We start from the raw sequence: 461373 nt of genomic DNA, 5'->3' as shown, positions 1-461373 counted from the left end.
CGGCACCGCCATCACCCTGGCCGCCGCCGGCGCCTCCAAGCTGTGGCTGGTCGCCCTGCTGCCGGCGGCGATCGGCTGCTCGTTCGCCGCCGAGCGCGCCCTGCCGTACGAGGCGCGATGGAACAACTCGCAGGGCGACGGCGGGCGCGACGTCGCCCACGCCGGCGTCAACGAGCTGCTGCTCCTGGTCAGCGTGGCCGCCATTCCGCTGCTGGCCGCCACCGTCACCGTCGCCGACCTGTGGCCGCGCTCCTGGCCCTTCCTCCCGCAGGTCCTGGCCGCGATCCTGGTCGCCGACCTCGGCATCACCCTCACCCACTACGCCAGCCACAGGATCGGCGTGCTGTGGCGCCTCCACGCCGTCCACCACTCCGTCAGGCGCTTCTACGGCTTCAACGGCCTGATGAAGCACCCCCTGCACCAGGCCGTCGAGATGAGCGCCGGCGTTGCCCCGCTCATCATCGTCGGCCTGCCCCTCGACGTCGCCTCCGCGCTGGCCGTCACCGTCGCCGTCCAGCTGCTGCTGCAGCACTCCAACGCCGACTACCGCGTCGGAGCGCTCAAGTACGTGCTCGCGCTCAACGAGGGACACCGCTTCCACCACCTGAAGTGGGCCGGCGTCGGCGACGTCAACTTCGGGCTGTTCACCCTGATCTGGGACCACCTGCTCGGCACCTTCTCCTACGACCCCACCCGCCGCTTCACCTCCGACCAGCTCGGCATGGCAGCCAAGCCGGACTACCCCACCGGCTACCTGGCCCAGCTCGCTGAACCCTTCCGCGCCTCCGGCTCCTGCCACATCACCGACACCCCATCGACGGCAACTTACAGTAAGTGAATTATTCCGGTTGTCGGGAAAATTCGATTAGACGTATATTTGGGGCATGCAGGAGTCTCGGCGCGAACGGAAGAAGCGGCTGACCCGACAGCGGATCGTCATGGCGGCTGTCCGGCTGTTCGAGGAGCAGGGGTACGAGCAGACCACGGTGGCGCAGATCGCCGCGGCGGCGGATGTCGATCCCAAGACGTTCTCCAACTACTTCCGCGGCAAGGACGAGGTGCTCTGGGTCGACCTGGACCGGGACTTCGACGTGCTGTTCCGGGCGATCGCGGAACGCCGGCCGCACGAGAGCCCGGGCGAGGTGCTGGGGAGGATGGTCCAGGAGTACGCCGCCCACCGCCGGCCCAAGGTTCCCCGCAGGGAGCCCGAGGAGCTGTCGGCGACGGCCCGGATGATGCTGACCACGCCGGCGCTTCAGGCGAAGGGGCTGTACCTGCTGCTGGACCTGCAGCAGCGGATCGCCGGCGAGCTGCTGAAGGCCTTCCCCGGCCGGCTGGACCCGATCACCGCGGCGGCGATGACCGGATCCCTGTTGGGCGCCATCCAGCAGGCGAGCCTGACGAGCGTCCGGCTCGGCCGGTCGCAGGATGAGCTGTGGGAGGCCAGCCGGCGCGGCCTCGAGATCGCCCTGCACGGCCTGCTCTCGGTGCGGCCGCCCACCGAGAGCCCATGACGAGGGCGCGCCCCGGCTCCGGCACCGCCAACGCCTGTGCTCCCGGGCCGGGGAGGCACCTGTCCCCCGATGCCCCTGATGTCCCCGGGCCCGACGGTCCACCCACCGCCCGAGGAAGACGACGTCCCAATCCCACTCGCCAGGACGAGAGGACCGACCCACCGTGGAAGAGGAAGCAAGGCAAGAGGAAGCAAGCGTCCGGCGGCTCGCCCGCGACGCGCGGCGCGCCCTGCGGGAGGGGCCCGCGGCGATCGCGCGGCGGCAGCGCGCCCGCCTGGCCGAGATGGTGGCCCACGCTCGCGCCCACTCGCCCTACTACCGCGAGCTGTACCGGGACCTGCCGGAGCAGGTCGACGACCCGGCGCTGCTCCCGGTCACCGACAAGAAGACGCTGATGGCCCGCTTCGACGACTGGGTCACCGATCGGCGGGTGACGCTCGGGCGGGTCGAGGCGTTCGTGGCCGACCCGGGCCTCGTGGGGCACCGGTTCTGTGACCGATACCTGGTGGTCACCACCACCGGCACCAGCGGCCTGCGCGGCCTCTTCGTGCTGGACGAGCGGAATCTGGCCGTACACACCGCCGTCGGGTTGCGCACCGGCGGTGGGCTGGCGGCCCGTGATGTCGTCCGGACCCTCGCCCGCGCCGGCCGTACCGCCATAGTCACCGCGCCCGGCGGCCATTTCGCCACCGTCGCGGCGCCGGCCCGGCTGGCCCTGGACAGACCGTGGCTCGGCCGGATGATGCGGGTCTTCCCGATCAACCAGCCGGTGGCGGAGCTGGTCGACGAGCTCAACCGGTTCGATCCGGCCAGTCTCGCCGGCTTCGCGGGCATGCTCACGCTACTGGCCGGCGAGCAGGAGGCGGGCCGTCTGCGCATCCACCCGGCGGTCGTCATCCCCGGAGGTGAGACGCTGACCCCGGATGCCCGGGAGCGGATCGCCACCGCCTTCCAGGCCAAGGTCCGCGCCGCCTACGCCTCCACCGAGTGCGGCTTCCTCAGCGCCGGCTGCGCGCACGGCTGGTATCACGTCAACAGCGACTGGGCCGTCCTGGAGCCGGTCGACGCCGACCATCGGCCTGTCCCGCCGGGTCAGCTCTCGCACACCGTCCTGATCAGCAATCTCGCCAACCGGGTCCAGCCGATCCTGCGCTACGACCTCGGCGACAGCGTCCTGGTCCGCCCCGACCCCTGCCCGTGCGGCAGCCCGCTGCCCGCCGTCCAGGTGCAGGGCCGCATCGCCGACCTGCTCACCTTCCCCACCGATCGCGGCGGGCAGGTCGGCGTCTCGCCCATGGCCTTCGGTGCCGCGCTGGACGTCCCCGGCGTGGAGCAGTTCCAGCTCGTCCAGACCGCGCCCACCGTCCTGCGCGTACGCCTACGGCCCGCGGCCGGCGCCGACGCCGACCGCCTCTGGCAGGCCATGCGCGACAAGGTCACCCATCTGCTCGCTGAGCACAAGGTCGGTGAGGTCACGCTGGAACGCGCGGAGGAGCCACCGCAGCAGTCGCCCGGCGGCAAATACCGCAGGATCATCCCACTGGCCACGCCCTGACGACGTCGAGGATCCGGCTCATGCCGCACAAGTGCCCGCCGGATCTGTTCTGCGGATCCCCGCCGGCCATGGCGGCAGGCCGGCGACGGTCACGGCTGAGTGGTCCCGCCGCCTGGGGACTCAGCGAAGAGCGGAGACCTGCTCGGCGGGCACCCGGCGGAGGAGTCCTTGGGCGGGCAGAATGACGGCCCTGGTCAGCCGGAGGTTCGACAGGCGCGCCAGTACGGCGGCGGCGGTCAATGTTGCGGCGACAGTGACCGCTCCGGCCAGTTCGAGGGTCAGGCGGGGACCGAAGCCGTCGCAGAGCCAGCCGAGCAAGGGGCCGCCGATGGCGCCGGCGGCGGCGCTCACCACCCCTTGGACGGCGATGACGCGCCCACGCATGTGTCCGGGGCTGCCCAGCTGGACCCGCGCGCCGAGCGTGGTGTCGATGATCACGGCCCCGGCGGCGATCGGCAGGATGAGCGCGGCGAAGGTCATCACGCCCGGCATGAAGCCGCTCACGCTCTGAGCCACGCTCGTCAGCAGCGCGGTGCCGAGCAGCAGCCCGATCGTCAGGCGGGGGCGTCCGGCGGCGATCACGCCTCCGACCACGGCGCCGACCGCGAAGACGGTCGACAGCAGGCCGTATCCACCCGCTCCGGCGTCCAGCGGGCCGGCGCTCATGGCCGCCATGGTGACCTGGTAGTTACGTCCCAGACCGCCCAGGACCAGCGCGAGCGCCAGCAGCACCAGCAGCCGTGGCGTACGTAGCACGTAGGCGAGGCCGGTGCGCACGCCGCCCGTGTCCGCCTGGGCACACACGGACCGGTGCATCTCGGAGGCGCGCATCGCGAGAACCGAAGCGATCACGGCGGAGAAACTCACCGCGTTGAGGAGGAACAGGGCTCCGGTACCGGTGAGGGGCAGGAGCATGCCGGCCAGGCTCATGCCGAGGATGCGGCCCGCCGAGTTGACGACGGAGCCGAGCGCGAGGGCGTTGGGCAGATCCTCCGGGGGGACGACCTCGGCACCGAACTTGCCGAGCGCGGGGCCGCCGATCGCGCTGACCACACCGCCGGCGAGCACCAGGCCGTAAACGGGTGTCATCGACGTCGGGCCGCTGATCGCGACCAGCGCGAGGGCCACGGCGAGGAACGCGTGGGCGACCTGCGTGGCGAGCACTACCCGGCGGGTGGGGAACCGGTCGGCCAGAGCGCCGCCCCACAGCCCGAGCAGGAGCGTGGGGAGTGCCTGGAGGACGAGGCTCAGGCCAACACTGGTCGCCGACCCGGTCGCGGAGAGGATCAACCAGTTGACCCCCAGCACCTGCATCCAGGTGCCGCTGACCGAGACCAGGTCGGCCCCTGCCCAGAGCCGGTAGTTGTGGTGCTGGAGGGAGCGCAGCGTCGTCGCTGACAAAGACACGACTTTGTCCTTCTTTGGGGGTTTCTCGGAGTACCGAACACCCTCCAAAGAGAGGAAGATTCCTAAATGACCGAATTGTGAGTCTAATCACGCATCCATGGTGTTTAGGATGCTTGCTCATTGGAAATCCGATAGATCGCCTTTGCGGCTGGAAGTCCTCCCTGGACCGACCCGGCCACTAACGCCGAGGATGGCGGATCCGCGTCGGGCACGGATGAGACCCTTGACCCGCCGGCTACCGGCCCGGCGCCCGGTCCGCCCCTCCGCCGCGGCGCGCGGACAGGGGGGCGGACGGACAGGCGAACGGACGAACAGGCGGGCAGGCGGGCAGGCGGGCAGGCGGGCAGGCGGGCAGGCGGGCAGGCGGCGGCTACAGTGCTCGCGGCTGCCGGTCCTCAAGGTGGGTGGCGGTCCGCCGGCCCCCGTCCGACGCCGTGTCGATCACCTCGTCCAGGACCTCGCGGGAGCGGATCAGATCGGTGATCATCCGGTCGATGCGGTCCCGTTCCGTGGTGAGCTCGGTGACCAGCCGCGGGGTGGCGATCTCGGACGGGCCCCCGTCCGCGTCCCGCATGCAGGGGAGCAGCTGCGCGATCTTGGCGCTGTGCAGTCCCGCGGCGAAGAGCTCCTGGATGCGGATGACCCGGTCGACCGCGCCGGCGGGGAAGTCGCGGTGGCCGCCGAGAGTGCGCTCGGCCGTCAGCAGCCCCTGCTTCTCGTAGTAGCGCAGCGAACGCTCGCTCACCCCGGTGCGCCGGGCCAGTTCGCCGATCCGCATTTCCCACCTCACATGCCGACCCAGGACTTGAACTTGACACTGATGGCAACTTCTACCGTATCGGCATGACGGAGCGCCACCGCTGTCACCGCATCCGCCCGGCTCCCCCCGCCTGGCCGAGCCCGTCATCGACGATCACCGATCTGCTTGAGGAACCCATGTCTGTCTCCCCGCCGTCCCCGGACGCGCCTCATCGGCCCCGCCGCTTGGGGTGGACCCTGGCCCTGCTGGCATTCGCCCAGTTCATCATCGCCATCGACTACAACATCGTCTACGTCGCGCTGCCCGAGATCGGGCGGGAGCTCAACTTCTCGGGCCAGAGCCTGCAGTGGGTGGTCAGCGCGTACGCGGTCACGCTCGGCGGCTTCATGCTGCTGGGCGGGCGCGCCGCCGACCTGCTGGGTCGGCGCCGGGTGTTCGTCCTCGCCCTCGTCCTGTACGCCGTCTCGTCACTGGTCGGCGGGCTCGCCGAGAGCCCGGGACCGCTGATCGCGGTGCGCGCCGTACAGGGGCTGGGCGCGGCGCTGCTGTTCCCCGCCACCCTCTCCCTGGTCAACACCACCTTCGCCGAGGGCCCCGAGCGCAACCGCGCCCTCGCCGTGTGGGCCGCCATGGGGGGCAGCGGCCTGGCTGCGGGCGCGCTGCTCGGCGGCGTGCTCACCGACGTCTTCGGCTGGGAATCGACCTTCTACATCTTCGTGCTGCTGGCCTGCGCGGCCCTGCTGGCGGCGTTTCCGCTCCTGCCCTCCGACCCGGCCCGGGACGGCGCCGCGCGGGAACGCCGCTTCGACCTGCCCGGTGCGCTGACCGCGACCGCCGGAATCACGCTGCTGGTCTCCGTCCTGGCGCAGGGCCCCGAGTGGGGCTGGACCTCCTCGCCCACCCTCACCGCCTTCGGCCTCGGCGTCGCGCTGCTCGTGGTGTTCGCGGTGATCGAGTCCCGTAGCCGTGACCCGCTCATGCCCCTGCGCATGTTCACCAATCCCAGCCTGGTCGCGGCCATGGCGATCACCGCGGTGTTCGGAGCGGGCCTCGGCGCCCATTACTACCTGCTCACCGTCTATCTCCAGGACATCCTCCACTACGATCCCCTGGACGCGGGGCTGGCGTACCTGCCGCTGACGCTGCTCAACATCGTCGGCACCAAGGTCGCCGAGCGCCTGGTCACCCGGGTGGGCATGCGCGCCGCCCTGTCCACCGGCCTGCTGATCGGTACGGCCGGCATGGTCCTGCTGGCCCTCGCCGTCTCCCCCCACTCCCCGTTCGTCGCCGTGCTGCCCGGCATCATGGTGGCCGGGCTGGGGATGGGCATCGTCTGGACCTCGATGTGGATCGCCGCCGGCAACGGCGTCGCGGCGAGCGAGCAGGGCGTCGCCTCCGGGATGGCGTCGGTGACCCACCAGACCGGTCTGGCCGTCGGCACCGCCCTCATGGTGGCCATCGCCAACGCCGGGACCGGCGGTCTGCACGGCGACGCGCTGCGACGGGAGCTCACCCAGGGCCTGACCACGGCGTACTACCTGGCCGCCGGCGTGACCTTCCTCGGCGTCCTGGTCGCCGGCGTCGCCCTCGCCCGCCGGCCGGACCGGGCCCCCGGCCGGCCCCTCCACGGAAGCGAGGTCGCCCCGCCCGACGCCTCCCGCCCCGAACGGCGGTGAGGAGAGGGTGGGGCGAGCAGGTGCGCGCGGCGGTCAGAGGGTGCGGCGCAGGGGCGGGCGCCGGGCCCAGGTGGCCCAGCGCCAGAGCCACTCGAGGGGGCCCTGACGGTATCGGCGCAGCCAGAGGGTCGACCACAGCCACTGGACGGCGAGGATGGCGGCGGCGATCAGCACCACCGTCGTCAGGGACCAGCTCTGCGGCGGACCGCTCAGGATGTGGTTGACCGCCAGCACGAGGACCGTGGCGGTCAGGTAGTTGGTCAGCGCCATCCGGCCCAGCGGCGCGAAGACGGCCTGCAGCACCGGCCGGAGCGGCGTCCTGAGCAGGACCAGCAGGGCGCAGATGTACACCCCCGCGAGCAGCAACCCGGCCAGGGCGAATGCGCGCGCGGAGCCGGGGTCGCCCGGGTCGCCGCTCTGCCACCACAGGGCAGGCACCGCCCCCGCCGCCAAGGCCAGGCCCAGCACGGCCGGCACCCAGGTGGAGCGCTCGATCCGGTCGATCACCCCGTACCGGGTCAGCGCCGAGCCCAGCAGGAACAGCCCGGGCACCAGCGCGAAGGAGCCGCCCCCGACGATCAGCGGGACCGCGAGGAGCACGGGGGCGAGGCCGGCCACGGCCCACCGCGGCAGCCAGGTCGAGGGCAGCAGCACCAGCAGGCCGACGACGGCGTAGACGGCCAGGATGTCGCCCTCCCACAGCAGCACGTGGTGCACCAGGCCGGCCCCGAGCAGCACCGCAAGCCGGCGCAGCAGGAGCAGCCGCGGGCGGGCGGCGCGGTCGGTGACGGAGCTCAGCAGCAGCGAGAACCCGATGCCGAACAGCAGGGAGAAGATCGGGAAGAAGCGCTGCTCGACGAACAGCCCCATCCACGCCCCCTCCGCCCCCTCCGCCGCCGCCGGATGCCGCACGACGACCCTGCCGAGGTTGGCTATCGGCTGGATGTTGACCAGCAGGATCCCGCACAGCGCGAACCCGCGCACCACGTCGAGCGCGGCGATGCGCGGCCGGCCGGGGGAGGTCGTCGCGGGACCTGCCGGGCCGTCGTCCCGGCGCGGGCGACGGGGACGACGGTCCTCCTGGGGCCGGTCCTCCTGGGACGGGCCAGGAGGCGGGCCAGGCCGATGAGCCGGTCCCGCGGGATACGTCTCTGGCAGTCGGTCAGAGCCGGGCGGTCGCCGGACCGCCTGCTCGGGTCCCCGGGTGTCGGCACCGGAGGGAAGGTTTTCCTGTGGCATGGGCTCATCCTGCGGATCCGGCCCGGTGCCGGTATCGGTCGAAAGCCGGGTTGCACCGTGCACGACCGTACTTTCGGCCGGTTCAGCACCGAGCGGAGATCTCCTAGCCTGAGCGGCGTGAACATTCGGGGATGGCCGGCCCGGCCGGCCGGGTCGGCCCGGATCGCGGCCGACATCGGGCTCGGCGCCGTGTTCGCCGCGGCGCTCGCCTTCCAGGCGTCCCGGATCGCCGGCAGCTGGGGCGGTGACCACTGGCGGTTCGGCTGCGCCGCCGGGGCGGTGGTGTGCGTGATCGCTCTGATCCGCCGGCGCGGCCGGGCGTGGGCGGCGTTCGCGGGCCTGTCCGTCGCGGCGGTCGCCGTCCTGGCCGCCCGGCTCGCCCAACTGCCCGGCGAGCCCAGCCCCGCCATGGCCCTGGGCCTGTCCGTGCTCACCGGCTCCGCGATCAGAGCGCTCCCGGTCCTACCGGCCTGCGCCGTCGCGGCCGGAGGGGCCGCGGTGGCCGCCGGCGGCCTGCTCGCCGCCCACGTGTCCTCCTCCAACCCGGCCGTGGCGGTGCTGAACGGCGCGGGATGGCTCGTCTCCCTCGCGGTCGGGCTGTGGCCGCGGCTGCTCGACGCCCGCCGCCGAGCCGTCGCCGAGCGGGTGCGCCGCACCGAGCGCCTGGTCCTGGCCAGGGAACTGCACGACGTCGTCGCCCACCACATCACCTGCATCGTGCTCCAGGCCCAGACCGCCCAGCTCGTGGCCCGCAAGCACCCGGAGAAGGTGGAAGGCTCCCTGGCGGACATCGAGGCCGCCGGCTCCGACGCGCTGGCCGCGACGCGACGCGTCGTCGGCCTGCTGCGCGAGGCCGGCGACGCGGTCCCCGTCATGCCCGGACAGCTCAGCGACCTGGTCGAACGCTTCGACGGCCACGGCCACGGCCCCGCGGTGCGCCTGCGGCTGCCCGCCGACCAGCCGGTGTGGCCGCCCGAAGTGAGCAGCACCGTCTACCGGGTCGTCCAGGAGTCGCTGACCAACGTCTCCCGCCACGCCCCGCACGCCCGCTCGGTCACCGTCAGCGTCGACCAGGATCGGGACACCGTCACCGTCGAGGTCGTCGACGACGCCCCGCCGACCCTGGCCCGGCACCACCACCGCGGCGGGTACGGCCTGGCCGGGATGCGCGAACGCCTTGAGGCTCTCGGCGGCACGCTGCGCGCCGGCCCGCGCCCCGGGGCCGGCTGGTCCGTGCTCGCCACCCTGCCCGTCCCCGCGCGCGGACGCCGATGACCATCAGGGTCCTGCTGGCCGACGACCAGGCGATGATCCGCGGCTGCCTGCGGCTCATCCTCGAAGACCAGCCCGACATCAGCGTGGTCGCCGAGGCCGCGGACGGCGCCGAGGCGGTCGACCTGGCCCGGAGACTGCGCCCGGAGGTGTGCCTGGTGGACATCCAGATGCCCCGCCTCGACGGCATCGCGGTCACCCGCGCCCTGGCCGGCCCCGGCGTCCCCGACCCGCTCAGGGTGATCGTGGTCACCACCTTCGACCTCGACGAGTATCTCTACGGCGCGCTACGCGGCGGGGCGGTCGGCTTCGTCCTGAAAGACGCCGGCCCCAGGCTGCTCGTCGAGGCCGTCCGGGCCGCCCATGCCGGCGACGCCCTGATCTCGCCGTCGGTCACCCTGAGACTGCTGCGCCGCCTCGCGTCCGCCGGGGCGCCGGCCGGCCGTGGGCCCGCGCATCCGCTGTCCGAGCGGGAGACCGAGGTCGTCCGGGCCATCGCCAGAGGCCGGACCAACCAGGAGATCGCCGCCGAGCTGTTCATCTCGCTGAGCACCGTCAAGAGCCACACAACCGGCATCCAGGCCAAGCTCGGGGTGCGCAACCGGGTCGAGATCGCCGCCTGGGCCTGGAAGAACCGCTTGATCGGCACCACATAGCACCGGTGAGGACACCGCCCGGGTCCACCGCGTGCGCGAGCGCCGCGCTCCCCCGGACGGTCCGGACATCCGCGCGGGCCCGATCACGCTCCCCCGGACGGTCCGGACATCCGCGCGGGCCCGATCACGCTCCCCCGGACGGTCCGGACATCCGCGCGGGCCCGATCACGCTCCCCCGGACGGTCCGGGCCAGCCGGATTCGAGGAGGTCGAAGACGGCGTTCATCGCGGCCCGGGGGTCGGGTTCCATGCCCGCGAGGTCGGGGATCTCCAGGACGTAGCGGGCCAGGGCGCGGACGGTCATGTCGGAGGGGTCGCGGCCGCTCTCGGCGGCGATCACTCCGGCCAGGGCGCCCTCGCCGGCCGTCCAGAGCTTGCGCGAGTAGTCCCGCAGGGCGGGCGTGCTCATGATCAGGTCATGTTTGCGCTGGAGCTCGGGCGCCAGTCGGGTGGTGAACGGTCCCCGGCCGGACATGAACCGGCGCAGGGCCGCCAGCACCGGCTGGCCGGGGGGCCGGTCCCGGACCGCGGCGACCAGGCCGTCGCGCCGTTCGGTGCCGTCGTCGAAGATCAACGCTTCCTTGCCGTCCGGCACGTGCGCGAACAGGGTGGCGATGGAGACGTCCGCCTCGTCGGCGATCTGGGCCACCGTGACCCCGTCGTATCCGTGCGCGGAGAACAGCCGCAGTGCCGCGTCCGCCAGGGCCTGACGGGTCTGTGCTTTCTTGCGCTCGCGGCGCCCCATCGTCGTCGCCATGCCCCCATCCTACCCGGAACCCGTAACGCGTCTTAATCTATAGTGGTTATAGTTTCGTAGTCAGTTCAGATTTGCTCCGCCCCGCCTGGATCCGTCCTGCCTGGAGGGGTGAGTCAGCCACAGACCGTGTTTCTTCAGTCAGGAGGTGCCGCCATGGCAACCACGGCAACGGCCCGTCCGACGGGCGCCCCCTCCACCCGGCGCATGTGGGCGATCCTGGGGCTGGTGCTGCTCGCCGACGCCCTCGACATGATCGACTCCACGGTCACCAACGTCGCCGCGCCCACCATCACCGCCGAGCTGCACGGCGGCGAGGGCTTGATCAAATGGCTGGGGTCGGCCTACATGCTCGCGATGGGCGTCCTGCTCGTGGTCGGCGGCCGGCTTGGGGACAAGTACGGCCAGCGCACGATGTTCCTCACCGGCATGGCCGGTTTCACGATCGCCTCGGCGGTGGCGGGGCTCTCGCCCGACCCCGCGCTTCTGGTGGTCGCCCGCGGCGCGCAGGGCGCGTTCGGCGCGCTGATGATCCCGCAGGGGATGGCGATCATGACCAAGACGTTCTCGCGTGACATGCTCACCAAGGCGTTCGGGCTGTTCGGCCCCCTGCTCGGCGTCGCCTCGGTCGGCGGCCCGATCCTGGCCGGGTTCATCATCGACGCCGACCTGTTCGGCCTGTCCTGGCGGCCGATCTTCCTGATCAACCTCGTGCTCGGCGCGCTCGGTCTCATCATGGCCGTCAAGCTGCTCCCCCACGACGGCGGCGACCCGTCCACCGTCGTGGACGGGCTGGGCTCCGGGCTGCTCGCCGCCACCATGTTCGGTCTGCTGTTCGGGCTGGTCGAAGGCTCGACCAGCGGCTGGACCGCCGTCCCCGTCCTCTCGATCCTCCTCGGCCTGGTGTTCCTCGCCGCCTTCGCCCACCGCCAGAGCACCGCCGCCGACCCGCTGCTCAAGCCGTCCCTGCTGCGCAACCGCGGCTTCAGCTCCGGCCTGCTGGTCGGCCTGATCGTCTTCGCCGCCACCACCGGGCTGGTCTACGTGCTCTCCCTGTTCATGCAGGAAGGGCTGCGCGCCTCGGCGCGGGAGGCGTCCCTGGGCCTGCTGCCGCTGACCCTGGGCATCATCATCGCCGCGGGAGCGTGCATGGCGCTGATCAAGAAGATGGGCCGCAACCTCGTCTTCGTCGGCCTGTCCGTCATCCTGGCCGGCTGCGGCTGGGCGCTCGTCCTGGTCGTCGGCTCCGGCACCGACCTCAGCCTGGCGGCCCTCGCCCCCGCCGTCTTCCTCACCGGCCTGGGGATGGGCGCCTGCTACGGCACGGTCTTCGATGTCGCCCTGGGCGACATCGACCCCGGCGAGGCCGGAAGCGCCAGCGGCTCACTGTCGGCGGTCCAGCAGCTCGCGGCCGGAATCGGATCGGCGGCCGTCACCTCGGTCTTCTTCCAGTCCGCCGCCTCCGGCCTCGGCCACGCCATGAAGATCAGCCTCATCGTCGTCCTGGCCGGCACCGCCGTCACCGTCCCCGCCGTGATCCTGATGCCCAGGCGAGCGCCGGAAGAATCTCAGCACTGACGCCCCGGGCCGCGCCGGAAGCCGGCGTGGCCCCTCCCCGACCACTCCCCCGACGCAAAAGAGCCCGCCATGTCCTCCCTCCGTGCCCCCGCCCCCGCCGAGGTCCAGTCATGACGTGGGACGTCCACCGGCCGCCACCTGCCGAGGGCAAGAACTACCTGGTCACCGGCGGCAACGCGGGTATCGGGTATTTCGTCGCCGAGCAGCTCGCCCGCACCGGAGCCACCGTCGTTCTCGGCAGCCGGGACACGGCGAGGGCCGGAGCCGCGATGGCCTCGATCCGTTCGCGCGTCCCCGGCGCGCACGTGCGCCATCTCCGGCTGGACCTCGCCGACCTCTCTTCGCTCAGAGCCTCCGTGGACGCGCTGGAGCTGGACGGTCTCGACGCGGTGGTCCACAACGCCGGCGTGATGCTCGACCGGCCGCCGCGCCGCGAGACCAAGGAGGGCAACGAGCTGATGTTCGGGACCAACCACCTCGGGCATTTCGCGCTGACCTGGTGGCTGGCACCCCTGCTCTCGGCCGTGCGCGGGAGCCGTGTCGTCACCACCGGCAGCTTCGTGGGCAAGTCCGTGGACCTGGACCTCGACGACCTCCAGAGCACACACGACTACCGGCCGAAGCGTGCCTACGCCCGGTCGAAACTGGCGCAGATGCTCTTCGGCCTCGAACTCGACCGCCGCCTGCGCGCCGCCGGCGGCGCCACGCTGAGCGTGGTGACCCATCCCGGCGGCGCGATCGACTCCCTCACCCCCTCGCGTCCGCCGGTGCGTGTCCGGACCGTCGGCGAACGGCTGCGCGGCCTGCCTGCCGGCGTTCTCCTCCAGGGCAAGGAGGCCGCCGCGTGGCCTGCCGTCCGGGCGGTCCTCGACCCGTCCGTCCGCGGCGGCGGGCTCTGGGGACCCCGGGTGTTCGGGATCCGCGGCGCGCCCAGGCTCGAACCCGTCCGAGGCCACCTGGCCGACACCGAGCTCGCGGCGCGGCTGTGGGCCGCCAGCTGTGACCTGACCGGTGTGGATCCCGGCTCCGCCCCCTGGTAAGGGGCGCAAGGGTGACCGCGGGCCGGCGTGCGCCGATCAACGCCGCCGGCGGCGAACAGGGGCCCGTGGAGCCGGGGCCCGCGGGCACCGACCGGGCTCAGGACGTACTGGTCGAGAACTCGAACCGCGGCGAGGACCGGCTCAGCACCGCGCTCTCCGGTACGGCCCGCCAGATGCCGTTCAGCTCGTCCGCGAGCACGGACGTGAGTTCCCGGACGTCCGCGGCCGCCGAACCGTGCATCGCCTCCGCGATGATCAAGACCGTGGTCGTCGTGTCCCGGACGGCCGAGTAGCCGCTCTGCCGGTTCGTCCACCGCCGGGCGTGGGCCCGCCCGGCGGCGTCGGCGAAGATCACTTCGCGCGCTTCGGGGTTCTCCGTCTCACCCGAGAAGGTCAGGTAGCTCTCCTCCCCGCTCGCGTGCCGGACTTCGAGGCTCCCGGCGATCCTGGTGGCGTCGAAGACGCCCACCGGGATCGCGAACGCGAGCGAGACCGCGTTGCACAGGTCTATCAGGGGGTGGATCCGCGGGAGGACCCGCTCCTTCTTGAAGCGCCGCAGCAGCGACTCCGCGGCGCATCGATACTGGGTGGGCTTGAGGCCCATCCTGGAGAAGGCCCTCCGCCACGCCTGGATCTCGGGGAACTCGCTCTCCGGGCCCGCGGCGAGCCGCGCTCCGGCGACGGCGCCGAACTCGGCGATCCGAGGGCCGGCGGAAGCCTCCCCGGTGATGCCCGTGGCAAAGACGGCACCGGCGACGAGCTCCGGATACTCCGCCCAGATCTCACCCGAATGCTGGAAGTACATGTGGTTGAGCCCCTTGTCACGGACTGGATCTACTGATCGGCGAAAGCGAGTCTGGCGCCGAGCGCGACGAAGGAGCCGGCGAAGACCCGGCCCATCCAGATCATCACCCGGGGCCGTGCGGTCACGTGGTCCCGCACCGAGGCGGCGAAGATGCCGTAAGCGGCGAAGACGACGAACGTGATCAGCATGAAGACGGCGCTCAGCTCCACCATCCGCAGCGGGGAGCCCGGCTCGCCGGCGCTCACGAACTGCGGCAGGAACGCGAGGAAGAAGACGGTCAGCTTCGGGTTGAGGACGTTGATCAGGACGCCGGAGAGGATCACCCTCCCCGCCGGGCGGGGAACGGCCTCCTGGTTCTTCACGACGGCTGCGCCCTTGTCCTTGAGCGTGGCCCACGCCATGTAGAGGAGATAGGCCACGCCTAGATATTTCAGGACCTGGAACGCCGGCGCGCTCGTCCGCAGCAGGGCCGCGAGACCGGTGACCGTCGCCACCGCGTGCGGAACGATGCCGAGGGTGCATCCGAGCGCGGCGACCACGCTTGCGCGGTGGCCTCGGGAGAGGCCGGCCGACAGCGTGTAGACGACGCCGGTGCCAGGCGTGGCGACCACGACGAGCGTGGTCACCAGGAACGCGATGCTCACGGTGGGTCTCCTAACCGCGCGGGCCGGACACGCCGGCGCGGTGGGGCAGGCCGGCGGGGGGCCGTTGCGCCGCCGCCCCCGCGGCCTGGGCCCGGGTCAGGAGGTCCGCGCAGAGGCCGGCCGCGAGCGGCCGCGTGCCCGCGCCGCGGAGCGGGCCGCGGGCGGGGAAGGTTTCGAATCTGTCCACGCCCTCATCCTGCTGCCACAATGGCCTTATGAGTAGGGCCAAAACAAGCCCAGATGACCGGTCCATAACCTCCGGGTCCGACTTCCTGCAGCTGAACATCGGCGACGCGCCGGCCGGCGGCCGCTCCGACTGGCTGGCCGCGCAGCTACGGCTCGCGATATCGGACGGCCGCCTGCCGGTGGGCAGCAGGTTGCCGGCCACCCGGGTGCTGGCCGGAGAGCTACGGGTGTCCCGTGGCGTCGTCACCGAGGCGTACCAGCGCCTGAACGAGGACGGGCACGTCGCCGGGCGCAGGCGGGGCGGGACGATCGTCGTCGCCGCTCCGGCGGCGGCGCCGGGGGCCGTGCCGCCGCCCGCACCCGCCGGTCCGCCGCCGACGGGGGCGGTCTTCATCACCGCGCCCGGCCCGGACGTCTTCGACTCGTTGCGGTCGGCTCCGGCCCGGATCGACCTGTCGCCGGGGGTGCCCGACCTGGCCGCGTTCCCGCGGGCGGCGTGGCTGCGCGCCGAACGCTCGGTGCTCGGCGGCCTCTCGCCCTCCGACCTCGGATACGGAGATCCCCGGGGGACGGCCGCGCTGCGCCTGGCCGTCGCGAACTGGCTGGCCCGTAACCGCGGGATCAGGGTGGATCCGGGCGAGGTGCTCGTCGTCGCCGGCGTCGCCCAGGCGCTCGGACTGCTCGCGCAGGTGCTCCGCCATGACGGGATCTCCCAGGTGGCGGTGGAGGATCCCGGCTCGCTCGGAGCCCGCCAGCATCTGCGCAACTGGCAGCTGGACACCCCGCCGATCCCGGTCGACTCCGAAGGGGTCCGTGTCGACGAGCTGCGCGCCCAGGGTGCCCCGGCCGTCCTGCTGACACCGGCGCACCAGTTCCCGACCGGGGTGGTACTCGGCGGCGAGAGGCGTCGCGAGCTGATGCGCTGGGCCGACGACGGCGGTCTGATCGTCGAGGACGACTACGACGCCGAGCACCGCTACGACCGGCCCGCCGTCCCCGCCCTGCGGTCGATGCTCGCCGACCGCGTCTGCTACGCCGGGAGCGTCTCCAAGCTCCTCGCCCCCGCGCTGAGAGTGGGGTGGATGCTCGCGCCGGCGAAATACCACGACGCCCTGGTGGCCGCCAAGCGCTACGCCGATCTCGGCAACGCCGTACTGCCGCAGCTGGTCCTGGCGGAGCTGATGGGATCGGGCGAGATGGAGCGCCAGCTACGTTTCCTCCGCAGGCGTCACCGCCGCCGCCGGGACGCGATGATCGATGCGATCAGGACCCACCTCCCGGGCGCCGTCGTGCACGGCGCCGCGGCGGGCCTGCACCTGATGATCACCTTTGCGGCCGGGTTCGCCGATGTCGACCTCGCCGCCGCGTCGCTCGCGCGGGGGGTGAAGACGCAGCCGCTGTCGTGGCATCGCCAGCGGCCCGATCAGCCGGGGCTCGTCCTGGGCTACGCCGCGAGCGCGCCGGCCGACATCGCCGAAGGCGTGGCGACCATCGGCGACGTCCTGCGGGGACTGTCGTGACCGCGGGGCGCCGTCCTGCAGGGGCTGTCGTGACCGCGGAGGCGCCGTCCGGTCCGGGCCCCGCGCCCCGGCCGCCGTACAGGTGTCGGCCCCCGCCACCAGAGGCCGGGAACCGGGTGGAACGGCTCCGGCCCACCATGCGGTACATTGAAATGACCGAATGGTGTATTAGACTGACCGATGGGAGGTGGCACGGTGACCATGGCGGATGCGGCACTGCAGGCGGTGGCGCGCAACGTGCGGGAGGCACGGACGCGGGCGGGGCTGTCCCTGGAGCAGCTGAGCGCGCGCGCCCAGGTGAGCAAGGGCGCGCTGGTGGCCCTGGAGAAGGCCCAGGGCAATCCCAACCTGGCCACGCTGGTGCGGCTGGCCGACGCGCTCGGCCTGCCGATGTCGGCGCTGGTGCAGGGATCCTCCGCCGGCAGCGTGCAGATCGTCGAGGCCGCACAGGTGACCCCGCTGTGGACCGGTGAGCACGGCGGGCAGGCGCGGCTGATGCTGACCGTGCCGGGCCCGGCGCCCATGGAGGTGTGGCGGTGGCGCCTGCACCCGGGCGAGACCTATCCCAGCCACCCGCACCCGGCCGGGGTCCTGGAGACCGTCAGCGCCGTCGACGGGGAGATGGTCCTGATGGTCGACGGCACCGAGCACACCCTGGCGGCCGGGGCGACCGCCGCGTTCGCCGCCGATGTCCCACACGCCTACCGGGGGGCCGGCACCGGGCCGTGCGAACTGGTCATGACGGTCACCCTGCCCGCCATCACCCGCGCGTCCTGACGACGCAGGGCCCGGCCGGGCCCTGCGGTCGAGCCGCCCCCGGGGCCGGCGCCCGGCCGGGGCGCCCACCTTCCGACCCGCCCACACTCCCCCACCTTCCGACCCGCTCGCACTCCCCGACCTTCCGACCCGCTCGCACTCCCCGACCTTTCGACCCGCCCGTACTCCCCGACCGCCCGCCCTCCGTGTACGGCGGTCGCTCCACCAAACCCACTGCGGTCATTCCAATGGACCGCTTGGTCGCTTCACTGATATCGGAGGTATGCCGTGCTCGCGCTGGTCCTGGCCCTGGGCAGTTCCCTGGCCTACGGCTGCGCGGACTTCCTGGGGGGCCTGGGGGCCCGCCGGGCCCACGTCCTGCGCACCGTGATGATCGCGGCCCCCGCCAGCCTTGTCGTCGAGCTGGCGCTGTGGCCCTTCCTCGGCGCCTCCTGGTCGGCGCAGGCCGTCGGATGGGGCGCACTGTCGGGTGTGGCCTCGGCAGCGGCCTTCGCCCTGCTCTACCGCACCCTGGCCGTCGGCCCCATGAACATCCTGTCACCGATGACCGCGCTGGTCTCCGCGCTGCTACCGGTCGCCATCGGCCTGGCCCAGGGTGAGCACCTGAGCGGACCGGCCATCGCCGGCATCCCGCTGGCCCTGGCCGCGGTCGTCCTGGTCAGCGCCGGTCCCGGCACGCGCGCCGCCCGTCCCTCCAGGTCCGCGCTGCTCCTGGCCGTCGGCGCGGGCACCGCTATCGCCGTCCAGCTCATCTGCCTGGACCAGGCCCCCGCCGACAGCGGGCTGGCCCCGCTCATCACCGGCCGCGCGGTCTCCTCCGCCGTGACGATCGGCGCGGCCCTCGCCCTGCGCGGACGCCTGGGCCCCGAACGGCCCTCCCTGCCGCTGTCGGCCGGCGCCGGGGTGCTCGACTCCCTGGCCAACCTCGCCTTCCTGCTGGCCGCGCGTAACGGCGACCTGGCCGTCGTCGCCGTCATCACCGCACTGTACCCCGCGGGCACCATCCTGCTGGCCCGCGCCGTACTGTCCGAACGTGTCCACCGCGGCCAGCTCGCCGGGCTGGGCACCGCGGCCCTCGCCGTCGGCCTGCTGGCCCTGAGCTGACCCCATCCCACGGGCCGGGCACGAGCGCCCTGCCCCGGCCTCCGACCGATGACCTGCCACCGAGACCGGAAGATAGGGTTTTCGCATGTACGTCCCGCATTTCAACGCCATGGACGACCTCGACGAGGTCCGCGCGCTGGTCACCTCGGTCGGATCGGCCGAGCTCATCACCGTGGGGGACGACGGATACCCGCTGGCCACCCTGCTGCCGGTGATCTGGGACGAGGACCGGCTCGTCTTCCACATGGCCCGCGCCAATCCGCAGTGGAGGTCCATCCAGGCGCACGCTCCCGCGCTCGCCGTGGTCACCGGCCCCCAGGCCTACATCTCCGCCGCCTGGTACGCCTCCAAGGCCGAGCACGGCCGGACCGTGCCGACCTGGAACTACTCCGCGGTGCACTTCACCGGCCGCCTGCGGGTCCACCAGGACGCCGACTGGCTCCTGGAGGCCGTCACACGGCTCACCGACCGGCACGAACAGCGCCGCGACCGGCCGTGGGCGGTCGGCGACGCCCCCGAGCAGTACATCGACAGGCAGCTGCGGGCCATCGTCGGCATCGAGTTCGCCATCGAGAGGATCGAGGGCAAGGCCAAGCTCAGCCAGAACAGATCCGACGCCGACTACGCCGGGGTCATCGAAGGACTGCGTCGCGAGGGCGGCGGCCGCGAGCACCAGGTCGCCGACTCCATGGCCGAGCTGCGGTGATCTCCAGGCCCCACGGGCCACGCCCGCACCCCGGCCCGGCCCGGCCCGGCGGGCAGGCCGCCCCGGCCGGGTCTCCCCGGACCCCGGCCCGCCCAGGGCGGCTCCCCGCCGCCTGAGCCGCTCCGCGCGCACGGCGCAGCCGGCGAACGGCGACAGCATCTCGTCGGCGGTCAGTTCCAAAGGGTAGGGAGAGAACCAGACCTCGAGGCCGAGGTCGGCGGCGTGCGCCGCCGCGAGCTCCATCCGTTCCGGATCGCCGCCCATGACACGGACCGCGGTGCAGTGCAGGTCGTCACGGGTGACGCGCAGCTCGCGCCTGACCGTCTCCGGGTCAAAAGCTCGTGGCCGATCGCTCCGTTGTACGAAGCCGGTGTCGTAGCTGATGCCTCTGGCTCGCGTGTCGCGCCTTCTTCCAACGGTGACGACCAAGGTACTGGCCGGACCGCCTCGCGCTCGGCGTCGCCGCCTATCGGCGGCCGGCCACCGCGGTCCGGCCCCCGACACCGGCGATCCGCGGGGCTTGGCCGAGCCCACGAACCAGCGTGCCGCTCGCAGTGGAAACGAACAAACAGCACGATTCCCACCGACTCTATGCTCCTTCGGAGTCGAGCCAGGAGGGATGTCAGTGTCGAAGCTGGATGAGGTCGGTACGTGGTTGCAACACCGGTTGCCTGACCTGCTCACCGAGAACCAGGTGCCCGGAGCGGCCGTAGCGGTCTGCGCCGGTGATGAGACGGTCGAGGCCGCGGCGGGGATGCTGAGCACGGTTACCGGCGTCGAGGCCACGGTCGACGCCCTCTTCCAGATCGGCTCGATCACCAAGGTGTTGACCACGACGCTGGCCATGCAGCTGGTCGACGAGGGGAAGCTGGACCTCGACGCTCCGGTGCGGGCCTATCTCCCCGAGTTCCGGATCGCCGACGAGCGGGCAGCGGAGCGGATCACCGTACGGCAGCTGATGTGTCATGTCGCGGGTTTCGAGGGCGACATCTTCACCGACACCGGTAAGGGCGACGACTGCCTCGAGAAGTATCTGGGCACTCTGCACCAGGTGCCGCAGCTGTTCGAGCCCGGCGAGATGTTCTCGTACAACAACGCCGGCTACTGCGTGCTGGGCCGGATCGTCGAGGTCGTCCGGGGACAGCCGTTCGACATCTGCCTGAGGACGCACCTGTTCTCGCCCCTGGGCCTGACCCATGCCGCGAACGATCCGTACGAGGCGATCGTCCACCGCACGGCGGTGGGACACATCGAGCGGACGCCGGGTGGCCCGCTTGAGCCGACCCCGGTCTGGGCGTTGGCGCGCTCGAACGCGCCGGCCGGGTCGATGCTGGCGATGCGCCCTCGCGACCTGCTGGCCTTCACCCGCATGCACCTCGCCGGCGGCCTGGGGCCGGACGGCACCCCCGTCCTGAGCCGGGCGGGCGTCAGGGCCATGCAGCAGCCACAGGTCACGCTGCCCGACATCAACCAGGGCACCGCCTGGGGCTTGGGGTGGGAGCTCTTCGACCTTCCGGGCGGCCCGGTCTTCGGCCACGACGGTAACACCATCGGCCAGTCGGCGTTCCTGCGCGCGGTGCCGGGGCACGACGTGGCGGTGGCGATCCTCACCAACGGCGGCCTGCCGCGGCGGGTGCACGCCGAGATCGCGGGCCGCGTGCTCCACGAGCTCGCCGGTGTCGAACTGCCCGGGGAGCCGATGCCCGATCCGGCCGCGCCTCCGGTGGACGCGTTCCGGTATGCCGGCACGTACATGTCGAGCACGTGTGAGACCGCGGTGAGCCAGGACGAGCAGGGACGGCTGTGGTTGGAGCGCATTCCCATCGGAATCACCGCCGAGCTGGACGAATTGCCGTATCGGACGGAGTTGGTCGCCTGGCGCGGCGATACGTTCCTGCCGGTCGAACCCGAACGTGGCGCTCGCGCGCCGCTCGCGTTTCTGGGTGACGACGGAGCGGGACGCGCGGTGTATCTGCACACCGGGCGGGCCGACCGGCGGGTGAACCTGTGAACGACCCGGCGCCATCGCCCGTGGCGATCAGTTCGTCCGGCCGGACGAACGCCGGCGTGAAGGTTCGATGAACGCAACGAACACCACCGGGGGCCCGCGTCCCACTATCGTCGGGTGGATTTGGAGAGTACCGCCGTGAGCACGGCCGATGGTTCCGAGAACGCGCGCGGGCCCGCGGATGCCGATCGTGTGCTGAGCATCCGCGACCTGTCGGTCGAGATCCGGCGCGGCGAAAGGGGCGTCCGCCCCGTCTCGGACGTCAGCCTCGTGCTGAACCGCGGCGAGACCCTGGGCATCGTCGGTGAGACCGGATCCGGCAAGTCCATGACCGGTCTCGCGATCATGGGCATGCTGCCGGCCGGCGGCCGGGTGACCGGCGGATCGATCGTCCTGGGCGGCAAGGAACTCGTCGGGCTTCCCGCGGCGCAGTACCGGGCCGTCCGCGGCAACGACGTCGCGATGGTGTTCCAGGACTCGATGACGGCGTTGAACCCGACCCGGCGGATCGGTGATCAGGTCGCCGAGCCGGTGCGGCTGCACCATGGCGCGTCGAAGCGGGCCGCGCGTCGAAGCGCCGAGGAGATGCTCGCCCTGGTCGGGCTGCCGCGGCCGGCCGAGCGGCTGGACGACTATCCGCACCAGCTCTCGGGCGGCATGCGGCAACGCGTGATGATCGCGATGGCGCTGGTGTGCGAGCCGCGGGTCGTCATCGCCGACGAGCCGACCACGGCGCTCGATGTCACGATCCAGGCGGAGATCCTCGAGCTTCTCGATGACCTCAGGTCCCGGCTGGGCATGTCGATGATCCTCATCACGCACGACATGGGGGTGATCGCCCGGCATGCCGACCGCGTCGGGGTGATGTACGGCGGACGCGTGGCCGAGACCGCCCCGACGCCTGTGCTCTTCAGCCGGACGCGGCACCGCTACACGCACGCGCTGCTGTCCTCGATCCCTTCGCTCACCCACGACAGGCGTGAGGAGCTCTTCAGCATCTCGGGCGCGCCGCCGGACCTGACCGTGGCTCAGGTGGGCTGCCCTTTCGCGCCGCGCTGTGACGCCGCGACGGATCGCTGCCGCGAGGAGCGGCCGGCACCGTCGGTGGCGGAGGACGGCCATGCCTACGCGTGCCGGCATCCGGTCTCCGGTCCGACGGCCAGGGTCCGCTCACGGTTCGCCACCCCGCCGGCGGTCCTCCCCGAGCAGGGAGCGGTGCCGCGGTTACGCGTCGTCGACCTCAGACGCGAGTACCCGGCGGGCGGCGCGGGGTTCCTCGGCGGGCGCCGAACCGTGAAGGCGGTGTCCGGCGTGAGCTTCGAGGTGGCGGCCGGTGAGACGTTCGGGCTCGTCGGAGAGTCGGGCTGCGGCAAGTCCTCCCTGGGCAGGATGCTCGTGGCCCTGGACCGGCCCACCTCCGGTGAGGTGATCTTCGACGGCGAGTCGGTCACCCGGATGAGCGCACGCGCGTTCGGGCCGCGCCGTACCCAGCTGCAGATGATGTTCCAGGACTCGAACGCCTCCCTCGACCCCCGGATGCGCATCGGCACGATCCTGCGTGAGCCCCTGGCGATCCAGGGCGTCGGAAGCCGCGCCCAGCGGACCGTCCGTGCCCGCGAGTTGCTGCACGACGTGGGTCTGCCCGCGAGCGTCATGGAGCGCTACCCCTACGAGCTCTCGGGGGGACAGCGCCAGCGGGTGGGCCTGGCCCGCGCGCTCGCCCTGGACCCGAAGGTGCTGGTCGCCGACGAGCCGGTCAGCGCGCTGGACGTCTCCATCCGCTCCCAGGTGCTCAACCTGATGCGCCGCCTCCAGCTTGAGCGCGGGCTCAGCAGTGTGGTGATCTCACACGACCTCGCGGTCGTGCGGTACCTGGCCGACCGGGTCGGCGTCATGTACCTGGGCAAGCTTGTCGAGGTCGGCACGGCCGAGGAGGTGTACGGCGCCGCCGCCCACCCCTACACCGCGGGGCTGCTCGCCGCGGTCCCGGACGCGGACCCGGAGGCGCGACGGCCGGAGGGGACCGCGAGGGTGCGCGGCGAGCTGCCGAGCCCCATCGATCCGCCCAGCGGCTGCCGGTTCCGCACCCGGTGCGCGCTGGCAACCGACCGGTGCGCCGGGACGGAGCCTCCCTTGCAGGCGGTCACCGGCACCCACCAGGTCGCCTGCCACCACCCGTTGCGGAGAGGGGATTCGCACTCATGACTTGGTACGTGGTCCGACGCCTGGCGATCTCCTTCCTCGTCCTGCTCGGGATCTCCGCGGTGGTCTTCTTCCTCCTGCACCTGGTTTCGGACAGTCCGGGGCGCGTCGTCCTGGGCCAGCGCGCCTCGCCCGAGGCGGTGGCGGACTTCAACCGCCAGCACGGCTTCGACCGTCCGGTCGTCGTGCAGTACGTCAGCTACCTCGGCCGGCTCGCGCAAGGCGACCTGGGCAGGTCGTACAAGCTGAACGAGGACGTGGGGACCCTGCTGCGGCAGAACGCCGGCCGCAGCGCGATGCTCTCGCTGGCCGGACTGGTCCTGGCGCTGGTGATCGCCGTCCCGCTCGGCATCCTGCAGGCGGTCAAACGCAACCGCGTCGTCGACCGGGTCGCCACGGCGGCGTCCTACGTCCTCTACGCGACGCCGTCGTTCCTGCTCGGTCTGATACTGATCGCCGTCTTGAGCCAGAGCCTGCCCGTCTTCCCGGCCGAGGCCTCCCAGTCGCACTCCCCCTGGGTGGTCCTCACCGATCCGCGGGCGATGGCGCTCCCCGTCATCACGCTGGCGGTCACCAGCGTCGCGATCTTCGCCCAGTACCAGCGCTCCTCCGCCCTGGACCAGCTCGGTCAGGACTACATCAGGGTCGCGCGGGCCAAGGGGCTCCCGGAGCGACTGATCTTGACGCGCCACCTGCTGCGCAACGCCTGTCTGCCGCTGATCACGCTGGTCGGCACGCTCGTCCCCACGCTCCTGGCGGGCAACCTGATCGTCGAGTCGCTCTTCAACTACCCCGGGCTGGGCCTGCTGTTCCTCAACAGCCTGCATCGCGAGGACTACCCGGTGCTCCTCGCCTACACCCTCATGGGCGGCATCCTGACCGTGGCCGGCAACTTCGTCGCCGACCTCGCGGTCGCCGCCGCCGACCGCCGAATCGAGCTGAGAAAATGACCTCACACGCCGCGGACGCCGAGATCACGCCGGCGAGGAACCCGGTCTCGGCGCTGCGCCGACTGCGACGGCATCCGCTCGGTCTCGCCGGCGGGCTGCTCCTGGTGCTCATCGCCGGGTTCTGCTTCCTCGGCCCGCTGTTCCACCCCACCAACCAGACCGACGTGGACCTGGTCAACGCGGCCCTGCCCCCTGGCCCCGGCCACCCGCTCGGGACGGACCCGAACGGGTTCGACGTGCTCGGGCGGCTGATGGCAGGCGGTCAGGTGTCCTTGCAGATCGGGCTCCTCGCCGCGCTCTTCGCGACCACGATCGGCACCGTCTACGGCGCCGTCGCCGGACTGGCCGGGGGCGTGGTCGACGGGTTCCTGATGCGGCTGGTCGACGTCATGCTGTCGATCCCCTTCCTGTTCTTCGTCCTGATCCTGTCGGCTCGCTTCCACGCGAACACGCTGTCGCTGAGCCTGGTCATCGGCGGGTTCTCCTGGCTCCTGTCGGCCCGGCTGGTCCGCGGCGAGGTCCTGACGCTGCGGGTACGGGAGTTCGTGCTGGCCGCACGGGTGATGGGCGCGTCCCGCCGGCGGATCATCCTCACCCACCTGATCCCGAACGCGCTCGGTGTGATCATCGTCAACATCACCTTCCAGGTCGCCGACGCGATCCTCGTCGTCGCCGCCCTGGGATTTCTGGGCTTCGGCATGACGTACCCCACCGCGGACTGGGGCAGTCAGCTCGCCGGCGGCGTCACCTACATCTCCGCCGACTATTGGTGGCTGATCTATCCCGTCGGCGGCTGCATCATCCTCACTGTGCTGGCGCTCAACCTGCTCGCGGACGCGCTCCGCGACGCGGTCGGGCGACGGGCGGACTGAGCACCGTCTGCGCACCGTCTGCGCACCTTCGATTCACTTCACATGCAGGGAGCCATCAATGACGCACGTGTCCGGTAAGCAGCTCGCCGCGGCGCTCGCCGTGATCGCCGTGCTCGCCACGGCGTGCACCGGCGGCGGGAGCTCGACCAAGGACGTCGCCGGCAGCTACGCCACCCCGCCGGAGCAGACGGGCACTCCCAAGGACGGCGGGACCGCCACGGTCGCGTTGACCCCGGGACTCAGCCCCAACTACATCTACCCCTACCCGCCGGCGTCCGCCAACGGGACCGTCATCGCCCGCGGGCTGATGTGGCGCTCCCTCTACCGGCCCAGCGGAGAGGGCGACCAGATCACGGACGCCGGGCTGAGCCTGGCCGAGCAGCCCGCCTACAGCCCCGACCGCAAGACCGCGACCATCAAGATGAGGGACTACAAGTGGTCCAACGGCACCCCGGTCACGGCCGATGACGTCGTCTTCTCCCTCGCGCTGCTCAAGGCCGCGCTCGCGGAGAGCCCGGCCAACTGGAGCTTCTACACCCCGGGCCAGTTCCCCGACGGAGTCACCGCGGAAGCCACCGCGCCGGACACGCTCACCCTCAAACTGGAGACCGCGTACAACCCGTCGTACCTCCTGTCCATGCTGACGCTGCTGTACGTGATGCCCTCCAAGGAGTGGAACATCGCTCGCTCCGGAGGGCCGCACCTGGACTACACGCAGCCGAAGCACGCGAAGGCGATCTACAAGTACCTCACGAAGGAGTCCGAGTCCCAGTCCACGTTCGCGAGCAACCCGCTCTGGCAGGTGGTCAACGGCCCGTACCGGCTCAAGAGCTTCGACTCGACGACCGGCTCGTTCTCCCTGGCCCCCAACGAGTCCTACAGCGGTCCGGGCGAGTCACGGCTCGACCAGATCGATTTCAAGGCCTTCACCTCCGCCGCCGCGGTGCTCAACCAGTTCAAGGCCGGCAACCTGACCGTCGGCACGCTGGACTCCAGCTTCATCACCCAGATCGACGCGCTGAAGGCGAAGGGGTACAACGTCTACGGCGCGCCCGCGCCCGCCCGCTTCGACTCGCTGACCGTCAACTTCAAGAACACCGTCAACAACTTCGACAAGGTCATCGCGCAGGCGTACGTCCGGCAGGCCCTGCAGCGCCTGATCGACCAGCAGGGGTACATCGCCAGCAGGGGCATCTACAACGGCGCCGGCTCCCCGAACTACAGCACCGCGGGCAACGGCTCTCCCTATCCCCCCGAGTTCGGCGACAAGGCGCCCTATCCGTACGATCCCGCCGCCGCCGGGAAGCTGCTCACGGACAACGGCTGGAAGCTGGTGCCGGACGGCTCCACCACCTGTGAGCGCCCCGGCACCGGGCCGGGCGAGTGCGGCGCCGGCATCCCGCGGGGGCAGACGATCAGCTTCACCCTGGCCTCCGCCAACACCCCTGCCTACGTCGGCGCCCGCGACATCGCGTTCGCGTCGGCGGCCAAGAAGCTCGGCGTCGAAGTCAAGATCGTGACCAAGTCGCTCAACTACATGTACGCCAACTACGGCAACACCTTCGCCCCCGCCACCAAGAACGAGTGGGCGATGCAGGACTTCGGGCCGCTGTATCTCGCGGCCGGGTACCCGAGCAGCAACACGGTGTTCAACACGGGGGGCAGCTTCAACCTGGGCAGCTACCGGAACGCCGAGGTGGACAAGTCGATCAACGCCTCGACGTTCGGAGCGGACGCGAAGGCCCTCTCGACCGAGGTGACCCGCCTCGCCGAGGACCTGCCCGTGCTCTTCCTCCCGACCCCTCACACCCTGGTGGTGTGGAAGGACACCCTGTCCGGTCCGCAGTCGTCGTTCAACGCCCTGATCAGCTTCCTGTACACCCCGGAACTATGGTATTTCCACAACTAGTGCGCGAGCTGGTCGGCGATGCGCGAGTGGTGGCCATCGGCGAGGGCGCGCACAACATCACCGAGTTCTACGAGCTCAGGGACCAGCTGTTCCGCATCCTCGTCCAGGAGCTCGGCTTCTCGGCCTTCGTGATGGAGTCCGGTTTCGCCGAGGGGCTGGCCGTCAACGCGTGGATCCATGGCGGGCCGGGGCAGGTCGGGAAGGTCGCCCGCGACGGCATCACCTACCGGTTCGGCGAGTGCGAGCCGATGCGGCGGCAGCTGCGCTGGATGCGCCGCCAGAAGGTCGGCTTCTACGGGATGGACCTTCCCGGCTCCTCCACGTCACCCGGGCCCGCCGTACGGGCCATTCTCGACCGGATCCCGGGCGACGAGGAGCTCCTGCGCCTGAGCGACCTGGGGGGCCGGACGGAGGCGGCAGTCCGCTACGCGGCCATGCCCGTCGCCGAACGCACCCGGCTGCTCGACGGTCTCCGCGCGCTGGTCGAGCGCGCCTCCCTGGTCGACGACGAGATCGTACGGCGGTGCGCGGCCTCGCTCCAGGCCTTCGTCGAGGAACTGGATCCGCCTTCCGCCGGGCCGTACCCGAGAGAGGTGTTCATGGCGGACACCGTGAAGTGGGTCCTGGAGCGAGAAGAGCGCATCGTCGTGAGCGCCCACAACGCGCACGTCCGGCGCACGCCGTTCCTGGACCGGCCGATGATGGGCGGCCTGCTCGCCTCCTCGCTGGGAGCCGACCTCGTCGTCATCGGGATGACGTACGGCTCCGGTCCGGAGGTCCGGTTCACGCAGCGCTCCCCGCGCCCGTTCGACTGCGACGTCTCCCTGGAGGAGCGGAGCCTGCCGCCGAACTGCGTCGAGTCGCGGCTGGACCGCATCGGTCGGCCCGTGGCCGTCGTGGACCTCCGCCGTGTGCCGGGCGACTTCTTCGACGGCATCGACGGCACGCTGGCCGGCGGCGGGATCGACCCCGTCGACGACTTCCCGGCGGCCTACGACGCGCTCATCCATGTCCGCCACGCCACCCGCATCCCCGGCGCGTTCGAGCGCCTCCGCGCGGAGTTCGAGGAGTCACCATGACCTACCCGCCCACCCGCACCGTCGAGGTCTTCGAGGACGTCGCGGGCGTCCGCGTGCCGGATCCGTACCGGTGGCTGGAGGAGGAGACCCCCGAGGTACGGCGATGGCAGCGGCGGCAGGCCGATCTCGCCACCTCCGTCGTCCACGACGGGCAGGACCCGGAAGCCGTCCGGGACCTGATCCAGGCGTATGACAGCGGGTCCCGCCCGGCCCTGCCGAAATACGCGGCCGGCCGCTGGTTCCGCGCTGCCGGGTCCCTGATCGTCGTCGCCGACCGGCCGTACGGCCCCGGACGGCCGGTGATCGACCTGGCCGGGTTCGGCAGCGAGCGGAACCCGGCGTTCCTGTCCTGGCTGGCGCCCGCGCCGGACGGCCGCGTCCTGGCCCTGGGCATCTGCACCGACGGCAGCGAGCACAACACCATCCGGCTCATCGAGGTGGCCTCGGGGCGGGTGCTCGACGGCGCGCCCGAGCAGGTCCTGCACAGCGCGTGGGCCGGCGGTGTCTCGTGGCTGCCCGACAGCAGCGGCTTCTACTTCTTCGCCCTCACCGGCACACCGCAGGAGTTCCGGCAAGGGGTGTTCCTCCACCGGCACGGCGGCACCACCGTGGAACCCATCCCGGTCGGCGAGGGTTCCCGGGAGTACACGCTCGTGCAGATGTCGCCGGGCAGCCGATGGGCCGTCGCCAGCCATCGGGTGGGCAGTCCGATCCCGGTCGCGGTCCGCGACCTGTCCGAGTCCGGTACGGCGTGGCGGCCTTTCGTCACCGCGTGCCCCGGAACGATCGCGGGCCACGTCGTCGGCGACCACTACATCGCCGTGACCGACGTCGGGGCTCCTCGCGGGCGAGTGGTCGCCATCCCGCTCGACGCGGCCGATCCCAACGACCCGGCGGGGTGGACCGAGCTCGTCCCCGAAGGCGACACGGTGCTGCGGTCCCTCACCCCGGTCGGTGAGCACCTGTACCTCAGCGAGTTCGACCAGACGTTCGCCAGGGTCCGGATCATCGATCGCTCGGGCGCCACCACCGGCGAGGTCCCCCTCCCCGGCCGCGGCGCGCTCGCCGCTCCCTTCTTCGCGCTGACCGCCCTGGCCGTCGGGACTCCCGCGGACGACTTCGTCTTCGCCTTCTCCACACTGACCAGCTCCTGGGGCGTCTACCGGCACCGCCCCGGCGACACGGGGATCGAGACGCTGTCGGCCCCGACGGTCATGCTCGACGCCGAGCTGGAAGCGGGGTGGGCCATCGCGTCTGACGGCGTCGCGGTGCCGTACCACGTGGTGCGCCCGTCCGGGAGCGACCCGACGCGGCCGGCGCCGACACTGATCTCCGCGTACGGCGCGGCGAACGTGCCCCTCCTGCCCCAGTACCAGCCCGACCTGGCCGCCTTCGTCGCCGCCGGCGGCGTCCTCGTCCAGGCCTACCTGCGCGGGGGCGGTGAGTTCGGCCGGGACTGGTACCTGGCCGCGCACCGGGACAAGCGCCACGTTCGCGACGCCGACCTCGTCGCGGTCGCCGAGCACCTCATCGCCAAGGGCCTCACGACCGCCGACCGGCTCGCGTTGACCGGCGGGTCCGACGGTGGCCTCATGTGCGGAGTCGCCGTCACCACACGGCCCGACCTGTGGCGTGCCGTACTCCCGCGAGAGCCCCTGCTGGATCTCATCGGCGGCACCCGCGACCCCTACCTCGACTTCGTCATCCGCAAGGCCTGGGCGGACCCGGACGATCCGGCGGAGGTCCGCCGGCTCCTCCGGCTGTCGCCGTATCAGCTGGTCAGCCCCGGCGTCTTCCCGGCGGTCTACATCCAGGCCGGGGCCGCCGACCCCCGGTGCCGTCCCTGGCACGCACGCAAGTTCGCCGCACGGATGCAGGCCGCCCAGAAGGGAGAGGCGCCGATCCTGCTGCACGTCTTCGACAACGCCGGCCATGGCGCGGCGACCGCCCATGACATCGCGATCACGCAGGACACCGAATGGTTGGCGTTCCTGGTCAAGACCCTCGGCCTGCGGGGCCGTCTCAACCGTCCGAGGCCGACCTGATCGACATCAGGCGCAGCTGCAGCATGGCCGACAGGCGCGCGTCCGGGTCCTTGAGGTCGATGCGGCCGACCTCGGCCGCGCGGCGCAGCCGGTAGCGGAACGTGTTGGGGTGCACGTACATCGCGGCGGAAGCCACCACTACGTCGCCGAAAGCGTCGAGCCAGGCGCGCAGCGTCTCGACCAGGCTGCTCTGCTGCTCCTTGTCATAGGCGGCGATGCGCGCGACGGAGCCGCTGGGGATGTCTCCGCGCGGAACGAGATCGGCGAGTTCGAGCAACAGCGCCTCGATGTGGACGTCGTCCAGGAGGGCCACCTGCTGCCCGCCGGCTCCGGAGCGCAGGACGCGCAATGCCCGTTCGGCCCCCGAGCGCGATCGGGCGAGCGCCGAACTGTCCGTGGCGAGCTGCCCCACCCCGACCAGCGGGCGCAGCCGGGAACCGACCCGGGTCAGGAACTCGGTGGCGATCCAGGCCGCGCGTTCCTCGCCGTCCTGCCGGTTCTGCGGAAGCGGGAGGATGCCGTAGGCGACATCGCCGATCAGCGCCGCGGCGGCGCGCGGGTGCACGGCCGACAGGTGCATGGCGAACGCGTCGGCGAGCCGCTTGCGTTCGGTGGCGAGCTGCGCGGGCAGGGGATGCTCGGTCGGCGAGCCGACGACGGTGAGCGCGAGGACGACCGCGGGCTCGTCCTTCAGGCCGAGGCGGCGGACCGCCTCAAGCGACCCCGGTCCGCTCTCCAGGGCGGTGCTCAGCAGCTCCGCGCGCAGCCGTCGCTCCCTGTCCGAATCGGCACGCTGCCACACCATGTGCATCGCGACGAGCTTGGACGCCTCGTAGAGCGCTTCGCCGCGTTCCTCGCTCAGGGGCTCGGGAACGACCACCCAGATCGTGCCGAGGATCTCGTCCCCGGCGCGCACCGCGATCGCCGCGCGGGGCAGCTCACCCGTCTCGGGCAGAGGCGCCACGAAAACGGGCCTGTCGCTGCGGTAGATCGCCTGGAACACCCCACGCTCCTCCAGGATGCGGGTGTAGTGCTCCGGAACCTGCCGGCCCAGGATCGTCTGGACCCGCGACGGGTCCGCCTCCTCCTGCCGGCTGGAGAAGGCCAGCAGGCGCGAGTTGCGGTCCTCGATGGTGACCGGGGCGTCGAGCAGCGCGGCGATGGCGTTGGCGACCGCGAAGAGATCACCGGACCGGATCCGGCCGAGCGTGTGGGCATCGGCCTCGTCCAGGCCGCTCTCGGCCGTCAACGCCCGGAGCATCCCCGCCAGGTGCGTCCACGACGCACCGCGGGCGAACGCGAGGACCGCCACCCCCGATTCGCGTGCCGCCGTGACGAGCCGCTCATCGGGGACGACAGGCGCGCGGACCACCAGCCCGGCGGCATCGCGCCGCCCGAGCCGCTGCACGACCCGCGCGATGTCGGCGGGGTCGTGCAGGCCGACGCCCATCACCAGCGCGTTGCTCGGCAGCTCCGGCTCGTCGAGCGGGTCGTAGATGACGACGCCGCCGATGTCGCCGGCCAGCTCGATGTCGCCGCAGACCACGTCGAGCAGCGTGGCGCCGAGTTCCTCCAGGACGCGTGCGAGGCTGGCTCGCGGGAGGCTGCTCACGGGGACGAACACGCGCCCGAAACTAGCGCAGCGCGGGTGGGTCGTCGTTCGTTCCGCATGACGAAATGATGCCACTCCCGTACGTCGAACGGGACAACCCTATTAGGGGTTAATGGGCAACCATTTCTTCATGACCGTGACGGCGTCCAGGACCTCCGGGATCGGGGCGACGCCGAGCCCCGGCCCGGTCGGCACGGCAAGGTGCCCGTCCTCCAGGCGGAACGGCGGCGTGATGTCGGTTCGGTAGTAGCGGTCGGACGCCGACGTGTCGCCGGGCAAGGTGAACCCGGGCAGCGCGGCGAGCGCGACGTTGGCGGCACGCCCCAATCCCGTCTCGAGCATGCCACCGCACCAGACCGGGACATCGTGTGCCACGCAGACGTCGTGGATCCGCCTGGCTTCGAGGTAGCCGCCCACGCGCCCCGGCTTGATGTTGACGACCCGGCAGGCTCCGAGCGCGATCGCGTCGGCCGCGGCGCGAGCGGAGACGATCGATTCGTCGAGACAGATCGGTGTGGCGATCTGCGCGGCGAGCTCCGCGTGCCCGATGAGGTCATCCTCCGCCAGCGGCTGCTCCATCAGGAGGAGGTCGAACGGGTCGAGCCGGGCCAGGTGCCGGGCGTCGCCGCGCCGGTAGGCGGTGTTGGCGTCGACCTGCAGCAGGATGTCGCCGAACCGTTCACGCACGGCGCGGACCGGCTCGACGTCCCAGCCAGGCTCGATCTTCAGCTTGATCCGCCGGTAGCCCGCGTCCAGGTACCCGGCAACCGTGTCGAGCAGCGCGGGGATCGACTCCGCGATCCCCACGGACACCCCGCACGGCACCGTGTCGCGGACAGCGCCGAGGGCATAGCCGAGAGAGACGCCGCGCGCGCGGAGATCAGCGTCCAGAACCGCCATCTCCAGCGCGGCTCTGGCCGTACGGTGGCCCTTGAACCGGGCCAGCGCGGGGGCGACCTTGTGCGCGTCCAGATCCTGGACATCGGCCAACGCCGGGACCAGGAAACGGCTCAGCACGTCGGCGGCGGCGTGCGTGTACTCCGAGGAATACAGCGGCGCTGTCCCCGCTCCGCATTCGCCCCACCCCTCGGCCCCGTCGGTGACGACGCGCAGCACCAGTGCCTCTCGCACGGTCTCCGTGCCGAACGACGTCCGGAAGGGCGCCACGAGCGGCACCCGGACGGTGCGGATCTCGACCCCGGTGAGCTTCACTCTGCCTCCTGCCTGTCCACGATGTACCAGCCTGTACGGTCGAAGCCGCGCACCCGCGCGCCCTCCACGAGCAGCTCGCCGAGAACGTCCCGTACCGCCTTCCGCCACTCCGCGGCACAGGCCGGGTCGCTCTCCCGCAGGGCCTCGATGTCGTCGGGGACGCCGATGAGCACGGTGCGCGCGTCGGCACGACCGGCGACCGGCCCTCCCCCGGCGGAGACGCTCAACGCCACGGCCGCACCCGCTCCCGCTTCTGTCACCCTGGGCCGGCCTGCGCAGGCCGCCTCGGCATCGGGCGATTCCAGCCGCCACCGGACCAGGACCCGGTCGGTGTCGTCGCTGCGGTTGATGTCGTCGTCTATCGGACCGTAGAAGTTCGGCAGGTACTCGGCCGGATCGGCGGCCAGCTTGGCGATGTTGAAGTACGCGTTGCGCCGTATCAAAGGGTCGTACGTCCAGCAGATCTCGCTGACGCCGCGCAGCATCGCCCAGGCACGTTGGTGCAGCTTCAGCGCGAAACCGACATTGCGTCCCTGCATGCGCGCCAGCACCCCGGCGATGTGACTGTGCAGGGCCCCGCGCGCCGGCGGGGAGAAGAAGCCGAAGCAGGCGCCCACCAGTTCGCCCTCGTCGAAGGCGCCGCTCACGTAGCTGCCCGCCTTCGTCATCGCGCGCAGCAGGTCGGCGGTCACCGGAGGGCTGCTCTCGCCCGTGCGCCAGATGCGCTCGTACAGGCGACGGACGGCCTCGAGCTCGCTGACGCTGTCCAGGAGGCGGATGTCGACGCCCGCGGTGCGCGCGACCGCCTCGGCGGCGGCGCACGCCGCGTCGACGGACCGGGACTCGCGACGGTCGCGGATGAGATCAGTCACGCCGGTCATGGTTCCAGCCGGATCGGCCCCGCAGCTGGTCCGACAGCACGGGACGACGGGGCCCGGTTCGTTCGGATGGACAACCCACCTCCGCCAGCAGCTCGGCGACCAGCGCGGTGAGCAGCCGCGTCCGCCCCGTCAGCTCCGCCACGAGCACGTGCTCGTCATCGGCGTGCGCGCCACCGCCCACCGCCCCCAGCCCGTCGAGGGTGGGCGTGCCGACGCCCGCGGTGAAGTTCCCGTCGGAGGCGCCGCCGACGGCGACCGAGGTGAGCGGGCCGACCCCGAGATCGTCTGCCAGCCGGCGTGCCCGCTCGAACAGGTCCTTCGACGACGTGGCCGGGAGCGGCGGCCGATTCGGGCCGCCCCTGACCTCCACACCGGCGCCTGGCAGCTCCGGCCGCAGGCTCCGCATCGCCGTATGGACGCGGTGCTGTTCGGCGGCTGCCCATACCCGGACGTCGACGTCGAAGCGCGCCGACCCGGGAACGGTGTTCACCGTGGTGCCCGCCTCCAGCCGGGTCGGCGTGACAGTCGTGCCCAGCGCGGGATCGCCCAGCCCCGCCACGGCCATGACCTGGCGGGCCAGCTCGACCGACGCGTTCACGCCGCGCTCCGGCTCCAGGCCGGCGTGCGCGGCCCGTCCCCGCACCAGCACCTCGTAGCGCGACACGCCCTTGCGTTCGGTCTTCAGGGCCCCGCCGGGCCCGGCGGCCTCCAGCACCAGCGCGGCCGCACACCGGCGGGCCTCGTTCTCGATGAGCTCCCGCGACGAGGGCGAGCCCGGCTCCTCGTCACCGGTGACCAGCAGGGTCACGCCGTCCAGGTCGTCCAGTGCGGCCAATGCGTGGAACGCCATCACCAGGCCCGCCTTCATGTCGAAGCACCCCGGTCCGCGCAGCACTCCGTCGCGGACCTCGAACGGGTGCCGCTCCAGCGAGCCGATCGGCCAGACCGTGTCGTGGTGACCGATCAGCAGCACTCGCGGGTCGCGGCCGAAACGCCAACGGACATGGGTGCGGCCGTCGATGACGATGCGTTCCGCCTCGGCTCCCAGGCGCTCCGCGCCGGTCTCGGCGACCGTCTCGGCGCTACGGGCGACCGCGGCCAGGTCGTCGGAGGGGGACTCGCAGGACACGAGGCGTTCTATATCGGCGATCATCGCGGCTTCGGCGCGGGGTTCTGTCACGGTGGATACCTCCCGATGCATCGCTCAAGCATCGTGGGTCGCACCGCGAGCGGACCTGTCCTGTCCGACAACATTGACGCGTGAAGTTGGGTTGCGGCGATGAGGTCGAGCCTCGGTGCGACCGCTCCGTTCAGCGGACGGTGCGGTCAGCGCCGGGCGGGGCGGTTCACGACGTGGCGCCGTCGTGGGCGACGGTGACGGCGATCTTGCCGACCTGGCCGTTGGCCTCCATGTAGCGGTGGGCCTCGGCGATGTCCGCGGCCTCGTAGCCCAGCGTGGAGGGGAAGACCGGCTGGTAGAAGTAGGCGCCTTCGCGGTACATGATCTCGGCCCGGTTCAGGCCGCACCCGCCTCCGCGACGGAGGCGGCCATCACGGCCGGCAGCAGGCCGGGAAACCGCCCCTCCATCTCGTCCGTGCGCAGCGTGTTCATCTTCGTTGTCCCTACGTAATACTGGCGGATCACGCCCGCCTCGCGCAGCACGTTGAAGTGATGTGTCAGCGTCGACAGCTGTTCCGAGCCGACGTCGCGCTCCCGCTGCACCGACTCACCGGCCGCCGGGACGCCGGCGTCGCCCCGCGCCGGGTGACGCCGGCGCGGGTCCCGGCCGTGATCTCAGCTCGCCACCAGGGCGCCGGGGACGGCCCGCACGCCGGTCACCACGCCGGCCCGCAGCCCCAGCCGGGTGCCGGTGAACGTGGCCCGCATGCGCCGGTCGTGCGTGACGACGACCAGCGCGCCCTCGTAGTGGGCCAGGGCCTGCTCCAGGTCCTCCACCAGCGCCGGGGACAGATGGTTGGTCGGTTCGTCCAGCAGCAGCAGGTCGGTCCGGCCGCACACCAGCCGGGCCAGCTCGATCCTGCGCCGCTGGCCGACGGAGAGCGTCGCGACCGGCCTACCGAGGTCGGCCGCACCGAAGAGCCCCAGCTCCAGCAGCTCCTCGGCGTGCTCCTGCGGGCTCCCCGGGCGCCCGGCCGCGAAGGCCGCCAGCACCGTGCGCCCGCCGTACCCCGCGCTGTCCTCCTGGCGCAGGTGACCGACGCGGGCCGGCAGGCGGACCGAGCCGGCGCTCGGGGTGATCTCCCCGGCCAGGACCCGCATGAGCGTGCTCTTACCCGCCCCGTTGGGCCCGGTGACGAGCAGCCGCTCGCCCGGCTGGACGCGCAGCGACTCCACGTGCAGGCGGCCGTCCACGCGTACGCCGGACAGCTCCGCGAGCGGCCCGCCGGGGGCGGCCTCCCCCGTGGCGATGCGCGCGGTGAAGCGCAACGGGACCGGCGGCGGCGGGACCGGGTCGCCGGTGAGCTTCTGCAGCCGCTCTCGGGCGTTGCGGATCCTGCTCATCGCCCCGTGCGCCCGCGATCTCGCACGGAAGGCGCCGGCGCCGCTGAAGGCCGAGGGGGCCTTCCGCGGGATGGCGGCCAGCCGCCTGGTGTTGGAGGCGGCCAGCGCCGCGTGCCGGTCCACATCGGCGCGCCAGGCCTCGTGCTCGCGCGCCCAGCGTGCCCTGGCGGCCGCCTTGGCCGCCAGGAATCCGGCGTAGCCGTTCCCGTAGCGGTGGACGGCGCGCCGATCGTGATCGACCTCCAGGATGGCCGAGGTGACCCGGTCGAGGAAGACGCGGTCGTGGGTGATGGCGACCACGGTGCCCCGGTAGCCGCGCAGGTGCTCCTCCAGCCAGGCCACGGCCTCGTCGTCGAGGTCGTTGGTGGGTTCGTCCAGCAGCAGCAGCTCGGGCGCCCCGGCCAGGGTCGCGGCGAGCGCGAGCCGTGACCGCTGGCCGCCCGACAGCGTGCCGAGCGGGCGGTCCCGGTCCAGGCCGGGCTGGCCGAGCCCGTGCAGCGCGATCTCGACCCGCGTGTCGGCCTGGTAGCCGCCCCGCGCCTCGAAGCGCGCCACCAGCTCGGCGTAGGCGTCCAGTTCGGCCGGCGCGGCTCCGCCCAGCCCGCTCTCGGCCCGGTGGATCCGGGCCTCCAGGTCGCGCAGGTCGGCCAGCGCCAGATCGACGGCGTCGCCCACGGTGGCGTCCCCGGGCAGGCCGAGGGTCTGGGCGAGGTAGCCGATACCGCCGGGCGCGGTGACGGTGACGGCTCCGTTGTCGGGGCGCTCGCGTCCGGCGATGAGCCGGAGCAGCGTGGACTTGCCGGAACCGTTGTCGCCGATCACGCCGACCCGCTCACCGGGCTTGACGGTGAAGGAGACCCGGTCCAGGACGACGTGGTCGTCGTACCGTTTGGTCACCTCGGACAGGACGAGCTGGGTGTCGGGTGATGGATGGGCGGTGTGCATGGGCGTCCTCCTGACTGCCGGCATGGCCGTTCGACGTGGGCGGGCTGGGACGAGGGGTCCGGGACGGGCGGGACCGGCCTCGTGCGGCTGGGCAGTCGGTGTCAGGGCGACCTCTTCTCTCCAGGCTCCGGCGAGACGATCCGTCTCGCTCTGAATGGCAACTATGCACCGTCGCCGTCGACCTGTCAAGACGGATCGTCTCGTCTCGATGAAGTATGGCTTCCCCTTCGCAGGGACGCGGGGGCGCGGGGTGAACCCGCTGGCCTCCACCTCCACGAGGCGTGAAGTAAACCCGCTGGTCTCCACCTCCACGAGACGGGGGGTAAACCGCTGGCCCCGGCCTCCGCAATTGGGCGATCATGGGCGCATGTCGCCCAGCGCCCTGGACCGTGCGTGTGAGATGTGGGCGGGCCTGGCCCGCGTGCCCGTCACCTTTCCCCCGCGAGGGGGCGTGAGCGTGGTCGCCTCCGCGGAATCATGGCTGTGCCCGCCGCAGTGGGCGGGCATCGTCGTGCTGCGGGGTGCCGCGATCGCCACGGTGCCCGACGCCCGGCTGGCCGCCCCCCTGCGGGCCGCACTGCTCGATCAGGCGGGAGAGGTGAGGGTCGACCTCGACCGGCTCCGGGCGGGGCTGGCCGTCGCCGATGTCCTGGGCCCGGCGACGCTGGCCTATCTCGACGCCGGGGACTTCACGCCGGCGCACGAGGGCGCCCCCGTCGAGAGGCTGCCGGCGGGGCATCCCGGCGTCCGCGCCCTGCTGGCCGGGGTGGACGGCGCGGACGCCGACGAGAGCGGGATGGAGGAGATCTCCTCGGCGGCCTTCGTCGTCCGCGACGGCCAGGACGTGGTCGCCGCCGCCGGGTACCGGTCCTGGCCGGGCGCGGTGGCGCATCTGTCCGTCCTGACCGCCCGCCACCACCGGAGCCGTGGCCTCGCCCGGGCCGTCGCCTCGGCGGCGGTCGCGGACGCGCTGGACAACGGGATGGTGCCGCAGTGGAGAGCGCGTCCCGAACCGTCCCGGCGCGTCGCCCGGGCACTCGGCTTCCGGGAGCTGGGGTCGCAGGTCAGCGTCCGGATCGACCTCTGAAGCCCGGCACGTACGACAGCGCACGCCGGCCACGGGCGGCGGGGCCGGGGCCGGCGGGCACGGTCAGGTCCCCCAGGCCGCCGGCCTTGGCCGGGTTGTCGGCGGGGACGGCGATCTGGAGCCTGTCGCGCACGGGTGGCCGGGGCTCAGCAGTCGCAGCTGCACTCGCAGCAGTCACAACAGCCTGAACAGCCCTCGCAGCACGAGCCGCAGGCGTCGCAGCCGCCGCCGTCGCACCGCTCGCCACAGGACTTGTAACGGTCCTCGTCCCAGGGAGGCCGGTACAGGCCGCAGGTGCAGCAGGCCGCCGTGAAGCACATCAGCGACAGCAGGCCGCCCGGATCCGGCTTGAGCCGGGGGTCGCGCGGCGGCGCCTCCGGGGTCTCCTTCTCGGCCTCGGCGAAGACGCGGGTGACCGAGCGCCCGACCTCCTTGACCAGCAACGTCTTGACCAGCCTCCGCCGTTCCAGGTCGAGCTCGGCCACCGCCAGCTCCAGGCCGAGCAGCGCGTCCTCGCAGTGCCGCCGGGCGGTCTCCAGGTCGGCGCCGGAGGCGATCAGCGGGTTGTAGGCGCCGCCGGCGCGATCCCGCGCCAGGTCCTCCACCGCGTCGAGCAGGTGGGCCAGGCGGCCGAAGTAACGTCCCGCCTCCTCCAGCGACTCGCGGTTGTGCGGCTTGCCGGTGAGCAGGGCCGTGTGGCCGAAGGCGGCGGCGACCGCGGCCTCGGTGGGGCCGGTGAGCTCCAGCAGGCCCAGGCCCGGAGTGCTCTCCAGCCGGGACTGTTCCTCCACCGCCCGGGTCAGGGGCTCCGGAGCGAACCCGAGGGTCGCGGCCGTGCGCAGTCCCGCGGCCGACCAGCGGGTGGCGACCCGCTCGGCGGCGGAGGCCACCAGCTTGCGCGCGTAGACGCCGTCCCCGTCCGCGACGTGGTCCCTGACCTTGCCCGCGGCCAGGATCAGCGAGACCGACGCCGCCAGCCGCACTCCCTCGGCCTCCACGACGTCGGCGCCCTTGAACCCGCGCAGCGCGCAGGCCGCGGCCCGGCGCCGCGGCGAGGAGGCGACCGTCTGCGCCTCGGTGAGCACCGAGACGAGCAGGCCGTCATAGTTGGTCACCAGCCGGGAGCTGTGACCGTGTTCGTCGCGGAGCGCCAGGCAGAGCCCGCACAGGTGCGCCATCCACTCCTTGAAAAGCCCGCTGCACATCCCATGGCGACACGGACGGACAATCCCAAACATATAACCCCTCTGTTACGGATGGGGTATAGCGTGCCAGGCGCCGCTTGCGCTCCGCTTGTAAGCGGGCTAACCGTACGGAAACCGGCATGGTGGGGTCCGCCCCGGGGCTCGGCGGGCATCAGGCGCCGGCCGGCCCGCGCCGGGGTCTCAGACGCGGGTGAGGATCACCACGGGGATGTCCCGGCTGGTCTTTCGCTGGTAATCGGCGTATTCGCCGTGGATCCCGACCATCTGCTCCCACAGCGCGGGCTTCTCCTCGGCGGTCGCGGTCCGCGCGACCGCCGTGAACGTCTCGGCGCCGACCTGCACTCCCACCTGCGGCTCCGCCTCCAGATTGGCGTACCACAGCGGGTGGTCGGCGGCTCCGCCGTTGGAGGCGACGACCACGTAGGCATCGCCGTCCCGGCCGTAGATGAGCGGGGTGCGTCGCCGCAGCCCGGACTTGCGGCCCACGGTGGTCAGCAGCAGCGCCGGCCTGCCGTAGTAGAAGTGCCCCTTCGCGCCGTCCGACTCGACGTACTGCCGGATGTGCTTGGCGACCCAACCGGTCGGGGAATCGTGAACCTTGTCGTCCATGTCCCGCACGCTATCGGCCGTCCGCGACATCCCGCCACGTCCTCGGCGGGCGGGAAAACCATTTCCGCCGCTCCTCGTCGTACGGATAGTTTCGGCTGTCTCCTCCCCGGTGATCACTGGAGCTCCCATGATCGTTATCTCCGCCGCCTCCGGAATGCTCGGCCGCCTGGTCATCGACCGGCTGCTCACCCAGGTCCCCGCCGGTGAGGTCGTGGCCGTGGTGCGGACCCCCGCAGCCGCCGCCGACCTCGCGGCCCGCGGGATCCAGGTGCGGCACGGCGACTACGACGACCCGGCGGGCCTGCGCGAGGCGTTCGGCGGAGCCAGGCGGCTGCTGCTGATCTCCTCCCCCGAACTGGACCCCGCCCGCCGCCTCGCCCAGCACCTGGCCGCGGTCGACGCGGCCCGGGCCGCCGGCGTCGGCGCCCTGGCCTACACCAGTTTCCTGGGCGCCGGCACCGACGGTACGGGGGTCACCGAGGCCCACCACGCCACCGAGCGGGCCATCCTCGGCAGCGGCCTGCCGTACACGATGCTGCGCCACCCCTACTACAGCGAGGCGTTCCTCAACTCCGGCCTGCGGGCCGCCGTCGCCTCCGGCGAGCTGACCGACAGCACCGGCGGGCGCGCTCTCAACACCGCGTCACGGGCCGACCTCGCCGAGGCCGCCGCCAACGTGCTGACCGGCGAGGGGCATCTGGGCCGCGGCTACGACTTCACCGGCCCGCTGTGGACCTACCCACAGCTCGCCCAGGTCCTCGGCCAGGTTTCGGGCGTCCCGGTCGCCTACCGCGAGGTCCCCGACGGCGCGAGCGGCGCGCTGCGCTGGCTGAACGGTCAGGTGCGCGCCGGTGCGCTGGAGACCCAGACCGAAGATCTCCAGCGGGTTCTCGGCCACCCCGCCACGTCCCTGCGCCAGGCGGTCACCGCGGTGCTCGCCCCGTCCCGCTCCGGCACGGCCCCGGCCACTCCCGCGGGCTGACATCACGGCGCTCGTCTGCCGGTACGGCCGCGGCCGCCGGCGATTCTCCCGGCCGAAGAAATCGCCGGGCGCCGCGCAGGACGGTTCGGAGCCGTCGCCGGGTGGCCGCGCCGTCCAGGCGTACGTCCAGCGGGCCGGGGATGCCGGTGTCGGCCCGCCGGCCGCGGGGCAGCGCGGAGGGGTCGAGCCCGTCGCGTTCCGCGATGAGCAGGCCGAGGTCGTAGCGGCTGACGGCGTCGGCACCGGCCACGTGGTGCACCCCGGCGTGGCCGGAGCCGGCGAGCTCCAGCAGCGCCGCGGCGAGGTCGGCGACGTGCACGGGGCAGCGTATGTCGTCGGTGAACAGCACCCCTTGGCGGCGTCCGGTGACCAGCGCGTGCACCAGGCCCTCGTGGGACGAGCCGCCGTCGCCGACGATGAGCGAGGTCCGGGCGATCGCCGCGGCCGGGCAGATCGCCTTGATCGCCGTCTCCGCGGCGGCTTTCGCCGCGCCGTAGGGGCTGATCGGGTCGGGGGCGCAGGTCTCGTCGTAACGGATCCGGGCGCCGGAGAAGACCGCGTCGCTGGAGACGTGGACCAGGTGAGCGCCGGCGGCCGCGACGGCGAGGGCCACGTGCGCGGCGCCGTCGGCCGTGACCGTCCAGTCCGCCTGGCGGAACGCGGCGTTGATGACCGCCTCCGGCCGGCGGGCGCCGATCAGGGCGGCGACGTCCTGGCGGCGGCGGAGGTCGAGGGGCCGCCAGTCGGCGTCGGCGATCTCCCCCGGCCGGGTCAGATAGGTCGCGACGACCTCATGACCCGCCGCCAGGGCCTGGCGCACGAGCTCGCCGCCGAGGAACCCGCTGCCGCCGGTGATGAGAACCCTCATGGCCGACCACGGTAGTTCATCCGACCAGCGTCGGCGTGGAGCGCCCGAGCGGGGGCGGCGGCGTCCTCGGCCCGGCCCGTCACCGTCCTCAGGCCACCGAGTGGTTGATCGTTCCGGTGTAGGTGCCCGCCACCGCCTGGGCGGGGATGTTGATCACGATGGTCGGGTTCCAGGTGGCGGAGTTGTTACCGGACCCGGTCGTCTTGCTGAAGGCGGTGCGCGAGACGTCCAGCGACTGGGCGGCCGCCGCGTTCGCCTGCCCGGGGACGAAGGTCCCGGTGCCGGTCGTCGCGGTGGCCGGGCCGGACCAGTACAGCACCGCGGTGTTCGGGACGGTCTCGGCGGCCGTGCCGCCGCCGGTGGTGAAGCCGCCCGGGGCCGCGATCACCGACGCCGTCCACGTCGCGGTGAGCGCGGCGCGCTGGTCGGAGACCGTGACCGAGCCGAGCTGCCCGCTGATCTGGCCGCCCGGGTTGCCGCTGCCGAGGTTGACCGGGCCGTCGGGCACGCTGATGGTCAGCCCGTCCGGGGCGGTCACCGTGAACGTCACCGTGGTGGGACAGGCGGTGGAGGCGGCACACGTGCCGGCCCGAGCGGGCGGCGCCACCACCGCCATCATCGCGACCAAGCTGACGGCGCCCGCCAATGAGCTGCCGAGACGGCTTTTCGACACTGCCGGCTTCCCTTCGTCACACCCCGCCCGCTCCGGGCCGTCCTGGGTGATCGACATCCTGCTCCGTCACCGGCCGGCGGGAGCCATCCGCGTGCTCGTCTGTCAACTTTTGGTGATCTTGAGAGGCTTCCGATGATCAAGCAGGAGAAAGCGGCTCCTCGCGGGTGCCGGATCCGCTTCCGGGAGCGCGACCGTGATCGATCCATCGCCGCGCGTACGGCCCCGCCCTCGGCGCGGACTAGGCACCGGGGCGGGGAGCGGGGCCTGGCCGGCCTCGGAGCGGAGATCCCCGGTCGGTCCCCGAGGCCGGCCGCGGGGTCAGGGGTTGTGGAAGGCGACCTCGGGGTCGGCCGGTGACGGACCGTTGAGCAGCGGCTGCTCCCTGCCCTTCAGGTGCAGGTCGAAGAAGGCGGCGACATAGGTGCGGGTGATCTCCAGCGAGCGCTGTGGCGACAGATCGTCCGGGCCCGACCTGCCGACCGCTTTCTGCAGGATGGTCAGGTCGGTGAAGCTGATGTGGTCGGTCCGGGTCACGGTGAGCCATCGCTTCCAGCCACGCATCTTCGCCCAGCCCTCGTCCCAGGTGTGGTCCTTGCCGGGGACGTGGTCGGCCTGGCTGCCCAGCAGCAGGAAGGGGCGGTGGAGTGCGGGGGCGGGATGGAAGGTCCCGTCCAGGTTCACCCCGGCCCGCACGCGCCTGTCGGCCGCCATGGTGGCGGCAGCGGCGTCACCGCCGAGAGAGTGACCTGCCATGCCGATCCGCTTGGAAGCGATCATGCGGGCCTTCCGCCAGGCGGGGTGCCGGCCGGTCAGCTCGTCGATGACGAAGCTGATGTCCTTGCTCCGGTTCTTGGTGATGGTCGCCTGCCCGCCTTCGGGAGGCTTGGGCCGGTCGCACAGCGGAGCGCAGGTGATGGTCCGGCCGTCGGGGAAGGTCGTGCCGGAGGATTCGTAGGCATGGTCGACCAGCGCGACGACGTAGCCGCGGCTGGCCAGGTCCTCGGCCAGGAAGGTGAGGCTGGCGCGCGGGAGGCCGAGGCCGGGAGAGAGCACCGCCAGCGGATAGCGGCCGGGCTTGGCGGAGGCACCGGTGTGGGCGTGGGTGCGGGTGGCGCTGACGGTCTCGGCGGGGAGCCGGATGCCCGGGGCCTTGCGTCGCAGCAGCGAGGCGGCCTCCGCGGTGGTCGTGTAGGGGGCTGGGCCGCCGCCGGCCGAGCGGGCGGGGTAGTACATCGAGACCATGAGCCGGCGGGGGCCCGATTCCGGTACCCACGGGTCCCTGCGGCTGTCGTCGACCAGGTGGAGGATGTCGCGGCCGACCGGATCCGGTCCGGTCGGGCGGGGGAGCTCCAGCCGGACGGCGGCGGCCGTGGCGGTGGGAGCGGGGGTGGGAGCGGGGGTGGGCTGTCCGGACGCCGAGGCGCCCGTCGTGGCGCAGGCCACGACGGGCAGGGTGAGGCAGGCCGCCAGGGCGGCAGCCAGCAGGCGGGCCCGAGTGGTCTGTGTCGTCATGGGATTTCTCCTCGTCGGGGTGGTCATCGGGGCGGTCATACGTCGCGGCGACGTATGACGATCAGGGTCAAGAGAGCGGCGGCCAGTGGCCAGAGCGTGAAGGTGGCCCACGAGCCGGCCACCGTGGGCAGGGCCGGGTCGTCCCGGACCTGGGGCAGGCCCAGGCAGGTGCGCCAGACGTATAAGGGGACCAGGGCGTACAGGTCGTTGGCCCATTGGTGGACGGTGGGCCGCAGGAAGGTCGGCACGATGACCAGCACGGCGCAGACCGTGACGACGGCGGCGGCGGTGTGCCGTACCAGCGCGCCGATCCCCATGCCGACCAGCGCGGACACCGGTGCGAGCAGCGCGTTGGCGGCCAGGACGCGCAGCACGCCGGGGTCGCCGAGCGAGACGGCGACCCCGCGGCCGGACAGGATGGCCTGGCTGACACCGAACGTGCCCGCCGAGATGAGCGCGCCGGTCACGAGCGTGACGGCGGCCACGACGGAAAGCTTGGCGGCCACGACGCGGTGGCGGGCCGGGACGGCGGTGAGGGTGGTGCGGATCAGACCGGTGGCGTACTCGCCGACGATCGTCAGGGCGCCCAGGCTGCCGGCGCCGATCACGAGCAGGGAAGCGGAGAGGCCGCTGAACGTCTCGTCGAGGGGGTTGAACCGGGCCCTCTCCATCGCCGTGAAGTCCGGCCAGCCGCGGTAGGTATCGAGGCTGCTCTGGGCGGCGAACCCGACGATGGCCAGCGTGCCCAGGCCGATCAGCCAGAAGGTCGAGCGCAGGGAGAAGAGTTTGATCCACTCGGCGGCCAGCAGGTCGCGGAAGCGGGGGGCGGTCATCGCCGGTCACCGGCCCGGGAGTCGGCCCGGTAGTCCGCGCGGGAATCGGCCCAGGAGTCCGCGCGGGAGTCGGCCCGGTAGTCCGCGCGGTCGGCGGTCAGCTCCATGAACGCCTGCTCCAGCGAGGCGGTGCGCGGGGCGAGCTCGTACAGCATGATCCGGTGCTGATGGGCCAGCTCGCCGATGCGGGCGGCGCTCAGCCCGGTCACGGTCAGGGCCCGGCCGTCCGCCGGCCGCACGGCCGCGCCCTCCGGGGTGAGGACGGCGGTCAGCCCGTCGGGGTCGGGCGTGCGTACGGTGACGGAGGCGCCGGCGCCGCGGGCGGCGAACGCGGCCAGGGCCTGCGCGGCGATCAGCTCGCCGCGGCCGATGACGACGAGGTGGTCGGCGGTGTTCTCCATCTCGCTCATCAGGTGGCTGGAGACCAGCACGGTGCGGCCCTCGGCGGCCAGACGGCGGAACAGGCCGCGTACCCAGCGCACGCCTTCGGGGTCCAGGCCGTTGACCGGCTCGTCGAACAGCAGCACGGGCGGGTCACCCAGCAGGGCGGCGGCGATGCCGAGCCGCTGGCGCATGCCGAGGGAGAACCCGGCGATCCGGCGGCGCGCCACCCCGGCCAGCCCCACCTCCTCCAGCACTTCGGCCACTCTGCGGCGGGGCAGGCCGTTGCCGCGGGCCAGCGCGTGAAGGTGGGCGGCGGCGGTGCGGCCGCCGTGGACATCGCCGGCGTCCAGCAGCGCGCCGGCGTGACGCAGTCCGGCCTTGTGGCGGTCGAACGGGTGGCCGTCAATGGTGGCGCTTCCGCTGGTGGGCCGGTTCAGGCCGAGGATCATGCGCATGGTGGTGCTCTTACCGGCGCCGTTGGGGCCGAGGAACCCGGTGACGCGCCCCGGCCGTACGGTGAACGTCAGGCCGTTCACCGCCGTCACCGCGCCGTAGCGCTTGGTCAGTTCGTTGACTTCGATCACGATCGCCAACGCTGTCGCAGATCACCGGCGCGCCGGATCCGGCCGCGGGCCGGTTTCCGCGGCGCGGGGGTGGCCCGCGGGCATACGCCCGCCGGCCGATGCCCGGCCGGAGGCGGATGACTACGATCAACCGAGTGCGCGACAAAACGCCCAGACCGCCCCTTTGGTCACGGTTGCCCCATGGCATGCGGACCCTGCTCACCTGGTGCGGCCTGGCGGCCCTGGTGCCGCTGCTGTACGCCATGACGCTGATCGACGGCGAGAGCCTGCTCCCCGTGGGGACCGTCCACGCCGCTTGCGCCGTCGCCATGGCCGTCCCCCTGGCCTGGGCGCGGCGATGGCCCGGCGTGGTACTCGCGGTGTCGCTGACGGAAATCGTCGTGGCGGCGGCGCTGGGGCAGCCGGCGCAGCGGATCTGGCCGCTCTTCCTGGCGGCCGACGTCCTGGTCGGTCTGCTCACCGCGCTCCGGCCGCGCCGCGCGGGCCTGGCCGCGGCCGCCGTCACGCTGGTCGTCCAGGAGACGATCTGGCAGGTGGACCTGCTACGCCACGGCCTGCGCGGCTGGGCGTCCGGCTTCCTGGCGCTGTCGGTCCTGCTCGGGCTGGGTGTCCTGGTCGCCTGCATGGCCGGGCTGGTCGTCCGGCAGCGGCGCGCGTACGACCGGGCGCTGCGCGCGCACGCCGAGGCCCGGGTGATCACGGACGAGCGGCTGCGCATCGCCCGCGAGCTGCACGACACGGTCGCGCACAGCATCGGCATCATCGCCATCCAGGCCGGCGCGGGCGCCCGCGTGATCGACCACCGGCCGGAGCAGGCGCGCCAGGCGCTGGACGCGATCGAGGCCACCAGCAGGCAGACGCTGAGGGGACTGCGGCACATGCTCGGCGTGCTCCGCGAGACCGGAGACGAGCGGCTTGGAGCGCCACCCGAGCCGGCCCCCGCCGCGGGGCTGGCCGACGTCGACCGGCTGGCCGAGACGACCACGGCCGCCGGCGTCCGCGTGGACGTGCGCAGGCACGGGCGGCCACGCCCGCTGCCCGCCGCCGTCGACCGCTCCGCCTTCCGCATCGTCCAGGAGTCGGTGACCAACGTGCTGCGCCATGCGGGAACAGGCCGCTGCCAGGTCGTGATCGGCTACGGGGACGAGGACCTGCGCATCGAGGTCGTCGACGACGGACGCGGCGCCGTCACTCCCGCCTCCGCGCTTGAGGGGAGCGGGCACGGCATCGCCGGCATGCGAGAGCGGGTAGCCCTGCTGGGCGGCGACTTCGGCGCGGGCCCCCGGCCCGAGGGCGGCTTCCGCGTCACCGCTCGCCTGCCGCTGGCGACCTCGACCGGACATGCGACCGCCCGGGTACGGGCGGAGGCGGACCGGGTGAGGACCCGGTGACGATCCGCGTCGTACTCGCCGACGACCAGCCGCTGATCCGCGCCGGCCTGCGCATGGTCATCGACACCGCCCCCGATGTCGAAGTCGTCGCGGAGGCCGGGACTGGAGCCCAGGCCGTCCAGCTCACCAGGCGGCTCTGCCCCGACGTGGTGGTGATGGACATCCGCATGCCCGGCATGGACGGCATCGAGGCCACCCAGACCATCATCGCCGAGTCCCCCGCCACCCGCGTGATCATGCTGACCACGTTCGACGACGACGACAACGTCCACGCCTCGCTGCGTGCCGGGGCGAGCGGGTTCCTCGTCAAGGACATGGCGCTGGAGGACATCCTGTCCGCCGTCCACGTCGTCGCCGCCGGCGACGCCCTGATCGCGCCCGGCGTCACCCGCCGCCTCATCGAGGACTTCGCCCGCCGCCCCGCCCCCGCCCCTCGGCCGCGCGAGCTCGCGAGCGTCACCAGGCGGGAGCGTGAGGTGCTGACCCTGGTCGGGCGCGGCCTGTCCAACGCCGAGATCGCGGCCCGACTGCACATCAGCCCGGGCACCGCCAAGGCGCACGTGGCCAGCCTGCTCACAAAGCTCGATGCCCGCGACCGGATCCAGCTGGTCATCATGGCCTACGACGCGGGCCTGGTGTCCCCGTCCCGCTGACGGGGATCCGGAGCGGAGATCGAACACGCGCGGCCGCGCTCGGCTCAGGGGCGGGGAAGCGGCCGTGCCGTGTCAGCCAGAGGACCGTAAGGCGCTGTGTTCAGCGGATCCCGGTGAGTTTGTCGGGATTTGTGACCGAGTAGATGCCGGCGATCCGGTCGCCGTCGGGCGTGAGATCCACGACGACCACGGCGAGCGGGCTGTCGCCGGAGAAGACGAGCGCGCACGGGTCGCCGGCCATCCGCCGGTAGCGGATGTCCAGCCCGTCCGCGGGCAGCGCCGTGGCGACCGACACGAACAGCGCGGCCACCTGGTCACGGCCGTGCACGGGCCGCAGGCTGGTGGCGGGTCCCTTGCCGCCGCCGTCGGTCCACAGTGTCACCTCCGGTGCCAGCACCTCCAGCAGTGCCTTCAGGTCACCGCCGAGGGCGGCCGCGGCGAACCGCTCGGTGACCTGGGCGTGGATGTCCGGCTCGGTCCGGTGACGGGGGCGGCGCGCGTGGACGTGGCGGCGCGCGCGGGCCGCGAGCTGGCGGACCGCCGCCGGCGTACGGCCGAGGATGCCCGCGATCTCCGGATGGCCGAAACCGAACACCTCGTGCAGCACGAACACCGCCCGCTCCAGCGGTGACAGGGTTTCCAGCACCACCAGCACCGCCATCGACAACGATTCGGCGCGCTCGACGGTGCCGGCGACGTCGTCCTCGGCGGTGACCAGCGGCTCCGGCAGCCAGGGTCCGACGTAGGTCTCCTGCCTGCGGCTCATGTCCGCGCGGCGGGCGAGCGCCTGGTTCACCGCGATCCGCACCAGATAGGCCCGGGCGTTCTCGATCGGTCCGGCGTCCGGCCTGCGGTGCCGGGTGGACCAGGCCAACCACACCTCCTGCAGCGCGTCCTCGGTGTCGGCGACGCTGCCGAGCATGTTGTAGACCACCGAGAACAGCAGCTCGCGATAGCCGAGGAACTGCTCGGTGACGGCCCGCTCGATGGCGGCGTCGGTCGCGTGCGGTGGGATCGATGTCACGGCGTACCTCCTCATCTGTCGCGGCCGAAGAGACCCGTCACGTCGGGAGTGTGACACGAACGGCTGAGATGTGATCCATGCCACGACCTTCAGGGCGATGTCACAGCCGGCCGCCGGCGTCCCTCTGTGGTGGCGTCCGAGAATTCACGACCCATAAAGGAGATCTTCGATGCGCACACTGATCCGCGACGTCAGAGTGTTCGACGGCGAGCGGACCATCGCGACGGCCGACGTGGTGATCGAGGACGGTCTGATCGCCGTGGTCGGCACCGGTGCGGGCCGGCCGGCCGACGTCGAGGTCGAGGTCGACGGGACGGGCAGGACGCTCCTGCCCGGGCTGATCGACGCGCACACGCACGTGTTCGACGGCAGCCTGGCCCAGGCACTGCGGTACGGGGTCACCACCGAACTCGACATGTTCTGCCTCCCGCAGATCCTCACGGAGCAGCGGCGGCTGGCCGCCGAGAACGACGACGTGGCCGATCTCCGCAGCGCGGGCACCCTGGCCACCGCACCCGGCGGACACCCGACCCAACTGCTGGCGGCCCTGGCGGGCACCCTCCTCGACGGCCTCGACGCGGCGACGATCGACTCCGTCTCCGGCCCCGCGCAGGCTCCGGCCTTCGTCCAGGCCCGGTTGGCCGAGGGAGCCGACTATCTCAAGATCGTCATTGACGACGGCGCGGTGCACGGCGCCGACCTTCCGGTCATGACGCCGGAGACCGCCGCCGCCCTCGCCGCGGCGGCACACGACGCCGGGCTGAGGGTCATCGCCCATGCGATCACCGCGTCCGAGGTGGAGATCGCGCTCGACGCTGGCGTCGACGGCCTGGCCCACGTGTGGACCGACCTCGCGCCGGACGACCCGGCCTCGCAGCGGCTGGCCGAGCGGGTCCGCGCCCAGGGCGTCTCCGTCGTGACCACGCTCGCCTACTTCGAGGCGATCACCGCTCAACACCTGGAGACCGCCGACTGCGCCCGCCCCGGCAGCTCCGTCAACGCCGCCGGCGCGCTGCGGGCCCTGCGCCGAGCCGGCGTGCCCCTGCTCGCCGGGACCGACGCCACCCCGTTCGTGCCCGCCCACGGCACCGGCATGCACCGCGAGCTGCAACTGCTCACCGAGGCCGGGCTCAGCGCCGAAGAGGCGCTCGCCGCCGCGACCAGCGTCCCGGCACACCACTTCGGCCTGACCGACCGCGGCCGGATCGCCCCCGGTCTCCGCGCGGACCTGGTGCTGGTCGAAGGCGACCCCACCCGGGACATCACCGCCACCGGCTCCATCACCGACGTCTGGCGCCGTGGAGTGCGCCAGGCCCGCTAGTCCCTTCCGACTCCTCTGGCGGCGGGTCAGCCGTCCCGGCCGGGGTCGGCGGGTAGTGCCTGCCGGAGTCTTCCCGCCTGTTCCTGCCGGAGTCTTTCCGCCTGTTGCTGCAGGTGAGAGAGCATGGCTCGGCCCGCGGGCGGGAGCGCGCGGGCCTCGGGCAGCGTCACGCCGACCGAGCGCCGCACGGACGCGAGCGGCACCGGCAGCTCCACCAGCCGGCTGTCGGTGCTGACGAACAGCGCCGGAAGTGCGGCGATCATGTCGGTTTCGAGGAGCAGAGAGCGGATCGTCAGGATGGATGTGCATTCGACCCGGTTGCCGGGCAGTGCCAGCCCCTGGCGGTGGAACACCTGCTCCAGCTCCTGCCTCAGCGAGGTCTGCTCAAGCGGGAGGATCCACGGGTAGCCGAGCAGCTCCGGCAGCGTACGGGCCTGCTCGGCGGGGTGGCCGGCGCGGGCCACCAGCAGGACGGGCTCGTTGTAGAGGGGGATCTGGCGCAGGCCCGGCCGGTCCTCGATCGGGTTGAGCCGGCCCAGGATCAGGTCGGTCTCCCCGTCGACCAGGCGGGGGACGAGCGAGTCGAAGGTGCCCTCTCGGACGATCACGGTGACGCCCGGGCGTTCGGCCTTCAGTGAGGCGATGGAGCGGGGCAGCAGCACGTTGGTGGCGGTCAGCAGGGTGCCGACGGTGACGGTGCCGGCCTCGCCGTCGGCGAGGCCGGCGATCCGGTCGCCGGCCCTGCGCAGCTCCGCCTGCACGGCTCGCGCGTGGTCGATGAAGGCCTCGCCGAAGACGGTGGGGGTGACGCCGCGGGGCCCGCGCGAGAACAGCTCCACCCCGAGGATCCGCTCCACCTCCCGCAGCCCCCGCGTCACGGCCGGCTGCGCCAGGTGGAGACGCTCGGCGGCGCGCAGGATGCTGCCCTGCTCGGCGATGGCCGTCACGAGCACCAGGTGCTTGAGCTTGAGCCGGCCGCTCAGCAGGTCCAGGGGGCGAGATATCACTGAAGCAGTATATGAACGGAGGTTTCCTGCTTATTTCGTTATATCGGCCGGCACCGCGGGAAGGTCGCCCAGGCGCTCGGCGTCGTTGCGCGGGATCACCAGGGCCGCGACCAGGCTGATGACGGCTACGGCGGCCAGGTATCCGGTGATGGACAGCGAGCTCCCGGTCGCGGCGTAAAGTGACGCCGCGACCAGCGGCGTGATGCCGCCACCCAGCATCGCGGCCAGCTGGTAGGCGGCGGAGGTGCCGGAGTACCGGATGGCCACCGGGAAGAAGCTCGCCGTGAGTGTGCCCTGAGGGGCGTGGGTCATCGACAGCACGGCGCCCATCGCCACCATGAATACGGCGACGAGGACCGGGTTCCCCGTGTCGATGGCCGGGAAGATCGCCATGGCTCCCACCAGCAGGATCACCGAACCCCACACGAAGACCGCCCGCAGGCCCAGCCGGTCGCCGAGGTGCCCCCACAGCGGCGCGGTGGCCAGCCACGTGGCGGCGCCGCCGATCACGCAGGTCAGCAGGAAGGTGCGCGACAGGCCCGCCGCCGCCACGCCGTAGCTGAGGACGTAGACCATGAAGATGTAGGCGAGCGCGCTGTTGGCGATGATCACCGCGATCGTGTGCAGGACCTGGCGCCAGTGGTCGCGCAGCACCACCGCGATCGGCAGCTTCACCGGCCGGCGGCGCTCGACGAGGTTCTCGTAGTCGGGGCTCTCCTCGATGCGCAGCCGCAGGTACAGCCCGACCACCACCAGCACGACGCTGAGCAGGAACGGCACCCGCCAGCCCCAGGACATGAAGCTCTCCTCGCTGAGCAGCGAGGAGGTGCCGAGGAAGACGAGGTTGGCGCAGAGCATGCCCGCCGGCGTGCCCATCATGGGGAAGGCACCGAAGAGGGCGCGGCGGCCCTTCGGCGCGTGCTCCATGGTCAGCACCACGGCCCCGCCCAACTCGCCGCCGAGGCCGATGCCCTGGGCGATGCGCATCACGATGAGCAGGACGGCGGCCCACACGCCGATGCTCGAATAGCTGGGGAGCAGGCCGATCAGCGTGGTCCCGATCCCCATGATCAGCAGAGAGACCACGAGGGTGTTCCGGCGCCCGATCCGGTCACCGAAATGGCCGAAGACGATGCCGCCGAGCGGGCGGGCGAGGAAGCCCACGGCCATGGTGCCGAACGCCGCGATGGAGCCCGCCACCGGATCCATCGCCGGGAAGAACTGCTTGTTGAACACGAGCGCGGCGGCCGTGCCGTACAGGAAGAAGTCGTACCACTCAATGGTCGTGCCGATGAAGGCCGCCCATGAGACGCGGCGCGCGGCCCGGCTGTTGTCTGTGCCCATCATCCGTACCTTCCGATCGGGGGGTACGGACGAGGATGCACGCTGGCGGTATGCCAAGACGAATACCGATCTGCGCATGAGGTATGCCGAAAACAACATATGACAGAAATTGCATACTGAAGCCGCAAGACAGTATTGGACTGTTATCCCGGCGCCTCCGCACAATTGCGGCCATGAAGCCCGCGCACTATGCCAACGGCGCCTTGCCGGCGGCGGGGGACGTCCCCGCCGTGATCACCCGGCCACGGGGGCCGGGCCTCGGACCGGCCGTCGAGGACCTGCCTCCCGTCTTCCAGGCGTTCCACGACGGCGACCGCACCCGCCCGCGCCACGGGGCGACGTACCCCGGCAAGGAACGGCCGGCACACCTGCGACCGGTGATCGAGTAATGGTGATCGACGTTCACGCCCACGTCTTCCCGCGCATCTCCCGGCAGGAGAGCCGGATCCTCGCCGGCGCGGGCGAGCCCTGGCTGCGCGACGGCATGATGATGAGCGGCGAGGACGACTACCGTCCGGTCACCCCCGAGCTGTGGGACGCGCAGGCGCGCCTTTCGGCGATGGACCGCGCCGGGGTGGACGTGCAGGCGGTCTCCTCGACACCGCTGCTGTTCGGCTACGCGGCGGACGCGGACCGCGCGGCCGACTGGTGCGAGCTGGTCAACGAGCGCGTCCTCGCCCACTGCGCCCAGGACCCCGCCCGCCTGCTGCCCCTGTGCCAGGTCCCGCTGCAGGACCTCGACCTGGCCGTCGCGGCGGTCACCAGGGCCAAGGCCGCAGGCCACCGCGGGGTGCACATCGGCAACCACGTCGGCCCGCGCAACCTCGACGACCCGCAGATCATCGAATTCCTGGCCCACTGCGCCCGCGAGGACATGCCGGTGCTCGTGCACCCGTGGGACATGCTCGGCGCCGACCGCATGGCCGGGTACATGCTGCCGTGGCTGGTCGGCATGGCCGCGGAGACCCAGCTCGGCATCCTGTCGCTGATGCTCTCCGGCGCGTTCGAGAAGCTGCCCGCGTCCCTGCGCCTGTGCTTCTGCCACGGAGGGGGCAGCTTCGCCTTCCTCCTCGGCCGTGCGGACAACGCCTGGCACAACCGCGACATCGTCAGGAAGGACTCGCCCAGGCCCCCCTCGGCGTACACCGACCGCTTCTACGTCGACTCGGCGGTGTTCGACCCGCGGGCGCTGCGCCTGCTCGTCGAGGTGATGGGCGTCGAGCGGGTCATGCTCGGCACCGACTTCCCCTTCCCGCTGGGCGAGCAGGAGCCGGGCGCGACCGTCCGCGACTGCCCGGACCTCGGGGAGGCCGGCCGGGCCGCCGTCCTCGGCGGCAACGCCGCACGTTTCCTGGGACTGGGCGCGTGACCCTCGCGCACACGGCCCTGGGGACGCTGCGCGGCGTCCGCTCCGCCGGGGTCCGCGCGTTCAAGGGGGTGCGCTACGCCGCCCCCGCCCGCCGGTTCACCGCCCCCTCCCCCGCCCTCCCCTGGCAGGGGGTCGAGGACGCCGTCGCGCCGGGCGCGCCGGCCCCGCAACGGCCAGGGCGGATGGGGTGGGTGCCCGGCCTCGAGATCGACCCCGCGGCGGGCCGCGAGGACTGCCTGTTCCTCAACATCTGGACGCCCTCGTGCGAGGGACGGCGCCCGGTGCTCGTGTTCCTGCACGGCGGCGCGTTCGTGTTCGGCTCCGGTACGCAGCGGATGTACGACGGAGCCGCGCTCGCCCGCGACCACGGGCTCGTCGTCGTGACCGTGAACTACCGCCTCGGCCTGTCCGGGTTCTGGTACGGCGACGCCGTACCGGCCAATCTCGCCCTGCGCGATCAGATCGCCGCGCTGGAGTGGGTGCGCGACCACATCGCGGCGTTCGGCGGGGACCCCGCCGAAGTGACTCTCGGCGGCCATTCGGCCGGCGGCACCAGCGTCCTGGCCCTGCTGGCCAGCGCGCCCGGCCTGTTCGCCCGGGCCGTGGCGATGAGCCCGGTGCCCTACGGCTTCGCCACCCGCGACGAGGCGGGCGCCTGGACCGCGGCGGCCCGGCGCGCGCTCGGCGCCGAGCCGTCCGAGGTTCCGCTCGCGGACCTGCTGGCCGCCGAGGAAACGGCCGTCCGGTCCGCACCGCCCGTGGGCGGGCTGCTGCCGGTCGCCCCCGTGGTCGACGGCGATCTGCTGGCCGCCCATCCCCTGGACGCGATCCGCTCGGGTGCCGCCGCGCCGGTGCCGCTCCTGGTGACGACGGTGACCGAGGAGGCGCGGCTGTTCGCCGCGATCGGCTCGGGAGACCTCGACACGCGGGAGATCTTCCACCGTCCGGCGGAGGAGGTCGTCCGGGCCCACCGCGGTCGCGCACGGCACCTGGTCTGCGACCATCGCTCGCCCATGAGCCGGGGCGGGATCGAGCTCGGCGCGTGCCACCTCGTGGACGTGCCCCTCTACTTCGGCAACCACGGGAGCCCGCTGACCGGTTCGGGACCCGGGGTGGCGGCTCGGGCAGGCGCGATGACCAAGGCGTTCGCCCGGTTCTGCCGCGGCGAGGAGACCTCGGACCGATCGGGGCCGTGATCGCGGCCGCCGGTCCGGGGGAGATCGGCACCGGCCTGACGCTCACGGCGATCAGGCCGTCGCCGGCGCCGCAGGTCGCGGCGGCGCCGTCGCCGTCCCGGCTCCCGGGCGATCCGCCAGGTCCGTTCGGGCACAATGGGGGCATGTCCCGTCGTGTCCCCGCCGCCGGCTGCCACTGCGGCCTGCCGGCCTCCTACCAGGACTGCTGCGCCCGCTTCCACCGGGGCGAAAGCTCGGCCGCCACCGCCGAACTGCTCATGCGGTCCCGTTTCAGCGCCTTCGCCGTCGGCGACGAGGCATACCTGCTGCGCACCTGGCACCCCGCCGGCCGCCCGCCCCGCGTCGACCTCGACAAGAAGCTGCGCTGGGTCCGCCTGGAGGTCCTGGAGACCGCCGACGGCAACGTCTTCCACACCGAGGGGACGGTCCGGTTCCGCGCCCACTACCTCGATCGCGGGCGTCCCGGGCAGCTTGACGAGCACAGCCGTTTCGTCCGCCTCGACGGCCGCTGGGTCTACGCGGGCGCCGTGTAGCACGTGTGCCGGACGTAGGCGTCGTGGCCGGGGCGGACGCACAGGCCGTCCCCGTGCTGACCGGCCACGGCGGGCCGCCGTGACCGGCTCAGAACCGTCCGGCGCGTCTCCCGAGGCGGTGTCCGGTCACGACTGGTCATCCGAGAGCCAGCGCTCCGGACGCATCCGGATACTGATCATCCGCGCGGTAGCGCCGGCGCTCGAACCGACATAGCGATCGCCCTCCTCGTCGCCGAGATACCGCCGGGCGAGGGCCCTGCGCTCGTCGGCGGTCACCGACTCGGCGATCGCGGTGACCGGACCCTCCACCGACACATACCGATAGGGCGGCTCCGCCGCCTGCACGCACAGGCTGTAGCGCCCGGCCAGGCGGATCAGCCGGGCCTTGCGGCTGTCGCGCGGCGTGATCAGCATCACCTCACCACCGGGCGCGTAGCCGTACCACATCGGCACCGCCAGCGGCCCATGGCCGTCGTCGGTGACGACGCTCACCACCCCGACCCTCACCTCGGCCAGGAACGCCTCCCGCTCCGGCCTGGTCATCGCCCGTCCCATCGCCTGCTCCCTCCGCCGTGGAATCCTCAGCCGGACACGCGGACCGGTCAGTGCAAAGTAGGCCGGGGGCGAGTCGATCACAACCCCTGTCCTGCCCGGCGCGCCGGGCGGAGGGATACGGGCACCGCGCCGCGGGTCAGTCCGGCGCCCAGTACTTGTCCAGGAGCTTCTCCAGATGCCGCACCACCGGGCTCCAACTGCCGGGCAGCGTGTAGCGGCTGACCCGGTGCCCCCGGTAGGCGATCGTGTATTTGAGGAAGTCGGCCCCCTGCGGCCGCGCCTCGGAGCGCCCCAGGCGCAGGCGCTTCAGATAGCCGCGCAGCGTGCCCATCTCTCCCCTGGTCAGGCACTTGTCCACGGCCGGGCCCGTCCGCCGGCTCAGCCGGGCGCACCCGTCGGTGTATACGATCACCCGATCGTCGAACCCCGCGAAACCGCCCTGCCGGCGGAGCTCCACCAGCACCTTCCTCTGTACGGCCGGCTGCTGCGCGGCCACCGCCCGCGCCGGCTCCGTCGCGGTCACGCCCGGGAGCGACAGCAGCGCCGACACCAGGAGGATCCGCCAGATCTTTGTCATGCCCTCTTGAACGTAACGGAGCGGCGGTCGGCTCACCTTCCCGCCGGATCCGGGGGTGAGAATCCGGATATCCGTCCGGGCACCCCACGGGCGGGGTGCGCGCCCGTTCAAGGTTTGCAGGACACGGAGAGCGGCACCGACGGCCCTTTCCGGCTCCGTCCTGGCCGCACCCCTACAGTCGAAGGTAGCGGAACTCACATCCGCCCACGTCCGAAGCGTCGGCTGCCTCGCATGTCACCGGCCGCAGGTCAGCTCCACCGGCCCACGGCCCGACGGAAAGGACCCGCCCATCATGAACCACGGACCGGCTACATCCAGCGGCCTCCCCGGAGACGACAGCGGCGCGCGGCACGCGTCCATGTCCCCGTTCCTCAGGGACCGGCTCGACGCCGCCACCGCCGCGGCCCGCGCCGAGCTGATCAGCGCCAGCGAGAAGAGGGCCGGCCTTCTCCTGTCGTGGGCGGGCGTCGCCTACGGCGTGATGGTCACCCTCATCCTCACCGGTCCGGCCCGCTTCCCGGGAATCGGGCGCTTCGGCGTCATCCTGGCGCTGATCCTGCTGTCGGCGGCGGTCCTGCTGATCCTGATCACCATCCGCCCGCCGTCCCCCGGCCAGGGCGGACAGCGGATCCTCGCCTACGCCGAGGAGCCCACGCCCCAGGCCCTGATCGAACGGATGAACGCCGAGACAGCGGACTACGAGCTGTTCCTGGCCACCGACGCCCTGCGGATCGCCCGGATCGCGCGCACCAAGCACCGCAATCTACGCTGGTCCGTCAACCTGATCGTCACCGGCATCACCGTCATGACGGTCACGGTCTTCCTGGAGCGCCTGATCTGACGCCGTCCGGACCCACCGCGGGCCCCTCCTCCCTCGGACCGCTCGTCTCACGCTCAGGCGGCCGGCACCTCGGCGGCACCGCGCGTCTCAGGCGGTGCCGCCGTCCCGATCGCGGCCGAGCACCGCGGCGATCGGCAGGGCCACCACCAGACCGCTGATCAGCACCGCGGCGAGCGCCCCCAGCACGGCCTGCTCATTGCCGAAGGCGATCCCGACGGCGGCCAGCGGAGGTCCCACGTTGCGCACCGCCGTGATGCCTCCCATGGTGGTACGGCGCGCCGGCGCGCCGGTGGCCAGCAGCGTGCCGACGCCGAACGCGACGACGGACAGGACGGCCCCGGTGAGCAGGGTGCGTGAGCCGAGCAGCGCGACGACGTCGTGCCAGCTGCCCAGGAGCATGCCCGCCAGCACCATAATGAACGTCACGTTCGACACCATGGCGGTGGCCGGGTGCCACGAAAGGGCCGCGGACCGCGCGTAGCGGCGCACTATCAGCCCGACGGCGAACGGCACGAGCTGCAGGATGGCCACGGTCCGCACCAGCGCCGCGACGTCGAGGGAGACTCCCCCGCCGACCTCGGCCAGGGCGAGGATGCCGCTGCTCATCGGGCCGAAGGAGAGGCTGCCCACGGCGGCCAGCAGCACCTGCATCGCCGTGCCCGCGACCACGTCCCCCTTCTGCACCATGCTCAGCTTCGCCCCGAACGGCCCACCCGGCGACGAGGCGACCAGGACCACGGCGACGAAACCCGCGGCGGGCAGGCCGAACAGCGCGGCGATGCCCCAGCCGAGCAGCGGGACGGCCACCAGATTGGCCAGCAGCGCCAGCAGGAGCAGCGGGAGGTCGGTGAGGACGGCGCGCAGCGCCGACAGCGTGGTCGCGAGACCGGCGGCGAACATGGTGGCCACGATGAAGATCACGGTGACCGCGTTGAACAGCGGCTGCAACGCGGTCATGAAGCCTCCAGCCCGGCGACGGCCGCGTCCGGGCGGCGCCTGGCGCCGCGCGTCATTCTCTGAGGTCGCCGAGCCAGCGCAGGGCGCTCAGCGAGGGCATGAAGCAGTATTCTCCACCGCGCGTGACCACGAACCGCGGCAGCGCCCGCAGGCACCGCCGCAGTGGCCTGCGGGGAATCGTGAAGTCACCGGGACCGTCGCCGGATCCGACGACGGGATCCCTGGCGTCGCCCGCGCCGAAGAAGACGCCGTCGTTCATCCATTCGGACTGGACGAACTCGAACTGCCGCCCCAGGTGCGCCCCGATGAAGGCGAACATCAGCCCGCGGTCGGCTCCGTCGTCCTCCAGGACGCCGTCGGGCAGCGGCGGGCCGTAGACGGTGCCGCGTCTGATCATCCGGTGCAGCCGCGGCACGCCCGCCACCGCCGCGTCGCGGGGGTTGCCCCGGCGGATGTGGCAGCCGCCGGGGGTGATGAACCCCGCCGGGTCGTCCTGCCGGTAGAGGAAGCTGTTGCGGTACGGGTCGGCGTCGAGGGTGGGATCGTCGTGCTCCGGGCTGAGTGCCAGAGGCGCTCCGCTGCGCCAGCGGCCCATGATCTTCGCCGCCAGCAGTTCCTCGTCGGCCGGATCGGTGGCGTTGTCCCGCAGATAGCGGCGGAAGGCGCCGACGCGCTGGTGGAGTTTGCGGAAGGCCGCGTAGCTGCCGTTCCGTCCCAGTACCTCGGGCTGGAGGCTCTGGACGCCGCCGAGCTCATCAGGGTAGCCGAGCACGAACTCCCCGGCCCTGAGCGGCTCCTCCAGCTTGTTGGATCCGGAGATGCCGCTGCCTTCGACGGCCGGATGGCTGATGCCGTCGCGGTAGCCGAAGGGCTCGGTCTCGGTGGGCAGCGCGTGGCAGTCCTGCCGCCAGATCGCCGTCACGCCGGACAGGGCGTGACAGGCCGGGCGGACACGGTCGATGGCCGCCTCCAGGCGCGCGCTGTCGGGCGCGAGGGCCACCAGCACCACGTGGACGTCGGACGTGCCCAGTGGCGCCTCCCAGTTCGCGGGGGCGCTCTCGCCGACGTCGCCCAATGCCGTGGCGCGCGCGGCCATCCCCTGCCGGAACTCCCAGGCGAACGTCTCCAGCGACTCCTGCGGCACCCCCAGTGCCCTGAGGCCGTGACAGGTGAGCGCGACGCTGACCCAGGTCTCGCCCAGGGGGCTCACCGTGTCGGCTGCCGAGGTCACCACCGCGGCGACGCGCCGCATCAGCTCCCGCCCGTGCGCGCGGTCGTCGATGCGGAACAGGATGTAGGTCGCCGCGTACGGGCTCGGCCGGGGGCTGAGCACCCCGCGCTGGATGTCGTCGAGTTCGAGTACGGCTTGCGTCTGTCCGGTCATGAGCACTCACCTCCGCCTGAAGCGTCACTTGGACGAGACGATGTTCTTCCAGAAGGCGCGCAGGCTCTCATCGCCGCCGAACAGCGAGCTGAAGATCGTTGAGTCGGCCAGGAGCACGTCGCCGGCCCGCTCCCCACCCGGAGGCATCCACAGGAACATGTTGAACTCGGTGTTGCCGGCCTCGGTGAAGGGGTGCGGCGGCCGCGACAGGTCGATCGGCTGCCTGCCCAGCACGTGAACGGCGTCCGGGTCGTCGGTGGTCACGGCGTAGTGCGGCAGGTGCATGTGGAAGTTGAAGCTGCTGACCCCCTCCAGCCATCCCTTGGCGTCCAGATCCCTGGCGACGGACAGCGGAGCGATCTCTCTGGGCGCCCGCACCGCGGGACGCAGCCCGTAGCGATTCTCGACCGGCACGCCGAGCTCCCGCATCACGGACCGGAGGTATCGGGCGAAGCGTTGCTGCCGGGGGACCAGGGCGTCGCCGTGGTGGTGGTGTTCCATATCGCGCACGGCCAGGTCGTCCGAGGCCCCGACGTCGTGGTGCGGTCCCAGGACCAGGCAGGTCCCCTCCCGGGTGAGGAACTGCCGCAGCGCCTCGATCTCCCCGGGCTCGGGCTCCTGGCCGGTGATCATGTGATCCAGCCCGAACACAAGCAGGGTGTCGGTGTCGGCCAGCACCCGCTCGTCCAGCGGAGTGTAGAACCCGGCCTGGTCGATGCGCTGGTAGACGGGCACGGGGTACCCGGTGATCTCCTGGGTGAACCGCTGGAACGGCAGCCAGCCCCAGAAGAACAGCTCCAGTGATCCCGCGATGCCCTGCTGGAACCGGAGCGGGTCGGACCACTTGGGGTCCTCGTAGGCGGGCCAGGTCGTCCGCCGCACCTCGGTCATCGTGGAGAAGCGGTTGTCGAGCTCGGCCGGGTCCCGGCCGGCCTCGGCCGGATAGCTCCACGAGACGTAGATGCTCACCCGCCGCCGGCCGGGGGTGTATTCGCGCGGCACATGGTCCTGGTTGTAGGTGCGTGCGGTCCTCAACTCGTTCATCTCGTCTCCCGGTCGACAGCGGAGCACGCGGGCCGCGGCCCGATCTCACTGCAGTTGGTCGAGCATCTCCGACAGGGCGCTCTTGATCCGCAGCGCCTTCTTGATCTCGTCGGCGGCGACGTACGGATACTCGCCGTACTCGATGAAGCTCGGGCACTGGTGCTCGCGCACGTACCTGACGAACGCCTCAGGGTTGGTCTTCCAGTCCTCGGGGAAGCCCACGAGGTTCTCGAAGACCGTGTTCACCCCTGTCTGGCTGAACAGCGCGACGGCGTCCTCGGTGTATTTGTCGAAGTCGGTGTCGAAGATCCCCTGATACATGAAACGCGTGTCGCCGTCGAAGAGCACCCAGCGCAGGTAGTGCAGCTTGAGCGGCGCCAGGAGGTGTGGGTCGGCCTCCAGCGCCTTGACCAGCGTGTGGCCGTGGTTGCGGATCGCCTCGGCCCGCCCCGGCTTGACCTCCGCGATGATGGTGAACCCGTAGCACGCCGGAGTCCTGGGGAAGATGGGGCCGTATTTGCCCTGTTCGAGATGGTCGGTCTCCTTGGGAATGACGACCGCCTGGGGCGTTATGTCCATGCTTGCTCCCCTTTCACTCTTAACCCGGCAGAGTCAGAGGGGGAACAGGCCGGAGCCGCCTGACCACAGAATTATCCCATGCCCCGATTGCGATCCGGCGCGCCCCGCCGTACGGCCCGCGCCCACCGCTCACGGCGCGGACCGGACGTCGGCAGGGCGCGGACCGGACGTCGGCAGGGCGCGGACCGGACGTCGGCAGGGCCCGGCCGACCTGTCAGCTCCTGACGGCCCGCAGGATGACGAACTTCGGGTTGCTCGCGACGACCTCGCAGTTGCCGAAGAGCCGCCGGAGCTTCACGTGGTATCCGAGGTGCCGGTTGCCGATCACCCACAGCTCGCCGCCACGGCGCAGCGCGGTGCGCGACCCGGTGAACATGCGCCAGGCCGTCGCGTCGGTCGTCGCCTGATGGGCGTGGAAGGGCGGATTGTTCAGCACCAGGTCCACCGACCCCGCCGGCACCCCCGACAGGCCGTCCCCCACCACGAACCACGCCGTGACGTCCGCGGCGACGTTCGCCCGGAACGTGGCCTCCGCCGAGGCCACCGCCTGGTAGGACTCATCGATGAACATCACCTCGGCTCCGGGATCGGCCAGCGCCGCGGCCGTCCCGACCACCCCGTTGCCGCAGCCCAGGTCCACCACACGGGCACGGCCACGGCGCCGGGGCAGGTTCTGCAGGAAGAACCTGGTGCCGATGTCGAGGCGGTCGGCGCAGAAGACACCCGCGTGGTTGGTGACGGTCAGGCCCGAGACCACTCCCACGTCGTCGGGCAGCGCGTAGTCTCGCGGCCACGGGCTGGCGGACCGGGCGAGCCCGGGATCCGGCGAGCAGAAGATCAGCCGCGCCTTCCTGGCCGCCAGCGACGTCCGGGTCGGCCCGAGGATCTGCTCGAACAGCTTCAGCGTCGAGGTGTGGATCTCGGTGACCATCCCGGCGCCGACGACGACGGTGCCCTCGTGCACACCGGGCGCGAGGCGGTGCAGCTGATCCTCCAGGAGCGCGAGGCTCTTGGGCACCCGGATCAGCAGCACGTCGATCCGCTCCGGCGGCGTGTCCCTGGTCGACAGCAGCCGCACCATCCCCGCCTCGACCCCGTTACGCCCCAGATTGGCCCGGGTCGCCTCCTGGGTGAGGAAGGAATCGGTGATCTGCACGGGGCGGTGATCGGCCAGGGCGGTGACCAGGGCGCCCCACCGGTCGCCCACCACGACCACGGTGCCCGACAGGTCCGTCGGCCCGCCGTCGATCCCGGCCAGATGCCGTAGCAGGTATTCGTCGGCGGCGTCCCAGGCGCGGAGCGCGTCACGCGGGCCGTCGGGGAAGCGGGCGAGGTCGAACTCACCTCTTGACGTCGTGAAACGGTTCATCGTTCCCACAGGCTAACGGAGTCCCCCGGCGCACCGGCCAATCCGAGGGACGGCGCCCGGCCCGGCGACCGCCCCGGGCCGCCCGCCGGGAGAAGCCCGCCGCGGCGAAAACCGGTGGCACGGCGGCCGGAGACGATGACAATCTCCGGGGATGACCGCAACCCGCGTCGATCTTCTGATCCGGCAACTCGACATCGCCTGGTCCCTGTTCGAGTATCACCTGAAGGACCTCGACGATCCGCGCTGCCTCTGGGAACCGGCACCAGGCTGCTGGACCGTCCGGCCGGACGGCCAGGACCGCTGGGTGGCCGACTGGGAGACGTCCGAACCGGATCCCGCGCCGGCCGTCTCGATCGGCTGGCTGACCTGGCACATCGGCTTCTGGTGGACGACCACCCTGGGCCACTGCTTCGGCTCCAAAGCGCCCGCGCGCGAGGAGATCACCTGGCCGGGCACCGCCGCGGCCACCGCCGACTGGCTGCGCGGGCTGAAGGACGGCTGGCGGGCGAGCCTGCTGCGGCTCACCGACGCCGACCTCGACTCCACCGACAGGACCGCCGGACTGCCCTGGGGACAGCACGAAACGCTGGTGAACATCGCGGGCTGGGTCAACGTCGAGCTGACCAAGAACGTCGCCGAGATCGGCCTGCTGTGCAACCTTCACGGAGCGCGGAGGCATGGCTCCGGCGACGCTTCTGTGTGAGCGCCCGAGGCGGCCGGGGCCGCCGTCCCCGACGGCCCCTCCGAGATCTGACCTGTGGTGATTGTGTTCTGCGTCAGGGTCTCGGTGAGGACCTTCGAGCACGGCTTGGAAGGGGTTCGCTGACCTGCCTTGACCTTGTTTCCCGCGCCGTCGCCACCGGGATCCCGTGTTCACCGTCGCCGAGATTGAGCGGCCGGAGGAGAGCTGCTCCCGGAGCGGGAAGGTCTTCCCCGCAGGTCAGGAGAGGTCGGGCGGCTCATGCCGGGGCCGGGCCGTCACGGCTTCAGTTTGTCGGCCTCCCGGACGTCGTGGAGGTGGATGAGGACGTCGAAGGAGCGGGCGGCCGCGAGGTCGACGGGCGGGTAGGGGTACTGCGTGCCGATGTTGCGCGTGGGGCGGGCGACGTCCAGCCAGGCGCGCGCCGCGGCCGGGGCGTTGCGGATGTCCAGGTAGTAGTCCTGGTGACGGACCTTGTCGAGGGTGTACTCGTTCATGCCGGGCTTGGCCGCGCCCACGGTGAACTTCTTCCAGTCGCCGCCGAGAGCGGTGTCCTTCGACAGGAAGGAGCCCTGGTTGAAGGTGAAGCCGATGGGGAGGTACTTCTTGCCCAGTGTGTCGCGCAGGAACGATCCCTGGGTCTTGGGATACATCTTGGACGCGCCGGCCACGTATCCGACGTGGTCGTTCTGCGCTGACAGAAGGATCTTGTCGCCGGTGCGCCGCTGCCACCAGGTGATGTTCTGGGCCATCACCTTGTCACGGAAGCGTTGGAAGGTGGGCATCGAGTCCGGGTCTTTGACGTCTATGGTGAGGAACTTGGCGGTCTGGGCGATGGATCGGGCGTTCTGCTCGGCCCATTCGAAGTCGTCTCCGCCGGAGCCCTTCTGGCTGCTGATCAGTTCCAGGGCCTGCTGCGCCTTGGCGGCGAGCTGCTGTCGTTCCGCGAGGGGCTTGCCCAGGTAGGCGAAGACGTCGTCGATCGGGCGCAGGCCGGTGTAGAGCTCGTTGAGCCGCGGCAGCGACTCCGGGTGATGCTTTTGCACGTAGCCGGTCACCCGGCCGAAGAACTCGTCGCTCAGTGTGGGGGCGCCGAGGTCGTCGCCCATGAAGTGGACGGTGCGGCCGGGGTGGCGGCGGTTGTAGTCCCGCATCCACTCGATGAGGCTTACGAACTCCTCGCGGTCCCACGGCGAGTTGGCCAGTGCCTCCTTCGCGATCTTGCGTGCGTCCCCCTTGCCGGTCTGAAGGTAGTCGTCGATCTGGAGTCCCGCGGACCAGCTCAGCTCCAGGGCAAAGGTGGTGAAGCCCTTCTCCTCGACGAGGTAGCGGAAGACCCGCTCCTTCATGGTGAAAAACTCGTGCGAGCCGTGGGTGGCCTCACCCAGGCCGACCACCTTGGCGTCGCCGATCATCGAGCCCAGGGCTCGCAGGTCGGCCGTGTTCCTCCCGGGCTCGGTCGAGCGCAGCGGGTGCGCCGCCTGCTCCAGTGCGTGGACCGGGTTCTGCTTCCCGCCGGCCGTGTCGGCCAGGGCCGCCTGGGCCGTCACGGGGACGAGGACCGCTCCCATCGCGATCACCGCCGTTGCCGACAGCCGCCGTCGGCTTACGCGCTTCCGGTCCCTAGCCATGCTGTTTACCCCTTTAACTTGCGTATTGCCACGTGAGAAGGATCAGACCTCGCGGTGAGATCCATACGTCGACGAGATTATGGCTACGCGAGCGCGCCCCCCATGACGCTGACCAGCGTCTTTCGGATGAGGCGGGCTGGTGTGCCCGGGGTAGGGCGGGCCCTACCCCGGGCCGCTACGAGCCGGCGCGCCGCTTCAGGTCGGCGGCGAACTCCTCGGCCCGGCTCAGCCGGCCGCGCAGTGCTTCGCAACGTTCTTGGGCGGCCTGTTCGAACCGGCCGAGCCGTGCCGGCAGTTGCCCACGCTCGGCCGCGTTCAAGGCCGCCGTGCCGGTGGCCGATTCTCGTCTTCATGGCGCAGGTGCCCGAGCTCGTCGACGTCCTGTGGATCGTCTATCCGCTGGTCGGCGGCGCGTTCGCGCTGATGGTGTTCCTGCCCCGCCTGACCACGACGGTCCCGGCCCCGCTGATCTCCATCGCGGCGCTCACCGCGCTCACCGTCGGCGCCCACCTGGCCGTGCCCACGGTCGGCGACCGCGGTGCCCTGCCGTCCTCGCCGCCGGTGCCGGTCTTGCGCGGCCGTCGGGTGCCGGTCATGGCTGCGGTCATCCCCACCGGCCTAGGCGCGCTCGCATTGCCGATCTTTCCGTACGCGATGACCATGATCAGCCTCGGACTGAAGATCAACGGCGATCCCGTCGAGCGGATCCACATGATGGCTCCGCGGAGATGAAGGCCGGCGAGGTAGCTGTCGGGAATCTTGTCGAAGCGGAAGGCCGGGCCACGCCATTCCTTGATCCGATCAATGCGGCGTTCGGCTGTGTTGCGCTCCTTGTAGATGTCTTGATCGTTACTGACCGGGCGGCCACCGCGCGAGCCGCGGTTCTGAGCAGAGCCGGACTCGCGCGACCGAGAGCTGTCGCGATACGCGGTCTAGCTGGAGCTGATGGTGAGCTCGTGGGCCCACCCCAGCACCTGTGCTGCCAGCCCGGCATGATCTGCGCCGACGGCGTGGAACACGGGCATGATCAGCTCCCGGCCCTGCGCCGCGTCCGCCAGAGCGTCGTCGATCCACTCCCGCGGCGCGCCGCGCTCCCGCAGCCGGCGTTCCCGCTCGGCGTTCGGACAGTCCAGTAGGGCCCAGTGGACCGGCCCGTCCCATCGACCGAACGCCGACATCTCGTCGGCGTCGGGGATCGGACACATCAGCAGCACGGGATGACCGGCCCGGCGCACCATGGTCACGATACGTCGCCACATCCGGTCGTAGGCAGGCCAGATCGGCGCCGCCTCCGGCTCCGCGATCGGCACGCCGATCAGCTTGCCGTCCTCGAGCAACTCGTCCATGTCCATCACGACCAGCCCGTCCGCCGCGCGGAGGAGGTGCGGCAGCAGCGTTGTTTTGCCCGCGCCGGGCGCGCCTGCGAGCAGGCACAGGGGCGCGTCAACGCCCTTGAAACGATCTCCCATCCAGCCGATGCTAGCCAGTCGGATGCTGGCTGCCACCTGGTTAAAAGGGCGACGGAGTTCCTATACGCGAGTGGGGTGACCCACACGGCCAGAAGACGATGCTTCCAGACTCATGCGCATGACTGATAGCCGGGTCGTTCCCCCACCGACAACGTATGACGCGTAACACCAGGCGAGACTCACCCTGGGTAACTGATCATCGAGAGTGAGCCAGAGCCTGATGCCGGGGTTCAGCGCGGGAACGCATCGCCCGCCATCGTGGCGTCGGCCGGCGCCTGCTGGACGGGGTGCCTGACGTAGTGGACCGCCTCGACCTGCTCGAGGGTCACCAGGCCCTCGGACATGAGCTCGTCCAGCTGTGGCAGGAAGGCGCGGATCCGGTCTTCGGAGTCGATGATGGTGATCGCGACCGGTAGTTCGTCCGACAGAGACAGGATGCGGGCCGTGTGGATGCGGGAGGATGCGCCGTAGCCCTCGATTCCGCGGATCACGCTGGCGCCGGCGAGCCCGCTGCGGTGCGCGCGGTGCACGATCTCGAAGTAGAGGGGCTTGTGATGCCAGAGGTCGTTCTCGCACACCAAGATCGTCAATCGCATGGCGGGGCCGTGGAGTTTCATGGCCGCCTCCTACCAGTACCTAGGCGGAACACCACTGGTAGGGACCGTTGACGAAGACGCACTCCGTGGTTGTCCCCGCGCGTGGGCGGAGGCGGCGGGCCCCACCGCCGCAGCCCCGGAAAACCGGGTTTCACCTGGCATTATATCGCTGGAGAGACCGAGCCCGTCGACCCCGATGTCGATCTCGCCGAGGCGCGCCGGCGTCGCGGGTTGCGCCGGGCCCGCTACGACGTGGTGGCGATGGTCGCCGCAGGCGGCGCGATCGGAGCAGGCGCCCGCTACGGCGCGGCCCTGCTGTGGCCGACCGCGGCCGGTGGCGCGCTCCGCCGGCCCGTACGGCGAGCGGCCCGGCCTTCCTCGGCGCCGGGGCCGGTCCGAACCAGTGCCCGGCCGCAGGCCGCCGGATCTTCCTCAAGTCGGTCCGCGTCGATCCCGGCAGGCGGGTGGTCGCGGCCGGGCTGCCGGACGCCGCGGCGGTCCGCGTCTCCGCCATGGCGCCGGGCGACAGGCCGCCGCCGGAGTGGGCGTCGAGATCGCGGACCGCGGCCCGGTGACGTCGGGGATCATCGCCGACCGGGCCGCCGGGAGGTCCGGCCGCGCCCCGTGAACCCGTCGGCTCCGGGCGGGCGCGCCGCCCGGAGCCGACGGCCCTTCCGGTGTGGAGCCACCCGGACCCGGCGGACCTCCCGGTATAGACCAGCACCCCTATCTGTCGCCGGGTCGTTGCGAATCCGATATCTGCTGGTATAGACCGACCATTTGCTGTCCACTTACGCTGGCGGAGCCGTACGCCGGGGGCTCCCTTCCCGCCCCTCCCCAACCGGTACGGACCAGCACTCCCCCAGTTCAAGGTGGTAATCCCGTGATGAACAAGAAGATCGCCGGCGCGACCACCCTCGGCGTGGCCGCCTTGCTGGCCCTGTCCGCCTGTGGCTCAGGCGGTGACGCCGGCGGCGGTGGCGGCGAGAAGGCGGCCGACGGCTCGGTGACGTTGAAGCTGGTCGCGGCGGACTACGGCGCCGGCCCCACCGCGCCCGACAGCGGCGAGAAGTTCTGGAAGGGCGTCACCGACGAGTTCACCGCCGCCAACCCGAAGATCAAGGTCGAGGTCCAGGTCATCAACTGGAACGACATCGACAAGCAGGTCGCCACCATGGTGCAGAACGGGCAGATGCCCGACATCCTGCAGACCGGCGACTACTCGGGCTTCGTCAAGGACGGCCTGCTCTACAAGACCGACGAGGTGCTCTCCTCCGGCACCCAGTCGGACCTGCTGGCGAAGTTCGCGGAGTTCGGCAAGGTGGACGGCGCGGCGTACGGCATCCCGTTCGTCTCCTCGGCCCGGGCGCTGTTCTACAACAAGGACCTGTTCGGCAAGGCCGGGATCACCGAGGCGCCCAAGACCTGGGACGAGGTCAAGGCCGCGGCGGAGAAGCTGAAGAAGGCCGGGGTCTCCCAGCCCTTCGGCCTGCCGCTCGGCCAGGAGGAGGCGCAGGCCGAGTCGTTCCTGTGGTTCCTGGGCAACGGCGGCGGCTACAAGGACGCCGCGGGCAAGTGGACGGTCGACTCGCCGCAGAACGTCGAGGCGTTCACCTTCCTCAAGGGCATGGTCGACGCCGGCCTGACCACCCCGAACCCGGGCACCAAGGACCGCAAGAAGGTCTGGGAGGACTTCGCGGCGGGCAAGGTCGGCATGGTCAACGGCGGCCCCATGTCCATCCCGATCTTCGAGAAGGGCGGCCTGACCAACTTCGGCGTCGCCCCGATCGCCGGCAAGACCGGTCCGCTCGACACCACCCTCGGTGTCATGGACTGGATCATGGCCTTCAACAAGAACGGCCACAAGGAGGAGATCAAGAAGTTCTTCGACTTCTTCTACTCCTCCTCCGCCGTGCAGAAGATCAGCGACACCTACAAGCTGCTGCCGGTGACCACCTCGGGCATCGAGAAGCTCTCCTCCGACGAGAAGCTCAAGCCGTTCCTGGACGCGCTGCCCAACGCCACCTTCTACCCGTTCACCGACCCCAAGTGGTCCGAGGTGAACACCCAGATCAAGCAGACCGTCGGCAACGCCGTCACCTCCGACCCCGCGGCGGTGCTCGGTTCGATCCAGAAGGTCGCCGAGGCCGGCTGATCCAGCGGTACGGCCTGCGCCCACATCCCGCGGCGCAGGCCGTACCTCCTTGTAGGAAGCAGGAGTTATGCAGCAGATCTCCACCCTGAAGAGGGTGGCCCGAGCGCTGGGACCTCTCGCCTGGATCGGCCCGGCGGTGGCGCTCATCGGCGTGGTGGTCGTGTGGCCGGTCGTCACGATGATCCAGTCGTCGTTCCTGAAGATCAGCCGGTTCGGTGTGGTCCAGGGGACGAACGGGCTGGACAACTACGGCAAGCTGTTCGACGAGCCCGACTTCGGCGGAGTGATGTTCCGCAGCCTGATCTGGGTGGTGGCCGTGGTCGCCCTCACGGTCCTGCTCTCGCTCGGCCTGGCCCAGCTGTTCAACCAGAAGTTCCCCGGCCGCCGGGTCGCGCGCTGGGCGATGATCGCGCCGTGGGCGGCCTCGGTGCTGATGACCGCGATCATCTTCAAATGGATGCTCGACCCCGAGGTCGGCCTGATCAACATGATCCTGCGCGACCTGGGGCTGCTCGACGCCCTGGGCGGCGCGGACGCCGATCCGCTCGGCGACGCCTCGACCGCGATGCCGTGGCTGATCGCCGTGGCGGTGTTCGTCTCGCTGCCGTTCACCACCTACGCCCTCCTGGCCGGCCTGGCGACGATCCCGGCGGACGTCTACGAGGCGGCCAGGATGGACGGCGCGGGCAGGCTGCGGATCTACTGGTCGATCACGCTGCCGCTGCTCCGTCCGGCGCTGACCGTGGCGACGCTGATCAACGTGATGAACGTCTTCAACAGCTTCCCCATCATCTGGGCGATGACGCACGGCCAGCCGGGCTACTCCACGGCCACCTCCACGATCTTCATGTACATCCTCAAGGGCTCCGACATCGGGGAGTCGGCCGCCATGTCCGTCGTGAACTTCGGCATGGTGATCGTCCTGGTGGCGATCTTCCTGAAGGTCAGCAACTGGAAGACCGAGGTGTCCTGATGACCGTCACCCAGACCGCGCCCGTGAGCCGGGCCACCGGCCGCACCGCGTCTCCGGCGCCGGTGCGGAGGCTGCCGTCGATCAAGACGGTGATCGTCGCGGCGAGCGCCTACCTGATCGCGTTCGTCTTCCTCTTCCCGTACCTGGTGATGGTCCTCACCGCGCTGCGCCCGCAGGAGGACCTGCGCACGGCGACCTACCTGCCGGACTCCTTCGCCTGGGAGAACTTCACCGGCTTCTGGTCCGGGGGGCTGGCCGACAACCTGCTGGTCACCCTGGAGGTGGCCGCCGGGTCGACGGTCCTGGTCCTGCTGGTGGCGCTGCCGGCGGCCTACTACACCGCCCGGCACGAGTTCCGGGGCCGCACGGCCTTCCTGGTGCTGGTGCTGATCACCCAGATGTTCCAGCCGACCGCGATGCTGGTCGGCATCTACCGCGAGTTCTTCCAGTTCGGCATGGTCGACTCGATCTGGTCGCTGATCCTGGTCAACGGAGGCTTCAACCTGGCCTTCGCGGTCTGGATCCTCAACGCCTACTTCTCCTCCATCCCCCGCGAACTGGAGGAGGCGGCGTTCATCGACGGCAACGGCCGTTTCGGCGCGCTGTTCCGGATCACGCTGCCGCTGGCGGCGCCCGGCGTGGTCACCGCGCTGATCTTCACGTTCATCGCCGCCTGGAACGAGTTCGTCGTCGCCCTGACGCTGATCACCTCGCCGGCCAAGCAGCCGCTGCCCGTGGCGCTCAACTCCTTCATCGGCCAGTACGAGGTCGACTGGCAGAACCTGTTCGCCGGCTCGGTGATCGCCACGGTCCCGGTCATCATCCTGTTCGCCTTGATCGAGAGGAAGGTCGTGGGCGGCCTGACCGCCGGGTCCATCAAGTGAGGCCCGTGCGGCTCACCCCTCGGAGGGCGTGGGCCGCACGGCACCCGGGCCGGAGAGGGAGAAGCGGCGCACCCAGGCCACGGCCCCGGGAATCACCTCTTCCAGGGGCGCGACGTGCGGATACCACGTCCGTTCCCACTCCAGCGACACCCAGCCGTCGTATCCCCGCCCGCGCAGCAGCGCCCCCGCCTCTTCCAGCGGGACCACGCCCTGTCCCATCGGGACCGGGGTCAGGTCGGGTCCGGCGTCCTTTACCTGGACGTAGGCGAGGTGGCCGCCGAGGGCCGCGAGCGTGTCCGCCGGGCTCTCACCGTGCCGCCAGGGGTGGAGCAGGTCCCAGATCGCCCCGGTGACCTCCGGCTCGCCCGCCCCGTCGAGCAGCCGCGCCACGGCCGCGCCGGTGGGCATCGCGTCGTGGGTCTCCACCAGCATCCGCACCCCCAGCCGCCTGGCCTCCGGCGCGACCGCCCGCAGCCGCCGCGCCCCGACCGCCGGGTCCTCCCCCCTGGGGAACACCCGCACCCCGGGCGCCCCGAGGTCGGCGGCGAGGACCAGCTCGGCGGTCAGCGCCTCGATCACCGGCCCGTCGTCCCCCGGCTCGCAGATCCCGGTGTATCCGGCCAGGGCCGAGATCTCCAGCCCGGCGGCGGCCACCGCCGCCCGGACCCGGGACCGGTCGCCGGGCGGCTCCGCCCGGCCCTGGTCTCCGGAGCCGCCGGAGTCCCGCGGTGCGGTACGGCCGCCGCCCGCCGCCGGCAGGCCGACGTGGACACCGGTGTCGGGGTGGAGGCGCAGCTCCAGCCCGTCGCACCCGTGCGCCGTCGCGATCTCGATCGCCTCGGGCAGCCCCTCGCCGGGCAGGCCCAGCGTGCTGAAGGACAGTTTCAATCCGGCTCCATCTGCTCTCGGGCGGGCATCGTATCGGGTCGGCGGATCATCCGTACCGGGGGACCGTCGGGAACGGCGCCGCCTCGAAGGCCCCGAGCCCGGAGCCCGGCCGTAGCGGCGCGCTCTGGCCGGACCCGCTGACGGGCAGTCCTCTGCCGTCGGCCACCGGGTCGGCGTACCGGGCGAACCAGGCGTCCAGTTCCGCGGCCAGGCCGGCGCGGACGGACGCCGTCCTGGGGGCGCCGGCCAGGTTCCGCCGCTCGCCCGGGTCGGCCACCAGGTCGTAGAGCTCGTGCGGGCCGTGGGGGTGCCGGTGCACGTATTTCCACTCCCCGGTCCGGATCATCCGCACCGGACCGTACTCGTCGAAGACCACCACCCGCTGCCGGTCCTCCTCCGGCGAGCCGGCGAGGAGGCCGGCGAACGACCGTCCGGGCCGGGATCCGGCGGGGAGGGGCAGTCCGAGATGCTCCAGCAGCGTGGGCCGCAGGTCGTAGGCCGACAGCAGCGCCTCGCAGACCCGGCCCCCGGGGACGCGCCCCGGCTGGCTCACGATCGCCGGGACCATGACCGAGCTGTCGTAGACGTTCTGCGGAAAGGTGCCGTTGCCCTTGCCCCAGATCCCGTGGTGGCCGCAGTTGAAGCCGTTGTCGCTGGTGAAGACCACCAGCGTCGACTCCGTGAGCCCCAGCTCCGCCAGCCGGGACAGCACCCGGCCGATCCCGGCGTCCATCGCCGACACCGCGGCGAAGTAGCCGGTCAGCGCGGCGCGCACGTCGGGCTCGCCGCCGACCGGGGCCCCGTCCGGGCCCACCGGCTGCCAGGGGTGCGGCGGCTCCTGCGGGCAGGAGTCGAACGCGCAGCCGTCGTAGAGCGCCTCGAACGCCCGTGGGTGCTGCCCCTTCCACGGCGTGTGCGGCGCGGTGTAGTGCAGTGACAGGTAGAACGGCTCCGCGCGCCCGGCCTCTCCCGACAGGAACGCGCACGCCTCGTCGGTCAGCACGTCGGTGAGGTATCCGGTGGCCGTGACCCGCTCGCCCTCGTCGTAGAGGACCGCGTCCCGGTACGGACCACCGCCGCTCTCGTGCGCCAGCCAGCGCACGAATCCCGGCCGGGGCCGGTCGTTGGCGCCCAGGTGCCACTTGCCGACGAGGCCGAGCCGGTACCCCGCGTCGTGCAGGTCGTCGGTGAGGAGCCTGCGCCCGGCCAGGAAGTCCGTCCCGTCCTGGCCCACATGCCCCCGGCTGATCCAGTCGTGCACGCCGTGCTGGGAGGGGATCTCCCCGGTGAACAGCGAGGCGCGGGCCGGCGAGCACACCGGGGAGGCGCAGAAGAACCGGGACAGCCGCACCCCCGAAGCCGCCAGGGCGTCGAGCGCGGGGGTGTGGATGTCGTCGTTGCCCGCGCAGCCCAGCGCCCACGGGCCCTGGTCGTCGCTCAGGATGAGCAGGACGTTGGGGCGTCCGGGGTCACGGCTGGCCAACGGGGCACCCCGTCCGCACCGGGGCCCCGGCGGCCGCCGAGGAGTAGGCGGCCAGCACGACCTCCAGCACGTGCCGGGCGTGCGCGCCGCCCACCGCGGGGTCCCGGCCCTCCCGTACGGCATCGGCGAAGTCGGCGAGCTGGGCGGCGAAGGCCGCGGGGATGTCGTCGGGGTCCGGCCGGTGCAGCCACCTCACCTCGCCGTCCCTGTGCAGCGCCGTGCCGAGGTGGGGGGAGATCGACAGCGTGCCGCTCTCCCCGACGACGGTGATCTCGTCGTGCGGGGCGGGCGGGCCGGTACCGGTCACCGCGATCTGCGCGGTCAGGCCGCCGGACAGGGCCAGCCTGACCAGCGCGTCGGTCTCGATCGGCGAGCCGTTCACCGAGGCCTCCACCTGTTCGACCCGGCGGCCGGACAGCCACAGCAGCCGGTCCACGCAGTGCGCGCCGATGTTGATGAACACACCGCCGCCGGACAGCTCCGGGTCGAGGAACCAGCCGGGCCGCGAGCCCGGCCGGTAGTCGGAGCCGCGCCGGTCCGACATCAGCAGCGGCTCGCCGATCTCCCCGGCCGCCAGCGCGGCCATCGCCGCGACCTTGTCGGGCAGGAAGCGCTGGATGTGCCCGACCGCCAGCCGCACCCCGGCGGCGGCGCAGGCGTCGATCATCAGGTCGCAGTCGGCCAGCGAGGTGGCCATGGGCTTCTCGACCAGGACGTGCAGCCCGGCCGCCGCCGCGTCGCACACGATCGCGGTGTGCAGCGCGTGCGGGGTGTTGACCACCACCGCGTCCACCTCGCCCGAGGCGATCAGGTCGCGGTGGTCGGTGTGGACCGGCGCGCCGTGGGGCGCGGCGACCCGGCGCGCGGCCTCCGGGTTCAGGTCGCAGACCGCGCCCACCCGGAGGCCGGCCACCCGCAGCGACGCCTCGGCGTGCAGCACACCGACGGCGCCCGCGCCGACCAGGCCCAGACGGAGTTCAGTCACTTGTCATCTCTCCCGAGGAGGCGCCGCATGATCGGCGCACGACGATGCGGGGGCGGAGCCGTACCTGGTGCAGGGGCAGGTCCGGCTCGCGCAGGCGGCGGAGCAGGAGCTCGGCCGCGTGGCGGCCGAGATGGCGTTTGGGCGGGGAGACCGCGGTGAGCGGCACCTCCGCCAGGTCGGCGATCTCGTCGTCGTAGGCGACGATCGCCAGATCGCCCGGTACGGACAGGCCGACCCGCCGGGCGGCGGAGACCATCAGGGTGGCCTCGCGGTCGCCGAAGCAGACGACGGCCGTGCAGCCGGCGGCCACGACGCGGCGCACCTGCCCGTCGGCGACCCCGGGGTCCCAGTCGCGCTGCGGCGCGGAGAACGGCTCCGCGGCCCGCAGGCCCAGGTCGGCCACGGCCGCCGCGAAGCCCTGGCCGACCGGCGCGCTGGTGGGGTTGCCCGAGCGGGTGAGCAGGGCCAGCCGGGTGTGGCCGAGCGCGACCAGGTGGCGCACGGCCGCGTAGCCTCCGGCCGCGTGGTCGGTGCGGACGTGCTCGCTGGGGTCGTCGCCGCCGTCCAGGCCGCGCTCGATCAGCACGACGGGCACCGGCAGGCCGGTGAGGCGGCCGACGACGGCCACGGGGTCCGCGTGGCCGATGAGCGTGGGGACGACGAGCAGGCCGTCCACCCCGGAGTCGAGCATGCGCCGCAGCGCGGCCTCCTCCTCCGCCGGCTGGTAGCGGGAGCAGGCCAGCATCAGCCGCGCTCCGGCGGCGGCCAGCGCCTCCTCGATGCCCTCCAGGACCTTCGGGTAGTAGAGCGTGGTGTCCGGCACGACCACGCCGACCAGCGCGGCCTGGCCCCGGACGGCCGGGGCGTGCTCGGCCACGAAGGTGCCCGCCCCCTGCCGCCGGATCACGAGCCCCTCCTCGACGAGCTCGTCCACCGCGCGGCGGACCGTGGTGAGGCTGACCTCGCGGGTGTGGGAGAGCTCCTGCTCGGTGGGGAGCTTCGCGCCGGGCGCCCAGCGGCCCGAGCGGATCTCCGCGCGGAGCCCGGCGGCGAGCCTGCGGAACTTCAGCTCCCGCGAATCCGACATGACGTCCGCCCTCATTTCACTGAACCGAGGGTCATGCCCTCGATGATCCGTCGGCCGAGCCAGATATAGCAGGCGAGGACGGGCAGCACGACCGTGCAGACCCCGGCGAACAGGCCGCCCCAGTCGGCGCCGTTGTACTGCATCCGCTGCAGGAAGCCCAGCAGGGCCAGGGAGAGCGTGGCCTTCTCCTCGCTCTGCAGGAAGATCAGGCCGAACAGCGTCTCGCCCCAGTGCTGGATGATGTTGAGGATCATCGCGGTGATGATGCCGCTGCGCGCGAGCGGCAGCATGATCTGCCAGAAGGTCCGGTTGGCGGAGGCCCCGTCGAGTGCCGCGGCCTCCTCCAGCTCCCTGGGCAGCGAGCCGAAGAAGCCGGTCAGGAAGAAGACCGTGAACGGCATCGAGGTCGCGACGTAGAGGATCCACAGACCGGTCAGGCTGTCGACGAGGTAGAGCTCGTTCATCATCACATACAGCGGCAGGATGATGACCTGCGCGGGGATGCCCAGGCCGAGCGCGAAGAACGCGGTGATGCCGCTGTTCCAGCGGGTCAGGATCCGGCTGAGCGCGTAGGCCGCGGGGGCCGACAGCGCGATCGTGGCGACCGCCGTGCCGACCACCAGGACCACCGTGTTGAGGGTGGCCCCGGCGAAGTCGCTGGCGGTCCACGCGCGGGCGTAGTTGTCCCACTGCGGGCTGGTCGGCAGCGACCAGGGCTCGGCGAAGATCGCGCGGGTGGATTTGAGCGAGGTCAGCAGCATCCATCCCGCGACGGCCACGCTGAACAGGGCGAACAGCCACGCCAGCGGCGCGCCGAGCAGCTTGGACGGGCCGGGGAACCTACGGGTCGTGGCCATGGGAGTCCCCTTTCAGAACTGGACCGGGTCACGGCGGAAGAGCCGGCGCAGCAGCACGACCAGCACGCCGACCAGGGCGAGCATGACCATGCCGGTCGCGGCGGCGGAGCCGTACTTGGGCACGCCGCTGGCGAACGCCTCGGCGTAGGCGTACAGGGCGGTGTTCCACACCTTGGTCGGCGGGAGCTGGCCCGCCGCGCCCGCGAAGGCGTAGATGAACTCGAAGATCTTGATCGCGCTGATGCTCCAGAGCACCGCGCAGACCCCGACGACGTCCCACATCAGCGGGAGCGTCACGTTCCGGAACCGCTGCCAGGCGTTGGCGCCCTCCAGGTCGCACACCTCGTAGAGGTCCTTCGGGATGCGGTCCACGGCGGCCATCAGGATCGTGGTGAAGAACCCGGTCTGCACCCAGACCAGGCCGATCATGATGACGGAGAAGAGGTTGTCGGTGCCCAGCCAGTTCGGCGGGCTGTCCACGCCGAAGGCCCGCAGCGCCTGGTTGACGACCCCCTCGGCCTGGAAGAGGAAGCCCCACAGGATCGACAGCACGATGCCGGAGACGATGTTGGGGAAGAAGATGATCGCCCGGACCGCCTTACGCCCCGCCATGTCGCGCAGGATCATCGTCAGCAGGAAGCTGAGCGCGAAGGTCGCGCCGCCGACGACGAAGAGGATCGTCAGCGTGTTGGCGAAGGAGTCCTGGAAGACCGGGTCGAGCAGCAGCCGCCGGTAGTTGTCGAGCCCGGCGAACTCCATCGGCCCGGCCCCGGCCCACTTGTTGAGGCTGATCCAGCCGGTGGCGAGCGCCGGCAGGACGTAGAAGACGACGTAGAGGACGAGCGCGGGGACGACGAACGGCCAGAACAGCCGCCGCCTCCCCCGGGTGAGCGGGCTGCCGCGCTCCGCGGGGGCGGCCGGCTGCCTCCGGGTGGGCTCCGTCGCGCGGACGGCGGTCGCGGCCATCAGCCGTTGAGCTTCCAGAAGTCGACCGAGGTGCTCTTGAGCTTGGCCACGAACTCGGCCGCGGAGACCTTGCCGGTGATCAGCTCGGTGTTGGCCGGCTGGAAGACCTTGGTGTACCAGTCGGTGTGGTCCATCTTCACCCCGTCGAGCGCCGGGTGGGTCCGCGCGGTGTCCAGCGTCTTCTTCACGTCGGCCAGCATGGCGGGCGCCTCGACGTCGGTCCGCGGCGTGATGTTGTCCGCCTCGGTGGCGATCTTCGACAGCCGTTCCCTGTTCATGAAGTAGGCGATGAACTTCTTGGCCGCCTCGGCGTTCCTGGCCCTGGCCGGGATCGCGAACCCGATCAGTGAGATCTCCTGGGTCTGCTCGCCCCTGGCACCGGCGGGGAAGGGGAAGGAACGGTACTGGAAGCCCTCCTTGGCCGACGGCTTGGTCTCGCTCGGCGCGAAGGTGCCCAGCAGCAGGAAGTCGGCGCCGCCGGCGGCCCACTTCTGCTGGACGGCCGGGTATTTGCTGCCGTCGTAGCCCTTGACGAAGTAGCCGTCCTTGACGAGCTTCTCGATCTTCTGGACCGCGGCCACGAACGCCGGGTCGTCGAACTTGGCGCCGGTCGTGTCGGTCGCGGCGGCGCCGAACGCGCCGGGCCCGAGGTCGCGCAGGACCGCGTGGTAGGTCCAGAAGGCCGAGTAGTCGGCGATGTCGGCGTCCAGCGCCAGCGGCCCGTCGCCCCGCGCGGCCTTCCGCGCGGCCAGCAGCGAGACGAAGTCGTCCCAGGTCTTCGGGGGCGCGGCGGCCACGTCCTGGAGCGTGCCGCCGTCGTACCAGATCTGCTCGGCCAGCACCTCGTAGGGCACCAGCCAGGCCCTGCCCTCCGTGGTGGCGTACTCGCGGTATTTGGCAGCGATCACGTCGCCGACCTTCTTGCCGCTCTCGCCCGGGATCTCCAGGTCGTACACCGGGGAGAGGTCCAGTCCCTGCCCGGTGGCGAAGAAGGTCGACTTCACGAAGCGGTCGGCGGAGTCGACCAGGTCGGCGGGGACGTTCCTGGTGTTGAGCGTGGGGGCGAGCTGCTTGGCGACGTCGCGCCCCTTCCACTCGACCTTGACTTTGACGCCGGTCTCCTCGGTGAAGGAGCCGATGGCCGATTCCAGCACCTTGGCCTGGGGCTCACCCGCCTTCCACATCGACCAGTAGACGAGCTCGTCGGAGGCTTCGCCGGTGGAGCCGGCGCCGCAGGCGGCGGCGAGGCCGAGCAGGCCGGCCGCGGTCACGGCGGCCACGGCCCTGAGCACCCGGCGGCGAGGGAGGGATCCGTTCATCGAACACTCCTGGGGAGGGGGTGGATGTCGGAATCCTGGAGGGAGAGTCATCCCTAAGTCAACGCAATGAATTAGGGATGAATCCTGTGGAACAGGCGGTTTTTCCCGGCCGGCCAGGGGAACCGGTCATAAAAAATCTTGAATTACTTCTTTATTCATCACTTTTGCCTCGCATTGGATACGGCTGATCCGATCCGAAGGAGGGGCTGTGCTGGAGATCACGCGTAGGGCCGCGCTCAGGACCGGGGCGGCGGGTGTGGCGGGAGCGGTGTTCCTGCGGCCCGGTACGGCGTCCGCCGCCGTGGCCGGGGACCTGGAACAGCGGGCCCTGGCCATGAGCCCGCCGGTCTTCCTGCTGGAGACCGCCGTCCCCCCGCAGCTGACCGCCGGGCCGGGCTCGACGCTGAGCATCACCGACCGGGCCGCGATCTGCGGGAGCCACTCGCTCCGCTGGGAGCACGGCCGCAGCTCCACGATCACCGTCACCGCCCCCATCGGCTTCGCCCCCGACCCCTACCGGCCGATGGACGACCAGGCCTGGCAGGGGACCGTGGACACCTTCTCGGTCTGGATCTTCAACGAGACCCCGGTGGACGACGTGGTCCGCTTCGAGTTCGGCCGGGGGGAGCGGACCGACGCCTGGTTCGAGTTCCGGCTCGGCTTCACCGGCTGGCGGACGGCCTGGGTCCGCTACGACTACGACATGCACGGCCGGCCGCATCCCGGCATGGACACGCTGCGGATCATCGCGCCCGGCCGCGCCGGGACGCTCCATCTCGACCAGCTCATGCTCAACGTGGCGCTGCGGCCGGACGCCCCCACCCGTGACGCCCAGGTGCCGGACATCGCCAAGGAGGGCGAGTACTACGACAACCAGCACTGGCAGGCGCTGCACCGCTACGACGACCTGCTGACCAGGGTCCGGCCGGACACGGCCGCGCCGTCGGCGGAGGAGACGGCCTCGCTGCGCGCGCTGGTCGCCCGCTACCGGGACGAGTACCTCTTCTCGCCGGTGAAGGTGGACGACGCCTCGGTGGCCGCGCTCACCGGTCAGGTCGCCGCGCTCGGCGTCCCCGAGGCGTCCGCGAGCGGGGTGGGCCGCCCGGTCTTCTCCTACCAGTCGCAGATCTACCCGCCGGAGATCGCCGCCGAGCTCAAGACGTTCGTCAACGCGGTGACGCTGCGCGCCTACACCGACCTGATGAGGACCGTGGCGCTGGCCTTCGCCTCGGCCGGCCCGGCGCACAAGCCGGCGCTCGCCGCCCTCTACACCCGGATGATCGTCCACCTGCGCGACCAGGGCTGGACCCGGGGCAGCTGCCAGGGCACCATCCACCACCTGGGCTACGACGCGCGCGGCTACTACGACTCGGTCTACCTCATGAAGGACGCGCTGCGCGAGGCCGGGCTGTTCGAGCAGGTCCGCGCCGATCTGGCCTGGCTGAGCGGGCTCGGCCGGATCTTCCTGAGCTGGGAGCACCGCAGGGCCTACGGCAGCGTCGCCGACATCCTCAACACCACCTTGCGGGGGATGCTCGCGGCCGTGCTGCTGGGCGACACCGAGGCCGGGCAGATCGCCTACCTGCGGGCGCTGCGCGGCTGGCTGAACCGGGCGCTGCTGCCCAGCGCGGGCATCCAGGACGGGCTCAAGACGGACGGGGCCACCTTCCACCACGTCGGGTTCTTCCCCGACTACGCCCGCGACGGCTTCACCGGGCTGGCCCCGCTGGTCTACGTGCTCAGCGGCGGGGTGTTCCGGCTGGCCCCCGACTCGCACGCCTCGCTCAAGCGGGCGGTGCTCACCATGCGCCTGTACGCCAACAAGAACCACTGGCCCATCTCGATCAGCGGGCGCAACCCCAGCGGGCTGACCGCCCTGTCGCCCGTGCCCTACCAGTGGCTGGCGATCTCCGGCACCCCCGACGGTTCGAGCGAGGTGGACCCCGAGATCGCCGCCGCGTTCCTGCGCCTGCTGCCCGCCGCGCCGAGCGCCCAGCAGAAGCGGGTCGCCGCCCAGCTGGCCGCGCGCGGCATCGTCGCCGAGGCCGACCCCACCGGCAACTGGACAATCAACTACGCCGCCCTGGCCGTGCACCGGCGGGAGAACTGGCAGGTCACGGTACGCGGGCACAACCGCTACCTGTGGAGCACCGAGATCTACCACGGCGCGAACTGGTACGGCCGCTACAACACCTACGGCCAGATCCAGGTGCTGCACCGGGGCGACCCGGTCAACAACGCCGACAGCGGCTATGCCCAGGCGGGCTGGGACTGGAACCGCAGGCCGGGCACGACCGTCGTCCACCGGCCGCTGGAGGAGCTGCGGGGAGACCTGACCGGCGCCATCGAGGAGATGCTGCTCACCGACTCGCGCTTCGGCGGGGCGCACACCATCGACGGCCGCAACGGCATGTTCGCGATGGAACTGCGCGAGCACCCGAAGTACGAGGGCTCGCACCGCGCGCTGAAATCGGTCTTCCTGTTCGACGACCGGATCGTGGCCGTCGGCACCGGGATCGAGAACGGCTCCCGGCGGGAGACCGAGACCACGCTCTTCCAGACCCGCCTGCCCAGCCAGGCGGCCCCCACCTACGTCGACGGGACCGAGCCGATCACGGCCTTCCCGCACGACGCGCCGGATCTCACGCCGCGCTGGCTGCTGGACGACAAGGGCATCGGCTACCACCTGGCGGCCGGGCAGCGGGTCGGCCTGACGCGCTCCACCCAGAGCTCGCGCGACAACGCCACCGAGGCCCCGACCAGCGGCGACTTCGCGACCGCCTGGATCAAGCACGGCGCCGCGCCCCGGGGCGGGAGCTACTGCTACGCCATGGTCGTCAACACCACCCCCGAGCGGATGGCCGCGTTCGCCGAGGCGATGGCCGACCCGGCGCGCGCGCCGTACGCCGTGCTGCGCGCCGACACCTCCGCGCACGTGGTGCGCGACCGGGCGACCGGGATCACCGGTTACGCGGTCTTCGCGCCCGTGGAGCTGGCCGAGGGGCCGGTCCGCAAGGTCGACACGGCGTCCATGGTGCTGACCAGGGACGACGGGGACGACGGCCTGGTGCTGGCGGTGTGCGATCCCGATCTGCGGCTCTACAGCGGGATCGACCACGACCAGTACGAGCGCGGCCGGTACGTCGGCCACTACAGTCCCTGGTCGCGGCCGTGGCTGACCAGCCCGAGCCATCCCCACCGGATGCGGGTGACCCTGGAGGGACGCTGGCGCGCGGACGGCGACCAGCCGTGCGAGGTGCGGGCGCAGGGCGGGCGGACCGTGGTCGAGTTCGAGACCGTGGACGGGCGGCCGGTCCAGGTGCGCCTGCTCCGGGGATGACGCGCGACCTCTCCGGTGCGGCGGAGCCGTCACCCGGGAGGTCCGCGCCCTGCCGGTCCGGCGGCCTGACCGCCGGACCGGCGCGGCCGGTCACGGGCTCGGCGCGTAGGCCTCGATCTCGTAGAGCGAGACGCCCCACCCGGTCGCCCGGGCCGTGGTGTTGACGCGCAGGTAGCGGCCGGTGCCGTTGAGCCCGGTGAGCTCGTCGACCCCGCCGTCGCCGGCGGTGGTGGCGTAGAGGTCACGCCAGCCGGCGCCGTCGTCGGAGACCTGCAGCTGGTACGCCCTGGCGTAGGCGGTCTCCCACCTCAGGACGGCGCGGTCGATCCGCTGGACCGAGCCGAGGTCGATCCGGATCCACTGCGGGTCGCTGTAGGCGGAGGACCACCGGGTGGAGGCGTCGCCGTCGTTGGCGTTGGCTCCGCCGAGCCGGTCGACCTCGGTGCTGGAGACGGTGACCGGCCGGAAGGCGGCGAGGTTGCCCCGGCCCGGCCAGGGGATCTGCTGCGAGGCGTAGTAGTTCACGCCCAGGATGTCCCAGCGCGGCCCCTGGGCGGCGAGCCGGCCGCGGAACCCGGTCCAGTCACGGGCGGCCTGCGGGGACCAGCCGACCTCCGCGACCGCGGCCACACGGGGGAACGCCATGAACTCGATGTCCTTCAGCGTCCTGACCGTCTCGCTCCACAGCGGAGCCTCGACGCCCAGGACCGCCGCCTCCGGGACGCCGGTCACGTATGCGGCGGGGTCCCAGTCATAGGCGGTGCGGACCTCGATGTATCCGGCCCAGGTGAGCCCGATGGGGGTGGAGGCGTTGTACTTCATGTCCATGTAGGTCTTGTTCGCCGGCGACATCACGACCTTGTTCCCCCGCTGGACCGCCTGGGCGAGCGAGGTGTTGGCCGTGCCGGTGCCCCAGTACTGCGGCACCGTGGAGACCGGCGGGCCGACCTTCGTCACCTCGTTCCAGCCGACGGCGCGCTTGCCGTACTTGGCGACGATCGGCAGCACCCGGTTCATGAAGGTGGCGTAGTCGGCGTCGGTGGTGGCGTGCGCCTCGTCGCCGCCGATGTGCAGGTAGGGGCCGGGGGTGAGCTCGGCCAGCTCGCGGACGACGTCCTCGACGAACCGGTAGGTGATCTCCTTCGAGATGCACAGCGAGCTGAATCCGACCCCCGTGCCGGTGTAGAGCGGCGGGGCCGTGCCGTCGCAGTTCAGCTCGGCGTAGGAGGCCAGGGCCGCGTTGGTGTGGCCGGGCAGGTCGATCTCCGGCACGATCGTGATGTGGCGGCTCTGGGCGTGGGCGACGATCTCACGGTACTGGGCCTTGGTGTAGTGGCCGCCGGGGCCGCCGCCCACCTGGGTCGAGCCCCCGTACTCGGCCAGCCGGGGCCAGGAGTCGATCTGGACACGCCAGCCCTGGTCGTCGCTGAGGTGCAGGTGCAGTGTGTTGATCTTGTAGAGGGCGAGCTCGTCGATGTACCGCTTGACGGCGTCGACGCCGAAGAAGTGCCTGGCGACGTCGAGCATCGCGCCGCGATACCGGAAGCGCGGCCGGTCGGTGATGATGCCGCCCGGCACCGTCCACGGTCCGGGCCGGACGGTCGGGTGCTCGATCGCGGCGGGCAGCAGCTGCCGCAGCGTCTGCACTCCGGCGAAGAGGCCGGCGGGCGCGTTCGCCCGCAGCGTCACGCCCGTGCCGGTCACCTCCAGCCGGTAGCCCTGGTCCCCGAGACCGGCGTCGGCGCCGGACAGCAGGAGCGAGACGCCGCCCGAGACGCCGGCCGAGTACGTGGCGAGGGGCAGCGCGTAGCCGGTGGCCGGGCGGAGCAGGCCGCGGAGATACTCACCGATCTTCGTGGCCTCCGGCGAGCCGTCCTGCACGTAGATCCTGGCCTGACCGCCGAGGGTGAAGGTGGCGGTGGAGGATTCGACGTGAGCCGGCGCCGGCACCACGGTGGCGGCCATGCCGGGCGGATCGGCGGCCAGCGCGCCCGCCGGGGTCCAGGCTGTCCCCGACAGGCCGCAGGTGCCGGCGGTCAGGATGAGCGCGAGCCGGCCGGCGAGCCGGCGCCAGGGGCGCGGCCGTGGACGGGGGTTCTGGGTGGTGGTCCGCACAGGTGTCCTCCAGGGGAGTGGGCTGCGACGCGCATGCACAGTGGAGACGGTGCGAATATCGAATAAGACATGCTCTAAGGCGGATTATGGAGATATATGCCGAGAGATGTCTGATATTGAGCAGTGTTGCGCAGGAAACGCGGCTTGTGAAGCCCAACCGACCTCGGCGTCTCCCCCGGACCGGAGGCTGGCGCGGGTCCGGGCCGGACACCGGGTGCCGTCAGAGGCCGAGATCGCTCAGTCCCGGATGGCCGTCCGGGCGGCGCCCCAGGGGCCAATGGTATTTGCGGTCCGAATCCCTGATCAGAAGATCGTTGATGGAGGCGTGTCTCACGCGCATCAGGCCCTGCCCGTCGAACTCCCAGTTCTCGTTGCCGTAGGAGCGGAACCAGTTTCCGGAGTCGTCATGGCATTCGTAGGCGAAGCGCACGGCGATGCGGTTCCCCGCGAAAGCCCACAGCTCTTTGATGAGCCGGTATTCCAGCTCTCTCGACCATTTCCGGCGGAGAAACTCGATGATCTCGTCGCGGCCGTCGACGAACTCGGCGCGGTTGCGCCAACGGGAGTCAGGCGTGTAGCCCTGCGCCACCTTCTCGGGGTCTCGGGTGTTCCACGCGTCTTCCGCCAGCCGGGTTTTCTGGATGGCGGTTTCGAGGGTGAACGGAGGGAGCGGAGGACGTGTCATCTCGTCATCTCCCTGGTCGTGTCGCACGTGGTGAGAGGAGGTCCGCGATGGGAGGAGACCCGCGTTTCCCGTCCGGCGGGACCGTGGCGCACCGGCCGTCACCGGATGCCGGCGCCGCCACGCGTGATCGGCGCACGCCGTCTGTGCCATTTTACGGAACCAGCCGGTCGCGCACATGTCACCGGAGTATGCATTCGATTGATCCTTGGCATCCCGGCGGCCGTCGCGTCGGACGGTGAATGACGGCTCCCGTCCGCCGTACGGCCGGATCCTCACCTGGTCGGCGCCGCCGCCGGGCGGGGTGTGGCGCGCGCCCGGCGGCCGACCGCGGCGGATCCGGCGGCAGCGCTCTGACGCCCTCGTGTCACGCGGACCAGTGGGGGTCGCGGCCGAGGAGCCCGAGGACGCGATGCTGGAGCGGGGCGTCGTCGGGAACCTCGACCTTGGGGCCGAAGACGACGACGCCGGGACGGACGGCCCCGGGGATGCGCAGCTCGTCGGGGATCTGCTGGACGCCGGGCCACATCGCCGCCAGCTCGGCCGGGTCGATCGTGTCGTCCTGCCCGGTGGCACGGGCGAGGTCCCAGCCGTGGAGGACCATGTCGGCGCTGACGACCTGGTCGATGTGCTGCTCGGTGGTGACGTGCCCGGCCGGGCTGTCGACCCCGCTCGCGGCGGCGGCGGGGTCGGCGAGCAGGGCCTCGACGTCGGCGCGCGCCGAGGCGAACGCGGCGAGCGGGTCCTCCTCGACGGTGCGGGCGGGACTGAGCGACCTGCCGAGGGGATAGAGCATCGCGCCGTGCATCTCGACGATGTGGCCGACGACGTCTCTGGCGGTCCACTCGGTGCAGGGGGAGGGGTTGGACCACTGGTCGGGCCTGACGGCGGCCACCTTGGCCGCGAAGATGTCGGCACGGGTCCGGTAGCGGGCGGCGATCTCGCTCATGGGCGCTCCTGTTCTCGTCGGTCTCGCTTGGACGGTACAGCGGATCCATGACAAGATCCGGCCGGTCCGTCAACCCGTGACAGGCGGGTCCGGCGCCGGCGGGGCCTTGAGGGACGGCGATGAACCTCCACCCGCGGCCTCAGTCCTGGCGGCGGGCCTTCATGGTCGCCGACGAAGGCCGGTCATTTGATCGAGGACGTCGAGACATCCGACATCAATCGGCTCTGCTCGGCGAGGTGCAGGGCGGCCAGCCGTACGGCCCGGCAGATGGCCGTCGGAGCGTACAGCTCCTTCGCCTGCCACAGGGGAGGGTGCCTGTCGGGGTCTTCGCCCCGCAGGAAGGCGTGGCCACGGGCGGCGGCCCGCCGCGTCCGCGGGTCGGCCCGCCCGGACCGGGTGCGCAGCAGGATGTGAACGGCGTAGGCGGTCTCTTCGCCGGTGGCTCCCCACCTCCCCCATGAGCCGTCGGCGTTCTGGGTGGCGAGGGTCCACCCGACCGCCCGGCGCACCGCGTCCCCGGCGCCGCCGTCCGTCACCGGGTCCAGGGCGAGCGCGCAGTGGGCGGTCGCGTAGTAGGGAGAGGCGTGCCATTTGTCCGACCAGGAGCCGTCCTGGTGCTGGACACCCACCAGCCATCCGACGATCCTGGCCATCGCGGCGCGGTGGCGTCCGGTGCCGTCGGAGGTCCGCGCGACATGCTCGGCGAACGCCTCCAGGACATGGGCGTTGGCCGTGGGCGACGGCGTGCGCTCCCCCTGCCAGCAGCAGAAATGGTCCTCCAGCTCGAACTCCCACAGGCAGGCCGGGTCCCGCGGACGGCCGAGCCGGGCCAGAGTCGCCAGCCCCGCGCCGGTGGTGTCGGCGTCGGAGGGAAGGCCCGGCGCCCCGCCCATCGCACCCGCCTCCAGGGCGTGCTCCAGGTCCGCGACGAGGGAGGCCGGCACGCTTATGTCGACACCCGCTCCGAGCAGGGCCCCGAGGGTCCAGATCCGCTCGAACCCCTGGAGCGGGAACGTTCCCGGCACCGCTCCGTCATGATCGGCGCCCGCCGATTCCAGGTAGGCGATCGAGGCCGGCTCGTCGGCCGGCGGGTCGCCCAGCCACGCCGCGGTGGCGGCCGGAGAGCAGGAGACCGCGCCGCCGACCGGCCGGACCGACCGCGCGGCGCGGGCCAGGCTGCCCATGATCTCCAGGGAGTGCCACAGCTTCGCGGGTGCGTCCCCGCTCACGCGCAGGTGCTCCCGGGCCTTGGCCAGGGTCTCCGGGGCCGAGCCCGGCGGCGGGGCGAACCGGGCGGCGCGGGTCCAGCCGTCAAGGCCGGTGACCGGGTCGTCGGCGAGTCGGTCGAGGTGGGCGTTCACCTCAGCCGTCAGCGCGGGGGCGATGAGTTCGGCGGCCACCGTGTCCGGCAGCCGCGCGGGATCGCTCCGACGGAGCAGCGTCCGCAGCGCGGACAGGCCGCGGCCGGCGGCCGCGGCGAGCCGCCCGCGCTCGACGGCGGAGGCGTCCCGGCGCCGCAGGACGGTCAGCAGCGCTTCGGTCGCGCTCAGCGTCGGGATCAGGGCGTAATCGTCCGGGCCGCCCCAGGTGCCGTCCGGCTGCTGGCTGGAGAGCAGGAAGCGCACCCTCCCTTCGGCGTTGGGCAGCCAGGGGGCCAGCGTGTTCACGCGCCCGGTGTCGTAGATCGACGGAGAGTTCTCCCCCAGGGGATGGGCTGTCAGTCCGGCCAGCACGGCGTCGGCGGCCGACGGTGCGGGCCGGATCCCGGCAGTCGGGGATGTTCTGTCTGGCATCTGTCCTCCAAGCGTGTTGCGGACAAGCGTGTTGCGGAGGTCGCGGACCGGTGCCCGGTGCTCAGCCGGTGTGACCAGCGTCGAACCGCTGGTACATGCGGACGCTCCAGACCAGGTGGCGCTCCAGGGCCGCGGCGGCGCCCGGGGAGACCTCCGCCAGTGGCCGGAGCCGCCGGCGGCAGCGGTCCACGTGCCGCACCAGCAGCTCGACGAGGTCTTGTGGGGCGCAGCCCAGGGCGAGCGCGTCTAGGGTCCCCTCGGCCTGCTCCCGGTCGTGTCCGCGCAGGTCGTTGGCGAGCCGGACGGCGACCGAGGCGTCGCGCAGCGGACGCCACAGGTCCGGGAGACGGGCGGGCAGGTCCGGCTCCTCCATGGCCGACCACGCCGCCGTGACCGTCATGGCCAGGCCGATGCTGCCGGTGGCGTGGTGCAGGTACTCCGCGAGGAGAGGGGGCCGGCCGCCGCGTGCGACGGCGTCGGCCGCGTGACGTTCGAAACGTGTGCCCACCAGGCATGCGGTGGCGGCCCGGCGCCACCAGCCGTACACCGCCTCGCCCGACGGCCCGCCGCGGACGCCGTCGCGGATCTCGGCCAGCGCGACCGCCAGCGGATCGTCGGCGCCGGGCGCCCTGCCGTCGACGACCGCCAGGCAGCGCGTCACCCCGGCGTCCACGGCCGCGGCGTCACCGCCGGGACCGTCTGACCAGGCGTCGAGGGCGAGCAGCCAGAACGCTGTCCGGGCCGTCGGGGAGCAGGCGGGCGCCGACAGCCACGGAGTGCAGTTGGCCGCGGTCAGCGAGCACAGCGCCGCCGCCCCAGGGTCGAGCGGGAGGCCGATCCGGCCGGCCCACGCCCGCAGGTGGCCGACCAGCTGGACGGCGGTCACCGAGGCGTCCGCCGCGGCCCGCACCTCCATGGAGCCGTGCGCGTCCACCGCTCCGGCGAGCACACCGTCCACGGCGGACCACCGCGGGTCCGGCGGGCCCTCGCCCACGGCGGGCGGGACTGTCTCAGCGGTCACGGCGCACCGCCCAGGACGCGATCATGGCCAGTTCCGCGCGGGCCGCCGGGCCGGGCTCGGCGCGGTCCAGACAGGCCAGCGCGGCGCCGATCTGGGTCTCCGCCTCCGCCTCGGCCTCGATCCGGCCGCCGGCCCGTTCGACCAGATCGGTCATCAGCACGCACTCCTGCGGACTCGGGGGCTGCGGCCGGTGGTACATCTCGGCGAGGGAGCGGCCCGCCTCCCCCGGGTGGGCCAGCGCGGCGAGCACCGGGAAGGTCTTCTTGCGCGCGGCGATGTCGCTGCCCACCGGCTTGCCGGTGCGCTCGGCGCGGCCCCAGATGCCCAGCACGTCGTCGGCGCACTGGAAGGCGATCCCGAGGTGCCGGCCGAACCGCCCGAGTTCCTCCGCGCGGTCCGCCGACGATCCGCCCAGGAGCGCTCCGATGGCGCACGCCCCGCCGAGCAGCGCCCCGGTCTTGCCCTCCGCCATCGACCGGTACTCCTCGACGGTGATGTCGCCGCGGTTGGCGAACGCCACGTCCTGGCTCTGTCCGCGCATCAGGTCGGTCAGCGTCCGGATCAGCACCTCAAGTGCCGCCGCGTCGTGCGTCTGGCTCAGCGTCCGCAGCGCCAGTGCCCACATGGCGTCACCGGCCAGTACGGCCTGGCCCGTTCCGAACCGCACCCACGCCGCGGGGCGGTGCCGCCGCACGCGGTCCTCGTCGATCACGTCGTCGTGCAGCAGGGAGAACTCATGGACCAGCTCCACGGCCACCGCGCCCGGGACCGCGCGCCGTACGTCTCCGCCGACGGCACGGCATCCGGCCAGCACCAGCGCCGAACGCAGCGCCTTGCCCGCGGCGACGGCGGAGCCGCCGGACAGGCCGAGATGGTAGTCCGCGACCTGCCGGACCGGTTCGGGAAGGGTGGCGACGGCCTGGCGGAGAGCCGGGCGCACCAGCTCGTCCACGTCCACGGGGGCGGTGAGGCGGGGATGGGTGTCACACGGCCGTGGGGACGGTATCCGGCCATGGATGTCGGGTGTCGACGTTCTACCGTGCTCAAGAAACATCGGGAGTCTCCTGGGAGCGGCCCACTGGAGGGCGAGAACCGGGCATGACGGGACGGCGTCACGCTGTCTTACGGTTCTTGTGAACCGCTTGGAGTGACCGGGAGCGCTTCCTCGCCCGGCCGCCGAAAGGGGACGGACCGGGCTCACCGGCGGAACCGGTCGGCGGGAGCTTCCGGCGGGCCGGCGCTGCCCGTCGTCGTACCGGCCCGCCGGCGACCTCCTCCCACAGGCCGCCCCAAGTCGTCTTGAGCGGTTCCCAAGCGCACGGGGAGATCGTGTGCCGGTCGTCCGGCCCCGTGAGATCCGCGGAGGTCCCGGCATCTGCAGGCGTTTCCCGACCGCGAAGAGCGAGCCGAAAGGAAAGCGCACGACCGTGTTGGCCGATATACGCGCACCCGGAGATCCGCGAGCCCTCACTCCGGCGCGACCGGCTCGAATCAGCATGGAGATTCGGGAGATCCTGCGCGCGCTCGCCCGCCACGCGCATCCCGACGACGTCCTCATCAGCCTGTGAACCCTTGTGAACCGGTTCTCCCACCTTGTGAACCGGACTTCGAAGCCGTGTGTGAAGGAGGCGGGGACGATGAGTCCCAAGCGCGTGCTACTGGCCAGGCCGCACGGTTACTGCGCCGGTGTGGACCGCGCCGTGCAGGCCGTGGAGAAGGCCCTCGACGTGTACGGGCCACCGGTCTACGTACGTAAGGAGATCGTGCACAACCGGCACGTGGTCGAGACCCTGAAGGCCCGCGGCGCCGTCTTCGTCGAGGACAACCATGAGGTGCCCGAGGGCGCCGTGGTCGTCTTCTCCGCGCACGGCGTGGCACCGGAGGTGCACTCCTCGGCCGCCGCGCGGGCGCTGAGGACCATCGACGCGACCTGTCCGCTGGTGACCAAGGTGCACAACGAGGCGCGCCGGTTCGCCGCCGAGGACTACGACATCCTCCTCATCGGGCATCAGGGGCACGAGGAGGTGGTCGGCACCACCGGTCAGGCGCCGGACCGCATCCACGTGGTCGACGGCCCGCAGGACGTGGCCGGCGTCACGGTCCGCGACCCGGCGAAGGTGGCCTGGCTGTCGCAGACCACGCTCTCGGTGGACGAGACGATGCAGGCGGTGGAGCGGCTCAGGGAACGCTTCCCGCTCCTGCAGTCGCCGCCGAGTGACGACATCTGCTACGCCACCCAGAACCGGCAGCAGGCGGTGAAGCAGATCGCGCCCTCCTGCGACGTGGTCGTCGTCGTGGGCTCGGGCAACTCCTCGAACTCGCTGCGTCTGCGCGAGGTGGCCCTCGGCGCGGGCGCCCGTGCCGCGTACCTGGTCGACTTCGCCCACCAGATCGACGAGACGTGGCTGCTGGAGGCGGACACGGTGGGTGTCACGGCGGGCGCCTCGGTCCCGGCCGGACTGGTCGAGGACGTGCTCGACCGGCTGGCCGGCCACGGGTTCACCGACGTGTCGGAGGTGGCCGCCACGCGGGAGACCACCGTGTTCGCCCTGCCGCAGGAACTCAGAGCCGACATCCGCAGGTCGCGGACCCGAGAAGACTGATCGCACCGGATCGGAAGAGGAAATGGACGTCTACCAGGTCCCGGAAGTGCTGACCAACATCGACGCGCATCCGGCGACGGTGCTCTTGGCCGGGGCGATCGCCAACACCGGCGCCTACCTGCTGTACATCGAGGGCATCCGGCTGGGATTCCGGCACAGGACATTCGCCGTCCCGGTGTTCGCCAACATGTATTTCTTCGCGCACGACGTGCTGTTCGTCGTCCTCTTCGACCACTGGTTCAACGAGGTGGACCACTGGCTGTTCAAGATGTTCTGGGCCGCTCTCCTGGTCTTCAGCGTGCTGGAGTGCGTGGTCCACTACCAGACGCTCAAGTTCGGCCGCCGGGAACTCTTCCCCGGCCTCGACCCGCGTCAGTACGTCGTCGCCTACGCCGCGATGCAGGCGGCGGTCATCGTGCTGCTGTGGTTCGTCTACACCCACCTGGGCGACCCGCTGTTCCTGCTCACCTTCTCCACCACGATCATCGTCGCCATCGTGTGGTACATCCCCCTGCTGCTCAGGCGGCGCAGCCGCGAGGGACAGTCGTTCCTGATCGCGATCGCCCTGGTGCTGTTGAACGCCTACTTCTTCATGTTCCTGCCGCTGATGTCGGACGCCTTCGCCGCCCCGGTCTACCACGCCGCCGGGACGGTCACGACGGCGCTGAGCGTGATCTACCTGTGGCTGCTCACCCGCTATCCGGCCTACGTGGGCCGGGATGCGCCGCAGCCGGTGGGGTGAGGCGACCCATGACTTTCTCGGGCGGAAGCGGACAGGCGGTGACGGCCGGCTCGCGACAGGCGCACCGACCCGCCGCCCGCCCGGCGGCGCTCTCCCGGGTGCTCCACGAGGCCGTTGTGACCTGGCGGTTCGTCTACCGGGATCTCAGCAGCACGGTCATCCCCGTCTGGCTGTTCGGGGGCGCGGCGGCCGTCCACCACGGGCTGCCGCCGGCCTCCGCTCTGGCGGCCGCGGGGAGGAGCACTGTGTGGGCGCTCCTGTACCTCTACACCTTCTGCGTGTCCAACCAGATCTCCGGGGTCGAGGAGGACCGCGTCAACAAGCCGGACCGGCCGCTGGCGAGCGGGGCGGTGACCGTCGCGGGCGCGTGGCTCCGCTGGTGGGCGGCGACGGCCGCGTTCGCTGTCACGGGGCTCCTGCTCGGCGTGCCCGGATGGACGTTCGCGTGGCTGGCGGTGACGGTCCTGCACAACTTCGCCGGCTGGAGCCGCTGGGGGCCCGCCAAGAACCTGTGCATGGTCCTGGGCACGATCGTCCAGCTCGCCGCCGCCTGGACGACGGCCGGTCCGCTGGACGGCACCGCTTGGCGGTGGATCCTCGCCGTATCGGTGATCATCGGGGGCGCCGGGATGCACGTCCAGGACCTGCGGGACATGGCGGGCGACCGGCTGGCGGGCCGCCGGACGCTCCCCCTGCTGTTCGGGGAGGACGCGACCCGGCGTCACCTGGCAGTGGTCATGGCCGCGATGCCGCTCCTGCTCGCGCCCGTCCTCTACGCGCCCGAGGGGGAACCCCTCACGGCCGCCGTGTGCGCGTTCTTCCTCGCCACCGTGTGCTGGAGGATCGCCTGGCGGGTCATCCGGCTGCGCGGGGCCGGAGACGACCACCGCACCTACATGCTCTACACCTACATGTTCTGCTACGTGCTGCTGAGCGGGATGTTCGTGCTGTGAGAAGACCCGGGCGGTGGATGTCTCCCGGGAGGCGACGACGAGGATGCGGAGAGAAGATGTCCGTCCATGACGGTGGTGACACGCTGGTCCGGCGGGCCGCGGCCATCCCTTTCCACCGGGTGCTGCGGAGGCTTGCGAGGGGTCCGTTGAAGGCGCTCGCCGAGATCGGCGGGGAGGCGCGGGGCGAGGTGGTCCGCCTCGGTCTCGGACCGTTCCGGCCTTACCTGGTGACCCACCCCGACCACGTGCAGCAGGTCATGCGCGGCGGCTGGTCCGAATTCGCGCGGGAGGGGATGTTCTGGCGCCCGCTCCGGCGCGTTCTCGGCACCACCGTCATCGGAGAGGGGCCGGCGTGGGAGTCCAGCCGGAAGATCCTTCAGCCCTTGTTCACCGCACGGTATGTGGCGTCGCTGGCGGAGGGCCTGGCGGGTGCCGTCACGGAGTCCGTGGACGAGCTTGACGAGGTGGCCCGGTCCGGGCGCCCGATCGACGCCGCCGAGGAGATGGCCGCCATCGTGAACAGGGCCGTCGTCCGCGCTCTGTTCGGGGACAAGATCTCCCGCGCGGACGGTGAGCTGCTGGCGCCGGCGCTCGACGCGGCCGCCACTTCGATGGGGCTGCGACTGCTCATGCCGTCCATCCCGTATTCGGTGAGGGTGCCGGGAGATCGGGCGGTGACGGCGGCCACCGCGGTGGTGGACGGAGTCGTGTACCCGCTGATCTCCAAGGCGCGGGCCGGGCACGACGAGGGGCCGGACATCGTCTCCGCCCTGTGCCGGGCCCGCGCCGCTGACCAGGACGGGGACCGGCGCATACGGGACGACCTCGTCGGGATCTACGTGGGGGCCACCGAGACCACGGCGACGGCCCTCACCTGGCTCTGGCCGGTGCTGAAGGACCACCCCGAGGTGTACGCCCGGCTCGTCGACGAGATCGACCGCGTCGTCGGCCCCGGCCCGGTCCGCCCGTCACATGTTCCGGAACTCCGCTACACGAAGAGCGTCCTGCAGGAGCTGCTCCGCCTGTATCCGGTGGCCTGGCTCTGGTCGCGGACGGCCGTCGGACCCGCCGAGCTCGGCGGAGTGCGGATCGAAGCCGGCGCGCAACTGCTGATCAGCCCCTACGCCACTCACCGGCTGGACGAGTTCTGGGACCGGCCGGCCGACTTCGACCCGGAACGCTTCGCGCCCGGCGCCGCCACGCGCCGTCACCGCTACGCCTACTTCCCGTTCGGCGGCGGCCCGCACCAGTGTCTCGGCCGGCACCTGTTCTACCTGGAAGCTCCCTTGATCATCGCCGCCGTCCTGCGCCGCTTCCGACCGGTGGTGCGCGGCGCCGGGCCCTTCACCCCTTTTCCCGCCGTGACGTTGCGCCCCAGGCAGAAGGTGGAGCTGGACCTCCTCCCACGCACGCCGCGGGCTCGGGACCCGCTGATCTGATCTCCCGCCGCGGGCTCAGCACTTGCTGAGCTGGTAGGAGGCGCCCGCCGACAGCCGCCGCAGCATCTGCTGCCCGGCCTCGGCGCGGTCGCGCCACCAGGTGAGCCCGTTCCGCTCCGCCAGCCGCATGAGCCCGGCGAGGTGCCGGCCGGTCGCGTCACGGTCGCCCATGGCGACGGCGAGCAGGGTCAGGTACCACTCCACCGGGCCCATGCAGACCACCGCCGACAGCGCCGAGATCCGTCCCCTGTAGGGCAGCAGCCTGGCGTAGGTCTCGCGGCAGGCCGTGAGATCGCCGACCCTCGCCTGCGCCGCCCCTTGCAGGCAGGTCATGGACAGCCATGACCAGTCGAAGGGAGGAGCCGTCCAGCCGCGGGCCGCCAGCGCCTGTGCCTCCGTGAGGTCACCCCGGGCGCACAGGTGCAGGATCCGGGCGTCGTGCTCCATGGTCGGGTGGACGCCGGCGATCGCGTCGACCAGCGGCCCGGCCTCGGCCATGGTGCCCTGCGCGCAGCGCATCGCGATGCGGCCCATGGCCACCGCCTTGCGCGCGTGCCACACGCCGATGCGCTCGGCGTGCCGTCCGGCCTGGTCGTGCAGTGCCCCCGCGTCGTGGAACCGGCCGGCCAGGGCGAGCCGGTTGGCCTGCCACAGGGTGTGCTGGAAACGGGGCCAGGGAAGGGAGAGGCGTTCCAGCAGCGCCTCGCAGCGGGCGGCCGCCCGGTCGGCGCCGGGCAGGTCGGCCAGCTCCAACCTGTTGTGGGTGTACATCATCTGGGCGAGCAGCTCGAACCCCGGCATCCGGCTGCGTACGGCCAGCTCGTGGATCTCATCGGTGATCTTCAGCAGCTCGGGGACGTGCAGGGGCTGGGGCAGCGACAGGTGCCGGGCGTTGAGCATCTGCATGAGCAGCAGGGGGTCGTCCAGGCGGCGGGCCATCGCGACGGCCCGCGCGGACAGGACATGGCCGCGCGGGTCGTCGCTGCCGTCGTAGAACTCCTGGGCCAGGCCGCCCAGCAGGCGGGCCCGTAGCGGGCTGTCCGCTCCGGGGAGCTCGTGCAGCGCGATCTCGAAACGGTGCACCAGCCGCAGTTCGACCGCCTCGTAGGGGTCGCGGAGCGTCCACAGGGCGGGGGCGCCGAGCGCGGTCAGCGCGCGGGCGGTGAGTTCCGGGTCCGTCTCGGCCCGGCCGGCCGCCCGTACGGCCTCCGCCCTGACCCGCCGCGCGCCGATGGCGTCGCCGGCCTCCAGCAGCGCGTGCACCTGCCGCAGCAGCAGCTCCACGTGCTTGTCGGGGTCCCCCGCCGAGGAGTCGTGAGCCTTGATCGCCAGGTTCCACCACGTCGCGGCCTCCTCGTAGGCCAGGCGCAGGCCCGCCTCCTCGGCCGCCGCCGAGGCCCAGCGCACCGCCTCGCCGTACGCCGCCGGCCCGGCCTGCACCGCGTGATGGGCGATGACGGCGACGTCGGTGCCGGGCCGGGCCGACAGGGCGGTCATCACCTCGCGGTGGATCGCGGCTCTGCGCAGCGGGAGGATGTCGCGGACGAGGGCCTCGCGGACCAGGTCGTGGGCGAAGGCCATCCGCGTGGCGCGCGGCACGAGCAGCCCGGCCTGGACCGCCTGGTCCAGGAGGTGGTACGCCTCGGCCTGGGCGACCTCCGCGACGACGGCGGGGTCGAAGTCCCGGCCGATCACCGCGGCGACGCCGAGGACCTCCCCCGCCTGCGGCCCGAGCCCGGCGAGCCGCTGCCGGACCAGCTCGGCGACGGCCATGGGCACCGTGTCGGGGGTGTGCCCCTGGACCATCAGCCGGGCCGTCTCCCGGACGAAGAACGGATTGCCACCGGTCTGGTCGGTCAGGCGGCGGGAGGCCTCCTCGTCCATGTCCGCGCCCATGTCCCGTGCGACGGCCCGCACGGCGTCGGAGCCGAGACCCGTGAGCCGGATCCGCAGCAAGTCGTAGCGGGCGAGCCGGCCCAGCGCGTCATGCGCGGACTCGTTGGGGAAGGCCGTGTCCCGCAGGGCCGTCACCAGCGTGAGAGGGACGGCGTCCGCGCGCCCGCGGAGCAGTGTGATCACGTCTCTGAGCAGTTCGAGCGAGGCCGGATCGGCCCACTGCAGATCGTCCAGGATGATGACGAGGGGCCGGTCGGCCGCGGCCGCGGCCAGCCACTGCGCGATGGCCTGGTTGCGGCGGAGCAGTGCCGCGTCGGTGGACCCGGTGGGCCGCTCGTCGTCGAGCAGACCGGCCATGGCCCGCCGGTCGGGGGCCGGGTGGCACTGGTCGAGCGCTCCGAGCACCTGCGACCACGGCCACAGGGCGGGCGTGCCCTGCGTGTCGTGGCAGCGCCCCCAGAGCACGAGGTGGCCGAGATCTGCGCACCGGTCACCGAACGCCTCCAGCAGGCAGGTCTTGCCGATGCCGGCTTCACCGCTCACCGTGGCCAGCGACAGGCCGCCGTGGACCGGTAGCGCGGCCAGCTTCGCGAACTGCTCCTCCCGGCCGCGCAGTGGGTGAGCCGCAGGGGTGAGGTCGACCTGGGCGACGGTGATCGGGCTGAGCGCCTCGACCTGCCGGAGGATGTCAGCCTCCAGAGCGCGCAGCTCCGGTCCCGGGTTCAGGCCCAGCTGATCGACCAGCACCTTCCCGGCGTGACGCAGTACGGCGAGCGCGTCGGCCTGGCGTCCGGTGCGGTACAGGCCCAGCGCGAGCAGGCACCACAGCCGCTCGCGCAGCGGGTTCGCGGCCGTCTCCACCTCCAGGTCGGGAATCAGCGCCTGCGGACGGCCGAGATCCAGCAGCGTCTGCGCCCGCCGTTCGATCGCCACCAGCCGCAGCTCCCGCAGCCGGTTCACCTCGGTGACCGCCCAGATCTCGTCGGAGAACTCCCCGTACGGCGTGCCTCGGCACAGCCGCAATGCCTCGTCCAGCGAAGCCAGCGCCTCAGCCGTGGAGCGGGACTCGGAGCGGTTCACCAGATCGGTGAAGCGGATCGCGTCGACGTCCGCCGCCGCGAGGAGATACCCGGGCGCCCTCCCGATCAGCAGCCGGGGCTGGGCACGCGGGGGACGGTGCGGCTCGATGACCCGGCGCAGGTTGGACACATACGACTGCAGCGTCTGCAGCGCACTCGGCGGTGGGGCGTCGCCGTACAGGTCGTCGATCAGCGTGCCGCTGGAGACGATCCCGCCACCGGCGGCCAGGAGCCGGGCGAGTACGGCGCGCTGCCGTGGTCCGCCGAGGTCGACCGAGGCCCCGTCGTGGTGAACCTCCAAAGGACCAAGAATCCGGAATTCCACCTTAACCACCTATGGATCGGCACTACGAACGGAGCCACTTCGACGGAACGCCTGCTGCCCGCACCGACGGTGCCGTCCCGCATGAATCTCCTCCGGTGCTGGACTTACCGCTGCTCAGCGGCCCCTACAGCCTGGGGACCGCGATCGGGACCAGCCGCCGCATGATCCGCGTCGTGCGCACGTGATGCTCCGTCGATCTCGAGATCAGCATGCGCAGTGTGGCCGGTGCGTCTTGCAAGACGGTGGGAGATGACTGGGAGCCGGCTTCAAGCGGCGGCTCAGCCGTCACCGTCCCGACGGGCGCCATGTCCCTGGCGCACTTGATGTCACCGTTACCGGGGCCCATGGCGACCGGGGGATCGTAGGCGGACAGGATGGCGCCGCCCGGAATCCCGGAGGCGGTGTCCACCCGAGCTCCTCCACTGCCCTGACCAGGGCTTGGGCACCTGTCATCCGTTCAGTCATCAGCTGTTCCTCGTATGGCTGGGTGTGTTCTGGGCTGTGGAGGCGCATGAAGCGGAGGCACATGAAAACGCCCCGTCCGCGAGGGCGGATCCGGGGCGGCGCGCGGGCGGCGTACTCCGTCAGCCGCCCGCGCGCCCGCGAAGTACGACGAGCATCCCTCTGCGACGCGTGGTGGTGACCATGGCTGCTCCCGACGAAAACGGACCTGCTCATATGAGCACCGGGGCCGCGGCCCTCCGTCTCCGCGTAGGAGGCGGAGGGCCGCGGCCCCCGCTTCTGCTCCGACCGCTGGAAGAACGGCGGGGCCTTGCTCCCTTGCGCGCCGTCCCTCCAGCGGCAGCCATGATGCCGACCGGCACTTGTGGCTGACTTGTAGCCGTTCCCAATGGCCTGCGACCGTCCCCGGCGTACGCCGACGGCCCGGGTCGGAGATCCGCGGGCCCGGCCGAGGACGGTCGCGGGCCCGCGGGACCGCCGGTTCCGCGCCGAGGCGGTCGGTCAAGCCTCGGCGGCCTGCCAGGACGCCTCGACCAGGGCCTGCTCCGCGGCCGCGAGGTGGATCGCGGTCGCCAGCCATGCCCACGCGTACCCGTCGGGGCCGGAGTCCGTCAACCGCCCGAACACGTCGCGGCCTCGGCGGTCGGCCTCGGCGGTGAGCGCGGCGGCCAGCTCGGCGGCGGCGGCGAACCCCGCCCGGCGCAGCGGAACCCCCTGGTCGCGGGAGTCGCCGCGCGCGCTCTCGGCGACCGCCCGCCGGCCCCCGGCGACGGCGAGCTCGACCAGCCGCCGGACCCGCCACAGTGGGGCGTCGGCCACCGGGTCCGCCGCCGCCTCGGAGTCCGCCTGCCACGGCGGGCAGACGTCAGGCGGCGGGAGATGAGCGCCCTGCAGGCGGTCGTACCCGAGGTCAGCGTGGCCCTGCCATTCGGCGGGGAGCCGCAGTGTCGCCTCGGCCCCCGGCACCGGTCCGACCGCGAGCGGGCGCAGGGTGGCCGCCCGGTCGGGGTCCAGCCTGGCGACCACCCGTACGAGCATGCCGGGTCGGGAGGCGAGCTGCCGCAGGTTGGCGACGTGGGCCAGGGACGGATGGGAACCGGCCGCGACGAGCCGGATCAGCGGGCCGTCGGACCGTACGGTCGTCGGCGGCTGCCGCGCCGGACCGTCGGCCTCCGGCTCGGGTCCCTCCGGCGGCACGCCGGCGGGCAGCAGCTCGCGGGCGAGCACGTGATCGCCCGCGGCGCCGACGATCACCAGATCGCACCCGACCGGTTCTCGGACCCTCTCCTCCATCTCCGACTCGCTCCAGGCGCTCGCGGAGAGCCGCGCGCCGACCGCCGCGGCCAGCGGCCGGGCGAACATGGCGGCCAGCGGTCCCGCTGTCCACGACATGCCGGTGATCGGGGTGGCGCGCACGCCGCCACCCGCCCCGAGACGGCCGTCCGCCGAGACCGTCGCCCCGGCGATCAGCAGGCCCGCCCGCGCCAGCTGCGCGTGGTTCAGCGTGGCCGGGCCGATGGCGACGGGCGCGGTGGCGGCGCCACGGGCACGGGCCGGCCCGCCCGGCTTGACGTCGGCCACCGAGAACCAGCGGCCGTCCTCCGTGACGAGGTGGGTGACCACACCGCCGTAGCCGGTTCCGCTGATCACCGGCTCCCGGAAGACGCCGTGGACGCGCAGGCTCCCGCCCGGCTGGTAGCTCCGGCGGACGTCGCCGATCAGCACCGGGTCGGGGTCGGCCGCGGCCAACCGGCCCGCGGTGAGCAGGAGGTCGCGGAGTGCGGACACCAGGTCCGCCAGGCGGTGGCCGTCGTGGCGGCCACGCGCCGCCCGCAGGTCGCGGACGGCGCGCAGGGCGGCGGCCTCGGCCCTGGGCAGCCCGGCCAGGCGCGCGGTATGAGCGGCCCTGAGCAGTTCCGCCTGGGGTACCGCGCCCGCCGCGGGCACCCCGGCCGACAGCACGGCGGCAGCGGCGGCCCACAGACCCGAGGCGGCGGCGACCTGCGCGGCGGTGGGCCCCGCGACCGCGCCGCTCCCGGTCCCGGCGGGTGACGGATCGGCACGCGCGACGGGGTTCCCCGCCCCGGAGCCGCGGTCGCCGAGCGGCCCGGGCACCACGTCCGCGGCTGCGCCGGCGCCGGCGGCTGTGTCTGTGCCGGCGGCTGTGTCCGGGGCCGCGGCCACGCCTGCGTCCGCGTCCGCAGCCGCGTCGGCGTCGGCCACCGGGCAGGCGCTGAGCACGGCCGCGCGGTGCAGGCACCGTGGTGCCAGGAGGCAGCTGCACCGTGCCTGGCCGTCGTCGACGATCGCGCCCGACGCCCCTGGCGAGAGGGTGACCACCGCGTCCTCGCCGCAGCCGATCCGGATGTCCGTGCCGTCGGCGACGGCGGGCGTGGCGGCATACTGCTCGATCGCCGCGTCAAGCTTCTTGCGGAGCCTGGAGGTGAGGCTCTCGACGGCCGCGGCGACCACGTGCGGCGCCGCCGGTGGGAGCTGTCCGGCCGGGGGTGACGGTTGATGTGGGGGAATTCACCGGGGTTCTCCGCGGAGGCGGTCGCCCACCCATCGGGCGAGGGCGAGCGGGCTGAGGGCTGCGACGGGCATGCCGGCCGCGACGAGCTGCCGGGCGACGGGGACCGAGTAGCGGGGGACGCCGCTGTCGTCCAACGCGGCACAGCCCAGCAGATGAACGCCGGAACCGGCCAGGGAGCGGACCTCGCCGAGCAGACCTCCGATCGGGTAGCCCTCCTCGAAGTCGCTGACGACCACGACAAGCGTGCGGCTCGGTACGGTGACCAGCGAGCGGGCGTGGGCGAGCCCCGCGGCGATGTGCGTTCCACCGCCGACCCGTACTTCGAGCAGCAGGGAGAGCGGGTCGGCGACCCGGTCCGTCAGGTCGATCACCTCCGTGGAGAACGACAGGAAATGGGTGGAGAGCGTCGGCACACCCGCCAGGACCGCGGCGGTCAGCGCGGACCAGATCACCGACGCCTCCATCGAGCCGGACACGTCGACCACCAGGATCAGCCGCCAGTCGGCCTCCCGGCGGGCCCGGGTGCTGAACACCGGCCGCTCCGGGACGACCACGAGCCGGCCGTCGTCCATGCGGCGCGTGTACGGCAGGTTGGCCCGCAGCGTGCGCGGCAGGTCGAGCCGGCCGCCTGGACGGCGGGTCGGGCGCGGCGTCGCCAGCCCGCTCAGGGCGGGCCGCAGCCGGGTGGCGAGTTCTCTGGTGAGTTCGGCGACCAGGCGGCGGACCAGCGGCCGGAGCTTGGCGAGCTGCTGCTCGGGCAGGCCTCCCGCCAGCGACAGCACGGAGGTCAGCAGCTCGACCGAGGGCCGTACCGCGGCCGGGTCGAGTTCGGCGAGCACGTCGGTCCGTCCGGCGTCGGCGGCCCGGGCCAGCACCTCCTCGCGCACCTCGGTCCCGAAGAGGGCCTCCAGCTCCCGCGCCCACTCTCGGGCGGTGGGGAAGGATTCTCCCCGGCCGCCGGAGTCGCCCCCTCCCCCGGGGCCGCGCCCGAAGTCGTCCGCGCCCTCGCCCCGGCCCGCTCCGTACAGCTCGTCCAGCGCGCGTGCGTAGGGGCGGGCACCGGCCGGGAGCCGCTCGGACTCCCGGCCGAGCAGCAGCCGCCACCGGTCGGCCGGCGGGAGCCTGCGCGGGGCGGGATCGTCGTCCGTCACCGCGTCGGCCTCCGGCCGCGCCGGCTGCGGGTCCCGCGTCTGCCCGCCGTCCCGTGCGGTCCGGCGGTCCGGCGCAGGTGGTCGCGGCGCAGGTGGTCGCGGCGCGTCGGATGACGTGCCGGCCAGGGCGGGGACGGGGAGCCGGAGCGCCCGCAGTGCGGCCAGCCCGGCGGAGTCGGCGGCGCTCCAGAGCGCGAGCAGCGCGGGCGGAGCGCTCAGCGCCAGGTCGAGCCTGTCCCCGAGCCGCTCGGACACGGCCCCCAGCAGCCGGGTACGGCCGGCGGGGGTGAGGGTGTCGAACCCCCCGCGCAGCGCCGGCAGCCGGTCGAGGAACTCCTTGTCGGTGAGGCCGTCGACACGGTCCATGAGCGGGTCGAGCGCCGCCGGCGCCGACTGGAGCAGCGGTCCGGTGGCCGTGAGCACGCCGGTCAGCAGGCGGCTCAGGCGATGGCGGCCGTCCGGGCCGGTGGCGGCGCCGACCCATCCGGCGGCCCGGGCTCCAAGGGTGTCCGGACCGTCCAGGTCGAGCAGGACCCGGGCGGCCAGGGCCGCACCCTGTATGAGGGGGGAGGCGGTGCGCGCGAGCGCGGCCAGGGCGTCGTCCATCCGCAGCCCGAGGCGCTCCTCGCCGACGCGCGTGGCGAGGGCGACCAGGGCGGCCGCGTCCTGCGGCTGATCGCTGCCGGCCAGGCCCGGAAGCGCGCGGACCGCGGCCTCCAGCAGGGTGCCGGCCAGCTCGGCGGCGCGCTCGCGGCCCTCGGGCGTGGTGCCGGGGAGGTGCCGGCGGCGCAGCGCCTCGAGCAGGTCGAGAGCGTCGAGCAGTTCGGCGAGCGTGGCGGTGGCGGGGAGCGCGACGGCGGCGTCGGCGAGGCGGTCGGCGACCAGGTCGGGCAGGTCGCATCGGGCCGCGGCGCGCAGGCCGCCGAGGATCAGGCCGCAGGTGGGCCCCCCTTCGGCGGACTCGCGGCGGAAGGTCTCGCGCAGCGTGCCGGCGGCGGCCTGGGCGAGGGTGACGCCGCGCACGCCCGCCAGGTCGAGCCGGGCCGGGACCGCGGGGGTCCAGGAGAGCCGCCACCGGGTGGTGAGCGCGGTGGAGTCACCCGTCCCGGTCACCTCGACCGGCTCACCGTAGCCGACGCCGCAGACCAGCAGGCGTTGCAGCACGACCTCCCGGCGCGCGTCCAGATCGGAGCGGAGCGGGTCCAGGCGTACTTCACGTCGCTCGGGGCTGTCCGGGCACGGGAGCCGGAGCGCGGCGAGATCGGCCTCGACGGCGGGTCCGAGCCCCGAACGCGGCGTGCCGGGCGCGATCCGGCCGCGGCCGGTACCGACGAACACCGCGTCGAGGGCCCGGGCCAGGGCCCGCCCCCGGCCCAGAGGCTCGCCCTGGCCGAGCACGGTCGTCACCGCCTCCAGCAGCTCGCCCCGGCCCGGGGCAGGTAGCCCACGTAGCTGCGCCAGGTCGCAGGCGAGCCGCAGCGTCTCGACGGCCTCCCCGGTGCCCGCGGTGTGGCCGGCGGCGCGGAGCTCCCGGCACAGGTCGGTGATCGCACGGGCGGCGCCGTCCCTGACGAGGTCCGGGTCACCGCCCGCCATGAACACCGCCTGCTGCCAACGCGGGTCACGGATACCCGCCGGGTAACCGGACCGCGAGTCGAGCAGGTCGAAGGCGTACGGAACGAGCGAGGTGGCGGACGGCGCGCCGGCCCCCGCAGACGGGGTGGCCGCGAGAGAGGCGAGCCCGTCACCCATGCCCGGCCGTCCGGGAGCCGGGTGATCGCCCGCTGCCGCGGAGAGCCGCCCGGGAGCCGCGTGGCCGCCCGCCGCACCAGGCGGTACGGCGGTGCCGTCCGTGCCGGCCCGGCCTGGCTCCACGGCGTCGGGGACGGGGGCGGCGGTGCCGGAGGTGATCAGCGCGGTGTCGGGGACGGACTCCGCCGCGTCGGGGACGCGCTCCACGGTGCCGGAGGTGATCAGCGCGGGAGCGTGGAAGGCGCCGACCACCGCCGCGACGCGCCGCCCGCCGGTCGCGGCGCCGGCGAGGACGCGGCGCATGTGCGCCTCACGCGCCATGTCCCTGGCCGGCACACCGCCTGCGGTCTCGGCGTCCCTGCGTAGCGCCCAGCCGACGCCGAGGGCGGCGCGGCGCACCGCTTCGGGTCCGCATCCGGGAGCGAGGGCCTCCACGGCCCGGTCCCACATGTCGTCCCCCTCGCGGCCGGTGCCCGAGGCGGCCAGCGCGCCGGCGAAGGACCTCCCCCGCGAGACCACCGCATCCGCCGGGGTCGCCGGGGCCGGGAGCGCGTCCGGGCCGGATCCGTCCGGCACCGGGGCGGGGTCCCGGTCCACCGGTGCCGTCGAAGTCAGAGCCGCGTCGGGACCCGCGTCCACCGGTGCCGTCGAAGTCAGAGCCGCGTCGGGACCCGCGTCCACCGGTGCCGGGACCGGATCCGTGCCGGCCGGCCGCGCCGTACCGGACGCCGGGACGGTGTCGGACGCGTGCCAGCCGGGGTCGGCCAGCGGGAGGTCGCAGCAGAGCACCTCCGCTCCGCGCTTCCAGGCCCAGCGGATCGCCACCAGCTCCGGGGAGAAGTCGGCGAACGGGTAGAAGCCGAGACTCCCTTCCCCCGCGGCCCCGGCGAGGGCGACCGGCGCGAGGGTCCCCGGGTCGGCCAGGTATGGCAACCACGGCTGGAAGTCCACCGGCAGCTCGACACAGACCACTTCGGCGTCGGCGGCCTCCAGCAGCGCGGGAAGGGCCACGGCCAGCGCGGGACTGTGGTGGCGCACCCCCAGCAGGTACGGCCGGGCGGAGGAGGCCAGTGCGTCGACCGCCCGCCGGGGGTCGGCACCCCACGCGTCGTCGACGTCACAGGCTCCGCCGGCATCACGGTCGGAGGGCCGGACGTCGCGGGCATCACCGGCGTCGTGGCCGGAGGGCCGGACGTCACAGGCTCCGCCGGCATCACGGTCGGAGAGCCGGACGTCCCGGGCGTCGCGGGCATCATCGGCGTCGTGGCCGGAGGGCCGGGCGTCCTGGCTGGGCCCGGGTCCGTTGTGGCCGGTCAACGGAGGTTCTCCCGCAGGTCCCAGAGCCTGCGCCACATCGCGGAGCCGTCCTCGGCACGGCGGCGCACCGGGCCGTCCCAGTAGCCGAGCAGCCGCCCGTGGTCGGCGGGGTCGTCCTTGCGGACGACGCCGAGCAGGTGTCCCGGCAGCAGGTCGAGGACATCGCCGCCCGGCAGGTAGGCCGCGGCGACCCCCAGTGAGGCGGCCACCTGCACGGCCTCGGCGGTGGACATCACCGTGCCGGGCCGCTCCACGTCCCAGCCCTCGTCCGAGCGGCCGGAGCGCAGGTCGCGGAAGACCGTGACCAGCGCGTCGAGCACGGCGTCGTCCACGCCGAAGGCGGCACCCGCCCGCTGGACGACCGAGGTGGCCTGGCGGCGCACCAGGGAGGTCTCCGCCTCGGCGTCCGAGATGGGGTCGACGGTCTCGAAGTTGAACCGTCGCTTCAGCGCCGCCGACATCTCCGAGACGCCGCGGTCGCGCAGGTTGGCCGTGGCGATCACGGTGAAGCCGGAGGCGGCCGCCACCTGGGCGTCGGCGGTGCCGGCGAGTTCGGGCACGCTGAGCCGCCGGTCGGACAGGATCGACACCAGGGCGTCCTGCACCTCCGGCAGGCAGCGGGTGATCTCCTCGACCCGGGCGACGCGTCCCGCGCGCATGGCCGTGAGCACCGGGGAGTCGACCAGCGCGTCCCGGCTGGGGCCCTGGGCGAGCAGCAGGGCGTAGTTCCAGCCGTAACGGAAGGCGTCCTCGGTCGTCCCGGCGGTGCCCTGGACGGTGAGCGCGCTGGTCCCGCACACGGCGGCGGCCAGCAGCTCCGACAGCATCGACTTGGCGGTGCCGGGCTCGCCGACCAGCAGCAGGCCACGCTCCCCCGCGAGGGTCACCACGCACCGTTCGACCAGGGCGCGTTCGCCGACGAACTTGGCGGCCACCCGCAACCGGGCCGGAACGCCGTCGTCGACCGTCACGCGCCGGCTCTTCGGCAGCTCCAGCGTCTCGTCGCCGCTGCCGCAGACGAAGGTCACCACCGCGCGTGGCGTCAGCGTCCAGCCCGGCGGGCGGGGCCCGTCGTCGTGGGCGGCGAGGAAGGCGAGTTCGGTGGCGTACCGTTCCTCGGCCGCGAGCACCTGCCGGGCCGGAGGAGCCGTCGTCTGGTCGTCGGTCAGGGTCATGAAGTGAAGTCCTCGTGCTCTGGATGATGGATGTCTGAAACGCCGCCCGGGACGGGCGGCGTGGCCGGCGCCGGGTGTCCCCCGGCGCGGCGGTGGGCGCAGGGCCCGGTCCGATCCGGCGGCGCGGGTGCGGCCGCCGGATCGGACCGGGCCGCACCCGCTCGGCGCTCGGGCTCAGCGGCGCCTTCCGCGCTTTATCTTGAGCTCCTCGAACCGGGGGGCGTCGCCGTCGCGGACCCGCTGCCAGGCCCTGCGGTACAGGTCGGCGGCGGGCTGGACCGGCACGAGCGGGACGCTGGAGCTCCCGTCCAGATCGAACAGGGGGAGCTTCCACTGTTCCAGCGGAAGGCGCGGCGTCCGCAGCTCCGTCCAGCCGCCGGGCAGGAACAGCGCGCGCCCGGCGCGCGCCCGGCTGGCTCCGACGACGAGGTCGGTGGCGGCCAGCTCGGCGCGGGCCTCCTTGAGCCGGGCTGGCTTCCAGCCCGTCCACCGGGCGAGGTTGCGGTCGGTCGGGTCCGGCATGGCCAGCAGCGTCAGATATACGGCTGCGGCGTCCTCGCCGAGGCCGTGCTCCTTCGCCACTTCGACGACCAGGTCGGGCACCGACCGGGTGGGGTCCTGCGGCCACCACGTCCCGGCCGCGTCCCGCTCCCCCTCCACCGGGTCGCCCGGATCGGCCAGGAGTGCCTCGAAGCGCGGGTCGCGGGCGGTGCGCAGCGCGGTCACGGCCGGGAACGGCCCCTCGGAACCGACCAGGGCGCGCAGGTAGGGGTCGTCGCCGGCCGCGTCCAGCAGAGCCGTGCGGACGCCCGGGGCCGGGCGGTGGTCATGGGTGGCCATGATGACGGCGCCGTATCTCTCGTAGCCCTCGCCGATCTCGGTGGGGGCTCCGGCGACCTTCCGGAACTCGGGCAGGTCGACGTAGCGTCCGAGGTCGAGCACCAGCTCCGGGCCGGCCAGCCGGTCGCGGACCGCGGCCAGCGTGCCCGGCAGGGCGGCACGGATCGGGTCCCCGGCGGGGAGCCGGTGGGCGAGCCAGCCCGCCGTGACGACGGCCATGACGAGCGCGCTCGCGGTGAACCCGGCGGACTCACCGTCGACGGGGCGGACCCGGTCGCCGTCGACCCGCCAGACCAGGTCCCGGTTCAGCTCCGGCGTGGCGGCCGGGTCGGCGAGGGCGCGCAGCGCCCGGCCCGCGTCCCATCCCGTCCGCACCGCGCGGGCCGCCTCGCCGAGCAGCCATTCGGGGATCGCCGCCTGCCGCCCCACCGCGCCGTTCCACACCTCCGCCGCGCCGGCCACGTCCGGGCCGTCCGTCCAGAGCCGGGCGGGGTCCTCGGGCAGCAGCGCCGCGACGACCGCACGCCGGGCGGCGACGCTCACCTTGCGCAGCTCGTCCCTGGCGATGACGGCATCGGTGATCTTCACCCCGAGCGTGGCCCGTGCCTCCTTGCTGAGGAAGCTCCGCTCGTAGGTGTCCACGTACGGCAGGCCGGCCACGATCAGCCGGGCGGTCGTCGAGGAGACGCCGGTGAGCCGGGCGAACTCCTCGGCGGCCTCGGGCCGCCAGGGCGCCTGGCCCCGCTCGGCCAGCTCGGTGAGGAACGCCTCCAGCCAGCCCGCCCGCCGGGCGTCGCCGACGGGAGAGGAGGACCGGACGGTGTAGGGGCGGGGGACCTCGAACCGGCCGGCCGGGTCGTGGAACAGCGCCGTCCACACGCAGCCGGAGTCGTCCGGGGACGACCGGCTCACGAAGGCGATGAGCGCGCCGTCGCCCAGCGGCAGCGCCCCGAGCCACGTGCCGTGGCGGAAGTCGCCGTCGACCGTGGGCAGGTGGTGTCCGTCGAGGTGCAGCGTCATCTGGCGCCATCGGGAGGGGTCGGCCGCGGTGGGCAGCCCGAGGTCGCGCAGTTCACACAGGAGCCCGTGCAGTGCGGTGCGGTGTTCCTCCTCGATCGCCACCGCCGCGGCCCGGAACGCCAGGGCGGCGGCGTGGTCGAGCAGGGGGACCCAGCTCAGGGCCGCGGGCTGCCACTCCGGCAGGTCGAGGTGGAGGCGGTCCGGGGCCGCCTCCGGGGGATCGGCCGCCAGCGCCCGGCCGATCGACTGGATCTGCCGGAAGGCGCTGTCCAGGTCCTGGCGGTACCACGAGCGGCCGTCGGAGGCGCCGAGGCCGCTGAGCGCCTGGTCGAGCAGCCGGTCCACGGGACCGGTGGGCGACTCCTCCCGGTGGCCGCCGGCGAGCGCCTCGGAGAGGCGGGCCGCGACGGCGTGGAACTCGGCCTGCCGGGCTGCGGCGAAGCGCACGATCCCGGCGATGCCGGCCACCAGCGCCTCATGGCTCACCTGCGGCAGGATGGCCCGGATCCGCGTCCGCAGCTTCTCCTCCCCGATCTCACCCCTGGTGCCGGCCGCTTCCAGCAGGGCCACCGAGGTGTCCCGGTCCGTGCGGCGCAGCAGCGCGGAGCCCTCGGGGTCCCTCGGCCGGAGGCAGTGCCAGTAGCGCGGCGGCGGCAGGATGAGCGTGCCGGCGGCGAAGGGGCCGGGGGCGTCGTCCGTCTTGGCCACAGCCGTGACGACGCCGTCCGGGTCGACCAGGTCGACCTGGTAGCCGCCGTTCTTCACGACGGCCCGGGGCCGGTCGTCCCCGGGGAACGTCAGCGCGCGCAGCGGGGCTCCGGAACCGTCCGCCACGGTCACGGCGCGTCCGGAGAGGTCCTCACCGCGCATCGATCCGTCGGGCAGCCGCACCACCCGCCAGCCGAACAGGCCGTCCACCGAGGTGCCGACAGGGGTGGGCTCGTCCGAAGGAGCGGGCAGCAGCCAGCCCGACCGGAACGCGCTGCCCGCCGGGGCGGTGCGGAGCGCGTCGGCGAGGAAACCGGGCAGGCCCTTCCTGCCCTGCTCCCCGCTGATCGGGTCGTACTCGTACCATCCGGTGCTCTCGTGATCCGACCTGTCCCAGGTCCACGCCCAGAAGGAGGTGCCGTCGGTGATCACCGACCGCTCGTCGGGCAGGGTGGTGTCTCCTGGGTGCAGCATCCCCAGGCCGGTGGTCCGCCCACCGCCGGGCAGCGGCAGGGTGACCGGATCGTCGCCGTGATACCAGTTCATGCGCGTCCCGCGGGTGCTGCCGCCCCCCTCCAGCGGCTGGATCCGGTCGGCGGAGGTGTGCCAGTAACCGCGCATCCCGTCGAGCTGCCGGGAGTACCAGTAGACGAGCAGCTCGCCGTCCACGTAGTGGTAGCCGTGGTCGCTGCTCCAGGTGTCCCCGCTCGGGACACGCAGGTCGTGGGTGAGCACGGTGCCCTCGGCGCCGAGCACCCGGACCTGCGAGGACCCCGCGACGATCAGATGCGGCCAGGCGTCGGCGACGACGAGGTCGTCGACGTCCTTCCTCGGCACGAGGGTCTCGGCCGCCTCGTCCCAGGCCGGCCAGCCCAGTTCGTCGAACAGCCCGGCCCGGAGCGTCCGGGTGAGCACCAGCGCGACGTCCGTCCCGGCTGCCTGGCGTACCTCCTCCTCGGCCAGGACCAGCGCCTCGCCCGGTAGCCAGGACAGCCGCCGCATGGCGTCGGGCAGCTCCGGCAGTCCGGCGGCCGACGACCGCAGGGCCACCTTCCGCATCCATTCGGCGAGCATCGGCCGCCCTCCGGGGGACCGCGCCAGGAGGCGGACGGCCCGCAGGCCGTCCTCGTCGTGGTCGAACCCGTCGGCCCCGCGCTGGAAGGCGGGCCGGAAGCGGGGGTCGGCGGCCAGGGCGAGCAGATCGCGCTGGCCGGTGCCCTCCGCCCAGTGCTCCAGGTGCAGCCCCCGCTGCTCAACGGGATCGGCCACGGGGACGTCCAGGGCGAGCAGCAGGTCCAGCAGGTCGACGTCGTAGTCGGCCGACAGCGCCGTGCGGCCGGGATCGGCGAGTTCGGCCCGCAGCCGGTCGGCCACCCGCTCCACCAGCGCGTACAGACCGGGCAGGCGCGGCGGAAGCCCCCAGGCGTGGTTACGCGCCTGCAGGAACCTGTCGAGCCAGCCCGCGGTGCCGTCGGCGGGCCGCTCCCGCTCCGGCACCTCGCCGCCGGCCAGGCCGGCGGCGGCGCCGGACTCCTCGATCACCTCCAGCCACACGCTCGCCAGCTCCTTGTCCCTGGCCTGCGGCATGATGTTCAGCAGCGTCCCGCGGACCTCGGGCTCCCGCCGGCCCAGCGACGCGATCGCCGCACTGTGGGCCTTCCACCAGCCCGTCACGGCCCGCTGGGTGGCCGGCAGGCCGAGCAGCTCGGCCAGGTATGCCTGTTCCTCCCGGTCGGCGTCCGCGCCGGCGGCCCTGGCGAGCTTGCGCAGATCGCTCGCCATCTGCGCCGACGGCGGCAGCCCTCCGGCGGTGCGCCGCACGCACAGCCGCGTGAACCGGCGCAGCGCCTCGTCCGCGGGCAGCCGGTCGGCCAGGTCCTTGGCGTATCCGGAGAGCACCTTGACCGACAGCGCCCCCGCGAGCGCGAACTCCAGGAACACCGCGTCGAGCCGGTCGTCGTCCACCGCGAGCCCGTGTTCGGCCTCGGCCTTGCGCGCGTGGGCGAACATCTGCGCGGCGTAGGTGGAGTTCTCCACGGCCAGGAACACCCGGCCGGCCTGCTCGTAGAAGGTGGGCAGGAAGTGCGGGACGGCGGCGGCCAGCTGGCCGGCGAGCTGCTGGTAGGTGTCCAGCGCGGCCTTCGGCTTGGACTTCGCCTGCCGGGCCGTGCGCTCCAGCTCGGGCACGACGGCGAGCGCGTGGTGGCCGTCCTCGGGGTGGTTGACCAGCACCCATTCCGGGAAGCCGAGGGAGCGCCGGGACCCCAGCCCGACGACGGCGGGCTCACCGTCCGGCTCCAGGCCCAGGAATCCCGCCGCCAGGTCCTCGGCCGCGCCGAGCTCCCCGGCGACCAGGCGGACGACCACCCGGCCGTCCAGCCCGGGGTGACGGTAGCGCCGGGCGGTCAGCGGCACCGCCCGCTCGCCGGCCCCCTCGGTGTCCGGCGGCAGCACCGCTCCGGCCTTCAGCAGCTCCTCGGCCCTGGCCTCCGCCGGCAACATGTCCTCGCTCACGCGTCCTTCCCCTCCTCGACCTGGCGCCCGGCGTAGAGCGCCGCGGCCATCCGCATCCCCTCCGACCAGGCCACCGGGCCGACCTCACGCAACCGGAGCGTTCTGCCGTCCTGGTCGTGCCAGGTGAGGCCGCCCGTCGTCACCTCGTCGTCCCAGTACGGCTCGCCGATCCACACGGCCGCCTCCGCGATCCGTCCGGCGTCGCGGACCCGGCACGTGGCGTAGCCTCCCGACACCCGGTAGCCGAGTGAGGTGGCCCGGGCGGCCAGAGCGAACCGGGAGGCGTATCCGCCCCCGGTGAACTCCGTCACGTCGGTCGCCTTCTCCCCGAGGTCGGCGGGCTTGCGCCAGGTGGCGCGGTGGATCTGCTCGACCTTCTGGACCACGCCCAGCTCGGCGGCGAACTCCCGGAGGTCGTCCAGCTCGGGCAGGAGCACGGGGTGTGGCAGGGTCACTGTTCGCGGGGACAGCCGGACGGTCTCGCCGTCCAGGTTCACCACCCGCAGCTGCCCGGAGTCGGTGGCGTCCCGCAGGAAGCCGACCTCGTCGGGGTCGTCACCGACCACGGCCAGGTCGCGCAGGGCCGACTGCCACGCCTCGTCCGGCCACACGCGGGCCAGCAGCCCGGTCGGGACGGGCAGGGACGACACCATCCAGACGTCCACCTGCGCCACGCACGCGGCGGCGTGCCGGTCGAGCCACTCGGCGAAGCGGCGCAGCCGGTCCACCTCGGGGTGCTCCCGCAACGCCTTGGGCAGCGATTTCAGCTGCCGCCCCGCCGCCCTGCCGGAGGTGGCTCTCGCCGCGACCCGACCATCTATGAGGGCGACCTCGTACCCGTCGCCCGCCGTCAGCCAACCCAACGCTCCGCCTTCCGCCGTCCATGACCGGTTGAGTTCGGCGGGGGTTTTCAGCCCCTGCCGCCGTGTTGCGCGGAACGCTAGCGATCACGACCGACAAATGCATCATGTGCCTTCCGCCCCATGGCCGAGGCACCGGCCGCGCGGCCGCGGTCGAGCGTCGGTCGAGCGGCCGCGCGGCCCTCTGGGGAGACTTCCGCGCCTGGTTTTGCGGAGACTTGGCGATGAACTTGCCTGTCACTCAAAGTGGCGCATATCTTCGGCTAATACGCATTACCTGCTGATGGGACACCACGGGACGTGACCGCCTCCAACCGCCGCCTCACCCAGCAGGACATCGCCCGGATGGCCGGAGTGAGCCAGACCACGGTGTCGCTGGTCCTCAACAACCGGGCGGACGCCGACACGCGGATCTCCCCGGAGACGCGCGAGCGCGTGCTGCGGGCGATCAGGCAGACCGGATACGTCGCCGACCCCGCCGCGCGACGGCTCGCCGACCGGCGCAACCGCATCCTGGGCGTGTTCACCTACGAGGCGGTCTTCCCGGCCGAGGACGCCGATTTCTACCACCCGTTCCTGCTCGGCATCGAGGAGCGCGCCGAGGAGGCGGGCTGCGACCTGCTGCTGTTCACCGGCGCCGGGGCGGCGGGCGGGCGGCGGCGGATCTTCAACGGCGACAGCCGGGTACGGCTGGCCGACGGATGCCTGCTCCTGGGCCGCAACGTCGACCGCGACGACCTGGCCCGGCTGCTGTCGGAGGGCGTCCCGTTCGTGTCCGTCGGCCGCCGTGACGACGCGGGCGCGCCGGTGCCGTACGTGGGCGCCGACTACCTCCCGGCGGTGCGGGCGCTCGTCGAGCGCGCCGTGCGGCTCGGACACCGGCGGCTGGCCTACGTCGGCCCCGGGACGGGCGCCGAGTCCTCGGCCGACCGCCTGCGCGGGTTCCGCGGAGCGGTGGCCGCCGCCGGCGTCGACGGGATCCGGGTGCCGACGGCCGGCCGGACTCCCGACGACCTCCTCGACGAGCTGGCCGGGGCTGGAGCGACGGCGGCCTTCGTCGAGGAGTGGGCCGACGGCCTCGCGGTCGCGCGGGCGGCCCGGGAGCGGGGCGTCGCGGTCCCCGGCGAGCTGTCGCTCCTCGCGCTCGGCACCCCCACGCGCCCCGCCCGCCTCGACTTCACCGGATTCCGCATCCCCCGGCGCGAGATGGGCCGCAGGGCCGTCGAGCTGCTGGCCGAGGTGCTGGAGAGCGGCGGGACCCCACAGGAACTGCTCCCCTGCGAGCTGGTCGACGGCGCCACACTGGCCCCGGCCGGAGACTGAACAGAAATGACAGGAGAGACCCTCTCGTGGTCGAGACATCTGCAGACGCGGTGATCGTCGGCGGTGGCCTGGGCGGTGTCGCCGCCGCACTGGCCCTGCTACGGGCCGGCCGTACGGTGATCCTCAGTGAGGAACACGACTGGCTGGGCGGCCAGCTGACCAGCCAGGCCGTGCCGCCGGACGAGCACCCCTGGGTGGAGCGGTTCGGCGTCACCGCGAGCTACCGGGCGCTGCGCGACGGCATCCGGCACTACTACCGGCAGCACTACCCCCTGACCGGGCGGTCCCGCGCCTGGCGGCACCTCAACCCGGGTGCGGGCCACGTGAGCCGGCTCTGCCACGAGCCCCGGGTCGCGGTCGCGGTGATCGAGGCGATGCTGGCGCCCTACCGGGGCTCGGGGCGGCTGCGGGTCCTGCAGCCCTACCGGCCGGTGGACGCCCAGGTCGACGGCGACACGGTGACCGCCGTGGAGCTGGAGCACCGGCACGGAGGCGGCCGGATCACCGTGCGCGCGCCGTACGTCCTGGACGCCACCGAGACCGGCGAGCTGCTGCCGCTGACCGGCACCGAGTACGTCACGGGGTCGGAGTCGCAGGCCGAGACCGGCGAGCCGAGCGCGCCCGCGCAGGCGCGGCCGCTGAACATGCAGGCCGTCTCGGTGTGCTTCGCGATCGACCACGTCGACGGGGACCACACCATCGACAGGCCCGCCTCCTACGACTTCTGGCGCGCCTACCAGCCTCCTTTCTGGGGTGACCGGCTGCTGTCCTGGCGGTGCCCGAAGCCCCAGACGCTGGAGATCATGGAACGTTCCTTCACCCCCAACCCCGGCGACGACCCCCTGCTGATGGACGCCGACCAGCGGCACAGCGAGGGGGACCTCAACCTGTGGACCTTCCGCCGGATCGCCGCCCGCCGCAACTTCGTCGCCGGCGCCTACGCCAGCGACATCACGCTGGTCAACTGGCCGATGATCGATTACATGGAGGGGCCGGTCATCGACGTGCCGGACGCCGACCGGCACCTGGCGGCGGCGCGTGAGCTGTCCCGCTCGGTCCTGTACTGGCTGCAGACCGAGGCACCCCGCTCCGACGGCGGCGCCGGCTTCCCCGGCCTGCGGCTGCGCGGCGACGTGACCGGCTCGGCCGACGGCCTGGCCCAGGCCCCCTACATCCGGGAGTCACGGCGGATCCGCGCCCTGTACACCGTGACCGAGCAGGACCTGTCGCTGGCCGTACGCGGCGACAAGGGCGCCGTCGGCTACGACGACTCGGTCGGCATCGGCATGTACCGCATCGACCTGCACCCCTCCACCGGGGGCGACAACTACATCGACGTGGGCTGCTCGCCGTTCGAGATCCCGCTGGGAGCGCTGATCCCGGAGCGGATGACCAACCTCCTGCCCGCCGCCAAGAACATCGGCACCACCCACATCACCAACGGCGCCTACCGGCTGCACCCGGTGGAGTGGAACGCCGGCGAGGCCGCCGGCGCGCTGGCGGCCTTCTGCCTGGACAACGGGATCGCACCGCACGCCGTACGGGAGAAGGAGGAACTGCTCGCCGACTTCCAGCAGAGGCTCGCCCAGGACGGTGTCGAGCTGCGCTGGCCTCGGGTGGCCGGCTACTAGTGGGCGAGGGGTCGGGACGCGACCGTGCTGGTCACAGCCATCAATGAGTGGCTGCGACCAGCACGGTCGCAACAGACCCTAAGTATTAACGCGTAGACCGGTAGACAGCCTCAAGTTCCGACAGATCTGGACAGTCGGACCTCCGTGCTCTCAGCCGGCGTGAAGGATCCGGAAGCGATCGGGTTCCGCCGGATCTCGATCAACGACCTGGATCGGCGGCCAAGCCCATTGCCAGACGCTGATGCCTGGCGTGCGGGAGAACTGGATCTGCCCGCGGGTGCCTTCGACTGCGACGCTCGGCCAGGACTCGGCCATGCGCGCCCGGTCCGCGCCGTGAGAACGCAGCACGTCGGCGAGGACGGTGACCGCGTCGTAGCCCTCGAACGCGACGAAGGAGGGCGCTCCGCCCAGCCGCTCGCGCAGGGCCGTCTCGACCCGTGCGCCGAGCGGGCTGAGGCGCTCGGGCAGGTAGCGCAGGAACGGGATCGCGGCGCCGTCGCCGCCCAGCAACCTCGCCCATTCGGCGAACTCCGGCTGCCCGGCCGGAGCACCGATCATGATCTCCCCGAGGCGCTGGTCACTGCGGACAGCCTTGACGATCGGCACTGCCGGCTCCGGGTGGCCGACCAGAAGAAGGAGGGCTGTCGCACGATTGTCGACGAGTTCGTCGCACACGGCCGTGGGGGTGAGCGCGTTCATGTCGAGTTCGATGACGGTGCCGCCGCGTGGAGCGAGGTGGTCCCGCAGAATGCGGGCCCCGGATGCCCAGTAGACACTCGGCTGGGCTGCCACGGCGATCCGGCTGTGGCCCGCGCCGAGGAGGAAGTCCGCGTAGATCCGCCAGCCGCGGGACTGCGCCGGGGCGAGGCGCGCGACCCATTCCGTCGGCTGTTCGGTGAGCGCGTCGAGAACCGCTGACGAGCAGAGGAACGGCAGGCCGAGGGCGTCGGCCCGGGCGGCAGCGGCGCGAGCGACGACGCTGTGATACTCCCCCGCCAAGGCGGCCACGCCCAGGCCGGCCAATTCGTCCACGGCCGCCGCGGCCCTCTGTGGATCAGCCGCGGTGTCTCGGACCACCAGTTCGAGTGGTCTTCCGACGATCCCGCCGGCGTCATTGACCTCGCGAACGGCCAGTTCGAGTCCGGCGAGCAAGTGTTGGCCCGCCTCGATCCAGCCAGGCCGGGTCAGCGGAACGAGAGCGCCGATCCGGACGGATGATCCGTCAGTCCGCTCCGCTCCGGATGGCGATGATGGCGTATTCATGCGTTGGCGTCTTCCGTGTGACGATTCGGTGGCGGTTTGCCCGGATCGCAGAGTATTGCCCACCGGCAGCGGCGGCTCCAGTCGCCCCCCTGGCCGCCCGCCGGATCACCACGCCTCCCGGACCATGACCATCTACGATCTTGATCCACTTTCGCGACAGCCCCTGGTCCTGCCGTGAGAGTGAAGCCGGTCACCGTGACCGTTCACCGCCCCGGCGTCCAGGCATTCGGTACCGCCGCCCGACGCCGGGAGCGTCCCGTACGGCGGAGCCGACGCCGACGCCGACGCCGGCGGTGGCGGTGGCGGTGGCGGTGGCGGTGGCGGTGACGGCGAGCGGCCCGGGGACTCGGCCCCCTCAGGACGCGGGCGGCGTCACCGAGGGTTCAGGATCTCGGTGATCCGGAGGAACCCGTCCGTGCCGTGACCCCGTCCGATGGCGCGGCGTGCCAGACCTTCGGCCGCACGCATCACGCCCGCGTCGATGCCATGGGCCTCGGAGGTGTGGACGATGTGGGCCATGGACGACACCGCCGAGGTGATCGGGTTGCCCTCGCCGGAGAATCCGCCGCTGTCCACTTCCTCCGCGGCCTGCTCGAAGATCGGCGGAAGGATCGCGCCGATGCCCTTGGCGAACGGTGCCAGCTCCCGCGCGGTGATGCCTTCCGCCCTCGCCACGGCCAGTGCGTGCGCGTAGCCCGCCATCGCGGTCCAGAAGATGTCGAGCAGCGCGATGTCGTACGCGGCCGCCCGGCCGACCTCCTCACCGAGGTGGGTGTGGGTGCCCCCCAGCGCGTCCAGCACCGGCCGGTGCTCCCGGTAGATCTCCTCGGGGCCGCTGTGCAGGAACACCGCGGCCGGCGTGCCGATGGTCGTGGTCGGTGTCATGATCGCACCGTCCAGATACCCGATGCCGTGCTCGGCCGCCCAGGCCGCGGCGTTCCGGGCCCGGTCGGGGGTGTCGGCGGTCAGGTTCGCGATCGTGCGCCCCTTGAGCGCGTCGGCGACCGCGTCGCGCCGCACGATGGCGTCCACCGCGTCGTAGTTCACCACGCAGATCACGGTCAACGCGCTTGCGGCGACCGCCGCTTCGGGTGACGGGACGCCGACCGCGCCCCGCTCGACCAGCTCCCGGTCCCTGCCCGGCGTCCGGTTCCAGACCGTGGTCCGCAGGCCGGCGTCCAGGAAGGCGCCGGCCAGGGCCCGGCCCATCGGCCCCAGGCCGAGCACGGTGACGGCAGACTGTTCGGTGTGCGAGGGCATGCCTCAACTCCTCGATAAGAATGAACAACCGGTGATGAACGGGATGAAGATGACACGCAGCCGTGCCCAGGACCCGAATGTGTGCGGAGTGACGGCTGCGATCGCCGTGATCGACGGCAAGTGGAAGACGGTCTTGCTCTGGCTGCTGGAATCCGGCCCGCACCGCCCCGGCGAGCTGCGCCGGCGGCTGCCGGGCCTCACCGAGAAGGTGCTGACTCACACGCTCCGGGAGATGGAGGCCGACGGACTGGTCCACCGGGAGGTGCACGACGTGCGGCCGCTGAAGACCGTGTACTCCCTGACCGCGTTCGGCCGCGAGCTCTCCGAGGCGTTGGAGCCTCTTTCCGACTGGGGCCACCGCCGCCTGGAGAAGCTGGCCGAGGCCCGGCCGATCTCCTGATGCACCGCCGGCCTCCCCCTCTCACCCGGATCCGACGGCCCTCCGACCGCCCACGACCAAGCTTCGGGCCGGCCCGGCCCACCGACAAGTACCCACAAAAAAGTGGCTACCGCGGGTGGCGCGGGCACCGGTACGGCCCCGGCCGCCGTCCGGTCGTCCGGCGGCCGCCGCCCGGAGCCGGAAGGACGCCGCTCAGCCGGTGGGAGCCGGGTGGGCGAGGCCGTCCATGATCAGTGCGAACAGGTGGTCGCGGCGGGCGGCGATCGTCGGGGTCTGGTCGGCGATCCACGAGACGGCGCCGACCAGCGCGAACAGATCGAGGCCGTCCACGTCCGGCCGGACGGCGCCCGCGTCCTGGGCACGCCGCAGCAGCCGCGCCCCGGCGGCGCGCATCGCGCCGCAGGAGGCGTGCAGCGGCGAGGACTCGTCGTCGATCGTGGCCATCATCGAGGTGGCGAGGCCCCGGTAGGCGGCGGTCCCGGAGGTGAAGGCACGCAGCCACTCGGCCAGCGCCTCGGCCGGCGGCCGGTCCGCCTCCAGCGCGGCGGCGTGTCCGGCCAGGTGGTCGAAGCGCCGGCGCAGGAGGGCCTCCAGCAACTCCTCGCGGGTCGCGAAGTGCCGGTAGAGGGTGCCCATGCCGACCTCCGCGCGCCGCGCGATGTCGCGGAGCGACGCCTGCGCGCCCTGTTCCTCGACGACGGCCCTGGCCACCTCCAGGATGCGCGCGCGGTTGCGCAGCGCGTCGGCGCGGGGTGCCCGCGGACGGACGGGGTCTGTTCCGGTCATGCACGCATTCTGGCCCATTGACAAGCGGAGCGGTGCTCCGTCTAATATACGGAGCACCGCTCCGGATATTGCCGGGGCTCCGACGAGGGAGCATCCCCATGCCCGAAACGACGATGATGGCCATCCGCGTCCATACGCAGGGCGGACCCGAGGTCCTCACCTACGAAGAGGTGACCCGCCCCGAGCCCGGCCCCGGCGACGTCCTCGTCCGGGTTCACGCCGTCGGCGTGAACCCGCCCGACTGGTACGCGCGCAGCGGCTTCACCTTGATCCCCGAGGAGTTGCGCCCGGAGCTGCGCCTGCCGTGGACGCCCGGCTCCGACGCCTCGGGCGTCGTCGTCGCCGTCGGCGAGGGCGTCACCGAGTTCCGCGAGGGCGACGAGGTCTTCGGCATGATCCGCTTCGGCGACATGAACGACGGCGGCCGGACCTACGCCGAGTACACCACCGCGCCGGTCGCCCACCTGGCGCGCAAGCCGTCCGGCATCGACCACGTGGCGGCCGCCGGGATCCCGATGTCCGGGCTCACCGCCTACCAGAACCTCTTCGGCCACGTCGGCCTCGCGGGCGGGGAACGGGTCCTGGTGAACGGCGCGGCCGGGGGCGTCGGGCACTTCGCGGTCCAGCTCGCCAAGATCCGCGACGCCCATGTCATCGGCGTCGCCTCCACCCGCCACGAGGAGTTCCTGCGCGGGCTCGGCGTGGACGAATACGTCGACCACACCCGCGTCCCGGCCGAGGAGGCCGTGGGCGAGGTGGACCTGCTGATCGACACTGTCGGCGGCCCGGACGGGCACCGTTTCCTGCGGATCCTGAGGCCCGGCGGGACGATCTGCCCGATCTTCTTCGGCGATTACCACCGCGACCGCGCCGCCGAGCTCGGCATCGCCTTCCGGAGCGGCCAGGTCCGCTCGGACGGCGCGGACATGGCCGAGCTGGCCCGCCTCGTCGACGAGGGCCGTCTCCGCGTCGGCGTCGACAGCGTCTTCCCCCTCTCCGAGGCCGCCCAGGCCCACGCCCGTGCCGCCGAGGGACACATCCAAGGCAAGATCGTCCTCCGCGTCGCCGAGTCCTGACCCCGCGGCCCCGGGCCCGGGGCCCCGCCACGCCCGCGCCGCACCCGGCGGGACGCGGGGTGCATGTCCGATCCGTTCAAGACAGGCGTGCGGCCGGGTCCGTACCGTTGCGGACATGGCACCTTCGTTCAATCTGATCGGCCTCGTCGTGGCCGACCTGAGCAAGTCCCTGTCCTTCTACCGCCGCCTCGGACTCGACATCCCCCCGACGGCCGACACCGAGCCCCACGTGGAGGTGACCCTGCCCGGCGGGCTGCGGCTCGCGTGGGATCGCGTCAACACCATCCGCTCCTTCGACCCGGAGTGGACACCGCCCAGCGGGGACGCGCGGATCAGCCTGGCCTTCGCCTGCGACGGCCCCGCCGAGGTGGACCGGGTCTACGCCGATCTCGTCGAGGCGGGCTACGAGGGGCACAAGGAGCCCTGGGACGCGGTCTGGGGACAGCGCTACGCCCTGGTGCGCGATCCGGACGGCAACGGCGTCGACCTGTTCGCGCCGCTGCCGCCGGCCCCGCCCACCCCCTGAGCTCCGTCCCGGTCCGGGGCCGGCCGCGTCCCCGGACCGGGCACCGCGAGGGCCCCGGACGCTCCCGGCCGAAAGGGGGCGCTGCTACGCGCCGCCGGACGGGTGTGGGACGCGGCGGACCGCGACGACGGTGTCGGTGACGGTGGCCGTCTCGCCGTTGGGTCCGACGGCCTCTCGCCGGGGGGTGTCGAGGCGTTCGGGGCGGTAGCGGGCGGGGTCGAGGTGGAGGCCGCCGTAGATGTCCTGGGGGGTGGGGAAGTGCGTGTGGGGGTCGGGATCCCAGGCCCACGGGCGTACGGAGCCGTGGTCGACGATGAGGAGCAGGCCGCCGGGGGCGAGGGCGCGTGCGGCCTGGCGCAGGACGTGCTCGCGGGGGAGGTCGAGAGGGCTGTGCAGGTACTGGGCGCTGATGAGGTCGAAGGCGCCGTGGGGGAAGGTGCGGGCCAGGTCGTGCTGCTGGGTGGTGACGCGGTCGGCGACGCCCGCCGCCCGGGCGTGGGCACGGGCGCGCGCCAGGGCGGTGGCCGAGACGTCGACGGCGGTCACCTGCCAACCCTGGGCGGCCAGATGGACGGCGTCGCCGCCCTCCCCGCTGCCGAGGTCCAGCGCCGTGCCCGCCCGCAGGGTTCGGGCGGTTTCGGCGAGCAGGGGATTGGGGTTGCCGTTCCAGACCCTGTCGCGGCCGGCGTAGTGCTTCTCCCAGAAGCGTTCGGCCTCGCCGGCAGGGTCCATGTCCATCGGGTCGCCCGTCCGGTCGCTCATGTCCATCCGGTCACTCATCCGGTCGTTCATCTCCATCGGGTCACTCATGTCCATCCGGCCGCTCATCCGGTCGTTCGTCTTCATCGGGTCGCACATCGGGTCGCTCATGTCCATCGGGTCGCACATCGGGTCGCTCATGTCCATCGGGTCGCGCATCGCGGGCTCCGTCCGGTGCGGCGGCGCTGTGGCCGGCCGGTCGCGGCGGCCGGCCCCGGGCCCGTGCGGGGAGGGTGCCTGAGGAGAATGAACCCGGGCCCGCTCCGCTTGCAATCCTTCATGCCGTTTCAGCAAGATGGGGATATGGCAGAACGTAAGGATGTGCTGACCGCCGTAGGACCGCGCCTGCGGGAGCTGCGCCGGCGGCGCGGCCTGACCCTGGCCGAAATCGCGGAGCGGACCGAGATCTCCGAAAGCACCCTGTCCCGGCTGGAGAGCGGCGGCCGCAGGCCCACCCTGGAACTGCTGCTGCCGCTGGCCGAGATCTACGCCGTCCCGCTGGACGAACTGGTCGGGGCGCCCCGCACCGGTGACCCCCGTGTGCACCTGCACCCGGTGAGGCACAACGGCATGATCTTCGTGCCGCTCAGCCGCCGGCCGGGCGGCCTGCAGGCCCACAAGCTCATCATCCCCACCAGGCCGGCCGGTCTGGAGCCGGAGCTGAAGACGCACGAGGGTTTCGAGTGGGTCTACGTCCTGGCCGGCCGGCTGCGGCTGCTGCTCGGGGATCAGAGTCTCGTCCTGGCCCCCGGCGAGGTGGCCGAGTTCGACACCCACGTCCCGCACTGGCTTGGCGCCGAGGGCGACCAGCCGGTGGAGCTGCTCGTGCTGTTCGGCCGCCAGGGCGAGCGGGCCCACCTCAGGGCCCGCACCACCTGACGCGGCGCGCGCCCCGCAGCCGGGCACCGCGCGGCTCCTCCGCCCCGGCGACCGGACGCCCCAGGCGGGTGCCGGCACATCCGGACTGGGAGCCGTCACGGTGTGCGGCTCGCGCCGGCGTCGCCCGGACCCGCAGCTCGTGCGCGTTCGCGACGCGCGAGTAGAGGCTCGCGTCCTTCACGCCGAATCCGCGCCCGAGCTCCGAGACGGTCACGTTCTCCCTTGGCCGGCTCCGCCGCCGCCTCAGCCGGCCGTTCGACGGTCACTCCGGCACGCGCTACCCCTATTTACCTAGAAGCTCTAGGGAAATACATAATCGTTTGCTGTCTCAGCATACAGGGGATAGCTTTTCAGCTATGAGATTGGTTTCCGAGCACGAGGTCCGTGCCTCTTTCGTCAACTGCACCAAGGGGGAGGCCAGACGCCTTGCCATACCCAGGGACCTGGACGCCCGGCCATGGGACGACCTGGACTTCCTCGGCTGGCAAGACCTCTCCTCCCTCGGCCGCGCCTACCTGATCGCCGAGCACGGCGACCGGCTGATCGGGGTGGCGCTGCGACGGGCCGCCCCGCACGCCGGACATACACGGCGCAGCATGTGCTCGCTCTGCCTGACCACGCACACCGGCGACGGCGTGTCGCTGATGACCGCCCGCCGTACCGGTGGCAACGGCAACTCCGTGGGCGCCTACATCTGCACCGACCTGGCCTGCTCCCTCTACCTGCGCGGCAAGAAGGACGTCGGGCCCGGCGGGCGGATGCCCGAGTCGCTCACGCTCGAAGAGAAGATCGACAGGACCGCGGCCAACGTGACCGAGTTCCTCCAGAAGGTGATCCAGTGATCGGCGTCCCCATCACCTCCGGCCCCGTGCGCGGCGCGCTGGAGCCGGAGGACGGCTGCCACGCCGCCGGGGCGGGACGAGAGCGTGAGATCAGGGGCCGGTCGCGCCTGTCCTCGCTTCGCGCAGACTCAACACCTCGTACAGGAGGGCGTTGACCGGGGTCGCCGTCCCCGTCCGGGCACCGAGGCGCACCACCGCGCCGGTCCAGGCCTCAAGCTCGGACGGCCTGCCGGACAGGATGTCCCGCTGCAGTGACGAGGTGCCGGCGGCCGGCTGCTGGTCGACGAACGCCATCGTCCTCTCCACGATGTCGTCGGCCAGCTCGACCCCCATGGCCTGCCCCACCCGCCGGATCTCGTTCATGCCCTCCGCGAGCACCCGCCGCGTCCCCGGCCGGGAGCGCAGCACCCCGAACGGCGCGTCCGTCACGGCGCCGAGCCCGCCCAACGGCACGACGAACAGGAACTTGGCCCAGAGCTCGGCCCAGATGTCGTCGGGCACCACGGCCGTCACCGCCGATGCGTCGAGAGCGGCCCGGAGCCGCTCCACGCGCGCCGTCGCCCGGTTGTCCCACTCCGCGAAGGTCAGCGAGCCCAGACCACCGACATGGCGCACGCGTCCGGGCCCGTCCAGATACGCGATGATCTTCGCGATGCCCGGCAGGACCGCGTCCCGGCCAACCGCCTCGGCGACCTGGGCCGGCGCCTCGACACCGTTCTGAAGGGTCACGACCGCCGTGCCGGCGCCCATCAACGGCGCCAGAGCGGCGACCGCGGGCGCCAGCTGCCATGTCTTGACAGCCAGGAGCACGTAGTCGACCTCGCCGATGTCCCGCGGGTCGTCCGTCGCCCGCACCCGCGGGACGGCGAGATCGCCGGCCGGGCTCTCCACGGTGAGCCCCTCGCTCCGGAGGGCTCCGAGGTGCGCGCCTCGTGCCACAAAGCTGACATCATGCCCGGCGGCCGCGAGGCGGCCACCGAAATATCCGCCGATACCGCCGGCACCGATCACCGCTATCTTCACGGCGTCTCCTTGTTCCATCATCTGTCCACGTCAGGGCTTCACATGCGGCGCCACAGCCTCCCCCGCCCCATCACCTGGTCCAGGGGGCGGCCCGGCTCTCCGGCGCGCTCTAGGAGACCTTCAGCAGCAGCTTGCCGGTGGTGGTCCGGGTCTCGACGAGGCGGTGCGCCTCGGCGGCCTCGGCGAGAGGGAATTCGGCGGTCACGGGCAGCTCCAGCTCCCCGGTCGTGACGGGGCGGAAGGCCCGGCCGGCGATGTCGGCCAGCGCCCGCGGATCGGACTTGGCGAGGTTGAGGATGGAGAATCCGCTCACCGAATGCGCTCCGGTGTACAGCTCGGCCTGGCCCACCTGCCAGGCGGGGCCGCCACCGGCGTTGCCGAAGGAGACGAGGCGCCCGAAGAGGGACAGGCAGCCCAGGGTGCGCAGGAGGGTCTCACCTCCGACCGGATCGAGGGCGAGGTCCACGCCGCGGCCGCCGGTCGCCCGGCGCACGTCCTCGGGGAACCCGTCGCCGACGAACACCTCGTCGTAGCCGTACTTCAGCGCCTGCTCCGCCTTCCCGGGGCTGGAGACCACTCCGTACACCGCGCCCGCGCCGCCGAGCCGGGCCAGCTGGCCGGCGGCCGCGCCGACCCCGCCCGCCGCGCCCTGGACGAGGACGCTCTCACCCGCGCGCAGCCGTCCCACCTCGTGGAGGAGGGCGTGCGCGGTCGGCAGGACGGTGGGCAGGGACGCCCCGGTGCGCAGCGAGACCCCGGCCGGCAGCGGGAAGACGGTGGCCGCGGGGACGGCGACGGTCTCGGCGTAACCACCGCCGTCGACGAACGCGACGACCTCCTGGCCGGGCCGCAGCCCGCTCACCCCCTCGCCGACGGCGCGGACGTGGCCGGACACCTCCAGACCGGGGACGAAGGGAAGGGCGGTCACGCGGTAGCCGGCGCCGCGGGCCTTGATGTCGGCGAAGTTGACACCCGCGTAGGCGACGTCGACGGTCACCTCACCCGGCGCGGGCTCCGGCAGCGCGGTCTCCGCGAGACGCAGCACCTCGGGTCCGCCGAGTTCCTTCACAATGATCGCGTGCATGCCGGGTCGCCCCTCGACTAAAGTGTTCAACGAAAATCGAATACTCGGAGTGTACGATCCAGATCGAACACTTGGCAAGGAGAGTGCCTTGAGCCACCGGCCCGCGCCCCAGCACGTCCACCCCGACGACGTGTCCGTCCTGACCGCGCTCACCGCGCTCGCCGACCCGGTCCGCCTCCAGCTCGTCCGCGAGCTGGCCGCCTCCGAGGACTGGTCACGCTCCTGCAGCACCTTCGACGTGCCCGTCGGCAAGCCCGCGCTCAGCCATCACTTCGCGGTGCTGCGCTCGGCCGGGCTCATCGAGCAGCGCGACGCCGGCCCCAGGCGCGTCAACCGGCTGCGCCGGGCGGAGTTCGACCGGCGCTTCCCGGGGCTGCTGGACCTGACGCTGCGCGAGGAGTGACCCAGCGCGGCGGGGGCGCGGCCACCGCCGACCCGGTGGCGGCGGGGGCGGGCCACGAGAGTTTCGAGACAGAGATCGCCGCGTCGGGCACGGCGGCCCCGCCGACTGGTTGTCATGTCCGTTCCGTGACGAGGTCATGGGGCCTCGGTGACACGGTCTCTGGTCCGGAGATCCATGGTTCGGCAGAGTCGACGACACAGGCCGAACGATCACTGAAGAGGACCCCCGATGCGAAACCTTGCGAGACTGTCAGCCGTCGGAGCATCCACCGCCGTCCTCGCCGCAGGGCTCGTGGCCCCCGCGCAGGCGGCGGCCACCTCCTGGGGCGCCTGCCCCACAGGGCCCGGTGTCGACGCGCGGCAGGAATGCGCCACCCTTCAGGTCCCCATGGACTACCGGACGCCCGGCGGACCGACGATCTCGCTGGCGGTGTCGCGGATCAGGACCGCCAAGCCCGCGCTGCGCCGTGGCGTGCTGCTGATCATCCCCGGCGGGCCGGGCAGCCCGGGCCTGAACCGGCCCAGTGTCCAGGTCGAACGGCTGCCGCAGGACGTGCTCGACCGCTACGACATCGTCGGGTTCGACCCGCGCGGTGTGGGCCGGAGCTCGCCCGTTTCGTGCGGGTTGGAGACCCGGGATCTCTCGCTCACCAGGCTCAAGCCGTACCCCGGCGCCGACGGCGGCATCGCCGAGAACGTCGCCTGGTCGCGCAGGATCGCCGAGGCCTGCGCCCGCAACGGCGGGCCGCTCATCCGGCACATCAGCACCCGCAACGAGGCCAGGGACATCGACATGATCCGCCGGGCGCTGGGCGAGCAGAAGATCTCCTACTGGGGCGTCTCCTACGGCACCTACGTGGGCGCCGTCCACGCCACCATGTTCCCCGAGCGCACCGACCGGGCCGTCCTGGACAGCAACGACGACCCCGACCCGCGCCGGGTGGCGCGGCAGTGGCTGGCCAACTACGCCGTCGGCGTGGAAGACCGCTTCCCCGACTTCGCCACCTGGGCGGCGGCCCGTGACGGCGAGTACGGCCTCGGCGCCGACGCGGCGGCGGTCCGCCGCACCTTCCTCGAACTCGCGGCCGGACTGGACCGCGAGCCCCGGCCGTGGCCGGGCGCCGACGGCGAGGAACTGAGCGGCAACCTTCTGCGGGAGACCATGCTCAACGCGCTCTATTCCGACGCGAACTTCCCCATGCTGGCCGGGCTCATGCGGGCCGCCCTGACCTCGGGCGAACTGCCCCCGCCGAACACGCCGCCGGCGGCCGCCCTGCAGAACACCGCCGCCCACGCCGGCGCGACCATGTGCAACGACGTCGAGTGGCCGAGTTCGGTCGAGCGGCACCGGCGGCAGGTGGCGCGCGACCGGGCCGCCCACCCGCTGACCGCGGGTATGCCGGTCAACATGGGGCCGTGCGCCTTCTGGCCCTTCGAGCCCGCCGAGCGACCCGTGCGGGTCAGCTCGCACGGCCCGGCCAACGTGCTGCTCATCCAGAACCTGCGTGACCCGTCGACGCCGTACAGCGGCGCGCTGAAGATGCGCCAGGCGTTCGGGCAGCGGGCCCGTATGGTCAGCGTCGACTCAGGCGGCCACGGCGTCTACCTCGCCAACGGCAACGCCTGCGGCGACCAGGCCGTCACCGACTTCCTGACCACCGGGAACCTGCCGTCCCGCGACAAGGCCTGCTAGGGCCTGTCCCTGGTCGGGATCTAGACCTTCGGAGTCAGCGTGGAGCGTTGCATCAACAAGATCAAGGACTGGCGCGGCCTCGCAACCCGTTACGACAAGTCCTCCGCCGACTACCTCGCCGGGCTCCATCTACGTGGTTCCCTCATCTGGATCCGCAGCCTCCGGCCCACCGGGTGATCTCTAGGGGCTGACTCGAGATCGGGCCCGAATCCGGTCCACCGGCTCCCGGTCGCACCCGCCATGGTGACGTTGCTCGACAAGCGGGGACGGTGTTACGGTCTCACCGAGCCCCGTATGGGCCTACGCATGGAGGTATCGGCTACTCAGCCATTTCAGAGATCGGCACGTTCCGTCTCTCGCAGCTTGTCAATCCCTGTCCTGGGATTGCTGCGCCCATTTTCACTGCGTAGGCATGCGGGGTATTTCTGTGTCGATCTCCGGTGGCGTGGCCCTCCTTCGCGATCAATCGACACGGAAAGGCAGTGCATGAGCAAGGAACAGGCCGAGACCTGGGCGGGCTTCGACGTCAATGAGCTCCAGCGTCAGGTCATCGCCGAGTTTCGGGCGAACAACGGGAAGATGAGCGGCATGTTCGAGGGCTGGACGTTGGCCGTGCTGACGACCGTCGGAGCCAAGAGCGGCCTGCGACGGGAGAGCATCCTGGGATATCTTGAATTCGCCGGAAAAGGGATCATCGTCGCGTCCTCGAATGGCGCCGACAAGCACCCCGCGTGGTATCACAACATCCGCAAGAACCCGATCGTAACGGTCGAGACGGGTAGCGACACCTATCAGGCGATCGCCGCCATCCCGCCGGCCCAGGAGCGTGACAAGCTCTTCGACCGCGTGATCGCCGAGGCGCCGGGGTACGCCGACCACCAGGCCAGGACGGCCCGGGAGATCCCGGTCGTCGTACTGCACCGGATCGGCCCCAAGCCCGGCGAGGAGCGGGTCAAGGGCATGGGCGACTGGATCGTCGAGGTGCACGACTGGCTGCGCAAGGAGCTCGAGACGCTCCGCGCCCAGGCCGACCGGGCGATCGAGGGCGGCATGGACACGATCGAGCGGACGCCGCCGGACCTCGCCCAGCAGATGCGCACCCACTGCCTGAACTTCTGCGGGGCGCTGAAGAAGCATCACAGCGGCGAGGACACGGCCGTGTTCCCGATGCTGGCCAAGCAGTTCCCTGCACTCGCTCCGGCGCTGGCGCAGCTCGGCGAGGAGCACAAGGTGGTAGCGCGGCTGCAGGACGACATCCAGCAGCTCGTCGACAGCTTCGTACCCGGTGAAACCGACTCCGTGCAGCTGCGCGCCGACCTGGAGCGGCTGGCGGACCAGCTGGAGTCCCACTTCAGGTACGAGGAGGAGACGATCGTGACGGCGCTCAACGCCATGGCCCCAGCTCCCGAATTCGGCTGATCATCCACCAGCACCCCGGGCCGGCCCCTTCCTCGGCGCAGGGGTGATCGCTGCGCGCCGGGCCCGGCAGGAGCATGCCGCGGCTCGGAAATCCCGGTCCGGGTCGCCCTCGGGTCCGGGTCGCCCCCGACAGCAGACGTTGGGTTGTCCTCAAGCGGGAGTTGCCCAACCGCGCCTACCTGCGCCGACGCCGCATCGAACTTCCGGGTCCGGCTCGTTCTCCGGGACCGGCCGACCCGGGACGTCGAGCGCTTGACGGCGCGGGCCGCGGCGGCTGTTCGGCCACCTCGCCGACAAGGTCCCCGGGGACGCCGGGGTCCTTGTCGGTGCGTGATCCGCCACGGCCCTCAGGAGATGAGCACCGGCTCCAGGAAGCTCAGCCTGCCCGCCCCGGTGTCGAGCCGGGCCCTGACCCCGATCGGGTAGGTCTGCATCGAGATCCCGTGCCCGATGTCCGCCCCGGCGAGGACCGGCACCCCGAGGTCGCTCAGCCGCTCCACCAGCATCCGCTCCACGTCGCGCGGCTCGCCGCAGTTGGTGAAGGTGCCGAGCAGGATCCCGGCCACGCCGTCGCTGTAGGTGGCCCGGCGGAGCTGGGTGATGTAGCGGTCCATCCGGAACAGCTCCTCGTCCACGTCCTCCAGGAAGAGGATCGCGCCGCGGGCGGGCAGCGAGGTGTCGGTGCCGATCGAGGCGGCCAGCAGCGTGGCCGTGCCGCCCAGCGTGTGACCTTCCGCGATGCCGGGCACGACGGTCCTGGCGTCGGGGAAGACCAGCTCGGTCACCGTCTCCGGGTGGAACAGCAGCTTCATCAGCTCGTCGAAGTCGTACTCGCCCGGCCCTTCGTAGAAGCCGTCGCAGGCGACCATGGGACCGAACAGCGACGCCCAGCCGAGCTTGACCGCGATCGCCTCCAGCAGCGCGGTCACGTCGGAGTAGCCCACCACGACCTTCGGCCTGGCCGCGTCGATCTTCGACCAGTCGACCAGCTCCAGCGTGCGCTGCATGCCGTACCCGCCGCCGGCGCAGAAGACCGCGTCGAAGGCCGGGTCGCCGAGCGCCTTGGTCAGGTCGTCCGCCCGCAGGACGTCGTCGCCGGCCAGGTAGTCGTACTCGGTCCCGCCGACCCGCGAGGAGGCGAACACCTCGGGCTTGAGGCCGACCTGCTCCATCGCCACCAGGCCGCGGTCCAGGTTGGCCTGGTTGGGCGGGCTGCTGGCGGCGATGACGGCGACGCGGGCGCCGGGTCGCAGGGCGGGCGGGCGGAGGAAAGCGGTCATCGAAGAACTCCTTCAGTGGACGAGATGGCAGGCGGCGAGGCTGGAGGACGACGGGTCGCCGGTCAGGACGGGCAGGTCGCGGCTGTCGCACAGCGCGTCCTGCTCGGCCGCCCTGAGCGGGCACCTGGGGTGGAAGCGGCAGCCGTCGGGGACGGAGGTCGGGTCCGGCGGCTCGCCGGTGAGCAGCACGGGCGGCCCGCCCGAGTCGGGCAGCACCGACAGCAGCGCCCTGGTGTAGGGGTGCTTGGGGCGCAGCAGGACCTCCTCGACCGTGCCGGTCTCGACGATCCTGCCGAGGTACATGACCGCGACCCTGTCGGCGATGTTCCAGGCCAGGCCGAGGTCGTGGCTGACGACCAGCGCGGACAGGCCGAGCGAGTCCCGCAGCTCCAGGATCAGCTTGAGGATCTCGCCCCTGACCGAGGCGTCGAGCGAGGCCACCGGCTCGTCGGCGACGATGACCGAGGGTTCGAGCGCGAGCGCCCCCGCGATGACGACGCGCTGCTGCTGGCCGCCGGACATCTCGTGCGGGAAGCGCCCGGCGAACTCCGCGGGCGGCCGCAGTCCGGCCCTGGCCAGCGCGCCGTGCACCCGTTCGCCGAGCCGGTCGGTCAGGCCGTGCAGCCTGGGCCCTTCGGCGACGGCGTCGAAGACGTTCTGCCTGGGGTTGAGGGCGCCGCCCGGGTCCTGCAGGACGAGCTGGGTGCGGCGGCGGTAGGCCTTCAGCGCGGCGGCGGAGTAGCCGAGGGGCTCGCCGTCGCTCAGCACCTGGCCGCCGGTCGGCCTGACCAGCCCGACCAGGGTTCTGGCCAGCGTGGACTTGCCACATCCCGACTCGCCGACGAGCGCGACGATCTCGCCCTGCCGCACCTGGAGGTTCACCCCGTCGACGGCGCGCGCCGGCCGGGCGCCCCTGCGCGCCGGGTAGGTGACCGTCAGGTCGCGGACTTCGAGCACGGGTCTCATGCCCCGCTCCCTTCCAGCACGCGCAGGCACGCGGCCTCGCGCCGCGGGCCGCTCGGCCACAGCTCCACGGTCTCGGTACGGCAGGCCGCCACGGCCTCGGGGCAGCGTGGCTCGAAGGCGCAGCCGCTGCCCTCGTCGAGCCCGGCCAGCTCGGGCGGTGTGGGCGGGTCGCCGGGCAGCCCGGCGGGCGCGAGCCGCGAGGCCGGGTCGCCGATCGTCGGGAAGGCCCGGCCGAGCGCCCGCGTGTAGGGGTGCCGCGGCTCGGCGATGAGCTGCCTGGACGGGCCGATCTCAGCGATCTGTCCCGCGTACATGACGGCCAGCCGCTCGCACATGTGCGACAGCACCGACAGGTCGTGGCTGATCATGATGACGCCGATGCCCGACTCGCGGACCAGCTCGCCGAGCAGCTCCAGCACCTGCGCCTGGACCATGACGTCGAGCGCGGTGGTCGGCTCGTCGGCGATGATCAGGTCGGGGCGGCAGGCCAGCGACATCGCGATCATGATGCGCTGGCGCTGGCCGCCGGAGAACTCGTGCGGGTAGGAGCCGGCCCGCCGCGACGGCACGCCGACGCTGTCGAGCAGCTCGGCCGCCCGCTTGCGTGCCGCCTGCTGCCCGACCTTCTCGTGCAGCAGGATGGGCTCGCAGATCTGCTCGCCGATCGTGCGCACCGGGTTGAGCGCGCTCATCGCGCCCTGGAACACCACGGAGGCCGCCGACCAGCGCACCGCGCGCAGCCGCGCCCACCTGGCGGTCAGCAGGTCCTCCCCCTCGAACAGCACCTCGCCGCTCACCTGGGCGGAGGGGGCCAGCAGCCGCAGCAGGCCGAGCGCCATCGTGGACTTGCCCGAGCCCGACTCCCCCGCGACGCCGAGGGTCTGGCCGCGGTCGAGGGTGAAGCTCACGCCGCGTACGGCGGGCACGGCGCGCTCGCCGTTGCGGTAGGTCACCCGCAGGTCGCGCACGTCGAGCATCGGAGCCCCGCTCCGCCCCTCCGGCGCCCGGGTCTGCTCCCTCGCCGTCATCGGTCCACCATCCTCGGGTTGAGCACGTGCTCGACGGCACGGCCGACGAGCGTGAAGCCGAGCACGACGATGAGGATCGCGATGCCCGGCGGTAGCAGGTACCACCACGCGCCCGCGGTGACCGCGCCGCCCGCGAACGCCGCCTGGAGCATCGAACCCCAGGTCACGCTGGTCGGGTCGCCGAGGCCGAGGAAGGTCAGCGTGGCCTCCGACAGGATCGCCGAGGCGACGGTGAGCGTGCTGGAGACCAGGATCAGCGGCGTGACGTTGGGCAGCACGTGCCTGATCATGATCTGCGTGTTGCCCGCGCCCAGCACCTTGGCCCGCTCGATGAAGGGTCTCGCCTCGACGGCGAGCGTCTGGGCGCGCACGAGGCGGGCGGTCGCGGTCCACGAGGTGACCGCGATGGCGATCGTGATCGACGCCGCGCCCTGGCCGAGCACGGCCGACAGCGAGATGGCCAGCGGCAGGCTGGGCAGCGCGATGAACCAGTCGGTCACGTGCATCAGCGCCTGGCCGACCCGGCCCTGGTAGTGCCCGGCCAGCAGGCCGACCGCGCTGCCCAGGACCACGGTGAGCGCGGTGGCGATGATGCCGATGCTGAGCGACTCGCGTGCGCCCCAGATGACCAGCAGCAGGACCGAGCGGCCCGCCTGGTCGGTACCGAGGGGGTAGCCGGCGACGGGCGGCGACAGCTGCGGGCCGTCCACCTTGATCACGTTGAGCTGGTCGTCACCGATGAACAGCGGCGCGGCCAGGGCCAGCGCGCCGAAGGCGACGAGCAGGCCGAGCCCGGCCAGACCGGCGGGCCGCCTGGCGTAGGCGCGGCAGAAGCGGCCGAACGCGTGGTGGCGTGGGACCTCGACGGTGGCCGGGGCGTGCGTGACGGCGGTCATCGGCCACCGCCCGGGTGAAGGCGCTTCATTGGGCTCGCACTCTCGGGTCGAGGAAGCGGTAGACCACGTCCGCCAGGAGGTTCATGATGATCACACTCGCGCTGAAGACGATGAAGGTGCCCTGGAGCAGGGGCAGGTCGGGGATCTTGAGCGCCTCGTAGGTCAGGTAGCCGAGGCCGGGCCAGGAGTAGACGGCCTCGACCGTGATCGCGCCGCTGACCAGGATGCCGAGATGCATGAAGATCATCGTGACCGAGGGCAGCAGCGCGTTCGGCACCGCGTGGCGCCGCCGTACGGCGTCGTCGGTCAGGCCCTTGGCCCTGGCGGTCAGCAGGTAGGGACTGCCCATCTCGTCGATGATCGAGGTGCGCATCACCGTGACGTACTGGGCGAAGACCACCAGCACCATGGTCAGGCAGGGCAGCACCAGATGCCTGGCTACGTCGGCGACGTGGGTCCAGCCCTCCTGCGGCAGCGAGGGGTCGCTCATCCCTCCCGCGGGCAACAGGCTCGGGATCGGGCCGACACCCACGCTGAAGGTGACCAGCAGGATCATGCCGAGCCAGAACGTCGGCACCGACCACAGCGTGAGCGAGGTGCTGGAGGCGATCCGGTCGAACAGGCTGCCGTGCCGCCAGCCGCTGCGGACGCCCAGCCACAGGCCGAACGCGATCGACAGGACCGCGGCCGTGCCCATGAGGAGCAGGGTCGGCCCGAGCCGGTCGGCCACCAGCGACGAGACCGACTGCTGGAACTGCCAGGAGTAGCCGAGCTCTCCCTTGAGCGTGTTGCCGACGAAGGTGAGGAACCGCTCCCAGACCGGGTCGTCCAGGCCGAGCTGGACACGGATCTGGGCGAGCTGGGCCTCGCTCGTGGGGCGGCCCCTGGTCAGGGTGCGGACCGGGTCGGCCGGCATCAGGCTGAAGATCACGAAGCCGATGACCAGCGTGACGAAGAAGCTCACCAGGGCCGCGACCAGTTTCGAGCCCAGATAGGGCAGGAGATCCGACCGCTTGACCCCCCGCCCCTTGACCTTGGCCGGGCCCGGGGCGGTGAGGCTACTCACGGTCGCCCGCCCCCGAGCGGCGCTTGAGCACGATCCCGCCGCCGACGAGCGCGAGGAGCAGGACACCGCCGGCGATCCACAGCGTGCCGCCGCCGCCCTCCTCGGCCGAGGCGGCGGCCGGCTTCGCGGCGGGCGGCGCGGCCTTGAGGTAGCTCCAGAACGCGGTCTGCGCCGGGTACATGCCCTGCGCGTCCGGCTGCCCGGTGATCAGACCGCTCACGGTGTCGGTGCGGGCGACGTCGAGGGTGTTGGCGTAGAAGTGGATCTGGTCGACGTCGGCCTTGTACAGGATGGCCTGCATCTCGGCGACGATCTTGGCCCGCTCGTTCTGGTCGAACGTGGTGAGCTGCTTGTCGAACAGCTCGTCGTAGGCCTTGTCGCAGAAGAAGGCGTCGGTGTTGCCGCCGGTGCCGTCGTCCTTGGGCAGCGTGGCGCAGGTCTGGATGCCGAGCAGGTAGGTCGGGTCGGGGCCGGTGGTCCAGCCGTCCATCAGCAGGTCCCAGTCGCCCTTGGCCAGGTCGCTGTTGAGCGCGCTCATGCTCAGCGTCTGGATCTTGAGCTTGACGCCGATCGTCTCCAGCCAGCCCTTGAGGTAGGTGGAGATGCCCGCGTCGGCCGTGTCGTCGGAGTGGATGCCGAGGCGCAGCTCCAGCGGCCTGCCGCTCTTGGGGTCGACGCGGACGCCGTCGTCGCCCTTGGTGTAGCCGGCCTCGTCGAGGATCTTGGCGGCCTGGGCGAGGTCGAACGGTGTCTCCTGGCCCGCGTCCGGCTTCCAGCTCCACTGCGGCCAAGCCGGGGGCAGGTAGCCGGAGCCGGCCACACCCATGCCGTCGAGCACCTTGGCGACCAGCGTCTTCCTGTCGGTGGCCAGCGAGATCGCGCGGCGCAGCACCGGGTCGCCGAGCGCGGGATGGCCGGTGCCGATCTTCTTGCCGGTGCGGGTGCGGGCGTTGTGGTTGACCTCGACACCGGTCCAGCCGTTGCCGACCTCCTGGACGGTCAGCAGGCTCTTGTCCGTCTGCAGCGCCTTGAACTGGGTCGGGTTCACACCGTTGATGTAGTCCAGCTGGCCGCTGCGCAGCGCGGCGACGGCGGCGTCGGTCGACTTGAAGCTCTGCTGGATCATGTGGTCGAAGCCGGGCCGGCCCAGGATGAAGTCCTTGTTGGCGTCGAACTTCGCGTACTGCTCGGGCTTGTACTCCGTGAGCGTCCACGGGCCGTAGCCGACGACGGGGAAGGTGTCGTTCTTGACGTCCTTGAGGTTCTTGGCCTGCGGCTCCCAGATGTGCTTCGGCACGATCGGGATGCCGCTGATCGGGATGCTCGCGTAGATGACGTTGGCCTGCGGCGCCTTGGTCTTGATGACCAGCGTCGTGGCGTCGGTCGCGGTGACCGACTCGAAGTTGCTGACCAGCGAGCCGTTGGCGGTGCCCGCGACCGCGTCGGTCATGATCAGGTTGAGGGTCCAGGCGGCGTCCTCGGCCGTGATCGGCTTGCCGTCACTCCACTTCAGGCCGTCCCTGAGCTTGAAGGTCCAGGTGAGCTTGTCCTCTGACGGCGTCCACGACTCCGCCAGGTACGGACCCGGCTTGCCGTTCTCGTCCAGCGAGTTCAGCGTGGGGTAGATCGAGCCGAAGATGTCCAGCGCGCCGTTGAAGAAGGCGAGGAACGGGTTGAGCGTGTCGACGCCCGAGCCCGACATCTTCACCCGCAGCGTGGTCTCCTGCGGCGCGGACACGGCCGACCCGGCCGACGTGACGGATGCGACGGATGCGGCGGAAGCGGTGGATGCGGCGGCGAAGGTGGTGGCGCCGGCCACCAGTGAACCGCTCAGCGCGCAAGCGGCAAGGGCCAGCCTGCGCCGCGAGTTGCCTGTCCCCATTGATGTCTCCTGGTCGTTCAGCATGCGTGTGTGAACGAATGCTGACGACCGGTGGCCACGCCCCCAAGAACCGTGAACGCTTTACGACCTGAGCATCGAAAATCGTGATGCTCTCGCCATGCGCCTCCGCCGACCTCTACCTTGGGCCTGGGACGGATGCCGTTCTCCGATCGGCCGGACCCTTACCTGGCCCTTGCCTGGCCCTGGCCTTGGCCGCGCCGCCGGACGGGCCGGGTCGGGCGGAGGAGTACGATCTGGGACGCGGAGGAGAGGCCGGCTGTCTCCGGCGCCCCAGCGGCGGGCGACGCAACGGCGGACAGCGGGCAGCGCAACGGCGGGCGGTCCAGGCGGCAGGCGGCCGGGGTCAGCCCGCACCCCCGTCGTCGAACGGGAGCGTCATCGCGCCTCCACCGCCAGCCGCAGGCCGAAACCGATCAGCACCACACCGGAGATCACCTCCAGGCGGCGGCGCACGGCGGGGCGGCCGAGGACCAGCTTCGCGCGCGCCACCGCCCAGATGAACAGGCCGTACCAGACGGTGTCCACCAGCACCCAGACCACCGCGAGCAGGGCCAGCGTGAGCGGCACGTCCGCCCCTTCGGGGACGAACTGCGGCAGGAACGACATCGCGAACACCGCCGCCTTCGGATTGGCCATGCAGGTGGTGAGGCCCAGCAGGTAGGAGCGCCGCCAGCCCCGCGCGGGCTCTCCGGGCTCCGGTCCGGGCTCCGGTTGCTCCGGTACGGCTCCGCCCTCCCGCTGCCCCTCCCGCCCCTCTCGCCGGACCCGCCACAGCGACTGGGCGCCCATGGCGACCAGGAACAGCGCGCCGGCGACCCGCATGACGTCGTAGGCCACCTCCGAGGCGAGCACCAGCGCCGACAGGCCGAAGGCGGCGGCCAGCGCCCACAGCAGGATGCCGGTCTCGTTGCCGAGCGTGGCCGCCAGGCCCGGCCCCCGCCCGGCTCTCAGGGTCTGGCGCAGGATCACCGCGGTACTGGCACCGGGGATCATGGCGATCAGGAAGCAGGAGCCGATGAAGGCTATGAGGAACATGCCGTCATCATCGGCGGCATCCCGCGCCGTCGGCAATCGTTTAATCCCGGGGCGCGCCGTACAGCCCGGCGAGCTCGGCGACCGCGGTGGCCATCTGCTCGCGCACCTCGGGGGGGCCGAGGACCTCGATGTCGGCGCCCAGGCGCAGCAGCAGCCAGGAGACGTGCCTGACCGACTCGATCGGCAGGCGCACGACGACCCAGCCGTGCTCGTCGGGCGGGCCCGCCTCGGCCAGCGCGGCGTCGGCGATGTCGGCTCCGACGGTGTAGCGCAGCATGTCCTCGATGCCGGGCGCCACACGCACCAGCGCCTCGGCGGTGTGCATCCGGGCCCGGAACTCGGCCGCGTAGTGCTCCCAGTAGGCGGCCAGGTCGAAGTCGCCGGGCCGTTCGAAGCGGCCGTCGAGGATCTCGGCGGTGACGATCCGCGACACGCGGTAGGTGCGCGGCACTCCCCCGTCGGCGGCGGCCACCATGTACCACGACCCGCCCTTGAGGACCAGGCCGTAGGGGTGGGCCAGGCGCTCGACGTCGCGCGGCCCCCAGCGGCGATAGGTCATGCGCAGCGGCCGCTGGTCCCACACCGCCTCGGAGACATCACTGAGGAAGGGCGCCTCGTCGGAGCCGCGGTACCATCCCGGGACGTCGAGGTGGAAGCGCTCGCGCATCCGGGCGGCGTGGGAACGCGGCTCGGGGGGCAGCGCGGCGAGCAGTTTCAGCTCGGCGTTGGCGGCCACCTCCCCCAGCCCCAGCTCGGCGGCGGGGCCGGGCAGCCCGGCCAGGAACAGTGAGGAGGCCTCCTCGGCGGTCAGACCGTTGAGGCGGGTGCGGTAGCCGTCCAGCAGCCGGTATCCCCCGGCCGGGCCGCGGTCGGCGTAGACCGGGACCCCGGCCGACGACAGGGCCTCCACGTCCCGGTAGACCGTCCGGATGGAGACCTCCAGCTCCTGCGACAGCTCGGTGGCCGTCATGCGCCCCCGGGTCTGCAGGAGCAGCAGGAGCGACAGCAGACGACTCGCACGCATGACGTCATTGTTCCGCACGATTGCCAATGTCACATAAGTCATGTTCAATTGAACACATGGAAAGTGCTGATCGGATTCGAGCGATCATGTCCGCGCTGCGCGTCAGCGACACCGTGTCGGTGACGGAGCTGGCGGCCGAGCACGGGGTGTCGGAGATGACCATCCGCCGCGACCTCGACGAGCTGGCCCAGCAGGGCGTGGTGCGGCGGGTGCGCGGTGGCGCGGTGAGCCTGCTGCTACGCGGGGAGGAGCCCCCCTTCGGGGTGCGCGAGCGCGAGGCGGTGGAGGTCAAGCGGCGCATCGCCGCTGAGGTGGCCGCGCTGCTGGCCGACGGTGAGGCCGTGCTCCTGGACGGCGGCACCACCAATCTGGAGATCGCCCGGGCGCTCCGCGAGCGCCGGCTGACGGTCCTGCCGCTCTCCCTGCAGTCCGCCGGCGAGCTCGCCACGGCCCCGCGGATCCGCCTGGTGCTCCCGGGAGGGGAGGTCCGCCCCGGCGAGCTCAACTTCGTCGGCCCGCTGACCGAGAACGCCATCCGCTCCCTGCGCTTCGACACCGCGGTCATCGGCTGCTGCGGCCTGTCCGCCGCGCACGGCCTGACCGCCCACGACCTGTCCGACGTCGCCGTCAAGCAGGCGGCGATCGCCTCGGCCCGGCGCGTCGTCGTCGCCACCGACTCGGGCAAGTTCACCCGCACCGCCTTCGGCGCCGTCTGCCCCCTGGACCGCCTCGACATGGTGGTCACCGACGCCGCGCTCCCCCCGGCCGAACACGACGCCCTCACCGCCGCGGGCGTCATCGTCCGCACCGTCTGACTGGAGCCTCCCCCGTGCACGTCACCACTCTCGACCGCGGCGCGCTCGTCCGCGGCCGGGTCGCGGTCTGCCTGCTCTTCCTGCTCGCCGGCATGGCCGTCGGCACGTGGACGGCGCGGATCCCCGCCATCAAACAGCAACTGGAGCTGAGCGACGGCCGGCTCAGCCTCGCGCTGCTCGGCATCGCCGCCGGAGCGATAGCGGGCATGCAGGCGGTGGGCCGCCTGGTCGACCGCTACGGCAGCGTCAAGGTGATGCTGCCGATGGCCTTCGCGCAGAGCGTCGTGCTGATCCTGCCGGCCCACATGCCGGACCTCATCACCCTGACGATCTCACTGTTCGCCTTCGGCCTGGTGCACGGCACACTCGACGTGGCGATGAACGCCAACGCCGTCGAGGTCGAGCGCGCCATGGGCCGGCCCCTCATGTCGTCCTTCCACGCGGTGTTCAGCATCGGCGGGTTCGCCGGCGCGGCCGTCGGCGGGCTGCTCGCACACACCGGCCTCACCCCCGCGGCGACCTTCGCCGCCGCGGCCGCCGTCATCGCCGCCCTGGCGCTGTGGGCCTCCCGGTGGGCTCTCACGCCACCCGGGGAGCCCGCCGCGGAGGCCGTCGCCGGCGGCGCGCCGGCCGGCCGGGGCCGCGGCCTGCTGTTCCTGGGCGTGCTCGGGATCTGCTGCATGATCGGAGAGGGGGCGGCGGCGGACTGGAGCTCGGTCTACCTGCGCGACAACCTCGGCAGCTCGGCCGGGTTCGCCGCGGCGGCCTACGCCGCCTTCTCCGTCATGATGACCGCCGGCCGCCTCGCCGGAGACCGGCTGACCATGCTGCTGGGCCCGGTGACACTGGTGCGCGGCTGCGGCCTGCTGGCCGCCTCGGGGTTCGGCGCAGCCCTGTTGATCAACCATCCGGTGGCCGCGGTGATCGGGTTCGGCTGTTTCGGCGCGGGCCTGTCATGCATCGTCCCGCAGGTCTTCTCCGCCGCCGGGCGCCGCGATCCGGCCCGTGCCGGGCAGGCGCTGGCCCGGGTGGCAAGCCTGTCCTACGTGGGCTTCCTCAGCGGCCCGGTGCTGATCGGCGGCCTGGCCGAGCTGGTGGGCCTGCCACGCGCCCTGGCCGTCCCCGTGCTGCTGGCGGCCTTCGTGGCACTGGCGGCGTCCGCGCTCCGGCCCGAGCCCCTTACAAAGTAGATCAACTCAGCGGCGCGGGGTCAGGCGACGAACCGGTCGTAGCCGAGCTTGGCCACCATCGCGATCACCACGCACAGCAGGACGGCGCGCACGAACCCGGCCCCCCGGCGCAGCGCCATCCGGGCACCGACCTGGGCCCCGGCGATGTTGCAGACGGCCATGGCCAGGCCGAGCAGCCACAGCACATGCCCCTGGTAGGCGAAGACCAGCAGGGCGCCCAGGTTCGTGCAGGAATTGATGATCTTGGAATGGGCCGAGGCGCTCACGAAGTCCATGCCGAGGACGGTGGTGAAGGCGACGATCAGGAAGGTGCCGGTGCCCGGGCCCAGGATGCCGTCGTAGAAGGCGATCCCGGCACCGGTGACGGCGATCGCGGCCAGGATCCGCTCGCGGGTGCGCAGATGAGGCTGGGGGTGGGTGCCGAACGCCGGACGGAAGGTGACGAACAGCGCCACGCCCACCAGCGTGACCATGACCAGCGGGATGAGCGCGTCCTTGGAGATCGCCGCCGCCGACGCCGCGCCCAGCCCGGCGGCCACCACCGCACCCAGCCCGGCGGGGACCACCACCCCGGTGTCGAGCTTGGTGGTCCTGGCATAGGTCACCGCCGCCGAGGCCGTGCCGAAGATGGCGGCGAACTTGTTGGTGGCCAGCGCCTGCACCGGCGAGAGCCCGGCCATGAGGAGGACGGGGAGCTGCAGCAGCCCTCCCCCGCCGACCACGGCGTCGATCCATCCCGCTCCGGCCGCCGCCACAAGCAACAGGATGATCTGCACCATATCCATGCCAAGCCCCCGAATTACGTGTCCGCCGGGCAGAGCGTACCGACGCCTCCCCCGCAGCGGGGAGACGGTCCCTCCCCGGCGGGAGGCGAGCACTCTGGCGGGCTGGGAGGATCGGGGCGTGAGACGCATCCTGACCCCGCTGACCAGCCCGTCCACCTACCTGAGGTGGACGTGCCTGATCCTGGGCGGCGCGCTGGCCATGCCGTACGTGATGGTCGGCACGGTGGTCTCGGGGCTGCTGGGCCTGCCGGAGGCGCAGAGCTACACGCTGGTGTCGGCCCAGCCGGTCGTCTTCGCCGGCGTGCTCCCCCTGATCGCGCTGACCGGGCTGTTCCTGCCGGTACGGGCGCTGGAGCTGACCGCGGCGCGGGGCCTGCTGGACGCCCGGATCGACTCCGGCCCGGACCGGCGGGCGCGCACCTGGGCCGAGCGGCGCCGTACCGCGGCCTGGTTCACCCTCCACCTGGGGATCGGCGCGGTGCTGGCGGGGGCGACTCTCGCGCTGGTGCCGTTCGTGGTCTGGCTGTGCCTGCTGCCCCTGCTGGGCGACCGGCTCGGGTTCTTCGGCACCGCGCTGGAGGCCGGGTGGAGCAGCGCGTGGGGACCGGCGGCGGCGGTGGCGACGTCGGTGCTGCTGGTCCACGCGGTGGCGGGCGCGGGGGCGCTGCTGGCGCGGCTCGCCCCGGTGCTGCTCGGCCCCACCCCGGCCGACCGGCTGGCGGCGCTGGAGGAGCGGACCCGGCGGCTGGCCACCCGTAACCGGCTCGCCCGCGAGCTGCACGACTCCGTCGGGCACGCGCTCAGCCTGGTGACCATCCAGGCGGGCGCGGCCGGGCGGGTGCTCGACCGCGACCCGGAGGCGGCGCGCGCCGCGCTGGCGGTGATCGAGGAGTCGGCGCGGTCGGCCTTGGAGGACCTGGACCACGTGCTCGGGGTGCTGCGCGAGGAGGAGAGCGGCGGGCGCGCCCCGGCCAGGACCCTGACCGACCTGCCCGAGCTGGTCCGCTCGACCGGCGCCGTCGCCGAGGTCACCGGCGACCTGTCCGCGCTGCCCGCGCTGGTGTCGCGGGAGGCCTACCGGATCGTCCAGGAGGCGCTGACCAACGCGATCCGGCACGGCTGCGGGACGGCCCGGCTGGCGGCGGCCGTATGTGACGACCATCTGGAGCTGGAGGTGCGCAACCAGATCAGGCAGCGGTCGGGGCGGAGCGGCGGCCGGGGGGTGGCGGGCATGCGGGAGCGGGTGACCCTGCTGGGCGGCCACCTGGACGCCGGGGCGGCGGACGGGGAGTGGCGGGTGGCGGCCCGGCTCCCGCTGCGCGGTGCCCAGGAGCCCGTCCGGCACTCCCTCCGTGGATCGTGACCAGCTTGCCGGAGCGGGTGGGACGGAGCTCCTCCGATCCCCGCTCCCGCGCCGTCCGCCCCGCTCACCTCAGGGCTCTTTCGAGGAAGTCCAGGACGGTCGTGGTGTAGACCCCGGGGTCGGTCTTCAGTCCCGTCAGGTGGTCGGCGTCCGGCAGCACGTGCGTCTCGGCCCGGGGATAACGGCCCGCCAGCGCCTGCACCGACGAGGCGGGCAGGATGCGGTCGCGCCCGCCCGACATGAACAGCAGCGGGACGTGCGCGAGCGGGCCGTCCGCCGGTGGCGGCCAGGAGGCGCCGAGCATCGCGGTGGCCAGGGAGCCCAGGGTGCCGGCCACCGCCGCCCGGGGCCGCGGACCGCGCAGCGGGGACGGCAGTGGCAGCCCGCCCGCCTCCAGGAAGGTGCCGAACAGCTGCGGGAGGTCGGCTCCCGGGCCGCTGTCGCAGACGACGGCGTCCACGCCGAACCCCTCACGGACCAGGGAGTACAGCGACGGGAAGGTGGAGAAGGAGAAGCCGTAGACGGCGAAGCGGGCCGAGCCGTACCCCTCGGCCCGCCTCAGGTGGGTCACCGTCGCGGTGATGTCGTCGGTGAACCGCTCGCCGAGCCTCATCCGGGCGCGGTCGTGCCCGCTGGCCCCGTGGTTGCGATGGTCGAACAGGCAGACCGTGAAGCCGGCGTCGTGCAGGAACTTCGCGTGCGCGAGGCTCGCCGATTTGCTCAGACCGATGCCGTGTCCGAGCACCACCACCCGGTCCGGCGCCCCCGGGCAGAGCCAGGCGTGCAGCCGCCCTCCCCCGCCGAGCGGGATCGCCAGCACCGTGGCGGCCAGCCCGAAGTCCTGCGGCCGCCGGTGGTGCCGCCGCCGCGGCGGGTGGAAGAGGCGGTAGGCCAGCGCGGCCCCGTACAGCGGCGCGACCGGCAACACCGCCGCCGACAGGACCCGGGCGGCGGGCGACGGACGTCCCGCCGCGGCAGGCCGCCCGGAATCCGGCGCCGGCGTCTCCCGGCCGGGCCGCCACGCTCCGGCGCGGCCCATGCCGCGGACCACCATGTAGTGGAAGGGGCGGATGACGGCGAAGTAGAGAGGTCCCGTCCAGTGGAGGTGCTTGACGACGGTGACCATGCGGAACCGCCTGCGGCCGGGCCCGGCCGTCTCGACGAGGATCGCCAGATAGGCCGCCAGGTGCGAGTCGGTCGCCTCCAGCAGGAGATAGCGGTCCTCCACCCCTTCGACGACGGTGAAGAACCCGATCTTGCGTCCCGGCGTGAACGGGATCTCCGCCGGCGCCAGGTTCGAGCCTGGCACGACATCGCGATGGGCCAGACGGAGCAGGCGCGCGAAGACCCTGCGCGCGAGATAGAGGGCCCGCAGCCACCCCGGCTCCCATCCGATGGAGTGCGCGACGAACTCCCGCAGGGTCACCTCTCCCTCGACGCTCTGCACGTCCACGAAGTCCGCGTCGTCGAGCAGGGATCGCAATGCGGGCGGGTCGATGGGCTCAGACATGATCCTCCTTGACCGGCGGGGATGGGCCCCGGCCGCACCGGTGGCCCGGTACGGCACAGCCGAATAATAGAGATCCTAATCTAGAATTAGTCCCCTATTAAAGGAGGGGGCATGCGCCGGGGCCTGAGCAGCAACCGAACGGCCGGTCACGTCAAGGGGCAGACCGACCAGGCCGGAAAGGGGCAACGGCCGGTACGGCGGGGCCCGTTCCGCCGTTCGGAGAAAGCGGGTTTCGGCGCTCCGCTGTCGGACGGGGGTCACCTGAGCGATGGCCGTGAACCCAACGAAGTACCGTCCGACCTGCACTGCTCCGTGCGGGGAGATGGCATGGGCGGTTGATCCCAGGGGGTGGCCCGCGCCGGGCGGCGGGCCACCCCTGACGCTTACGGCCCGGTCCGGGTGACCGGCCCGGCCAAGCCGTACGTGCCGGACGACGCCATCGCGGCGCGGGTGAAGACCGCGTCCTTCCGGACGGCCGCCGACAACGAGCTACTCGCCGCGCGGAGCCGCCGCCGGCTCGCCGGACCCGGCCTGGCGGGCGCGCAGGGCGCGGAGCTTGTGGCGGTTGCCGCAGCGTTCCATCGCGCACCAGCGGCGGGCACCGGGGCGGGAGGTGTCGACGAACACCAGCGGGCAGTTGTCGCCGGCACACTCGCGGATGCGTTCGGCGAGCGGCCCGGACAGCAGTTCGATCATCTCCCGCGCCAGGGTCGACAGCGCCTGCGCGGCCCGCACCGGCGGCGCCCATCCGGCGGTGGCGCCGTCGGCGGCGAGTTCGGGGGTCAGCGGCGCCGCGGTCGCGGCCCGGTTGATGGTCACGACCGCCCTCGCGGGAAGCGGGCGGCCCGCCGCCCGGGCGTGTGCCGCGTCCCAGATCGCCTGGCGCAGGGCCTTGGCCGCAGTCAGCTCGCGGGCGGTCACGGGAGCCGTCATGACTGCCGCCAGTGGCGGCTGGGTCAGCCATTCATCGAGGTCGGCAGGTTCGTGGAGGGTCTCGAATATCGCGTACCGACCCTCGCCGCCCGTGTGGGCGAAGTCCAGGCAGACGGCGCCGGCGTCGAACCGGAACGACCCGCCCTTGGGGTCGCGCAGCACCCGTCCGGTTGCATTCACTCGCATGACACCACTATAACTGGTGTCTCAACGAAACCTCTATAACCGGTTTCAGCATCCAAGGAGGAAGTACATGGGCGTACGGCACATCAACCCCGAGGGGCTCCATCGCAGCCCGGCCTTCAGCCAGGCCGTCGTGGTCGAACAGCCGGCGAAGACGATCTACATCGGAGGGCAGAACGGCGTCGGCGCCGACGGCAAGGTCGTCGGTCCCACAGTCGGGGAGCAGGCCAGGCAGGTATTCCGCAATCTCGTGACCATTTTGGAGAGCGAGGGGGCGAGCCTGGCGAACATCGTGCACTGGCGCATCGCCGTGGTCGACGGTCACACGTTCGACGAGGGTGTGGCCGCCTTCCAGGAGGTGTGGAACCGGGCCGACCCACCGCCGGCCATCACGGTCCACGTCGTGGCCGGCTTGGGTCCCGGGTTCCTCGTCGAGGTCGACGCCGTCGCCGTCGTGTGACGCCCCCTGAGGGCGGGGGCTACTTCCAGGGGCGGGACCATCCACCGATCGTCGGAACGGCGGTCGGGTCACACCAGGCAGATGGTCCCGCTCCCGGCCCCGCGCCCATTTGCCTGGTGTGGCCCAGGGCGGTTGCTCCGGCAAGCTCGTGCGCTGCCCCGCGCCGGGCCGCGGCTCATGGTGTCGGATCGTGAAGCGATCCGACACCGTTGCTGCGTTCGAGACCACTCACGACTGCACATCACGAAGCCATGGTCCGCTGGACCACTGACGAGATCTCGGATCATGACAAACGTAGCCGATGCACCACCGTCCAGGCGGAGCACCACCCAGCCGCCCGCCCCCGTCTGGCCGATCGTCGGCCTTGTCTGCCTGGCGCAGTTCATGATGGTTCTCGACGTGTCGATCGTGAACGTCGCGCTGCCCGCCATGGAATCCGACCTCCGCCTGGGTGCCGAGGGGTTGCAATGGGTGGTCAACGGCTATCTCCTCACCTTCGCCGGATTCCTGCTGCTGGGCGGCCGGGCGGCCGATCTGTTCGGACGCAGGCGCACCTTCGTCGCGGGCCTGGCCGTGTTCGCGGTCGCCGGCCTGGCGGGCGGGCTCGCCACCACGCCGGAGCTGCTGATCGCCGCACGGGCGATCCAGGGCTTCGGCGCGGCCGTGGTCGCCCCGGCCACGCTGACGATCCTCACCACCACGATCCCCGCCGGGCCTGCGCGGGCCAGGGCCATCGCCACCTGGGGCGCGGTCGGGGCGGTCGGCGGGGCGGCGGGATCGCTCGCCGGCGGACTGCTCACGGACTACCTGTCGTGGCGCTGGATCCTGCTGATCAACGCGCCGATCGGGGCGGTCGCGATCATCGCCGCGCTGCGCCTGCTCGCCGAGAGCCGCGATGTCGGTACCCGCGGGCTCGACCTGACCGGGGCGATCACGGTGACGGTGGGACTGTCTGCGCTGGAGTTGGGGATGCTGCAGACCCCCGCGTACGGCTGGGGTTCGGCGCGCGCGCTGATCCCGATGGGCGTGGGCGTGCTGGCGCTTGCCACGTTCGTCCTGGTGCAGGCCAGATTCGCACGGGCACCACTGATGCCGCTGCGGATCTTCCGAGCCCGCTCGGTGTCCGGCGCGCTCCTCGTGCAGTTCCTGCTGGGCGCCGCGGGCTTCGCGGTCTGGTACTTCCTGTCTCTCTACATGCAGCAGGTCCTGCGCTACAGCGCGCTCCAGGCGGGCCTGGCGTTCCTGCCGCACACCCTCGCCATCATCGTCGCCTCCAAGGCCACGCCGTGGCTGGCCGGCCGGATCGGCCTGCGTCCGCTGCTGGCCACAGGCGCGCTGATCTCGGCTGCGGGTTTCGCCTGGCAGGCCACCATCACACCAGAAAGTGGCCTGCTCACCGGCATCGTTCTGCCGGGCGTGCTCATCACCGGCGGAATGGGACTCACCTCCGCCCCGATCGCCATGGCCGCCACGGCCGGCGTCGGCCCCGGCGAGGCGGGGCTGGTCTCCGGCATCCTCAACTCCTCCCGCCAGGTCGGCGGCTCGCTCGGCCTGGCCGCGCTGACCACCCTGGCCGCGGCCCACACCGGCGCGCCGACCTCTGGGTACGCCCTGGCGTTCTGGGTCTGCGCCGGCGTCGTAACCGCCGGGGCGGCGGCCGTGCTCGCTCTGCCCAATACCTCGAAGGAACGTGCCTGATGCGCGCGATCGTCGTCAAGGGAAGTGAGGAGGCGATCGCCACCGCGGTCTCGCTGCTCGCCGGTGCGAGTGGCGCGGTCACCGGCGCCGGCGACGCCGCGCTGCGGGCGCCGGCCAAGCTCGACCGGGTGCTGCCCGCCCGGCTGCCGTGGCGATGGCGCTGAGCATGAGTTGTCCCCCTCGACGGCAGCGCTCCCACTAACGGCGCTAGTTATGGTAGCGACGATATTTCTATCGTAGACATGATGTCTAGCGTTGCTATGATGCCGCCATGTCCGCCATCACCAAACGCCGCGAACGTGAACGCGCCCAACGCCATCAGCTGATCATCACGGCCGCCCGCGAACTGGCCGAGGCCGAAGGGTGGGAGGCGGTGACAACGCGAAGGCTGGCTGAGCGCGTCGAATACAGCCAGCCCGTGCTCTACAGCCACTTCAACGGGAAGGAGGCCATCCTGCGCGCCGTTGCCATCGAAGGCTTCGATGAACTCGCGGCCCGCCTGCGCCGTGCCCGGCTGGCCACCCCCGAGCCGCCTCAGGCACTGCACGCCGTCTGCCGCGCCTACCTGGAGTTCGCGACCGAACAGCCCGCCCTCTACCAGGCCATGTTCGTCCTGCCGACCGATGTGAAGTTCGCGCACGCCGAGACGCCGCCCCCACTGCGCGCCGCCTTCGACGAGTTCGTGAGCTGCTTCCGCCCGGACGACCTGCGACGCGAACTGTTCGCCGAAGTCACCTGGAGCGCGTTGCACGGCATAGCCGCCCTGTCGGAAAGCGGCCGCATCCCCCCGAACGGCCAAACGGAGCGACTCGACTTCCTCGTCACCCAGATCGCCGGCACACCAGGTGGACCGGCCACGCTGTGAGGCCGCCAGTCGGAGTCGTTGTCGCTCGTGGCCTCCAACGGCGGCACCGACGCGTCGGTGCCGGCCGCCTCGGCCGCGACCATCGTCAACGTCACCGCCGAGGGCTACCCGGGGGGCGCTACCGCGCCGGCTGCGAGTACGTCGACCAGGTCGAGGAGCTGGCGATCGAGCGGGCCAAGGAGGCGTTCGGCGCCCGCTACGTCAACGTGCAGCCCCACTGCGCGAGCTTCGCCAACCACAGCGTGATGCAGTCGCTGCTGCGGCCGGGCGCGACCGTTCTCGGGATGGCGCTGGACCAGGGTGGCCATCTGACCCATGGGGCGCCGGTCAACCTGAGCGGCCGGCTGTACACGGTGCACACTACGGGCTCGACGACCGGGGCCTGATCGACCACGGGCAGCTCGCGAAGGCCGCCCACGCCCACCGGCCGCGGCTGATCGTGTGCGGCACCACGTCCTATACCCGGTCGATCGACTTCGGCCGCATCAGGGCCGTCGCCGACGAGGTGGGGGCGTACGTGCTGGCCGACATCACGCACATCGCCGGGCTGGTGGCCGCGGGGTTGCACCCGACCCCGATCGACGCCGCGCACTCCACCACGCCGTGCACGCGCTCCCCGGCGGCGCGGCCGGGGTGCGCGGGCGGGTGGCCGCCTCGGTGCGGGAGTTGTGCCGCGCCTTCCCGCTCCCCTACGGCTCAGCCGGCGCGGCGGTCGAGCAGGTCCCACCACCAGGCGATGGCCGGGATGGGGAGGGGGTTCGCCGCCGCGATCGGTGGTGTGTCGGTCAGGCTTGAGGTGATGTGGATCGCGCCGGGGTGGGCGCCGTCGGGGTTGGTGTAGCGCGCGGTGGTGAGCCCGATGTCGAGGGTGGCGCGGATGCTGGTGCTCAGGGCGTTGAGGTAGTGGTGCAGCGGGGCGCCGGCGGTGGGCAGCGCCTGCTCGCGCAGCCGGATGAACAGGTGCGTGGTGTGGTCGCGCAGCCGGGTGGCTTCTTCCAGGGCCTGGTCGCGGGTGTGGCCGTACAGATCTATGAGGACGTCGACGAGGTTGGTGGCGATGCCCGGCCGGGCATCGGGGGTCTGTTGTCTGTGCCAGAGCTCTTTGCCGTAGGAGGCCAGGTCGTTGTCCCAGCCGGCGGTGAGGCAGGCGGCCTCGGTGAGTGCGCGCACCTTGGGGCTGTTCAGTTCGTTCGCGGGCACTTCGTCCTCTTCGACCATCGCGGCGCAGGGGAGGCCGGCGCAGGTGCCCAGGCGCATGACCGTGTAGTCGTTGAGGCTCAGTGGGGTCCCGGACGACTGGGCGGCGATCTGCCAGGCCACGCCGAGCAGCCATGTGCGGTGCGCCTCTATCCAGCGCCGGACCTGGGCCGGGGTCGCGCAGCGCCGGACGCGCAGGGCGAGATCGCGGATGGGGGCGGTGAAGGGGTTGGCCGGGTCCATGGTCGCGCCGTCGGGGGCTTCGAACAGGTGCATGATGCGGGCGGCGGCCTCGACGAAGGCGTCGGTGTTCGTGCTGCTCTCGCCCGTGTCGCAGAACAGGTCGTCGAAGACGAACATCAGGTAGGTCCAGTCCGTGGCGACCTGCAGGCGCTCAGGACTGGCGTGGGGCATGGCCTGGGCGCACCATTCGGCGGAATCGGTCTGGGCGACCCGGAGCCTGGCCGCGTCGTCGGCGCAGAATCCGTGCTCGCTCATCCAGGCCAGGCCGCGGCGCCTGCACTCTTCGAAGTTGTCATTGATGGCCGGGGGGATCGGGCAATAGGCGGGCGGGAGGTCGATGCGCATGGGGGGCGGTGTGTCCATGGAAGCTCCTTGCGACTTCTGCTGGAGCCAGCGTGCTTGGCGTCCTTGTCGTTCGCTGGTCGCCGGCCGCGGACGGGCTTGTGGGCGCATCCGGCCAGGAAGGGCGCCGCGACGGGGCTGAGCGGCGGAATGTGAGCTTTTGAGCGGCCCACAAGGATGACAAGCCACGTTGGCCGGGCCCAAGTCGCCTGCTTCACATGTCCCGGGCTACTCCCTGAGGAGATCGCCGATGTCGAGCGAGCTGAGTGATGGAGTGTTGTCCCACCGATCGGCCGGACGCGCCGGCGAGCCGCCGCCGCGGGCGTTCGCGGAGGCGGAGGCGCTGGTGCGGCCGGCGCTGCGCCGGGCGGTCGCCGCCCTGCCCGATCCGGAGCGCCGCGTGGCGGAGTACCACTTCGGCTGGGCGGACGGGGCGGCGTACGGGGGGACGGGCAAGGCCCTGCGCCCGGCCCTGGTGCTGGGCGCGGCGCGCGCGGTGGGCAGGGAGGACCGGCGCGCGATCCCCGGGGCGGTGGCGGTGGAGCTGGTGCACAACTTCTCGTTGTTGCACGACGACGTGATGGACGCGGACCGCGTGCGGCGGCATCGGCCCGCGGCGTGGGTGCGCTTCGGCGTCGGGGCGGCCGTGCTCGCCGGGGACGCGTTGCAGATCCTCGCGCTTCAGGTGCTCGCCGGCACGGGGCATCCGGACGTGACCGGCGTCCTGGTCGGCACCATGGCGGATCTCATGCGCGGGCAGAGCGACGACATGGCCTTCGAGTCCCGCGACGACGTCGGCGCGGCGGAGTACCGATCGATGGCCGAGCTCAAGACCGGCGCGTTGCTCGGCGGCGCGTGCACGCTCGGAGCGCTCCTGGGCGGCTCGTCCGGGGAGCGGGCCCGTGAGCTCGGCCGCTTCGGCCGGCATCTCGGGGTGGCCTTCCAGTGCGCCGACGACATCCTGGGCATCTGGGGCCGGCCGGACCGCACGGGCAAGCCGGTCGGCGCAGATCTCGCCGCGCGCAAGAAGACGCTGCCGGTGATCACCGCCTTGGCGGACGCGGGCGAGGCGGGCCGCCGGCTGGCGGCGCTGTACCGCCGGGCGGCGCCGCCCGACGGGCGGGAATGCGCGCTGATGGCTGACCTCATCGAGGCGGCGGGCGGCCGGACGGCGGTGGAGGCGGAGGGCCGCCGCCAGATCGGCCTGGCGCTGGCCTGCCTGGACCGCGCCGAACCGCGCGAGGCGGGGCGCGACGAGCTCGCCGGGATCGCCGGATGGGCGATGCGCCGCGACCACTGAGCCCCGCGCCGGCAAGCGGCCCGCAAGGAATCGCCGGGACACCACAAGCGCCCGACAAGGACGATTGGCCACGGTGACCGGGCTCGTATCCTTCAGCAGCCCGAACTGTCGAGGAACACACATGTCCGTCCCGACCGGCACCACCGCTGAACCGGGCCGACAGGCCGCCGTCATTCCCCTCCGTCGTATGCTGCCGCTGCTCGCGCGCGGCCCGGTGAACGCGTTCGCGGACATCGCCAGGCGATCCCGCGGCGGAATCGTCCGGCTCAACCTCGGGCCGTTGCGCCCCTACCTGGTCACCCATCCCGACCACGTCCGGCACGTCATGCGGGACCATTGGCAGAACTACCTGCGGATGGGCAAGGTCTGGGCCCCCGTGGAACGGTTCCTCGGCACCACCTTCGCCGGTGAGGGCCCGGACTGGGAGGCCAGTAGGAAGGCGTACCAGCCCATGTTCACGGCGCGGCACGTCACGTCGCTCACCTCGACACTGGCGGACGTGATCGCCGAACGCGTCGGCCTGCTGGACGAGCCGGCCCGGGCGGGCCGGCCGATCGAGGCCACCCGGACGATGGCCGACCTCGTGGTCGCCGTGAACACCGTGTTCTTCTTCGGCGAGAAGAGCTCCTTCGCCGAAGGAAGGCGGCTGGCCCGGGAGTTCGGCACGGCCGTCAAGTGGATGAACGTCCGCCAGATCATGCCGTTCGTGCCCGACTCCGTCCCGCTGCCCGGCGACCGCGCCTTCGCCGGCGCGGTCGAGGCCATCGACGCGCTGGTGTACCCGCTGATCCGCAAGGCGCGGCAGGACGACGGCCACGACGTGCTGTCCGCCCTGTGCCGGGCGCGCGGCACCGGCCAGGACGCCGACCGGCTGGTCCGCGACGACCTCGTCGCCGCCCTCGTCGCCGGCACCGACACGACGACCCACGCCCTGGCCTGGGTCTGGCCGCTGCTCCAAGCCCACCCGCGGGTGGCCGCCCGGCTCTACGAGGAGATCGACCACGTCGTCGGCACGGGGCCGGTCCGCCAGGAACACCTCCCTGAGCTGCGCTACACCAAGATGGTCGTCCAGGAGGTCCTGCGCCTGTACCCGTCGGGCTGGATCATGCAACGTTTCCCCGTCGCGCCCGGCGACATCGGCGGTGTGCCCATCGACGCCGGCTCCCCGGTGTTCATCTCCCCTTACGCCACGCACCGGCTGGACGAGTTCTGGGACCGCCCGCTGGAGTTCGACCCGGAACGGTTCTCCCCCGGCCACGAGCACCGCCGCCACCGGTACTCCTACTTCCCCTTCGGCGGCGGCCCCCACCAGTGCATCGGCCGGCACCTGTTCTCCGTCGTCGCGCTGCTCACCCTCGCCACCATCGTGAGCCGCCACCACCCGCAGGTGCGCACCCCGGGCCCGATCAGCCCCCTCCCGGCGGCGTTGCGCCCCAAGCAGCCGATAGAGCTGCACCTCGTGCCCGTGGAGCGCCGCAGAGCGAGGTCCGCCCGTGCGACCGGTTGACAGGCGGACGCCGCCGAAGGTGCCCGGCTACCCGCTGGCCCTCCTGCGAAAGGGGCTCGCCTTCATCCGGGAAACCCGGGCGGCCTACGGCGACATCTTCGATCCGGACCTCGCTTTCACGAAGCTCACCGTGGTGTGCCACCCCCCGGCATGCACAACACCTCCTGGTGGACAACGCGCGCAACTACGTCAAGAGCGGCCCCGTCTGGGACGGCATCCGGACGCTCATGGGCGACGCGCTGCCCTTCGTCGAGGGCGAGGTGTGGAAGCGGCAGCGCCGGCTCATTCAGCCCGCCTTCCACCGGCGGCGGCTGACGGGCCTCGCGGACACCATGGTGGACGTCATCGACGAGGCCTTCCACGACTGGACCGCGCGGACGCGCGCCGGCGAGCCCTTCGACATCGCGGCGGCCTGCGACCGGCTGAGCATGCAGGTGATGGTGCGCGCCCTGTCCGGCACCGAGATGCGGCCGGGCGAGCCGGAGCGGGTCAGCGCCGCGTCCTGACGCCCGTTCCCGGACGCGAGACCCGGGTCCGGGTGGCCAGCCATCTCCGCGTCAAGGACGGCGTGTGGGTGCACGTGCGGCCGCGCCTGCCGTAGCCGGACCGCCCGGGTGAGCCCTGTCCCCCGGGGACTTCCTCTTCCCCCGAAATTGCTTGAAAGGGCCTGTCATGGCGAAAATCCGACCGGCGGGTTTCGAGAACCCGTACCCGGCCTACAGTCTGCGCCTGCCCGAGCAGGCGGCGGGCGTCACGTTGCGGCAGCTGGCCGTGCAGCACCGGGGGTCCGCGGAGGCCCGGCGGGTGCTGGCGCGCATGCTCGACGGCTTCGGCGGCGCGCACGCCCCGGTGACGTACGAGCACGCCACCCACGTCGACCGCCGTGGCTACACCAACGACGTCCTGCTCGCCTACTGGCTGGACGCCGGGGCAGAGAAGGCGTGGTCGGCCGCGCATCCGCTCGGATCGTGGGCCGACCCAGGCCTGACGGCGGCGGGCGGGCCGATCGGCCTGTGGACGGAGGTCCTGTGGGCGCCGCCTGACCACTTCGAGACGTCGTACTCCTACGATTCCCCGTCGTGGGGCCTGGCCTCGCAGTTCCCCGCGGCGCTGAACGTCTGCCATTCCTACCCGGGGTCGATGCGCGACCGGATCGCCGCCGCCGAGGACGGCGGGCTCGCCGGCGAGGTCGCGTCGGTGCAGGCAGGGCCGGTGGACTCGGCCGGTCGTCACCTGGTCGTGGCCACCCCGCGCAACCTCTGTTTCATCCGCAGCCCCCAGGGCTGGAGGCACTGCCCGGACGACGAGCGCGCCTGGTTCGAGGAGCGCGTGCTGCCCGTCTACCGGGAGGGCGTCGGATATCTCACCGAGCATCCCGATGAGACCGGTTGCCTGTCCGCCTGCCTCGCCGAGCTGCCCGTGTCGAACGACGAACGGGTGCAGACCACCACGCTGGCGTGGTTCCTGAGCCTGTCCCATCTCGAACAGTGGGCGCACAGCCACCCCACCCATCTCGCGATCTACAAGAGCGCGGGCGAACTCATCGCCAGGTTCGCCCCCGAAATAAACGTGACGCTCGGCCATGAGGTCTACGTGCCGCCGGAGGGCGGGCTCATGGAGTATCTCAACTGCCACGACCAGACCGGTCTCCTGCCTTACTTCGGCCCTCCGGGGGTATGAGGCGCAGCCTGATCTCCTGCTTGGGGCGCAACGCCACGCCGGGAAAAGGGGTGAACCGCCCCGGGTTGGCCACCTGCGGCCGGTAGCGGCTCACGATGGTGGCGACGGTGAGCAACGCGATGACGAAGAACAGGTGCCGGCCGAGGCACTGGTGGGGGCCGCCGCCGAAGGGGAAGTAGGAGTAGCGGTGCCTGCGCTGGTCGAGGAAACGTTCCGGGTCGAAGGCGAGCGGGCGGTCCCAGAACGCGTCCAGCCGGTGCGTGGCGTACGGGCAGACCAGCACCGTCGAGCCGGCCGCGACGCGGACTCCGCCCACCTCTCCGGGCTCGACGGCGACCCTCGGCAGGATCCAGCCCGACGGGTACAGGCGCAGGACCTCCTGCATGACCATCTTCGTGTACCGCAGCTCCGGCAGGTGTGACGGCTCGACCGGTCCGGCGCCGACGACCCGGTCCACCTCGGCATGGAGCCGGGCGGCCACCCCGGGATGCGCGTGGAGCAGCGGCCACACCCAGGCCAGGGCGTGCGTCGTCGTGTCGTCCGCGGCGACCAGCGCGGCGACGAGGTCGTCGCGGACCAGCCGGTCGGCGTCCTGGCCGGTGCCGCGCGCCCGGCACAGGGCGGACAGCACGTCGTGGCCGTCGCCCGCCCGCGCCTCGCGGATCAGCGGGTACACCAGCGCGTCGACCGTCCTGACGGCGCCGGCCATGGCGCGGTCGCCGGGCAGCGGGACGCCGTCGGGCACGAACGGCAGGATGGTGCGGATGCCGGACAGCTTGATGGCCGTGCCGAACGCCCGGACCATCCGCTCTCCGTCCGCGAAGGTGCTCTTCTTTCCGAAGAACACCCTGATGTTCGCCGCGACCACGAGGCCGGCCATCGTCCGGGTGGCCTCGATCGGCCGGCCCGCCCGGGCCGGCTCGTCCAGCAGGCCGACGCGTTCGGCGATCACCTCCGCCAGCTCCCCGGCGAGCGACGTGACGTTCCGCGCCGTGAACATGGGCTGGTGCGCCGTCCTACCGGCCTCCCAGTCCGGGCCCTCCCCCGCGAGGGTGGTGCCGATGAGCCGCTGCACCGGCTCGTAGACCTGGCCCACCCGCAGGTAGTTCGTCCAGTGGTCCCGCATCACGTGCTGGACGTGGTCGGGATGGGTGATCAGGTAGGGCCGCCACGGCCCCAGGCCGAGCCGTACGACCTCCCCGCGCGAGCGCCTGCCGACGTCCGCGAACGCGTCCACGAACCCCCGCGCGAACATCGGCAGCAAACGATGGAGTGGAACGATGGTGGCCATCCCAGCCGGCTCCTGTCCCGAGCAGCGCGCCGCCGCTCCCTTGACATGGGAATTCTCCTTCCCGGCAAGGTGACCGATCGTCCTTGCAGGAGCCTTGTCGTGCCCGGTGGACCGCTTGCGGCCCAGGACCTGGCCGATGGGAGGGCCGCGGCCGCACGCGAGACGTCACATGCGCGGAACAAGCGGGGCCAGGTGACCTGCAAGCGCGGCTGGCACCATCCGTGACGGACATTCCCCGGCCGTGCCTGGGGAGGGCACGGCTTTTAGCGATGGAGTCACCCCCTTTGCACCGATTATTCAATCGTGCCTCCGCCCGGCGGATCGCGCACCCCCTGATCGCCGTGGTGCTGGGCTCGCTCGCGACGCCCTTACCCGTGCTGGCCGCGTCTCAGGACGCGACCACGGCGAGTACGGCGCGCCCGATCGAGCTCATGCACCTGGCCGACATGAACACTTCCGACGGCAAGCTCGGCAAGATCAACAACAAGGGACAGATCGTCGGGCAGGTCCCGAACCCCGATTCCCCCCTCGGCAGGTACCCCAAAACCGTCCTGTTCTCTCGTGAAGCCGACCCGTTCACGGATCTTCACGCGATCATCGGCGGTGACTACCTCGTAAGCTCCCCCCGCGACATCAACAACGAAGGCGCGGTGATCGTCGGAACCAGCGATACGAGTGCCAGCTTCCTCGTCAAGAACGGCACGGCCACCCGCCTGCCCTGGGATCCTGCGGGGACGGCCATCAACGACCGCGGGCAGATCGCGGGCTCGATGGGAGTGTGGAGCCCCGACGGCTCCATTCTGAAGCTCCAGGCGTTCAAGCACCAGTACATGGAGCCCAGCGCGATGACCAATGGCGGGACGGTCGTCGGTTTCGCCGACATCGACTCCGGCCCCCTCATCGACTGGCGCGCCTTCCGCACCAGGCCGGGCGAACCGCTCAACCTGAGCCGGGACCTGCTGATCTTCGGCAACGCCGAGACCCGGGCCATGGACGTCAACGACCATGACGAGGTCGCCGGCTACGTGGACAGGGCGGGCCCGGACATCGAAGACATCCCCGTCATCTGGGATGAAGAAGGCGAAGCCCAGGAACAGGACGTGCCGCACGGCGGCCGGGTGTACGCGATCAACAACGACGGCGTCGGCGTGGGAGTGATGTTCGACGCCCACGCCGCGCCCCGGGCCGCCATGTACGTGAACGGCGTCGCCACCGACCTGACCAACCTGGTGCGCGCGGCCGGCAAGGACGTCTACCTCAAATACGCCTCAGGCATCAACGACCTCGGCCAGATCGCCGTCGTCGGCCGGTACGGCACCTCGGTCGCCGACCATGTCTTCCTGCTCGACCTGGGCGTCGACGCGCCCCGCCTGGAGTCGTTCACGCTCGAGACGCAGCGGTACCCGTCCACGGACTGGCGCCCGGTACCGGACATCGGGGGCAGCACGGTCGAGGGCAACAAGGTCCGCATATCCATGACGGTGAGGAACCACAGCACCACCCATCCGGTGCGCGGCTACATCCGGCTGGCCGACAACAAGTCCAAGAAGCCCATCGTCACCGGTGAGATCCAGGTGGACCTCGCCCCAGGACAGACCAAGACGATCCGCGAGATCTGGGACACCACCGGCTGGGCCTGGGACAACAAATCGGACCCGCTGTCGGACCGTGGCCCTGGCGCGATCCTCTACGTCGCGGGCAACCCGGTGGACGGCCTCGCGAACCGCATCTCCATCGTGCCCAAGCCCGTGGTGGCGGTGCACGGCTTCCGCAGCGACGCGCAGGACACCTGGGGCGAGTTCGACGAGATCATGAAGGAGCTGGGCCACCCGGACGGCAACGTGTTCGCCGTCGGCGACGGCCAGGCGGAGGGCCGGATGGACACCGGCGAGAAGTGGAACCCGCTCCACGAGAGCTACACCATGGCGCAGAACGTCGACGAACTGGCGACATACATCGAGGACGTGCGCAAGAAGACGGGCGCGTTCCACATCAACCTGGTGGCCCATTCGATGGGCACGCTGATCTCGCGGCAGTACATCCAGGAGCGGATGCCGAGCACGCCGGACAACAAGCCGGCGGTGACCCGTCTGATCGCCATGGGCGCGCCGAACGCGGGCAGCCCGTGCGCGGACATGGTGGTGGAGCGGTCGATCACGGAGGAGCTGTCCCCCTGGTTCCCCGCCGTGATCGAGAACACTACGGAGTGGGTGAACGGCGACGGGGAGCACAAGGGGTTCAACGGCCGGATCACGAACCTGAAGGGCGTGCGGGCCTCCAACCTCGTCGGCGACTCGTGGCTGGTGCCGTGCACCACGGCGAACTACCCGCTGCCGTTCATGGGCGACGGCGTCGTCCCGTGGTGGAGCGCGTTGCACCTGCTTCCCGGGTGGGGCGATCACCCCATCACCTCCACGCTGCACTCGTACATGACGTTCTCCGACGACGACTTCGTGCGTTACGTCAGGCCGCGGCTGGTGTCGCTGGTGGTCGGCGCCCCGCCCGTCACGGGCCTGACGGACAAGCAGGCAGTGCAGGACGAGAAGACGGCGGCCGTCACCGGCGGCTCGTTGTCGATGTTCGGCGCGCCGACGGTGTCCGTGGAGCCGGGGAAGACCGCGAGCGTGCCGTTGCAGGTGCCGCGGGGATCGGCGTTCGGCGTCACCGGAGTGCTCCCCGAGACGGTGGGGTTGTCGCTGCGGGATCCGTCGGGGAAGGTCGCGGCCTCGTACGCGGCGGGCAGTGACGCGGCCAAGCAGCAGTACCAGGGGCTGAGCGTCGCCGATCCGCAGGAGGGCGCGTGGACGCTGGAGGTGACCAGCACGGCCGCGCAGGCGGTGCGGGCCGACCTGACCGCGTGGGTCACCGGCAACCCGGTGCAGGTGGTGGCCAAGGCCGCGGCGGCCGAGGACGGCAGGGTCATGGTGACGGCCAAGGTCACCGACGACGGGCAGCCGGTCACCGGGGCGCCGGTGCGGGCGTGGCTGGCCGGGGTCGAGCACCGTCAGACGCTCCTGGCCGTGACGCTGAAGGACGACGGCGCCAGCGATGACGGCGCCGCCGGCGACGGCGTCTACGGCGCGCGCACCGACGTCCTCGCCGACGACCAGTACTACGTCGTGGCCAAGGCGGAGACCGCCAAGGGCGTGCGCACCGACCGCGACGTCGTGGAGGTGGCCAAGCCGGACCTGCGGGAGTTCGCGCTGACGTTGTCGGCGGGGCCGGGCGGTTCCGTCGCGGCGGCGCCGGCGCGGGAGGCGTACCGGGCGGGGACGACGGTGAAGGTGACCGCCACCCCGGACGCGGGACGCGTACCGATCGGGTGGGTGGTCGACGGTCAGAAGCGGGGCCCCGGCCCGCTGACGGTGACCATGGACGGCCCGCACACGGTGAAGGCGCTGTTCGGTACCTTCAAGGTGACCGAGCTCGGCACGCTGCCGGGCGGCGACGTGTCGAAGACCTACGCGGAGCGGCTGAACGACCGCGGCCAGGTCGCGGCCACGGCCATGGGCAAGGACGGCAAGCGGCACGCGGTGCGCTGGCAGGACGGCGCGCTCACCGAGCTGACCGGCCTGACCTGCGCCGACGGCGCGGTGAAATGCGAGACGGGCGCCTTCGACATCAACCGGGCCGGCGAGGTGTCCGGCTGGTCCGTGGGGTCGGCGAACGGCTCCAACGCCCAGCACGCGGTCGTCTGGCGCGCCGACGGCTCCGTCACCGACTTGCGGCGGGGCGACGGCACGAAGTGGCCCGCCGCCACCGGGCTGAACGACAACGGCCAGGTGGTCGGCGACGCGGGCAGGCTCGAGTACACGATCTGGGATCGGGGCGCCGCCGACGCGTTGCCCGCCGAGTTCGTCCCGGGCGTCAGCTATGACAATGACTGGCACCAGAACCAGCCCCTGCGGATCAACGACAGCGGCGCGATCGCGGGCGGCCACGCGCTCGGTAAGGACGCCAACGGCCTGCCCACGGACACGGGCCCGGCGATCTACGCCAACGGCATGCTCACCAAGCTGCCAGGCGGACCGGTCGCCGGGTGCGCGCAGACGGCCGGCCGGGCCTCCGACGTCAACGCGCACGGCCTCGTGGTCGGCACGCTGCGGTGCGGCCGCTACGAGCAGCAGACGCCGAAACGCGCCTATGCGTGGCAGGGCGGCGAGCCGGCCGATCTGGGCGAGGGCGACGCGACCGCGGTCAACGACGACGGCCTGATCGTCGGTTTCGAGCAGGGGCCGAACCTCAGCCGGCACAAGCGTCCTGTGATGTGGGTGGACGGCACGAAGTACCCGCTGACGGGTGTGTTGTCGCGGCCGTGGTGCCCGGAGGACGCCGCGAAGACGACCCAGCCGTGCGTCGGCGCTTGGAAGGTGCAGGACGTCAACTCCTCGGGCCAGATCCTGGTGTGGGGTTACGTGCGCGACCGCGCGGCCGACGGCGACGGCTTCGTCCAGCGGGACCGCTCGTACCTGCTGACCCCGGCCGAGGCGCTGGCGGATCTGCAGGTCACCGCGGAGGTCTCGGCCGCCGAGCCCGGGCCGGGCTCGAAGGTGACCTGGACGGCCACGGTGACCAACAAGGGCGACGACCCGGCCACCGACGTCCGGCTGGACGTGCTGATCCCCCGGACGGTGACCGGCGCGGCCTGTGACACCTGGCGGGGCGTCTGCGCGCCGATCAAGGATGGGTTCCGCAACACGGTCAAGGTGCTGGAGCCCGGCTGGTCGGCCACGGTCGAGGTGACCGCCGCCGTCCCGGCGGGCACCCCGGACGGGACCGGGCTGAAGGCCGGCGTCCATGGCTACAGCACGGAGGTGGCCGACCCGAAGACCGGCGACAACGCGGCGGAGGTGACCGCGACGGTGCGCCCGCTGCTCGATCGTCCCGCGCTCAACTGGCCGGATCCGGTGAAGGTCGGCGAGGTCAGCCCGCCGTACGCGGTGAAGCTCACCAACCGGCTCAACGAGCCGATCCCGCTGAAGGTGATCGCGGTCACCGGTCCGTTCACCCAGGCCAACGCCTGCCCGGTGGAGCTGGCGGTCGGCGCGGTCTGCACGGTGGAGGTGCGGTTCGCCCCCACGCAGGAGGGCCCGGCGACCGGGGCGCTGACGTTCACCACCGCCGACGGCGGGCAGCCGGCCTACACGGTGCCGCTGACCGGCCAGGGCGCCAAACCCAGCAGCTCCCCGATGGTCCAGGCGCCGGCCGCGCCCGTGCGGGGCGAGGTGGGCAAGCCGTTCACCCTGGAGGTGGCCTTCACCGACGCCGACGCGGCCGACAGCCACACCGCCCGGGTCGCGTGGGGAGACGGACCGCCGGTGGACGCCCAGGTGATCGCGGGGCCGGGTGGCGGCACCGTGAAGGCGACGCGGACGTTCACGGCCCCGCGCACCGGCACCGCCCTGGTGATCGTCACCGACGGCGCGGGCAACACCGGATCGGCCGGGGTGCCGTACGTGATCGGCGAGGCGGCGCAGAACACCGCGCCGGTGCTGGACGCCGGGCACGACGCCCAGGTGCGGGTCGGCCAGAAGCTGCAGCGGCACGTCTTCTTCACCGACCCGGACTCCACCTCATGGACGGCCACCGTCGACTACGGCGACGGGGCGGGGCCGCGGCCGGTGACCCCCGACGCGGACCTGCGGATCTGGCTGGACCAGCCGGGGTGGGCCGCCCCCGGCGCCTACCCCGTCACCGTGAAGGTGACCGACGACGGCGGTCTGGCGGCCACGGCCGCCTTCCAGGTCACCGTGGTGCCCGCGGACCACGCGGCGCCGACGGTGACGCTGCGCTCGCCTGCCAACGTGGTCGAGGCCGGGGCCGAATGGGTCGGGATGGGTTCCTTCAGCGATCCCGGCTCCACCTCCTGGACCTACACGGCCGACTACGGCGACGGGGCGGGGCCGCAGCCGCTGGCCCTGACCGCCGGCCAGTTGAAGCTCCAGCACACGTTCGGCGCGGCGGGCGATCACACGGTCGTGCTCACGGTCACCGACGAGGGCGGGGCGTCGGGCAGCGCCCGCTTCACCGTCCACGTCACCGACGCCGCCCCCCAGGTGACGCTGAAGGCGCCGGCGGTGGCGAAGGTCGTGCGGGTGGGCGAGGCGGTGCCGTTCGGCGCGTCGTTCAGCGGCGCGGGCGACATCCGCACCGCGGTCTGGACGATCGGCGGCCGGCCGGTCGCCGGGGCGGTGTCCGGACATCGGGGCAAGGGCACCGTCACCGGGTCGCACGTGTTCACCAAGGCGGGGCGGTACCCGATCTCGGTGACCGTGACCGGCGACCGCGGCGTCGCGGCCACGGCCTCCACGGTGGCGGGCGAGCAGGCGTACGTGCTGGTCTACGACCCGGACTCGGCGCTGGTCGGCGCCGGTCAGGCCGTCGCCCCCGCCGGGGCGTGCAAGCTGGACGCCGGGTGCGCCGGGCAGAAGGGCGAGGCGACCCTGGACGTGACCGCCCGCTACCGCGGCAAGGCGGCCACGCCCACCGGCGGGCTGCGTTACACCGCCCCCGGGTTCGACCTCCGCGCCGCCTCCGCCGCGGTGCTGGCCGTCAACGGGGACACCGCGATCCTGCGCGGCGCAGGAAAGGTCAACAAGACCGTCGACGTCGTCTTCGAGATCACCACGGTCGACTCGGGCACGCACGACAAGCTGACGGTCAAGGTCTGGAAGAAGAACGGAGAGCTCGTCTACGACACCGGCGTAGAACCGGCGCAGGTGAGCGGCACCATCCGCGTCAGCGGCTGAGACCGGCGTCCGGAGATCCCGCCCGTTCACCGGACGGGCGGGATCTCCCCCTTCGAGAATCAGGAGAATCATGGCCACTGACCCGTTTTCGTTTCCCGTCCCCGGTGAGCCCATCCCCCGGACCCTCGCCCGCCTGCGCGAGCTCGGCCCGGTCGTGCCCATCGAGCTTCCCGGCGGCGTCCGCATCTGGGCGGTGACCAGCCAGGCGGCGATCCTCGAACTCCTCGTCAACGACAACAAGCTGTTCAGCCGCGCCCCCAGGCACTGGGCGGCGCTGCACGACGGGACCATCCCCCCTGGCTGGATGTTGCGCCCGCTGGTCGAAGGAGAGCACCTCCAGGTCCTGGACGGCGCGGACCACCGCCGGCTGCGCGGCCTGATCTCGCGGGCGTTCACCCCCGCACGGGTCGAGGCGCTCGCCCCGCGGATCGAGAAGATCGCGGCCGGGCTGCTCGACGAGGTGGTCGCCGCCGGCGACGGGGTGGACCTGGTGTCCGCCTTCACCGCGCCGCTGCCGATCGCGGTCATCAGCGAGCTGTTCGGCGTTCCCGCGGAACAGCGGCCGCTAATCCGGGAGTGCACCCAGGTGCTGGTCGCCCAGGCCGGAGACGGTGCGCTGACCGCGGCGGCCGACCGTCGGCTGCGTGCGTGCCTGAACGAGCTCGTCGAGCGGAAACGTGCCGACCCGGGTGACGACCTCACCTCCGAGCTGGTGCGCGTCCACGACGGCGGCGACCGGCTGACCGGCTCCGAGCTGCTGGCCATCCTCTGGCTGATGCTCATCGCCGGGCAGGAGTCGACCGTGCACCTGCTCGGGAACGCCGTCATGGCCCTGAGCGCCCACCCCGGCCAGCGCGCGCTCGCGATCGAGAAGGGGCTGTGGCCGCAGGTGGTGGAGGAGACCCTGCGCAGCCGCCCCTCCATCGCCACCTCCCCGTTCCGGTACGCGGTGACGGACGTGACCCTCGCCGGGGTGCCCGTCCGGGCCGGCGACGCGTTCCTGCTGTGTTACGGGGAGGCCGCGACGGACACCGCGGAACACGGTGAAGGGGCAGACCGGTTCGACATCACCCGCGAGCCGGCGCCCCACCTGGCGTTCGGCCACGGCCCGCACTTCTGCGTCGGGGCGCCGCTCGCGCGGCTGGAGGGGGCGATCGCCCTGTCCGCGCTCTACGGGCGGCTGCCCGATCTGCGCCTGGCGGTCGACCCCGAGGACGTGCCCTGCTCGCCGTCCTTCATCACCTACGGCCCGCTGACCCTGCCGGTGAACCTGGGCCTCACCCGGCGGGTTTAGGCCTCACCCGGCGGGTTCAGGACGACGCGACGCCGTGCGGGCCGGGCGGCCGGTCCCGTCCAGCAGGTCGAGGATCGGCCGCTCGTAGAGGGCGGCCGACGACCTGCGGACGAAGGCGAGCGCCGCCCGGAGGTGGGCGCCGGCCGCCGCGTGATCGCCGCGGGCGAGCGCCAGCCGGCCGAGGCACAGGTCGGTCACCGACCAGCCGAGCAACCGGCCCGCATGCGGCAGGAGCCGGTCGTACAACGCCATGGCCTGGGCTGCGACCGGGGCGCCCTCCCCGGACTGCGGCGGCCCTTCCGACCGCCCCGGGCCATCCGAGTGCGCCAGGCTCGCCGGTGTGGCCAGGCGGAGGCACGTCTCGCTCAGCAGGTCCGGGATGAACCGGTACGCCAGGTCGCCCTCGATGCCCGCGAAGCCGTCACGCGCGAGCCCGGCGAAGACGTCCGCGGCCTCGTCGCGTTTGCCCAGGTCGAGCAGGGCGGCGCAGCGCAGCACCAGCCATCCGGCCTGGCCGGGCCGGACCTCCAGGGCCTGCTCGGCGAGGGACAGCGCCTCCGCCGCCTCGCCCCGCAGGCGCGCGGCGAGGCAGTGGAACAGCCGCACCCGCACCGCACCGTCGTCGCGGCCCAGCACCCCCTCGGGGTGGACCCGCGCGGACTCCTCCGCCTCCGCGAGCGCCCGGTCGAGATCGCCGCCCAGGTACGCGCGCGTGGCCGACAACCACGCGGTGATGCTGAGCAGCGCAGGCTGCCTGATCCGTCGGGCCGTCTCCGCCAGCCACGCCAGGAGGGGGTCGGCGAGCGCCGTCTCGCCCTCCTTGACCAGCTCGAAGTACTCGGCCTCCCGCGCCAGCCACTCGGCGACCAGGTCGCCCGTCCTGCGGGCCACCTCGAGCATCTCGTCGATCGCCGCCTGCCGTTCGGCGTGCGTGGCCGCCCCGCGCGAGACCATCTCGTACGCGCTCAGCCCGCGCAGCAGCGACCTGTCGTCCCCGCGCCGACGCGCGTGCCGCACGGCCTCGGCCGCGAGGGCGACGCTCTCCCCGACGGGGCGGGCGAAGAAGCCGTTGACGGCGGAGGCCGCGAGGAGCTGGGAGCGCCACGGCGAGTCCGCGCCCTCGTGCGCGCGCAGGGCCCGTTCGATCCGGCCGGTCAGAGCGCCTCCCCCGGCCCATTCCTCGTACATGCCCCAGGCGAGCGGATCGGAGAAGCCGAGGGCGGCACGGGCGAGGCGCTCGTCGTCGCCGAGATCGTCCGCGATCTCGGCTGCCCGCCGCAGGGACAGGTGGACCTGGGCGCTCAACCCGGCCGCCGACTGCGCCTCCGCCAGCTCCATCAGCAGATCGCAGGTTAGCTCGCGGTCGGCCGACGGGAGTTGTCCGGCCGGCGTCAGGGCCTGCCGCAGGTGCTCGACCGCGTCCTCGTAGGCGAACTGGGCGACGGCGTGCGCGGCCGCCCGCCTGGCGTACTCGATGGCCTTGGCCGTCATGCCGGCGATGACCAGGCCCTCACGGTAGTGATAGGCCAGCTCGGCGACGTGCGTGCCACGGCGTTCGAGCGCGGCTGCGATCCGTGCGTGCAGGCGGCGCCTGCGCAGCGGGGCGAGCCCGTCGCGCAGGACGTCCCTGACGATGTCGTGGGCGAAGCGGTAGACGAGGTCGCGCTCGGTCAACAGGCGCGCCTGCACGGCGGCGTCGAGCACCTCGAGCACCTCGTCGCGCGGCCCGTCCACCACGTCCAGCAGCACGTCGAGCTGCGCGTCGCGGCCCAGCAGCGCCGCGGCCGACAACACGTCGGCGGCTCCCGGCGGCATCGCGGCCAGGCGTCCGCGCAGCACGTCGGCGACGGCGGCCGGGGCCTCGTCCCCCAGGTGGACGACCTCGCCGAGGAAGAAGGGGTTGCCGCCGGTCAGCCTGGCGACCTCCGCCGCCCGGGCGGCGTCCGCGCCCGCCCTGCGCAGGTACTGGGCGATGGGCTCCGTGCCGAGGCCGTCCAGCATGATCCGTTCGACGTGCGGGAGCCGGACGAGCGTGGCGAGGGTGCGGGCGAGCGGGTCGCCGACCTCGGTGTCGCGGTAGGTGGCGATGACGGTGAGCTGGGGGCACGACCGGGTGGTGGCGAGGAGCTCCAGCAGGCGCAGAGAGGACGCGTCGGCCCACTGGAGGTCGTCGAGGATCACCAGGACCGGGCCGCTGTGGGCGACGAGCCGGACGAACGCGTCGTAGAGCGCGAACTCCCCCGTCGCCCCCACCATCTCCGCCAGCTCCCCGTGCCGCCCGCTGAGCTGCCTGACGACCTGGGTCCACGGCCAGAACGGCGGTGCTCCCGTGCCGTACCAGCAGCGGCCGGACACCACGCGGGCGGCGTGCCGCGCCGCGTCCTCGGCGAGGCTCGTCTTGCCGATGCCGGGCTCGCCCGCCACCAGCACCACGCGGTGCCCGTCCGCCACGATGGCCCGCCGGAGCAGCTCGGACTCGGCGCCACGCCCGACGAGCCCCGGCTCCTGCCCCAAGCCCTTTCCGGAACCCTGCCCCGAGCCCCGCTCGGAGTCTCGCCCGAAATCCTGCGCGAAGTCCTGCCCGAAGCCCCGCTCGATGTCCTGCTCCGGGATCCGCGGGCCCAGGTCGAGGGGCGGGTCGCCGGAGGGCCGTTCGCCGGGCGAGGCCGCGTCCCGCAGGGCGGCCAAGGCCCGGTCCCGCCACCACGCGAGCCCGCTCCGCCCCGCCGACCCGGCCAGCGCCTCAAGGTGCCGGACGGCCGCAGGATGGTCGCCCAGGGCGGTGGCGAGCAGCGCGAGGTACCAGTCGACGGGCCCCATGCAGAAGCTCGCCCACACCGCGGCGACCCGCCCGGAGTACGGCAGCAGCGCCGCATAGCTCACCCGGCAGGCCGCCACGTCGCCGACGGCGGCCCACGCCGCGGCCTGGAGGCAGGTCGCGGCCAGCCAGGAGAAGTCCGGCGGCGGCGCCGGCCGGCCGTCTGCGGCCAGCGCGCGGGCCTCCTCCCGCCGGTCCAGTGCGCACAGGTGCAGCACCCTGAGGTCGTGGCCGGCGCTCGGATGCGGGCTGTCCGCCAGGTCGGCCGGGAGCTCCGCCTCCGCCAGGGTGCCCCGGTGGTAGTGCGCCAGCAGGCGACCGAAGGTGACCGCCCGGTCCGCGTGCCACACCCCGATGCGGGCCGCCTGGCGTTCGACGTCGTCGTACAACGCCTCGGCGGCGCCGAACCGGCCGGCCAGGGTGAGCCGGTTGATCCGCCACAGCGTGTGCTGGAAGCGCGGCCAGGGCAGGGACAACCGTTCGAGCATGGCGTCGCACCGGGCGGCGGCCGCGTCCGCGCCGGGCAGGTCGGACAGCTCCAGCCGGTGGTGCGCGGACATCATCTGAGCGAGCAGCTCGAAGCCCGGCGTGCGGGTGCGCAGGGCCAGCTCGTGCATCTCCTCGGCGAGTTCGAGCAGCTCGGGGATGTGCAGCGGTTGCGGCAACGCCAGGTGCCTGGCGTTGAGCACGCGCATCAGCAGGTGCGGGTCGTCCAGCCGGCGCGCCATCGCGACGGCCTCGGCGGACAGGGCGCCGCCGCGCGGGTCGTCAGCGGGCAGCTCGTGCGCCATCGCGCCCAGGAGCAGGGCGCGCTCCGACCGGTCACCTTCGGGCAGCGCCCGCAGCGCTGCCTCGAACCTGTCGACCAGCCGCAGCTCCACCGTGCCGTAGGGGTCGCGTGGCGTCCAGATCGCCGGGGCGTCCAGCGCGGTGAGCGCGTGGGCGGTCAGCTCGGGGCTCGCGCCGGTGCGCTCGGCGGCACGCACCGCCCTGGCGCGGGCCTCGCGCGCGCCGATCGGGTCGCCGGCCTCCAGCAGCGCGGAGACCTGCCGCAGGAGCAGCTCCACGTACTCGGCGGGATCACCCGCGCAGGCGCCGTGCGCGGCCACCGCGCGGCCCCACCAGGCGGCGGCGTCCTCGTAGGCCATGAGCAGGCCCGCCTGCTCGGCGGCGGCGCGCGCCCAGCGCGCGGCCTCGGCGTACGCGGCGGGGCCCGCCTCGACGGCGTGATGCGCGATGACGGAGACGTCCACGCCCGGCCTGCGGGACAGGGAGGTCATCACCGCCTGGTGGATCGTCACCCTGCGCAGCGGCGGGATGCCCTGGACGATGGTCTCCCTGACCAGGTCGTGAGCGAAGGCCATGGTGGCCCCGCCGGAGACGACCAGCCCGGCCTGCGCGGCCCGGTCCAGCGCGTCGTACACCTCGGCCGGGCCCGGCTCGGACGCCTGGCACACCTCGGCGACGACGCCGGGGTCGAAGTGCCTGCCGAGCAGCGCGGCGACGCCCAGGACCTCGCTGACCCGCGCGCCGAGCCTGCCCAGCCACCAGCGGATCAGGACGGTCACCGCCTGTGGAACAGCCTCCATCTCGCGCCCCTGGGCCAGCAGCCGCGCGCTCTCCCGCACGAAGAAGGGGTTGCCGCCGGTCCGCTCACACAGGCGCGCGGCGGCGGGCTCGTCCACCTTGGCGCCCATGGCGGCGGCGATCGCGCGTACGTCGTCCGCCCCCAGGCCGGTCAGCCGGATGCGCAGCACGTCGTGGCGGGCGAGCTGCCCCAGCACGTCGTTCAACGACAGGTGGTGCCCCGCCGCCTCGGGGAACGCCGTCTCCCTGAACGCCATGACGATCGTCAGCGGGACGTTCGCCGTCTCGCCCGCCGCCGGCACGGCGACGTCCCTGAGCAGTTCGAGCGACGCGGGGTCGGCCGCGTGCAGGTCGTCGAGGACGATCGCCAGCGGCTGGGTCCGCGCGGTCGCGGCGAGCCAGCGGGCGATGGCGTGATTGCGGTCGAGCAACGCCGCCGCGGTGACGTCTTCGGGCTTGTCGTCGTCGAGGAGACCGGCCAGCGCCCGGCGGTCCGGCGGCGCGGAGACCTCCTCCAGCGCCCGGAGGATCTGCAACCACGGCATCAGCGCCGGCGCGCCCTCCCCGTGGTGGCAGCTCCCCCACAACACCACGTAGCCGAGGTTGGCGCAGTGGTCACGGAACGCCTCCAGCAGGCAGGTCTTGCCGATGCCCGGCTCGCCGGTCACCGCCGCGAGCGTCACGCCCTCCCGGCCCGCGCGCACGGGGAGCGTCTTCAGCTCCGCGAGCTGCCGCTCCCTGCCGACCAGGAGCCGCCGCGGCGCGGGCGCCCGCGCCGCGGCGGCGGGCGAGGGCGGGACGGTCAGCGACTCCGCGTGCCGGAGGATGTCGTGCTCCAGCGCCCGCAGCTCGGGGCCCGGGTCGAGGCCGAGCTGGTCGGCGAGCAGATCCCTGGCGCGGCGGAGCGCGGCGAGCGCGTCGCCCTGCCGCCCGGTGCGGTACAGGGCCAGGGCCAGCAGGCTCCACAACCGTTCGCGCAGGGGGTTGGCGGCCGACTCGACCTCCAGGTCGAGGATGACCGCCTGCGGGCGGTCGAGATCCAGCAGGGCCTGCGCGCGGCGTTCGATCGCGACCAGGCGTAACTCCCGTAGGCGGTTGGCGTCGGCGACGGCCCACGGCGCGTCGGACGAGGCGCCGTACGGCTCGCCGCGCCAGAGCCGCAGCGCCTCGTTGACGGAGGCGAGCGCCTTGCCCGGCGGGGCGGACTCGGCGCCGGCGATGAGCTCGGTGAACCTGATCGCGTCCACGTTCCTGGTGGCGAGCAGGTAGCCGGGCGGGCGCCCGACGAGCAGCCGGGGAGGGGTGCGGGGGTCGCGGCCCGGCTCGATGACCCGGCGCAGGTTCGACATGTACGACTGCAGGCTGGCCAGGGCGCTGGCCGGGGGCGATCCGGCGTACAGGTCGTCGATCAGCGTGTCGGCGGACACGAGCGCCCCGCCGGCGAGGAGCAGCCTGGCCAGGACGGTGCGGGGGCGGGGGCCGCCGAGGTCGAGCTGGACTCCTTCGTCGTCGTAGGCCTCCAGCGGGCCGAGAATCCGGAATTCCACCCCTACCACCTACGATCCCGACAGCCCGCTCCGAAGATCACCGGCCGTCCGGAATACGGTCAGCCGGACCCCTCCCATCCTCAATGTTCTATTTGTAGCAGTTGACGGCGGCGGCTGTTACTGAGTTCGTGGGCGTGATGTCGTGGAGGGATGACAGGTGGTAGCCGTCGCGGTACGCCTGTCTTATGAGATATCCGCAAGGTGGCGCCTGACCGCTGAACGGCGGGCATTTCGCGAGCGCATCCGACTGGAGGCCGCCACGATGTTCGCCGGTGGGCAGGACGACGGGGTCGTGGCGGAACGGCTACGAGTCGGCGTGCGCTCGGTGCAACGGTGGCGCCGCTCCTGGCAGGACGGCGGCCGACAGGCCCTGGGCTCGAAGGGGCCGGCCTCCAGGCCCAAGCTGAGCCGGCCCCTGTTTGCCGCGCTGGAACAGGAGTTGACTCAAGGGCCGGTCGCGCACGGCCGGCTGGAGCAGACCTGGACCCTGGCGAGGATCAAGTTGCTCATCGGGCACCGCTTCCACAAGACCCTCACGCTGTCGACCATCGCTCAGATGCTGCGACGCAACGGGTGGAGCCATCAGGTCCCGGCCAAACGGGCACTGGAGCGAGACGAGGACGCGGTCACCGGCTGGGTGAAGGAGACCTGGTCGCAGGTGGAAGCGCCGCGGCGACGCTCGGGGCCTGGATCGTCGTCGAAGACGAGGCCGGCTTCTCGATGACGCCGCCCACTTGCCGTACCTGGGCCCGGCGTGGGCACACCCCCGTGATCCGATTCCGAGGACGCTCCCGGCGCCGGTTCTCGATCGCTGCCCTGACCTGCTACAAACAGGGTGAACGCGCACGTCTGACCTTCCGGCCCAGACGGCATGCGGATCACCAGCGCGGTGGCCGGCGCAGCTTCACCTGGACCGACTACCGCGACCTGCTGATCGTTGCCCATCGGCAGCTCAGCGGCCCGATCGTGCTGGTGTGGGACAACGTGAACGTGCACGTGGACGCCCGGCTGCGTGTCTTCATCGATGTTCGCGACTGGATCACCTCCTACCAACTGCCGTACTACGCACCCGACCTCAAAGGCGGTCGAGGGCATCTGGTCACTGGTACGGCGCGCAGGCCAGTGCAATACCGCCTTCACCGACCCCGACCACCTGATACGCGTCTTACGCCGCAGTCTCCGCGAGATCCAGTACCCGCGGCGACGTCATCGATGGATGCCTCACCGCGACCGGACTCGCGCTGACGACATCACGCCCACGAACTCAGTAACTGTTCCGTAAGGGGATCCCCCACCGGAACACCGAGCGATCAGACTGGACGCCCAGGTCAAGGTGTTCCGTATAGCTGTTCCGGTGCTGGGGCTGTACGGAACACTTGAGGGCGTGAGTCGCCGAGTTCGAGTACGGCCTCCAGCGCTGATTCTTTCGGCGACGCACCGGACGACGGTCAGGCGCTCATCCTGCGGGCACGTCCTCGGCACCGGACGCCCGCGCACGGCCGGCGGCGCATACCCGACAGTGCGGCCCTTCGAAGATCACGATACGGTTTGCTGATGAGCGACCCCGCAGAGGCCCTGTCGCTGTGGCAAGTCGGTGACGTCATCGACGGCCGGTACGAAGTGACGCGGGTGCACGAGCACGGCGGGATGGGGCTGGTTTACCGGGTCCGGCACCTGCTGTGGGGCACAGATCTCGCGGTGAAATGCCCCCGCCCGGAGCTGTTCCGCGGCGCGGCCGACCGCGAGCGGTTCATCACCGAGGCCGAGGTGTGGGTGTCACTGGGGCTGCACCCGAACGTGTGCGCCTGCCACTACGTCCGCACGATCGGCGGCATTCCCCGGGTATTCGCCGAGTACGTGCCTGGCGGCAGCCTGCGTGACTGGATCGACGACCGCAGGTTGTACGGAGGCATCGAACGCGAAGCACTCACCCGCATCACGGACCTGGCGATCCAGATCGCGTGGGGCCTCGAGCACGCGCACAGCCGTGGCCTGGTACACCAGGACATGAAGCCCGCCAACATCCTGATCGACGAGGAGGGCACCGCGAAGGTGACCGACTTCGGGCTGGCCAGGGCTCGTGCGGTCGCCATGACGACGCCCGCACACGAGAGCGCGCCCGGCGTCAGCGTGCTGGTCCCCACCGGTGGCCTGACACGTGCGTACGCCTCGCCGGAGCAGAGCTCGGGCGAGGCGCTGGGCCGGCGCACCGACATCTACAGCTTCGCGGTCTCGGTGCTGGAGATGTTCACCGGCGGGATCACCTGGATGGCCGGGCCGGTCGCGGGAGAAGCACTGTCGGCCTACCGCGCCGACGGGCCGGGGGAAGCCGGACTGCCTGCCATGCCCGGCGAACTCGCCGACCTGCTGGAGCGGTGCCTGCGCCTCGATCCGGCCGATCGGCCTCGCTCGATGGCCGAGGTCGCCACCGGCCTGGCCGAGGCCCATCAGCGGGTCTCAGGTAGCCCGTATCCGCGGGCCGTTCCGGTCGCGGCGGACCTGCGTGCCGATGAGCTCAACAACCGAGGCGTGTCGCTGCTCGACCTCGACCGCACGGACGAGGCGCGGCAGGCATTCGCGGCGGCGCTGGCCGTCGACCCGCAGCACCTGGAGGCCACCTACAACACGGGCCTGCATCGGTGGCGCCACGGTGAGATCACCGACGAAGAACTCATCACCGGGCTCGAGGCGGTCCGCACCGACGCAGGAGACTCCTCGCAGGCGCGCCACCTGCTCGCCCAGGCACACCTCGAACGCGGCGACCTCACCTCGGCCGGCGAGCTTCTCGGTGAGTCAGGAGCCGAGGCCACCGGGGAACCCGAAGTCCAGGCGGTCCTGCGGACCATCCGGTCCGGGCGGCTCACCGACGCGCGCTGCGTGGAGGCCAGGGCGATTCCGTGGGCGTTGTATCGGGACGACGAGCTCACTGATCCGGATGGTCCGTACAAGATGGGCCCTTATGTCCTGACCAGCCTCACCCCCGACGGCCGGCTGCTGCTGACCGGGGGCCGCGACGGCATGCTGAAGTTGTGGGACCTGCACGGCGGGGAATGCCTCCGGTCGATCGAGGCGCACGTCGAGAACGGGTACCGCAAGGAGCTGTGCTCGATCGCCCTCACCCCGGACGGGCGCTTCGCCGCCTCTACCGGCAAGGACCACGTCTTACGGCTGTGGGATCTCGGCACCGGCCGCTGCTTGCGCGGGTTCGCCCTCAAGCAGCCGCCCCAGTTCGGCTACGTGACCCATCCGGTCGCGCTGAACGCCGACGCGAGCGTCGTGTACGTTTCGAACGCGGACGGGCCGATCCAGATCTGGGATGTCGACAGCGGGCAGATCACTCGGACCCTCAAGAGGCACACCGGTGGTGTACGTTCGATCGAACTGTCCGCCGACGGCCATTTCCTGCTCTCCACCGGCAAGTCCAACGGGGAGGTCCGGTACTGGGACCTGCGCGCGCGCCGTTACCGGCAGATCCGCGCGGAAGACACCTCGACGGCCACCGCCAACCGCCGCTCCGCAGCCGAGCAAGCCGAGGCGGCACGCCGAGCTCAGCCGCCTCGGCAGCGAGGTCGAGGCTCTGGTCAACGAGGCGGCACAGGAGATCGCCGCCGCCCGCCATCCCCGCGCGCTCGACGTGCTCACCCGGGCACGGGTGATCCCCGGCCACGAGCGTTCGCCTCAGGTGCTGGACGCCTGGCGGGCTCTGAGCCGCCACGCGGTCCGCACCGGCCTGCGGGCGGCCTGGCCCACGACGACCTTCACCGGATACGACGTCGCGCTGTCCGCCGACGGCACGATCGCGGCCGTCAAGGACTACGACGGGAGGATCCAGATCTGGGACGTCGCCGGCGGAACCTGCCGGCGCGTCATGGACGGACCTCCGACCGCGACGAACGACATCGCCCTGAGCGCCGACGCCCGGCGGGTGCTGTCCGCCGGGCACAACGGCAAGCTTCAGCTCTGGGACACCGGCACCGGTGAGTGCCTGCATGTCATGTTCGCGAGCACTCACGGCGCGACCTCCGCGCGCTTCTACGACGGCGGGCGACGCGCGCTGGCCGCGGTCAACGAGAAGCTGCAGTTCTGGGATCTGGCCGACGGCCGCCTCCTGCGAACGATCGAGAAATGCGGCCTGGCGCACTCGATCTGGGTCAGCTCCGACGAACGGGTCGCCGCCACCGTTGGCCGGAGCAACAAGATCATGCTGTGGAATCTCCGCGGGAAGCGACGGCTACGAGTTCTGGAGGGGCCCGACGAGCGGGTGACGTCGGCGTCCATGAGCGCCGATGGGCGATCCGTGGTCGCCTGCGCCCGCGGGAACATCCGATTGTGGGAGATCGCGTCGGGGCAGTGCGTACAGGTCCTCGAGCACCCCGGCCATCCCATGCATGCCAGGCTCAGCCCGGACGGGCGCTCCGTCCTGTCGGCGGACGACGACGCTCGTCTCCGGGTCTGGGATGTCCCCAGCGGGCGGCTGCTGCGTGCCCTGGAGACACATCAGGGACGTCCGGTGGGTCTGGCGTTCGCACCCGATGGCGACTTCGCTCTGTCGGCAGGGAGCGACGGGACCGTCCAGCGCTGGGAATTCGATTGGGAACTGTCGGTCCCGGCCGACAGCGGGAGCGACAGACACCGGGCGCGGCTCGGCACGGTGTTGAGCAGGATGTGGAGACGATGACGCGACCGGCAACCATCACGCTGAAACTCGTCAAGGGCAAGCTCGCCCGCACCGAGTACGTCTTCGACGAGCGAACCACCTGTGTGCTCGGCCGCGCCGACGACTGCGCGCCGCGACTGCCGGACGACGCCGATCACCGTACCGTCTCCCGGCATCACTGCCTGCTCGACATCAACCCCCCGGACGCGCGCATCCGCGACTTCGGCAGCCTCAACGGGACCTATGTCAACGGCGAGAAGATCGGCCAGCGCGCGGCACACCAGACCCCTGAGGAAGCCGCGGCGCTGCCGTTCCCGGAGCACGACCTGTCCGACGGCGACGAGATCCGGATCGGCGAAACAGTTTTCCGAGTCGGTGTCCAGCCCGCCGCGGGTGGCGTGCAGCGCACGCTGGAGCTGCCCCGGTGCAAGGTCTGCGACCGGGAGGTGGGCAGCGAGGTCGGCGCTCGGTCCGGTGAGTACGTCTGCGCCGCCTGCCAGGCCAGACCGGCCGCGGTGGCCGCGATGTTGCTGAAGCTCGCGTACGCCGGTCGCCGCGATCTCTCCTCCATCGCCGGGTACACGATCCTGCGCGAACTCGGCCGCGGCGGGATGGGCGCGGTCTTCCTCGCCCGCCACCAGGGCACCGGCGAAGAAGTGGCGCTGAAGGTGATGCTGCCGAAGGTGGGCGACTTCGGGCTCGCCAAGGCCTTCGACCAGGCCGGTCTCAGCGGCCTGACCCGGACCGGCACTGCCGCGGGCAAGCCTTGGTACATGCCCCGCCAGCAGGTCATCAACTTCCGCAACGCCGCGCCGGCGGTCGACGTCTGGACGCTCGCCGCCTGCCTCTACCACGCGCTGACCGCGCGGTACCCGAGGGATTTCCCGGCCGGCAGGGACCCGTGGCAGGTCGTCCTACAGTCGCCGCCCGTCCCGATCCGCCGCCGCAACCCGGAAGTCCCGGCGGCATTGGCCGCCATCATCGACAAGGCGCTCCAGGAGAAGCCCGCGATCGGCTACCAGAGCGCGGCCGAGCTCCACGACGCGCTCCGCACCATGACTCCGTGACCTCACGCCTCTGACTTCCCCACCTCGTGGGCATCCAGGGCGCCTGCGCCGGTGGGGCGTCGCCTTGCTTGGGGTGCCGTCAAGAAACGTGTCACCAGCGGCACCGTCGGCGCCAAGCGCGTCATCACGCTGCCGGCTCCGGTCGAGGCCCGCAGGTTCCGGGTGTGCGTGCTCCGGTCGCGCGCACCCTCCGCCTGAAGGAGATCCGCCTGTTCGCGTAGTGCGGTCAGCGGCGGTAGGCGACACCGAGGTGGTCCAGGCGGCGGCGGTGGGCGAGCAGGCGTTCGGTGAACCCGGCGTACTCGCCCGCCGTGCCCCAGGCGACCTCGGCCAGGGCGCACAGCCGGGGGAAGGCCATGTACTCCACGTGGGCCGAGGTGGGCAGGTATTCGCTCCAGAGCTGGCCCTGCGTGCCGAGGACGTGCCCGGCCGCCTCGGCCTCCAGCCCGGCGGGGACCGGCCGGTAGGCGTAGACGTGTTCCAGGGTGGTCAGCCCGCCGATGGCCAGCGGTTCCCCGTCCGGTTCCGCCTGGTAGAAGTCGAAGTAGGTGTGCGTGTGCGGGCACATCACCGCGTCGTGCCCCGCCCGGGCGGCGTCGATGCCGCCCTGCTCGCCCTGCCAGGACATCACGGTCGCGCCCGGCGCGAGGCCGCCCTGCAGGATCTCGTCCCAGCCGATCAGCCGCCGCCCGCGCTCGGCCAGGAAGTCGGCCATGCGGCCGATGAACCAGCTCTGCAGCGCGTGGGCGTCCGACAGGCCCAGTTCGCGCAGGCGCGCCTGCGTCCACGCGGACTCCTCCCACTCGCGTTTGGGGCACTCGTCGCCGCCGATGTGGATCCACTCGCTCGGGAAGACCTCCAGCACCTCCTCCAGCACGTGCCGGCAGAACGCGATGGTCTCCTCGGACATCTTCAGCACCTGCTCGTGCACGCCCCAGGCGGTCGCCACCGGCAGCGCGCGTTCCGGGTCGTCGCCCAGTTCGGGGTAGGCGGCGATGGCGGCGCGCATGTGGCCGGGCATGTCGATCTCGGGGACGATCGTGATGCCGCGCGTCCGCGCGTGGGCCACGAGGTCGCGCAGTTCGCTTTTGGTGTAGAAGCCGCCGTGCGGGACGCCGTCGTAGCGGCCCTCGGAGTAGTGGCCGAGCATCGACTCCGCGCGCCAGGCCCCCACCTCGGTCAGGCGCGGGTAGCGGTCGATCTCCATCCGCCAGCCCTGGTCGTCGGTCAGGTGCAGGTGGACGACGTTGAGCTTGTGCAACGCGGCCAGGTCGACCATCCGGTGCAGGAAGGCCACCGGGTACCAGTGGCGGGCCACGTCCAGCATCACACCGCGCCAGCCGAAGCGCGGCGCGTCCTCGATCTCCACGTACGGCACCGTCCACGCCGCTCCCCCGGCCGGGCCGGTGGCGAAGATCTCCGCGGGAAGGAGCTGTCGCAACGTCTGGACGGCGAGCGGCAGGCCGCGCCGGCCACCCGTGATCACCACGCCCTCGGTGGAGACCGACAAGCGGTACTCCTCGTCGGCGAGCGCCGGGTCCACACGCAGCCGGATGGTGTCGGGGCCGGGCTCGGCGGCCGGGGCCAGCTTGCTGCCCGCGGGTCTGCCCACCAGCTCGCGCAGCAGTTCGGCGGCCCCACCGGCGGCGGGGTCGGCGATGAGACCGGTGTTCTCGGTGAGCTGCCAGGTGCCCGGTGTCGTGGTCAGGCGGGCCGGGCGGGGGATGAGGTGCACGGTGACTCCAGGTCAGGCGGATCGACGGGGGTTGGCGCAGCGCACGGCGCCGCCGAGCTGGTCCGGTCCGCCCGTCCAGCCGTGCACGGCGATGGTGTGGCGCTCGCCGGCAGCAAGGTGGTCAGGCCCTGATCGGCGGCGGCCTCCGGGTGCAGCCGGTCGGCGTGCAGATACAGGTCGCGGATCAGAGTGCGCGCGGTGATCATAACCTGGCAGCCGGTGGCGGTGGGGACCACCTCGACGTCCATGCGGGGCGGCGGGCAGGCGAAGTCGCGGTCGGGGCAGGCGGACCGCCACATGCCCGCCGTGACCAGCGTCGGCCCCCAGTCCCAGCCGGACGAGCACGCCATCTTGCGCACGAAGTTGAACGGCTCGGTGCAGGTGGTGGGCCGGTCCCCCACCTGCTTGCGCACCGCCTCGGTCTCGGTGTAGGCCGAGGTGAACCGTACCGGCGCGCGGGTGCGAAAGGTCCGGCTCTACGACGCCCCGGGGAAGGCCACGGCCGACCGCATGGTCATCGCGATCAAGGCCGGGCTCGGTCCGCGTACCCTGGTGGTGATCACCTGGGTGCGCTCCAGCACCGGCACGCGTTCGCCAGGTGGGGCCTGGCGGAGCGGCGGTCGGCGCGGCCCGTTCCGACTTGCGGCCTACTAATGATGGCTGTTTTCATTTGTCTGAGTACGTTGTCATCAAGGGAGCGGCATGCGGGTACGCGGCAGTGACACCTCCAGGCTGAGACGGATCAACATGGTCACTGCCCTGCGCGCGCTGCGCGGGCACGGTGCGATCGGCCTGACCGAGCTGGCCTCGCGGGCCGGGCTGTCCAGGCCCACCGTCGAAGGGCTGGCCGAGGACCTGCTGGCCTCGGGCTGGCTGGCCGAGTCGCCGCCGGAGACCGGCCAGATGGGCAGGCCCAGGAGGCTGTTCCGCTTCCGCGCGGAGGCCGGGCACGTGCTCGGCGTGGACGTCGGCTCCTACTCCGTGCGGGCGCTCGTCTGCGACCTGGAAGGCCAGGTCATGGGCCGGTCCGTCACCCGGCTGACGTCGCAGGCGAGCCGCGCGGACAGGCTGGACGGGGTCAGGAGCGCCGCCCGCGGGGCGTTGAAGGACGCCGGTCTCGAAGCCGGTCGCCTGACGGCCGCCTGCGTCGGCACTACGGGCGTGGTGACGCGGGAGGGGGTGGTCAAGCTCTCCGTGGCGCTGCCCGAGTGGACGGGTGTCGATCTGGTGGCCGAGCTGGGCGACGACATCGGCCCCGTGGTCCTGGTCGAGAACGACTGCAACCTCGCGGCTCTGGCCGAGCGGTGGATGGGCGTCGCGACGGGCGCGCGGGACCTGGTCTTCGTGCTGTCGGGCGTGCGTACCGGCGCCGGCCTGCTGATCCGCGGCGAACTGTACGGCGGCGGGCGCGGCATGGCCGGGGAGATCGGCGCGTTGCCTCTGGTCGGCTGGCATCGCGCCCCCTCGCACCTGGCCGGATTCTCCGGGCTCCCCGCGGGGACGGCCGCCGAGGAGGTGGCCGGGCTGGTCTTCGCGGCCGCCAGGCAGGGGGATCCCGCCGCGCGCTGGGCGGTCGAGCAGTATGCCCATGACCTGGCCGAGGGCATCGCCGCGCTGGTGCTGACGATGGACCCCGACCTGGTCGTGATCGGCGGCGGCGTCTCCCGGTCGGGCGATGTGCTGCTGGAGCCGTTGCGCCGCCATCTCGACCCGCTCTGCCTGGAGCCGCCGGAGCTGGCCGTCTCGACGCTGGGAGACCAGGCGGTCGTGCTCGGCGCGGTACGGCACGCGCTCGACCACGTGGACGCCCGCCTCTACGACGTGGACGCCACGCTGCCCGAAGCCCAGCCCTGCTGAAGGGGGCGCGCGAGGGGGGACGCGTGGCCTCTTGACGGGAAGGCGCTTTCCGCTACATATTTAGCCTCGCTTCATTAGTAAGTCGAGCAGGCGCTCGACGCGCAGGAGAAGAACGCTTCCATGCCTATGAGCCGCCGCTTCCAAGTCACCCGCCACGGCCTTACCCTCGACGGCGAACCGTTCCAGGTGCTGTCGGGCGCCATGCACTACTTCAGGACGCTGCCCCAGCAGTGGCCCGACCGTCTCGCCAAGCTCCGGGCGATGGGGCTGAACACGGTCGAGACGTACGTGCCGTGGAACCTGCACGAGCCCCGTCCGGGCGAGTTCACCTTCACCGGCCTGGCCGACGTGGAAGGCTTCCTCACCGCCGCCGAGAAGGCCGGGCTGTACGCGATCGTCCGCCCCGGCCCCTACATCTGCGCGGAATGGGAGAACGGCGGCATCCCGGCCTGGCTGGAGTTCCGGCAGCGCTGCCACGACCCCCGCTGGCTGGAGCCCGTCGACCGCTGGTTCGACGAGCTGATCCCGCGCATCGCCGCGCGGCAGGTCGGCCGGGGCGGCAACGTCCTGATGGTGCAGGTCGAGAACGAGTACGGATCCTACGGCGACGACCATGTCTACCTGCGTCACCTGGCGAGCGGCCTGACCCGCAGGGGGATCGACGTGCCGCTGTTCACCTCCGACGGGAGCTGGGGCCTCATGGTCACCGGCGGCACCGTGCCGGAGATCTACGCGACCGCCAACTTCGGCAGCGACCCGGCCGGTCACTTCGCCGAATTCGCCAGGAACCGCGACGACCCCGAGTTCTGCATGGAGTTCTGGAACGGCTGGTTCGACCACTGGGGCGAGGAGCACCACGTGCGCGACCCCGAGGAGGTCGCCAAGCTGCTGGACGAGCTGCTCACCCGGGGCGCGTCGGTCAACGTCTACATGGCGCACGGCGGCACCAACTTCGGCTTCATGGCCGGCGCGAACGCGGGGGGCGAGCAGGCCGACGGCCGGTACGAGCCGACGGTCACCTCCTACGACTACGACGCGCCGATCTCCGAGCACGGCGAGCCGACCGCCAAGTTCTGGGCCTACCGCGAGGTCCTCGGCCGCCACACGGCGCTGCCGCCCGAGCCGTCCCGCGAGCCGGTCGCCACGCTGCCCGCGCGGGAGATCGCGTGCGAGGCCCGCCTGAGCCTGCTGGACTGCCTGGACGTGCTGTCCACGGGCACGGTGCGCAGCGCCGTTCCGCGCACGTTCGAGGAGCTCGGCCAGGCATACGGGCTGGCGGTCTACCGGGGCCACGTGCCCGGACCCCGGCCGGAGGCGCTGCCGCTGACGGTCACCGGGCTGCACGACCGGGCGTGCGTACTGATCGACGGCGTCCACCGGGCGACCCTGGAGCGCGACGCCGTCACCTCGCTGCCCCTGGCCACCCCGGAGCGCGGCGTGGACGTGACGCTGATCGTCGAGGCGATGGGCCGCGTCAACTACGGCCCGGTCCAGGGCGAGAGCAAGGGCGTCACCGGCGGCGTGCGGCACGAGCGGCAGTCCGTCTTCGGCTGGGAGATCGACCCCGTCCCGCTCGACTCGGTCGAGGGCCTGCCGTGGGGGCGCGACACGAGCGCCGCGGGGCCGTCGTTCCACCGCGCGACCCTGCACGTCGAGGAGGTCAGGGACGGCTTCATCGCCCTGCCCGGCTGGGGCAAGGGCTACGTCTGGGTCAACGGCTTCAACCTCGGCCGCTACTGGTCGCGCGGCCCGCAGGTCACCCTCTACCTGCCCTGGCCGCTGCTGCGCCGGGGCGCCAACGAACTCGTCGTGCTGGAACTCGACGAGGCGCCCGCGCAGCCGCGGGTCGAGATCCGCGCGGCCCCCGACCTGGGAGAGAGCCGCAGCTGACCGGTCTCAGGCCGCCCGGCCTGAGGCACAGGAGAAGGAGCACCATGGCACGTGGTTCACGCCTGGCGGGGACGGCCCTCGCGGTCGTCCTGGCCGGTGCGGGCTTACCGGCCCTCGCCCCCGCCGCGCACGCGGCGAGCAGCGCCTACTACGTCGATCCGAACGGTGATGACAGCGCCGACGGCCGCAGCCCCGCGACGGCCTGGAAGACCCTCGGCAAGGTCAACGCCCAGACCTTCCAGCCGGGAGACACCGTCGGCTTCAAGGCCGGCGGCCAGTGGAACGGCCAGCTGGCCCCCAAGGGGTCGGGCACGGGCACCGCCCCGATCACGTTCACCTCCTACGGCACCGGCGCAAAACCGCTCATCGCGGGCGGGGGCGCGGTGGACGCCGCCGTCAAACTGCAGAACCAGCACGACGTCGAGGTCAGCGGCCTGGAGGTGACCAACACCGGCTCCGGGACCACGCCGCGCATCGGCATCGGCGTCAGCGCCGCCGACGTGGGGGCCGTGCCGGGCATCACCATCCGCGGCAACTTCGTGCACGCCATCCAGGGCGCCACCTCGGGCAACCAGTCGTCCAACCCGTCGGCGGGCGGGATCATCGTCAGCGCGCGGGGCAAGGACGTCCCCACCTACTACCAGCGCCTGCGCATCGAGGACAACGAGGTCGCCGACTCCCGCTCGTACGGCATCGTCACCTGGTCGCAGTGGATGCAGCGCGAGGGCTGGAACTCCCTGTGGGAGGATCTCATGGGCATCCCCGCGGCCGACTTCCGGCCGTGGACGCCGAGCACCGGCGTCGTCGTCCGCGGCAACAACGTGCACGACATCTCCGCGGGCGGCATCACGGTCATGCAGGCCGCCGGCGCCCTCATCGAGCACAACCGGGTGGACAGGACCGCGCAGAACCACGGCAACGTCGGCATCTGGTGGGCCGGGACCGACGACACGCTGGTGCAGTTCAACGAGGTGTCCGGGACGAAGTACTGGGGCCTGGCCAGCGACGGCAACGCCTTCGACGCCGACGCCTCCGCCCACCGCAGCCTGGTGCAGTACAACTTCAGCCACGACAACGAGGGCGGCTTCTTCATCGCGGTCTCCACCGGCAGCGGTCCCGCCGAGGCGACGATCCGCTACAACGTCAGCCAGGGCGACGCCAACCAGGTGTTCGCGCTGTCGACCAACGCCACCGACATCGACGTCTACAACAACACCATCTGGGTGCCGCTGACGCCCTTCATCCGCGACCACCCGGACCGGGCGTCGTTCAGCCTGGTCAAGGTGTGGAACTCCACCGTCGGCAGCGTCAGGTTCCGCAACAACGTCATCCACAACGGCGCGAACCTGCCCTACAACGACAGCGGCAAGGTCGTCTACGACCGCAACCTGTTCCACGGCGGACCGGTGCCGGCCAAGGACAAGGCCGCGCTGACCGACGATCCGCTGCTGACCTCGCCCGGCTCGGCCACCTCGATCACCGCTCTCGGCGGCTACCTGCCGACCGCCGCCTCGCCGGCGCTCGCCCAGGGTCTGGAGGTCGCCTCCGACGGCGGCAGGGACGCGGTCGGCACCGCGCTCCCCTCCGGCATGCCCGACCTCGGCGGACTGCAGCGCACCGCCGGCCCGGGCGCGAACGAGGCCGCCCCGGCCGCGACCACCACGTTCGGCGCCGGGCAGTCGACCACCCCGGCGGCGCTCGCCGACGGGTCCGACTACGTGACGTGGGCCAGCCCGAGCACCGGCGTCACCCTGCCCGGCAGCATCACGCTGACCTTCCCCAGCGCCCGCCGGATCTCCGAGGTGGTGCTGGCCACCCACTTCGGCCAGGGCCAGGGCATCACCAAGCTGGACGTCCAGACCTGGAACGGCTCGGCCTGGACCACCCAGGCGGCCGACGCGGCGATCACCTGGGCGAGCAACACGGCGACCGTCGAGCGCCGGGCCGTGACCCTGCCCGCGGCCGTCACCACCGCCCAGCTGCGCCTGGTCGTCAAGGCGGCGAACCGCACCTGGGGCAACCTGTCCGTCAACGAGATCACGACCCGCTGACCCCCGCCCGACGACCCCGGCGGGCCCACGCCCGCCGGGGCCCTCGGCGACCCTCGGCACGGCCGCGGACCTCCGCGGATTTCGTCCTTGACAGTCTCCGGCGTGAACTAATAAAACCAAGCACCATTAATAAGTCGGAGAGGACACTCATGGTCACACTCGCCGTCATCGGGGCGGGACTGCGCGGGCTCGGCTACGCCCGCCGCGCCCTGGAGAGCGGCCGGGCCCGCGTCGTCGCGGTGGCCGAACCGGATCCGCACCGACGGCAGAGCCTCGCGGACGAGCACGGCATCCCGGCCGCGAACGTCTTCGCGGACTGGCGCGACCTGCTGGCCGGCGACCGACTGGCCGACGCGATCATCGTGGCCACCCAGGACCGCATGCACGTCGAGCCCGCCGTACGCGCCGCCGAACTCGGCTACCACATCCTGCTGGAGAAGCCGATGGCGCCGACCGAGGCGGACGCCACCGCCATCGCCGAGGCCGCGCAGCGGCACGGCGTGCTGCTGGCCGTCTGCCACGTCATGCGCTACACGCCCTACACCAGGACGCTCAAGGCGCTCATCGACGAGGGCCGCATCGGCCAGGTGATGAACATCCAGCACCTGGAGCAGGTCGGCTGGTGGCACCAGGCGCACTCCTTCGTGCGCGGCAACTGGCGCAACGAGGCCGAGTCCGCCCCGATGCTGCTGGCCAAGGCCTGCCACGACCTGGACTGGATCATCCACGTGAAGGGCGCGCTGCCCGAACGGATCTCCTCCTTCGGCAACCTGGTGCACTTCCGCGCCGAGCAGCGGCCCGCCGGCGCGGCCGACCGCTGCCTCGACTGCCCGGTCGAGTCCACCTGCCCGTACTCGGCCAAGCGCATCTACCTCGACTGCCTGGGCGACCCGTTCAAGGAGTTCTGGCCGCTGTCGGCGGTCACGCACGACCACACCGAGGCCGGGGTGCTGACCGCGCTGCGCGAGGGACCGTACGGCCGCTGCGTCTACGCCAGCGACAACGACGTGGTCGACACGCAGGTCGTGACCATGGAGTTCGCCGACGGCACCTCCGCCACCTGCACGGTCACCGCCTTCGCCGCCCTTGAGCACCGCAAGACACGCGTCTTCGGCACCCACGGCTCGATCGAGGGCGACGGCGTGACCTTGCGCCTGCACGACTTCCTCACCGACAAGGTGTCGGTGATCGACACTCACGCCGGCGCGGACGCCTCGGCCGCCACCGGTCACGGCGGCGGCGACGAGGCGCTGCTCGACGCGTTCGTCGCCGCGGTCGCCCACGGCGACCCCTCGCTGGTGCTGACCAGCGGTAACGAAAGCCTCGCGACGCACCGGGTGGTCTGGGCGGCCGAACGCGCCAGGCACACCGGGGCCGTCGTCCCCCTCACCCCTCCCGTGAAAGGCCCCCATCATGCGTAAGTTGACGGCAGTCCTCACCGTCGGAGCCCTCGCCCTGGGCCTGACCGCGTGCGGCAAGAAGAACAGCGACCCGGGCACCGTCCAGGAGGTGCTGACCTACCGCTCCTCGTGGGGCGCCGACGAGCCGCAGGGAAAGATCATCAAGGCGCTCTTCGACGACTTCGCCAAGCAGTCGGGCACCAAGGTCGACGTGAAGTTCGTCGGCCGCAAGGGCAACGAGAACCTGTCCACCGAGATGGCCTCGGGCCGGGGCCCCGACCTGTTCGACACCTCCACCGACAACCTGGCCACCTACGCCGCGCAGAACCTGGTCGCCCCGCTGGACGACGTGCTGGGCGCCGAGGTGCCGGGCGAGGGCAAGACGGTCAAGGACGTCCTTCCCGAGTCGGTGCGGCAGGCCTCCTCCAACGACAAGGGCCTGGCGTTCGTCCCGCACACGGTGATCTCCACCGCCGTCTGGTTCGACGCCGCCAAGCACCCCGACCTGGCCGGCGCCCCGCCGCAGAGCTGGGAGGACTTCATCGCCTACCTCGACCGGGCGAAGAAGGACGGCCGCGTCCCGATCGGCCAGGACGGCACGATCAACTTCTACAACGTGTACTGGTTCTACAGCGTCCTCGTCCGGGCCGGCGGCGCCGGCAGCCTCAAGGCGCTGGCCACCGACGCCGCCGCCTGGGACAGGCCCGAGGTCCTCGCGGCGGCCCAGAAGGTCGCCCAGCTCGCCGAGGGCGGCTACTTCCAGAAGGACTTCATGGCCACCAAGTTCCCCGCCGCCCAGGACGCCTGGGCGCAGGGCCGCTACGACCTCAACCTCAACGGCACCTGGCTGGCCAGCGAGACCAAGCCCAAGCTGGCCGCGGGCGTCAAGATCGCCTCCTTCCAGCTCCCGGCGGGTGGCAAGAACTCCGTCGAGGTCGGCACGCTCGGCTGGGGCGTCAACGCCAAGGGCGCGAACGTGACGGCCGCCAAGAAGTTCCTGGCCTTCGCGCTGCAGAAGAAGTACGTCGAGCAGATCTCCACCAGCGCGCTGAACATCCCCTCGCGGGCCGACGTGCCCGCGCCCGAGCACCTGGTGGCCGTACAGAAGGCGGTCGCCGAGGCCGCGGCCACGCACCGCACCTACGACGACGCCGCCGCCGACAAGACCTGGTGGAACGACCGGTTCCTGCCGCTGCACGACAAGCTCATCTCCGGCAAGATCGACGCCGCCGCGTTCGTCGCCGAGGGCAAGAAGTCGACCGCCGACTACCTCGCGAACAAGAACTGAGCCGATGGGAGCGGGAACCCTCATCCAGGCGCCCCCCGTGGCGCCGCCGGTCAAGGCCAGGGCTCTGCGTCCGGGGCGCGAACGGGCCTTCTGGCCCTTCCTGCTCCCCGCGCTCGTCGCCTACACCGCGCTGTTCGTCGCGCCCTCGCTGTTCGGGTTCTGGGTCAGCCTCAACGCCTGGGCGGGGCCTGGCTCGGAGATGACCTGGCGCGGCCTGGACAACTACCTGGCGCTGCTGAGCGACGACGCCTTCCGCACGTCGTTCGTCAACACGTTCGTGCTGGCGCTGGCCGGCGGCGGACTGGTCTTCGGCTTCACGTTCCTGTCGATGATGGTGCTGCGGCACATCAAGGGCCGCGCCTTCATCCGGTCCGTGATGTTCCTGCCGATGATCATCTCGATGATCGCGGTGGGCGCCGCCATCGGCTTCCTGCTGAACCCCGAGGGCGTGGTCAACACCGCGCTCGGCTGGCTCGGCCTGGACCCGCAGCCCTGGCTCGGGCCCGACCTGGTCTTCCGCTGCATCGTGGGCGGCCTGGTCTGGTCGAGCACCGGCTTCTACGTGGCGCTGATGATGTCGGCGGTCGACTCCATCCCCGCCCACATCTACGAGGACGCCCAGATCGTCGGGGCCACCAGGTGGGAGCAGTTCCGGCACATCACGCTGCCGCTGACCTGGGACGTCTTCGCGGTGTCGGCCGTGCTGTGGGTGGTCAACAGCCTGAAGATCTTCGAGATCGTGCTCGCGTTCACCACCGGCGGTACGCCGGGGAGCCCGCCGCTGCAGGCCAGGACGGTGGCGGTGCAGCAGTACTCCCTGGTGGCCGGGAACGCCATACCCCAGCTCGGCAACGCCGCCGCGATGGGCGTCGTGGTGCTGCTCGTCACCGCCGTGCTCATCGCCCTGACCCGGCGCATCACCAGGCGCGAACGAGTGGAGCTGTCATGAGGCGCCTGATCGGCGACGTCCTGCTGCCGCGGGCCACCGCGATCGCCCTGTGGGCGTGGGTGGCCTTCAACCTCGCGCTGGTCCTTTGGGTGGGCATGCAGTCGCTCAAGGACTCCGGCGAGGTGTGGCTCAACCCGTTCTCGCTGCCCACCGACCCGCACTGGGACAACTACGCCTCCGCCTGGCGGGCGGCCGAGTTCTCCGCCGCCGCGCTGAACAGCACGGTCCTGACCCTGCTCGGCTCCCTGCTCATCGTGGCGCTGTCGGCACCCGCGGCGTACGTGCTGGCCCGCTCCAACCGGCGGGTGGCCGGCCCGCTGACCGGCTACTTCGCGATGGGCCTGAGCATCCCGCTGCAGACCCTGGTCATCCCCATCGTCGTGATCAAACTGTCGCTCTACACCTTCATGGAGGACTGGGTCACCGGTTGGTGGGACAACCGCATCACGCTGCTGGTCTTCCAGGTGATCCTGTCGCTGCCGTTCGCGGTGTTCGTGCTGACCGGGTACATGCGCTCGCTGCCGCACGAGATCGAGGAGGCCGCCGAGATCGACGGCGCGGGCCCGCTGCGCGCCTTCGTCCGCATCGTGCTGCCGGTCGCCAGGCCCGGCGTGATGACCGTGCTCGTCCTGAACATCATCGGCCTGTGGAACGAGACGCTGCTCGTGCTGCTGATCTCGCCGCTGCCCGAGGAGCGCACGCTGCCCGCGGCGCTGCTCAACCTCTACAGCTCCATGCAGTACAGCTCCGACTGGGGCGGCCTGTTCGCCGGGATCGTGATCCTGATCTACCCCATGATCGTGCTCTACCTGTGGCTGGGGCGCCGCATCGTCGAAGGCATGACCGCCGGAATCGGCAAATGACCCCCCGAAAGGAACAGAATTTGCGTACGCGGTTCGGGTGGGTGGGGCTCGCCCTGCTCGCCATGATGGTGTCGCCGGCCGTACCCGCCCAGGCGCGGGCGGCCGACCCCGGGCAGACCTTCTACGTCGACGCCGCATCGGGTGACGACGCGGCCTCGGGACAGAGCCCGGACACGGCCTGGCGGAGCCTGGACAGAGCCGGTCAGGTGCGGCTGGGCCCGGGCGACCGGCTGCTGTTCCGCGCCGGGCAGCGGTGGGCGGGCCGGCTCACCGTGCAGGGCGCGGGCGCGCCGGGCCGCCCGGCGTTCGTCGGCTCCTACGGCACGGGCCCCAAGCCGGTCATCGACGGGCAGGGCCGGGTGGACGCCGCCGTCCGGATCAGCGACGTGCACGACTTCACCGTCGACGGCCTGGAGGTCACCAACTACAGCGCCGACACCTCCCTCTACCGCAGCGGCGTCAACCTGTTCGCCAAGGACGCGGGCCGGCTGGAGAACGTCACGCTGCGGAACCTGAACATCCATGACGTCAACGGCCAGGGCGGCCACAGCGTCGCGGCGGCCGGGCTGCTCATCTCCATCCGGGGGAACACGACGCCGACGTACTTCCACAACCTGGTCGTGGAGCGGAACGAGATCTCCAAGATCGGCTCCTACGGCCTCATCATGTGGTCCACGTGGTCCCGTCGTAGCGGCATGACCAGCCTGTACCCCGTGGAGACCGGCATCCCCGACAGCGAGGTCGTCACCTGGACGCCCAGCACCGGCGTCCGCATCCGGGACAACCACGTGCACGACGTGACCGGCGGCGGCATCACCCCGATGCACACCGCGGGCGCCGTGATCGAGCGCAACCGGGTGGAGCGCGCCGTACGCGGCAGGACCAAGACCACCGGCGGCAACGTCGGCATCTGGTGGCAGGGCAACGACGACATCGTGGTCCAGCACAACGAGGTCTCCCACACCGGGTTCAACGGCCCGGGCAGCGACGGCCACGGTTTCGACGCCGACGCCGACAACAACCGCAGCCTCGTCCAGTACAACTACAGCCACGACAACGACGGCGGCTTCTTCCTCGCTGTCTCCTTCCCCGCCGCCCCGACCAAGGACACGGTCGTCCGCTACAACGTCAGCAGGAACGACGGCTACGAGGGCCTGGCCGCCTCCACCTCCACCACGGGCACCCACTTCCTCAACAACACCCTCTACATCACCGACCGCGCCGTCGAGGTCAAGCCGCCCTACAGCGGTGCGGGCACGTACCACTTCGAGCGGGCCGTGCGCCTGTACAACAACGCGGCGGACGTGGTCGTGCGCAACAACGTCTTCGTCAACCTCGCCGGGGCCGGCTTCGACAACAAGAACGGCATCATCTACGACCACAACCTCTACTGGGGCACCGCGCAGCCGCCGACCGGCAACGACCACGCGGCCGTCGTCGCCGACCCCAAGCTGTCCGCACCCGGCCAGGAGAACCCGGCGAGCTACCGGCCGCTCGACGGCTCGCCGGCCTTCGACGCGGGCGTGAGCGTGCCGGCCGAACACGACTACGCGGGCACCCCGATCCCCGACGGCGCCCCCGACCTCGGCGCCTTCCAGCGGAAGGTCACCCCCGGTCAGGTCAGCGGCACGCTCGTGCCGAAGGGCCACCTGGAGCGGCTGGCCGACCGCGACCCGGCGACGGCCTGGCGGAGCGTGCCCAAGCCGCGCCTGCCCGGCGTGGTCGAGCTGACCTATCCGGTCGCGCGTGCCTTCCGCACGGTCACGCTGTCGGCCGCGCACGCCGCCTCCCGCGCGATCACCGATGTCGAGGTGCTGACCCACGACGGCGGCCGGTGGGTCAGCAGGGCGAGCGCGGAGCCGGTCTGGAAGACCGACGACGACACCGTCGAGCAGCAGGTGATCACCCTGCCGGAGACCGTCACCGCCACGCGGGTCCGCCTGGTCGTCAAGGCGGCGGGCAGTCCGATCCAGATCAACGAGATCGCCCTCGGCGTGCCCGCGGCGAGCGAGCCGTACCGGCCGGGGCCGACGGCGGTGGCGAGCACCACCTTCCCGACATCGCCGACGAACAGCGTGGACGCGCTCGTCGACGGCGATCCGAGCAGCCCGTGGGCATCGGTGAGCACCGGCGTGACCTTCCCCGGCGAGTTCGTGGTGGACTACGGCAAGGACCGGCAGATCGCCGCCGTCACCCTGCACACCGCCTGGGCCAAGGGGCAGGGCGTCACCGACGTCTCGCTCGACACCTGGGACGGAACCCGATGGGTGACACAGGCGGCCCACCACCTGACGGGCTGGCAGGAACTGAGCGCGAAGGTGGAGACCAGCACCATCACCCTGCCGAGCCCGGTCACCACACGCAAGATCCGGCTGACCGTCCACGACGCGAACCTCCAGTGGGGCAACATCGCCCTCTATGAGATCGTCGCCTCCTGACCCACGTGCGGCCCGCGCCTCGGCGCGGGCCGCACCCCCGACCGGAAGGACGGCAGCCGTTGCCCGCACAGGCGCCTGGTGAGCCTTCAGTCCCGCCGGCGCGTCCGGCCGCGCCCGAACACGACGCCCCGGCCCGCCACCTGCGCGTGGCCACCTTCAACATCCACCACGGACGAGGACCGGACGGCCGCCTCGACCTACGGCGCGTCGCCGACGTGATCCGCAGGGGCCAGGCCGACGTCGCCGGTCTCCAGGAGGTGGACCGGCACTACTCGGAGCGCAGCGGGTCCGTGGACCAGGCGACCTGGCTGGCCGCCGAACTGGGCATGGACGTGGCCTACGGCGCCAACCTGGACCTCGACCCGCCCGCCCCCGGAGACCCGCGCCGCCAGTACGGCACCGCGATCCTGTCCCGCTTCCCCATCCGCGACTCCGGCAACACCTTCCTGCCCGGGTTCCCCGGCAGCGAGCAGCGCGGGCTGCTGCGGGCCACGATCGTCGTCCACGGCGTGCCCGTCCGGATCTGCACCACCCACCTCCAGGACGACGACGCGGCCGAACGGCTGGAACAGGCACGAGCCGTTCAGGCGCTGATCGCCGGACGGCAGGGGCCGGTGATCCTGACCGGGGACTTCAACGCCCTGCCCGGCACGCCTGAGATCCGTGTGCTGGCCTCATCCTTGAGGGACGCCTGGTCCCAGGCCGGCGCGGGAGCGGGCCACACCTATCCCGCCACCGGCTCCCGCATCGACTACGTGTTCGCCTCACCGGAGGTCGAGGTGAGATCGGCGACGGTGGTGGCCGGCGACGCCTCCGATCACCTGCCGATCTTCGTGGACGTGCTGCTGCCGGAGGGATGAGACGGATGCGGGCCTGGAGGCCGGCGCCCGGCCGCAAGGCATGCGGGGTGGACGATGATGCTGGTCTGCCGGTAGCTGCGGGGCAGCCATCAAGCTCGGCGGTGAACCCTCCGACCCGCGTGTGGAATCGAGGAAGGCCACCTCGGATCCGGACGCGGCTTCCGCCGCCTCACCAGCGGCTGCACGCCGGCCGGAGACTGCTTGCCGGCCGCCCCCGCCGCTCGGCACCACGTTGATCAATCCACGTGTGCCACGATCGCGCGGCGGGCCAGGAGGTATGCCTGCGGGAAGCCCCGCTTGGGATCCTCGTCGGGGGAAACGACTAGCCTGGCTACCTCTGTGAGCCCGGCGCTGAGGAGCAGCTCGGCAATGCGGCCAGGCGAATACCTGTAGGCGAGTGACACAACATGGTCGAATGATTCGGCCAGCTTGGTGGCGTCGTCGTAGGCCGGGAAGCCGAGCAGCAGATGGCCCCCGGGCGCGAGCACGCGGTGGAACTCAGCGAACGTTTCGGAGAGCCGTTCGGGTGGGGTGTGGATGATGGAGTAGTTGGCGAGGACACCGGCCAGAGCAGCGTCCTCGACCTTGAGAGCGTCCATCACTCCGACCTCGAAGCGCAGTTCTGGATGCAGGCTCCGAGCAAGCCCGATCATTTCCGGCGACAGGTCCACACCGAAGGCGGTCACTCCGAGGGAATGCAGATGTGCGGTGACGTGGCCGGGGCCGCATCCCACGTCTGCCACCAAGCCGCCGCGGGTTTTGATCAACTCGACGAAAACGGGGATCATTGCGTGGTTGAGTGGGTTGGAATGGTAACGCTCAGGGATGTCCTCGGCATAGCGAGGGGCGACGGCGTCGTAGGCTGCGCGGGTGGCGGTGAGAAGATCCGGCTCTGTCATGGGCAGCCATGCTAGAGCCCGGCCGGCACATTATGATCTTGTTTCCCTGCATCTGACAGCCGCGAGACGCGGTGAGCACGTTGTCGTTGTAGAACGTGTGGTAGAGGTCACCGGACACGGTGAGGCGGACTTCCTCGCGGTCGCCGGGCTGGACGGTCCGCATCTCGCCGGATCGGTGGCTCACGCGACCTCACCCGAGCGGCACTCGTCGGCGGCCCGCGTGACATCCTCGGCGACGATGCGCTCGGCGGCCTCCCGCGCGGCGACCGCGCCGGCGCCGTACACCGCGGCACGGGCGGCCGGCGTGTGGGTCGCGGCGATCTCGCGGAGCGCTCCGGCAAGGGGCTCGTGCCTATCTCCCGGCACGGCCGGTGGAAGGAAGGCCCCCCGTCGTCGCCGGCTACATCCAGGACGCCGAAGGGTGGGCCAAACCCCCGACCGCGGCGCGCATTGGCCCATCCCGTGGATCCAGTACGTCGCCGACGACTGCCGCGATCAAGCAGTCACCTCGCCGGCCGATCTCGACCTCGAGCGCACGAGCCTACGCCGCCGGCAGATCGCCACGGCCATGCTGGAGCATCTGTGACTGGTCTATTTCACCTGGCAAGACACCAAGGACGCCGGATTCATCGAGACCGAACACTACGGCGTCCGCTTCCCCAGCCGCGGCAGTCACATCGACCTGACGCGGATCTCCCAGCGCTGGCTACGCGACCTGCTCTGGGACTGGATGGACACCCGGTCGACCGCCAACCCACCCCGCAGCAGAAACCCGTTCGAGGTGGATCGGCGATGGAGAGCCGTTCCGCGTCACCAGATCAACCCGCACCCTCATCATGATCGTTCTGTGGTGCCGATCGTCGGATCATTCGGCAGGGCAGGTGGTACCCGGCTTGGGCAGCCTCAGGTCGGTCAGGTACGTGGTCGCGTATCGGATCGGGCACTTCTTGCCCGACAGGTACAGGGCGTGGCCGGGCCCGTCGTAGGCGACGGTCACCGATCCCGGGATCATCCCGGTGAAGCTCTCGGTCCACGCGTAGTCGCCCCACGTGCTGCCGGCACCCAGGAACGGCGGCAGGCCGCGAGACTTCAGTGGTCGGGACGGGTTGGCGACCTGCAGCGGCCAACCGGTGCATCCGAGCGCGTCGAATGAGGCTCCCCCGAAGTTCGGCGAGATCTTCTGCGCCTGACGGCGGAACTTCTGCAGCTGCGCGTAGCTGCTGTAGCCACGCTCATCTGCGCACGTCATCGCCAGCGCTCCGGGCGCGGCCCAGATCCGCGCGTTGCCGAGAGCGACATCGGCGAAACCGGTCCCGTCCCCGCCCCGGGCTCTGTCGACCGCCTCGGCGAAGGCCAGCCACCGCGAGTTGTCCGGTCCGGGGTCGCCGATGAAGCCGAAACTCCTCAGATGCCATCCGGTCAGCTTGCCCTTGCCGAACTCGGACGACGTGACCGGGATCGGCTTGCGATCGGCGTCTCGAGTGAGCTTGCGCCAGACCGCCTCGGCGTCCTGTCCGTGCAACGCGCAGGCGGGGGTGGCCGCGCACCAGGTGGTGAACCTGGTGAATACCCGTTCCAGGACGGGCAAGGTCCGCAGCGTCTGGTCGGGCCAGCCGTCGACCTGGTTGATCGTCCCGTCGAGGTACATGGCCCGGATGCGCTGCGGAAACAGCCGCGCATAGGCGGCGGCGGGCACCCCTCCGTAGGAGTTGGCCATGAAGCTCAGCCGTTCCTCGCCCAGAGCCTCGCGGATCGCGTCCATGTCTCTGGCCACCGACAGGGAGTCCATGTGGGCGAACAGGCCGGTCTTGTCCGCGTCCTGGCAGGCTTTGAGGATCTTGGTCATCGCCGCGGCCAATGCCTTGTACTGCTTCTGGCCCTGTGGCTCGAACAGTGACGTCCCGGGCTTCATGCAGGACGGGGGCATCTGATCACGCCACACGGTGGTGCGCGGCTTGTAGGCGACGAGGTCGAACCTGCGGCCTGGTTCGGTGAGGTCGGCCGCGGCGCGCTTCAAGTCGTCAATCCCGTTGGCTCCGGGACCGCCGGGGATACCCAGCACGCTGCCGATCCGGCGCGCAGGCTCGGTGGCGGGCAGCCGGGCCAGATCCAGTTTGATCTTCGGCCCGTCCGGCTCGGCCCAGTCCACGGGCACCTCGATCGCGGCGCACCGCATCCCGGCGGATGTGCCCTGGCCTGCGCAGTCCCGCCAGGTCGGCTGTGCCTCTTGAGCAGCGGATGCTGCCGGGGTCATTCCTGCCAGCGCCGCCACCGCTACACCGATGACCAGCCCTCTGGTCCTGCCGCGCCTGCGCCGCTGCTTGGTTGTCATCATGGTGATCACTCTGGTGACACCGACCGGATGGCCACCACCGGGACGTCCTCCGTGTTGGTTTCGGGATGTCCCCCACGGGCCGGCCGGCTGTTCTCGCGCGTGCGTGTCCGTCAGGCTGGACGGCGTGCGGCGTCTGGCGAGGAGCAGCGTGGACAGGCAAGCAGAGAGGTGGCGTGTGCTGATCACTACTCCGGTGCGGGAGCGGTCGCAGCGTGAGCTCGCTTACGCACTGATGTTGCCGTTCATGGTGGGAGCCGGCCTGGTCCATCTCGTTCTCGTGCTGCTGAGCGTCATCCTGACGGCGAATCTCGTTGGAGTGCCGATGCTGGCCCTGAGCGTGATGGCGGCCAGAGGGCTCGGCACGGCAAATCGACGGCTGGCACGAGCGTGGGCCGGGGTGCGGGTGCCCGATCCCGGCCCGTTCCGTGCCGGGCCGGGCCTGCTGAACCGGCTCGGCTCGACGCTCGGTGACGTGACGGGATGGCGCGCCGTCATCCATAGTCTGCTCCGGCTGCCGGCGGCCGTGGTCGCCTGCGCGGCCGCCGCCGGGTTGTGGGGAGGCGGCCTGCTCCTGCTCGGCTGCCCCCTGTGGGGACAGTCCTCCGCCCTGGCGCACCTGTCTCCCCCCGGCTGGCCGGTTGCGGCGCTGGTGAGCGCCGCCGGACTGGCGCTGCTGCTCCTCGCCCCGTGGGGCGTCCACCTCGCCCTGGCCCCCGAGCGCATGCTCGCCCGTACGCTGCTCGGGCCCGGGCCGGGCGACGCCCGGATCCGCCGGCTGGAGCAGGCACGGGCGCTGGCCGCAGAGGAAGCGGTCGCCAGGCTCCGCCGGATCGAGCGGGACCTGCACGACGGGACGGCGGCACGACTGGTGACGCTGGCCATGAGCCTGGGCATGGCTCAGGACGAGCTCGAGCAGGCCGACCAGCCCGAACGGCTCCAGCGCGCCCGCGTCCTCGTCGACAGCGCCCACCGCAGCGCCAAGGAGACGATGGCCGAGCTGCGTGACCTGATCCGCGGCATCCACCCGCCGGCGCTCGACCAAGGGCTGGAGGTCGCCCTGGCCACGCTCACCGCACGGAGCCCGATCCCCGCCCGGTTCGAAGCCGACCTGCCCGAGCGACCGGCGCCGGCCATCGAGGCCGTCGCCTACTTCTGCACGACGGAACTGCTCGCCAACGTGGTCAAGCACAGCGGCGGCCAGCACGCCGCCATCGAGGTACGGGTGCGTGATGGCCTGCTTACCCTGCGGGTGCGCGACGATGGAACCGGCGGCGCGGCGATCGGCACCGGATCCGGATTACGCGGCCTGGCCGCCCGGGCCCAGGCGTTGGACGGCATGATCGACATTCACAGCCCGGCCGGAGGACCTACGGTGATCACAGTCGAACTCCCCCTGCACATCTGAACGGAGCAGTGCATGCGCATCGTGATCGCCGAGGACGCCGTGATGCTCCGGGAGGGCCTGTGCATGCTGCTCACCTCCCGCGACCACGAGGTGGTGGCCGCCGTGGGAGATGGCGACGCGCTCCTGGCGACCGTGGCGGAACACGGTCCCAACATCGCCGTGGTCGACGTACGCATGCCGCCCTCCCACACCGACGAGGGCCTGCGGGCCGCGATCCAGATCCGCCGTGATCATCCGAGTGTGGGCGTGCTGGTGTTCTCCCAGTACATCGAGACGCGTTACGCGGCCCAGTTGCTCGCCGGCGGCGCCCATGGCGTGGGCTACCTCCTGAAGGAGCGCGTCGCCGACGTCAAGGACTTCCTGGCCGCGCTCGACCGGATCGCGGCCGGGCAGACCGTCCTCGACCCCGAGGTCGTCACCCAGATCATGGGCGCCAGCCACCGCACGGAGACCCTGGGCACGCTCACCCCGAGGGAACGCGAGGTGCTGGCCATGATGGCGGAGGGGCGTTCCAACAACGCCATCGCCGCTGCGCTGTTCCTGTCGTACGGCTCGGTGGAGAAGCACGTGACGCAGATCTTCACCAAGCTCAGCCTGTCTCCGTCGGACAACGACCACCGCCGGGTACTCGCCGTCCTGCGCTACCTGCAGGCCTGACCATCGCCATACACGCTCCCGCAGCCTTGCCCCTCAAGCGCCAAGAGGCATCCTTCGGCCCCGGTCCCGGCAGGCAGAACGATCATCCGCCTACGGGCCGACATGACGCTTAACACGTCACGGACACGCAACCGACGTTCCGTCGCAGGTCAGGAGCGACGCGGACACTTTCAAGATTGCTGAAGTGGAGCGGTTCCTACGCCTGCGTGAGCTCGCCCCCAACCTGCCATGGATGCCCGTCCTACAGGGGTGGCTGCGCGGCGACCACATTCTCCGGACTGGATGCCCGCTCACTGATCGGCTCGAGTGGTCGACGGGATCATTCCGCCGGCTGCCGTCGGTCCCGTCGAGATCGCCCTGTCCTGGTCGCCCCTCAGCGCCGGGTGGAGGTCTGGTCCGCGTCCCGCCGGTAGGCGTAGTGGATGAGCCCCTTGTGGAACTTGCCCACCTTGTCGTACAGCGCGCGAGCCGGAGCGTCTTCCAACGTGTTCCAGTAGAGACCTGGGAAGCCGTGCTCCTTGGCGTCCCGCGCCACCCACTCGATCACTGCCGTCGCGATACCCCGCCGTCGGACCTCCGCGTCCACGAACAAGTCCGCCAGATAGCATTTCCCGGCGTACCAGACACTGGCGTGGAACAGGTAGTGCGCGATGCCGACCATTCTGCCGTCCAGTCGAGCGGCGATCCCGCGTATCTGCTCGTCGTCGAGCAGGCGTCGCCAGGTCCGTTCGTAGTCGTCGTCGCTCCGTTCGACCTTGAAGTACGTGTCTTTGCCACGGGCCAGCAATTCCCAGCAGGCGCGGTCGGATTCAGCGAGGAAGTTGATCTCCATCATGGCGCCCATCCTGCCGTACGGTCAGGTCTGCGTTGGGCGCGTATCAGGAAGCCGGTCAGCGCCGAGTCGAACGTGGCGGCCGGCCCGAGCCGGGGCAGCCGGCGTCGGCAGATCCACGGTCCGGGCTTGCGCGGAGCTTCCGCATTTGCTGAAGCTTCCGGCGGGCGCCTGCGAGACTCACCTGGAGCCCCTCAATGGCCACCCAGCGACCTGGCCGTCATCGACGCTGTGGACGACAAGATCCCGGCGGCCGGGCTCGCAAACAGCGAGGAGCGGGTGCCACCGGAATACGGCAGAAACGGGCTGCAGGCTTGATCATCGATCGGAATCACTTCACAGTTGCCACAACCGCACGGTGCCGTCATCGCTGCCGGTGGCCAGGATCTTGCCGTCCGGGCTGAACGCCACCGACAAGACCCAGTCGGTGTGGCCGGTGAGGGGGCGGCCGATGGGGGTGCGGGTGGCTACGTCCCACAACCGCACGGTCTTGTCCTTGCCGCCGGCGGCCATGATCTTGCCGTCCGGGCTGAACGCCACCGACAAGACCCAGATGTTGTGGCCGGTGAGGGGGCGGCCGATGGGGGTGCGGGTGGCCACGTCCCACAACCGCACGGTCTTGTCCTTGCCGCCGGCGGCCAGGATCTTGCCGTCCGGGCTGAACGCCACCGAGTCGACGTCGTCGGTGTGGCCGGTGAGGGGCGTGCCGAGGAGGGCGCGGGTGGCCACATCCCATAACCGCACGGTCTTGTCCTTGCCGCCGACGGCCAGGATCTTGCCGTCGGGGCTGAAGGCCACTGAGCGGGCGGGGCCGTTGTGGCCGGCGAGGGGCTGGCCGAGGAGGGTGGCGGTCTCTTCCCGGGTGAAGGTGTAGTAGGCGGCCGGCAGGGCGGCCAGGCCTGCGACACCCAGCCCGGTGAGCAGGCGGCGGCGGGACAGGACCCGGTGCGGCGCGGCAGCGACGTGCTCTCGCGGTGCGGATGCGGGCGCGGACCGATCCCCGAGACCGGGAGAGCCGGGTGCGTGGAGGGCCGACGCCTGGGGCGCCAGTGCAGGGGGCGCCGGGTCGACAGGTGGGGAGACGTGAAGCCGGGTAGCCGGTGCGGTTGCGGGGGGCGGGGCCGGCGCAGGCGCCTGGGCGGTGGGGGCGGCTAAGCCGGTTTCGATGGCCTGGCGCATCGCCGCGGCATCCCGGTGGCGCTGGTGAGGGTCTTTGGCCAGCGCGGTCGCCAGCATCTGGTCCCAGAAAGGGGCCAGGACCGGGTTCAGCTGTGAGGGCGGCAGCGGGGCCTTGTGCAGGTGCCCGAAGAGCACGACGGCGGGTGAGTCCCCGGTGAAGGGCGGCCGACCGGTGAGCATCTCGTACAACACGCATCCGGTGGAGTACAGATCCGAGCGGGCGTCGGTGGGCCTGCCGTCGGCCTGTTCAGGCGACATGTAGGACGGGGTGCCGATCCGCATCCCGGTGGCGGTCAGCCGGGTGGCCGTCTCCGACATGAGCTTGGCGATCCCGAAGTCCATCACCTTCACCCGCACCCGGCCGCCGGCGCGGTGGACCATGATGTTGGCGGGTTTGATGTCGCGGTGCACCACCTCCCGCCCGTGGCTGTGCTCCAACGCCTCCAGGACGGCCGCCACGATCCGCCCGGCCTCCGCGGCGGTGGGCGGCGCCTGGCGCAGCAGATCGGCCAGTGTTCCGCCCTCCACCAGCTCCATCACCAGATACGGAACCGGATCCCCGCCATCGGTGCTCTCTCCGATGTCGTAGACGGTCGCGATGTGGGGATGCGACAAGCCCGCCGCCGCCCGCGCCTCCCGGCGGAACCGGGCCCGGAAGTCCTCATCGCGCAGCATCTGCGCGGGCAGCACCTTGACCGCCACGATCCGCTCCAGCTCCCGGTCACGCGCCCGGTACACCACCCCCATACCGCCGCGCCCCAACGGCTCCAGCAGCTCATACCGCCCTGACAGCGCCCTCACCACAACACCCCGCCCCCCTCCGCCCCTCTATGATCCACATCAAACTACGGGCAAGAGCGCCTTTGGCCGGAAACAACGAACGAGCCGGTCTGTGCGTGGAGAACCGGCACATGGCAGAAAGACACCGTGCCCTCCAGGCCCGGCGCGCCGGGCCTGGAGGGCTGCCACGACTACGAGTGCCGTTGGCCGCGCCGACCCTCTGTCCGTGCTCCAGGCCAGAGCGGACCAGTACGCCGAGTGGATGAACACCGCTCAACGACGCTGAGCCACCGCCGACTCCTGAGACCCACGCGGGGTCACCGACGTCCTATCGACCATCACGGGCAACAGTCCCGCCCGCAACGGCCAGAACCCGGCAACCACCTGGGGAACTTCGCCCTCACCGGGCTCCTGCTCGACCTGATGCTGCCCGTCGCCGGCTCCCGGATCGTCACAGTCAGCAGCACCGGCCACCGCATCGGGGCCGGCATCCGCTTCGACGACCTGCACGGGGAACGCTCCTACGACCGCATCGCCGCCTACGGGCAGTCCAAGCTCGCCAACCTCCTGTTCACCTACGAGCTGCAACGCCGCCTCGCCCCACACGGCACGACCGTCGCCGTCGCCGCGCACCCCGGCGCCGCCGCGACCGACCTCGGCCGCAACCTGCCCGCACCGGCCCGGCTCCTCCTGCCGGTGGTCATGGCGCTGATCGCGCAGGGACCGGCCATGGGCGCGCTGCCCACCCTGCGCGCGGCCACCGACCCGGCGACTCTCGGCGGCCAGCACTACGGCCCCGACGGCTGGTGGGAAGGCAAGGGGCACCCGCACGTGGTCGCCTCCAGTGACGCCTCCTATGACCTGAGCGTGCAGCGGCGCCTGTGGACCGTGTCCGAGCAGCTGACCGACGTGAGCTTCGCCGCCTGACCAGCCCCCGACGGCCTGCCCGCCAAGGGCACCTGACGGCTCCAGCCGCACCTCAAGGTAGAGCTGGACGTGCTGCCAGAACAGGGGCGCCGGCCAGCGCAGGCCGACGGTGTGAGCCGCCTGGCCCGGCGGGCAGGTCCGGATGGTGGTGGACCAGCGGCCGCCACGACCCAGTGATCAACTTGTCATGGGCGGCGATGTCAGCGGGCGCATGCCGTCGGCGACTCCTGGCCATCTCCGCTGCGGTGCGCGCCATCGCCAGCAGCGCGACGCCCGCCTCCACCGGCCGGAAGGCGATCGTGCCCAGCAGCGGCCCGATGAGGCCCTGCACCGTGCGGTAACGCTTGACCAGCTCACCGCCACAACGAGAAACAAGATCTTTCTCACCGCCGACGACTGTCCCGCTGTTCCTCACCCCAGAAGCTCCTTGACGTGACTGGCCGTTCGGTTGTTGCTCAAGCCCCGTGGCGGAACGGAGCACCAGCCATGTCGGCACGGCCTCCGCCGCGTGATCGACGAACTGCGATAAGTTACGGGTCATCGTCGGATCGTCAGATCCTGCCCGACACGGCGCAGATGGTGGCCGGACCGATGCGTGTCGCCGCCCGCGGGACCGTGCCACCCGCTGCGGAGCGATCGCTGACGGAGACCATGCCGTCGGGCACGGCGGTGGCGGTGAGGGCTCACCGCACATCGCCGTGCGCGGTGCACGGCGCATGAGACAGGAGAGGCGATGGACGACAGCCTTCTGCAGATACGGCGGGGTGACAGGTTCGCCTTCGGCCGCAACTGGAACTCCTTCGTCGACCTCGTCGACGAAGGCCGTATCCACAGCGCGGCCGCCTCGCTGCGGACGGCCTTGGGCGTCGAGGACCTCGGGGGGCGCACCTTCCTCGATGTGGGCTGCGGTAGCGGCCTGTTCTCCCTCGCCGCCCACCGTCTGGGAGCGCGCGTTCACTCTTTCGACTTCGACGCCGAGGCGGTGCGGTCGGCTCTGCGGCTGCGGCGCGCCTTCGCCCCCGACGCCGCCTGGACGATCGAGCAGGGGTCGATCCTGGACGACGGCTACCGTGCGCGGCTGGGGACCTACGACCTGGTCTACGCGTGGGGCGTGCTGCACCATACCGGAGCCATGTGGAGGGCCTTCGACGCCGCCGTCGAGCTGGTCGCCCCCGGCGGGCTGCTGTACGTCGCGCTCTACAACGATCAAGGCCGGCAGAGCCGGATGTGGACGGCCGTGAAGCGGCGCTACAACCGGTCGGGAGCGGTGGTCCGCGGCGCTCTGGTCGTCGGCAGCTCGGCCTACGTCTACCGGGCCTGGCCCCTGTTCGCGGTCAGGCGATTGCTCACCGGCGGGTCCCGCCCCGCGGCCGCCCGGGCGCGGGGCATGTCGCGCCGGCACGACATGCTCGACTGGGTGGGCGGCTATCCCTTCGAGGTCTCCAGGCCCGAGCAGGTCATCGCCCGCGCCCACGCCCACGACCTCAGCCTCCTGCACCTCAAGACATGCGGGGGCGGACTCGGCTGCAACGAGTACGTGCTCCGGCGGCCGGGCGGATCAGCGGGCGGCCAGGAACGCGCGGAGCCGGCGGACGATCTCGCGCACCTCGGCGGCACCCGGGCCCAGCTGTCGCAGGGGCACCCCCGCTGAGCGCGCGAACCAGCCCACCTGAGCCGCCGCGAGCGCCGTGTAGGCGGCTGTGGACGCCAGAGCGCACCCCGTGGCGCCCAGCCGGGGAATCAGCAGGATGTTCAGGGTGAGGTTCACCAGCAGTGCCGCGCCGTACATCAGCGAGGTGGGCACCGGCCGGTTGAGACGGAGCAGATAGGCGGCGGCCGGGCGGGCCGCCGCGGCCGCCGCCACGCCCGGCGCGAGCACCAGCATCGGGATGACGCACCCGGTGAAGGCCGGACCGACGGCGGTGACCACCAGGAACGGCCCCGCGGAGCAGAACGCGACGATCGACGGAGCGGCCAGGACAGCGGTGATCCGGATCGTCCGCGCCGTGTAGGCCGCGGCCGTCTCCTGGCTCGACTCCATCTGCCGGGGCAGCGTGATCTGGACCACCGCGTCGGTCATGGCCCGCAGGAGCTCGGCCGGTGTCACCGCCATGGAGTAGACCCCCACCGCCGTCGGCGTGCTCATGCCGTTCAGGAGCAGGACGTCGAGCCGCAGCAGCAGGAAGTGGCAGACCGAGCCCAGATGGTAACGGAGCCCGCATGACAGCGTGCGGCCGGCCAGTCGCCGGTCACGCGGGCGGTAGGCGGGCAGGGGCGGCAGCAGCAACAGCAGGTTCAGCGCGGCCGAGACGGTCCAGATGATCACTACCCACTCGACGGTGAGGTGGCCGAGGAGGCCCAGAGCCGTCAGTGCCGAGCACTGAAGGGCCGCCCCGGTCAGTGAGCCCCGGTTGACGACCCCGGTGCGGGCGCGCAGGATGTGCACGTTGTTGACGTAGACGATCGCCATCATGACAGGCACCGCGGCCAGGGCCCAGACCAGCGTGGACCGGTCCGCGACGGGCATCATGGCGGCGTTGGACAGGAGCACGGCGAACGTGGCCCCGGCAGCCACCGTGCCCACGGCGAATCCCATCCACAGGGCGTTGGCCGTGATGGCCGGCCGGTTGTCCTCCTGTGCCCACAGGGTCGTCTGCGACTTCTCCACCGACAGGTTCCCGACGGCCGTCGCCGTGGCCGCGATCGTGACGATCACCCAGTAGGCGCCGCGGTCGCCCGGCCCCAGGGCGCGAGCCACGATGACACTGGTGACGCCTCCGGCCACGACGAGGGTCAGACGGGTCAGCAGCAACTGGGCCAGGCGTGTGAGGACCGTGTCCCGTCCGCGTCCGGGCGTGGGGGGAGACAGCGGCGGGGCGCTCACGTAGATCGCGGCCGTCCGCAGCCGGCCGCAGCCGGCCGGACGGGCAGGTGGGTCCGGTGCCAGAGCTCGAACTGCATCAGGACCCAGATGCGGTTGGAGTGATCTCGGCCGGCGGCGTGTTCGGTGAGCAGGCGGGCGACAGCTCGCTGATCGAAGACTCCCCGCCCGCGGGCGGTGGCGTCGGTGAGCACGTCATGGGCCAGAGGGCGCAGCCCCGCTCTGAGCCAGGAGGCCAGCGGCACCCCGAACCCCATTTTCGGGCGCTCCAGCAGGTGTGCGGGCAGCCAGTCCGCCAGGGCATGCTTGAGGAGGTATTTCGTCGTCCTGCCGCGGATCTTCAGCTCGCCGGGCAGACCGGCGGCCCACTCCATCAGGACGTGGTCCAGGAAGGGCGAGCGCGCCTCCAGCGAGGATGCCATCGTGCTGATGTCGGCCTTCACCAGCAGGTCCCCCGGCAGGTAGGTGTTGACGTCGACATCCATGACCCGGGTGAGGTCGCAGCCGGCCGACGACTCCTCGAAGGCCCGCTCGACGATGGCGCCGCTGCGGACGCCCGCCACCCGGCTGCGCTGCCCCGGCGTGTAGAGCTCCCGCTTCTGTTTCTCGGTGAAGTAGGACATCAGACGCGTGTACTTGTCGGCCACCGGCAGCCCCGCCAGTTCCATGCCCCACCCCACTCTGCGGGCCAGCGAGCCCTGGCGCGACGCGGCCCGCAGGCGCCCGCCCGCCACGCCCAGCAGTGGAGAGGCGATCGGCGGAACCCACAGCCGAGAGGCCTGCCGCAGCATCACGTAGCGGCGGTAGCCGCCGAAGGACTCGTCCCCGCCGTCCCCGTTGAGCACCACCGTCACTTCCCGGCTGCTCATTTCGGCCACCAGGAAGCTGGGGATCGCCGAGGAGTCGGCGAACGGCTCGTCGAAGTGCCAGGCCAAGGTGGGGAGCAGGTCCAGAGGAGGAGCGGAGAGCACCAGCTCCGAGTGATCGGTGCCGTAGAGAGCGGCCACCTCTCCGGCATGCTCCCGCTCGTCGAAACCGGTCTCGTCGAAACCGATGCAGAAAGTGCGGACCGGACTGGACGATTGCCGCGCCATCGCCGCGACGACCGCCGAGGAGTCGATCCCCCCCGACAGGAAGGCGCCGATCGGGCGCTCCCCGACCATCCGCAGCCGGGTCGCCTCCAGCAGCAGCCCACGCAGCCGCTCAGCCTCCTCCTCCACGGCGGCGGCCGGCCGGGGAGTGGCGTCCAGCCGCCAGTAGCGGTCGACACGTACGTGGCCGTCCTGCCACACCAGAGTCGAGCCCGGCGGGAGCTTGCTGATGCCCTCGAGAATCGACCAGGGGGCCGGGACGTACTGGAACGTCAGGTAGTGGTGGAGGGCGACCGGGTCGATCTCACCGCGCCACCGGGGGTCGTGGATCATCGCCTTCAGCTCGGAGGCGAAGCGCAGCGTACCGGAACGCATCCCCCAGTAGAGCGGCTTCTTGCCCACCCGGTCGCGGGCCAGCAGCAGCCTGCGCCTGTTCCCGTCCCACAGCGCGAAGGCGAACATGCCGCGCAGCCGGTGCACGAGGGCGTCCCCGTGCTCTTCATACAGGTGGACCAGACATTCGGAATCGCCGTTCGCGACCAGCCGGTGCCCCTTGGCCAGCAGTTCGGCGCGCAGTTCGGCGAAGTTGTAGATCTCCCCGTTGAACACCGCGACGACCATGCCGTCCTCGCCGTAAACGGGCTGGTCGCCGTCGGCCACGTCGACGACGGCCAGGCGGCGCGTCCCCAGCACGGCCGAAGGCTCGACGTGCAGGCCACTGCCGTCAGGGCCGCGGTGCGCGATCGTTTCGCACATGGCGCGGACCGTCTCCGGATCCACCCCTCCCGGGCAGACGGCGCCGGCTATCCCGCACATCGCTCTTCCAGAAGGCGCCGGTACAGAACCAGATGCCGGTTGATCATGGAGTGCGCGCCGAGGTTGTCCAGCGCCCAGTCGCGCGCGGCCAGGCCGAGGGAGGCGCTCAGATGGGGATCGCGCAACACGCGCTCCAGGGCGTCGGCCAGCGCAGGGGGATCGGCGGGAGGGACCAGCAGGCCACGTCCGCTCAGCAGCTCGCGGGTCCCGCCCACCGCGGTGGCCACGATCGGCTTGCCCGCCGCCATCGCCTCCATGACCGCGTTGCTCATCCCCTCGTACAGGGAGGCGAGGACCACCACCGATGCCCGGTTCAACAGGGCCTCGACATCCCTGCGCAGGCCCAGGAGCCGCAGGTCCACGCCGGAGTCCGCCGCCTGCCGCAGCAGGGCCTCGCGTTCGGGTCCCTCGCCCGCGAGCACCAGCGTGCACAGCGTGCCCCGCGCGGTCAGCAGTGCGACGGCATCGATGAGAAACCGGTGCCCCTTGTGTGCCTTCAGATTGGCCACACAGCACACGATCGGCAGGTCGGTGACGATCTGCGCCGGTGGGCTGGGAGAGAAGGCCGACTCGGGCAGACCGTTGTAGATCACACTGAGTTTTCCGGGGGCGACGCCCTCCACGGTCCTGGCGTCCTCGGCCACGGCCACCGCGTTGGCCACCACATGCCGCGTCAGCCGGGTGGCGACGCGCTCCAGCGCGTAGATCCAGCGCCGGGCCTGCTTGAAGTCGCTCAGACTGCGCCGCCCCGCCACCACGACGGGCACCCGGGCGAGCCAGGCGAGAGGCGCGCCGATCACATAGCCGTGGTACAGGAAGGCGTGCAGCACCTCCGGCCTGAACCGCCGTATCAGCCTGATGAGACGCACCACCGCGAGCAGGTTACGAGGAACGGCCATGGGGCCTGACGACACTCCGGTGAACCCGGCGTTGTGCACCGGAACACCCGCCAGTTCGAGCGCGTCCCGGTAGGGGCCGCCCGAGTGCAACGTCACCACGGCGACCGCCACACCGCTGCGGAGCAGCCCCGTCGCCAGGAGGAACACCTGTTTCTCGGTGCCACCGACCATCAACTGCCCGATGAGCAGCACGACACGGCACGGTCCGCCGGACGCCGTCTCCGTCGACGGACCCACCCTTTGACCACTCTTCACTTTCGTGATCTTACTTTGAGTGATCATGGCTGATGGGCGAAGAGCGACCATGACCGACGTACGTGTCGCAGAAGGGTGGCGGACGCGTTACGTACGGCAATGCCCCGGGCGTCGCTGGAGGCCGGCTCTCACCCGGCCTCCAGCGGATCCCAGCCGTGGGCGTAGCGCAGCAGGGACCGGGCGAGGTCCGCGTTGCCCGCCGCCCACACGTCGTCGAACAGGAACCACTGCTGGTGACCGAAGAAGTCGTTCATGTGGATCGACATCTGGGCCAGGTGGCGGGAGTGCCGGACGAGGGTCCGGTCGGGGTCGCGGCCCCGCTCCAGCTCGGCGGTCTCCAGCAGCCGCATGGAGTCCTTGTGGAGGGGGCGGTGCTCCCCGGCGAGGAACTGCTCCATGTCCGGCCACCGGTTGCAGCGGCTCAGCGCGGGGCCGATTCCGCCGTCGCCGGGGGCCGTCAGCGCGCGGAGCACCGTCAGCTCCCGCGGCCAGCCGCTGCCGGGGTCGAGCGCCCGCAGGTGGGCCGCGAGCTCCGGCAGCCGGATGCCGGGGAAGGACCACGGGGTCAGCCAGCTGATGCTCTCGCTGTCGCAGAAGGTCAGCAGGACCGCGTAGGTGGTGCCCACTCCCCCGGGCCGGGCCGGCGCGAGCTCCTCGACCGGGACCGGCGAGGTGAACGGGGCGGGCTCCGCCCCGCCGACGGTCTCGGGCAGCGGCCAGCCGTCGTGCGCCAGATAGGCCAGGCGGTCGGCGCGGGCCCGCACGAGGGAGTCGTCGAGGAAGAAGTAGGCGAGCTCGACCTCGTCGTCGTCGGTCAGCACCCGCACGCTCCGCTCGTCGGCCCGCACCTCGCCCTCGACGTAGAGGTGCCGTTGCAGGAGGTCACGGAGCTCCTGCCAGGTGCCGGGGGCCGCGATCCCGTCCCGGCGGGCGGCCTCGAAGATCGTGCCGAACCCGTAGACCGGCCCGCCCAGCTCGGCCGCGATCCACGCCTCGGTGTCATGCCCCTCCTGCACCACCGCCGCCCAGCCGCGGCGGAACCAGTCGAGCATCGTGGCGTCGGGCAGACGGCGGACCCGCTTGCTGAGCGGGCCCTCGTAGTGGCTGCGGTAGACGAAGAGGGTCATGCCGCCAAGATTCCAGAGACCTCCGACAATCCTCGGGCGGGCGGCGGAGGCCGGGTACGGCGGAGCGCCCCGGCCCCGCGGCGGGCTCCGGTCAGGCCGTGCGGAGCCAGACGGCGGTGTCGGACGGCAGCTCCCCGGCGTCGCCGAGCGGGCCGCTGGCCAGCAGCACGGCTTCGTGGGGCGGCAGTCCCACCGGCCCGGCGCCGAGGTTGACCACGCAGGTGAGGCCGGACTCGCGGGTGAAGGCCAGCACGTCGTCGCCGACGTCGATCCAGCTCATGGTGCCGTCGCCGAGCTCCTCGCGGCGGATGCGCAGGGCGGCGCGGTAGAGGTTGAGCATCGAGCCCAGGTCCGCTCCCTGGGCCTCGACGGTGACCTTCTTCCACGCCTCCGGCTGCGGCAGCCACGACGACCCGGCGCCGAAGCCGAACGGCGCCTCGTCTCCCGACCAGGGCAGCGGCACGCGGCAGCCGTCGCGGCCCGGGACGGTGTGTCCGGAACGGTGCCACATCGGGTCCTGGCGGAGCTCGTCGGGGATGTCGTCGACCTCGGTGAGGCCGAGCTCCTCGCCCTGGTAGACGTAGACGCTGCCGGGCAGGGCCATGGCCAGCAGCGCCGCCGCCCTGGCCCGGCGGTGGCCGAGTTCGAGGTCGGAGGGCGCCCCGTCCCGGCGGTCGCCGTGGTCCCAGGAGGTGTCGGCCCTGCCGTACCGCGTGACCACCCGGGCGACGTCGTGGTTGGACAGCACCCAGGTCGCCGGGGCGCCGAGCGGCCGGTGCGTGGCCAGGGTCTGCCGGATCGACTCACGCAGCGCGGCCGGGTCCCACGGGCAGCCCAGGAAGTCGAAGTTGAAGGCGGTGTGCAGCTCGTCGGGGCGCAGGTAGCGGGCGAAGCGCTCCTGGTCGGGGAACCAGACCTCGCCGACCAGGAGCCGCTCGTCGTACTCGTCGGACAGGCGCCGCCAGCTCCGGTACACCTCGTGCACCTCGGGGAGATCGGTGTAGCCGTCGGGGTCGCCGCCGTCGAAGTCCTTGACCAGCACGGCGGCCGAGTCGATCCGGATGCCGTCGACGCCGCGGTCGAACCAGAACCGCAGCACGTCGTGGAACTCCCGGTGGACCTCCGGGTTGGTCCAGTTGAAGTCGGGCTGCTCGGGCGCGAACAGGTGCAGGTACCACTGCCCGTCGGGGACCTGCGTCCAGGCCGGGCCGCCGAAGATGGACTTCCAGTCGCCCGGCTCGTCCCTGAACCAGAACCGTTCCCTGGCCGCCGACCCCGGTCCGGCGGCCAGCGCCTCCTGGAACCACGCGCTCTGGTCGGAGCTGTGGTTGGGCACCACGTCGATGATGACGCGGATGCTCAGCTCGTGGGCCTCCTCGATGAACTCCTCCGCCTCGGCGAGCGTGCCGAAGGACGGTTCGATGTCACGGTAGTCGGCGACGTCGTAGCCGCCGTCGGCCATCGGCGAGGGATACCAGGGGTTGAGCCAGATCGCGTCGACTCCCAGGTCGGAGAGGTACGGCAGGCGGGCCCGCAGGCCCGCGAGGTCGCCGATCCCGTCGCCGTTGCCGTCGGCGAAGCTCCGCAGGTAGACCTGGTAGATCGCGGCTCCCCGCCACCACGTTTCAGACATGCTGGGACAACTCCTTGCGATTGAAGGTGGGTGACGAGGTCAGCCCTTGAGGCTGCCGGCGGTCAGGCCGGCCATGATGCTGCGCTGGAAGACGAAGAAGACGATGATGGCGGGCAGACTGGCGATCACCAGTGCGGCGATGAGAACGTTCTGCGGCATCTGGGCCGACAGTGAGGCGATGCCCACGCTGATGGACATGTTCTCGCTGTCCGGCAGCACGAGCAGCGGCCAGACGAAGTCCTTCCAGCAGGTGACCACCGAGAGGATGGACACCACGCCGATGATCGGCCGGGACACCGGCAGCACGATCGACCACAGGATCCGCACCGGGGAGGCGCCGTCGATCTGGGCCGCCTCCAGCAGTTCCCTGGGGATCGAGTCGAAGAAGCGCTTGAGCAGGAAGACGTTGAACCCGTTGGCCGCCGCGGGCAGCCAGATCGCCCACGGTGTGTTCAGCAGGTCCCAGCCGAAGATCGGCAGATCCTTGACCGTCAGGTAGGCGGGCAGCAGGATCACCATCGGCGGGATCATCAGCGTGGCCAGCATCATGCCCAGGACCAGCTTGCCCAGCACGGGCCGCAGCTTGGACAGGGCGTAGGCGGCCGTGACGTCGACGGCCAGCGTGAACAGCAGGGCGCCACTGGCGTACAGGAGCGTGTTGCCTAAGAACTGGGCCAGGTTGAGCTGGTCCCACGCCTCGGCGTAGACCTCGAAGTCGAGCGACTCGGGGAAGAAGCCGGGCGGCATCTGGGCCAGCTCCTCGGGCGACCTCAGCGCGCCGGTGACCATCCAGTAGAGCGGGAAGACGAAGGCCGCGGTGAAGCTCACCACCACCGCGACCAGCACGACCCAGTAGATCACTCGTCCGCGGGGGGATCTCAGCGTGTGCGGGGAGACCACACCGCGGAACTGCGGCCTGACCTCTTCGGGCCGTTTGCGGGCGCCGCGCCGGGCTCTGGTGGAAGCGGGTTCGGGCCGCGGGGCCGGAGTCGGGCGGCTCGGTTGAACGGTGACGTTCGACATGCGTGCCACAGCCTCCCTAGCTCTGGTTGTCCCGCGAGATACGCAGGTAGAAGGCGGAGAACACCATCAGCACGACCATGAGCATCAGCCCCAGCGCGCCGCCGGCGCCGAAGTCCCCGAAGTTGAAGGCGTACTGGTACATCAGGTAGGCGACGGTGAGCGTCGCGTTCTCCGGGCCGCCGCCGGTCATCAGGTACGGCTCGATGAAGACCTGCATGGTGGCGACGATCTGCAGCAGCAGCATCACCAGCAGGATGAGCTTGGTCTGCGGGATCGTGACGTGCCAGATCCTCTTGAAGAGGCCGGCCCCGTCCAGCTCGGCGGCCTCGTACAGCTCGCCCGGGATGCTCTGCAGCGCCGCGAGGTAGATCAGGGTCCCGGTCCCCATGTTCATCCAGGTGGAGACGGCCACCAGGGAGACCAGCGCGGTGTCGGTGGAGTCCAGCCAGCTCAGCGCCGGGATGTTCACCAGGTCCAGGATCTGGTTGAACAGGCCGGGGCCCGGGTCGTAGAACCACTTGAACAGCAGCACTCCGACGGCCGGCGGCAGCATCACCGGCAGGTAGACCACGAACCTCAGGTAGGCCTTCGCGTGCCGCAGCTCGTTGAGGATGATCGCCGCCGCGAACGGCACGACGTAGCCGAAGACGAGCGCCAGGCCGGTGAACGCGGCGGTGTTGATCCAGGCGTCGGCGAAGGCCGCGTCGTCGATCACCGTGCGGAAGTTGTCCAGCCCCACCCAGGTGGGCTCGTCGACGAAGTTCGTCTGCTGGAAGCTGAGAATGATCTCCCGCACCATCGGGTACCAGGAGAAGAACGCGAAGCAGATCAGCGCCCCGCAGAGGAATCCGTAGGCCGTAAGGTTACGCCGCAGGCCGCGCCGGAACCCCCCCGGGTCCCGGCGCCGTGATCCCTTCACGGTCATTGTGGTCATCGGTCGACTTCCGATCTCGACGTCTGGCGGGGTGCCGGCCGACGGGCCGGCACCCCGGGTACCGGAGGGGTCAGCTGGACTTGGCCAGCACCTTGTTGGCCTTGGCCTCGGCATCGGCGAGCAGCTTGTCGATGTCGGCGTCCTGCCTGGTCAGCACTGCCGACATGGCCACGTCGAGGATGGCGTACAGCTCCTGGGCCCTCGGCGGCTCGATCTTGTTCTGGATCGTCGTGGAGGCCTCCGCGTAGGGGGCGAAGTGCTCCACCGGCACGGTGGCGAACTTCTTGCGCGTCTCGACGATCTGCTTGCCGGGGGCCGTGTCGCCGTACAGGTCCGGGGTGGGCAGGCCGACCGGACGGCCCTGGCCCTTGTTCCGCTCGTAGTTGAACTGTCCCTGGTCCGGGGTCAGCTCGTGGAACTCCAGCCAGAGGAGACCGGCCTTGATCTTCTCCGGCGTCGCCTTGGGGTTGAACAGGTAGCCGTCGCCGCCGCTCAGCGAGGCCTTGGCCTCCGGCAGCGCCGTCACGCCGTAGTCGTCGAACTTGCCCTTGAAGTCGTTGTTGACCGACTGGACGACGTCGGGGGCGCCGATCATCATGCCGAGCTTGCCGCCGCCCATCATGCGCATCAGGTCCTCCCACTGCAGGAGCTGCTTGGCGCCCATGCTGTTGTCGGTCCAGCGCATCTTCTTGAGGTTCTCCAGGACGGCCTTGCCCTCGGGGCTGTTGAAGGCGGCCGTCCTGCCGTCGGGACCGACCATCTCGCCGCCGCGGCCGTACAGGGACGCGGTGAAGTGCCAGCCGCCGGTGTTGCCCGCGCTGTACTCGCCGAACCCGACGTGGCCGGGGCCGAGCGCGGCGATCTTCTTGGCCGCCTCCTGCACCTCGGCCCAGGTCTTGGGCGGGCTGTTGGGGTCCAGGCCGGCCTGGGCGAACAGCTTGCGGTTGTAGACCAGGCCCGTGGAGTAGTTGGTCCTGGGCAGGCCGTAGGTCTTGTCACCGCTCTTGAAGACGCTCATGACGTCGGGCCGCAGGTCGCCCAGCCTGGTGACGCTGCTGACGTAGGGGCTGATGTCGGCCGCCTGACCGGCAGCGATGATCTTCTGGACGTCGGTGAAGTAGACGTAGAAGACATCCTCCATCGTGCCGCCAGCCAGCTTGGCCTGGAAGGTGTCCGGGTTGATGCAGGGGAAGGCGTCCTTGCTCTCGATCGTGATGTTCGGGTGCAGCTTCTGGAACGCGGCGACGTCCTCGTCCCATGCCGCGCGCTCCAGCGGATTGCTCTTGGGGGGCTGGCAGCCCACGGTGATCGTGACCGGGGCGTCGGCGGCCGCGGTGCCCGGCTTGGTGTCGGCGGCCTTCTGGGCACCGCTGTCACTGCCGCAACCCGCGGCGGTGAGGACGATGCCCGCGGCGAGCAGCATCGAGAGGTTGCGGGGTTTCATAGGGGACTCCTTGGCGGGTCGGTTGCGAGAAACATATAGAGACGTGCAGGACCGAGCAAGAGTCCGTCATACATGATGCAAAAAAGTGACAGGAGGCTATCCGCAGCCGCCCGACCTCCGACCGCCGCCCGCCCGACCCCCGACCGGCACCAGGCCGCCGCACCGGCCGCCGCGCCGGGCTCCCGGACCGGACTCCCGGGCCGCGCCCGGCCGCCGCGGCCGTCAGGCCGGCACGGACCTGCGGCCAGCCGGGGCGGTGGAGGCGCGCACCACCAGCTCGGGCTCGAACAGCAGCTCGTCGCCCGGCACGGCGACCGCGTCGATCTGGGCGACGAGCAGGTCCACCGCCGCGCGCCCCATCACCTCGATCGGCTGGCGCACCGTGATCAGCGGCGGCTCGGTGCAGTTCATCAGCGCCGAGTCGTCGTAGCCGATCGCCGAGACGTCCTGCGGCACCCGCAGACCGGCCCACCGGGCGGCACGCACCGCCCCGAGGGCGAGCGGGTCGCTGCCGCAGACGAGACCGGTGAAGCCGCGCCGGATCAGCCGGGTGGCGGCGGCGTGACCTCCCTCGACGGAGTCCCCGGCGCACTCCAGGCCGTGGGCCGCGGCGTAGGCGGAGAAGGCCTCCATCTTGCGGCGCGAGGGCATGTGGTCCGGAGAGCCCAGCACCATCCCGACGCGCTCGTGCCCGAGGGCGCGCAGGTGCCCGGCCGCCATCCGCATGGCAGCCACGTCGTCGCAGGAGACCCGCGGGAAGCCGAGGCGCCCGGCCGCGGCGTTCACCAGGACGGCGGGCAGGCGCCGCTCCAGGATCCGCCCGTAGTCGCCTCCGAGCCGCCGGGCTTGCCGTTGAGGACGCGGCTCACCGTCGCCTCGCTCATCTCGATCTTCCCGGCCACCTCGGCAAGCCTGTGCATCATGGCCGCAACTGTGCGACAGGTTTCGCAAGAATTTGCAAAGCTTTTGCGACCGAATGCCGCACCGTCCGGGCGCACGTTCCTCGGGGCGCCACCGGACGGGTTCTCCCCACCCTGCCGACTGTGACCACCTGGCCCAGAATGGGGTTTCCGGCACCCTTCCGGAGGGCCGTCCAGCACAGGAGGGGGCAGGGTCGACCCAGGCCGACAGGATCTTCCTTGCCAAAACGACTTGATTCAATCATTTTTTTGCAGTATTACGATAGAATATTTCAGATATCCAGCTACTGTTCCGCAGTGGGGCCATCGCCCGATTCCGCTTCCCTGCGGGGGTGGCGGCATCACTCCCCCTCGGCCATGGCGGCGGCCCCGGCGCCGGCCGCTGATCCGCCGCCCGGCCGCACCGTTTGAGACCGGCCCGGGGAGGAAGTCCCTACCTTCGGAGGCCACGAGGACGGGAGAGACATGACGGAACGGCTGGTGGTGATCGGAGGCGACGCCGCCGGACTGAGCGCGGCGTCGCAGGCACGGGCCAGGCGCGGTCCGCGGGACCTGCGGATCGTCGCCTTCGAGAAGGGCCGGCACGCCTCCTACTCCGCGTGCGGGATCCCCTATCTGGTGGGTGGGGAGGTCTCCGGTCCGCAGGATCTGATCGCGCGGCGGCCCGAGGTCTTCCGCGACGACCTGGCCATCGACCTGCGGCTGCGCAGCGAGGTCACCGAGATCGACCTCGACCGCCGGGCGGTGGCCGTACACGACCACCAGGCCGGGCGCCGCTACTGGGAGCCGTTCGACCAGCTCGTCATCGCGACCGGCGGCCTGCCGCACCGCCCCGACCTGCCCGGCGCGCGGGCCGGGGGCGTGTACGGCGTGCAGACCCTCGACGACGGCATCGCCCTGCTGCGGGCCCTGGAGACCCCCGAGCCCGGCCGCCCGCGCAGCGCCGTGGTGGTGGGCGCCGGATACATCGGCCTGGAGATGGCCGAGGCCCTGGTCCGGCGGGGGCTGGAGGTGTCGCTCATCGACGCGGGCGAGCAGCCGATGGGCACGCTCGACCCGGACATGGGCGCCCTGGTCGCCGACGCCCTGCGCGGCCTGGGAGTCAAGGTGTTCCTCGGCGAGCGCGTCGAGGGCTTCTCCGAGTCCGGCGGGCGGGTCGTGGCGGTCCACACCGGGAGCCGGCGCGTCCGGGCGGACCTGGTCGCCCTCGGCCTCGGCACCCACCCGGACACGGCCCTGGCCGAGGCGGCGGGCGTCCCGATCGGCGGCACCCGGGGGATCCGGACCGACCGGCGGATGCGCACCGCGACCGAGGGGGTCTGGGCGGCCGGCGACTGCGTGGAGACCTTCCACCTGGTCTCGCGGCGGCCGGTCGCGATCGCGCTCGGCACCCACGCCAACAAGCAGGGGCGCGCCGCGGGCATCAACATCGGCGGCGGGTACGCGAGCTTCCCCGGCGTGGTCGGGACGGCGGTGTCGAAGATCTGCGAGTACGAGGTGGCGCGGACCGGCCTGACCACGGCCGAGGCGGCCGAGGCCGGGTTCGAGACGGTCGAGGAGGTCGTGGAGTCCACCACCCGCGCCGGCTACTACCCCGGCGCGCGGGAGATGCGGACCAAGCTGATCGCCGACCGCCGGACCGGCCGGCTCCTGGGCGCCCAGATCGTCGGGCGGGAGGGCGCGGCCAAGCGCATCGACGTCCTGGCCGTCGCCGTCTGGCACGCGATGACCGTGGAGGAGATGACCGGGCTCGACCTGTCATACGCTCCCCCGTTCGCCCCGGTGTGGGATCCCGTGCTGATCGCCGCGCGCAAGACGGCCGAACGCGTCGAGCGGCTCGGCGGGCGTGACTGAAACCGGCCTCCCGCCGGCCCCGGCGGGTGGGAGGCGGCCGCCCCGCTCGGCCCCCAGAGGCTCTCGCGCCGTCGGCCGGCCGCGCCCGTCGGCCGGGAGCCGCTGACGGGCCGGACGCGGCCGGCGACCGTTACGTGATCACCAACTCCTCGGCCGACCTGTCGGAGCCCCCCGCCGTGTACACGGGCCGGGTGCGCGGCGGCAGGGCCGAGCGGCCCTCCGCTCCGGACGGGCAGTACACCTTCGATCCGGCCACCGACGGCAGGACCGGGGTGTGGGTGACCTACGCCGACACCGGCACCGCCTGGAAGGTCCAGGTGTGAAGCCGGCCGCTGGACCGCTCGCGGCCGCCCACCCTGGTGCACGAGGGCGACCAGGACGTCCTCAACGTGGCGGTGGAGGGCGACACGGTCGCCTACTCGCTCTGGGACCCCGCGACGGGCGGCTACGACCTGTGGGTCAGGAAGGGCCAGGCCGCACCGGTCAACCTGACGCCCCAGGAGGGGGTGTTCAGCAGGGCGCCGACGATGCGCGACGGCCGGATCGCCTACGTCAAGCTGTATCTGCGGGAGGGCCCCCGCCGCATGCTGATCGCCACCCGCGACCTCGCCTCGGGGCAGGAGACCGAGCTGCCCGCCCCGCCGGCGCGCCCGGGAGGGGGCCGCCGAGGCCACGGCGCGCGCCCCTTGGACGACGGGGGACACCTTCCCGGCACGCGCTCACGATGACGGCCGGCGGTCCGACCTGCGGGCTCCAGCCTCCGTGATGGCCCCTTCCATCCCTTCCCGGGGCCGTGCCGGCCCCGGGAAGGGAAATCTGGAGGGGCATGGTTGGGCTGGTCCAGAGCGGGAAAGGGCGAAGAATCCCAACCCGATCCCGACAAGGAGTCACAATGCTCACATTGACCGACACCGCGGCCCAGGTGATCCGGGACCTCAGCTCTCAGGTAGCCGAATCCACCGACACCGGCGTCCGTATCTCCTCACAGGCAGACGGCACGGGGTCCCTGCTGCTGTCGGTGGTGGACGGACCGCAGACCGACGACAAGGTGGTCGAGTCGGAAGGGGCCAGGATCTTCCTGGACCCCACCGCGGCGGACATGCTCGACGACAAGGCCCTCGACGCGGACATCGACGAGGGAGGATCGGTGGCCTTCATGGTCACCGAACAGCACCCCTGACCTCGGCCGAGACGTGCGCGGCCCCGGCCTCACCGGCCGGGGCGCAGGCCCCGACGCCCCGAACGCCCCGGCGTCCCGGACCAGGCGCCGGGCCGCCCGGGGCGCGGCGGGTCAGCTACCGGCGCTGCTCACCGCGAGCGGCTCGCGGGGCGCTCCCGCCTTGGCCTTCTCCATCCGCTCGCCGATCTCCTGGAGGACCTTGCGCCCCATCGCCTCGCGCACCTTCGGGAACCAGTCCTCTTCCTCCTCCTTGACGTGGTGGCGCACGTTCTCCATCAGGACGGTGACCTTGGCGTCGAACCGCTCGTCGGCGGGGTCCATCCCCTTCAGCTCGGAGAGTATCCAGACCACCACGTGGTGCTCCTCCACGCTCTCCAGGATGTGGTCGGTGGTGCCGGGAGCGCCCTCGCGGGCCGCCGGGTAGAAGATCTCCTCCTCGATGTGGGCGTGGACGGTGAGCTCCTCGATGATCTTGTCGACGATCTCCCGCTTCCTCTGGTGCGCACCGTCTCCGGCCTTCTCGAACTCCTTGAACAGCTTCTCGACGGTCTTGTGGTCGTCCTTCAGGAGCACGATGGCGTCCATGTCTTCCTCTCTGGTGGGTCCCTGTTGGTTCATGGGGTGTCTACGGAGTGAGCAGGATCTTGACGGCCCCGTCCTGCTTCTTCTGGAAGATCTCGTAGCCGTGCGGAGCCTGCTCCAGCGGGAGGCGGTGGGTGGCCAGGTCCATCACCCCGAGCGGGTCGGAGTCGTCGCTCACCAGCGGCATCAGATCGTCGATCCAGCGCTTGACGTGGGCCTGGCCCATCCGCAGGGTGATGCCCTTGTCGAACATCCTCAGCATCGGCATCGGGTCGGCCATGCCCCCGTAGACGCCGACGACCGAGATCGTGCCGCCGCGCCGTACCGTCTCGATCGACTGGTTCAGGGCGGCGAGCCGGTCCACCCCCGCGGTGGACATCAGCGGGGCGGCGATCGCGCCGGGCAGTATCCCGGTGACGGTCTGGGCGAGCTTGGCGACCGGGGAGCCGTGCGCCTCCATACCCACCGCGTCGATGACCGAGTCGGGGCCCCGCCCGCCGGTCAGCTCGCGGATCGCCTCGGGGACGTCGTCGGTCACGGAGGCGTCCAGCACCTCCACGCCGTGCCTGCGCGCCATCGCGAGCCGTTCCTGGACCCCGTCGACCCCGATGACCCGGTGGCCGAGGTGCTTGGCGATCCTGGCGGACATCTGCCCGATCGGCCCCAGCCCGAAGACCGCGACCGTGCCGCCGTCGGGGACGTCGGCGTACCGCACCGCCTGCCAGGAGGTGGGCAGCACGTCGGACAGGTAGACGAAACGCTCGTCCGGCGGCCCCTGGGGGACCTTGACCGGGCCGAACTGGGCCTGCGGGACCCGCAGGTACTCCGCCTGCGCCCCCGGCACCTCGCCGTACAACCTGGTGTAGCCGAACAGCGCCGCGCCCATGCCCTGGTCGCGGACCTGGGTGGTCTCGCACTGGGCGAACAGCTTCATGTCGCACATGGGGCAGTGGCCGCAGGCGATGTTGAAGGGGATGACGACCCGGTCGCCGGGCTTGATGTGGGTGACCTCCGCGCCGACCTCCTCGACGATGCCCATCGGCTCGTGGCCGAGGATGTCCCCCTCGCCCATGAACGGCCCCAGGAGCTCGTACAGGTGCAGGTCGGAGCCGCAGATCGCGGTGGTGGTGAGCTTGACGACCGCGTCGGTCGGTTCCTTGACGGCCGGGTCCGGGACCTCCTCCACCCGTACGTCGCGCTTGCCGTGCCAGGTGAGAGCCTTCATGATCTTCTCCTCTCGGGGTGGTGCGGGCGGGGACGCGCGCCGCCGCGCATCGGGGCGCTCAGCGCACCCGGGGCAGGACCTCCTTGGCGTAGAAGTCGAAGAAGGCGTCCTGTTCCTCACCGATCTGGCTGATGTAGACCTCGGTGAAGCCGGCGTCGAGATACTCCCTGACCGCCTGCGCGTGGATCTCCGGGTCGGGCCCGCACGGCGTCGAGGCGGTCGCCTCCTCCTCGGTCACCGACTCGGCCAGCTCCTCGAAGTGCCTGGGCAGCGGGAGCAACTGCGACGCCTCGCCCTTGATGCCCTGGGTGGGCCAGAGCCGGTGCACGGTCTTGCGCGCGGCGGCCTCGTCGGCGGCGTGACAGACCTTCAGGCCGCCCTGGACGGGCTTGCCCTCCCCACCGGCCCGGCGGAACTTCTCCACCAGCTCCGCGCTCGGGCCGGTGCTGATGTAGCCGTCGGCGATCCGGCCGGCCAGCTGCACCGACTTCTCCCCGAAACCGGACATGTAGACGGGCGGGGGCTCGTCGGGGAGCGTGTAGAGGCGGGCGGTGTCGAGGTCGTAGTGGGTGCCCCGGTGGGTCACCAGCCTGCCGCTCCACAGCTCGCGCATGAGCTCGACCGCCTCCTCCAGCATCTCCAGGCGTTCGGACGCCGGAGGCCAGCGGGAGTCGATGATGTGCTCGTTGAGGGCCTCCCCGGTGCCCACTCCGAGCTGGAAGCGGCCACCGGTCAGCGCCGCGCTGGTCGCGGCGGCCTGGGCGATGATCGCGGGGTGGACGCGGACCAGCGGGCAGGTGACCGCGGTGGTGATGGGCAGCGAGGTGGCCTCGGCCAGCGCGCCGATCACCGACCAGACGAACGGGCTGTTGCCCTGCACGTCCAGCCACGGATGGAAGTGGTCGGAGATCCACAGGGCCTCGAACCCGGCCTGCTCGGCACGTTTGGCCTGCCGTACGAGCTCCTTGGGGCCGTGTTCCTCACAAGAAAGGAAATATCCGAACTTGGGCATCTTCGCCTCCTCCTTTTTCTTGTCGAGGTGCAGCGACGCCCTCATACCCTCTGTGACGGGCCCAAACGGATCACTCCCACCTGGCCATCTCCCGCAGCGGGGTGAGCGCGTCCCGCCGGACGCGCAGCCGTACCCGCCCGCCGTCCAGGTCGGCGACCTGCTCCCAGGAGGCGAACACGCTGTGCCGGTGGAGCCTGCGGACGAGCGCGCGGACCAGCCAGGGGCCGTGGTTGGCCACCGCGCGCTCGTAACCGAACAGCTGCCCGGTGTGCCGGGGCACGACGACGAAACCGTCCACCGCGAAGGCGTGCTGGACCTGGCCGAGCATCGGGCCGTCCTGCTTGAGCCGTACGTCGGCGACCTGCCCGGCCACCTCGCCCGCCGCGTCGTGCACGACGCGGCCGATCAGCTCACTCATCCGCATGGCCGGCCCCCGGGATCCTGGAGATGACGTGCTCGGCCGTCCAGCGCTCCAGCTGGAGCGGCTGGTGGCCGCGGGTCACCTTCACCGCATCACCGATCGCGGTGACCTCGGCCATGTCGATCCGGTAGGGCCGGGGGTCCTCCTCCGACCGCAGCAGCTCCGTCACCGCGACCATCAACCGCCCCGGCACCCCTCCGACGCGCGGCCCCAGCGCCAGCGGACCGGCCAGGACGGCCGTGACGTACGGCCTGCCGTCGCCGTCGAGCGCCAGTTCCAGATCGTCCACCTTGCACAGCAGGTGCTCGTCGTCCTCCCGCATGACCTGCCGGTCGAGCAGGTGCAGCAGGGCGTGGATCACTCTTGCCTTCATTGCCCCGCCTTCGTCGCGAGCATCAACGGGATCGCCACCACCGCCACCACGATGAGCAGCACCATGTAAATGGTCCCCAGGAAGTTGCTGAAGCGGCCGTTGACCTTCTCCCCCATGTAGTCGGAGTCGTTGGCGACCATCAGCACCGGCAGGTAGGTGAGCGGGAGCGCGGCCGCGGAGAAGACCAGCGAGTATTCGGTCACCATGATCGGGTCGATGGTGGTGAGGATCAGCGCCGTCGCCACGACCATCGAGACGAGCAGGACCGCGTGGAACCGGGCGGCCCGTACCGGGCGGACGTATTTGCCCCACTGCCAGCCGAAGTACTGGCTGACCGAGTACGCCGACGACAGCGCGGTCTCCAGGGTGGCGCCGAAGGTCGCGGCGAACACGCCCACGATCACCAGGGCCAGGCCGATCTGCCCCAGGCCGAGGCCGACCGGCAGCACCATCTGGCTGAGGCTGTCCACCTGCGCCATGTCGGGCAGGAAGACCGTGGCGGCGCAGGCGGCGATGGCCAGTGACAGCAGGCCGCCCAGCGGGAACCCGGCGAACACGTTCGCCCGGGAGAGCGACAGGTCCCTGCGCGTCCAGCGCTCCTCGACCCCGCCGGAGGAGAAGAAGAACACCTCGTAGGGTGTCATCGCCCCGCCGAGCAGGGCGACGGCGTAGTAGAAGTAGGTCGGCACGCCCTCGTCGGCGGGCACCTGGGGCCGGGTCGCCTGCTCCAGCAGGCCGCCCCAGTCGGGGCCGAGCTGCCACAGGGCGACGGCGAACACCACCAGGGCCAGCCCCGCCAGGCCGAAGACGCGCTCCATGGTCTCGAACCTGACCCGCCACATCACCAGCCAGGCGACCAGCGCCACGCCGGGCACCCAGAGCAGGTAGTTCACCCCGGTCGCCAGCTCCAGCGCCAGGGAGGCGCCGCCGATCTCGGCGGCCAGGGTGAGCACGTTCACGAACAGCGACGCGACCAGATTGACCAGGCCGGCCCGGGGCCCCAGCCGCTCGCGGACCAGGTCGAAGACCGGCCGGCCGGAGACGGCGGCGATCCGTCCCGACATCTCGGCGAAGACGCAGATGCCCAGCACCCCGACCACGACCACCCAGGCCAGCGACATCCCGAACCGGGAGCCGACCAGCGCGTTGGCCACCAGGTCGCCGATGTCGACGAACCCGCCGAAGGCCGTGAGGATGCCGAGGGTGATCCCGAGCACCTTCTTCATCGGTGCGCCTCCCCGAACCGCTGGAGGTCCTCCCCCAGCGTCCGCAGCTCCCGTACGGCTCCCGCCGGGTCCCGGAGCCCGCCCCGCCTGACCTGGACGAGCAGCCCGGCCAGCTCGTCCTCGGCCCGGCCGGTCAGGTCGAGGAGCTGCTGTCCGACCCGCTCCGCCGCGTCGCTGGGCGGCTGCACCCCCGCGAACTGGCCGTCGACGCTCCGCACGTCGGTGACGGCCCCGGTGAGCAGGACCTTCAGGTAGGGGGTGGTCAGCCGGTCGTGCCCGCCGACGGCGTGCCGGGCGATCGTCACGGTCGAGGCGACGGCCTCGGCGCTGGCTGCCGCCTTGAGCCCGTAGTCGTGGTCGTCCCAGGCCGGGCTGACGCATCCGGCCAGCGTCCCGGCGGCGAGCAGGAGCGCCAGCGCGCCCTCCGCGCGCCGCGCCCTCGCACCGGGCCGCGCCCTCCCGGCGGCCCTCATGGGCGTTGCCGCCTCAGCAGGAAGTAGGCCAGCGCGCCCAGCAGCACGGCGAACTGGCCCCACGCCGCCAGCAACACCAGTCCCTCGTCTGTCATGTGTTGTCGCCTACCCGGCGAGCCGCCTGTCAGACGTGGGGCCCGCCGAGGAAGCGCAGCAGTTCGGCGGCGAGCTCGGCCGGCGCCTCCTCCGCGACGTGGTGGCCGGAGCCGATCGGCGCGCCGCGCAGGTCGTCGGCCCAGCCGCGCCAGATCGCCAGCGGGTCCCCGTAGAGAGCCTCCATGTCGTCGCCGGTGGCCCACAGGAACAGCGTGGGGCAGGCGATCCGGCGGCCGGCCCGGCGGTCGGCGTCGTCGGCGGCCCGGTCCAGGCCGAGTCCGGCCCGGTAGTCCTCGCACATCGCGTGGACCGTGGCCGGGTCGTGGATCGCCCGCCGGTAGTCCTCGTACGCCTCGGCGCCCATCGCCTCCGGGGTCCCGCCGTACCAGGCGTCGGGGTCGGCGTTGATCACCCGTTCGGCGGGCCTGGCCGTCTGGCCGAGGAAGAACCAGTGCCACCAGGCGGCGGCGAACCTGGCGTCGGCCCGGGCCAGCGCCTCGCCGATCGGCACCCCGTCGATCACGACGAGACGGGTGATCACGTCCGGGTGGTCCAGGGCCAACCGCTGGGCCACGTAGGTACCCCGGTCGTGGCCCACGACGGCGAAGCGCCCGTGACCGAGCACGCGCATCAGCGCGGCGCAGTCACGGGCCATCGCCCTCTTGGAGTAGGGCTCGTGGTCGGCGGTGCTCGCCGGTTTGGACGACCTGCCGTAGCCGCGCAGGTCCGGGCAGACCACGGTGAAGTCTCCGGCGAGCAGCGGCGCGACGCGGTGCCAGGTCGCGTGGGTGCGGGGGTGGCCGTGCAGGAGCAGCACGGGCGGCCCGGAGCCGCCGTGCCGCACGAACAGCTCGGCCTCGCCCGTGCCCACCCGCTCTTCCTTGAAGCCCTCGAACATCCTCACGGTTCCTTTCCGGTGTGACCGGCCCGGTGTGACCGGCTCAGTACGGCCAGCTCCAGTCGCGGATCTCCGCCGGGTCCTCGCCGTACTCGCGGGTGTGGGCACGGGCGCGCAGCCGCTCGTCGGACATGTGCTGGCGCAGGTGCGCCGCTCTGGCGGCCAGGCCGGGGACCCGGTCGATGACGTCCATCACCAGGTGGAAGCGGTCGATGTCGTTGAGCATCACCATGTCGAACGGGGTGGTGGTGGTGCCCTCCTCCTTGTAGCCGCGCACGTGGATGTTGTGGTGTCCGTGCCGCCGGTAGGTCAGGCGGTGGATCGACCAGGGATAGCCGTGGAAGTTGAAGATGATCGGCCGGTCGGCGGTGAACAGGGTGTCGAACTCGGCGTCGGACATGCCGTGCGGATGCTCGGACGGCGGCTGCAGCCGCATCAGGTCGACGACGTTGACCACCCGGACCCTCAGCTCGGGCAGGTGCTCGCGCAGCAGCGCGGCGGCGGCGAGGGTCTCCAGGGTGGGCACGTCACCGGCGCAGGCCAGGACCACGTCGGGCTCGACCCCCGCGTCGGTGGAGGCCCACTCCAGGATGCCCAGGCCGCGGGTGCAGTGCGCGATCGCCTCCTCCATCGGGAAGAGGTCGAGCACCGGCTGCTTGCCGGCGACGACGAGGTTGACGTAGTCGCGCGAGCGCAGGCAGTGGTCGGCGACCGAGAGCAGGGTGTTGGCGTCCGGCGGCAGGTAGATCCGGACCACCGACGCCTTCTTGTTCATCACCACGTCGATGAACCCGGGGTCCTGGTGGCTGAAGCCGTTGTGGTCCTGGCGCCACACGTGCGAGGAGAGCAGGTAGTTGAGCGAGGCCACCGGACGGCGCCAGGTGATCTTGTGGGACGACTCCAGCCACTTGGCGTGCTGGTTGAACATCGCGTCGACGATGTGGATGAACGCCTCGTAGCAGTTGAACAGGCCGTGCCGGCCGGTCAGCAGGTAGCCCTCCAGCCAGCCCTGGCACAGGTGCTCGCTGAGCACCTCCATGACCCGGCCGCCCGGGCCGAGGTTCTCGTCGGTCGGCAGTATCTCGGCGTCCCACGCCCGGTCGGTGGCCTCGAACACCGCCGACAGCCGGTTGGAGGCGGTCTCGTCGGGTCCCATCAGCCGGAAGTTCTCCGGGTTGGCGGCGATGACGTCGCGCAGGAGGCGACCCAGGACCTTGGTCGGCTCGCTCGGCTGGGCGGCGGGGGACTTGACCTCGACGGCGTGGTCGCGGAAGTCGGGCAGCACCAGCGGCTTGAGCAGCTCACCTCCGTTGGCGTGCGGGTTGGCGCTCATCCGGCGCGGCCCCTCGGGCACGGTCCGGAGGATCTCCGCGACGGGCCTGCCCTGGGCGTCGAAGAGCTCCTCCGGCCGGTAGGAGCGCATCCACTCCTCCAGCATCGCCCGGTGCTCGGCGTTCTGGCGGACCTCCGACAGCGGCACCTGGTGGGCCCGCCAGGTGCCCTCGACCGGGAGGCCGTCCACCTCGCGCGGGCCGGTCCAGCCCTTGGGCGTGCGCAGCACGATCATCGGCAGTCGCTCGGCACGGCCGTCCCTGAACTCGGCGATCTCGTCGAAGACCGTGTCGAGGGTCTCGGCCATCAGCCCGTGCATGACCGCCGGATCGTCGCCGGAGACGATGTGCGGGCGGTAGCCGTAGCCCTCGATGAGCTTGACCAGCTCCTCCTCGGGGATGCGGGCCAGGACGGTCGGGTTCGCGATCTTGTAGCCGTTCAGGTGCAGGATCGGCAGGACGGCGCCGTCGCGTCCGCGGTCGAGGAACTTGTTGGAGTGCCAGCCGGCGGCCAGCGGCCCGGTCTCGGCCTCGCCGTCGCCGATCACGCAGGCCACGGCCAGACCGGGGTTGTCGAAGGCGGCGCCGTAGGCGTGGGCCAGCGAGTAGCCGAGCTCGCCGCCCTCGTGGATGGAGCCCGGGACCTCGGGCGCGACGTGGCTGGGGATGCCGCCGGGGAAGGAGAACTGCCGGAACAGCCGGCGCATGCCCTCGGCGTCCTGCCCGACGTCGGGATACCTGTGGGTGTAGGAGCCCTCCAGCCAGGCGTGGGCGACCGCCGCCGGGCCGCCGTGCCCGGGCCCGGCGATGTAGATCATGTCCTGGCCGCGTTCCCGGATGATCCGGTTGAGGTGCGCGAAGCAGAAGTTCAGCCCCGGAGTGGTCCCCCAGTGGCCCAGCAGCCGGGGCTTGATGTGCTCGGGACGGAGCGGTTCCTCCAGCAGCGGGTTGTCCAGCAGGTAGATCTGGCCGACCGACAGGTAGTTGGCCGCCCGCCAGTAGGCGTCGATGTGCGCGAGTGCATCCATACCTTCGACAGTTCCTCCGGTGCGGGATTCAAACCACACGGGCCACCGGTTCCGCTCCGGTGCGGCCCGACGGCCACGGGGCCGGCGTGCGCGGCGGTCACGGCCCGGCCGCTCCCCCGGTCATGGCCCGATCGGCGGCCCGGCCCCGGCGGCGGCCGCCTTGATCGTCGGCGGAGCGTTTCCAGTAGGATCACTTTCCGGTTCCGCCGACGAAGGAGACCTCCTGGTGACGGAGTTGGAGCGCGTTCCCCCCGGCGTCGACCCCAACGTGCCGAGCTCCGCGCGTGTCTACGACTACCTCCTGGGCGGCAAGGACAATCTCGCCGTCGACCGGGCCGTCGCCGGGCGGCTGCTGGCGGTGGCGCCCGACACCCGTCTGGTGGCCCGGGCCAACCGGGACTTCCTGGTCCGGGCCGTGCGCCTCATGGCGGAGCGGGGCGTCCGGCAGTTCATCGATCTCGGCACCGGCATACCGACCTCGCCCAGCGTGCACGAGGTCGCCGGCAAGATCGGCCCTCCGGCCTCCGTGGTCTACGTCGACCACGACCCCGTCGTGCACCTGCACACCGAGGTGCTGCTCGCCCTCGACGAGAACGTGGCGGGCGTCCAGGCCGACATCCGCCGTCCCGGCGCCGTCCTCGGCGACCCGCGGGTCGCCGCGCTCATCGACTTCGCCCAGCCGGTCGGCGTGCTGATGGTGGGGGTGCTGCACTTCGTCACCGAGGCCGAGGACCCGGCCGGCATCGTCGCCGCCTTCCGGGAGCGCATGGCCGCCGGCAGCCACCTGGCGTTCTCCCATGCGATGGCCGAGAGCTCGCCGGAGGCGGTGGCCCAGCTGACGGCCGCCACGGCCGGCTCCCCCGCCCAGCCGACCTTCCGCTCCCGCGAGCGGGTGCTCGCGCTGCTCGACGGGTTCGAGCTGGTGGAGCCGGGTCTGGTCCCCGTGCAGGACTGGCGCGGCGGCGACGACCTCCCGCCGCTCCTCCGCCCCGAGCTGCCGCAGCTCAGGGTCGACGGCGCCGTGGGCCGCCTGGCGTAGCGCGGGCCGTCCGGACCGCGGGCGTCTACCGGATCCGGGCGGGATGTACAAAGATCTTCACGTTCTGCGCGCTCGATCCCGTCCGAGGACTCGACCGCCTGACCCCGCCCGAGGAGAGGAAGCCGGAAGTGGAGATCGCCATCGTCGGAGGAGGGCTCGGCGGCCTGGCCGCCGCCCTGCTGCTGAGGCAGGCCGGCGTCGAGGCCACCGTCTACGAGCAGGCCACCGAGCTGCGAGAGGTCGGGGCGGGCATCGTCGTCGCCCCCAACATGGTCCGCCCCCTGGTGCGGGCCGGGCTCGGCGAGCGGCTGGCGGAGTCCGCGGTGGCCCTGGAGACGGCCTGGGAGTTCCGGCGCTGGCAGGACGGGCGGGTGCTGTTCTCCCAGCGGATGGGGGAGGAGTGCCGGCGGCTGTACGGCACCGACTGCTACGTCGCGCACCGGGCCGACCTGCTGACCATGCTGCTGGAGGCGCTGCCCGAGGACGCGGTACGGCTCGACCGGCGGCTGACCGGCCTGCGGCAGGACGGCCGGGAGGTCGAGCTGGTCCTCACCGACGGACGGGGAGGGACCACGACGGTGGTCGCCGACGCGGTCGTCGGCGCCGACGGGATCCACTCCACCGTCCGGCCCGCGGTCGTCACCGAGGACCCGGCGCGCTTCTCCCGCCTGTGCGCCTACCGGTGCCTGGTCCCGGCCGAGAACGCGCCCGAGCTGGCGCTGCGGCCGGTCCAGTCGCTGTGGCTGGGGCCGGGCCGGCACTTCGTCCACTACCCGATCAGCGGGGGACGCCTGGTCAACGTCGTCGCGATCGTGCCGGCCGGCGACTGGCGGATCGAGTCGTGGACGGCCGACGGCCGGGTCGAGGACCTGGCGCGGGAGTTCGAGACGTGGGATCCCCGGCTCGGGCAGCTGATCACCTCGGCGACCGGCACCAAACGCTGGGCCCTGTACGACCGCAGTCCGCTGGAGCGCTGGACCGACGGGCGGGTCACCCTCCTGGGGGACGCCGCCCACGCGATGCTGCCCTTCTTCGGGCAGGGCGCCTGCCAGGCGGTCGAGGACGCGGCGGTCCTGGCGGCCTGCCTCCGGGGGGCCACGCGCGAGACGGCGGCGCGGGCGCTGCTGCGTTATGAGGAGATCCGCCGGCCCCGGGCGTCCCAGGTCCAGCTCATGAGCCGCGGCCGGGAGGTGCACAACCACCTGCCCGACGGCCCCGCCCAGCGTGAGCGCGACGCGGCCTTCGCCGGCGGCGACCCGCTGCGGCAGAACTCCTGGATCTACGGCCACGACCTGGAGGCCGACCTGGTCGGCTGACCCCCTCCGGGCCGCCCGGCACGGCCCGCCGGGCGCCGGACGGAGACCCGGCGGGAGACCCTGCACCGCCGGCGTCGCGTGACGCCGGCGGTGCCCGTCGGTGGCCGGACCGCCTCCGGCCCCTGGCCCGGCCTGTCAGCCGGTGACCTCCACGCCCTTCCAGAAGGCCACGTAGCCCTTGATGTGGGCGGCCTCCGGCTTGGGTTCCGCGTAGTACCAGGCGGCGTCGGGGTTGTCCGCGCCGTCGACGTGCAGCGTGTAGTAGTTCGCCGTCCCCTTCCAGGGGCAGACCGTGGTGGTCTCCGACGGCTTCAGGTATTGCGGGGACACCGATTCGACGGGGAAGTAGTGGTTGCCCTCCACGACCCGGGTCTCGTCGCTCTCTGCGATGATCTCGCCGTTCCAGCGCGCAGTTGCCATGCACCAAGGCTGGCACATCCGGCCTCCCGGCGCGCGGGCCGCGGGAACTCCGGCCGAACGGCCGATCTTCCCGGCCGGTTCCGCCCGCAGGTCGGCCGAACGGCCGATGCCCCGGGGGAGCGCCGCGGCGAGGCTGGGCGCGTGACTCTCCGAACCCCACATCTGATGACGGCCGGCCTCGTCCTCCTGGCGGCCGCCGGCTGCGGCCTCGGTTCCACCGGCCGTGAGCGGCACGACTCCCGGGAGTTCCCCTACTCCGCGGCGGAGCTGGTGATCAGGGCGACGGGCACGCCGGTCCGCCTCGAACCCGGCGTCGCCGGCACGCTCGAGGTCGACAGGCGGCTCAAGGGCAAGGCCGCCGACGAGGGCAACTCGTCGTGGACGCTGAAGGGCGGCACCCTGACGGTGGGCGCCGTCTGCTCCGGCATCGTGATCGACTGCGACGCCCAGTACACGGTCAAGGTGCCGCCGGGCGTGGCGGTCGAGGTCGACGGCGACGACGACGTGAGCGCCGTCCGCCTCACCCGGGCGCTGAACGCCACCAGCCGCGGCGGCGACGTGCGCACCGACGCCGTCTCCGGGCCGATGCGCCTGGTCAGCCGGAGCGGCAAGGTGACCGCGCGGCGGATCGGCTCCTCCGACGTCACGGCGCGCTCGTCCGACGGCCTCGTCGCCCTGTACTTCACCACGGTCCCCAGCCGGGTGGAGGCCGTCTCCGGCAGCGGGACCGTCGACGTGGTGGTGCCGAGGACCGGCGACACCTACCGCGTCACGGTCTCCAGCAAGGATGGCAGGGCCACCTCACGCGTGCCCCGGGCCTCCACCGCCCCGCGCTCGCTGAACGCGCGTTCCGGCGAAGGCGACGTCCGCGTACGGCAGGCCGGGCAGGACTGAGGTCGGCGGGCCGGGGGCCGGGCGCGACGGCGGGAGGCGGGGAGCCCGGACCTCACGGCCCGCGCCGGGTCCGCCGGGCGCCGGCCCCGGCGCCCCGGGCCGGAAAGGGCACCGTACGGCAAAGCCCTGGTCGGCGGCGGTTCGGCCGTCCCGTCGCGGGCAGGCGGTACACATGCGTGTAGTAGTCGTCGGCGCGACCGGGAACGTGGGCACGAGCGTGGTGTCCGCCCTCGCCTCCGACCAGAACGTCACATCCATCGTGGGCCTGGCCCGCCGGCTGCCGGACTGGCAGCCGGACAAGACCACCTGGCACGCCGTGGACGTCTCCACCGGCGACCTGGCGCCGCATTTCGCCGGGGCGGACGCGGTCGTGCACCTGGCGTGGCTGTTCCAGCCCACCCGCGACCCGGTGGCGACCTGGCGGGTCAACGTCCTGGGCAGCGTGCGGGTCCTCGAGGCCGCGGCGGAGCGGAACGTCCCCGTCGTGGTCCACGCCTCGTCGGTGGGCGCCTACTCCCCCGGCCCGAAGAACCGGCCGGTGACCGAGGAGTGGCCCACCCACGGCTGGCCGGGTGCCGCCTACGGCAGGGAGAAGGCGTACGTGGAGCGCCTGCTCGACGTGTTCGAGCGTGACCACCCGGACACCAGGGTCGTGCGGCTACGGCCGGGCTTCATCTTCAAGCGGGAGGCGGCGACCGAGCAGCGCCGGCTGTTCGGGGGACCGTTCGTGCCGCAGCGGCTGATGCGGCCGCGTCTGATCCCCTTCGTGCCCGACACCCCCGGGCTCATGTTCCAGGCGCTCCACGCCGAGGACGCCGGCGAGGCCTACCGCCTGGCGGTCACCCGGCCGGTGTCGGGCGCCTTCAACCTCGCCGCCGATCCCGTGATCGAACCGTCCGTGCTGGCCGAGCTGCTCGACGCCCGGCTGGTGCCCGTCCCGGGCTGGGTGCTCAGGAACACCGCCGCCCTCGCCTGGCACATGCGTCTGGTCCCCGCCGCGCCCGGCCTGGTCGACCTGGTGCTCAGAGTACCGATCATGGATGTCACCCGCGCCCGCACCGAGCTCGGCTGGCAGCCCCGCCACACGGCGGTCGAGGCGCTGCGGGAGCTGCTGGAGGGCCTGCGCTCCGCCGCGGGGATGGACACCCCGCCCCTGTCGTCCCACGCCGGCGGCCCGGCGCGGATCGGCGAGGTGTCGAGCGGGGTCGGCGGACGGCCGTAGCCGGCGCGGGAGGAAAGCGACCGTAAAGGGCGGGGGAAGGGATCACCGCCTCCCCGTTTCGGGGGCGGGGGCCGGGTATAGCCGTCCTGCGTCGAGGCGCCGCCTACCGACGCCCGACAGGAGGACTCATGACCGCCGACGACCGTACGGACAAGGACCGGCAGCTGGACGAGGCCCGGGTCGACTTTCACGGCACCAACCTGACCACCGATCAAGGCATCCGGGTGGACGACACCGACAACTCGCTCAGGGCGGGCGAGCGGGGCCCGACGCTGATGGAGGACTTCCACTTCCGGGAGAAGATCACCCACTTCGACCACGAGCGGATCCCGGAGCGGGTGGTGCACGCCCGCGGCGCGGGGGCCTACGGCTATTTCGAGCCCTACGACGACTCGCTGGCCGCCTTCACCACCGCGCGGTTCCTCACCACGCCGGGAGTGCGGACCCCGGTCTTCACCCGCTTCTCCACGGTGGCCGGCTCGCGGGGGTCCGCCGACACGGTGCGTGACGTGCGCGGCTTCGCCACCAAGTTCTACACCCCGCAGGGCAACTTCGACCTCGTGGGCAACAACATGCCGGTCTTCTTCATCCAGGACGGCGTCAAGTTCCCCGACTTCGTGCACGCGGTGAAGCCCGAGCCGCACAACGAGATCCCGCAGGCGTCCTCGGCCCACGACACGCTGTGGGACTTCGTGCAGCTGCAGCCCGAGACCACCCACATGATGATGTGGCTGATGTCGGACCGGGCGCTGCCCCGCAGCTACCGGATGATGCAGGGCTTCGGGGTGCACACCTTCCGCCTCGTCGACGCCGAGGGCCGCGGCACCTTCGTGAAGTTCCACTGGAGGCCCAAGCTCGGCATCCACTCACTCGTCTGGGACGAGACCCAGAAGATCGCCGGCAAGGACCCCGACTTCAACCGCAGGGACCTGTGGGAGGCGATCGAGAGCGGGAACTTCCCCGAGTGGGAGCTCGGCGTCCAGCTCGTGCCGGAGGAGGACGAGCACGCCTTCGACTTCGACCTCCTGGACGCCACGAAGATCATTCCGGAGGAGCAGGTGCCGGTGCGGCCGGTCGGGCGCCTGGTGCTCGACCGCAACCCCGACAACTTCTTCGCCGAGACCGAGCAGGTCGCCTTCCATCTCGGCAACGTCGTGCCGGGCATCGACTTCACCAACGACCCGCTGCTGCAGGCCCGGCTGTTCTCCTATCTCGACACCCAGCTGATCAGGCTCGGCGGGCCGAACTTCCCGCAGATCCCGGTCAACCGGCCGGTGGCCGAGGTGCGCAACCACCATCGCGACGGCTACCACCAGATGACCATCCCCCGGGGCCAGGCGAGCTACCACCCCAACTCCCTCGGCGCCGGCTGCCCGGCGGTCGACGGCGCGGGCGCCTACACCCACTACCAGGAACGGGTGGACGGCGACAAGATCCGCAAGCGCAGCGCGAGCTTCGCCGACCACTACAGTCAGGCCACCCTGTTCTGGAACAGCATGGCCGGCTGGGAGAAGGCGCACATCGTCGCGGCCTTCCGCTTCGAGCTCGGCAAGGTGGACCACACCCACGTGCGCGAGGGCGTGGTCCGCAACCTCAACCACGTCGACCACGACCTGGCCGTCCTGGTCGCCGAGGGCGTCGGGGTGGAGCCGCCCGCCGGGCCCGCCGTGCCCAACCACGGCCACGCCTCCCCCGCCCTCAGCCAGGACCACGCCCCGGTGGAGAGCGTCGCCACCAGGAAGATCGCCATTCTCGCCGCCGACGGCGTCGACGCCGCCCAGGTCGAGGGCGTGCAGGCGGCGCTCACCGTCATGGGGGCGATCTGCGAGGTGCTGGCCGCGCGGGACGGCGCGGTACGGGGCGAGGACGGTGAGCAGGTCCCGGTGACCCGCGCGATGAGCACCGTGGCCTCGGTGCTCTACGACGCCGTGGTGGTGCCCGGCGGGAAGGCGAGCGTGCAGGCCCTGTGCGAGGACGGCGACGCCGTGCACTTCGTCTCGGAGGCGTTCAAGCACGGCAAGGCCGTCGGAGCCATGGGCGCCGGGGTGGAGCTGCTGGAGGACGCGCGGGTCGGATCCTCCGCGCAGCCGGGAGTGGTCATCGACGCCGAGGGGAACCTGGAGGACTTCACCTCGGCCTTCGCCGCGGCGGCCGCCGCCCACCGCCATCCCGCACGCGACACCCAGCGGATGCCGGCGTGAACCGCGGCGCCCCCGGCCCCCGAGGGAGTGCGGTCACGGAGGTGACGGCGCTCCCCGACGGGGCAGGGGCCCGGTATGACGACACAGCTCTCCCTGGACGGGATCACCTGGCCCGCCGCCGGTGACGGGGGACGGCCGGACGCGGAGCGGATCCTGGTCGGCACGGCCTCGTGGACGGACAGGTCGCTGCTGGAGTCGGGCTGGTATCCCGCCGGCGCGTCCACCCCGGCCGCGCGCCTGGCCTACTACGCCTCGCGGTTCCCGATCGTCGAGGTGGACGCCACCTACTACCACCCGCCGGCCCAGCGCACGGTGGAGGCCTGGCGGGACCGCACCCCGCGGGGGTTCACCTTCAACGTCAAGGCGTTCTCCCTGCTGACCAACCACCCCACCCGGCGGGAGTCCCTCTACAAGGATCTGCGGGACGGGCTCGGCACGTCGAAGCGGACGGTCTACCTGAGCGACGTCGGGCCGCGGGTCGCCGAGGAGGTCTGGCAGCGCTTCCTGAGCGCGCTCAGGCCGTTGCACGAGGCGGGGAAGCTGGGGGCCCTGCTCTTCCAGTTCCCCCCGTGGTTCCCCATCGGGCGGGACAACCGGCGCTACATCATCGAATGCGCGCGCCGCTGCGACCCCATGCGCATCTGCGTGGAGTTCCGCAACCACACCTGGATGGCGGAGGACAACCGGGCCGAGACCCTCGACTTCCTCGCCTCGCACGACATCCCCTACGTGTGCGTCGACATGCCGCAGGGGCACCCGTCGTCGATCCCGCCGGTCCTCGCCGCGACCTCCGACCTGGCCATCGTCCGCCTCCACGGGCACTCCGGCAGGTGGACCAGCAAGAAGATCGAGGAGCGCTTCGCCTACCTGTACTCGGAGCCCGAGCTCAGGCGCTGGGCCACCAGGATCCGCGCGCTCGCCGGCCAGGTCCCGACCACCCACGTGCTCCTGAACAACTGCTGCGGGGACAACTCCCAGCGCAACGCGGCACGGCTGGCCGCCCTCCTCGGCGCCCCCGAGCCGGAGCGGGCCCCCGGCTGAGGGGACGGCCGGGGACGCCGCCCCGCGCGCGGGCGCGTCCGGGCCGCCGGCGCGCTCCCCCGCCCGGCGGCGTCCCGAGGTGGCCGCTCCATACCCGTGCGGGCGGTCACCTCACCCCGCGCCTCGTCGCCGCCATGGCGGCTCTGCGCTCGTCGGGGGTGGTGCCTCCCCACACGCCGTACATCTGGCGGGTGTTCAAGGCGTAGTCCAGGCAGCGCAGCCGTACCGGACAGCGGCGGCAGACGGCTTTGGCCTGTTCGTACTGCTCCCGGCCGGGCCCCTCGGCGGACACGGGGAAGAAGAGCTCGGGGTCCTCGTTGAGGCAGGAGGAGCGGCGGGACCAGTGGATGATGGGAATGACGTTGCCCTGGATAGACATAGGCGGGATCCAATGAACGTGGAGAAGCTCGACAGTGGGCGGCTCAGCTTCTGGATCGGGTGCCCGCAGAAAACACATTCATACCTTTTCGGGTGAAAAATCACATGGCCTTGACCTCGGTTTTCACGGCGCTCCCGGATTCAGCGGAACCGGAAGGACCGGGGGCCGGTGGTCTCGGTGTCGTCGAGGTGGTCGATCAGGTCGTCCTTGTCGCTCAGACCGCTCTCCCTGACCAGCCGCGGCCCCATCTCGCGGACCTGGTCGGCCATGTCCTCCATGCCGATCGCGTCGAGCGCCGCGCGCAGCTTGGCCAGGCCGCGCCCCATCTCCACGCTCGCCACATGGGAGAGCGTCGCCGGCAGCGCCCGCTGCAGGCTCCGCACCGCGACGTCCTTGTCGCGCTCCGGTAGCTGGGGCAGGATGTCGGCCAGCGTGGACAGGGCCACGGCGCACGTCTGGTGCTGCCGCGAGGAGGCGCTGACGACGATCAGGTCGATCAGCGCGGCCGCGATGCGCCGCTGCACGGCGTCGTCGTAGACCACCGGCAGCGGCCCGCCGTACTCGCCGGCGTCGGGGACGCCCGCGGCCGCCCAGCGGGCCGACAGGTCGCGCAGGGCCCCGACCGCGGCGAGCGCCACGTCGGGGTTCTGCCGGGTGGAGGTGGCGGCCCAGGCGACGTTGCCGAGCTGCTCGATGGCGTAGTCGGGATCGACGTCGGCGTTGCGGGCCCGGTCGATCGTGACGCAGGTGAGGACGGTCTCGGCGACGTGGGCACGCTGCCCGGGGCTCCCGCCGCGGATCCGGGCGACGGTGTCGCCGTAGGCGAGCAGGTCGCCGATGCGCACCTGGAAGGCGACCTCGACCGTCTCCCCCGTGCCGGCCAGCAGCGACTCCAGGCGGGCCGTGCTGATGTCGATCACGTATCCGGTGGCCCGGGTCGTCACCGGGACCGACTCCCCCTCCAGCAGGGAGCCCGTGCGGGAACGGGCCAGCAGCGGCATCTGACGCACCCGGGCCCGGTAGGCCAGCTCCTGGATCGAGCGCACCACGGAGGTGGGACGCATCTGGTCGATCATGAGATATCCCATGAACACCAGCAGGATGAGCGCCCCCGCGGCCAGCACGACCGCCAGGAGCGCCCCCACCCCGGCCCATTCGGGCCGCGAGACGGCCATCACGAGATAGGTGTAGGTCGCACAACCGGCGACATATCCGAAATATGCCTGGTTGGCCCTGCGCCGGAGGAACTGGTCGAACACCACCGGCGCCACCGACGTCGCGGTGTGCGAGACCGCCACCAGCAGCGCCGACAGGGTGAGCGTGGTGACCGTCACCAGGCCCGTCGCGATCACACTCAGCATCTTGACCAGGTTGTCGTGCGGGAACAGCCGCAGGAAGACCGCCCGGACGTCGGCGGGCCACTCCGACGAGGAGATGTCCGCCGAGACCGACCCCACCGCCAGCGCCACCGCTCCGAGCACCATGAGCAGCGGGGTCAACAGGAATTCCGCCGCCGACAGCCGCATGCGGACCCGGAGATCCTGCCGGTTGGGCACAAGGCGCTGGAGTTGGGAGATTTCCGACATCGCCCGCCATTACCCTCGGGCCCGCGGAACAAACGATCATTCCGCCGGAGCGAGGCACCGCCCGGCCGTCGTGATCTCCGCCCCCATGTTGCGCTCCATCATCCGCAGCGCCGCGTCGCCGAGGTCGGCGTGGATGTGGGCGACGCAGTCACGCGGCACCCGGATGGAGAAATGGCGCACGTAGGCGTCGAGCGCGGTGTACAGGATGCACTGCTCGGTCACCTGGCCGGTCAGCACCAGCGTCTCGACCTCCCGGCGGCGCAGGAGGTATTCGAGCGAGGTGCCGAAGAACGCGCTGTGGCGCACCTTGGGCAGGAAGGCGCAGTCGCGAGGGGGCAGCACGGGCTCCACCAGCTCCGGATGCCTGCCCTTGCGCGCCAGCGTCTCGATGTCCTCGCGGGTGGCCGCGAAGTCTCCGTGGTTGTCGTTGACGTAGATCAGATCGACGTCCTCGCGCCCGTGCGCCCGTCCGACGAGCTCCGACAGCGGCCCCGTGATCCCGGCGACGCTCCGCGCCAGCCGTCCGGCGTCCTGGTGGTCGTACGGATTCAGCATGTCCACCACGATCACCGCTGTGGCCCCCACACCACGCTCCTCTCCCCCGTGCTCCTCTCCCCGTGCCTCTCCGCCGTCCGTTCACCGCCCCTTCCGGAGGGCGCCGCGCTCCGGGCGGAGGGGACGCCGCGCTCCCCCCGCCCGGCACTGTCGGCCCCGGCGCCGTCGTCCCCGGTACCGCCCGGACGGCGGCCGCCCGAGCTGTCGGCCGGCCGTCACCCGGCCGGCTGCGCCCGCCCGTCCGGGACGCAGTGGGTCATCTTCAGGCCGGACACCTGGCGCGGCCCGTTCTTGCCCAGCTTGGACAGCCGCTCGCGCTCCTCCTCGTCCAGCTCCTGACTCGTCAGCGGCTCCAGGTGGGCGACGTCCCCGGGCCCGATCCCGAGCCCCTCCCCGACGCGCAGCCCCAGCTCGTCCTCGACCATCAGGAAGTGCCAGACCATGCGCTCCTGGACGGGCCGCTCGGCCTGCGACAGCAGGGTGACGAGGTTCAGCACGAGGTCGTCGCGTTCCCACTGCTCCATCAGCAGGTAGCGCTGACCCGCCTGGGCGTAGTCGTTGGTCCTGGGGAGGCGCTTACGGGTCAGCCGGCCGGAGATGACCGGCCCCTGCTCGTCGTGGGTGGGGTAGTGCCCCTCGCTCAGCCCGCCGAGCAGGGACGGCTCGTAGTTGATGTGCGGGCTCTCCCCCTCGGTGTCGACGTAGAAGGTCATCTGCCCGTCGCGCTGGTTGGTGCGCACCTCGGCGTGCTTGGCCTGGTTGACCGGGAGCTGCAGGTAGTTGGGCCCCACCCGGTGGCGCTGGGTGTCGCTGTAGGAGAACGTCCGGCCCACCAGCATCTTGTCGTCGGAGAAGTCGAGCCCGTCGACCAGGACCCCGGTGCCGAAGGAGATCTGCTCGTTCTCGGCGAAGTTGTTGGCCACGTTCCGGTCCAGGACCATCCGGCCGACCGGCAGCGCGGGGAAGTCGTTCTCCGGCCACACCTTGGTGTCGTCCAGGGGGTCGAAGTCCAGCTCGGGGTGCTCCTCGTCGGTCATGATCTGCACCAGGAGCTCCCACTCGGGGAAGTCGCCGCGGTCGATCGCCTCGTGCAGATCCTTGGTGGCGTGCCCCAGCTCCTGCGCCTGCACCGCGGCCGCGTCGGCGGCGGTCATGCTCCGCACGCCCTGCTTGGGCATCCAGTGATATTTCACCAGATGGGTCTCACCCTGCTGGTTCACCCACTTGTAGGTGTTCACCCCGAAGCCCTGCATGTGCCGGTAGTCGGCCGGGATGCCGCGCGGGCTGAACAGGTTGACCAGCATGTGCATGCTCTCCGGGGTCTGCGACATGAAGTCGAAGATCCGGTTGGGCTCCTGCCGGAAGGTCACCGGGTCGGGCTTGAGCGCATGGATCACGTCGGGGAACTTGATGGCGTCCCTGATGAAGAAGACGGCCAGGTTGTTGCCGACGAGGTCCCAGTTCCCGTCCTCGGTGTAGAACTTCACCGCGAACCCGCGCGGGTCGCGCGCCGCCTCGGAGGAGTCCCTGCCGCCGATCACGGTGGAGAAGCGGACGGCCAGTTCGGTCCGCTTGCCCGCCTCCTGGAACAGCTTCGCCCTGGTGTAGCGGCTGACCGGCTCATCGCCCAGCTTGCCGTACGCCTCGAAGTACCCGTAGGCGGTCACCCCGCGGGCGTGCACCACCCGCTCGGGGATCCGCTCCCGGTCGAAATGGCTGATCTTCTCCAGGAACTGGTAGTTCTCCAGGGTGGCCGGGCCTCGCGCGCCGACCGTGCGCTGGTTCTGGTTGTCGTAGACCGGGTGCCCCTGCCGATTGGTCAGCACCGGTCGCCCGTCTCCCCGCTGCGGCCCATTGCTCGACACGTCCGTCATCGTGACGCTTCCCTCCTCGCGGCGATCATTTCCGGCGCACCGAATCCCTGTCGGCACACGGGGGGTTCCCTATCCGACTAAAAGCGACTTATAGCGCCAAAAATAAGAATCTCCGCAAGAGGGAAGCTCACTTGAACGGCGCCTGCCCGGGACGGCCGCCGTTCACCGGGCCTTGGCCGTGGCCCTCCGGTTGGCCTTCTTGATGGCCTCGACGAGCTGGTCCTTGGTCATCGTGGACCGGCCGTCGACGCCCAGGCGCTTGGCCACCTCGTACAGATGCTGCTTGGACGCGTGGGCGTCGACCCCTTCGGCGGTCTTGCCCCGCTTCGGAGTGCTCCTGGCCGCCTGGGCGTCGGAGGGGCCCTTGCGGGCCTTCGGCTCCCAGTGGTCGCCGACCTTCTCGAAGGAGTGCTTCAGCGCGGCGAAGGCCGTACGGTGCGCCCGCTCCCCCTCACCGTAGGTCTCCACCGCCGAGTCATGGGCCTTGATCCAGGTGTCCCGCGCCTTCTTGGAAGAGCGCTGCAGCGTCGACGGGAGTTCTTCTCGTGCCGGCATCTCCGGTTCACCTCTCTCGCTCGTCACCGGTGTCACCGCCCCCATGCCCGTGCCGTCCCGGTTCATGTCAGGGCACCGGCCTCACCTCGGGCGGCCTCCGGAACCGGGCCGTGCCGGACTCGCAGGTCGGACGCCCCAGGCCGAGCGCCTCGATCCGGGCGCCTCGATCCGGGCGCCTCAATCCGGGCGTCTCAGGCCGGGCGTCTCAGGCCGGGCGTCTCAGGCCGGGCGTCTCAGCAGGGAGAGGACCGCCCGCTCCACACCGCCGTGCGTGGCGAGCTGCCCGAAATCCGCGTCGGCGCCGAGCTCGGTCAGCGCCCCCGCGATGGTCCGGCCCTTCTCGTAGGCCTCGACGACGCGGGGATCCACGTAGGAGGCGCGGGCGACGGCGGGGGTGTTGCCCAGGTAACCGGCCACCTCCTTGATCACCCGGTTGACCGCCCGCCTCCTGCCGGTCCTGGACCGCACCCGGGAGGAGACCGCCAGGCCCACCGCGGCCAGCACCGTCGCGTGCCAGGTCCGGAAGTCCTTGGCCGACACCTCCGACTCCAGGGTCTCGCGGAGGTAGGCGTTGATGTCGTCGCTGCGCACGTCCACCCATCGGGAGCCGTCCTTGTAGCGCAGCAGCTCCCCCTCCTCTCCCGAGCTGTGCAGGGAGGAGATCACCTTGCACACCTCCGCGTCCACGATCTCCACCTCCCGGCGCTTGCCGCCCTTGGCGGGATAGGAGCAGGTGACCCTGCCCGCCCTACAGGTGACGTGCTCCATCCGGAGCGTGGCCAGCCCGAACGACTCGTACGCCTCCCCTCCCACCCGGAAGAAGCCGATGTCGAGCATCCTCGCCGCGGCGGCCAGCACCCGCTCGCGCGTCGGCCCCCGCTGCTCCAGGTGCTCGGCGACCCGCTCGCGGAACTTCGGCAGCCGCTCGGCCATCTCCCGCACCCGCTCGAACTTCGCCAGATCCTGCTCGGCCCGCCAGACGTCGTGGTAGCGGTACTGGCGCCGGCCGGCCGTGTCGGTGCCGACCGCCTGGATGTGCCCGTCCGGCGACCGGCAGATCCAGACGTCGGTCCAGGCGGGCGGGAGCGCCAGTGCCCTGATCCTGTCGAGGGTGCGGCGCTCGCGCACCCGGCCCCCGCCGGGGTGGTGGTAGCTGAAGCCACGTCCCCTGCGCCGCCGCCGGATGCCCGGCTCCGCGGGGTCGCTGTGCCGGAGTTCGGTCATGTCCGCCCCCTACCCAGGAAGGACGCCCTCATGAGCGGGACCTTCTCCCGGGGTCCGGGGCGGTCCTCTGTAGGGTCGTGGGTCATGACGCTGCGTGTGGTGATCGCCGACGACGAGGACCTGATCCGTGCGGGCCTGAGGATCATCATCGACTCGGAGCCCGACCTCACCGTGGTGGGCGAGGCCGCGGACGGCGCGGCCGTCGTGCCGGTGGTCCGCGAGCACCGGCCGGACGTGGTGCTGATGGACGTGCGGATGCCGGCCGTGGACGGCATCCAGGCCACCCGCAGGCTGACCGCGCTGCCCGAGCCGCCCAAGGTCGTGGTGGTCACCACGTTCGAGAACGACGACTACGTCTACGATGCGCTGCGGGCCGGGGCCAGCGGCTTCCTGCTCAAGCGCACCCGCCCCGCCGAGCTGGTCCAGGCGGTCCGGACCGTGGCCGCCGGCGACTCCCTGCTGTTCCCGGCCGCCATCCGCGGGCTGGCCGCGCGGCGCGAGGGCGGCCGGGCCGTCCCCGGCATCGGCCGGCTGACCTCGCGCGAGGGCGACGTGCTGCGCCTGATGACCCGCGGCCTGTCCAACGGGGAGATCGCCGCAGAGCTGGTCGTCAGCATGGAGACGGTGAAGACCCACGTGGGCAACGTGCTGGCCAAGCTGGAGGCCCGCGACCGCACCCAGGCCGTCATCACCGCCTACGAGTCGGGCTACGTCTCCCCGCGCTGAGGCCGCCCGGCACCGCGCCGCACCATGCCCTGCACCACGCCGCGCCGCTGCACCGCGCCGCCGCTGCACCGCGCCGCCGCTGCGCCGTGCCATGCTGTGCCGCGCGCCGTGCCGCGCCGCTGCGCGGTGCCCCTGCACGGCGCCGCCGCCGGGCCGTGCCCCTCAGGCCGGGACGGCCACCCCCGCGTTGCGCAGGATGTCGGCTCCGGCCAGCACCGTGCTCTCCGCGGCGGTCAGGCCGGAGGCGGCCAGGTGGGCGTCGACGATGCGCAGGCCCACGCCGTAGCCGGCCATGTCCGGGACACCGGCCGGCTCCTGGCCGAACCTGCGCATGGCCGCGTCGCCCAGCACGTAGGCCGGGGTGTGCCGCATGCCGGCGAGGCCGACGTGGGCGGTGATCTTCTCGTAGGCGCGGTCGAACTCCGCGCCGGTCACCATCCCCGCCCACGGCCCCATGGCCTCGGGACCGGACAGCTCCCGGACGAACGCCTCGGCCAGCCCCTCGGACACGACGTGCTCACCGACCGTGACCGTCCTGGGGTCCCACTCCACGTTGTGGTAGCGGACCTGGTGGTGGAACTCGTGCACCGCGCAGTGGGCGATCCTGCCGATGACGTCGTCGGCGGGCCAGGCCAGCAGGTAGAGCCAGCCCGGCGTGGCCCCCATGCCGTAGTAGCCGCCGACGGTGGTCGTCAGATACTCGTCGTCGGGGTCGCCCAGGACGAGCATGACCTGGAGGCTCTCGGGGCCACTGATCCCCGGCACCGCGTCGCCGAGCCGCTTCCACGCGGCCGCGAGGGCGTCGCCGATCCGGCCCCGGACGTCCTCCTCGACCAGCCGGCGCAGCGCGGGCAGGTAGCGGTCGTCGTCGCGGTCCACCCGGAAGCCGCCGCCCCCGTGGTGGATGTCGACGATGTCGCCGGGCACGGGGACGGCCTGGCGCATCGGCGCGAGCATGCCGCGCAGCGCGTCCGGACGCCGGTCGAGCGGGAGTCCGGCCAGCTCCAGCATGGCCCGTGGGGTGTCGTGAACGATGATTTCCATGTCCGGCACGCTAGGAACTCACGTTACGTGAGAGTCAACCCCGGGGCTCCGCCGCCCTGGCGATGTTCCTCGGTGCCGTCGTGGAGGTGCCCGGCCCTGAGCGGGAAGGCGGCTCCGCCGGCGGACGCGGCTCTAGATGGGCGAGCCGTCGTCCTCCTCGCCCTGCTTCGGCCCCGGGGTCCCCGTGCCGCTGCGCGAGGGTGACGGGGACGTGGTGGGCTCGCCGGGCTCCGGCGTCGCCGGGACCGGCGGCGGGGTCGGCACGAACATCGTCGGCGGCAGCGGCTTGGGCGGCGGCTGGACCTCGTCGTCGCGGCGGATCAGCAGCCAGGCCATCACCGCCAGCAGCACCAGCAGCACGGTCAGCACGGCCCCGGCGACGACCACCGACCGGCGGGTCTCGGTGGGCGGCGGCGCGCTCTTGGGCGGCGCGGGCAGCGCGGGCGAGCGGTCGCTGATCCAGTGCGGCGCGAAGTCCGGGCCGTGCTGCTCGCCGATGAGCGTGCCGCGCACCAGCACCGGCTCCAGGAAGCGCTCGGCCCCCGCCCGGTCCGGTTCGTACGGCGTGGCCACCCACGGTGCGCTCCCGCCGTCCATGGCCAGCACCTGGGGGGCGGTGTCGGCCACCGCGGTGCGGCCGCGCGCCGCCCTGGCCATCCAGCCCCGCACCCCCGAACGGCTGGCCGCCGCCTCGCGGATCCCGGTGACGAACCGGTCGCGGGCCGCCGGGTCGAGCGCGGCGCCCCTCGTCAGCACCGCGACCGAGACCGCCCGGCCGTCGGAGCCCTGCCCGAGGTAGACCAGCCCGGCGGGCCCCACCCGCAGACGGGCCTGGAGCACGAAGGGTCCGAGATGGGGTGGGTCACCGTACTGGAGCGGACTGGCCACGCCTGCCATGAAAGCACATCGGGACGATCAAGCGGCGTCCGTGTGGGTGCTGACGGGAAAGCCGGGTGGGTACTAACAGGAATACACATCCGACCGGCTGTGCGGCCCCGCATCTCGTTTGGTGGAATATCAGCATGACCGTCGCCGAAGAACTGCCGAGCGAGACCGACACCGGACTGCTGCGCGAGGCCCTGGCCGAGGTCCGGCGGGTCATCGTGGGTCAGGAGCACATGGTGGAGCGCCTGCTGGTGGCCCTCCTCGCCCGGGGCCACTGCCTGCTGGAGGGCGTGCCGGGGGTCGCCAAGACCCTGGCCGCCTCCACGCTGGCCACCGTCGTCGGCGGTGACTTCGCCCGCATCCAGTTCACGCCCGACCTGGTCCCCAGCGACATCGTGGGGACCCGGGTCTACCATCCCTCCCGCGAGTCGTTCGACGTCGAGCTCGGCCCGGTGTTCGTCAACTTCCTGCTCGCCGACGAGATCAACCGCGCCCCGGCCAAGGTGCAGTCGGCGCTGCTGGAGGTCATGGCCGAGCGGCAGGTGTCCCTGGCCGGGCGGACGCACCCGCTGCCCAGGCCGTTCATCGTGCTGGCCACCCAGAACCCGATCGAGTCCGAGGGCGTCTACCCGCTCCCGGAGGTCCAGCGCGACCGGTTCCTGTTCAAGATCCGCGTCACCCACCCCAACGCCCACGAGGAGCTGGAGATCCTGCACCGGATGAGCGTGGCCCCGCCCACCCCCCGGGCGGTGCTCGACCCCGCCCGGCTGACCGCGCTGCAGGCGATGGCCGAGCAGGTCTCGGTGCACCAGCTCGTCGCCGACTACGTGGTCCGGCTGGTGATGGCCACCCGCTCCCCGGGCGAGTACGGCATGACCGACCTGGAGGAGAACATCGAGATCGGGGTCAGTCCCCGCGCCACGCTGGGCCTGGTCGCCGCCGGACGCGGCCTGGCCCTGCTGCGCGGCCGCGACTACCTGCTCCCCGACGACGTCCGCGACGTGGCCGTGGACGTGATGTCCCACCGGCTGATGCTCACCTTCGACGCGCTCGCCGACGGAGTGGACCCCGAGGACGTGGTCAGACAGATCCTGGCCGTCGTGCCGCCGCCCCTGGTGGTGTGGAACCAGGGCCCCCGATGAACCGGACCGGCGCGGGAAGGGGCGCCGCCGCGAACACCGCCGAGCAGGCGCTGCGCCGGCTCGAACTGACCATCGTCCGGCGTCTGGACGGGCTGCTGCACGGCTCCTACCAGGGCCTCCTGCCGGGCCCCGGCACCGAGTTCGGCGACAGCCGGGTCTACGTCCCCGGCGAGGACGACATCCGGCGGATGGACTGGGCGGTGACCGCCCGCACGACCGTCCCGCACGTGCGGGACCTGATCGCCGACCGGGAGCTGGAGACCTGGGCGCTGGCCGATCTGTCGCCCAGCATGGACTTCGGCACCACGGAGATGGAGAAGCGGGACCTGGTGGTGGCCGCGGTCGGCGCGGTCGGCTTCCTGACCGGCCGGATCGGCAACCGCTTCGGCGCCTACGTGCTGCACGACGGACACGTCCACCGGATGCCCGCCCGGGGCGGGCGCCCGGCCCTGTACGGCCTGCTGCACTCGCTGATGGAGGCCCCCCGGGGCCGTCCCGTCGCCGGCGCCCCCGACCTGGCCGAGGCGGTCGAGGTGCTCGCCTCCGCGCGGCGACGGCGTGGCCTGCGAGTGATCGTCTCCGACTTCCTGGACGCCGAGCCCAGCCTCGACCCCGGCCTGGAGCTGCCCTGGGAGCGGCCGATCCGCCGCCTGGCCGCCCGCCACCAGGTGCTGGCCATCGAGGTGATCGACCCGCGCGAGCTGGAGCTGCCGCCGGTGGGGCTGGTCAACCTGACCGACCCGGAGTCCGGGCGGAGCCGCCAGGTCCAGCTCACCGCCAAGGTGCGCGCGGCCTACGCGGAGGCGGCCGCCAGACAGCGGGCGACGACCATGATGGCGCTGCGCCGGTGCGGGGTGGCGCACCTGGTGCTGCGCACCGACCGCGACTGGATCTTCGACATCGCCCAGTTCGTGCTCCGGCAGCGGCGCATGGCACACCTGACGCACCGGCACCCGGCCCCAGGAGTGACGCGGTGACCTTCCTCTCTCCGGCCATGCTGTGGCTGTTCGCCGCGCTCGCCCTGGTCGTGGCGGGCTACGTGGCCGCCCAGTTCGCCCGGCGCCGCTACGCGGTGCGCTTCACCAACCTGCCGCTGCTGACGCTGGTGGCCCCCGCCGGGCCCGGCTGGCGCAGGCACGTTGCTCCGGCGCTGTTCCTGCTGATGATGAGCCTGCTGATCGTCGGCGCGGCCCGGCCGGCCGACTCGGTGCGGGTCCCGCGTGACCGCGCGACCATCATCATCGCGCTGGACATCTCACTGTCGATGGAGGCCGCCGACGTCCAGCCCAACCGGATCACCGCCGCCAAGCAGGCCGCCCAGAAGTTCGTCGAGGACCTGCCGGAGCGGTTCAACGTCGGGGTGGTCGCCTTCGCCCGCTCGGCCTCGGTGGTGGTCTCCCCCACCACCGACCACCAGGCGGTGTCGACCTCGCTGGGCAACCTGACCACCCGGGCAGGCACCGCCATCGGCGAGGCGGTCTTCAACTCCCTCGACTCCATCCGCTCCTTCGACCAGCAGGCGGTCACCGACCCGCCGCCCGCGGCGATCGTGCTGCTGTCGGACGGGGACAACACCTCGGGCCGGTCGGTGGCCGAGGCGGTCGAGGCGGCGACGGGCGCGCGCGTGCCGATCTCCACGATCGCCTACGGCACCCAGGAGGGCACCGTCTCGATCGACGGCCGTGACGTGAACGTGCCGGTGAACAAGGCCACCCTGCAGACCCTGTCGGAGGGCACCTCCGGCCACGCCTACGAGGCGGAGTCGGGCAGCCAGCTCCGGGAGGTCTACGAGCAGATCGGCACCTCGCTCGGCTACCGGACGGTCCACCAGGAGATCAGCCAGTGGTTCGTCGTGGCGGCGCTCCTGACCGGCCTGCTGATCGCCGTGTCGGGCCTGCTGCTGGGGTCGCGGCTGCCCTGACCCGGTCCCGGCCGTTGGTAACGTTTTACGACGTGGCACATTACTTCGAGGAGCGTCCCGAGACCGCCAGCCGTCCGGGCTCGGTCACGCTCGTGCTCCCCGACCTCCATCTGAAGCTGGAGACCGACAGCGGGATGTTCTCTCCCGAGCGGGTCGACCAGGGCACCCGGATCCTGCTGGAGACGGTGCCCCCTCCCCCGGCCGAGGGCGACCTGCTGGACCTGGGCTGCGGATACGGGCCGATCGCGCTGACGATGGCCTCGCGCGCGCCCGGGGCCACGGTCTGGGCGGTCGACGTCAACCGCCGCGCGGTCGAGCTGTGCGCCAGGAACGCCCGGGCCGCCGCCCTTGACAAAGTAAGGTCAGTGCACGTCGACGAGGTGCCGCCGGAGGTCCGCTACGCGACCATCTGGTCCAACCCGGCGATCCGCATCGGCAAGGCCGCCATGCACGAGATGCTGACCCGCTGGCTGTCGCGGCTCACCCCCGACGGCACCGCCTACCTGGTGGTCCAGAAGCACCTGGGGTCCGACTCCCTGCAGCGCTGGCTGAACGAGCAGGGCTGGCCCACGGCCCGGACGGCCTCGCGGTCCTCCTACCGGATCCTCCGGGTGGAGGCCCGGCCCGGCGTGGGTCCCGCGCGGTGAGCAGTGAGAACAACGGCGGGTCCGGCAGGTGCCTCCCGCGGAACGGACGAGAAACGGTGAACGAACGATGACTGCAAACCCGCGCAGGCAGCTGCGGCCGACCGACGTCAAGCGGCTCAACCGCACCTGGCGCCGGAACACCGAGGGCCGTCTCGCCCTGATCGTGGAGTCGGTGACCGGTCCGTTCAACATCGGCTCCATCTTCCGCACGGCCGCCGCCTTCGGGGTGGAGCGGATCTGGCTGTCCGGCAACGCCACTCCCCCGACCAACCCCAAGGCCCAGAAGACCGCGCTGGGCACCGACCGGCTGGTGGCCTGGGAAGGGCCGCTCAGCGCGGTGGAGGCCGTACGGGCCGCCAAGGAGGACGGGTTCACCGTCGTCGCGGTGGAGCTGACCGGGGACGCGGCACCGCTGCACGAGGCGAAACTCGGCGGCGACCTGTGCCTGGTGGTGGGCAGCGAGGACCACGGCTGCTCCCCGGCGCTGCTGGAGGCCGCCGACGGCGTCTGCTACATCCCGCAGGTCGGCCGGGTGGGCTCGTTCAACGTCGCGGTCGCCACCGCGATCGCGCTGGCCGAGGCCCGCCGCCGGGAGTGGTCCGGCAAGGAGCCGCCGGCCGGGGAATGAGCCCGCTCCGGGTCCCGTGACCCAAACGTTCACCCGCGCGCGATGACGGCCGCGCTCATACCGGGCATACTCCTGCACGTGCAGCGCCGTTACCCCTTCCTCGACCATCCCGGCCCGCTCGCCTTCGCCCACCGGGGCGGGGCGGCCGAGGGCCGGGAGAACACCCACGCCGCGTTCGCCCGCGCCGTGGAGCTCGGCTACACCTACCTGGAGACCGACGCGCACGCCACCGCCGACGGGGTGCTGCTGGCCTTCCACGACCACACCCTCGACCGGGTGACCGACCGGCGTGGCCGGATCGCCGAGCTGCCCTACCGGCTGGTGCGCGAGGCGCGGATCGGCGGCGTGGACGAGATCCCGCTCATGGACGATCTGCTGGGCTCCTGGCCGCAGGCGCGCTTCAACATCGACGTCAAGGAGGCCGCGGCCATCGGGCCGCTGGCCGAGGCGGTCAGGCGGACCAACGCCTACGACAGGATCTGCCTCACCTCCTTCTCCGACGAGCGGCTGACCCGCGCCCGCGCCGCGATGGGCCGCGAGGTGTGCTCCTCGCTCGGGCCGCGCGGGGTCGCGGCCCTGCGGGCAGCGGCCGCCACCTCCGGCTACGGCCGCCTGCTCACCCGCCTGGCCCGCTCCGGAGTGCCGTGCGCGCAGGTGCCGCTGGGCTTCCGCGGCCTGCGGGTCACCACGAGGTCCCTGATCCGCACGGCGCACGCCCTCGGCATGCAGATCCACGTGTGGACCGTCAACGACCCCCAGAAGATGCGGCGCCTGCTCGACCTGGGCGTGGACGGCGTGATGACCGACAACATCTCCGGCCTCCGCGAGGTCCTGGAGGCGCGCGGCCAGTGGCACCCCGGCCGGCTCGCCGCGTGAACCCCGCCTCCGAGACATGTGAGCGCCCCCGGGACGCGTGAGCGTCCCCCGAGACACGTGGGCCCCACCCCCGAGCCCACGTGACCCCCTGAGACCACGTGAGACCCGCGTGAGCCGTACCCCGTGACATCCCCCAGCGAACCGAGGACCGCCCATGACCGCCGAACAGGTCGTCGAGGACTCCCCCCAGGCCCGCCGCCGCGAACAGCGCGGCTGGTACTTCTACGACTGGGCGAACTCCGCCTTCAACTCCACGGTCCTGACGGTCTTCCTCGGCCCGTATCTGACGACGATCGCCGAGACCGCCGCCCAGGGCCGTCCGTACGTGGACGTGCTCGGATTCGACGTGCGGCCCAGCGCCTACTACTCGTTCGTGGTGGGCACGGCGGCCATCCTGCAGATCATCCTGATGCCCGTCGCCGGGGCCCTGGCCGACCACACCGGCCGCAAGAAGGAGCTCATGGGCCTGTTCGCCTACATCGGCGCCGGGGCCACGATCTGCTTCTGGTTCCTCTCCGGTGACCGCTACCTGCTGGGCGGGGCGCTGTTCGTGATCGCCAACCTGGGATTCGCCGCCGCGTTCGTCATCTACAACTCGTTCCTGCCCGAGATCTCCACGGCGGACGAGCGCGACAAGGTCTCCGCCCGGGGCTGGGGCTTCGGCTACCTCGGCGGCGGCATACTGCTGGCCATCAACCTCGCCCTCTTCCTCGGTCACGACGCCCTCGGCGTCTCCAAGGGCGACGCCGTGCGCATCTGCCTGTCCTCGGCCGGCGTGTGGTGGGCCGGGTTCACGGTCATCCCGATGCTGCGGCTGCGCAACCGGCGCGCGCTCGCCGCGGGCGCCGAGAGCGCCGGGCAGGCCGTGGCCGGGACCTTCCGGCAGCTCGGCCGGACGATCGTGGAGCTGCGCCGCTACCCGCTGACGCTGGGCTTCCTGGTCGCCTACCTGATCTACAACGACGGCGTGCAGACCGTCATCTCCTTCTCGGCCACCTACGCCGACAAGGAGCTCGGGCTGAGCCAGACCGTGCAGATCGCGGCGATCCTGATGGTGCAGTTCGTCGCCTTCGGCGGCGCGCTGCTGCTGGGCCGTCTGGCCGCCTCCTACGGGGCCAAGCGTGTCGTGCTGGGCGCGCTGGTCGGCTGGACGGCCGTGGTGGCGGTGGCCTACTTCCTCCCCCGGGGCTCGGCGCTGCCGTTCTTCGCGCTCGGCTTCGCCATCGCGATCGTGATGGGCGGCACCCAGGCCCTGTCGCGCTCGCTGTTCTCGCACGTGATCCCGGCGGGCAAGGAGGCGGAATATTACAGTCTGTATGAGATCAGCGACAAGGGCTCGACGTTCCTCGGCTCCTTCACCCTCGCCCTGGCGCTCCAGCTGACCGACAGCTACCGCCTCGGCATCATCTCACTGGTGATCTTCTTTGTCCTCGGCTTCGTCCTGCTCGCCGCCGTCAACCTGCCCAGAGCCATCCGCGAGGCCGGGAACACGGTGCCCGAGCGCATCTGACACCCTCTCCGAAAGGGCTCTGTCGCAGACCGGGTCAAGAACGCGCGATTGGATCACCCCATGTGTGGGAATCCACACACGGTATCAAGCGTTGTACGCCGTGGGAGACGAACCCCTCACGACGGGGCCCTCAGGAGGCATTGAGACATGGGCGAGCGTGCGCTACGCGGTACCCGACTCGGGGCGACCAGCTACGAGAACGACCGCAACACCGATCTGGCCCCGCGCCAGGAGGTGTCCTACACCTGCCCGAAGGGCCATCGATTCGACGTTCCGCTCGCCGCTGAGGCAGAGATCCCGGCGACCTGGGAGTGCCGCATGTGCGGCGCGACCGCCATCCGGGTCGACGGCGAGCTGCCGGAGGCCAAGAAGGCCAAGCCCCCACGGACACACTGGGACATGCTGCTGGAGCGCCGCACGATCGAGGACCTGGAGGAAGTGCTCAACGAGCGCCTGGCGATTCTACGCGCCCAGCGCCGCAAGAGCGCCTGACCGGCTCGGGAGACCCCCGGCGTCCACTTCGGACGCCGGGGGTCTCCGCCGTCCCGGCCCGTCCCGGCGGGTGGCCCAGCCGGCCGCTCCCGTATTGGATCTGGGAGCGGGCCGGGCGGGCGGTTAGGGTCCGTCCATGAGCATGGAGACCATCGGGGACGGGACGGCGGCCACCGGAGCCGCCGAGAGGGCGGCGGCCCTGCGGGCGCTGCACGTGCCGGGCAGCCCGCTGGTGCTGCCCAACGTCTGGGACGCCGGGTCGGCCCGTGCCGTCGAGGCGGCCGGCTTCCCGGTGATCGCCACCGGCAGCGCCGCGGTCGCCGCGTCGCTCGGCTACGACGACGGGCAGGACACGCCGGTCGCGGAGATGCTGGCCGCGGTCGGCCGGATCGTCCGGGCGGTCGGCGCCCCCGTCACCGCCGACCTGGAGCGCGGCTACGGCCTGGAGCCCGCGGAGCTGGTGGAGCGGCTGGCCGCCACCGGCGCAGTCGGCTGCAACCTCGAGGACTCCGATCCCCGCACGGGCCGGATGGTCGACGCCGGAGAGCAGGCCGACTTCCTGTCCGCCGTCCGCGCCGCGGCCGCCGGCGCGGGCGTCGACCTGGTGATCAACGCACGGGTCGACACCTACCTGCACGGCACCGGGTCCCCCGCCGACCGGCTCGCCGAATCGGTCCGGCGCGGGCGCGACTACCTCCGGGCCGGCGCCGACTGCGTCTACCCGATCATCGTCTCCGAGGCCGAGGTGATCCGGGCGCTGGCCGAGGGGATCGACGGCCCGGTCAACATCCTGTTCCACGCCGGCACGCCCTCGCTGGAGGAGCTGGCCGCGCTCGGGGTGGCCCGCGTGAGCTTCGGGCCAGGCCTGCACCGGGCCGTGCAGGCGTACACGGCCCGGATGGCCGCGGCGATCCGGGCCGGGCAGAGCCCGTATCCGCCGCAGGACCCCGCCCGCTGAGCTCCCCCGGCCCCGACTGCGGCCCCGGCGGCGGAGCGCGGGGTCACCCCGGTCAGCGCGCCCCCGGGCATGGCCCGCCGGGTACGGGCCGGAGGCCGCGCGGAGATCGTCCGGGGTGCGGGCCGTACGGCCGTGCGGGGACCGTCCGGGGTGCGGGCCGCACGACCGTGCGGGGATCATCCCGGAGGGGTACATACCGCGTGCGAGGATCATCCGGGGGTAACCGACATGCGCACAGTCATCGCGGGTGGACACGGGAAGATCGCGCTGCGCCTGGAGCGGCTGCTCGCCGGGCGTGGCGACCGGCCGGTCGGGCTGATCCGCAGGCCGGAGCAGGCATCCGCGCTCCAGGCGGCCGGGGCCCAGGCAGTCCTGTGCGACCTGGAGGGGGCCGGGGTGGAGGAGGTGGCCGCCCATCTGGAGGGAGCCGGGGCCGTGGTGTTCGCCGCCGGAGCGGGGCCCGGCAGCGGCGCGGCCCGCAAGGACACCGTCGACCGCGCGGCCTCGGTCCTGCTGGCCGACGCGGCCGAGCGCGCCGGGGTCCGCCGCTTCATCCAGATCTCGTCCATGGGGGCCGGCCGGCCGCCCGGACCGGGCGGCGACGAGGTCTGGGCGGCCTACATCAGGGCCAAGACCGAGGCGGAGGACGACCTGCGGGCCCGTGACCTGGACTGGACGATACTGCGCCCCGGAGCGCTCACCGACAGCCCCGGAACGGCCCTGGTCACCCTCTCGGACCCGCCGCTGCCCCGCGGGCAGGTGCCCCGCGACGACGTCGCCGCGGTGATCGCCGCGCTGCTGGAGACCGCCGGCGGCCGGCACCGGACCCTGGAGCTCACCAGCGGGGACACCCCCGTCCCCCAGGCCGTCCGGGCCCTGGACTCCTAGCGTCCGGAGCCGGGGAGCGCCGGACGCCGAGCCCGGCCCGTACGCACGGACCTCTCACGCCGCCGCTCCCCGGCCCCCGGTCCGCGGCGCGTGCGGCGCCGGGTGCGTCAGCGGCGTGCAGCCCGGCGGGCTCGGAGCCCGGGACCCGGCGTGCCGCAGAGGTTTCAAAACCCCTGGTCAGCGGGGGTATCGTCCATATATGCGCATTAGGTCATGTCGATTGACAGGGCAGAGACAGGGGTCTGACCGGCCTGCCGCGGGCGGGGGATCCAGGGTGCGACGGCAGGGCGGCATGATCATCTCGCGGGCCGCGGGCCGGGGAACGAGGCGCTGACCGTGGCGGCACGGTTCTCTCCCCCCGACGGCAGGCCCGACGGAGACGGCCGCGACGCGCTGGCCGTGGACCTCCTCGGCGTGCTGGAGGAGGTCGGTGCCCACACAGGCGGGATCTACCGCCTGGAGCCCGGCGGCCAGGTGCTGGAGCTGGCGGTGATAGAGGGGCTGCCGCGGGAGTTCGTCCGCCCGTGGGAACGGATCAGCCTGACCGCCCCGATCCCGGTGGCCGTCGCCCTGCGGGAGGGGCGGCTGGTGTGGGTGGAGGGCGAGGAGGAGATGGTCCGCTGCTACCCGGGCCTGGCGCTCGCCCTGCCTTACCAGTTCCGCATGGCCGCGCTGCCGCTGGCCACCGACACAGCCCCCTGCGGGGGGATGTTCGTGCTCTGGCCCTGCTCCCACCCCTCGCGGCTGTCCTCCGGCGAACGCGACCGTCTCGCCGCCGCCGCCACCGACCTGGCGCGGGGGCTCGAGAAGATCCCCCGGACCGGCCCGCCGCTCCGAGCGGGTCTGGAGCCGTACGTGCCCGGCCCGCCCGGCGGGGGCCGGGCCGAGGCGCTGGAGACGATGGTGGCGCGCCTGCCGGAGGGGATATGCGCCATGGACGACCACGGCCGCCTCACCTTCATCAGCCCGCGGGGAGCCGCGCTGATCGGCGAGTCGCCCCGGCGGCTGGTCGGCGCCCGGCCCTGGAGGGTGCTGCCCTGGCTGAACGATCCGGTGTACGAGGACCGCTACCGCGCGGCGATGGTCAGCCGGCAGCCGACCTCCTTCGTGGCGCTGCGCCCTCCGGACCTGTGGCTGTCCTTCGATCTGTACCCGCTCGGCTCGGGCATCACCGTGCGCATCACCCCGGCGCCGGTGGAACCGGGGGACGTCCCGGCGCCCGCGCCGTCGGTCGACCCGGCGATCCCCACCCGGGTCGGGGCGATCTATCACGTCCTTCACCTGGCAAGCGCGCTGACCCAGGCCGCGGGCGTCCAGGACGTGGTGGACCTGGTCGCCGACCAGATGATGCCCGCCTTCGGCGGACAGGCCCTGGCCCTGCTGACGGCCGAGGACGGCCGGCTGGGCGTCGTCGGCCACCGGGGCTATCCCCCCGAGATCACCGCGCAGTACGACCGCCTCCCGCTGAGATCGCCCACCCCGAGCACGCGGACGATGGTCACCGGAGTGCCCAGCTTCTTCGAGTCCCCGGAGGAGATGGACCAGATCTACCCCATGGCCGTCGCCCCGGACGACGGGATGGCCGCCTGGGCGTTCCTGCCGCTGATCGCCTCCGACCGGCCCGTCGGCACCTGCGTGCTCGCCTTCTCCCAGCCCCATCACTTCACCGTCGAAGAGCGCGCCGTACTGACCTCACTCGGCGGCCTGATCGCCCAGGCGCTGGAACGCGCGCGTCTCTACGACGCCAAGCTGGAGCTCGCCCACGGTCTGCAGGAGAGCCTGCTGCCCCACGCCCTGCCCCGCCTGCCGGGCCTGACCGCGGCCGCCCGCTATCTCCCCGGCACCGAAGGCATGGAGATCGGGGGAGACTTCTACGACGTCATCCGGCTCACCGACGACACCGTCGCCGCCGTCGTCGGTGACGTCCAAGGGCACAACGTCACCGCCGCGGCCCTCATGGGCCAGCTGCGCACCGCGGTGCGCGCCTACGCCACGACCGGCGCCGGCCCGGCCGAGGTCCTGGCCCGCACCAACCACCTGCTGGCCGACCTGGACCCCGGCCTGTTCGCCACCTGCGTCTACGTCCAGCTCGACCTGCGCCGCCGCGTGGCGCACCTGGCCCGCGCCGGCCATCCCCAGCCCCTCCTGCGCCACCCCGACGGCGACGTGCGGGTGCTGGACATACCCGGCGGACTGCTGCTGGGCGTCGATCCCGGAGCCGAGTACCCGTGCACCGAGGTCCTCCTGGAGGCCGGCTCCATCCTGGCCCTCTACACCGACGGCCTGATCGAGACCCCCGGGACCGACCTCGACGACGCCCTGGCCGATCTCGGCGCCGAACTGGCGCGCACCGGTGAGCAGAATCTCGAGGACCTGGCCGACGCCCTGATCCGGCACGCCCGCCCGACCGGCCACCGCAGCGACGACATCGCCCTGCTCCTGCTGTGCCCCACCGCCGACCCGGTCCCTGATCCGGAGAGCGACCCGGCCCCCGCCCCCGCCCCGGAGGAGAGCGGGCCGCCCGCCGCCCGGCCCCGTGCCCCGCGGGGCCGGGACGGCGGCCCGCCCCCGCCGTCCGTCCAATAAGATGCCGTGATGCGCGACCTTGGTGAAGACCCGCGGCCGGCCCGTGGCGCGGTGCGGGAGGTCCACGACGTGGACCGGGCGGCCACCCTCGCCTACTCCCCCGACCTGGACGGGCTCGCCGACCCCGGTGAGATCGTCTGGGCCTGGGTCCCCTATGAGGAGGATCCGGAGCGGGGCAAGGACCGGCCGCTGCTGGTCGTCGGCCGTCACGGGCGGAGACTGCTGGCGATGATGCTGTCCAGCCGCGGCGGCGACTCCCGCGACTGGCTGGAGATCGGCCCCGGTCTCTGGGACCGGGACAACCGGGTCTCCTACCTGCGCCTGGACCGGATCTTCGAGCTCGACGAGAGTGACATCCGGCGCGAGGGATCGGTTCTGGAGCGCGACCGGTTCGCCCGGGTCGCCGCCGTCCTGCGGAGTGCCCACGGCTGGGCCGCCGACGGCTGAACCCGGCGGTCACCGGATGTCATCGGAGATGATCTGGAAGGCGGCGCAGGCCCCGGCCGCGGCGGACTCGACCGCAGCCTGGGACTCGGTGACGAGGCCTCCGGCGGCGTAGAGGCCGGGCACGCTGGTGCGGAAGGAGCCGTCGACCTCCACGTGGCCGTCCTGGCCCACCGCCAGGCCACGATGCTCGGCGAGGTGGGAGACCAGCGGCACCGGCCGCCGGCCGAGCCGCCACAGCAGGGTCTGCCGCTCGACGATCGTGCCGTCGGCCAGTTCGACCGCGCGCAGCTCCCCGTCCGAGTGGTGCAGCCCGCGGATCCTCCCCTCGACGACCTTCGCGTCCCGGCCGCCCTCCGGCATGGCGCCGTCGGCCAGGACGATCACGTCCTCGCTCCAGGCGGAGACCGCGGCGGCGGCCGTCGCGGCGGACTCGGGGTCGCGGGTCACCACGCCCCAGGTGCGGTCCCGGTTCTCCCAGCCCAGGCAGAACGGACAGTGGATGACCGTCTTGCCCCAGCATTCGGCGAACCCCTCGATCTCAGGGGGGAGGTCGACCATTCCCGCGGTGAGCAGCACACGCCGGGCCCAGACCGGCCCGCCGTCCTCGGTGGTGACGGTGAACCCCCCCTCGGGGGCGGGGGCCACATCGGTGCCGGTGGCCTCGTGCAGCTCGGCCATGCCGTATCTGCCCAGGTCGTCCCAGGCGCGGTGGCGGTATTCGGCAGGGCTGACCCCGTCGAGGCCCACGATGCCGTGCACCTGCCCGGCCGAGGCGTTCCGGGGCGGCCGCGCGGAGTCCAGGACCACCACCCGGCGCCGGGAGCGGCTGAACGTCATGGCCGCCGTCAGCCCGGCGGGCCCACCGCCGATGATCGCCACGTCGAAATGTTGCACGGCGACCTCCTTCCACTCATGTCCGGCCGCCCGCGGGACCACCGGCCACGAGGCTGATCCATGGTCATCCGGAGAACCGCGTTCCACGGATGACACGGCATGTCAGGAGGATGCCCGCTGACGGGCGCGCCAGTCGTCGCCGGCCGGAGGCCGGCAGTGGTCCGGCGTCACTCCGCCGGGAGCCGGGGCAGGACCGGGACCAGGCGGAACACTCCCGTCATCAGCTCCGGAGACCCGTCCTCCCCGGTGATGTGGCCGGCCACCGCCCGCATCACGTCGGTGGCGGTCACCATCCCCACCAGCCTGTTCGACTCTCCCAGGATCGGGATGGCGTCGACACCGGCGCTGACCATGACCGCCGCGGCGTAGGCCAGGGACGCGTCGAGGGTGGTGTGCGGGCAGCGGTGGCCGGCCAGCAACGTGTGGACGGGCAGGTGCGACTGCTCGGCCGGCCCACCGGACCAGCGGGCGGTGAGGTCCTCCCGGGTGAGGACGCCGCGCAGGCAGCCACGCCTGTCGACGACCGGCAGGTGGTGGACACCCGCGCGGCGCATGATCTCCCATGCCAGCAGCGGGGACTCCTCGGAGTCGACGGCGACCAGCGTCCGGCTCATCACCTGCGCCACCGTGAGCTCGCGCACGTCCATCACGCCCCACCTCGGGCAGGCGGGAGCGCGGCGCGCCACCCGGCGGCCCGTCCGGCCGCCGGCCGCGAGGAGGGTGAGCCGCCGGCACCCACCCCTACGTACGCTGTCATGTCGTCCTCCTCGGTTGTCCTCTTCCATCCGACCGCCCCCGACGCCTTCCCGCAGCGGCCGAAGGACCCGGCCGTCAGGGACTTCCGGCCCCTGTCCCCGGGCACGGGGCCCCGCGCCCCCTCCCGGAATCGCCCCGACGGTCACGGCGCCGGCACCGCCGCGCCCCGGCGGCGCCCCCGGGGGCAGGACTGACGGCAGAGCTGAGGGACGACCGACTCGGAATGAGGGGACCTTCGGCTCTGCCCCGCCGCGGGGCGCCGGGCCAGCGTTGGGGGTATGAGACCTGATACGGCCGGAGCGCATGTGCTCTCCCGCGAGGAGTGCATCGGCCTGCTGGCTTCGGCGCCGATCGGGCGGATCGTCTTCACCGACCGCGCCCTCCCCGCCGTGCAGCCGGTCGGCTTCTGCCTCGACGGCGAGGACATCGTCATCCGCGCCGTCGAGGGGTCCGCGGTCGCCGCCACCCGTGATGCCGTGGTGGCCTTCGAGGCCGACGACTTCGACTCGCGGACACGCACCGGCTGGTCGGTCACCGCCGTGGGATACGCACGGGCGGTGTCCGACCCCGTGGAGATCGCCCGGCTGTCGGCGCTGCCGCTGACGACCTGGGTGCCCGGCGGAGGGACCCTCTTCATCAAGATACCGGCGGAACTGGTCGCCGGCCGATGCATCCGGCACTAGGCCTGTCCCACGAACTTTCTACTGCGCCGATCGAGCTTGGACCTTGGCGGAGTCGAACTCGACGTATTCGATGATCGCGCCGCCGGGGTGGCGGATCGTCAGGTTGCGTCCGGTGGGGACTTCGTTCGGGCCGTCAAGGGTGTCGCCTCCCTCGCGCTCGACGATGGCGAAGACATCATCGAGGCTCTCGATGATGACGGTGGCCTGCACGTCGCGGTAGGGCGCCAGCGCCTCCGGGGTGCCTGAGACCAGGAGGTAGTCGCCGATGCTCGCCAGTTCGAGGTCCCGGTAGGAGAAGCGTAGCCCCGGCCGGGCGGCGGTGAGGGCTTCGAAGGTGGGCAGCGCGGTGTCCAAGTCGTCGACATAGATGCGGGCGTAGGTGGTACGGGTGGCCATGCGAGAACACTCCTTGATCATTTCCATTTTCTCGAAACGTGGAAATGATCCTATGCTGGTCGGATCGGAACATGTCAACTCAGACCGACATCAGGAGAGCGGGATGCGATCGCCGACCGAGCCCAAGAGGGCAGACATGGATCTGGTCGCCGTGCTGCACGCGCTCGGCGATCCCGTCCGCTTGGACCTGGTGCGCCGGATGGCCGCAGACGGCGAGGTGCCCTGCAGCCCGCAACACCTGAACGTCCCGCGTTCCACGCTCTCCAATCACTGGCGCATTCTGCGTGAGGCGGGCATCACCTCGACTCGCCCCGAGGGCAAGGCCCGCTACATGACGCTGCGCCGTGACGACCTGGAGGCTCGCTTTCCGGGCGTGTTGGAGACGATTCTCACGGCCGCCGCCCCCGAGGCGGCCGTCGGCGCCACGTCAGCCGGCCAGCGCCAGTAGCTCACATGACAGGATCCCGGAGCCGGATCCGGACCGATGCGACTCCGATGGAGTTCATCAGAACGGCGAACCGGCCCGGGTCCGCCGGAAGATCCCGTTCAGCGCCGTGCGGTGGTCCCTCCACCGCGCACCCCAGCCGGGCCTCCGCCTTCGACGAGTTCGGGCCACCGGGCAGAGGGGCGCATGTCATACATCCAGGGGTGAGTGAAGATCACCTGCGGGTGGAGCGCGGCCAGCGGGTGATCACGTCCGGCCTGTGGGACGTGTCGCCGTTTGTCACCTGAACAACGCACATCCGGCCGGTAGTCCTATTCGCACGCTTCGAGTGATGTGTAAGGTCGTGCCGTGATCACAGGCGTAGGTCGGATGGTGTCGCCGGTCCTGGTGGCGCGTGAGACCGAGCTGGACCGGCTGGTCGCGGCGGTGGTGGCGGTGCCGTCAGTGGTCGTGGTGGAGGGCGAGGCCGGGATCGGCAAGACGCGGCTGGTGGCCGAGCTGGCCACCAGGCCGGAAGTCGCGGGACTGCGGTGGTTGAAGGGCGGCTGCGGCCAGGTCAGGGAGCCGTTCCCGCTGGGTCCGGTGGTGGAGGCGCTGCGCGGGCGGGCCACCGAGCTGAGCGGTGCCGCCCTGTCGCCGGTGACGGGAGCGTTGCGCGCGCTGCTGCCGGAGCTGCAGGACGTGCTGCCGCAGGCGCCGCCGTCGCTGGAGGATCGGGCGGCGGAGCTGCACCGGGTCCTGCGCGGGCTGGTGGAGGTGCTGGCCGCGCTGGGCCCGGCGGTGCTGGTGCTGGAGGACCTGCACTGGGCCGACCAGCAGACGGTCGAGTTCCTCGCCTATCTGGTACGGGCGCTGCCCGCCGGGCTGTCGGTGGTGCTGACCTACCGGGGCGAGGAGGCCGATCCGGCGCTGCGGGCGGTGACCACGCGCCCCGCTGACACGATCACCAGCGAGCATCTCGCGTTACGTCCGCTGGACATGGCCGGCACCCGCGCGCTCGCGGCGGCCATCCTGCAGACCCAGGAGGTGTCGGCCGAGTTCGCCGAGCACCTGTGCGCCCGCTCCTCCGGGCTGCCGCTCGCGATCCAGGAACTGCTGGCGATGCTGCGCACGCAGGGCAAGCTGATCCGGTGGAAGGGCGGCTGGGCCCGCCGCGCCCTCGACGAGCTGGACGTGCCGGCGGGCGTGCGCGCCCCGGTGCAGGAACGTGTGGGCAGGATGCCGGCCGGCGCGCGGGCGGTCACGGAGGCGGCCGCCGTGCTGCGGCTGGCCGTGCCCGCCGCGATGCTCGTCGAGGTGGCGGGGGCGAGCGGCACCGAGGCGCTGGACGAGGCGCTCGACTCCGGACTGCTCACCGAGCAGGGCGGCCTCGTGGCCTTCCGCCACGTGCTGGCCGCCGAAGCCGTCTACGAGGGCGTCACGCTCGGACGCCGCCAGGCGCTGCACGCCGCCGCGGCCGTGGCGATCCGCACCCTGCGGCCGACCCCGCTCGGGCAGGTCGCCCACCACCTGCGTCACGCGGGCCGTCCGGACGAGTGGGTGGCGGCGGCGGTCGCGGCGGCCGAGCACGCGGTGGGGCTGGGCAACGACGCCGAGGCCGCGCGCCTGCTGGAGGAGGTGCTCCGGCACGCCGGTCTCGATCCGGTACGGCGGGCCGAGCTGACCATCCGCCTCGGCTGGGCCGCCACCTACACGCTGCGCATCCCTGCCATCGGCGAGATGCTCGAGGAGGCGCTGAGCCACGACCTGCCCCGGAGCCTGCGCGGGGAACTGCGCATCCTGCTCGCCCTGTACCTCGACACCATCAGGGTCGACGATCTGCGGGTACGGCAGGCGTTCGCGGACGCGGTACCCGACCTGGCGGAGCTGCCGGAGCTGGCCGCCTGGGCCATGGTCGGCATGGGCGTGCCGACCACGACGGACGTGCCGTTCGCCGAGCGCCTGCCCTGGCTGGAACGCGCCCTGGAGACCGTGCCCGCCGACGGCGAGCCGGGGCCGAGGGTGTTCGTGCTCGGCAAGGTCGCGATGATCTTCGTGAGCTCGGGCGACCCTCGCTGGTGGGCGCTGACCGAGCGGATCCTGGAGGAGACCGGCGGCCGTCCGGTCGGCCGCCGGGAGGTCGGCGCCTACAGGTCCATCGGCGGCACCGCCGTCGACGCGGGACACCACCGGGTGGCGACGCGGCTGCTGGAGGCGGCCCTCGACGCCGGTCGCGGGGCGAGCGGCTCCGCCCGGGACGATCTCTCGCTACGCGCCAGCCTGGCACTGGCGCGCTACTACGGCGGCGCGTGGGACGGGCTGCGCGAGGAGCTCACCGAGCTGCGCGAGCAGTGCGGCAACCGCCCGCATGAACGCCTTCACGTCGACCTCATCGCGGCCTGCCTGGCTCCGGCGCCCAGCCGGCTCGACGCCGCGCGGACCATGCTCGCCGGAGTGATCCGCGACCTGCGGGTGCGGGGCGACCTCGACATGGCGGCCGCTCCGGTGACCACGCTGTTGCGGCTCGCCTCCGCCGGCGACGGAGCCGGGGCGGCGCTCGCGGAGACGGCCGACGTGACCGCCGGGTGGGAGGCCAGGGACCTGTGGCCGATAGGGGTGCGGGCCGTGGCCGCGGTGACGGAGGCACTGCTGTCCGCCGGCCGGCATCAGGAGGCCGCCGAGCTGGTCTGCCGCTACGAGACCCGGTTACGTGGCATGGACGCGCCGCTGGCCGTACCGGCTCTGGCGCAGGCGTACGGGCATCTGGACGCGCACGCCGGACGGTGGGCGCGGGCCGCCGAGCGGTACGGGGAGGCGGCCGCGGCCTACGCGGAGCTGCCCGCGCTCTACGACGCGGCCCAGGCCGTCGAGCAGCAGGCCGCCTGCCTGTCCGCGCTCGGCGACCCGGGGGCCGGACCCGCGCTGACGCGGGCCATCGAGGCGTACACCCGGCTGGAGGCCCGCTGGGACCTCGACCGGGCCACCCAGCTCGGCCGCCGCTGGGGCCTGCGCCCCACCAGCCGGATACGGCCGGGCCAGGACGGCGGGGCGGAGGGCCTGTCCGCCCGGCAGTCGCAGGTCGCCAGGCTCGCCGCGAAGGGGCTGACCAACCAGGAGATCGCCCGGCAGATGTTCCTGTCGCCGAAGACGGTCGACAAGCACCTGGGCGTGGCCATGCGCAAGCTGGGCGCGCGCTCGCGCACCGAACTGGGGCGTCATTTGGGAGGCACCCCAGGTTCCTGATCCTGAAATTGGGGTGTTCACCCCATGCTCGCCCCATATCCCCATTCACGGGGTGCGCGCGACTCTTTCCCCATGCCCGAAGACACGCCCGCACGCACCGATCGCGTGCCCGATCCACCGCGGCCCGAGCTCCAGCCGGACGAGCCCGCGAGCGCGCAGCAGGTGTCCGAGGACCCCGGCACGGAGGAGATCCAGCCACCGGACGGCTTCGAGCCGCTCTGACCCACCCCCTGAAAGGCGAAACACCCCTCATGAGCATGAACACCCCACCGAGAGGAGCGGCGTGAGCCGGCTCCGGCGCGGCTCGCTCGCGCTCACCTCGGCTCTCGCGCTGGTCACCGCCACGCTGGCGGTCCAGCCTCCCGCGACGGCGCAGGCGCTGAAGCCGGCTCCCCAGGCGCAGCCGTACCAGCCGCTCACCCTCAAGGGCGTGGGCAAGGGACCGCACACCGTCACGCTGATCACCGGCGACAAGGTCACGCTGACCGACACCGGCGGCGGTCGCTACGCGATCGGGCAGGGTGGCGGGCCCAGGTCGGACGGCCGTTTCCCGTCGCTGTTCGTACGGTCGGGCCCGGACGGCGTCTACGTCCTGCCCGACGACGCCTTCCCCGCGATCCAGTCGGGCACCCTGGACCGCGAGCTGTTCAACGTCAAGTACCTGGCCGAGAACGGCTACACCGACGCCGAGACCGAGCGGCTGCCCGTCATCGTGCAGTACCCGAAGGGTTTCGCCGCCGCCAAGAGCTCGGCCGACGCCATCCCGGCCAGCGTGCCCACCGCGACGCTGGAGAGCGTCAACGGTGCCGCACTCGACGTCGCCAAGGGCGAGGCGGGCGCCTTCTGGGCCGCGCTGCACGCCGAGCCGGACGCCAGGGGCAGGGCCGGGCTGCGCGGCGGCGTCGGCAAGGTCTGGCTGGACCGCAAGGTCGAGGCCGACCTGTCGGAGAGCGTCCCGCAGATCGGGGCGCCGGAGGCGTGGAAGGGCGGGCACGACGGCACGGGCGTGACCGTCGCCGTCCTGGACACCGGCGTCGACGCCGCCCATCCCGACCTGGCCGGGAAGATCGCCGAGGCGCGCTCGTTCGTACCGGACGAGAGCGCGCAGGACGGCCACGGTCACGGCACCCACGTCGCCTCCACCGTCGCGGGCAGCGGCGCCGCCTCGGGCGGCGCGAACAGAGGCGTCGCGCCGGGCGCGCGGCTCCTGGTCGGCAAGGTGCTGGACAGCTCCGGCCGCGGCTCGGAGTCGGGGATCATCGACGCCATGGAGTGGGCCACCGCGAGCGGCGCCAAGGTGATCAGCCTGAGCCTGGGCGCGAACGCGACCGACGGCACCGACCCGATGAGCCAGGCGGTCAACGGCCTGACCGCCGCCACCGGCGCGCTGTTCGTCATCGCCGCGGGCAACAACGGCACGCCCGAGAGCGTCTCCACGCCCGGCACCGCCGACGCGGCGCTGACCGTGGCCGCCGTCGACAAGGCCGACCAGCAGGCCTGGTTCTCCAGCCAGGGGCCGCGCGTCGGCGACGCCGCGCTGAAGCCGGACATCACCGCGCCCGGCGTCGACATCGCCGCCGCGCGTGCCGCCGGCACCACGATGGGCAGCCCGGTCGACGACCGCTACACCAAGGCGTCCGGCACCTCGATGGCCACGCCGCACGTGGCGGGCGCCGCGGCGATCGTCGCGCAGGTGCACCCGGACTGGACGCCGCAGCAGCTCAAGGCCGCGCTGATGTCGACGGTCAAGGACGTCGGCGGGACGGTCTACCAGCGCGGCGCCGGCCGGCTCGACGTCGCCCGCGCGGTCTCGCAGACCGTCTTCGCCGCCACGCCGAACCTCGACTTCGGCCTGCTGGACGATTCCGGCAAGTCGCTGACCCGCGAGCTGGCCTACACCAACCTCGGCGACCGGCCGGTCACCCTCACGCTCACGGCGGCCATGGGCGAGAACCGGCTGAGCACGGCCGACGCCACGCTCACCGTCCCGGCCAAGGGCACGGCCGCCACCACCGTCACGCTCGTCACCCAGGGCCTTGAACTCGGCACCTACAGCGGCGCGGTCACCGCGCAGGCCGACGGCGTGCGCCTGACCACCCCGGCGGGCGCGGTGCGGGAGGCCCCGACCTACCAGCTGACCATCCGCACCCTGGGCCGCGACGGCAAGCCGCGCACCCCCTTCGCCCAGGACGTCGTGGACCTCGAAGGACGCAAGGGCCACCTGAGCCCGCACCTGATCGTCGACGAGGGCGTCGTGGTCACCCGTGTCCCGGCCGGGACGGTCAGCGTCCTGCAGGTGATGGAGTGGACCGACGCCGACAGCAGGAGCAACCGGGTCTGGCTGTTCGACCCCGAGCTCACCATCACGGGCGACACCGAGATCACGATGGACGCCAGGAAGGCCAGCCAGGTCCGCTTCAGCACGCCCCGGCCGGCCGAGCCGCTGAACAACGCGTTCACCAGCTTCTACCAGCGCACGAACGCCAAGGGCGAGGTCTTCGCCGGGTCGGTGCTGCAGACGGTGCCGATCGGCTCCTGGGGCAAGCTGTGGGTGCTGCCGACCGAGAAGGTCACCAAGGGCGCCTTCCGCTTCGCCACGCAGTGGACGCTCGGGCAGTCCGAGATCGCCATGAGCGTGCGCGGCCGGGGCGGGATGGAGCTGAACCCGGCGGCGAACCTCCACTGGCAGGGAGAGGTCAACCACCACCCCGGCTGGACGCCGTTCACCGGGACCAAGGACCTGCTCCTGACCGACGTCGGCCAGGGCACCCCCGAGGAGCTCGCCGGGCGTGACCTGCGCGGCAGGCTCGTCCTGATGGCGGCCGAGGGCACGGTCGACTTCCTCGGCAACCCGAGCTGCGGCGTGCAGATCGAGCGCATCGGCGCCGTCAGGGACGCCGGCGCCGCCGGCCTGGTGATCTACCCCACGCAGGACTCCGGCTGCCCCATCCCGCTGCCGATCTGGCAGAAGCCGTTCACGGGCGACCCCAAGCCGCTCGGCATCGCCAACGCGTACCTGTCCACCAAGGAGGGTCTCGCGCTGCGTGAGCAGGCCAGGCGCGGCCCGCTCACCATCCGGGTGACGGGCACGCCACACTCGCCCTACACCTACGCGCTCTCGCCGTACGAGGAGGGGCGCATCCCCTCGTCGATGCACTACACGGTGCGCGAGCGGGACGTCGCCCGCGTCGATCTGGACATCCGCGCGCCCAGGACGGGCGGCTACTGGGAGTGGACCTTCGCCTACAAGCAGGACGACGCCCAGCGCTGGAGCGTCTCGCCCTCCGACTCCGACGTCGCCGGCATCGCGCCGCAGGTCCGCACGGAGTACGTCTGGCCCACCGACCCCTCCGTCGTGCACATCCGCGGCATGGCGCCCGACCCCAAGGGCACCAACGGCGTGCACAGCCGTTACCTGACGGAGGTCTACAAGCGGCCGGGCCGTACCGGGCAGGTGTGGTTCGCGCCCGGCACGCCTGGCGCCGGGACGGTGTCCGACGCGGCAGCCGCGCTGCCCGACCCGGAGGCCGGGGTGCTCAAGGAACAGGGGCTGGGAATCAGCTGCGCGATCTGCGTGCAGGGCGACAAGCTGTGGGCCGACTTCTCCGAGGTCTCCGGCGTCGGGGACTCCCGCGTCGACAGCGACGACTACTGGTCGACCGAGCAGATGTTCACCCCGGTGTACGAGACGCGCCTGTACCTCGACGGCAAGGAGATCCCGCGCCAGGGGGTCGAGCCGCTGGCGGGCAACGCGCCGCGCTTCACCCTGCCGGCCTCCGCGGGCGTCTACCGGCTGACGGCCAAGAGCGCCACGAACGACGTGGAGTGGACCTTCGCCGGGCCACCCGCGAAGGACGCGGTCCAGCCCGGCGCCGCCTGCACCTCGTGGTTCGTCGAGGGGGCCGGCGAGCACTGCAGGCCCACGCCGGCGGTGTTCGTCAGCTACGCGCTGGGCGGTGACCCCGGCAACGCCGTGGCGGCGGGGCGCAAGCACACCTTCCAGGTCGAGGCCTACCATTCGCGGTCGACGGCGAGGATGCCGAAGATCGCCGGGCTGAAGCTGTGGGCGAGCACCGACGACGGCGCCACCTGGCAGCCCGTCACGCTCAAGCGCGGTTCGGGCGGCCTGTACACGGCCGGTGTCAAGTATCCCGCCTTGCGCGCCACCACCGGCGCGGTCAGCCTGAGGGCCGAGGCGTGGGACGAGGCGGGCAACCGGGTTAAGCAGACCAGCACCCGGGTCTTCCCGCTGCGCTAGCGGTTCACCGACCGGCCCGCCCTCCGTCCGGAGGGCGGGCCGGTCTCGTCGGGGTCCCGGGTCACCCGCGGAGGTCGAAGGCCCGGAGGCAGTGACTGTGCAAGGACCGAGCGAGATACCGAGCCGGGGGTATCGGCGGTACGGCCGACAGCCATCTTCGACATAATGTAGAAGTTCGATGCGGTCAGCCTGACGCCTGAGGGGTCGCTTCATGTTCGAGATCGGGTCCGCACTCGTTCCGCCGCTGATAGCCGGCGGTGCTTCCGTCACCGGAGCCGTCTGGTCGACGCGCAGCGAGACGCGCGCCAAGGCGGCCGAGCACGCCGAGCGGAAGTTGCCGGGTGGCGACTCGCCGCCCGAGTGAATGTGATCACCCGTGCGCCTGACGCGGCGCAGGCGACCGTACCTCTTCGGAAGAGAGTCCAGTTCATGTTTCTGCGCAGATCAGCGATCTTGCTTGCCGCCTTCACCGTGGCGCTGTGGCCGATGACGGCGGCTCAGGCACATGATGTGCTGAAGTCGAGCAGCCCGGCCAAGGACGCCAGGGTCACCGACATCAGCGAAGTGACCTTGGAGTTCAACCGGGAGGTGACCTTCCCGAAGGTGGCCGTGGTGAACGCCGCCGGCAAGCTGTTCCAGTCCGGACAGGCCGACCTGCGGGGCAAGAGAGTCATCCAGAAGCTGTCCGGGCCGCTTCCCGCGGGTACGTACACGATCGTTTTCGGGTGGTCTCCTCCGACGGCCACTCCCGCACCGGTGAGATTCCTTTCACCGTGATCGCCTCCTCCACGCCCACCGCCACACCGAGTCCGGGCTCGACCGTCGCGGAAGCGTCCGACGCGGACGCGTCGGCCTCCGCGGCGCCGGTCATCCAGCCCACGGAGCCGGCCGCGCAGCCGCAGGCGGGCGAGACCGGCAGCCCGGCACGGGGTGGACCGTCGGTGTTCGTGTGGGTGGCCATCGGCCTGGCCGCGATCGTGGCCGGGGTCGGCATCGCCGCCGGCCGGCGGCGGCGTCCGGGCCGGTGACCGGACCTCAGAGCAGTGTGATCCAGTAGGACCAGAAGCGCCACAGGATGAGACCGCCGATGGCGAGTACCCACAGCATGATCACGGTCGTGTGATATCGGATCGCCCCCGCGGCGAGGCGGCGCGCGCCGCGGGGCAACCGGATCCGGCCGGCATGCAGGTTGGCGAGGGTGACGTACCAGAAGACGGGGATCGTTGCGATCCACACGAGCATGCAGTGCGGGCACAGGGCGCCGATCACGTACAGGCTCTGGTAGATCAGCCAGTGCACGAAGACGACGCCGGCCAGGACACCGGCCTGCAGGCCGTACCAGAACCAGGGCCTCAGGCGGGCCCCGGCCAGCAGGGCCATGCCCACGGTCGTGACGACGGAGAACGCCGCGACGCCCAGCAGGGGGTTGGGAAAGCCGAAGACGGAGGCCTGCGCGGTTCTCATGACCGATCCGCAGCTCAGGACCGGGTTGATGCTGCAGGTGGGCACGTAGGCGGGATCGGCGGCCAGGCGCAGGCGTTCGACCGTCAGCGCGAACGCCGCCAGGACGCCGAGGCCGCCACCGGCCGTCAGCACGGACGGCAGCGACCTGGTGATGATCGATGAGGACGTGACCGCGGCAGCGGCCGCATGCCGGTCGGTGGCGGCGGTGGTCATGACGCGAGCGCCGCCTCGATCTTGGCCTTCAGGTTGTCGTAGCTGGGCGCCTCGGTCAGCCGGGCGCCGTTGAAGAAGATCGTGGGGGTGCCCTGGACGCCGAGGGCCAGGCCGTCATCCTGGTCCTTCTTCACCCGCTGCGCGGTCGCGGGTGCCGCGAGGTCGGCGCGGAAGGCGGTCATGTCCAGGCCCAGCTGCTCGGCCAGGCCGAGGAAGAACGCCTCCTTGGACTCCGATGCCTCACCCCACTGCTTCTGGGTCTCGAACAGCTTGGCGTACATGGCCTCGAACTTGCCCTGTTCTCCGGCCGCCTCGGCGACGCGGGCGGCGAGCTCGCCGTTGCGGTGGCCGGGCAGCGGGAAGTAGCGGACCGCGAAGGTGATCCGTCCGTCGTACTCGGCGCGGATGCGCTCCATGTGCGGGAAGGTCGCGCCGCAGGCTTCGCATTCGAAGTCCAGGAACTCCACGAGCGTGACCTTGCCGTTGGCCGCCTTGGACAGGGTGTGGCTGTCCTCACGCACCAGCAGCTCGGCGGGAGCTTGTTGCGGGGAGGGGGCGCCGGCCGCGGGTGCGGTGGTCCGGGCGCCGTTGCCGCCCGATATCGCCACCGCCGCGACGATCGCGGCCATGACCGCGGCGATAGCGAGGGTTATCTTCAAGTTCGTCGTCATGTCCTGCTCCAGCCGGTGCTTGATATGGCACTCACCCCCTATCTTCTACCAGACGTAGAAGATAGGGGGTGGTGGGAAGCCGGCCGGCAGGATCGGTAGCCGTCATCGTCGGCGTCCCTTCCGGTGGGGGTCATCGCTCGCGGGAGCGCTTGTCCAGTCGCGCCAGGTAGGCGTTGTAGCGCCCGAGGTCGGCCTCGCCGCGCCGGTCGGCGCGGCGGTCCTCGCGCCGGGCCTTGCGGTGATCGCTCAGTCCCCACTGCACGGCGATGGTGATGACCACGATCATCGTGGGGATCTCGCCGAACGCCCACGCCATGCCGCCGGCGGTGCGCTGGTCGGCCAGCGTGGAGACGCCCCAGGTGCGCCCCAGCCCGTCATACCAGGAGGAGGCGATCGCGGTGCCCATGCTCATCATCGCGATGCCGAAGAACGCGTGAAAGGGCATGGTCATCATCAGTGCCATGAGCTTGCCGATGTCACGCCACGGCCAGCCGGGGGAGGGTGATCTCGGGCGGCAGGACGTAGCCGAGCAGGTCGCGGACGGGATCGGTCGCCGCGGCGGTGACCGGTGGCGCGGTGCGCGACAGCGCCACCGCCAGCCCGATGACCACCGCCATGATCGCGACTTCGGCGAGGGCCAGCCGCAGGAACGACCGCGGCCTGTTCTGGCGCAGATCGGCCACCGTACGCCGCCGGTGCAGCCGGCCGAGGACTCCGAGGGCGATGAACGCGGCCGTTTTGGCGCACAGCAGCCACCCGTAGGCCGAGGAGAACACCTGCCCGACGTCGGTCAACCGGGCCGCCGCGCCGGCGAGGCCGCTGACGGCGACCGCGGCGTAACACCAGCATGCCCCTGTCGGAGGGCAGCAGCGCGGTGGCGGTGAGCAGGGCGCCGGCGGTGGCCACCAACCGCGAGGTCGGCCAGCAGCTTGGCGACGGGCAGCCCCCACCGTGTGACGGCGCCCGCCTCCGGCAGGCCCGCGACCGCCTCGGAGGACGCCGTCCCGCCGACGATCATGCCGATGACGAGCGCGGCGATGGCGGCCACCAGCGGGCCGAGAAGGTAGCGGGCCCAGCGCAGGGACATGGCCATCAATCCTTGAGTCGGTGGGAGGCTTTCCGGGCGGCACCGAGGGGGAACCGGCCGCGTCCGTATGTCGCCTGCCGCCCGAGGGGCAATCCGTATGTCGCCTGCCGCCCGAGGGGCAGTTGGCCGTCAACGAGTTCGCCCAGGAGGCCCTCGGCGGGGAACGGCTCGGTAGCCGGGCGGTCGAACAGAAGGTTCACCGCCGGGGCGGACGCGGCAGCCGGATCATGCGGAGGGTTCCCCGATGCCGCCGGAGCAGGAGGCGCCGGGCTCGGGGGTGGCCGGGCCTTGGATGTGGGCGCGCAGGAACGCCGGCAGACGCGGATCGTCGACGCCGTCCAGCGTCAGTTGCTTGGTCCAGGCGCTGGCCACCACCGGGGCGGCCAGGCCAGGGAAGGGCGAGACGATGACGTAGTCGCGGCCCCGCGTCAGCGCCAGCAGTTCTTCGACCTGGTCCCGGGGCAGGTCCGGCCGGTAGGTGATCCACACCGCCCCGTGCTCCTGGGCGTGCACGACGTTCTCGGCGCGCAGCGGCCGGCGGTAGATGCCGCAGTTCTGCCAGGCGGGGTCGTGATCGCCACCGACCGGCGGGCTCTGCGGGTACGTCACCGGACCCGTGGTGTGTTCGCGCTGGGTGACGGCGATGGTCTGCACCGCGTCCAGCGATGAGCGGGAGCGTTCCTGGAGGATCAGCACCGTCGCCGCCGCGGTGATCCCGCCGAAGACGACCACCGCGGCGCCGGTGACGGCGATCGTGCGCCTGCGCTGCTGGGCCCGCACCGTGGCGAGTCGTTGCTTGATTGTCGCGCGTGCGTCGCCGCTCATCTGACTCCCTTATTTCTACGTAGTGTAGAAGTTCTACCCTACGCCGGATATGAGAGTCGTAAGGGGCCGCGAGCGGTCCTCTCAGCGGTGCCGGGCGCCTTCGTGGCCGGCGTGCCCGGCGGGCTCCAGTTGCAGCGTGGAGTGCTCGACGTCGAAGTGCCCGGCAAGGCACTCATGCAGCCGGTCCAGCACCTGGCCGAAGGCGCCGTCGGCCAGCACCCGCTCTTCCACCACGACATGGGCCGACATGACGGGAACGCCGGAGGTGATGGTCCAGGCGTGCAGGTCGTGCACGTCGAGGACGCCCGGTGCCTCCATCAGATGCCGGCGGACCTCCTCCAGGTCGACGCCCTTGGGAGCGGCCTCCAGCAGGATGTTCACGGCCTCGCGCAGCAGACTCCAGGTGCGCGGCACGATCAGCAGGGCGATGACGACGGAGACGATCGGGTCCACCGTCGTCCAGCCGGTGAGCGCGATGACGACCGCCGCGACGATCACCGCGACCGACCCCAGCAGGTCGCCGAGGACCTCCAGGTAGGCGCCCCGCAGGTTGAGGCTCTCGGCCTGGCCCCGGCGCAGCAGCCACAGCCCGATCGCGTTGGCGACCAGGCCCGCCACCGCGGCCACCAGCATCACCGTCCCGCCGACCGGCTCGGGATCGGCGAAGCGCCGCACGGCCTCGTACAGGATGTAGGCGCTCAGGGCGAGCAGCACGACCGCGTTGATCGCGGCGGCGAGGATCTCTGCCCGCTGGTAGCCGAAGGTCCGCTGAGCGCTGGCCGGCTTGCCCGCCACCCAGATGGCGAACAGGGCCAGGGCGACACCGGCCGCGTCGGTGGCCATGTGCCCGGCGTCGGCGAGCAGGGCCAGGCTGCCCGACAGCACCGCCCCCAAGGCCTCGACGACGAGCACAACGGTGGTCAGCAGCAACACGATCGCCAGGCGGCCGCGGTGCGCCGCGGCCGCGGTCGGTTCCGTGTGCCCGTGGCCATGTCCGTGCCCGTATCCCATGATGCGCCCTCTCCACTCAGTACAGTATTTACTGTATATACAGCAATCACTGTATATACAGCAAATGGTGTACTGTGGTTATCATGTTCACCGCCACGACGCGCCTGGACGCGATGGCCCGGATCGGGCGAGCGCTGGCCGACTCCAACCGCTGCCGGATCCTCATCGCCCTCCTCCAAGGACCCGCCTACCCGGCGCGCCTGGCCGCCGATCTCGGGCTGACGCGCCAGAACGTCTCCAACCACCTGGCGTGCCTGCGAGGCTGCGGCCTGGTCGTCGCGGTGCCCGAGGGGCGCCAGACCCGCTACGAGCTGTCCGACCAGCGCCTCGCCCATGCCATCGAGGATCTGGTCCACGTCGCGCTCGCCGTCGATCCCGACCATCACGACGCGCACGAGGTGGATCCCGCCGAGTAGGCCCATGTCGGCATCGCCTGTGGCATGAGGCTCTCGCGCCGGCGACGCCGTACGACGGGGCCGGCGCATGACGACCGTCGCGGGCCGGCCGATCCCGCCTGCCCACCCGGCCGGTGGGACGGCATGGCCTAGAACATCGAGATATGAACATGATCCTGGTGGTTCTCGGTGATGCTGCCGCGGTCGGACATGGCCCGCCAGCCGCCGCCCTGCCAGATCCGCTGCCGGTAGATCACATACTTGACCCCCAGCCGCCGGGCGTTCCCGATCGCCCACGCCGCCAGCCGATCGCCTAACGCGACCTGCGCGGGCGACGGCCATGTCCCGCCGCGGGTGATCATGAAGTCGCAGGCCCGGCCCTGAGGATGCTCGCCGCCGTCCTGGCGCGTGCGGTAGCAGCCGATGCCGCTGGGGATGTCGAACCGGCTCTCGGCCTGGGTGCGCAGCAGGCGCAGCCGGGGGGTGATGTTGTCCGGCCCTCCCGGGATCTCGGGCACCCAGGTGCCATCCGGTCTGCGCAGGCCAGGAGTCGGAACGATCTGTTCGAGCGCGTCTTCGATCTTCGCGATGAGCCTTTCGGCGGTCCGCTTCTCCCGGCCGACCTCCTCGGCCTTCTCGCGAAGCTCGCGCGCCCGGCGGGCCGCCGACTCGCGGGCCAGGCGGCGGGTATCGCGCACCTCCTCGAATCGCCTGAGATTCTCGGTCTGCCCATCGGCCTTCTGCTGCAGGAGCGCCGCGGCGTGGATGGAGGCGTGCGGATCGCCCGCCGCGAGCAGGGGCGTTCCGGTGCCGAACGGGGTTGCCTGGTATCTCAGCCGCACCATCTCGGCGACACGTGTCCGCGCCGCCTCGTAGTCGCGCTGCGCCTGGCCCAGGCGCGTCGCGGCGAGCTTCTCGGCGTTTCGGGCGTCGCCCAGCGCGATGCGATTGGCGTTGTAGCCGGCGATGAAGGCGTCGTACTCCTTCTGCAGGCCGGCCGGCTGGCGGCGCAACTGCTCGGCGTCGGGCCGGGGCGCGGCGTTCCCGGATCCCACGACACCTCCGCACAGGCCGATCACGACCAGCGCGACGGCGCTGGTGCGCGCGAGGTGAGCCCATCGCGATCCGGGTGACCGCCGTACCACATGAATTCCCTTCACCGGTGCCGGCCGGGCCGGCCGGCGTCTTCGGCCGCCACTGCCTGAGGACGCCCGCGCTCCCAGACCGTCCCGCCCGAAACGCGACACGACGCCGGGACGGGACGTTGCGGGGAGGCCGCGGCCATCGAACTTCTATCGCGTGTAGAAGTTAGCGTAAATCTCCACCGCCCGCCCGCCGGCGGAGCGCGCGGCACCGCGGACCTGTCGCCGTCCGCTGTCCTGCACGCGACAGCGCCCATCACCGCGTACGGAAGGCCGACCGTGCTCACGACGTGGGTCTCTTCGATCAGCTACCCGGTTTCCGGGGGCGTGCGCCTTCGGGGTGCGGGCGCTGATCCACCGCCGCCGCACCGGTACGACCTGGGCCGCCTGTCGCCGACGGGCTCCTGACGGGCCGCCCACAGCGCGCGGCGGCCCGATGTCTCAGATCCGCCAGATGGTGATGCACAGCACGGGCGCGACCAGTACGGCCGCCGGCCCACTCAGCAGCAGGCCCGCGGCGCAGTAGGCCGCGGCAGGCACCCAGCGTGGTTGCCGCTGCGGACCGCTGATCAACCGCTCCAGACGATGGACGACCGCGGTGTCGGCCAGGGCCAGACCGCCCGCCGGGGCGGGGCCGGTCGCGGTGGCGGCCATCCGTACCAGCGCGCGGGCCAGCGGCAGTTCGCCGTGCGCCCGGCGGGCCCGGTCATCGGCCAGCATCTCCAGCAGCACGGGGACGACCTGACGGGCCGTGCCCGCGGCGGGAAGCCAGGGAAACGCCTGCGCGAGCGCCAGGAACGGGAGCAGCAGCAGGTCGTGACGGCCCGCGGCGTGCGCCCGTTCGTGACCGAGCACCGCCTCAAGCTCCTCGGCGCCCAAGAGTTCCACCGCCCCCGCGCTGAGCACGATGCGGGCCCGGCGACCGGGAATGCAGTAGGCCACCGGCCGCTCACCGGGCAGCACGTAGGCATCACGCAGCACGCACGGGTCGGCCACGACGTCCACCAGCAGCCGCTGCCGGCGCTGGGCCCGGACCGTGCCCAGCGCGGCCCGCACCGTGTGCAGCGCCAGCCAGCCGATCAGGCCGACGCTCCACACGAGCGCGGCGACGTGCGCCGGCCCCAGACCGTCCAGGCCCCGGCCCTCGACGAGCTGCCGGAACAGAGTGTGCGCGCCGTGCGGGAACACCGCGGCGAGCGGTGCCACCGCGGCCACCAGGCCGATGCCGATCGCGCCCAGCCCACCGGCCAGCCCGATCGCCTGCCACATGACCAAGGCGGCGCGAGGACAGCGATGCGTCCATCCGGCCCCGGCCAGCCGCTCGGCCGCCCGGCCGCCCAGCAGCAGCGGGACCAGCGCCACAGCCGCGGCGATCAGCCAGACGGTCACGGCGCCTCGCCCAGATCCCGGCTGTTGAGCGCCTCGCGCAGCGCGGCGGCCACCTGCGGCGACACGCTGCCGACGAAACGGCTGACCGCGGCCTCCACGTCGCCGGCGCCATCGAGCACCTCACGCATGGCCTCGGCGACGAAGACGTCCTTGCCGCCGGCCGCGCGGTACAGGTGGGCCCGGCCGACGCGCTCGCGCATGACCAGCCCCTTGCGTGACAGCCGCACCAGCACGGTCAGCACGGTCGTGACCGCGGGCGTCGAAGGCAGGGCGTTGGCCAGGTCCTGGGCGAGCATGCCCTCGGGGTGGTTCCACAACGCTTCCATGATCGAACGTTCCAGGTTGCCGAGCCGCACCCGTCAGCCCCTCCACCTCTTCCGTGGCCATCCTTCACTCAGAAGGCTACCGGCCGCGAGGTGGGCGGCCCGCGGCGAAGCACGCTCCGCGGAGCAGGCCGGCGTAGGCGCGGTCGTAGCCGATACAGACCTTGCCCGGCAGCCGGTCCACGCAGCCCCGCCGGCCGGCTCGGCCGATCCGCATCCAGCTCCGCCGCTACCGAGCGGACCTGCCCGTCCAGCTCGGTACGGACCGTCAGCAGACGCATCGGCCTGCTCGGCCTCGCGCACCCACACCGGCAAGGTCTCTCGCGGTTCATACCGGCTCCGCGCCACATCCGCACAGCGCCCGACTCGCGGGCCAGCCGCACCGCGTCCTTCTTGAACTCGTCGCCGCACTTCGACGGCAAGCCCCATTGTCAGGGGTGTCCACGCCGAAGGGGGAACCTCAACCTGCCCGGCGCCGTGGGCGTGCCGCTTGAGCCGGTGGTGTCTCTGATCACAAGTCGGCCGCAAGTCGACCGTCTACCTTTGCCCCTGGCGGTCTGGGCCGGCACGGCGCCGGTCGTTCGACTGCTGACAGCCGGCGGACCGTGTCGTCACCGGACACCAAGCCAGTTTGCCGGGGATCCTGCGGGGCGGTCCAAAAGACTGCAACGCGGATAGCCGCCTCGGCGTCCGGACACTCAACGCGCACAGATTCATAACCCCGACAGTCGAACCGCACCTGCTCCACGACGGCGCCTGGTGAGCCGGAAACACAGGGAGGCACGTATGAACAAGAGCGCCGTCGGCCGCTGTCTGAGCCAGGGTGTCGACAAGCTACGCCGTGACGACCCCCTGCTGTTCGACCTGCTCGAAAGCGAACACCGGCGCCAGTCGGAGTCGCTGTCCCTGGTGGCGTCCAGCGGCGGCACCGACTCCTCTGTACTGGCCGTCACAGGCGCGAGCATCGTCAACGCCACCGCCGAGGGGTACCCGGGCAAGCGCTACCACGCGGGGTGTCGCTACGTCGATCAGGTTGAAGACCTGGCGATCGAGCGGGCCAAACAGGTCTTCGGTGCTCAATACGTCAACGTCCAGCCGCATTGCGCCAGCTTCGCCAACCACAGCGTGATGCAGTCGCTGCTCCAGCCGGGCGAGACCATCCTCGGCATGGCCTTGGACCAGGGCGGCCACCTCACCCACGGTGCAGCGGTCAACCTGAGCGGCAAGCTCTTCAAGGTGCACACGTATGGGCTCGACGACCAGGGGATGATCGACTACTGGCAGCTCGGCGAACTCGCCCACGCGCACCAGCCCCGGCTGATCGTCTGTGGCACCACTTCCTACACCCGATTGATCGACTTCAACCGTATCCGGGCCATCGCTGAGGAGGTGGACGCCTACGTTCTGGCGGATGTCACCCACATTGCCGGACTGGTGGCCGCGGGCCTGCACCCGAGCCCCATCGACGCCGCACACTTCACTACGACGTGTACGTTCAAACAACTGTACGGCCCGCGAGGCGGGCTGATCATGATGGGCCGAGACGCGGACATGCTCAGCGACGACGGCACACAAACCCTGTCCCAGCGCATCCAGAGCGCGGTGTTCCCGCTGATGCAGGGCTCTCCCGAGGTGCACACCATCGCCGCAAAGGCCCGTGCCCTGGGCCGGCTGCTGGATCCGGCCTTCCGCGAACTTGCCCAGCGCATCCGCGTCAACGCCGACGCGCTCGCCCAGGCGCTGATCAGACGCGACTATGAGATGGTGGGCGGCGGCACCGACAACCACATCGTTCTGTTCCGTGTGCCGGATGGCCTCACCGGCGCCGCCGCCGAGCGGGCCCTGGAGTTCTGTGACGTTCTGGTCAACAAGAACAAGGTCCCCGGTGACACCCGCGGGGCCACGACGACAAGCGGGGTCCGCCTGGGCAGCAACACCGTCTCGTTACGCGGGATGGGCCCCTCTCAGATGGAGCGCTGCGCCGAATTGATCGACACGGTGCTCACCCACACCCGCCTCCTGCCCGACGGTGGCGTGACCTTGCCGGACCCGGTGCGCGAACAGGTGACCGCCTCCGTACGAGACCTGTGTCGCCGCTTCCCGCTCCCTTACGACGCCGACCTGCCGACGTCCATGGGAACCAGCGCGAGATGATCGGCCGGCTCAGCGGTTCGCGGGAGTGCCTGTGTCTTCCGTGTCTCGAACCACGCCCCCGTCGCGGCCCCGGCATTGTGCGGTTCGGGGTGCATTTCCACGAGTAGGGCCGGTCGGCGGTGGGCGGCCGCCGACACGCCAACCTGAACAATCCGGTTGATCACGAGGTTCTCGACGCCGGAATCGCCGATCTCTGCACCGCTCGGCCAATTACCCGGAACCGAACTTCCGTACGGCGATGCAGGAGGTGCGGGTCGGACCAATGGCATCCAATTGCCGGAGAATTGCTGGCCCGACTCCTACCATAATTATTCGATCATCTCGACCAGGAGGTCTTCAGAAATGAACAGAAGAAGAGGCTTGGAAGTACGCTGGCTGAACTGGAGCGACGCCGGGGAAGCGATTCTCGACCTTCGCAGGCGAGTGTTCGTGGACGAAATGAATTGGCCAGAGAAAAGAATACATCGCGACAGGGATGCGGACGGCCTTCACCTTTGCGCCATGTCCGACGGAGAGATTGTTGCGGCAATCTCCGCGTACGTCTACGAACCAGGGGCCCCCGAGTTAGCCGCTCTGGAGCTGTCGGACACGGACGGACCGACAGTCGGGATAGGCATGCGAGTGGAACTTCCAGAATATCGAGGCCACCTCATCAGTATAGAGATGGGGACCTCCATGGCATGTCAGATCAGTGAGTCGTTACGGCCGTCCCGTTTCTTTCTCTACGTCCATGTCGACACGCTTCTGCACCTTGTCGACCGATACGCGAGAAGGAATTTTACCTATCACACCCAGGTCGGCTCGGGTGAGGACGCGGTCGTGGTGATGAAAGTAGAAGGGAAGGAGGAACTGGAGGAGTTCTATCTGAACCATCGAGATCTCGCCAGGAAGTACTCGGCTGATGACGACGGCATTCGAGTGCCCTCGCTTGTCCGATTTCTCGCCGAGAGCAAGCGTGAAAACCTCCTCGCTGTGGACCGCCTCGGGTCGGAGAACCATTATCTGGAGCAACTGCGCCTCGGTACGGAGGCGCCACGCCTCACAGCCCAGGGGCAGGTGATACTCGCGGAGCAGCGACCGCGCCTGGCCCTGACGCCATTCCCACCTGCGCCCGCGTCTCTACTGGACATCGGCACCGGACCGGGCGAATATCTGGCGACGATCGCCAAGGAGAAATCCTTCGCGGGCTACCAGGTGCGCGGCGTCGAACCTGCCCCTGGGCTGCTCGCGAGAGCCCGCGCGGCATTTCCGGAGTACGACTTCCGCGAAGGCAGCGCGTACACCACGGGCGAGCCGGAGTCGTCGCGAGACGTGGTCACGGCGAACTTCCTGTTCGTCCATCTTCGCAGTCCGGACCTCGCCCTTCTCGAAATACGCCGAATTCTGCGGCCTGCCGGGCTTCTGTACGTCGTCGACATCAACGACGCCAGCTTCACCGGTCCGGAGGCAATCCAACGAATGATGCAGATATACGATCGCAACTATGTCGGCGACCGGCTGCTCTTGAATGACCTTCCAAGGCGCGCCCGCGAGTTCGGCTTCGAGCCTGTCCGGCATTTTTCGACAACGCTCCACAACACGGGAGGCGCTGAACCGGTCTTCGGAAAGGACGAGATTCGACTCGGAAAAGCGGACGCATGGAGCCTGTTGTCCTTCGTGCGCGCGCAGCGCGGGTGCGAGGAAATCTTCCGAGAAGCGCAGGACAGTTATTTCGCCACGGAGTGCCGACTCAGCCTGAATCTCGAAACTCAGGTCTACCGGCTTTCGGCTTGACCCGACCTCGATCTGATGAGAGCTACCGCGTCGCCGTTCGGCAGACTCGGGACCTGTAGCCGCCGGCAGGTGAGCACCCCCTCGACCTGGACCCAGAGTCCTGGCGAAAGACCGTGCCCCTGCCGGTAACCGGGCGTCGTTCTTCACGACGCCGAGATAGCGGTGGCCAAGGTCAGTCCGGGATCGTCAGTGGTGCTTCCCGACAGGCCACGGCGGTCGTAGGTGAGGACGGTGCACCTGTCGGCGAGGCAGGTGGCGAGAGCTTCGTTCACGGCGGCGTCCCCATGGCCTCCGGCGGATGAGCACGAGCAGGGGCCCGAGCCATGTACGAAATGACGCAGCCGCGCCCCGATGGGGTCCCCCGCCTGCAGCAGGGCGCGGACCTGACGCGGTAGCAACTCGACATGAGTCTCCGGGTCACCTGCGGAGGCACCGTGCGCGATGACGGCCCGGCCCCGCCATGAGGCCGCCTCCTTGTGGGCGAGCCGTCGATCTGCCTGCTCGGCGGCGGCCGTCGCCCGAGCCGTCCGCCTTACGGGGGATTTCGGGGTCCTCCGATGGACACTGGCGCAGGGCGTCGGCGTCGGCCGCCGTCAGGCGTTGTAGCCTCCGTCCACGTTCAGGACGGTGCCGGTGATGTAGGAGCCACCGGGACCGGCGAGGAAGACGATCGCCGCGGCGATCTCCTCAGGCTGCGCATAACGGCCAAGAGGCACCGAGGCGAGGAACGTGGGCGCCAGCTCGCTGTCGGCCGGGTTCATGTCGGTGTCGACGCAGCCGGCCTGGACGACGTTGACCGTGATGCCGCGCGGTGCGAGGTCCCGTGCCGCCCCCTTGGAATAGCCGATGACACCGGTCTTGGTGGCGACGTAGTCGGCCAGCCCCGGCCAGCCCACCCGCGTGCCTGTCCCCGAGCCGACCGAGATGATGCGGCCGCCCTCTTCCATCACCCCGGCAGCCGCCCGGATCGCCGCCACCACCCCACCGAAGTTCACGGCATGCTGGCGGGAGAACGCCTCGATATCCGCGCCTGGCGCGTCGATCGCCCCCACAACCCAGACCGCCGCGTTGTTGACCAGGATGTCGAGCCGCCCGAAGTGCTCCACCACCGCGTCGACCAGATCCTTGACCTCCTCCGGACTTCCCTGGTCGGCCTTGTAGGCCCTGGCGCGCACGCCCATGCCGACGAGGTCCTCCACAACGGCCTCCGCCTTCTCGGCCGAGGCCACGAAGCTGATCGCGACGTCCGCGCCCTGCTCGGCGAGCGCGCGTGCGGTCGCGGCACCGATACCGCGCGAACCACCGCTTACCAGTGCCACCTTGCCTTCGAGTGCTCTCCTCATGATCACGCCTCTCTGTCGACCGTGTTCGATCGCTGGAATCGGCGCGACGTCGAGCGCGTCGAGTCCGGCCGGAGAGCACCATGCCAGCACCTGTTGTGAACGACTTGGCGTCTCTCCGGACCCACGAGCAGCGGGCGAGGACACGTGGTCAGGCCCGGTCCACCTCGCCGCCGATCGCCCCAACGGCCCTGAGGCATCCCACTTCGGCCACAAGGTCTCCAAGTCAACGACAAGGACCGGAGACATCATGAGAACCGCTCGATCAGCGGGCGGTCAGACGGGTTCCGTCTGCCCCGCCACCACGACGTCACGCCGCGCCCGGTGATCTCGATACGCGGGTGCGGCTCCCGGCTTTCGCACAACCAGCAACAGGGGACTCTGTCTTGAGCAGAACCGAAGACACCCGGGCCGTACCAGAACCGATCGCCGTGGTGGGGATGGCCTGCCGCCTGCCCGGCGCCCGCTCCCCCGAGGAACTATGGGAGCTGCTGCGCCAGGGCAGGAACACGATTTCCGAGATCCCCTCCGACCGGTTCCCGGTCGAGGAGGTCCATCACCCCGCGTCCGGCGTCCCCGGCAAGCTCGCCTCCAAGTACGGCGGTTTCGTTTCCGGCATCGACGAGTTCGACGCGGAGTTCTTCGGCATCTCCCCCCGCGAGGCCGCCGCCACCGATCCCCAGCACCGCATGGTGATGGAAGTGGCCTGGGAAGCCTTCGAGGACGCCGGCCTGGTGCTGGAGCGCATGCCGGAACTGACCGGTGCGGCCTTCATGGGGGTCATCACCAGCGACTACTGGGACCGCCAGTCAGGAGTGCTCGAAGAGCTCGACGTGCATACGGTCGCGGGAAGCACCCGAGGGGGCAACGCCGGCCGCATCTCCTACGCCCTGAACCTCACCGGGATGAGCGTGGCACTCGACGCCGCCTGCTCCTCCTCCCTGGTCGCCGTGCAACTGGCCGTCCAGTCGCTGCGGGCGGGATCCTGCGACGTGGCGTTCGCCGGTGGCGTCAACGCCATCCTCACCCCCGACCACGGCATCGGGTTCTCCCAGGGCGCGATGATGGCTCTGGACGGCCAGTGCAAGGCGTTCGACGCCCGCGCCGACGGCTACGTCCGCAGCGAGGGCGTCGGCATCGTCGTGCTGAAGACCCTGTCGCGGGCGGTGGCCGACGGGGATCGCATCCACGCCCTGATCCGCGGCGCCGCCGCCGGCAACGACGGGCACTCGGACGGTTTCATGGCCCCGCAGGTCGCCGGACAGCAGGCGGCGCTGCGGGCGGCCTATCGCGACGCGGGGGTGGACCCGGCCAGCGTCGCGTACGTGGAGGCCCACGGCACCGGCACCAGCGTCGGCGACCCGGTGGAGATCGCTGCACTGGCCGGAGTGCTCGGGCAAGGACGGCCCGAGGATCGCCCGCTCCTCGTGGGCTCGGTGAAAACCAACCTGGGGCACACCGAGGGCGCCGCCGGCGTCACCGGCCTGATCAAGACCGTGCTGTGCGTCAAGCACGGCTGGCTCCCGGCCAGCCTCAACTTCACCACCCCCAACCCCTCCATCCCATGGGACGAGATCAGGGTACGCGTGTGCGACCAGGGGCAACCCTGGCCCGACCAGGACGGGCCCCGCAGGGCGGGCGTGAGCAGCTTCGGCGTCACCGGCACGAACGCGCACATCATCCTCCAGGAGCCACCCTCAGCCGCCCGGCCGGACGGAAACCGCGAGAACCGCGACCGCCCGATGCTGCTGCCCATCTCGGCACGCACCCCCGGCGCCCGCAACGCGCTCGCGGCGCGCTACCGCGACTTGCTGAGGACGACCCCGCTGCACCAGGTCGCCCCCGCGGCGGGGGTACGGCGCAGCCACCACGAGCAGCGGCTGGCCGTGGTCGCCGGTACGGCCGAGGAGGCCGCGGCCAAGCTGGACGCGTACGCCGCGAACGGCCACGCGGAGGGTGTGTACACCGGCGAGGCCGACGATCTGGGCGGGACGGGCCGTACGGCGTGGGTCTTCCCGGGCCAGGGGGCGCAGTGGCTCGGCATGGGCCGCGACCTCCTCGACGAGGAGCCGGTCTTCGCCGCCGCGATCGCCGACTGCGAGAAGGTGATGCGCCACTACGTGGACTGGTCGCTGACCGCCGAACTCAGCGCCGGCCCGGAGGCCTCCCGCCTCGCCGAGATCGACGTCGCCCAGCCGACGATCTTCGCCGTCCAGGTGGCACTCGTCCGCCTGTGGCGCTCGTGGGGCTTCGAGCCCGACGCCGTCATCGGACACTCCATGGGCGAGGTGGCCGCGGCCCACGTCGCCGGAGTCCTCGACCTCGACGACGCCGCCCGGATCATCTGCGGCCGGAGCCGACTGATCCGCGCCACCAGCGGCCGCGGCGCCATGGCGTCAGTCGAACTGTCGGCCGAGCGCGCCGAGGCGCTGATCGCGGAGCGCGGCGGCCGGGCGGTCCTGGCCGTGCACAACGGACCGACCTCTTGCGTCCTCGCCGGCACGCCAGAGGAGATCGACGCCACCCTCCGCGACCTCGACGCCGAGGGCGTCTTCGGACGGCGGGTGCAGGTGGACATCGCCTCGCACAGCCCGCAGATGGACCCGCTCCGGGACCCGCTGCTGGAACTGCTCGCCCCCCTGCGCCCCGGGTCGGGCGACGTTCCGCTGATCTCCACCGTCACCGGCCGCTTCATCGACGGACCGGGCATGGACGCGGCGTACTGGGTGAACAACCTGCGCGAGCCCGTCCTGTTCGCCGACGCCGTCCAGCATCTGGCGGAGTCGGGCTTCGACACCTTCGTGGAGTTCAGCCCCAACCCGCTGCTCGCCCGCGCCGTCCAGCAGAACCTGCGCCACACCGGCAGAGACGGGGTGGCGGTCACCGCCCTCACCCGCGACACGCCGGGCCGCACCGCCCTCCTGGAAGCCGCGGCCGAACTGTACGTCAACGGCCGGGCCGTCGACTTCTCCCGGTTGCAGCCCGGCGGGACGGCCGACGTCACCCTCCCCTCCTACCCGTGGCAGCGCAAGCGGTACTGGAAGACGGCCGACCGGACGGCGGCGCGTGGCGGTGCGGCGAGCAACGCCGGAGGCCACCCGATCATCGGCAGGGCGCTCACCCTGGCGCCCAGCGACACCCTGATCTGGGACTTCACCGTCGACCTCGAACGGCTGCCGTACCTCAGCGACCACCGGGTCCACGACATGCCGATACTGCCGGGCACGGCGTACCACGAACTCGCCCTGGCCGCCGGGCAGGAGGCGTACGACGGCGCGTTCGAGGTGGAGGACCTCCGCCTCGAACGCGCCCTTTTCCTGGCCCCCGGGACGCCCCAGCGTCTCCAGGCCCGCCTTGAGGCCACCGGGGACGACGGACGGCGCCGCTGGACGTGTCACGTCGCCGACGCGACCGGCGGCGGGACCACCGAGTGGTCGAGTATCGCCACCGGCGTGCTGCGCCCCTGTCCGCCTCCCGAGCTGGAGAACCGGATCGACCCGCCCGATCTCACCTGCTATCCGGAGACGGTCGAGGTCGCGGAGCACTACGCGGCGCAGCACCGCCGGGGCATCCAACAGACGGGGGCCTTCCAGTCGGTGGTCGCGATTCATCGTGCCGAGGGGGCGGTGGCCGCGGAGCTGAGAGTCGACGACGGCATCGCCCCCGGGCTGCGACGCTACCTGTTCCATCCGGCACTGCTGGACTCGGCCCTGCAGCCCGTGATGACCCTGCTGGGCGATACCGCCGCGGCGGAGGACACCCACCTGCCGGTGGTCACACGGCGCTGCCGGGTCCATGCCCGGCCAGAGCCGGGCACGCGGCTGTGGGCCACCGCCGTGCGGACGGCGCGGCCGGAGCCGGACCTGGTGGAGTTCGACGTGTGGATCAGCGACGACAAGGGCCGGCTGCTCGCCTCCATCAACGGCTTCCAGCTCAGGCGACTGGTCAGCGAGCTCCCCGAAGTCGTCGAGCACAGGGCCGGCCGGCTGCTGTACGGCGTGGAATGGGCGGAGCTTCAGCCCCTGGCTGAGCCCGTACCTGAACGGGATCACTGGCTGGTCGTGGGCGACTCCCCCCTCGGCGCCGAACTGTGCTCCCGTCTCGCGGCGACCGGTGCCCGGCCGCTCCTGGTGCGCCACGGCTCCGATTACCGCAGGCTCGCGCCCGGCCGTCGTGCCCTCGACCTCGCCTCCATGGAGGACTGGAAGCTTCTGACCGAGGAGCAGACGGAGAGCGGGGCCTGGCCTCCCCGGGGTGTGGTGCTCGTGCCGACGCCGCCGTCGGAGGGGGCGGCCGGATCGGCTGCCCTGGAGGGCTGCCACGACATCCTGGCCCTGGTGAAGGCGCTGACCGGCACGGGCACAGGCGCTCCGCCCCGCCTCTGGCTGGTCACCACCGCCGCCCAGTCCCCGGACGGCGACGACCACGTCGACCCCGCGCAGACCGCGGTGTGGGGCCTCGGCCGAGTTATCCCCTATGAGCACCCCGAGCTGCGCTGCTCGCTTGTCGACCTTCCTGCCGACCCGGATCCCGCCACGGTCTGCGCCCTCCTGGCCGAGATCGCGCACGACGGTCCGGAGACCGAGATCGCCCTGCGGCACGGCCGCAGGTACACGAGCCGGCTCCGTCGCCGTCCGCTTCCCCCCGCGCGTCCGGTCTCCGTACGGTCCGACGGGACCTATCTGATCGCCGGCGGCTTCGGCGGGGTCGGGCTGCTCACGGCGGAGTGGCTCGTCGGGCACGGCGCGCGGGACGTCGTCCTGGTGGGCCGCAGGGGCGCTCCGCCGAGCGCGGCGGACCGGATCGCCGCGATGCGCGCCGCGGGCGCGCGGGTCCACCTCGTCGCGGCGGATATCGCGTCCCGTGAGGACGTCGCGAATCTCCTTGACGACCTGGCCCGGCGCCTTCCGCCGCTCCGCGGTGTCGTCAACTCCGCCGTCGTCCTCGATGACGGCACGCTGGCGCAGCTGGACCGGGAGCGGTTCTTCACCCCCATGCCGCCCAAGGTCGAGGGGTCGTGGCATCTGCACGAGCTGACCCGCCACCTCTCCCTCGACTTCTTCCTGCTGTACTCCTCGGCGGCCTCGGTGATCGGGTCGCCGGGGCAGGGGAACTACTCCGCCGCCAACGGCTATCAGGACGGGCTCGCCTGGCACCGGCGTGCCGCCGGGCTGCCCGCTCTGAGCGTCAACTGGGGGCAGTGGGCCGCGACGGGACAGGTCGCCAAGGCGGGCAACGATCTCCGACTGGACGAGCGAGGATTCGCCGGATTCGCTCCCGCCGAGGCGCTGACGATCCTCGACCGCCTGCTCTCCGACCCGCCGGCCCAGGCATCGGTCATGTCGTTCGACCCCACCGCGTGGACCCGTCACTTCCCCGCCCTGCGTGGCTCCTCCCTGCTCCGGGAGCTGGTCGAAGAGGGGTCTGTGAGGGAGGAGACGGGACCCGTTCCGACGCCGGACATGCTCGCCGACGGCGGCGAGAAGGCCCTGCGGCTCATCACCGCCTACCTGTGTGCGCAGGTCGCGGCCGTCGTCCAGCTTCCCCCGGAGAAGGTCGACCCGTCGCAGCGCGCACACCGCCTGGGCCTCGATTCCCTGATGGCGGTGCAGCTCCGCAACCGCGTCGCGGCCGACCTCGGCGTCACCCTGCCGGTGGCGGTCTTCCTGCAGCGCAGGACGATCGGGGACCTCTCCACCGTCGCCCTCACCCACCTGAGGGAGCCGGCAAGTGACCCCGAGCGGGTCTGACCGCTCAGCGGCTGAACGTCGGCAGCGGTCCCGCTCCGCGAGCATCCGGACGGTGCGATCCGGCCCGACCTGGCGGCGCGAAAATCGCACCGTCCGGATGCTCTCCCGATGTGCGGCGGTCGAGCGATCCTTGTCCTTGATCGCCGTGATCACGGTTCCGGGCAGGCCGACCAGGGCGACGTCCGCGTCACGGATTGCTCGGTGAGCGCGGGCGCTTCCCCTGAGTCCTTTTGCTGCGGAGCAGGGCGAGATGGGACCACCAAGACAGTGACGACGACCTTCGCCGACCAGGCCGCCACAACGGGGCAGAATGATCACGCGACCGACAGTCGACCGAGTCGGCCGGTACGCCGGACGTTCACCGCCGCTTGCAAGGCGGACGCGGCCAAACCCGAAGCGCGGAACGACAAGCTCGCCGGTGAACTCGGAAAGACCAGGACCGCGCTGGACATCGCCGGAAAAGCATTCGCGCTGCTGGAAAACATCTCAAGCAGCGCGGACTCCGACGTGAGCTGAACCAGGCCCTCGATGCTTATTTCCCCGGCCTGGAAGCCGCCGTCACCGTCCGTCTGGGGCCGGCCTCGCCCTTGCCCGTGCTGGCGGACGCACCGACGCCACCTCAGCGTTCGGCGGGGTGGAAGTCGTACGGCTTGGAGTCGTACACGTAGTAGACGCAGTCGGCGCCCGGCGCGCACTTGCCCCAGTGCACCGCCTTGGACGGGTAGTACAGGTAGTCGCCGGCACCGACCCGGTACGTCTTGCGGCCCTTCACGTGCCACAGCATGGTGCCCGAGACCCCGACAACGTGCTCCGGACTGGTGTGCCAGTGCGGAGAGAACGGGGTGCCGGCCTTGAGGGTGAACATCGCCTCCGACGCTCCGGTCTTCGGGTCGCCCTTCAACTGGACAAAGGTGCATCCGTCCAAGCCTTCGCAGGGCGACCCCCCGTCCTTGTGATGGTGGTAGACGACCCCGTCGACGGCGCGTGCGGGACGCGCCTCGGCGGACGAACTCACCGTTCCCGTCGCCATTACTACCAGTGCCGCTGCCGCGGTAACCAGCGTCGCCTTCTTGAACACGAGTGACCTCCTGCACAGGGGTGAAAAAAACGGACCGTGGTCCGGATAAGAGCAAGTTATAGGACCGCGGTCCGGATGGTCAAGCCCACCGCCAGGGCTCGGGGACTGCCCCAAAGGCTGATCATCAGTGATGCGGAGCGGGCGGAGCCGGAGCGATGGACACGCTGGTCGACACCGGGTTGCGTCCCCTCGACGGCGCCCGCCACCTGCGCGATGCGGCGGGCGCCGACGAGCGGCTGTGCCACCTGGTCGTCGGCCTCGGCGAGGAGCACTGGAGGCAGCTTCCCCGGACCGGACGGGACGACTTCGGTGGCCGCCGTCCCGGGCGGGTGCGACGCCGCAGCTACCTCCGATCTCGAGGACGCGTGGGAACAGCCGGCGCCGCTGCTGCGCGCCCGCCTCGGTCGAGGTCGTCGGTGGGCCGGCCACTGCCCTTGATCAACTCGGAGAACGGCCGGCCGGCCCTGAGGACAGCGCCGAACGGGCACAGCCGGACCTGCCGGCATGGCTTTACGCGGATTGCTCGGCGGCTATTGCGCCATGGCCACGAGCAGCGGGCCGAAGTCAGCGGTCATGTATCGCTCGGGGACAAGCGTGACCAAGACCATCTGCGGCTCCTCAGGAGCGGTCATGGAGAGATAGACGGAGGCCGCGTCGGGGTCAAGGTACCGTTCTGCGATGCGCCGCCGGATATCCGGGTCGACCGTGCTCACAGTGACGGCACCTTCAACCGTGACTGATCGATACGGCGAGCGCTCGTCCTGTACGCAAAGCGCGGCTCGTCCCGCGGTGCGCAGCAGCGTGGCCTTACGCGTCCGGCCCCCAGTTATCACATGGATGCGACCGTCCGGCTCGGCCAGATACCACACTGGTGTGGTCAGGGGTGCTCGGTCAGGACCAGCAGTTACTGACATCACGCCCACGTGCAGCTCGTCGAGCAGTGCCGTTCGGGCAGCGAGGGAGAGCGGGGGCAGGCTCAATGGGATCTCTCCTTGTTCACTATGGTTGATGGTGCTGGGGCCTGGCTGGAGGCCGGACCCTTCGCTTACTACTTGGAACCGCCGGGACAGATCAGACGATCTTGCCGGACCGGTTCTTCGCGGCCACGTTGCACACCGCCAGGGCCTCACCGTCGAAGTACGGAGAGACGCTGGTGTCGATGCGCTTGTCGCCGTCGGTGTCGGACACGGCGACGGTCACACCGTTCAGGTGATCAAGACGCTTGGTGTTGCCGTAACGGTGGAGCCGGCGCGAGCCAAGGGAGCTCTCACCGGTGAAGGCGGACCTGATACCCACGGGCTCCTCGGCCCTCAGCGACGGGGCGGTCGCCTTGAAGGTCTTGCCGTAGGCCCACTTGAGGGTCTTGCCGGTGAAGGCGTAGTTGCCGCCCGGATGCTTCCCGCTCGCGTAGCCGAACTCGAAGACCGGCGTGCCGAGCTTCTGGTTGCAGGCCAGGCCCTGGCCGCCGATGCTGGCACCGAGGGCGCCGACGTCCTTCTGAGCGATGTCGACGATCTTGTCCTTGGTGGCCCCCGGAGCCGCTGCCAGATCTCGTCGTAAACGACGAACTTCTTGTAGGACTCCTTCTTGTCCCACGGGGTGCGGAGGCCGGCAGGCCGGCCGCGATCCCGCTGAGAGCGAGAGTGTGCTTCATTACTTTCTCCCTGGTCTGTCGTGGGGCGTCACGTGGACCTCATGCGTCAGTGAAGGACGAGGGGAAAGGTATAGAAGGAACTTGTGGGAAGTTAGGGGAACATCGCCTCGCGCCCTGTGTCCCTTCACCAGTCGTTCTCAGGGTTTCCATGGTTTGTAGATCAACGGCGGGCGTCATGTGATCTTGCCGCTGGTGCGTTCGCGTTGCAGGGGCGTCAGAAGGAAACACGGAGCTTGTGCAGCAGGGGTCGTACTTTCCGGACCGGCTGTGTCGTTAATGAGGGAGAAGACGGGAGCCCCGCTGTCGCCGTGCTTGTCGGAGGCCTGGCCGATGAGTTGGCCATGACTGGTGGCCCGGACCGGCTCGTGCTCGACCACGGTTACCGGCACACCGGTCTCCGGGAGCGGGCCGAGGAGTGCCTGTCCTGGACGGACCGCCGCCTCCAGGCCGCTGCCGTCGAACATTGTCTTGACCGCGTGGATCCGGCCGCCTTGCTCGACTCCGGCCGCCCGGCCTCCAACCGCGAGGGCGACGAGAAGCGCCGCGCTCATCACCAGGGGCAGATGACGTCTCAAGAACTGTTCCTTCCGGAGAACGGGACTCGCCGGTACGGCTCGCGACCTCGCCCAGTAGAGGAGGATCGCGCCGAAGGGTGGCCTCAGCCGTGCCGGCCGTCGGCCATCAGGCCGGCGGACACGGCATTCCAAGAGAAAGGAATCCGTTCATGATGGGCTCCTCCCCCGCTGTCTTCCAATCGCCGGAAGATCCTGTAACGAGAGGCGAGCCTAAACAGGCGACCTTGCGAGCCGCTGGAAACGTCCGGTCTCCGCATCCGTGGATTTCCGGCGCGTGCGCGACTCCTGTGGGCGATGTGGGGGTCGGTGAGTTCGAGGAGATGAGGCCACGGGCGATTGATATGTGGGTGATGCGACCCTGAAGCCGCGCCTCGGCGCTCGCAGGGACCGCGTGACGGGCCCCCGAACAGGCCGCCCAAAGGTCGAGGGGAATGTCCTGGTGCATCACGCGGGCGGCCCCTGCTCCCGTTCTCGCATGACGGTGCTCACGCCCGCCGCCGCAGACGTCGATTCATCCCAGACACGACAGATCCCGCCCGTTCAGTGAACGGGCGGGATCTGGGCTCCGCTTTACGCTTGCCGTCTCTCAACCGGTTCGCGGGTGACCGCGGGTGTGAGCCGGTGCCCGCGGGCCTCGGCCGGTGAGGCCCGCGTAAGCGCCAGGCTCAGCCGCTGACGCGGATGACGCCGGTCACCGGCGAGGGAGAGGCGCTGTTGTCGTAGACGAGCTCTCCGTTCTTCTTCCAGACTCTGACCACCAGTTTGTCGGTGCGGTCGGCCGGCTTGCCGGAGTCGACCGCGGTGATCTCGTAGACGACGTCGACGGTCTTGTTGACCTTGCCCTCTCCGTGCAGGACCGCCGTGCCGCCGTTGGCGGCGAGCACCGTGTAGGAGGTGTCCCGCAGGTCGAACCCGGGCGCGTCGTAGTGCAGCCCGCCCGTGGGGGTGGTGGCCTTGTGGCGGTAGCGGGCGGTGATGTGGAAGGTCGCCTTGTCCTGCCTGGCGCACTCGGCGTTCAGTGTGCACGCCCCGGCGGGCGAGACCGTCTGCCCGGCCCCGATCAGGGATCCGGCCGGGTCGTAGACCAGTACGTATGCTTGCTTGCCGTCGATGGAGCCGGCGGTGGCCGCACCGCCGTCGTCATCGGTGACGGTCACCGAGATCGGGTAGCGCCCGGCCCGGGTGAACACGTGCGATCCGCTGACGGTGCCCGTGCCACCGTTCTCGGCCACCGCACCGGTCACCGGCTGCCCGCCGACGGTCCACGTGGCGGTGTGGGTGTCGGCGCTGCCCGGATCGGTGAACGACGCGCTGAGCGAGATCGCTTGACCCACCGGCACGACCTTCGCCACCGCCGGCGCTTCCAGCCTCACCCGCGGCGCGGCGTTGGCCGCCCGGAGCTTCAGCGTCACCGTGCCGGTCGCGCCCTTGTCATCGGTCACCGCCACCGTGACGGTGCGCTCACCGTCGTCGCCGGGCGTGTGCTCCAGCGTCAGCTGCCTGCCCTGCGGATTCAGCTCCCTGGGCCCGTTGCCGTCGCCGTAGTCGACCGTGGCCGTCCAGGAGGTGGAGTCGTCGTCTGTGAACGCCCCTTCCGCCTTCCAGAGCGAACCCTCTTCTATCGTGTCCGGACCGGTCAGGCTCACCACGGGGGCCTGGTTCGGTGTCTCGGCGGGCACAACCGTGACCGTGAAGGTGGCCGCGGTCTCCAGGCCGCCGTCGTCGGTGACCTTCACCGTGACCGGGTAGGTCCCGGGAGTGGCCCACTGGCGCTCCAGGGTGATCTGCTTGGCGGCGTCGGGCGTGACCGGCTGGGGGCCGGAACCGTCCCCGTAGTCCACCGTGGCCGTCCAGGAGGTCGAGTCCGGGTCGGTGAAGGTCACGGTGCGCCGCAGCGTCTCCCCCACCGTGAGCTCGACGTCGGATGCTCCGTCGAGCACCCTTGGCGACTGGTTGGGCGTCGCTTCCTCGATCACGTAGGGCACGCCCGCGGACCCGGTCCTGCCGCTGCCGTCGGTGACCATCACCAGGGCGATGCCGGTGCGCGGGGTGGTGAACGTCCGGGTCACCGTGACGGTGCCCCCACCGGATTGCGGGGTCACCTCCGCCGGCACCGGCGGTCCGTCACCCCAGGCGACCTGGGCGGTATGCGTGTCTCCGGCCTCGGAGTCGGTGAACGGAACCTGCAGGGTGAACGGTCTGCCCACCTGGCCCCGGACCGGCTCGGCCGGCGCCTGCACGACCGGCGTGCTGCCGGCCTTGGCCCCCTGACCGGTCAGCGGCACGGTGAACGCCGGCTGGACGTCGTCGGCGGTGGTGAAGGTCAGCGTGCCGCCGGCCGGGCCCTCCGCGGTGGGAGCGAACCTCACCTGCACCGTGCACGCCTGGCCGACCGCCAACTCCACCGGGCAGGCGTTGGACTGGGTGAACGGCCCGCTGACCGCGATCACCTTCAACGGGATCGGCCCGTTCAGCCGGTTGGTCAACGTCACCGCCACCTCGTGACTGACCTGGCCCACCTCCACCGGCTCCAGCCAGTTCACCCCCGACCGGTTCAGCAGCGGACGCACCGTCGAGGTGACCTCCGCCCCATTGTTGGTGATCTTCGGGTCGGACACCGCCAGGCTGGCCGCCATCACCCGGGTCTTCAGCTCGGTACCGTCGGCGGTGCCGGCCGGGACGGTCGCGGTCACCTCGACGGTGGCCGACCAGCCCGGCTCCAGCACCTTGACCGTGTTGCGGAACCCACCCTTGATCGCCGAGCAGACACCCCGCCACGTGTCACAGGTCGCGCCGGTGACCGCCTGCGGGACAAGCACGTCCAGCCGGACGTCGGTGGCGGTGTCGTCACCCTTGTTGGTCACGGTGGCCGTCCAGGTCACCTTCGAGGCCGGCCCCGGCTCGCCGGCCGACACCTCGGCGGTGACCTCCAGATCCGTCCGCGCCACGGTCGGGGTCAGCAGGAACGACCGCCGGGACTCGACGAACCCCTCCGTCGACGGCGACCGATCCCGCACGAACCCCTGCGCCACGATCTGGCCCGCCGCGTTCACGTCGTACAACCAGCGCAGGCCCATGCACGGCACCGTCGTGTCGTCCTCCTCCTGCGGGCACAACGGCCGGGGCAGCAGACCCGCCAGCGGGAACTTGACGCCCTCCAGCCACAGCACCGGCTCGAAGACCTTCCTGAACGAAGTGGAGACGTCCGGGTCGAGCGCACTGCCGGCCACGAGTCCGGAGTCGTTGACCGCGCTCGCCACACCCACACCGAGATCGGTCGCCTGGCCGTCCTGCCACACCACGGCGTGCTGGTCGGAGTTCACCCGGCTGCACGCCCACGAACCGGCCACGACACCGGTGGTGTTGATGTCGTATGCGGCGCCATAGGGCGTGTCACAGGTCCTCCCCGGGACCGTGAGCCTGGGAAGCTCGCCGGTCACTCCGTCCTGGTAGACCGCCGGAGCCCAGCCGACGGGTGTCCCGAAGAAGTCCGTCTCGTTCACACGCGCACCGACCACGGCGCCACGCGCGTTGATCCGCGGTGCCGCGGCACTGGTCTGGCTGCCGCTGCTGTAACCGTAGTACGCGTGGAACGGTAGGGTGGCCGGCAGCTCGACCGCGGGTCCCTGATCCCACATCACCCACTTGCCGCCCTCACGGCTGACGTCCTTGACGCCGAACACCTGACCGTTGTCGTTCACATCCAATGCCGCGCCCACGTAGCCGGAAGACTGGTCCAGATCGGCGACCGACCCGTCCCTGCCGAACAGCACGGGGTGCTGCACGTTGCTGTCGCCTACCGAGGTGACCGCGTACCCGGAGACATCCCCGGCCTCGTTGATCCCCGTGGCCTCCACATGGCACTGATCGTGGGAGGACGGGCCGGCGGTGCATGGCAGACCGCCCAGGTCGGTGAGCGCACCGGTTTCCCAGCGCACCGCGCGCCGCTTGCCGTCCTTCACCGTCGTGGCCGCGACCTGACCACGGTCGTTCAACGCCACCGCACTGGTGGACGTCGCCTCCCCACCGGGCAGCCCGCCCAGCTCGGTCACCGTGTAGGACCCGAACCGGGCCACCACCGTGTGCGGGCCGTCCATCACGATCTTCAGCGTGCCGGCGGGCCGCTCCTCGCCGTCGACGGTCCACCCCAGCGGCATCCGCCCGGCCTCCGCGGTCGCCGTGATCGTCACCTCGGTCCCGGCCCGGTACGTGTCCCGCGCCGGCGACGCCGTGACCGATCCTCCCGGCTGCGCCGACAGCGTCAGCTCGAACTCCCGCAGATCCGGCTTCCTGACCTCGACGACAGCACGCGCGGTCCGCAGCCCCTTGGCGATGTCGGCCCTGACGGTGATGCCGTACGCGCCGTCGGCCAGCGGTTCGGACACGGCACCGTACACGCCGTCGCCGGCGGCGCCGTCGTCGTTGTCCCCGTCGTCCTGCAACACCACCTCGTGGCGCGTGCCGTCCGTCCCGAGCAGGATCGCCTTCACCGGCACCCCGGTGACCGGCGCACCGCCGTCGGTCACACCGGCGACCACCCGCACCCGGCCCTCGTCGGAGGACTGCCCGGCCTTCACCGCCGACACCTTCACCGGGTTGCCCGCGACCCAGGCGCCCAGGGTGGCGGTGACCGGCTCGGCCGCGGAGTTCGTGATCTCCAGCTTCCACGCGCCCGCCCGCGGCTTGGCCACGCTCAACCCCTGAACAGGCTGCCTGGCCTGCTCGCTGCCCGCCGCGTACTGCGCGGCCGGCTTGCCCGACGGGTCACGCAGCAGCAGTCCCACCGTCGGCGGCAGCACTCCCGTCACGCCGAACGCCGTACCCTGCGGAACGTCCAGCGGCACACTCGCCGTCCGGCCCGGCTCCACGGTGGTCGACGAGGTGGCGAACGTCGACATCGCCTCGGCCTCGGCCGCGGCCCCGACTGCGGTTTCCGTGTCGGACTCGACGGTGGCGTCCTTCCTCAGCCCCGGGACCGCGGGCCCCGCGGTGCCGGTCGTGTCCGGCGCCACGGCGAGCCGCGGCCTGATGTAGGCCAGGAAGTCCGGCTCCGAGGACGTCATCGACGTATGCGCCGTGCCGGTCCTGGGGGTGTCCGTGTAGATGAACCGCGAACTGAACACCGGAACGATCCCGTCACCGTCGGGGGGAGTCAGGCCACAGGGCACCGCCCTGCCCACGCCCACCAGGTTGGAGGGCCGCACGTCCTTGAGATCCAGATACTTACGGTTGAACACACCGTCCATGTAATCCGTGGTGAGCTCGTAGGTGGCCGGGAAGTACGGAACGGGGGTACCCCCCAGGTTCGCCGCCTCCACGAGCATGTCCGCGAGACAACTCCCCATGTTGGGGGTGCCCATCTGCAGCATCCGGTTCACCGCGGGCAAGCGGATGGACGATTTCGGCATCTTGGTCTGGACGTACTGCCGGGTGATCAGCCCACCCATCGAATGGGCGATGACATCGACCTGGAACGCGCCCGTCCTCCTGCGCACGTTCTCGACGTACATCGCCATCTCCTCGGCGTTCTCCCAGAGCATCTTGGTCCGCTTGAACGGCTCCGACTCGGTGCCGGTGTCAAGCGTGCCGCCGGAAGGTCCGGTGCCGAACTGGCCGTCGCCGACCGCGAACACCCCCATCCGGGGATGGATCTTCTTCAGGATCTCGCCGGTGTTTCCCCAGGCTGCCTGGGCGTCGCTCTTCCAGCCGTGCACCAGGACCGTCGGCTTCGGCATGACGTCGAGATGCTTTTCGAGGTAGAACTTCTCAACGCCGCCGACGAGGAGCTGCAATTTAACATAGCGACGCGAGACCGGCTCACCCTTGTCCCAGGCGATTCCCGAGGTCTTCTTCGGCGACCATCTTAAATACCCGTCCGCTGAGCTCAGCGGCCGGATGTATACCTCCTCTGGTTTATCCAGTATTGGCGTCCCCAGGTCGTCATGTCCGGGATTAGGGGAATGGTACGCCTGCAGTTGCACGGTCACGGGGTGGGGGCTTGCGTTCCTGAGGGCGACAACGATGCGCATCGGGTTGCCGTCGACAGCCACACCATGCAATTTCGAATAATTATTGTCATCCGGATATACAGCAGACTGGATCTCTGTCTGCATAATTTCGGGGAAGGGTGCCCCCAGATCGAGAAGGAAAGCATGGGCGACGTTGTCGGCGTCCTTCGCGATGCCGGCAATCTGGTTGGCGTCGTTGATCCCGGTCGCCGCTATTAAATCCAAGTTGGTCATGTTCATGACGAAGGTGTTCAGGTCGGTACCGTACCCGTCGAAATATATCGCGGCCGCAAATCTGCGATCTATTCCATACATCCTTCCGACCCCGATGCCCGCGTTGTTGATGGCGTCCACCATGCCGCCGTGGCTTGTCCGTTGCTCCTTGGGTGTGCCGTTCGCATCCCAGATCAGTGGGACATAACCGTCGTTTCTGTCCGTCCCGTAGCCTGCGACCTGCCCTTTGTCGTTGATGTCGAACGCAACCGTGCTCCCTATGTACTCCAGGCGGTCTCGTATGGGGTTGACCGGCTCGCCAGGTTTGGTGCGGAAGGCCCGGAAGTCCATCACTTTCGGGTCGGGGTTCATGTCCGCGCCGCCGGCCACGGAACCGGAGTTGTTCAGCGAGGAGACCTCGATGCGCTGATTCTGCCAGGATTGAAGTCTCAACACGGAGCCGTCGGGGTCCCGTATCCATGCCGGGCCCACGACCTGCCCCTTGTTGTTGAGGGCCGTCGCCAACGGCAGGTCTATCCGCGTCACCGCACCGTCCTTGAAGATGTAGGACTGCGAATGGGTGCCGTAGGTGCCGACCACGGTGCCGTCGTCATTGACGTCCCGGGCGCGGCTGTAGACGACGTCGCCGAGGCTCGCGTGAATATCCGTGAAAGAGCCGCCGGAGAACAGCACGGCTCCGTTCTTCGCCTCCATCGGGTCCGACGTGCGGTTGATCGCCGAAGCGACCTGCCCCTTGTTGTTGATTCCTCCGACCTGACCCTGGATCGTGTTGAGGCTGCCGAGATCGGTGAACGGGCCACTGAAGGCGGAGACCGCTGCCGCTCCCTTGCCCGGAGACGGGTCCGGCGGGGATGCGGCGATCGCGGATGCGGGCAGGGCGGGGGCGCCGGCCACCGCAGCCGCCAGCGACAACGCCACCCATCGGGTGGAGGCGCGCCTGATGAGTCTCTTCAAGGAAATTCCTCGTTCCAGGCCGTGCCGTCGGCACGGTTCGGTGATGTGCGGCAGGGTTCACGCCGGGCTCGGGTCCCTGCGCGGGGAAAACGCCGGATCGGTCACCGATGGTGGTCGCCCGCTCCTGCGACATGCTTGGTCTCACCTGTAGCGGGCTTGCCGGGGACCCGTAGCGAAGTGGCCGCCGCGCGGCTCGTTCCGCGCTCTGCAGTCGCCGGCGGCCGCCAAGCGTGGGAACCGTCACCGCGGCCTGGGTGGGGTGCGTTCGACGGGCACGAGGCCCAGCTCTATCTTCTGCTTGGGACGCAACGCCACGCTTGGCAAGGGGGTGAACGGTCCCGGGTTACGCACCACCGGCCGGAAGCGGCTCAAAATGGTGGCGACGGCGAGCGGCGCCTCGATGTAGAACAGGTACTGGCCGAGGCACTGGTGGGGACCGCCCCCGAAGGGGAAGTAGGAGTATCGGTGCCGGCGTTCGGCGATGTCCGGTGAGAAGCGTTCCGGGTCGAAGTCGAGCGGACGCTCCCAGAACTCGTCCAGCCGATGCGTGGCATAAGGGCTGGTCACCACTATCGAGCCGGCTTTGATCCGCACTCCGCCGATATCATCGGACACGACGGCCATCCGCGGCATGACCCAGCCCGGCGGATGCAGGCGTATCAGTTCCTGCAGGACCATCTTGGTGTAGCGCAGTTCCGGGACGTGTGACGGACGGGCCGGTCCGGCGCCGACCACGCGGTCGACCTCGTCGTAGAGCCGGGCGGCCACGGCCGGATGGGCGTGGAGCACCGGCCACAACCAGGTCAGGCTCATCGCCGTGGTGTCGGTCGACGCCAGGAAGATGCTGACGAGGTCGTCACGGACCTGCCGGTCCCCGGCCTGGTCCTCGTCGTGGGCCCGGCACAGGGCGGAGATGATGTCGGAACCGTCGTCGGGCTGGGCCCGAGCCTTGCGGATCAGCGGATACACCACCTCGTCGATCGCCTTGACGGCGTTCATGAACGCCCGATCGCCCGGCAGCGGGACGGAGTAGGGCATGAACGGCATGAGCATGCGGAAGCCCATGGACGCGGCGAGCGTGTCAAACGTCGGAGCGAGCCGTCGCCCGTCCGCAGGAGAGATCTTGTCTCCGAACAGAACTCTGGCGGTGGCATGCATCACGATGTCGGTCATCTCCTCGGCGGCGTCGATCGACCGTCCCGACCGGGCGAACTCGTCCAGTCCGTCGATCCGCTCCGCGATCGCGTCCGCCATCTGCTCGGCGAGCGACGCGACGTACCTCGCGGTGAACAGGGGCTGCAGGATCGTGCGGCTGGACTTCCAGGCAGGCCCCTCACCGAGGATGCCGTCGGTGCCGAAAAGACGCCGCAGCGGCTTCCAGAGCATGCCTTCGCGTACGTAGTTCGCCGAGTTGCCGCGCAGTACCCGCTGGACGTGCTCGGGATGGGTCAGCAGGTAGGGGCGGAACGGCCCCAGGTCCAGCCGCAGGGCTTCCCCGCGTGCCTGCCTGCCGAGTTCCGCGAGCGCGTCCACCGGACCCCGTGCGAGCATCGGCAGCACACGGTAGAAGGGGACGGTGTCGGCCTGACGGGCCGGCTCGGCATCGTTGTAGCTGATCCGGACGGGCATTGCGGCTGTCTCCTGTCTCGGGCGATGCGTGTTGTGGACTACGAGTTGCCGCGCCCAGGGCCGCCCAGCACGACTTCGCAGGTCCGTATCTGTTCGATCAGTGCCAGGCGGCGGCGCGTGGACGATCGGGTGATCCTGGCCGCGATCGCGAACGGGTCATTCTCCTGATCGCTTTCGCCGGCGACGTGGAGCCACGTAAGAGCACGTGCGGCGGTTGCGGACACCCGGTCAGCGGCCCGCTCTCATTTGCCTCCGATGATCGGCGGAACCGTGTCCAGGGCCCTTCCCGGCGTCCGCGGTGGGCGCTGTGTGACTGTCGGTGAGACGGAGAGCCGCCAGGCGTACGGCCCGGCAGACGGCCGCGGGCGCGAAGAGATCCTTCTGGTGCCACAGCGGCGGATGCCGTTCGGGGTCCTGCGACAGCAGGAATTCCCGGCCGCGGGCGGCTGCCCGCCCCGACCGGGGGTCGCTCCGTCCGGGCGCGGTGTGCAGCAGGACATGGATCGCGTACGCGGTCTCCTCGCTGGTGCCGCCCCATATCCCCCAGGACCCGTCGGCGTTCTGGGTGGCAAGCGTCCACTCCACCGCCCGGCGCACCGCGCGCTCCGCACCCGGGTCCGCCACCAGGTCCAGGGCCAGGGAGCAGTGTGACGTCGCGTAGTAGGGAGAGGCGTGCCACTTGTCCGCCCAGGACCCGTTTTCGAGCTGCACGCCGGCCAGCCAGCGGACGATCTTCCTCACGGCGGCCCGGTGGCGACCGGAGTCGCCGGCGTTGCGCGCGATGTGCTCTGCGAACGCCTCCAGCACGTGGGCGTTGGCCGTCGGGGACGGGGTGCGCTCCCCCTGCCAGCAGCAGAAGTGGTCGTCGAGCTCGAACTCCCACAGGCAGTCCGGGGTCCGCGGGCGGCCGAGCCGGGCCAGGGTGGCGAACCCGGCGCTGGTGCTGTCGGCGTCGGGGGGCAGGCCCGGCGCCCCTCCTACGGCGCCCGCGGCGAGGCTCTGCTCCAGATCCTCGATGAGCGACGGCGGAACGCGCACGTCGATGCCCACTCGGACGAGGGCGCCGATGGCCCAGGTCCGCTCGAACCCATACAGCGGGAACGTGCCCGGCACGGCTCCTCCGTACGCCGCGGCCGTCGCCTGGAGGAAGGCGATCGAAGCCGGCTCGGCGATCGGAGGGTGGCCCAGCCACGCCGCCGTGGCGGACACGGAGCAGGCGAGGGCGCCGTCGACGGGCCTCGCCCGCGTGCCACGGGCGGCAGCGCCCATGACCTCCAGCGAATACCACAGCTTGGCCTGGACGTCCCCGCTCACGCGCAGGTGCTCCCGGGCCCGGGCCAGTGCCGAGGGATCGGAGCCCGGGGGCAGCGGCAGCCGCCCGCCGGAGCCCCACGCGTCAAGGCCCGTGATCGGCTCCTCGGACAGCCGGTCGAGATGTGCGTTCACCTCCGCCACCAGCGCGGGCGCGATGAGCTCCGCGGCAACGACGTCGGGAAGGCGCGCGGGGTCGTTGCGGTGGGTCAGCCCCCAGATGGCCGACAGGCCGCGTCCCGCGGCGGCCGCCAGCCTGCCCGGGGGGACGGCGGATGAGTCGCGGCGGCGCAGGACGGTCAGCAGGGCCTCCGTCGCGCTCAGCGTCGGCAGAACGGCGTACCCGCCGGTCGCGCCCCAGACACCATCCGGCCGCTGGCTGTCCAGCAGGAACTTCAGCCTGCCGTCGAGGCCCGGCAGCCAGGGTGTCAGCGTGACCACCCGGCCGGTGTCGTAGATCGACGGCGATGTCTCGCCCAGGGGGTTGTCCGTCAGGCCGGCCAGCACGGCGTCGGCGGCGGACGGCGGGAGAGGAGAACCGGGAGCCGAGAATGCGTGATCGGACATGAGCTTCCCTTGTTCGAATCCGTCATGGTCTTCGTCGACCGCGCTTCGGCGGCCGCGGTGCGGATCCCGTCCGGGCGGACCGCGGCTCCCGGGGCGGCACATGGGTGGACCCGCGGCCTCCCTGGGCAGGTGGATCGCGAGTATCGAGCGAGACCGCCGGCGGATCGGCGGAGTCGGGCGCCGCTCCCTCCACGACCGTGAGATAGCGGGTCACCCCGTCCTCCACGGCGTCGGAGCCGTGGCACGGGCCGTCCGACCATTCGTCGAGGGCGAGCAGCCAGGCCGCGGTCCGGGCCACCGGAAGGCAGGTGGAGGCAGACAGCCACGGGGCGCAGTTGACCACGGTCAGGCAGCACAGCGGCCCCGTACAGGGGGTGTCGGGACCGGACCAGCGCGGATTCAGCCAACCCTCGTCCCTGACATCCGGTTCCGGCGTTCTCCCGAGCTCGGCTGCCATCGCGATCTCCTTCAAGGGCGGTCCGCTTCTCAACGCGGACACCGGGCATTTCGGCACGTGCGCCACGCTGCCCTGCGAACTTTGCAGAACCCTTCGGAGGCACTTGCAGCCGAAGAAGATCAGAACCTCTTCCGATGGTTGCCCAGCATGCGCGACCGACGAAGTCGTCGATCAGGGCGATCATCCATGGTCGGGGAGACACGGTGCGGGAGTGTGCGCATGTCCCCACTCGTCCTCGATGGGGACCACAAGTGGTTCACCGGCCACCACAAGGGGCCCACAAGGACGATCCGTCGCCTTGACCGGGTCCGGATCACTCCGCTCCGCATATCAGGCCGAGCCGTTCCACGGGGAGAATGGTGCCACGCCCGGCGCCGGTGCTGAACGCGGCCCAGGCTGCCGGGACATGCACCCTGCGGTTCCGGGGGCACCGCCTGTCGCCTGTGCACAACTTCTCGTTTTTGCAACGACGACGTGATCGATGCCGGCCGGATGCGGGACCGTCACCCGGCGGCCCGGACGCAGTCGAACAGGGCTCGGTCGGACCCGACGTCCCGGCCCTCGATCGGCGGCTGCACCTCAACAACACGTTCGGCGTGGGCACCCCGAACGCGCCGGGAGGGTGCCGATCAGCGGTGCCGCCAAGCGCGAGGGCCGTCACCGCGCCGTGTGCCGGGAGCGCTCCACCGGCACGAGGCCCAGCTCTATCTTCTGCTTGGGACGCAACGCCACACCGGGAAAGGGGGTGAACGGTCCCGGGTTGCGCACCCGTGGCCGGAACCGGCTCACGATGGTGGCGATGGTGAGCAGGGAGACGATGTAGAACAGGTGCTGGCCGAGGCACTGGTGGGGGCCGCCGCCGAAGGGGAAGTAGGAGTATCGGTGCCGGCGCGTGTCGATGTCCGGGGAGAAGCGCTCGGGGTCGAAGTCGAGCGGGCGGTCCCAGAACTCGTCCAGCCGGTGCGTGGCATAGGGGGAGACGAACACCGTCGATCCGGCGTCGATGGGCACTCCGCCGATCTCCTCGGAGGCGCCGGTGACCCGCGGCAGGATCCAGGCCGACGGATACAGCCGAAGCACCTCCTGCAGGACCATCTTGGTGTAGCGCAGTTCCGGGATGTGCGACGGGCGGACCGGCCCGGCGCCGACGACCTGGTCGACCTCGTCGTAGAGCCGGATCGCCACCTGCGGATGGGCCTGGAGCACCGGCCACACCCAGGCCAGGGTATGCGTCGTCGTGTCGGTGCCGGCCACGAGGGCGGCGACCAGGTCGTCACGGACCTTCCGGTCACCGTCATGGCCCTCGCCGCGCGCCCGGCACAGCGCGGAGACCACATCGTGGCTGTCTTCGGAGGCGGCGCGGGCTTTGCGGATCAGCGGATACACCACCTCGTCGATGGTCTTGACGGCGTTCGCGAAGGCACGGTCACCGGGCAGCGGGACGGAGGCGGGCACGGACGGCATGATCGTGCGGATGCTTGAGCACTTGATAGCCGTGTCAAATGCCCGGACCAGCCGTTCTCCGTCCTCAAGAGAGCCCTTCTCCCCGAAGAAGAATGTGGTGTTCACCGCGACCACGATGTCGGCCATCGTCGCGGTCGCGTCTATCGACCGTCCCGACCGGGCGAACTCGTCCAGCAGGTCAACGCGTTCCGCGATCACATCGGCCAGTTCCCCGGTGAGCGACGTGACATGCCTCGCCGTGAACATGGGGTGAAGAGCCTTCCGGCTGGACTCCCAGTCCGGCCCCTCGGCGGCGAGAGTGGTACCGAGGAACCGTTGCATGGGATCCCAGATCTCGCCCACCCGCAAATAGTTCGTCCAGTTGTTGCGCATCACGTGCTGGACGTGTTCGGGGTGGGTTACCAGATAAGGACGGAACGGCCCCAGGTCGAGCCGGACCACCTGCCCGCGGGCCTGCCTGCCGACTTCCGCGAACGCGTTCACCGGACCTCGTGCGAGCATCGGCAGCAAACGGCGTAGGGGAATGACGGTGGCCTGTCGTGCCGATCCGGCGCCACGGCCGGTCTGAACGGACATCGCAACTATCTCCTGTCTCGAGCGGTGCACATGATGTCTGGACACTGTGAGTGCTTTTGGGGAATCCGGGCGGACATCAAGGCGGTCTCCTGTCTCGGCCCGGGAGCAGGGCGTACGGCGGACAACCGCGGCACCCGCTCATCGGTCGCGACGCATCGCCCATTCGGCGATCATGGCGAGATCGTCACGCGCTGCCTGCTGCGGCCCGGCACGATCAAGGCATGCCAGAGCCAGTGTGATCTGGCGCCGGCCCTCCGCCTCCACCGCCGCCCGACCCCCCGCCGCCTCGATCAGGGCGGTCATCAGGGTGCGTTCTTCCTGGCCGGGGGGGCTCCGCCCGGCGGTACAGCGCGGCGAGACGCCGGCCCGCCTCGCCCGCACCAGCCAGCGCCATGATCACCGGCAGCGTCTTCTTGCGTGCGGCGATGTCCGCCCCCACGGGCTTGCCCGTCCGGTCCGGTCGCCCCCAGATGCCCAGGCTGTCGTCGGCGCACTGGAACGCCACGCCGAGGTGGCGTCCGAAGCGGCCGAGCTCCCGCGCCCGTCCCGGTGACGAGCCCCCCCCAGCAGAGCGCCGAGCATGCACGCGCCGCCGAGCAGAGCACCGGTCTTGAGCTCGGCCATCGAGTGATACTCCGCCGCGGTGACGCCGTCTCGGGCCTCGAAGGCGAGGTCATCGCTCTGTCCGCGCATGAGATCCGCCATGGTGGCGATCAGCACGTCGGTCAGGGCCGGGTTCCCCGTGCCGGCCAGTACCTGAAGCGCGAGAACCTGCAGCGCGTCCCCGGCGAGCACCGCTGCCCCGATGCCGAAGCGCACCCACGCCGCCGACCGGTGCCTGCGCATCCGATCCGCATCCATCACGTCGTCATGCAGCAGTGAGAAGTTGTGCACCAGCTCCACCGCTACGGCCCCGGGGACCGCGCACCGCACATCCCCGCCCACGGCGCGCGCCGCGCCCAGCACCAGTGCCGAGCGCAGCGCCTTGCCTTCCCCCCCGGACGCGACCCCATCCGTCCCCGGCTCATCCGCCCATCCGAAGTGGTACTCGGCCACGCGGCGCTCCGGATCCGGCAGCTCCGCGACCGCTTGGCGCAGCGCCGGCCGCACCAACGCCTCCGCCTCCGCAAGCGACCGCAGGGGTGACTCAACCGTGCCGGCCCGCGTTCCGGACCTGACCGCATCAGGTGAGTCAGCCGGTCGGTGGGAGAACGCTCCGGTCAGAGATCTTTTCGGCAATGCACCGCTCAGCTCACTCGGCATCGGAATTCTCCTTCAGGAGTAGCTCCGCCCGAAATGCGGAAGCAGGCGATCCGGACTCGGCCAGCGTGGCCCGTCACCCTTGTGAATCGCGCAAAGCCCACCTGTCGCCGCCCGAGCCTCCGTAATTCTTTCTTGAGGGCCGTCAAACGCGGCGTCAGGTCGTTCAGGGCGAACTTGACCCCATCACAAGTCAGTCCGTAGCAGCCACAAACGGACGACAAGGCCGGAACGCACCCTGGTCCTAGCAGAATCCGAGGCATCAATGAGACCCATATATAGCTTGACAATCCTGCCCGCACCAATAGTCGCGAGGAGTTTTCATGACCATCACAACCCCGTTGCGCATTGACCTGCCGCCCGCCTATTGCCCGATCCCCCGAAGATCAATGACAACTTCGAAGAGTGCAGGCGCCGCGGCCTGAACTGGATCGGGGAAAACGGATTCTGCCCCGATGACGCCGCCCGGCTCCGGGTCGCGGGAACCGACTCGGCGGAGTGGTGCGCCCAGGCCATGCCCCACGCCAGTCCTGAGCGCCTGCAGGTCGCCACGGACTGGACCTACCTGATGTTCGTCTTCGACGACCTGTTCTGCGACACGGGCGAGAGCAGCACGAACACTGACGCCTTCGTCGCCGCCGCCGCCCGCATCATGCACCTGTTCGAAGCCCCCGACGGCGCGACCACGGACCCGGCCAACCCCTTCACCGCCCCCATCCGCGATCTCGCCCTGCGCGTCCGGCGCTGCGCGACCCCGGCCCAGGTCCGGCGCTGGATAGAAGGGCACCGCACATGGCTGCTCGGCGTGGCGTGGCAGATCGCCGCCCAGTCGTCCGGGACCCCACTGAGCCTCAACGACTACACGGTCATGCGCCTGGGCACCTGCGCCGGCCTCCCCTTCGCCGCGATGATGGAAGAGGAGGAGGTGCCCGCCGGCGAACTGAACAGCCCGAAGGTGCGCGCGCTCACCGAGGCCGCGTGCCTCACCGCCGGCCGGGACAACGACCTGGCCTCGTACGGCAAAGAGTTCTGGTACGCGCAACAGACCCCTGATACCCGGCCGGGCATCGCCACCAACCTCGTCGACGTGCTCATGGATCTGTACGGCCACACCCGCGACCAGGCCCTGGAAGAAGCCACCCGGCTGCGCGACCACACGACGCACCTGTTCATCCGGCTGCGCGAGCAGGTGCTGCCCACCGCCGGCGCCCCGCTGCGCCACTACGTCAACGCCCTGGGCACCTGCATCCGTGCCACCATCGACATCGGGCTCACCACCGCGCGCTACACCAACCCCCCCCCGGCGCGATCCACATCACCTCAAGCCTGACCGACACACCACCGATCGCGGCGGCGAACCCCCTCCCCATCCCGGCGATCACCTGGTGGTGGGACCTGCTCGACCGCGGCACGGTTTAGGGCCTTCCTTAAACTGACCAGACCACGCAAGTAGAACATCAGACACCAGAGGGGTTGGTTGCCCAGATTTCGGACGGCTGGATATCTTCATCGCGACCTGCTTGCTGAGATCGTAGGTGGTTGGGGTGGAGTTTCGGGTTCTGGGCGCCGTGGAGGCCTACGACGACGACGGAGTCCGACTCGGCCTCGGCGGCCCGCGCCCCAGCGCCGTGCTGGCCCGGCTGCTGCTCGCGGCCGGGGCGGTGGTGTCCGCGGACACGCTGATCGACGACCTGTACGGCGCGTCGCCGCCGCCCAGTGCCCTGTCCAGTCTGCAGTCGTATGTGTCGAACCTACGCCGGCTCCTGGAGCCCGGCCGCACCCCCCGCACCCCGCCCCGGCTGCTCATCGGCCGGCCTCCCGGCTACCTGCTGGCCACCCGGAACGTCGACGCGATCCGGTTCACCGACCTCGTCGCCGGCGCGGAGTCCGCTCCACCCGGCAAGGCGCTGGCCACCCTGAACGAGGCGCTGCGGCTGTGGCTCGGCGAGCCGTACGGCCCGTTCCGCGACGAGGCCTGGGCCGTCACGGACGCCGGCCGCCTGCGGGAGCTGCGCCTGGTCGCGATCGAGCGGCGCGCTCAGGCCCTGCTGGACCTCGACCGCCCGCAAGCGGTGATCATCGACCTGGAGGCCGAGACGGCCGCCAACCCGTTGCGCGAACGGCTGTGGTGCCTGCTGGCCCTGGCGCTGTACCGCACCGGGCGCCAGGCCGACGCGCTCGCCGTGCTCCGCCGGGCCGGAGGCCTGCTCACCGAGCAGCTCGGCCTCGATCCCGGCCCGGAGCTGCGGGCGCTGGAGGACGACATCCTGCGGCACTCCGACTCGCTGGCGGCCCCTCCTCCGGCCACCCCCGCGGCACCGGCCCTCATCCCACAGTCGCCGCCGCGGCTCCTGGTCGGCCGGGAGCGGCAGCTGGCGGAGCTGACGGCGCTGCCGGCACGCGCGGGCCGTGACGGCGTGACCGTCGCGGCGGTGAGCGGTGAGCCGGGCATCGGTAAGACCAGCCTGCTGGAGGCGTTCCGCGACCACTGCGCCGACCTCGGTTACCTGACGCTGTGGGGCGGCTGCCACAACGTGGAGGGAGCCCCGGCCCTGTGGCCGTGGCTGCAGGTGCTGCGGGCACTGGACGGGGTCTGGCCGCCGCCGGAGCGCCGGGCGCTGGACGGAGTCCTCAACGACGAGATGCCCGGCGACTCCACCGCGGCGGCGCTGCTCCACCGCAACCAGGTCGTCGCCGGCTGGCTCGCCGCGACCGCGCGCGCCCAGCCACTGGTCATCGTCCTGGACGACCTGCACTGGGCCGACCCGGCCTCACTGGAACTGCTCCGGGACATCGCCATACTGATGGGCGGCGAGGCGGCGGACGCCCCGCTGACGCTGGTCACCGCGTTCCGGGAGACGGCCTTCCACGAGACGGCGATCCACGGCACGGCGTCCCCCGGCGGCTCGCTCCGTCTCACTTTGGACGATCTGCTGGGCCAGCTCGCCCGGCACAACCTGCTCCGTATCCGGCTGACCGGCCTGGAGGTGGACGACGTGCGGGCGATCGCCTCGGCCATGGGCGCCGAGATGGACGACTCCTCCGCCGGGCACCTGTCCGAGCGGACCGGTGGCAACCCCTTCTTCGTCCGGGAAAGCGCCCGGCTGCTGGCCCAGGGACGGGACCTGGAGGCGATTCCCGAGGCGGTCGCCGACCTGATCCGCTGGTGGCTGGGCAGGCTGGGCGCGCGGGCCGGTGAGATTCTGGGGGTCGCCGCGCTGATCGGCCGCACCTTCGACCCGCACGTGGTCGCCGAGGTGTGCGAGACCTCCGCGACCGGGCGGGTGGAGGTCTACGGCACGCTGGACCGGGCCGCCCAGGCCGGGCTGGTCGTCCCCGCAGGGGGCTCCATGGCCTTCGCCCACGACCTGGTCCGGGAGGCCATCGTCCACGGCATCCCGCCGCTGCGGACGGCGATGATCCACCAGGCGATCATGACCGCCCTGTCCGGCCGGCCGGGGGTGGACGTCACCGTCATCGCCCATCACGCGGTCGAGGCGGGCCCGGCCGCGTACGCCGAGGCCGCGCGCTGGGCGGGCGCCGCCGCGGAGCAGGCCGGCTCGCGGATGGCCTATGAGGAGGGCGCCGCCTGGTGGGGCCGGGCGGTGGCCGCGCACAGCGCCTGTGGGGGCGGCCCGGCCGAGTACGTGGAGCTGCTGCTGCGGCAGGTCCGCGCGCTGCTGGAGGCGGGAGACGCGATCGGCGCGCGGCAGGCCCGCGCGGAGGCGATCCGCGCCGCCGAGCGGGCCGGCGCGGGCCCGGGCCTGACCGCCCGGGTGCTCACCGCGCTGGACGCCCCGGCGATCTGGACGCTGCGTGATCCCTACGCCACGGTGGAGCTGCGGCTGCTGGAGCGGTTCGAGGACGCGCTGCGGACGCTGCCCGATGGTCGCGAGCACGAGCGGGCCCTGCTCCTGGGCGGATTGGCCCAGGAGCTGTACGGGACCGGCGACCCGCGCGCGCACGTCTTCTCCGCGCAGGCCGTCGCGATGGCCCGCCGGCTGGGTGATCCGTACCTGCTGATGCGGGCGTTGAACGCCCGGCACCTGTCGTTGCCGCAGCCGTTGCACATCCCCGAGCTGCTGGAGCTCGCCGGGGAACTGCACGAGCTGGCGCTGCGCACGCGGACGCCGGGATTCGAGCTGCTGGCCCAGATGATGTTCACCCACCACCGGCTGGAGCTGTTCGACCTGGCCGGCGCGGACGCGGCCGCCGCCCGTTGTGACGCGATGCTGGAGCGGCTGTCCCTGCCATGGCCGCGCTTCCAGCACACCGTCTGGCGGACCAACCGGCTCGTCCTGGCCGGGCGGTTCGACGACGCCGAGATCCTGTACGGCGAGGCCGAACGCCAGGCCGCCCGGATCGGCTACTGGTACGCGGGCGCGGTGACAGCGATCGGGCGGTTGATATCGCACTACCACCGGGGCACCGTGGCAGAGGCGGGGCCGCTGATCGACACGATCACCGGCATCCATCCCAGTGCGGATCACGATGCCCGGGTGCTGCAGCTGTGCGCGCAGGACCGCGTGGAGGAGGCCCGGGCCCTGGCCGCGGACGGCTGGCCCGCGCCGCCGCTGGACTTCTCGTGGCTCTCCACGACCTGCCTGCAGGGCGCAGCGCAGGCCGCGGTCGGCGACGTGCCGGCCTGCCAGGTGAGTTACTCGGCGCTGCTGCCGTACTCCGGGCGGATCTCCGCGGTCTCGGCGGCGATCTGCATGGGACCCGTCGACTGGTATCTGGCCCTGCTCGCCACCGCCCTGGGCGACCACGACGCCGCCTCCCGGCACCTCGGGACCCTGGCCCGGCTGGCGGATCAGAACGGGCTGACGTGGTGGCGGGACCGAGCGACGGCCGGCACGCTACGTGAGGTCTCCCCCGGCGGGCGGCCCTGCGAGGAACCGGGCCCCGGCCCGGACCCGCGCCCCGGTGAACCGGAGGGGCAGATCCTTGGGCAACGCCCCACGCTCACACCGCGGGTGGCCGTCCCCGTCTCGCAGGAGGCCCTGAAGACCCGTCTCATCGGCCGCGACGCCGAGTCGGAGGTGCTCCGACGGGCCGTCGTGGCGGACGGGCACCGGATCGTGCTCGTGGCCGGAGAGCCGGGCATCGGCAAGACGAGCCTTGTGGAGGACGCGGCCAGGCACGCCTCCCGGGTCGTGTCCGGGCGCTGCTGGGACGGCACGGGCGCGCCGCCGTTCTGGCTCTGGGTCCAGATCGCCGGGCAACTCACCGGGCGGCAGGGGGAACTGGCGGAGATGGTGGGGGCGACGGGGGAGTTCGCACTCTACGACGCGTTCGTCCGGCTCGTTGCCGAAAGCGGCCGGGTTCTGGTGGTCATCGACGACCTCCAGTGGGCCGATGCCTCCTCCCTGCGTCTGCTGGAGTTCCTTGCCACCAGTCGGTCGTGTCCACAGCTGACGGTGATCGCCACCTACCGTGACACCGAGGTGGGTGCGCCGCTCGCCCGCGCCCTCGCCGCGCTCGCACGGCTCCCGCACGTCGAGCGGATCGTGCTGGGAGGCCTGGACGAGGACGCCATCGCCGAGTACCTGCGCGGGGCGGGCGCGGACGCCACCAGGGCGGCGGAGGTGGCCAGGCTGACGGGCGGCAACCCTTTCTTCCTCGGCGAGGTCGTCCATCTGGGGGACGGGGCGCCCGGCGCGGTCGCCGACACGCTGCGCGGTCGGATGGCGGCCATGCCGGCGAGCGCTCCCGACGTGCTGTCGGCGGCGGCGCTGCTCGGCCGCGACGCGCAGCTCGACGTGCTGCTCGACGTGGTGGGCGTGCCGCGCGAGGAGGTGCTCGACGTGCTCGATGCGGCCGTGCAGGCGCGGCTGCTGACCGAGCATGACCTTGTCTACCGCTTCGCTCACGACATCGTCGGGGACGTGCTGCGCGACGGACTCGCCCCACTGCGCAGGCGCCGCCTGCACGCACGGATCGCAGCCGCGCTCGAGCGGCGGGGCACGCACCTGGCGGAGCTCGCGTACCACTACCGCGAGGGCCTGGTCATCGCAGGGATGGCGGTCAAGGCCATAGAGTACGCCAGGCAGGCGGCCGCTCATGCCCTGACCCAGTTCGCCTACGAGGACGCGGCCGAGCACCTGCGGCAGGCCCTGGCGCTCACCGCGCGGCTTCCCGTGGCCGACCAGCCGCTCCGGTGCGATCTGCTGCTGGAACTGGCCGAGGCCCAGTCGGCGGCCGGGATGAGCACACAGGTCCATGCCGTGCTGGAGGAGGCCGCCGAGATCGCGGAGGCGCTTGGCGACGACGAGCGACTCGCCCGTGCAGTCCTCGGGTTCTCCGATCCGCTCGCCTGGGCGATGTACGAGGAGTGGGCCGAGGGGGGCGCCCTCGTCGGGCGGATCGAGCGGGCCCTGCGGGCCCACCAGGGCGACGACTCACCGTGGCGGTCCCAGCTCCTCGCGGCTTCCGCCTTCACAGGCTACTTCTCCCGTCCCGTGGAGGAGAGCCGCGCGCTCGCGGCCGAGGCCGTACGGCACGCGCGCGGGCGGGGGGACGACAGGTCGCTGCTGCGGGGGCTGAGCGCCTACGAGATCCTGTCGCGCGGGGTCGCGACGCACGCCGATCGGCAGGCGACGATCGACGAGATGGCCGAGGTGGCCCGCCGGACGGGTGACCTGGTCGGCGAGTGGCTGGCGCGGGAGGCCGAGTACTTCGAGCTCGTCAAGCAGGGCGAGACGGGCCTCGCCGATCCGCTCCTGGAGTGGTTGTCGGAGACGGCCCGGCGGATCAGGCAGCCGGCCCTGCTCAGCCTCACCGCGTGGCTGTCCGCCATCCGCGCGTACCTGGGTGGCGACCTCGACCGGGCGCTCGCCGAGGCGGAGGAGTCCGCGCGGATCCATCCCGAGGGGGCGCTGGGCCGCGATGACGCAGTGGTCCGGGCCCAGGTGTTCCGCTGCGTCGTCTCGCGTCTGCGGGGCGACGCCGAGGGGGCGCTGTCCATCGCCGAGCGGGCCCTGGAGCGCCAGCCGGACCAGGCCGGGTGGCGGGTGCTGCGCTGCGCCGCCCTGCTTGACCTCGGCAGGCGCGACGAGGCGACGGAGATCTTCGCCGGGCTGGCACGGGACGGCTTCGCGCACATCGAGGGCGACCTGGCGTACCGGTTCATCCCCGACCTGCTCAGCGAGGCCTGCTTCCGGCTGGCCTCGCAGAGCACGGCGCCGCCGGGAGAGACCGCTGAGGCCGTCGCAGAGGCTGCGGCGGCCGCGGCCCAGGCGGCGGCGCTGTACGCCCGGCTCGTTGTGAACGAGGGCCGGTTGCTCGGATGGTCGGTTACCGACCTGTGCCTTGGCCGCCTGGCGCTTGCCCGCGGCGACCGCGCGGCGGCCGGCTCCCACCTCCGGTCGGCACTCAACTTTGTACGCAGGTCGGAGGCCATCCTCTATGAGCGGCCGATTCTCGACCTGCTTGCCCGGACCGGCTGAGCGCAAAGCCTGTGCCGAGTTCCCGGGGGCGCCCGGCCCGCCCGCGTAGTCGGTGGTCTGTCAGGGCGGGGCGTGGAGGCTGAGGGGTCGTCCCGCGTTCTGTCGGAGTTGTCAGGCGGCGACCGGACGTCCGGGTCCGCCGGGCCCGGCGTCAGCCGAGCGGCACGCTCCACACCAGCCGGGTGCCGCCCTGCGGCGGCGCGTCGACCGTGAGATGGCCGCCCAGGCGTTCGGCCCGTTCCTGGAGGTTGCGCAGCCCGCTGCGCCGGCCGTCCGCGGGCACCCCGACGCCGTCGTCGGCCACGACCAGGACGAGCCGCTCGTCGCTCACCTCGGCCGACACCTCCACCTTGGACGCCCTGGCGTGGCGCACGACGTTGGACAGCGCCTCGCGCAGCACGGCCAGCAGTTGCTCGGCGATCTCCGCGGGCACCCCGCCGTCGAGGCGGCCGTCCATGGTCAGTCCCGGCATGAAGCCCAGGTGACCGCGTGCGCCCTCCACCAGCTCCACGATCCGCGCGCGCAGGCCCGCCGCGCCGCTCTCCCGGGGGGACTGCAGGGCGAAGATGGTCGAGCGGATCTGCCGGATGGTGCCGTCCAGCTCGTCGATGGCGTTCTGCAGCCGCGTCGAGGCCTCGGGCCGCTCGACCAGCCGCACCGTGCTCATCAGCGTCATGGCGACGGCGAACAGCCGCTGGATCACCACGTCGTGCAAGTCCTTGGCGATCCGGTCGCGGTCCTCCAGCAGCCCCAGCCGCTCGGCGTCCATCCGTCTCTCGGCCAGCTCCAGGGCGATCGCGGCCTGTCCGGCGAAGGAGTACAGCATGCGCAGCTCGTCCTGGCTGAACGGGATGCGGCCCGAGTGCTTGCCCAGCGACAGCACGCCGTGCACGGTGTGCGCCTCGCCGATCGGCACGGCGGCCACCGGGCCGAGCGAGCCGTACTCGGCGATCGCGACCGGGACCTCGGCCTCGGCGGGGTCGGTGACCATGAGCGGCTCGCCGCTGGCGAAGGCCCGGCCCGCCAGGGAGTCGGCCACCGGCACCCGGGCATGGGCCACCTGCTCGCGGGCCGGCCCGTCAGTGATGACCACCTGGAGGTCGTGCCCGGACTCGTCGGGCAGCAGGACCGCCACGACGTCGGCGTCGGCCATCTGCCGCGCCCGGCGCGCTATCAGCGTGAGCACCTCCCGTGGCTCGGCCCCCGACAGCAGGCTGGTGGTGACCTCCGCCGAGGCCTGCAACCACCGCTCACGCCGCAGGCTGTCGGCATACAGCCGGGCGTTCTCGATGGCCACCCCGGCGGCGGTGGCCAGCGCGGTGACGATCGCCTCGTCCTCGGCGTCGAACTCCCCTCCCCCGCGCTTCTCGGTGAGGTAGAGGTTGCCGAACACCTCCTCGCGCACCCGGATCGGCACGCCCAGGAACGAGCCCATCGGCGGGTGGCCGGGCGGGAATCCGTACGATTCGGGGTGGTCGCTGATGTGGGCCAGCCGGAGCGGCTGCGGCTCCTTGATCAGCAGGCCGAGCAGGCCGAGGCCGTGCGGCCAGTGCTCGATCCTGGCGATCTCCTCGTCCGTCAGCCCCACCGGGACGAACTGGACGAGCGTGTTCTCCTCACCGATCACGCCCAGGGCGCCGTAGGTGGCGTCGACCAGCGTGGTGGCGGTCTCCACGATCCGGCGCAGCACCGTCTCCAGGTCCAGGTCACTGCCCACCGACACGACCGCGTTCAGCAGCGCGTGCACCCGGTCCCGGGTGGCCAGCACGGCCTCCAGTCGCACCTGCAGCTCCGACAGGAGCTCGTCCAGCCGCATGTGCGGAATCAACGCCCCGGGATCGATATCCGCCATACGTAGAGTTTGGCATTCCGGACGGGTGAATGCCCACTTCGGCGGGGTGAGGAGGGTCACGCGTCTTTCCGGCCGCGACACCTCGGCGTAACACCGGGGCATGTCTTGTGCCTCCCCCGCCTCCCCGCCCCCGCCCGGCCGGGTCTCCGGCGGCGGCGGGCGGGCGCCGGGTCAGGGGGTCACGGCAGCAGCCGGTAGAAGCGCCAGAACCCGAAGTCGCTGATCGGCAGGATCTCCACGTCGCCGAAGCCCGCCTCGGCCGCGTAACGCCGCAGGGTGTCGGGGCGCATCACCGTGCCGGTCCCGGCCGAGGGCTGGTGGGACATGCCGTCGGGCAGGCAGATGAGCAGGCTGAAGCCGTACAGCAGCCGCTCGGTGTCGTCGGCGGGCGCGGCGAAGGAGGGCGCGGTGGCCTCGTCCATGACGACGACCGTCCCCCCGGGCCGCAGGGCCCGCCGTATCTCGGTGAGCGTCTCCACCGGCCGGGGCATGTCGTGGAGGCACTCGAAGGCGAAGACCGCGTCGTAGCCGTCTCCGGCGGGCGTGAGCGCGCCCGCGTCGCCGTGGCGGAAGGCGACGCCGACCCCGGCCTCACCGGCGTTGCGTACGGCCAGCTCGACCGAGGGGCCGTCGATGTCGATCCCCTCGACGACCGCCTGCGGGTAGGCCCGGGCCAGGGCGATGGTGGACCAGCCGCCGCCGCAGCCGACGTCGGCGATGCGGGCGCCGGGCCGGCGCAGCAGCGCGTCGAGGTCGGGCACCCCGGCGAGGGCGCCGGGGAGCGCGTGCTCGAACCAGGGCCGGTTCATATCGGCCTGGGACTCCCGCATGTCCGGCCCGAAGGCGGCCCAGCCGACGCCGCCGCCGGCGCGGTACGCCTCCAGCAGGGCGGGCGTCTGCGCGGCGGCCCCGGCGATCATCCGGGCCAGCGGCGCGAGGTAGGCGAGGCTGGACTCGTCGGTCAGCACCTCCGCCGGGCCCGCCGGCAGGGAGAAGCGGCCGTCTTCGCCGACCGTCAGGATGCCGCAGGCGGCCTGCTGCTCCAGCCACTCCCGGGCGTATCGCTCGTGACCGCCGGCGCGGGCGACCAGCTCCGCGGCGGTGGCCGGGCCGTGCCCGGCCAGTGCCCGGTACCAGCCCAGCCGGTCCCCCAGATGCACCGAGAGCACCTCGATGGCGCCCAGCGCGGACCGCAGCAGGCGGTCGGCGAACTCCTCCGTCGTCTGCGTCGTCATGCTGTCCCCTTCCGTCGCCGTCCGGCACCGGCGACGTGGAGATCGGCCGGCGATCCGCTGTCACGACGCCTGATCACGACCGCTCCGGCCCGGCCTCCCGACCCGATCGGACAACAGCGATGGAGGTAATAAGGTTTACGGCCTATGTTCAGGAACGTAAAGCGTTGTGACCTTAAATCCGTTGTGTGGGTTCTTGCCCTGAGTATTTCAGCTTCGCTGCTGGTCGGGAGCAGTGCCTTGCTGAGTGGTCACTTCGCGCCGGACCCCGGCGGGACCGCGGCGGACCCCAACCGGTCCGCACCGCCGGCGGCCCCCCTGCCCGAGGTCTCGGTGACGCCCACCCCGCCGCCGGAGCCGTCGGCGTCACCGGCGCCCGAGCAGACGTTCCTGCTGGCCAACGGGCGGCGGCAGCCGCCGAGGATGACGGTGCCGGGGTCGGCCGGCGGCCGCTACGCCGTCGTCCCCGGCGGCGCCCGCCCTCCCGCGGGCCGCACGGGCAAGGTGATCCGGTACATGGTCGAGGTCGAGCACGGCCTGCCGTTCGACGCGCACGAGTTCGCCGGCGAGGTGCACCGGATCCTCAACGACCGGCGGAGCTGGGGGTTCCGGTTCCAGCGGGTGGAGCGCGGCCCGGTGAAGATCAGGGTGTCGCTGTCCAGCCCCGCGATGACCGACCGGCGGTGCCGGCCGCTGATCACCATGGGCATGCTGTCGTGCTGGAACGGCGGGCGGGCGGTCATCAACGCGGTGCGGTGGAACAGCGGCGTGCGCGGTTACGGCCGCGACGTCGCCTCCTACCGCGAATACGTCATCAACCACGAGGTCGGCCACGGTCTCGGCCACGGCCACGAGCCCTGCCCGGGGCCGGGCCGGCGGGCCCCGGTCATGCTCCAGCAGACCAAGTCGCTGTACGGCTGCCGCCCCAACGCCTGGCCGTCGCCCCGGCGCTGAGGGGCTCAGCCCGCGACGGCGGACCGCCTGGCGCAGTGGGCCCGCAGCTCGCCGATCAGCTCCCGGACGGCGACCGAGTTCGCCGTCTCGGAGGTGGTGACGTAGCCCACGCGCCGGACCGTCCGGGCTACCGTACGGCTTGCGGAACCGACGAGAGGAACCCTTGATGACATCCGACGGTGACTACGGAGTGCCCGGCTCGCTGGCGAAGGTGCTCGCCGACGTCGCCGCCGAGCGGGTGGCCCAGGACGCCATGTGGGGCATCCAGGACCTCGCCGACGGCACCGGCCGGGAGGGCGAGGCGGCGGCCGAGAAGGCCAAGGAGGACGTCGCCGCCGCGGCCCGCGAGGGCCGGCTCACCTGGCGGCACATCCTCCAGGAGGAGGTGCTCGAAGCCTTCGCCGAGACCGACCCGGACGCCCTGCGCACCGAGCTGGTCCAGGTGGCGGCCGTCGCCGCCAAGTGGGCCCAGGCGCTCGACCGGCGCGGAGGGCCCCTCCCCCACCAGGTGAGGAAGACCCGCTTCCGCGTCATCGTCGACGTCCACGTCGTCTTCGCCCGCGACGGCGCCGTGCTCCTCGGCCGCCGGTCCGGCACCGGATACGCCGACGGCCTGTGGCACCTGCCCAGCGGCCACCTGGAGGAGGGCGAGTCCGCGGTGGCCGCCGCGGCCCGCGAGGCCCGCGAGGAGGTGGGCGTCACCGTCGAGCCGGACGACCTTGTCTTCGTCCACGCCATGCACCGGGCGCCCGAACGGGTCGGGCTCTTCTTCGCCGCCGCCCGCTGGAGCGGCGAGCCGTACAACGCCGAACCCGACAGGTGCAGCGAGATCGCCTGGCACCCTCTGGAGGCGATCCCCGAGGACACCGTCGACTATCCGGCGGCGGCCCTGCGCGCCGTCGCGGCCGGCCGGCCCTTCGCCCTGCACGAGTGGGACTGAGCGCGGCCGGGCCGGGACCGGCGGGACACGGCAGAGGACGCCTCCACCCGTACGGCGGGTGGAGGCGTCCCGTTCCGGGGATGCCCGCGGGCGCGCGGGGCGTCCAGGCGTCCGGGACGCGCAGGACACCGGAAGCTCAGTCCCCAAGGGCGTTTTGAGGAGGCGGGAGGTTCAGGGCGGAGGGGCCGGGGGGCGGCCCCTCCGGGCCAGGCGGCGAGGGAGTCCGCGAGTGGGGATGTCCGCGTCAGGCGGCGAGGGGGTCCGCGTGCGGAGGCGTGCGTCGGGCGGTGAGGGGGGCCGCGTGCGGGGCGTCTGTCAGGGAGTGAGGTTGACGTAGTAGCGGGAGTAGCCGTTCATGTCGACCAGGCGGGTGCCGACGGTCCTGGCCGCGGTGCTGCCGATGTTGAGGCAGGAGTCGAACGCGGTCTGGTAGACGTAGATCGGGCCGTAGGGGCCGGTCCAGACGGCCCCGTTGGCGGCCTCGGCGTAGAACGCGGCGTAGCGGTTGTTGGTGTTGAGCACGTGGGCCTCGCCGCCCGGGTCGATCGCCCACCAGCCCCGGGTGCCCCACTGGCCGTAGTCACGGCAGCCGTCGGGGCTGTAGAACATGATCGCGACCCACACCTTGGAGGTGTAGCGGTTACGGAAGTGCAGCTCCATGCTCTACTCCTCCGGTTCCGTGAACCGCTGGGCCAGCGGCCTGTCGTCGATCGCCTGGTCGGCCAGGGGCGGCAGGTGATCGTCGGCCCCCGCGGCGACGGCGATCCGATCCGCCGTCCCCACGCGCGCGCTCACCTCGCCCGTATCGGCCGCTGTGGTGTCCGCGAACGCCACCCGTGGATCGGGCAGACGCTCGGTGCCGTTGTCCGGCATGTGGCTCAACTCCATTCTTTGAACGCGTTGAGTGACTGACCAGAAACCTACAGTAACAGTCAAGGCGTGTAAAGAGTCGAGTAAAGCCGGCGCGGACGCGGAAGGGGCACCGCCCGGTCGAGCGCCGGACGGGCCGCGGTCGCCTCGGTCACAGGACGGCCACGGCCGCTCCGCCATGGGGCGGAGGGCCGTGGCGGGGCCCGCGCCCCCGAGCAGGGCGCGGGCCGTGGTCGTGAGTCAGAGCCGCGTGATCCGCACGGCGTCGGCGATGACGTAGCCGACACCGGAGGTCCAGCGGCTCACGCCGACGACGTTGTAGTCACCGGCGTTGAGCGAGAAGGTGCCGATGTTGCGCCAGCCTCCGCCACCGGAGCGCTGGTCGACGTAGACCGTCTGGTTGCCGCCGGAGGTGGCGACGATGTACGGCGCGGAGCTGTTGTAGCCGGGGTCGGCCGGGTACCAGGCCTCCACGCGGTAGGTGCCCGCGCTGGGGATGGCCGCCCGGTACCAGGCCGGGTCGCTGGCCGCCACCGGGTCGGCGAAGCGGTAGTCCGTGCCGTACCGCTGGCCGGAGTAGGTGGAGGTGCCCCAGTTCGCGCTGGCCGTGAACTTGCCCGCGGTGGTGTTGTCGACGGTGACGGACCAGGAGGTGCCGCCTCCGCCGGTCACGTACTGCATGTACTTGTTCCAGTCCCAGTACTGGCCCGGGTCGGTGTGGGTGGCGCCCGGCACCTGGTTGTGCCCGATGATGTGGGTGCGGTCCTTGGGGATGCCGTACTTGTCGCAGATGGAACGGGTCAGCGCCGCCGAGGCGCGGTACATCGCGTCGGTGAACCAGGAGGCGTCGCTGACGTAGCCCTCGTGCTCGATCCCGATGGACCTGGTGTTGTAGCTCCAGTTCCCGGCGTGCCAGGCGACGTCCTTGTCGCGCACCATCTGCGTGACGGCGCCGTCGGAGGAGCGGACGACGTAGTGCGCCGAGACGCTCGCACTGGGGTTCTGGAACCAGGAGATCGTGCCGGCGTAGGAGCCCTGGGTCACGTGGATGACGACCCGGTCGATCGCGTAGCTCGACGGACGGCTGGAGGCGGTGTAGTTGGAGGAGCTGGCGGCCACCCAGCTCGCGTTGGGGTAGTCGGGGCTGGCAGCCTGGGCGCTCAGGTCGCGGGCCTGGGCGTAGGCGCCCCGGTCGGCCTGCACCTCCTGCGGGGCGACCTGCACCCCGGCCGCCTGGATGCCCCTGCCGAGCAGGTCGTAGACGGCGTCGGCGTACAGCCGGGCGACCTCGGGGGTCGAGGCGTTGCCGTACTCGGCCACGGCCTGGTACCACCGCCCGGCGTCCTTGCGGGCGGCCTCGTCGAGTCCGAGCCCGTCGGCGAGGGAGCGCAGCACCGCGGCGCCGCCGAGGACGTTGGCCGCCTCGTCCGTGCGCAGCTTCTTGACCGCTTCGCCGGTGAGCTCGGCCGCCTTCTCCAGGGTGTGGGTGGTCGGGTTGCTGACCAGGTGCATGACCCCGTAGCCGCCGCTCGCGCTCGGCTTGCCGCCGTGCCCGTCGAGGTGGGTCTCGGCGTAGGCGAGCGCGACGAGCAGGTCGCGCGGGACGTCGTAGGCGGCGGCCGCGCGGGCGAACGCGTCGGCCAGGGGGTCGGCCGGAGCGGCGCTCGCCGGGCGGCCGGCGAGGACCAGGAGGGCGGTGAGGAGACAGGTCGTGATGGCGGCTAATCGGGTCCGGGCGAACGTCATGGTCGCTCCTCGATCGGGGGGTGCCAACGGCTGCACAGTAAGGGCGTTTAATGACATATGTCGATAATTGACATTACCGATGAGTTGGATGAAAATTTTCGCCCTCACCTCCGGGCCGGGACGGCGGCCCGGATCCGGCCGGCGTGAAGACTATTGCACTTTTGCCGGAAAGCACTGAAGCTTTCCTTCTGTGACGACGTATCGAGCGGGCTCGACGTGTCGGCCCGTCACCATCGGTCGTATTGCCGCAGCAGCCATCGTCCTCGTTCTCACCGCGCTCACCGGTGCCGTCGCGCCCGTGCCGGCGGCCGGCGCCGCCGCGGCCACCCCCGCGGGCGGTACGGCCGGCACCCTCGCCGCCTGCCCCACCGATCCGGCGACCCCCAAACGCCAGCTCCGCGCGATGTGGATCGCCAGCGTGGCCAACATCGACTGGCCGAGCAGGACCGGCCTGAGCGTGTCGGCGCAGCAGGCCGAGTTCCGCGCCTGGCTGGACCTGGCGGTGCAGAAGAACATGAACGCCGTCGTCGTGCAGGTCAGGCCGACGGCCGACGCGTTCTGGCCCTCGCCCCACGAGCCGTGGTCACAGTGGCTGACCGGCACCCAGGGCGGCGATCCCGGCTACGACCCGCTGGCCTTCATGGTGAGCGAGGCGCACGCCCGCGACATCGAGTTCCACGCGTGGTTCAACCCCTACCGCGTCGCCAACCACGACGACCCCACCCGGCTGGTGGCCGACCACCCGGCGCGGCAGAACCCCGGCTGGCGGTTCGCCTACGGCGGCAAGCTCTACTACAACCCGGGGATCCCCGCGGTCCGCGAGTTCATCGAGGGCGCCGTCATGGACGCCGTCACCCGTTACGACCTCGACGGCGTGCACCTCGACGACTACTTCTACCCCTATCCGGTCAGCGGCGAGACGATCGCGGACGCGTCCACCTACGCCCAGTACGGCGGGGGGTTCGGCAACATCCACGACTGGCGGCGCAACAACGTCAACCTGCTGGTGAAGGAGCTGGACCAGCGGATCCACACGGCCAAGTCCTGGGTCAGGTTCGGCGTCAGCCCGTTCGGCATCTGGCGCAACGCCGCCACCGACCCGCTCGGCTCGCGGACCTCCGGCATGCAGTCCTACGACGCCATCTACGCCGACACCCGGCTGTGGATCAAGCAGGGCTGGGTCGACTACGTCGCGCCGCAGATCTACTGGCACATCGGGTACGCCGTCGCCGACTACAAGGTGCTCACCGCCTGGTGGGCGGAGACGGTCAAGGACACCGGCGTCCAACTGCTCGTCGGGCAGGCCGCCTACCGGGCCGGGGCGGCCGGCCAGGACGCGGCCTGGCAGCAGCCCGGCGAGCTCACCGCGCACCTGAGCTACAACCGCCAGCACCCGGAGGTGGCCGGCGACATCTTCTTCAGCGCCAAGGACGTCCGGGCCGACCGGATCGGCGCCGTCTCCCAGATGGTGGCCGACCACTACTCCAGGCCCGCCCTGATACCGGCCCACGGCACGGCGGCCGCGCCGCCCAGCCCGTCGATCACCTCGGCGGTCCGGACCGGCGGCGGGGTCTCGCTGTCGTGGCAGCGCGGCGGGTCGAGCAGCCCGACCTCCTACGCCGTCTACCGGGTCGGCGGCGCCCAGACGACGGACCCGTGCTTCTTCGCCGACGGCCGCAACCTGCTCAGGACGGTCCGCGGGACGTCCTTCACCGACGCCACCGCCGCGGCCACGGGCACCTACACCTACTACGTGACGGCCATGGACCGGCCGCACCACGAGAGCGCGCCGAGCGCGGGCCAGGTGGTCGCGGCCACCGGCCCGTTCAGCGTCGTCGTCGACAACGCCGACGCCGGCTTCACCGCCGGCTCCGGCTGGGGCACCTCGAGCTTCTCAGCGCAGCGCCACGGCGCCGACTACCGGTTCGCCGACCCCGTCGCGGCGAGCGACCCGGCGTGGTTCCGGGCCCAGATCCCCAGCGCCGGCAGCTACCGGATCGAGGTCTGGTATCCGGCGAACGCCGGCTACAACAGCGCGACGCCGTTCATCGTGGCGGCCGGCGGCGGCAACCAGGTGATCAACGTCGATCAGCGCGCCGGCGGCGGCCAGTGGCGCGTCCTGGGCACCTTCACCCTCTCGGCCGGCACCTACAACGTCGTCGGGGTGAGCCGCTGGACCTCCACCGGAGGTTACGTCATCGCCGACGCCGTCCGCATCACGAAGACCTAGCACTCCAGCGGCACCGCGCCCGTACCGATCAGGCAGGTCTCGCGCCGCGGAACGAGCGCCGGTAGCTGTCAGGCGGGACTCCGACGATCCGCTTGAACTGGCGTCGAAGTGTCGTGGCGGTACCCATGCCGGCGGCGAGGGCGACCGCCTCGATGCTCTCGTCGGTCGCCTCCAGCAGCTCCTGGGCGCGGCGTACGCGCTGGGCCAGGAGCCACTGGATCGGTGTCTGACCTGTCACGGCCTGGAACTGCCGTCCGAGGTTGCGCGGGCTCATGTTCGCCTTCCGCGCCATGTCCGTCACTGTCAGCGGCTGGTCCAGCCGTTGCCGGACCCAGGCGAGCAGGCCTACGAGCACGTGGTCGCCGGTGACCTGCATCGGCGTGGCCACGAACTGGGCCTGGCCGCCGGGCCGGTGCGGCGGCATGACCAGGCGGCGGGCGACCGAGTTGGCGACGGCTGCGCCGTGGTCGAGGTGGATCAGGTGTATGCACAGATCGACGGCGGCGGCCTTCCCCGCGGCGGTGAGCACGCTGCCGTTGTCCGTGTACAGCACGTCCGGGTCCACGACGGCCCGCGGATGGCGGGCACTCAGCTCCGCGGCGTGAGCCCAGTGCGTGGTGGCCCGCCGGCCGTCCAGCAGGCCCGCCGCGCCGAGTGCGAACGCCCCGGTGCAGAGAGAGGCGACCCGGGCACCCGACTCGTGGGCCGCGCGTACGGCTTCGAGCAGTTCCGGCGGCGGCGGATCGTCGATGTCCGCGCACGCGGGCACGATCACGGTGTCGGCGCCGGTCAGGCGCTCCAGCCCGTGGTCCGGCTCGACCGTGAACGGGCCGATCCGCACCGGTCCGGGCCCGCAGAGCAGTACCTCGTACCAGTCTCCCGTGGCTTCGCCCGGGGGTGTGCCGAAGATCTCGTAGGCCACTGCCAGCTCGAAGTGGAGCAGGTGACCGGCGGTCGCCAGCGCGATGGTGTGCATGTCCGAAAGTGTATGGATGATGTCGTTCCGGACTCTCACGGTCACCTTCCCCGTTCGGCCAGAGTGGCTCCTCGAAACATCGAGATCTGGAGAGTCATGAGTGCATTGGATGCAGTGGTGGTCTACGGAGCGACAGGGCACACGGGGCGCTTCGTCGTCGCCGAGCTTCTCCGGCGCGGCTTCGCCCCTGTCGTCTCAGGCCGTGACGCGGCCCGGTTGGAGGCACTGGCCGAGGAATGGGGTGGGGTGACGGTGCGGCCGGCCGCGGTGGACGACCCGGGCTCCCTGGACCGGGCCCTCGCCGGCGCGGCGGCGGTCGTCAACTGCGCCGGACCGTTCGCGGTGACGGCGGGCCCCGTGGTCGAGGCGGCCTTGCGCGCGGGGATCCCGTACGTCGACGTCGCGGCGGAGATCGAGGCGAACGCCTCGACCTTCGCCGACCACGCGGAAGCGGCTCGGAAGGCGGGCGTACCCGTGGTGCCGGCCATGGCTTTCTACGGTGGGCTGGGCGACCTGCTGGTGAGCGCGACCATGGGGAGGTCGACCGCCGCGGACGCGGTGCACATCGCGTACGGGCTGAGCGGCTGGCACCCCACGGCGGGAACCCGGGCGGCGGGTCAGGTGTCCCACCAGCGTCGCTCGGGCCGTCGGGTGCGGTTCAGGGACGGCGCGCTGGAATATCACGACGACAAGGTGTCCGAGCAGGACTGGCTCTTTCCGGAGCCGCTGGGACGACGGACGGTGATCGCGGAGTTCACCATGGCGGATGTCGTCACCGTCCCCAGCCACCTGGCCGTGCCCGAAGTCCGCACCTACATGACCGTCGAGGCCGCGAGGGACCTGGCCGGGGAGGACACGCCGGAGCCGGAGGCGGTCGACGCCCTGGGGCGTTCGGACCAGACCTTCGTCGTCGACGTCGTGGTCTGCGCCGATGGCGCCGAGCGCCGCGCCACGGCCCGTGGCCAGGACATCTACGCGGTCACCGCGCCACTGGCGGTGGAGGCCGTCCGGCGGATCCTGGCGGGGCACACGCGGACGGCGGGCGTGGCCTCGGCCGGCGCCATGTTCGACGCGGCGGACTTCCTGCGGGCGCTGGCTCCGCACCTGTCGGTCGAGCTTCCGCGCTGACCGGGCCGCGGCCTCTGCGCGGGCGTCCGGTCCTGTCCGGTCCCGGGGCTCGGGTGCCACGCCGGGACGGGGCGGGGCCGCCGGTGAGGCGGCGGTCATCGCCGCACATCGCAACTCCTGGTTGCTTTAATATGAGCGCGACAGGCAGGTGCCGGCGATGGAGCAGCCAGGAGGCGCGATGGAACCGGAGTCCCTCCCGGCAGGCCGGGAGCGCCCGATCGGGCGCGGCCCCAAGGTGCGCGCCGCCGTCCTCTCGGCGACGCTCGCCGAGCTGGCCGAGACGGGATACGCCGGCCTGACCGTCGACAACGTCGCGCAGCGGGCCGGCGTCCACAAGACGACGGTCTACCGGCGCTGGAAGGACCGCGAGGCCCTCGTCCTGGACGCGCTGACCGAGCAGGTGGCGGCGGACATCCCCATCCCCGACACCCACGCCGTCGAGACGGACCTGCGCGAGCTGGCGCGTTCGCTCGTCAGGATGCTGACCAGCCCCGCCGACCGGGCCGTCACGATCGCGATGTTCTCGGACGCCGCGCGTGTGCCGGAGATCGGCGACGTCAAGCGCCGCTTCTTCGCCGACCGCTTCCTGCGCGCGGAGCCGGTCGTCACCCGTGCCGTCGAACGCGGCGAGCTGCCTGCCGGCACCGACCCCGCCGAGCTCCTCAAGACCCTCATCGCGCCGATCTACCTCCGGCTGCTGATCACCGCCGAACCCGTCGACGAGACCACCGCCGACCACGCGGCGCAGGTCGCGCTCGCCGCCGCGCGCGCCGGCGCCCTCCACCCCGCGGGACGGGAGCGGCCCTCCCCGGCGGCCGGTCGGAGCCGGTGAGCGGAGCCGGGCACACCGGCACGGGCTCCCCGCGCCCGGGGGCTCACCTCGGCCTGGTGCGGTTGCTCCACTTCGGCCTGCGGAACAGGTCGCGGCGCTCCAGGAGGTAGGCGAGCTTCGAGGCCGTGATCCGGACCGTCTCCTCGTGCCGGTGCCGTTTCTCCGGGACGACGGCGCTCCAGCGTTCGAGCAGGCGGGCCATCTCGTCGGCGACCTCGCCGATCACCCGGTAGCGGGTGCTGAAGGCGTAGAGGTCGCCGTGCACCTCGTTGACCAGGTCCTCGTCGACCCGCCGGGCCAGCGGCCTGATCTTCTTGAGGATGTCGGCGCCCATCGCCGGGGTCACCGGGGCGCGGCGCGCGTCGCCCTCGGGCACCATGATGAGCGCCCGGATCCGCGTGACGGCCAGGGCCCGTTCGGGCTGCGGGGTCGAGGGGTGCTCGGCCAGGTCCAGAAGGCGGCGGAGGGTCTCCTGCGTCCTGTCGTCGAACATGGAAACCCATCCCGCCCCTCGCGCATGCCGTAAAAGTGCGATCACATGCTATTCGACCAGGCGGCGTCCGCTCGGCCGCCTCAGGGCTCGGCCAGCACGCAGCGCGTGCCGGTGTAGATGGTCGGCATGCACCGGTTGCAGTGAATGCACCGGGAGGCGGTGGCCCGGTCCCGCTGGATCCGGATCGGCAGGTCGGGCTCCATGAGCAGCGCCCTGCCCATGGCCGCGAACTGGAAGCCCTCCCGCATGGCCAGGTCCATGGCCGGGCGGCCGGTGATGCCGCCGAGCAGGACCAGCGGCATGCGCAGGGCGGCCCGGAAGCGGCGGGCGTCGTCAAGGAGATAGGTCTCCCGGTAGGGGTAGGTCCGCAGGAACCGGCGGCCCAGCAGCCGCACGCCCAGCCGCTGGGGCCGCGGGAAGACCCCGGCGAACTCCCTGAGCGGGGCCTCCCCCTTGAACAGGTACATCGGGTTGAGCAGCGAACTGCCCGCGGTCAGCTCGATGGCGTCGAGGCCGCCGTCCTCCTCCAGCCAGGCCGCGACCTGGAGGCTCTCCTCGGGCACCAGGCCGCCGCGCACCCCGTCGTCCATGTTGAGCTTGGCCAGGATCGCGATCCGGCCGCCCACGGCCTCGCGCACGGCACGGGCCACCTCGCGGGCCATCCGGGCGCGGTTGGCCAGGCTTCCGCCGTAGCCGTCGGCCCGGCGGTTGAGCCGGGGGCTGAGGAAGGCGCTGACCAGGTAGTTGTGCCCCAGATGGATCTCGACGGCGTCGAAGCCCGACTCCGCCGCGATGAGCGCCGCCTCGGCGTGCGCCCGCACGACGCGCTCGATGTCCGCCCTCGTCGCCGCCCGGGTCATGGTCATGCCCATCGGGTTGAACCGCCGGGTCGGGGCCAGCGCGGGGAGCCGGTTGGAGGCCGGGTTGGCCACCGGACCGGCGTGGCCGATCTGCGCGGAGACGGCCGCCCCCTCGGCGTGTACGGCGGCCGCCAGCCGGCGCAGCCCGGGGACGGCCTCCGGGCGCATCCAGATCTGCCGGCGCTCGGTGCGCCCCTCGGGCGCGACCGCGCAGTAGGCGACGGTGGTCATGCCCACGCCGCCGGCGGCCGTCCGGCGGTGGAACTCGACCAGATCGTCGGAGACCAGCGCCTCGGGGGTCCGGCCCTCGAAAGTGGCGGACTTGATCAGGCGGTTGCGCAGGGTGATCGGCCCGAGCTTCGCGGGGGCGAAGACGTCGGCCACGGTTCCGGCCATGAGTCACTGTTTACCAAACAAGCGCTTGGATTGCATCAGTCCGGCCGGTGACGGGTGCGGCGGGGGCGGCCCTCGTAGAATGAATCGGCGACACATATTGTGCGCAACACATCATCTGCGCCGCGCACCCGGACCGCGCCGCGCGACCGGATCCGGAGGGGTGGCCGCCACATGCCGAACGAGGACCGCGACCGGCTGATCCAGCGGGTGGTCGCCGACAGCCGCAGGCACTACGCCGCCTACACGCTGTTCAACCAGGCCCTCGCCGAGCACCTCGGGCTCCACCCCACCGACCTGCAGTGTCTCAGCCTCCTCTCGCTGGAGGCGGAGCCGCTGACCACGGGAGAGATCGCCAGACTGACCGGCCTGACCTCGGGGTCGGCCACCCGGCTGGTGGACCGGCTCGACCGGGCCGGGCTGGTGGTCCGGCAGAGCGACCCCGGCGACCGCAGGAAGACGCTGGTCTCCCTGGCCCCCAGGCCCGTGTCGGAGGTGGACGCCGCCTGGGAGACCCCCGGCGAGGCGTTCCTCACGGCCCTGGACGACTTCACCGACGAGCAGCTCGCCGTCATCGGCGACTATCTCCGCCGGGTCTCCGCGGTCGGCGCCGAGCAGGCCGCCCGGCTGGCCTCCGCCCGCGGCTCCGGCCGCAAGGGCGCGTAGTGCACGCCCCCGCGGAGCGGGGCCAACGATCGTAGAGCATCGGAGGCCCCGGCTCACCGCCATCATCGAATCCGGTATCCGACGGGCTCTCCAGCCGGCTTTCTACCGCAAAACCCGACTTTTCGCCTTTCCAGTGAATACAGTCCAGCGTTATCGGGCGGTGACCACCCTTCACAGAAGGGCGGAGGCGAGTGGACGGGGTGGCGGGCGGCCATGGATCCGATCGGTGACGATCTGCTCAGAGTCATGGAGCCGGAGCTCGGATACCGGGAGCGGGCCGGTCAGCACACCACGTTCGGCGAGTGGTATTCGACCAGCGTCGTCCAGGACCCCCAGTACAGGACGGCCCCCTGGTGCGACATGGTCATCGCCTGGGCCGCCGACAAGGCCGGCGTCGCGGACTTCGTCGGCCAGTTCGCCTGGACGCCCTCCCACGCCCGCTGGTTCGAGACGCGGGGCGCCTGGTCCAGGGAGCCGGAGCCGGGGGCGCTGGTCTTCTTCGACTGGTCGGGCGGCAAGGACATCAAGGGCATCGACCACGTCGGCGTCGTCGAGCGGGTCGACGGTGGAACGATCCACACCATCGAGGGCAACGTCGACGGGGTCTGGCTGAGACGCAAGACGCGCGACGAGAGCAAGGTCGTCGGATACGGGCTGCCGCGCAAGGTCAAGGAGCGCCTGAACGGGACCTCCTCCGGCGAGGCGGGCCTGGCGGGGACCCCCTCCGGCGAGGACGCGACCGTCCCGCAGGCGGCCGGGCGGATCGAGGTCCGCCCGGCGCCCGCCCCCGGCGCCGTGGCCGCCGCCCGCCCGGGGACGCCGGCGATCCCCCTGGAGACCGCGCCGGTCGCGGGGGTGCTCCTGCTCGTCCTCGCCGCGACGCTCGTCCTGGCCAGACGCCACGCGCGCACCCCGGCCGCCGGGCCGCCCGCCGTACCGGCCGCCGGACGGCACCGCAGACAGGGCCCGGGGACGGGCACGGTGACCGGACCGGACGTCGGCCGGCCCGCCGGGACGGCCGCACCCGGAGCAGACTGCGACCGGCCCGGCCGGCCCGGCGGAGCGGCCGCACCCGGGACGGCCCCGTCCCACTCCCGGCCGGCCGGCAGGGGCGCGGCGGCCTCCAGGGGCACGGCCGCGGGTGGCGCGGGTCCGGCACGCCCCGCGGGCGTCAAGGCCGGCCGGCGGCCGTACTCGTCCGGGCCGGGTGAGCGCGCCGAGAGCCCGGCCGGCACGACGGCCCGGTTTGATTCATAAGGTTAGGCAAAGCTAAGTTGCTCACGACGACCTTTCCGAGCGGAGGCAGCACGAGATGACAGCCGTCAGTGAGCAGACCGTAGAGCGCGTGGAGGAGATCCTCCCCTACTGCGCCTTCCACGTCCGGGTCCTGCGGACGCTGCGGCTCAGCCCGAGCTTCCTCCGGGTGACCTTCGCCGGCGAGGAGCTGTCGGCCTTCGCCGACAACGGGTTCGACCAGCGGATCAAGCTGATCCTCCCGCTGCCCGACGGCGGCTTCACCCCCCTCGGCGACGGGGCCGACTGGTACCAGCGGTGGCGGGCGCTCCCGCCGGAGCTGCGCAATCCGATCCGCACCTACACCGTGCGGGCCGTACGGCCGCGCCGGTGCGAGCTCGACGTCGACTTCGTGCTGCACGGCGACGCCGGCCCCGCCTCCCGCTGGGCGACCCACGCCGCCCCGGGGCACCGGGCCGTGGTCGTCGGCCCCAACGCGGCCTGCCCCGGGCCCACCGGCGGCCAGGAATGGGCCCCGCCGGCCGGGGCCACGCGCCTGCTGCTGGCCGGTGACGAGACGGCCGCCCCCGCCATCGCCGCCATCGCCGAGAGCCTCTCCGGCGACGTGCGGGCCACCGTCCTGCTGGAGGTGCCGGAGCGCGCCGACGCGCTCCCCCTCGACGTACGGCCGGGTGTGGAGGTCACCTGGCTGCCCCGCGAGGGGGCCCGCCACGGCGAACTGCTCGTCCCGGCCGTCCGCGAGGCCGTCGCCGGGATCACCCCGGCGGGCGGCGAGGCCGCCGATCCGCTGGAGGACGTCGACGTCGACGCGGAGATCCTGTGGGAGATCCCCCAGCCCTCCGGCCGCGACGGCCTGTACGCCTGGCTGGCCGGCGAGGCGGGCGTGGTCAAGCTGCTCCGCCGCCACCTCGTGCAGGAGGCCGGGGTCGACCGCTCGTCGGTGGCGTTCATGGGCTACTGGCGGCTGGGGCGCGCGGAGATCGACTGAGCGCCGGAGCCGCTCCGCGGAGCCCGTCGGCGGGCCGGCCGCAGCCGCTACCACCCGCGGCCGGCACCGGTGGTAGCCCGGCGGACTCCGGGTAGTGACCGGTGCATGACGGTCACCGGATTCACTGGGCGGGTCACGGCGTCGTGGACCCGGGCCCGCCACCGCCACCGCTGGCTGGACCACCTGGCCCGCGCCGGCGTGCGCTACGACCAGGCGGACGGTGGACGGCTGTCGGCCGCTCTCACCTATTACTCGTTCTTCGCACTGTTCGCGCTCGCCCTGCTGAGCTTCGCGATCATCGGGCACGTCCTGGACGATCCGCACGTGATACGCACGGTGCAGCGCTATCTCACCGACAACTTCCCCCGCCTCGACGTGCAGGCGCTGCGCGACGCCCGGAGCACGGCCGGGCTGGTCGCCCTCGTCGGCATGCCGGTCACCGGCCTGTTCTGGATGGACACCCTGCGCTCGGCGATCAGGGCGATCTGGCGGATCGAGGAGTACCCGGGCCGTTTCCTGCTGCGCCAGCTCATCGACCTGGGCGTGCTGGCCGGGCTCGGAGCCCTGCTGTCGGCCTCGCTCGCGGTCGCCTTCGCCGCCGAGGCGCTGCTCGACTGGCTGCTGGTGCACACCGTGGGCGTCGACGACGCCCCGGCCCGGTGGCTGACGTCCGCGGTCGCGTTCCTGCTCGGCTTCGGGGTGAACACCCTGCTGGCGGCCGCCCTGCTGACCGCGCCCCCGCGGCTGCGGCTGCCGCTGCGCCGGGTCCTCGGGCCCGCGCTGTCGGTCAGCCTCGGCCTGGAGGTCCTCAAAACCCTCGGCCAGTTCTATCTGGAGCTCACCGCGGCCAACCCCGCCTACCAGGTGGTGGCCGGCGCCGTCGCGCTGCTGGCCTTCCTCAAGATCCTCAATCAGATCATCCTGTTCGCCGCCGCGCTCACCGCCACCAGCACCGCCGGGGACATCGTCGACCTGGCCGTCCGCCGCGCGCCCTCCGCCCCGGCGGCCCTGACCTGACCCTCGCCCGTCCCCGCGGGCACGCCGGGCCGCGGCGGACGCGGGTGTGCGAACATGGCCGGGACACCGATCGCCTCACGGAACGGGGCCGATCCTCCCGGGAGAGAAGGGCGCCCGCATGCCTCACGGCGGACCGGCCGGCACGGCGCGCCTGACGGCCGACGGCCTCCGGCTGCCGTCGTTGACGCGCTGCCTGGCCGGGCAGGGGTGGCGGACCGTCACCTCGGGCCCGGCGGACCTGGCCGTGGAGGCGACCGGCGACGGCTACGAGGCGGCCTTCGACGGTGAGGGTCACTGGTTCGCCTCGCTGGCCGAGCTCGCCGGCTGGGCCGGGCGGCCAGCGGCCCGGCGGTCACCGGGCCTGCGCCCGGCCGAGACCCGCGTGGTCGCCGGGACGATGGCCGACGTGTCGGCCATCGGCCCGTTCTTCGCCGTCTCGACGGACCCCGCGCAGGGGGCCGACCCGGCCTGGCGCCCGCTCACCGCGCTCTACGCCGACGTCGGCGCCCTGCGTGCCCGGATCCGCGACGTCGGGCGGTTGCTGGGCACCGGCGAGGCGAGAGTCGCCGCCTCGATCCTGTTCCAGGGGCTGGCCGCCCGGCTCTGGTCACCGGTCGTCGGCGCGGCCTCCGTCCGGGCCGTGCTGCCCGACCTCGCCCCCGCCGGCGTCCACTGGCGGCCCGTCGCCGGCGGCCCGCTCCCGCTGTGGGCGCCCCGCCCGGCCGGCTGGGAGATCGCCGACCCCGGCCGGGCCGCCGGGCTGATCCACCGCAACGTGGTGACCGAGCTGCTCGGACCGCTGGCCGAGGCCGTGCAGGAGATCACCGGGGTCGCCCCGGGGCTGCTGTGGGGCAACGCGGCCTCCGCCCTGGCCGGGACCCTGTCGGCCATCGCGCGCGAGCGGCCGGACGCCGTCCCCCGGGCCGCCCCGCTCACCCGTGAGCTGCTGGCCCTCGGGGTCCTGGAGGGGGCGGGCGAGCTGGCCGAGCCGGCCCCCGGCCGTCATTTCTTCGTCCGGCACAGCTGCTGCCTCTACTACCGCGTGCCCGGCGGCGGCAAGTGCGGCGACTGCGCCCTGCTGGACCCCGAGATCCGCCGCGACCAGTGGGCGCAGGCCGTACGGCAGGCCAGCGCGGCCCCCTGACCCGGGCTGTCCGGATTGCACCGATACTGGAACGGTGCTGAGCAGTCACCGCCTGCGGGTGCTTCGGGAGGTCTTCCGGACGGGGAGCATCGCGGGAGCCGCGCGCACCCTGCGGCTCTCGCCGTCCGCCGTGTCCCACCAGCTGTCCAGGCTGGAGGAGGAGGCGGGGGTCGGCCTGGTCGAGCGGGGCGCGCAGAGCCTGCGGCTGACCGCGGCCGGGCGGCGGCTCGCGACCCGGGCGCAGGAGGTGCTCGACATCATCGAGGCCGCCGAGAAGGACCTGCTGGCGCAGGCCCGGGCCGATGCCGGGCAGCTACGGATCGGGTTCTTCGCCTCCGCGGGATACCGGCTGCTGCCGCTGGCGCTGTCGACCTTCACCGCCCGCCACCCCGCCGTGGAGCTCGACCTGGTGCTCGGCCAGCCGCACGAGCTCCTGCCCGACCTGGAGCGTGGCGCGCTCGACGTGCTGGTGGTCTTCGAGCACGCGCTCGACCCGTGGAAGCCGCCGGAGGGGGTCGAGGTCACCCACCTGTTCGACGAGCCGCAGCTGCTGGTCGTGCCGCCGGGCCACCCTGCCGGGCAGCGGCAGCGAGTACGGCTCGCCGACCTGTCCGACGAGCCGTGGATCACCACCTACGGCACCGACACCCCGGTCTCGGTGCTGGAGCGGGCCAGCGCGCTGGAGGGGTTCAACCCGATGATCCGCTGTCGCAGCGACCACTACGAGGTCACGCTGGGACTGGTCAAGGCCGGGCTGGGGGTGGCACTGGTGCCCAGCCTCGGCGCGCAGGGCGCCGCGGGCATCCAGGTGTGCCGGCTGGACGGGCCCCGCCTCTACCGCAGGATCGGCGCCGCCACCCGCCCGACCAACCCCAACCCGGCGCTGCGCTCCTTCATCGACTACCTGCGCGACGCCTCGGCCCAGATCCGCAACGCCCTGCGCTGAGCCCGGGGGCTCCGGCCGGAGCGGACCGGCCCGCGGGCGCCGCCGTCCCGGGGCGCGCCCGCTCCCCTGGACGGCGGGACCGGTCCCCTCCGCTATGCGGGCGCCTCGCCCCCGGCCCGGGACAGGACCAGCTCCACCAGGTCGGCGACGGCTCCGTCCGCGCAGGCGCCGACCACGACGCCGGCCGCCGCCCGGACCTCCGGGTGGCCGTCGCCGACCGCGGCCCCGAGCCCGGCGGTCGTGATCATGTCGATGTCGTTGGGGTTGTCGCCGATGGCCGCGACCTGCTCCAGCGGCACGCCGCGGGAGGCCGCCAGCTCGCGCAGCGCCGTGCCCTTGGTGGCGCCCTCGGGCAGCACTTCCAGGTAGGTGGCCTCGGAGCGGACGGTGACCGTCCCCGGGATGTCCAGGACGGGCAGCGGGTCGCCGATCAGCATGCACTTGGTGATCTCACCGGGCGGCAGCGCCGACCAGTCGCCCGGATCGCGCAGCGTGATCCCGTCGCGCCGGGCGTAGTCCCGCAGTTCGGGCGCGTCATGGACGGCCAGCGCCTCCCCGCCGGAGAACGCCACCGGGTGGACGCCCCGCGGGAGCCCGTCGAACAGCTCCAGCAGCGCCTTCCAGGCGTCCGCCGACAGGTGGCGGGAGCGCAGCACGGCTCCGGTGCCGAGGTCCACGGTCCGGGCGCCGTTGTAGAGGATCGCCGCGCCGGACAGGCCCAGCTCGTCGTAGTAGCGCAGGGCCGACGCCTCCATGCGCCCGGTCGCGATGACGACCTCTCCGCCCGCGGCGCGGAAGCGGCGCAGCGCGTCCCGGCTGGGGGGCACCATGGCCAGGTCCCGTCCGACGAGCGTCCCGTCCAGGTCGGTGACGATCCAGCGGATCACCGGGTGCCCCCCGCCGTGGAGACCTCGGCCATCACGGAGCCGGCGAGGTCGAAGCCGCCCACGCAGGCGAGATAGCCGCCGGGCGTGAGGACGTCGCCGGACAGCGGGATGTAGACGCCCCCGGCCTGCTCCACCAGGAGCGAACCGGCCGCCACGTCCCAGGCGTTGACGTGCGTGCCGTAGGCGACGTCGGACCAGCCGGCGGCGATGTGCGCCAGCTTCAGCGCCGCGCTCCCCGGGCGGCGCGTGCTGGCGAAGGCGTTGACCATCCGGGCGAAGCGATGCAGCGCCGCCTCGCCGCCGGCGGCCAGGTCACGCGGTGTGGGGTAGCTCGACAGCAGCACCGCCTCCCGGTCGGTGCGCGCGCCGGAGCTGCGGATCGGCGCGCCGTTGCAGAAGGCCCCGTCGAGCGAGGCGGTGAACTCGTCGTCGCGGACGGGGTCGTAGACGGTGCCCGCCACCACCTTTCCGTCCACCACCGCCCCGATGGAGGTGCAGAAGAACGGCAGGCCGGCGGCGAAGTTCGCGGTGCCGTCGATGGGGTCGACGTACCAGCGGATGTCGCCCTCCCCCCGGACCCCGTCCTCCTCCCCCTCCACGACGCTGCCCGGGCACAGGCGGTCCAGGACCTCGCGGATGCGCTCCTCGGCCGCTCTGTCGTGCTCGGTCACCGGGTCGTGGAAGTCGCGTTTGGTCCGCACCTCGGGCCGGGAGCGGAAGGCGTCCCTGAGCTGGCCGCCGACCGCTCTGGCCGCCTCGACCGCGATGGCGGCCAGTTCGCGCGAGACGCTCAGGTCCATGTCTCCTCCAGGAGGTTCAGAAGGCCGCGGGGATCCTCGACTGTCGCCTGAGGGCTCTGGCGCACCTTGTAGGGGATCTCGCCGGTGCTCCGGGAGACCATCAGGACGGTGGCCCCAACTCCGGCGCGGGCCCCGCAGACCACGTCACGGTCGTAGTTGTCGCCGACGTACCAGGTCTCCGCGGGGTCGACGCCCAGTGCCCGGCAGGCGATCCAGATCATCTCCGGGTTGGGCTTGCGGACGCCGACCTCGTCGCTGTAGACCTGCACCGCCACCTGACGGTCGAGGCCGTTGCGGGCCATGTGGTCGCGGTGGACGGCCCCGCACAGGGCGTTGCTGACGACGGCGGGCGTGACACCGTGCGCCCAGCAGGCGTCCAGGAGCTCCTGCGTCCCGGGCCGGATGTCGCGTCCGCTGCGCAGCTCGCCCATCCGCCTGCAGAGCGGTGTCGCCTCGGCGGTCACCAGCGAGCGGGCCTGGTCCGGCCAGTCGCCCGCGACGAAGTCGGCCCAGAACCCGCGGTGCGTCATCTCCTCCGGGGCGGGCCGCCGGGAGGCGGAGTCCTTCCAGTACTTGTCGGCGCGCGCGCCGGCCCGGATGTCGCTCTCCACCTCGTCGAGGCCGAGGCCGTGGAAGCCGGCCCTGCCGAGGAGCTCGTGCACCTCCGCGGCGAGCTCGGCCGCCCACGACGGGCGTTTGACGGTCTCCACGATCACCCCGCCGAAGTCCAGCAGCAACGCCCTGGGCCGGATCACGCGCCGACCTCCGTCCGGTCCCAGGAGGAGATCCGGGCGCCGTCCGCGCCGAACAGGTGCATCTGGTCGGTCCAGCAGGTCAGCACCTCACCGGGGGCCGCCTCGACCGGCGTGTAGGAGAGCGCGTACAGCTCGGTGTCCAGGACGCGCAGCCGTACGGTCCAGGAGGAACCGGCCGGCAGCACCGCCTCGACCACGGCCTCCTCGCGCCAGGCGGAGCCGGGCGGCGCGCCCAGGCGCAGCGCCTCGGGCCGGATGCCGACGGCGGCGGGGACGCACCGCGCGGCGCGGGCCTCGACGGAGCGGAGCAGCGAGCCGGCCAGGCCGGTGCGGGAGGAGCCGACGTCGATGATCGCCATCGGCGGGCTGCCGACGAACTCGGCGACGAACCGGTTGGCGGGTCTGGCGTACATCTCCATCGGGGCGGCCAGCTGCTGCAGCTCGCCCTCGTTCATGACCGCGACGTCGGTGGCCATCGTGAGCGCCTCCAGCTGGTCGTGGGTGACGAAGACGATCGTCGCGCCGGACTCCTCGTGGATGCGTTTGAGCTCGGCGCGCATCTCCAGGCGGAGCCGGGCGTCGAGGTTGGACAGCGGCTCGTCGAGCAGCAGCACCGTGGGGTTGATCGCCAGCATCCTGGCCAGCGCGACGCGCTGCTGCTGGCCGCCGGAGAGCTGGGAGGGGTAGCGGTCCATGGCGGCGTCGACGTGGACCATCCTCAGCGCCGCCTCCGCCCTGGCCCGCCGCTCGGGGCCGGGCACTTTGCGCATCCGCAGGCCGAACTCGACGTTCTCGCGCACCGACAGGTGGGGCCAGAGCGCGTAGTTCTGGAAGACCAGCCCCATGCCGCGTTTCTCCGGTGGGACGTAGAGGCCGCGCTCGACGGAGTCGAGGACCCTGTCGCCGACGGCGATGGTGCCCGCACTCGGCTGCTCAAGCCCGGCGATCATCCGCAGCGTGGTCGTCTTGCCGCAGCCCGAGGGGCCCAGCAGGCACATGAACGCGCCGTCGGGGACGGTCAGATCGAGGTTCTTCACGGCGTGGTCGCCACCGCCGTAGCTCTTGGCGACTCCGCTCAGGGTGATGTTCGGCATCTATCCTCCTAGGCCGGACGCCAGGCTGCTGTTGGTCAGACGCTGCGTCAGGTAGGTCATGGTGAAGGAGACCAAGGCGATCACGAGCACGACCGCGTTGGCGAGCTGGGTGTATCCGTAGTCCACGAGGCCGATCGACAGGGTCGTGAGGAGCTGCGTCCCGGTGGTGGTCAGCATGATGACGATGCTGAGCTCCTTGAGCCCGGAGATGAACGGCAGCACGATCCCGGTGACGAGGGCGCCCTTCTGGATCGGGAAGATGATCCGCCGCATCCGCTGCCACCAGGAGGCCCCGGCGATCTGCGCGGCCTCCTCCGGTTCGCGGCCGAGCTGCATCATCGCCGCGATGCCCGAGCGCGAGCTGTAGGGCAGGTGCGTCACGGCCATCACCAGGATCAGCAGGAAGGTCGTCCCGTACAGCGCGGGGAGGGGGCCCCGGGCGACGGCGAACAGCGACAGCGAGGCGGCCGCGAACGCGATGCCGGGGATGAGGTAGGGCAGGAAGGAGACCTGGCGGAGGAACCCGGCGACGCGTGGAGCCGTCCCGCGCACCACGACGTAGCCGATCAGCAGGCCGGCGACCGCGCAGATCAGCGAGGCCAGGCCGACGATGCGCAGCGAGTTCCACGCCGCCGTCCACAGCTCGGAGCCGCGCAGGACACCGTGCGGGAAGCCGACCGCTCCGGGCAGCCGCTCGGCGAGCCAGTAGTCGAGGGTGAAGGTGGACAGGTCCAGCGGCGTGCGGGTGACCGTCGACAGCAGCAGCGTGAACACCGGGACCAGAACGCTCACCGCGAAGACCACCAGGCCCAGCCCGAACAGGGGCCAGCGCCAGCGGCGCAGGTCGCCCAGCCGGTCCATCGCGCCCTTGCCGCCCACCGTGACGAAGCGGCGGTGCTCACGCATCAGCCGGGTGTCGGTGAAGACGATCAGCACCCCGATGATCACGATGACGGCGGCGAGCACGGACGCCACGCCGGTGCTGCGGTCCCGGATCGACTGGAACAGCCCGGTGGACAGCACCCGGTAGTCGGCCGGCAGGCCGAGCACGTAGGGCGTGCCGAACGTGCCGAGCACCCGGCCGACCACCAGCAGCACGGCCGAGGACAGCGCCGGGAGCATCAGCGGCACCACGATCCGCCGGATGACGGTCCGCTGCGGGGCACCGAGGATCCGCGCGGAGTCCTCCAGCTGCGCGTCGATGCGGCGCAGCGCGTTTCCGACCAGGAGCAGCACGAACGGGTAGTAGTGCAGTCCCAGGGTGATGATGATCGGTACCGCGCCGTAGGCGAGCCAGTCGGGGGTCCTGATCCCCTGGGCCTGCAGGAATCCGACCTGCCCGGCGGCCCGCTCGTTCTTGAACAGCGACAGCCAGGCCAGGGAGAAGGTCCACGACGGCAGCATGTAGGGGACCACCAGGGCGCCGGCGAGCCATCTGCGCCCCGGCACGTTGGTCCTGGTCACCAGCCAGGCCATGCCGCCCCCGACGACCAGTGCGAACAGCGTGGTGCCCACCGCGATCACCAGGGTGTTGAGCAGCGGCTCCCAGAACAGCAGGCCGCTGATCTGGGACCGGAACACCCGCCACAGGTAGTAGCCGGTCCATTCGCCCGGTCGCTGCCCGGCGTGCACCTCGTCGCCGTACTGCAGGCGGAAGGCGTCCGACAGCACCGCGACCAGCGGCGCCACGACGAGGTAGGCGAGCAGGATGACGAGGATCAATCCGAGTGCGGCGGTCGGGTCGTGGCGCAGCACTCGGAGCCGGTAGACCAGCCTGCGCCGCCTCGGCGGAGGTGGCGGAGTCTCCGCCTTGGTGAGAACAGCCATGGGTACTTCCTTCGGGGGGTTCACACGGACCGGCGCGGCGCGTGGTCCGTCAGCTTCCTCAGTGGCTCCACTCGGACATCAGCGGCTCCGCCGGGCGTCAGGGGCTCCACTTGAACGTCGATGGCTCCGCTCGGACATCAGTGGCTCCGCTTGAGCATCGCGTCGGCGAGCGCGTCGGCGGCCTCGCCCAGCCGCCGGCCCACCGCGTCGAGACGCGACAGCAGCTCGCGCCGGCGCAGGGTGTCCATCTCCAGCGGCCCGGCGAACAGCTCGGTGAGCCGGGTCTGGTAGAGCTGGCGGACCCGGCTGCAGGACTTGCGCGTCGCCAGCACGGCCACGGTGACCGAACCGGGGTCGTCGATCATCTTCAGGACGGCGTTCTCCAGCTCGTCGAGACCGTCGATCACCGCCTGCAGCGGCTCGACGGCGAAGCCGAGGTCCTCCGGCCCGAACAGGTCGGTCTCACGCACGTAGTCGCGCAGGTGGTCCAGCACGTCGTCGACCGAGCGGGAGAGTCTGAACAGGTCCTCCCGGTCGATGGGGGTCGCCAGCACCCGCCGCAGGACGCGCACCAGCTCGGCCCGCGCCGCGTCGCCCTCGTGCTCCACCTCGGCCATCTGGGCGCGCGCGGCCGATCGCCCGACCGCGCCGGACGCGGTCGAGCGGGCCAGCACGGCCCCGGCCCGGGCGACGTCGACCTGGCCGCGGACCAGGTCGACGACCCGCCGTCCGGACCGGCCGCGCAGGTCGTCCCAGGCCCGCGCGAACCGCCGGGCGCGGCCGTCGGCGCCGCTCACAGCAGCCTCAGCGCGAGTCCGGCCAGGCAGCCCAGCGCCATCGACGACGGCAGCGTGACCACCCATGCCGTGCCCATGTTCACGACGCCCTGCCATCGCACCCTCCTGGCTCCCTCACTCGCCGCCACGCCGACGACCCCGGCCGTGATCGACTGGGTCATGCTCACCGGGCTCCCCAGGGCCGAGCTGCCGAGGACGGCGCCGGTGGCCGCCGCCTCGGCCGAGACGATGTGCAGCGGCCGGGTGATGACCAGGCCGCGGCCCAGCCGCTCCCCGACGGGCGCCAGGCTGGTCAGGGCGCCGGCGAGGAAGACCGCCGCGAGGACGGCCATCCACGCCGGCGGCACCTCGACGGGGCCGACGCCGCCCAGCCCGTGACGGCCCACACCGACCGCGACGCTCACCACCGCGATCATCTTCTGGCCGTCGTTCAGCGCGTACGCCACGCACTGGGCCGCGTAGGCCAGCAGGTGGGCGGCGAGCACGAGCCGGGACATCCGGCGGTGGGACGGCACCCGGCGTGACACGTTCCCCAGCAGGTAGCCCAGGACCAGCCCGGCCAGGGGCGCGCCGGCCCCGACCGCCAGGACGGCCGCCAGGGCCGACCACGACACCGGGAGCCCGGCGCCGATCCCCGCGCCGCTTATGCCGCCGATCACCGCGAGCGTCAGGCTGGTGGGCAGCCCCCTGCCGGTCAGGACCGCGACCACGGCCACCGCGATCGCCACCCCCGCCAGGAACGCCGCCGCGCCGCCGCTCGTCCCGAGCCCCGCCAGCCGCTCGGTGAAGGTCCGCGCGACCGTGATCCCCAGCAGGTACGGCACCGCGAAGAGCACCGCCACCGGAAGCGCGGCGACCGCCCATCCCGGGGAGCGGGGGAACCGGAGGCCGAGGCCGATGAGCGTGGCCCCGTCGTTGGCCCCGCTGACCAGCACGAAGAGGACCGCCACCGCGGCGAACGCCAGCGTCCACCCCATCAGAGGTAGGGCTGCTGGTCGCGTTTGGCCTGCTCGTAGTGCCGGCGTGCCGCCCTGACCTCGGCCAGTCCCGAGGTCTCGGCGACGGGGACGTCCCACCAGGCGGTGGTGTCCGGGCCGGGGCCGGGAACGGTCTCGACGCAGACGACCGTGGTGCGGGTGGAGGCGCGGGCGGCGGCCAGCGCCTCCCGCAGCGCCGGGCGGCTGTCGGCGCGCGACACGTCGGCGCCGAGGCTGGCGGCGTTGGCGGCCAGGTCCACCGGCAGGAACGGGCCGTCCAGCTCGCCGGTGGCGCCGCGCGCGCGGTGGGCGGTGCCCAGCCGGCGGGCGCCGACCGACTCGCTGAGGTCGCCGATGGAGGCATAGCCGTGGTTGTCGACCACGATCACGATGAGCTTGACGCCCTCCTGCACGGCGGTGACGATCTCCTGGGCCATCATCAGGTAGGAGCCGTCGCCGACCAGCACGAACACCTCCCGGTCGGGGGCGGCGAGTTTCACGCCGAGGCCGCCGGCGATCTCGTAGCCCATGCAGGAGTAGCCGTACTCGACGTGGTATTGGTCGGGGCCGCCGGCGCGCCAGAGTTTGTGCAGGTCCCCGGGCATCGATCCGGCGGCGTTGACCACCACGTCCGACGGCTGGGCGCACTGGTTGAGGGTCTCCAGCAGCACCGGCTGGGTGAGCGCGTCACCGGCGGTCAGCTCGGCGGTGCGGGCCTGCCAGGCGGTGGTGAGCTGGGTGGCGCGGGCGCTCCAGCCCGGGTCGGCGCTCCAGCCGTCCAACTGCCCGCTCAGCGTAAGCAGGGCCTGGCGGGCGTCGGCGACGAGCGTCTGCGCCGCGTGTTTGACCGCGTCGAAGGCGGTGATGTTGATGTTGAGGAATCTCGCCTGCCCGAACAGGGTGCGGGAGGCGGTGGTGAAGTCGCTGTAGCGGGTGCCGACGCCGATGACCAGGTCGGCCTCGCGGGCCAGGGCGTTGGCGGCGGCGGTGCCGGTGTGCCCGATGGCGCCGACGGCGTGGGGGTGGTCGTGGGGCAGGGCGCCCTTGCCGGCCTGGGTCTCGGCGACCGGGATGCGGTGGCGGGCGGCGAAGGCGGCCAGCTCGACGCAGGCGTCGCTGTGTTTGACGCCGCCGCCGGCGATGATCAGCGGCCGCCGGCAGGTGCGCAGCAGGGTCAGGGCGCGGGCCAGCGCGGCGGGTTCGGGGACGGGGCGGGGCACGTGCCACAGGCGGCGGGCGAACAGCTCCGCGGGCCAGTCGTGGGCCTCGGCCTGGACGTCCTGGGGCAGGGCGAGGGTGACCGCGCCGGTCTCGGCGGGGTCGGTCAGCACCCGCATCGCGGCCAGCAGCGCCGAGGGTAGTTGCTCGGGCCGGTTGATCCGGTCGAAGAATCGGCTGACCGGGCGGAGGGTGTCGTTGACGGTCACGTCGTAGGAGCGGGGGTCCTCCAGTTCCTGCAGCACCGGGTTGGCGACCCGGGTGGCGAAGACGTCGCCGGGCAGCAGCAGGACGGGCAGGCGGTTGATGGTGGCCAGGGCGGCGCCGGTGACGAGGTTGGTGGCGCCGGGCCCGATGGAGGTGGTGCAGGCCAGGGTGGACAGGCGGTGGCGGGTACGGGCGTAGCCGACGGCGGTGTGGACCATTGCCTGTTCGTTGCGGGCCGGGTGGTAGGGCAGTGCGGCGTGGCTGCCGGCGCCCTGTTCGGCCAGGGCCTGGCCGAGGCCGGCGACGTTGCCGTGGCCGAAGATGCCGAGGACGGCGGGGATCAGGCGGTGTTCGGCGCCGTCGCGTTCGGTCCATTGGTTGGCCAGGAAGCGCACGAGCGCCTGCGCCGTGGTGAGCCTCATGAAGTGCCTCCGAGGGATCCGGCCCGGGCGTCCGCGACACGGCGCGACACGCGGGAGTCGATCGCCTGCCCCGCCCAGGAGGAGCGGATCCAGGCGTGCTGGGGGTCGTCGCGGAAGGCCATGGACCGTGTGGGGGCGGGTCCGGCCAGGACGTTGAGGTAGTACAGGTCGTAGCCGGGGGCGGCCATCGACGGGCCGTGGTAGCCGTGCGGGACGAGCACCACGTCGCCGCCCGAGACCTCGGTCAGGGTGTCGTGGGTGCCGTAGACCCGCTGGTAGCCGGGGCCGCCCTCGAAGTAGTAGATCTCCTCCAGCACGGCCTCGTGCGGGGAGGCGGTGTCGTGCTTGTGCGGGGGGTAGGAGGACCAGTTGCCGCCGGGGGTGAGCACCTCGACCGCCACCAGCTTGTCGCAGTCGAAGGCGTCGGGGGCGCAGAAGTTGTTGACCTGGCGGCTGGCCTGGCCCGCGCCGCGCACCTCGACCGGCACCTCGCGCGCCGGGCCGTACCGGACCGGGAAACGCCGGGTCGCCCGCGCCGCGGGGAGCGCGAAGCGGCCCCGGCCGGTGATCCGGACAGACGTCCTGATCGGCAGATAGGCGAAGTCGGTGACCGTGTCGAAGACCGAGGTCCGGCCGGCCAGCGACAGCCGTACGCCGTCGCACTCGACCTCGCACGGGCCCGACAGCGGCAGGACCAGCATCTCCTCCTCACCGGTGGTGAACTCCACGCTCCCGCCGGACAGGTCCACGACCCGCAGCCCGGCGTAGGCCCACCCGGCCGACTCCGGAGTGATCTCCACCGCCCATGGGGAGGATGCGGCCGCGCCGCGGGGGATGTGCGTCATGACGTCTCCAGCAGGCTCACCGCGGTGTCGACCGCCGCGGCCACGTCGTCGCCGGGCGGGTAGAGCAGTGCCCGGCCGACGACCAGGCCCCGCACCCCGGGCAGGCGCAGCGCCTTGCTCCAGGAGTCGAAGACCTGCTCGGGCGCCTGGGCGGGGTCGCCGCCGAGCAGCAGGGTCGGCAGCGTCGTGGCCCGCATCACCCGCTCCATGTCGTCGACCACCGGGAGCTTCAGCCACGTGTGCGCGGAGGTCGCGCCGAGCCCCTGGCCGACGCTGATGGCGTGGATCATCCCCTCCGGCGACAGGTCGTGCCTGACCGCGCCGTCGACCCTGCGCGACCAGAACGGCTCGACCATCGCCATCAGGCCGTGCCCGGCCAGCTCCGTGACCGCCGTCGCGCAGGACTCCAGGGTGGCGGCGGTCGCGGGGTCGTCCAGACCGATCCGGCAGAGCATCTTGCCGCCGTCCAGGCCCATCCGGACGATCGAGGCGGCGTCGTAGGCGGTGAAGCGGTCGTCGAACTCGAAGGCCGCGCCCTGCAGGCCGCCCCGGTTCATCGAGCCGATGACGAGCTTGCCCTCCAGCGCGCCGAGCAGCAGCAGGTCCTCCACGATGTCGGGGGTGGCCAGCAGGCCGTCCACCCCCGGCCGGGCCAGGGCGGTCATGAGCCGCGCCAGCAGCTCGACGCGGCCGGCCATGGCCATCGGCCGGCCGGCGACACCGAGCATGCCCCGCGCCGTGTGGTCGGCCGCGACGATCAGAAGCCGGTCACGGTCCTCCAGCAGGCTCCGCCGCCGCCGGGCCGCCGCCGCCTCGGCCACCCGCCAGGGAGAACGCGCGCGGGTCTCGCGCAGCCGGTGATAGTCCTCCTCACGCATGTGCGGCATCTCCCTTCAACGTGTCATCGGACAGGACGCCCTCCACCTCGTCGAGGGTGGGCATGGCGGGCGCGCAGGCCAACCGCCCCGCCACGATCGCCCCCGCCGCGTTGGCGAACCGCAGCACCCGCTCCAACGGCCACCCCTCCAACAACCCATGACACAACGCCCCGCCGAAGGCGTCACCGGCCCCCAACCCGTTGACCACCTCCACCGGCACCGGCGCCACCTCCACCGTCTGCGTCCGCGTCATCCCCACCACCCCGGCCGACCCCCGCTTGATCACCGCCAGCTCCACCCCCGCCTCCAGCAACATCCGCCCCGCCGCCAACGGCTCCCGCACCCCGGTGGCCACCTCCACCTCATCCACATTCCCCACCGCCACCGTCACCTGCCCCAACGCCCGCCGCACCTGCGCCCGCGCCGCCCCCACCCCCGGCCAGAACACCGGCCGGTAATCCAGATCCAGCACCGTGTGCACCCGCCGCCCCCGCGCCCGCCACGCCGCGAAATGCGCCCCCCGCGACGGCTCCCGCGACAACCCCGTCACCGTCGCCCACAGCACCCGCGCCCCGGCCACCGCCTCCAGATCCAACTCCCCCGCCAAGATCTCCAGATCCGGCGCCTTGGGATGCCGGTAGAAATACAGCGGGAAATCCTCCGGCGGCCGGATCTCACAGAACGTCACCGGCGTCGGCAGCCCCGGCACCGCCGTGACATACCGGTCATCGACCCCGTAGGCCCGCAACGCGTCATGGACGAACAACCCGAACGGATCGGCCCCGGTCCGGGTGATCACCGCACTGGAACGGCCCAGCCGGGCCGCCGCCACCGCCACGTTGACCGGACTGCCGCCCAGATACTTGCCGAAGGTCTCCACCTCCCGCAGCCCCACCCCCACCTGCAGCGGGTAGACGTCCACCCCCACCCGCCCCATGGTCAACACCTCGATCACGCGACGCTCCTGAGGAAGGCCAGGCTCGCGCGGACGTCGTCGAGCGGGCCCGCGCCGGCTGGAGGTTCGGAGCCGAGCACGACGTCCTGCTCCAGGACGTACCAGCCGGAGTATCCGGCCGCGCCCAGCCCCTCGGTGGCGGTCAGGCCCAGGTCGCGCATCTCGGCGAGCACCTGGGAACGGTCGAGCTGGCGGCCCCAGCCCGGCACCTCGCAGACGCCCCAGGAGATCGGGGCAGCGGCGGTCTTCACTTGGTCACCTCCGCCATCCGGACCGGACGCCCCTCGCGCCTGGACAGCTCGGCGGCCTCGGCGACGTAGAGCGCGGCCAGGGCGTCATCGACCGTGCAGGGACTCTCCCGCTCGCCCCGCGCCGCGGCCAGGAACGCGCCCATCTCGGCCACGTAGGCGGCCTCGAACCTGACGGCGAAGTCCGGCCACGGCTCACCCGGCGGCTGCCACCCCTCGGCGCTGGTCAGCGGCACACGCCGATCCAGACCCGCCACCTGGGTCCCCACCGTGCCCGCCAGCTCCATCCGCACGTCGTACCCGGCGCCGTTGTAACGCGAGCCCTGCACCGTCACCAGCGTGCCGTCGTCCAGGATGAGCAGCGCGGCACTGGTGTCGACGTCACCGGCCTCGGCGAAGAAGGCCGCACCCCGGTTGGCACCGGCGGCATAGACGAACTCCACCTCACGGCCGGTGACCCAGCGCAGGATGTCGAAATCATGGATGTGACAGTCCCGGAAGATCCCCCCCGAGGCGGGCACGTAACCGGCCGCCGGCGGCCGGGGATCGGCGGTGACCAGGTGCACCCGGTGCAACGTGCCCAGCCCGCCCCCGCGCAGCGCCGCCCGCGCCGCCGCGTAACCGGCGTCGAAACGCCGCTGGAACCCGATGTGCACCACCGTCCCGCTCCGCTCGGCCGCCTTGAGGACCCGCAGCGTGTCCTCCACCCCGATCGCGACCGGCTTCTCACAGAAGGCCGGCACCCCCAGCTCACAGGCCCGCAGCAACAGCTCCGCGTGACCCGCCGTCGGAGTCGCGATCACCACCGCGTCCGCGTCGAAGGCGTCGCCGACGCGGGCCCCGAGCTGTCCGGCCACCGCCTCGGCCCGGCTCCGGTCGGCGTCGGAGACGACCAGCTCGTCGACAAGAGCAGCGAGGGTGGCGGCGTGAAACGCGCCTATACGACCAAGGCCCAGCAAGCCCACACGCATGATGACTCCTCGTCCAGGGGCCTCCAGTTCTAGATGAACGACAGATGGCAGTCAAGACTTTGTCCTGACATTCGGACTATCTATCATCATCACCAGCCTGAGGCGCCGGACGGCGGGCGCGGTCAGCGCTCCACGAGGGTGACCTCCAGGGAGTAGTGGGAGGCGCGATAGACGTGGGAGCCGTGCTCCACGGCCCTGCCCTGGTCGTCATAGGCCGTGCGGACCATCGTGAGCAGGGGGCAGGAACGGCGCTCCTGCAGCAGCCGGGCCTCCGCCGGGGTGGCGGCGCGGGCGCCGATCCGCTGGTTGGCGACCCGCATGCGGACGCCCGTCGCGCGGAGCAGCTCGTAGAGTCCCCGTCCCTCCAACGCCTCGGCCGACAGGGGGGCCGGCCCGACCGGCAGCCAGTTGTGCAGCAGGGCCAGCGGTTCCCCCAGCGCGTATCTGAGCCGCTCCAGCCGGAGCACCGCGGTGCCCGGCGGGAGACCCAGGGCGCCGGCGACGTCCTCTTCGGCCGCGACCGTGCCGATGGACAGCACCCGGGTGACCGGCTCCTGCCCCGCCCTGCGCAGGTCGTCGTAGAGGCTGGTGAGTTCGACGGCCCGCTTGACCTGGCCGTGCACGACCTGCGTGCCGACGCCACGCTTGCGGACCACCAGCCCCTTGTCGACGAGGTACTGGATGGCCTGGCGGACGGTCGGGCGCGAGAGCCCCAGGTGGTCGGCGAGCTGGATCTCGTTGTCGAGCCGGGCTCCCGGGAGCAGCTCACCGGCCTGGATCGCCTCGGCGATCCGCTCGGCCACCTGGAAGTAGAGGGGCACGGGGCTCGACCTGTCGAGGTCGATGTCCAATCTCGTCACAGTCACGGTCAGACAGTAATGGACATCAGGATGTCCTGACCAATGGCCCGCCACCGCCCGTCCACGAGGTACGCGACGGGACCGCGCCGAGCGCTTCACAGAGGTAAGTATGTCTTGACAAATTGTTCACATGACGTTCATCGTTGAGCGCACTGCGGCGCCGGATCGGGGCTCTGCGCGGCGCATGCGACCCCTTGAGAGGCAAGAGGAGTGACGCCATCGTGAGGCGTACCCGGAAGATCATCCCTGCGGCGCTGCTGGCACTGGCCGTCGCCGCGTGCGCGCCCTCCACGGGCGCCGGTGCCCCGCCCGGGACGGCGGCGGCCACGCCGCTGCCCGGCCCCTCGGTCGACGCGGACTTCGACCTCGACGCGCTGGTCACGGCCGCCAAGAAGGAGGGCAGCCTGCTGGTCTACGACTCCAGCGGCGACATCGAGGAGGTGGCCAAGGCGTTCACCGAGAAGTACGGCATCGCGATGGAGGGGGTGAAGTCCGACACCCCGCAGACGGCCGAGAAGATGACCAGGGAACACGCCGCCGACAACGTGACGATCGACGCGGCGATGCACGAGGACGGCGGGGTGCTGGTGGGCCAGCTCATCCCGCAGGACGTGGCGCGGACCTGGGTGCCCGCCGACCTGAAGGACCAGATCCCGCAGGAGAACCACAGCCCGCTGCTGGCGCTGTCGAAGGCCACCGTCTTCGCCTACAACACCAAGCTCTCCCCCGGCGGGTGCCCGGTGAAGAACGTGTGGGACCTGACCGAGCCGGAGTGGGCCGGCAAGCTGGTGATGCAGGATCCGCTGGGCAAACCGACCGTGCTGTCGTTCTTCACCCAGCTCGACGCCCACGGCAACCAGGCGCTGGAACAGGCCTACCAGGCGAAGTACGGCAAGGCGCTGGAGACCGGGGAGAAGAGCGCCGCCTACGAGTGGATCAAGCGGGTGGCGGGCAACAGGCCGGTGCTGACCGGATCCGACGAGGACATCTCCGGCGCGGTGGGCGCGCCGGGCGCCACCGACAAGAAGATCGGTTTCATGTCGATCTCGAAGTTCCGCAACAACGAGGACAAGGGGTACGCCCAGTCGACGTGCGCGGCGATGACGCCGTTCGCCGGCTTCAGCTATCCCAAGTATGTCGCGGTCGCCACCAAGAGCAGGCACCCCAACGCGGCCAAGCTGTACGTCCACTTCATCATGACCGAGGAGGGCGTCAAGCACGAGATCGGCGAGGGCGGCGTCTCCGGCAACGCCACGGTCAAGCCGCTGGTCACCCCGCCCGGGCTGGACGACTGGCAGGCCCGGCTCTTCCACACCGACCCCAAGGGACTGCTCGGCGACCTCCAGAACCGCCAGACGGTCTCCGACTTCTGGCGCGTCAACCACGGATGATCCGGTGAACGGAGAAGCCCCCGGCGAGCCAGGGCGGATTTCAGGGGTCGCCGGGGGCTTTCCTCGTTCTCAGTCGCGCGGGTCCCAGCCGTCGGTGTCGACGTCCAGGTCGAGCCCGTCGGCGATGTTCTCCCAGCCGACGAACTTGAAGTTCGTGTTCTCCCGGTCGGGCACGGCCGGCGTGTTGGCGCCGTCGTGCGTGATGAACAGGCCCTCCTCGAAGTCGCCCAGCGGGACGTTCAGCACGGTCGAGCCGTCGCTGTGCTCGACGCCGTCGACGCCGTCGTGCGACCCGACGCGGAACTGCCCGAGATAGGTGTTGGCGCCTTCCTTGCGGTAGGCGGCGAAGGTGTTGTCACCCTGGCTGGAGGCCAGGAGGTAGCCTTTCTGGCCGTCCCGGTAGTAGATCGTGAGGCCCTCGGCGTCGGCCGCCAGGTGCCGACCGCCGTAGCCGGGGTCCGCACCGGGGACGCACTCATCGGCCACCGGATCATAGGTGGCGGGCACGCCGTACTCGCGGACCTTGTCCAGGAGCACCGGCGTCCCGGTGAGGTCGGCCCGCATCCGCCAGATGCCGACGTCCTCCTGGGCCGCGTAGAGCACGTCGGTCTGCTGGTCCACGACCATGCCCTCGACCTGCGGCTGCCTGCCCGGCTCGTCGCAGGGGGTCCAGCTCTGCCCGTTGGGCAGGGTGAAGGACGCGGGCAGGTCCAGCGTCCTGACGAGCTGGTATCCGACCTTGCCGCCCGGCTTGGGGAGGAGCTTGACCAGGCCGACCGAGGACCTGTGCCGGCGGCTGACCAGCGCGTAGGTGCCGGTGGAGTCCTTCCAGGTGGTCAGGCCGTAGGCCGTCTCCGCGTCGTTGACCTGCTGCTGGGTGGTGTTGAACACGAACGGCGCCGCCGGGTCGGTCACGTCGGTCAGCTGCCCCTGGGCGACGGCGTAGATCCGGAGCTGGTCGCGGCCGCGGTCGGAGACGACCGCCAGGTCCCGCCCGCCGAAGCCGTAGGTGACGTCGACGTTGTTGAAGCGCCCGGTCTCGTCGTCGGGTCCCGGCGCCGAGGGCGCGGGGAGATGCTGGAGCTGCTCGCCGTCGAGGTCGTAGACGTAGAGACCTCCCTCCTTGGCCGTCGTGATCACCAGGCTCCTGTCGGACCTGGACGGGTGGACCCAGATGGCCGGGTCGTCACCGTTGGCGTTGCCGCCCGCCTCGTCGTCGAACAGGGCGGGGGTCTCCAGCTCCGGGTCCGCCGACGGGATGCTCTGCCCTGTGGCCGGCACCGATAGTGCTCCTACCAGCGAGAACGTAAGGACTGCCAGGGAAAGCCTGGACAGGGGACGCATCGCGCCTCCTCGTTGGGGGGTTGGTGTCGCACAAGAACGTAACTACGAATTTACGACAAAGCAATAGGACATCCTTATGTCATGACATATTAAGATTGCGAGCATGGGATCATCCGATGCCTGAGAGCACAGGGAAGGGCACCGGGAGAGCACGGGGAAGGGATACCGCCCGGCCCGGAACGGCCCGCTGAAAACGACAGGCCCGGGCCCCGGCGTGGAACGCCGTGGACCCGGGCCGAGGCCGGTCCGGCATCAGGAACGCCGCACCAGCGGCGCCGGTCGCGTGACAGGGCCAGCCGCGCCGTCAGGCGGCGGTAGTCACATGACGAGATCCGCCACGTCGGTGGGCAGGCCGGCCACGTGACAGGACCAGCCACGCCGCCGCACCGGCGGCGCCGGTCAGGTGGCGAGATCCGCCACGCCGTCGGGCAGGCCGGCCAGGCGACCGATGGCCAGTCCGGCCTGGCGGGCCCGGGTGACCAGGGCGTGCTCGCTGCCGGCGGGACCGTTGGCCAGCACGGCGTAGCCGATCCGGCCGCCGGGGCCGATCATCACCCCGACGTCGGCCCGCACACCGGTGTCGGTGCCGGTCTTGTTGGCCACCCAGACCGTCCCGGCGGGGACGGCCCCGGGGATCCGCCGGTCCTCCGGCTCGTGCGGCAGCAGGGCGGGGACCAGGCTCCGGTCGGTGTTGTGCGCCATCCAGCCCAGCAGCAGCCGGGTCCACTCCTGCCTGCCGTCGAGCCCGGCCGCGAACCGCGCCAGCTCCCCCGCCGTGCCGACGGCGAAGGTGGGCGGATGGGAGGGCAGGCGCGGCTCGCGGATCCGGTCGAGGATCCGCGTCCGCGCGAAGCCGAGCCCGGCGGCGCCCTCGGCCACCCGGTCCAGGCCGAGCCGGCGCAGCAGCGCGTTGGTCGCGGTGTTGTCGCTGACCGACGCGGTGAGCACGGCGAGGTCCCCGACGGTCCAGCGGCGGGCGGACAGGACGCCGAGCAGGCCGGAGCCGCCGCAGCGGTCGTCCTCCTGGATCTCCACGACCTCGGCGGGGTCGAGCTCCCCCGCGGCGAGCGCCCGGGCCACCACGGCCAGCAGCAGCAGCTTGCCGGTGCTCGCCAGGGTCAGCTCGGTGTCCTCGTCGAGGGAGATCAGTCCCGGCACCGACACGGCCACCGTGCAGGCGCCGCCCTCGCACGCCGCGTCGAGCTCTGTCATCGTCCCATCCTTCCGGAACCCGTCATCCTTGCAGAGGCCGCGGCCGCGGGCGGCGCGAGGTCCCCTCTCACGTGGCCAGCACCGCCCCGGGCCGGACGCCGGTCTCGGCCCCGTCCCTGATCACCGTCTCACCGGCGACGATCACCCGGTGGATCCCCGCCGGGGGGACCAGCGGGTCGGCGAAAGTGGCGCCGTCGGCGATCGAGCCGGGGTCGAAGACGACCAGGTCGGCGTGGGCGCCGTCCTTGATCACACCGCGTCCCGCCAGCCCGAACCTGGCCGCGGCCATGCCCGTCATCTTGTGCACCGCCGTCTCCAGGCTCAGCAGCCCCAGCTCCCGGACGTAGCGGCCGAGCACGCGCGGGAACGTGCCCGCCCAGCGGGGGTGCGGCCGGCCGCCGGGTTTGGGCACGCCGTCGGAGCCGATCATCGAGTACGGCGCGGCCAGCACCCGCCGCACGTCGTCCTCGATCATGGAATGGCTGATGATCGTGACCTCGCCCTGCTCGGCGACGAGCAGGGCGGCGGCCAGGTCGAGGGGGTCCTGGCCGCGGGCGGCGGCCAGCTCGGCGACCGTGTGGCCCTCCGTCTCGGGGTGGCGTGGCGCGCAGGCGATCGAGATGCGGTCCCAGCCGCCGTTGCCGACGGTGTTCTCCCAGCCGGGGACGCCCTCGGTGATGGCCCGCCGCATCAGGTCGCGCTGGCCGGGGTCGGCCAGCCGCGCCGTCAGCGCGGAGATGCCGCCGTCGGAGGCCCAGGGCGGGAGCATCGCGCCCAGCGCCGTGCTCCCCGCGGTGTAGGGGTAGACGTCGCACGTCACGTCCATGCCCTCGGCGCGCAGGGCGGCGATCCTGGGCAGGGTGCGCCGGGTGCGTCCCCAGGCGTACTTGCCGGCCGTCTTGTGGTGGGAGACGTGCAGCGGGGCGCCGCTCCTGCGGGCGATCTCGACGGCCTCCTCCAGCGCCTCCTCCACGCGCGACATCTCGTCGCGGAGGTGGGTGACGTACGGCTTGCCGTACCGGGCGGCGACGGCCGCCAGCGCGACGACCTCGTCGGTGCTCGCGTAGGTGCCGGGAGTGTAGATGAGCCCGGTGGAGAGCCCCGCCGCGCCCTGCGACAGCGCCCGGTCGAGCAGCGCGCACATGGTCTCCAGCTCACCGGGGGTGGCGGCCCGGTCGACGGGGCCGATCACTCCGGCGCGGAGCGTGCCGTGCCCGACCAGGGAGGCGAGGTGGTTGGCGCGGGGCACGGCGGCGTGGGCGGCGGCGAACTCGGCGAAGCCCTCGTGCATCCCGACGTCGCCGCCGAAGTAGACCCGGCTCTCCGCGCGCATGGCGGCCAGCCGTTCCGGCAGCGCGGGAAAGAGGCTGGAGCCGCAGTTGCCGCAGATCTCCGTGGTGACCCCCTGCAGGACGGCGGCCCGGACCATGTCGCCGCCCAGCTCCCCGTCGATCAGGGTGACGCCGTCGGAGTGGGTGTGCACGTCGATGAACCCGGGGGCGAGGACCAGGCCGGACAGGTCCGCGCTCTCGCGCGCGGTGGCGGGGGCCCCCGGCGGCAGCAGGGTGAGGCGGCCGGCGGCCACCCCGACGTCGGCGTGCCGGGAGGCATCCGGTCCGGCCGTGCCGTCGACCACCAGGCCGCCCCGGAGCAGCAGGTCGAAGTGGGTCACAGCACCTGCCCGAGGAAGGCGCGGAAGCGCTCGTGGCGCGGGTTGGCGAGCACGTCGCGGGGGTGTCCCTGCTCGACGATCACCCCGCCGTCGATGAAGATCAGGTTGTCGCCGACCTCGCGTGCGAAGCCCATCTCGTGGGTCACCACCATCATCGTCATGCCGCTGGCGGCCAGGTCCCGCATGACCGCGAGCACCTCCTGGACCAGCTCGGGGTCGAGTGCGCTGGTCGGCTCGTCGAAGAGCATCAGCTTGGGGTCCATGGCCAGGCTGCGGGCGATCGCCACGCGCTGCTGCTGGCCTCCGGAGAGCTGGGCGGGGTAGTGGTCCGCCCGGCCGGCGAGGTCCACCCGCTCCAGCAGTTCCAGCGCCTTCCTCCTGGCGTCGGCCTTGGCGGCTCCCTTGACGACCACCGGGCCCTCCATGACGTTCTCCAGCGCCGTGCGGTGCGGGAACAGGTGGAAGCGCTGGAAGACCATGCCGATCTCCTGCCGCTGGCGGCAGAGCTGGGCGGGGCGCAGGTGGTGGAGCCGGTCGCCCTGCTCGGCGTAGCCGATCAGGTCGCCGTCCACCCAGATGCGGCCGGAGTCGATGGTCTCCAGCCGGTTGACGCAGCGCAGCAGCGTCGACTTGCCGGACCCGGACGGGCCGACGACGCAGACGACACCGCCCTCGGGCACGTCCAGGCTGATGCCCTTGAGCACCTCGACGGAGCCGAAGCACTTGCGCACCGAGCGGATCTTCACCATGGGCTCGCCCTTCATGCGTTCCCCCTGCCGAACGGCCGCAGGTTGCGGCGGACCCTGGTCCGCAGCGCGTGGTGACCGCGCTCGAACCGTTTCTCGACGAAGTGCTGGCCGACGCTCGCGATGGTGGTCAGCACGATGTACCAGATGGAGGCCACGATGAGCATCGCGATCACCTCGAAGTTGCCGAGGTAGATGCGCTGGGAGACGGTCAGCAGCTCGGCGCCGGCGATGACCGAGACCATCGAGGTGGTCTTGAGCATCGAGATGAACTGGTTGCCGGTGGGCGGGATGATCACCCGCATCGCCTGCGGGAGCACCACCCGGCGGAGCACCTGCCGGTGCGACATGCCGAGCGCCTCGGCCGCCTCGCGCTGGCCGGGGTCCACCGAGCGGATGCCCGCCCGGACGATCTCGGCCATGTAGGCGCCCTCGTTGATCGCCAGGCCGAGCAGGGCCGCGGTGAAGGGCGTGATCAGCTCGTTGGCCTGCCACTCGACCAGCTTGGGGCCGTCGAAGGGCACGCCGATGCCGAAGGAGGGGAAGACCAGCCCGATGTTGAACCAGAAGATGAGCTGGACCAGCAGCGGGGTGCCGCGGAAGAACCAGGTGTAGAGGCCGGAGGCGCCGCGCAGCACGGGGCTGCCGGACAGTTGCATCACCGCGGCGAGGATCCCCAGCGCCAGGCCGATCACCATTGACAGCACGGTGAGCTGGACCGTGACCCACAGGCCGCCGAGGACCCTGCCGTCCATCAGGTACTCGGCGATGACGTCCCAGTGCAGGTTCTCGTTGACGATGATCGTGTAGGCCAGCCAGACCAGGGCGGACGCGGCGACCACCGCGGCGATCCACCGGCCGGGCCGCGGCGGGCGGACCGCGTCGATCGGCAGGTGCGCGGCCTCGGCGATCTGGGGGGTCTTGGTCACTTCCATGGCTTGGTGTTGACCATCACCTCGGGTACGGCGTTGCTCGCGACGCCGTACTTGTCCAGAACCGCCTTGTAGCCGCCGTCGGCCGTCAGCTCCTGCATGGCCTTGGCGACGGCGTCGCGCAGCGCGGTGTTGCGGCGGTCGACGGCGATGCCCCAGGGGCCGGCGTCGTACTGCTCGGGCAGCACGTCGTACTTGCCGGTGTCCTTGGCGTACATCGCCGCGACGGGCGAGTCGACGATGGTCGCGGCCGCGCGGCCGGAGTCGATGCTGAGCAGGCCGGTCGGCGCGTCCTCACTCTGCATGATCTGCATCTTCTTGGCGCACTTCTCGTCCTGCCGCTGCCCGATGGCGAGGTTCGAGCTGCCCTTGGCCAGCACGACGGTGCGGCCGCACAGGTCCTCAAGGGTCTTGATGCCCTCGGGGTTGCCCTTCTTGACCATGATGGCCCCGCCGGCGTTGAAGTAGTCGACGAAGTCGACGGCCGCCCGGCGCTCCTCGGTGTCGCTCATCGAGGACATCACCACGTCCCACCGGCCCGCCTGCAGACCCGGGATGAGGCCGTCGAAGGCCGCGTTGGTCACCGTCGCCTCCAGGCCGAGCTTGGCCGCGATCGCGGCGGCCAGGTCCGGGTCGACACCGGTGAGCTCCTGGGTGCCCGGCTTGTACATCTCCATCGGCGGGTAGCCCTCGGAGGTCGCCATCCGGAGCTTGCCCGTCTTGCGCACGGCCTCGGGCACCAGGTCTTTCGCGGTCTTGCCCGCCGCCGAGGCGGCGCCCGCGCCGGCGTCGGTCCCCGACGACGAGCGCCCGCAGCCACCGGCGAACGCCGATACGGCCAGCGCGACAGCGATAACCGAATACAGGCGCTTTGTCATAGAACCTCCCGGTTTGCGAATTGATGAGCTCATGCTGTCGGCGGGAGGTAACAGCCCCAACGCAGATGAATGCTTGCGAGCCTCAGCATCGAAACCTTCGACGCTGGGACCGGACAAAAGCCATGAAGCCCTAACTTCGACCGCATGAGCTTGGTCATCGAGAACGGCTGGCCGCGCACCGCGGCATGGACCGGCGGGGAACTGCGCATCGGCGGGATCGGCGTGCGGGAGCTCGCCGCCGAATTCGGCACGCCCGCCTACGTCCTCGACGAGGAGGAGTTCCAGGGCCGCTGCGCGGAGTGGCGGGACGCGCTGCCCGACGGCGAGGTGCACTACGGCGGCAAGGCGTTCCTCTGCCCCGAGGTGGTGCGCTGGCTGGACGCGGCCGGGCTCTGCCTCGACGTGTGCACCGGGGGTGAGCTGGCCGTGGCCGTGGCCGGCGGCATGGACCCCTCACGGGTGGTCTTCCACGGCAACAACAAGTCGGTCGCCGAGCTGCGCCGCGCCGTCGCCTGGGGCGTCGGCTGCGTGGTCGTGGACTCCTTCGCCGAGATCGAGCGCCTGGCCGCGCTGGCCGGCGCGGCGGGGGTCCGGCAGCGCGTGATGATCCGGGTCACCCCCGGGGTGGAGGCCCACACCCACGAGTTCATCGCCACCGGGGGCGACGACTCGAAGTTCGGGTTCTCGCTCAGCGCGGGCCTGGCGGCCGAGGCGGTCCGCCGGGTGCTGGCCGCCCCCTCACTGGAGCTGACCGGGCTGCACTCCCACATCGGCTCGCAGATCACCGATCTGGGCGGCTTCACCCTGGCCGCCCGCCGGATGGCCGATTTCCTGCTGGCCGCCGAGCGCGAGCACGGCGTGACGATCCCCAAGCTCGACCTCGGCGGCGGCCTGGGCATCGTCTACCGGCCCGGCGACCCGGTGCCGCCGCGCCCGGCCGAGGTGGTCGCGGCCCTGCGCGCGACCGTCCCGGACCACCTGCGGCTCGCCGTGGAGCCGGGCCGCTCGATCGCCGGGCCCACCGCCGTCGCCCTCTACGAGGTGGGCACGGTCAAGGAGATCCCCGGCGTCAACACCTACGTCAGCGTGGACGGCGGGATGAGCGACAACCCCCGCCCCGCCATGTACGGCGCCGCCTACACCGCGCTCCTGGCCTCCCGCTCCTCCGACGCCCCGCTCCGCGAGGTCACCGTGGTCGGCCGGCACTGCGAGAGCGGCGACGTGCTCGTCCGCGACCTGCCGCTGCCCGCCGACGTACGGCCCGGCGACCTGCTGGCGGTCCCCGCCTCGGGGGCCTACCAGCGGTCGATGGCCAGCAACTACAACCACGTGACGCGCCCCCCGGTGGTCGCCGTCCGCGAGGGGACGGCCCGGGTGATCGTGCGCCGGGAGACCGAGGAGGACCTGCTCCGCCTCTACGTCTGAGCGGCGTCCCGATCCCCGCCCCGCGCCCGGCCACTGCGGGGCGCGGGGCCGGTCCGGCTCCGGAGGGCCGACCTGGCCCCGTAATGGTCGGACCGAAAACGGCCGGCCCAGAAATAACCGGCCCAGAAATGGCGGGCCGGAACGTCCGGACCGGAAATGGCCGGGCCGAAACCACCCGGCCGGTGGCCGTTCTCACCCCCGGAGGCCGGCGAGGCGGATCGCACCGCCCCACCAGGACACCCGCCGCGCTGGATCACACGTCACACAAGGTCACATAACGCTCGGAATCACGCGCCGCGCAGGGACGCGCGCCGTACCAGGCCGCACGCCCTGCCAGGTCACACGCCGTACTCGGCGACGAGCACCGCGCGGGCCAGGGCGTGGTGGTTGACCGTCCCGCCGAAGACGGCGGCCGTCTGGTCGGGGGTGACCTCGATGCTCTCGACACCGAGGGCGTGGACGGCGAAGACGTAGCGGTGCGGCGGGCCCGGGGGCGGCGCGGCCCCGCCGAAGTCGAAGGCGCCGTAGTCGTTGCGGCCGTGGACGGCCCCCTTGGGCAGACCCTCCATCGCACCGCTCCCGGCACCGCGCGGCAGCTCGGTCACCTCGGCGGGGATGTCGACCAGCAGCCAGTGCCACCAGCCGCTGCCGGTGGGCGCGTCGGGGTCGAAGCAGGTCACCGCGTAGCTTCTCGTCCCCTCCGGGGCACCCGACCAGCGCAGGTGCGGGGAGAGGTTGCCGGACTCGTAGACGTGCGCGTCGGGCAGGACGCCCCCGTCCGCGAGGTCGTCGCTGACGACCGTGAACGCCGGGACCCGGCGCAGGTATTCATAGGGCAGCGGTGCGCGCTCGGCCATTGTTCCCCGTTTCCCCAGTCCCCGTTTTACACCGGAAGCACCCGGCAGCAGGGGATCTTGGCCCCTTTTTCCCACTCTGTCAAGGGTTGACACTTCCGTAGTCCTTGACGGCATACTCCGCTTTTAGATCACCAATTCACTAATACGATGCTTTCGGCCGCCTCCGGTTACCACGCAGCGACCCTGCGTTCCGGTTGACTAAATGGTTCAAAAAGCCGCATCCGAAACACGGAGTCTGTATGAACGATCCGTTCGAGGACGGAAACGGCCGTTACCTCGTCCTGACGAACACCACGGGACAGCACTCTCTCTGGCCCGTGTCCATCGACGTTCCCCCTGGCTGGGACGTCGTGCACGGGGATGACACCCGCCAGGGGTGTCTGGACTTCATCGATGCGGGCTGGACCGACATGCGTCCCCGCAGCCTCTCCACCTTCTGAACGGCTGCCAAGCTCCGCACTTGCCGGCCGCCTCCATCGCGAGTCGCGTTCACAGCATGCCGTCATTCCGCGTGGTTGACCGGCATCACCGTCATCGATTCCGTCTGCCGTGCCACCGTGCCATGAAGCTCTGGAGATACCGTGAACCCGCTCCCCTTCCGAAACGACCTGGTGGAGGCCTTCGAGGCACGGGTGGCGGCGGCTCCGGAGGCCGAGGCGGTGGTCTGCGGCGCGGTCCGCCTTTCGGCGGCGGAGCTGAACGCGCGGGCCAACGCGCTGGCCCGGCGGCTGAGCGCCGCCGGGGTCGGACCCGAGTCGGCGGTCGTGGTGCTGATGGAACGCTCGGCCGAGACGGTGGTGACGCTGCTGGCGGTGGTCAAGGCCGGCGGCACCTACGTGCCCCTCCACCCCGGCCTGCCGATGGCACGGATGCGCTGGATCACCGAGCAGACCCGCGCCCGGGTCCTGGTGACCGACGCGACCTACGCCGGACACGACCTCACCGCGCACCTGCCCACCCTGACGGCCGACGCCGGGGCGCAGGCCCCGGATGACGCCGACGGGAACCTGGGCCTGGAGATCGGCCCGGACCGGCTGGCGTATGTGATGTTCACCTCCGGGTCGACCGGGGTGCCCAAGGGGGTGGCGGTCACCCACCGCAACGTCACCGCGCTGACGGCTGACCGGCGCTGGCGCGACCACCACCGCGTGCTGTCGCACTCGCCGTACGCCTTCGACGCCTCCACCTATGAGCTGTGGGTGCCGCTGCTCAACGGCGGGACCGTGGTCGTGGCCCCGCCCGGCCCGGTGGACGCCTCGGTGCTGCGCCGGGCCCTGGAGGAGGAACAGGTCAGCGCGGTGTTCCTGACCACCGGCCTGTTCAACGTACTGGCCCAGGACGCGCCCGCCGTGCTCGCGCGGGTCCCGCACCTGTGGACCGGCGGCGAGGCCGCCTCCCCCGCCGCGGTGGAGCGGGTCCTCGACGCCGGCGGCGCCGTCCGCAACGCCTACGGGCCCACCGAGACCACGACGTTCGCGCTGTCGCACCACGTGGCCGGCCCCTTCACCGGCGCCGTCCCCATCGGCGGCCCGCTGGAGGCGGTCCGCGCCCACGTCCTGGACGAGACGCTGCGGCCGGCCGAGGAGGGCGAGCTGTATCTCGCGGGCGAGCACCTGGCCCGCGGCTACCTCGGCCGCCCGGACCTCACGGCCGAGCGCTTCGTCGCCGACCCGTACGGCGAGCCCGGATCACGCATGTACCGCACCGGCGACCTGGTACGGCGCCGCGACGACGGGACCTGGGAGTTCGTCGGCCGGGCCGACGGCCAGGTGAAGATCCGCGGTTTCCGCATCGAGCTCGGCGAGATCGAGGCCGTCCTGGCCCGCCACCCCGCCGTGGCCCAGGCCGTCACCCTCGCCAGACGGGACCAACCGGGCGACAGCCGCCTGGTCGCCTATCTCGTCCCGCAGGACCCGCCGGGCACCGCCGGCTCCGGCGAGCCGGCCGGGCGGGTCCGCCGGTACGCCGAGGAGACGCTGCCGGCCTACATGGTCCCCTCCTCCTTCGTCGTCCTGGACGCGCTGCCGCTCAACCACAACGGCAAGGTCGACCGGCGGGCGCTGCCCGCGCCCGAGACGGCGACCTCCGGCGCGGCGCCGCGCACCCCGGTGGAGGAGATCCTCTGCGGGCTGTTCACGCAGGTGCTGGGCACGCCGGGGATCGGGGTCGACGACGACTTCTTCGCCCTGGGCGGGCATTCGCTGCTGGCCATGCGGGTGGTGACCGGGATCAGGTCGGCACTCTCCGTCGAGCTGCAGGTGAGGGCGGTCTTCGAGGAGCCCACCGTCGCCGGGCTCGCGGCCCTGGTCGAGCGGGCGCGGACCGGCGGCACCGGCGGGGTCAGGCCGCCGCTGGTCCGCGCGGAGTCCTCCGAGCCGCCCTCCCCCTCCTTCGCCCAGCACCGGCTCTGGATCGTCGACCAGCTCGCGGAGCCGGGCGGGCTCTACACCGTCCCGCTGGTCCTGCGGCTGTCCGGGCGGCTGGACAGGCCGGCGCTGGCGGCCGCGCTCGGGGACGTGGCGTGGCGGCACGAGACGCTGCGCACCGTCTTCCCCGCCCAGGACGGCCGGCCCCGGCAGCGGGTGCTGGAGACCGTACCCGAGCTGACGGTGGTGGAGACCGACGAGGCGGGGCTCGGCGCGGCGGTGGAGGAGGCGGTGCTGCGCCCCTTCGACCTCTCGGCCGAGCCGCCGGTGCGGGCGCTGCTGTTCGCGCTGCGGCCCGGCGCCCCCGGCGAGCCGGGCGAGCACGTGCTGGCCCTGCTGTTCCACCACATCGCCATGGACGGCTGGTCGCTGGCCCCGCTCAGGCGTGACCTGGCCCTGGCCTACGCGGCCCGCACGCGCGGTGCGGCCCCCGACTGGGAACCGCTGCCCGTGCGCTACTCCGACTACGCGCTGTGGCAGCGCGAGCTGCTCGGCGACCCGGCCGACCCGGACAGTCTCGTGAGCGCGCAGACCGCCTACTGGCGCGCGGCCCTGGCGGGGGCGCCCGAGGAGCTGGCGCTGCCCGTCGACAGGCCCCGGACGCCGGCGTCCGGACACCGGGGCGGCTCGGTGCCCCTGCGGCTCTCGCCCGAGCTGCACGGGCGACTGCTCGCGCTGGCCAGGGCCAACCAGGCCACGCTGTTCATGGTCGTGCAGGCCGCGCTGGCGGCGCTGCTGACCCGGCTGGGAGCCGGCACCGACGTGCCGATCGGCGTGCCCGCGGCCGGCCGTACCGACGGGGCGCTGGACGAGCTGGTGGGCTTCTTCGCCAACACCCTGGTGCTGCGCACCGACACCTCGGGCGACCCGGGCTTCCGCGAGCTGCTGGCCCGGGTCAAGGAGACGGACCTGGCGGCGTACGCGCACCAGGACGTGCCGTTCGAGCAGGTGGTGGAGGCGGTCAACCCGCCGAGGATCCCCGGCTGCCCTCCGCTCTTCCAGGTGATGCTCGGCCTGGACAACACCCCGGGCGACGAGGCCGGGCTGCCGGGCCTGACGGCGGTGCCCGACCCGGCCTACTCGCTGTACGGCTTCGGCGGCGCGAAGTGCGACCTCGCGTTCGGCCTCAGCGAGAACGTCTCCGCCGGCGCCGTCCCCGGAGGTGTCGAAGGAGTGGTGCAGTACGCCCGCGACCTGTTCGACCCCGGCACGGTGGAGTCGATCACCGCGCGGCTGGTACGGCTGCTGGAGGCGGTGGCCGCGGATCCGGACGTCCGCGTGAGCGAGGTGGAGCTGCTCGCGCCGGAGGAGCGCTACACCCTGCTGGAGAAATGGAACGACACCGCGGCCCGGATCCCCGGGGGCGACCTGGCCCGGCTGTTCCAGGCGCGGGTGGCGGCGGCTCCGGAGGCCGAGGCGGTGGTCTGCGGCGCGGTCCGCCTTTCGGCGGCGGAGCTGAACGCGCGGGCCAACGCGCTGGCCCGGCGGCTGAGCGCCGCCGGGGTCGGACCCGAGTCGGCGGTCGTGGTGCTGATGGAACGCTCGGCCGAGACGGTGGTGACGCTGCTGGCGGTGGTCAAGGCCGGCGGCACCTACGTGCCCCTCCACCCCGGCCTGCCGATGGCACGGATGCGCTGGATCACCGAGCAGACCCGCGCCCGGGTCCTGGTGACCGACGCGACCTACGCCGGACACGACCTCACCGCGCACCTGCCGGCCGTCCAGGTGGGGCCGGAGAGCGACCCGGTGGACCCGGACCTGGAGATCGCCCCCGACCGGCTGGCGTATGTGATGTTCACCTCCGGGTCGACCGGGGTGCCCAAGGGGGTGGCGGTCACCCACCGCAACGTCGCCGCCTTCGCCGCCGACCGCCTCTGGCACGGCCCCGGGCACCGCAGGGTCCTGTTCCACACGGCGTCCTCCTTCGACGTCTCCATGTACGAGCTGTGGGTGCCGCTGCTCAACGGCGGGACCGTGGTCGTGGCCCCGCCCGGCCCGGTGGACGCCTCGGTGCTGCGCCGGGCCCTGGAGGAGGAACAGGTCAGCGCGGTGTTCCTGACCACCGGCCTGTTCAACGTGCTGGCCGAGGAGTCGCCGGCCGTGCTCGCGCGGGTCCCGGAGCTGTGGATCGCCGGTGAGGCCGCGTCCCCGCCGGCGGTGGAGCGCGTCCTGCTGGCCGGCGGCGAGGTCCGCAACGGCTACGGCCCCACCGAGACCACGATCTACGTCACCGCCCACCACGTGACCGCCCCCGCCGCCGTCGTCCCGATCGGCCGTCCGCTCGACAACACGCGCGCCTACGTCCTGGACGGCAGGCTCCGCCCGGTGCCCGCCGGCGTGCCGGGCGAGCTGTACATCGCGGGCGAGCACCTGGCCCGCGGCTACCTCGGCCGCCCGGACCTCACGGCCGAGCGCTTCGTCGCCGACCCGTACGGCGAGCCCGGGACGCGCATGTACCGCACCGGCGACCTCGTCCGCCGGCTGCCCGACGGTCTCCTCGACTACCTGGGCCGCGTCGACGACCAGGTCAAGATCCGCGGCATCCGCATCGAGCTCGGCGAGATCGAGACCGTCCTGGCCCGCCACCCCGCCGTGGCCCAGGCCGTGACCCTGGTGCGGGAGGACCAGCCGGGTGACAGGCGTCTGGTCGCCTACGTGGTCCCGCACCGGCCGCCGGCCGCTCCCTCCCCCGCCGCGGACGCGGAGCTCACCGGGCAGGTGCGGCGCTTCGCCGAGGAGACGCTGCCCGCCTACATGGTGCCTTCGGCCTTCGTCCTGCTGGACGGGCTGCCGCTCAACCACAACGGCAAGATCGACCGGCGGGCGCTGCCCGCCCCCGCCTGGCAGGAGCCCGCCGCCGTGGCGCAGGAGCCCCGGACGGAGGCCGAGGTCCTGGTCACGGAGATCTGGACCGAGGTGCTCGGGGTGGAGCGGGTCGGCGTGCACGACGACTTCTTCGCGCTCGGCGGCAACTCGCTGCTGGCCATCAGGGTCGTCTCCAGGATCAGGGCCGCCGTGGACCTGGAGGTACCGGTCGACGCGGTCTTCACCAACCCCACGGTCGAGAGGCTGGCGGACGCCGTCGAGGCGCTGCTGATCGCGGACATCGAAGGACAGAGCCCGTAGCCCCGCAACGCCGTAGTCCCAGCAAGGAAGGGAAAAGCCTCGGATGACCGAGCAGCTGTCGGAGCGCGCCGTCGCCCTCTCAGCCGACAAACGCGCCCTCTTGTCGCAACGACTGCGCGGCCGGGCTGCGGGCACCACCGTCCGGCCACGCCCCCCGGGGACCGAGCCACCGCCCTCCAGCGGGCAGGAGCGGCTGTGGTTCATGGAGCAGCTCGCTCCGGGCAACACCGCCTACACGATCCCGCTGGCCATGCGCCTGACGGGTGAGCTGGACGCCGTGCTGCTCCAGGAGGCGCTGACGGCGCTGACCGCCAGGCACGAGGCCCTGCGGATGCGTTTGCCCACCACCCAGGACGGGCGGCCGCGGGTCGTCGTCGACGGGCCGGGGCCCACTGTGCTGAAGGTCGTCGAAGCGGACGGCGTGGAACGGGCGGCGGAGCTCGTCGGCGAGGAACTCCTGCGACCGTTCGACCTTGCGGCCGACGCGCCGCTGCGGGCGGTGCTGGTCCGTATCGGGCCGGACGACCACGTGCTCCTGCTCGCCGTCCACCACGCCGTCAGCGACGGCCGGTCGCTGGAGATCATGGCCGAGGAGCTGCTCAGGCTGTACGGCGGGCTCCGCGAGGGCGTGCCGGCGGAGCTGCCCGAGCCGCCCGTGCAGTTCGGCGACTTCGCCGTGTGGGAGCGGGAGCGGCTGGCCGGGCCGGCCGTCGAGCCCGACGTCGCCTTCTGGCGCGAGCAGCTGGCCGGGCTGCCCGACCTGGAGCTGCCCACCGACCGGCCGCGCCCGGCCGAACAGCGCTTCGACGGCGCGGTCCACGCCTTCACCTGGGACGCCGAGCTGACCGAGGCCGTGCGCGAGCTGGGCCGCTCGCACGGCGCCACGCTCTACATGACCCTGCTCGCGGCCTACCAGGCGGTGCTCGCCCGGCACGCGGACCAGGACGACTTCGCGGTGGGCTCGCCGGTGGCCGGACGGCCCTACCGCGAGCTGGAGGAGGTGGTCGGCTCCTTCGTCAACATGGTGACCCTGCGCAGCCGCACCGGCGACGACCCCACCGTCGCCGAGCACATGCTCCGTACCAGGGAGACGGTGCTCGGCGCGCTCGCGCACCAGGACTACCCGTTCCACCAGCTCGTCAACGACCTGCGCGTGGAGCGGGACCCCAGCCGCTCGGCGATCTTCCAGGCGACCTTCACGCTCACCGGCCAGGTGAGCCGGGACAGGGCCGTCGCCGGGCTGGACGTCGTCCCGTTCGACCCACCGCTCGCGATCACCCAGTTCGACCTGGCCCTCTACGTCACCGAGACCGACGAGGGCCTGAACGGCCTGTTCACCTACCGCAGCGACCTGTTCGAACCGGCCACCGTCGAGCGGATCGAGCGCTCGATGCGCCGCTTCCTGAAGGAGGCCGTCACCGGCCACGACCACCGCCTGTCGGAGGTGTCGCTGCTCGACGAGCAGGAACGCGAGAGGCTGCTCGGCGACTGGGCGGGCACCCGCATCTGGCGGCCCGCGCACCGCACACTCGGCGAGATGGCCGAGGCCCAGGCGGCGCGGACCCCCGACGCGCCCGCCCTCGTCGCCGGGGAGCGCTCACTCACCTTCGCCGAGCTGCACCGCCGGGCCAACCGGCTGGCCAGGCACCTGCGGAGCCTCGGGGTGGGGCCCGACGCCCGCGTCGCGATCTGCCTGGACGGGGCCGTGGACGCCGCCGTCGCGATCCTCGGGGTGCTCAAGGCGGGCGGCGCCTACCTGCCGCTCGACCCCGAGCAGCCGCGCGAGCGGCTGGAGTTCCTGCTGGCCGACTCGTCGGCCGTCGCGCTGGTCACCGATTCGGCGCTGCGCGAGCGGGCGGCCGGGTTCGCCGGCTCCGTCGTCGAGCTGGACCGGCCGTCCGGCGAGGGCGACGACAGCCCGCTGGAACCGCTCGCGGGCCCCGACGACCTCGCCTACGTGATCTACACCTCGGGCACCACGGGGCGGCCCAAGGGCGTCGGCGTCCAGCACCGGCACATCGTGTCCTACCTGGAGTACATCCGCGAGGATTACGACATCGTGCCCGGCGCCACCTTCGGCCTGCTCCAGTCGCTCGCCTTCGACTTCAGCATGCTGATGTTCTACCTGCCGCTCACCGGCGGCGGTACCCTCCACCAGCTCCCCCGCCGCGGCTCCGGACCGGAGCTGGCCGAGGCCGTGCGGGACCTCGACTATCTGAAGATGACGCCCTCCCACCTGGCCGCGCTGGGCGCGGAGGTGGAGCCCGGACGGCTGCTGCCGCGCCGCGCGCTGATCCTGGCGGGCGAGGCGTCGCCGACCGCCTGGGTCCGCGAGCTGGCCTCCCGCGCGGGCTGCGCGATCTTCAACAGCTACGGCCCCACCGAGACGGTCGTCGCGGTGACCACCGAGCGGGTGGACCCCGGGGCGCCGGCGGCCGGCACGGCCTGGCCCATCGGCCGCCCGCTCCCCGGCGCCCGCGTCTACGTGCTGGACCGGACGCTGCGCCTGGTCCCGCCGGGCGTCGCGGGCGAGCTCTACATCGGCGGCGACACCCTGGCCCGGGGCTACCTCGGCCGTCCGACCCTGACCGCCGAGCGTTTCGTCGCCGACCCGTACGGCGAGCCCGGGACGCGCATGTACCGCACCGGCGACCTGGTCCGCAGGCTCGACGACGGGCGCCTGGAATTCCTCGGCCGCACCGACCACCAGGTGAAGATCCGCGGTTACCGGGTGGAGCTCGGCGAGGTCGAGGCCGCGCTCGGCACGCTCCCCGGAGTCGTCCAGGGCGTGGTGGACCTGCGCGGCGACCGCCTCGTCGCGTGGCTGGAGAAGGAGCCGGGCGCGGTGGAGGCCCCGGTGGCCGAGCTCCGGGCGCACCTGCTCGAACGGCTCCCCGAGTACATGGTCCCGGGCCGGTTCGGCTGGCTCGACCGCTTCCCGCTCCAGGCCCACGGGAAGGTGGACCGCCGGGCGCTGCCGGACCCCGAGCCCGAGCGCCTGGACCAGCGGCCGGACCACACCGCCCCGGCCGACCCGACCGAGGAGGCCATCGCCGCCATCTGGGCGGCCGTCCTCGACCTGGAGACGGTCGGCACCGGCGACAACTTCTTCGACCTCGGCGGCCATTCGCTGCTCGCCACCCAGGTCGTGGCGCGGGTGCGCAAGACCTTCCCGGACAGCAGGCCGCCGATCGGCGTGCTGGAGATGTTCAAGCACCCCACGGTCGCCGAGCTGGCCGGGCTCGTCACCGAACGGCGGGGGGAGACGGCCGCGCCGCGCCGGATACTGGCCGAGCTGACCCGTCCCGTCGATCCGCGGGAACGCGCCGGCTCGGTCATCTGCGTGCCGTACGGCGGCGCCAACGCGGTCGTCTACCAGGCGCTCGCCGACGCGATGCCCGCCGGCTACTCCCTCTACGCGGTCGCCGCCCCCGGGCGCGAGCCGGGCGAGGAGGGGCAGCTGTCCTACGAGGAGGTGGCCAGGCGCTGCGTCGAGGAGATCACCGAGCACGTCCAGGGCCCGATCGTGGTCTACGGGCACTGCGCCCCGGGCAGCGCGCTGGCCGTGGAGCTGGCCCAGCGCATCGAGGCGTCGGGACGCGAGCTGGACGCCCTCTACCTGGGCGGCATCTTCCCCTTCGCCCGGCCCAAAGGCCGCTTCCTGGGCTCGCTCAGCAGGCTGGTCAACGACCGCCTGCACGGCACCCGCACGGTCGCGGCGGAGCTGCGCGCGCTCGGCGGCGACATGTCGGGGCTCGACGAGGAACAGGTCGCCTTCACCGTCGAGCTGATGCGCGAGGACGGCCGGATGGCCGAGGAGCACTTCACCAGGCTGCTGAGCACCGAACAGCCCCGGCTGAGGGCGCCGATCGTCTCGGTGGTCGGCGAGCGCGACCCGAGCACCGAGTTCTACCAGGAGCGCTTCAAGGAATGGTGCGTGCTGTCGGACTCCTCGTCGCTGGTCGTCATCGACGAGGCCGGGCACTTCTTCCCCAAGTACCGCGCCGACGAGCTCGCCCAGATCCTCACCGGCGTCCACACCGCCGACGCGGCCTGGCGGGAGGCGCACTCGCGCGAGGCGGGTGGCACCTGGTGGCTCCAGGACACCGTGGAGCGGCGGGCCGTACGGGAGGAGCGCGAGCCGAGCATGCGGCGGTTCCTGCCCGTCGCGCTGGGCCAGCTGGTCTCGCTCACCGGATCGGCCCTCACCGAGTTCGCGGTGCCGATCTGGATCTACACGGTCACCGGGTCGCTGGCCCACTTCGGGCTCATCGCGCTGCTCGCCCTGGTGCCGGGGATCGTCGTGGCCCCGCTGGCGGGCGCGGTGGTCGACCGCTACGACCGGCGGCGGGTGATGATCGCCGGTGACCTGGTGTCGGGCCTCTCGCAGGCGGTGATGCTCGCCCTGCTGCTGACCGGCCGGCTCACGGTCGCCCCGCTGTACGCGCTGATAGCCCTCGTCTCGGTCTCGGTGACCTTCCAGCGGCTCGCCTACCAGGCGTCGATCCCGCAGCTGGTGCCCAAGCGCTATCTCGGGCACGCCAACGGCATCGTGCAGCTGGCGATCGGCACCGCCCAGTTCCTGGTCCCGCTCATCGCGGTCGGGCTGCTGGCCGCGATCGGGCTGGAGGGCATCCTGACCATCCAGGTGGCGGCCTACGCCTTCGCCGTCGTCGTGGTCCTGCTCGTGAAGTTCCCCACCACGCTGGGGCTGCGCCGCCGCGAGCCGATCTCCGCCGAGATCGCGGGCGGTTTCCGGTTCTCGCTGGGGCACCGGGGCTTCCGCGCCATGCTGTTCTTCTTCGCCGGTGTGAACCTCTTCCTCGCGCCCATGTTCGTCATGGTCTCGCCGCTCGTGCTGTCCTTCGCCACGCTCCAGGCGGCCGGCGCGGTGGCGGTCGCGGCCGGCGCGGGCGCGGTCACCGGCGGCGTCGTCATGAGCCTGTGGGGCGGCCCGACCCACCGCCGGCTGCGCGGCGCGGTCGCCGCGACGATGCTGCTGGCGGTCGCCGGCGCGCTGACCGGGCTGCGGCCCAGCCTCTGGCTGATCGGCGCCGGCGCCTTCGGCATGTCCTTCGCGCTGGCGCTGATCAACGGCACGATCATGACGATCATCCAGGTGAAGGTGCCGCACCGCTTCCAGGGCCGCATCATCGCGGTCAACACCATGATCGCCGCGGCCACCGTGCCGATCGGCTTCGGCGTCATCGCCCCGTTCGCCGGCCCGCTCCTCGACCCGCTGATGGCCGCCGACGGCCCGCTCGCGAGCACCGTCGGCGCGCTCATCGGCACCGGGCCCGGGCGCGGGATCGGGCTGCTCTACCTGCTGTGCGGCCTCGGCATCACCCTGCTGGTGCTCGCCGGCACCCGGATCGCGGCCCTCGCGCGCTTCGACGACGAGGTGCCCGACGCCAAGCCCGACGACCTCATCGGCATCGAAGAGCTGGAAAGGACCCACGCATCGTGAACACCACCACCATCGCCTGGGAGGTCAGGGACGGCCGCCCCGCCGCGGCCGACGCCCACGGCTCGGACCTGGGCGAGACCTGCGAGTGGCTGCGCGGCAGCCGTGCGGCCATCCGCGCGGGACTGGACGAGCACGGCGCCCTCTACCTGCGGGGACTGCCGGTCAAGAGCGTGGAGGACTTCGCCGAGGTCCGCGACGCCCTGGTCTCCAAGCTCGCCGGATACGTCGAGAAGGCCACCCCGCGCAGCCACTTCGGCAAGGACGTCTACTCCTCCACCGACCTGCCGCCGTCCCAGGCGATCCGCCCGCACAACGAGAACAGCTACGCGCTCAACTTCCCCGGGCTGCTGATGTTCGGCTGCCTGGTCGCCCCCGACGAGGGGGGCGCGACCCCGGTGACCGACGTGCGCAAGGTGCTCAAGGGCATCCCGCAGCCGCTCGCCGACCGGTTCCGCGCGCACGGCTGGTCCCTGGTGCGCAACTACGGCGACCACATCAGCCTGGGCTGGCGCACCGCCTTCGGCACCGAGGACCGGGACGAGGTCGCCGCCTACTGCGCGGCCAACCACATCGCCCACGAGTGGGTGGGCGAGGACCGGCTGCGCACCGTGCAGCGCCGTTCGGCGACCATCCGCCACCCCGGGACCGGCGAGGAGGTCTGGTTCAACCACACGGTCTTCTGGAACGAGTGGGCGCTCGACCCGGAGGTCCGCGAGGTGTTCCTGGAGGATCTGGGACACGGCAACCTGCCCTTCAACACCGCCTACGGCGACGGCGAGCCGATCTCCAGGGAGGATGTGGAGACCATCGACGCGGCCTACCGCCAGGCGACGGTCAGGGAGACGTGGCGGCCGGGCGATCTCCTGATCGTCGACAACATCCTCGCCGCGCACGCCCGCGAGTCCTTCAAGGGGCCCCGCAAGATCGTGGTCACCATGGGCGACCCGGTCGCCCTGGACGACTGCGCCCCGACCGTCCAGCCGCAGGCCGGCTACGCCAGGGCCGCGGCCGGAGCCGGGGCCGGAGCCGGAGCCGGGGCGGCCGCCAAACCCGGCAAGGCCCGCCGCTGGTTCGGCCGCCGCTCCTGACCGGGCCGTGCGGGCCGGTCAGGCCGGACGGACCGGCCGCCGGGGCCGGGCCGTCCGGGGCGCCGCGGCGGGCCGTCCGGGGCGCCGGCGGCGCGGTTCACTTTCAACGCAAGGCGCCCTCAGAAGGTCATGGCTGACCGCCCAGGAGCGGCGACGGCGCCGGTGGAGGTCAGGGGCGGCGTCCGATGAAGCGGAGGAACGCGGTCTGGGCGTCGGCGCCGCAGGGCGCCGGGACGCTCGCCTCGAACGCGCCGGTCGCCAGGAGCGCCGCGTGGTGGGGGATGAGCGCCCGGTGGGTGCGGGTGACGGCGTCCGGGTCGAGCGCCTCGTCGCCTCCGGTGGCGCGGGCCAGGTCCCAGGTGTGCCCCAGCAGTTCCAAGGAGCCGATCACGTCAGCGGCCTGCTCCAGCGGGACCGGTCCGAGCGGGCCGCCGGGCAGACGCCGGGTGGCCAGGGCGGGATCGCGGAGCGTCGCGAGCATGTCGTCGCGGCAGGCGATGAAGGCTGCGGCCAGGTCGGCGCCCGGCCGCACGGCGGGGGCCTCGGCCATGGGCGAGACGCCGACGCCGTGCGCGGGGGCGAGCGGGACGCCGTGCACGGCGGCGAGGATGCCGCGGTGCCCGTTGACGACGTGCGCGACGACGTCACGGGCCGTCCAGTCCCGGCACGGGCTCCTGGCGTTCCACCGGTCCTCGGGGACGGCTTGGACGCGGGCCAGGAAGTCCGCGGCGAGGCGGGCGTAGCGGTCGGCGATTTCGGACATGAAGGAGCACCTGTCGTCGCGGGGCGGGCGGGTCGGGTGAAGTCGGATCAGCTCGGTGAAAGGTGGCGCAGCACCTCGTCCAGGCGGTGCACGACCATGGAACGCCAGCCGCCGCCCATCACGGTGCGGGCACGTTGCTGGATCGGGTCATCGGGGTCGAAGCCCTCGTGGACGAGGAACAGGCGGGTTCCACGACCTTCGGGCCGCAGGGTCCAGGTGATGGTCCAGTCCGCGCCGCCGGGGCCGGAGCGGTCGGCGTCGCGCCAGCCGATGCGCAGCATACTTCCGGGCTCGAAGGCGAGCACCTCGGCCTGGACGGTGCCGGAGAAACCGGTGGCCGGCACGGCTCGGGCCTGCATGGTGTAGCGGTGGCCGACCTGCAGGCGGAAGTCGCCCGGCATCAGCCACCGGGCGATCAGGTCCGGCTCCGTCAGCGCCCGCCACACCTTCGCCGGCGGATGCGCCAGGAACTGGTCGACGCGGACAACGGTCAGATCATCATCGGTCACGGCTCGTCGTCATCCATCGTGTCGAGCAGATCGTGCAGGTCGCGCAGCTTCTCGCGCCAGAACCGCTCGAACGGGTTCAGCCACTCCTGCACCTCGTACAGCGCGGCGCCCTCGAGCCGGTACAGGCGCCGGCGGCCCGACCTGGTCTCGCTGACCAGCCCGGCCTCCCGCAGCACCCGAAGATGCTCCGACAAGCTCGGGCGGGCCATGGCGAAGTGGGCGGCGAGCTCCGTGACGGGCTGTGGGCCGGCCTCGCGCAGCAGCCGTAAAACCTCGCGGCGCACCGGGCTTGCCAGCGCCGCGAAGACCCTCTCACCGTGCGCCTCGACGGCCGGCACGGGATTCAGAGGCGGGAAGGGGCCGGTGCGGAGAGCACGGAGCCGTTGCCGTCCGGATCGACGTAGAAGTCCTTCGCCCGATCCTGATCGGAGACGGGCAGCGTGACGATCTTGGCGTGTGTGATGTTCACCCCTCCACTATAGGTAGGAAATTTCCTACCTATCAAGCCTGTCGCGCCTCCGGCCGGCCGGAGTGCCGCCACCAGGTCCCCCTTCACCTCGCGGCCCGCCCCCGCCCACCGGCTCCCCCGTCAGGGCCGGCTCCGGGTGCCGCGACCGCCGGTCAAGAGCGGTGGCCGCGAGGACGCCGAGCCGCGACCGCGCCGCTCGACCCGCCACGAGGACGGAGGTCACCCGGTGGCGTCCGTCCTCACGACGGATCCCCGCGGATAGTCCTTCACCGCGACCTCGTCGTGCAGCCGCACGCCCCTGCCGCCGAGACCGACCAGGGCGCGGGCGATCGGCGTGGGGACGTGGTTGACCAGCCGCACTCCCTGGATCAGGCCCCACAGGCCCAGGCGGGTGTCGGGGATGAGCCGCTTGGCGGCGCCGACGGCGAAGGTACGGCTGCGCCGCACGTAGTCGCCGATCTCCCGCTCGTAGGCCGGGAACGCCCGCGTGTGGTCGCCGCGGGCCTCGGCCAGCTCGCCGGCCAGGACGTAGGCGCCCACGACGGCCAGGCTGGTGCTGCCGCCGACCGCGGGGCCCGGGCAGTAGCCGGCGTCGCCGACCAGGCTCACCCGTCCCCGGGACCAGGTGTCCATGCGCAGCTGGGTGACCGAGTCGAAGTAGAACGTCGAGGCGCGCTCCAGCTCCTCGCCCAGCAGGCGGGGCACCTCCCAGCCCATCCCGGCGAACTGCCGGCGCAGCAGCTCCTTCTGCCGGTCGACGTCCCGGTAGTGGTAGTCGAGCTCGGCGGCGGGGCGGAACATGAAGACCGCACGGGCGTCGTCCATGTGCGCTCCGCCGTACACGCCCACCATCCTGTTCACACCCGTGATCCCGTCCATGCGGTCGCGCAGCCCCAGGTAGTTGGGGATCGACATGACCGCCAGGTAGGCCCCGATCCAGGTGGAGAAGCGCGACTCCTCTCCGAAGACCAGGCGCCGGACGTTGGAATGCAGTCCGTCGGCCCCGATCACCAGGTCGAACCTGCGGGCGGGACCTCGCTCGAAGGTGACGTCGACGCCGTCGGCGGTCTCGGCCATGGCGGCGATGGAGTCGCCGAAGAGGTATTCCACGTCGTGCCGGGTGGCCTCGTAGAGGATCTCCCCCAGGTCGTCCCGCATGATCTCGACGTGCCGGTCGGACACGACGCTCATCAGCTTGCCGACTTCCAGTCCGTGCGGGCGATCGCCGTTCTCCGTGCGGAACGAGAGCCACTCGGTGCCGGTCTTCCTGGCCTGGACCGGCTCGATCAGGCCCATCTTGTCGATGATGTCCATCGCCGGGCGGAACAGGTCGACCGCGTGTCCGCCCGCCTTGCGCAGCGCGGGGGCCCGCTCCACCACGGTGACGGCGGAGCCGTAGCTGTTGAGCCAGTAGGCCAGGACGGGACCGGCGACACTGGCGCCGGAGATGAGGATGCGCATGCGCCACTCTCTTTTACTTAACGGAAGGTAAGCTACTTACTTAACGATAGGTAAGCACGGATCACAATTGGACGCAAGGGCTTACTTAACGATAGGTAAGCGCTACGCTTGGTTCCATGACGAGGCCTTCGGACACCAAGACGCGCATCCAGGCGGTGGCCCGCGAGCTCTTCCTGGAGCAGGGCGTGCAGAACACCAGCCTGAAGCAGATCTCCGACCGGCTCGGCATCACCAAACCGGCCCTCTACTACCACTTCGAGTCGAGGGAAGACCTGGTCAGAAGCATCATCCAGCCGCTCATCGACGATCTGGAGAGATTCGTGGCCGAGCGCGAGCCCGGAGACGGGCGGCGGCTGCTCGAAGACTACTTCGACCTCGTCTGGCGGCACCGGGAAGTGATCATGATGGTCCTGCACGCGCCCGCCACGCTGGTCGAGCTCGACCTGATGGACCGGATGTGGGCGTGGCGCAAGCGGTTGACCACGCTCCTGCTCGGCCCCACTCCCTCCAACGCCGCGCGGATCCACACGACCGTGGCGCTCGGCGGCATGTCGGACTGCGTGGTGGAACACGCCGACCTTCCGTTCGACGAGGTCAAGGCCGCCGCCGTGGAAGCAGCGCTGACCGTCCTCGCCATCTGAGGACCACGGAGGGCGCGGCCGCCGGCCTCCCGACGCGCGGACCACTCCTCGCGGGCGGCCCTGACACGTCACCGGCGGGCGTCACCGGCGGGCGGGAGCGGCCGGAGAGCCGCCCCCGCGGGATCAGGCGCCGTCCTCCAGATCTCCCTCGGACTTGAGGTAGACCTCCTGGAGGCCGCGCAGGACGTCGGGGTCGGGATGCTCCCACATGCCCCGCTCCGCCGCCTCCAGCAGGCGCTCGGCGATGCCGTGCAGCGCCCACGGGTTGGACGTGGCCAGGAAGTCCTGGTTCTCCTGGTCCAGCACGTAGGTCGCGGCCAGTCTGTCGTACATCCAGTCGGCGACCACGCCGGTGGTGGCGTCGTAGCCGAACAGGTAGTCGACGGTGGCGGCGAGTTCGAAGGCTCCCTTGTAGCCGTGCCTGCGCATGGCGGCCAGCCAGCGGGGGTTGACGACCCGGGCGCGGAAGATCCTGGAGGTCTCCTCCGACAGGCTCCGGGTGCGGACCGCGTCCGGGCGGGTGCTGTCGCCGATGTAGGCGGCCGGCGCCTTCCCGGTCAGGGCGCGGACGGTGGCGATCATGCCGCCGTGATACTGGAAGTAGTCGTCGGAGTCGGCGATGTCGTGCTCGCGGGTGTCGACGTTCTTGGCCGCCACCGCGATCCGCCGGTAGGCCGCCTCCATGTCCTGCCTGGCGGGCACCCCGTCGACACCCCGGCCGTAGGCGAAGCCGCCCCACACCGCGTAGACCTCGGCGAGGTCGGCGTCGTCGCGCCAGTTGCGGCTGTCGATGAGCGGCAGCAGCCCAGCGCCGTAGGCCCCGGGCCGGGACCCGAAGATCCGCATGGTGGCCCTGCGCTCGTCGCCGTGGACCTCCCGGTCGGCCAGCACGTGCGCCCGGACGTAGTTGAGCTCCGCGGGCTCCTCCAGCCCGGCGGCCAGCCGTACCGCGTCGTCCAGCAGGGCCACCACGTGCGGGAACGCGTCCCGGAAGAAGCCGCTGATCCGGACCGTGACGTCCACCCGCGGACGGCCGAGCTCCGCCGCGGGGATCGCCTCCAGCCCGGTGACCCGCCGGGACGCCTCGTCCCACACGGGCCGCACGCCGAGCAGGGCCAGCACCTCGGCCACGTCGTCCCCGGCGGTGCGCATGGCGCTGGTCCCCCACACCGACAGCCCGACCGAGCGCGGCCAGTCGCCGGTGTCGGCCCGGTAGCGCTCCAGGAGGGAGTCGGCCATCGCCTGCCCGGTCTCCCAGGCGAGCCTGCTCGGCACCGCCTTGGGGTCGACCGAGTAGAAGTTCCGGCCGGTGGGGAGCACGTTGATCAGCCCGCGCAGCGGCGACCCGCTCGGCCCGGCCGGGACGTAGCCGCCGTCGAGGGCGTGCAGGATCGCGTCGATCTCGTCGGTGGTCCGCGCCAGCCGGGGCACGACCTCGGCGGCCGCGAACCGCAGGATCCGCTCCACCAGCCCGGAGTCGGCCGTGGTGGCCTGAGCCGGGGAAGGGGCCGCGCCCAGGACGGCGGCGGTCGCCTCGCCGGCGGCGGCCGGGTCCCAGTCCCGCTCCTCCATGGCCTCGACCAGCGCCCGGGCGAGGGTCTCGGCTCCGTCCGTGCCGATCCGGCCGGCCGTGCCCTCCTCGGTCAGGCCCAGCGCCTCGCGGAGCCCGGGGAGGGCCTCCGCGCCCGCCCACATCTGGCGGGCCCGGAGCATCGCGAGCACCAGGTCGACGCGGGTCCCGCCCTCCGGGGCGGCGCCCAGCACGTGGAGGCCGTCACGGATCTGGACGTCCTTGACCTCGCACAGCCAGCCGTCGACGTGCAGCAGGAAGTCGTCGAACTCGGCGTCGTGCGGGCGGTCCTCGATGCCCAGGTCGTGGTCGAGCCGGGCGGCCTGGATCAGGGTCCAGATCTGGGCGCGGATCGCGGGGAGCTTCGCCGGGTCCATCGCGGCGATGGAGGCGTGCTCGTCGAGAAGCTGCTCCAGCCGGGCCATGTCACCGTAGGTGTCGGCGCGGGCCATCGGCGGGACGAGGTGGTCGACCAGGGTGGCGTGAGCGCGGCGCTTGGCCTGGGTGCCCTCGCCGGGGTCGTTGACCAGGAAGGGATAGATCAGCGGCAGGTCGCCGAGCGCGGCGTCGGGGCCGCAGGAGGCCGACAGCCCGGCCGACTTGCCGGGCAGCCACTCCAGGTTGCCGTGCTTGCCCACGTGCACCACGGCGTGCGCGCCGAAGCCGTCGGCCAGCCACCGGTAGGCCGCCAGGTAGTGGTGGCTGGGCGGCAGGTCGGGGTCATGGTAGATCGCGATGGGGTTCTCGCCGAAGCCGCGCGGCGGCTGCACCATGACCACGACGTTCCCGGCGCGCAGCGCGGCCAGCACGATCTCGCCGTCCGGGTCGTGCGAGCTGTCCACGAACAGCTCGCCCGGCGCGGGCCCCCAGTGCTCCTCCATCCCGGCGCGCAGGTCCGCCGGGAGCGTGCCGTACCACTCGGCGTACCGGCCCGCCGCGATGCGCACCGGGTTGCCGGCGAGCCGCTCCTCGGTGAGCCAGTCGGGGTCCTGCCCGCCGGCCGCGATCAGCGCGTGGATCAGCGCGTCGCCGTCCTGCTCGGTCACGCCCGGCAGTTCGCCCTCGGCGCCGATGTCGTAGCCCCGCTCACGCATCACCGCCAGCAGCCGCACCAGGCTCGCCGGGGTGTCCAGGCCGACGGCGTTGCCGATCCGGGAGTGCTTGGTGGGATAGGCCGACAGCATCAGCACGATCCGCCGCTCACCGGCCGGGATGTGCCGGAGCGCGGCGTGCCGTACCGCGATGCCGGCCACCCGGGAGGCCCGCTCCGGGTCGGCGACGTAGACGGTCAGCCCGTCGTCGTCGATCTCCTTGAAGGAGAAGGGCACCGTGATGATCCGGCCGTCGAACTCGGGGATCGCGACCTGGGTCGCCGCGTCGAGCGGGGACAGGCCGTCGTCGCTGTCCTCCCAGGTGGACCGGCTGCTCGTCAGGCACAGGCCCTGCAGGATCGGCACGTCCAGCCCGGCGAGCGCGCCGACGTCCCAGGCCTCGTCGTCGCCGCCGGCCGACGCGGTGGCCGGGCGGGTGCCGCCGGCCGCGAGCACGGTCACCACCAGGGCGTCCACCGTGCCGAGGACCTCCAGCAGGCCGGGCTCCGCGCTGCGCAGCGAGGCGCAGTAGACGGGCAGTGCCCGGCCTCCCGCGTCCTCCACCGCCGAGCAGAGGGTCTCCACGAACGCGGTGTTCCCGGCGACGTGGTGGGCCCGGTAGTAGAGCACGCCGATGACCGGCCCGTCCTCACGGCGGGCCACGCGCTCCAGCACCCCCCAGCCGGGGGTGGGGGCGGGCGCGGCGAACCCGTGCCCGGTCAGCAGCAGGGTGTCGGACAGGAACCGGTGGAGCTCGGTGAGATTGGCCGGGCCGCCGTGGGCGAGGTAGGCGTGCGCCTCGGCGCAGACCCCGCCGGGAACGGTGGACAGCTCCATCAGCTCGGCGTCGGGCGCCTGCTCACCGCCGAGCACGACGACGGGCCGGGGCCCGGCGAGCAGGGCGTCCAGGCCCTCCTCCCAGGCGCGGCGGCCGCCGAGCAGCCGGACCACCACCAGGTCGGCGCCGTCGAGAAGGGGCGGCAGGTCAGCCGCGGCGAGCCGGGCGGGGTTGCCCAGCCGGTAGCCGGCGCCGCTCGCGCGGGCGCTGAGCAGGTCGGTGTCGGAGGTCGAGAGCAGGAGGATCACGCGCCGCACCCCCGCGGAGGCGGCGTGGTACGGCTCGGCGGGGCCACGGGGTGGCCCGGGAACGGCGAAAAGCGCACAGGGCTTCCTCCCTCGGGGTCCTCGCCCCGGGTCGTCGTCGGCTACGACGGCTGGAGTCTCCTGGCTCCCGGATCGATGCTCCCCCCGGCCTTCCCGTCCGTCTCCGGACAGTGGCCTGAGTGGGGTTCGCTCCCCGGTCACAGTGGCGGGACCGCGCCGGTTTCACACCGGCTTCCTCCCTTGCCGTCGCCAACGATCAGACTACGGCAGCCCCGCTCATTGCAAGAAACTGGCTTAACATCCTCTCCGTGGTCATTGGCGACTTTTCCGGACGATCGCGACTCGACGCATGTCCCGGGGCGCTCCAGGTGCATGCCGCGGCCGACGGCGGCCTGGCGCGGATCCGCGTCCCCGGCGGCCGGCTGACGGCCTCCCAGCTGCGCGGACTCGCCGACGCGGCGGCCGTCCACGGGACCGGCGTCATCGAGCTGACCTCCCGTGCGAACGTCCAGGTGCGCGGGCTCGGCGAGGGGGACGGATTCGCGGCGCGCATGGCGGAGGCCGGGCTGCTGCCCTCGTCCACCCACGAACGGATCCGCAACGTCCTGGCCTCCCCGCTGACCGGCTGCGACGCGGAGGGGATCCTCGACGTCGGTCCGCTGGTCTCCGAGCTGGACCGGCGGCTGTGCGCCCGGCCGGGCCTGGCCGGCCTGCCGGGGCGGTTCCTGTTCGCCCTCGACGACGGCCGGGGGGACGTGGCCTGGCTCGGCCCCGACGCCGGGATGCTGCCGACCGGCCCGGAGGAGGCCGCCCTCGTCCTCGCGGGCGCCGACAGCGGCCTGCGCGTGCCGGTGACCTCGGCGGTCACCGCCCTGCTCGCCGCGGCCGAGGCGTTCCTGGCCGAGCTCGCCGCCCGGGGCGTGCATGCCTGGCGGATCGGTGAGCTGCCCGGCGGCGCGGAGCCGGTCGCGGCCCGGGTCCGCGCCACCCTGGAGACCGGAGGGGCCGGCCCGGTACGGCTCCGCCCGCCCGCGGAACGCGTCCGGACCCCGCCGCCGGCCGTGGCGGGGGGACCGGTGGGAGCCGTCCGGCAGCCCGGCGGGCGGGTGGCCCTGGGCGTCGCGGTGCCGCTGGGCCGGCTGACCCCTGCCCAGGCGGAGCTCCTGGCCGGCCTGGCCTCCGCCGACGGGGTACGGCTGACGCCGTGGCGGGGCGTGGTCCTGCCCGGTCTGGCCCGCGTGGACCTCCCCCGGGCAGTCGCCCGGCTGACGGAGGCCGGCCTGGTCACCGACCCCGACTCCCCGTGGATCGGCGTGACGGCCTGCACCGGCCGCCCCGGCTGCGCCAAATCCCTGGCCGACGTGCAGGCCGACGCGGCCCGCGCCACCGTGCCCGCCGGGGACGGGGCCGCCGGGACGCCGGGGACGGTCGCCCCCCGTGCGGCGGACCGGCCGCGCACCGGTACGCTCCCCGTGCACTGGGCGGGCTGCGACAGGCGCTGCGGTCGCCCCCGGGGGCGGGTCGCGGACGTGGTCGCCACCGGCGACGGCTACCGCGTGAACCTCAACGGCCGGAGCCTGAACTGTACGGACATCGAAGAGACCACGGCCGCGGTGACGGCCGCCAGAGGGGGATCGTGACCGACTACGTCCGCGACGGCGCGGAGATCTACCGCCGCTCCTTCGCCACCATCCGCGCCGAGACGGATCTGAGCGGCCTGCCCCCGGACGTCGCCCAGGTGGCGGTCCGGATGATCCACGCCTGCGGGATGGTCGACCTGGTCGCCGACCTCGGCTGGTCGCCCGGCGTCGTGGCGTCGGCGCGCGCGGCCCTGCGGGCGGGCGCGCCGGTGCTGTGCGACGCGATGATGGTCGCCTCCGGGGTGACCCGCCGCCGCCTGCCCGCCGGCAACGAGGTGATCTGCACGCTGGGCGAGCCGGGCGTGCCGGAGCTCGCCGCACGGCTGGGCACCACCCGCAGCGCCGCCGCGCTGGAGCTGTGGCGCGACCGGCTGGAGGGCTCCGTGGTCGCGATCGGGAACGCGCCGACCGCGCTGTTCCGGCTGCTGGAGATGGTCGAGGAGGGCGCCGGCCGGCCGGCCGCCGTGCTCGGGATCCCGGTCGGCTTCATCGGCGCCGCCGAGTCCAAGCAGGCCCTCGCCGAGCACCCGGCGGGTCTGGAACACCTGGTCGTGCACGGCCGCCGGGGTGGGAGTGCGATGACCGCGGCCGCGGTCAACGCGATCGCGAGTGAGGACGAATGAACGACATGGTGACCGGACGGCTCTGGGGTGTGGGACTCGGACCCGGGGATCCGGAGCTGGTGACCGTCAAGGCCGCCCGCCTCCTCGGCGAGGCCGACGTGATCGCCTTCCACAGCGCCCGCCACGGCCGGAGCATCGCCCGCTCGGTGGCCGCGCCGTACCTGCGCGCGGGCCAGATCGAGGAAGCGCTGATCTACCCGCTCACCACGGAGACCACCGACCATCCCGGCGGCTACCAGGGCGCCATCGACGACTTCTACGCCGACTGCGCGCTGCGGCTGGCCGCCCACCTGGACGCCGGCCGTGACGTGGTGGTGCTGTGCGAGGGCGACCCGCTCTTCTACGGCTCCTACATGCACATGCACAAGCGTCTGTCCCACCGCTACGTCACCGAGGTGGTCCCCGGTGTGACCTCCGTGAGCGGCGCCGCCGCGGTCCTCGGACGGCCGCTGGTCGAGCGGGACGAGACGCTGACCGTGCTGCCCGGGACGCTCCCCGCCGAGGTCCTCGCCGAGCGCCTGGCCGCCACCGACTCGGCCGCGGTCCTCAAGCTCGGCCGGACCTTCACCAAGGTGCGCGACGCGCTGACCCGGGCCGGCCGCCTCGACGAGGCCTGGTACGTGGAACGCGCCACCACCGGCGGCCAGCGCCTGGCCCCGCTCGCCGAGGTGGACCCGGACAGCGTGCCGTACTTCTCGCTGGCGCTGATCCCGAGCCCGGTCAACGCGGCGCAGGCCGGGCCGGTGCGGCAGGCGGAGCCCGCGGCCCCGGCCGGCGGCCCCGGTGAGGTGGTCGTGGTCGGCCTCGGCCCGGCCGGCCGGCCGTGGCTGACCCCGGAGGCGCAGGACGCCCTGGCCGTGGCCGACGAGCTCGTCGGCTACGGCCCCTACCTGGACCGGGTCCCGCCGAACCCGCGTCAGCGCCGCCACCCCACGGACAACCGGGTGGAGGCCGAGCGGGCCGCGCACGCGCTGGAGCTGGCCGCGGCCGGATCCCGGGTGGCCGTGGTCTCCTCGGGCGACCCGGGGGTGTTCGCGATGGCCAGCGCGGTGCTGGAGGTGGCCTGCGAGCCCCGGTACGCGGACGTCCCGGTGCGGGTGCTGCCGGGCCTGACCGCCGCGCACGCGGTGGCGAGCCGGGCGGGCGCGCCGCTCGGCCACGACTACTGCGTGCTGTCGCTGTCGGACCTGCTCAAGCCATGGGAGGTCGTCGCCGGGCGGATCACCGCCGCCGCGAAGGCCGACCTGGTCCTGGCGATCTACAACCCCGCGTCCAAGAGCCGCACCTGGCAGGTGGCCGCCGCGCGGGACCTGCTGCTGGAACACCGCGCGGCGCAGACACCCGTGGTCATCGGCCGTGACGTCGGCGGGGCCGGGGAGAGCGTGACCGTCACCACGCTCGCCGACCTCGACCCGGCCATGGTCGACATGCGCTGCCTGCTGCTGGTGGGGTCCTCCACCACCCGGGTGGCCGAGCGGGGCGACGGCGGCCGGGTGGTGTTCACCCCCCGCCGTTACCCGGCGTGACCGGCGCGACCCGCCGCGCTCTCCAGCCAGGCGAGCGCCGCCTCCACCGTCTCCGCGGCGGGGACGCCCCCGGGAGGCGGCGGCCGCCGTACGATCACGACCGGGAGCCCGAGCTCCCGGGCGGCGAGCAGCTTGGCCGTGGTCATCTCGCCGCCGCTGTCCTTGGTGACCAGCACGTCCACCCGGTGGGCGCGCATGAGGGCCAGCTCGCCCTCCACGGTGAACGGGCCGCGGCTGAGCAGCACCTCCATGCGGCGCGGGGCGGGCGGCTCCGGCGGGTCCACCGAACGGGCCAGGAACCACAGGCCGTCGAGGCCGGCGAAGACCGGCAGGCTCCGGCGCCCGGTGGTCAGGAACACCCGCTCCCCCAGCTCGGGCAGCAGCTCGGCGGCCGCGGCGAGCGACGGCACCCAGCGCCAGTCGTCGCCGGGGCCCGCCTGCCAGCCCGGCCGCCGCAGGGTCAGCAGCGGCACCCCGGCCCGGCCGGTCGCCTCGACCGCCGAGGCGGTCATCCGGGCGGCGAAGGGGTGCGTGGCGTCCACGACGACGTCGATCCGGCGCTCGCCGATCCACGCCTCCAGCCCGCCGGGGCCGCCGAAGCCGCCCTCGTGCACTTCGCCCACCGGCAGCCTGGGGTCGCGCACCCGTCCCGCCAGGGAGGACACCACATGCGTCCCGGCGCGTCCGGCGAGCGCGGCGGCCAGCCGCCTGGCCTCGTCGGTGCCGCCCAGCACGAGGATGTTCAGCACGTCATCACTTCTCTCGTCTCTCTGCCGTCGCAGGGCCTCGCCCTGCCGTACCGGCCGGTGCCCCGGCCGTGAGCACGCCGCTACGCCACGGATGGACCACCGGCGCGTGCGCGACCGCGGCCACCACCGCCGCCTACACCGCGCTGCTGACCGGCGACTTCCCCGACCCCGTGGAGATCGCGCTGCCCAAGGGGCAGCGCCCGGCGTTCGCGCTGGCCAGGGAGGGGCTGGCGGGCGGCGCGGCCATGGCCGCGGTGGTCAAGGACGCCGGTGACGATCCCGACGTGACGCACGGCGCGCTGATCTCCTCGACGGTACGGCCCGGCGCCCCCGGCACCGGCGTGGTGTTCGCGGCGGGACCCGGGGTCGGCACCGTCACCAAACCGGGGCTCCCGCTGGAGGTAGGCGAACCGGCGATCAACCCGGTCCCCCGGCGGATGATGCGCGAGCACGTCGCCGCGGTGGCCGCCCGGCACGGCGGGACCGGTGACGTGGTCGTGGAGATCTCGGTGGAGCACGGCGAGGAGCTGGCCAGGAAGACCTGGAACCCCCGGCTGGGGATCCTGGGCGGGCTGTCCATCCTGGGCACGACCGGCATCGTGGTGCCGTACTCGTGCTCGGCCTGGATCGACAGCATCCGGCGCGGCGTCGACGTGGCCAGGGCGGCGGGCCGCCGGCACGTCGCCGGATGCACCGGGAGCACCTCGGAGAGGGTCGCGGCCGAGCTGTACGGGCTGCCGGAGGACGCGCTGCTCGACATGGGCGACTTCGCGGGAGCCGTGCTGAAGTATCTGCGCAGGCATCCCGTGCCCCGGCTGACCATCGCCGGGGGCATCGGCAAGCTCTCCAAACTCGCCGACGGCCATCTGGACCTCCACTCGGGCCGCTCGCAGGTCAACCCGGGCATGCTCGCCGAGATCGTCCGCTCGGCGGGCGGGGGCGAGGCGCTGGCCGGGCGGGTGCTGACGGCCAACACGGCCCTGCACGCGCTCCGGCTCTGCCAGGAGGCGGGCCTGCCGCTGGGCGACCTGGTCGCCGAGCGCGCCCGGCTGACAGCCGCCGGTGTGCTGCGCGAGGCACCGGTGACGGTGGACGTGGTCGTCATCGACCGCGCCGGCGTGATCGTCGGCCGCGCCGGCTGATCCGGCCGCGCCGGGGTCAGTCACGGCAGCGGGCCGCCGAGTAGAGGTGGCTGTCGGGGAACTCCGAGGCGGTCAGCACCCGGCCGACCACGATCACCGCGGTGCGGACGACCCCCGCGGCACGGACCCGGTCGGCGATGTCGGCCAGGGTTCCGCGCAGGATCACCTCGTCGTACCGGCTGGCCCGGGCCACCACGGCCACCGGGCAGTCGGCGCCGTAGTTGGGGATCAGCTCTCCGGCGACCGCCTCGACGCGCTGCACGGCCAGGTGGAGGACCATCGTGGCCCGGCTGCGGCCGAGCGTGTCCAGGTCCTCCCCGTCGGGCATGGGGGTGGCCCGTGCCGAGGTCCGGGTCAGCACCACCGTCTGGCCCACCCCGGGCACGGTGAGCTCCCGCTTCAGCGACGCGGCGGCCGCTGCGAACGCGGGCACGCCGGGGACCACCTCGTAGGGCACCCCGGCCGCGTCCAGCCGCCGCATCTGCTCGGCCATCGCGCTGAACACCGACGGGTCGCCGGAGTGCAGGCGGGCCACGTCGTGACCGGCCCCGTGGGCGGCGAGCATCTCCGCCACGATCTCATCCAGCGCCATCTTGGCGGTGTCCACGAGCCGCGCCCCCTGCGGGCACCACTCCAGCAGCTCGGCCGGGACCAGGGACCCCGCGTACAGGCACACCGGCGAGGACGCGACCGCCCGCTGTCCCCGCAGGGTGATCAGGTCGACGGCGCCGGGGCCCGCCCCGATGAACCGCACCGTCATCGCTCATCCTCCACCGGGACGCGCGAGCGTCCGTCACATGTCGTCATGCCGCCTGCCACCCGGCCACACTCCGTCCCATCGCGCCCCACCGCACCACGGCCATCCGACCGTGCCACCAGCCACGCTCCGTCCCCGTCGGCCACCCGGCCACGCTCCGTCCCCTCGGCCGTCCGGCCGCGCCACCGGCCATCTCTGCCACTCTCCGTTCCGCCCCGGCCGGCCACATCACCCCGCCGTGCCTCGCCCCACCGCGCCGCCGTGCCATCCGGCGTCACCGCCCGGCGTCCACGGCGGCCGGCCTGACCGCCGTCCAGATCGTCACCGGCATCATGGGGCGCCAGCCCGTGAACCCGCCTACCGGCGCGGCCCTGCTGACGGCCAGCCGGACCAGGTCGCCGCCGAGCTCGCCGTACCAGGAGGCCAGGACCGCCTCGGACTCCACGGTCACCGCGTTGGCGACCAGCCTGCCGCCGGGCCGCAGCGCCTCCCAGCAGCCCTCCACCACCCCAGGGACGGTCACCCCGCCGCCGATGAAGACGGCGTCGGGCGGCTCCAGGCCGGCGAGCGCCGCCGGAGCCGCCCCGGCCACCACGCTCAGGCCGGGCACGCCCAGCCCCGCGGCGTTGCGGGAGATCCGCGCGGCCCGCTCGGGGTGGCTCTCCACCGCCACCGCCCGGTTGGCCGGGTGGCCGCGCATCCACTCGATCGCGATGCTGCCCGCTCCCGCGCCGACGTCCCACAGCAGTTCGCCGGGGACGGGCGCGAGCCGGGACAGGGTCACCGCGCGCACCTCGCTCTTGGTGAGCTGGCCGTCGTGCTCGAACGCCCCGTCCGGCAGGCCCGGGACGCAGGGCAGGGGCACGGTCCCGGCGTCGGCACGGCACTCCACGGCCACGACGTTGAGGTCGTGGGCCGCCGGCAGGGACCAGCCGCCCGCCGTACCGGAGATCACGCGCTCCTCGGCGGCGCCGAGCCGCTCCAGGACCGTCATCGGGCTCCCGCCGTATCCGCGTGCGGCCAGCAGCGCGGCGACCCGGGCCGGGGTGCCGCCGTCGGAGCTGAGGACCAGCACCCGGCGGCCCTCGTGGAGCGCGGTGTGCACCGACTCGACCGGCCGCGCCACCACGCTGACCACCTCGACCTGATCGACGGCCCAGCCGAGCCTGGCGCAGGCCAGCGAGACCGACGACGGGTGCGGCAGCACCCTGACCCGGTCGGTGCCGAGCAGCCGGACCAGCGTCGTGCCGATGCCGTGGAACATGGGGTCGCCGCTGGCCAGCACGCACACCCGGCGGCCCTGGTGGGAGGCGATCAGCGCGGGCAGGGCCGGGAGCAGCGGCGAGGGCCAGGCGACGCGCTCGGCGGTCGGCTCGGGGACCAGCGCGAGCTGCCGGGCGCTGCCCATCAGCACCTGCGCGGCGTGCAGCTCGCGCCGCGCCGCCGGGGACAGGCCCGCCCAGCCGTCCGCCCCGATGCCGACGACCGTGACGAGATCAGACATTGCCCAGCACCCGGGTGACGCGGATCTCGATCACGACCCGGGCCGGGTTCTCGCGGGGCTGCCGGTAACGCTCGGCGTAGCGGCGCTCGGCGTCGGCGACCGACTCGGGGTCCTCACGGATCACCGCACGTCCCTCCAGGGTCGACCAGCGCCGCCCGTCCACCTGGCAGAGCGCGACCGCCGCGCCCTCGCCGCCGGCGGCGCGCACGTGGCGGACCTTGTGCGCGCCACCGGAGGTGATCACTCTGGCGATCCCGGAGTCGACGTCCAGCGTCGCCCCCACGGGGACGACGTGCGGCGTGCCGTCGGCCCGCACCGTGCTCAGCGTGCACAGGTGACGCTCCCGCCAGAAGGCGCGGAACCCGTCTCCTAGATCCTTCAACACCCGGTCCTTCCGATGTCCTGGTACCGGGCGACATGGTAGCCGGGAGGCGGGCCCACCGGAGGACGCCGCTCAGCTGCCCGGACTGTAGATCACCTGGTCCGGCTTCACCCGCACCGTGATGCGCTGCTCACCCGGCTGCCGGTAGGGGTAGCTCTCCACCCCGAGATATTTGCCGGCCAGGCCGTCGATGACCTCGTCGGCCCCCTCCAGCTCCAGCTCCGCGGTGCCCGAGATGCTGACCAGGTGGAAGGCGTCCTTGGGGTCCAGGACGCTCACCGACACCTGCGGGTTGCCGCGCAGGTGACGCTCCTTGGCGCGGCCGACGGCCGTGTTGAAGATGACGTCGTCCCCGTCGACGTCCACCCAGACGACCGTGCTGTGCAGCGAGCCGTCCGGGCGGACAGTCGTCACCCAGCCGTGAATCGGCTGGCCGAGCAGTTGCTTGGCGTCATCGTTCAGCTTTCCCACGTGGACCTCCACGATCGGCGGTGTGCCTATTGGTCAATCGAACATCATGCCCAAGTGATCAATTCCACCGCCCCGGGAGAAGGTCAGGCGGGGCCCGCGTGGACGGCGGCGGCGGCGCGGAGCCCCGACTCCAGCGCGCCCTCGATCCAGGCGTGCCAGAGCGAGCAGTGCTCGCCGGCGAAGTGGACGCGCCCCTCCGGCTGGATGATCGCCTCGTGCAGGGTGGACTGCTGGTGCGGCTCGAAGAGGGCGAAGGCGCCGGCCGCGAAGGGATCCTCGTACCAGGCGTGGCTCACCCCGAACTCGAAGACGTCGACGATCTCCGGATGGACCTTCGCGACGTCCTCCACGGCCTGCTGGATCCGCTTCTCCCTGCTCATCGCGCCCCAGCGCAGCGCGTCCTGGCCCCAGGTGTAGCTGGCGAGCAGGACGCCCCTGCGCTCGTCCGGGTCGGAGTGGGAGGGGTAGCAGATCCGGCGGACGGGCAGGTCCGTCACGGTGGTCCCGCCGACGATCCCGTCGGTGCGCTCCCAGAACCGCTCACGCACCTGAAACAGGATCTTGGTCGAGGCGTTGTAGTTGAGCTCCCTGATCGCCCGCTGCTTGCGCCGGGTGAAGGCCGGCCGTGTCTCGATGTCACGGAGCACGGAGAAGGGCACGGTGCACACGGCGTAGTCGCCCGTCACGGTGGTACGGCCGGCGGCGGTCCTGACGTGCAGGGTCACCGAGTGGTCGTCCTGCTCGATCGCGTGCACCTCGTGGCCGAAGCGCACGCGGTCCTTGAGCCGCTCGTAGAAGGCGGCGGGCAGCCGGTCGGCCCCTCCGACGATCTCCTGCATGTCCTCGAACGCCCGGCCGATGATCTCCCGGAACTGCTCGATGACCGCGGCGTTGAGGTTCGACTCGCGGAAGCTCATGATCCCGTACAGCTCGACGGCTCCCGGGGAGAAGCCCCGCTCCCGCAGGAAGCTGCGGATCGAGTGGTGGTCGTAGTCGGCGCAGAGACGGTCGAGCGCGGCGTCCCCCTCGCTCGAGTAGCGCTCCCGGATCTCCGCGGTGGCCGCCTCCCACAGCTCCTCGTAGGTCCTGCCGCGTTCGTGCTCGGCCAGCTCGAAGTCCACCAGGCCGGGATCGGCGTTGAGGTCCTCCATCGTCATGCGCCTGCCCTGGATGAAGGCGAGGGTCTTGGGGTTGCCCATGACGAAGGGGCGCAGGCCCAGCCCGAACTCGCGGCAGTAGGCCAGCGTCAGGTCGTGGACCCGGGGGATGCGCATGGCCCCGGCCTCGGCGTACAGCCCCTCCGCGAAGCCGCGCAGAGTGTGGACACGCCCGCCGACGCGCTGCTGCGCCTCCAGCACGACGGGGTCGTGCCCTTGGCGCATCAGCTCGTAGGCCGCGACCAGGCCCGCCATGCCGGCGCCGATGATCAGGACCCGCTTCGGCGCGTCCTGGCGGTCGGGCAGGCCCTCCCGCACCGTTCTGACCAGCTGCGGAGGGACCCGCCGGTGGCCCGGCCTGAGGGATGCGTGGTCGGGCCCGGACAGGTGCGGACCGGCGGGCGTCTCGGGGCGCCGTGGATCGGCGGGCGGCTGAGAGTGGTGCGGATCGGTGGGCATGAAGTCTCCTCTCGAAGTGGTCTCATCGGTATCCGGCCGGTCGAAGTGGTCTCGTCGGGATCCAGCCGGTCGAAGTGGTCTTATCGGGATCCAGCCGGCTCGCCCCTCATCCGGGCGGCCGCGGTTCAGGGGGGACGGCGGGCCGCGGGACGTCGTCCTCCTCCCCGGCGGTGCGGTCCCGCTCCCTGGCGGCGCGCTCGCCGGTGGCCACGGCGGCCCGGGTGAGATCGGCCGAGGCGGCGGCGCAGCGGGCGATCTGGCCGTCGATCAGCTCGCCGAACCACCCGGACACGATCGGGTTGCCGCGGACGCGTGCGGCGAGATCGCCCAGCCTGACCGCGTGGTCGGCCAGCCGTGCGGCGTCGGCGGCGAGCTGCTCGGCGAGCGCCCCGTATCCGGGGGTCACGGCCATCCCCGTCACCCGCGCGGAGCCCGGCGGGCGCGCCGGAGACACGCGGCGGCGATCACCAGCCCGGCGAGCCCGGTCAGCAGGAGCAGCCACCTGGATCCGTGGGGGGCGCAGGCCGTTCCGGCGGCGCCCTCGCCGCCGTCCCGTCTCCGGGTCGCCCCGCCCGGGAGGCCGGGCAGGGGCTCGGCGGCCGGCCCCCGGTCCGCCGCCGCCGGCCGGCCGCTCTGGTCGTTGAAGGGGTTGTCGTCGAACAGCGCCCGCATCGCGAGCACCTCGCCGAAGATCGGCGCGATGTCGCTGACCGCCCGCACGGTCCTCTTCTCCCTGAACAGGGCCCGGATGGCCCGGACCGCCTCGGTGTCGCGATCGGCGCCGACCGCGTCGAGCAGCCGCCGCATGACGGGGTCGGCGGCCAGCTCCGGGTGCTGGTGCAGGACGCCGGCGATCCGCAGCCGGAGGGAGGTGACGGCGACCAGCGTGGCGAGGCTGCTCCGCCCCGCCAGCGCGCCCAGGCGGGCGGCCGGGCCGCCGAACCGCCCGCCCTCGAAGGCGTAGCCGAGCCCGCCGCGGTTGGTCAGCGCGCGCAGCAGACTCCAGTGGATCCCGGAGGGGAATCCCGGGGAACGGGTGGCGGCGGCGGTCAGCGCGGCCGTCGTGCGCGCACAGATCTCCCGGATCTCCTCCGCCGTCCGGGCCAGCTCGGCCGCCGCGGCGTGGAGCTGCTGGAGAGGGTCCGTCCCGGGCCACTGGGGATCAGACGTCATCGTGTCTCCTCGCCTCCGCAGACCAGTGCGCACACCCCGACTGCACGACCCGACAAGGGTTAACACAGAAGGTCACGTGAGTACAACGGAAAGTAATGAAGTCACGGCATCGGATGCCCATTCAGCCAGGCTGAGACGGACATCCGGCGCACAACGCCGAGCCGTCGACGCCGCCGGCGCCGTCCTCGGGGGCCGGGTCAGGGCCGTCGCCGGAGGCGGCCTCGGCTCCCCGGCGGGATCACGGCGCCCGACGTCGGAGCCGCCGGGCCGGGCCGGCGGGCCCGGACTTCAGGAGTGGTTCAGGCCGGGGCGTGCGAGGGCGCGGCCGGGGCGCGCGGGGACGCGTCCGGGGCATGTGGGGGCCGCGCCCGGGCCGGGCGTGCGAGGGCGTGGCCGGGGAGTGTGGGGACGCGACCGGGGCGTGCGAGGGCGTGGCCCGGGCAGGGGCGGCGGCCCGGGCAGGGGCGGCCCGCACGGCGCGGCGGGTGCGGCGTGGAGGTGCGCACCCGCCCGGCGCCGGCGGGAACGCTTACGGGGTGGCCGCGTCGAGCAGGATCCGCGCCAGCTCGCGCGGCTGGGAGAACATCGGCCAGTGGCCGGTGTCCATCTCGACCAGCCGCCAGCGCTCGCCGGTCAGCAGCTCGACCACGTCGCGGCTCGGCTTGTCGCCGTCGAGCAGGCATTTGACGTATGTCGCCGGGAGTTCGCCGAGCGGCCGGGCCAGCACGGCCGGCTCGGTCAGCGTGGCACCCGGATGCGGCGTCGAGCCGTCCACGATCCGGGCGATCTGCTCGCCGGTGAGACCCTGGCCGTCGTAGTCGGCCGCGGTCAACGGCGCCCAGAAACCCTTGTTCCCGGCGATCGAGGCCTCCACCGCCGCCCGGCCGTCCGACGACCAGCCGGACACGAACGACTCGCCGTCCGCCGGAACGTTGGAGTCGACGAAGACCACGCGGGTCAGCCGGTCGCCGATCCGCTCGGCGGCCTGACCGACCGGGATGCCCGAGTAGCTGTGCCCGACCAGGGCGACGTCGCGCAGATCGCGGCGCTCGACCTCGTCGACGATGTCCTGGACATGGGTCTGCTGCCCGGCCGGCACACCCTGCCTGTCGGCGAGGCCGGACAGCGTCACCGGGTGGGCGCCGTGGCCGGCCGCACGCAGCTCCGGCACCACCTCGTCCCATGCCCACGATCCGAGCCACGCGCCGGCGACCAGTACGAAGTCTGTCATGCCGGCAACGTAGCGGAGCGGTCCGACAATTACCGCGCCCGACCGCCGCTCGGTGTCGCGAGGACAGGATGCCGTCGTCGCCGGTCGAGCCTCTCTGCCCTCCCCTACATATAGGCAAACCTCTATATAGAGGAGGCTTGATAGAGTGCCGACATGTTCGAGGACCAGTTGGATGTGGCGATGCTGCGGGCACTCGGGCACCCCGTGCGGCTGGGCATCATGCGCGCCCTGGTCGCGGCGCCCGAGACGTGCGCCTGCGACTTCACCGAGATGTTCGGCGTCACCCAGCCGACGATCAGCCAGCACCTGAAGGTGCTGCGCGAGGCCGAGCTGGTCAGCACCCGCCGCCGCGGCACGCAGATCTGTTACTCGGTGCGCCCGGAGGGCGTGGCCCGGATGCAGGAGCTGATAGGGCGGCTGCAGCCCGCGCGCCTCGCCGACACCGGCTGAACAGGCGCACGACACCGGCCGAACGGGCGCACGGCCGTCCCGACGGCCCGACGTCCGCCGGACGTGCGGGCGAACACGCCGCGGGCGACCGCGCCGAGAACCGTCCGCCCAAAACCGATGAAACAGTCGCGCTCAAACCCTCCTCCTCCACCGCCGGTGTGATTATGATCATGGTCTGGCGGGGGCCGCACATCGCCCCGCCCAGAACGGCCGACCCCCCACCCCTGAAGGGATGGCTCATGTCCACCAAGCTCACCAAGCTGGCCGCGACGTCGTTCGCGGCCGTCGCCCTGGCAGCCGCGGGATCCGTACTGGCGACGCCCGCCGGCGCCGCGACCACCGGCGCCGGCACGTCGAGTGTCTCGGTCGCCCCCGCGTACACCTGGATCAAGTACGGCGACTACTCGACCGAGGCGAAGTGCAAGGCGAAGGGCGAGGAACTGCGGCGGAACGGGACGTACCTGTCGTACTACTGCGAGTACACGGGCTTTTTCACGCTGATGGTCCTGACCAGGTAACAGGCTGAACGCGCGGCCCGGAACAGCGACTTCCGGGCCGCGTCGGCGACCGCGGGTCAGGCAACGCCCGCCATAAGGGTCGTGGCGCCGGTCGGCCCCGATCCGGGCCGGCCGCACGCGTTCCGGGAACCCCCACCGGCCAGGACCGGTAGGAGAGGGGACGACAAGGAGACGGAATGCGGCGGTTGACAGCGGCCCTGATGATCATCTCGATGGCTGGTTGCAGCGCTTCCCCACCCCGGGCGGGCGCGGCGGGCGCCCCCGAGACACCCCGGTCCTCGGCGAGCGCCACGACGGCTGGTCCCATAGCCGTGAGTGACGCGTCCGCGTGCGCTTCCGCCGGCGCCTCCCCGGAAGGGACGGCGTCGCTGCCGGAAGTACGGGGAGTGGCCCGGGACGCGGAGTTGTGGGGCCTGCTGTTCGCACCCCTGCCGCTCCCCTCCGGGAAGGCAGTCAAGATCGTCTGGCGGATGACCGGCAGCGGGCCCCTCCGGGTCTCCGCCACGCACCCGGACGGGGCCGCGGCGGAGCTCACCTTCGGGCCGGAAGAACACAGCGGGTCGAGCTGGAAGCGGCCGGGTGACGAATGGGGGACCGGGCTCGTCTTCTCGAAAGCCGGGTGCTGGAAGGTGCATCTGTCCCGGAGCACGGGGACGGGCGATGTCTGGCTGCCCGTGAAGTGACACCGCCGGCGCACGCCATGTGGCCGTGAACGGCGGCCGGCCGCCGGCGCCGACCGGTGTGACCGGACGGCTCCCCCGGACTCCGGAGACCTCCCCCCGGACCCCGTCGGCGCACACCCCCGTACGGCGTGCGCCTACGCCGGGATGAGCAGCGTGGTCAGCAGGTCGTCCAGGCTGACCATCCCCTTCAGGGTCCCGTCCGCCGCGTGGACGAGCGCCAGCTGGCTGTGGGCGGCGCGCAGCGCGCCGACCGCGTCGGAGATCGAGGTCTCCGACGGGAGCACGGGAAGGCGGTAGGCGAGATCGCCGGCCCGGACCCGCGAGCCACGTCTGCGGGCGAGGTAGGCGTCCCGGACATGGATCACACCGGCCGGGCGGTCACCGTCCCACACCACCAGGCGCGTGCGGCGGCTCCGCGCGGAGGTGTCGATCACCTCCTGGGGCGGGGCTCCGGCGGGGACGCCGACGATGGCGGTCACCGGAATGGCCAGCGAGGCGATCTCGGCGTTCGGCGCGTCCAGCGCCTGGGAGAGCACGACGTGCTCGTCGGTGTCGATGAGGCCCAGCCGGCGCGACTCCTCCACCAGGTGCTGCAGCTGCTCGGGGGTCCGCGGTGTGGCCGTCCCGTCGCCGGGCCGTACGCGGACCATGCGCAGCAGCAGGTTGCTGGCGCCGTTGAGCGCGGTCAGGACCGGCCGGACGGCCACGGTGAAGGCGCGGAACGGCAGGGCCAGGATCGTGGCCGAGCGCTCCGGATGGGCGATGGCCCACGACTTGGGCGCCATCTCTCCGACCACCATGTGCAGGAACGTCACGATGCCCAGCGCGATGACGAAGGCGACCGCGTGAGCGGCGGCCCGGGGCAGGCCGAGGCTGTCGAACAGCGGGGTCAGGCTGCCTGCGATGAGCGGCTCGGAGACCACACCCAGGCCGAGCGAGCACAAGGTGATGCCGAGCTGGGCGCCGGCGAGCATCAACGACAGCTCCCGGATGCCCTTCACGGCCGCCGCGGCGGCGCGGTTGCCCCGGGCCGCCGCCTTCTCCAGCCGGTGCCGCTTGGCCGCGACCAGCGCGAACTCGGAGGCGACGAAGAAGCCGTTGCCGACCAGGAGGAGCAGGGTGAGCATCAGACCGGTAGGCAGGTTCACTTCTCCTCCCCGCTCTCCCGGTCCTCCTCGGCGCGACGGACGGGACGCAGCCCCACCCGCTCCGGCACGTGCCGGTCCAGGGTCAGCACCTCGATCTCGACGTGGGTGGGCGCGTGCTCGGCCATGTCCGGCACGAGTCCGACGGTGACGACGTCACCGGGGACGGCGAAGCGGCCCAGGCGCTGCAGGACCAGCCCGCCGACGGTGTCGTAGTCGTCCTCGTCGGGGAGCTCCAGGCCGGTGGCCAGGGCGACCTCGTCGACGCGCAGGGCCGCGTCGATCTCCCAGCCGCCGTCCTTCCGGACCGCCGTGGGAATATCGAGATCGTTCTCGTCGGCGATCTCACCGACGAGCTCCTCGGCGACGTCCTCCCAGGTGGCCAGCCCGGCCAGGCCGCCGTGCTCGTCGACCACGCAGGCGACCTCCTCGCCGCGGGCGTGCATCTGGAGGACCAGGTCGGGCAGCGAGGCCGAGAACGGCACCACCAGCACCTCGCGCGCGACATCGGTGACCTTGGTGTCGGCCGCCTTGTCGAGGGGGACGGTGACCAGCTCGCGCAGGCTCACGATGCCGATCACGTCGTCCAGACTGTCGCCCAGAACGGGATAGTGGGTATGCCCGTGCCGGGCGATGAGCTCGTCCAGCTCGGGGATCCGCGCCGAACCGGCGACGGTGACGACCTCCACCCGGGGGACCATGACCTCCTCGGCGGTGTGGTCGGAGAAGGCCAGCGCCCGCTCCAGCAGGTCGGCCTGGTCGCCGGGCAGGTGCCCGTACGCCTCGGACTCACCGATGATGTGCCCGAGCTCCTCCAGGGTGGCGCCGTGGTGCAGCTCCTCCACCGGCTCGATGCCGACCGCGCGCAGCAGCCTGTTGGCCGCCGTGTCGAACAGCCTGATGACCGGCCCGGCGATCGTCAGGTAGACCAGCGTGGAGGAGGCCAGCGCGCGGGCCAGCGGCTCGGGCCTGGCCAGGGCCAGGTTCTTGGGAGCGAGTTCGCCCAGCACCATCTGGACGACGGTGGCGAGGCCGAAGCCCAGCCCGAGGGCGATGCCGCCGGTCGCGCCCTCGGGCACGCCGGCCGCGCCGAGAGCGGGAGCGATCAGTTCGGCCAGCGCGGGCTTGGCGATGAAGCCGACGACCAGGGTGGTGACGGTGATGCCGAGCTGGGCGCCCGAGAGCATGAACGACAGCCGTTCCATCACCTTGACGGCACGGGCGGCCTTCCTGTCTCCCCCGGCCGCCCGCTGCGACAGCGCCAGCCGGTCGGCGGTGACGTAGGCGAACTCCTGGGCCACGAAGTAACCGGTGGCCAGGGTCAGCAGGAAGACGGCCAGCAGGCCGAGCGCGACGTTCATCGCGGGTCCCTGCCCTGTGATCGGCGGGCTCTGCAACTGCCGGAGTCCGACGACACCGACACCATCACCTGATCCTTCTCTCGGTCCTTACAGCCGCTCCGGAGCCGATTAAGGCTATTTGTCGGCAACGTTAACCGACCGTGGGCGGCCGGCCCCGCGCGGGGACCCTTCACCGGGGACAACGCGCCGGCCGGAGCGCGAGTGCCCTGAGCCCGGCGCGGTGCCGCCGCGGGATCCCGGCGACGTGTGAGGGCCGCCGGGGCCGCGGTCGCGGCGCCGCCGCCGGGCGAGCCCCGGCGGGTGGCTCCGGCCTCCGGCTCAGGCGCTGGCGGCGTACAGGACCTCGCGCAGCCCGGGGAGGTCCTCCCTGTCACCTCGCCAGACGAGCCGCAGGCTCAGCTCCGGGGCGGCGAAGGCGAGCTCGGTGAGCGTGCCGGCCTCGAGCGCGGCCGACACCGCGAACCGGGGAAGGAGCGAGACGCCCAGGCCCTGTTCGGCCCAGGCGCGCATCACCGGGACCCCGCCGGCCCGCACCCGTTCCGGGACCGGTCCGATGGCCCTGTCGGCGGCCATCAGGAAGGAACAGTTCGGCACGTTGACCAGCAGCCGTTCACCGGCCAGGTCGCCGGGGACCACGCGCGGACGCCCGGCCAGCCGGTGGCCGGGCGCCGCGACCAGCACGAGCGGCACCGTCCCGACGTCGAGGAAGGTCAGCGGCGCGGGCGGTGCGGGGAACCCGAGATCTCCCAGCGCGTCGCCGAGGTCCAGCAGCAGTGCGGCTTCCAGCCGTCCGGCGGCCACGTCGGCGAGCAGGTCGTCACGGCTCGCACTCGGACGGACCTGGAGGCGCAGGTCGGGCTGGCGTCCGGCGAGCCTGGCCAGCACCCGCGGCACCTGGGTGGCGGCGATGGTCTCCAGCGCGCCCAGCCGCAGCTCCCCCGGCTCTCCGGTCACCTCGCGGCGCGCCCGCTCGGCCTGGTCCAGCAGGCGGCGGGCCCAGCCCAGCAGCCGCTCGCCCGGACCGGTCAGGCTCATCCCCCTGGCCGTCCGTTCGAACAGCGTCACCCCCAGTGAGTTCTCCAGGGTGCGGATCTGCTGGGAGACGCTGGAGGGCGCCATCTCCAGGGCGACGGCGGCGTCGGTCACCGTCCTGTGACGTGCCACCGCCTCGAAGGTCCTCAGTTGGCGAAGCTCCATGATCCCCTCAACCCCCGGCGGGCGTTCGGAATTTCCGAACGGAGCGTGCGGCCGCGCCGGTGGAGGCGGCCGGGCCGCCCCCGGACAGTGGGGGCCATGACCATTTTTCACCCCTCCGCGCGGGACAGGCGTGTTCAGGGGCCTGCGCCGGCCGGCCGTCGGGGGTTCGCGCTGTCGGGCATCTCCCTTGGCTACTTCATGGTGCTGCTGGACATGACTGTGCTCTCGGTCGCCGAACCGGATCTCGCTGCCTCGCTGCACGCCTCGGTCACCGGCCTGCAGTGGGCGACCACGGGCTACACGGTGGTGTTCGGCGCGTTGCTCCTGTCCGCCGGCGCCGTCGCCGACCGTTACGGCGCGCACCGGGTCTTCCGCCTCGGTGTCACGGTGTTCGGCCTCGGCTCGCTGCTGTCGGCCCTCGCTCCGGCGCTGGGACCGCTGATCGTGCTGCGGATGGTGCTCGGCGCCGCCGCGGCGGCTTGTGTGCCCGCCTCAATGGCGATGATCGCCCGGCTCTACCCCGGCCCGGCCGAGCGCACCCGTGCTGTGGCGGCCTGGGCGGCCGTCAGCGGTAGCGCGGTGGCCGCAGGTCCGATCGCCGGCGGCGTCCTGGTCGAGCTGGCGGGCTGGCGGGCGATCTTCCTGATCAACGTGCCGATCACCGTGCTGGTGCTGACGCTGACGGCCGGGCGGACGGTCCGCTGCCCGCGCGGCGAGCGCCGCATCGATTGGACGGCGCAGCTGGCGGCCTGCGCGGTACTGGCGCTGTCCACCGACGCGCTCGTCGCCGCCGGCGCGCGTTCCTGGGCGCACGCGGCCGGGTCGGCGGCGGCCGCCGTGCTCGGGGCGGCCCTGTTCGTGGTCCTGGAACGGCGCAGCACGGCCCCCGTGCTCAACCGGGAACTCCTGCGCAGTGCGGGCGTGCGGGCCGGACTCGCCGTCGGCGCGGCGGCGAACTCCGTCCTCAGCGGGAACCTGTTCGTGCTGCCGCTGCTGTTCCAGCAGGACCGCCACTTCGGCGCGCTCGCCACCGGCCTGGCGTTCCTGCCGCTCACCCTGCCGTTCGTGTTCGGCCCGCCGGTGACCGGCCGGATCGTGGCGCGTTTCGGCCCGCGGCCGCCCGTCCTGTCGGGGACGGCGCTGCTCACCGCCGGCGCCGTCGCACTCGGCGGGGCGGCCTGGGCGGGCGCCGGTTACCGGTGGCTGGCCCTCGGCCTGCTGCTCACCGGTCTCGGTGTGTCGCTCGTGCTGCCCGCCCTGGTCTCCGCCGTCATCGGCGCCGCACCGGAAGGAACGGCCGGAGCCGCCGGAGGACTGCTCAACGCCGTCCGTCAGGCCGGTGCCGCGATCGGGGTCGCGGCCATGGGCGCTCTCGCCGGCCAGGACGTCACGATCGCGTCGGCGGCCGCGCTCCTGCTCCCGGCGCCGGCGTGCGCCGCGGCCGGTATCTGGTTCGCGGTCCGGACGGTCCGCCCGGACCGCCGTTGACGGCGGCCCGCCCCCCGCACGCGGAGCTGTTCAGAGCCCCACACGCCCCGCCGGCCGTACGTCGGCGAGGTAGGCGTCGAGGTCGGCGACGTCGGGCGCCAGCATGTGGCGGACGAACGCGCCGCGCTCGTGCTCCAGCGGCGGCAACTCCCAGACGCAGCCGATCCACGGCCGCTCCAGCGTCACGAAGTTCGCCGGGTCCTCGTCGGGGCAGCCGATCGCGGGCTGCCCCGCGGCCGCGGTGTGGATCTCGATCACGTTGTCCCACACCCACGTGTAGACCAGCAGGTAGGCCCCGCTGTCGCCGCCCCTGTGCAGCACGGTCCACCCGGCGGGCGAGTCGTCGGCGAGCGCGGGCACGAGCCGCGGGGCGTACGCGTAGGCGGCCTTCTCCACCTCGGGCTCGATCTCGTGCCCCTCGCGGTCGACGTGGTAGCGCTTGTACGGCCTGCCGCCGAGCGTGACGGGGGCGAGGGAGCGCAGGTTCTTCTCGATGAAAGCCATGGCCCGGACCTTAGGCGCCCCCCACTGACATCTACTGTCAGTGGGGGGCGCGCGTACTGCCAGGCGCGCCCGCCGTCCGCTCGCGGCAGCGCACAACGGGATAACCGCGCCGCGCCGGCCGGGTGTTAGCGTGGCCGTGTCCCTGCCCCTGACAACGTGGCCGCGAGCGCGGTCCAGGGGCCGGCCGCGCCCGCGGAACGCGCCCCGGGACCCATACCGGGCGGCTGCCGCGAGATGCTCCCCGGAGGAGGGGAAGAGCGTGACCGCACCCATCACGCACGACCAGTGGAAGGCGACACGCGCCGCCGTCAGACAGACCGGCGACCGGTTCGCCGAAATGGTGGCCACCACGCGCGAGCCCCAGGCCCGGGCGACCGCCGACTGGTCGGTGGCCGACACCGCCGCCCACGTGGCCGCCATCGCCTCGATGTATGTCTCCGTCGTCCGGCCCGGCGCCGTCCCGCTCCCGGCCTTCGCCGTCGAGGACCGGCTCCTGGCCACCACCGTGGACACCGTCGGCGAGCTCAACGACCTGACCCTGCGCAGCTTCACCGAGCGGGACCCGCGGCTGCTCGCCCACCGGCTGCGCACCGACATCGACCGCCTGCTGCGGGTCAGCGACGGCCTCGACCCCGCGGAGCCGGTGACCTGGCTGGGCGGCTCGCGGGTCCCCGTCGCCGGAGTGCTCGCCCACCTGCTCAACGAGCTGCTGATCCACGGGCGCGACATCGCCCGGGCCATCGGGGCGCGCTGGGTGATACCGGCGCGGGACGCCGCGCTGTTCTTCGAGCTGTTCGTCATCGGGATGGTGCGTCACGACGTCGGGCGGCTGCTGGAGACGGACGAGCCACCGCGGGAGCGCCGTATCGCGGTCGAGTTCCGCTCCAGGCACACCACCCCCGTGACGCTGGTGCTGCGCGACGGCCGGGTCTCGGTCGAGGGGCCGGGGCGCGGCGCCGACGTACGGCTGTCCTTCGACCCGGTGACGCTCAACCTGATGCTGTTCGGCCGGGTCAGCAGGGCGCGGGCCGCGCTGACCGGCAAGGTGGCCGTCCGGGGGCGCCGGCCATGGCTGCTGCCCGCGTTCCTGCGCACCGTGCGCCTGCCGGCCACCCGGTATCCGGGGCCCCAGCCCGGCGGCGCCCCCGCCGGGGCGGACGCCGCTCCGGCTCCCTGACCTGCGGCCGGGCCGTACGGCGGTGCCGGAACGGGGACGGCCCGGCGAGTCTGGATTCTCGACGCGGACCTGGCGGCGGTGTTCGATCGCGTCGACCGGTCGCGGCTCCTCCTTGGGTTCCGGCCGTACCGGGCTACAGGGCCGTCGCGGCCTGGTCGATCAGGGCTGCGACGTCCTGCGGGTGTGAGGCGAGCGAGGCGTGTCCGGCGTCCAGGGTCACGGTCGCGCGTGCGTTCATGCGTTCGGCCATCCAAGCCTCGGTGACCGGCGGGATCATACGGTCCTGGGAGGAGACCTGGTACCAGGCGGGCTTGTCCCGCCATGCCGGAGCACCGGCCCTGTCCTCGAAGCAGCGCGCGGCGATCGGCTTCTGGGTACGTGCCATCACCAGAGCGTCCGTCGGATCGAGGTCCTGGGCGAAGGCGTCGGGGAACGCCTCGAAGTCGATCCACAGGAACCCGTCGGCGTCCGGCTTCAGGAAACCCTCCGGGACCGGGCCGCCGTCACGGGCCAGCAGGCCGCCCAGATTCTCGTCCGCGTCGGGCGCGAACGCGGCGACATAGACGAGGCCGGCGACGTTGGGGGCGTGGCCCGCGCCGCCGATGACCGCTCCGCCGTAGGAGTGGCCGACCAGCAGGACCGGCCCGTCCTGCGCGTTCAGGAGGGTACGGGTACGGTGGATGTCGTCATCCAGCGAGGTGAGCGGGTTCTGCACTGCGGTGACGGTATAGCCGCGCGCCGCGAGCAAGGGGATCACCCCGCGCCAGTGCGAGCCGTCACCCCACGCGCCGTGGACGAGAACCACATTCTTGATGGCCATGGATCGCTCCGTTCATGAAACGGCGCAGGCCGGGTGCGAGCCACTTGGCTGCGTCACCTCACCTCCGCACCCCTGCGGTATTCCTGCGGCGCGGTCAACGCCAACAGTCAATCGCCTGAAGAATTGGTCCAGGTCGTAGCCGCCGTGGACGGAGGCCTGAGAGCCGGCGCCGGCTCGCACGATCCGCCTCTCGCGAGACGACCAGTCCGTACACGGGCGCCGAGATCGGGACCTCACATCTCACCGGCCTGGGACGTTTACCGGACATGGGACCAGACACCCCTCCGGAGGAGGGGGAACCACGCACGGGGCGACGCGCGGAGCACGCGGAACCCGCCCCGTGGCCGCCGCCGGCGGCATCCGACGCCGAGAAGACCCCGCAGACACTGGAGGCCACCCCATGAGCACCGCATCCCGGCGGGCCGACGTCACCGCGGGCCCGCGGGCCCGCGCCACCACCCCCGTCGACCAGATCGACTGGCCCGCGCTGACAGCGGAGGTCAACGCCTACGGGTGCGCCCTGACCCCGCCGCTGCTGACCCCGGCCGAGTGCGCGAGCGTCTCCGGACTGTACGAGGAGGCCGGACTCTTCCGCTCCACGGTCGACATGGCCCGCTACCGGTTCGGATCCGGGCAGTACCGCTACTTCGACAGCCCGTTCCCCGACCTGGTGCAGCGGCTGCGGCAGGCGTTCTATCCGCGGCTGCTGCCCATCGCCCGCGACTGGGCCGCCAAGCTCGGCAGGAGCGCGCCCTGGCCCGACAGCCTGGACGAGTGGCTGGAGATGTGCCACGCGGCGGGACAGACCAAGCCGACGCCGATCCTGCTGCGCTATCGCCAGGGCGACTGGAACGCCCTCCACCGCGACCTGTACGGCGACCTCGTCTTCCCCCTGCAGGTCGTCATCGGCCTGGACGAGCCCGGCGTCGACCACACCGGCGGGGAGTTCCTGATGGTCGAGCAGCGGCCCCGCGCCCAGTCCCGGGGCACCTCGACGCTGCTGCGGCAGGGCCACGGCCTGGTCTTCACCACCCGTGACCGCCCGGTGGAGTCGGCGCGCGGCTGGTCGGCCGCCCCGGTCCGCCACGGGGTCAGCACCATCCGCTCGGGCACCCGTCACACCCTGGGCCTGGTCTTCCACGACGCCGCGTGAAGGGGGACGGTCACCGTACGGCCCTCCGGCCCACGACAGGTCCGGCCCCGCACGTCGCCGGGCGCCGGCAGGCGCCCCTACAGGGAGCACACGACATGACAATCATCGCGGGCACCGGAAGAGCCACCCGGCCGCGTTCACCGCTGGTCCGTCCCCTCCCCGCCGCGCGGGCGGCGGCTCCGGCGCAGCCGGCCGGGCACACCGCCGCCGAGGTGGCGGCGCTGGTGGAGCAGCTGACCGCGGCCCGGCCGCGGATCGAGACGGTCACCGTCGGCCACGGGCGCGACGCCGCCTCCCGGGCGGCGGCCCAGGCGTTCGTCCGGAGCTGGGAGGCCGCGGGCGGAACCGTGCTGGCAGTCGTCGACTGGCCCGAGGAGGCCGCGTCCTGGCTGCGCCCGGCGCGGCGGTTCGCCGCCGGCGATCCCGACGCGTGGGTGGTGGCCGGCGCCGCGCTGGGATGGGCGCAGATGAGCCGCCGGCTGCGGCACAGCACCGGCTGGCAGCCGCGGCGCACCTACGCCTTCGCCTGCCTGGGCGACGTGCGGGTCGTGGAGCTGGCCGGACCGGCCACGCTGGAGGACATGCGCGGGGTGGCGGCGGACGGCAGCACCTGGCGGATCGGCCGCGGCCTGATCACCTACTACCCGCACCCTGACGAGGGCCCCCGATGACCGGGCCGGCCGTGGGGAGGAGCCGCCCGGGGACGCGGGCCCGCGGGTCAGGCGTCCCTGCGGGTCAGCACGGCGGCTCCCGCGCCCAGGGCGGCGACCACGTACGCCGCCAGCACCGCCAGCGCCCCGAGCGGCGGGAGGTCTCCCACGGCGGACGGGTGGTCCACGAGCTGCCCCGCGAGATCGGGCAGCAGCACCGAGCCGGCCCGGCCGCCCCACGGGGCGGGCAGCAGGGCCGCCACCACGGGGAGCACGAACAGCAGCGCGCTGACGGTGACGATCGCCCCGGCGGCCGAGCGCAGGACCGCCCCCAGGCCCAGGCCGACGAGTGCCACCACGGCCACCGACAGGCCGGAGGCGAGCAGCATCGGGATCTCCGCCTCGGGCGGGGTCACGTAGCCGGGGCTCAGCGGCCGGTCGCCGACGACCGCCCGGCCGGCGGCGAACGCCCCGGCCAGGAACAGCAGGCCGCCGAGGAGGGAGATCCCGGCGACGACCACCGCCTTCCCGGCGAGCACCCTCCGGCGGCGCGGCACGGCCGCGAGGCTGGCGCGGATCGTTCCGGTGGCGTACTCCGAGGTGATCGACAGCACGGCGAGGACGCCCATGCACAGCTGGACGAGCGGCAGGAGGACCTGCTCGACGGGCGGCGCCTGGAAGCGCGTCCGGCGCTCGGGCGGCAGGCCGTCCCAGCCGTTCACGCCCTGCAGCGCCAGGAAGGCGGCCACCGGCACGGCCAGGGCGACCAGGCCGAGGACGTACCAGGTGGAGCGGACGGAGCGGAGCTTCAGCCACTCGGCCGCGAGCACGTCGGTCACCGGACGTCCCTCCTGCCGAGTACGGCGGCCGCCGCACCGAGCGCGACGACGACGTACAGGGCCATCACCGCCAGCGCCGCCGGCGGGGACAGGCCGATCCCCGCGCCCGCCCTCCCGAGGCCGACCGCCATGGGGACCTCGCCCGCGAGCTGCCGTGTCAGGTCCTCCAGCAGCACCGAGCCGACCCTGGCGTTCCAGGGCGCGGGCAGCGCGACCGCGAACCTCGGGACCACGTACAGCAGTACGACGACGCAGGTGACCGCCCCCGCGGTGGAGCGCAGGACGGTGCCCAGGCCGAGCCCCACCAGGGCGAGCACCATCGGCGACAGCCCGGTGGCCAGCATCTCGGGGAGCTCTCCGGCTAGCGGCGCCGTGAAACCGTGGATGGGGCGGTCCCCGACGACCGCCCGGCCGGCGAAGAACGCCGCGAACACGCTCGCCTGCCCGGCGGCGAGGGCGACGGCGGCCACGGCCACGGCCTTCGCCGCCAGCACCGCGCCGCGCCGCGGCACCGCCACGAGGCTGGTGCGGATCATGCCGGTGGCGTACTCCGAGGTGATCGTGAGGACGCCGAGCACCGCCGCGCAGATCTGCACGGGCAGCAGGACGAGCCGCTCCGGCTCCGCGGCCCGCAGCCCGGCCCGGCGCTCGGCCGGCAGGCCCTCCCACAGGTTCACCACGTAGCGGGTGAAGACCGCCATGAGCAGGACGGAGGCCACGACCGCGCCGAGGACGTACCAGGTGGAACGGGCGGAGCGGAGCTTCAGCCACTCGGACGCGAGCGCGCCGGTCATCGCCCGGCCGCCCGATGCTCGACGCCGTCGCCGGTGAGCTCCAGGTACGCCTCCTCCAAGGAGGCGCTGCGCGGCGTCACCTCGTGCACCGCGAGCCCGTGCCCGGCGGCCAGGTCGCCGATCTCCGTCACCTCGAGCCCCTTCACCGTCAGCCCTCCGTCCGGCTCCGCCAGGACCGTCGCCCCGGCGGCGCGGAGCACCGCGGTCAGCTCCGCCGCGCGCGGGGAGCGCACCAGCACGCCCCGTTCGAAGCGGCCGGCCAGGTCCTGGACCGAGGTCTCGGCGATCAGCCGGCCGCGCCCGATGACGACGAGACGGTCGGCGGTGAGCGCCATCTCGCTCATCAGATGGCTGGAGAGCAGGACGGTGCGTCCCTCCGCGGCCAGCGAGCGCATCAGGTGGCGGATCCACCGCACCCCTTCCGGGTCCAGCCCGTTGACCGGCTCGTCGAACATCAGCACACCCGGGTCGCCGAGCAGCGCCGCGGCGATCCCCAGCCGCTGCCGCATGCCGAGGGAGAACCCGCCGACCCGCCTGCGGGCGGCCCCGGCCAGGCCCACCTGCTCCAGCACCTCCGTCACCCGGCGCACCCCGATGCGGTTGCTCCGGGCCAGCCAGCGCAGGTGGTCGAAGGCACTGCGGCCGCCGTGCACGGCCGCGGCGTCGAGCAGCGCGCCCACCTCGCGCATCGGGTGCCGGATCGCGGCGTAGCGGCGCCCGTTGACGAGCGCCTCGCCCGAGCCGGGGGCGTCCAGGCCGAGCAGGACCCGCATCGTGGTCGACTTCCCTGCGCCGTTCGGCCCCAGGAAGCCGGTCACCTGTCCCGGCTCCACCCGGAACGACAGCCCGTCCACCGCGACGGTCGCGCCGTAGCGTTTGGTCAGCTCCTTGACTTCGATCATGCCGTCGAGGGTCCCGTACGGCGGGCCGGCGGCGCGTCGGACCACGGCCGGGATCGCGCCGTCGGACCTGGGTCCGGCGGCGGCGGTGCCGTCCGGGGCGGGTCATACCCGAGGATGACGTCCTCCGGGTGGAGGCCGGAGCCGGAGCCGGGCCGGTAGCGTCTCGGTGTGGACGATCTCGACGTGGACGGCTCGCTGCTCCTGCGCAGGTGGAGCCGCGGCCAGCTCGTCGCCCTCGATGCGCTGGCCGGGACGGTGTATGTGATCGCGTTCCTGCTGTCGGCGATCGCGCGGCCGGCGGCGGGGACGCAGCTGTGGGCGCAGTGCCTGCTGCCGGCCGGGATCGGGGCGGCGCTCGCCGTACGGCGGCTGTGGCCGCTGCCGGTCTTCGGTCTCGTCCTCGGCGCGTCCCTGGTGTCGTTCTCCCTGGGCCTGGCGCACGACGGATTCGCCGCGGCGGCCTTCGCGCTCTACCCCGTCGCGCTCACCCGTCCCAGGCGCCGGTGGGAGCCCACGGTCGCGATCGGCGTGTGCGGCGCGGCGGCCTTCCTGATGCTGTCGCTGGCGGGCAGTCCCACCCCGGCCGGATGGGCGCGCCCCCTCGGCGCCCTGGTCGCGGGCGCGGCGTTCCTCGGCTGCACCTGGACGGTCGGCCGTGCCGTGCGGGAGCGGCGCGCGTACGCGGCGCGCTCGGCCGAGCAGCTCGCCGACCGGGCGGTCACCGAGGAGCGCCTGCGCATCGCGCGCGAGCTGCACGACGTCGTCGCGCACAGCATGAGCCTCATCGCGGTCAAGGCGGGGATCGCCAACCACGTCGCGGAGGCCCGGCCGGAGGAGGCCAGGGACGCGCTGCGCGTCATCGAGGCCACCAGCCGGGGAGCGCTCACCGAGATGCGTCACCTGCTGGGTGTGATGCGTTCCGGCCCCGGCGCGGCGCCGGACACGGTCTCCGGCCTCTCCCCCGCCCCGGGCCTCGACGGCCTGCCCGAGCTGGCCGGCCGGGCGGCGATGGCCGGCGTCCGCGTCGACCTGGACGTCACCGCGGCCGCGCTGCCCGAGGGCGTCGGGCTGTCGGTCTACCGGATCGTGCAGGAGGCCCTGACCAACGTGGTCAGGCACGCCGCCCCGGCGCGGTGCCGGGTGGCGGTCGAGGCGGACGGGCGGGAGGTGCGGGTCGAGGTGACCGACGACGGACCGGGCCACCGGGTCCTGCCCGGCCGTCAGGGCCACGGGCTGATCGGGATGCGTGAGAGGGTCATCATGTACGGCGGGACCTTCACGGCCGGGCGGCGGCCGGAGGGCGGGTTCGGGGTGTCGGCGCGGCTGCCGTACGGCGAGGACGGGTGAAGGGGTGAGTCCATCGGCTCAGCGGGAGGACGGCGTGATCCGCGTGCTGGTCGCCGACGACCAGGCCCTGCTCCGCGGCAGCTTCCGGCTCCTGGTGGACACCGCACCGGGCCTGACGGCGGTCGGCGAGGCCGGGACCGGCGCCGAGGCCGTCGCCCTGGCCCGCAGCGAGCAGCCGGACGTGGTGCTCATGGACGTGCGCATGCCGGAGATGGACGGCATCGAGGCGGCCCGGCGCATCTGCGGCTCGGCCGACACCGCGAGCGTGCGCGTCCTGATGCTCACCACGTTCGACCTGGACGAATACGTCTACGCGGCGCTGCGGGCGGGAGCCAGCGGCTTCCTGCTCAAGGACACGCCGCCCGGCGAGCTGCTGACGGCGATCCGCGTCGTGGCCGCCGGCGAGGGGCTGCTCGCGCCGACGGTCACGCACCGCCTCATCGCCGAGTTCGCCAGGCGCCCCGAGCCGTCGCAACCACCCGTCCGGGAGCTCGACGGCGTCACCGGCCGGGAGCGCGACGTGCTCACGCTCATCGCCCGGGGGCTGTCCAACACCGAGATCGCCGGCCATCTGAACCTCAGCCTCGCGACGGTGAAGACGCACATCGGCCGGCTGCTCGGCAAGCTCGGCGCCCGCGACCGCGCCCAGCTCGTCATCGTCGCCTACGAGACCGGCCTGGTCTCGGCGGCGCCGCGCCGGCCACGCTGAGGGACCCTCGGGCGGGCCCGCCCTGCGATCTTGTACGGCGGGCATGCCGGGAAAGCGGAGAACCGCCCCTAAAGACCAAAATATCCGTAAAATGCTGCCCTTCTTGTACGCATGTGACTTGGGGGACAGAAGTGACGATGCTCAGCCGCCGGAACCTGCTCAAGGCGGGCGCGGTCTCCGTGCCCGCCGTGGCTCTGGGCGTCCGGCCCGCCCAGGCGGCGTCCGCGCCGGTCCTGACCACCACGGGCATCGCCCCGGCGGCACTGGCCGGGTTCGACAATGTCATGAAGACCTACGTCAAAGAGCGCGACATCTCCTGCGCGCAGCTCGCGATCATCAAGAACGGCAAGCTCGTCCTGGCCCGCGGCTACCGGTATTCGGACGGCACGCAGGCCCTGCCGTCGGTGGACCCGACCTCGCTGTTCCGTATCGCCAGCCTGAGCAAGCACATCACCTCCGCGGCGGTCATGCGGCTGGTCCAGGACGGCAAGCTCAGCCTGTCGGCGCCGGTCACCACGCTGCTCGGCCTGTCGGCCGAGGCCGACCCGCGCCTCGCGCAGGTCACCGTGCTCCGCCTGATGCAGCACCTGGGCGGCTGGGACCGGGACATCTCGAACGACTACCTGTATCTGGACCACCAGATCTCCGCCACGCTGGACGTGCCGCTGCCGCTCAGCCAGGACGACATCATCCGCTATGCCGGCGGCCGGCCCCTGGACTTCGCCCCGGGTACGCGCATGGCCTACAGCAACTACGGCTACATGCTGCTCGGCCGGATCATCGAGAAGGTCTCCGGCACGAGCTACGAGTCCTACGTCAAGCAGAAGCTCCTCGCCCCGGTCGGCATCACCCGGATGCGGCTCGGCCGCACCCTGCGGTCGGCGGCGGCGCCGACCGAGGTCGTCTACTCCTCCCAGTACACCGGCAAGACCGTCATGGACGAGTCGGGCACGGTGACGCCGGCTCCCTACGGCGGCTTCAGCATGGAGAACCGGGGAGCCGGCGGCGGCTGGCTGGCCTCCGCCGTCGACCTGGTGCGGTTCTCGCGGGTCTTCGACGCCGCCGGGCCGGTGCTCGACGCGACCTCGATCGCCAAGCTGTTCGCCAAGCCGGAGATCGGCGTCAGCGGCGACGGATGGTGGTACGGCGGCGGCTGGTACGTGCGCCAGGTCCCCGGCCACCTCAACACCTGGCACAACGGATCGCTGCCGGGGACCTACACCTACCTCGCCCGGCTGCAGAACGGCTTCACCTACGCGGCCCTGTTCAACCGGCGGGAGGAGACCGGCTCGCTCGACTTCGACGTGCTCAGCCCGCGCATGAACGCCGAGATCGGCAAGGTCACCACCTGGCCGACGACCGACCTCTTCCCGAAGTACTTCTGAGCCCCGGAGCGCTCACCGCCGGGGGCCGGCCTCAGGACCGGCCCCGGCCGCTCCTGAGGCGCGCTCCAGCACCTCCAGGACCGTCCCGGTGAGCAGCGCCACCTTGTAGCCGTTCTGGGCCGTCGGAGAACATCGGGCGGCGGCCCGGCCGGCCGCGCGGTCGAGGGGCTCACCGGCCAGGAGCGCCTCCTCGACCTCGGGCAGGCGCAGGGGGACGCGGGCGACGCCGCCCACGGCCACCGCGGCGGAGGTGATCCTCCCCTCCGCCAGGACCAGCCGCGCCACCGCCTCCACCAGCGGCCACTCCGCCTCGGACCTGCCGATCGCGCGGTGGTAGGCGGCCCGCTCCCCCGGCACGGGCGGCGGCAGGTCGATCGCGACGAGGATCTCACCCGGTCCGAGCAGGTGGTCGCGGGCCGGATCGGAGCCGTCGCCGTACAGCTCGCCGACCGGGAACGGCTCCCTGTCGCGCACCTCGACGGACGCCTCGCACCCCAGCAGCGCCATCGCCAGCGACGACGGGTGCGGGGCCACGCACGGGCCGGTCTCGATCACCGCGGAATAGAGGGTGAGCCCCGCGCGGGCCGGGCAGGAGTCACCGCCGTTCTGGTGGCAGGAGAAGGACGGGTTGCGGTAGTACCAGCAGCGGTTGCGCTGGAGCAGGTTGCCGCCGACGGTGGCCACCGCCCGGATCTGGGGTGTGGCCAGGGCCTCCGCCGTCAGCGCCAGGGAGGGATGGGCGGCGCGGAGCCGCGCGTCGCCGGCCAGCTCCGCGACCGTGGTCAGCGCGCCGATCCGGGCCGAGCCGTCCGGCCGCCAGGTGAGGCCGGACAGGCCGGGGAGACCGTGCAGGTCCACGTACGGCCCGGCCGGGCGGCGGGCCATCAGGTCGGTGCCACCCGCGCGGAACTCGCCCGCGTGTCCGGCGGCCTGGCCGAGATCGGTGGGGGCGGTCAACGTCTGATCCCTTCGAGCAGCCGGTCAGGCCGGACAGGCAGGTCACGGGGGCGCCAGCCGGTGGCGCTGTGGACGGCGTTGCCGACCGAGGCGGCCACGCCGATCGTGGAGATCTCGCCCACCCCGACGCCTCCGCCGTTGACGTGGTCCCACCCGTCCTGGTGGAAGTGGACGGTGATCTCCGGGGTGTCCCCGATCCCGGGGATCCGGTAGTCCTCCAGGTTCGCGGTCAGCACGGCCCCCGTCACCGGGTCGACGTGGCGCTCCTCGTGCAGCGCGTAGCCGATGCCCTGGACGACGCCGCCCTCGCACTGGCTGCGCGCCAGCCGCTCGGCGTAGACGCGGCCGACCGCGATCCCGGCCCACACCCGCAGCGGCCTGATCACGCCCAGACGGGTGTCGACCTCGACCTCGGTGACGTGGACGGAGCCGCTGAACCCGCGGCCCAGCGCCATGCCGGCCACCGCGACGGGCGTGAGGTAGCCGCGCCGGTCGCCGCGGCGCCTGCCCACGACTCTGCGTCCGTCGGCCAGGCCCTGCGCCCGCAGGCGCCGCGCGGCGTCCCGCGCGGCCGGAGCCACCGAGGCCGTGGCGCGGCTGCCGATGGAGGGCGGGCCGTGCACGGCGCCGGTCCTGCCGATCTCCACGCGGATCCGCCCGGGGGGCAGGCCGAGCTCCTCGCCCAGGACGCCGGCGATGACGGTGCGGGTGCCGGTCCCGATGTCCTGGACCGTCGTGCGGGCGACGACCACGTCCCCCTGGACCTCCAGCTCGACCTCGGTGGCCGGATCGAGCATGTAGGCCCAGTTGGCGGCGGCCACCCCGACACCCCGGCGGAACCTGCCCGTCTGCGAGCCGGTCGGCGGCCTGTCGAGCCAGACCGGCAGGCCGGCCGCCCAGTCGTAGAGCGCGTGGCGCTTGCGGTTGCCGTCCCAGCGGCGGCGCAGCGCGATCGGGTCCTCGTCCAGGCGGTGGGCCGCCTCGTCCACGGCCTGTTCCAGCGCCCAGAGCATGGGCGCCGCCCCGGGCCCGCGGAACGGCGTGCCGGGCGGCTCGTTGGTGACGACGTCGGAGTCGCGGAGCATCCGGGGCGCCGTGCCGTACATGAGGCGGGCGAGCACCGCGACGGCCGACCCGACCGCCACCCCTCCACGTCCGCGGACGTCCATGGCGAGGGCCGCGAGGTCACCTTTGTCGTCGGTGAGCAGCGCGAGCCTGGTCCGGGTGCCGGGCCGGTTCCCCGCGTCGGTGAGCTCCTCGGCGCGGCTCAGCACCACGCGCACCGGCGCGCCGCAGACCCGGGCGAGCTCGACCGCCGCGACCGTCTCGGCGGTGACCCCCGTCTTGGCGCCGAAACCGCCGCCGACGTGGTCGGCGACGATGTGGACCCGGTCCACGGCGAGACCCCAGCGTCTGGCGACCTGCTCGGCGGCCAGCCCCACCGTCTGGGTGGACAGGTGCAGGTGGAGCTCGCCGGGGCCGTCCCAGCGGGCCACGCACGCGTGCGGCTCCAGCGGGGTGTGCACCTGCACCGCCGTGGTGAACGTCCCGGTCACCAGGCGGGGGTCGGCGCGGCGCCGCGCGGCCTCGATCCGGTTCAGCGCGGTACGGCTGCGCCTGCCCGCCATGGCGAAGGGGCCTTTGACGTTGCCGTTCCAGCCGCCTGGCAGGTTCAGCCCCTCGCTGGAGCTGGGAGCGTGCTTCCTGCTCCGCTCGTCGTACACGGGCGGGGCGTCGGGCGCGTCGTCGAGGGCGGCGGGGACCGGGTCGTAGGCGACGCGCGCGCCTTCGGCGATGGCCAGCGCCTGGCGGAGGGTGGGGGCGGCGACGGCGGCGACGGGCTGGCCCACGTATCGGACGATCCGGTCGGGCGGGAGCAGGTCGACGGTGTGCGGGCCGTCCACCTCGACGCCGGTGACCCGGGCGTGCGCCTCCGTGGAACGGATGATCACGCCTTCGAGCTGGCCGTCCAGGCGGATGTCGGTGGTGTAGCGGGCCCGGCCGGTGATCTTGTCCATCGCCTCCACCCGCGCGGGCGTCCCGGTGGCGGCGTCGTGCTCGCCGCGGCAGGCGGCCGCGATCGCCGCGTGGATGCCCTCGTAGGCCCCGCAGCGGCACAGGTGCCCGGCCATCGCCGCGGCGATCCGCTCGCGCGGTGGCGTGGTGTCGCCGTGCTCGGCGCGCCAGCGGTCCACGAACGCGGCGGCCTCCACCACGAACCCCGGGGTGCAGTAACCGCACTGCAGGCCGTCGTGGACCGCGAACGCCCGCTGGACGGGATGGTCCAGGCCCTCCGCGGTGGTGACCTCCCGTCCCTCCACCGCGACGGCCGGCAGCAGGCAGCCGGCCTGCGGCGTGCCGTCCACCATGACCGTGCAGGCTCCGCAGACCCCGGTACGGCAGGCGGCCTTGGCCCCGGTGAGACCGAGCCGCTCACGCAGGACGTCCACCGTCACGTCGTCCTGGTCGGCGTCCACGAGAACGGGGACACCGTTCAGCATGATCTTCATAGCTCTCCTGTTGACGTCGTCAACATCATGTTGACAGTGTCAGCACACTATGTTGACGATGTCAACAGGGGAGCGTGTGAGAGGGTGAACGACGTGGTGGACGACACCAGGACCAGGCTCGTCGAGAGCGCGCTGAGCCTGCTGCGCGAGGAGGGCCTCGACGCCGTGACGCTGCGCGCGGTCGGCGACCTGACCGGCCTGTCCCGCATGGCCCCCTACCGGCATTTCGCCGACAAGACCGCGCTGCTGGCCGCCCTCGCCGCCCGGGTCATCGTCGACCTCAGCGCGCACGTCGCCGGAGCGGTCCTGGAGGAGGCCGGCCGCCGAGACCGGCTGCGGGCCTTCTACACCAGCTATGTCGAGTACGCCCTGGGCCACCGCAACGAATACCGGCTCGTGTTCGCCTCGGAGTTCCTCATCGGCCACCATCCGGAGCTGGAGAAGGCGATCGACGAGGTGATGGCCGCGCTGGACCTGGAGGCCACCGGCGGCCAGGCCGCCCCCAAGGCCGGGGTGATGGCCCTGCTGTCCACCGCCCACGGCCTGGCCGAGCTCGCCACGGCCGGCCACTTCGCCCACAAGGGGATCAGCCACGAGGACGTCATCGACGCCCTCGTGGGACCGTGAGGTCTCCACCCCGTCCGATCCTCGGCCGCCCGCCGGTCGCTGTGGTGCCGCGACGGCCTGCGGGCCCGTCCCTCAGACGAACGCGTCGCCGCGCTCGGCGGCGGCCGCCACGTTGCCCGGCATCCGGCCGAAGATCAGGCTGTGGAAGGGCGAGATCGACCACCAGTAGAGGTGGCCGGCCAGCCCCCGGGGATGGAAGATCGCGCGCTGGCCGTACACCGTCCGTCCCCGGTCCTGGCGCACGCTCAGCTCCAGCCAGGCCAGACCGGGCAGGCGCATCTCCGCGCGCAGCCGGAGCAGGCGGCCGGGCTCGACCTCCTCGACCCGCCAGAAGTCGACCGAGTCCCCGACGCGGAGCCGCCGCGGGTCACGGCGGCCGCGGCGCAGCCCCACGCCTCCGACGAGGCGGTCGAGCAGGCCCCGGGCACGCCAGGCGACGGGCAGGGAGTACCAGCCCCGCTCGCCGCCGATCGACTCGATCACCTCCCAGAGGGCCCCCGGGGACGCCTCGACGCGGCGGGCCCGCCTGTCGACGTAGAGGCTGCCGCCCGCCCAGTCGGGGTCGGTGGGCAGCGGATCGCTCGGCGCCCCCGGCGTCGAGGCCGAGGACCATCGGGTGAGGACCTCCGCCTCCTTGATCCGCCGCAGGGCCAGCGTGACGGCCTCCCGGAACCCGATCAGCCCCTCGGGCGGGTCCGGGACGTAGCCGGCGATGTCGTGCTCACCGCAGACGGCCTCGTTGCGCAGCGACTCCACCAGCGGGCGGGCGATGTTCGCCGGGACGGGGGTGACCAGTCCCACCCAGTGGCTCGACAGGCCGGGGCTGAGCATCGGGACGGGGATGATCACCCGCTGGGGCAGCCCGGCGACCTCGGCGTAGCCGCGCATCATGTCGGCGTAGGTCAGCACGTCCGGGCCACCGATGTCGAAGGAGCGGTTCACCTCCTCCTCGACGGCCGCCCAGGCCACGAGGTAGCGCAGGACGTCGCGGATCGCGACGGGCTGCGTCCTGGTGCGCACCCACCGCGGCGTCGTCATCACCGGCAGCCGCTCGGTGAGGTAGCGCAGCATCTCGAAGGAGGCCGAGCCCGATCCGATGATGACGGCCGCCCGCAGCACCACGGCCGGCACCCCGGAACGCAGGAAGGTCTCCCCCACCTCGGCGCGGGAGCGCATGTGGGGCGACAGGTCCTCGTCCGGGGCGAGGCCGCCCAGGTAGACGATGCGGCGCACCCCCGCCTCCCGGGCCGCGGCGGCGAACGTGGCGGCCGCGCGGCGGTCGGCCGCGGCGAAGCCCCGTCCCCCGCCCATCGTGTGGATGAGGTAGTAGGCGACGTCGACGCCGCCGAGCGCCTCCCTCGTCCGGGCGGCGTCGGCCGCGTCGGCCTCGGCGGTCTCCACGCGGGAGACCCACGGCTGGTCGCGCAGGCGGCCGGCCGAGCGCACCATGCACCGCACGTCGTGGCCCGCGTCGAGCAGTTCGGGCACGAGCCGTCCGCCGATGTATCCCGTCGCTCCGGTCACGAGACATCTCATCTGACCATCTTCGTACGGCGGGCCGGGACGGTTGCCTGCCCGGCCGTTCTGTGGCCGCTCCTACAGCTCTTCGCGGATCCGGGCGAGAATCTCCCGCGTGCGCGAGGCCGGCTCGGCCTCGATGCACAGGCGCTCCATCACCTCGAGGTAGCGGTCCACGTCGTCGCGCTTTTCGAGGTATACGGCGCTGGTGAGCTGCTCCATGTAGACCACGTCGGGCAGGTCGGGCTGGGAGAAGCGCAGGATGCTGAAGGGCCCGCCGGCCGCGGCGTGGCCGCCGACGCTGAAGGGCACGATCTGGACGGTCACGTTGGGCAGTTCGAGCGCCTGGAGGATGTGGTCGATCTGGCCGCGCATCACCTCGGCCCCGCCCAGGGGCCGGCGCAGCACCGCCTCGTCGAGCACCGCCCACAGATGGGGCGGCTCGGCGCTGCGCAGCAGCCGCTGGCGGGCCAGGCGCAGCCGCAGGCGGCGCTCCAGCTCCTCCTCGGAGGCGGCCGGGAACCCCAGCCGGATGACGGCCCGCGCGTAGCCCTCGCTCTGGAGCAGGCCGGGGACGAACTGGACCTCGTAGTTGCGGATGCCGGTGGCCGACTCCTCCAGGCCCACGTACGTCTCGAACCAGCTCGGCAGGACGTCGTTGTAGTTGTGCCACCACCCGGTGACGTTGGCCCGCCCGACGAGGGCCAGCAGCGCCTGCCGGTCGTCCTCGTCCGAGACGCCGTACAGCGTCAGCAGGTCGGCCACGTCCCTGATCCGGAAGCTGACCCTGCCCAGCTCCATCCGGCTGATCTTCGAGTGGGAGGCGCGGATGGCGTGGCCGGCCTCCTCCAGGGTGATGTGACGCTGCTCGCGGAGCCGCCGGAGCTGCGCGCCCAGCACGATCCTCAGCACCGTCGAACTCCCCCGGGGCATGGCCATGGGGGTCGGGGGGACCGGCTCGCCTCCGGCGTGAGGTGTGATCATTTACATTCCTTCGAGCGCGGAACGCGAGCCCCCGCCCACTCTTTGTGGCCGTCGCGAGCCTTCACCGTACTCCGGTCATATCTTCCCGGCCACATGGAATTTCATTCTTCAATCAATTGAGATGATCAGATCATCGAAATCGCCGCCCTTCACGCCCCGCACGAAGGCGTCGAGCTCGCGCCGGGTGTAGATCAGCGCGGGCCCCTCCGGGTCTCGCGAGTTGCGGATCGCGACCGCGTCGCCGGGCAGCGTGGCCAGCTCGACGCAGTTTCCGCTGGGGTTGCTGAAGTGACTCTTGCGCCAGACGATCCCGTCCAGCAGCACGGCAGGCATGCCGTTGTACAGCTGATTCATCCTCGCCTCTCACCGATTAGGGAGGGAAACCTCGCCACAAGCATAGGGCTTTGTGCATATGCACGTGCATCTGTACTTGCTTATGCACATCATGGCGGGCAAGATGACTAGACGGATCATCTTTGTCACACGATCACCCCCCTCCCCAAGGTCACCGATGACTGGTCACCAAAGACATCAAGCCCGAGCCACCCCCATCCAGACGGAGATCGGCGGGTGGGAGCGGTGGCTGTCGATGCTCGATCACCTGCTCCCGCCGAGCGGGCTGCCGCCCTGGGCGGACGGCGACAGCCACGTCGACCAGCTCCAGATGGCCGTGCGGAGCCTGCGCCACGATCCCCGCGCGGCACGGACCGCCCGCGAGTTCGCCTCCGCCGCGCTGCGCTCCTGGGAGCTGGCCTGCCTGATCGACGACACCGGCGTGGTGGTCTCCGAACTGGTGACCAACGCCGTGCGGCACGGCGTGCGGGACGGGGTCAACGGCCACCGCGGGCAGGAGGTCAGGGTCATCCTCTGCCATACCGGCCGCTCGGTGCTGTGCGCGGTCACCGACCCCAGCGACCAGGGCCCCAGCCTGCGCGAGCCCGACTTCGAGGCCGAGAACGGCCGCGGCCTCCAGCTCGTCCAGGGGGTCAGCGAGATGTGGGGCTGGGCGCCGCTGGAGAGCCGGGGCAAGGCCGTGTGGGCGGCCTTCAGCCTCCCCCCGAGGACGGGGCGCCATCTGGAGGCATGCCACTGACGGACACCACGCCCGGCAGCGGAGATTCGCGGAATATGCCCCATATCCAGTGAAGGATGGATATTGTCCGCTCAACCCGCACCGGCCGGATGGAAGATGACATGGTTCCGTCGAAGACCGAACGCCCGAAGTTCGACCCCACGGTCCCCAACGGGGGCCGGATAGCCGACTACTTCCTCGGCGGCAAGGACAACTTCGCGGCCGACCGGGCGGCCGCGCACGCGGCGCTCGCACTCGCCCCCGAGCTCCCCGCGATGTCCAGAGAGGGCCGCCTCTTCCTCGCACGGGTGGTCCGCTTCCTCGCCGGGGCCGGCATCCGGCAGTTCGTCGACATCGGCTGCGGCCTGCCGACACGGGGAAACGTGCACGAGATCGCGCACGCCGTCGCACCCGAGGCACGGGTGGCGTACGTCGACAACGACCCGATGGTCGTCGTCCACGCCCAGGCCCTGCTCCAGGACGACCGCCTGACCACGGTGGTCGAGGCCGACGCGCGCCGGCCGGAGCTGCTGCTGTCCCGCCTCCGGCTCACCGGCATGATCGACTTCGACCGCCCCGTGGCGGTCCTCCTCTTCTCGGTGCTGCAGGACATCACCGACGACGCGTTGGCCCTGCGGATCGTCACCGACCTCCGGAGGGCGATCGCGCCGGGCAGCTACCTGGCCGTCTCCCACGCGGTCTCCGACATGCGCCCGGAGACGACCGCGAAGCTCGCCGCCCTCTACCAGGACCGCGGTTCGGTCACCGGCCCCCGCCGCGGCAACCTGCGCACCGGCGCCGAGGTCGGACGCTTCTTCGACGGGCTCGCGCTCGTCGAGCCCGGGGTCGTCTACGTCCCCCGGTGGCGTCCCGACGGGACCGGGCCCCACCGGCCGGACTCGGTGTGGGTCGTCGGCGGGGTCGGCCGCAAGGAATAGCCGGTCCCACAGAACAATCGATGTATTTCTCCTATTGCTCGCAATCTGCCATCTACCCATGGGCGCCGCGGTTCTTTAGTCTCACAGGCAACCAAGGAGATGACCGATGAGCGACGCGGCCCGGCGGCCACCGGCAGGCCTGGACACCAGCGTGCCCAACGTCGCCCGGATGAACGACTACTTCCTCGGCGGCAAGGACAACTTCGCGGCCGACCGGGCGGCCGCCGAAGAGGTGCTCGCCATCGCCCCGGAGATCAGGACGATGGCCAAGGAGAGCCAGGCCTTCGTCGGCCGGGCGGTGCGCCATCTCGTCGAGCGGGGCATCACGCAGTTCGTCTCCATCGGGTCGGGGCTGCCCACCCAGCGCAACGTCCACCAGGTCGCCCAGTCCCTCGACCCCGCCGCCCGGGTGCTCTACGTCGCCGACGACCCGGTGGTGCTCTCCCACGCCATGGCCCTGCTGGCCACCGACCCCCGCACCTCCGTGGTCCGGGGCGACCTGCTCCACCCCGACGAACTGCTGGCCGATCACGAGCTGCGGCGGCTCATCGACCTGGAGCGGCCGGTGGCCCTCCTGATCCCCTCGGCGCTCCAGTTCATCCCCGGCGAGGACGGCCCGTTCAAGAGCGTGGCCCTGCTGCGCGACGCGGTGGCCGTCGGCAGCCACCTCGTCATAGCCCACGCCGTCTTCGACACCCGCCCCGAGGCGGCGGGGCCGCTCGTCGACATCTACCGGCGGGTCCTCGGCCGGAGCGAGGACGCCTCGCGCACGCGCAAGCAGGTGCTGCGCTTCTTCGACGGCATGGAGCTCATCGACCCGGGCCTGGTCTACATCCGCCAGTGGCGCCCCGACAACCCGCTCGCCGCCCAGCGCCCGGAGAAGGTCTGGACCGTGGCCGGGGTCGCCCGCAAGACCGGCTAGCCGGGGACGGCGCCGATCGAGCGCCACCGCACCGCGGCGCCGCCGGTGGCCGGTGGCCGGTCGGAGCGTGAGGTCCCGGCCACGGCGCTCACCCCGGTCTCCGGGGCGAGCGCCGCGTCCCGCTCCGGCGGACACCGCCGGTACGCGGAGCCGTTCCCGCGTCCGCGGGTCCACCCGGTCAATGTCCTGTCCTCGTATAGCGCGGCACGAAGCGGCCGCCGCCTCCGCCCAGCTCGTCGGCCGGGATCTCCGCGAGCACCCGGACGACCTTTCCCTCCGTGTTCACGGCGACGACCCGGCGGGGGTCCCGCGTCCGGTCGAGCAGGATGACGTGGGCGTCGTTGTACCAGCCGATGAGCGTGCTGGCCACGGGGACCGGGATCGTGGCCCGCCGCCGGCCGGTCGCGGTGTCCCACAGACACGCGGTCGCGATCCGGTCCGGGCAGAGGGTGACGAACTGCTTCCCGGCCGGAGAGAACGTGTTCTCGCTGCTGCTGGGTTCGCCCACGGACGGGATGGTGCGGACGGTCTTTCCCCTCAGATCGAACAAGCGCAGACCGGCGCCCGAGCCGCTCGGGAAGCGTACGGCGACGGTGGACTCGCCGGGGGCCCACATGAAGGGGAAATCGCCGATCCCCTTCGTGTCGACCGAGACGACCGTCGCCCTGGCCGTCGCCACGTCGACGACGACGAACCCGAGGACCTGCCTCGTGCCGAGGGCCCGGTCATAGGTCGTCAACAGGACCCGCCTGCCGTCGGAGGACCAGTAGGGGTTGTAGTTCGCCGTCGGCTTGCTCACCGTGTGCACCAGGAACTCCTGGCCGGTGGCCCGTTTGATCAGCCGTATGGAGTCGCGGGGACCCGGCGTGCTCGCCTTGATCCAGGGCAGGACCGCCGTCCAGGCCCCGTCCGGCGAGACCAGCGGCTCCTGGTAGGGGCCGATCGACTGGAACTTCTCGTCCTTCGCCTCTCGCGCGAAGGAGTCAGAAACATCCTTCCGAAGGTGCATGTAGGACGTTATGTGGATCGGGTCTCCGGGAGACTCGTGCAGCCTCGTCTTCAGCTCGGGGAGCCGGATCTCCCTGGCCGGGGCGGCGGGCACGGCCGTTACCTCCCGGATGACGGCCGGGGAGGGGGATGCGGAGACCTCCGCGTCATCGGGGACAGAGCCGCGGATCATGGTGTACACCACCCCGCCGGACAGCAGTGCCACCGCCACGGCCACCCCCGCGAGAAGCGTTCCCCGGCGGCCGCGCCGGGCGGGCGGCGCGCCGGGCACGACGGCGGCCTCGGGGGCTCCGGAGGCGACGGCCGTACCCGCGGTGAGCAGGTCTCCGTCCGGGCGCCGCTCGCGTGCGCCCAGGAGGAGCAGGAGCGCGTCCTTCGCGGTGGGACGCCGTCCGGGGTCCTTGGACAGACACTCCTCCACGAGATCGCGCAGATCGCCGTCGAGGTCGCCGAGGTCGGGGTCCCTGTGCAGAATCCGGTTGACGACCGCCGGGAGCGAGTCCCTGCCGAACGGCGGCTTCCCGGTGGCCGCGAAGACCATGGTCGAACCCCAGGCGAACAGGTCCGCGGAGGGTCCCACCGGGGCGGACTCGAACTGCTCCGGCGCCATGTACGGCGGCGTGCCCACCACGCCGGAACCGGTGGCCGCGGCGTCCAGCGCGCGGGCGATGCCGAAGTCGATCACTCGGGGCCCGTCCCGGCCGAGCAGCACGTTGCTCGGCTTGAAGTCCCGGTGCACCACGCCCGCTCGATGGATGGCGCTCAGCGCGGTCATCGTGCCCACCGCGAGTCTCCGCAGCCGGGCGTCCCGCAGCGGGCCCTCGGTGTCGACGACCTGCTGGAGCGTGGGCCCTTGGACGTATTCGCTGACGATGTACGGCTGGGCGCCGAGCATGCCCGTCTCGACGACCTGGGCGGTGCAGAAGGGGGCCACCCGGCGCAGGATCTCGATCTCCCGGAGAAGGGGGTCCGGCACCGGGCCCGTCGGCCGGTCCGTGCCCGGGCTCTGTCGCAGCAGCTTGACGGCGACACGCTCCCCGGAGGGCGAGGCGCCCAGGAAGACCGAGCCCTGGCCGCCCTCGCCGACCCGCCCGAGGAGCTCGTAGGCGCCCACGTGCGAGGGGTCGTCCGCGCGCAGCGGAGCAAGATCCGTCATGGCCGGCTTACTTCCGGGCGAATCTGAACTGGACGACCTTGGCGTTCTTCCTGGTGATCTCGGCCAGGGTGCGGACCACCTTGCCGTGGAGATCCACGACGACGTACTTGAAGGGGTCCTTCCGCGGGTCGCGGACGATCAGATGGTGCTCGTCCCACCATCCCACTATCGTGGTGTCGCCGTCCCAGACCGGGACCGAGGCGATCCTGTTGCCGGTCTTGGCGTCCCACACGCATCCGGCGTTCCGCTTGCCCGTGCTCTCCGGGCAGTAGGTGTAGAAACGCGTGCCCGAAGGGGAGAAGATCCCGGGACCGGGCATCAGCCCCACCCAGGGCATGGTCCGCACGACCTTCCCGCTCTGGTCGCGGAACCGGACTCCGAACGTCGGCTTCTTGTGCTCGTAGGCGCCGACCACGAGGGTCCCGTCGGGGCTCCAGTCGAAGTTGCCGTAGCCGTCCCGCTGGTCGTCGGTCTTGACGACGGTCGCCTTGCGGGTGCCGACGTCGACGACGACGAACCCCGCGGGGTACTGCACCTTCTGCTTGACGTCGAAATCGTAGACGGTCAGGAGCAGCCGCCTGCTGTCCGGGCTCCACGTCCCCGAGAGTCCTCTCAGCGGCTGCTTGAGCGTGTCCACCGAGAACTTCTCGCCGGTGGCCGAGTTGATGAAGGTGACGTAGTCGTAGCTCGACGCGGCGAACTTGAGCCAGGGGTTGACCGCGACCCACTTGCCGTCCGGCGAGACCGTGGGGTCGCCGAAGTCGGCGTCCTGCGCCACCAGGCGGAAGGCGTCACCGCCCGGGACACGCGCGTATGTGCGGTAGACCGGGCCCTTGTGGTCGGTGATGAAGTAGGACGCCAGGCGCACCGGGTCCGCCGGGTTCTCGTGCAGCGTGAGCCGCCTCCCCGGGGCCTTCACCTTCCCCGTGGCCGCCGGGGGAGGCGTCGGTGACGCCTCGATGACGACGGGAGAGGGGGAGGGGAGCGGTGTGGGGGGCGGTGCGGCCACCCGGACGGGGGCCGCACGGGGGGTCAACGCGTAGACGGTGCCGCCCGAGACGAGGGCGATGGCCACGGCGGCGGCGCCGAGCAGCACGGAACGGCGGCGCCGGCCCGGCCGGGACGGGGGCTGGGGCGGGGGCGGGAGCCGCACGCGCGTGGCCGGATCGGGCGGCGGAGCGGACCGGAGATCCGGGCCGGCGGCGGCCGGGACGGAGGGGAGCGGCTCGGCGGTCGCCAGGATCGTGGAGTGCCCGACCAGCCTGAGCAGGACGTCGCTGGCGGCCGGCCGGTTCCGGGGGTCCTTGGCCAGGCAGTCGGCCACCAGGCCGCGGAGGTCGTCGCCCAGGACGGTGAGGTCCGGCTCGCCCCCCAGGACCCGATTGATCGTCGCCGACATGGAGTCCGCCTCGAAGGGCGACCGCCCGGATGCCGCGAAGAGCATCGTGGCGCCCCACGCGAACAGATCGGCCGCCGGCCCCACGGGCTCGCCCTCCAACTGCTCCGGCGTCAGGTAGGCGGGCATGCCGACCGACCGCGTGGTGCTGCCGGCCCCGGCCTCGAGCGCCTCGGCGATGCCGAAATCGATCACTCGCGGCCCGTCCGGGCCGAGCAGCACGCTGCCCGGGTTGAAGTCACGGTGGACGATCCCGGCCTGGTGGATGGCGACCAGGGCCGTCATCGTGCCGATGGCGAGCCGGTGCAGCGCCGCGCCGCGCAGCGGACCGTCGTCCTCGACGGCCTTGTACAGGGTGGGACCGTCGATGTATTCGCTGACCACGTACGGCCGATCGCCGGCCAGGCCGGTCTCGACGACCTGCGCGGTGCAGAAGGCGGACACCTGCCGCAGTTCCTCGACCTTGCGCAGGAACCGTTCGCTCCCGGTCAGATCGGCGTGCACGAGTTTGACGGCGACGTGCTCCTCCCCCGGCCCCGTCGCCAGATAGACGGTGCTCTTCCCGCCCTCGCCGAGTTTCCCGACAATCCGATATGAACCTAAATAAGGCGGATCATCCGAGTGCAGGGGCTCGACCTCCGGCATGTCGGGCTTCTCCTTAAAGCTCGTCCGTAGATCATCAACTATCCGCACAGATCTGCGTGACGGCAAGCCCATCGCATCATGCCACGGACGGAAAGGCTCCGACGGAAAAGATCATAGATATTGGTGGAACAGGTGAGATATACGCGTCGCCGTCGATCACTCGGCCGTTCCGGCGCACCTCTCCTGTTTCGGGAGCACGGTTCTCCTGTTTCGGGAGCACGGCCTCCGGGGAGCGCGACCCCCGTCTCACGGGAGAGCCCGACCGTGGTCCGCGGCGGGACGGCTCGGACGGACCCGGCGGAGACGCGGCGGGACGGCTCGGACGGACCCGGCGGAGACGCGGCGGGCGGGCATGCCGTCCGCCCGCCTCCTCCGCCCGTCACTCGCCGGTGCCGCCAGGGGGAGGCATGGGGCTCCCGGTGCCCTCGTGACCGGGGCTCATGGTGCCACCGGGGCCGGGAGACACGGTGCCACCGGGGCTGGGAGACACGGTGCCGCTGGGGCTGGGGCTGGGGCTGGGACGCACGGTGCCGCCGCGGGCCTTGCGGAGCAGGTTCAGGTGCTCCCGCACCACCGGCCTGGCGTCCTCGGCCAGCTTCTTCACCTCAGGGGACGAACCTTCGCGCAGCTCCTGATCCAGGCGGTCAAGGGTCTGGCGGTGGCCGACGATCATCGCGGCCAGCCACACGTTGTCGAAGACCTGCCCGGTCAGCCTCGACAGCTCGGCGAGCTGATCGCGCTGGTCGGCGTTCGGATCTCCGGGAAGCGGCACTTTGGCCTTCTGGGCCGCCTGCCGCACGCTCTCGTCCAGCTTCGTATGGTTGTCAACCAGAACTTTCCCGATGTCACTTATGCTGCGGTCTGTCGATCTCTGCTGGGCGAGCTTCCCCGCCTGGATCTCGGTCAGGTTGACCCGATGTATCTGAACCAGAAACTTCTTGTCCTGCTCGTTGAGATTCGGCTGAGCGGCGATGGCTCCGGCGGTGCCGCCCAGAACGACGGCCGCGACGGCCAGCAGGACGATAATCCTTCGGATCATTGGATCCCCCGTCAGTGCGTGAACGGATTAGCACCTTTCTCCACATATGCATTGATGTCTGCCGATATAGCAGAATTCGGGTGAAAATGCGGTAGCTCCGGCCTCCGCCTCCCGGGGGCGCCCGCCGGCCGGATCCGTCCTCCGCCCCGTGCCGCCCCCGCCCGCCGAGTACCGCGCCGGCCGCCCCCGGGACGGGCGCGGCACTCGTCATCCGCCGGAGGGGAGACGGCGAGGGGCGCCCGCGGCAGGCGCCCCTACGGCCGTTCAGCTCGGCGTCGCCTCGGAGCTCGGTGCCCCCTCGGCGTGGGGGAGGAGAACCATGTCGACGAGGTAGACGGTGGCGTTGGAGGTCTGCAGGTTGCCACAGACGACCTTGGCGTCCTCGACGGTGTAGTCCTCCTCGCCGGCCTTCTTGACGGTCAGCGTGCCGCCGCCGAGCGTGGTCAGCGGCCCCTCGGCGAGTTCGGCGGGGGTCTTCTTCCCCTCGACGACGTGGTTGTTGAGAATCTTGGTCAGGAGCTCCTTGTCCGCCAGGGCCTTCGCGAGGACCTCCTTGGGGATCTTGCCGAAGGCCTCGTCGGTGGGGGCGAACACCGTTATGTCCGGTGCGGAGTCCAGCTTCTCGATCAGTCCGGCCTGCTTGGCGGCCTTGGCCAGCGTGGACAGCTGCGGGATATGGGAGAGCGCGGTGCCGAGCGGCTCCGAGGCTATGCTGCCGGGGCTGCCCGGGCCGGAGGCGGGCAGGGAGGAACAGCCGGGGCCGAACGGCTTGGTCATGGCCCCGGGCGACTCCGAGGTCATGTCCGTGGGCGACTCGGAGGTCATGTCCGTGGGCATGGGCGTGGGAGAGACCCGGAGGACGGAGCCCGTGGCGGCCGCGTGGCCGGCGACGGGGACCGCGGCCAGAGCCAGCGCGGTCAGGGCCGAGGCGAGCAGAGCCTTCTTCTTCACAGTGATCTCCTTGGATGGATGGATGAGCCCTCCGGGATCCGTCCGCCGGGCCCCGCGCCGCTCATCGATCTTTCGTAGATCAATTCCCTCCAATTTCAGGTTAAATGCCCCATAGAGTGACTCTTGACCACATATCTCCCTGCTGTGAGGAGACGCCGGGGTGTCCATGGGGCGCCCCGTACAGTGGGGGCATGAGCCCGAAGATCGCTACCAACGAGGTCGTCTCCCGTGATCGGCTGCTGGAGTTCCTGCGCGGGCGCCACCGCGCGCTGGTCATCACGGCGCGCCGCGACGGCGGCCCCCAGGCCTCCCCGGTGACCTGCGGCGTCGACGCCGAGGGGCGCATCGTGGTGTCCACCTACCCCGAGCGCGCGAAAGCGGCCAACGCCCGCCGCGACCCCCGGGTGAGCATCGTGGTCCTGTCGGACGACTTCGACGGGCCCTGGGTCCAGGTGGACGGCACGGCGGAGGTCCTGGACCTGCCCGAGGCGCTGGAGCCGCTGGTCGACTACTACCGGGCCGTCGCCGGCGAGCACCCCGACTGGGACGACTACCGCGCGGCCATGGTCCGTCAGGGCAAGTCACTGCTGCGGCTCACCCCGGTCCGCTGGGGGCCGATCGCCACCGGCGGCTTCCCCGCCCGCCTCGCCTGACCCCGCCCGCCTCGACGGTGTCCGGCACGGCCCACTCCCCCTCGCGTCCACGGCGACGGGCCCGCCGCGGGTGTCCGCGGCTGCGCCGAGCGACGGGATCCGCCACCTGTGACTTCGGGCGACGGGCCGCCGGGGGTTGCGCCCGCGGTCAGGTCCGCCCCACGGCCTGCGCCAGCTTCACGGTGATCTCCCCGCCGAGCTGGAACCCGCCGGACAGCTCAAGGTCGTCACCGCTCCAAAACCGGCCCGGGTCGTACCAGTTCGGGCGGCGGCCGCCGGGCAGCAGCCCCATCGCCTCGTAGGTGACGGCGACGACCTCCGCGCAGTAGGCGCTCTCCAGGGCGCTCTCCTCGGCGCCCCGCTTCAGGATCTTCGGCACCCGCCCGCGGACCCAGCGCCCGGCGAGCCGGGCCGTGGACGGGAACGGGGTGCCGTCCAGCCGGGCGACGGTGCGCAGGACCGCGTCCTCCATCTCCCGGGTGACCTGGGGGTCGAGCTGGCGCAGCCAGGCGCGCTGGCCGTACTTGGTGGCCCACACGCGGACCGCCTCGCGCAGGTCGTGGAGCTGGACCCCGCGCTGGTGGGTGCCCGACCACAGGTCGGGCAGCGAGCGGCCGAGTTCGGCGTGCCACATCAACGGGGGCATGTCGTCGATGACGACGGACATTCCGACATGGTTGACGGGACTGTTCGTCACCGTCTGGATCGCTCGGTCGGGCACGGTGCGGCCGCGGAACAGCCACACGTCGCCGGTACGGGTCAGGTTGACCGCCTCGTCGAGGCTGATGCTCTTGCCGGGCATCTCTGTAGCCTAGGGACATGCGGTGGTGGAAGATACTCGGCCTGGCAGGCGTCGCGGGCGTGGCGGCGACCGGCGTGGTGATCGCGCGGGCGGAACGGCGGCGGCAGGCCTACACCCCGGACGAGATCCGGCTCCGGCTCCGCGCCCGGCTGGAGGAGGCCACGGCGGACGGCTGGGAGGCGGTCCCGGCGGACGGCCGGGAGGCGGCCGGCCAGGCTCCCTGAGCCGGAGCGCGACGGGTCCGGCCCCTGACGCTCCCGGACGGCGGCGCGCCCCCGGGGAAGGGCGGGTCACCCCTGGGACGGTGGCGCGCCCCGGGGAGGGGTAGGTGACCCCCCTGGGACGGCGGCGCGCCCCCGGGGAAGGGCGGGTCACCGCCCTCCGGCGGGGGCGGCGGCCACCGGCGGGCCGCCGGATGTCACAGCAGGCCCTGCGCCGGGTCCCAGCCGGCGGGCAGCGGGCCGGGGACCTCGCAGGTGCTGCCGACCGGCAGGAACTCGCCCCGCTCCGCGGAGCCCGCGACGGCCAGCATCGTGTCCAGGACGTGCAGGCCCAGCTCCCCCGTCGCGCGGTGCGGCCGGCCCGCCCGGATGGCCTGGGCCATGTCGAGCACGCCCAGCCCGCGGCCGGCGGTGGCGCCCTCCGCCGGGACGGTGACCCAGTCGTCGGCGAGGGCCCGGCGCAGGCGCACCGCGCCGTCGAAGGTGTTGGGATCGGGCAGTTCCATGGTCGCCTCCGTCCCGGTGATCTCGATGAAACCCAGCCGGGGCAGCGGTGAGTCGAAGCTGAACACCATGGTGGCGGCCTGTCCGGCGGCGAACTCCAGGAGCGCGGTGGTGTGGGTGGGCACCTCCACCGGGAACCGGGTCCCGGCCCGGGGCCCGGAGCCGACGACCCGTTCCTCCCGGGCCCGGCGGGCGACCGCGGCCACCCGCTCGGCCGGTCCGAACAGCGTCACCAGGGCGGTCAGGTAGTAGGGGCCCATGTCGAACAGCGGTCCGGCGCCGGGCTTGAACAGGAATTCCGGGCTGGGATGCCACGATTCGGGGCCGGGGGTCTGCAGCAGCGTCAGCGCGGTCAGCGGGGTGCCGATGGCGCCCTCGGCGACGAGCCGGGCCGCGGTCTGCAGGCCGGCTCCGAGGAAGGTGTCGGGGGCGCAGCCGAGGCGCACTCCCGCCGCGGCCGCGGCCTCGATCACCTCCGTGCCGGACTCCCTGTCCAGGGCGAACGGCTTCTCGTTGTAGACGTGGCGGCCGGCCGCGACCGCCGCGGCGGCCACCGCCGCGTGCGCGGCCGGGATCGTGAGGTTGACGACGAGTTCGACGTCGGGGTGGGCGATCACCTCGGCCGGCGCCCCGGCCACCGGCACGCCGTACTGCCGCGCGACCTGCCGGGCGCGTTCCACGTCGAGGTCCGCGCACCCCACCACCCGCAGGTCGGGGAAGGAGGTGAGGTTGCGCAGATACTGGTGGCTGATGGTGCCGCAGCCGACGACGGCCACGCCGACCGGGCCCGTCACGGGCTCACCCGCCCGGCCTCGACGAGGCCGGTCAGGTAGGTGTGGCTGGCGGCCAGCGCCTCGACCATGTCGGTGGCGCAGTGGTCCAGCTCCACGATCCGCACGGCGTCGGGGGCGGCGACCAGCGCCTCCACGATCGGCACCTCGCCCGCGCCCACCGCCGTCATCGGCCCCTCCTTGGTCGCCGGCCCGTCCTTGACGTGCAGGTGGCGCACCCGCCGGCCCAGCCGGGCCAGCAGCGCGGACGGGTCGGTCCCGCCCGTCGCCGCCCAGTAGACGTCCACCTCCAGGAGCACCTCCGGGTCCAGCAGTTCCTCCAGCGCCTCCAGCGCCGGGCGGCCGTCCACCCGCTGCTCCAGCTCCCACCAGTGGTTGTGGTATCCCAGCCGCAGGCCGAGGTCGGCCGCCTCGCGGGCCGCCCCGTTGAGGGTCCGGGCAGCCCGCTCCAGGCCGTCCCGGTCGGCGAACCACTCGGTGGGAGCGGCCGGCACGATGACCGTGTCCGCCCCGATCCTGACCGCGGCGGCGAGCGCCGCCGCCCGGCGCTCGTCGAGCAGCGGGGCGTGCGCGCTGCACGCCCGCAGCCCGGTCGCCTCCAGGTCGGCGGCGAGTCCGTCGGGGTCCAGGTGCGCGTCGTACGGCTCGACGGCGCCGTAACCGATCTCGGCGATACGGCGCAGCACCGCACGGCGGTCGACGGCCGCCTGCTCGCGCACGGAGTACAGCTGGACGGCGAGCGGGCTCATCCCAATGGTCCCTTCTGGCGTGACAGATCTGGTGCGGCGGCGGTGAGGGCCAGCGCGGCGGCGCCGTACAGGCCCGCGTCGCGCTCCAGCGAGGTCGGGCTGACGGTGAGGCGGCGCAGGAAGCCGAGGCCGGCCTGCTTGGCGACCGCCTGCCGCAGCGGGGTGAGCAGGGTCTCCCCCGCCGCCGCCACCCCGCCGCCGATGACGACGTCGTCGATGTCGAACAGCGCCGCCGTGGTGAGGACCGCCGCGGCCAGCGCGTCCGCGGTCCGCTGGAAGGCCCGCTGGGCGACGGGGACGGCGCGGCGGGCGTCGGCCGCGAGCGCCTTGGCGTCCGGGTGCCCGGCCGGGGCGGCCCAGCCGTTCGCCAGCGCCCAGCGGACCATGCTCGGGCCGCTGGCGACCGTCTCCAGGCAGCCGAGCGCCCCGCAGGGGCACAGCTCGCCGTCCCGGTCGACGGTGATGTGCCCGATGTGGCCGGCGTTCCCCGTCGGCCCCAGGTACGGCACGCCGTCCAGGACGATCCCGCCGCCCACCCCCGTGGAGACCACGATCCCCAGCAGCGCCCGGGAGCGCGGGACGTGGCTCCCCCGCCACCACTCGCCCAGCGCCATGCACTGGGCGTCCCCGGCGAGCACGACGGGGAGGCCGGGCAGGAGCCGGCCCACGGTCGTGACCAGGGGGAAGTCCCGCCAGGACGGGATGTTGACCGGGCTGACCGTGCCGGCGGGCGCGTCGACCGGGCCCGCGGAGCCGATCCCGACCCCGGTCAGGCCCGCGGTCCCGACCTCGTCGAGCAGCTCGGTCAGCGTCGCGGTGGGGTCGGCCCCCACCGGCAGCTCCACCCGCCGCACCAGCGTCCCGCCGGGGTCGACGGCCGCGGCGGCGAACTTGGTGCCGCCGATGTCGATCGCCAGGACCGTCATGGCCGGGGCTCGCGGCGCCCGGCACGGGATGCTTCGATAGGGGGGCGGGGAGGCAGGCCGCGCGGGCCTGGGGAGCGGGGGCTCACAGGATCCTCCTGCAGTCCGGGGGGATAGTTGCTTAACCGGGTAAGCGAGGTGAACCTACAGCCGGCACGACAAGGATGTCACCGCCACATTAACGACATAAATCCCATTTTTAGTGGGGTGAGGGCCGCGTGGACGGCGCGTTCCTGCTCGACCTGCGCCTCGCCGACCCCCGGGTGACGGAGCTGCAGGCCCTGGGCATGCCCGCCGTGGTGGTCGGGCACCCGTCGGAGGCGGGCTCGCTGGCCTCGGTCTGGTCCGACGACGGCGCCGCCGTGCGCGAGACGATCGAATACCTCGCCGCGCTGGGCCACCGCCGCGTCGCCCGCGTCGCGGGCCTGCCCGAGCTCGTGCACACCGCCCTGCGCGACCGGGCCTTCGCCGCCTCCTGCGACGGTCTCGGGCTGAACGGCCACGTCACCGCGCACACCGACTGCACCGGGGAGGAGGGGGCGCGGGCCACCCGGCGGCTGCTCAGCTCCCCCGACCGGCCGACCGCGATCGTCTACGACAACGGCATCACCGCCGTGGCCGGCCTCTCCGTCGCCCAGGAGATGCGCCTCGACGTCCCGCGCGACCTGTCGATCGTCGCCTGGGACGACTCCCCCCTCTCCCAGGTCGTCCGCCCCCCGCTCACCGCCCTGAGCCGTGACATCTCCACCTACGGCGCGCACGCCGCCCAGCGGCTGCTCGCCCTGATCGACGGCGGGCAGGCGTCCGCCTTCGAGGACCGGGCGGCGTGCCTGACGGTCCGCGGCAGCACCGGTCCCCCACCCGCGCGGGCCCCGGAGCCCGCCTGACCGCGCCGGCGCACCAGGACTTCCGTCCCGGGTGATCCCGGATCGACGGACCTTCTGAGCCGGGCGAGGATCCGACAGCGTGGAGGCATGCGAATCCTTCACACGACAGTCGCGGCGGCCCTACTGCTCACGGGTCACGCCGCCGAGCGCCGGGCGCCGGATCCCACCGCCGCCGGGACCGGCGCCGATCCCGCGGTCGTCAGGACCGACGCGGGAGCCGTGCGCGGCACGGTGACCGGCGAGCACCGCCTCTTCCGGGGGATCCCCTACGCCACCGCGGGCCGCTGGGAGGCTCCCGTGCCCGCGAAGAGCTGGGACGGTGTCAAGGACGCCACCGAGCCGGGCGCGATGTGCCCCCAGGTCGGCTCCGTCTACGCGCCCATCTCCAGCACCGACGAGGACTGTCTGTTCCTCAACGTCACCACCCCGCGCGCGCCGGGGAGGAACCGCCCGGTCATGGTCTGGATCCACGGCGACGGGGCGGTCGGCGCCGGCCACTTCTCCGACGCGCGCAAGCTCGCCTCGCGGGGCGTGGTGGTCGTCACGATCAACTACCGGCTCGGCGTGTTCAGCGGGTTCGGGTACCCGGGCCTGAAGAACTCCGGGACCTACGGCCTGCAGGACCAGCAGGAGGCGCTGCGATGGGTGCGGCGCAACGCGGCGGCCTTCGGCGGTGATCCGTCGAACGTCACGGCGTTCGGCGTCTCCTTCGGCGCGCTCGCCATCGGCGGCCATCTCACCTCCCCCGGCGCGAAGGGGCTGTTCCGGCGAGTGGCCATGCAGAGCGGCGAGACGATGATGGACATGCCGGCCAACAGCATGATCCCCGGCGTGCCGGCCGCCCCGGCGTTCGCCTGGCGGAGCACCGAGGACGCCCAGGCGGTGGGCCGGACGTACGCCGAGCAGCTCGGCTGCCGGAGCCTGGCGTGCCTGCGCGCGCTGCCCGTTCGGAAGATCCTCGCGGTGCCGCAGATCATGAACGTCTTCCAGGCGTACGCCTACGGCAACAAGGTGCTCCCCGAACTGCCCTCGAAGGCGGTCCGCGAGGGGCGCTTCCACCGGGTGTCCGTACTGGCGGGCGCGACACGCGACGAGCATCGGATCTTCGTCGGGATGAACTACGACGTGGCCGGCCGGCCGGTCACCGCCCAGCAGTACGGCACCCTGGTCAAGGAGGCGTTCGGCGACGACGCCGGACGGGTGACGCGGAAGTATCCGCTCGCCTCCTACGCCTCCCCCAGCCAGGCGTGGGCGGCCGTGATGACGGACCGGCTGTGGGCGAGAGGCACGCACGAGCAGAACACCTCGCTGGCCGAGCACACCCCCGTCTACGGCTACGAGTTCGCCGACCGGAGGGCCCCGATGTTCCTGCCGCTGGAGGCGGACTTCGACTGGGGCGCCTTCCACGCCGCCGACCTGCCGTATCTCTTCCCGGACAAGAAGGCGCCGCTGACGGCCGCCCAGCGGAAACTGGCGGACCAGATGGTCGGCTACTGGACGAACTTCGCCCGCACCGGCTCGCCCAACGGCCCGGACCTGCCCAGGTGGCAGCCGCTCCCCCGAGGCACCCAGTCGCTCGCGCCCGGCGCGGTGCGGCCGATCGACTACGCCGCCGAGCACCGGCTGGACTTCTGGAGGTAGCGCGGCGCCTATACATATGTCCACTTTCCACTGATTGCGATGAGACGGGAGGATCAACGACGGACAACGGCTTTCAATAGAGTTCCGCCTGTTCGCGGATGGGTACCGTTGGCCGTGATGACATAAGGAGACCGCAATGACGCACGAGCGCGCGGGCAAGACCGCCCAGCCGTCCGACCTGGTGGACGTGGCCCGTCTGGTGACCGCCTACTACACCCTGCACCCCGACCCCCAGGAGGTCGGCCAGCGGGTGGCGTTCGGGACGTCGGGACACCGCGGCTCGTCGCTGAACGTGGCGTTCAACGAGGACCACATCCTCGCGACCAGCCAGGCCATCGTGGAATACCGTGCGTCGCAGGGAGTGGACGGCCCGCTGTTCCTCGGCGCCGACAGCCATGCGCTCTCGGAGCCCGCGCGGGTGTCGGCACTGGAGGTGTTCGCCGCCAACGGGGTGCGGGTGCTGGTCGACAGCCGTGACGGCTACACGCCGACACCGGCGCTCTCCCATGCGATCCTCACCCACAACCGGGGGCGTACGGCGGGGCGGGCCGACGGCGTGGTGGTGACCCCCTCGCACAACCCGCCCGGCGACGGCGGCTTCAAGTACAACCCGCCGAACGGCGGCCCGGCCGACACCGACGCCACCTCCTGGATCCAGGACCGGGCCAACGCGCTGATCGCGGACGGGCTGAAGGAGGTCCGGCGCGTCCCCTACGCCAGGGCCATGGCCGCCGACACGACCGGCCGCCACGACTTCCTCGGCGGATACGTCGACGACCTGCCCTCGGTGCTGGACCTCGACGCGGTCCGGAGCGCCGGGGTCCGCATCGGCGCCGACCCGCTGGGCGGAGCGAGCGTGGCCTACTGGGGGGAGATCGCCGAGCGGCACCGGCTGGACCTGACGGTGGTCAACCCGCTGACCGACCCGACGTGGCGGTTCATGACGCTGGACTGGGACGGCAAGATCCGGATGGACTGCTCCTCGCCCTACGCGATGGCCTCCCTGATCGCCAACCGCGACGCGTTCGACGTCTCCACGGGCAACGACGCCGACGCCGACCGGCACGGCGTCGTCACCCCCGACGGGGGCCTGATGAACCCCAACCACTACCTCGCCGTGGCGATCTCCTACCTCTACTCGCACCGCCCCGACTGGCCGGCGGACGCCGGGGTCGGCAAGACGCTGGTGAGCAGCAGCATGATCGACCGGGTGGCCGCCGACCTGGGCAGGCGGCTGATGGAGGTGCCCGTCGGGTTCAAGTGGTTCGTGCCCGGCCTGCTCGACGGCTCGCTCGGCTTCGGCGGCGAGGAGAGCGCGGGGGCGTCGTTCCTGCGCCGCGACGGCTCGGTGTGGACCACCGACAAGGACGGCATCATCCTGGCGCTGCTCGCCTCGGAGATCATCGCGACCACCGGCCGCTCGCCGAGCGAGCACTACGCCGACCTGACCTCCCGGTTCGGCGACCCGGCCTACGCGCGGGTCGACGCCCCCGCGAGCCGGGAGGAGAAGGCCGTGCTCGCCAGGCTCTCGGCCGACCAGGTCACCGCCGAGACCCTCGCCGGCGAGCCGATCAGGCAGGTGCTCACCTCGGCGCCGGGCAACGGCGCCCCCCTGGGCGGACTCAAGGTCAGCACCGACAGCGCCTGGTTCGCCGCCCGGCCCTCCGGCACCGAGGACGTCTACAAGATCTACGCCGAGTCCTTCAAGGGACCCGAGCACCTCGCCGAGGTGCAGGACGCGGCCAGGGCCCTGGTGTCGGAGTCGCTCGGCTGAGCCGGGCACCCGGCCGGCGGAGGCCCGGACCGGCCGGCCGGCGAGGCGGGCGTGCGGGGCGGGCACGCGGGCCGGCCGGGTCCGGCGAGGCGGGCGCGCGGTCCGGGCAGCCGGGCCGCACCGCCGGACAACCCGACAGCCCGACAGCCGCCGCTCAGGTGAACATCCGCCAGGCGGCGGGCATGACCGTCCAGCGACGGTGGACGGCCGGGCCGGTCAGTTCGCCGTCGGCGTTCACCGGGACCGGCCCGCCGGTCACCGTCACCTCACGGCCCCGGCCGGTGACGACGTCACGCAGGCCCGGATGGGTCCCCCGGCGCAGCCGCAGCGCGTAGGCGAGCCGGTCCAGCGGCCCGGTCGTCAGCGCGACGACGACGTCCACCATGCCGTCGCCGGGCCTGGCCTCGGGGGTGAGCGGGGTGCCTCCGCCGATGGTGACGCCGTTGCCGATGCCGACCATGAGCACCGGGCGCCCCTCGGCCAGGGGCCGGCCGTCCACGCTCACGCGCAGCCGCCACCCGGGGCTCCGCACGCCCGCCAGCAGCCCGCCGACCGCGTAGGCGAGCCGTCCGAGCCCGGGCTTGAGCGGCTTGGCCCGCTCGGAGGCCTCCGCGCCGACGCCGAGGTGCACCACGTTGACGACGGTCCCGCCCTCGTCATCCGTCAGGAGGTCGAGGGGCTGGGGCCGGCCCGCGAGCACGACGCGGGCCGCCACCCGGGGGTCCAGCGGGATGCCCAGGCCGCGGGCGAAGTCGTTGCCGGTGCCCAGCGGGACGAGCCCCACGGTACGGGTGCCCAGCTCGCCGCGCCGGCGCAGGGCGGCGACCGTCACGTGCAGCGAGCCGTCCCCGCCCAGCACGACCACGTCCCGGCCGGGATGGGCGTCGAGCATCTCGTCCAGATCCTTCTGGCCGACGGGCGCCTCGACCACGTCGGCGCCGCCGCGCAGCGTATCCACGGCCGCCGTCCGGGCGGCGTCGTCCGCGCCTCCCGCCTCCCCGTTGTAGATCACCAGCAGCTCGGCCATGCCGTCCCTCCAACTGATCGCCTCACCCGTCCCTGCCCTCCGGGACGGCGATCACTCGGCGCTCAGCCCAGCCTCCACCAGCGCACCGCCAGCCACAGGCCGGTCACCACGGCGAGCAGGGCGGCCAGGACGTACACCGCGGTGGTCGAGGTGTCCGAGAGGTAGCCGTTGCCGCCGACGAGCACGGCCATGATCAGCGTGCTCAGCAGGCCCGCGCCCGCACCCGCCGCCAGGCCGACCCCGCACGCCTTCAGCACGCGGACGGGGCCGCCCGCGTGGTCGTGGATCGGCGCCATGACCGACACCAGCCGCTCGGCGACGAGCGCGGGGTCCTCGTCAAGCCGGCCGGCCACGAGCTGGGTGGCCACCCCTCCCTGCTCCGGCTCGCTCAGGTAGATCCACCGGGAGCCGTCGACGAAGACCGCGGCGTCCCCGGACCCGGGGAAGCTCAGCCAGAGGAACGGCGTGCCCTCGGGGAAGCGTCTGAGCACGTGCCGGACGACCGGGGCGCCGGCGTCGAGCGCCGCGCCCAGGGACCGCAGCGCCCGCTCCTCGTCCGAGCCATCCACGACGACCTCCCCTGCCCCCTCCCATTCTCGTACGGCCCGGCACCGCGGTTGCGGCGGGGCGCGCCGGTCCGTGGTCACGGCCGGACCGGAGACAGGCTCGGAACAGCCGTGAAAGTGCTGCGATCATTCATCCATGAGCAACACCTGCTGGGCTTCCCCGGCTCGCGAGTGGTGCTCGGCGCGACGGTCGAGGACGCCGGGTTCGATCCCCGCGTGACCGTCGGCGGCCTCGGCGAGGTGCTGTCGGCCGGCGTGGAGCTCGCCCCGGGCCTGGCCGGCGCCACGGTCGTGGAGACCCGGGTGGGCCTGCGCCCGGTGACCGCCGACGGGCTGCCGATGATCGGCGCCGTCGCCGGCGGTGTGGTCGTCGCCACCGGGCTCGGCGCCTACGGCCTGACCGCCGGGCCCTACGCGGGCCTTCTCGCGGCCGAGCTGGCCCTGGGCCTGCGACCGTCCCTGGACGTGGCGCCCTACTCCCCCGGCCGCACCCCGAGGGCGGGGGCCAGTTCCGCGAGCTGAGCGACGCCCCCGAGCAGGTCGGAGGGCAGGGGCTGGAGGGCGACGTGGTCGGCGCCGGCGTCGAGATGCGCGCCGACCCGCCGGGCGACGGTCTCCACGTCCCCCCACGCGACGATCGCGTCCACCAGCCGGTCACTGCCGCCGCCGGTGAAGTCCTCGTCCCGGTAGCCGAGGTGGCGCAGGTTGCCGACGTAGTTCGGCAGCCGCAGGTAGCCGGCCATGTGCGCGCGGGCGATCTCCCTCGCCCTGGCGGGGTCGCTCTCCAGGACCACGGCCTGCTCGGGGGCGAGGATCCGGTCCGGGCCGAGGGTCTCGCGGGCGAGCGCGGTGTGCTCCGGCGGCACGAAGTAGGGGTGGGCGCCGTCGGCCCTGTCCCGGGCGAGCTCCAGCATCCGGGGGCGCAGCGCCGCCAGCAGCCTGGGTACGGGTGGGTCGTCGGTGAACGGCAGATCGCGCGCGACGGCGTCCATCGCGTCGAGATAGGCGCTCATCGCCGCGAGCGGGCGAGCGTAGTCGTGGCCGCGCTGGGAGACCAGCGGGGCGTGGCTGACCCCGACGCCCAGGGCGAAGCGTCCCGGGTACGCCTCGCCGTACGCCCTCGCCCCGGCCGCCATGGCGGTCGCGTCCCGCACCCAGATGTTGGCGATGCCGGTGGCGACCGTGACGTTCTCGGTGGCCGCGAGCAGGATCCCCGCGAGGCTGAACGCCTCCCTCGTCCCCGACGCCTCGCCGTACCACAGGGTGCCGTAGCCGAGCTTCTCGATCTCCGCCGCCGCCCGCCGCACGGCCGGGGCCCGGTCCCGCCCGAACATGGGATGCCACACACCGATCCGACCGATGCCCATCGCCGTCTCCGATCCGGCTCGTCCGACTGTCCGCCTGAGATGGACGCTAGCTCAGTGTTCGACGAATGTCGAACATAAGGGGTCCCGGGACACGCGGTCCCGGGACACGCGGCGGCCACCGCCCCGGCCGTCCAGGCGGGCCGGCACCGGAGGTCGCGCGGTGGCCGCCGCGGGCCTACACCGTGGTCCTGGCGAAAGGCACCACGGGCTTGACGGGCACCGGCGCGCACAGCTTCTCGAGCATCCCGCAGAGCCGGGCGCGGAAGGCCGGATCGACGAGCCTGCCCTCGGAGTCGAACTGGCTCACGGCCGGGGACACGAGCAGGTCGACGCCGTGCACGATCGCGCCGGCGGCGGCGAGGGCGCGGCACAGCTCGATCTGCGTCCACGTGGCCTCGTGGGCGTACAGGCAGGCGGTCACCACCGCGACCGGCTTGCCGACCAGGACCGCGCCGCTACGTCTGGAGGCCGCCCACTCCAGCGCCTCGCCGAGCTGGGCCGGCAGGGCGCTGTGCGCCGGTGCCGCGATCAGTACGCCGTCCGCCCCGGAGAGGGTGCGGCACAGCTGCTCCACCCCCGGCGGGAGCGGCCCGTCCTGGAAGGGCGGCACCTGATCCAGCCCGTCCCAGATCTCGAAGTCCGCCGAGGCCGGTAGTTCCCGGGCCGACGCCTCCAGCAGCTTCCGGACGTACGCCCCCGGGCGAACGCTGCCGGCAATTCCAACGATCTTCATCCCCGACCCCATCCTTGTCGCGAGCCCGCGACACTACGAGTGAGGGAGGCGCCGCCGCTCCGACCGCCCGAACACGGCCGCCGGCGGAACCTCCCGATCATCCGACACAAGCGCTGAGCGGAGCAGTGGTGGCCCACCGCGGGAGACCCGCCTGCGGCGCCGCCGGAGTCGCCCTGTCCACTGCCAGGAGACGCGGTGCGCCAGGTACGTCCTCGCTGGTCACCGCCGCGACAATGGCGCCGCCGAGCTTCACGCTCCGTCACAAATCGGGACGTGCCCTCAGAAAAGGGCAACGAACATGATCCTGAGCACGCATCGCATATGTTTCGGCGATTTCTTCGCCAAGCAGGGCGTGCGCGCCCGCGGGACCGGGGAGCGGGGCCCTCGCCCCCCGCCGCGACACGGCGGCCGGGCCCGTGGCGGGGAGGCCCACGGCGCCGCGCCGGACGGCACGGCAGCCGACGAGCGGCACGACACCGGACGCGCGGGGCCGCCGTCGGGGAGGCGCCCCGGAACGGGCACGGCCCGTCCCGCCACGGAGGCGGGACGGGCCGGCGGGGTTCAGGCCGCTACGGGGTGGCCTTATCAGGGCGCTCGGAGATGCGGATGAGGTTGACGACGGGATCGCCGGTCCGCTCGGCGAACCGCACGTTGAGCTGGCCGTCGGTGACCTTCACCGTGTACTGCCGGGTGACGGCGGTGTAGGTGCCGGCCTCCAGGGCCAGGTCCAGGGCGGGGATGGCGAGCTGGCCCTCGACGATGACGTCGAAGACGCGCTTGCCCTCACGCATGGCCCGGGTCTCGGCGAAGCCCAGCTCGACGGTGTAGGTGCCGTTGGGCACCTGGTCGAAGCGGTACTCCAGCATCGACTCGCGGGCCCGCTTGAACAGCTCCTGCTCGGCGGTGCCCTGGATCGCCCTGCTGGCCGTGTGGGTCCTGGTGTTGTTGCCCACGTAGCCGTGGCCGCCCTGGGTGTACTTGCGGTCGGCGCTCCAGCGGTCCCCGGCGGCGTCGACGACGTCCTTGGTCCCGCCCGCGTCGACGGCGACCTGGTGCTTGGGCACCACGACCGTCACGACGATCTCGATCTGCGGGTTGCGGCCGCTCGCCGAGCGCACCAGCAGCTTGCCGGTGCGGACGCCGCCCGGCTGGACTCCCTCGCTGGAGGCGGTGACCTTCAACGTCACCGACTTGCCCGAGCCGAGGTCACCGGCGGCGGGCGTCACGGCCAGCCAGCCCTGGGCGGGGTCGGTCACGACGGTGTAGGCCGTGGCGCCGCCCAGGTTGGACAGCTCTACCGTGCCGCTCCGGCTGGAGGCGGCCGGCATCACCAGGGTCAGCTCACCGGCCGAGGCCGTCACCCGGCCGGTGGCCAGGGCCGTGTCGACCCGGGTCCGGGCCGCGGCGGTGACGGTGACCTCCTGGGTGAAGGTCCCGTAGTTGTCCTTGGAGACCTCGACCCGGTAGTCGCCCACCAGGATCTGGCCGAGGAAGGCGCCGTTGGCGTCGGTGGTGAAGGTCGCCACGTCGCCCACCTTCACCGTCGCGCCCGCCAGCGGCTTGCCGTCGTTGGCGTCGGTGACGACACCGGTCAGCAGTCCGTGCCGGCCGGCGGTGAAGGTCAGGCTCTGGCCGTCGCTGAGCGCGGCGCTGTTGTAGGAGTACTGCAGCGCGTCGGTGCCAGCGGCGTTCTCGATGCCCACCGTGGCGCTGGTCCCGGAGGCGCGCTCGCTGCCGATGCCGCGGTAGCGGAACCCGATCGAGCCGTCCTCCCCGAGCAGCGCCGAGAACGAGATGCGCTGGTCGGCTTCGGAGTAGAAGCGGGCGTTGCGCCATTCGACGACGAAGGTGCGGTCCGGCGCGGTCCCGAGGGTGGCGGTGTAGACGCCGGACTGGGCGTCCAGCACCAGGTCGTCCCAGTAGGGGTAGAGCGCCGCGTTGGGCGTGCCGGCGGAGGGCAGCGCTCCGTTGCTCGCCGCGGTGCTGCTGGCGGCGAAGTTCAGGAACCCGTTGCTGCTGATCCAGGCGCTGGTGTGGCCGCCGCCGTAGAAGGGGAAGGTGAACGGCAGCGTGATCTGCTGGGCCGCGTCGTCGCCGGTGAGCGTCTGCTTGTCGGTGCCCGCGACGTAGGCGCCGGCGGCGCCGGCGCAGGTGTAGCCGAAGGAGTCGGCGCGGCGCGGCAGGTCGACGTCCTTGGTCAGGTCGCCGTCCACCGTGATCGGCACGGTGAGGCCGCCGGCGCACCGGGAGACCGGGGTGACCTTCAGCTCGTAGCCGCCGGCCGGCAGCGTGAGCCGGTACCGTCCCGCGGCGTCGGTGACCGCGCTGACCGGGGTGCCCACCGCGACCACCGCGGCGCCCGCCTCGGGCGCGCCCGCGGCGGTGACCGTCCCCGACACCGTGCCCGAGGGCTGCGCCGTCAGCGGCACGTCCTTGGTGACCGTCTGGTCGGCCACGACGGTGACGGCCGCGGTGGCGTCGCCGTACCCGAACTTCTTGACGGTGATCCGGTAGTCGCCGGCCAGCAGGCGGGGCAGCGCGTACGTCCCGTCCTGCGCGGTGGTGACCGTACGGCTCAGCGGCCCGGCGACGGTGAGGGTCGCCGCGGCCACCGGCGAGCCGCCGGAGGTGACGGTGCCCCGCAGCGCGCCGAGCTCCCCGACGGGAGCGGCCTGGACCGCGGCGAAGGTGTCGAGCCTGCCCTCGCCCCAGACGTTGTTGTCGGCGGCGGTGCCGCCGCAGCGCGTGTCGTCGACGTCGATCGCGGTCCGGTCGAGCAGTTCCCGCGTGGCGGCGATGTCACCCTGCAGGGCCGGAGAGGCGGACCACATGAGCGCCACGGTGGCCGCCACGTGCGGGCTGGCCATCGACGTGCCGGAGAAGGCGTCGTACCCGCCGGGCACGGACGAGCGCACGTTGACGCCGGGCGCCGCGAGGTTGGGCTTGATCTCACCGTTCTCGCCGGAGCCCCGGGTCGAGAAGCTCGCGATGGCGTTGTTGACGTCGAAGGCGCCGGCGCTGTAGCTGGAGCCGTACTGCCCTGGCGAGCCGCTGGAGTTGCACCCCGCGCCCGTGACGTTGCCGTTGGAGAAGGCGGGGAAGATGCCCGCCGCGACCCACGCCTCGACGGTCTCCTTGTACCAGGCGTCGAAGCCGGCGCCGCCCCAGGAGTTGTTGACGATGTCCGGTGCCAGGTCGGGCCGCGGGTTGTTCCCGTTCAGGTCGGTGGGCGCGAGCACCCACTGCCCGGCGGCGAGCAGCGAGGCGTCGGAGCAGCTGTTGGTCTCGCAGCCCTTGGCCGCGATCCACTTGGCGCCGGGGGCGACGCCGATGGTGTTGGCGCCGTCGGCGCCGCCCACCATGGTGCCCATGGTGTGGGTGCCGTGGTCGTTGTTGTCGCACGGCGCGGCGCTGGGACACACCCCCGCCGGGTCGAACCAGTTGTAGTCGTGCTCGACGCTGCCGTCGGCCTTCTTGCCGCGATACTGTGCGGCCAGCGCCGGGTGGTCGAACTGCACGCCGGAGTCGATGTTGGCCACGACGATGCCCTCGCCCCGGGTGCCGAGCTCGCTCCAGACCCTCGGGGCGTTGACGCGGTCGATGTTCCACTCGACCGCGTCGACCTTCGCCACCTCCTTGCCCGGCAGCGGCTCGGGCAGCTTGGTGACGCGGCTGGGCTCGATCTGCTCCACCTCTGGCAGCTTGGCGATCTCCGCGGCCAGCTTCGCGTCGCCGGTCACCTGGACGGCGTTGGCGATCCAGAACGGGGTGAAGTCGGCGTGCTGGGCGGTCAGGAGTTTGCGCAGGCCCGCCTGCGAGGAGGCGGCGAGCTCGGTCTTGGCCCGGAAGACCTGCCTGGCCTTCTCGGACTTGGTCTTCGCGCTGCGGGCCGCGCTGAGGTCGGCGTCACTCTTCAGGCGCACCCAGAAGGTGGCCTTGTCGTCCGCGGCCAGCTCCGCCAGGACAGTCTTGTCGATCTTCTCAGGGGCGGGGGCGGCCTGGGCCACCCCCTGGGGGAGCACGAGCGCGAGGGCGGCGACGGCTCCGGTCAGGAGCGCTCGCCAGTGCCGGGAGGTGTTGGACACACATTCTCCTTCACGCCGGGCGGGAGCGTCCCGCCGGGGAGGGCGACGTGGGCCGCGCATGATCTTTACAGCCCACCCGGAGAATCGTGAATCGATCATGTCAACTTTTCAAGGGCTTTGACTCGCCGATACCCGATATGTAATGAGAATTAGATATGTATCGGGATTTAGCAGGACGGTCCGGACCGCCGTACGGCCCGCTACCGGAGCGCCGCCGGGCCGTCACCCGCGTGCCGCCCCCGGACCGGCGCGGCGTCCATCCGCACGCGCTCCGGCGCCCGGCGCAGCGGCTCGGGCAGGGTGAGCGGCCCCCGGCCGGGCGTGACCGTGCCGAGCACCCGCGGCCCGGCGGCACCCGTGCAGCCGGGGACCGTCGCGGGCAGCCCGTGCGCCGTCATCCACCCGAGCAGCGAGAAGGCGATCGCCTCCTTCGCGTCGGAGGGGACGCCGAGCCCGTCGCTGGGCAGGATGCGGGCCTGCCCGGCCCGCGCGCGCAGCAGGTCCATCAGCGCCGGGTTCCGCGCCCCGCCGCCCGACACGATCACCGTGTCGAGCCGGTGCCGCCGGATCTCCGCGGCCACGGTCTCGGCGGTCAGCGCGGCCAGGGTCGCCAGCAGGTCGGGCAGGGCCAGCCCGTACGGCGCGGCGATCCGGGCCAGGTAGCCCGGGTGGAAGAGCTCCTTGCCGGTGCTCTTGGGCGGCAGCGCCCGGTAGTACGGCTCGGCCAGCAGCTCCGCCAGCAGCTCCGGGTGGACCCGTCCGGCCGCCGCCAGCCGGCCGTCCTCGTCGTAGGGCATGCCCGTGGCGGCCGAGACCGCCGCGTCCATCAGCGCCGACGCCGGGCCGGTGTCGTAGGCGATCCCGGCCTCCCGCACGGTCAGGTTGGCGATTCCTCCGAGGTTGAGCGCGCCGCTGCGGCCCGGCAGGCCGGCCAGGAGCAGCAGGTCGAAGAAGGAGACCAGCGGCGCACCCTGCCCGCCCGCGCTCACGTCCCGCACGCGGAGGTCGGAGACCACCGGCACGCCGGTCCGCTCGGCGATCCAGGCGGGCTGGCCGAGCTGCAGGGTGCCCCGCACCCTGCCGTCCTCCACCCAGTGGTACAGCGTCTGGCCGTGCGAGCAGACGAGGTCGACCGGCCCGGCCGCCTCGGCCGCGTCGGCGAACGCCTGGCCGATCAGGGTGTCGAGACGGCACACCTCGGCCATGTCGACCGGGGCCGGCGGCAGCGCGGCGACGATCCGCGCCCGGAGCCCGGGGTCGTAGGGCCGCTCGCCGGTGCGCTCGACGGCTCCGGTGAGCACGCCGTCTCTCATCGACCAGTCCACGACCGCGCTGTCGATCCCGTCATGGGACGTCCCCGAGATCAGTCCGAGCACCCGCACGTCTTCTCCTTGCAGGAATTTTTCATACGAATATAGTCGTGGGGAGATTATCTACACATGGAGTTCGCGTGACGACACTGGTCATCGGCGTTGACGGCGGCGGGACGAGCACCCGGTGCGTGGTGGCGACGGAGTCCGGCGAGGTGGTGGGACGGGGATACGGCAGGGGCGCCAACGCCCTGTCGGCCGCCGATCCCGGCGGGAGCCTGCGCACGGCGCTCGGAGCGGCGCTGGAGACCCTCGATCCGGGGCGGGTGGCGGGTGGCGTGTTCGGGCTGGCGGGCGCGGGCTCGGCCCGCGAGCAGGCCGAGGCCGTCGCCACGCGGGCGTGGCAGGCGGCCGGTCTGGCCGGGCGGCCCTCGGTGGTGCCCGACATGCTCGCGGCCTTCGCCGGGGCGACCGAGGAACCCTCCGGAGCGGTCCTGATCGCGGGCACCGGCGCGGTGGCCGCCCGGATCGAGGACCGGCGGCTCGTCCGGCGGGTCGACGGGCACGGCTGGCTGCTCGGCGACGAGGGGTCGGGGACGTGGATCGGGCGGCGGGCCGTACGGGCCGTGCTGGCCGCGCTCGACGGACGGGCCGCGCCCACCGCGCTGCACCGGGGGACCCTCGGCGGCGCGCCGGCCCACCAGATCGTGAGCATGGTCCACCAGGGGATCGCCGAGGACGGTCCCGCCTGGCTGGCACGGCTGGCGCCGGAGGTGGAGTCGGCCGCGGCCGCGGGCGACGCGGCGGCCGTCGCGATCCTGGAGGAGGCCGCCCGCCGGCTCGCCGGCACCGTCCGCTCGCTGGGGCCCGGCCCGGGACCGCTGGTGCTGGCGGGCTCCCTACTCACCGAGCCCACCCTGCTGGCGGCGGAGGTCCGCGCCAAGCTGGAGGGCGGCGTGGTGGTGCCGGCCCGCGACAGCGCCGCCGGCGCCGCCGCCCTGGCCCTGCACGGCCCCGGCGTCCACCCGGCGCCCGGCGCCCACCGGCGGCTGATCGCCCAGGAGCGCTGAGGGCCGGGCGCGCGCGGCCCCTGATCCTCGCCGAGGAGGCCCGTGCGCCCGGCCCTCCGGACCCGCGGGGCCGGAGGCGACCACCCGTGAGGCCCGGTAACGGCCCCGGCACGGAGCCGCCCGTCCACAGGAGACCCCCTCCACCGGCAGAGGCCCCGGCCGCCCGGACGGCGGCCGGGGCCTCTCCCGGATGATGTCCATGCCGGATGCGGTCACCGGCCCCGGCCCGGTGGGTCACCGGCTCACGGTGTCGGCGGCGGCACGGACAGGTCACCGGCTCACGGCGTCCGGCGGCGGCACGGGCGGGTCACCAGTGCACGCGGCGGCCCTGGCTCGGCCGGCTCTGCCGGTTGGCCCGGTCGACGGCCGTCACGTAGTAGCAGGCGTTCCTGGTGCCCGCCGGGTCCACCCAGCGCAGGTGCCGCTCGGCGGGGACGACCGCGACCAGGTTGCGGGCGTCGGCGAAGTCCTCGGGCCCGGCCTGCCCGTCGATCCGGAAGATCGCGTACTGGAACGGGACGTCCTTGCCCGTGGCGACGGCGCGCAGCTCGACGCCCCCGTCCACCCTGCGCGCCCAGGTGATCACGGGGCGGCGCGGAGCCTCGCCGTCGGCGAGCCGGGGCAGCAGCGGGCCGAGGGCGGGACGCGTGTAGTGGTCGTTGACGACGGTGGTGACCGAGCCGAGCCGGTCGTCGCGCACGTCGCCCGAGTTGTACCAGATGTCGCCACCGACCTGCGGGTGGTTCCGGTTGAGGGTCAGGTGCCTGGTGAGCTCGTCGGGCTGGAACCACTGGGCGGGCTGCCCGGCCGCCCCCGCCTTGTAGGCCGCCTGGCCGATCCAGAGCTGCGTGGTGGTGCCCGCCGCCACGTCGGACCACCAGGGGACCAGCTTGGCGTAGTCGGCGTTCGACTGGCCGATGTACCAGTAGAGCTGCGGCGCGATGTAGTCCAGCCAGCCCTTCTTGACCCAGCCGCGGGTGTCGGCGTGCAGGTTGTCGTATGACTGGCTGCCGCCCGTGTCCGAGCCCAGGGGGTCGGTGGTCCTGTTGCGCCAGATGCCCGAGGGGCTGATGCCCCAGGCGATCTCCGGCTTGGCCTGCCGTACCCGCTGCTGCATCTCCTGCACGAGCAGGTCGACGTTGTTGCGCCGCCAGGCCGCGAGGTCGGGGAAGCCCTGACCGTACTTGGCGAAGGCCGCGCTGTCGTCGAAGGCGGGGGTGTTGACCGGGTAGAAGTAGTCGTCGAAGTGGAGGCCGTCGATGTCGTACCTGGTCACCGCGTCCATCATGGCGTCCTGCACGAACGCGCGGACCTCGGGCATGCCCGGGTTGTAGTAGAGCTTGCCGCCGTAGGGGACGATCCAGTCGGGGTGCTTGCTGCCCGGGTGGTCCGGGTGGAGCTTGGCGGGGTCGGGCTGCATCGACACGCGGTAGGGGTTGAACCACGCGTGGAAGGCCAGGCCCCGCCGGTGCGTCTCCTCGACCAGGAACGCCAGCGGGTCGTAGCCGGGGTCCTGGCCCTGGGTGCCGGTCAGATACTGCGACCAGGGCTCGAACAGCGAGGGCCAGAAGGCGTCGGCGGTCGGCCGGATCTGCACGAACACCGCGTTCAGTTTGCGGGCCTGCGCCAGGTCCAGCCAGGCGAGATACTCGGCCTTCTGCTGGTCGACGGTCAGCCCCGTCTTCGACGGCCAGTTGATGTTGACCACGGAGGCGATCCACATGCCGCGCATCTGGCGCAGCGGCGGCGCATACTCGGCGGAGGAGGAGGCGAAGGCGGGCAGCGGCACGGCGCTCGCCGCGGCGGCGAGGGCGAGGCCGCGCAGGACGGTGCGTCGGGTGGGTGAGCTCATACGGACTCCAAGGGGGGTGTTGCGCCCCTGGCCGTTCCTGACCGCTCGGCCGCGCGGCCGCGGGCAGCGCAGCCGGAGGCCGTTGAACGGACGCGGAGCCGGTCAGGGGGATCACGGGGTCTCGACGGCGAGAATGGCAGAAAGTTACTTTCAAAGCAATGATGATGAAAGAAAGTGTCATTGATGTGTAACCTGCCCCGAGACGTCTCCGGCGAGAAGGTGCCCTCATGCCTCACCACAGCCCCACCCTGGCCCGGCTGGCCATGACCGTGCTCCAGCCCGGCTTCGACGGCACCGCGCCGCCCGACTGGCTGCGCCGGGCGCTCGGCGAGGGCCTCGGCGGTGCCGTGCTGTTCGCCCGCAACCTCACCGATCCGGCGCAGACCGCCGGACTCGTCGCCGGGCTGCGCCGGGAGAATCCGGCCGTGGTGGTCGCGGTGGACGAGGAGGGCGGGGCGGTCACCCGGCTGGAGGCCAGGACCGGCAGTTCCTGGCCGGGCAACCTGGCCCTCGGCGTGGCCGACGACGCCGGACGGACCGAACGGGTCGCCCGCGAGATCGGCCGTCTCCTCGCCGCGGCCGACATCACCCTCGACTACGCCCCCGTGGTGGACGTCAACGCCAACCCCGCCAACCCGGTGATCGGCATCCGCTCCTTCGGCCCGGACCCCGAGCTGGTGGCCCGGCAGTCCGTCGCCTGGATCACGGGCCTGCAGAGCGCCGGGGTGGCCGCCTGCGCCAAGCACTTCCCCGGCCATGGCGACACCGTCACCGACTCCCACCACGCGCTGCCGACCGTGCACGCCTCCCTCGAACTCCTCCGGGAGCGCGACCTGCCGCCGTTCCAGGCGGCCGTGAAGGCCGGCGTGCGGGCCGTGATGTGCGGCCACCTGCTGGTGCCCGCGCTCGATCCCGGCAACCCCGCCACCCTGAGCAGGCGCGTCCTGACCGGCCTGCTCCGCGAGGAGATGGGCTTCGACGGGCTGCTGGTGACCGACGCGATCGAGATGGGCGCCGTCGCCGCCCTGCACCCGCCGGGTGAGATCGCGGTCCGCGCGCTGGCCGCGGGGGTGGACGCGATCTGCGTCGGGGTGTCCTCCCCGGGCGGGGAGAGCGTCTACGCGCTGCGAGACGCGATCGTGGAGGCCGTGCACGACGGGAGGCTGCCCGAGGAGCGCCTGGCCGAGGCGGCGGCGCGGGTGCTGGCCCTGGCCGGCTGGCACGCCGAGCAGGCCGCCGCGCGGACGCGCGGGGCGGACGGAGCCGGAGACGCCGGAAGGGCGTATGGGACGGAAGGGGCCCTCGACGCGGGAGGCCCGCGTGGCGCGGCGGACGTCTCCGACGCGGGAGAGGCGCGAGACCCGCGGGCGGAGGGCGAGGAGCTCGGCATGGTGGCGGCCCGCGCGGCCATGCGCGTGGTCACCGCCGCGGGCGCCGCCCCCGCCCGGCCCGTCCTCTCCCGGCCGCCGCTGGTCCTCGACATCGCCCCGCGCCTGAACCTGGCGATCGACCCCGCCACCCCCACCGGCCTCGTCGGCGCCCTCACCGAGCTGCTGCCGGGCACCAGCGGGCACACCGTCGCCGGCGAGACGGCCGAGCTGCCCGACCTGTCCGACGACGGGCGCCCGCTCGTCCTGGTGGCGCACGACGCCCCCCGCCACGCGTGGGTCAGGGACCTGCTGGCGCGGGCCGTACGGCGGCGCCCCGACGCGATCGTGATCGAGACCGGACTGCCCGGCGAGCCCATCGGCGCGGTCTATGTGGCCACCCACGGCATTTCCCGGGTTTCGGCCCGTGCCGCAGCCCTATGGCTGACCGGCGGCCAATAGGCTTGATCCCGACAGAAGAGGTGCCCGAATGAACGACCAAGACGGCCCCACCCCCGTGAATCTGGTGGCCACGGTGAGAGCGGTCCTGCCCTCCCTCACCCCCGCGGCTCAGGCGATCGCCAGGCTCATCCTGGACGACCCGGGGATGGTCGCGCGCAGCACGATCACCGAGTTCAGCGCGGTCTCCGGGACGAGCGAGGCCACGATCGTCCGCACCGCCCGAGCCCTCGGTTTCGCCGGCTACTCCCAGCTCCGCTTCGCCCTGGCCGCCGCGGTGGCCCGGGAGGAGCCGGAGCGGCTCGTCCCCGGCGACCTGGGGCCCGACGACCCGCTCACCGACGTGATCGCGAAGGTCACCCGGGCCGAGTCCGAGGCGCTGGCCGACACCGCGGCGCAGCTCAACCCCGACCGGCTGGGCACGGTGGTGGAGGCCATGACCGCCGCCCGCCGGGTGGACGTCTACGGGGTCGGCGCCTCCGGCCTCGTGGCGGCCGACATGGCGCAGAAACTGATGCGGATCGGCCGCTCCAGCCATGCCTTCACCGACGCGCACCTCGCGCTGACCAGCGCGGCGCTGCTCGGGGAGGGCGATGTCACGGTGGGGGTGAGCTGCACCGGCGAGACCCCCGACGTGATCGCGCCCATGCAGGTCGCGCACAAGGCGGGCGCGACCACAGTGGCGATCACCAACAACCCGCGGTCCTCGCTGGCCGAGCTCGCCGACCACGTCCTGGTCTCGGCCGGCCGGGAGACGGCGTTCCGCCCCGGCGCGCTGGCCAGCCGGATCAGCCAGCTCCTGATCGTGGACTGCATCTTCGTCGGCATCGCCCAGCGCACGTTCGAGACCTCGGACGCGGCGCTGCGGGCCACCAGGGGCGCGCTCGACGAGTTCATGGCCGACACCCGCCGCCGGAACAGGTGACGCCGGCCCCGCCGCGCCAGGCGGGGCACGGACGTCAGGCCAGGCGGGGCCGGCGTAAGGCCAGCGGAGCTCGGACGTCAGGCCAGCCGCAGCGCCTGCGCGGCGACGGCGTGCCGCAGGTCGCGGATGCCGGCGCGGCCCCGGAGCGGGTGGACGTTGTTGGTCAGCAGGACGGCCGTCAGGGCCCGGCCGGGATCCACGACGAAGGCGGTGCCGGTGAAGCCGGAGTGTCCGTAGGCGGAGGACAGCGGGCCGACGACGGCGGGGTCGCCGATCCGCAGGCCCAGCCCCTGGCCGAACGCCGCCCCCCTGACGCCCTGGTCACGGGTCATCTCCGCGACCGTGTCCGGGCGCAGGATCGGGGCCCCTCCGGTGCGCAGCGCCTCGGCGAACCGCAGCACGTCGTCGGCCGTGGAGAAGATTCCGGCGTGCCCGGCGACCCCGCCCAGGCCGTGGGCGGTCTCGTCGTGGACCTCGCCCCGCACGCATCCGGAGCCGGCCCGCTCGGGCTTGTCCTCGGTCGCGGCGATGCGGTGACGCAGCGACGGCGCGGGCCGGTATCCGGTGTCGTCCAGACCGAGCGGGCCGGTGACGCGGGCATGGAGCAGCTCGTCGAGGGGCGCGCCCCCGGCGAGCTCGGCGATCCGGCCCGCCATGATCATGCCGACGTCGGAGTAGAGGTGGAGCTCACCGGCCGGGTGCGGCGGCGGTGTCGAGAGGACGCGCTCCAGGCGGGCGGCGAGGACCTCGGGCCCGTCTCCGGGGAGCTCCTCGTGGGCCCGGCGGCCGGGCGGCAGGCCCGCGGTGTGGGTGAGCAGGTGCCGGACAGTGGCCCCGGCGGGCCCGGCGGGCAGCCAGGCCGAGACGGGCCCGTCCAGGTCGAGCCGGCCCTCCTCGGCCAGCGACAGGATGACGGCCGTCGTGAAGACCTTGGTGAGCGACGCGAGGTCGAAGATCGAGTCTCGCCGGACGGCCGGGCGGTCGGCCAGGAGGTCCCCGGAGGCGCCCGCGTACCGTACGAGCTCCCCCTGAGCCGCGGCGGCGGCCGTGGCCCCGTCCACGGCGATCACGGCGACCGCCGCCGAGCAGACGTCCGGCACCGCCGCCGCCAGGATCGCGGCCAGCGCCGCCGAGCCGTCGAGGGCGGCCGCCCTCCCCGATCCCCCACCCGCCCCACCGGGACGGCCGGCGGCCCCACCGGGCCCGTCACCCGGCCCCGCGGACGGCCCGGCGGCACGACCGCCGGACCCGCCGCTCAGCCCCGGCCCACCGGCTCCGGCGGGGCCGCCGGACGTCCCCGGCCCGGCAGGCACCCCGGCGGGGCCGCCGGACGTCCCGGTGGCCCCGCCGGAGCCGTCAGGCACCCTGCGCCCCTCCGGCGGCGAGCGCCGACTCCAGACGGTCGCCGTGGGCCCGCAGCAGGAGCTGGGCGTCGTCCGGGCCGAGGCCACGCTCGATCATCAGCACCGCGACCTTGACGTGCCATCCGGCCGCCTCCAGGGCGGGCCGGGCGACGGACAGGTCCGCGCCGGTGATGTCGCGGACCATCCGGGTGGCCCGGTCGGCGAGCTTGGAGTTCATCGCCGACACCTCGATCATGGTGTTGCCGTAGGTCCGGCCCAGCCGGACCATCGCGATCGTGGAGATCATGTTGAGGACCAGCTTCTGCGCGGTCCCGGCCTTGAGCCTGGTGGAGCCGGTCACCACCTCCGGGCCGACGATCACCTCGATCGGGTGCAGCGCCGCGGCCGAGAGCGGGGCTCCGGCGTTGCACGACAGCCCCACGGTGAGGGCGCCGCGGCGGCCGGCCTCCGCGAGCGCGCCGAGCACGTACGGCGCCCGGCCGCTGGCGGAGACGCCGACCACCGAGTCGAGCGCGCCCACCTGCCGGTCGGCGATCGCCGCGGCTCCCGCGTCACCGTCGTCCTCGGCGCCCTCGACGGATCTGGTCAGCGCGGGCTCGCCGCCCGCGATGATGCCCTGCACCAGCTCCGGGTCGGTGCCGAAGGTCGGCGGGCACTCGGAGGCGTCCAGCACGGCCAGCCGGCCCGACGTCCCCGCCCCCACGTAGAACAGCCGCCCCCCGTCCCGCATCCGGGCGGCGATCGCGTCGATCGCGGCCGAGATCGCCGGGATCTCCACGGCCACCGCCGCGGGCACGGTGACGTCGGCCGCGTTCATCAGCCGGGCGACCTGCTCGGTCGAGAGCCGATCGATGTCGCTGTAGCGCGGATCACTCTGCTCCGTTGACAGGCTTGCGAGTGGATCAATCATGTCGCCCCATGTCGCTAATTTTCATCTCCTACTTCTATTATGCAAATTTTCTTCGGACAATGGAGCCATGTCTTACGTACGCACCGGAATCGAGCGGCTCGCCGCCGATCCCGGCCTCCTCCACGGCGACCGGATCGGCCTGATCACCAACCCGACCGGCGTCCTGCCGGACCTGACGCCCGGCGCCACGGCGCTGCGGGCGGCGGGAGTGCCGCTGACGGCGCTGTTCAGCCCCGAGCACGGGATACGGGGCACGGCGCAGGCCGGCTTCGGCGGGCAGGAGAGTCTCGACCCCACGACCGGGCTGCCGGTCTTCGACACCTACGACAAGGACGGCGGCCCGTTGGACGACCTCGTGGCGTCCTCCGGGGTCGACACGCTCGTCTTCGACATCTCCGACGTCGGCACGCGTTTCTACACCTATGTCTGGACGATGCACGACCTCATCGCGTCGGCCGCACGGCTCGGCCTGCGCTTCGCCGTGCTCGACCGGCCCAACCCCATCGGCGGGACCCTCGCGGAGGGCCCGCTGCTCGACCCCGCCTACGCCGGCCCCGTGGGCCGGGCGGCCGTCCCGGTACGGCACGGCCTCACCGCGGGCGAGCTCGCCGTCCACGTCAACCGCTCGATCGGCGCGGACCTGCGGGTGATCACCATGGAGGGCTGGCGGCGCGACACCCCCTTCGAGGCCACCGGCCTGCCGTGGGTGATGCCCTCGGTGAACATGCCGACCAGGGAGACCGCGCTGGTCTATCCGGGCACCGGCCTGTTCGAGGGCACGAACCTGTCGGAGGGACGCGGCACCACCAGGCCGTTCGAGCTGGTCGGCGCCCCCTATCTCGACGGCAGGTTCGCCGCCGGGCTCAACGGCCTGGGCCTGCCGGGCGTGCGCTTCCGCGACACCTGGTTCACCCCGACCTTCCACAAGCACGCGGGCCTGGCCGTACGGGGGGTCCAGCTCCACGTGCACGACCAGGGGGCGTTCCGGCCCGTGCTGACCGGCCTGTCGATGCTGCACCTGGCGCGGTCGCTCCATCCGGAGGACTTCGCCTGGCACAGCGAGGACGGCAGGTCGTACTTCATGGACCAGCTCTGGGGCTCGGATTCGCTGCGGCACACCATGGACGCGGGCAAGGACCCGGCGGACCTGTGCCCGCCCCCCGTCTCCCCGGAGACCTGGCTGGACGGCGGGCCCCTGCTCTACCCCTGACATCAGAGCGTCACCGCAGGTCGCGGCGGTAGAGCCAGAAGACCCGTTCGGCGTGCGCGCCGACCGCCCGGGAGTAGAAGCCCAGCGGCCCCACCCAGGAGATCTGCGCGCTCGCCAGGCCCGCCTCCCGCTGCTCGGCGAGGCAGCGGCGCAGCAGCACCCGGCCGACGCCGAGCCCGCGCGCGGCCGGGGCGGTGCCCATCGGGCCGAACCAGGCGGGCCGGGACCCCCAGGCGGCGAAACCGAGGATCTGCCCGTCCCGGGAGGCGTAGTGGCAGCCGCTCGCCTGCGCGGCCTCCCACGCCCAGTTGTCGTTCCAGTGCTCCCGGACGAAGTCGAGCACGGCGGCGCGCTCGCCGGGGCCGGCCGCGTGCACGGTGACGCCCTTGTCGGCCAGCCGCAGGAGGTCGGCCTCGGTGGACAGGTCGGCGGACAGGTCCGCGGTCATGTTCCAGGCGACGTTGTAGCGCTCGTAGCCCAGGCTCTCGGCCAGGCAGGCCGCGGCGGTGTAACGCACGTCGATGCCCGGCCAGGCGTAGCAGGGCGGGTTGCCGGCGAAACGGGCCTCGGTGACCCCCTCGGCCCGCAGCCACTCCTCGGCCGCGGCGACCAGCGCCCGCCCGCGCCCCTCGCCCTGGGCGCCGGGGCGCACGGCCAGCAGGTCGATGTGCCCGGCGGAGCCGTCCCGCGCCGACACCGAGGCGAACAGCACGGCGTCGAGGTCGTCGGTCACCAGCGCCGTCCAGCGGCGCTCCGGGGGCGGGTCGGAGAGCCTGGCCACCAGCCGTGGCGCCTCGGCGGCGTCGAGGACGAGCGCAGCCCCGGCGACCTCGCCGATCGCGGCGGCGTCGGCGGCGGTGGCCCCGCGGATTGCCCGCACGGCCCTCACCCGAGCCCGATGGGGGTGGCGACGACGCTGCGGCGCTCAGGGTGGAAGCAGGCGTGCTCCTGCGGGAAGCCCTCTCCCCGGCCGAGCAGCGGCTGCTCGGACTCGCAGCGCTCGGTGCGGAACGGGCAGCGCCGGGCGAACAGGCAGCCCGCGTCGTGGTGGCTCTCGTTCAGTGCCTCGGTCGGCACCACCGGCTGCTCGCCCGGCCGCTCCAGGCCGTGCAGCACCGGGATGGCCGACAGCAGCGACTGTGTGTAGGGGTGGACGGGGTCGGAGATGATGGTGTCCACGTTGCCGCGTTCGACGACCTGGCCTCGGTAGATGACGTAGAGTTCGCCGTCGTCGCCGATGTAGCGCGCGGTCGCCACGTCGTGGGTGATGAACAGCACGCTCACCCCGAGCCGCTCGCGCAGGTCCTTCAGCAGCGCCAGGATGCCCAGCCGCAGCGACACGTCGATCATCGAGACGGCCTCGTCGGCGACGAGCATCTCGGGGTCCACGGTGAGCGCGCGGGCGATCACGACGCGCTGGCGCATCCCGCCGGAGAGCTGGTGGGGGTAGCGCGGCAGCACGTAGGCCGGGTCGAGCCCGACCAGCGCCAGCAGTTCCTCGGCCCGTCCGTCCACCCACAAGCTCGGACGGCCGGTCTGCCGGGCCCGCAGGGCCAGGGGGGCGTTCAGCGTCTGGTGGATCGTGCGGGTCGGGTTGAGCGCCGAGTAGGGGTCCTGGTGGATGAGCTGGATCCGGCGGAAGTACGGCTGCCGCCGGCGCGGCTTGAGCGACGACATGGCGACGCCGTCGATGGTGATCTCGCCGGAGTCGTGGCTCTCCAGGCCGGCGATGATCCGGCCCAGCGTCGTCTTGCCGCAGCCGGACTCGCCGATGAACGAGACCGCCCCGCCCTTCTCGATGGCGAAGTCGACGCCGCGCAGCGCCTTGACCTCCCGGCCGGCGAGCACGCTCCCCCGCTGTCTGAAGGTCTTCGTGATGTTCTGCCCCGTGATCACGGTTGCTCCCCCCGTCCTTCATGTACCCCGGTGGCGCTCTGCGCTCCCACGACCTCCGGCACTTCCACCGGTGCCGGGGCGGCCGGCCGGTCCCCGGCGGCCGCCCCGGCACCGGCCTCGACCGCGTGGCAGGCCACGATCGACGTCCCGGAGACGACGACCGGCGGCCGTTCCGTCTCGCAGACGTCCATGCGCAGGACGCACCGTTCCCTGAACACGCATCCCTGCGCCGGGATCGTGCCCAGCGTCGGCGGGCGGCCCGGCAGGGCCCGGGCCTCGTCGATGTCGCCCAGCAGGCGCGGGATGGCCCGCAGCAGGCCCTGGGTGTAGGGGTGGCGGGGCGCGCTCAGCACCTCCATGGTCGGGCCCTGCTCCACCACCTGCCCGCCGTACATGACGGCCAGCCGGTCGGCGACCTCGGCCACCACGCCGAGGTCGTGGGTGATGACCAGCGTGGTGAGCCCGCGCTCCTGGTGGACCTCGCGGACGATCCGCAGGATCGTCGCCTGGGTGATCATGTCGAGCGCGGTCGTCGGCTCGTCGAGCACGACGAGGTGGGCGTTGAGCACCAGCGCGAGCATGATGCCGACCCGCTGGCGCATCCCGCCGGACAGCTCGTGCTGGTGGGAGTCGAGGACCCGCGCCCCGTCCATGCCCATCCGGCCGAGCAGGTCCTTGGCGTCCCTGACGAGCCCGCGCAGGTCCGCCACGTCGTGCGAACGGCCCAGGTCGAGCAGCTGCTTGCCGACCGTCTTGAGGGGGTTGAGGGAGTTCTGCGCGGCCTGGAAGACGTATCCGATGTGCCGTCCCCTCGCCTTGCGCAGCTCCTCGCCCCTCAGCCTCACCACGTCGCCGAGGCCGTCGATCTCCACGCTGCCGGCGCTGATCCTGCCGGGCGACTGGACGGCGTTGAGCAGTGACAGCGCCAGGGTGGACTTTCCGGAGCCGGACTCGCCGACCACCCCGGTGATCGTGCCGGACACGAGTTCCAGGTCGATCCCGGAGATCGCGGGAAGCTCGCCGGCCGGTGTCCGGTAGACGACGGACAGGCCGCTGACGCGCACTCCCGGCGCCTTCTTCTCAGGGGTCACAGACACCCGTTACTCCTCACGCAGCCGGGGGTTGAAGATCTCGTCCATGGCGTCGACGACGAGCACGATGCCCAGGGTGAGCAGCAGGATCGCCAGCAGCGGCGCCATCAGGTACGGCAGCGCGGCGGGCGAGGACATCGCGCCGCCCCCGAACACGGCGAGGTTGAGCATCACGCCCCAGTTGTTGGCCTCGAACGGCAGCACGCCCAGGAAGAACAGGCCCACCTGCGCGTAGACGGCGCCGGTGACGGCGATGAGCATGTTCATCGCGACGAAGGGGGCCATGCTGGGCAGCAGTTCCCTGCCGATGATGTGCGTCGTGGACAGGCCGAGCCCCCTGGCCGCCTCGATGAAGCCGCGCTCGCGCAGGGACAGGGTCTGCGAGCGCACGGCCCGGGCCACGCCGCCCCAGCCGAGCAGGCCGAGCACCAGGCCCATCTCCAAGGCGCTGGTGAACTTCCAGATGGTCGACAGCACCAGCAGCAGCGGCAGGCCGGGGATGGTCAGCTTCATGTCGGTGATCCGCATGAGCACGGTGTCCCAGCGCCCGCGCCGGAACCCGGCGAACAGCCCGATCGCGGCGCCGACCACCACCGTGATGACGGCGGTGACCAGGGCGGTCAGCAGGACGTACCGCGATCCGGTGACCAGCAGCGCGAGCACGTCGGTGCCCTCGAAGTCGGTGCCGAAGGGGTGCTCCCAGCTCGGCGGCGCGTACAGGGCGGCGGTGTCGCGGGGCAGCGGGTCGGGATAGAACATCGGCCCGAAGACGCCCATGAACGCGAACCCCAGCACGATGACCATGCCGACCATGCGGCTGGGCTTGCGCTTCAGCACGCGCCAGACGCCGCGCCAGAAGTTGCGCCGCAGGGCCGCGCGGCCGCCGCCCGCGGCGATGACCGGTGCCGTCATCGGGCCCCCTCCCCACTCCGCACCCGCGGGTCGATCACGCTGTAGAACAGGTCCGCCACGATGTTGGCGACGACGATCGCCACGGTGATCAGCAGGAACGCCCCGCCCATCAGGGCGTAGTCACGGTTGTTGATGCCGTCGATGAGCATCAGCCCCAGGCCGGGGTAGTTGAAGATCCGCTCGATGAAGATCGCGCCGCCGAACAGCATGCCCAGTGACAGGGCCAGGATGGTGAACAGCGGCAGGATCGCGTTGCGCGCCACGTAGCGGAAGACGATGCCGCGCTTGATGCCGCGCAGCTCGGCGGCGAGGATGAAGTCGTCGCCGAGGACGGTGACCACGCTCGACTTCATCGCCAGGATCCAGCCTCCGTAGGAGGCGAGCGCGTAGGTGAGGACCGGCAGCGTCGCGTACTCGATGAGCGAGCCGATGTATCCGGCGTTGAAGCCCGGCTCGAACATGATGTCGGCCGTGCCGCTCGTGGGCAGGATCGGGATCAGCGTCGTGAAGACGGCGCCCAGCAGCAGGGCGAGCACGTACTGGGGGACGCCGTGCAGGAGCGACCCGGAGATCGCCAGGACGTCGCCGAGTCTGCCCGAGCGCCTGATGGCGGCGTAGACCCCCATGACGACGCCGATCAGGAAGCTCAGCAGCGTGCCCGCCAGCACCGGGAGAACGGTCCATTTGGCGGCCGAGAACAGCACGGTCGACACGCCCACGCCCGGCACCATCAGCGACTGGCCCAGGTCCAGGCGGAGCAGGCCGGACATGTAGTCGACGTACTGCTGCCACAGGCTGCCGGTCGGCGCGAAGCCGTAGAGGACCTCGACGGCCCGCTGCGCCGCGGTGGGGGACATGCCCTGCTCGACCAGCTTCTCGTACCGGGCGGCCATGGGGTCGCCGGGGACGCTTCTGATGACGAAGAAGCTGACCGTGGTGACGACCAGGACCATGACGAGCCCGCGGGCCAGGTGACCCGCGAGCCTTCGTGCGAACATCGTCATGTGTTACTGCTTCTTCTTGACCATGCCGAGCTGGATCCACACGCCGGAGGGCTGGCGGAGCAGGTCGCTGTCGTTCTCGGGGAAGCCGGTGAAGCGGTTGGTGTTGACGAACTGGGTGTTGACGTAGTCCCAGAGCTGGACCACCGGCAGGTCCTGGTTGGCCGCCTTGGCGAGCTGGCCGATGATCTTCTTCTGCTCGTCGCCGGAGGCGGAGTTCAGCTTGGCGGTGAGCTCACCGGGGTTGACCTTGGCCCCGTCGACCTCGATGGTCTCCGGGCCGCCCATCCAGTTGCCGTTCTTGCCGGGCTCGGCGTGCTTGAGCTTGCCGCCGAGGATGGACCAGCCGTTGGAGACACCGTAGAGGCGCTGGTAGATGTTGTACGGCGCGGGGCCGAGCGCGATCAGCCAGAACCCGACGTCATACTTGCCCTCGGCGAGCTCCTTGAGGTAGAGCGGGTAGTCGGCGGTGGTCACGACCTCGGCGTCGATCCCGGCCGCGGTGAGCTGGCTGGTGACCGCCTTGGCGCCGGAGATCCAGTCGGAGAACGGCGCCGGGACGTTGACGGTGAACTTCCACGGCGTGCCGTCGGGCAGCGTCCACTTGCCGCCCTCCTTCTTCAGCCCCGCCTCCTTGAACTCCTCCTCGGCCTTGGCCACGTCGAGCTTGTACGGCTCCAGCGCGGCGAGGTCGGCGCCGAGCCACTCCGCGGCGGGCTTCTGGTGGATGCCGGTGGTGGTGACCGCCGGGGTGCCGCCCTCCGGTGAGGCGATCTTGGTGACCTCGTCCCGGTTGATCAGGTAGGCCAGGCCGCGCCGCACGTGCACGTTGTCGTAGGGCTTCTTGGACTGGTTGAAGGCCATGCCCAGCGACACCGGCGAGTAGCCCTTGACCACCCCGTTGCCCTGGGTCGTGGTGATGCGCTTCATCACGTCGGCGGGCACGGCGGTGAACGGCGCGTTGTCGAGCTTGCCGGCGATGAGGTAGTTCCAGATCTGCTCGTTGCCGGTGTAATTGAGCATCTTGACCTGGTCGGGCCCGACGTTCGCGGCGTTGTAGAAGTTCTTGTTCTTGACCAGCAACGCCTCGCTCGGGTTCATCCGCTCCAGCGTGAACGGGCCGGCGGAGACGTCCTTGGGCGGGGCGAAGGCGAGGACCTTCTCCGACAGCGCGGTGATCTCCTCGCGGGCCTTCTCGGCCTCGGCCCCCTCGCCGCGGGCGGCCTTCAGCTTGTCCCAGAAGTCGGCGGGCAGCACGCTGCCCCAGACGTGCTGGGGCACGATGTAGCTGTCCATGACGCCGCGCACGAACGTGACGCTGGGGTTGTCCATGTCCTGGGTGATCTTGACGGTCTTCTCGTCGACCACCTCGACCTCGGAGGCGGCGCCGGCCGCGCCCGGGTCGATCGCGAAGGCGGTGCTGCCCTGCGTGTAGGCCAGGGCGATGGAGAACTTCACGTCCTCGGCGGTGACCGGCTTGCCGTCGGACCACTTGTTGCCCGGGTGCAGGTGCAGCGTGATCGAGGAGTTGTCCGGCGCGATCTCCCAGCTCGCCGCGATGCCCGGGTAGAACTGGTTCGGGTCGGTCAGGTGGTTCTTCGACCAGGCGATCCGCATGGCGTTGAACCCGAGGAACGCGTTGCCCTTGGGGTTCCATGGGTTGATCGGGCCGTTGACGTCGAGGCCGGGCTTGAGGCCGTCGATCGTGGTGTAGAGACCACCGCCGCTGCCGCTACCGCCCGCCGCGGGCTTGTCTCCGGTACTGCCGCTGCACGCCGTGACGGCGGCGAGGCCGAGCAATGCCGCTACAGCTGCCAGTCGCTTCATGAACCGCTCCGTGTGGATCTTTCGAGGCCGGGAACCCGGGGTTGTCCGGACCCTACGGTCGGCCGGCGAGTCGCGTCAATAATCTCCACACGTTGTGAGAATCCTGTAACTTTCCTTCACCGTTCATCCGCCGACCGTTGACGCCGTCTCCGCGTCGATCCGGGCGCCGTCGGCCTCACCTTCCGAGCCATCGGAACACCATCGGTCTCGCCTCCCGAGCCGCCAGGACACCATCGGCCTCGCCGCCCGGGTGTCGGGACCGGTCTTGGCCTAACGGACAAACAACTCCACCACTCTTGAGGAGAACAGACGAATTCCCTCACCTCCGGCCTGTCATACCGTCGCGGTAATCACATATTGGAGGGTTGGCACGTGTCCGTTGATCTCCATCGCCGCGCCGTCGTCGCGGACACCCACAACGATCTGCTCATGGCGGTCGCCGCGCGTCCGCCGCGGCGGTGGGCATCGTTCTTCCGTGAGCGCTGGCTGCCGCAGTTGCGGGAGGGCGGGGTGGACCTGCAGGTGCTGCCGGTCTTCATCGACGACCAGTACCGGCCCGAGGGGGCGCTGCGGCAGACCTTACGCATGATCGAGTGCGCGCACGTCCTGGCCGAGGGCAACGCCGACGCGGTCCGGCTGTGCACCGACGGCGCCCAGATCGACGCCGCGCTGCAGGAGGGGAAGATCGCCCTGGTGCTGGCGCTGGAGAGCGCCCCGGGCCTGGACGCCGACATCGAGCTGCTGTCCACCGTGCACCGGCTGGGCGTACGGGTGGCCTCGATCGCGCACTGGGGCCGCACCGCGCTGGCCGACGGCAGCGGCGAGGAGGCCACCGGCGGCCGGCTCACCGCAGCCGGGGTGGAGGCGGTGCGGGAGATGGAACGCCTGGGCATGATCTTCGACGTGTCGCATCTGAGCGCCGCGGGGGTGGCGCACGTGCTGGAGCTGGCCACCCGCCCGGTGATGGCCACCCACTCCTCGGCCCGCGCCCTGCGCGACCATCACCGCAACCTCACCGACGACCAGATCCGCGCGATCACCGCGACCGGCGGCGTGATCTGCGTCAACTTCGTGCCCAGCTTCCTGTCGAAAGACCCCTCGGACTTCACCGTCGAGCGGCTGGTGGACCACATCGAGCACGTCGCGGCCGTCGGCGGGATCGACCACGTCGGCCTGGGCCCCGACTTCGTCCACGAGGTGCTGTCGGACGTCACCCCGCCGTGCTGCGAGGACCTCGGCTACGGGGAGATCGACCCCATGGCCGTCCTGCCCGGACTCGACGGACCCCGAGGTCTGCCCCTGGTCACCGATGCCCTGGTCGGACGGGGCATCCCGGAGGACGACATCCTCAAGATCCTCGGTGGCAACGTGCGGCGGCTGTTCCGCGCCGAGCTGGGCAGGCCGGCGTGAACCTGGACGTCATGCTCGGAGACCTGGAGGAGCTCGTCGTCTGCGAGTCGTTCTCCGCCGACCACGAGGCGGTGGCCCGCAGCGCCCGGGTGGTGGCGGACCAAGGGCTGCGCAGGCTCGGCGCCCGTCCGGAGACCATCGAGATCGGCGGGGTCGCCCACCTGCGGTGGAGCTTCGGCACCCCACGGGTCCTGCTGGTCGGCCACCACGACACGGTCTGGCCGATCGGGACGCTGGCCACGCATCCCTGGTCGCTCGTGGACGGGATCGCCCGCGGGCCGGGGGTCTTCGACATGAAGGCCGGACTGGTGCAGATATTTCACGCGCTGGCCGCGCTGCCCTCCCTGGACGGGGTGTGCGTGCTGGTCACCGGGGACGAGGAGGTCGGCTCGCCGACCTCGCGGACGCTGATCGAGGAGTCGGCACGCGGTTGCGCGGCCACGTTCGTGCTGGAGGCCAGCGCCGACGGCGGCGCCCTCAAGACCGCGCGCAAGGGCACCTCCAACTACACGGTCACCGTGCACGGCAGGGCCGCCCACGCGGGACTGGAGCCGGAGAAGGGCGCCAACGCCGCCATCGAACTCGCCCACCAGATCCTCGCCGTCTCCCGGATCGCCGACCGGGTGAACGACGGAGCGGCACCGGCCGGGCCGGACGGCCTGGGACCGGCCACGGTGACGCCGACCGTGCTGTCGGGGGGCACCACCGTCAACACCGTGCCCGCGCTCGCCGCCGTGGAGGTGGACGTGCGTGTTCCCACCCTCGTGGCGCAGAACCGGGTGGACGAGCTGATGAGGGCCCTGTACCCCAGGCTCGCCGGGACCCGGCTGGAGGTGGGCGGAGGGCCGGAGCGGTCGCCTCTGGAGGAGGCCTCCTCGGCACGCCTGTTCGAGCTGGCCTGCCGGATCGCGAAGGATCTCGGCATGGAGCCGCTGCGAGGAGCGGCCGTGGGAGGCGCGTCCGACGGCAACTTCACCGCGGGAGTCGGCTGCCCCACCCTCGACGGCCTCGGCGCCGTGGGCGGCGGCGCGCACGCCGCCCACGAGCACGTGGTCGTCGCCGAGATGCCCGGCCGTACGGCGCTGCTGACCGGCCTGGTCCAGGCGGTGCTCGGATGAGCGATGTGACGCTCCGCGAACTGCACTCCCTCGAGGAGTTCGCGGACGCCGTCCGGCTGTTCGACGACATCTGGAACCCCGAGCCCGGCAAGCGGCCCATCACCGTCGAGCTGATGCGCGCGCTGTCGCACGCGGGCAACTACGTGGCCGGGGCCTACCGGGACGGCAGGATCGTCGGCGCGTCGGTGGGCTTCCTCGGCACGCCCGCCGGACAGGTACTGCACTCCCACATCACCGGAACCCGCGGCGGGCGCGGCATCGGGTTCGCGCTCAAGCTGCACCAGCGCGCCTGGGCGCTGGAACGCGACCTGAACCGGATCACCTGGACCTACGACCCGCTGGTACGGCGCAACGCCCACTTCAACCTGGCCAAGCTCGGCGCCCGTCCCGAGGAGTACCTGCCCTCCTTCTACGGCGTCATGGGCGACGCGATCAACACCGGGGACGAGTCGGACCGGGTACTGGCCGTCTGGCGGCTGACCGAGCCGCCCGCTCTGGACGCCGCGCAGGGCGTGCCGTGCCGGCCGCCGATCCCGCCGGGCGCGCTGACCGGGCTGTCCGAACGCGACGGCCGCCCGGTCGCCGGCCGGACCGACGGCCGGACGGTGCTGGTCGCCGTCCCCGCCGACATCGAGGCGCTGCGCCACACCGACCCCGCCACGGCCACGGCGTGGCGCCACGCCCTACGCGACGTGCTGGGCGGCCTCCTGCGGGAGGGCGCCCGCGTCACCGGCTTCCACGACAAGTCCTGTTACGTCGTGGAGCGGAACGCTTGACCTCCTCGACCGGCGGCGGACGATCCGGCACGGGTCCCAGGACCCCCCTGAGCGAGCCGCCGGGCCGACGGGGCCTCACAAGGGCGCGGCGCGAGCCGCGCGGCAATCGAAGAACGGGTCCGCCTGACGGCGGCGACATGGGAGGGAGAAGCGGCGCAAGCCGCACATCATTATGAAGATCACTGGAGTCGAGCTGCGACGGATCGCGATGCCGCTGGTCGCGCCGTTCCGCACCTCGTTCGGCACCGCGACCGAACGTGACGCGCTCCTCGTACGGGTCGTCACCCCCGAGGCCGAAGGCTGGGGCGAGTGCGTGGCCATGTCCGACCCCCTCTACTCCCCCGAGTACGTCGACGGTGCCGCCGACGTCCTGCGCCGCTTCCTGATCCCCGCCCTGCCCGCCCACCTCGACGCGCACCGCGTCAACCACGCCCTGCGCCCCTTCAAGGGCCACCCGATGGCCAAGGCCGCCCTGGAGACCGCCGCCCTGGACGCCCAGCTCCGCATCGGCGGCCAGTCCATGGGCTCCTTCCTCGGCGCCACCGCCGACCGGGTGCCCTGCGGCGTGTCGGTGGGCATCATGAACTCCCTGCCCGAGCTCCTCGACACCGTCGAGGACTACATCACCCAGGGCTACCTGCGCATCAAACTCAAGATCGAGCCCGGCTGGGACGTCGCCCCCGTCCGCGCCGTCCGCGAACGCTTCGGCCCGGACCTGCTGCTGCAGGTCGACGCCAACGCCGCCTACACCCTCACCGACGCCCCCCACCTGGCCAAGCTCGACGACTTCGACCTGCTTCTCATCGAACAGCCCCTGGCCAACGACGACCTGGTCCAGCACGCCCAGCTCGCCAAGCGCCTGACCACCCCGCTCTGCCTGGACGAGTCCATCGACTCGGCCGCCCACGCCGCCGCCGCGATCACCCTGGGCTCCTGCTCCATCATCAACGTCAAACCCGGCAGGGTCGGCGGCTACCTCGAATCCCGCCGCATCCACGACCTGGCCCGCGCCCACGGCGTCGCCCTGTGGTGCGGCGGCATGCTGGAGACCGGCATCGGCCGCGCCGCCAACCTCGCCCTGGCCGCGATGCCCGGCTTCACCCTGCCCGGCGACACCTCCGCCTCCCGCCGCTACTACGCCACCGACATCACCACGCCCTTCGAGCTGAGCGACGGCCACCTCGACGTGCCCACCACCCCCGGCATCGGCATCGACCCGATCTCCGACCTCCTGGACGAGGTCACCACCTCCACCGAGTGGATCGCCCTCTGACGTCTCACACGAGAGTGTCTCCCCCCGGGTGAGAGGTGATCCCTCTCACCCGGGGGGAGACGCCTCCCGTCCCGGAGTGAGGCGGGCCGGGGAAGAGCACGGCAGCGTGGGCTCCATGCCCCGGACGCTGTCGAAGTCCGCATCGCGGACGGTGCCGTGGTGGATGACAGGGAAGTCCCATGCGGGCGGCCGGCCGGCCGCCCGTCAGGCGTGTCCGAGGCGGGGTACCGCCTCGATCAGGGAGCGGGTGTAGGCCTCCTTGGGCGAGCCCACCACCTCCTCCGTCGGCCCCGCCTCGACCAGCCTGCCGTGGTGCATCACCGCGACGACGTCGGAGACGTAGCGGACCACGGCGAGGTTGTGCGAGATGAACAGCATCGACAGCCCGAGTTCCTCGCGCAGCGAGCGGATCAGGTTGAGCACCGCGCCCTGGACGGAGACGTCCAGGGCGGAGGTGATCTCGTCGGCGACCAGCAGTTCGGGGTCCGCGCCCAGCGTCCGGGCGATCGCCACCCGCTGGCGCTGGCCGCCGGACAGCTCACGCGGGTAGCGCACCGCGAGCGAGATCGGCAGCGACACCAGCGACAGCAGCCGTTCCACCTCCCCCTGGCGGGCGGCGCGGGGCACCCGCAGTCCCTCGGCCACCGACGCGCCCACGGTCATCCGCGGGTCGAGGGAGGCGTAGGGATCCTGGAAGACCATCTGGATCCGCCGCGGATCGCCACCGACGATCTCACCGGTGTACGGCACCAGCCCGCTCACCGCCCTGGCCAGCGTGGACTTGCCCGAGCCCGACTCCCCCACCAGACCGACGATCGCCCCGGCCGGGACCTCCAGCGTGACGTCGTCGACGGCGGTGAAGGCACCGAACCGCACCGTCAGATTCTTGATGATCATGAAGCCTCCCAGCAGGCGACGCGATGCGCCTCGCCGTACGGAATCAGGGGCGGGCGCTCGGCGCAGCGGTCGGTCGCGAGGGCGCAGCGGTCCGCGAAGGCGCATCCGTCGCCGATCTCGGCGGGCGAGGGCTGGCGTCCGGAGATGCTGGCCAGCGGCAGGGATCTGTCGGTGTCCATGCCGGGCAGCGAGGCGACCAGCGCACGGGTGTAGGGGTGCGCGGCGTCGGAGGCCAGCTTCTCGACCGGCAGCTCCTCGACCACCCGGCCCGCGTACATCACCACGACCCGGTGACACAGCTCCCCGACGACGGCGATGTCGTGGGAGATGAACAGCGTCGCCGCGCCGGTCTCGTCGGTCACCTCGCGCAGCAGGCGCAGGATCTGCCGCTGCACGGTCACGTCGAGTGCGGTGGTCGGCTCGTCGGCGATGATCAGCCGTGGCGTGCCCATCAGGCCCATCGCGATCACCACGCGCTGCCGCATGCCGCCGGACAGCTCGTGCGGGTGTTGCCGGGCCCGTCTGCCGGGTTCCGGGATGCGCACGTGCCCGAGCCGGTCCACGGCCCTGGTCCTGGCCTCGGTGCGGCTCGCGCCCTGGTGCACGGTCGCCACCTCCGCGAGCTGCCCGCCGACCTTGAGCGCCGGGTTGAGCGAGGCCATCGGGTCCTGGAAGACCATCGCCAGCGACGTGCCGAGCAGCTTGCGGCGTCGCTGTTCCGGCAGCGCACCGAGGTCGGCGCCGCACAGCCGCAGCCGTGCCGCGTCCACCTCGCCCGGGTAGGGCACCAGGCCGCCGATCGCCGACGCGGTCAGGCTCTTGCCGCTGCCCGACTCCCCCACCAGGCCGACGATCTCACCGGGCGCGACGGTCAGCGACACCCCGCGCACCGGCGTCACGCCCCCGGGGAAGGTGACGGTGAGGTCCCGCACCTCCAGGACCGCCTCCTGATCGGGCTCCCCGAGCTCTCCGGGCGCGGGAGCGGACCTCGGGACGGCCTTGCCCGCCGGTACGGCGGTGCGCGACGCGGCGCGCGCCAGGGCGTCTCCCAGGAGGTTGAATCCGATGCCCGCGAGCGCCACCGCGGCGGCGGGTCCGAGGGCGACGGCGGGGGTGGCGTAGATGCGGCTGAAGCCGTCGAAGAGCAGCCGTCCCCAGTCGAACGACGGCGGCTGCACGCCCAGGCCGAGGAAGGACATGCCGGCGAGCCCGAGCAGCGCGCCGCCCAGCGCCTGGGTGAGGTTGAGGATCAGCGGCTCGGCGATGTTGGGCAGGACGTGGCGTGTCATGATCAGCCGTCGGGGAACCCCGAGCATGCGGGCGGCCGACACGTAGTCGGCCCCGGCGACCGACGCGGCGAGCGTCTGGGTGAGCCGGGCGAAGCCGGGCGCGATGGCGACGCCGATGCCCAGCACGGCGCCTCGTGCGCCCAGCCCCGCGATCACCGCGGTGAACATGGCCAGCAGCAGCCCGGGGAAGGCGACCAGCGCGTTCACCGTACCGGTGACCAGCCGGGCGGCGCGGCGGGGCAGCACCGAGGGGAGCGCGCCGAGCAGGATCCCGGTGGTCGCGCCGATGAGCGTGGCCATCAGGGCGAGGCCGAGCGAGAGCCGACCGGCGACCAGCACCCGGGCAAGGATGTCGCGGCCCAGGTTGTCGGTGCCGAGCGGATGCGCGGCCGAGGCCCCCTGGAGGATCACCGCGGGGTCGATGCGTTGGGCCTCGGCGCCCCAGATCGGCGGCCCGACGATCGCCAGGCCCACCATGAGCGCCACCAGCGTGGTCCCGGCCAGCCCGGCGGGGGTACGCAGCAGCTGCCGCATCAGCTCTCCTTCAGGGCGGACGTGGGGTCGAGCACGCCGAGCAGCAGGTCGACGAGGAAGTTCACCGTGAGCACGATCACGCCGTAGACGAGGATCACGCCCTGGGCGACCGGATAGTCCTTCTGGGTGATCGACTCCACGATCCGCATGCCCAGCCCCGGCCACGCGAAGACGTACTCGACCAGCACGCTTCCGGCGATCAGACCGGTGAGCAGCAGCCCTCCCATGGTGAGGGTCGCGGTGAGCGTGTTGGGCAGGACGTGCCGCACGTACAGCCGGGCGGCGGGCAGCCGCTTGGCACGTGCCAGGCGCACGTAGTCGCTGCCCAGCTCCCGCTGTGTCTCGGCCCGGGAGATGCGGGCGATCATCGCCGCCGGCGCGATGGCCAGGGCGAGGATCGGCAGCACATAGGACACGGGCCCGCCCTTGCCCGCGGGAGGGAACCAGCCGAGCCCGATCGCGAACACGGCCACCAGGGCGATGGAGTAGAGGAACTCGGGGACGGCGACGGCTGTGCCGGTCACCGAGGTGAAGGCCGCGTCGGTGCCCCGGTTGCGGCCGTTCTCGGTGCGGATGCCCGCCCACATCCCGAGCGGCACCGCGACGAGCATGGCGAAGACCGTCGCGAGCAGGGCCAGGGCGAGCGTGCTGGGGAGGCGGGCGGCGATGACCTCGCCGACCGGTTCCCCGCTGAGGAACGACGTGCCGAACTGCCCGCCCAGCACGTTGCGGACATAGGAGGCCAGCTGGCTCAGGATCGGCTGGTCCAGCCCGAGTGCCGCGCGCCTCGCGGCGACCAGTTCTACCGGCGCGGTGGGGCCGAGCGCCGCGCGCACCGGGTCACCCGGGATCAGATGGATCATCGCGAAGGACGCGACGAGCAGCGCGGCCAGCGAGATCACGAACCGGACGAGGTGCCGCAGCACGAACGCGCCGCGCACCCGGCCAGAAGACGCCCGGCCGGAGAACGCCCGCGCGGAGAGCATCCGGCTCAAGAACGCGCGGTCGGCGAGCAGGCGGCCACCGGCGGGGGGACGAGAGGTTCCGGCCACTCAGCCCGCCTCGGTCATCCGGACGGACAGCGGCAGGAACATGTTCCCTATCACGTCGAACTTCGCGTTCTTCGCCGCGACCATCATGGTGTTCTCCACCACGGGCACCAGGTCGGCGTTGTCGAACAGCGCCGACTCCGCCTCCCGCCAGAGCTTGCAGCCCTCCTCGCCCGGCTTGAGCACGGCCTCGGCCACCGCCTTCTCGTAGCGGGTATTGGCCAGGTGGGCGAAGTTGGCGCCCTTCGGCGCGGCCGGGCCGGACAGGA

397 protein-coding genes, 4 pseudogenes and 1 riboswitch (2 of these 402 only partly in view) are annotated in these 461373 nt (G+C 72.3%); of the genes and pseudogenes, 176 read left to right on the top strand and 225 right to left on the bottom strand.

Features of this window, described 5'->3' with window-relative positions; translation table 11 throughout:
• The 3 genes from J2S55_RS36570 to J2S55_RS36560 all read left to right on the top strand — a co-directional run.
• Positions 1–838, top strand: partial view of a sterol desaturase family protein gene (locus J2S55_RS36570; protein ID WP_306870498.1) — the 3' portion only. It extends 56 nt beyond the left edge of the window; the window shows 838 of its 894 coding nt (coding positions 57–894); the start codon falls outside the window, past its left edge; the stop codon is at positions 836–838.
• 46 nt (positions 839–884) lie between these two features.
• Positions 885–1514, top strand: a complete 630-nt coding sequence (locus J2S55_RS36565) for a TetR/AcrR family transcriptional regulator (RefSeq protein ID WP_306870495.1) — start codon at positions 885–887, stop codon at positions 1512–1514.
• A 163-nt stretch (positions 1515–1677) separates the two neighbouring features.
• Positions 1678–3069, top strand: coding sequence for a hypothetical protein (locus J2S55_RS36560; RefSeq protein WP_306870492.1), 1392 nt, complete (start codon positions 1678–1680; stop codon positions 3067–3069).
• 120 nt (positions 3070–3189) lie between these two features.
• Here J2S55_RS36560 and J2S55_RS36555 read toward each other — a convergent pair whose 3' ends face one another.
• Complete coding sequence (locus J2S55_RS36555) at positions 3190–4476, bottom strand: MFS transporter (RefSeq protein ID WP_306870490.1); 1287 nt, start codon at positions 4474–4476, stop codon at positions 3190–3192.
• A gap of 370 nt (positions 4477–4846) precedes the next feature.
• The gene (locus J2S55_RS36550) at positions 4847–5254 is read right to left on the bottom strand and encodes a MerR family transcriptional regulator (RefSeq protein ID WP_306870488.1); all 408 of its coding nucleotides are present in this window, start codon (positions 5252–5254) and stop codon (positions 4847–4849) included.
• Between the two features lie 65 nt (positions 5255–5319).
• Between J2S55_RS36550 and J2S55_RS36545 the strand changes: the two genes are divergently transcribed.
• Complete coding sequence (locus J2S55_RS36545; protein ID WP_306870486.1) at positions 5320–6912, top strand: MFS transporter; 1593 nt, start codon at positions 5320–5322, stop codon at positions 6910–6912.
• Between the two features lie 33 nt (positions 6913–6945).
• Here the strand turns inward: J2S55_RS36545 and J2S55_RS36540 are convergent, their stop codons facing one another.
• Entirely contained in the window at positions 6946–7899 is a 954-nt protein-coding gene (locus J2S55_RS36540; protein WP_306870483.1) for a DUF418 domain-containing protein, read from the bottom strand.
• 369 nt (positions 7900–8268) lie between these two features.
• Between J2S55_RS36540 and J2S55_RS36535 the strand changes: the two genes are divergently transcribed.
• Positions 8269–9426 (top strand): sensor histidine kinase, encoded by a 1158-nt coding sequence (locus J2S55_RS36535; protein ID WP_306870480.1) that lies wholly within the window; start codon positions 8269–8271, stop codon positions 9424–9426.
• Positions 9423–10079 (top strand): response regulator, encoded by a 657-nt coding sequence (locus tag J2S55_RS36530; protein ID WP_306870478.1) that lies wholly within the window; start codon positions 9423–9425, stop codon positions 10077–10079. Before J2S55_RS36535 ends, J2S55_RS36530 begins: the two co-directional genes overlap by 4 nt.
• 165 nt (positions 10080–10244) lie before the next feature.
• Here the strand turns inward: J2S55_RS36530 and J2S55_RS36525 are convergent, their stop codons facing one another.
• A complete protein-coding gene (locus J2S55_RS36525) occupies positions 10245–10835 on the bottom strand; it encodes a TetR/AcrR family transcriptional regulator (protein WP_306870475.1) in 591 nt (196 codons plus the stop codon).
• A 153-nt stretch (positions 10836–10988) separates the two neighbouring features.
• Between J2S55_RS36525 and J2S55_RS36520 the strand changes: the two genes are divergently transcribed.
• Both J2S55_RS36520 and J2S55_RS36515 read left to right on the top strand, forming a co-directional pair.
• Positions 10989–12410, top strand: a complete 1422-nt coding sequence (locus J2S55_RS36520; protein ID WP_306870471.1) for an MFS transporter — start codon at positions 10989–10991, stop codon at positions 12408–12410.
• Positions 12411–12520: 110 nt separating this feature from the next.
• The gene (locus J2S55_RS36515) at positions 12521–13450 is read left to right on the top strand and encodes an SDR family NAD(P)-dependent oxidoreductase (protein WP_306870469.1); all 930 of its coding nucleotides are present in this window, start codon (positions 12521–12523) and stop codon (positions 13448–13450) included.
• Positions 13451–13547: 97 nt separating this feature from the next.
• Here J2S55_RS36515 and J2S55_RS36510 read toward each other — a convergent pair whose 3' ends face one another.
• From J2S55_RS36510 to J2S55_RS36500, 3 genes are read right to left on the bottom strand one after another with little or no spacing between them, the layout of a single operon-like run.
• Positions 13548–14255 carry a B3/B4 domain-containing protein gene (locus J2S55_RS36510; protein ID WP_306870468.1) on the bottom strand — a complete coding sequence of 236 codons (708 nt, stop codon included), beginning with the start codon at positions 14253–14255 and terminating at the stop codon, positions 13548–13550.
• Between the two features lie 29 nt (positions 14256–14284).
• Positions 14285–14899, bottom strand: a complete 615-nt coding sequence (locus J2S55_RS36505; RefSeq protein WP_306870466.1) for a LysE family translocator — start codon at positions 14897–14899, stop codon at positions 14285–14287.
• Positions 14900–14909: 10 nt separating this feature from the next.
• Positions 14910–15086: a hypothetical protein gene (locus J2S55_RS36500; protein WP_306870465.1), complete on the bottom strand. Its 177-nt coding sequence runs from the start codon at positions 15084–15086 to the stop codon at positions 14910–14912.
• 28 nt (positions 15087–15114) lie between these two features.
• Here J2S55_RS36500 and pdxR point away from each other — a divergent pair, with 28 nt between their 5' ends.
• The 11 genes from pdxR (at position 15115) to J2S55_RS36445 (ending at position 30257) form a co-directional block, all read left to right on the top strand.
• Positions 15115–16605: a MocR-like pyridoxine biosynthesis transcription factor PdxR gene (pdxR, locus tag J2S55_RS36495; protein ID WP_306870462.1), complete on the top strand. Its 1491-nt coding sequence runs from the start codon at positions 15115–15117 to the stop codon at positions 16603–16605.
• A 201-nt stretch (positions 16606–16806) separates the two neighbouring features.
• Entirely contained in the window at positions 16807–17382 is a 576-nt protein-coding gene (locus J2S55_RS36490; protein ID WP_306875714.1) for a helix-turn-helix domain-containing protein, read from the top strand.
• Positions 17383–17649: 267 nt separating this feature from the next.
• Positions 17650–18486: an EamA family transporter gene (locus J2S55_RS36485; protein WP_306870458.1), complete on the top strand. Its 837-nt coding sequence runs from the start codon at positions 17650–17652 to the stop codon at positions 18484–18486.
• Between the two features lie 85 nt (positions 18487–18571).
• The gene (locus J2S55_RS36480) at positions 18572–19192 is read left to right on the top strand and encodes an FMN-binding negative transcriptional regulator (protein ID WP_306870455.1); all 621 of its coding nucleotides are present in this window, start codon (positions 18572–18574) and stop codon (positions 19190–19192) included.
• Between the two features lie 625 nt (positions 19193–19817).
• The gene (locus J2S55_RS36475; RefSeq protein ID WP_306870453.1) at positions 19818–21203 is read left to right on the top strand and encodes a serine hydrolase domain-containing protein; all 1386 of its coding nucleotides are present in this window, start codon (positions 19818–19820) and stop codon (positions 21201–21203) included.
• Between the two features lie 135 nt (positions 21204–21338).
• Positions 21339–23405, top strand: a complete 2067-nt coding sequence (locus J2S55_RS36470) for a dipeptide ABC transporter ATP-binding protein (RefSeq protein WP_306870449.1) — start codon at positions 21339–21341, stop codon at positions 23403–23405.
• On the top strand, positions 23402–24352 hold the full coding sequence (locus J2S55_RS36465; protein WP_306870446.1) for an ABC transporter permease: 951 nt from the start codon (positions 23402–23404) through the stop codon (positions 24350–24352). Before J2S55_RS36470 ends, J2S55_RS36465 begins: the two co-directional genes overlap by 4 nt.
• Positions 24349–25224, top strand: a complete 876-nt coding sequence (locus J2S55_RS36460) for an ABC transporter permease (protein WP_306870443.1) — start codon at positions 24349–24351, stop codon at positions 25222–25224. The genes J2S55_RS36465 and J2S55_RS36460 overlap by 4 nt, the downstream gene beginning before the upstream one ends.
• A 58-nt stretch (positions 25225–25282) precedes the next feature.
• Complete coding sequence (locus tag J2S55_RS36455) at positions 25283–27133, top strand: ABC transporter substrate-binding protein (protein WP_306870442.1); 1851 nt, start codon at positions 25283–25285, stop codon at positions 27131–27133.
• Positions 27133–28212: an erythromycin esterase family protein gene (locus J2S55_RS36450; RefSeq protein ID WP_306870439.1), complete on the top strand. Its 1080-nt coding sequence runs from the start codon at positions 27133–27135 to the stop codon at positions 28210–28212. The genes J2S55_RS36455 and J2S55_RS36450 overlap by 1 nt, the downstream gene beginning before the upstream one ends.
• On the top strand, positions 28209–30257 hold the full coding sequence (locus J2S55_RS36445; RefSeq protein ID WP_306870436.1) for a prolyl oligopeptidase family serine peptidase: 2049 nt from the start codon (positions 28209–28211) through the stop codon (positions 30255–30257). The genes J2S55_RS36450 and J2S55_RS36445 overlap by 4 nt, the downstream gene beginning before the upstream one ends.
• Here J2S55_RS36445 and J2S55_RS36440 read toward each other — a convergent pair.
• The 7 genes from J2S55_RS36440 to J2S55_RS36410 all read right to left on the bottom strand — a co-directional run bounded on the left by J2S55_RS36440 (position 30235) and on the right by J2S55_RS36410 (position 37431).
• Entirely contained in the window at positions 30235–31881 is a 1647-nt protein-coding gene (locus J2S55_RS36440) for a PucR family transcriptional regulator (RefSeq protein ID WP_306870434.1), read from the bottom strand. The genes J2S55_RS36445 and J2S55_RS36440 overlap by 23 nt on opposite strands.
• Before the next feature lie 90 nt (positions 31882–31971).
• On the bottom strand, positions 31972–33081 hold the full coding sequence (gene menC / locus J2S55_RS36435; RefSeq protein ID WP_306870431.1) for an o-succinylbenzoate synthase: 1110 nt from the start codon (positions 33079–33081) through the stop codon (positions 31972–31974).
• The gene (locus tag J2S55_RS36430) at positions 33078–33953 is read right to left on the bottom strand and encodes a GNAT family N-acetyltransferase (protein WP_306870429.1); all 876 of its coding nucleotides are present in this window, start codon (positions 33951–33953) and stop codon (positions 33078–33080) included. Before J2S55_RS36430 ends, menC (J2S55_RS36435) begins: the two co-directional genes overlap by 4 nt.
• Positions 33946–35142 (bottom strand): M20 family metallopeptidase, encoded by a 1197-nt coding sequence (locus tag J2S55_RS36425; protein WP_306870427.1) that lies wholly within the window; start codon positions 35140–35142, stop codon positions 33946–33948. Before J2S55_RS36425 ends, J2S55_RS36430 begins: the two co-directional genes overlap by 8 nt.
• Before the next feature lie 166 nt (positions 35143–35308).
• Positions 35309–35464 carry a hypothetical protein gene (locus J2S55_RS36420; RefSeq protein ID WP_306870424.1) on the bottom strand — a complete coding sequence of 52 codons (156 nt, stop codon included), beginning with the start codon at positions 35462–35464 and terminating at the stop codon, positions 35309–35311.
• Between the two features lie 14 nt (positions 35465–35478).
• Entirely contained in the window at positions 35479–35685 is a 207-nt protein-coding gene (locus tag J2S55_RS36415) for a helix-turn-helix domain-containing protein (RefSeq protein WP_306870422.1), read from the bottom strand.
• Between the two features lie 72 nt (positions 35686–35757).
• Positions 35758–37431, bottom strand: coding sequence for a TlrC/CarA/OleB/SrmB family ABC-F type ribosomal protection protein (locus J2S55_RS36410; protein WP_306870420.1), 1674 nt, complete (start codon positions 37429–37431; stop codon positions 35758–35760).
• A gap of 367 nt (positions 37432–37798) precedes the next feature.
• Here J2S55_RS36410 and J2S55_RS36405 point away from each other — a divergent pair, with 367 nt between their 5' ends.
• Positions 37799–38518, top strand: coding sequence for a GNAT family N-acetyltransferase (locus tag J2S55_RS36405; protein WP_306870418.1), 720 nt, complete (start codon positions 37799–37801; stop codon positions 38516–38518).
• Here the strand turns inward: J2S55_RS36405 and J2S55_RS36400 are convergent.
• From J2S55_RS36400 to J2S55_RS36390, 3 genes are all read right to left on the bottom strand, one after another.
• On the bottom strand, positions 38496–38651 hold the full coding sequence (locus J2S55_RS36400) for a hypothetical protein (RefSeq protein WP_306870415.1): 156 nt from the start codon (positions 38649–38651) through the stop codon (positions 38496–38498). The two genes, J2S55_RS36405 and J2S55_RS36400, sit on opposite strands and share 23 nt — an antisense overlap.
• Before the next feature lie 13 nt (positions 38652–38664).
• Positions 38665–39756, bottom strand: a complete 1092-nt coding sequence (locus J2S55_RS36395) for a DUF5685 family protein (protein WP_306870414.1) — start codon at positions 39754–39756, stop codon at positions 38665–38667.
• Positions 39757–39903: 147 nt separating this feature from the next.
• On the bottom strand, positions 39904–40332 hold the full coding sequence (locus tag J2S55_RS36390; RefSeq protein WP_306870412.1) for a nitroreductase family deazaflavin-dependent oxidoreductase: 429 nt from the start codon (positions 40330–40332) through the stop codon (positions 39904–39906).
• Between the two features lie 127 nt (positions 40333–40459).
• Here J2S55_RS36390 and J2S55_RS36385 point away from each other — a divergent pair, with 127 nt between their 5' ends.
• Entirely contained in the window at positions 40460–41314 is an 855-nt protein-coding gene (locus tag J2S55_RS36385; protein ID WP_306870409.1) for an NAD(P)H-binding protein, read from the top strand.
• Here the strand turns inward: J2S55_RS36385 and J2S55_RS36380 are convergent.
• Together J2S55_RS36380 and J2S55_RS36375 are read right to left on the bottom strand one after the other, a co-directional pair.
• On the bottom strand, positions 41256–42182 hold the full coding sequence (locus J2S55_RS36380; RefSeq protein ID WP_306870408.1) for a sugar nucleotide-binding protein: 927 nt from the start codon (positions 42180–42182) through the stop codon (positions 41256–41258). The genes J2S55_RS36385 and J2S55_RS36380 overlap by 59 nt on opposite strands.
• An 88-nt stretch (positions 42183–42270) precedes the next feature.
• Positions 42271–42732, bottom strand: a complete 462-nt coding sequence (locus J2S55_RS36375) for a hypothetical protein (RefSeq protein WP_306870407.1) — start codon at positions 42730–42732, stop codon at positions 42271–42273.
• On the opposite strand from J2S55_RS36375, the gene J2S55_RS36370 reads away from it, so the two are divergent.
• Positions 42722–42991 carry a hypothetical protein gene (locus J2S55_RS36370; protein WP_306870405.1) on the top strand — a complete coding sequence of 90 codons (270 nt, stop codon included), beginning with the start codon at positions 42722–42724 and terminating at the stop codon, positions 42989–42991. The two genes, J2S55_RS36375 and J2S55_RS36370, sit on opposite strands and share 11 nt — an antisense overlap.
• Before the next feature lie 182 nt (positions 42992–43173).
• Here J2S55_RS36370 and J2S55_RS36365 read toward each other — a convergent pair whose 3' ends face one another.
• Genes J2S55_RS36365 through J2S55_RS36355 form a run of 3 tightly spaced genes read right to left on the bottom strand, consistent with a single transcriptional unit; the run spans position 43174 to position 46168 of the window.
• Positions 43174–44367 (bottom strand): alpha/beta hydrolase family protein, encoded by a 1194-nt coding sequence (locus J2S55_RS36365; RefSeq protein ID WP_306870404.1) that lies wholly within the window; start codon positions 44365–44367, stop codon positions 43174–43176.
• Positions 44368–44402: 35 nt separating this feature from the next.
• The gene (locus J2S55_RS36360; protein ID WP_306870401.1) at positions 44403–45200 is read right to left on the bottom strand and encodes an ABC transporter permease subunit; all 798 of its coding nucleotides are present in this window, start codon (positions 45198–45200) and stop codon (positions 44403–44405) included.
• Positions 45197–46168 carry an ATP-binding cassette domain-containing protein gene (locus J2S55_RS36355; protein ID WP_306870399.1) on the bottom strand — a complete coding sequence of 324 codons (972 nt, stop codon included), beginning with the start codon at positions 46166–46168 and terminating at the stop codon, positions 45197–45199. Before J2S55_RS36355 ends, J2S55_RS36360 begins: the two co-directional genes overlap by 4 nt.
• A 185-nt stretch (positions 46169–46353) precedes the next feature.
• On the opposite strand from J2S55_RS36355, the gene J2S55_RS36350 reads away from it, so the two are divergent.
• Together J2S55_RS36350 and J2S55_RS36345 are read left to right on the top strand one after the other, a co-directional pair.
• The gene (locus tag J2S55_RS36350; protein WP_306870396.1) at positions 46354–47559 is read left to right on the top strand and encodes a sensor histidine kinase; all 1206 of its coding nucleotides are present in this window, start codon (positions 46354–46356) and stop codon (positions 47557–47559) included.
• On the top strand, positions 47556–48212 hold the full coding sequence (locus J2S55_RS36345; protein WP_306870394.1) for a response regulator: 657 nt from the start codon (positions 47556–47558) through the stop codon (positions 48210–48212). The genes J2S55_RS36350 and J2S55_RS36345 overlap by 4 nt, the downstream gene beginning before the upstream one ends.
• Positions 48213–48312: 100 nt before the next feature.
• On the opposite strand, the gene sigJ is transcribed toward J2S55_RS36345, so the two are convergent.
• Positions 48313–49236: an RNA polymerase sigma factor SigJ gene (gene sigJ / locus J2S55_RS36340; protein WP_306870392.1), complete on the bottom strand. Its 924-nt coding sequence runs from the start codon at positions 49234–49236 to the stop codon at positions 48313–48315.
• 169 nt (positions 49237–49405) lie between these two features.
• Between sigJ and J2S55_RS36335 the strand changes: the two genes are divergently transcribed.
• A complete protein-coding gene (locus tag J2S55_RS36335; RefSeq protein ID WP_306870390.1) occupies positions 49406–50557 on the top strand; it encodes an amidohydrolase family protein in 1152 nt (383 codons plus the stop codon).
• A gap of 26 nt (positions 50558–50583) precedes the next feature.
• Here the strand turns inward: J2S55_RS36335 and J2S55_RS36330 are convergent, their stop codons facing one another.
• Together J2S55_RS36330 and J2S55_RS36325 are read right to left on the bottom strand one after the other, a co-directional pair.
• Positions 50584–51564, bottom strand: a complete 981-nt coding sequence (locus tag J2S55_RS36330) for a LysR substrate-binding domain-containing protein (protein WP_306870389.1) — start codon at positions 51562–51564, stop codon at positions 50584–50586.
• Between the two features lie 30 nt (positions 51565–51594).
• On the bottom strand, positions 51595–52911 hold the full coding sequence (locus J2S55_RS36325) for an MFS transporter (RefSeq protein WP_306870386.1): 1317 nt from the start codon (positions 52909–52911) through the stop codon (positions 51595–51597).
• Between the two features lie 170 nt (positions 52912–53081).
• Here J2S55_RS36325 and J2S55_RS36320 point away from each other — a divergent pair, with 170 nt between their 5' ends.
• The 4 genes from J2S55_RS36320 to J2S55_RS36305 all read left to right on the top strand — a co-directional run bounded on the left by J2S55_RS36320 (position 53082) and on the right by J2S55_RS36305 (position 56006).
• Complete coding sequence (locus J2S55_RS36320; RefSeq protein WP_306870384.1) at positions 53082–53297, top strand: hypothetical protein; 216 nt, start codon at positions 53082–53084, stop codon at positions 53295–53297.
• Positions 53297–54277 carry an amidohydrolase family protein gene (locus tag J2S55_RS36315; protein ID WP_306870381.1) on the top strand — a complete coding sequence of 327 codons (981 nt, stop codon included), beginning with the start codon at positions 53297–53299 and terminating at the stop codon, positions 54275–54277. The genes J2S55_RS36320 and J2S55_RS36315 overlap by 1 nt, the downstream gene beginning before the upstream one ends.
• Positions 54274–55473, top strand: coding sequence for a carboxylesterase/lipase family protein (locus tag J2S55_RS36310; protein WP_306870380.1), 1200 nt, complete (start codon positions 54274–54276; stop codon positions 55471–55473). The genes J2S55_RS36315 and J2S55_RS36310 overlap by 4 nt, the downstream gene beginning before the upstream one ends.
• A gap of 143 nt (positions 55474–55616) precedes the next feature.
• Positions 55617–56006, top strand: coding sequence for a YchJ family protein (locus tag J2S55_RS36305; RefSeq protein WP_306870379.1), 390 nt, complete (start codon positions 55617–55619; stop codon positions 56004–56006).
• Between the two features lie 126 nt (positions 56007–56132).
• On the opposite strand, the gene J2S55_RS36300 is transcribed toward J2S55_RS36305, so the two are convergent.
• On the bottom strand, positions 56133–56561 hold the full coding sequence (locus J2S55_RS36300; protein ID WP_306870378.1) for a pyridoxamine 5'-phosphate oxidase family protein: 429 nt from the start codon (positions 56559–56561) through the stop codon (positions 56133–56135).
• A 136-nt stretch (positions 56562–56697) separates the two neighbouring features.
• A complete protein-coding gene (locus J2S55_RS36295) occupies positions 56698–57138 on the bottom strand; it encodes a hypothetical protein (protein WP_306870376.1) in 441 nt (146 codons plus the stop codon).
• Between the two features lie 292 nt (positions 57139–57430).
• Between J2S55_RS36295 and J2S55_RS36290 the strand changes: the two genes are divergently transcribed.
• Positions 57431–57979, top strand: a complete 549-nt coding sequence (locus J2S55_RS36290; protein WP_306870373.1) for a Pycsar system effector family protein — start codon at positions 57431–57433, stop codon at positions 57977–57979.
• 87 nt (positions 57980–58066) lie between these two features.
• Here J2S55_RS36290 and J2S55_RS36285 read toward each other — a convergent pair whose 3' ends face one another.
• The 5 genes from J2S55_RS36285 to J2S55_RS36265 all read right to left on the bottom strand — a co-directional run bounded on the left by J2S55_RS36285 (position 58067) and on the right by J2S55_RS36265 (position 63312).
• Positions 58067–58936, bottom strand: a complete 870-nt coding sequence (locus J2S55_RS36285) for a bile acid:sodium symporter (RefSeq protein WP_306870371.1) — start codon at positions 58934–58936, stop codon at positions 58067–58069.
• A 52-nt stretch (positions 58937–58988) separates the two neighbouring features.
• Positions 58989–60320, bottom strand: coding sequence for a Dyp-type peroxidase (locus J2S55_RS36280; RefSeq protein ID WP_306870369.1), 1332 nt, complete (start codon positions 60318–60320; stop codon positions 58989–58991).
• Positions 60321–60344: 24 nt separating this feature from the next.
• Positions 60345–61364, bottom strand: a complete 1020-nt coding sequence (locus tag J2S55_RS36275; RefSeq protein WP_306870367.1) for a hypothetical protein — start codon at positions 61362–61364, stop codon at positions 60345–60347.
• Between the two features lie 45 nt (positions 61365–61409).
• The gene (locus J2S55_RS36270) at positions 61410–61943 is read right to left on the bottom strand and encodes a hypothetical protein (RefSeq protein ID WP_306870364.1); all 534 of its coding nucleotides are present in this window, start codon (positions 61941–61943) and stop codon (positions 61410–61412) included.
• Between the two features lie 214 nt (positions 61944–62157).
• Positions 62158–63312: a methyltransferase gene (locus J2S55_RS36265; protein ID WP_306870362.1), complete on the bottom strand. Its 1155-nt coding sequence runs from the start codon at positions 63310–63312 to the stop codon at positions 62158–62160.
• Between the two features lie 151 nt (positions 63313–63463).
• Here J2S55_RS36265 and J2S55_RS36260 point away from each other — a divergent pair, with 151 nt between their 5' ends.
• On the top strand, positions 63464–64015 hold the full coding sequence (locus J2S55_RS36260) for a DinB family protein (protein WP_306870358.1): 552 nt from the start codon (positions 63464–63466) through the stop codon (positions 64013–64015).
• Positions 64016–64290: 275 nt separating this feature from the next.
• Here J2S55_RS36260 and J2S55_RS36255 read toward each other — a convergent pair whose 3' ends face one another.
• Both J2S55_RS36255 and J2S55_RS36250 read right to left on the bottom strand, forming a co-directional pair.
• Positions 64291–65643 (bottom strand): erythromycin esterase family protein, encoded by a 1353-nt coding sequence (locus J2S55_RS36255; protein ID WP_306870357.1) that lies wholly within the window; start codon positions 65641–65643, stop codon positions 64291–64293.
• Between the two features lie 175 nt (positions 65644–65818).
• Positions 65819–65962 (bottom strand): hypothetical protein, encoded by a 144-nt coding sequence (locus J2S55_RS36250; RefSeq protein ID WP_306870355.1) that lies wholly within the window; start codon positions 65960–65962, stop codon positions 65819–65821.
• 32 nt (positions 65963–65994) lie between these two features.
• Here J2S55_RS36250 and J2S55_RS36245 point away from each other — a divergent pair, with 32 nt between their 5' ends.
• Positions 65995–66375 carry a hypothetical protein gene (locus J2S55_RS36245; protein ID WP_306870354.1) on the top strand — a complete coding sequence of 127 codons (381 nt, stop codon included), beginning with the start codon at positions 65995–65997 and terminating at the stop codon, positions 66373–66375.
• Here the strand turns inward: J2S55_RS36245 and J2S55_RS36240 are convergent.
• The 3 genes and pseudogenes from J2S55_RS36240 to J2S55_RS36230 all read right to left on the bottom strand — a co-directional run.
• Positions 66348–66521, bottom strand: a pseudogene (locus J2S55_RS36240) (transposase family protein); the annotation flags it as partial. The gene J2S55_RS36245 and the pseudogene J2S55_RS36240 sit on opposite strands and share 28 nt — an antisense overlap.
• Positions 66522–66575: 54 nt before the next feature.
• Positions 66576–67112 carry an AAA family ATPase gene (locus J2S55_RS36235; RefSeq protein ID WP_306870352.1) on the bottom strand — a complete coding sequence of 179 codons (537 nt, stop codon included), beginning with the start codon at positions 67110–67112 and terminating at the stop codon, positions 66576–66578.
• A gap of 230 nt (positions 67113–67342) precedes the next feature.
• Entirely contained in the window at positions 67343–67729 is a 387-nt protein-coding gene (locus J2S55_RS36230) for a DUF190 domain-containing protein (protein ID WP_306870349.1), read from the bottom strand.
• A gap of 296 nt (positions 67730–68025) precedes the next feature.
• On the opposite strand from J2S55_RS36230, the gene J2S55_RS36225 reads away from it, so the two are divergent.
• The 4 genes from J2S55_RS36225 to J2S55_RS36210 all read left to right on the top strand — a co-directional run bounded on the left by J2S55_RS36225 (position 68026) and on the right by J2S55_RS36210 (position 71720).
• Complete coding sequence (locus J2S55_RS36225; protein ID WP_306870347.1) at positions 68026–68283, top strand: hypothetical protein; 258 nt, start codon at positions 68026–68028, stop codon at positions 68281–68283.
• 311 nt (positions 68284–68594) lie between these two features.
• Positions 68595–69863: an extracellular solute-binding protein gene (locus tag J2S55_RS36220; protein ID WP_306870345.1), complete on the top strand. Its 1269-nt coding sequence runs from the start codon at positions 68595–68597 to the stop codon at positions 69861–69863.
• A gap of 67 nt (positions 69864–69930) precedes the next feature.
• Complete coding sequence (locus tag J2S55_RS36215) at positions 69931–70836, top strand: carbohydrate ABC transporter permease (protein ID WP_306870342.1); 906 nt, start codon at positions 69931–69933, stop codon at positions 70834–70836.
• A complete protein-coding gene (locus tag J2S55_RS36210) occupies positions 70836–71720 on the top strand; it encodes a carbohydrate ABC transporter permease (protein WP_306870337.1) in 885 nt (294 codons plus the stop codon). The genes J2S55_RS36215 and J2S55_RS36210 overlap by 1 nt, the downstream gene beginning before the upstream one ends.
• 12 nt (positions 71721–71732) lie before the next feature.
• Here J2S55_RS36210 and J2S55_RS36205 read toward each other — a convergent pair whose 3' ends face one another.
• Genes J2S55_RS36205 through J2S55_RS36175 form a run of 7 tightly spaced genes read right to left on the bottom strand, consistent with a single transcriptional unit; the run spans position 71733 to position 79305 of the window.
• Positions 71733–72608, bottom strand: a complete 876-nt coding sequence (locus tag J2S55_RS36205) for a sugar phosphate isomerase/epimerase family protein (protein ID WP_306870335.1) — start codon at positions 72606–72608, stop codon at positions 71733–71735.
• 46 nt (positions 72609–72654) lie between these two features.
• Positions 72655–74091, bottom strand: a complete 1437-nt coding sequence (locus tag J2S55_RS36200) for a sulfatase family protein (RefSeq protein ID WP_306870332.1) — start codon at positions 74089–74091, stop codon at positions 72655–72657.
• Positions 74078–75076, bottom strand: a complete 999-nt coding sequence (locus J2S55_RS36195) for a Gfo/Idh/MocA family protein (protein WP_306870329.1) — start codon at positions 75074–75076, stop codon at positions 74078–74080. Before J2S55_RS36195 ends, J2S55_RS36200 begins: the two co-directional genes overlap by 14 nt.
• Positions 75069–76163, bottom strand: a complete 1095-nt coding sequence (locus J2S55_RS36190; protein WP_306870326.1) for a GntR family transcriptional regulator — start codon at positions 76161–76163, stop codon at positions 75069–75071. Before J2S55_RS36190 ends, J2S55_RS36195 begins: the two co-directional genes overlap by 8 nt.
• Before the next feature lie 11 nt (positions 76164–76174).
• A complete protein-coding gene (locus J2S55_RS36185; RefSeq protein WP_306870323.1) occupies positions 76175–77020 on the bottom strand; it encodes a carbohydrate ABC transporter permease in 846 nt (281 codons plus the stop codon).
• 12 nt (positions 77021–77032) lie between these two features.
• Entirely contained in the window at positions 77033–77986 is a 954-nt protein-coding gene (locus tag J2S55_RS36180) for a carbohydrate ABC transporter permease (RefSeq protein WP_306870321.1), read from the bottom strand.
• Complete coding sequence (locus J2S55_RS36175) at positions 77986–79305, bottom strand: ABC transporter substrate-binding protein (RefSeq protein WP_306870319.1); 1320 nt, start codon at positions 79303–79305, stop codon at positions 77986–77988. The genes J2S55_RS36180 and J2S55_RS36175 overlap by 1 nt, the downstream gene beginning before the upstream one ends.
• 208 nt (positions 79306–79513) lie before the next feature.
• On the opposite strand from J2S55_RS36175, the gene J2S55_RS36170 reads away from it, so the two are divergent.
• Positions 79514–82645, top strand: coding sequence for a chondroitinase family polysaccharide lyase (locus J2S55_RS36170; protein WP_306870315.1), 3132 nt, complete (start codon positions 79514–79516; stop codon positions 82643–82645).
• Between the two features lie 90 nt (positions 82646–82735).
• On the opposite strand, the gene J2S55_RS36165 is transcribed toward J2S55_RS36170, so the two are convergent.
• The 6 genes from J2S55_RS36165 to J2S55_RS36140 form a co-directional block, all read right to left on the bottom strand.
• Positions 82736–84760: a family 20 glycosylhydrolase gene (locus tag J2S55_RS36165; protein WP_306870312.1), complete on the bottom strand. Its 2025-nt coding sequence runs from the start codon at positions 84758–84760 to the stop codon at positions 82736–82738.
• 220 nt (positions 84761–84980) lie between these two features.
• A complete protein-coding gene (locus tag J2S55_RS36160; RefSeq protein WP_306875711.1) occupies positions 84981–85445 on the bottom strand; it encodes a nuclear transport factor 2 family protein in 465 nt (154 codons plus the stop codon).
• Positions 85446–85809: 364 nt separating this feature from the next.
• On the bottom strand, positions 85810–86391 hold the full coding sequence (locus J2S55_RS36155; RefSeq protein ID WP_306870309.1) for a TIGR03086 family metal-binding protein: 582 nt from the start codon (positions 86389–86391) through the stop codon (positions 85810–85812).
• Between the two features lie 182 nt (positions 86392–86573).
• Positions 86574–88184 (bottom strand): prenyltransferase/squalene oxidase repeat-containing protein, encoded by a 1611-nt coding sequence (locus tag J2S55_RS36150; RefSeq protein ID WP_306870306.1) that lies wholly within the window; start codon positions 88182–88184, stop codon positions 86574–86576.
• Positions 88185–88245: 61 nt separating this feature from the next.
• On the bottom strand, positions 88246–89205 hold the full coding sequence (locus J2S55_RS36145; RefSeq protein ID WP_306870304.1) for a terpene synthase family protein: 960 nt from the start codon (positions 89203–89205) through the stop codon (positions 88246–88248).
• A complete protein-coding gene (locus J2S55_RS36140; RefSeq protein ID WP_306870302.1) occupies positions 89195–90163 on the bottom strand; it encodes a polyprenyl synthetase family protein in 969 nt (322 codons plus the stop codon). The genes J2S55_RS36145 and J2S55_RS36140 overlap by 11 nt, the downstream gene beginning before the upstream one ends.
• A gap of 679 nt (positions 90164–90842) precedes the next feature.
• On the opposite strand from J2S55_RS36140, the gene J2S55_RS36135 reads away from it, so the two are divergent.
• Genes J2S55_RS36135 through J2S55_RS36120 form a run of 4 tightly spaced genes read left to right on the top strand, consistent with a single transcriptional unit; the run spans position 90843 to position 94942 of the window.
• Positions 90843–91808 (top strand): 4-hydroxy-3-methylbut-2-enyl diphosphate reductase, encoded by a 966-nt coding sequence (locus J2S55_RS36135; RefSeq protein WP_306870300.1) that lies wholly within the window; start codon positions 90843–90845, stop codon positions 91806–91808.
• Between the two features lie 22 nt (positions 91809–91830).
• Complete coding sequence (locus J2S55_RS36130) at positions 91831–92550, top strand: hypothetical protein (protein ID WP_306870297.1); 720 nt, start codon at positions 91831–91833, stop codon at positions 92548–92550.
• An 8-nt stretch (positions 92551–92558) separates the two neighbouring features.
• Entirely contained in the window at positions 92559–93503 is a 945-nt protein-coding gene (locus J2S55_RS36125; protein WP_306870295.1) for a UbiA family prenyltransferase, read from the top strand.
• A gap of 56 nt (positions 93504–93559) precedes the next feature.
• Positions 93560–94942: a cytochrome P450 gene (locus J2S55_RS36120; protein WP_306870292.1), complete on the top strand. Its 1383-nt coding sequence runs from the start codon at positions 93560–93562 to the stop codon at positions 94940–94942.
• A 15-nt stretch (positions 94943–94957) separates the two neighbouring features.
• Here the strand turns inward: J2S55_RS36120 and J2S55_RS36115 are convergent, their stop codons facing one another.
• From J2S55_RS36115 to J2S55_RS36085, 7 genes are all read right to left on the bottom strand, one after another.
• Positions 94958–98218 carry an ATP-binding protein gene (locus tag J2S55_RS36115; RefSeq protein ID WP_306870289.1) on the bottom strand — a complete coding sequence of 1087 codons (3261 nt, stop codon included), beginning with the start codon at positions 98216–98218 and terminating at the stop codon, positions 94958–94960.
• A gap of 148 nt (positions 98219–98366) precedes the next feature.
• Entirely contained in the window at positions 98367–98651 is a 285-nt protein-coding gene (locus tag J2S55_RS36110; protein WP_306870287.1) for a hypothetical protein, read from the bottom strand.
• 554 nt (positions 98652–99205) lie between these two features.
• Positions 99206–101176, bottom strand: coding sequence for an SWIM zinc finger family protein (locus J2S55_RS36105; protein WP_306870283.1), 1971 nt, complete (start codon positions 101174–101176; stop codon positions 99206–99208).
• A gap of 57 nt (positions 101177–101233) precedes the next feature.
• Positions 101234–105457 (bottom strand): vWA domain-containing protein, encoded by a 4224-nt coding sequence (locus J2S55_RS36100; protein WP_306870281.1) that lies wholly within the window; start codon positions 105455–105457, stop codon positions 101234–101236.
• On the bottom strand, positions 105454–106632 hold the full coding sequence (locus J2S55_RS36095) for an ATP-binding protein (RefSeq protein ID WP_306870279.1): 1179 nt from the start codon (positions 106630–106632) through the stop codon (positions 105454–105456). The genes J2S55_RS36100 and J2S55_RS36095 overlap by 4 nt, the downstream gene beginning before the upstream one ends.
• 174 nt (positions 106633–106806) lie before the next feature.
• Positions 106807–111714, bottom strand: coding sequence for a DNA-binding protein (locus tag J2S55_RS36090; RefSeq protein WP_306870276.1), 4908 nt, complete (start codon positions 111712–111714; stop codon positions 106807–106809).
• Positions 111711–112577 carry a DUF4132 domain-containing protein gene (locus tag J2S55_RS36085; RefSeq protein WP_306870273.1) on the bottom strand — a complete coding sequence of 289 codons (867 nt, stop codon included), beginning with the start codon at positions 112575–112577 and terminating at the stop codon, positions 111711–111713. Before J2S55_RS36085 ends, J2S55_RS36090 begins: the two co-directional genes overlap by 4 nt.
• 297 nt (positions 112578–112874) lie before the next feature.
• Here J2S55_RS36085 and J2S55_RS36080 point away from each other — a divergent pair, with 297 nt between their 5' ends.
• Together J2S55_RS36080 and J2S55_RS36075 are read left to right on the top strand one after the other, a co-directional pair.
• Positions 112875–113897 carry a LacI family DNA-binding transcriptional regulator gene (locus tag J2S55_RS36080; protein ID WP_306870269.1) on the top strand — a complete coding sequence of 341 codons (1023 nt, stop codon included), beginning with the start codon at positions 112875–112877 and terminating at the stop codon, positions 113895–113897.
• 26 nt (positions 113898–113923) lie between these two features.
• A complete protein-coding gene (locus J2S55_RS36075; RefSeq protein ID WP_306870266.1) occupies positions 113924–115528 on the top strand; it encodes an FAD-dependent oxidoreductase in 1605 nt (534 codons plus the stop codon).
• A 150-nt stretch (positions 115529–115678) separates the two neighbouring features.
• On the opposite strand, the gene J2S55_RS36070 is transcribed toward J2S55_RS36075, so the two are convergent.
• Positions 115679–116791, bottom strand: a complete 1113-nt coding sequence (locus J2S55_RS36070; RefSeq protein ID WP_306870263.1) for an ABC transporter substrate-binding protein — start codon at positions 116789–116791, stop codon at positions 115679–115681.
• A 372-nt stretch (positions 116792–117163) separates the two neighbouring features.
• Positions 117164–118051: an NAD(P)-dependent oxidoreductase gene (locus J2S55_RS36065; protein ID WP_306870259.1), complete on the bottom strand. Its 888-nt coding sequence runs from the start codon at positions 118049–118051 to the stop codon at positions 117164–117166.
• A gap of 88 nt (positions 118052–118139) precedes the next feature.
• Between J2S55_RS36065 and J2S55_RS36060 the strand changes: the two genes are divergently transcribed.
• Positions 118140–118451, top strand: a complete 312-nt coding sequence (locus J2S55_RS36060; protein ID WP_370879732.1) for a winged helix-turn-helix transcriptional regulator — start codon at positions 118140–118142, stop codon at positions 118449–118451.
• Between the two features lie 192 nt (positions 118452–118643).
• On the opposite strand, the gene J2S55_RS36055 is transcribed toward J2S55_RS36060, so the two are convergent.
• Positions 118644–119237 (bottom strand): TetR/AcrR family transcriptional regulator, encoded by a 594-nt coding sequence (locus tag J2S55_RS36055; protein WP_306870254.1) that lies wholly within the window; start codon positions 119235–119237, stop codon positions 118644–118646.
• 98 nt (positions 119238–119335) lie between these two features.
• On the opposite strand from J2S55_RS36055, the gene J2S55_RS36050 reads away from it, so the two are divergent.
• Positions 119336–120313 carry an NADP-dependent oxidoreductase gene (locus J2S55_RS36050; protein WP_306870253.1) on the top strand — a complete coding sequence of 326 codons (978 nt, stop codon included), beginning with the start codon at positions 119336–119338 and terminating at the stop codon, positions 120311–120313.
• Positions 120314–120428: 115 nt separating this feature from the next.
• Positions 120429–120839 (top strand): VOC family protein, encoded by a 411-nt coding sequence (locus tag J2S55_RS36045; RefSeq protein ID WP_306870251.1) that lies wholly within the window; start codon positions 120429–120431, stop codon positions 120837–120839.
• An 84-nt stretch (positions 120840–120923) separates the two neighbouring features.
• Here the strand turns inward: J2S55_RS36045 and J2S55_RS36040 are convergent, their stop codons facing one another.
• Complete coding sequence (locus J2S55_RS36040; protein WP_306870250.1) at positions 120924–121757, bottom strand: class I SAM-dependent methyltransferase; 834 nt, start codon at positions 121755–121757, stop codon at positions 120924–120926.
• A 144-nt stretch (positions 121758–121901) separates the two neighbouring features.
• Here J2S55_RS36040 and J2S55_RS36035 point away from each other — a divergent pair, with 144 nt between their 5' ends.
• The gene (locus J2S55_RS36035; protein ID WP_306870247.1) at positions 121902–122477 is read left to right on the top strand and encodes a helix-turn-helix domain-containing protein; all 576 of its coding nucleotides are present in this window, start codon (positions 121902–121904) and stop codon (positions 122475–122477) included.
• On the opposite strand, the gene J2S55_RS36030 is transcribed toward J2S55_RS36035, so the two are convergent.
• Positions 122458–122691: a hypothetical protein gene (locus J2S55_RS36030; RefSeq protein WP_306870245.1), complete on the bottom strand. Its 234-nt coding sequence runs from the start codon at positions 122689–122691 to the stop codon at positions 122458–122460. The genes J2S55_RS36035 and J2S55_RS36030 overlap by 20 nt on opposite strands.
• A gap of 142 nt (positions 122692–122833) precedes the next feature.
• On the opposite strand from J2S55_RS36030, the gene J2S55_RS36025 reads away from it, so the two are divergent.
• Entirely contained in the window at positions 122834–123319 is a 486-nt protein-coding gene (locus J2S55_RS36025) for an FBP domain-containing protein (protein ID WP_306870241.1), read from the top strand.
• A 90-nt stretch (positions 123320–123409) separates the two neighbouring features.
• Here the strand turns inward: J2S55_RS36025 and J2S55_RS36020 are convergent, their stop codons facing one another.
• Both J2S55_RS36020 and J2S55_RS36015 read right to left on the bottom strand, forming a co-directional pair.
• The gene (locus J2S55_RS36020) at positions 123410–124342 is read right to left on the bottom strand and encodes a 2-dehydropantoate 2-reductase (protein WP_306870238.1); all 933 of its coding nucleotides are present in this window, start codon (positions 124340–124342) and stop codon (positions 123410–123412) included.
• Between the two features lie 109 nt (positions 124343–124451).
• On the bottom strand, positions 124452–125426 hold the full coding sequence (locus tag J2S55_RS36015) for a quinone oxidoreductase family protein (RefSeq protein WP_306870236.1): 975 nt from the start codon (positions 125424–125426) through the stop codon (positions 124452–124454).
• A gap of 88 nt (positions 125427–125514) precedes the next feature.
• Between J2S55_RS36015 and J2S55_RS36010 the strand changes: the two genes are divergently transcribed.
• From J2S55_RS36010 to J2S55_RS35995, 4 genes are all read left to right on the top strand, one after another.
• The gene (locus J2S55_RS36010) at positions 125515–125829 is read left to right on the top strand and encodes an ArsR/SmtB family transcription factor (protein ID WP_306870234.1); all 315 of its coding nucleotides are present in this window, start codon (positions 125515–125517) and stop codon (positions 125827–125829) included.
• A 228-nt stretch (positions 125830–126057) separates the two neighbouring features.
• A complete protein-coding gene (locus tag J2S55_RS36005; RefSeq protein ID WP_306870232.1) occupies positions 126058–127521 on the top strand; it encodes an alpha/beta hydrolase in 1464 nt (487 codons plus the stop codon).
• A 39-nt stretch (positions 127522–127560) separates the two neighbouring features.
• A complete protein-coding gene (locus J2S55_RS36000; protein WP_370879731.1) occupies positions 127561–127698 on the top strand; it encodes a hypothetical protein in 138 nt (45 codons plus the stop codon).
• A gap of 309 nt (positions 127699–128007) precedes the next feature.
• A complete protein-coding gene (locus J2S55_RS35995; protein ID WP_306870230.1) occupies positions 128008–128940 on the top strand; it encodes a nitroreductase/quinone reductase family protein in 933 nt (310 codons plus the stop codon).
• A gap of 347 nt (positions 128941–129287) precedes the next feature.
• Here J2S55_RS35995 and J2S55_RS35990 read toward each other — a convergent pair whose 3' ends face one another.
• The 6 genes from J2S55_RS35990 to J2S55_RS35965 are packed head-to-tail and all read right to left on the bottom strand — an operon-like array spanning position 129288 to position 135878.
• Positions 129288–130220, bottom strand: coding sequence for a S66 peptidase family protein (locus tag J2S55_RS35990; protein ID WP_306870229.1), 933 nt, complete (start codon positions 130218–130220; stop codon positions 129288–129290).
• Between the two features lie 12 nt (positions 130221–130232).
• Complete coding sequence (locus J2S55_RS35985; RefSeq protein ID WP_306870226.1) at positions 130233–131186, bottom strand: ABC transporter ATP-binding protein; 954 nt, start codon at positions 131184–131186, stop codon at positions 130233–130235.
• Positions 131183–132214: an ABC transporter ATP-binding protein gene (locus tag J2S55_RS35980; RefSeq protein ID WP_306870222.1), complete on the bottom strand. Its 1032-nt coding sequence runs from the start codon at positions 132212–132214 to the stop codon at positions 131183–131185. Before J2S55_RS35980 ends, J2S55_RS35985 begins: the two co-directional genes overlap by 4 nt.
• Positions 132211–133110 carry an ABC transporter permease gene (locus J2S55_RS35975; protein WP_306870219.1) on the bottom strand — a complete coding sequence of 300 codons (900 nt, stop codon included), beginning with the start codon at positions 133108–133110 and terminating at the stop codon, positions 132211–132213. The genes J2S55_RS35980 and J2S55_RS35975 overlap by 4 nt, the downstream gene beginning before the upstream one ends.
• 25 nt (positions 133111–133135) lie before the next feature.
• Positions 133136–134176: an ABC transporter permease gene (locus J2S55_RS35970; protein WP_306870217.1), complete on the bottom strand. Its 1041-nt coding sequence runs from the start codon at positions 134174–134176 to the stop codon at positions 133136–133138.
• Positions 134169–135878: an ABC transporter substrate-binding protein gene (locus J2S55_RS35965; RefSeq protein WP_306875708.1), complete on the bottom strand. Its 1710-nt coding sequence runs from the start codon at positions 135876–135878 to the stop codon at positions 134169–134171. Before J2S55_RS35965 ends, J2S55_RS35970 begins: the two co-directional genes overlap by 8 nt.
• Here J2S55_RS35965 and J2S55_RS35960 point away from each other — a divergent pair.
• Positions 135856–136092 carry a hypothetical protein gene (locus tag J2S55_RS35960; protein WP_306870215.1) on the top strand — a complete coding sequence of 79 codons (237 nt, stop codon included), beginning with the start codon at positions 135856–135858 and terminating at the stop codon, positions 136090–136092. The genes J2S55_RS35965 and J2S55_RS35960 overlap by 23 nt on opposite strands.
• A gap of 362 nt (positions 136093–136454) precedes the next feature.
• Here the strand turns inward: J2S55_RS35960 and J2S55_RS35955 are convergent, their stop codons facing one another.
• Both J2S55_RS35955 and J2S55_RS35950 read right to left on the bottom strand, forming a co-directional pair.
• Positions 136455–137114, bottom strand: coding sequence for a LysE family translocator (locus tag J2S55_RS35955; RefSeq protein WP_306870213.1), 660 nt, complete (start codon positions 137112–137114; stop codon positions 136455–136457).
• A 40-nt stretch (positions 137115–137154) separates the two neighbouring features.
• Positions 137155–138138: a helix-turn-helix transcriptional regulator gene (locus tag J2S55_RS35950; protein ID WP_306870210.1), complete on the bottom strand. Its 984-nt coding sequence runs from the start codon at positions 138136–138138 to the stop codon at positions 137155–137157.
• A 56-nt stretch (positions 138139–138194) separates the two neighbouring features.
• On the opposite strand from J2S55_RS35950, the gene J2S55_RS35945 reads away from it, so the two are divergent.
• Positions 138195–138953 (top strand): DeoR/GlpR family DNA-binding transcription regulator, encoded by a 759-nt coding sequence (locus J2S55_RS35945; protein ID WP_306870208.1) that lies wholly within the window; start codon positions 138195–138197, stop codon positions 138951–138953.
• A 14-nt stretch (positions 138954–138967) separates the two neighbouring features.
• Positions 138968–140143, top strand: coding sequence for an MFS transporter (locus J2S55_RS35940; RefSeq protein WP_306870205.1), 1176 nt, complete (start codon positions 138968–138970; stop codon positions 140141–140143).
• A 20-nt stretch (positions 140144–140163) separates the two neighbouring features.
• Here the strand turns inward: J2S55_RS35940 and J2S55_RS35935 are convergent, their stop codons facing one another.
• Complete coding sequence (locus J2S55_RS35935) at positions 140164–140928, bottom strand: TSUP family transporter (protein ID WP_306870202.1); 765 nt, start codon at positions 140926–140928, stop codon at positions 140164–140166.
• Positions 140929–141046: 118 nt separating this feature from the next.
• Here J2S55_RS35935 and J2S55_RS35930 point away from each other — a divergent pair, with 118 nt between their 5' ends.
• Entirely contained in the window at positions 141047–142291 is a 1245-nt protein-coding gene (locus J2S55_RS35930; RefSeq protein WP_306870200.1) for a sensor histidine kinase, read from the top strand.
• A 64-nt stretch (positions 142292–142355) separates the two neighbouring features.
• Here the strand turns inward: J2S55_RS35930 and J2S55_RS35925 are convergent, their stop codons facing one another.
• Both J2S55_RS35925 and J2S55_RS35920 read right to left on the bottom strand, forming a co-directional pair.
• Complete coding sequence (locus J2S55_RS35925) at positions 142356–143801, bottom strand: alpha/beta fold hydrolase (protein WP_306870197.1); 1446 nt, start codon at positions 143799–143801, stop codon at positions 142356–142358.
• A 489-nt stretch (positions 143802–144290) separates the two neighbouring features.
• Entirely contained in the window at positions 144291–144920 is a 630-nt protein-coding gene (locus tag J2S55_RS35920) for a CGNR zinc finger domain-containing protein (protein ID WP_306870195.1), read from the bottom strand.
• 67 nt (positions 144921–144987) lie between these two features.
• Between J2S55_RS35920 and J2S55_RS35915 the strand changes: the two genes are divergently transcribed.
• From J2S55_RS35915 to J2S55_RS48430, 6 genes and pseudogenes are all read left to right on the top strand, one after another.
• Positions 144988–145377 carry a RidA family protein gene (locus tag J2S55_RS35915; protein WP_306870193.1) on the top strand — a complete coding sequence of 130 codons (390 nt, stop codon included), beginning with the start codon at positions 144988–144990 and terminating at the stop codon, positions 145375–145377.
• Between the two features lie 285 nt (positions 145378–145662).
• A complete protein-coding gene (locus tag J2S55_RS35910) occupies positions 145663–147075 on the top strand; it encodes an MFS transporter (RefSeq protein WP_306870191.1) in 1413 nt (470 codons plus the stop codon).
• A gap of 26 nt (positions 147076–147101) precedes the next feature.
• Positions 147102–147221, top strand: a pseudogene (locus J2S55_RS35905) (transcriptional regulator); the annotation flags it as partial.
• 125 nt (positions 147222–147346) lie between these two features.
• The gene (locus J2S55_RS35900; protein ID WP_306870188.1) at positions 147347–147940 is read left to right on the top strand and encodes a TetR/AcrR family transcriptional regulator; all 594 of its coding nucleotides are present in this window, start codon (positions 147347–147349) and stop codon (positions 147938–147940) included.
• Positions 147937–148326, top strand: a complete 390-nt coding sequence (locus tag J2S55_RS35895) for a PLP-dependent aminotransferase family protein (RefSeq protein WP_306870187.1) — start codon at positions 147937–147939, stop codon at positions 148324–148326. The genes J2S55_RS35900 and J2S55_RS35895 overlap by 4 nt, the downstream gene beginning before the upstream one ends.
• Positions 148323–148493, top strand: a pseudogene (locus tag J2S55_RS48430) (serine hydroxymethyltransferase); the annotation flags it as partial. The gene J2S55_RS35895 and the pseudogene J2S55_RS48430, both read left to right, overlap by 4 nt.
• A 143-nt stretch (positions 148494–148636) precedes the next feature.
• On the opposite strand, the gene J2S55_RS35885 reads toward J2S55_RS48430, so the two are convergent.
• Positions 148637–149743: a terpene synthase family protein gene (locus tag J2S55_RS35885; RefSeq protein WP_306870181.1), complete on the bottom strand. Its 1107-nt coding sequence runs from the start codon at positions 149741–149743 to the stop codon at positions 148637–148639.
• A gap of 229 nt (positions 149744–149972) precedes the next feature.
• Here J2S55_RS35885 and J2S55_RS35880 point away from each other — a divergent pair, with 229 nt between their 5' ends.
• The 4 genes from J2S55_RS35880 to J2S55_RS35865 all read left to right on the top strand — a co-directional run bounded on the left by J2S55_RS35880 (position 149973) and on the right by J2S55_RS35865 (position 154209).
• Positions 149973–151022 carry a polyprenyl synthetase family protein gene (locus J2S55_RS35880; RefSeq protein ID WP_306870178.1) on the top strand — a complete coding sequence of 350 codons (1050 nt, stop codon included), beginning with the start codon at positions 149973–149975 and terminating at the stop codon, positions 151020–151022.
• Positions 151023–151143: 121 nt separating this feature from the next.
• The gene (locus J2S55_RS35875; protein ID WP_306870175.1) at positions 151144–152529 is read left to right on the top strand and encodes a cytochrome P450; all 1386 of its coding nucleotides are present in this window, start codon (positions 151144–151146) and stop codon (positions 152527–152529) included.
• 167 nt (positions 152530–152696) lie between these two features.
• Positions 152697–153035, top strand: coding sequence for a cytochrome P450 family protein (locus tag J2S55_RS35870; RefSeq protein WP_306870173.1), 339 nt, complete (start codon positions 152697–152699; stop codon positions 153033–153035).
• A gap of 166 nt (positions 153036–153201) precedes the next feature.
• Entirely contained in the window at positions 153202–154209 is a 1008-nt protein-coding gene (locus tag J2S55_RS35865; RefSeq protein ID WP_306870170.1) for a phenylacetaldoxime dehydratase family protein, read from the top strand.
• Here the strand turns inward: J2S55_RS35865 and J2S55_RS35860 are convergent.
• A complete protein-coding gene (locus J2S55_RS35860; RefSeq protein ID WP_306870167.1) occupies positions 154154–155500 on the bottom strand; it encodes a cytochrome P450 in 1347 nt (448 codons plus the stop codon). The two genes, J2S55_RS35865 and J2S55_RS35860, sit on opposite strands and share 56 nt — an antisense overlap.
• A 284-nt stretch (positions 155501–155784) precedes the next feature.
• Here J2S55_RS35860 and J2S55_RS35855 point away from each other — a divergent pair, with 284 nt between their 5' ends.
• The gene (locus tag J2S55_RS35855; RefSeq protein ID WP_306870165.1) at positions 155785–162249 is read left to right on the top strand and encodes a PKD domain-containing protein; all 6465 of its coding nucleotides are present in this window, start codon (positions 155785–155787) and stop codon (positions 162247–162249) included.
• Between the two features lie 70 nt (positions 162250–162319).
• Positions 162320–163543 carry a cytochrome P450 family protein gene (locus J2S55_RS35850; protein ID WP_306870163.1) on the top strand — a complete coding sequence of 408 codons (1224 nt, stop codon included), beginning with the start codon at positions 162320–162322 and terminating at the stop codon, positions 163541–163543.
• Positions 163544–163546: 3 nt separating this feature from the next.
• Here the strand turns inward: J2S55_RS35850 and J2S55_RS35845 are convergent, their stop codons facing one another.
• Positions 163547–169495 carry an ATP-binding protein gene (locus J2S55_RS35845; RefSeq protein ID WP_306870161.1) on the bottom strand — a complete coding sequence of 1983 codons (5949 nt, stop codon included), beginning with the start codon at positions 169493–169495 and terminating at the stop codon, positions 163547–163549.
• A gap of 157 nt (positions 169496–169652) precedes the next feature.
• Between J2S55_RS35845 and J2S55_RS35840 the strand changes: the two genes are divergently transcribed.
• The 5 genes from J2S55_RS35840 (at position 169653) to J2S55_RS35820 (ending at position 175219) form a co-directional block, all read left to right on the top strand.
• A complete protein-coding gene (locus tag J2S55_RS35840; protein ID WP_306870158.1) occupies positions 169653–170219 on the top strand; it encodes a helix-turn-helix domain-containing protein in 567 nt (188 codons plus the stop codon).
• Positions 170216–170740 carry a transposase gene (locus tag J2S55_RS35835; protein WP_306870155.1) on the top strand — a complete coding sequence of 175 codons (525 nt, stop codon included), beginning with the start codon at positions 170216–170218 and terminating at the stop codon, positions 170738–170740. Before J2S55_RS35840 ends, J2S55_RS35835 begins: the two co-directional genes overlap by 4 nt.
• Positions 170741–171049: 309 nt before the next feature.
• The gene (locus tag J2S55_RS35830) at positions 171050–173476 is read left to right on the top strand and encodes a WD40 repeat domain-containing serine/threonine protein kinase (RefSeq protein WP_306870154.1); all 2427 of its coding nucleotides are present in this window, start codon (positions 171050–171052) and stop codon (positions 173474–173476) included.
• Entirely contained in the window at positions 173364–174173 is an 810-nt protein-coding gene (locus J2S55_RS35825) for a WD40 repeat domain-containing protein (RefSeq protein ID WP_306870153.1), read from the top strand. The genes J2S55_RS35830 and J2S55_RS35825 overlap by 113 nt, the downstream gene beginning before the upstream one ends.
• Positions 174170–175219, top strand: a complete 1050-nt coding sequence (locus J2S55_RS35820) for an FHA domain-containing protein (protein ID WP_306870151.1) — start codon at positions 174170–174172, stop codon at positions 175217–175219. Before J2S55_RS35825 ends, J2S55_RS35820 begins: the two co-directional genes overlap by 4 nt.
• Before the next feature lie 226 nt (positions 175220–175445).
• Here J2S55_RS35820 and J2S55_RS35815 read toward each other — a convergent pair whose 3' ends face one another.
• Complete coding sequence (locus tag J2S55_RS35815; RefSeq protein WP_306870149.1) at positions 175446–176954, bottom strand: beta-N-acetylhexosaminidase; 1509 nt, start codon at positions 176952–176954, stop codon at positions 175446–175448.
• Positions 176924–177391 (bottom strand): annotated as a pseudogene (locus J2S55_RS35810) (glycosyl hydrolase 2 galactose-binding domain-containing protein); the annotation flags it as partial. The gene J2S55_RS35815 and the pseudogene J2S55_RS35810, both read right to left, overlap by 31 nt.
• A gap of 22 nt (positions 177392–177413) precedes the next feature.
• On the opposite strand from J2S55_RS35810, the gene J2S55_RS35805 reads away from it, so the two are divergent.
• The 10 genes from J2S55_RS35805 (at position 177414) to J2S55_RS35760 (ending at position 190550) form a co-directional block, all read left to right on the top strand.
• A complete protein-coding gene (locus tag J2S55_RS35805; RefSeq protein WP_306870144.1) occupies positions 177414–177608 on the top strand; it encodes a hypothetical protein in 195 nt (64 codons plus the stop codon).
• A 48-nt stretch (positions 177609–177656) separates the two neighbouring features.
• Positions 177657–178811, top strand: coding sequence for an ROK family transcriptional regulator (locus J2S55_RS35800; RefSeq protein ID WP_306870142.1), 1155 nt, complete (start codon positions 177657–177659; stop codon positions 178809–178811).
• 120 nt (positions 178812–178931) lie between these two features.
• Positions 178932–180701, top strand: coding sequence for a glycoside hydrolase family 35 protein (locus J2S55_RS35795; protein WP_306870139.1), 1770 nt, complete (start codon positions 178932–178934; stop codon positions 180699–180701).
• A 44-nt stretch (positions 180702–180745) separates the two neighbouring features.
• Positions 180746–182752, top strand: a complete 2007-nt coding sequence (locus J2S55_RS35790) for a right-handed parallel beta-helix repeat-containing protein (protein WP_306870136.1) — start codon at positions 180746–180748, stop codon at positions 182750–182752.
• Between the two features lie 149 nt (positions 182753–182901).
• Positions 182902–184173 carry a Gfo/Idh/MocA family protein gene (locus J2S55_RS35785; protein ID WP_306870134.1) on the top strand — a complete coding sequence of 424 codons (1272 nt, stop codon included), beginning with the start codon at positions 182902–182904 and terminating at the stop codon, positions 184171–184173.
• Entirely contained in the window at positions 184166–185440 is a 1275-nt protein-coding gene (locus J2S55_RS35780) for an ABC transporter substrate-binding protein (RefSeq protein WP_306870131.1), read from the top strand. The genes J2S55_RS35785 and J2S55_RS35780 overlap by 8 nt, the downstream gene beginning before the upstream one ends.
• A gap of 4 nt (positions 185441–185444) precedes the next feature.
• Positions 185445–186389 carry a carbohydrate ABC transporter permease gene (locus J2S55_RS35775; RefSeq protein ID WP_306870130.1) on the top strand — a complete coding sequence of 315 codons (945 nt, stop codon included), beginning with the start codon at positions 185445–185447 and terminating at the stop codon, positions 186387–186389.
• Positions 186386–187252: a carbohydrate ABC transporter permease gene (locus J2S55_RS35770; RefSeq protein ID WP_306870129.1), complete on the top strand. Its 867-nt coding sequence runs from the start codon at positions 186386–186388 to the stop codon at positions 187250–187252. The genes J2S55_RS35775 and J2S55_RS35770 overlap by 4 nt, the downstream gene beginning before the upstream one ends.
• A gap of 20 nt (positions 187253–187272) precedes the next feature.
• The gene (locus J2S55_RS35765; protein ID WP_306870127.1) at positions 187273–189690 is read left to right on the top strand and encodes a discoidin domain-containing protein; all 2418 of its coding nucleotides are present in this window, start codon (positions 187273–187275) and stop codon (positions 189688–189690) included.
• 59 nt (positions 189691–189749) lie between these two features.
• Positions 189750–190550: an endonuclease/exonuclease/phosphatase family protein gene (locus J2S55_RS35760; protein WP_306870125.1), complete on the top strand. Its 801-nt coding sequence runs from the start codon at positions 189750–189752 to the stop codon at positions 190548–190550.
• Positions 190551–190786: 236 nt separating this feature from the next.
• Here J2S55_RS35760 and J2S55_RS35755 read toward each other — a convergent pair whose 3' ends face one another.
• On the bottom strand, positions 190787–191449 hold the full coding sequence (locus J2S55_RS35755) for a class I SAM-dependent DNA methyltransferase (protein ID WP_306870122.1): 663 nt from the start codon (positions 191447–191449) through the stop codon (positions 190787–190789).
• Positions 191450–191629: 180 nt separating this feature from the next.
• A complete protein-coding gene (locus J2S55_RS35750) occupies positions 191630–191815 on the bottom strand; it encodes a hypothetical protein (RefSeq protein WP_306870119.1) in 186 nt (61 codons plus the stop codon).
• Between the two features lie 55 nt (positions 191816–191870).
• On the opposite strand from J2S55_RS35750, the gene J2S55_RS35745 reads away from it, so the two are divergent.
• A complete protein-coding gene (locus tag J2S55_RS35745; protein ID WP_306870117.1) occupies positions 191871–192035 on the top strand; it encodes a hypothetical protein in 165 nt (54 codons plus the stop codon).
• 279 nt (positions 192036–192314) lie between these two features.
• Here J2S55_RS35745 and J2S55_RS35740 read toward each other — a convergent pair whose 3' ends face one another.
• A complete protein-coding gene (locus J2S55_RS35740) occupies positions 192315–193784 on the bottom strand; it encodes an alpha/beta fold hydrolase (RefSeq protein WP_306870115.1) in 1470 nt (489 codons plus the stop codon).
• A 148-nt stretch (positions 193785–193932) separates the two neighbouring features.
• On the opposite strand from J2S55_RS35740, the gene J2S55_RS35735 reads away from it, so the two are divergent.
• Together J2S55_RS35735 and J2S55_RS35730 are read left to right on the top strand one after the other, a co-directional pair.
• A complete protein-coding gene (locus J2S55_RS35735; protein ID WP_306870111.1) occupies positions 193933–195189 on the top strand; it encodes a sensor histidine kinase in 1257 nt (418 codons plus the stop codon).
• Positions 195190–195201: 12 nt separating this feature from the next.
• Positions 195202–195846, top strand: a complete 645-nt coding sequence (locus J2S55_RS35730; RefSeq protein WP_306870109.1) for a response regulator transcription factor — start codon at positions 195202–195204, stop codon at positions 195844–195846.
• 373 nt (positions 195847–196219) lie between these two features.
• Here the strand turns inward: J2S55_RS35730 and J2S55_RS35725 are convergent, their stop codons facing one another.
• Together J2S55_RS35725 and J2S55_RS35720 are read right to left on the bottom strand one after the other, a co-directional pair.
• Entirely contained in the window at positions 196220–196681 is a 462-nt protein-coding gene (locus tag J2S55_RS35725; RefSeq protein WP_306870106.1) for a GNAT family N-acetyltransferase, read from the bottom strand.
• 333 nt (positions 196682–197014) lie between these two features.
• Entirely contained in the window at positions 197015–198658 is a 1644-nt protein-coding gene (locus tag J2S55_RS35720) for a protein kinase domain-containing protein (protein WP_306870103.1), read from the bottom strand.
• A gap of 126 nt (positions 198659–198784) precedes the next feature.
• Here J2S55_RS35720 and J2S55_RS35715 point away from each other — a divergent pair, with 126 nt between their 5' ends.
• Positions 198785–199564 carry an oxidoreductase gene (locus tag J2S55_RS35715; protein WP_306870100.1) on the top strand — a complete coding sequence of 260 codons (780 nt, stop codon included), beginning with the start codon at positions 198785–198787 and terminating at the stop codon, positions 199562–199564.
• 52 nt (positions 199565–199616) lie between these two features.
• On the opposite strand, the gene J2S55_RS35710 is transcribed toward J2S55_RS35715, so the two are convergent.
• On the bottom strand, positions 199617–200105 hold the full coding sequence (locus J2S55_RS35710) for a hypothetical protein (protein WP_306870098.1): 489 nt from the start codon (positions 200103–200105) through the stop codon (positions 199617–199619).
• Positions 200106–200297: 192 nt separating this feature from the next.
• Here J2S55_RS35710 and J2S55_RS35705 point away from each other — a divergent pair, with 192 nt between their 5' ends.
• The gene (locus J2S55_RS35705; RefSeq protein ID WP_306870096.1) at positions 200298–201215 is read left to right on the top strand and encodes a class I SAM-dependent methyltransferase; all 918 of its coding nucleotides are present in this window, start codon (positions 200298–200300) and stop codon (positions 201213–201215) included.
• Here J2S55_RS35705 and J2S55_RS35700 read toward each other — a convergent pair.
• The 10 genes from J2S55_RS35700 to J2S55_RS35655 all read right to left on the bottom strand — a co-directional run bounded on the left by J2S55_RS35700 (position 201123) and on the right by J2S55_RS35655 (position 212590).
• Entirely contained in the window at positions 201123–202376 is a 1254-nt protein-coding gene (locus J2S55_RS35700) for a lipopolysaccharide biosynthesis protein (RefSeq protein ID WP_306870094.1), read from the bottom strand. The genes J2S55_RS35705 and J2S55_RS35700 overlap by 93 nt on opposite strands.
• Before the next feature lie 68 nt (positions 202377–202444).
• Positions 202445–204292, bottom strand: coding sequence for an asparagine synthase (glutamine-hydrolyzing) (asnB, locus tag J2S55_RS35695; RefSeq protein ID WP_306870092.1), 1848 nt, complete (start codon positions 204290–204292; stop codon positions 202445–202447).
• A 47-nt stretch (positions 204293–204339) separates the two neighbouring features.
• On the bottom strand, positions 204340–205443 hold the full coding sequence (locus tag J2S55_RS35690; protein WP_306870089.1) for a glycosyltransferase: 1104 nt from the start codon (positions 205441–205443) through the stop codon (positions 204340–204342).
• A gap of 191 nt (positions 205444–205634) precedes the next feature.
• A complete protein-coding gene (locus J2S55_RS35685; protein ID WP_306870087.1) occupies positions 205635–206633 on the bottom strand; it encodes a hypothetical protein in 999 nt (332 codons plus the stop codon).
• A 91-nt stretch (positions 206634–206724) separates the two neighbouring features.
• Positions 206725–208266 carry a glycoside hydrolase family 13 protein gene (locus J2S55_RS35680; protein WP_306870084.1) on the bottom strand — a complete coding sequence of 514 codons (1542 nt, stop codon included), beginning with the start codon at positions 208264–208266 and terminating at the stop codon, positions 206725–206727.
• Positions 208267–208305: 39 nt separating this feature from the next.
• Positions 208306–209127: a carbohydrate ABC transporter permease gene (locus J2S55_RS35675; protein WP_306870081.1), complete on the bottom strand. Its 822-nt coding sequence runs from the start codon at positions 209125–209127 to the stop codon at positions 208306–208308.
• A 178-nt stretch (positions 209128–209305) separates the two neighbouring features.
• Positions 209306–210223 carry a carbohydrate ABC transporter permease gene (locus J2S55_RS35670; RefSeq protein ID WP_306870078.1) on the bottom strand — a complete coding sequence of 306 codons (918 nt, stop codon included), beginning with the start codon at positions 210221–210223 and terminating at the stop codon, positions 209306–209308.
• 70 nt (positions 210224–210293) lie between these two features.
• A complete protein-coding gene (locus J2S55_RS35665; protein WP_306870076.1) occupies positions 210294–211667 on the bottom strand; it encodes an ABC transporter substrate-binding protein in 1374 nt (457 codons plus the stop codon).
• A 222-nt stretch (positions 211668–211889) separates the two neighbouring features.
• On the bottom strand, positions 211890–212453 hold the full coding sequence (locus J2S55_RS35660) for a substrate-binding domain-containing protein (RefSeq protein ID WP_306870073.1): 564 nt from the start codon (positions 212451–212453) through the stop codon (positions 211890–211892).
• Positions 212450–212590 (bottom strand): helix-turn-helix domain-containing protein, encoded by a 141-nt coding sequence (locus tag J2S55_RS35655; RefSeq protein ID WP_306870070.1) that lies wholly within the window; start codon positions 212588–212590, stop codon positions 212450–212452. The genes J2S55_RS35660 and J2S55_RS35655 overlap by 4 nt, the downstream gene beginning before the upstream one ends.
• Before the next feature lie 462 nt (positions 212591–213052).
• Here J2S55_RS35655 and J2S55_RS35650 point away from each other — a divergent pair, with 462 nt between their 5' ends.
• The 4 genes from J2S55_RS35650 to J2S55_RS35635 all read left to right on the top strand — a co-directional run bounded on the left by J2S55_RS35650 (position 213053) and on the right by J2S55_RS35635 (position 215621).
• Entirely contained in the window at positions 213053–214441 is a 1389-nt protein-coding gene (locus J2S55_RS35650) for an FAD-dependent oxidoreductase (RefSeq protein WP_306870066.1), read from the top strand.
• Positions 214442–214575: 134 nt separating this feature from the next.
• Complete coding sequence (locus tag J2S55_RS35645) at positions 214576–214764, top strand: hypothetical protein (protein ID WP_306870064.1); 189 nt, start codon at positions 214576–214578, stop codon at positions 214762–214764.
• A 36-nt stretch (positions 214765–214800) separates the two neighbouring features.
• Positions 214801–215169: a hypothetical protein gene (locus tag J2S55_RS35640; RefSeq protein WP_306870062.1), complete on the top strand. Its 369-nt coding sequence runs from the start codon at positions 214801–214803 to the stop codon at positions 215167–215169.
• Positions 215170–215333: 164 nt separating this feature from the next.
• Entirely contained in the window at positions 215334–215621 is a 288-nt protein-coding gene (locus J2S55_RS35635) for an iron-sulfur cluster biosynthesis family protein (protein WP_306870060.1), read from the top strand.
• A gap of 111 nt (positions 215622–215732) precedes the next feature.
• Here J2S55_RS35635 and J2S55_RS35630 read toward each other — a convergent pair whose 3' ends face one another.
• The 9 genes from J2S55_RS35630 to J2S55_RS35590 all read right to left on the bottom strand — a co-directional run bounded on the left by J2S55_RS35630 (position 215733) and on the right by J2S55_RS35590 (position 224286).
• Entirely contained in the window at positions 215733–216206 is a 474-nt protein-coding gene (locus J2S55_RS35630) for a hemerythrin domain-containing protein (protein ID WP_306870058.1), read from the bottom strand.
• 40 nt (positions 216207–216246) lie between these two features.
• The gene (locus J2S55_RS35625; RefSeq protein WP_306870055.1) at positions 216247–217428 is read right to left on the bottom strand and encodes a zinc-dependent alcohol dehydrogenase; all 1182 of its coding nucleotides are present in this window, start codon (positions 217426–217428) and stop codon (positions 216247–216249) included.
• Positions 217429–217486: 58 nt separating this feature from the next.
• Positions 217487–218440, bottom strand: a complete 954-nt coding sequence (locus tag J2S55_RS35620; protein ID WP_306870052.1) for a TIGR03557 family F420-dependent LLM class oxidoreductase — start codon at positions 218438–218440, stop codon at positions 217487–217489.
• A 70-nt stretch (positions 218441–218510) separates the two neighbouring features.
• Positions 218511–218858: a hypothetical protein gene (locus tag J2S55_RS35615; RefSeq protein WP_306870049.1), complete on the bottom strand. Its 348-nt coding sequence runs from the start codon at positions 218856–218858 to the stop codon at positions 218511–218513.
• On the bottom strand, positions 218851–219234 hold the full coding sequence (locus J2S55_RS35610; protein ID WP_306870047.1) for a hypothetical protein: 384 nt from the start codon (positions 219232–219234) through the stop codon (positions 218851–218853). Before J2S55_RS35610 ends, J2S55_RS35615 begins: the two co-directional genes overlap by 8 nt.
• On the bottom strand, positions 219231–220460 hold the full coding sequence (locus tag J2S55_RS35605) for an Nramp family divalent metal transporter (protein ID WP_306870045.1): 1230 nt from the start codon (positions 220458–220460) through the stop codon (positions 219231–219233). The genes J2S55_RS35610 and J2S55_RS35605 overlap by 4 nt, the downstream gene beginning before the upstream one ends.
• Entirely contained in the window at positions 220457–220933 is a 477-nt protein-coding gene (locus J2S55_RS35600; RefSeq protein ID WP_306870042.1) for a hypothetical protein, read from the bottom strand. Before J2S55_RS35600 ends, J2S55_RS35605 begins: the two co-directional genes overlap by 4 nt.
• Before the next feature lie 124 nt (positions 220934–221057).
• A complete protein-coding gene (locus J2S55_RS35595) occupies positions 221058–221927 on the bottom strand; it encodes an alpha/beta fold hydrolase (protein ID WP_306875707.1) in 870 nt (289 codons plus the stop codon).
• A 43-nt stretch (positions 221928–221970) separates the two neighbouring features.
• Entirely contained in the window at positions 221971–224286 is a 2316-nt protein-coding gene (locus J2S55_RS35590) for a phosphoketolase family protein (protein ID WP_306870040.1), read from the bottom strand.
• A gap of 226 nt (positions 224287–224512) precedes the next feature.
• Between J2S55_RS35590 and J2S55_RS35585 the strand changes: the two genes are divergently transcribed.
• Both J2S55_RS35585 and J2S55_RS35580 read left to right on the top strand, forming a co-directional pair.
• The gene (locus J2S55_RS35585; protein WP_306870037.1) at positions 224513–225325 is read left to right on the top strand and encodes an SAM-dependent methyltransferase; all 813 of its coding nucleotides are present in this window, start codon (positions 224513–224515) and stop codon (positions 225323–225325) included.
• Between the two features lie 128 nt (positions 225326–225453).
• Entirely contained in the window at positions 225454–226641 is a 1188-nt protein-coding gene (locus J2S55_RS35580; RefSeq protein WP_306870035.1) for an FAD-dependent monooxygenase, read from the top strand.
• Between the two features lie 135 nt (positions 226642–226776).
• On the opposite strand, the gene J2S55_RS35575 is transcribed toward J2S55_RS35580, so the two are convergent.
• A complete protein-coding gene (locus J2S55_RS35575; protein WP_306870031.1) occupies positions 226777–227061 on the bottom strand; it encodes a DUF427 domain-containing protein in 285 nt (94 codons plus the stop codon).
• A 141-nt stretch (positions 227062–227202) separates the two neighbouring features.
• Between J2S55_RS35575 and J2S55_RS35570 the strand changes: the two genes are divergently transcribed.
• From J2S55_RS35570 to J2S55_RS35555, 4 genes are all read left to right on the top strand, one after another.
• A complete protein-coding gene (locus J2S55_RS35570) occupies positions 227203–227955 on the top strand; it encodes a DUF4097 family beta strand repeat-containing protein (RefSeq protein WP_306870028.1) in 753 nt (250 codons plus the stop codon).
• A gap of 172 nt (positions 227956–228127) precedes the next feature.
• The gene (locus tag J2S55_RS35565; protein WP_306870025.1) at positions 228128–229177 is read left to right on the top strand and encodes an NAD-dependent epimerase/dehydratase family protein; all 1050 of its coding nucleotides are present in this window, start codon (positions 228128–228130) and stop codon (positions 229175–229177) included.
• 128 nt (positions 229178–229305) lie between these two features.
• Complete coding sequence (locus J2S55_RS35560; RefSeq protein WP_306870023.1) at positions 229306–231378, top strand: catalase; 2073 nt, start codon at positions 229306–229308, stop codon at positions 231376–231378.
• 75 nt (positions 231379–231453) lie between these two features.
• Positions 231454–232419, top strand: a complete 966-nt coding sequence (locus J2S55_RS35555; RefSeq protein ID WP_306870021.1) for a DUF72 domain-containing protein — start codon at positions 231454–231456, stop codon at positions 232417–232419.
• Between the two features lie 106 nt (positions 232420–232525).
• On the opposite strand, the gene J2S55_RS35550 is transcribed toward J2S55_RS35555, so the two are convergent.
• From J2S55_RS35550 to J2S55_RS35525, 6 genes are all read right to left on the bottom strand, one after another.
• The gene (locus J2S55_RS35550; protein ID WP_306870019.1) at positions 232526–232798 is read right to left on the bottom strand and encodes a WhiB family transcriptional regulator; all 273 of its coding nucleotides are present in this window, start codon (positions 232796–232798) and stop codon (positions 232526–232528) included.
• A gap of 140 nt (positions 232799–232938) precedes the next feature.
• Positions 232939–234384, bottom strand: coding sequence for a DUF2254 family protein (locus J2S55_RS35545; protein WP_306870015.1), 1446 nt, complete (start codon positions 234382–234384; stop codon positions 232939–232941).
• 36 nt (positions 234385–234420) lie between these two features.
• Entirely contained in the window at positions 234421–234969 is a 549-nt protein-coding gene (locus J2S55_RS35540) for a cysteine hydrolase family protein (RefSeq protein WP_306870013.1), read from the bottom strand.
• A 185-nt stretch (positions 234970–235154) separates the two neighbouring features.
• Complete coding sequence (locus J2S55_RS35535) at positions 235155–236813, bottom strand: catalase (protein WP_306870010.1); 1659 nt, start codon at positions 236811–236813, stop codon at positions 235155–235157.
• Positions 236814–236975: 162 nt separating this feature from the next.
• A complete protein-coding gene (locus J2S55_RS35530) occupies positions 236976–237368 on the bottom strand; it encodes a ChaB family protein (RefSeq protein ID WP_306870008.1) in 393 nt (130 codons plus the stop codon).
• A gap of 219 nt (positions 237369–237587) precedes the next feature.
• Entirely contained in the window at positions 237588–238592 is a 1005-nt protein-coding gene (locus tag J2S55_RS35525; protein ID WP_306870005.1) for a DNA topoisomerase IB, read from the bottom strand.
• An 84-nt stretch (positions 238593–238676) separates the two neighbouring features.
• Here J2S55_RS35525 and J2S55_RS35520 point away from each other — a divergent pair, with 84 nt between their 5' ends.
• On the top strand, positions 238677–239318 hold the full coding sequence (locus tag J2S55_RS35520) for a response regulator transcription factor (RefSeq protein ID WP_306870004.1): 642 nt from the start codon (positions 238677–238679) through the stop codon (positions 239316–239318).
• A gap of 162 nt (positions 239319–239480) precedes the next feature.
• On the opposite strand, the gene J2S55_RS35515 is transcribed toward J2S55_RS35520, so the two are convergent.
• Both J2S55_RS35515 and J2S55_RS35510 read right to left on the bottom strand, forming a co-directional pair.
• Positions 239481–240362 (bottom strand): DUF2268 domain-containing putative Zn-dependent protease, encoded by an 882-nt coding sequence (locus J2S55_RS35515; RefSeq protein ID WP_306870002.1) that lies wholly within the window; start codon positions 240360–240362, stop codon positions 239481–239483.
• Between the two features lie 132 nt (positions 240363–240494).
• A complete protein-coding gene (locus J2S55_RS35510) occupies positions 240495–241259 on the bottom strand; it encodes a hypothetical protein (protein WP_306870000.1) in 765 nt (254 codons plus the stop codon).
• A 125-nt stretch (positions 241260–241384) separates the two neighbouring features.
• Here J2S55_RS35510 and J2S55_RS35505 point away from each other — a divergent pair, with 125 nt between their 5' ends.
• From J2S55_RS35505 to J2S55_RS35450, 12 genes are all read left to right on the top strand, one after another.
• On the top strand, positions 241385–242389 hold the full coding sequence (locus tag J2S55_RS35505; RefSeq protein ID WP_306869998.1) for an AAA family ATPase: 1005 nt from the start codon (positions 241385–241387) through the stop codon (positions 242387–242389).
• Positions 242386–243366, top strand: a complete 981-nt coding sequence (locus J2S55_RS35500; protein ID WP_306869995.1) for a DUF58 domain-containing protein — start codon at positions 242386–242388, stop codon at positions 243364–243366. The genes J2S55_RS35505 and J2S55_RS35500 overlap by 4 nt, the downstream gene beginning before the upstream one ends.
• The gene (locus J2S55_RS35495; RefSeq protein WP_306869992.1) at positions 243363–244310 is read left to right on the top strand and encodes a VWA domain-containing protein; all 948 of its coding nucleotides are present in this window, start codon (positions 243363–243365) and stop codon (positions 244308–244310) included. Before J2S55_RS35500 ends, J2S55_RS35495 begins: the two co-directional genes overlap by 4 nt.
• A 32-nt stretch (positions 244311–244342) precedes the next feature.
• Positions 244343–244957, top strand: coding sequence for a class I SAM-dependent methyltransferase (locus tag J2S55_RS35490; protein ID WP_306869990.1), 615 nt, complete (start codon positions 244343–244345; stop codon positions 244955–244957).
• Between the two features lie 67 nt (positions 244958–245024).
• Positions 245025–245585 (top strand): RNA methyltransferase, encoded by a 561-nt coding sequence (locus J2S55_RS35485; RefSeq protein WP_306869987.1) that lies wholly within the window; start codon positions 245025–245027, stop codon positions 245583–245585.
• A 78-nt stretch (positions 245586–245663) separates the two neighbouring features.
• On the top strand, positions 245664–246461 hold the full coding sequence (locus tag J2S55_RS35480) for a glycerophosphodiester phosphodiesterase family protein (protein ID WP_306869984.1): 798 nt from the start codon (positions 245664–245666) through the stop codon (positions 246459–246461).
• A gap of 154 nt (positions 246462–246615) precedes the next feature.
• Positions 246616–247971 carry an MFS transporter gene (locus J2S55_RS35475; RefSeq protein ID WP_306869982.1) on the top strand — a complete coding sequence of 452 codons (1356 nt, stop codon included), beginning with the start codon at positions 246616–246618 and terminating at the stop codon, positions 247969–247971.
• 147 nt (positions 247972–248118) lie between these two features.
• The gene (locus J2S55_RS35470; RefSeq protein WP_012892001.1) at positions 248119–248463 is read left to right on the top strand and encodes an RNA polymerase-binding protein RbpA; all 345 of its coding nucleotides are present in this window, start codon (positions 248119–248121) and stop codon (positions 248461–248463) included.
• Positions 248464–248599: 136 nt separating this feature from the next.
• Positions 248600–249421, top strand: coding sequence for an isocitrate lyase/PEP mutase family protein (locus J2S55_RS35465; protein WP_306869974.1), 822 nt, complete (start codon positions 248600–248602; stop codon positions 249419–249421).
• Between the two features lie 228 nt (positions 249422–249649).
• Complete coding sequence (locus tag J2S55_RS35460) at positions 249650–250309, top strand: NAD(P)H-binding protein (protein WP_306869973.1); 660 nt, start codon at positions 249650–249652, stop codon at positions 250307–250309.
• Between the two features lie 336 nt (positions 250310–250645).
• Positions 250646–252895: a SpoIIE family protein phosphatase gene (locus tag J2S55_RS35455; protein ID WP_306869971.1), complete on the top strand. Its 2250-nt coding sequence runs from the start codon at positions 250646–250648 to the stop codon at positions 252893–252895.
• A 9-nt stretch (positions 252896–252904) separates the two neighbouring features.
• Positions 252905–253342 carry a type II toxin-antitoxin system PemK/MazF family toxin gene (locus J2S55_RS35450; RefSeq protein ID WP_306869967.1) on the top strand — a complete coding sequence of 146 codons (438 nt, stop codon included), beginning with the start codon at positions 252905–252907 and terminating at the stop codon, positions 253340–253342.
• Positions 253343–253351: 9 nt separating this feature from the next.
• On the opposite strand, the gene J2S55_RS35445 is transcribed toward J2S55_RS35450, so the two are convergent.
• Positions 253352–254236: an NAD(P)/FAD-dependent oxidoreductase gene (locus J2S55_RS35445; protein ID WP_306869964.1), complete on the bottom strand. Its 885-nt coding sequence runs from the start codon at positions 254234–254236 to the stop codon at positions 253352–253354.
• 167 nt (positions 254237–254403) lie between these two features.
• The gene (locus J2S55_RS35440) at positions 254404–254883 is read right to left on the bottom strand and encodes a CBS domain-containing protein (protein WP_306869960.1); all 480 of its coding nucleotides are present in this window, start codon (positions 254881–254883) and stop codon (positions 254404–254406) included.
• Positions 254884–255270: 387 nt separating this feature from the next.
• Between J2S55_RS35440 and J2S55_RS35435 the strand changes: the two genes are divergently transcribed.
• Entirely contained in the window at positions 255271–255675 is a 405-nt protein-coding gene (locus J2S55_RS35435; RefSeq protein ID WP_306869958.1) for a pyridoxamine 5'-phosphate oxidase family protein, read from the top strand.
• An 18-nt stretch (positions 255676–255693) separates the two neighbouring features.
• Here the strand turns inward: J2S55_RS35435 and J2S55_RS35430 are convergent, their stop codons facing one another.
• Positions 255694–256071 (bottom strand): VOC family protein, encoded by a 378-nt coding sequence (locus J2S55_RS35430; protein WP_306869956.1) that lies wholly within the window; start codon positions 256069–256071, stop codon positions 255694–255696.
• 136 nt (positions 256072–256207) lie between these two features.
• Here J2S55_RS35430 and J2S55_RS35425 point away from each other — a divergent pair, with 136 nt between their 5' ends.
• From J2S55_RS35425 to J2S55_RS35395, 7 genes are all read left to right on the top strand, one after another.
• A complete protein-coding gene (locus J2S55_RS35425; RefSeq protein ID WP_306869954.1) occupies positions 256208–256519 on the top strand; it encodes an ArsR/SmtB family transcription factor in 312 nt (103 codons plus the stop codon).
• Between the two features lie 345 nt (positions 256520–256864).
• Complete coding sequence (locus J2S55_RS35420; protein WP_306869953.1) at positions 256865–259738, top strand: helix-turn-helix transcriptional regulator; 2874 nt, start codon at positions 256865–256867, stop codon at positions 259736–259738.
• 72 nt (positions 259739–259810) lie between these two features.
• The gene (locus tag J2S55_RS35415; RefSeq protein ID WP_306869951.1) at positions 259811–259960 is read left to right on the top strand and encodes a hypothetical protein; all 150 of its coding nucleotides are present in this window, start codon (positions 259811–259813) and stop codon (positions 259958–259960) included.
• A 61-nt stretch (positions 259961–260021) separates the two neighbouring features.
• On the top strand, positions 260022–263996 hold the full coding sequence (locus J2S55_RS35410) for a S8 family serine peptidase (RefSeq protein WP_306869949.1): 3975 nt from the start codon (positions 260022–260024) through the stop codon (positions 263994–263996).
• Between the two features lie 211 nt (positions 263997–264207).
• Positions 264208–264360 (top strand): hypothetical protein, encoded by a 153-nt coding sequence (locus J2S55_RS35405; protein ID WP_306869947.1) that lies wholly within the window; start codon positions 264208–264210, stop codon positions 264358–264360.
• Complete coding sequence (locus J2S55_RS35400; RefSeq protein WP_306869944.1) at positions 264357–264773, top strand: copper resistance CopC family protein; 417 nt, start codon at positions 264357–264359, stop codon at positions 264771–264773. The genes J2S55_RS35405 and J2S55_RS35400 overlap by 4 nt, the downstream gene beginning before the upstream one ends.
• On the top strand, positions 264770–265024 hold the full coding sequence (locus J2S55_RS35395) for a hypothetical protein (protein ID WP_306869942.1): 255 nt from the start codon (positions 264770–264772) through the stop codon (positions 265022–265024). Before J2S55_RS35400 ends, J2S55_RS35395 begins: the two co-directional genes overlap by 4 nt.
• Before the next feature lie 7 nt (positions 265025–265031).
• Here J2S55_RS35395 and J2S55_RS35390 read toward each other — a convergent pair whose 3' ends face one another.
• The 7 genes from J2S55_RS35390 to J2S55_RS35360 all read right to left on the bottom strand — a co-directional run bounded on the left by J2S55_RS35390 (position 265032) and on the right by J2S55_RS35360 (position 269267).
• Complete coding sequence (locus J2S55_RS35390; RefSeq protein ID WP_306869939.1) at positions 265032–265673, bottom strand: vitamin K epoxide reductase family protein; 642 nt, start codon at positions 265671–265673, stop codon at positions 265032–265034.
• On the bottom strand, positions 265670–266344 hold the full coding sequence (locus J2S55_RS35385) for a DsbA family protein (RefSeq protein WP_306869937.1): 675 nt from the start codon (positions 266342–266344) through the stop codon (positions 265670–265672). Before J2S55_RS35385 ends, J2S55_RS35390 begins: the two co-directional genes overlap by 4 nt.
• Before the next feature lie 130 nt (positions 266345–266474).
• A complete protein-coding gene (locus tag J2S55_RS35380) occupies positions 266475–266807 on the bottom strand; it encodes a cytochrome c oxidase assembly protein (protein ID WP_306869935.1) in 333 nt (110 codons plus the stop codon).
• Between the two features lie 13 nt (positions 266808–266820).
• The gene (locus tag J2S55_RS35375; protein WP_306869932.1) at positions 266821–267138 is read right to left on the bottom strand and encodes a CopD family protein; all 318 of its coding nucleotides are present in this window, start codon (positions 267136–267138) and stop codon (positions 266821–266823) included.
• On the bottom strand, positions 267135–267431 hold the full coding sequence (locus J2S55_RS35370; protein WP_306869931.1) for a hypothetical protein: 297 nt from the start codon (positions 267429–267431) through the stop codon (positions 267135–267137). Before J2S55_RS35370 ends, J2S55_RS35375 begins: the two co-directional genes overlap by 4 nt.
• Before the next feature lie 225 nt (positions 267432–267656).
• Positions 267657–268256, bottom strand: a complete 600-nt coding sequence (locus J2S55_RS35365) for a thioredoxin-like domain-containing protein (protein WP_306869930.1) — start codon at positions 268254–268256, stop codon at positions 267657–267659.
• Positions 268257–268337: 81 nt separating this feature from the next.
• Positions 268338–269267: a cation diffusion facilitator family transporter gene (locus tag J2S55_RS35360; protein ID WP_306869929.1), complete on the bottom strand. Its 930-nt coding sequence runs from the start codon at positions 269265–269267 to the stop codon at positions 268338–268340.
• Positions 269268–269350: 83 nt separating this feature from the next.
• Here J2S55_RS35360 and cmtR point away from each other — a divergent pair, with 83 nt between their 5' ends.
• Positions 269351–269683 carry a Cd(II)/Pb(II)-sensing metalloregulatory transcriptional regulator CmtR gene (cmtR, locus tag J2S55_RS35355; protein WP_306869926.1) on the top strand — a complete coding sequence of 111 codons (333 nt, stop codon included), beginning with the start codon at positions 269351–269353 and terminating at the stop codon, positions 269681–269683.
• Positions 269684–269811: 128 nt separating this feature from the next.
• Here cmtR and J2S55_RS35350 read toward each other — a convergent pair whose 3' ends face one another.
• The 4 genes from J2S55_RS35350 to J2S55_RS35335 all read right to left on the bottom strand — a co-directional run bounded on the left by J2S55_RS35350 (position 269812) and on the right by J2S55_RS35335 (position 272733).
• A complete protein-coding gene (locus J2S55_RS35350; protein ID WP_306869923.1) occupies positions 269812–270717 on the bottom strand; it encodes a coiled-coil domain-containing protein in 906 nt (301 codons plus the stop codon).
• A 528-nt stretch (positions 270718–271245) separates the two neighbouring features.
• Positions 271246–272193 (bottom strand): M56 family metallopeptidase, encoded by a 948-nt coding sequence (locus tag J2S55_RS35345; protein WP_306869922.1) that lies wholly within the window; start codon positions 272191–272193, stop codon positions 271246–271248.
• Positions 272190–272549: a BlaI/MecI/CopY family transcriptional regulator gene (locus J2S55_RS35340; RefSeq protein WP_306869919.1), complete on the bottom strand. Its 360-nt coding sequence runs from the start codon at positions 272547–272549 to the stop codon at positions 272190–272192. The genes J2S55_RS35345 and J2S55_RS35340 overlap by 4 nt, the downstream gene beginning before the upstream one ends.
• A gap of 46 nt (positions 272550–272595) precedes the next feature.
• Positions 272596–272733, bottom strand: coding sequence for a hypothetical protein (locus J2S55_RS35335; RefSeq protein WP_306869917.1), 138 nt, complete (start codon positions 272731–272733; stop codon positions 272596–272598).
• A 569-nt stretch (positions 272734–273302) separates the two neighbouring features.
• On the opposite strand from J2S55_RS35335, the gene glyA reads away from it, so the two are divergent.
• Both glyA and J2S55_RS35325 read left to right on the top strand, forming a co-directional pair.
• Positions 273303–274670 (top strand): serine hydroxymethyltransferase, encoded by a 1368-nt coding sequence (gene glyA / locus J2S55_RS35330; protein ID WP_306869916.1) that lies wholly within the window; start codon positions 273303–273305, stop codon positions 274668–274670.
• Positions 274671–275012: 342 nt separating this feature from the next.
• Complete coding sequence (locus J2S55_RS35325) at positions 275013–276443, top strand: class I SAM-dependent methyltransferase (protein WP_306869914.1); 1431 nt, start codon at positions 275013–275015, stop codon at positions 276441–276443.
• Positions 276444–276586: 143 nt separating this feature from the next.
• On the opposite strand, the gene J2S55_RS35320 is transcribed toward J2S55_RS35325, so the two are convergent.
• The gene (locus J2S55_RS35320) at positions 276587–276715 is read right to left on the bottom strand and encodes a hypothetical protein (protein WP_306869910.1); all 129 of its coding nucleotides are present in this window, start codon (positions 276713–276715) and stop codon (positions 276587–276589) included.
• 321 nt (positions 276716–277036) lie between these two features.
• A complete protein-coding gene (locus tag J2S55_RS35315) occupies positions 277037–277786 on the bottom strand; it encodes an SDR family NAD(P)-dependent oxidoreductase (RefSeq protein WP_306869907.1) in 750 nt (249 codons plus the stop codon).
• Between the two features lie 383 nt (positions 277787–278169).
• Here J2S55_RS35315 and J2S55_RS35310 point away from each other — a divergent pair, with 383 nt between their 5' ends.
• Together J2S55_RS35310 and J2S55_RS35305 are read left to right on the top strand one after the other, a co-directional pair.
• Positions 278170–283533: a type I polyketide synthase gene (locus J2S55_RS35310; RefSeq protein ID WP_306869903.1), complete on the top strand. Its 5364-nt coding sequence runs from the start codon at positions 278170–278172 to the stop codon at positions 283531–283533.
• A gap of 267 nt (positions 283534–283800) precedes the next feature.
• Positions 283801–284049 carry a hypothetical protein gene (locus tag J2S55_RS35305; RefSeq protein WP_306869901.1) on the top strand — a complete coding sequence of 83 codons (249 nt, stop codon included), beginning with the start codon at positions 283801–283803 and terminating at the stop codon, positions 284047–284049.
• 103 nt (positions 284050–284152) lie between these two features.
• Here the strand turns inward: J2S55_RS35305 and J2S55_RS35300 are convergent, their stop codons facing one another.
• The 10 genes from J2S55_RS35300 to J2S55_RS35255 form a co-directional block, all read right to left on the bottom strand.
• Positions 284153–284563, bottom strand: coding sequence for a cupin domain-containing protein (locus J2S55_RS35300; RefSeq protein WP_370879730.1), 411 nt, complete (start codon positions 284561–284563; stop codon positions 284153–284155).
• Positions 284564–285141: 578 nt separating this feature from the next.
• Positions 285142–285741 carry a pyridoxamine 5'-phosphate oxidase family protein gene (locus J2S55_RS48425; RefSeq protein WP_370879729.1) on the bottom strand — a complete coding sequence of 200 codons (600 nt, stop codon included), beginning with the start codon at positions 285739–285741 and terminating at the stop codon, positions 285142–285144.
• Positions 285683–286207, bottom strand: a complete 525-nt coding sequence (locus J2S55_RS35290; RefSeq protein ID WP_306869894.1) for a hypothetical protein — start codon at positions 286205–286207, stop codon at positions 285683–285685. Before J2S55_RS35290 ends, J2S55_RS48425 begins: the two co-directional genes overlap by 59 nt.
• A gap of 231 nt (positions 286208–286438) precedes the next feature.
• Positions 286439–286840 (bottom strand): hypothetical protein, encoded by a 402-nt coding sequence (locus J2S55_RS35285; protein WP_306869891.1) that lies wholly within the window; start codon positions 286838–286840, stop codon positions 286439–286441.
• A 665-nt stretch (positions 286841–287505) separates the two neighbouring features.
• Positions 287506–294036, bottom strand: coding sequence for a PKD domain-containing protein (locus tag J2S55_RS35280; protein ID WP_306869889.1), 6531 nt, complete (start codon positions 294034–294036; stop codon positions 287506–287508).
• 240 nt (positions 294037–294276) lie between these two features.
• Positions 294277–295665, bottom strand: a complete 1389-nt coding sequence (locus J2S55_RS35275) for a cytochrome P450 (RefSeq protein ID WP_306869887.1) — start codon at positions 295663–295665, stop codon at positions 294277–294279.
• A gap of 228 nt (positions 295666–295893) precedes the next feature.
• A complete protein-coding gene (locus tag J2S55_RS35270) occupies positions 295894–297543 on the bottom strand; it encodes a prenyltransferase/squalene oxidase repeat-containing protein (RefSeq protein ID WP_306869884.1) in 1650 nt (549 codons plus the stop codon).
• A 1114-nt stretch (positions 297544–298657) separates the two neighbouring features.
• Positions 298658–299947 (bottom strand): cytochrome P450, encoded by a 1290-nt coding sequence (locus J2S55_RS35265; protein ID WP_370879728.1) that lies wholly within the window; start codon positions 299945–299947, stop codon positions 298658–298660.
• Between the two features lie 307 nt (positions 299948–300254).
• The gene (locus J2S55_RS48420; protein ID WP_370879727.1) at positions 300255–300545 is read right to left on the bottom strand and encodes a polyprenyl synthetase family protein; all 291 of its coding nucleotides are present in this window, start codon (positions 300543–300545) and stop codon (positions 300255–300257) included.
• Positions 300437–301303, bottom strand: coding sequence for a polyprenyl synthetase family protein (locus J2S55_RS35255; RefSeq protein WP_306869877.1), 867 nt, complete (start codon positions 301301–301303; stop codon positions 300437–300439). Before J2S55_RS35255 ends, J2S55_RS48420 begins: the two co-directional genes overlap by 109 nt.
• A 364-nt stretch (positions 301304–301667) precedes the next feature.
• On the opposite strand from J2S55_RS35255, the gene J2S55_RS35250 reads away from it, so the two are divergent.
• Positions 301668–302630, top strand: a complete 963-nt coding sequence (locus J2S55_RS35250; protein ID WP_306869876.1) for a terpene synthase family protein — start codon at positions 301668–301670, stop codon at positions 302628–302630.
• A gap of 214 nt (positions 302631–302844) precedes the next feature.
• Positions 302845–308748, top strand: a complete 5904-nt coding sequence (locus J2S55_RS35245; protein ID WP_306869874.1) for an ATP-binding protein — start codon at positions 302845–302847, stop codon at positions 308746–308748.
• Positions 308749–308899: 151 nt separating this feature from the next.
• Here J2S55_RS35245 and J2S55_RS35240 read toward each other — a convergent pair whose 3' ends face one another.
• Both J2S55_RS35240 and J2S55_RS35235 read right to left on the bottom strand, forming a co-directional pair.
• Positions 308900–310600: a sensor histidine kinase gene (locus J2S55_RS35240; RefSeq protein ID WP_306869871.1), complete on the bottom strand. Its 1701-nt coding sequence runs from the start codon at positions 310598–310600 to the stop codon at positions 308900–308902.
• A gap of 179 nt (positions 310601–310779) precedes the next feature.
• On the bottom strand, positions 310780–311835 hold the full coding sequence (locus J2S55_RS35235; RefSeq protein WP_306869868.1) for a class I SAM-dependent methyltransferase: 1056 nt from the start codon (positions 311833–311835) through the stop codon (positions 310780–310782).
• 237 nt (positions 311836–312072) lie between these two features.
• On the opposite strand from J2S55_RS35235, the gene J2S55_RS35230 reads away from it, so the two are divergent.
• Positions 312073–312786 (top strand): DUF3152 domain-containing protein, encoded by a 714-nt coding sequence (locus J2S55_RS35230; RefSeq protein ID WP_306869867.1) that lies wholly within the window; start codon positions 312073–312075, stop codon positions 312784–312786.
• A gap of 166 nt (positions 312787–312952) precedes the next feature.
• A complete protein-coding gene (locus J2S55_RS35225) occupies positions 312953–313726 on the top strand; it encodes an NUDIX hydrolase (protein ID WP_306869865.1) in 774 nt (257 codons plus the stop codon).
• Between the two features lie 315 nt (positions 313727–314041).
• Here J2S55_RS35225 and J2S55_RS35220 read toward each other — a convergent pair whose 3' ends face one another.
• From J2S55_RS35220 to J2S55_RS35210, 3 genes are all read right to left on the bottom strand, one after another.
• The gene (locus tag J2S55_RS35220; protein WP_306869863.1) at positions 314042–314386 is read right to left on the bottom strand and encodes a DUF1036 domain-containing protein; all 345 of its coding nucleotides are present in this window, start codon (positions 314384–314386) and stop codon (positions 314042–314044) included.
• A 3-nt stretch (positions 314387–314389) separates the two neighbouring features.
• Positions 314390–314608 (bottom strand): hypothetical protein, encoded by a 219-nt coding sequence (locus J2S55_RS35215; RefSeq protein ID WP_306869862.1) that lies wholly within the window; start codon positions 314606–314608, stop codon positions 314390–314392.
• A gap of 228 nt (positions 314609–314836) precedes the next feature.
• Complete coding sequence (locus tag J2S55_RS35210) at positions 314837–316342, bottom strand: golvesin C-terminal-like domain-containing protein (RefSeq protein WP_306869858.1); 1506 nt, start codon at positions 316340–316342, stop codon at positions 314837–314839.
• A 190-nt stretch (positions 316343–316532) separates the two neighbouring features.
• Here J2S55_RS35210 and J2S55_RS35205 point away from each other — a divergent pair, with 190 nt between their 5' ends.
• Positions 316533–318572, top strand: coding sequence for a family 10 glycosylhydrolase (locus tag J2S55_RS35205; RefSeq protein ID WP_306869856.1), 2040 nt, complete (start codon positions 316533–316535; stop codon positions 318570–318572).
• 28 nt (positions 318573–318600) lie between these two features.
• Here the strand turns inward: J2S55_RS35205 and J2S55_RS35200 are convergent, their stop codons facing one another.
• Positions 318601–319548, bottom strand: coding sequence for a helix-turn-helix domain-containing protein (locus tag J2S55_RS35200; RefSeq protein ID WP_306869854.1), 948 nt, complete (start codon positions 319546–319548; stop codon positions 318601–318603).
• Positions 319549–319644: 96 nt separating this feature from the next.
• Between J2S55_RS35200 and J2S55_RS35195 the strand changes: the two genes are divergently transcribed.
• Complete coding sequence (locus J2S55_RS35195; RefSeq protein WP_306869851.1) at positions 319645–320676, top strand: saccharopine dehydrogenase family protein; 1032 nt, start codon at positions 319645–319647, stop codon at positions 320674–320676.
• 157 nt (positions 320677–320833) lie between these two features.
• Positions 320834–321508: a TetR/AcrR family transcriptional regulator gene (locus J2S55_RS35190; protein WP_306869849.1), complete on the top strand. Its 675-nt coding sequence runs from the start codon at positions 320834–320836 to the stop codon at positions 321506–321508.
• Positions 321509–321551: 43 nt separating this feature from the next.
• On the opposite strand, the gene J2S55_RS35185 is transcribed toward J2S55_RS35190, so the two are convergent.
• Positions 321552–322001, bottom strand: coding sequence for a hypothetical protein (locus J2S55_RS35185; protein ID WP_306869845.1), 450 nt, complete (start codon positions 321999–322001; stop codon positions 321552–321554).
• An 80-nt stretch (positions 322002–322081) separates the two neighbouring features.
• Positions 322082–323257 carry an NADH:flavin oxidoreductase gene (locus J2S55_RS35180; protein WP_306869843.1) on the bottom strand — a complete coding sequence of 392 codons (1176 nt, stop codon included), beginning with the start codon at positions 323255–323257 and terminating at the stop codon, positions 322082–322084.
• A 171-nt stretch (positions 323258–323428) separates the two neighbouring features.
• Between J2S55_RS35180 and J2S55_RS35175 the strand changes: the two genes are divergently transcribed.
• The 6 genes from J2S55_RS35175 (at position 323429) to J2S55_RS35150 (ending at position 329269) form a co-directional block, all read left to right on the top strand.
• Positions 323429–323920 (top strand): MarR family winged helix-turn-helix transcriptional regulator, encoded by a 492-nt coding sequence (locus J2S55_RS35175; RefSeq protein ID WP_306869842.1) that lies wholly within the window; start codon positions 323429–323431, stop codon positions 323918–323920.
• 213 nt (positions 323921–324133) lie between these two features.
• Positions 324134–325177, top strand: coding sequence for a CHAP domain-containing protein (locus J2S55_RS35170; RefSeq protein WP_306869841.1), 1044 nt, complete (start codon positions 324134–324136; stop codon positions 325175–325177).
• 55 nt (positions 325178–325232) lie between these two features.
• Positions 325233–326162, top strand: coding sequence for a siderophore-interacting protein (locus J2S55_RS35165; protein WP_306869839.1), 930 nt, complete (start codon positions 325233–325235; stop codon positions 326160–326162).
• A 105-nt stretch (positions 326163–326267) separates the two neighbouring features.
• Positions 326268–327179: a YihY/virulence factor BrkB family protein gene (locus J2S55_RS35160; RefSeq protein ID WP_306869836.1), complete on the top strand. Its 912-nt coding sequence runs from the start codon at positions 326268–326270 to the stop codon at positions 327177–327179.
• Positions 327180–327297: 118 nt separating this feature from the next.
• Positions 327298–328323, top strand: coding sequence for a (2Fe-2S)-binding protein (locus J2S55_RS35155; RefSeq protein WP_306869834.1), 1026 nt, complete (start codon positions 327298–327300; stop codon positions 328321–328323).
• A gap of 34 nt (positions 328324–328357) precedes the next feature.
• On the top strand, positions 328358–329269 hold the full coding sequence (locus tag J2S55_RS35150) for a LysR family transcriptional regulator (RefSeq protein ID WP_306869831.1): 912 nt from the start codon (positions 328358–328360) through the stop codon (positions 329267–329269).
• A gap of 92 nt (positions 329270–329361) precedes the next feature.
• Here the strand turns inward: J2S55_RS35150 and J2S55_RS35145 are convergent, their stop codons facing one another.
• From J2S55_RS35145 to J2S55_RS35080, 14 genes are all read right to left on the bottom strand, one after another.
• Complete coding sequence (locus tag J2S55_RS35145) at positions 329362–330156, bottom strand: Cof-type HAD-IIB family hydrolase (protein WP_306869828.1); 795 nt, start codon at positions 330154–330156, stop codon at positions 329362–329364.
• Positions 330153–330956 (bottom strand): inositol monophosphatase family protein, encoded by an 804-nt coding sequence (locus J2S55_RS35140; protein WP_306869825.1) that lies wholly within the window; start codon positions 330954–330956, stop codon positions 330153–330155. Before J2S55_RS35140 ends, J2S55_RS35145 begins: the two co-directional genes overlap by 4 nt.
• Positions 330947–331711, bottom strand: a complete 765-nt coding sequence (locus tag J2S55_RS35135) for an HAD family hydrolase (RefSeq protein WP_306869823.1) — start codon at positions 331709–331711, stop codon at positions 330947–330949. Before J2S55_RS35135 ends, J2S55_RS35140 begins: the two co-directional genes overlap by 10 nt.
• The gene (locus tag J2S55_RS35130; protein ID WP_306869822.1) at positions 331708–332805 is read right to left on the bottom strand and encodes an ABC transporter ATP-binding protein; all 1098 of its coding nucleotides are present in this window, start codon (positions 332803–332805) and stop codon (positions 331708–331710) included. Before J2S55_RS35130 ends, J2S55_RS35135 begins: the two co-directional genes overlap by 4 nt.
• Positions 332806–334632 carry an ABC transporter permease gene (locus J2S55_RS35125; protein ID WP_306869819.1) on the bottom strand — a complete coding sequence of 609 codons (1827 nt, stop codon included), beginning with the start codon at positions 334630–334632 and terminating at the stop codon, positions 332806–332808.
• Positions 334633–334769: 137 nt separating this feature from the next.
• Positions 334770–335429 (bottom strand): DUF47 domain-containing protein, encoded by a 660-nt coding sequence (locus J2S55_RS35120; RefSeq protein ID WP_306869817.1) that lies wholly within the window; start codon positions 335427–335429, stop codon positions 334770–334772.
• Entirely contained in the window at positions 335426–336406 is a 981-nt protein-coding gene (locus tag J2S55_RS35115) for an inorganic phosphate transporter (protein ID WP_306869815.1), read from the bottom strand. The genes J2S55_RS35120 and J2S55_RS35115 overlap by 4 nt, the downstream gene beginning before the upstream one ends.
• A complete protein-coding gene (gene iolD, locus J2S55_RS35110; RefSeq protein WP_306869814.1) occupies positions 336406–338253 on the bottom strand; it encodes a 3D-(3,5/4)-trihydroxycyclohexane-1,2-dione acylhydrolase (decyclizing) in 1848 nt (615 codons plus the stop codon). The genes J2S55_RS35115 and iolD overlap by 1 nt, the downstream gene beginning before the upstream one ends.
• Positions 338250–339098: a 5-deoxy-glucuronate isomerase gene (iolB, locus tag J2S55_RS35105; RefSeq protein ID WP_306869811.1), complete on the bottom strand. Its 849-nt coding sequence runs from the start codon at positions 339096–339098 to the stop codon at positions 338250–338252. Before iolB ends, iolD begins: the two co-directional genes overlap by 4 nt.
• Entirely contained in the window at positions 339095–339976 is an 882-nt protein-coding gene (locus J2S55_RS35100; protein WP_306869810.1) for a class I fructose-bisphosphate aldolase, read from the bottom strand. The genes iolB and J2S55_RS35100 overlap by 4 nt, the downstream gene beginning before the upstream one ends.
• On the bottom strand, positions 339969–340931 hold the full coding sequence (iolC, locus tag J2S55_RS35095) for a 5-dehydro-2-deoxygluconokinase (RefSeq protein WP_306869807.1): 963 nt from the start codon (positions 340929–340931) through the stop codon (positions 339969–339971). Before iolC ends, J2S55_RS35100 begins: the two co-directional genes overlap by 8 nt.
• On the bottom strand, positions 340928–341182 hold the full coding sequence (locus tag J2S55_RS35090; protein WP_306869805.1) for a hypothetical protein: 255 nt from the start codon (positions 341180–341182) through the stop codon (positions 340928–340930). The genes iolC and J2S55_RS35090 overlap by 4 nt, the downstream gene beginning before the upstream one ends.
• Complete coding sequence (locus J2S55_RS35085) at positions 341179–342150, bottom strand: Gfo/Idh/MocA family protein (RefSeq protein ID WP_306869802.1); 972 nt, start codon at positions 342148–342150, stop codon at positions 341179–341181. Before J2S55_RS35085 ends, J2S55_RS35090 begins: the two co-directional genes overlap by 4 nt.
• A gap of 122 nt (positions 342151–342272) precedes the next feature.
• Positions 342273–343016, bottom strand: a complete 744-nt coding sequence (locus J2S55_RS35080) for a GntR family transcriptional regulator (protein ID WP_306869800.1) — start codon at positions 343014–343016, stop codon at positions 342273–342275.
• 215 nt (positions 343017–343231) lie between these two features.
• Here J2S55_RS35080 and J2S55_RS35075 point away from each other — a divergent pair, with 215 nt between their 5' ends.
• The gene (locus J2S55_RS35075; protein WP_306869797.1) at positions 343232–344401 is read left to right on the top strand and encodes an ABC transporter substrate-binding protein; all 1170 of its coding nucleotides are present in this window, start codon (positions 343232–343234) and stop codon (positions 344399–344401) included.
• A gap of 69 nt (positions 344402–344470) precedes the next feature.
• On the opposite strand, the gene J2S55_RS35070 is transcribed toward J2S55_RS35075, so the two are convergent.
• The 6 genes from J2S55_RS35070 to J2S55_RS35045 form a co-directional block, all read right to left on the bottom strand.
• Positions 344471–345682: a phytase gene (locus J2S55_RS35070; protein ID WP_306869796.1), complete on the bottom strand. Its 1212-nt coding sequence runs from the start codon at positions 345680–345682 to the stop codon at positions 344471–344473.
• A gap of 462 nt (positions 345683–346144) precedes the next feature.
• Positions 346145–346957, bottom strand: a complete 813-nt coding sequence (locus J2S55_RS35065) for a serine hydrolase (RefSeq protein ID WP_306869794.1) — start codon at positions 346955–346957, stop codon at positions 346145–346147.
• Positions 346958–347024: 67 nt separating this feature from the next.
• Positions 347025–348629 carry an N-acyl-D-amino-acid deacylase family protein gene (locus J2S55_RS35060; protein WP_306869792.1) on the bottom strand — a complete coding sequence of 535 codons (1605 nt, stop codon included), beginning with the start codon at positions 348627–348629 and terminating at the stop codon, positions 347025–347027.
• Entirely contained in the window at positions 348626–349393 is a 768-nt protein-coding gene (locus J2S55_RS35055; RefSeq protein ID WP_306869789.1) for an amino acid ABC transporter ATP-binding protein, read from the bottom strand. Before J2S55_RS35055 ends, J2S55_RS35060 begins: the two co-directional genes overlap by 4 nt.
• Positions 349390–350310 carry an amino acid ABC transporter permease gene (locus tag J2S55_RS35050; RefSeq protein ID WP_306869787.1) on the bottom strand — a complete coding sequence of 307 codons (921 nt, stop codon included), beginning with the start codon at positions 350308–350310 and terminating at the stop codon, positions 349390–349392. The genes J2S55_RS35055 and J2S55_RS35050 overlap by 4 nt, the downstream gene beginning before the upstream one ends.
• Positions 350301–351185 carry an ABC transporter substrate-binding protein gene (locus tag J2S55_RS35045; protein WP_306869784.1) on the bottom strand — a complete coding sequence of 295 codons (885 nt, stop codon included), beginning with the start codon at positions 351183–351185 and terminating at the stop codon, positions 350301–350303. The genes J2S55_RS35050 and J2S55_RS35045 overlap by 10 nt, the downstream gene beginning before the upstream one ends.
• A 144-nt stretch (positions 351186–351329) precedes the next feature.
• Between J2S55_RS35045 and lysA the strand changes: the two genes are divergently transcribed.
• Positions 351330–352610 (top strand): diaminopimelate decarboxylase, encoded by a 1281-nt coding sequence (gene lysA, locus J2S55_RS35040; RefSeq protein ID WP_306869782.1) that lies wholly within the window; start codon positions 351330–351332, stop codon positions 352608–352610.
• 338 nt (positions 352611–352948) lie between these two features.
• Here the strand turns inward: lysA and J2S55_RS35035 are convergent, their stop codons facing one another.
• Positions 352949–353467 (bottom strand): YbhB/YbcL family Raf kinase inhibitor-like protein, encoded by a 519-nt coding sequence (locus J2S55_RS35035; protein ID WP_306869780.1) that lies wholly within the window; start codon positions 353465–353467, stop codon positions 352949–352951.
• A gap of 239 nt (positions 353468–353706) precedes the next feature.
• On the opposite strand from J2S55_RS35035, the gene J2S55_RS35030 reads away from it, so the two are divergent.
• The 4 genes from J2S55_RS35030 to J2S55_RS35015 all read left to right on the top strand — a co-directional run bounded on the left by J2S55_RS35030 (position 353707) and on the right by J2S55_RS35015 (position 365574).
• Positions 353707–353907 (top strand): MbtH family protein, encoded by a 201-nt coding sequence (locus J2S55_RS35030; RefSeq protein ID WP_306869777.1) that lies wholly within the window; start codon positions 353707–353709, stop codon positions 353905–353907.
• A 141-nt stretch (positions 353908–354048) separates the two neighbouring features.
• Positions 354049–359019, top strand: coding sequence for a non-ribosomal peptide synthetase (locus tag J2S55_RS35025; RefSeq protein WP_306869774.1), 4971 nt, complete (start codon positions 354049–354051; stop codon positions 359017–359019).
• 43 nt (positions 359020–359062) lie between these two features.
• A complete protein-coding gene (locus J2S55_RS35020) occupies positions 359063–364486 on the top strand; it encodes a non-ribosomal peptide synthetase/MFS transporter (protein ID WP_306869772.1) in 5424 nt (1807 codons plus the stop codon).
• Positions 364483–365574, top strand: a complete 1092-nt coding sequence (locus J2S55_RS35015; protein ID WP_306869771.1) for a TauD/TfdA family dioxygenase — start codon at positions 364483–364485, stop codon at positions 365572–365574. Before J2S55_RS35020 ends, J2S55_RS35015 begins: the two co-directional genes overlap by 4 nt.
• A gap of 169 nt (positions 365575–365743) precedes the next feature.
• On the opposite strand, the gene J2S55_RS35010 is transcribed toward J2S55_RS35015, so the two are convergent.
• The 5 genes from J2S55_RS35010 to J2S55_RS34990 form a co-directional block, all read right to left on the bottom strand.
• Positions 365744–366337, bottom strand: a complete 594-nt coding sequence (locus J2S55_RS35010) for a TIGR03086 family metal-binding protein (protein WP_306869770.1) — start codon at positions 366335–366337, stop codon at positions 365744–365746.
• A gap of 47 nt (positions 366338–366384) precedes the next feature.
• Complete coding sequence (locus J2S55_RS35005; protein ID WP_306869767.1) at positions 366385–366846, bottom strand: SRPBCC family protein; 462 nt, start codon at positions 366844–366846, stop codon at positions 366385–366387.
• Positions 366843–367184, bottom strand: coding sequence for an ArsR/SmtB family transcription factor (locus J2S55_RS35000; RefSeq protein ID WP_306869765.1), 342 nt, complete (start codon positions 367182–367184; stop codon positions 366843–366845). Before J2S55_RS35000 ends, J2S55_RS35005 begins: the two co-directional genes overlap by 4 nt.
• A gap of 5 nt (positions 367185–367189) precedes the next feature.
• Positions 367190–367315, bottom strand: coding sequence for a hypothetical protein (locus tag J2S55_RS34995; protein ID WP_306869764.1), 126 nt, complete (start codon positions 367313–367315; stop codon positions 367190–367192).
• Between the two features lie 219 nt (positions 367316–367534).
• A complete protein-coding gene (locus tag J2S55_RS34990; RefSeq protein ID WP_306869762.1) occupies positions 367535–368776 on the bottom strand; it encodes an FAD-dependent monooxygenase in 1242 nt (413 codons plus the stop codon).
• 116 nt (positions 368777–368892) lie between these two features.
• On the opposite strand from J2S55_RS34990, the gene J2S55_RS34985 reads away from it, so the two are divergent.
• Positions 368893–369417, top strand: a complete 525-nt coding sequence (locus J2S55_RS34985) for a TetR/AcrR family transcriptional regulator (protein WP_306869761.1) — start codon at positions 368893–368895, stop codon at positions 369415–369417.
• Between the two features lie 123 nt (positions 369418–369540).
• Here J2S55_RS34985 and cobN read toward each other — a convergent pair whose 3' ends face one another.
• A complete protein-coding gene (gene cobN / locus J2S55_RS34980) occupies positions 369541–373164 on the bottom strand; it encodes a cobaltochelatase subunit CobN (RefSeq protein WP_370879726.1) in 3624 nt (1207 codons plus the stop codon).
• A 114-nt stretch (positions 373165–373278) separates the two neighbouring features.
• Positions 373279–373467, bottom strand: a riboswitch (cobalamin riboswitch).
• 23 nt (positions 373468–373490) lie between these two features.
• On the opposite strand from cobN, the gene cobG reads away from it, so the two are divergent.
• The 3 genes from cobG to J2S55_RS34965 are packed head-to-tail and all read left to right on the top strand — an operon-like array spanning position 373491 to position 376971.
• Complete coding sequence (cobG, locus tag J2S55_RS34975) at positions 373491–374822, top strand: precorrin-3B synthase (protein ID WP_306869756.1); 1332 nt, start codon at positions 373491–373493, stop codon at positions 374820–374822.
• Entirely contained in the window at positions 374819–375445 is a 627-nt protein-coding gene (locus J2S55_RS34970; RefSeq protein ID WP_306869755.1) for a precorrin-8X methylmutase, read from the top strand. The genes cobG and J2S55_RS34970 overlap by 4 nt, the downstream gene beginning before the upstream one ends.
• Complete coding sequence (locus tag J2S55_RS34965) at positions 375442–376971, top strand: precorrin-2 C(20)-methyltransferase (RefSeq protein ID WP_306869753.1); 1530 nt, start codon at positions 375442–375444, stop codon at positions 376969–376971. Before J2S55_RS34970 ends, J2S55_RS34965 begins: the two co-directional genes overlap by 4 nt.
• On the opposite strand, the gene J2S55_RS34960 is transcribed toward J2S55_RS34965, so the two are convergent.
• Positions 376959–377717 carry a cobalt-precorrin-6A reductase gene (locus tag J2S55_RS34960; protein ID WP_370879805.1) on the bottom strand — a complete coding sequence of 253 codons (759 nt, stop codon included), beginning with the start codon at positions 377715–377717 and terminating at the stop codon, positions 376959–376961. The two genes, J2S55_RS34965 and J2S55_RS34960, sit on opposite strands and share 13 nt — an antisense overlap.
• Before the next feature lie 71 nt (positions 377718–377788).
• On the opposite strand from J2S55_RS34960, the gene J2S55_RS34955 reads away from it, so the two are divergent.
• Positions 377789–378862 carry a cobalt-precorrin-5B (C(1))-methyltransferase gene (locus J2S55_RS34955; protein ID WP_306869750.1) on the top strand — a complete coding sequence of 358 codons (1074 nt, stop codon included), beginning with the start codon at positions 377789–377791 and terminating at the stop codon, positions 378860–378862.
• Between the two features lie 16 nt (positions 378863–378878).
• Here J2S55_RS34955 and cobM read toward each other — a convergent pair whose 3' ends face one another.
• The 8 genes from cobM to J2S55_RS34915 all read right to left on the bottom strand — a co-directional run bounded on the left by cobM (position 378879) and on the right by J2S55_RS34915 (position 385996).
• Positions 378879–379622, bottom strand: a complete 744-nt coding sequence (gene cobM / locus J2S55_RS34950; protein ID WP_306869748.1) for a precorrin-4 C(11)-methyltransferase — start codon at positions 379620–379622, stop codon at positions 378879–378881.
• 271 nt (positions 379623–379893) lie between these two features.
• On the bottom strand, positions 379894–381123 hold the full coding sequence (gene cbiE, locus J2S55_RS34945) for a precorrin-6y C5,15-methyltransferase (decarboxylating) subunit CbiE (protein WP_306869746.1): 1230 nt from the start codon (positions 381121–381123) through the stop codon (positions 379894–379896).
• The gene (locus tag J2S55_RS34940; protein WP_306869744.1) at positions 381116–381505 is read right to left on the bottom strand and encodes a pyridoxamine 5'-phosphate oxidase family protein; all 390 of its coding nucleotides are present in this window, start codon (positions 381503–381505) and stop codon (positions 381116–381118) included. The genes cbiE and J2S55_RS34940 overlap by 8 nt, the downstream gene beginning before the upstream one ends.
• 72 nt (positions 381506–381577) lie before the next feature.
• Positions 381578–381976, bottom strand: coding sequence for a TIGR03618 family F420-dependent PPOX class oxidoreductase (locus J2S55_RS34935; protein ID WP_306869743.1), 399 nt, complete (start codon positions 381974–381976; stop codon positions 381578–381580).
• Positions 381977–382059: 83 nt separating this feature from the next.
• The gene (locus J2S55_RS34930) at positions 382060–383592 is read right to left on the bottom strand and encodes a flavin monoamine oxidase family protein (RefSeq protein WP_306869742.1); all 1533 of its coding nucleotides are present in this window, start codon (positions 383590–383592) and stop codon (positions 382060–382062) included.
• Between the two features lie 106 nt (positions 383593–383698).
• Positions 383699–384004: a hypothetical protein gene (locus J2S55_RS34925; protein ID WP_306869740.1), complete on the bottom strand. Its 306-nt coding sequence runs from the start codon at positions 384002–384004 to the stop codon at positions 383699–383701.
• A 5-nt stretch (positions 384005–384009) separates the two neighbouring features.
• Positions 384010–384765, bottom strand: coding sequence for a hypothetical protein (locus J2S55_RS34920; RefSeq protein ID WP_306869738.1), 756 nt, complete (start codon positions 384763–384765; stop codon positions 384010–384012).
• A gap of 529 nt (positions 384766–385294) precedes the next feature.
• Positions 385295–385996 (bottom strand): alpha/beta fold hydrolase, encoded by a 702-nt coding sequence (locus J2S55_RS34915; RefSeq protein ID WP_306869735.1) that lies wholly within the window; start codon positions 385994–385996, stop codon positions 385295–385297.
• 153 nt (positions 385997–386149) lie between these two features.
• Here J2S55_RS34915 and J2S55_RS34910 point away from each other — a divergent pair, with 153 nt between their 5' ends.
• The 3 genes from J2S55_RS34910 (at position 386150) to J2S55_RS34900 (ending at position 387647) form a co-directional block, all read left to right on the top strand.
• On the top strand, positions 386150–386446 hold the full coding sequence (locus J2S55_RS34910; RefSeq protein WP_306869733.1) for an ArsR/SmtB family transcription factor: 297 nt from the start codon (positions 386150–386152) through the stop codon (positions 386444–386446).
• A 239-nt stretch (positions 386447–386685) separates the two neighbouring features.
• Entirely contained in the window at positions 386686–386964 is a 279-nt protein-coding gene (locus J2S55_RS34905; RefSeq protein WP_306869731.1) for a hypothetical protein, read from the top strand.
• A 311-nt stretch (positions 386965–387275) separates the two neighbouring features.
• Positions 387276–387647: a hypothetical protein gene (locus J2S55_RS34900; protein ID WP_306869730.1), complete on the top strand. Its 372-nt coding sequence runs from the start codon at positions 387276–387278 to the stop codon at positions 387645–387647.
• A 134-nt stretch (positions 387648–387781) separates the two neighbouring features.
• Here J2S55_RS34900 and J2S55_RS34895 read toward each other — a convergent pair whose 3' ends face one another.
• The 3 genes from J2S55_RS34895 to J2S55_RS34885 form a co-directional block, all read right to left on the bottom strand.
• Entirely contained in the window at positions 387782–388795 is a 1014-nt protein-coding gene (locus J2S55_RS34895) for a hemolysin family protein (RefSeq protein WP_306869729.1), read from the bottom strand.
• A complete protein-coding gene (locus tag J2S55_RS34890) occupies positions 388792–390153 on the bottom strand; it encodes a hemolysin family protein (protein WP_306869728.1) in 1362 nt (453 codons plus the stop codon). Before J2S55_RS34890 ends, J2S55_RS34895 begins: the two co-directional genes overlap by 4 nt.
• A gap of 318 nt (positions 390154–390471) precedes the next feature.
• Positions 390472–391350 carry a LysR family transcriptional regulator gene (locus J2S55_RS34885; protein WP_306869727.1) on the bottom strand — a complete coding sequence of 293 codons (879 nt, stop codon included), beginning with the start codon at positions 391348–391350 and terminating at the stop codon, positions 390472–390474.
• A gap of 96 nt (positions 391351–391446) precedes the next feature.
• On the opposite strand from J2S55_RS34885, the gene J2S55_RS34880 reads away from it, so the two are divergent.
• Positions 391447–392838 carry an MFS transporter gene (locus J2S55_RS34880; RefSeq protein WP_306869725.1) on the top strand — a complete coding sequence of 464 codons (1392 nt, stop codon included), beginning with the start codon at positions 391447–391449 and terminating at the stop codon, positions 392836–392838.
• 30 nt (positions 392839–392868) lie between these two features.
• On the opposite strand, the gene J2S55_RS34875 is transcribed toward J2S55_RS34880, so the two are convergent.
• Positions 392869–393342, bottom strand: coding sequence for a hypothetical protein (locus tag J2S55_RS34875; protein ID WP_306869723.1), 474 nt, complete (start codon positions 393340–393342; stop codon positions 392869–392871).
• Positions 393343–393601: 259 nt separating this feature from the next.
• Between J2S55_RS34875 and J2S55_RS34870 the strand changes: the two genes are divergently transcribed.
• Positions 393602–394519 (top strand): maleylpyruvate isomerase family mycothiol-dependent enzyme, encoded by a 918-nt coding sequence (locus J2S55_RS34870; RefSeq protein WP_306869720.1) that lies wholly within the window; start codon positions 393602–393604, stop codon positions 394517–394519.
• 133 nt (positions 394520–394652) lie between these two features.
• Here J2S55_RS34870 and J2S55_RS34865 read toward each other — a convergent pair whose 3' ends face one another.
• Positions 394653–395339 (bottom strand): alpha/beta hydrolase, encoded by a 687-nt coding sequence (locus J2S55_RS34865; RefSeq protein WP_306869718.1) that lies wholly within the window; start codon positions 395337–395339, stop codon positions 394653–394655.
• Between the two features lie 400 nt (positions 395340–395739).
• Here J2S55_RS34865 and J2S55_RS34860 point away from each other — a divergent pair, with 400 nt between their 5' ends.
• Positions 395740–396492, top strand: a complete 753-nt coding sequence (locus J2S55_RS34860; protein WP_306869716.1) for a 2OG-Fe(II) oxygenase — start codon at positions 395740–395742, stop codon at positions 396490–396492.
• Between the two features lie 95 nt (positions 396493–396587).
• Positions 396588–397163: a type 1 periplasmic-binding domain-containing protein gene (locus tag J2S55_RS34855; protein ID WP_306869715.1), complete on the top strand. Its 576-nt coding sequence runs from the start codon at positions 396588–396590 to the stop codon at positions 397161–397163.
• 47 nt (positions 397164–397210) lie between these two features.
• On the opposite strand, the gene J2S55_RS34850 is transcribed toward J2S55_RS34855, so the two are convergent.
• Genes J2S55_RS34850 through J2S55_RS34840 form a run of 3 tightly spaced genes read right to left on the bottom strand, consistent with a single transcriptional unit; the run spans position 397211 to position 399677 of the window.
• On the bottom strand, positions 397211–397981 hold the full coding sequence (locus J2S55_RS34850; protein ID WP_306869713.1) for an ABC transporter permease: 771 nt from the start codon (positions 397979–397981) through the stop codon (positions 397211–397213).
• A complete protein-coding gene (locus J2S55_RS34845) occupies positions 397978–398775 on the bottom strand; it encodes an ABC transporter permease (RefSeq protein WP_306869709.1) in 798 nt (265 codons plus the stop codon). The genes J2S55_RS34850 and J2S55_RS34845 overlap by 4 nt, the downstream gene beginning before the upstream one ends.
• The gene (locus J2S55_RS34840) at positions 398772–399677 is read right to left on the bottom strand and encodes an ABC transporter ATP-binding protein (RefSeq protein ID WP_306869706.1); all 906 of its coding nucleotides are present in this window, start codon (positions 399675–399677) and stop codon (positions 398772–398774) included. The genes J2S55_RS34845 and J2S55_RS34840 overlap by 4 nt, the downstream gene beginning before the upstream one ends.
• Positions 399678–399845: 168 nt before the next feature.
• On the opposite strand from J2S55_RS34840, the gene J2S55_RS34835 reads away from it, so the two are divergent.
• The 3 genes from J2S55_RS34835 to J2S55_RS34825 all read left to right on the top strand — a co-directional run bounded on the left by J2S55_RS34835 (position 399846) and on the right by J2S55_RS34825 (position 403118).
• Positions 399846–401024, top strand: coding sequence for a sensor histidine kinase (locus tag J2S55_RS34835; protein ID WP_306869705.1), 1179 nt, complete (start codon positions 399846–399848; stop codon positions 401022–401024).
• Positions 401025–401058: 34 nt separating this feature from the next.
• Positions 401059–401733: a response regulator gene (locus tag J2S55_RS34830; RefSeq protein ID WP_306869703.1), complete on the top strand. Its 675-nt coding sequence runs from the start codon at positions 401059–401061 to the stop codon at positions 401731–401733.
• Positions 401734–401870: 137 nt separating this feature from the next.
• Entirely contained in the window at positions 401871–403118 is a 1248-nt protein-coding gene (locus tag J2S55_RS34825; protein WP_306869701.1) for a serine hydrolase domain-containing protein, read from the top strand.
• A 12-nt stretch (positions 403119–403130) separates the two neighbouring features.
• Here the strand turns inward: J2S55_RS34825 and J2S55_RS34820 are convergent, their stop codons facing one another.
• Together J2S55_RS34820 and J2S55_RS34815 are read right to left on the bottom strand one after the other, a co-directional pair.
• The gene (locus J2S55_RS34820) at positions 403131–404075 is read right to left on the bottom strand and encodes an FAD binding domain-containing protein (RefSeq protein WP_306869699.1); all 945 of its coding nucleotides are present in this window, start codon (positions 404073–404075) and stop codon (positions 403131–403133) included.
• A complete protein-coding gene (locus J2S55_RS34815; RefSeq protein WP_370879725.1) occupies positions 404072–406585 on the bottom strand; it encodes a molybdopterin-dependent oxidoreductase in 2514 nt (837 codons plus the stop codon). The genes J2S55_RS34820 and J2S55_RS34815 overlap by 4 nt, the downstream gene beginning before the upstream one ends.
• An 84-nt stretch (positions 406586–406669) precedes the next feature.
• Here J2S55_RS34815 and J2S55_RS34810 point away from each other — a divergent pair, with 84 nt between their 5' ends.
• Entirely contained in the window at positions 406670–407212 is a 543-nt protein-coding gene (locus tag J2S55_RS34810) for a TetR/AcrR family transcriptional regulator (protein WP_306869698.1), read from the top strand.
• Positions 407213–407284: 72 nt separating this feature from the next.
• Here J2S55_RS34810 and J2S55_RS34805 read toward each other — a convergent pair whose 3' ends face one another.
• The 3 genes from J2S55_RS34805 to J2S55_RS34795 all read right to left on the bottom strand — a co-directional run bounded on the left by J2S55_RS34805 (position 407285) and on the right by J2S55_RS34795 (position 410068).
• Positions 407285–408748 carry an SDR family oxidoreductase gene (locus J2S55_RS34805; RefSeq protein ID WP_306869696.1) on the bottom strand — a complete coding sequence of 488 codons (1464 nt, stop codon included), beginning with the start codon at positions 408746–408748 and terminating at the stop codon, positions 407285–407287.
• 60 nt (positions 408749–408808) lie between these two features.
• Positions 408809–409714: a Sco1979 family transcriptional regulator gene (locus tag J2S55_RS34800; RefSeq protein ID WP_306869694.1), complete on the bottom strand. Its 906-nt coding sequence runs from the start codon at positions 409712–409714 to the stop codon at positions 408809–408811.
• A 108-nt stretch (positions 409715–409822) separates the two neighbouring features.
• Complete coding sequence (locus J2S55_RS34795; protein ID WP_306869692.1) at positions 409823–410068, bottom strand: DUF397 domain-containing protein; 246 nt, start codon at positions 410066–410068, stop codon at positions 409823–409825.
• 157 nt (positions 410069–410225) lie between these two features.
• Between J2S55_RS34795 and J2S55_RS34790 the strand changes: the two genes are divergently transcribed.
• The 3 genes from J2S55_RS34790 to J2S55_RS34780 all read left to right on the top strand — a co-directional run bounded on the left by J2S55_RS34790 (position 410226) and on the right by J2S55_RS34780 (position 412646).
• Complete coding sequence (locus J2S55_RS34790; RefSeq protein WP_306869689.1) at positions 410226–410807, top strand: ATP-binding protein; 582 nt, start codon at positions 410226–410228, stop codon at positions 410805–410807.
• Positions 410808–410908: 101 nt separating this feature from the next.
• Positions 410909–411724 carry an SAM-dependent methyltransferase gene (locus tag J2S55_RS34785; RefSeq protein WP_306869686.1) on the top strand — a complete coding sequence of 272 codons (816 nt, stop codon included), beginning with the start codon at positions 410909–410911 and terminating at the stop codon, positions 411722–411724.
• A 106-nt stretch (positions 411725–411830) separates the two neighbouring features.
• Positions 411831–412646 (top strand): SAM-dependent methyltransferase, encoded by an 816-nt coding sequence (locus tag J2S55_RS34780; RefSeq protein ID WP_306869683.1) that lies wholly within the window; start codon positions 411831–411833, stop codon positions 412644–412646.
• Here the strand turns inward: J2S55_RS34780 and J2S55_RS34775 are convergent.
• The 5 genes from J2S55_RS34775 to J2S55_RS34755 all read right to left on the bottom strand — a co-directional run bounded on the left by J2S55_RS34775 (position 412643) and on the right by J2S55_RS34755 (position 418841).
• A complete protein-coding gene (locus J2S55_RS34775) occupies positions 412643–412828 on the bottom strand; it encodes a hypothetical protein (RefSeq protein ID WP_306869680.1) in 186 nt (61 codons plus the stop codon). The genes J2S55_RS34780 and J2S55_RS34775 overlap by 4 nt on opposite strands.
• The gene (locus tag J2S55_RS34770; protein WP_306869677.1) at positions 412825–414810 is read right to left on the bottom strand and encodes a serine/threonine-protein kinase; all 1986 of its coding nucleotides are present in this window, start codon (positions 414808–414810) and stop codon (positions 412825–412827) included. The genes J2S55_RS34775 and J2S55_RS34770 overlap by 4 nt, the downstream gene beginning before the upstream one ends.
• 7 nt (positions 414811–414817) lie before the next feature.
• The gene (locus tag J2S55_RS34765) at positions 414818–416851 is read right to left on the bottom strand and encodes a serine/threonine protein kinase (protein ID WP_306869675.1); all 2034 of its coding nucleotides are present in this window, start codon (positions 416849–416851) and stop codon (positions 414818–414820) included.
• A gap of 379 nt (positions 416852–417230) precedes the next feature.
• On the bottom strand, positions 417231–417890 hold the full coding sequence (locus J2S55_RS34760) for a DUF4142 domain-containing protein (RefSeq protein WP_306869672.1): 660 nt from the start codon (positions 417888–417890) through the stop codon (positions 417231–417233).
• A 264-nt stretch (positions 417891–418154) separates the two neighbouring features.
• Positions 418155–418841, bottom strand: coding sequence for a fasciclin domain-containing protein (locus J2S55_RS34755; RefSeq protein ID WP_306869669.1), 687 nt, complete (start codon positions 418839–418841; stop codon positions 418155–418157).
• 191 nt (positions 418842–419032) lie between these two features.
• Here J2S55_RS34755 and J2S55_RS34750 point away from each other — a divergent pair, with 191 nt between their 5' ends.
• Positions 419033–419494, top strand: coding sequence for a PPOX class F420-dependent oxidoreductase (locus J2S55_RS34750; RefSeq protein ID WP_306869666.1), 462 nt, complete (start codon positions 419033–419035; stop codon positions 419492–419494).
• Positions 419495–419642: 148 nt separating this feature from the next.
• On the opposite strand, the gene J2S55_RS34745 is transcribed toward J2S55_RS34750, so the two are convergent.
• A complete protein-coding gene (locus tag J2S55_RS34745) occupies positions 419643–420296 on the bottom strand; it encodes a hypothetical protein (RefSeq protein WP_306869663.1) in 654 nt (217 codons plus the stop codon).
• Between the two features lie 17 nt (positions 420297–420313).
• On the opposite strand from J2S55_RS34745, the gene J2S55_RS34740 reads away from it, so the two are divergent.
• On the top strand, positions 420314–420520 hold the full coding sequence (locus tag J2S55_RS34740) for a hypothetical protein (RefSeq protein WP_306869660.1): 207 nt from the start codon (positions 420314–420316) through the stop codon (positions 420518–420520).
• A 194-nt stretch (positions 420521–420714) separates the two neighbouring features.
• On the opposite strand, the gene J2S55_RS34735 is transcribed toward J2S55_RS34740, so the two are convergent.
• Genes J2S55_RS34735 through J2S55_RS34725 form a run of 3 tightly spaced genes read right to left on the bottom strand, consistent with a single transcriptional unit; the run spans position 420715 to position 423487 of the window.
• Entirely contained in the window at positions 420715–421815 is a 1101-nt protein-coding gene (locus J2S55_RS34735) for a Gfo/Idh/MocA family protein (RefSeq protein ID WP_306869658.1), read from the bottom strand.
• Entirely contained in the window at positions 421812–422561 is a 750-nt protein-coding gene (locus tag J2S55_RS34730) for a sugar phosphate isomerase/epimerase family protein (protein WP_306869654.1), read from the bottom strand. The genes J2S55_RS34735 and J2S55_RS34730 overlap by 4 nt, the downstream gene beginning before the upstream one ends.
• Positions 422558–423487 carry an ROK family protein gene (locus J2S55_RS34725; RefSeq protein ID WP_306869653.1) on the bottom strand — a complete coding sequence of 310 codons (930 nt, stop codon included), beginning with the start codon at positions 423485–423487 and terminating at the stop codon, positions 422558–422560. The genes J2S55_RS34730 and J2S55_RS34725 overlap by 4 nt, the downstream gene beginning before the upstream one ends.
• A 215-nt stretch (positions 423488–423702) precedes the next feature.
• Between J2S55_RS34725 and J2S55_RS34720 the strand changes: the two genes are divergently transcribed.
• From J2S55_RS34720 to pgm, 3 genes are all read left to right on the top strand, one after another.
• Positions 423703–424371, top strand: a complete 669-nt coding sequence (locus J2S55_RS34720) for a LacI family DNA-binding transcriptional regulator (RefSeq protein ID WP_306869650.1) — start codon at positions 423703–423705, stop codon at positions 424369–424371.
• Between the two features lie 87 nt (positions 424372–424458).
• Positions 424459–426012, top strand: coding sequence for a carboxylesterase/lipase family protein (locus J2S55_RS34715; protein WP_306869648.1), 1554 nt, complete (start codon positions 424459–424461; stop codon positions 426010–426012).
• Between the two features lie 136 nt (positions 426013–426148).
• Positions 426149–427786 (top strand): phosphoglucomutase (alpha-D-glucose-1,6-bisphosphate-dependent), encoded by a 1638-nt coding sequence (pgm, locus tag J2S55_RS34710; RefSeq protein ID WP_306869645.1) that lies wholly within the window; start codon positions 426149–426151, stop codon positions 427784–427786.
• A gap of 154 nt (positions 427787–427940) precedes the next feature.
• Here pgm and J2S55_RS34705 read toward each other — a convergent pair whose 3' ends face one another.
• Entirely contained in the window at positions 427941–428813 is an 873-nt protein-coding gene (locus tag J2S55_RS34705; protein ID WP_306869644.1) for a diacylglycerol/lipid kinase family protein, read from the bottom strand.
• A 62-nt stretch (positions 428814–428875) separates the two neighbouring features.
• Positions 428876–429382: a hypothetical protein gene (locus J2S55_RS34700; RefSeq protein ID WP_306869640.1), complete on the bottom strand. Its 507-nt coding sequence runs from the start codon at positions 429380–429382 to the stop codon at positions 428876–428878.
• A 114-nt stretch (positions 429383–429496) separates the two neighbouring features.
• On the opposite strand from J2S55_RS34700, the gene J2S55_RS34695 reads away from it, so the two are divergent.
• A complete protein-coding gene (locus tag J2S55_RS34695) occupies positions 429497–429901 on the top strand; it encodes an FAD-dependent oxidoreductase (protein WP_306869639.1) in 405 nt (134 codons plus the stop codon).
• On the opposite strand, the gene J2S55_RS34690 is transcribed toward J2S55_RS34695, so the two are convergent.
• The 4 genes from J2S55_RS34690 to J2S55_RS34675 form a co-directional block, all read right to left on the bottom strand.
• The gene (locus J2S55_RS34690) at positions 429853–430746 is read right to left on the bottom strand and encodes a TIGR03620 family F420-dependent LLM class oxidoreductase (RefSeq protein ID WP_306869638.1); all 894 of its coding nucleotides are present in this window, start codon (positions 430744–430746) and stop codon (positions 429853–429855) included. The two genes, J2S55_RS34695 and J2S55_RS34690, sit on opposite strands and share 49 nt — an antisense overlap.
• 175 nt (positions 430747–430921) lie before the next feature.
• Positions 430922–431479, bottom strand: a complete 558-nt coding sequence (locus J2S55_RS34685) for an NADPH-dependent FMN reductase (RefSeq protein WP_306869635.1) — start codon at positions 431477–431479, stop codon at positions 430922–430924.
• 569 nt (positions 431480–432048) lie between these two features.
• On the bottom strand, positions 432049–435564 hold the full coding sequence (locus J2S55_RS34680; protein ID WP_306869633.1) for an NIDO-like domain-containing protein: 3516 nt from the start codon (positions 435562–435564) through the stop codon (positions 432049–432051).
• 200 nt (positions 435565–435764) lie between these two features.
• Entirely contained in the window at positions 435765–436946 is a 1182-nt protein-coding gene (locus tag J2S55_RS34675) for an anhydro-N-acetylmuramic acid kinase (RefSeq protein ID WP_306869630.1), read from the bottom strand.
• A gap of 68 nt (positions 436947–437014) precedes the next feature.
• Between J2S55_RS34675 and J2S55_RS34670 the strand changes: the two genes are divergently transcribed.
• Complete coding sequence (locus J2S55_RS34670) at positions 437015–437944, top strand: N-acetylglucosamine kinase (RefSeq protein ID WP_306869628.1); 930 nt, start codon at positions 437015–437017, stop codon at positions 437942–437944.
• Positions 437945–438251: 307 nt separating this feature from the next.
• Here J2S55_RS34670 and J2S55_RS34665 read toward each other — a convergent pair whose 3' ends face one another.
• Positions 438252–439796: a glycoside hydrolase family 10-like protein gene (locus tag J2S55_RS34665; protein WP_306869625.1), complete on the bottom strand. Its 1545-nt coding sequence runs from the start codon at positions 439794–439796 to the stop codon at positions 438252–438254.
• 227 nt (positions 439797–440023) lie between these two features.
• Here J2S55_RS34665 and J2S55_RS34660 point away from each other — a divergent pair, with 227 nt between their 5' ends.
• Positions 440024–441625 (top strand): glycoside hydrolase family 3 protein, encoded by a 1602-nt coding sequence (locus tag J2S55_RS34660; RefSeq protein WP_306869623.1) that lies wholly within the window; start codon positions 440024–440026, stop codon positions 441623–441625.
• A gap of 28 nt (positions 441626–441653) precedes the next feature.
• Entirely contained in the window at positions 441654–442547 is an 894-nt protein-coding gene (locus J2S55_RS34655) for a MurR/RpiR family transcriptional regulator (protein ID WP_306869620.1), read from the top strand.
• 77 nt (positions 442548–442624) lie between these two features.
• Here the strand turns inward: J2S55_RS34655 and J2S55_RS34650 are convergent, their stop codons facing one another.
• Positions 442625–443911, bottom strand: a complete 1287-nt coding sequence (locus J2S55_RS34650) for a serine hydrolase domain-containing protein (RefSeq protein ID WP_306869618.1) — start codon at positions 443909–443911, stop codon at positions 442625–442627.
• A complete protein-coding gene (gene murQ, locus J2S55_RS34645; protein WP_306869616.1) occupies positions 443904–444821 on the bottom strand; it encodes an N-acetylmuramic acid 6-phosphate etherase in 918 nt (305 codons plus the stop codon). The genes J2S55_RS34650 and murQ overlap by 8 nt, the downstream gene beginning before the upstream one ends.
• Before the next feature lie 67 nt (positions 444822–444888).
• On the opposite strand from murQ, the gene J2S55_RS34640 reads away from it, so the two are divergent.
• Positions 444889–446031 carry an exo-beta-N-acetylmuramidase NamZ family protein gene (locus J2S55_RS34640; protein WP_306869615.1) on the top strand — a complete coding sequence of 381 codons (1143 nt, stop codon included), beginning with the start codon at positions 444889–444891 and terminating at the stop codon, positions 446029–446031.
• Between the two features lie 10 nt (positions 446032–446041).
• On the opposite strand, the gene J2S55_RS34635 is transcribed toward J2S55_RS34640, so the two are convergent.
• From J2S55_RS34635 to J2S55_RS34610, 6 genes are read right to left on the bottom strand one after another with little or no spacing between them, the layout of a single operon-like run.
• Positions 446042–446911 (bottom strand): GNAT family N-acetyltransferase, encoded by an 870-nt coding sequence (locus J2S55_RS34635; protein ID WP_306869612.1) that lies wholly within the window; start codon positions 446909–446911, stop codon positions 446042–446044.
• 5 nt (positions 446912–446916) lie between these two features.
• A complete protein-coding gene (locus tag J2S55_RS34630; RefSeq protein WP_306869607.1) occupies positions 446917–447927 on the bottom strand; it encodes an ABC transporter ATP-binding protein in 1011 nt (336 codons plus the stop codon).
• Positions 447924–449024 carry an ABC transporter ATP-binding protein gene (locus J2S55_RS34625; RefSeq protein ID WP_306869605.1) on the bottom strand — a complete coding sequence of 367 codons (1101 nt, stop codon included), beginning with the start codon at positions 449022–449024 and terminating at the stop codon, positions 447924–447926. Before J2S55_RS34625 ends, J2S55_RS34630 begins: the two co-directional genes overlap by 4 nt.
• Positions 449025–449027: 3 nt before the next feature.
• Entirely contained in the window at positions 449028–449930 is a 903-nt protein-coding gene (locus J2S55_RS34620) for an ABC transporter permease (RefSeq protein WP_306869603.1), read from the bottom strand.
• A complete protein-coding gene (locus tag J2S55_RS34615; protein WP_306869600.1) occupies positions 449927–450934 on the bottom strand; it encodes an ABC transporter permease in 1008 nt (335 codons plus the stop codon). The genes J2S55_RS34620 and J2S55_RS34615 overlap by 4 nt, the downstream gene beginning before the upstream one ends.
• A gap of 3 nt (positions 450935–450937) precedes the next feature.
• A complete protein-coding gene (locus J2S55_RS34610; protein ID WP_306869598.1) occupies positions 450938–452758 on the bottom strand; it encodes an ABC transporter substrate-binding protein in 1821 nt (606 codons plus the stop codon).
• A gap of 372 nt (positions 452759–453130) precedes the next feature.
• Between J2S55_RS34610 and J2S55_RS34605 the strand changes: the two genes are divergently transcribed.
• From J2S55_RS34605 to menC (J2S55_RS34590), 4 genes are all read left to right on the top strand, one after another.
• Positions 453131–454168, top strand: a complete 1038-nt coding sequence (locus J2S55_RS34605; RefSeq protein WP_306869596.1) for a dipeptidase — start codon at positions 453131–453133, stop codon at positions 454166–454168.
• Positions 454165–455286 carry a M20/M25/M40 family metallo-hydrolase gene (locus tag J2S55_RS34600; protein ID WP_306869594.1) on the top strand — a complete coding sequence of 374 codons (1122 nt, stop codon included), beginning with the start codon at positions 454165–454167 and terminating at the stop codon, positions 455284–455286. Before J2S55_RS34605 ends, J2S55_RS34600 begins: the two co-directional genes overlap by 4 nt.
• The gene (locus tag J2S55_RS34595; RefSeq protein WP_306869592.1) at positions 455283–456062 is read left to right on the top strand and encodes a GNAT family N-acetyltransferase; all 780 of its coding nucleotides are present in this window, start codon (positions 455283–455285) and stop codon (positions 456060–456062) included. The genes J2S55_RS34600 and J2S55_RS34595 overlap by 4 nt, the downstream gene beginning before the upstream one ends.
• A 172-nt stretch (positions 456063–456234) precedes the next feature.
• Positions 456235–457335, top strand: coding sequence for an o-succinylbenzoate synthase (menC, locus tag J2S55_RS34590; RefSeq protein ID WP_306869589.1), 1101 nt, complete (start codon positions 456235–456237; stop codon positions 457333–457335).
• A gap of 204 nt (positions 457336–457539) precedes the next feature.
• Here menC (J2S55_RS34590) and J2S55_RS34585 read toward each other — a convergent pair whose 3' ends face one another.
• The 4 genes in view from J2S55_RS34585 to J2S55_RS34570 are tightly spaced (each overlapping or abutting the next) and all read right to left on the bottom strand, a layout consistent with a single transcriptional unit that may run on beyond the window.
• Positions 457540–458232, bottom strand: a complete 693-nt coding sequence (locus J2S55_RS34585; RefSeq protein WP_306869586.1) for an ABC transporter ATP-binding protein — start codon at positions 458230–458232, stop codon at positions 457540–457542.
• Positions 458229–460055 (bottom strand): dipeptide/oligopeptide/nickel ABC transporter permease/ATP-binding protein, encoded by a 1827-nt coding sequence (locus J2S55_RS34580; RefSeq protein ID WP_306869585.1) that lies wholly within the window; start codon positions 460053–460055, stop codon positions 458229–458231. The genes J2S55_RS34585 and J2S55_RS34580 overlap by 4 nt, the downstream gene beginning before the upstream one ends.
• Complete coding sequence (locus tag J2S55_RS34575; protein WP_306869583.1) at positions 460055–461107, bottom strand: ABC transporter permease; 1053 nt, start codon at positions 461105–461107, stop codon at positions 460055–460057. The genes J2S55_RS34580 and J2S55_RS34575 overlap by 1 nt, the downstream gene beginning before the upstream one ends.
• Positions 461108–461373: the 3' end of an ABC transporter substrate-binding protein gene (locus tag J2S55_RS34570; RefSeq protein WP_306869579.1), read on the bottom strand. Its footprint extends 1321 nt past the window's final position; only the last 266 of its 1587 coding nucleotides appear in the window; the start codon falls outside the window, past its right edge; it ends in the stop codon at positions 461108–461110.

The sequence above is a fragment of the Streptosporangium brasiliense genome, from assembly GCF_030811595.1.
GTDB classification, from domain to species: Bacteria; Actinomycetota; Actinomycetes; order Streptosporangiales; family Streptosporangiaceae; genus Streptosporangium; species Streptosporangium brasiliense.
The sequence above is the reverse complement of the archived record's forward strand: the minus strand, read 5'-3'. Positions and strand labels throughout refer to the sequence as shown.

Excerpts from the sequence above, each read along its gene's own strand:
- cmtR (WP_306869926.1), top strand. The coding sequence starts at position 269,351 with ATGTTCACCGCCACGACGCGCCTGGACGCGATGGCCCGGATCGGGCGA.
- J2S55_RS36270 (WP_306870364.1), bottom strand. The coding sequence starts at position 61,943 with ATGGACATAACGCCCCAGGCGGTCGTCATTCCCAAGGAGACCGACCAT.
- J2S55_RS35270 (WP_306869884.1), bottom strand. The coding sequence starts at position 297,543 with ATGTCCGATCACGCATTCTCGGCTCCCGGTTCTCCTCTCCCGCCGTCC.
- J2S55_RS35865 (WP_306870170.1), top strand. The coding sequence starts at position 153,202 with ATGGCGAAAATCCGACCGGCGGGTTTCGAGAACCCGTACCCGGCCTAC.
- J2S55_RS35020 (WP_306869772.1), top strand. The coding sequence starts at position 359,063 with ATGACCGAGCAGCTGTCGGAGCGCGCCGTCGCCCTCTCAGCCGACAAA.
- lysA (WP_306869782.1), top strand. The coding sequence starts at position 351,330 with ATGAGCTTGGTCATCGAGAACGGCTGGCCGCGCACCGCGGCATGGACC.
- J2S55_RS36210 (WP_306870337.1), top strand. The coding sequence starts at position 70,836 with ATGACCGTCACCCAGACCGCGCCCGTGAGCCGGGCCACCGGCCGCACC.
- J2S55_RS34860 (WP_306869716.1), top strand. The coding sequence starts at position 395,740 with ATGAGCACCGCATCCCGGCGGGCCGACGTCACCGCGGGCCCGCGGGCC.
- J2S55_RS35780 (WP_306870131.1), top strand. The coding sequence starts at position 184,166 with ATGCGTAAGTTGACGGCAGTCCTCACCGTCGGAGCCCTCGCCCTGGGC.
- J2S55_RS35155 (WP_306869834.1), top strand. The coding sequence starts at position 327,298 with ATGCCTCACGGCGGACCGGCCGGCACGGCGCGCCTGACGGCCGACGGC.
- pdxR (WP_306870462.1), top strand. The coding sequence starts at position 15,115 with ATGAGTAGGGCCAAAACAAGCCCAGATGACCGGTCCATAACCTCCGGG.
- J2S55_RS36380 (WP_306870408.1), bottom strand. The coding sequence starts at position 42,182 with ATGAGGGTTCTCATCACCGGCGGCAGCGGGTTCCTCGGCGGCGAGCTC.
- J2S55_RS35925 (WP_306870197.1), bottom strand. The coding sequence starts at position 143,801 with ATGTCTGAGCCCATCGACCCGCCCGCATTGCGATCCCTGCTCGACGAC.
- J2S55_RS34665 (WP_306869625.1), bottom strand. The coding sequence starts at position 439,796 with ATGAGCTCACCCACCCGACGCACCGTCCTGCGCGGCCTCGCCCTCGCC.
- J2S55_RS34770 (WP_306869677.1), bottom strand. The coding sequence starts at position 414,810 with ATGACGGATCTTGCTCCGCTGCGCGCGGACGACCCCTCGCACGTGGGC.
- J2S55_RS35055 (WP_306869789.1), bottom strand. The coding sequence starts at position 349,393 with ATGAAGGGCGAGCCCATGGTGAAGATCCGCTCGGTGCGCAAGTGCTTC.
- J2S55_RS36320 (WP_306870384.1), top strand. The coding sequence starts at position 53,082 with ATGAAGCCCGCGCACTATGCCAACGGCGCCTTGCCGGCGGCGGGGGAC.
- J2S55_RS35010 (WP_306869770.1), bottom strand. The coding sequence starts at position 366,337 with ATGTCCGAAATCGCCGACCGCTACGCCCGCCTCGCCGCGGACTTCCTG.
- J2S55_RS35605 (WP_306870045.1), bottom strand. The coding sequence starts at position 220,460 with ATGAAGAAGGTGCTCGGGATCACCCTCGGCATCCTCACGGCCTTCGGC.
- J2S55_RS35465 (WP_306869974.1), top strand. The coding sequence starts at position 248,600 with ATGAGCATGGAGACCATCGGGGACGGGACGGCGGCCACCGGAGCCGCC.
- J2S55_RS34790 (WP_306869689.1), top strand. The coding sequence starts at position 410,226 with ATGACTGGTCACCAAAGACATCAAGCCCGAGCCACCCCCATCCAGACG.
- J2S55_RS34640 (WP_306869615.1), top strand. The coding sequence starts at position 444,889 with ATGTCTTACGTACGCACCGGAATCGAGCGGCTCGCCGCCGATCCCGGC.
- J2S55_RS35360 (WP_306869929.1), bottom strand. The coding sequence starts at position 269,267 with ATGGGATACGGGCACGGACATGGCCACGGGCACACGGAACCGACCGCG.
- J2S55_RS34965 (WP_306869753.1), top strand. The coding sequence starts at position 375,442 with ATGAACGACATGGTGACCGGACGGCTCTGGGGTGTGGGACTCGGACCC.
- J2S55_RS36180 (WP_306870321.1), bottom strand. The coding sequence starts at position 77,986 with ATGGCCGCGACCGCCGTCCGCGCGACGGAGCCCACCCGGAGGCAGCCG.
- J2S55_RS35595 (WP_306875707.1), bottom strand. The coding sequence starts at position 221,927 with ATGTTCGAGGGCTTCAAGGAAGAGCGGGTGGGCACGGGCGAGGCCGAG.
- J2S55_RS35525 (WP_306870005.1), bottom strand. The coding sequence starts at position 238,592 with ATGACCGAACTCCGGCACAGCGACCCCGCGGAGCCGGGCATCCGGCGG.
- J2S55_RS36490 (WP_306875714.1), top strand. The coding sequence starts at position 16,807 with ATGGCGGATGCGGCACTGCAGGCGGTGGCGCGCAACGTGCGGGAGGCA.
- J2S55_RS35175 (WP_306869842.1), top strand. The coding sequence starts at position 323,429 with ATGCCGAACGAGGACCGCGACCGGCTGATCCAGCGGGTGGTCGCCGAC.
- J2S55_RS36465 (WP_306870446.1), top strand. The coding sequence starts at position 23,402 with ATGACTTGGTACGTGGTCCGACGCCTGGCGATCTCCTTCCTCGTCCTG.
- J2S55_RS35550 (WP_306870019.1), bottom strand. The coding sequence starts at position 232,798 with ATGTCTATCCAGGGCAACGTCATTCCCATCATCCACTGGTCCCGCCGC.
- J2S55_RS35830 (WP_306870154.1), top strand. The coding sequence starts at position 171,050 with ATGAGCGACCCCGCAGAGGCCCTGTCGCTGTGGCAAGTCGGTGACGTC.
- J2S55_RS35335 (WP_306869917.1), bottom strand. The coding sequence starts at position 272,733 with ATGCGGATCGGCCGAGCCGGCCGGCGGGGCTGCGTGGACCGGCTGCCG.
- J2S55_RS36395 (WP_306870414.1), bottom strand. The coding sequence starts at position 39,756 with ATGTTTGGGATTGTCCGTCCGTGTCGCCATGGGATGTGCAGCGGGCTT.
- J2S55_RS35885 (WP_306870181.1), bottom strand. The coding sequence starts at position 149,743 with ATGGACACACCGCCCCCCATGCGCATCGACCTCCCGCCCGCCTATTGC.
- J2S55_RS36095 (WP_306870279.1), bottom strand. The coding sequence starts at position 106,632 with ATGACCCTGACCGACGACCAGACGACGGCTCCTCCGGCCCGGCAGGTG.
- J2S55_RS35850 (WP_306870163.1), top strand. The coding sequence starts at position 162,320 with ATGGCCACTGACCCGTTTTCGTTTCCCGTCCCCGGTGAGCCCATCCCC.
- J2S55_RS35275 (WP_306869887.1), bottom strand. The coding sequence starts at position 295,665 with ATGCCCGTCCGGATCAGCTACAACGATGCCGAGCCGGCCCGTCAGGCC.
- J2S55_RS35685 (WP_306870087.1), bottom strand. The coding sequence starts at position 206,633 with ATGACCCTCTTCGTCTACCGCAGCCACTACGAGGGCCCGCTCAGCAAG.
- J2S55_RS35470 (WP_012892001.1), top strand. The coding sequence starts at position 248,119 with ATGGGCGAGCGTGCGCTACGCGGTACCCGACTCGGGGCGACCAGCTAC.
- J2S55_RS35160 (WP_306869836.1), top strand. The coding sequence starts at position 326,268 with ATGACGGTCACCGGATTCACTGGGCGGGTCACGGCGTCGTGGACCCGG.
- J2S55_RS36325 (WP_306870386.1), bottom strand. The coding sequence starts at position 52,911 with ATGATGGGCACAGACAACAGCCGGGCCGCGCGCCGCGTCTCATGGGCG.
- J2S55_RS35235 (WP_306869868.1), bottom strand. The coding sequence starts at position 311,835 with ATGACGACGCAGACGACGGAGGAGTTCGCCGACCGCCTGCTGCGGTCC.
- J2S55_RS34655 (WP_306869620.1), top strand. The coding sequence starts at position 441,654 with ATGAACGACCAAGACGGCCCCACCCCCGTGAATCTGGTGGCCACGGTG.
- J2S55_RS35390 (WP_306869939.1), bottom strand. The coding sequence starts at position 265,673 with ATGACCACCGCCGCCACCGACCGGCATGCGGCCGCTGCCGCGGTCACG.
- J2S55_RS35100 (WP_306869810.1), bottom strand. The coding sequence starts at position 339,976 with ATGCGTGAGGAGGACTATCACCGGCTGCGCGAGACCCGCGCGCGTTCT.
- J2S55_RS36460 (WP_306870443.1), top strand. The coding sequence starts at position 24,349 with ATGACCTCACACGCCGCGGACGCCGAGATCACGCCGGCGAGGAACCCG.
- J2S55_RS36125 (WP_306870295.1), top strand. The coding sequence starts at position 92,559 with ATGACTTTCTCGGGCGGAAGCGGACAGGCGGTGACGGCCGGCTCGCGA.
- J2S55_RS36420 (WP_306870424.1), bottom strand. The coding sequence starts at position 35,464 with ATGTACCGCGAAGGCGCCTACTTCTACCAGCCGGTCTTCCCCTCCACG.
- J2S55_RS34765 (WP_306869675.1), bottom strand. The coding sequence starts at position 416,851 with ATGCCGGAGGTCGAGCCCCTGCACTCGGATGATCCGCCTTATTTAGGT.
- J2S55_RS35225 (WP_306869865.1), top strand. The coding sequence starts at position 312,953 with ATGACATCCGACGGTGACTACGGAGTGCCCGGCTCGCTGGCGAAGGTG.
- J2S55_RS34875 (WP_306869723.1), bottom strand. The coding sequence starts at position 393,342 with ATGGCTTTCATCGAGAAGAACCTGCGCTCCCTCGCCCCCGTCACGCTC.
- J2S55_RS35030 (WP_306869777.1), top strand. The coding sequence starts at position 353,707 with ATGAACGATCCGTTCGAGGACGGAAACGGCCGTTACCTCGTCCTGACG.
- J2S55_RS35945 (WP_306870208.1), top strand. The coding sequence starts at position 138,195 with ATGGAAAGTGCTGATCGGATTCGAGCGATCATGTCCGCGCTGCGCGTC.
- J2S55_RS35785 (WP_306870134.1), top strand. The coding sequence starts at position 182,902 with ATGGTCACACTCGCCGTCATCGGGGCGGGACTGCGCGGGCTCGGCTAC.
- J2S55_RS36065 (WP_306870259.1), bottom strand. The coding sequence starts at position 118,051 with ATGCCCTCGCACACCGAACAGTCTGCCGTCACCGTGCTCGGCCTGGGG.
- J2S55_RS35740 (WP_306870115.1), bottom strand. The coding sequence starts at position 193,784 with ATGATGACAACCAAGCAGCGGCGCAGGCGCGGCAGGACCAGAGGGCTG.
- J2S55_RS35990 (WP_306870229.1), bottom strand. The coding sequence starts at position 130,220 with ATGACCGCTTTCCTCCGCCCGCCCGCCCTGCGACCCGGCGCCCGCGTC.
- J2S55_RS36525 (WP_306870475.1), bottom strand. The coding sequence starts at position 10,835 with ATGGCGACGACGATGGGGCGCCGCGAGCGCAAGAAAGCACAGACCCGT.
- J2S55_RS34610 (WP_306869598.1), bottom strand. The coding sequence starts at position 452,758 with ATGAAGCGACTGGCAGCTGTAGCGGCATTGCTCGGCCTCGCCGCCGTC.
- J2S55_RS35370 (WP_306869931.1), bottom strand. The coding sequence starts at position 267,431 with ATGTCCCTGCGCTGGGCCCGCTACCTTCTCGGCCCGCTGGTGGCCGCC.
- J2S55_RS35500 (WP_306869995.1), top strand. The coding sequence starts at position 242,386 with ATGAACCGGACCGGCGCGGGAAGGGGCGCCGCCGCGAACACCGCCGAG.
- J2S55_RS35220 (WP_306869863.1), bottom strand. The coding sequence starts at position 314,386 with ATGGAGCTGCACTTCCGTAACCGCTACACCTCCAAGGTGTGGGTCGCG.
- J2S55_RS35405 (WP_306869947.1), top strand. The coding sequence starts at position 264,208 with ATGTTCGAGATCGGGTCCGCACTCGTTCCGCCGCTGATAGCCGGCGGT.
- J2S55_RS36025 (WP_306870241.1), top strand. The coding sequence starts at position 122,834 with ATGAGATTGGTTTCCGAGCACGAGGTCCGTGCCTCTTTCGTCAACTGC.
- J2S55_RS35825 (WP_306870153.1), top strand. The coding sequence starts at position 173,364 with ATGGACGGACCTCCGACCGCGACGAACGACATCGCCCTGAGCGCCGAC.
- J2S55_RS35555 (WP_306870021.1), top strand. The coding sequence starts at position 231,454 with ATGACGACACAGCTCTCCCTGGACGGGATCACCTGGCCCGCCGCCGGT.
- J2S55_RS36215 (WP_306870342.1), top strand. The coding sequence starts at position 69,931 with ATGCAGCAGATCTCCACCCTGAAGAGGGTGGCCCGAGCGCTGGGACCT.
- J2S55_RS34880 (WP_306869725.1), top strand. The coding sequence starts at position 391,447 with ATGACCATTTTTCACCCCTCCGCGCGGGACAGGCGTGTTCAGGGGCCT.
- J2S55_RS34990 (WP_306869762.1), bottom strand. The coding sequence starts at position 368,776 with ATGCGCATCCTCATCTCCGGCGCCAGTGTCGCCGGTCCCGTCCTGGCC.
- J2S55_RS35255 (WP_306869877.1), bottom strand. The coding sequence starts at position 301,303 with ATGCCGAGTGAGCTGAGCGGTGCATTGCCGAAAAGATCTCTGACCGGA.
- J2S55_RS36350 (WP_306870396.1), top strand. The coding sequence starts at position 46,354 with ATGCGGACCCTGCTCACCTGGTGCGGCCTGGCGGCCCTGGTGCCGCTG.
- J2S55_RS34760 (WP_306869672.1), bottom strand. The coding sequence starts at position 417,890 with ATGATCCGAAGGATTATCGTCCTGCTGGCCGTCGCGGCCGTCGTTCTG.
- J2S55_RS35800 (WP_306870142.1), top strand. The coding sequence starts at position 177,657 with ATGCGGGTACGCGGCAGTGACACCTCCAGGCTGAGACGGATCAACATG.
- J2S55_RS35820 (WP_306870151.1), top strand. The coding sequence starts at position 174,170 with ATGACGCGACCGGCAACCATCACGCTGAAACTCGTCAAGGGCAAGCTC.
- J2S55_RS34840 (WP_306869706.1), bottom strand. The coding sequence starts at position 399,677 with ATGATCGAAGTCAAGGAGCTGACCAAACGCTACGGCGCGACCGTCGCG.
- J2S55_RS35565 (WP_306870025.1), top strand. The coding sequence starts at position 228,128 with ATGCGTGTAGTAGTCGTCGGCGCGACCGGGAACGTGGGCACGAGCGTG.
- J2S55_RS36255 (WP_306870357.1), bottom strand. The coding sequence starts at position 65,643 with ATGGCTAGGGACCGGAAGCGCGTAAGCCGACGGCGGCTGTCGGCAACG.
- J2S55_RS35435 (WP_306869958.1), top strand. The coding sequence starts at position 255,271 with ATGAGACCTGATACGGCCGGAGCGCATGTGCTCTCCCGCGAGGAGTGC.
- J2S55_RS36295 (WP_306870376.1), bottom strand. The coding sequence starts at position 57,138 with ATGACAAAGATCTGGCGGATCCTCCTGGTGTCGGCGCTGCTGTCGCTC.
- J2S55_RS36175 (WP_306870319.1), bottom strand. The coding sequence starts at position 79,305 with ATGAACGGATCCCTCCCTCGCCGCCGGGTGCTCAGGGCCGTGGCCGCC.
- J2S55_RS35635 (WP_306870060.1), top strand. The coding sequence starts at position 215,334 with ATGCTCACATTGACCGACACCGCGGCCCAGGTGATCCGGGACCTCAGC.
- J2S55_RS35610 (WP_306870047.1), bottom strand. The coding sequence starts at position 219,234 with ATGAAGGCAAGAGTGATCCACGCCCTGCTGCACCTGCTCGACCGGCAG.
- J2S55_RS35195 (WP_306869851.1), top strand. The coding sequence starts at position 319,645 with ATGAGTGCATTGGATGCAGTGGTGGTCTACGGAGCGACAGGGCACACG.
- J2S55_RS36120 (WP_306870292.1), top strand. The coding sequence starts at position 93,560 with ATGTCCGTCCATGACGGTGGTGACACGCTGGTCCGGCGGGCCGCGGCC.
- J2S55_RS35875 (WP_306870175.1), top strand. The coding sequence starts at position 151,144 with ATGTCCGTCCCGACCGGCACCACCGCTGAACCGGGCCGACAGGCCGCC.
- J2S55_RS36515 (WP_306870469.1), top strand. The coding sequence starts at position 12,521 with ATGACGTGGGACGTCCACCGGCCGCCACCTGCCGAGGGCAAGAACTAC.
- J2S55_RS34930 (WP_306869742.1), bottom strand. The coding sequence starts at position 383,592 with ATGCCCACCGATCCGCACCACTCTCAGCCGCCCGCCGATCCACGGCGC.
- J2S55_RS34815 (WP_370879725.1), bottom strand. The coding sequence starts at position 406,585 with ATGAAGATCATGCTGAACGGTGTCCCCGTTCTCGTGGACGCCGACCAG.
- J2S55_RS36040 (WP_306870250.1), bottom strand. The coding sequence starts at position 121,757 with ATGCGCGACCCGATGGACATGAGCGACCCGATGTGCGACCCGATGGAC.
- J2S55_RS34865 (WP_306869718.1), bottom strand. The coding sequence starts at position 395,339 with ATGGCCATCAAGAATGTGGTTCTCGTCCACGGCGCGTGGGGTGACGGC.
- J2S55_RS36005 (WP_306870232.1), top strand. The coding sequence starts at position 126,058 with ATGCGAAACCTTGCGAGACTGTCAGCCGTCGGAGCATCCACCGCCGTC.
- J2S55_RS35955 (WP_306870213.1), bottom strand. The coding sequence starts at position 137,114 with ATGTTCCTCATAGCCTTCATCGGCTCCTGCTTCCTGATCGCCATGATC.
- J2S55_RS35535 (WP_306870010.1), bottom strand. The coding sequence starts at position 236,813 with ATGACGGACGTGTCGAGCAATGGGCCGCAGCGGGGAGACGGGCGACCG.
- J2S55_RS36520 (WP_306870471.1), top strand. The coding sequence starts at position 10,989 with ATGGCAACCACGGCAACGGCCCGTCCGACGGGCGCCCCCTCCACCCGG.
- J2S55_RS35620 (WP_306870052.1), bottom strand. The coding sequence starts at position 218,440 with ATGCCCAAGTTCGGATATTTCCTTTCTTGTGAGGAACACGGCCCCAAG.
- J2S55_RS35325 (WP_306869914.1), top strand. The coding sequence starts at position 275,013 with ATGAACAGAAGAAGAGGCTTGGAAGTACGCTGGCTGAACTGGAGCGAC.
- J2S55_RS34780 (WP_306869683.1), top strand. The coding sequence starts at position 411,831 with ATGAGCGACGCGGCCCGGCGGCCACCGGCAGGCCTGGACACCAGCGTG.
- J2S55_RS35180 (WP_306869843.1), bottom strand. The coding sequence starts at position 323,257 with ATGGCCGGAACCGTGGCCGACGTCTTCGCCCCCGCGAAGCTCGGGCCG.
- J2S55_RS35975 (WP_306870219.1), bottom strand. The coding sequence starts at position 133,110 with ATGACCGCCGTCACGCACGCCCCGGCCACCGTCGAGGTCCCACGCCAC.
- J2S55_RS36015 (WP_306870236.1), bottom strand. The coding sequence starts at position 125,426 with ATGCACGCGATCATTGTGAAGGAACTCGGCGGACCCGAGGTGCTGCGT.
- J2S55_RS35440 (WP_306869960.1), bottom strand. The coding sequence starts at position 254,883 with ATGGACGTGCGCGAGCTCACGGTGGCGCAGGTGATGAGCCGGACGCTG.
- J2S55_RS34715 (WP_306869648.1), top strand. The coding sequence starts at position 424,459 with ATGCGAATCCTTCACACGACAGTCGCGGCGGCCCTACTGCTCACGGGT.
- J2S55_RS34585 (WP_306869586.1), bottom strand. The coding sequence starts at position 458,232 with ATGATCATCAAGAATCTGACGGTGCGGTTCGGTGCCTTCACCGCCGTC.
- J2S55_RS36035 (WP_306870247.1), top strand. The coding sequence starts at position 121,902 with ATGGCAGAACGTAAGGATGTGCTGACCGCCGTAGGACCGCGCCTGCGG.
- J2S55_RS35385 (WP_306869937.1), bottom strand. The coding sequence starts at position 266,344 with ATGACGACGAACTTGAAGATAACCCTCGCTATCGCCGCGGTCATGGCC.
- J2S55_RS36050 (WP_306870253.1), top strand. The coding sequence starts at position 119,336 with ATGCCCGAAACGACGATGATGGCCATCCGCGTCCATACGCAGGGCGGA.
- J2S55_RS35515 (WP_306870002.1), bottom strand. The coding sequence starts at position 240,362 with ATGGAAATCATCGTTCACGACACCCCACGGGCCATGCTGGAGCTGGCC.
- J2S55_RS36300 (WP_306870378.1), bottom strand. The coding sequence starts at position 56,561 with ATGGGACGGGCGATGACCAGGCCGGAGCGGGAGGCGTTCCTGGCCGAG.
- J2S55_RS35065 (WP_306869794.1), bottom strand. The coding sequence starts at position 346,957 with ATGACAGAGCTCGACGCGGCGTGCGAGGGCGGCGCCTGCACGGTGGCC.
- J2S55_RS36360 (WP_306870401.1), bottom strand. The coding sequence starts at position 45,200 with ATGACCGCCCCCCGCTTCCGCGACCTGCTGGCCGCCGAGTGGATCAAA.
- J2S55_RS35460 (WP_306869973.1), top strand. The coding sequence starts at position 249,650 with ATGCGCACAGTCATCGCGGGTGGACACGGGAAGATCGCGCTGCGCCTG.
- J2S55_RS35835 (WP_306870155.1), top strand. The coding sequence starts at position 170,216 with ATGACGCCGCCCACTTGCCGTACCTGGGCCCGGCGTGGGCACACCCCC.
- J2S55_RS36055 (WP_306870254.1), bottom strand. The coding sequence starts at position 119,237 with ATGACCGGAACAGACCCCGTCCGTCCGCGGGCACCCCGCGCCGACGCG.
- J2S55_RS36290 (WP_306870373.1), top strand. The coding sequence starts at position 57,431 with ATGAACCACGGACCGGCTACATCCAGCGGCCTCCCCGGAGACGACAGC.
- J2S55_RS34685 (WP_306869635.1), bottom strand. The coding sequence starts at position 431,479 with ATGAAGATCGTTGGAATTGCCGGCAGCGTTCGCCCGGGGGCGTACGTC.
- J2S55_RS36410 (WP_306870420.1), bottom strand. The coding sequence starts at position 37,431 with ATGCACACCGCCCATCCATCACCCGACACCCAGCTCGTCCTGTCCGAG.
- J2S55_RS35185 (WP_306869845.1), bottom strand. The coding sequence starts at position 322,001 with ATGTTCGACGACAGGACGCAGGAGACCCTCCGCCGCCTTCTGGACCTG.
- J2S55_RS34730 (WP_306869654.1), bottom strand. The coding sequence starts at position 422,561 with ATGAGCCCGCTCGCCGTCCAGCTGTACTCCGTGCGCGAGCAGGCGGCC.
- J2S55_RS34795 (WP_306869692.1), bottom strand. The coding sequence starts at position 410,068 with ATGAATCAGCTGTACAACGGCATGCCTGCCGTGCTGCTGGACGGGATC.
- murQ (WP_306869616.1), bottom strand. The coding sequence starts at position 444,821 with ATGATTGATCCACTCGCAAGCCTGTCAACGGAGCAGAGTGATCCGCGC.
- J2S55_RS35190 (WP_306869849.1), top strand. The coding sequence starts at position 320,834 with ATGGAGCAGCCAGGAGGCGCGATGGAACCGGAGTCCCTCCCGGCAGGC.
- J2S55_RS36220 (WP_306870345.1), top strand. The coding sequence starts at position 68,595 with ATGAACAAGAAGATCGCCGGCGCGACCACCCTCGGCGTGGCCGCCTTG.
- J2S55_RS35755 (WP_306870122.1), bottom strand. The coding sequence starts at position 191,449 with ATGACAGAGCCGGATCTTCTCACCGCCACCCGCGCAGCCTACGACGCC.
- iolB (WP_306869811.1), bottom strand. The coding sequence starts at position 339,098 with ATGACGCACATCCCCCGCGGCGCGGCCGCATCCTCCCCATGGGCGGTG.
- J2S55_RS36315 (WP_306870381.1), top strand. The coding sequence starts at position 53,297 with ATGGTGATCGACGTTCACGCCCACGTCTTCCCGCGCATCTCCCGGCAG.
- J2S55_RS35600 (WP_306870042.1), bottom strand. The coding sequence starts at position 220,933 with ATGAGGGCCGCCGGGAGGGCGCGGCCCGGTGCGAGGGCGCGGCGCGCG.
- J2S55_RS34660 (WP_306869623.1), top strand. The coding sequence starts at position 440,024 with ATGCCTCACCACAGCCCCACCCTGGCCCGGCTGGCCATGACCGTGCTC.
- J2S55_RS35115 (WP_306869815.1), bottom strand. The coding sequence starts at position 336,406 with ATGGGGTGGACGCTGGCGTTCGCCGCGGTGGCGGTCCTCTTCGTGCTG.
- J2S55_RS35485 (WP_306869987.1), top strand. The coding sequence starts at position 245,025 with ATGACTGCAAACCCGCGCAGGCAGCTGCGGCCGACCGACGTCAAGCGG.
- J2S55_RS35165 (WP_306869839.1), top strand. The coding sequence starts at position 325,233 with ATGACAGCCGTCAGTGAGCAGACCGTAGAGCGCGTGGAGGAGATCCTC.
- J2S55_RS35510 (WP_306870000.1), bottom strand. The coding sequence starts at position 241,259 with ATGGCAGGCGTGGCCAGTCCGCTCCAGTACGGTGACCCACCCCATCTC.
- J2S55_RS35770 (WP_306870129.1), top strand. The coding sequence starts at position 186,386 with ATGAGGCGCCTGATCGGCGACGTCCTGCTGCCGCGGGCCACCGCGATC.
- J2S55_RS34750 (WP_306869666.1), top strand. The coding sequence starts at position 419,033 with ATGAGCCCGAAGATCGCTACCAACGAGGTCGTCTCCCGTGATCGGCTG.
- J2S55_RS35790 (WP_306870136.1), top strand. The coding sequence starts at position 180,746 with ATGGCACGTGGTTCACGCCTGGCGGGGACGGCCCTCGCGGTCGTCCTG.
- J2S55_RS35710 (WP_306870098.1), bottom strand. The coding sequence starts at position 200,105 with ATGACCCGTAACTTATCGCAGTTCGTCGATCACGCGGCGGAGGCCGTG.
- J2S55_RS34690 (WP_306869638.1), bottom strand. The coding sequence starts at position 430,746 with ATGGGCATCGGTCGGATCGGTGTGTGGCATCCCATGTTCGGGCGGGAC.
- J2S55_RS36530 (WP_306870478.1), top strand. The coding sequence starts at position 9,423 with ATGACCATCAGGGTCCTGCTGGCCGACGACCAGGCGATGATCCGCGGC.
- J2S55_RS34595 (WP_306869592.1), top strand. The coding sequence starts at position 455,283 with ATGAGCGATGTGACGCTCCGCGAACTGCACTCCCTCGAGGAGTTCGCG.
- J2S55_RS35985 (WP_306870226.1), bottom strand. The coding sequence starts at position 131,186 with ATGAGACCCGTGCTCGAAGTCCGCGACCTGACGGTCACCTACCCGGCG.
- J2S55_RS35795 (WP_306870139.1), top strand. The coding sequence starts at position 178,932 with ATGCCTATGAGCCGCCGCTTCCAAGTCACCCGCCACGGCCTTACCCTC.
- J2S55_RS36135 (WP_306870300.1), top strand. The coding sequence starts at position 90,843 with ATGAGTCCCAAGCGCGTGCTACTGGCCAGGCCGCACGGTTACTGCGCC.
- J2S55_RS35860 (WP_306870167.1), bottom strand. The coding sequence starts at position 155,500 with ATGGCCACCATCGTTCCACTCCATCGTTTGCTGCCGATGTTCGCGCGG.
- J2S55_RS34925 (WP_306869740.1), bottom strand. The coding sequence starts at position 384,004 with ATGGCCGTGACCCCCGGATACGGGGCGCTCGCCGAGCAGCTCGCCGCC.
- J2S55_RS35085 (WP_306869802.1), bottom strand. The coding sequence starts at position 342,150 with ATGCGTGTGGGCTTGCTGGGCCTTGGTCGTATAGGCGCGTTTCACGCC.
- J2S55_RS36265 (WP_306870362.1), bottom strand. The coding sequence starts at position 63,312 with ATGAACCGTTTCACGACGTCAAGAGGTGAGTTCGACCTCGCCCGCTTC.
- J2S55_RS36305 (WP_306870379.1), top strand. The coding sequence starts at position 55,617 with ATGTCCCGTCGTGTCCCCGCCGCCGGCTGCCACTGCGGCCTGCCGGCC.
- J2S55_RS36365 (WP_306870404.1), bottom strand. The coding sequence starts at position 44,367 with ATGACGACACAGACCACTCGGGCCCGCCTGCTGGCTGCCGCCCTGGCG.
- cobM (WP_306869748.1), bottom strand. The coding sequence starts at position 379,622 with ATGACGGTGCGGTTCATCGGGGCGGGCCCCGGCGCCGTCGACCTGATC.
- J2S55_RS35900 (WP_306870188.1), top strand. The coding sequence starts at position 147,347 with ATGTCCGCCATCACCAAACGCCGCGAACGTGAACGCGCCCAACGCCAT.
- J2S55_RS35140 (WP_306869825.1), bottom strand. The coding sequence starts at position 330,956 with ATGGACCTGAGCGTCTCGCGCGAACTGGCCGCCATCGCGGTCGAGGCG.
- J2S55_RS34910 (WP_306869733.1), top strand. The coding sequence starts at position 386,150 with ATGTTCGAGGACCAGTTGGATGTGGCGATGCTGCGGGCACTCGGGCAC.
- J2S55_RS34920 (WP_306869738.1), bottom strand. The coding sequence starts at position 384,765 with ATGACGTCTGATCCCCAGTGGCCCGGGACGGACCCTCTCCAGCAGCTC.
- J2S55_RS35590 (WP_306870040.1), bottom strand. The coding sequence starts at position 224,286 with ATGGATGCACTCGCGCACATCGACGCCTACTGGCGGGCGGCCAACTAC.
- J2S55_RS34825 (WP_306869701.1), top strand. The coding sequence starts at position 401,871 with ATGCTCAGCCGCCGGAACCTGCTCAAGGCGGGCGCGGTCTCCGTGCCC.
- J2S55_RS36510 (WP_306870468.1), bottom strand. The coding sequence starts at position 14,255 with ATGTACTTCCAGCATTCGGGTGAGATCTGGGCGGAGTATCCGGAGCTC.
- J2S55_RS35965 (WP_306875708.1), bottom strand. The coding sequence starts at position 135,878 with ATGTCGGGCTCGGGCGTCGACACGCTCAACCCGTTCCTCGCCTTCTTC.
- J2S55_RS35680 (WP_306870084.1), bottom strand. The coding sequence starts at position 208,266 with ATGTCTGAAACGTGGTGGCGGGGAGCCGCGATCTACCAGGTCTACCTG.
- J2S55_RS35935 (WP_306870202.1), bottom strand. The coding sequence starts at position 140,928 with ATGGATATGGTGCAGATCATCCTGTTGCTTGTGGCGGCGGCCGGAGCG.
- J2S55_RS35505 (WP_306869998.1), top strand. The coding sequence starts at position 241,385 with ATGACCGTCGCCGAAGAACTGCCGAGCGAGACCGACACCGGACTGCTG.
- J2S55_RS34705 (WP_306869644.1), bottom strand. The coding sequence starts at position 428,813 with ATGGCCGAGCTGCTGGTGATCTACAACGGGGAGGCGGGAGGCGCGGAC.
- J2S55_RS35630 (WP_306870058.1), bottom strand. The coding sequence starts at position 216,206 with ATGGACGCCATCGTGCTCCTGAAGGACGACCACAAGACCGTCGAGAAG.
- J2S55_RS35450 (WP_306869967.1), top strand. The coding sequence starts at position 252,905 with ATGCGCGACCTTGGTGAAGACCCGCGGCCGGCCCGTGGCGCGGTGCGG.
- J2S55_RS34615 (WP_306869600.1), bottom strand. The coding sequence starts at position 450,934 with ATGACGATGTTCGCACGAAGGCTCGCGGGTCACCTGGCCCGCGGGCTC.
- J2S55_RS36245 (WP_306870354.1), top strand. The coding sequence starts at position 65,995 with ATGGCGCAGGTGCCCGAGCTCGTCGACGTCCTGTGGATCGTCTATCCG.
- J2S55_RS35920 (WP_306870195.1), bottom strand. The coding sequence starts at position 144,920 with ATGCGAGTGAATGCAACCGGACGGGTGCTGCGCGACCCCAAGGGCGGG.
- J2S55_RS36550 (WP_306870488.1), bottom strand. The coding sequence starts at position 5,254 with ATGCGGATCGGCGAACTGGCCCGGCGCACCGGGGTGAGCGAGCGTTCG.
- J2S55_RS35910 (WP_306870191.1), top strand. The coding sequence starts at position 145,663 with ATGACAAACGTAGCCGATGCACCACCGTCCAGGCGGAGCACCACCCAG.
- J2S55_RS34580 (WP_306869585.1), bottom strand. The coding sequence starts at position 460,055 with ATGCGGCAGCTGCTGCGTACCCCCGCCGGGCTGGCCGGGACCACGCTG.
- J2S55_RS36260 (WP_306870358.1), top strand. The coding sequence starts at position 63,464 with ATGACCGCAACCCGCGTCGATCTTCTGATCCGGCAACTCGACATCGCC.
- J2S55_RS35415 (WP_306869951.1), top strand. The coding sequence starts at position 259,811 with ATGCCCGAAGACACGCCCGCACGCACCGATCGCGTGCCCGATCCACCG.
- J2S55_RS35210 (WP_306869858.1), bottom strand. The coding sequence starts at position 316,342 with ATGACGTTCGCCCGGACCCGATTAGCCGCCATCACGACCTGTCTCCTC.
- J2S55_RS36405 (WP_306870418.1), top strand. The coding sequence starts at position 37,799 with ATGTCGCCCAGCGCCCTGGACCGTGCGTGTGAGATGTGGGCGGGCCTG.
- J2S55_RS35125 (WP_306869819.1), bottom strand. The coding sequence starts at position 334,632 with ATGGCTGTTCTCACCAAGGCGGAGACTCCGCCACCTCCGCCGAGGCGG.
- J2S55_RS35560 (WP_306870023.1), top strand. The coding sequence starts at position 229,306 with ATGACCGCCGACGACCGTACGGACAAGGACCGGCAGCTGGACGAGGCC.
- J2S55_RS35050 (WP_306869787.1), bottom strand. The coding sequence starts at position 350,310 with ATGGAAGTGACCAAGACCCCCCAGATCGCCGAGGCCGCGCACCTGCCG.
- J2S55_RS36130 (WP_306870297.1), top strand. The coding sequence starts at position 91,831 with ATGGACGTCTACCAGGTCCCGGAAGTGCTGACCAACATCGACGCGCAT.
- J2S55_RS34805 (WP_306869696.1), bottom strand. The coding sequence starts at position 408,748 with ATGAGATGTCTCGTGACCGGAGCGACGGGATACATCGGCGGACGGCTC.
- J2S55_RS36190 (WP_306870326.1), bottom strand. The coding sequence starts at position 76,163 with ATGTCGGATTCGCGGGAGCTGAAGTTCCGCAGGCTCGCCGCCGGGCTC.
- pgm (WP_306869645.1), top strand. The coding sequence starts at position 426,149 with ATGACGCACGAGCGCGCGGGCAAGACCGCCCAGCCGTCCGACCTGGTG.
- J2S55_RS35240 (WP_306869871.1), bottom strand. The coding sequence starts at position 310,600 with ATGGCGGATATCGATCCCGGGGCGTTGATTCCGCACATGCGGCTGGAC.
- J2S55_RS35475 (WP_306869982.1), top strand. The coding sequence starts at position 246,616 with ATGACCGCCGAACAGGTCGTCGAGGACTCCCCCCAGGCCCGCCGCCGC.
- J2S55_RS35045 (WP_306869784.1), bottom strand. The coding sequence starts at position 351,185 with ATGACAAAGCGCCTGTATTCGGTTATCGCTGTCGCGCTGGCCGTATCG.
- J2S55_RS35425 (WP_306869954.1), top strand. The coding sequence starts at position 256,208 with ATGGATCTGGTCGCCGTGCTGCACGCGCTCGGCGATCCCGTCCGCTTG.
- J2S55_RS36455 (WP_306870442.1), top strand. The coding sequence starts at position 25,283 with ATGACGCACGTGTCCGGTAAGCAGCTCGCCGCGGCGCTCGCCGTGATC.
- glyA (WP_306869916.1), top strand. The coding sequence starts at position 273,303 with ATGAACAAGAGCGCCGTCGGCCGCTGTCTGAGCCAGGGTGTCGACAAG.
- J2S55_RS36280 (WP_306870369.1), bottom strand. The coding sequence starts at position 60,320 with ATGACCGGACAGACGCAAGCCGTACTCGAACTCGACGACATCCAGCGC.
- J2S55_RS34785 (WP_306869686.1), top strand. The coding sequence starts at position 410,909 with ATGGTTCCGTCGAAGACCGAACGCCCGAAGTTCGACCCCACGGTCCCC.
- J2S55_RS36445 (WP_306870436.1), top strand. The coding sequence starts at position 28,209 with ATGACCTACCCGCCCACCCGCACCGTCGAGGTCTTCGAGGACGTCGCG.
- J2S55_RS36070 (WP_306870263.1), bottom strand. The coding sequence starts at position 116,791 with ATGAATACGCCATCATCGCCATCCGGAGCGGAGCGGACTGACGGATCA.
- cbiE (WP_306869746.1), bottom strand. The coding sequence starts at position 381,123 with ATGTCTGATCTCGTCACGGTCGTCGGCATCGGGGCGGACGGCTGGGCG.
- J2S55_RS35380 (WP_306869935.1), bottom strand. The coding sequence starts at position 266,807 with ATGGCACTGATGATGACCATGCCCTTTCACGCGTTCTTCGGCATCGCG.
- J2S55_RS34855 (WP_306869715.1), top strand. The coding sequence starts at position 396,588 with ATGACAATCATCGCGGGCACCGGAAGAGCCACCCGGCCGCGTTCACCG.
- J2S55_RS36230 (WP_306870349.1), bottom strand. The coding sequence starts at position 67,729 with ATGAAACTCCACGGCCCCGCCATGCGATTGACGATCTTGGTGTGCGAG.
- J2S55_RS34915 (WP_306869735.1), bottom strand. The coding sequence starts at position 385,996 with ATGACAGACTTCGTACTGGTCGCCGGCGCGTGGCTCGGATCGTGGGCA.
- J2S55_RS35915 (WP_306870193.1), top strand. The coding sequence starts at position 144,988 with ATGGGCGTACGGCACATCAACCCCGAGGGGCTCCATCGCAGCCCGGCC.
- J2S55_RS35170 (WP_306869841.1), top strand. The coding sequence starts at position 324,134 with ATGGATCCGATCGGTGACGATCTGCTCAGAGTCATGGAGCCGGAGCTC.
- J2S55_RS35315 (WP_306869907.1), bottom strand. The coding sequence starts at position 277,786 with ATGAGGAGAGCACTCGAAGGCAAGGTGGCACTGGTAAGCGGTGGTTCG.
- menC (WP_306869589.1), top strand. The coding sequence starts at position 456,235 with ATGAAGATCACTGGAGTCGAGCTGCGACGGATCGCGATGCCGCTGGTC.
- J2S55_RS36285 (WP_306870371.1), bottom strand. The coding sequence starts at position 58,936 with ATGACCGCGTTGCAGCCGCTGTTCAACGCGGTCACCGTGATCTTCATC.
- J2S55_RS36235 (WP_306870352.1), bottom strand. The coding sequence starts at position 67,112 with ATGGGAGATCGTTTCAAGGGCGTTGACGCGCCCCTGTGCCTGCTCGCA.
- J2S55_RS36565 (WP_306870495.1), top strand. The coding sequence starts at position 885 with ATGCAGGAGTCTCGGCGCGAACGGAAGAAGCGGCTGACCCGACAGCGG.
- J2S55_RS36335 (WP_306870390.1), top strand. The coding sequence starts at position 49,406 with ATGCGCACACTGATCCGCGACGTCAGAGTGTTCGACGGCGAGCGGACC.
- J2S55_RS36385 (WP_306870409.1), top strand. The coding sequence starts at position 40,460 with ATGATCGTTATCTCCGCCGCCTCCGGAATGCTCGGCCGCCTGGTCATC.
- J2S55_RS36150 (WP_306870306.1), bottom strand. The coding sequence starts at position 88,184 with ATGCCAGACAGAACATCCCCGACTGCCGGGATCCGGCCCGCACCGTCG.
- J2S55_RS35980 (WP_306870222.1), bottom strand. The coding sequence starts at position 132,214 with ATGACGGCGAGGGAGCAGACCCGGGCGCCGGAGGGGCGGAGCGGGGCT.
- J2S55_RS34985 (WP_306869761.1), top strand. The coding sequence starts at position 368,893 with ATGACGAGGCCTTCGGACACCAAGACGCGCATCCAGGCGGTGGCCCGC.
- J2S55_RS35625 (WP_306870055.1), bottom strand. The coding sequence starts at position 217,428 with ATGAAGGCTCTCACCTGGCACGGCAAGCGCGACGTACGGGTGGAGGAG.
- J2S55_RS35300 (WP_370879730.1), bottom strand. The coding sequence starts at position 284,563 with ATGGCGACGGGAACGGTGAGTTCGTCCGCCGAGGCGCGTCCCGCACGC.
- J2S55_RS36545 (WP_306870486.1), top strand. The coding sequence starts at position 5,320 with ATGACGGAGCGCCACCGCTGTCACCGCATCCGCCCGGCTCCCCCCGCC.
- J2S55_RS36275 (WP_306870367.1), bottom strand. The coding sequence starts at position 61,364 with ATGAACGAGTTGAGGACCGCACGCACCTACAACCAGGACCATGTGCCG.
- J2S55_RS36160 (WP_306875711.1), bottom strand. The coding sequence starts at position 85,445 with ATGACACGTCCTCCGCTCCCTCCGTTCACCCTCGAAACCGCCATCCAG.
- J2S55_RS35430 (WP_306869956.1), bottom strand. The coding sequence starts at position 256,071 with ATGGCCACCCGTACCACCTACGCCCGCATCTATGTCGACGACTTGGAC.
- J2S55_RS35665 (WP_306870076.1), bottom strand. The coding sequence starts at position 211,667 with ATGAAACCCCGCAACCTCTCGATGCTGCTCGCCGCGGGCATCGTCCTC.
- J2S55_RS35730 (WP_306870109.1), top strand. The coding sequence starts at position 195,202 with ATGCGCATCGTGATCGCCGAGGACGCCGTGATGCTCCGGGAGGGCCTG.
- asnB (WP_306870092.1), bottom strand. The coding sequence starts at position 204,292 with ATGTGCGAAACGATCGCGCACCGCGGCCCTGACGGCAGTGGCCTGCAC.
- J2S55_RS34800 (WP_306869694.1), bottom strand. The coding sequence starts at position 409,714 with ATGATCACACCTCACGCCGGAGGCGAGCCGGTCCCCCCGACCCCCATG.
- J2S55_RS35950 (WP_306870210.1), bottom strand. The coding sequence starts at position 138,138 with ATGCGTGCGAGTCGTCTGCTGTCGCTCCTGCTGCTCCTGCAGACCCGG.
- J2S55_RS36045 (WP_306870251.1), top strand. The coding sequence starts at position 120,429 with ATGGCACCTTCGTTCAATCTGATCGGCCTCGTCGTGGCCGACCTGAGC.
- J2S55_RS35705 (WP_306870096.1), top strand. The coding sequence starts at position 200,298 with ATGGACGACAGCCTTCTGCAGATACGGCGGGGTGACAGGTTCGCCTTC.
- J2S55_RS34890 (WP_306869728.1), bottom strand. The coding sequence starts at position 390,153 with ATGAACGTCGCGCTCGGCCTGCTGGCCGTCTTCCTGCTGACCCTGGCC.
- J2S55_RS36155 (WP_306870309.1), bottom strand. The coding sequence starts at position 86,391 with ATGAGCGAGATCGCCGCCCGCTACCGGACCCGTGCCGACATCTTCGCG.
- J2S55_RS35365 (WP_306869930.1), bottom strand. The coding sequence starts at position 268,256 with ATGAGCGGCGACGCACGCGCGACAATCAAGCAACGACTCGCCACGGTG.
- J2S55_RS34620 (WP_306869603.1), bottom strand. The coding sequence starts at position 449,930 with ATGACGGCACCGGTCATCGCCGCGGGCGGCGGCCGCGCGGCCCTGCGG.
- J2S55_RS35520 (WP_306870004.1), top strand. The coding sequence starts at position 238,677 with ATGACGCTGCGTGTGGTGATCGCCGACGACGAGGACCTGATCCGTGCG.
- J2S55_RS35670 (WP_306870078.1), bottom strand. The coding sequence starts at position 210,223 with ATGACCACAATGACCGTGAAGGGATCACGGCGCCGGGACCCGGGGGGG.
- J2S55_RS35530 (WP_306870008.1), bottom strand. The coding sequence starts at position 237,368 with ATGCCGGCACGAGAAGAACTCCCGTCGACGCTGCAGCGCTCTTCCAAG.
- J2S55_RS35650 (WP_306870066.1), top strand. The coding sequence starts at position 213,053 with ATGACGGAACGGCTGGTGGTGATCGGAGGCGACGCCGCCGGACTGAGC.
- J2S55_RS34745 (WP_306869663.1), bottom strand. The coding sequence starts at position 420,296 with ATGCCCGGCAAGAGCATCAGCCTCGACGAGGCGGTCAACCTGACCCGT.
- J2S55_RS35880 (WP_306870178.1), top strand. The coding sequence starts at position 149,973 with ATGTCGAGCGAGCTGAGTGATGGAGTGTTGTCCCACCGATCGGCCGGA.
- J2S55_RS36480 (WP_306870455.1), top strand. The coding sequence starts at position 18,572 with ATGTACGTCCCGCATTTCAACGCCATGGACGACCTCGACGAGGTCCGC.
- J2S55_RS35725 (WP_306870106.1), bottom strand. The coding sequence starts at position 196,681 with ATGATGGAGATCAACTTCCTCGCTGAATCCGACCGCGCCTGCTGGGAA.
- J2S55_RS34740 (WP_306869660.1), top strand. The coding sequence starts at position 420,314 with ATGCGGTGGTGGAAGATACTCGGCCTGGCAGGCGTCGCGGGCGTGGCG.
- J2S55_RS35775 (WP_306870130.1), top strand. The coding sequence starts at position 185,445 with ATGGGAGCGGGAACCCTCATCCAGGCGCCCCCCGTGGCGCCGCCGGTC.
- J2S55_RS36390 (WP_306870412.1), bottom strand. The coding sequence starts at position 40,332 with ATGGACGACAAGGTTCACGATTCCCCGACCGGTTGGGTCGCCAAGCAC.
- J2S55_RS35035 (WP_306869780.1), bottom strand. The coding sequence starts at position 353,467 with ATGGCCGAGCGCGCACCGCTGCCCTATGAATACCTGCGCCGGGTCCCG.
- J2S55_RS34845 (WP_306869709.1), bottom strand. The coding sequence starts at position 398,775 with ATGACCGGCGCGCTCGCGTCCGAGTGGCTGAAGCTCCGCTCCGCCCGT.
- J2S55_RS35575 (WP_306870031.1), bottom strand. The coding sequence starts at position 227,061 with ATGGCAACTGCGCGCTGGAACGGCGAGATCATCGCAGAGAGCGACGAG.
- J2S55_RS34725 (WP_306869653.1), bottom strand. The coding sequence starts at position 423,487 with ATGACGGTCCTGGCGATCGACATCGGCGGCACCAAGTTCGCCGCCGCG.
- J2S55_RS35545 (WP_306870015.1), bottom strand. The coding sequence starts at position 234,384 with ATGTCGGAAATCTCCCAACTCCAGCGCCTTGTGCCCAACCGGCAGGAT.
- J2S55_RS34885 (WP_306869727.1), bottom strand. The coding sequence starts at position 391,350 with ATGGAGCTTCGCCAACTGAGGACCTTCGAGGCGGTGGCACGTCACAGG.
- iolD (WP_306869814.1), bottom strand. The coding sequence starts at position 338,253 with ATGAGGCTCACCACGGCGCAGGCGCTCGTGCGCTTCCTGGCCAACCAA.
- J2S55_RS35655 (WP_306870070.1), bottom strand. The coding sequence starts at position 212,590 with ATGATGCACAGGCTTGCCGAGGTGGCCGGGAAGATCGAGATGAGCGAG.
- J2S55_RS36185 (WP_306870323.1), bottom strand. The coding sequence starts at position 77,020 with ATGGCCACGACCCGTAGGTTCCCCGGCCCGTCCAAGCTGCTCGGCGCG.
- J2S55_RS34905 (WP_306869731.1), top strand. The coding sequence starts at position 386,686 with ATGTCCACCAAGCTCACCAAGCTGGCCGCGACGTCGTTCGCGGCCGTC.
- J2S55_RS35200 (WP_306869854.1), bottom strand. The coding sequence starts at position 319,548 with ATGCACACCATCGCGCTGGCGACCGCCGGTCACCTGCTCCACTTCGAG.
- J2S55_RS35130 (WP_306869822.1), bottom strand. The coding sequence starts at position 332,805 with ATGCCGAACATCACCCTGAGCGGAGTCGCCAAGAGCTACGGCGGTGGC.
- J2S55_RS35995 (WP_306870230.1), top strand. The coding sequence starts at position 128,008 with ATGAGCAAGGAACAGGCCGAGACCTGGGCGGGCTTCGACGTCAATGAG.
- J2S55_RS35615 (WP_306870049.1), bottom strand. The coding sequence starts at position 218,858 with ATGAGTGAGCTGATCGGCCGCGTCGTGCACGACGCGGCGGGCGAGGTG.